Below are 454,480 nucleotides of genomic sequence, written 5' to 3' on the forward strand. Positions count from 1 at the left end.
CAGTCCGATGGGGTGCTGGATTATGCCAACCGCCGGCTCGTGGCGCAGACCGGGATTACCGATGAACGTCTGCGGCGGGGAGAGTGGATCGAGGCTGTCCACCCGGATGATCGTGACCGGTGCCTGCAGACCTGGCGTGAAGCCGTCGACAACGGCACCTCGTACACCATCGATTTCCGGTTGTACGACCAGGTACGGGACCAGTACCGCTGGCACTACGTCAGCGCTGATCCTGTCCACGATGACCACGGTCGTGTGCGTAAGTGGTACGGCAGCGCGATCGATGTCCACGAGCGCAAAGAACTTGAAGAGGAGCTCGTGCGGGTGGCGGGCCGTGTCACACGTACATTGGAGAGCATTACCGACGGGTTTTACACGGTCGATGCCCAGTGGACGTTCACCTATTTCAACGCGGAAGCCGAACGCCTGCTGCATCAGCCGCGTCACCAGGTTCTTGGAAGAAACCTGTGGGAAATGTTCCCGGCCGTTATGGGAACGGCGCTCGAGCATGAATATCGCGCAGCGATGACGGATCAGACCGCGCGACGGTTCGAGTATTACTATCCTGCGGGTAAAACCTGGTTCGAGGTGCATGCCTACCCGTCCGATGACGGGCTAACGGTGTATTTCCGGGATGTGACCGCGAGCAAGCAGGCCGAGGCCGAGGTGCATTTTCTTGCCTACTTCGATCCCCTCACGGAGTTGCCCAACCGCCAGTTGTTGAGCAAGTGTTTGCAGGACTGCGTGGAGAACGCATCGCCCCCCGAGGCGTTCGGTGCCCTGATTCTCATCGACGTCGATGACTTCAAGAGCCTCAACGACACCCGTGGGCACGACTTCGGTGACAAGCTGCTCCAGGCGTTTGCCGCACGGCTGCGGGAGATGGGTGATCGCTTCACCATGGCCGGCCGCATGGGTGGTGACGAGTTCGCGGTCATTCTCACAGGAGTCGGTTCGACAGAACCCCACAGCACGCCAGTAGTGGAGGCGACCGCGAAAGAGCTTCGCGACCGCTTGATGAAGCCGTTCACCATCGACGGAGCGCAATATCTGCGCACCTCCAGTCTGGGCCTTGCGCTGTTCGCGCCGGGTCGAGATCACCTTGCTGATGTCCTGAAACGGGCGGATCTGGCGCTGCACCGTGCCAAACAGCAGGGCCGCGGTGCGGTCAGCCTGTTCGATCCCTCGCTCCAGAGTTGGGCGGACCGCCGCGCCTGGATCGAACGCCGGATTCCCGCTGCGCTGAAAGCGGGCTCCTTTGTTCCCTACTATCAACCGATCATGAACGCCGGGGGTGAGTGTGTCGGGGCTGAAGCACTGGTGCGCTGGCACGATCCCGAGTGGGGCATCCTTAGCCCCGGGGAGTTCATTCCGGTTGCCGAAGAGGTCGGCCTGATTCACGCGATCGGCAAGGCGGTGTTGCGCAGCGCCTGCGAGCAACTGGCTGCTTGGTCGGGAACGGATGCCCTCGCGCTCATGACCATGTCGGTCAACGTCAGTGTGCGCCAGTTCAGGGAGGCAGGGTTTGTCGAGGACGTTGAGCATATCGTGCGGGAGACGGGTGTTGATCCCTCACGGCTGAAGCTTGAAGTCACGGAGTCCTTGCTGGATCAAAACGTCGAGGAGACCCTGACGCAGATGAACCGACTGCAGCGGCTGGGGATTTCCTTCGCGCTGGACGACTTCGGTACGGGCTATTCTTCACTGGCCTACCTCAGACGGATGCCGCTTCGCATGCTGAAGATCGACCAGACGTTCGTACGAGACATGCTCGCCGACGAGAGCAATGTAGCCATCGTCCAGACGGTCGTTGCCCTGGCGGGCAGTCTGGGGCTCGAGGTTGTCGCGGAGGGTGTCGAGACGCAGGCCGTTCGCGATGCGCTTGTCCGGCAGGGGTGTGAGACGTTCCAGGGGTACTTTTTCAGTCCTGCTCTATCTGCCGAAGAGTTCGAAGCGTTCGCCCGCGAAAACGCAAGTTGATGGCTGCACACTCTCGCATGTTGAGAAGCATAATGAGATCCAAATGGTCTATTGTTTCGTAAAGTTGCTGGGTTAAAAAGCGGAGCAGCCATGCGCGAGCTCAAGAGCATACTCTACGTAGAGGACGATGAAGACATCCGCCAGGTCGCTCAGCTGGCGCTCGAAGACGTAGGAGGTTTCCGGGTAAAACTGTGTGAATCCGGTCAACAGGCATTGGATTCCGTGGCATCATTCGAACCCGACCTGATCCTGCTGGATGTCATGATGCCGGATATGGATGGCATTGAGACGTTCAACAGACTCCATGAGCGGGGCGCCATCAATAATTTGCCCGTGATTCTGATGACAGCCAAGGTTCACCCAGAGGAAATGGCACATTACCGGGAGATGGGCGTTTTCGACGTCATCCCCAAACCCTTTGACCCAATGACCGTATCGGAGGACATTCAGCGCATGTGGGAACGTTACCATGGCTGAAAATGATCACCCCGACGTACTGGAATCCAAACTCAGTAGGCTCAGGGCTGCCTATCGATCCAGGCTGAACGACGAGCTGGAGCAGATCAATCTTCAGGCCAGCGCAGCCCAGGAGTCGAATGAGGCGCTGGAACTCATCACAACGCTCAGCCACCGACTGCATAAGCTTGCCGGTTCAGCAGGCACCTTTGGCTTCCACCAACTCGGCCAGCGTGCCCGCAGGCTTGAGCGACGCATTCAAGCCTGGCTGGATGGCAACGGTACTGATGACAGCTTTGATCTGGAGCGATTCAAAAGAGGCCTGACCGAGCTGGGCAATCTTCTGGACGCTGATGATAAGGCCTCGTCCGGCGTTGGTCTGGAAAGTGCCGACGCCAGCGATGACTCCCATTCGCCACTGGTTGCAGTGGTGGAGCGTGACAGCATCCTTGCCGACTACCTTGCGCATCAGCTCAGAAGCTTCGGATTCCGTGTGCATAGCTACCAGAATCCGCATGATTTTCTGGAAGATACGGAGGTCGACGCGCATCTGCTGCTGCTCGACCACCGCGCCGGGCCTTCAGAGGCTGCAGCACTGCCCAGTAATCATTGGCAGGCACTGCTTGATCAGGTCTCGTGCCCGGTCATTTTTATGGGCGGCCATGAGGATTTCCATGCCCGACTGGAAGCGGTGCGCGCCGGTGCGGAGAGCTATTTTGTCAAACCACTGAACATACCAAGAGTCGCTGCACGGATAACACGGTCCATCAAACAACGGGATCAGCGCGGGGAGCGGATTCTCATCATCGATGACGACGCCCAACTGCTGCAACACCTTGAAACCGTGCTGACCCGCTCCGGAATGATTGTTCAGCCCCTGCAGGATCCATCGCGACTGCTGGATACCACCTCCGCATTCCAGCCAGAACTGGTGTTGATGGATCTACAGATGCCACAGGTCACCGGGGATGAGCTCGCCGCCATGCTCAGGCAGTTCGACAAATGGAACAATCTGCCGATCCTTTTTCTGACCCAGGAACAGAACCAGCGCAGCCGTGCGCAGGCACTGATGCGTGGCGGTGACGATTTCATCGATAAACCGGTCAGCGATGAGTATCTGCTCAAGACCTGTCGCAACCGTGTCAGAAGACTGCGGGACATGCAGGAAGCCATCTCTCTGGACGGGCTGACGGGTCTGCTCCGCCACGCCAATATCAAGGAAGCTCTGGACACTGAACTGCAGAGTGCAGGCCGAAGCGGCAATCCGCTTTCGGTAGTGATGCTCGATATCGACCATTTCAAACACGTCAATGACACATACGGGCACGCCCTGGGTGACATTGTCATCAGCACACTCGGCACACTGATGGCACAGCATTTCCGTGGCAGCGACCGGCTGGGCCGTTACGGGGGCGAAGAATTTCTGGCCGTGCTGCCCAACTGCGATGCAAAAGCGGCCGAACGGCTCATCAATCGACTCCGCGAAGATTTTTCTGAGATTCGTTTTGTTGACAGCGAAACCAGTTTCACCTGCACGCTTTCGGCAGGAATCGCAGACACGAACGCTTTTCCCGGCCTGATGGGGAGCCAGCTGCTGGAGCAGGCCGACAGGGCACTCTATGTCTCCAAGGAATCCGGACGAAACTGCGTTTCCAGAGCAACCCAAGAGGACAGCATTTCTTGAAGGCACCGTCGGAACCCACAAACGAAACGCAACGACAGCGTGCGCTTGAGCAGACGGGGCTTCTGGATTCCCCAGAAGACGGTCGTCTTGATCGACTCACCCAGATTGCAAGTTTCAGTCTGGATGTTCCCATTGCCCTGGTAACGCTCATCGACGGTGACAGGCAGTGGTTCAAATCTTGCCAGGGACTGGGTGTAACCGAAACCGGCCGCGATATTTCGTTCTGCGGCCACGTGGTGTCAATTGATGCAGCACTGGTGGTGCCGGACGCACTGCAGGATGAACGCTTCGCCGATAACCCTCTGGTAACGGGCCCTCCCCACATACGCTTATACGCAGGCATGCCCCTGCATGATGAAAGCGGTTATCCCCTTGGCAGTCTCTGTGTGATAGACACAAAACCCAGAGAGCTCGATGAGTCCCAACTGACCTGCCTCCAGGGGCTGGCTGAACTCGCCGAAATGGCCATACAGCGCGACCAGCACGTTGCCCGCCTCAAAACCCAGGACGAAGTGGAACAACTGCTGCAACAGATTCCCGGTACTGCCTACCAATTCCGGCTCTGGCCAGATGGGACAATGGCGTTTCCTTTCATCTCCAGAGGAGTGGAAAAACTTTATGGCATTACCCCTGCCGAGGGCATGTTGGATCCACAGGCCATGTTCCGGCGTACCCACCCGGAAGACCTACCGCGGGTGGAAACCGCCATCCAGACATCCCAGCAGACGCTGACGCCTTGGAACGTGGAGTTCCGGGTCACCGCCGACAACCGAAACTATCGCTGGGTCGAAGGAACATCCGTCCCGGAGACACAGCCCGATGGCAGCACCCTCTGGCATGGCTTCCTCGGTGATATTGACCAGCGCAAACGAGCCGAACTGGCCCTCCAATCAAGCGAAGCCCGCCTGCGCGGACTTTTTGAGCTATCACCCATCGGTATCGCCCTGAATGATTTCGAAACCGGGCATTTCATTGAACTGAATGATGCACTCCTGGCCCCTACCGGCTACACCCACGAGGAATTTTTGCAGCTGTCCTATTGGGAAGTCACCCCAATTGAGTATGAACCACAGGAGCAGGAAGCACTGGAAAACCTGCGTACCAAAGGGCGTTATGGCCCCTTCGAGAAGGAATACATCCGCAGGGATGGGTCCCGTTACCCAGTGCTGCTGCAGGGCATACTGATTGAGGGTGATGACGGGCGCCCCATGATCTGGTCACTGATCGAAGACATCACGGAGCGAAAACACGTCGACAACATGAAAAATCAGTTCATCGCAACCGTCAACCATGAACTGAGAACCCCCCTGACCTCTCTGCTTGGCTCGCTCAAGCTCGTCACTGGCGGCGCCGCTGGCAACCTGCCCGCAAAGGCTGCCAGTCTGCTGACCACCGCCCAGCGCAATGGCGAGCGTCTGGCTGACCTGATCAACGACCTTTTGGACATGGAAAAGCTCGTTTCAGGCAGACTCAGATTCACCAATCGAGATGAGTCACTGGATGCCATTGTTCAGGAAAGTATTGAAGCAAACCGGGATCTCGGATCAGACCGCTGTATCACGATCGATTACAGCCCCTGCCGCTTTGACTTCATGGTGAAAGTGGACCGCGGTCGCCTGATCCAGGCTCTTTCCAACCTGCTATCCAATGCCATCAAGTTCTCGCCCGACAACACTGCAGTCGAGGTCACCTGCACCTGTGACAACCAGATCATTGCCATCCATGTGCGGGATCAGGGTCCGGGCATCCCTAAAGAATTCGAAAGCAAACTGTTTGACCGCTTCGCCCAGGCGGAAGCCGGCAATCGCAAACGACCCGGTACCGGTCTCGGCCTCGCCATAACCAAGGAGCTGCTGGAGCAGATGAACGGCTCGATTCACTACCATTCACATGACAGCGGTGGAACCACTTTCACTGTTGCTCTGCCCCATGACGATCCTGAACATCAGCAGCTATCCCATCCATGAACTCACTCCGCAATCGAGTCATCGCCATCGTGATGCTGGCCAGCCTGCTCACGGTTATGGCCATAGCAACCAGCGCTTACCAGTCTCTGCGCCAAGACCAGCGAGAGCTCATCATCCAACAGCAGCGACTCGAGACGGAAAGTCTGACGCAACAGGTGAGCCAGAACATACAGCAGCGGATCATGGTCCTTTCGGCGGCTCGGCCCCTGTTGACCAGCGGCGATCAGTTGCTGCCCGCAAGTGAACTCGGTGAACGCATCAGGGACAAGGGATTCCTGCAGCGCACCTTCCCTGACGGAATACTGGTTTTTGACGCGCAGGGTACCGCGATTGCTGAAAGCACCTTCGTACCGGAGCGTATCGGGACCAACTACGCCGACCGCCCTCACTTCCAGCGCCTGCATCAATCCGAGGAACCGGTCATTTCGGCGCCAATCATTGGCAGAACAACAGACGCCCCCCTGCTCTCTTTTCTTGTACCCATTCACCACAACGAGACCTTCATTGGCAGCCTGGGCGGCATCATCAAACTGGGAGACGAATCCATACTTCCTGAAAGGGATCAGGCTACGGACGCCCGTGACGGAACGCTCTCGTTCATTATTGACGCACAGAACCAGCTTTTTATTGAATCACCCGTCTCAGAGGCGGACAGTGAACTTCAGGCGCTGCCGTCTCCGGGACAGGACGCGCTGGTGGACGCCGCGCTGGACGATACAGACACTTCAGGCATCATCGACTATAAGAGAGAACGATATCTTCTGATCACCGACTCTGTTGAACCGCTCAACTGGGTGTTTGTCAGAGCCATCCCTTACAGTCTTGCCATGGCACCGCTGAGAGCCTCATTCAATCAGTTTCTGATGATCAGTGCCTTAGTCACCGTGGTGCTGTTGCTGTTCGCATGGCTTGCCGCGCACTCACTGACACGCCCGCTTACCCGTGCCACCCAACGCATCCATGCCATGGCGGACCAGCCTGAAAACAGCGAAAAGCTCCCGGAAAAAGGCCCTCGTGAAATTCGTGAACTGTCCAACGCGTTCAATCGGCTTTCGAGCGAACGTAAGCATCTCGACGGGCTCAAGAACGACTTCATCTCCAGCGTCAGCCACGAACTTCGCACACCGCTGACTTCCATCTCCGGAAGCCTGAAAATGATGGTCTCCGGAGTTGCCGGCAAGCTTCCAGAGAAGGCCCAGTCAATGGCGGAACTGGCCCTGCGCAACAGCAATCAGCTGAACACCCTGATACGGGACCTGCTGGATTTCAACAAACTGCTTGCCGGTAAACGGGAATTCGAGCTCAGCAAATGCTGCGTTGATGAAGTCATTGAGGAAGCCCGGCAGGGAAACCAGACCATGGCCAGCATGTATCAGGTTCAGCTGCGCAGCAGCGGTCAGTCAAACCTGTCGGTCCATGCCGATCCTAGCGCGCTACGCCAGATTCTGGACAATCTGATCAGCAATGCCATCAAGTACTCACCATCTCAAGGCGAAGTGTGGATTGAGGCGGAACGGGCACAGGACGGGCGTACTGCCATAACGGTAAGCGACCAGGGGGAAGGTGTTCCGGATTCGTTCAGGGATCGCATTTTTCAGCGGTTTGCTCAGGCGGAGCAAGGTACTACGCGGGCAACGAGCGGTACAGGCCTGGGGCTCGCCATCAGCCGGGAACTCGTCCATGGCATGCAGGGTGAGATTGGCTTCTACAACGACAATGGTGCTCGTTTCTGGGTCACATTGTCCTCAGCCGGTGTAACCGGCAACTAACGTCTCTTTCTCGATACCCAGTCGACTGAGCAGTTTATTGAGCTCCGGCGCCTCCCACTGACGCTTCGCCAGAAGCATCGAGGCTCAGACCTTAGCATTCCTTTTCCTATACTCTTCACTAGCGTCGGCCGCCAACCGAGCCGTACGCGCAGGCTCCAGCAAGAGTTACTCTCCTCGAAGAGGGTAGTGGAATCCTTGGTCACCTTGGCCCTAATACGCACAGGGCGAAGGTAAGCGCCAGCGAATCGGCACCTATTCCCTGGTCTGAGTACTGGTCACACTGGTTCCATCCCGTTGACCACTGGAGGAAATCGGTATGACCAGCGCCGAGCTGCATCATTACTGGCGACAGACGCTGGATGCGTGGACGGCCTCCGGGTTGTCCGGCGCGGCGTTCTGCAAGCAACACTCACTCACCTACCACCAGTTTGTCTACTGGCGGCGAAAGCTCCGTGGCCCGGGCGAGTCGCCTTCGCGGGCCGGCTTTGCCAGGGTGGCGCCGGTGGCACACGATGACGCCGCGGATGGGCTGACCGTCTCGTTGCCCGGCGGTGTGTCGATCACCGGCCTGCACGCGGGCAACATCGAGTTGCTGGGCGCGGTGCTGAGGCAGTTGTGATGCGCAACCGGTCTCTGCGCCCGTCCCGGCAGTTGCCGGAGATTTACCTGTACCGGGCCCCGGTGGATTTCCGCAAACAGGCCCATGGTCTCGCGCTGATCGTCGAGCAGGAGCTCGGGCACAGCCCCTTCACCGGGGCGCTGTACGCCTTCACCAACCGCCAGCGCAACAAGATCAAGTGTCTGATGTGGGAAGACAACGGCTTCGTGCTCTACTACAAGGCCCTGGCCGAGGAGCGGTTCAAGTGGCCGGCCCCGGGCGATGAGTTGATGAGCCTGAGCGGGGAGCAGATCAACTGGCTGCTCGACGGCTACGACATCACGCTGCTGCGGGGGCACAAAAAGCTGCATTACGAGGCGCTTGGGTAGGCGTTTTTGCGTGCGCCAGGGCGCTGTTTTTGGTATGATTTCGTAATGAAATCAACGCCCGATAACGCCCCTCCGGCTCCCGATCTCAGCGGCCTCTCCGCCGCTGAGATGATGGCCGTTATCGGTGACCTTCAGCAACAACTGGCCTCGAAAGAGCAGGCCATCCGGCAACGCGATACGCGCATTGATCTGCTCGAAGAACTGCTGCGCCTGAAGACCCTCCAGAAGTTCGCCGCCAGTAGCGAGAAGCATCAAAACCAGATCACGCTGTTCGACGAGGCGGAGGTGGAAGCCGAGATCGATGCCTTGCGCGAGGCACTCCCGGACGACGCTGAACCCGACCCGGATGAGACGCCGCGCACCTCGGGCAAGCGGCGTGAGCGGGGCTTCTCGGACACGCTGGCGCGCAGGCGCGTTGAGCTCACGCTCAGCGACGAGGAGAAAGCCGGTGCCAGCAAGACCTTCTTCACCAAGGTCAAGGAGGAGCTTGAGTTCATCCCCGCTCAGTTGAGCGTGCTGGAGTACTGGCAGGAGAAGGCCGTGTTCGAGCACGACGACGGGGAGGAGTCCCTAGTGGCGGCGCCCCGGCCGGTCCACCCGCTGGGCAAATGCATTGCCACCACCGCGCTGCTCGCCTACATCATCACCTCGAAGTACGCCGACGGTCTGCCGCTGTACCGACTGGAGAACATGCTGGCGCGGCTCGGGCATTCGGTCAGTCGCACCAGCATGGCGCACTGGATCATCCGCCTGGATGCGGTGTTCAGCCCGCTGATCAACCTCATGCGCGAGGCGCAGAACACCAGCGACTACCTCCAGGCCGATGAGACCCGCATGCAGGTCCTCAAGGAGGACGGCAAGGTCGCCCAGTCCGACAAATGGATCTGGGTGACCCGGGGTGGGCCACCTGGCCGGCCAACGGTGCTGTTCGCGTACGACCCCTCACGTGCGGGGAGCGTGCCCGTGCGCCTGCTCGATGACTTCAGCGGCATCCTGCAGGCCGATGGCTACTCCGGCTACGGCCAGGTGTGTCGGGACAACGCCATCACCCGGATCGGGTGCTGGGATCATGCCCGTCGCAAGTTTGTCGAGGCCTCCAAGGCGGCGCCGCCCAAGAAGAAGGGCAAAGGCAAACGCCAGAGCGCCAAGGCGGATGTGGCGCTGGGGGCGATCCAAGAGCTCTACGCCATTGAGCGCCGAATCAAGGATCTCGGCGATGATGAGCGCTATCGCATCCGCCAGGCCGAGAGCCTGCCCCGGCTCCAGGCGTTGAAAACCTGGCTGGAAGACAACGCCGGCAAGGTCGTGAAGGGCTCACTGACCCGCAAGGCGATGGACTACACCCTGAACCAGTGGGACACCCTGGTGGGCTACTGCGAGCGTGGGGATCTACAGATCAGTAACGCCCTGGCCGAGAACGCCATCCGCCCGTTCGCGCTCGGTCGCAAGGCATGGCTGTTCGCCGATACCACCCAGGGCGCACGCGCCAGCGCGAGCTGCTACTCACTAATCGAGACCGCCAAGGCCAATGGCCTGGACCCCTCGGCCTACATCCACCATGTGCTCACGCACATCGGCGAGGCGGACACCGTCGAGAAGCTCGAAGCGCTACTGCCCTGGAATACGGGCCTGGAGCCGGCTCCGAAAAAGAGCTGACGACCGCCTGCGGGGCAAGTGGGTCGATTTACGGGCGCTTACGGACGAAGCGTCCCGGAACGTGTCAACCTTTTTCCGACAGTGACCGGCGGTTTTCTTAGTGAACAGGCTCCTCTTCAGTGACGGTCACGGGTGTATGCGTTGCCATGTTTTCCGGGGCCTGATCCAGCAGCTCGGCCGCTGTGGTGATCCCGTCACCGGGATTGATCGCCATGACCGCCGGCGGCAGGCTCGCCCGGGGCGCCCCGTTGGGGTAGCGCTGCGGGTGCGCAGCGTAGTGCGCGGCGAGCGCCTGCTCGCGTCGGGCGTGGACGGTATCGACGTGGCCGTGGAAGACGTCTGCCGGCGTGTAGAACCCGATGCCTTCGTGGGGCCGATGCTGATAGCTGGTCATGAAGGACTGCATCCACTCGCGGGCATGGCGGATGTCCCGGAACCGCCCCGGGTAGCCGGGGCTGTACTTGATGGTCTTGAACTGCGCCTCGCTGACGGGGTTGTCGTTACTCACCCGGGGCCGCGAGTAGCTGCGACGTACGCCGAAGGCGTCCAGGAAGTCCCTGTAGCTGTGGGCGATCATGGGCGCACCACGGTCCTGGTGGACGGTCAGTTGCCCGGCCGGGATCTGGTGGCGCGTCAACGCATTGCGGAACAGGTGTTGGGCGAGTGCTGCGTTCTCCTTGGCGCTGATCATCCAGGCGATAGGGTAGCGGCTGAACAGATCCAGGATCAGGTACAGGTTCAAATAGCGCCGAGGCACCACCGTCGGAAGTCTGGAGATATCCCATGTCCAGGCGGCATTGGGCCGTTCGGCGATCACCCGCGGGACAGCGTGATTCTGGGGCGGTCGCTGCGGGCGCCGCTCACGCGTTTGCCCATCGGCGCGCAGCACCCGGTACATCGTCGATACCGAGGCCAGCACACGCCCCTCATTGAGTTCAGTGGCATGGATCACCCGCACACTTGCATCCTGATAGCGCTCGCTGCCGGCCAAGTCTCGGATGCGCTCACGCTCCACCGACCCCAGTTGGCGTGGCTGGGGACGCGATGCAGGCTTCGGAGAGCCACAGCGGCGGTCCCGCGGATAACTCCCGGTACGCGAGATCCCCAGCGCCGCGCAAGCGCGGCTGCGGGGAACATGCGCAGGGCGCTCGTTGAGGACCATCATTGCGAGCGCTCGTCGTTGCCGGCCCGGGCGACCAGATCCCGCAGTTTTTTTTGGAGCTCGACCAGATCCTCCGCCACCTGGGCGCGATGCTCAAGCTGCTCCTTCTCACGGCGCAGCTTCGCAATCTCACGATCCCGTGGGTCGGTGGGCTTACGCCCACCGGTCTTGGGCTCCAGACCCTGTGTGCCGGTCTCGGCCAACGTCTGGCGCCATTGGGTGAGCTGTGCGGCGTACAAGCCATTTTGGCGTAACCACTCGCCCTTCTCCCCACGCGGGAGGGCATCGGCTTCAGCAAGCAGGCGCTGCTTCTCGGCTGCGGAGAACCGTCGCCGCGTGCGCCTCTCCAGGGTCGGATCAGTGGGTACTTCGTTCGAGTCGTTCACAGTCTTCGGCTCCTACGAAAGCCCTGGCTCCTTTATACAGGAATCAAAAGGGGCACTGTCGACTATGAGGTTGACACCCAGGGTCCTTGGGCACCATAGGACGGACAACCGCCTGCAGGCGCGGTCGAATAAACGAGGTGGATGATGAGTCCGGACGGGAACGACGACAAAAGGCCGTTTTCTTCATTTCAGCGCCGTGACCTTGTACGCCGTGAGCAGGATGCGGGTGATGCGGGGCCTGCAGTGCGGGCTACGAAGAAAGGCAGCAGTGCGGATGCAGCTCCGCTGATCGAGGCGCTTGAGGCGATCATCGACCATGCAGGGCGAGGCAGTCATGTTGGCCAGATGGCCAAACAGGGGCTTGATGCCTACCACATGGGGCATCTGCGCGTGGCAAGCTTGCCACGGGTCGATCGCCTATGCGGGGCCTCGGACTGGCCTGTTGTCGTGCGCGGCGAGATTCAGAAGCTCCAGACCCTTGGGCGGAGTCTGCATGCGAGTGCCGACAACCCGGCGGCTGTTCTCGATCGCCTGGACGTGGCCGTTGATGACGTACTGAGCTGGTTGCAAGATGCCATCGACGTCATTGCCGTGCAGATCGCAATCACCAACAGTGATCGTCGCTCGGTCCACGACCTGTTAGGCAACATGGCGACACACGTCCACCAAGGGCTTCGTGATGATCTTTCGGAGCAGCGCCGGCGCAACAGTTTCGAGCGCTTTTCCGATCTCGCGGAATCGCTCGACCAGGAGATGGCACGCTGGAGTTCGCTTCCGACACAGTGATCACCGGACGTTTCCGCGTGTCGCGGGACTCCGAAGCTATGATTTGACTGCTTCCCGATCTGCGGCCAACGACGACATCGGCGCAGTGGACCGAGGATATGGCGACGCTCAGCTCGAACGATAACCCCTACAGGTCACTTTCGCTGCGCTAGCTTTTCCTTGCGTGCCAGCAGATCACTAAACACGATGCGGTTGCGCCCGGAGCCCTTGGCATCGTAAAGGGCACGATCGGCTTCACGGACAAGCGTCGATGGCCCTTGGACATCATGCTCTCCGGGCACGTAGATCGTGACACCAATGGACGCGGTGACCCGCAACTCGACGCCCTCGTGGGTCGTGTGCACTTCGGATTCCACTGCCCTGCGAAGGCGTTCCATGACGATTCCTGCGTCACGCGAATCGGTGCCGGGCAACAGCACCACAAACTCTTCACCCCCGTAGCGGGCGACACAGTCGCCTTCCCGCAGGCTGCGCTCCAGAACCCGCGCCGTTTGCGCAAGGGTCTGATCACCGACCTGGTGCCCGTGTTCGTCATTCACCTGCTTGAAATGGTCGAGATCGAGAAAACCGATCACCAGCGGCCAGTTGTGCTCTGTCGCGAGCGTGTACTCCGTCTCAAGGCGCTGGTCGAGGTGCCATCGGTTGTGGATGCCGGTCAGACCGTCGCGATGCGCCGTCTCGCGTAGCTCGCTGGTCCTCGTCTCGAGTTCCTGAGCGTGGAGCTGTTGCTCTGAGATTTGTCGCAGCAGCTCCAGGTTCCTGATGGTCAGGATCTCGCGAGCTTGGTCTACAATGCCGGCAGCGTAGGCGGGTGAGAGGATCTCGGTCTCGAAGAGCTGCTCGATGGTCGGCAGCTCTTCAGCGATGCCCGCAAGTAAATCGTAGGTTCTCTCCTGACTCAGCCCGACGAGATGATGGGCGTCAGCGGCCAGTGACTCCGCGCTTCTGGTCTCCTGGCCGGAGAGATAGAACTCGACGACGCGGCTTGAGAGTGCGACACAGCGAACGAGGTGACTCCACGCTTCGCCGGTGGATCGCGATGGATCATGGCTCCCGTGTGCGCAGGCAGCCAGGTATTCAGGCATCTGCCAATCGCGCATGAGCCAGGCGCTGGCCTCGCTGTGATCGCACCCAAATGCCTCCTTTTCACGAGCGGCAATGGTGTCATGCTCTGGGTCGGATTCCGGCTCATGAGCGATTACCGCGTAGTGCTCCGGGAGTGCGACCTGGAGCGCGAGCATGCCGATATCCTGGAGCAGCCCGGCAAGGAATAATTCCTCGCCCTGCCTGACCCCGAGCATGGCGCCAATGCGACGCGATGTGACCGCTGCCAAGAGCGAGCGACGCCAGACGTATTGCGTGAGGCGGAACGATGCCTCGCTGGTGCGAATGCTATCCGCGAGCGAAAAGCTCAACGCCACGGTAATCGTCGTGTTGATCCCGAGCACCGAAATCGCCTCGTGGAGATTGTCCGCGGAGCGCCGGCGCGCATACAGCGGCGAGTTGCTCACCCGAAGAAGGCGGCTCACCAGGGCTGGATCCTGCGTCACTAAACGGACGAGACTCGTGGCGTCCGGGTCAGGGTCCCGCGCCAGCCGTACAACACTGTCGGCCACGCTCGACAGAGTCGGCAGGGAGGGACATAGCCTAAGTGCCTCTTGCACTTCGGGTGTCATCAGGTGGCAAAGCCCTTGAAAAGAGAGGTGAGTAGCGACATGAACAGGTAGTCAACTCGCCAGAGCTATATTTGCGCCCAACGGGGCCGAGGTCAACCCGTTTATGCGTTGTGCGAACGAGACAAACGCGAAGGGTGTCGTGATCAGGCTTCGCCTGACCAAGGCGCTCGCGTATGTCGGCGCACCCGCAAAACTGCGAGCCCGGCGGAGCCTGTTTGAACACCCCAAGCTCAAGACCCACGTCCGGCGCCTCGGAATCGAAGTTAAAGCTCGCAAGATATCTGGCCAAAGCGAACTCTACTCATTTCATATCCACGTGCGCCCCGTCGGTGCGCTTTGTCAACGGCCAAGTAAATTGACACGCTTCATCTGTATGGTCTCTTCGAGATACCGCTCCCCGGTCGATACGCCGAATCCCTGAGCTTGGCGCAATGGGTCAGCACCAAACACAACTGCTGGGTGTCGTCAGGATGTGACACAATTCACACTTTGAGCCCCTACCCCTGTGAGTGACACCGGCGCAGACGCGCGGGTCCGCGCTGGCGCCAAAGCTCTGCAGGGAGAAAAGAACCATTCGACAGTCCGCCTGTATCCTCAAGAGTCGGCAGGGATCATGGTCGAGGAACGCGAGTTTTCTGCAGCGCCGCCCCGGCAAGACGCGCAAGGGGCCTTTGGCCATGCTGGGGCATTGACGGCTTTGGTGGAGGAAGCATGCGCCCTGCCTGTCGCGGTCGGCGCCTTCGTCGCGGTCTGGGAGGGTGGCAATCTCCTCTGCCAGGCGCATGCGCACCTGCAACGCATCTCGGCGTGGACTGCGCTCGCGACCTGCCAATTCATCAACCGCCGGGACCTTCGGCGTATCTTCGTCACGCAATCGGGTACCAGGCACGTCGAGATCGCGCACCTCGACACCGGCAACCCGACGCCCCAGGTCGCGACAGAACTGGCGCTGCTCGCCTTCCGCCGTATCCAGCACCCCTTTGCCGCTGTCACCTTCGGCGACCACTCGGACCGATTGCGTGGTGTCCTGCTGGTGACCTGCACCAACGACTCCGCGCCAACTACGGCGGATCTGGACGTGCTTGACCGAATGGCAGCCCGTGCAAGCCGTCAGATCGGCTTGCACGGACACATGACCGTCGGTGGTGATGGCGCCATCGACACGGCGCGCTCGGTCCCGCCCGACCCCGAGCTGATGCGTCCTGTGGACTCATCTCTTGGGGTGATCGGTGCCTGGGAGTTGAACGACTGCCGTCAAAAAGGAGAGCAGTTCGACGAGACGGCTTTTGTCCCGTCTGAAGAACGGCGCCAACGAATTCGTGTTCCAGGCCGAGCACATACCGATGCTGATAACTCGGTTGCGTATTCCAGACCAAGGTTGCCACTGATTCCAGACGAAGCCTGCCACCCATTCCACGGGAACGCTGCCACTGATTCCACGGCAACGCTGCCACCCTGGCAGGCCGGCTGAGTCACCCCATCGACAGCGACCGGCGCGGGATAACTAAACGGTAGTCTGAGCCTTTTCATCCAGAGGGGGCCAGATGCCGGCGAAGAGGTTATCCATGCGTAAAATCAAAGAAGTCCTTCGTCTCAAGTGGGAGCGAGGGCTGAGCAATCGCCAGATTGCGGCAGCCTGCGGTGTGAGCCGTCCCACCGTGAGTGAGTACCTGCGCCGTGCGACCGAGGCCGGATTGAGCTGGCCCTTGCCAGAGGATCTGGACGAGGCACGTGTGGAGCGGTTGTTGTTTCCACCGCCACCAGAGCTGCCGGCTCAGGCCCGAGGAGTTCCGGACTGGCACCAGATCCACGAGGAACTCAAGGGCAAGCACGTCACCCTGTTCCTGCTCTGGCAGGAGTACCGCCAGGGCAACCCTGAGGGGTATCAGTACAGTTGGTTCTGCGAGCACTACCGGGCCTGGCAGGGAGGGCAAGCTGGACCTGGTGATGCGTCAGGACCACCGAGGCGGCGAGAAGCTGTTCGTCGACTATGCCGGCCAGACGGTGCCGGTGATTGACCCCACCACGGGGGAGATCCACGAGGCGCAGATCTTCGTGGCGGTGCTTGGGGCCTCCAACTACACCTATGCCGAAGCCACCTGGAGCCAGACACTGCCGGACTGGATCGGCTCGCATACCCGTGCCTTCGCGTTCCTCGGCGGTGTGCCGGCGCTGGTGGTTCCGGACAACCTGAAATCCGGCGTCAACAAGGCCCACCGCTACGAGCCCGATCTCAACCCCACCTATCAGGACATGGCTGCCCATTACGGGGTCGCCATCGTCCCCACGCGGGCGCGGAAGCCCCGTGACAAGGCCAAGGTCGAAGGAGGTGTATTAATCGTCCAGCGCTGGATTCTGGCGGCAGTTCGCCACCGCCAGCACTTCTCGCTCGGCCAACTCAACGCCACCATCCGCGAGCTGCTGGCCAGGCTCAACAGCCGCCCCTTCCGCAAGCTGCCCGGGTGCCGGCGAGAGCACTTCGAGCAACTGGACAAACCGCTCCTCCAGCCCCTGCCATCAGAGCCGTATGTCTACGCAGACTGGAAAAAGGCCCGGGTGCACATCGACTACCACGTGGCCATCAACGGGCATTACTACTCGGTCCCCTACACCCTGATCAAAAAAGAGGAGGAGGTGCGGATCACCCACAACACCATCGAGTGCTTCTACCGGGGCAGCCGGGTCGCGAGCCACTGTCGCTGCGACCAGAAGGGTCGCCACACCACCATCGCTGCGCATATGCCCGAGTCCCATCGCCAGGCGGGTGAGTGGACACCGCAGCGCCTGATCGCCTGGGCGGCCAAGACCGGGCCGGCGACTGAGAAGCTCATACGCACCGTCCTGGGGGCCCGCAAGCACCCACAACAGGCCTATCGCCCCTGCCTGGGCATCCTGAGGCTGGGGCAGAGCTATGGCGACGAACGCCTGGAAGCGGCCTGCCAGCGCGCCCTGGTGCTGGGGAGCTGCCGCTACAAGAGCATCGAGTCCATCCTCAAACACCGCCTGGACCAGCAGCCGCTGGAAGAGCAACAGGAACTGGCCTTACCCGAGACCCACGACAACATCCGTGGCCCGGCCTACTACCACTGAAGGACACCAACATGCTCAACCATCCCACTCTCGACAAGCTCCATACCCTCAAGCTGACCGGCATGGCCGCCGCTCTGGCGGACCAGTCGGCCACCCCCGACATCACGGATCTGAGCTTCGAGGAACGCCTCGGGCTACTGGTCGACCGGGAGATGACTGAACGCGAGAACCGACGCATGAGCAGCCGCTTGCGCCGGGCCAGGCTGCGCCACAACGCCATGCTCGAGGACCTGGACTACCGCAACCCACGCGGCCTGGACAAAGGGCTGATCCAGTCACTGGCAAGCTGCCAATGGGTCAAGGAGCACCTCAATGTACTGATCACCGGCCCCACCGGGGTGGGGAAGACCTGGCTCGCCTGCGCGCTGGCGCACAAGGCCTGCCGGGAGGGCCACACCGCGCAGTACGTGCGCCTGACCCGGCTGCTACGGGAGCTAGTGATCGCCAAAGGCGATGGCCAGTACGCCAAGCTGCTGAGCAACCTCGCCAAAGTGGACGTGCTCATCCTCGATGACTGGGGACTGATGAAGCTCAGTGCCGAGAACCGGCGGGACTTGCTGGAGGTGCTGGAAGACCGCCACGGCCGCCGTTCCACCATCGCCACCAGTCAACTTCCCATCGAGGAATGGCACGGCGTCATCGGTGACCCCACCCTGGCAGACGCCATCCTGGACCGCCTCGTCCACAACGCCTACAAGATCACCCTCAGGGGTGAATCCATGCGAAAACGCCAAGCCACGTTGACGGGCACTGCGCCTTCGGAGTAAGAAGAGAAACCCCGCGTCGCTACGCTCCGATGGGTGGCAGCTTTGCCCCGGTCCGGGTGGCAGCCTTCACGTGGAATGGGTGGCAACCTTCAGCGGTTTACGCAACTCGGTCGATGAGGTGCGCGGGATCATTCAAGAGACAGGCAAAGCGCCTTTCCCGGAAACGCGGCCGACAAGCTTTGCCAGGCAACTGCACGACACGCTCGACAACATTCCGGAGGCGCTGTGCCTCCTTGACCAGCAGTGGCGCTTCACCTTCGTCAATCGGCGCTGCGAGCGCATGATCGGGCATACCCGGATGGATCTCCTCGGGCAGGTGATCTGGGAGGCGTTCCCCCAGCTTGGTCGCTCGGCACTCGTCTCTGCGTACGAGGAGGCGGTCTCGAATGAGGCCTCCCGAACGGTGGAGGTTCATCTGGCGTCCATCGGCGCGGACGTCGAGATCCGAGTCCATCCCGGTCGTCACGGCATCATGCTCTACTTCCAGGACATCACCGAGCGCAAGACAAAAGAGCGCGAAATCGAACACCTCGCTCAACACGACTCGCTCACGGGGTTACCGAACCGCTTCGCCTTGGAGCAGGTACTGGAGCAGCAGTGCCGCCGCACGAGTCCCTGGGCGTCCGGCTTCTACGCCGTTCTCTTCATCGACCTTGATGGTTTCAAGGACGTCAATGACACCTGCGGCCACGTCGAAGCCGATCACGTTCTCGTTGAAGTTGCCTGTCGGCTCCAGGAGGCGGTTCGTAACCAGGACACTGTGGTCCGCTACGGCGGTGACGAGTTCGTTGTTGTGCTCTGCGGGCTCAGCGACGATACCGACACTGCGACCGCGGAAACCGAACAAGTTGCACGCAAGCTTCAGGAAGTGATTGCGACGCCGATTGCCGCAGGCAGCAGCACCCACCGCGTTGGTGCGAGCATAGGCGCTGCCATCAGCAGACTCGGTGAGGGCGAGCCTGAGAGCCTTATCCGTGAAGCGGACGCGGCGATGTATCGAGCAAAGCGCAGGAGGGCCACAACGGGAGCCCCCCGGATCTCGCCCAGCCGCCGAACCACGGATGAGCGGGCACTTGATGCCGATCCGAAATAGTGGGGCGGCGAACTGTTAAATGACCTTGGACCCAATCAGACAACATCTACAGGGACAGGTGGCGCCGAACCCCGAAACGCTGCGTAAGCTAGCAGACTCTCCCTAAAGTAAACCGAGAGACTCCGGATTACTGGCTCAGGTAGCGCCAGTTGGTTCGCCATCACATCAGGTGGATTTGCCACGGTAAGCGGTCGTTCGACTGAGGCCCCACGAATGACAGCTCAGGGTCGACAACGGACCCCGATACCTGACGTGACATGAAGGTTGGCTCCCGCTCACGGCATGGCGCGACGTGCACCAACGAGCCTCCGTGAAAGCCGATACGGTTCAGTCCGTTAGTATGGGACCACGGCAGCCCCATCGTATGGGATAATGGAGACATCCGTCGTCATCCGATAATCACGATGAAGGGGCTCCCATGACCGATACTGCCAGGAACACGATCTACTACACCCTTACGGATGAGGCCCCTGCGGCGGCCACCCGTTCGTTGCTACCCGTGGTCCAAACCTTCACCAGCGCCGCCGGCATCGATGTCAAACTTTCTGACGTCTCGCTGGCTGGACGCATCCTCTCCGCCTTTCCGGAGCGGCTGAAGGACGACCAGAAGGTGGAGGACGGACTGGCCTTTCTGGGCGAGCTGACCCAGGATCCGCACGCCAACATCATCAAGCTACCGAACATCAGCGCTTCCATCCCGCAGCTCACCGCTTGCATACGCGAGTTGCAGTCCCAGGGCTATGATGTGCCGAGCTACCCGGCCGAGCCCAAAAGCGATGAAGAGCAGGCCATCCACGACCGCTATGCCAAGGTGTTGGGCAGCGCGGTCAACCCGGTACTGCGCGAAGGCAACTCCGACCGTCGCGCCCCCCGGGCGGTCAAGAACTTCGTGCGTAAGCACCCGCATTCCATGGGCAGATGGAGCAAGGCCTCCCGCACCCACGCCGACTACATGCGTGGTGGTGATTTCTACTCGGCCGAGCAGTCTTTCACCATGGCTCAGGCCGGTGCGGTGCGCATCGAGTTCGTCGACAAGGCCGGCAATGTCAAGCTGAAGAAGAAGCTGGAGCTGGAGACCGGCGAGATCATCGACAGCATGCGCATGAGCGTCAAGGCGCTGCGGGCCTTCCTGGAAGACACCATGGAAGATGCCCGGGAGTCCGGCGTGATGTGGTCCCTGCACGTGAAGGCGACCATGATGAAGGTCTCTCACCCCATCGTGTTCGGCCACGCCGTCAAGGTCTACTACAAAGAGGTTTTCGAGAAGTGGGGCGACCTGTTCAAGGAACTGGGCGTGAACCCCAACGACGGCCTCAGCAGCGTCTACGAGAAGATCGAAAGCCTGCCGCGTTCCCAGCAGGAAGAGATCCACCGGGACATCCTTGCCAGCTACGAGCACCGCCCGGAAATGGCCATGGTGGATTCCTACAAGGGCATCACCAACCTGCACATGCCCAGTGACGTGATCGTGGACGCCTCCATGCCGGCCATGATCCGCAACGGCGGCAAGATGTGGGGGCCGGACGGCAAGTCGAAGGACTGCAAGGCAGTTATGCCGGAGAGCACGTACTCCAAGATCTACCAGGAGATGATTAACTTCTGCAAAACCAATGGCGCCTTCGACCCCACGACCATGGGCTCCGTGCCCAACGTGGGCCTGATGGCGAAAAAAGCCGAGGAGTACGGCTCCCACGACAAGACCTTCGAGCTTGAGGCCGACGGCATCATGAGGATCGTCGATCACAAGGGCGACGTGCTGATGCAGCACGAGGTGGAGAAGGGAGACATCTGGCGCGCCTGCCAGACCAAGGACGTCGCCGTTCGTGACTGGGTCAAACTGGCGGTGGACCGTGCCCGCGAGTCTGACACCCCGGCCATCTTCTGGCTGGATCGCAACCGCCCCCACGACATCGAGCTCATCAAGAAGGTCAACTGCTATCTGCAGGAGCACGACCTGAGCGGCCTGGACATTCGTATCCAGACCTATGAGGAGGCCATCCGCCGCTCCATGGAGCGCATGATCCGCGGCCGCGACACCATCTCGGTCACCGGCAACGTTCTGCGTGACTATCTGACGGATCTGTTCCCCATCATGGAGCTGGGCACATCGGCCAAGATGCTCTCCATCATCCCCCTGCTCGAGGGCGGCGGCATGTACGAGACCGGCGCCGGTGGCTCCGCGCCCAAGCACGTGCAACAGCTCCAGGAAGAGAACCACCTGCGCTGGGATTCGCTGGGCGAGTTCCTGTCTCTGGCGGTTTCGCTGGATGACCTGGGGATGAAGCAGGACAACCCCCGCGCCCGTGTGCTGGCTGAGTGCCTGGATCAGGCGACGGAAAGGCTGCTGGAGAATGAGAAGTCACCGTCCCGCAAGACCGGGGAACTGGACAATCGCGGTAGCCACTACTTCCTGGCCCTGTACTGGGCGGAAGCGGTTGCCGCTCAGACCGATGACCAGAAACTGGCGGACCACCTGGGGTCGGTGGCCAAGGAGCTGAAAGACAATGCCGAGCAGATCCTCGAGGAGTTGAGCGTGGTCCAGGGCAGTCCGGCGGACCTGGGCGGCTACTACCACCCTTCCCCCGAGGCCGCCGACAAGGTCATGCGGCCCAGCCAGACGCTGAACGGGATACTGGCGAAGGCGATGGGCTAACACGAGCCGTCAGCTGAAGCCATTTGCAGCTCGCTCAGCGTCGCCGCTGGATTCGCCATTACCAGCGAAACCAGCTCCGCCTCAGGTACGAACATCTGAGCCGGCCCGAAACCCGGCCCCAATCAGCACCGCCCAGGCGAGCATCAGAGTCACACCTCCGAGTGGTGTCAGGTAGGTGAGCGCCTGCACACCGGTTAGGGCAGCGCCGTAGATACTGAAGCTGAACAACACGGTTCCGGCCACGAACAGCCAGCCTGCCACACGCAGCAGAGGTTGAACCCGATGCCGCCCCAGAGCGATGAGAGCCAATCCAAGCGCAGAAACGATCAGCGCGCCCACCTGGTGATAGCGGATCGCCGTCATCACCCAACGAAACACTTCGTCATCGACCCGCGCCTGCAGAAGATGCTCGGCAGAGGCCCCGACCACCACCGACAGCAGGCCAAGCAGGGCGCCGGCAATCAATACAGGATTCATGCACCAACCTCCGGCTGTTCGCGTCGACCCAATAATGGTGCTGGTCGCACTGGCCGTAGCACCGAGTCAGGGCCTCAACGGTCGCCAGCCTCGCGCTGAACGGCGAGGTAGTAGGTCGCCTCTCCGTCAGTGATAACCGGAGTCACCTTCCATTCGATATCGAAAGCGGTGCCGTCCTTGCGGTAATTGACCGTCTGACCGTGAAAGGTGCGACCGTTCCTGAGGTCCTCGGCAAGCCGGTCAATCACGTTCCTTTCTGTCTCCGGCCCTTGCAGAAGGCCCGGCGTCTTTCCGATCACGTCGTCAGCTTGATAGCCCGTGAGCTCGGTGAACCGCTCATTGACATAGACAATCTCCGATCCGCCGTGGGTGTCGGTGGCGCGGCTGACCATCACCGAGTCAAAGGCCAGTTCGGCGCCGGCCTTGAAAAGGGGTGAAGCAAGCGGATTGTTCTGTTCTTTCATAACAATACCCATTGGGTTGTGGCTGTCGATGCCAGCCGTAGGGGGTGTCATCCGGTTATGGGGGCAGGTTTATGTCACAAACGTAAAAGTATTGTATAGCAGTTTTCCGAGCAAGAGAACGACTGTATCCATTGTGTTCGTGGGAGCGCCTCGCCGGTTTCTCTGACACCGGTGAACAGGATCAATCGATTCTGACAAGCGGGAAGAATACACTGCTCCGCGAACGGTCTGGCAGCCGGGAACGCCCGAGGAGGATACACATGGTGGCAGTCGCACGCTTCGGTCTGCAGGCGGAGCCCGCTCAGTGGATATTCGTGGGCGACCCGGTCATGGGCGGCCAGTCCACGGGGGCCGTGGAGCCGCTGGACCCCTCGTGCATCGCGTCGCTCAGTCTGTTCATCTCCGGCAAGCAGGCCGGGCTATTTGCGTTGGTTCTGTACGGGATCGACGCCTGTACGCGCTCTGGGACGTAATCTGCATGGCCGGATCTCCGGGCATCCACGGCAGACGGCCCGTTGGCCAACAGCCAACAAGTCCTTCCGCCGAGGTCTATCAATCAGCCGGCTGAAAAGTGAAAGCCGTGGCAGCCTCGAACTTGCTGGAGACCTCGCCGGACAGCACGCGCTCCATGTCGAGACCCAGGTCGAGCTTTCGCACCTCGGCACCTTCCGATAAATCGAGCTTGTCGAGCTCGACCTGGAACACGCTCGGTGAGATCACGGACTCCACGTAGTAGCGCCGGTCCTTGTGGTCGGCCACCACCCGCCAGCGCGTGGTGGAGAGGTTCGGCTGGTCGGCGATGGAAATGCCCCAAGGCACTGACGTATGCCGGATGACGCTGAAGACGGAGGCAGCGGCGGTGCGCGGGTCAGGACTCTGGACCACCGAGTTGACGTAGAAGTGGGCCCGAACGAACCGGTCTGAGGCGCGCACGGTCCCGGGCAGGAATTCGCGAGGGTTGACGGCTTGCCAGTATTCGAGGACCGCCAACTGGCGCTCGAAAGTCGGCTCGTTGGTCATGACCTGATAGGCGCGGTCGTGCCAGATCACCATCTCACCATCAACGAACTCAATGATGGCGCTGTCACCGGTGGCATCAGACAGGGACAGATGCACCGTCGCTGAGCGTCCGGGCGGGCCGACTGGTACCTCGCCTGTTGCCACCTGCACCGGGTTCTCACGCAAGTCGGTCACGGCCTCTTCAACCGTGGCGAAGCGATCAAGCAGGTATTGCGGAAACACGGAGAGTGAAACCCGCGGGGTCACTCCGTCATCTTCAGGATACGTCGCTTCGACTTCCCACAACAAATTCACGACCAGGCCGGGCTCGTTCATGCCGTCGGCAGTGGCCATGTCATAACCGCTGATGATCACGCTGCCATGGGTGGCGGTCCATCCGGCCGAGCGCGGTCCGGCAGCACCGTCGCGCTCCATCCCGCGCGGGAAAGCCCACATGTTGCTGACCATGGGCAGCTTCCAGTCCATGCTGCGCCCCGTCAGAACGCGGTCTTCGGGGCCGAGATGCACAACGCGTGTGCACGCGCTCGCGGCATCAGCGGTCACCAAGCCTACCGCAAGGCAGGCAATATTCAGTGAATGGAGAAGGTAGCGCATCGCCGGTTTTCTCTCTGTGTCACGTTCTCACGCCCTCGGGGGCGCATCGTGGCTCCATCGCGCAAAAGCGGTGGCGCCGTCCACTAGCTGTGTCCTCCGGATCAAAGCCTGCGCCGAGGTAACGACATTTGGTTAGGCAGCCGGCGATGTACGGAAAACCGAATGACCGCTTCCTCCATTTATAGACCAGGACGGGTCGCAAAGCTGCGCCGAGAGGGCAGAGCACCCACTAGCGAGGGTGTCCTTCAGTCCTTACATGATGGATCCTCGGACCCCCTCATATATTGCGTTGCCCCCTTTCGTGATTGTGACTGTCATCGACCTTTCCTTGTCTTGACGGCTCTCAGCGCCGCAGACCCGACTCACGTGCCCACGCACCTGTGCCAAAGCGAGCTTTTAGCGCCTCACCCTGAAGGTCTACTGTCATCATTGCGGGTGTGCAATTGCTTCCACCTGAACCAGGCAAAATCAGCCCTCTGCACGCGCTTTTTAAGTCGCGTTATGCGGCAGCTGGGCGTTCGGAGGCCCTTGTTCGTTCAGGTGAAAGTGATGAAGGAGCCTGTGGATGATCGGCAAGATCAGAATACCTAGAAACGCGGCGAACACTAAGCCGCTGTAGAAGCCGAACAGCCCGACAAAAAACCGCCCGCCTGACGTCTCTGGTAGATCGAGTGGACCTAAGCCACCGAGCATCAGAACCGCGTTCGCAAATGCCTGGTCCCAATCGTGCCCTCCGAGAACCCCGAATCCGATCACCCCCGGCCCCAAGGAAATCAGCAACACCGCGATAGCCCCTATGAGATGCCTACCAAGCCGTCTGAGAAACTCTCGTGTCGGCAACAGAGGCTGGTGTTTTCTCTCGTACATGCTCGTATACCCCTGCAGTCTCAGAATGAAGCGGCTCCGCTTCCACGGGACGTCTTGTTCGTTGATCGCAACGCAAAGGAAGGCCCCAGTGTCAGCGAACGACCAAGATGGAATGTGTCGAGGTGGTAATGTTTCTTTCTGCGGTTCTTAGGCTGCACATTCCACATTTTTTCGATATTGAAGAGCGTCTTCCCCGGAAAAGCTGTCAGTTATTTCTCTTGGGAAATTGGAGATATTCCTATAAGCGATTTTCATGGATGCTGTGTTCGATGAAGAAACCACGGCTTCCAAGAAGAATCGTCGGATTGGGGTGCCGGACAGGGTGCGCTTAAGCTCATCGATCCCCTTGGCCAAGATGGTCGCGCCTAGACCAGCGTTACGATATTCTTCTCGCACGGCGTAACCGACTTGGAAGCAGGGTACGTTGTCCACCATCTCCGTAAACGCGAAAACCGAGATCGCAACGACTTGCCTATGCTTCAAAAAAACGTAGGTGAATCTTGGTGTACCACCGGGTTCGTCATCGATGAAGCCTAATTCTTTATGGATGCTGCAAGGACTGAGAGTGACGACGCCTGCGTCCAGAGCCTCTTGGAGCTTTGAGAGGGTGTCCATTGGATCAGCCATTGGCATGTCAGTCGTCCTCGAATGTTCGGCAATGGCCTGTGCCGCCGAATAGCGAGTTCCCAGCCGACGGGCTGCAGATCACTGTCACTAACTACGAGCTTAGCGTCTCCACCATAGAGCTGCGCGTGTTGATAGCTTTGGCGGGGGCAGGGAAGGGTTCTACGCCCTTCCCATGGAGTGCCATTTAAGACGTTGGAGTGGGGCGGGTGTCGTGAATGGTTCCTGAAGCAGACTCTCGCACACCTCTGGCCAACGATGGCTCAGAGTCGAACTTGGCACCGGTAAGTGGTCACGTGGGCCGGGCCTTGGGCACTGCGAGCCGTCAAGACAAGGTTAGATCAATGACGGCCACGATCACCAATGCGGCGGCGGCAGGCCAGGGACTTCGTAGCACAACGCCGAACAGTACCAGAGGGATGAGGACGGTCAGCGCAGCCAGAGTGTGGGGCAGCTCCGCGACACCCGTGGCAGCCATGATCCATACGTAAAAGGCGCCCAAGCCACCGAGGAGGAGTCCGAACCAGACATTACGGCTGCGAATTCGTGCTGACATGGCAACCTCCACGTCCTGTTGGCCGACGGATGCGAGCTGGCGGTCACAAGGCTCCATGTCCAGTCGCTCCGGCGTTCGATCTACTGGTCTATGTGCCGCATGAGATCGACCAGAGCTTCGTCAGGCCAGACGTCGCTCCTAGCGACTCTCTCATGTGGCGTCTTACTCTTCGCCATGTGTAAACGCCGCACCCCGTCAGTGGTCAGTCAGTGAGGTACTGGATGTCTTTGCAGTGCAGATGTACAGCTACTGTATCGATATTGTCAGGAAAAGCAAATAAATGCACCAGTCTTGATCTGGGAGCACGGGGCGTGATCGGTGGGGCGCTCGCCGGGTGGGCTGCCGTCCACGCGCTTCGCAAGGCCCCGGGGAGCGCCGTCTGCTGTCCAATGAAAAGATGGCCGAAAACTTTGCCGCTGGTGCCGCAGCATGGACTGGAAAACGCGGTCGTATTGTTTTCCTCGCATTCACGCAGTACTCTCACACTGAACAATGACATGCGAATATCCAGATATGCGTGATCCAGAGACCTTCTTCCGCGCCCTCTCCGATGCCACGCGGTTGCGCTGCCTGTTGCTGCTGCTGGCAGAGGAGCAGTTGTGCGTGTGCGAGTTCGTGCATGCGTTGGATCTCTCGCAGCCACGGGTGTCGCGACATCTGGGGCATCTGCGGGATCTCGGCATCGTGACCGATGAGCGGCGCGGGCAGTGGGTGCACTACAGCCTGAGTCCGGACCTACCAGTGTGGGCTCTGGAGGTGCTGGAGGCCGCATTCCAGGCCGAGGCGCTGAGTGACGTGCGCCAGCGTCTGGCCGGCATGCCGAACCGGCCGTCCATCAGCTGCAACTGAATGGAGAGGGCATGAACATCCTGTTCCTGTGTACGGGCAACTCCTGTCGTTCCCAGATGGCGGAGGGCTTCGCCCGCAGCCTCGCGGCGGGCAGCGTCGAAGTCGAATCCGCGGGTATCGAAGCCCACGGCAAGAACCCGCGGGCCATCGCGGCCATGCAGGAGGTCGGTGTCGACATCTCGGCGCAGGAATCCACGCGGCTGACCGACGCCATGCTGGAGCGGGCGGACCTGGTGGTCACCGTCTGCGGCCATGCCGATGAACATTGCCCGCTGCTGCCACCGGGAACCCGGAAGCTGCACTGGCCGTTGGAGGATCCCGCCCGGGCCACCGGGACGGAGGAGGAGATCCGCACGGAGTTCCGCCGTATCCGTGACGAGATTCAGGAGCGGATGACGGAGTTGATGGAACTCGCAAGCCACGACCATTGAGAGCTGATCTTTTATGAGCCAACCGCAGTCCACGACCAGCCGAGCTGACGACGCCCCGGACATCCGCGAGGGCATGGGCGTGTTCGAGCGTTACCTGTCCGTGTGGGTGGCGCTGGCCATCGCCGTCGGCGTAGCGGTGGGGCAGTTCGCACCGGTTGTCCCGGACACCCTGGCCCGGTTCGAATACGCCCAGGTCTCCATTCCGGTGGCCATACTCATCTGGGCGATGATCTTCCCCATGATGGTCCAGATCGATTTCTCGTCGATTCTGGGCGTGCGCCGTCAGCCCAGGGGGCTGGTGATCACCACCACGGTGAACTGGTTGATCAAGCCGTTCACCATGTTCGCGATCGCCTGGTTCTTCCTGATTATCCTGTTCGAGCCGCTCATTCCCGGCGGGCTGGCGCGGGAATACCTGGCGGGCGCGATTCTTCTGGGGGCGGCGCCATGCACGGCCATGGTGTTCGTGTGGAGCTACCTGACGCGGGGTGATGCCGCCTACACCCTGGTACAGGTGTCGTTGAACGACATAATCATGCTGTTTGCCTTCGCGCCCATCGTCATGTTCCTGCTGGGGATCTCCGACATCATCGTGCCCTGGGAGACCATGGCGTTGTCGGTGTTCCTGTACATCGTGATCCCCCTGACCGCCGGTTACCTCACCCGGGTGACGCTGATCCGGCGCCGGGGCATCGAGTGGTTCGACAACGTCTTTATGAAGCGGCTGGCTCCGGTGACGCCCATCGGCCTGATTCTCACCCTGGTGCTGCTGTTCGCCTTCCAGGGCGAAGTGATCCTGAACAATCCGCTGCACATCGCCTTGATCGCCATCCCGCTGATCATCCAGACGTTCCTGATCTTCTTCATCGCCTACGGCTGGGCGAAGGCATGGCGGGTGCCCCATAACGTGGCCGCACCGGGTGCGATGATCGGCGCCAGCAACTTCTTCGAGCTGGCCGTGGCCGCTGCCATCGCCCTGTTCGGCGTGCACTCCGGTGCGGCGCTCGCCACCGTCGTGGGCGTGCTGGTTGAGGTGCCGCTGATGCTGCTGCTGGTGAAGATCGCCAACCGCACACGGCACCGATTCCCGGCTCCGGCCGAGGCTCAGCCCGCTGGCGGCACATGATGGCGACGGGGCCACGCGTTCACCTGGATGCCGAGGCCGCCTCCTGGCTGGCAGCTCGGGGTGGTGTCGTGACCCTGCGGCCGTCGCCGCGCCACGGGTGTTGCGGCGGCACGGCACTGCTGCCGGTGGCGGAAGCACGAACCCCGGAGCAGCCGGAGGGCTGGCTATTGCAGGAGGTGGACGGCATCCGCATCTATATTGATCCCGCCATGGCCGCGCATCCTGGCGTTCTGACCATCCGCGTCGAGGGCTTCCTGCGCTGGCGGCGGCTGTTCGTTGAGGGGGCAGGCCTGAATGCAGGGCACTGACAGCCAATCGCAGCGGAAGCCCCGCCCATCGGTTCGCGGGGGCGTCCAGTAACACGAATTGGCTCGTGAGACGGGCCAGGGAGCAAGGACCATGCTGAACCACGCTGTAGTTGGCGTTGATTTTTCCAGCGGCTGGGACGCAGTGCAGAACGCGCTGCCGTCGGTGACCGAGTGCCTCGGTGTCCGGCGTCTGACCTTGGTGTACGTGCTGGAGACCGGGTATCCCGCAGCACCTGAACTGGACCATGAAGACCACTACCGCGACCGGCTGCAAGCCCTTGCCGAACCGTTGCGCGAGCAGGGGTTGGAGGTGGACGTGGTCGTGGTGATCGGTCGTCCCGCAGTGGCGCTAAACGATGCGGCTCGCGATGTCGGCGCGGATTGTGTCGTTCTCGGCTCAAGAGGCCATTCGGCCTGGCGTGATTTCTTCCTTGGCAGCACGGTGATGGATGCTGCCCGCATGGCGGCACTGCCACTGGTGATTGTCCCCGTGGACGGTGCCATGGGGGCGGATGGCCCGATACTGCTGGCGACGGACGGCTCGGCCAATGCCTCCGCGGCCGAGAATGCATTCCTGGACCTCGTGCTGCAGGGCCGGCGAGGGCACGCGCTCCACGCGGGCCCGCAGGCGAACGGCGCGAGTGCCCGCGCCGTGGAGGCGGAGCAGGCGGATCTGCGCCTGGAAGCGATGGCTGCGGCTGGTGTCACGACCCACCATGTGGACGCCGATCCCCGCGAGGCCATTGCCCGCATGGCCCGGGACGAGAAAGCGTCGCTGATTGTCGTGGGGAAACGCGGCCACAATCCACTGGCCGAGTTGCTCCTGGGCAGTACCGCGGAGGCAGTCTGCCGCCACTCGGGAGTGCCGGTTCTGCTGGTGCCTGCGGAGGAACCATGACCCTGAACATACTTGTTTTCGTTGGCTCGACCCGGGACAGCACGCCACCGCGCCCGGCACGTCTGGGCTTGCGGGTGGGCCGCGCATGCGCCGGCAGGCTCGGGCAGCTGGGCCACGATGTCATGCTCATCGATCCGCTGGAGGTGGAGCTGCCAACCACGTTCAAGCCGCACTTCGCATACCCCCAGGGGCGCGCCCCCCAGCGGATGGAGGAGCTTGCCGAACGCATCGATGCCGCCGATGCCTACGTGATGGTCAGCCCGGAGTACAACCACTCCATGAGCCCGGCGCTGGCGCACCTGCTGAACCACTTCGGCAGCTCCCTGTTCGCGTTCAAGCCCAGCGCCATCGTCACGTACTCCGCCGGGCAATGGGGCGGTGCCCGTGCGGCGGTGGCCATGCGGACGTTTCTCGCCGAGCTGGGTTGCCTGCCGGTCTCGGCCATGATTCATGTGCCCAAAGCGCAGGAGGCGTTCGACGAGGACGGCGGATTCAATGCGGCGGTGGATGCATCCGGCTGGACCAGCTACCTGGACAGGACGCTTCTGCAATTGGACTGGTGGGCAACCGCCGCCCGTGATGGCCGCCAGCGGCGCGATCCCGAAACGCTTACCCCGGCCTTCAGAACCGATCCCTCGGAGCGTAATGCGCCGTCGGACTGACACCGCACTAAGCTGAACCGCCCGCAAGGAACTCCCCATGAACGAGCAGTTGCCGAACATCGACTCCCGGTATCTTGACCGCCCCACCCTGGATCGGCTGGTGGACGCGCCGCGTTCAGCGCATGCCCCCCGAATCCTGTTGCTCTACGGTTCTCTGCGGGAGCGCTCCTACAGCCGGTTGCTGGCAGAGGAAGCGGGTCGGATTCTCGAGGAGTTCGGGGCCGAGACGCGCTTCTTCGATCCGTCGGGTCTGCCCCTTCCGGATGACGCACCGGCGGATCATCCCAAGGTGGTCGAACTGCGCAAGCTCTCCGAGTGGTCGGAAGGGCAGGTGTGGTCGAGCCCGGAACGCCACGGCAACATGACCGGCATCATGAAGGCGCAGATCGACTGGCTACCGCTGGCCTACGGGGGCATCCGCCCCACCCAGGGACGCACCCTGGCGCTGATGCAGGTCAACGCCGGCTCGCAGTCTTTCAACGCCGTAAACAACATGCGGATCCTCGGTCGCTGGATGCGCATGCTCACCATCCCGAACCAGTCGTCTGTGCCCAAGGCCTACGAGGAGTTCGATGAGCAGGGCCGCATGTACCCCTCGGCCCTCTATAATCGCGTCGTGGACGTCATGGAGGAGCTGATGAAGTTCACCCTGCTCACCCGCGATATCAGCGACTACCTGGTGGACCGCTACAGTGAACGCCTGGCCGACGACCGCCCGGTCGAGGCCGCCGCGGAGGCGTAGGGCGGACCTTCAGGAGCGCCAGGCGAAGCCTGGTCGCTTGGGATTGGTGGCATGGAGGCGGCCATGAAATTGCGAGAGGGACCCAGCGGGCCGTTGAGCCCGCCCGGTAGAGGTTGGCCACCAGCCGGAAGCGAGTCTTGCGCTGCAGTGGGTAACTGCTGTGGTGAAGCGTAGACAGCGAGTGTCCAGGCTGCGTGATTGAGCCCCGAAATCCGCGACATTGTGGGTGCCGACGGTGTCTGAAGACCGGAAGGCAGTAACGCTGCACTGTAGAGGCCTGGTGTGGTGTGCCCGCCGGGGTCCGAGAGCGGGGCATGGGCACATTGGGGTCCCCCAGGAACCTGGGAGGGCCTGTCGTCTCCGCCTAAGAAGTAGACGGTGCGGGCGACCGCTGATCCGCAGTCCGGGCCAGTGGTGGGAGCGTCCTCCTGCTGCTGGAGCGAAGGCTGAGGGCGCTGCGGCGGTATGGTGCTGCGAGGACAGCCAGAGCGGTGCCAGACGGGCGGCAGGCAGTCGGAGTCTCCCATAGTACCGGAGCAGCCGGGGAACGCGCCCCAGCGGACCCGGTGAAGGGGAAGGGGAGACCGTGTGAGTGGAGCTGTTGGAGGGACCGATGGCGGAGGCATTGGACTCTGATCTCATCTCAACGCGATGCCAACAGATAGCGGATCTGGCGCGGCGTCTTCCGGACAGGCCGCTTTTGACGTTGGCCCATCACATTGACGAGGCGTGGTTGCGTGAGGCGTATCGACGCACGCGCAAGGACGGGGCGCCGGGCGTTGATGGTCGCACGGGTGCCGCCTACGGCGAGGAGCTTGAGGCGAACCTGAGCTCGCTGCTGGAGCGGGCGAAGTCCGGGGCGTACCGGGCGCCGCCGGTGCGGGGCACCTCGATCCCCAAGGGTGACGGGAGCGAGCGCCGAGCGCTCGGCATTCCGACGTTTGAGGACAAGGTGCTCCAGCGGGCGGTGGCGATGGTGCTGGAGGCGGTCTACGAGCCGGAGTTCCACGAGGGCTCGTACGGCTTCCGCCGGGACGCTCGGCGCACCAGGCGCTGCAGGCGGTCTGGCGGCCGTTGATGGCGATGGGCGGTGGCTGGGTGATTGATCTTGACGTGCGCAAGTTCTTTGACCGGGTCGACCATGGTCTGTTGCGGGAGGTGCTGCGTCGGCGGGTACGTGACGGCGTGCTGGTTCGGTTGATCGGCAAATGGTTGAACGCCGGCGTGCTGGAGGAAGGGCAGTGGCGCCAGCCTGGCGGGGCACCCGCAGGGCGGGGTGATCTCGCCGATGCTCGCCAACATTTTCCTCCACGAGGTGCTGGATACGTGGTTCGAGGACAGTGTCCGGCCCCGGTTGCGCGGTGAGGCGCACCTGGTGCGTTTTGCCGACGATGCGCTGCTGGTGTTCGCCTGCGAGAGCGATGCCCGGCGGGTGATGGAGGTGCTGCCCAAGCGTTTTGCGCGCTACGGGCTGGAACTCCACCCGGAGAAGACCCGGGTTGTGCGGTTCGACCGGCCCGGATCGGGCGGAGGACCGCACCCGGAGACCTTCGATTTTCTCGGCTTCACCCACTACTGGGGGCGGTCGAGGCGAGGGCGCTGGGTGGTCAAGCGCAAGACGGCGCGGGATCGGCTGCGCCGGGCCATGCATGCAATCGATCGTTGGTGCTGTGTGATGCGGCATCACCCCGTGGTTGAGCAGTGGCAAGCCCTGAACCGCAGACTCCGGGGCCACTACGCCTACTTCGGCGTGCGTGGTAACTTTGCAGCGATCGACCAGGTCCGCTCCCAGGCGATGCGCTCCTGGCACCGATGGCTGTCGCGGCGCTCGCAGAAGGCGGCGATCCCGTGGTCGGAGTTCTCCCGGTTCCTGGAGTGTTACCCGCTCGCCCGGGCCAGGATCTGCGCCACGTAGCGAAGCCACTCACACGAGGAGCCACTTGCGGGAAACCCGCACGAGTGGATCTGTGGGGGCCGGCCGGGTAACCGGCCGGCCTACCCGACGTCAGCCTTCCCCTGGCCGGAGAACTAGAGTCGCTCCACTGCCAGCGCAATCCCCTGGCCACCGCCGATGCACAGCGTCACGATGCCGCGCCGTTCACCGTTGCGCTCCATGGCGTGCAGCAGCCGCACGGTGAGCACCGCGCCAGTGGCACCGATGGGGTGGCCGTGGGCGATGGCGCCGCCTTCGACATTGACCACGTCCTCGGACAGGCCCAGCTCCCGCAGCACCGCCAGGGCGATGGCGGCAAAAGCCTCGTTGATCTCTACCCGGTCCACATCGCCCACCCCCCAGCCGGCCCGCTCCAGGGCCTGGCGCACGGCGGGTACCGGACCGATGCCGAACATGCCCGGTTCCACGGCACCCACGCCCCAGGAGACCAGCCGTGCCACGGGCTTGAGGCCGGCCTTCTCCGCCCATGCCCGCTCTGCTAGCACCATGGCCGCAGCGCCGGTATTCAGGCCCGGGGCGTTTCCGGCGGTGATGGTGCCTTCCTCGCGAAAGGCGGGGCGGAGCTTGCCCAGCCCCTCGGCGGTGGTGTCGCCGCGATTGTGCTCATCCCGTTCGAACAGCGTCGGACCCTTGCGGCCGGGGACTTCCACCGGGACGATCTCGGCGTCGAACAGGCCATCGGCCTGGGCCTTCGAGAAACGCTGCTGCGAGCGGGCCGCCCACCCGTCCTGGTCTTCGCGGCTGACCTTGTACTCCTTGGCAAGATCCTCCGTATGCCAGCCGGAGTGCTTGCCGGAGAAGGCGTCGTTGAGACCGTCGCCCAGCATGGAATCAACCATTTTCGCGTCGCCCATGCGGTAGCCCCAACGAGCCTTGTCCAGCAGGTAGGGTGCGCGGTCCATGTTCTCCATGCCGCCGGCCACGGCGCAGTGGGCATGGCCGAGCAGGATTTCCTGAGCCGCCGACGCCAAGGCCTGCGCACCGGAGCCGCACACCCGGTTCACTGTCAGCGCCGGTACCTGCACCGGAATGCCACCGTTGATGGCGGCCTGGCGCGCCGGGTTCATGCGGTTGCCCGCCTGGATCACGTTGCCGAGCACCACCGTATCCACCTGGTCGCCCTGGAGGCCGGCACGCTTCAGTGTCTCGGTCACGGCGATGGCGCCAAGATCAGTGGCCGGCATGTCCTTGAGACTGCCGGCGTAGGTACCGATAGGGGTGCGCGTGGGCGCGCAGATTACGACTTCCTTCGTCATGGCTATGGACCTCGCGGGAAAGGGGGTGGTGACCGTGTCACGATGGACCATTGCGTGGTCGGGTGCCTTGATCTACGGCAACTATTCGCCGGAAAACCCTACTGCCAGCCCGCCGTTACGGGCCGGCGAGCCGTGTCCCCCGAGGCCCGCCGTGCCTGCACCTCGGCTGCTGTCGCCGCACGGACCTCGCGAATGGTGAGTTCGAAGGTCAGCCGCTGGCCCGCCAGCGGGTGGTTGCCGTCGAGGATGGCGCCGTCGTCCGTGAGCCGCACCACGCGCAGGGAGAACTTGCGGCCGTGGGAACCGCTGGTCAGGCGCTTGCCTTCAGCCAGCTCCAGTCCCTCGGGCAGCACCTCGCGCTTGGCCTCGAATACCAGATTCTCCTGGTGCGCACCGTAGGCGTCCTCGGGCTCCAGCTCCACCACCAGGTGTTCGCCGGCGCTGCGGCCTTCCACGGCGCTCTCCAGAGCCGGCAGCACGTGCCGGTAGCCGTGGAGATACAGCATGGGTCCCGAAGCCGCGCTGCTGTCCACGAGTTCGCCGGCCTGGTTGCGCAGCGCATAGTCGATGGTGGCCACGGTGTCGGTGGTGATCTTCATGACACGCCTCCCCCGGAAAACGCTGAGCCGTTCCCGCGCACCTCTGCGCTTCCTTTCGGTTGTGCCGCGGCACCGATCTCCTTGAACTGCGGGTCGGTGGGTCGCAACCCCATGGTGCCGGCCCGGCAGTCCGGGCAGACGCTCAGGTGCGCGGTGCCCAGGCCCCGTTTTTCCAGCACCCGGATCATGTCGGCCAGCTCGGAAGGCGCGGCGAAGGGCTGGCCGCACTGGGTGCATTCGGTGTGCTGCTGACCGGCGTGTTCGGCCCGCTGGCGGGCCAGGTGTTCGCGGGCAGCGTCTTCGGCCTTGGTGTCCCTTGTTGGGGGCGTAGGGGCGAGGGACTGCAGCCACTGGCCATCGGCCGCCACGGCTTCCCGCACCAGGTGGCCCAGCACGGCATAGGGACGAGCGCGCGTGTCACGCGCGGTTTCGGCGCTGAGCCGTTGTGCCATGTCGCCCACCCAGGGGTGCAGGAACCGGTGCACGAAGTCACGGGCTTCCTCCAGCAGGGGCTCCCTCGCCCCGGTGTCGGCCTCCGCGGCCGAGGCCAGCAGCAGGGCCAGGAAGCGCAGTTGCAGCACCAGGTGGTCCGGCGTGCCCCGGAAGGCCGCGTCGCCATCCACGCCGCGGCGCTGGTAGCAGGCCCTGATCTCCATGGCGGTGGGCCCCATGATGCCGCCGTCCATGTAGACGCTGGCATTCAGTGACACCGGCCGTGGCGGAACCAGGAACAGGCGGCTGTAGACGCGCAGCAGCGCGTCGGGGTCCGGCGCGGTTGCCATGGTGGATGCCAGCTCGGTGCCGGCGCCGCGCCCGGGCAGGAGTTCGTCCAGATCGCCGGGCAGCGCCTCGGTCATGGCCTGGTGGTAGGACGCCTCCATGGGCGGCAGAAACGCCTGGGCCAGGCACTGGTAGAGTTCCGCCCGCGCCGTGAGGCGCGTGGTGTGCTCGGGCACTGCGGTCATGGTGTCTCCGCTGCGTTGCATTGGCGTACTCCCTGGGCGGGTGTGCCGGGGCAGCAACAAGGGCCGCCCCGGCGAGCTCTGTCAGGCCGTGGCCTCACGTGGTTTCGCCCCCTGTGGCCCGGTTTCTTCCAGCGCCGGGGTCGCCGACAGGTCGAAGTACTTCTCGCCCAGCACGTACAGTGTGAACAGCATGGCCGAGCCCATGATGGTCAGCATCCATTCCGTGACCGACGGCGTGTACTGGAGCATGTCCCAGGCCCAGGTGCCCTGGAACAGCGGAATAACCTGGCCGCCCACCACGAAGTAGTAGCGCTCGGCGAACAGGCCACCGAAGGTGAGTACCGCCACCAGTACCTGGATTTGCGGGTTGACGCGCAGCGTCGGTGACATCATCAGGGCGAACGGCACCGCCAGCCCGAAGATCAGGGACAGGATGTACAGCGGCGAGGCGAACAGGTAGTTGGCCCAGACGTGGTACACCTCCGGGTTGTTGGCGTACAGCCCGGTAATGGCGCGCACCGCCACGAACAGGATGGTCAGCCCCAGGACGGCGGCGAACAGCTTGGGCAGTCCCCCGGTGAAGGCAGCCTGCAGTTGCTGCGGCATTTTGCTGCGGGTGAACCCGTAGGCGAGATAGGTGAAGAACACCAGTGCCGCCATGCCGCTGGCAATCGCCGTGAGGTAGAAGTAGATGGGCAGGGAGCCGTCGTACCAGAACGGCCGCATGCTCATCATGCCGAAGATCAGCGCCAGGTTGCCGCTGGCCAGCAGCACCCCGAGGAAGGAGGCGATGCCGATGATCTTCGTGTTCCTGCTGTCCCAGTCGCCGGCTTCCATTTTCTGGAACTTCCAGAGCAGGAACAGCAGGTCCGCCGCGTAGAACACCCCCATCCAGAACATGGCGGACTGGATCTGCATGTTGAACGGGATGGCCCAGAGCATGCGGAAGGTGTGGCCCAGCTCCAGGGCCAGCACCGCCATGCCTGAGATGAGGATGATGAAGGCGAGGAAGATCGCTCGCTTGGCAATGCCGTAATACTGCTTGAAGCCGAATACCAGCGGCAGTGAGGCGATCAGCCCCAGCCCCGACGATGCCAGGGCGAAGTAGAGGTAGGTGGAGATGGGCTGGCCCCAGGGCAGCTGGGAGCTCACGTTAAAGGCCGCATGGCCCACCGTGACGAGCTGGATCATGGTGTAGCCGAAGGACACCACCAGCACGACGGCGGAGAGGATCAGCAGGCCCGTGCCCAGCCCGCCCTTCATGACGTTGTTGTCGGACATGTCGGGTTACTCCCTCAGGACTCGCGTGGGCGGAAGGCGGGGATGCCGGCGCCGGCACCCAGGTAGTACACCTGCGGGCGGTTGCCGGTGTGGTCCAGCAGTCGCTGCCCTTTCTTGTCAGCGATGAGCCGGTTGACGTTGGACTCCGGGTTGTCCAGGTCGCCGAAGAAGCGTGCCTTGGGCGGGCACGTACGCACGCAGGCGGGTACGTACTCGACCAGTTCCGGGTCATCCTCGTCCAGGTCGGCCACGCCCTCGGGGGCCTTGCTGACCTTGTGGTAGCAGAAGGTGCATTTGGAGACCACGCCCTTGGGCTGGACGCCGATACCTCTCCGCCAGTCCGATTCCGGGTTCTGGTAGGGCGGGCTCCAGAGCTGGCCGTTCTCGCCCGGGAAGACATCCCGGATGTCCGGCTCTACCAGGGGCTGCTCGTCGGCGTAGAAGCGCACCCCGTAAGGGCAGGCGATCATGCAGTACTTGCAGCCGATGCACTTGTTCCAGTCCACGAACACGATGCCGCCGGCGTCCTCGTCCTTGTAGGTGGCCCGGGTGGGGCAGACGTGCACGCAGGACGGATCCTCGCACTGCATGCACGGCCGTGGCAGCCACTTCATCTGGCCGCTGGGATACTCACCCTCGTTGTAGAACAGCACGTCCTGCCAGCTCTCGCCGGGCAGGGTGTTGTTCTCCATGGAACATGCGGTGGTGCAGGCCTGGCAGCCGGTACACGTGTCCAGGTCGATGACCATTCCCCACTTCGCCATGATTCAGACTCCTCCGTTGTGCGTGCTCAGGCCCGCTCCAGCGTGACCTTGGTGGTGTAGTAGCTGGCGAGCCCGGAAATCGGGTCGGACCGGTTCTCGGTTAGCTCGCCCGAGTTCCCCGGTTTGGCGTGGCGCCCGTTCGCAGTGGCCCAACGGCCCTGTGCCCAGTGGCCATACTCATGGGGCAGCACCAGGGTGTCCGGGCGATGGGAGGGCATCAGCCGCGCGACGGCCGTGATGCTGTGCTGCTCGCCACGCACCTGCGCCGAAATGCGCACCGGATCGCCATCACTGATGCCGCGTTCGCCTGCGGTCCTGGGGTGCAGTTCCAGGAATACCGTGCCCCGACCGCCCACGATGGGCTGCATGTAGGCCTGCGCCTGGGGCAGGTTGGCACTGCGTCCCTCGGCCTTCAGCGGCAGCTTGGGTGTGACGAAATGGAGGTCGCCCTCGCCGGTGTGCCGTGGTTCCACCCACTGGATGAGCCCGGCCCGTTCCTCGGGGATATCCATCTCCCGCTGGATGTAGGCGGCGTGCGCCTCCAGGAAACTGGACTTGAACTCGAACTTGCCCGATTCCGTTGGCATGAGCTTGTCCTTGACCTCTGACTCGCTCATTTCGATGTTGTAGTCGTCGCCGTCCCACTCCCAGAAGCTGCCGCGCCAGTAGCGCCAGTGGTAGGGCTTCTTGTACCAGACGCCCTTTTCCTTCCAGCTCTCGAAGTCGTTCACGCCGTTGTCGCCGGGGTTGTCGGCGAAGCCGGCGGCGCGGTGGCGCAGTATGTTCTCCACGTCCCCGAGCTCCGCGTAGTACTCGCTCATGGGTCCGTCGATGCGTTTGCCGATCTCGATGAGCATGTCACCGAAGTGCCTGGTGTCGTACACGGGGTCCACCGCCGGCACGCGCAGGGCGGTCATGGGCCAGCCCTCGAAGGGGTAGGTTGGCGAGTCCTGCAGTCGCTCCAGGTAGGTGTGCTCCGGCATGATGATGTCGGCGTACATGGCCGTCTCGCCGGGGTAGGGCGAGGTGTCGATGATGAATACGTCCTTCAGGGCCTCCTCCCACAGCTGAGGATCCGGTGCCGACCAGATGGGGTTGGTGACGAAGAACATGGCCGTGTCCAGCTTGTACGGGTCGCCGTCCAGGTGGTGTTGCGCCGTCTCCTGCATCATGTGGGAGGTCATTGGCCACTTGTCGGTGCCGGCCATGTCGATGCGCGGGTGCTTGCCCTCCATCTCCCGGGCGTAGTCGTCCATGTAGTCATCGGCGCTCACCGGCAGGTCGCCGTAGGGCGGGCCCATCTGGTAGAACAACCCGCCCTCGGCGAACAGGCTGCCCACCAGCGCATTAAGGGCGTGGATGGCCATGCCGTTGTAGGTGCCGTTGAAGTGCGCCGTGGGGCCGCGCTCCATCAGGGCAATGGCCGGCCTGGTGGTGGCAAACTCCCGGGCGATGCGCTTCATGTGGAAGGCCGGGATGGTGGTGATCTCCTCCGCCCACTCCGGTGTGCGGTCCTTGAGTTCCTCGTTCCACCAGTCGGCCAGGCCGTGGGTCCAGCGCTCCTGGAAGCGGTCCGCGTCGATGGTCTCGCCGGCGCGGAAACGGTTCTCACCGTCGTCGAAGTCACCCACGAATTCCGTGTCCCATAGCCCTTCGGTGAGGATCACGTGGGCGATGGCCAGCGCCATGGCACCGTCGGTGCCCGGCTTGATCATGTGATAACGGTCCGATGCCGCCATGGTGGGGTTCATGCGCACATCGATGGAGGTGATGCGCGTCTGCGGGCTCTTGGTCCGCATGTGCCCCCACACCTGCATGAGGTAGTTGTAGGGGCGGAACGCCTCCAGGAAGCTGGCGCCGAAATTCAGGATGTAGTTGCAGTTGCGGTAGTCGTAAGCGTTGTAAGAATCATTGCCGTCGGTGGCGCGCTTGGCGCGCTTGGAACCCTCGGCGCAGATGGATGCATGGCCGATGGCGGAATTCGGCGTGCCGTAGAGCTTGCCGAAATCACTATACATGCCCGCATCGGTGGAGCCCCAGCCGCGACCGTAGAAGTGCGCGAAGCGATAGGACTCGCCGTTCTCGCGTAACCGGTTCAGCCGCTCAGCCACCGTATCGAATGCTTCTTCCCAGGTGATGGGCACGAACTCCGGGTCCTCGTTCCGGCCCTTGTTGGGGTTGGTGCGCTTCATGGGGCCTTCGAAGCGATCCGGGTCGTAGAGCAGATAGGTCCCGAGATGGCCCTTGGGGCAGAGCTTGCCGTTGGCGATGGGGTTGCCCGGATCGCCGTAGATGGCGTGCACCTTGCCGTTGCGGGTATAGACGTTGATGCCGCACCGGGCCGGGCATTGATGGCAGATGTTCTTGGTAATGGTGGTCTCGCCGTCGATCGGGCCTGGGTCAGCCCGGCTTTCCTGAATGGGGCTGAGGCCACGCAGAGCGCCGAAGCCCACCGCCGTGGCGGCACCCGCGGCGCTGGTCGCCTGCAGAAAGCGGCGCCGGGTGATCAGAGTCTGCAGGACATTCATCGCGTTCCTCCTGGTCTTTTCCTTGTCGGTGTCACTTGCGGGGCTCGGTGGTACGGCTAAATGAACGCCGCGCGGCCGAGCCCGCGGGATTTCTCGCACGCCTCGCAGTGGGTTGCGTCGTCGCTGGCCGGGCTGAAGCGCCGGTCGCAGTCGCGGCAGGTGGCCTGGCGGTGATTGGTCAGACGCCCGCTTGTCCCGCCTTCGGCGTGGATGGTGATGGCCTGCTGCGGGCACACGGCGGCGCAGAGGCCACAACGGATACAGAGGTCCGGTTCGAATTCCAGCCCATCGTCAGCCTCGGTGCGGGCCAGCGCCTTAGTAGGGCACAGCGCCGCGCAGATGCCCGTGTTGCAGCAGTTGCCGTCGATCTCCAGCCGTGGCGCAGGAGGTGGTGTCGGAGCGGCCACAAGACGGCGTTCCGCGAGCAGTCGCAACCGGCGCTGTGGCGTGATCCGCTGGCGCGGGTCCGCGGTGCCGCCGGTCTCGCCGGGATCCGATTTCGTTGTCTCGGGCTCCGGGCTGAACAACTGCAGCAGTTGTCGCCGGCTGTTGCCGCGCCGCAGTTCCGGTCCACGAGCCACGGGCGACGCGATATCCTCGGGCAGCGGCGCCCGGGTCACTGTGACCGGCGGCGTGGTACTGCCGGCGAGATGTTGATTGGCGCGGCGCTGCGCATCATCCACTGGCGTTGCTTGCCAGTCGCCGCGTGCAGGGCAGTCAGAGCACCAGCCGCGATCCATCAGCGTCAGGCCGTTGGGGCCGGCCGCGCGTGCCATAGCCAGCATGTCGGCCTCATGCAAGCCAGCTAGGCAAGGCACGCGCAGCGCGTCTTCCGGGGTCAGCGCCCCGGGCACGCGCATGCATTCGAGCGACCGCACCGGCGGCAGCGTGTGCGCCGGGTCATCCACGTTCGGAAAATCATCAACGCTGAGAGCCTCTGTCGGGCAGGCCACGGCGCAGGCGCCGCAGCCGGTGCAGTCACCGGTCAGCTCAGGGCCGGTGCCCGCAGTCACCGTCAACGCACCCACGGGGCACGTGTCGGCGCACGCCTGGCAGGCGGACAACGGTGTCCGCCGCGGCAGGCACGCGCTGTCGGCCAGGCGGACACGTGGATCGTTGCCGTCCAGCGGTACGTTTTCGGGTTGCGAGTTCGCCATCCGGGGTTCGCTGCTTCTCATCCAGGGTACTTGTCGTTTTCCAGGACAGGAGCAATATCGGGGCCACCCCGGTTCAGTCCCCGCGGAGCCTGTCCCAAGGCGCAGGCGGTGCTGCTGTGTTTCTGGTGTGTGTTACCGTTGGGTAACAGCGCGCATCGCAGAGGTTACCGGGCGGTGACGGGAGGCATGATCATGCGTGGCGGGGTTGCGGGGCTGGTTCTGTTCCTGGCCGTTGTCCTCTCGGGGCACGCCGGCGCCGAGGAGCGGACGATTCGGATTGGTGTGACCCCGGTGATTCTCAAGGATCAGTCGGGATTCCTGGACGCGTGGCGGGATTACCTCGAGGATCGGACGGGGTATTCCGTGGACTTCGTCCGCCGGGGCAGTTACGGCGAGATCGTCGAGCTGGCGCGGCGCGAACGCATCGATTTCGCCTGGCTGTGCGGGTTTCCCTATGTCACCGAGCAGGGTAGCGTGGAGCTGCTTGCGGTGCCCGTGTACGACGGCAAGCCCACGTATCAGTCCTACATCATCGTCGGTGAAGACAAGTCGGACACCCGGGGCATGGAAGATCTCGAGGGTGTCGTGTTTGCCTTCTCGGACCCGAACTCCAATTCTGGCTGGCTCTATCCGGAGACCCGGTTGCACGCCAAAGGCCTGAACAGCGACGAGTTCTTTCGCCAGAGCTTTTTTACCTACGGTCACCGCAACGTGGTTGAAGCCGTGGCGGAGGGCTTGGCCGATGCCGGTGCGGTGGATGGCTACGTCTGGGAGACGCTGAAGAAACGGGGCTCCGGGCTGACCGAGCGGACCCGGGTGATCGAGAGGTCGCCGGAATTCGGGTTTCCGCCTCTGGTGGCAACGCGGGCGGCCGACGACGAAATGCGCGCGCGTTTCCGCGGCGCCCTGCGCGACATGACCGACCATCCCGGGGGGCGGGATCTGCTGGAGGCGCTGAACCTGGATAGTTTTGTCGACGGCGAAGACGCCTGGTTCGACGGTATCCGGGAGCTGAGCCGGCAGGTGTCACGGGACGAAGCGCCGGGCGGGTAACAGGGCAGAGAGCACGGTGTTTGAACGTCTGAGTTATCGCGTCAAGGTGCCGTTGAACATCATGCTGGTGGTACTGCTTACGGCGGTGATCACCGCCGTGACGCTGCTCGGGTATCACTACCGCACCGTAGAACCGGATCTGTTCCGGAGTGGCGAACGACTGGCCGGCGCCATGACCCCCGCTTTGGGTAATACCCTGGTGCGCGATGACGTGTGGGGGGCCTGGGAGATTATTCGCGGACCGCTGACCGACGATTCCGGTGACGATACTCTGCGCCCGGCGGTGATTACGCTCCTGGGAGATGATGGGCGAGTGTTCGCCTCCAGCGCGCCGCGCCGCTTTCCCCTGGGCAGCGAGGTCGGTGACGGGGATGACCGTTACGCTCTAAATGATCTTGGCGACGCCGGGGAGAATCCGCGCCGTATCCGCCTGGAAGATCAGTCCCTGCTGGTGATCGAGGCAGTTTTCGTGGACGAGCGCCGGGTGGGAACACTGCTCCTGGAACTGGAACGTCCCGGCGTTCTGGATCTATACGGAGGCGCACTGACCCAGGCGGCGTGGGTGACGGGCATTCTTATCGTTGCCGGGGCGCCGGTGGGCTGGTGGTTGGGACGTCGGGTCGCGCGGCCGCTCACACGCATTGGCGGACTGGTGGACCGTGTGGCCACGGAAACGCCGGAGCAACTGGCCCGGGAACTGCCCGATCGCAGGGCCGACGGCGACGAGGTTGCGCGCCTGGAGCGACGTTTCGCGGAGATGCTGCGGGAACTTGCGGAGAAGCAGCGGCTGGAAGGAGAGGTGATCCGTTCGGAGCGGCTGGCAGCGGTGGGGCGCCTTTCCGCCGGTATCGCCCACGAGGTGAACAATCCCCTGGGCGGCATGCTCAACGCCGTTTCCAATCAGCGCCATCGCGGTGTGGACGACCCGCAAGTGGCGCGCACCATGGACCTGATCGAGCGCGGGTTGAACCAGATCCGGGAGACGGTGGCCGCCCTTCTGGTTGAAGCGCGGGATACGCCCCACCCCTTGGAGTGCCAGGATTTGGAGGATGTCCATACCCTGGCTGCGGCCCAGGCGGGTGGTGTCAGCATTCACAGGGATATCCGACTGGACCGGGCACTGCCCCTGCCGGCCACGGCGGTCCGCCAAGTGCTCCTGAACCTGCTGTTGAACGCATGCCAGGCCGCCGGTCCGGGCGGAACCGTCCGCTACTCCGTTGGCTGCAACGGCGACGGTCTGGAGGCGGATGTCCGGAATACCGGGCCGGCGATGGCGCCGGAACTGCTGGAGCATCTCTTCGAGCCATTCTACCGGCGCGCCGGAGAAGGTTCCGGTCTGGGCCTGTGGGTGTCCTACCAGATCGTCCAGCAGCTCGGCGGCAGCATTGAGGCCACCAGCGCTCCCGATGACACGCGGTTCCGGGTCCATTTACCGATCCCGTCGCAGGAGAGGGTATGAGCAAGCGCATCTGCCTGGTGGAAGATGACGCAATCATGGGCGAGTCCCTGCAGGACCGTCTGCGTATGGAAGGCTACGCCGTGTCCTGGTTCACGGAGACGGTCGCTGCGGAAGCCGCGTTGACCAGCGACCGGTTTGCTGTAGTGATTTCGGACATCCGGCTGCCTGACGCGGACGGTGGCGAGTGGTTCCGGCGCCTGCAGTCGAGCTACGGTGGTGCGTTGCCACCTTTCATCTTCATTACTGGTTTCGGCACCATCGATGCCGCCGTGGGCCTGGTGAAGGACGGTGCCGCCGATTACCTGACCAAGCCTTTCAATCTGGACGCGTTGGTGGCCCGTGTGGCGGGGCTGTCGGAGAACGGTGGGGCCGAGCAGGGCGGCGACGCTGCGCCGGATCCGGTACTGGGTGTCTCGCCGGCGATGCGCGATGTGGAGGGCCAGTTGCGACGGGTCGGGGCGGCGCGGGCGGGATGCCTTATTACCGGGGAGTCCGGGACCGGCAAGGAATTTGCCGCGCGGTACCTGCACCAGTGGACGCCACACCACGGCGAATTGGTGGCGGTGAACTGCGGGGCGCTGACCGAAAGCCTGCTGGAGGCCGAGTTGTTCGGCCATGAGCGCGGCGCGTTCACTGGTGCCCAGCGGCGCCACCAGGGCTTGTTCGAGCAGGCCCAGGGCGGGACGCTGCTACTGGACGAAATTGGCGAGATGTCCGCCACCATGCAGGTGAAGCTGTTACGGGTGATCCAGGAGCGGCGCATACGCCGTGTGGGCGGCGAGCGGTCGATCCCGGTGGATGTGCAACTCGTCTTTGCGACCCACCGCGACCTGCGTGCCATGGTGAGTGCCGGAGCGTTCCGGGAAGACCTCTACTACCGCATCAATGTGGTCCACGTCCGCCTGCCACCGTTGCGCGAACGCCCGGAGGATATTCTCTGGTTCGCACGTGCCTTTCTGCGAGAGATCGCCGGTGATGCCCCGCCGCGGACCTTGAGCCCCGCGGCAGAACGCGTCCTCATGGGCGCACCTTGGCCGGGGAACCTGCGGGAGTTGCATCACGCGCTGGAGCGGGCAGTCATCATGAGCGATGCCGCAGTGCTGGAGCCCCGGGACCTGTTCCCCGAAATCGATGAGCCCGCAGCGGATAACGGCACCCTGTCCGACTACCTCAAGGCCTGCGAGAAGCAGCGCATACTGGCGACGCTCCAGGATCGCGACGGCCAGATTCAGGCCAGTGCCGACGCCCTGGGCATTAGCCGCAAGTCGCTCTGGGAACGTATGCGCCGCTACGGCATTCGCGCCCGGGATCTGGTCAGCGGGCGTGCCAGGGGGTCATAGCTGTGTGCTGAACATCGTGGCCCGCTCCCGTTCATGGGCATCCAGGGTGTCCCAGATCCAGTCTCGGGCCGCCACTGCGGCCTCGTGGCCCTGATCCGCCGACCGCGCGAACCAGGCCCAGGCTTCCGCGCGGTCCGCGGGAATACCGATGCCGTCGGCCAGAAGAATGGCCAGGTTGTACTGGGCCGGGGCGTAGCCGCGTTCTGCGGCGAAGCGGTAGCAGCGCGCGGCGCGCAACGGGTTCTCCGCCGTTGTGCGCCCCTTGTCGTACATCACGCCGATGTTGGTCATACCTACCACATCTCCCTGCCGGGCGGCGGCGACATACCAGTTCCAGGCCCTGGTCTCGCTCTGCGGAACACTGTGGCCGTGGCGGTACCGGTCGCCGAGCAGCACTTGGGCGCGGGTATCGCCGCCGTCGGCGGCACACTGCAACCAGTGGATGATGGCCGCTTCGCCGTCACCTTCGGTCCCGAGCCGTTCCAGCAGCAGCGCCAACTCCCGGGCGGCCGCGGCATGCCCCTGTTCCGCCGCCTGCCGGTGGAAACGCTGCGCACGCTCGTCATCTGCGGGCACATGTTCCCCGGATGCATGCAGGCAGCCCAGGTTGTACAGAGCGTCGGCATCACCCTTAGCTGCGCTGTCCCGCAGCAGCGAGACTGCCCGCGCCGGATCGGGTGCGCCATTGTCGTTGAGCAGCAGCGCGGCCAGGTTGTTGGCAGCGCCCGCATGCCCTGCGCGCGCTGCCCGCCCGTACCACTCGCCGGCTCGTGTCTCGCTGTCGGGCGTGTGGTCCTGCTCCGCCATAAGGCCCAGGTTGTAGAGCGCGTCCGGGTGCCCTGCGTCGGCGGCCGCCCGCCAGTAGCGTACGGCGAGGGTCGGATCCGCTGGCCCTCCTTCGCCGGCGGCAAGCATCAGCCCCAGGGCGGTCTGCGCATCCGGGTCGCCCATGGCCGCGCGTTCCTCCCACAGGCTCCTGGCGATGGTGGTCTGTCCCCGCTCATAGGCCGCCAGGGCGGCGTCGTGGTGTGCTGGTTGTGACATGAAGAACTGTCCCAGTGCTTGCTGAAGGAATACTTCAGCTCAAGCGAAATCCGTGCCAGCCTTGAGTCGATCGCAACTTGAGCGCTTCCCTGGGGTGGAGTTGTATATCCTTCGCTGGGGTTCGACGCGGCTCGCGAGCGGACGTTGCACAGTTCGCCATGGAGGGCAGTCAAGCGTTGAACCTGACCTCCGCTAATGCGGACAAGTCGTACCCGCCCATGGCATCCGCCCGCTGTTGAAGCCGCTCGCCGCGGGCAAACGCCAGCAGGCGCTGCAGCGGCGGCTCGAAGTACACCCTGCGGCGCATGGCCAGATCGAACAATTCCTCGTGAAGGGGTATGAAGTCGAGGCCGTGGCGCCGGGCTGCCGCTTCCACCGCCAGGCCGGTATCCGCTTCGCTCTCCCTGATCGACAGGGCCAGATCGTCCTCACTGAGAGACGTGTGGGGCGTGAAGTTCAGTCGTTCCGGGGCGATGCCGTGGCGCTCCAGCAACGAGCGGAAGAGGGCGTCCGCCCCTGCCTCACGCTGTCGATGAGCGACCCGCACGGGGCTGGATGCCAGATCCGGAAGGTCTTGGATGCCGTACGGATTGCCCGGCTGCACCAGCAATCCCTGGGTTCGCCGAGCCCAGTGAATGATCACCAGGTCACGCATTCCTGATAGCCCCAGGTGGCTCGGGTCATTGTAGTGACCGGTGCCGTGGTCGATCACGTGCAGACCGGCGACCATCGCCTCGTCCCGAAGCAGCCGCCGGACGCCGTCCCCGCTGCCATTGCAGAGGAACGCAAGGTCCGCACCCGCCTCCCGGATCGCCCAGTCAAGCAATGGATCCTGACTCCCCGCAAGAACGGGTGGGGTCGCATGCGGCGGGGCCTGATCCCCTTCGAGGTGGTTCATCACCCACAGGTCGATGCTGTCCCGGGGGAACAGCAGCTTGCCGGTGACCTTGGTGGACGGGATCAGCCCCTGTCGGACCAGGTCGTAGATCTTGCGCTCCTTCATCCGCAGGTATGCCGCGACTTCAGCAGTTGTCATGTACCGGTGATGGCTGGTCTTGTCGTCGTCTGTCATATGACTGCACATTTTTCATGGCCGGGTGATAACACTCGTTATTATGCACACACTGCCGCCTATGGTCCTCTTTGGATAACGCCGGATATGGATAACGCTTTCCAGGCAGCTTTTGAACTGATCGTGGCTATGGACCCGGTGTTGATAGGGATCGTCACGCTGTCGCTGCAGGTGTCGTTGACCGCAGTGTTGATTGCGAGCCTGATCGCGTTACCGCTGGGTGCGGCCATCGCCCTGTGGCAGTTCCCCGGGCGCGGTCTGCTCATCGTGATGCTCAACGCGTTGATGGGGCTGCCGCCGGTGGTGGCGGGGCTCATGGTCTACCTCATGCTCTCGCGGGCGGGACCGCTGGGGCAGTTCGGGTTGTTGTTCACGCCCACGGCCATGGTGATTGCCCAGACAGTACTGATTCTGCCGATCGTCGCGGCGCTGTCGCGCCAGGTCATCGAAGAACTCTGGAGCGAGTACCGCGAACAGCTGCAGTCATTCGGGGTATCGCGCCTGCGCGCCATTCCGACGCTGCTCTGGGATGCCCGTTTCAGCCTCAGCACGGTGGTGCTTGCTGGTTTCGGCCGCGCCAGCGCGGAGGTGGGAGCGGTGTTGATTGTCGGCGGCAATATCGCCGGCGTGACCCGCGTGATGACCACCGCCATCGCCCTGGAGACCAACCGGGGCAATCTTCCGCTGGCGCTGGGCCTGGGGATCATCCTGCTGCTCCTGGTTGCCTCGGTGAACGCCGTGGCCTACTTCATCGGTGAAGCGGCGAAGAGGCGGCTGGGATGAACCGTCAGCAATCACCGTCGCTGCTGCCCCTGGAACTGGAGGGGGTCACGTTCCGGCATCGGGGGCAGACGCTTCTGCAGCCCCTGGATCTGCACCTGGAGCGCGACGGCAAGACCATGCTCATGGGCCCCAACGGTGCCGGGAAGAGCCTGCTGATGCGCATCTGCCACGGTCTGCTCCGCCCCAGCAGTGGCAGCGTGCGTTGGGCTGGAGATGGTGCAAGTCCCGAGATGATCCGGCGGCGCCAGGCTATGGTATTCCAGCGCCCGGTGATGCTGCGCCGCTCCGCCCTCGCCAACGTCCGCTACGCGCTGGCCGTTCAGGGGGTTCCCCGGGGGCAGCGGCGGCAGCGCGCCGACGAGGCCATCGAGCGCTTCGGGTTACAGAACATCGCCCATCGTCCAGCCCGGGTGCTCTCCGGCGGCGAGCAGCAGCGCCTGGCGCTGGCCCGCGCCTGGGCCCTGCGCCCGGAAATCCTGTTCATGGACGAGCCCACGGCGGCGCTGGACCCTGCCGCCATCAACGCCGTGGAGGAAGCGGTGCAGACGTTCCATCGGGAAGGCACGCGCGTCGTCATGAGCACCCACGATCTCGGGCAAGCCCGGCGATTGGGCGATGACCTTCTGTTTCTGGTGGGCGGCCGCCTGGTGGAGCGGGCGCCTATAAGAGAGTTCTTCGAGCAGCCGCGCAGCCGCGAGGCGGCAGCCTTCGTGAAGGGTGAGCTGGTCTGGTGACCCTGGACATGGGGTGGTCGCGGGGGAGCATTGGAGGAGTGTCATGAAACAACTGTTGAAGAGGGCATTCGTTGCAGCGGGCCTGCTGGGGGCGGTTACCGCCGCTCAGGCGGGAGATCGTTTCATCACGGTTGCATCCACCACGTCCACCGAGGCTTCGGGGCTGTTCGAGCACATCGTGCCGAAGTTCCGTGACGCCACCGGCTTCGACGTGCGCGTGGTAGCGGTGGGCACCGGCCAGGCCTTCGAGATCGGCCGCCGGGGCGACGCCGACATCGTGCTGGTCCACGACACCACCGGTGAGGAGGAGTTCGTCGAGAACGGCTACGGCCGCGAACGCCGCGACATCATGTACAACGACTTCATCCTGGTCGGCCCGTCCGAGGATCCCGCCGACCTCCGGAATGCCGACGGCGCCCTGGACGCCTTCAGCCGGATCGCCGGCGCCGAGCACCCGTTCACCTCCCGCGGTGATGACAGCGGCACCAACCGTGCGGAGCTGCGGCTCTGGGGCGAGGCCGGTGTCGACCCGGGTGGCCAGTGGTACCGGGAGCTGGGCAGCGGCATGGGCGAGACCCTGAACACCGCCGCCGGCATGGATGCCTACACCTACGTGGACCGGGCCACCTGGATCGCCTTCGACAATCGTCAGAACCTGGAGATCGTCTACGAGGGTGATCCGGTGATGTTCAACCAGTACGGCAGCCTGCCGCTGAACCAGGAACGCCATCCGGGTCTCAAGCACGACATGGCTAACAAGTGGCACGAGTGGCTGCTTTCCGACGAGGGCCAGGCGGCCATTGCCAGCTATGAACTGCGCGGCGAGCAGCTGTTCTTCCCGAACGCCGAGTAAACCGCCACCCGGCCGTGCCGGCTCTGCCAGCGCGGCCTGTCGCAACAACCAAGAACGGACAGGGGGTAACACCATGAAACGCACTGCATTGACACTGGTCACGGCGTCCGGGCTCATCGCCGCCGGCAACGCCCAAGCCGCCGACATCGACATCTACGGCCAGGCCCACATGGCCATCAGCCACTTGGACGACGGCGACGACTACAGCGCCCTCAACCTCTCCAGCAATTCCAGCCGCGTCGGCTTTCGCGCCGGCCACGATCTGGACGACGCGCTGCGCGCCATCGTCCAGATCGAAGGACAGGTCAATATCGACAATACGAATACGGACGTCCTCACCTTCCGCAACAGCTTCGCCGGGCTCACGGGCGGCTGGGGTACCGTTCGGGCCGGGCGCTTCGACACCCCCAACAAGATCCTGCGCATCCGCACGGACCTGTTCGGCAATCAGGTGGGTGATGCGCGTAACGTGATCCGGGGCAACTACGCCGGCAACCAGGGCTTCGACGAGCGGTTCCGCAAGGGCATCGCCTATACCACGCCGCAGGTGAATGGGTTCTTTGCGGATGTTCACTATAGCGTGGACACACAGGAGAACGCCCGCTCCGTCGACGACAACGACAACGACGCATGGAGCGCGTCCATCACCTATCATGACGGGCCGCTGTACGCCGCGATTTCGCACGAGCGCTGGAATTTTTCCGACGCCGAAATCGAAGACGAGGACGGCAACATGGTCCGCGCTTATCCAGAAGAACGCGACGTCACCCGCATTGCCGCCTACTACGACATCGCCAACTTCCGCTTCACTGGCCTGGCCCAGACCGCGTCCGATCCGGATGACGACGCATACGGCATCGGCGTTCGCTACGCGATGGTACCCGACGTGCACCTGAAGACCCAGTACTACCGCCTGGATGGTGACGCCGATGAAACCAGCGCTGATCTGTTCGCCGTGGGCGTGAACTACGCCTATGCCAGCAACACCACGTTCTATCTGAACTACGCGCAGATCGACAACGACGACCTGCAGACCCGTCAGCCCTGGAACGAGGCCAGCAGCCTCAACCTCACCAACACGGCCGGCGAGACGGCGCGCGCCGTGGCCGCCGGCATGATCTACAACTTCTGAGTTCTGCGAACACGGGGGAGCGCTCCGGCGCTCCCCCGCTCATGTGCCACGGCTCTCGGTGTAAGGCCACTGTAAGGTTCGCAATGTCACGGTGGTGGCACAGTCTTCAGATTGACTATGCCTCGAGGCGCGTTCGCGTCGACATTCGAAAAACAGAACGAAGCACCAGGAGGCGCCATGTACCACCTCCGGAACATTCTCCGGACCGTTGCTCCGTTTGCGTTACCCGTTCTCCTCTCCGCGCCATTGGCGGCCTGCATCAGTAGCGGTGGCAGCGGCTCGGGCGGCAATGAATCCAAGAGTGGCGGCGATCTCGATGGCGATCGCATCGGAACAAGGGTCGACGGACCGATCAATGCGGCGGCAGCCGGGCTTGAGAATGTCACGCTCGCCACTTCGAGCGCAGAGCCGTTCGACCGCGTTCGCGTAGAAGGACTTCCTGAAGGGATCGATGTCCAAGACATTTATGCCGAGTTCGAAGAGGCGGACAGCGCAGGTGCCATTGGGCCGGATTACAAGAGCGTGCAGGCGATCCTGCAGCAGCTCCCTGGTGATGAAGGAATCGCCTTCGTGGTGCCGCCTGTCATCGACGACCCGCAGACCTTGCGGGTCAAGATCACCGACGGCGAGGGGTACTCGCAGGCGCTGTCGCTCGACGTTTCTCCCTTGCCGCAAGCAAGCCGCGAAGACGTAACGGCATGGGTCGATGATCTCGAGAACATGATCCAGTCAGTCGCGAAATCTTTCGGGATCGACTACCCGGATGATCTCCAGGAGGACCTGCAGAACCCCGGCACGGTGAGTACCGATGAGCGTTTGATTGACATCCTGCGCATGTACGATGCCGTCGCCAACCCGGACAACGAAGACAGTCTACGAAACCTGGATCTGAGCGACGATGAGGTCGCCTACCTTGGCGGGATGATTCAGCAAACGGGACTGACTGACACCACCAATGCCGTACGGCAATTCATTGAAGCCGATCCCGAAGGGTTGCTGAGTGATGCGCGCAGTGAGCTTGCGCACAGCACCAACACGGCCATGGCCGGCGTCCAGGCGCAGTCAGCCGACATCGTTGTTACACCCTTTGAGTTTAACGACATCAACAACGTGGTCGAGCTCGCAGAAGGCATGCAGATGTATGCCGACCTCCGAGAGAGCTTTGACACCTGGGGTGATTTCGAAGATGTCTTTGGTACAACGGTCGATGGCATGCTCGTCGCGACAGTCGCCGGATCCGGGGGCACCTCCTTGCCGCTTGCCGCTGTTATCAAGGGTGCTCTGTCCGGCATTGGCGCTGTAGTCACAGGTGCGGAATACGGGCTTGTGTTTCTCCCCTGCTGCATCGATGACATCCGTGTCACGGGCAATCGTCCCGTCGGTGACAATCGTGAGATTATCATTGGGAGAGAAGATGTAGAGGAAGCGCAGTTCGAAATCTTCTCTGTGGACGTCGATGCACGAAGCGACCCCTATTTCGGAGGAAATGTCCTCCAGGCACTCTTTGAGCGTGCCGCCAAGAGAACCTCCAACCGCTCTGGAGGCGAAGGGGGTTCGGATGGCTCAAGCGGCAGCCAGGATGGTGGTTCCGATAATGGCGTCGACGTGGATCTGAACGAGGAGGCCATCGAGTTCGGGGCGTCTGAGCTGTTTGAGCAGCTCGAGGACTACACACCGGATGTCTACTTCCTCTGGGAGGGGATCGACGTCACGGACGTCAGGGTAGGCTATGACGAGTATCTTGATGTTGATATTGACCCACTCAACGATGCCATGGGGACAAGTGAGCTGATCTGGGAGGATCCGCAGGACCCCGCTTCTTTTTCCCTTGAGCAAACCCTAAACCCGGATACGTTCTTTGGCAGCGAAGACGCAGTGAACATCCTCCGGGTGGCGCTCGACGAAGACGAGTTCCCTACGGGGAGGTGGTCCCGGGATGCGGGCGATCAGCGGGAGCAGCCCTTCGTGCTTCGCGTCAACAAGATCGACGTCTACTTCATTCGCGCCATCAATCACGTCGAAGAAGGGGAAGAGATCGAAATTCAGTTCCGTGTGAGGAATTCCATCGATCCCGATTATGAACAACCGCTTGAGCTTGAGGGGACCGGGCAGGGACAGATCATCGATCACTCCATTGATGGCGGGCTTGGGACGATCACCTACAAGGCGCCTGAGTCCATCGGCGACGATTTCCAGGACGAGATCACCGTGGTTGCCGACTCCGATACCGGCGTTCGTCAGTACCAACAGGCGCAGGATCGCGAGGCAACGGCCTACATCGTTGCCGAGCCCGATGATGCGTTCGTCGAGGTTGCCGGTGGCGGGTGCCTGGAACCGGGTGAGACCAAAACGCTACAGGCCAACGTGATCCCCGAGAGCATCCTTGACGATGATGGTGATTCCGATGGGGCAACCGTCAACTGGGAGGTCCCGGATCGTGGCCACATCAACCCGGACGCCAATGACCAGACCCGGGCTGTTTTCTCGGCAACGGAGAATACCGGTCAGGCGACGGTGAGAGTGACGGTTGAAAAAGAGGGTGACGTTCTGAGTGTCAGTGAGACCGAGATCAGTGTCTCGGAGAACTGCGCCTGCTTTTCCATCATCGACGATGGACGTGACCAGATCACCACGGAGGTGACGGATAATGCCAATCCGATGGCTGAACAATCGGACCTTCAGCTTGTGGATGGGCAGCCCATTTTTGGTGTTCAACTGGCCGACGACCCGACTTCCGGTGAGGTGGCGAGTGTGCTGCTGCCTTCTGGCTCCCTCGAAGACGGGTCTGTTTTCTACCAGCCAACGGCAGGGGAGTTCGTCGTTCCACAAGGCGCAAGCGCCCTGGATATCGATGTTGACCGTGAGAGCCTGCATCGCGTGCGTCTGCAGTTCAACGCTCCAGCAGTGCGTGTCAATCAGCTTGCGCAAAGCGTCTCTGGTGCAAGCCTCAACGCTGATCTACGGCCGCGCATCGTCAACTGGCCCGGGGAAATCACCGAGGAAACAGCGATGATGTTCACGCAAGATGTCGTGGCGCAGAGCGAGGAGACCTGGGAAAACGTCGTTGACCGTGGTGATCATTTCGAGCACACGCGCTCAGGCGTTACCTGGACGAACTGTGACTAGAGCGAATTGAGCCCGGGTTGCCAGTGGTATGCCCGGGCCATTCGCAGAATCATCAGACGGGCGCCGGTCTCCCCTGACGCCGCGGTGATGGCATCGCCGGGGCGGAACACCATCATCTGGCTGGCTTCAAAGCACTGGCCGGCGATGGTCATGGACCCGGCGACCACGTAGATGCCCCGGTCCTCGTGTTGGTCCGGCAGGCGGAAGCGGGTTTTCGGCTGACGCTGGACGTCGGCATAGAAGGCTTCCGAGTAGAGTGTCGCCGGTGCCCGTCCGCCGTAGGCATTACCGAGACGCAGCTGCACGCGCACGGGATTCGTGCTGAGGACGCAATCCGTGCAGGTCTCTTGATGTGGTTTGGAACTCTCTGCTTAGAGCAGTAGAAAACCGGCCAGCGCGCAGGCGGGTACCAGCAAATAGACGGGAAAGCGTGTGGCCATGAGGAGAGTGAACGCGGCCGCCGCGATGACGAACTCCGTGATGCCGGTAATGCCTACCTGGATGACCGGGTCCCAGAGGATGGCGGCGAGCAGGCCGACCACACCGGCGTTGATGCCTGTGACCGCACGACGAATGGTGGTGATGCCACTGATGCGGTCCCAGTAGGGCAGGATGCCTACCAGCAACAGGGTGCCGGGGAGAAAGATGGCGATGATGGCGATGACGCCGCCGAGCACGGGGGCGTGATTGTATGCCTCGGCGCCGAGGTAGCCAGCGAAGCTGAACAGTGGGCCCGGCAGCGCTTGGGCCACGCCGTAGCCGGCGAGGAAACTGCTGCTGTCCACTCCGGCGGGAGCAGCCACCTCCCGCTCCAGGAGCGGCAGTACCACGTGGCCGCCCCCGAATACCAGGGAGCCGGCGCGGTAGACACCATCGATCAGGCTGAGCAGGCCGCCGGGCGCCAGGGTGGCGAGCAGCGGTAAACCGGCGAGGCAGAGGAGGAACAGGCCGAGGCTCGCCCCTGCCACCCGCCGTGACACCTGGACGTTCAGATCCGCAGCCGCATGGTCGGCAGCCTGTGGCATGGGTAGCCCGAATGCCAGCAGCCCGCCCAGCAGCAGGGCGCCAAGCTGGCCCGCGGGGTTTGCCCAGAGAGTGGCGACGACGAAAGCCGAAAGGGTAATCAGCAGCCGCTGCCAGTCCGGTGACAGGGCGCGGCCCATGTTGATCACCGCATGGGCGACCACGGCCACGGCGGCGAGCTTGAGCCCGTGCAACCAGCCTGCGCCGCTGATCGCCTCCGGCCCCACCGCGCCCACGGCCACCGCCGCGCCGATCATGATCACCGCCGACGGCAGGGTGAAGCCCAGCCATGCCCCGAACAAACCCGGCAGGCCGCCCCGCATCAGGCCAATGGCCTGACCCACCTGACTGCTGCTGGGCCCCGGGAGGAACTGGCACAGGGCGACAATCTTGCCGTACTGCCGGTCATCCAGCCAGCCGCGGCGCTGGACCAGCGCCTCTCGGTAGTAGCCCAGGTGGGCCACCGGGCCGCCGAAGGAACGCAGTCCCAGGGAGAGGAACACCAGGAAGACCTCCAGCGCGGGATTGGTCCGGAGGCCCGAGGGGCGCATCTCCACGGTCAGTTCTCCTTCGTTGCGAGGCCCCCGTCTCGGGGAAAGGCGACGAGGTGCTGCGCGTCGATGTGGATGCCGACGTGTTCGTTGATGGCGTGATCGTGGTGGCTGGGGAATAAGGACAGGATCTCCGCGCCACTGTCCAGGCGCAACGTGTAGATGGTCTCGGCCCCGGTGAAGGCCTTCTTGACCACCCGGGCCCGCAGTTCGGATTCCGGCGCCGGTAGCACATCATCCGGCCGCAGCAACACGTCCACCTCGGTGCCCGCCGGCCAGCCGTAGGCGCGGTTGCCCTGGATCACGCCCACCTCGGTGTCGAGCAGGTCATGATCCAGCAGGCGGCCGTGGATGAACCGGCCGTGGCCGATGAAGTCCGCCACGAAGCGGTCCACGGGTTCGTGATACAGGTTGTAAGGGGTGTCCCACTGGACGATCTGACCGTCGCGCATGATGCCGATCTGGTCCGCCATGGCGAAGGCCTCGTTCTGGTCGTGGGTCACCAGGACGGCGGTAACGCCGCGCTCGCGGAAGATTTCGTGGACCTGGTTGGCGAGGCCCTCGCGCAGATCCACGTCCAGGCTGGAAAAGGGTTCGTCCAGCAGCACCAGTTCCGGTTCCGGGGCCAGCGCCCGGGCCAGGGCGACCCGCTGCTGCTGGCCACCGGAGAGTTCATGGGGAAAGCGTTCCTCCATGCCGTCCAGCTGCACCAGTGCCAGCATCTCCCGCGCCCGCTCCTCGCGCTGACTACGGCCGAGCTTGCGCAGCCCGAAGGTGACGTTGTCGGCCACGTTCAGGTGGGGGAAGAGGGCGTGGTCCTGGAACACCATGCCCAGCCGACGCTGCTCCGGTGGCGTAAGCCAGTCCGGGCTGGAGACGACCTGGTCGTTGAGGAGGATTTCGCCGGAAGCCAACGGCTGGAAGCCGGCGACCGCGCGCAGGGTGGTGGTTTTGCCGCAACCGCTGGGGCCCAGCAGACAGACGGTCTGACCGCGTCGTACGCGGAAACTCAGCGCCCGTGCCACCTGTGCGCCCTCGACGTCCAGATCCACCCGGCGCAGTTCCAGGAGGATGTCGTCGTCCGCCGCCGTCTGGTTCATGCGCTGTGTCTCCAAGGGCCTTCCGGGGAGCCGGTGTTATGACATCACCGTGGGGTGAGCATGCTACTGCGCCGGCGCCGCCCCGTCAGCCCCCGGATGCCGGGTTACGCAATCAGGTATTCCAGCAGCGCCTTCTGCGCGTGCAGGCGGTTTTCCGCCTCGTCCCAGACCACCGACTGCGGTCCGTCGATGACCTCGGCATCCACCTCCTCGCCCCGGTGGGCGGGCAGGCAGTGCATGAACAGGGCGTCGTCCGCCGCCGCGGCCATGAGTGCCGCGGTGACGCGATAGGGCGTGAAGGCGCGCTCGCGACGCTTCTGCTCCTCTTCCTGGCCCATGCTGGCCCACACGTCGGTGACCACCAGATCCGCCCCCGCCGTGGCCTCGGCCGGGTCGCGATGAATGGTGATCCGCTCCGGTGCCACGGCGACGATGTCCGGGTCCGGGTCGAATCCCTCCGGGCACCCGACACGCAGCTGGAAATCGAACTGGCGGGCGGCATTGATGTAGGAGTGACACATGTTGTTGCCGTCACCGATCCAGGCAACGGTGCGCCCCTGGATGCTTCCCCGGTGCTCGAGATAGGTCTGGATGTCCGCGAGCAGCTGACACGGATGGTAGCTGTCCGACAGGCCGTTGATCACTGGCACCGCGGAGTAGGCGGCGAACCGCTCCAGCGTGGCGTGATCAAAGGTGCGGATCATGATAGCGTCCACCATGCGCGAGAGCACGCGCGCGGTATCCTCCACCGGTTCGCCGCGACCCAGCTGGGTATCCCTGGGGCTGAGGAAGATGGCGCTGCCGCCCAGCTGGTGCATGCCCGCCTCGAAAGACACCCGCGTACGCGTGGACGACTTCTCGAATACCATGCCCAGGACCTTGCCGCGCAGGGGCTCGTGGAGTTCACCGCGCTGGCGCAGGGTTTTCAGATCCCGGGCACGCTGCAGCAGCCGGTGCAGGGTATCGGGTGTGGCGTCGCGCAGGGTCAGGAAGTGTTGCACGTCCATGGTGTTACCTCGCATCGCGGAGGAAGCCGCGGATCAGACCAGCGACCTGGTCGGTCATCTGCTCGGCCTCGTCATCGGTGAGGATCAACGGTGGCAGGAGCCGAACCACCGACTGCGCGGTGACGTTGATCAGCAGGTGCTCATCCAGGGCCCGGGTGACCACATCACTGCAGGGGCGGTCCAGCTCAATACCCAGCATCAGGCCCCGGCCGCGGATGTCCAGCACTCCGGGTTCATCGGCCAGGCGCTCGCGCAGTCCGGTCTGGATACGCTTGCCGAGGTGCTCTGCCCGCTGGATGAGATCTTCCTCGTCGAGGGTGTTGAGGACCGCCAGGGCGGCACAGGCCGCCAGCTGATTACCACCGAAGGTGGAGCCGTGGCTGCCGGGGCCGAGGATCTCAGCCGCCTCACCGCGCGCCAGGCACGCACCGATGGGAACACCGTTGGCCAGGCCCTTGGCCAGAGTGACCACGTCGCCGCTGACGCCCTCGTGCTGGGAAGCGAGCCAGCGGCCGGTGCGGCCGACACCGGACTGCACTTCGTCGAGCATCAGCAGCCAGCCGTTGCGGTCGCAGCGCTCGCGCAGACCCGCCAAGTAGCCACTGGCGGGGACGCGGATGCCGCCTTCACCCTGGATGGGTTCCACCAGCACGGCGACGATGTCGTCGTAGTCTGCCGCGGCCCGATCCACGGCGGCCAAGTCGTCAAACGGGATCCGCTCGAAGCCCTCAGGCAGCGGGCCGAAGCCCTCCTGGGCCTTGGCGTTGCCGGTGGCTGCCAGGGCTGCCAGGGTGCGACCGTGGAAGGCGTTATCCATGACTAGGATGCGCGGCGTGGTCACCCCGCGACGGTGTCCGTGCAGGCGTGCCAGCTTGATGGCGGCCTCGTTGGCCTCGGCCCCGGAGTTGCAGAAGAACGCCGCGTCCGTTCCGGTGCGTGGGCAAAGGGCGCCGGCGAGTTCTTCCTGCAGGGGTACGCCGTAAAGGTTGGACGTGTGCAGCAACCGGGCGGCCTGCTCCTGCAGCGCCGCCGTCACGCTGGGGTGGGCGTGCCCCAGGCCGCAGACCGCGATCCCGCTCAGGGCGTCGAGGTAGGACTGCCCGTCGGTGTCCTTCAGCCAGGCGCCGTGGCCCTGGCTGAAGGACACCGGCAGGCGTCCGTAGGTGTGCATCAGCGGATGCGCCATGATCACGTACTCGCAAAAACAAAAAGGCAGCGCCGAGGGAACCGCGAAGGCCTGGGGCCGCAAAAAGCGATTCCCGACGGGGGCTGCCGGGGACATTGGATTATAGGAAGGGTGGCGGCACCGGGCAAGTCACGGATCCGCTCGACGTTTTCAGGGAGAAACTCAATGGGTATACTGGATACATGATTTTCGCTAACCCTTTACTGCCGAGAAGGTTAGTAAGTCCTGCCCGCGCGGCTGGCAGAGGCACCCATCAAGACGAGGTACGCAATGGACGAGGTTCAGGAAGCCATCAAGAAGCAGGTGGACAGCCATCCGGTGATTCTGTTCATGAAGGGAACGCCGCAGTTTCCGCAGTGCGGTTTCTCCATGAAGGCATCCCAGGCACTGGCCGGCTGCGAGGCGGAATTCGCCTACGTCAACGTGCTCGAGGACGAGCGCATCCGTCAGGGCATCAAGGACTTCGGCAACTGGCCCACGATCCCGCAGCTCTACATCGGCGGTGAGCTGGTGGGTGGCTGCGACATCATCCTGGAGATGTATGAAAGCGGCGACCTCGAGCAGATGGTGAAGTCCGCCGTCGCGCAACAGAGCGACGACGCCTGATCTCCGGCCAGGAATGACGCGCACGCGCCCCGGCCCGGCCGGGGCGCGTCGTTTCCGGCTGTGCTATACGAAGGTGTTGAAAACCTGCCGACGCGCCCCAATGCGTGATCCGGTAGGGATGGCGGGAGACGGCCATTGAGGGTCTGGCCGCTGGCCGATCCCCGTCACGCAGCTCTCCGGCCATGGCCCCAAGGGCCGTGGCCGTACATCTTGTAACGGAAGGAGGCACAAGAATGGCTTACGAACTCCCGGATCTTCCCTATGCCCACAATGCGCTGGAGCCACACATCGATGCCAAGACCATGGAGATCCACCACGGCAAGCATCACAACACCTATGTGACCAAGCTCAACGGCGCAGTGGAGAACCACCCGGAGCTTGCCTCCAAGCCGGTGGAAGAGCTCATCAAGCGCATCAAGGATCTGCCGGCGGACATTCAGACGCCGGTGCGTAACAACGGCGGTGGTCATGCCAACCACACCATGTTCTGGCAGATGATGAGCCCCAACGGGGGTGGCGGGCCCAGCGGTGAACTGGCCGACGCCATCAACAGCACCTTCGGCAGCCTGGACGCCTTCAAGGAGGAGTTCACCAATGCCGCCGTGGGCCGCTTCGGCTCCGGCTGGGCCTGGCTGGTGGTGGACAAGAGCGGCAAGCTGCGCGTGACCTCCACGCCCAACCAGGACAGCCCGCTCATGGAAGACATCGTCGATGTCCCGGGCACCCCGCTACTGGGCCTGGACGTGTGGGAACACGCCTATTACCTCAACTACCAGAACCGGCGCCCGGACTACATCGCGGCGTTCTGGAACGTGGTGAACTGGGACGACGTGGCCAAGCGCTACGCGGCAGCCAAGTAACCCCCAGCACCGCTGACCCTAAAAAACCCCGCCGCTGGCGGGGTTTTTTGTGAGGCGCCTTACGATACACCGTTCCTTGCGTAGGGCGGACCTTCAGGTCCGCCGTTTCCCGGTACGCAAGCGGCAGGGTGGACGTTCAGGTCCACCTTCTCCCGACATGCAGGCCGAGGTGGTTCGTCGGACGGCAACGGTGGACCTGAAGGTCCACCCTACGGTTCCTGCAGCGACCGCTATTGCAGCTATCGTGGGATGCCGATGTGCCGGTCCCACTGGTTGACGATCTCGCAGAAGAGATCGGCGGTCTTTTCCGCGTCATAGACCGCGGAGTGCGCCTCCTGGCCGTCCCAGCCCAGGCCGGCGCAGCGCACGGCGCGGGCCAGCACGGTCTGGCCGAAGGCCAGCCCCGCCAGGGTGGCCGTGTCGAAACTGCCGAAGGGGTGGAAGGGATTGCGGCGGATGCCGCAGCGCTCGACGGCGGCGTTGAGGAAGTTGAGATCGAAGGTGGCGTTGTGGCCCACCAGGATCGCACGGGTGCAACTGGTATCCCGGACCTCTTGGCGAATGGGTTTGAACACGCGTCCCAGGGCATCCTGCTCGCCGTAGGCGATGCGCAGGGGATGGTCCGGGTCGATGCCGTTGATCTCCAGCGATTTCGGATCGATGTTGGCCCCCTCGAAGGGGCGGACGTGCAGTGAATGGGTGTCGGCGCGGTACAGACGGCCGTCGTCGTCCATGCGCACGATCACCGCTGCGATCTGTAGCAGGGCGTCGGTCTGAGAGTTCAGCCCGCCGGTCTCCACGTCCACCACCACCGGCAGGAAGCTGCGGAAGCGGCGGGCGATGGCGGTCTCCGGGGCGGACGTCGCGGTGTCTTGCTCGGCCATGGTGATCTGCGTTCCGTCAGGTGAGTTGCCAGGCAACGGTCTCGCCGGCAAGGAATGGCACGATGCGTTGGTTACCGAAGCTGCAGTGTTCCGGCAGGGTCCACGGCGACCGCGACAGGGTAATGGTGTCGGTGTTCCGGGGCAGGCTGTAGAAGTCCGGCCCGTGATGGCTCGCGAACGCCTCCAGGCGGTCCAGGCGGCCGGCGGCCTCGAAGATGCCCGCATACAGCTCGATGGCCGCGGGCGCCGTGAAACAGCCGGCACAGCCGCAGGCGTTTTCCTTGTCCTCCTGGGCATGCGGTGCGCTGTCGGTACCCAGAAAGAACTTCGGATTGCCGGATGTGGCGGCTTCCACCAGCGCCTCCTGGTCCTTCTCCCGCTTGAGGATGGGCAGGCAGTAGTAGTGTGGCCGGATCCCGCCCACCAGCATGTGATTGCGGTTGCACAGCAGATGCTGGATGGTGATGGTCGCGCCCACCGTCTCCGGTGCTTCGCGCACGAACTCGGCAGCCACGCTGGTGGTGATGTGCTCGCAGACGATGCGCAGGCGCGGGTGGCGGGCCAGTAGCGGCGCGAGGCGTTCGTCCAGAAAGCGCGCTTCACGGTCGAAGATGTCCACGCTGTCCGTGGTGACCTCGCCGTGGATGAGCAGGGGCAGACCGACTTCGGTCATGGCCGCCAGGGTCTCGTCACAGTGCCGGAGATCGGTGACGCCCGCGTCCGAATTGGTGGTCGCCCCTGCCGGGTAGAGCTTGACGCCGTAGATGATGCCGCTGGCCGCCGCCTTCTCGATCTCCGCCGGCGGGGTATTGTCGGTGAGATACAGCGTCATCAGCGCCTGGAAGTCATTGCCCTCGGGCACGGCTGCTAGGATGCGCTCCCGGTATCCCTGCGCCTGGGCCACGGTGGTCACCGGCGGCTTCAGGTTGGGCATGATGATGGCGCGGCCGAACCGGCGCGCTGAAAATGGCACAACATCGGCCAGCACGTCGCCGTCGCGGACGTGCAGGTGCCAGTCGTCGGGTCGGGTGAGGGTGATCTGGTCCATGGATCGGGTCATAGCGGCGGCGCAATCAGCCGGAGAGTATACTTGCTCCGAGGTGCTGGATGCGACCGTTGCGGGCATGCGCCGATGCCGGAGCATGACAGGGTTGTTCCGATGCAGGCCGGTTGTGGTTGGGGGCGCTGGTTATCGCGACTGACTTCGCTCCTACAAGGGCAGGCCCGCCACTGTAGGAGCGACGTCAGTCGCGATAACCAGCGCTGGAACTCACTCCATCGCCCGCAGTTGCTCCCGATAACGCCGACCGTTGTCCACATAGTGCTCGGCCCCGTGGGCCAGTGCCGCCTTCTGCTCGTCGTTCAACTCCTTGACCACCTTGCCCGGCGAGCCCATGACCACGGAGCCGTCGGGGATCTCCTTGCCTTCGGGAACCAGGGCGTTGGCGCCGATCAGGCAGTTGCGACCGATCTTCGCGCCATTGAGGATCACCGCGTTGATGCCGATCAGGCTGCCGTCACCGATGGTGCAACCGTGCAGCATGACCTTGTGCCCCACGGTGACGTTGCGGCCGATCTCCAGGACGATGCCCGGGTCGGTGTGCAGCACCGAGCCGTCCTGGATGTTGGAGTTGTCGCCGATGATGATGCGGTCCGTGTCGCCGCGGATCACGGCGTTGAACCAGATGCTGACATCGTGGCCGATCTCCACGTCACCGATGACGGTGGCATTGTCGGCAATGAAACACTCGCCGTGGCGGACCGGGCGGCGGCCGTCCAGTTCATAGAGCATGCATGCCTCTCCTGTTGCTAAAGTACGCGCGGACAACAATCCGCAGACAGGGGAACATGATGGCACGGGAAGACTTTCGGCTGCTGCACAAGGAGCGCGTTCGCTGGGGCGAGGCGGACATGCAGGGCGTTGTGTTCAATGCCCATTATCTGACCTATGTGGACGTGGGGGTGACGGAGTACTTCCGTGCCCTGGAGCAGAACCAGGGCCGGCTCGCCGTGGGCGGGGGCGATTTCTTCATGGCCCGTACGGAGCTGGATTTCCATGCCTCGGCGGAGTTCGACGACCTCATCGAGATCGGCGCCCGCATCGCGCGGTTCGGTCGCACCAGCGTGGAGTGGGTCTCGGAGATCCACCGCGGAGATGCCCATCTCATCACCGCCCGCATGATCTATGTCCACGCCGATCTGGAGAGTCGCAGCAGCCAGCCGGTGCCGGAGGCGTTCAAGCACACGGTAGCGGCGTTCGAGCGGGTGCGGCCGGAAGGTGTGTGAACCCCGGGAGCACACCCCCACCGCCTGCCACGCCCCCGTAGGAGATTGCGCATCAACGCTGTTGGTGCGCTGTCGCGCAGCAAACATGGTGCAAGATAGGCGGGCGCACGGAGAGCAGAGGCCAGACGCCGCACTGGTGTGCATGCACCCGCGTAGGAGAGTGGCCCGCACGGCATCGGCGTGGAGTCGTTGAAGGCACGGCACTGGCCGTGACCTCGTATGAGAGAGTGAGCCCTACCGCCGCCGTGTCTCCCCGTACGCCCTTGTGATCATCATGTGAGGAACGGACATGGCAGGCAAGAGGCAGAAGCGGCGGTTGGAGGTGGTGCATCCGGATTGTGCCGGTATCGATGTCGGGGGTCACGAGCATTGGGTGGCGGTGGATCCCGGGCGTTGCGAGGTCTCGGTGCGGTGTTTCAGCGGTTTCACCGACGATCTGCAGGCGCTGGCCGACTGGCTGGAGTCGCTGGGGATCACCCAGGTGGCGATGGAGGCGACGGGGTGTACTGGATTGCGCCCTTTGAGGTGCTTGATGCACGGGGCTTTGAGGTTCTGCTGGTCAACTCCCGGGCCACGCGGCAGGTCTCGGGGCGCAAGTCCGATGTGCTCGACTGTCAGTGGATCTGGCAGTTGATGAGCCACGGTTTGTTGAGCGGTGCCTTTCGCCCGGGTGATGCGGTGTGCACGCTGCGTGCGTTCGTGCGCCAGCGCAGTCGCCGGATCCAGGCCCAGTCGTGGTGTCTGAACCACATGCACAAGGCGCTGGCGCAGATGAACGTGCATCTGGGCCATGTCGTCAGCGACCTCAAGGGCAAGACGGCGATGCGCATCCTGCGGGCGATTGTCGCCGGTGAGCGGGATCCGTGGCAGCTCGCCACGCTACGCGATCGGCGGCTGCGCGCCGACGAGGCGACGGTCGCGCGCAGCCTGCATGGCAACTGGCGCGTCGAGCATCTCTTTGCCCTCGAGCAGGCACTGGCGCACTTTGATTTTCTCGAGCAGCAGATCGGCGCCTGTGATCGGGCGATCCTCTCGGCACTCGAGGCACTGCCCGTGCGTGCCTGTGCCCCGACTGAACTCGCCACCCCCTCGCGCAGCGCCCACCGCAGCGCGGCCGAGCAGCGCCGGCTCCAACAGGCACTCCTCCAGGTCATGGGGGTCGATCTCAGCGCCATCCCATCGCTGGGTGTCGACACCGTGCTGGTGATCGCCGGAGAAATCGGCCCCGACCTCTCGCGCTTTCCCTCCCAGGCGCACTTCTGCTCCTGGCTCGGGCTCGCGCCACCGACCCGGATCTCGGGTGGCAAAGCCCTCAGCGGGCCGGGGACGAAGGTCAACAACATCGCCGCCCAGGCACTCCGCCAAGCCGCCTCGAACGCGCGATCGAGTCGCAGCTTCATCGGCGCCGCCCATCGCGCAAGACTGACACGCATGGACACCGCCAAAGCGATCAAGGCCACCGCTCACCAGCTCGCCCGGCTGATCTACGCCATGCTCACCCGTGGCCAGCCCTACGTCGAGAAAGGCATCGAGGCCTTCGAGGCCACACGCCATGATCGCCAACTGCGGGCACTCCAGCGCAAGGCCCGCAAACTCGGCCTCGATCTGGTGCCAGCAGCATGACTCAATATGAAACCGCCCCTGTCAAAACAACGACCTGGCAGATGTTTGATGAGAGCGACGTCAGTCGCGACCTGCCAGGGTACAGGAACAGGGCCCAGGCTCTTTACGGTGGCTTCGATCCGCGGGCGCCGATCGAGTACTCCGGTCACGGACACGCCGCAAGTACGTCCGTGTAGGCTCGGCTCCAGCCATCCATGGCTGGAGACGGTCCGTGACCGGAGTACCCGATCAGCGCCGGCGGCATTGCAAATCGCCACCGGCCAGGGCTGGCCCGGCTTCCTGCGCCCTGGCAGGTCGCGACTGACGTCGCTCCTACGGGGGGCGTGGCGGGGTTTCCTTAGGCGAACGTGATCACGCCGCGGGCGTTGCGCCCGGCTTCCATGTCGGCGAAGGCCTGGGCTGCCTGGTCGATGGTGTAGCGCTGGGTTACCAGTTCGTCCAGCATCAGATCGCCCTTGGCATAGAGCCCGAACAGGCGCGGAAAGTCGTAACGCGGCCGGGCGGACCCGAACCAGCTGCCGCGGATGCCGCGCTCCTCGGCGGGCAGGGACAGGGTGCGGATGGTGGTCATGTCCTCCCGCGGGGCAACGCCCACCACGATCACTGTGCCGCCCTTGCCGAGGCTGGCGTAGGCTTGCTCGGCCACCTTGCCACGGCCGACGCACTCGAAGGCGTAGTCCGCGCCGCCCCGGGTGAGCTTGCGGATGGTCTTGGCGGCCTTTTCATCGGCGACCACCACATCCGTGGCACCGAACTCCCTGGCCGTAGCCAGTTTCTCTTCGGACATGTCCACGGCGACAATCTGGCGGGCGCCGGCGATGCGGCATCCCTGGATGACGTTGAGACCGACGCCGCCGGCGCCGAACACGACGGCGATGCTGCCGGGCTCCATCTGGGCGGTATTGAACACCGCGCCGACGCCGGTCATCACGGCGCAGCCCACCAGGGCGGCGCGGTCCATGGGCACGTCTTCGGTGACCGGGACGACGTTGTTTACGTGCAGCGTGGCGTACTCGGCCATGACGCCGCAGCCGGAGAAGATGTTCAGTGCGTTGCCGTTGCTGTCATGGGTGCGCACGCTGCCGTCGGGCAGGGTGGTGAGGGCGGAGTTGACCGTCTCGCACAGGACCGGACGGCCGGCGTTGCAGTAGCGGCAGGTGCCGCACATGCTCACGAAGGAGGTGATGACCCGGTCGCCGATCTGGAAGTCCGTGACGCCTTCGCCCACCTGGACGATTTCACCGGCGCCTTCGTGGCCGAGCACCAGGGGTGGGGGAAACGGGATGACGCCGGTGGCCGCCGAGAGGTCGCTGTGGCAGACGCCACAGGCGTGCAGCTTGATCATCACCTCGTTGCGGCGGGGGGCCTCAACCTGGATTTCCTCGACACCGACAGGCTGGTTCCAGTCGCGGCAAACGGCGGCGCGGGCGGTCTGGGTCATGACGCTTCTCTCCTGGGGGTTGAATCATTTTTTTGAAGTGTATCAGCTTGCCGGTGGCCAGTGTACCGGGATGGTTGCACTGGGCGGCCTGAGGTCGGATCATTCTGCCTCGGATTCAAGGGGCCGGTTCGGTTTCTCCGGTCCGGGGCGCGTCGCCGGGTATTCTGGTCACGGACACGCTGTGAATACGTCCGTGTGCGCTCGACGCTGGCCCTCCCTGGCCAGCGACGGTCCGTGACCAGAACACCCGGCGCCGCGCGCGGTATATGGCCGCTCAGTGCCCTCGCTATTGTCATGATCAGTTTTGGAGCGCCCCAATGAGCAACATCAACAAAGTCGTGCTGGCCTACTCCGGCGGCCTGGATACCTCGGTCATCCTCGAATGGCTGAAGGACACCTATAACTGCGAGGTGGTCACCTTTACCGCCGATCTCGGCCAGGGCGAGGAGCTGGAGCCGGCGCGGGAGAAGGCGAAGCAGTTCGGGGTCAAGGAGATCTATATCGACGACCTGCGCGAGGAGTTCGTGCGGGATTTCGTCTTCCCCATGTTCCGCGCCAACGCCATCTACGAGGGCGAGTACCTGCTCGGGACCTCCGTTGCGCGGCCGTTGATCGCCAAGCGGCAGGTGGAGATCGCGCGGGAGACCGGCGCCGATGCGGTCGCCCACGGCGCCACCGGCAAGGGCAATGACCAGGTGCGCTTCGAGCTGGGCTACTACGGGCTGGAGCCCGGCATCAAGGTGATCGCCCCGTGGCGCGAGTGGGATTTGCTCTCCCGGGAGAAGCTACTCGCGTATGCCGAGGAGAAGGGCATTCCCATCGAGGGCAAGCAGGAGGGCGGTTCGCCGTACTCCATGGATGCCAACATGCTGCACATCTCCTACGAGGGCGGCGTGCTGGAGGATCCGTGGACCGAGGCCGAGGAGTCCATGTGGAAGTGGTCTGTGGCGCCGGAGGACGCCCCCGATCAGCCGCAGTACGTGGAGCTGACTTTCGAGCGGGGTGACTGTACTGCCATTGATGGCCAGGCGATGAGCCCGGCCGGGATTCTGTCGAAGCTCAATGAACTGGGGGCCGCCCACGGCATCGGCCGTCTGGACATTGTCGAGAACCGCTACGTGGGCATGAAGTCCCGCGGCTGTTACGAGACTCCCGGTGGCACCATTCTGCTCAAGGCGCACCGTGGCATCGAGTCCATTACCCTGGACCGGGAGGCGGCCCATCTGAAGGATGAGCTCATGCCCCGCTACGCCAAGCTCATCTACAACGGCTACTGGTTCAGCCCGGAGCGCGAGGCGCTGCAGGCGGCCATCGACCAGACTCAACAGACGGTTAACGGCGTGGTGAGGGTGAAGCTCTACAAGGGCGGGGTATCCGTTGTTGGGCGTAAATCCGAGACCAATAGCCTGTTCGATGAGCGCATCGCGACGTTCGAGGATGATGCGGGCGCCTATGATCAGAAGGACGCCGAAGGCTTTATCAAGCTCAATGCCCTGCGATTGAAGCTGCATTCACGTAACCGCCGCTGATCCTTTGTGGCGAAGGATACGTGCCGCGTTGGCCGCGCGGCACGGGCGATTTCGCTGTTACGATTCGGCTTGATGTTGCAGCGCGATTGAGGATACAAACATCCCGGTCCGGGACAATAACGATAAGCGAAAGGGAGTGTTCCATGATTCTCGATGTGTCCGGCGAGCGCTCCCCGAGTCTTAGGGCAGGAGGGGGACCGTCGGGATATGACTGAACCCCGGCAAGTCGGGCAGGGGCATCCCCCGCTCAGCCGACTGGCAGCGGATCCCTCAGCCTCGCCGCCATCGGCGCAGTCCGCCAGCGGTGATCTCACTCGTATCCGCCGTTACCATCAGGTCGGTCATCGCGGTGTGATCGTCTCCATGCTGGTCGCTGTTGCCATGGCGGCGGCATTTGCCGGGTTCGTTCCCTGGCAGTGGATTGCCGCCTGGTTGGGGACGTTCCTGGCCATCGGTGCCATCCGCCTGGTTGTTTTCAGTCACGTTGCCCATCGTGTGCCGGAAGGGCCGTCTCTGCGCTGGTGGGGACATTTGGCGGTGGTCCTGAGCCTGGCTCAGGGGCTTGCGTGGCTTCCTCTGTTGTGGTTTGCCCATGTCGCGGGAGCTGTCTCGGTGACTCTCCTGGTGGGGTTGGTATTCGGGCTCTTTGCCACCGGTATTGTCTCCATCGTGGGCCTGTATCCCCCGGTTTACTGGGCCTATGTTCTGCCTCTTGTGCTTGGTGGGTTCGCCTGGCTTACGGTGATCCCTGATCGGCAACCTGCTGTTGCACTGGCCTTCCTGGTGGCCGCGGGGTTCATGCTGCGCGGGGCCATCGACAGCAGTCGCCAGTTGCGCCGCAGCGTGGCACGCCGCCGGGAGACCAGTGAGCTTGCCCAGCGCCTGGGGCTCGCCAAGCGCCGGTTCCAGTCGACCCTGGCTTCCATCGGCGACGCTGTGATTACCACGGGCCCGGATGCCCGGGTGGAATACATGAACCGCGCCGCTGAGCAGCTGACCGGCTGGACCGCTGAGCAGGCATCCGGGCGGCATCTCACCAGCGTTCTCGCCCTGGTGGATTCGGCCCCGGGGCAGGCGTTGACGGTGCTCATCGAGACCTGCCTGGCCCGCGGCGCCCCCGTGAATCGCGATGAAGATGCCCGTCTGCTGCCGCGGGGTGGTGATGGCGAAGAACGGCTGGTACAGATTGGTATCTCCCCGCTGCAGGATGATCCGGGCGAGGTTCGTGGTTTGGTGGCCGTGATCCGGGATGTGACTGAACTCCGTGGCATGGCGCGGCAGGTACGCCATCAGGGCCTCTACGACACGCTCACGGGGTTGCCGAACCGCCCGGGGTTTCAGGCGGTTCTCCGCGAAGTGCTTGCCGATCATGCGCGCAGCGAGCAACCAGCGGTGATGTGCTGGTTCGATCTGGATCGGTTCAAACTGGTGAACGACGCCTGCGGACATGCTGCCGGTGACGAGATGTTGCGCCAGATCGCGGGGCAGATGCTGGTGCAGTTGCCCGAGGGCGCGACGCTGGCGCGCATGGGAGGCGACGAGTTCGCTCTGCTTTTGCCGGGCTATGATCTGGACCAGGCGACCGCACTGGCCGAAGGGATCCGCGACGAGATCGCCAGATTCCGCTTTCCCTGGGCGGACCGGGTCTTCAACCCGGGTGTCAGCGTCGGTGTGGTGACGGTGTCAGTCCGGGACGGGGTCGGTGCCATTCTCGCGGCCGCGGACACCGCCTGCTACATCGCCAAGGAGCAGGGGAGTAATCGGGTGCACGTGGCCGACCCCGACGATATAACCCTGTCGGATCGTCATGGCCAGGTGGAGTGGGCCGCCAAGGTGCAGAACGCCCTGGACGAGGATCGCTTCCGGTTGCGCTACCAGCGGCTGGAGGCGTTACAGCCGGATCTGCCCACCAAGGTGGAATTCCTGCTCACCATGATCGACGATGACGGCACCCTCGCCGGACCAGCACAGTTCCTCCCCGCGGCGGAGCGCTTCGGTCTCATGCCGGCGCTGGACCGTCATGTGGTACACATGGCGATGAACGTCGTCGTTCAGTGCCCGCGGGAGCTCGCGGGCGTCGAGCAATTTGCCATCAATCTCTCCGGGCAATCCATTAACGATCCGGAGTTTCTGGGTTTCGTTCTGGAGGCCGTGCGGGAGACCGGCGTGGATCCCACGCGGTTGTGCTTCGAGATCACGGAAACAGCGGTGATCAGCAATATGACCCGGGCCCAGGCATTCATTGCCCGTCTGCGCGAGCAGGGCTGTCGTTTTTCCCTGGATGATTTCGGCAGCGGGTTGTCGTCGTTCGGTTATCTGCGGGCGCTGCCAGTGGATTGCCTGAAGATCGACGGCCAGTTCGTTCGAAACCTGGCTACGGATCAGGTGGATCAGAGCATGGTCCGGTGCATCAATCAGGTGGGCCATACCATGGGCATGCTGACGGTGGCTGAGTTCGTGGAGGATGCAGCTGCCCTGGAGCGGGTGCGCGCGCTCGGAGTGGACTATGCCCAGGGGTATGCGGTCCATCATCCCGTGTTGTTATCCTGATCACGGACAACGGGCGAGGCCATGGGTTATGATGCTGCAACCTTGTCCGGGGTAGTGCATGTTTGAAGCCCTGAAATCCCGATTGACCACCCCGCGGCGCGCGAGCCGCAGCCGAAATGATGTACTCGCCGAATGCAGCGATCTGGCACGGCTGGATCGTTTGCGTCGTCATGCGCGTGATCGTGACACCCGGCAACGGGCCGATGCGCGTTATCGGGCGTTGCTGGTGGGAGGTGACGCCAGCCTGCGTCTCGAGGACCGTGTTGCCGCTGTGCAGGTGTGTACCGACGATGCCGTTCTGGCCTACGTCGCCCGCAGTGCCCGTGAAGAGATCGTGCGGCGCGCCGCGCTTGATCGTCTGGACAGTGATCGGGTGCTCATGGAGGTGGCCCTCAACGACCCCATCGCCCGATTGCGGCGCCGGGCGGTGGCCATGATGAATGACCCGGAATTGCTGCAGAATGTGCTGCATCGAGGGCACCCCGACGACCCCCGCATCGCCCGCGACGCGGGGCGGCGACTACGTGAACTGCAGGTCTGAGTGATGGTCCTGTCGGAGCGGGTCATGGCCGCTGGCTGGCGTGTGCTGTTCCGCCTGCCGTCGGTGCGACGGTATTTCGGACGACGGTTCTTCGATTCCATTCCCCACAGCCGGCGCCTGGGCCTTCGCGTGACCGATGTCGGTCGTGGTACATTCAAAGCGCGGATCGGCTATCGTGATGAACTGGTAGGCAACCCCTACCAGGGGCATCTCCACGGCGGCGTAGTGACAACGCTGATCGACCAGACCAGCGGCGCCGCAGCGTTCTTCAGCCTGACTCCACCGGAGTTCGTTGCCACCCTGGACCTGCGTATTGATCACCTGCGCCCGGCGGCGCCGGGGCGGACCGTCCATGCCCGCGCCCAGTGCTATCACCTGACCCGTCACGTGGCCTTCGTGCGCTGTTGCGCCCATGACGGCAACCCGGACGATCCGGTGGCCACCAGCATCAGTGCCTTCATGCGCAACGGCAGCGTGCCCCTGCGCTTCGGCATTCGCCGTCGCCGGAAGATCAATACGTGATCCGCTCGCCAGGCCGTAGGGTGGACCTTCAGGTCCACCGTTGCAGGCTCCGATGAACCACCTTGGCCTGCCTGTCGGGGGAAGGTGGCCCTGAAGGTCCACCCTACGGTGTTTGGCTTCTCTATCTGGAGACGGCGGACCTGAAGGTCCACCCTGCGGTCCTATGGTCCGCCGCCGGGTGCTGCGGCCCCTACATGTTCGGGTAGTTCGGCCCGTCTCCGCCCTGCGGGACCACCCACTTGATGTTCTGGGTGGGGTCCTTGATGTCGCAGGTCTTGCAGTGCACGCAGTTCTGGGCGTTGATTTGCAGGCGCGGGTTGGAGCCGTCGTCGTCGCGGACGATTTCGTACACGCCGGCCGGGCAGTAGCGCTGCTCCGGGGCGTCGTAGTGCTCCAGGTTGATCTGCACCGGGACGCTGTCATCCTTCAGCGTGAGATGGCTGGGCTGATCTTCCTCGTGGTTGGTGTTGGAGATGAACACCGAGCCGAGTTTGTCGAAGGTCAGCTTGCCGTCCGGCTTCGGGTACTGGATGGGCTTGTAGTCGGTCTTCTTGCCGATCTGTTCGTGGTCCGCGTGGTTGTTGAAGGTCCACGGCGCCTTGCCCCGGAAAATGTACGTATCCAGGGCCGAGTAGGCCATGCCGCCCCACAGGCCCCACTTGGCCATGGCCGGGCGGATGTTGCGCACGCGATAGAGCTCGTCCCAGATCCAGGACTTCTTCAGACCGTCCAGGTAGGCGGTAACTTCCTGGCCCGGGCTGTCGTCCTTCTGCAGCGTCTCGAACACGGCTTCCGCGGCCACCATGCCGGACTTCATGGCGTTGTGGGTGCCCTTGATCTTGGGCACATTCAGGAAGCCGGCAGAGTCGCCGATGAGTACGCCACCGGGGAAATGCACCTTGGGCATGGACTGGAAGCCCCCTTCCACCAGGGCACGGGCCCCGTAGGAGACCCGCCGGCCACCCTCCAGGTACTTGCGGAACGCCGGATGGGTCTTCAGCCGCTGCATCTCATCGAAGGGAGAGAGGTAGGGGTTCTTGTAGTCCAGGCCGATGACATAACCGATGGAGACCAGGTTGTCCTCCAGGTGGTACATCCACGCGCCGCCATAGGTCTTACTGTCCACCGGCCAGCCTACCGAGTGCACCACCTTGCCCTGCTCGTGCTGTTCCGCGGGGACTTCCCACAGCTCCTTGATGCCGATGCCGTAGGTCTGCGGATCGGAGTCGCTGTCCAGCTTGAAGTTGGCAATCACTTCCTTGCTGGCGGAGCCGCGGCAGCCTTCGGCGAACAGGGTCTGCTTGGCGTGAAGCTCCACACCGGGTTCATAGTTGGGTCCCCGGGAGCCGTCAGCCTGTATGCCCATGTCGCCGGTGGCGATGCCCTTCACCGAGCCGTCATCGTGGTAGAGGACCTCGGCGGCGGCGAAGCCGGGATAGATCTCGGCACCGGCCTCCTCGGCCTGCTCCGCCAGCCAGCGGCACACGTTGCCGAGACTGACGATGTAGTTGCCGTGGTTGTGCATCTGCGGCGGCGTGGGCAGCTTGTAGGATTTGCTCTCGGTGAGCAGCAGGAAGCTGTCGTCGCCGGCAGGCGTGTTCAGCGGCGCGCCCTTGTCTTTCCAGTCCGGGATCAGCTCGTTCAGCGCCCGGGGCTCGATGACGGCGCCGGAGAGGATATGCGCGCCCACCTCGGAACCCTTTTCCACCACGCACACGGCGAAGTCGTCGTTACCGGCTTCCTGGGCGAGCTGACGCAGCCGGATCGCCGCCGCAAGCCCGGAGGGCCCGGCGCCGACGATCAGGACGTCGAATTCCATGCTTTCGCGTTCCACGGCTTCGTTCTCAGCCATTGATTGTTCCTCCTGCTAGCGCGGCGCAGGCCGCCCGGCGGACGGCCTGACAGGTCCGTGCCCCTGCGGGGCCGTATTATTCGACGGTGAACGCCTGGATACCGGTAATTGACCGGCCCATGATGAGAGCGTGAACGTCGTGGGTGCCCTCATAGGTGTTCACCGCTTCCAGGTTCATGACGTGACGGATCACATGGTACTCGTCAGCGATGCCATTGCCACCGTGCATGTCGCGCGCGGTGCGGGCGATATCCAGTGCCTTGCCGCAATTGTTGCGCTTCATCAGGGAGATCATCTCGGGCGCCCAGTTGCCGGCGTCCATCAGCCGACCTAGCTGCAGCGAACCCTGCAGGCCCAGGGTGATCTCCGTCTGCATGTCGGCCAGCTTTTTCTGGATCAACTGCGTGGCGGCCAGCGGCCGGTTGAACTGCTTGCGCTCCAGGGTATATTTCCGCGCCTGATGGAAGCAGAACTCGGCGGCGCCCATGGAACCCCAGCTGATGCCGTAGCGTGCCTTGTTCAGGCAACCGAACGGCCCCTTGAGCCCCTGGACGTTGGGCAGCAAGTTCTCTTCCGGCACGAACACCTCGTCCATGACGATCTGCCCGGTGATGGAGGCCCGCAGGGAGAACTTGCCTTCCAGCTTGGGTGCGGACAGCCCCGTCATGCCCTTTTCCAGGATGAAACCGCGCACGGTGCCGTCGAGCTTGGCCCAGACCACGAAGACGTCGGCGATGGGCGAGTTGGTGATCCAGGTCTTGGAGCCGGACACCTTGTAGCCGCCGTCCACCTTCTTGGCGTGGGTCTTCATGCCACCCGGGTCGGAACCGGCATCGGGCTCCGTCAGGCCGAAGCAGCCCACCCACTCGCCGCTGGCGAGCTTCGGCAGGTATTTCTGGCGTTGTTCGTCGCTGCCGTAGCTGTAGATGGGATGCATCACCAGCGACGACTGCACGCTCATGGCGGAGCGGTAGCCGGAGTCGACGCGCTCCACTTCGCGGGCGATGAGGCCATAACTCACATGGTTTACGCCGGCACCGCCGAACTCTTCCGGGATGGTGGGGCCAAGGAAGCCCAGCTCACCCATCTCGGTCATGATCTCGCGGTGGAAGTGCTCGTGGCGGTTGGCCTCGAGCACACGCGTGAATAGCTGTTCCTGGCAGTAGTCGTGGGCCGAGTCGCGCACCATGCGCTCTTCGTCGCTAAGCTGGCCGTCCAGCAACAGGGGGTCGTGCCACTGCATACGGGTCGTCATGGTCTGCTCCTCCGTCAGGGATATTCCAGCGGGCCGGACTGATCATTCACGTGAACGTCAGCAGTCCGTTACCCGTCCATACGTTCCACAACGGCGGCAACCCCCTGTCCCACACCGATGCACATGGTCACCAGGGCATACCGGCCCCGGATAGCCTCCAGCTGGCGCACTGCCGTGAGCAACAGGCGCGCGCCGGAGCAGCCCAGCGGATGCCCGATGGCGATGGCGCCGCCATTCGGGTTCAGCCGCGGGTCGTCGTCGGCGAGGCCCAGCAGCTGGGTGCAGCCCAGAACCTGAGCGGCAAAGGCCTCGTTGAGTTCAATGACGTCGAGATCGTCCAGGCCGATGCCGGCGCGCTCCAGTGCCTTGCGCGAGGCCGGGACCGGGCCGAGCCCCATGGTGCGTGGTTCCACGCCGGCGACCGCGCCGGAGAGGATGCGTGCCCGGGGTGCGAGACCGGCCTTGTCGCCGGCGGCGCGGGTACCGATGAGCATTGCCGCCGCGCCGTCGTTGATGCCCGAGGCGTTGCCGGCGGTGGTCACTCCGCCCTCGAACAGGCTGGGTAGTTTGGCCAGCTTGTCCGCGGTGCTCTCCGGGCGCGGATGCTCATCCTCACTCACGGTGATCGGCGGTTTCTTGCGCCCCTGGGGCACCTCCACCGGTAGCAGTTCGGTGTCGTAGAAGCCGGCATCCTTCGCCTGCGCGTACTTCGCCTGGGACCAGGCGGCGAAGGCGTCGGCGCGCTCCCGGCTGATGCCCAGATCGGCGGCTACGTTGTCCGCCGTCTCCGGCATGGTGTCGCCGCCGTACTGCTCCAGCACCTTCGGGTTCGGGAAGCGGGCGCCGATGGTGGAGTCGAACACGCGGATGTCGCGGCTATACGCGCTCTCGGCCTTGGCCATGACGAAGGGCGCCCGGCTCATGCTCTCCGAGCCGCCGGCAATGAACAGCTGGCCCTCGCCGGCGTGGGCAGCACGGGCTGCGTCGATGGAGGCGGCCAGGCCTGAGCCGCACAGCCGGTTCACGGTCTGCCCGGCCACGTCCACCGGCAGGCCGGCCAGCAGGCCGGCGTGGCGTGCCAGGTTGCGTGCGTCCTCACCCGCCTGGTTGGTACAGCCGGCGACCACGTCCTCGACCATGCCGGCGTCCAGGCTGTTGCGCCCTACCACATGGCGGATGCAGTGAGCCATCAGGTCGTCGGGCCGTACCTTCGCGAGGGCGCCGGCATGGCGGCCGATGGGTGTGCGAATTCCGTCGTAGACGTAGGCGTCGAGCATTATTCAGTCTCCTGGCCGGTTCCCGTCGTCAGGCAGTGCCGTCGGCATGATGACTCATCGCCGGGCCACGCGTGCCCATCAAACACTCGCGACGCCGACTCTTTCCTCAACTCCACAGTCTCCCATATTCGCCGGGTTGCGTACTCAACCGGTGTATCGCCGATCGCATGGGACTGTAGCGGAGCATCTGTCTTGCCGTTTCGCTAAGCGAAATAGCGTTCCAAAAACTTGACCAAGAGAATAGTTCGTGCCAGATTTCAATGCAAATCCGGCGCGCCGAAAGATGCCTCCCGCTAGAATGGTGGCCAGCGCCTTTGGGAATGCCCACCTCCGTTTTCGACGATTGCTTGAGAGGATGTACCCATGATCAGAGACCAGGAGACGTTGAACACGCTCCTCGACACGGTCAGCCGTTTCGTGCGCGAACGCCTGGTGCCCAGGGAACAGGAGGTGGCGGAGAACGACCGCATCCCTGACGAGATCGTCCAGGAGATGAAGGAACTGGGTCTGTTCGGCCTGTCGATCCCTGAAGAGTACGGCGGCCTGGGCCTGACCATGGAAGAGGAGGCGTTGGTGGCCCTCGAACTGGGTCAGACCTCGCCGGCCTTCCGCTCCATCATGGGCACCAACAACGGCATCGGCTCCCAGGGCATCATCATGGACGGCACCGACGAGCAGAAGGAGCGCTATCTGCCGCGCATGGCCACCGGCGAGATTATCGGCTCCTTCGCGCTCACGGAACCCGATGTGGGTTCCGATGCCGGTTCGGTGAAGACTACAGCCATCCGTGACGGCGACCACTATGTCATCAACGGCACCAAGCGGTACATCACCAACGCCCCCTACGCCAGCGTGTTCACGCTGATGGCGCGCACGGATCCGTCGCAGAAGGGTCCGGGCGGGGTGTCCGCGTTCCTGGTGGACGCCGACACCCCGGGGATCACCCTGGGCAAACCGGACAAAAAGATGGGGCAGAGCGGCTCCCACACCTGCGATGTGATCTTCGAGGACGCCCGGGTGCCCGCCGAGGCCATCATTGGTGGTGAGGAAGGCAAGGGCTTCAAGACCGCCATGAAAGTGCTTGATCGTGGACGGCTGCACATCTCCGCGGTCTGCACCGGTGTCGCCGAGCGTCTGATCGACGAAGCCCTGCGCTTCGCCACCGAGCGCAAGCAGTTCGGCAAGCATCTCTCCGAGCATCAGCTGATCCAGGCGATGCTGGCCGACAGCAAGGCCGAGGCCTTCGCCGGTCGCTCCATGGTTCTTGAGGCCGCGCGGAAAAAAGATGCCGGCGAGCGTGTGAGCACCGAGGCCTCCTGCTGCAAGCTCTTCTGCGCGGAAATGGTGGGGCGGGTCGCTGATCGCGCCGTGCAGATCCACGGCGGTGCCGGCTACATTTCCGAATACCCGGTGGAGCGCTTCTACCGGGACGTGCGGCTGTTCCGGCTCTACGAGGGTACCAGTCAGATCCAGCAGATCGTTATTGCGCGCAACATGGCGAAAGAGCTCACGGGCTAAGAGGGCACCATGACCGAGGCACAGATGCCGGACGAACAGGTTCGGGGCCGTTGGGCCAGTGACATCGTTACGGAGCTGCCGCGGCGGATCAGCCATGCCCCCCTGGCCTGGGCTGAACGCACCCCGTCGGCGACTGCCGTTGTTGACGGTGACGTGGTCTGGACCTATGCGGATCTCGCCCAGGCCGTCGATGAGATGCGTGAGCGCCTGAGGACGACAGGCGTGCGGCCCGGGGATCGGATCATGGTCCTGAACGAGAACTGCCGGGCCCTGGTGGCGACCATCCTTGCCGCCAGCGAGATGGACGTCTGGTGCGCCGTGGTCAGTGCGCGCCTGTCCGCCGCCGAGATCGAGATCATTGCCGGAAGCTGTCAGCCCCGGCTGATGGTGTTCACCACCGGCGGCTCGCCGGATGCGGCTGGTCCTCTGGCAGACGGCTACGGCGCTGAACGTATGGACTCCCCGCGCCTGGGCGAGATCGCCCTCGGGCCGGTGCAGGAGCAGGTGCAGCCGGAGCCGGTTCACCACGACGGCGCCGAACAGGTGGCCACGCTGATCTATACCTCGGGGACCACCGGGGCGCCCAAGGGCGTGATGCTGACCCACCGCAACATGCTGTTTGTCGCCGCCATCTCCGGTGGTCTGCGTGATCTGCAGTCGTCGGACCGGGTCTACGGTGTACTCCCCATATCGCATGTGTTCGGGTTGTCCAGCATGTTTCTGGGCACCCTGTTCGCCGGTGCCACTCTGCAGCTCAGTGCCCGTTTTGATCCTGCGGCGCTGGCGAAGGCGCTTGGCAATGACGATCTTACGGTGTTGCAGGGCGTCCCGGCCATGTTCCAGCGGCTGCTGGAGTACCTGAACACCAACGCGCTGTCGCTGCAGGCCCCGAAGCTGCGTTACATGTCCGTCGGCGGTGCGCCATTGGACCCGGCGGTGAAGCAGCGCATCGAGCAGGCCTTTGGCCTCAAGCTCCACAATGGCTACGGGCTGACCGAGTCGTCGCCGACCATCTCGCAGACACGCCTCACCGATCCCCTGGACAACACCTCATGCGGTCCGGTGCTGCCGCTGCTGTCCTACCGGCTGCAGGGGTACGACGGCATGCCCGTTGGCGAAGGCGAAGTGGGCGAGCTGTGGGTGCGCGGGCCGACGGTGATGAAGGGGTACTACCGACGCCCGGATGCCACCGCCGAGGTCATCGATGAAAACGGCTGGCTGAACACCGGTGACATGGCGCGCATCGACGAGTGCGGCAATCTGCACATCGTTGGTCGCACCAAGGAGCTCATCATCCGCTCCGGCTTCAATGTCTACCCGCCGGATGTGGAGGCGGTGCTCACTGCCCACCCGGAGGTGACCCTGTCGGCGGTGGTGGGTCGGCCGGTGGAAGGCAACGAGGAAGTTGTGGCCTACGTCCAGCTTGCGCCGGGCAGCACCACCACTGCGGAAGATCTTCGTGCCTTCGCCGCCGAGCGTCTGGCGCCTTACAAGCGGCCGTCGGAAGTGGTGTTGATGGAGGCGTTGCCGGCAACGCCCACGGGCAAGATTCTCAAGGGCAAACTCAACGACATGATTGCGGCTGGCACGGTCTGAGCAGGCTGGCGTTTTACCGGGAGAAGCGACTGTGACAGATGATCACGGGCACGAAACGGCGGAAGGTTTCCATGGCCTGGTCGGGCACCGGCTGACGCGCTGGGAGCAGGATTTCGCGGAACTGCAACTGGACGTCCAGCCCAGGCACCTGAACCGCGGTGGCGTCCTGCACGGCGGCGTCCTCTCCACCCTGATCGATGCCGTATGTGGCTTTGCCGGCTGCTACACCGACGATCCCAACGAGAAACGCGGCTGTATCACCCTGTCGCTGACGGTGAGCTTCACCGGTCAGGTGAACGGCGGCATCATTCGCGCCGTCGGCCGCCGGCGGGCCGGCGGGCGGCGCATTTACACCGCCACCGGCGAAGTCTATGACGAACAGGGCGAGCTGATCGCCCTGGGCGAGGGCACGTTCCGCCTGCGTTCCCGCCCGGCCGACTCCGGCGACGACTAAGACGGATTGGCCGCTCGTTCAGTATTCGGGTGACAGATCCGTCATCTTCGGGCATGCTGCTCTGCAGTCTAGGACGTGCGATGCCGCTATGCCTTTTGTCGAAATGCCATCCGTCCGGTTGCATTATCGCGGTGAGGTCCGCGGCGGTACGCCCGTGGTGTTCCTGCACGGCAACCTCGGTTGCGGCGACTGGATCGACCTGGTCGCCCGGCGTCTCGGCGATGCGCTGGACCTGATTGCACCCGACTGGCGGGGTTGCGGCGAGTCCGACAAGCCGCTTCCGGACCAGGATTTCGCCAACTACTCCATGGCCGTCCACGCCGACGACATGCTTGGCCTGCTGAATGGCCTGGGCATCGATCATTGCCACCTGTTGACCCACTCCACGGGCGATCTGATCGCGACCCACATGTTGTTGCAGGCCCCGGAGCGCTTTGGCCGCATCCTGAGCATCTCGCCGGTTGGCCCCATGGGGCTGGCGTTCACGGAAGCGCAGCTGCAGGGTTTCCGGATCATGCGCGACACCCCCGATGTCGCCCGGGCAGGGCTCGCTTCGGCGGTGCCGACCCTGTTCACCGCTGGAAGCCCCGCGCCCGGTCATGCCCCCACCTTCGCCGACTCCGCGACCTCCGAGCAGCGCGCTCTGTTCGAACACCTGCTGGCCCGCACACGGTTGCTCAGTGACGGCATCTGGGTGGGCACCCCCTATCACCTGAACCGGACCTGGCGTGATGGCGGGTTGCGGCGGCGCCAGCCGGACCTCGCCCACCCGCGCCGTATCCTGTGGGGCAGCGAGGACGCCTGGATTCCCCGCGCCGACGTGGAAGAAATGGCTGAGCGTATGCCACGGTGCGAGCTGGAGGTGGTCGAGGGCATCGGCCACTCCCTGAATGTGGAAGCACCGGACCGCTGTGCCCGGGTCGTGGAAGAGTTCCTGATAACAAACTGATCGAGGAGAGGATCATGCGCGAACTGAACCGAAAATCCCGTTATCCCGCGCTCGCCGCCATTCTTGCCGCGTCGGGCCTGCTGGTCGCCTGCCAGACCGCGCCGGGTCCCGAGCGCAGCTTCGAGGTCACCGACATGGAGACACCCCGGGTTGAGCCCGGGGAGGCGACCGAGAGCTTCTGGAAGGAGCGGGTGGTGTATCCCTTCCCGGTGGAGTACGCCACCGTGGCGGACGACCGGGGAATGGAATACGAGTTCGCCTACATGGACGAGTACCGGGGTGACGAGCCGGGCAACGCGCCGGTGCTGGTGCTGGTCCACGGCAAGGGGGCCAGTGCCGGCGGCTTCTCGTTGCTGATGCGTGACGCCCTGGAAGCCGGCATGCGGGTCATCGCCTTCGACCTGCCACATTACGGCAAGTCCATCCACGGCAATCTGGACCCGGAGACGTATACGCGGACCCTGCAGGACACCCGCGAAGCCGGTCGTGAGCTGCTCACGGAGCACCTTGGCGTGGATTCTGCCGTGTTCATGGGCCATTCCATGGGCGGTCAGTGGGCGGCGGGCTACGCTCTGGAATGGCCGGGCGACGTGGACAAGCTGATCCTGAAGGCCCCCGCCGGGCTGGAGGAGTATCCCCGCAACCTCAGTCTGCCCGGTGGTGAACTGCCGTGGATGGACCCGGCGTACAAGCGCGACTTCCAGCAGTGGCAATCCGTCTGGGAACCTCTCGGCCGGCTGGAGCAGGAGCGGGCGCAGACCGAGCAGCAGATCCGTGATTTCTACTACTTCCAGGAGCGTGATCCGGAGACCGGTGAGACGCGCCGTGCGGATGTCGGGTTCTTTCTGCAGGACAGCGATGATGCCCGGTTTCTTACCGAAACCCGGGTGGGCATGATCGACGGCCCCGAGGACGAGTACGAGGCCTGGATCATCGCCTTCGTGCGGGACATCTACACCATGGGCATCGAGGTCAATCGGGAAGCCGATGACAGTCTGGTGAAGCGGCTCAGTGAACTCGACATGCCGGTCTTCCTCGCACTGGGCGAGCAGGATCCGCTGATACCCACGACTGCTGCCAGCGGCAATGAGGATATGCGCTGGGACGTCGTGCGCCCGGCCCATGAGCGTCTGTCCGAGCAGGGTCCGGAACCGGTGGTGAAGTTCTATGACGAGGCCGCCCACTTCATTCACGTGGACATGCCCGAGGCCTTCAACGACGACGTGATCCGCTTCGTCTACGGTAACCGGATCAGCGGCACCGAAGACCCGGCCAACTATCGGGAACCGGCGGTTCAGCTCCCGGACGACGTGGAGGCGTTTCTCGAGCGTGACCGGGACGCCGTGCTTAGCGGTGACATGGATGCCATCATGGCCCTCTACCATCCGGATTATCTGGATCAGGGACGTGACCGTTCCGACCAGCGCCAGATGCTGTCCCAGGTGGTACCGGCCCTGAGCCGGTACGAGGTCCATCTCACCGGGTTCGAGCGCGATGGTGACGAAGCTGTCATCGAGGGCGTGGTGCGTACGAACTTCGGCAGCCAGGCGCTTCCCGATGGCGCCAGAATTATCCGGGAAGACGGCGACTGGTTGTGGTACGGCAACCAGCGGTGAAGCCCATGTGCCGGTGCCTACTGCGGGTGCCGGCTGTTCTGCCACGGAATGCCCCGGGGGGCTGAATGAGCACGACCATGGAACAGGAAACCATCAACGGTCTGGTCGTCGAGCGCGCCGGTGATTCCGGGCCGGCGATTCTGTTCGTCCACGGCTCCAGCGGCGGTTCGTGGTACTGGCACGGGTTCATGAGCTACTTCGCCGAACGGGGTTTCCGGAGTTATGCGGTGAACCTCCGTGGGCATGGTCCGAATCCGCCGCTGCCGGATCTCGGCAAGCTCTCCCTGCGGGATTACGTGGAGGACGTGCGCGGCGTGGTGGATGCCCTGGGGGAGGTGATCCTGGTCGGTCACTCCATGGGCGGCGCCATCGCCCAGGTGATCGCCCAGGACATGCCTCTGAAGGCGGCGGTGTTCGCCTCGTCGGCGCCGGTGGCCGGCGTCAAGTTCCAGAACCCGCCCATGAATCTCTGGTTCGCGTTGCACGGCATCAAGTCCATCCCGGCCATGCTGCGCAAGAAGTCCATCAAACCCGGCTACCGGGTGGCGGCGTCGTCCCTGTTCAACTGTTTCGAGAAGGAGCAACGCCGGGAGCTGTGGCAGAAGCTGCAGCCGGAGTCCGCGACGGTGGCGGTGGAGGTGCTTCGCGGCACCGTCGACGCCGACCTGAGTCAGGTGCGCTTCCCCATGCTCTGCATGGTGGGAACGGAAGACCGCACCACCATCCCTGCCATGGTGAAGGAGATCGCCGAGTATCACGGCGCGGCCTACCAGGAGCTGCCGGAGCACGGCCACATGTTCATGATCGAGCCGGGCTGGGAGGCGTGCGCGCAGGTGCTGGAGCGCTGGCTGGCGGAGCAGGTGACCGGCGGTACGTCCGCCGTCGACGCCGGAAGTCAGGGAGCGCCCTGACCGCACCGTCGAGCGGGCACGGAAAAACCAACGAATCCTAGCCCGTAGGGTGCATCTTGATGCACCATTTAAGGTGCTTCGATCAGCCAGAAAGGTGCATCAAGATGCACCCGACGGCGGGCGTGACCGGTCCTGTCGGCTAACGGAAGCCCCCGACGGTGCATCAAGATCCACCCTACGCATAGGCCGCGCGGCGGTTGCTCCACCACGCCAGGCTCACCGCCGGGATGAGCAGCGCGGCGCTGATCAGCGACAGTTCCAGGTTGGTGAGTGGCACTGGCCCGCCGCCAGGCACGGCGATGAGCATGCCGCCGATCACGAGCATCCCTCGGATGGGCCACTGCAGGATCGCATAGCGCCCGAGATCACCCACGAACAACAGGTAGCCCTGCATGGCGCTGGCGATGACCAGCACGCCGAACAGCGCCTGGGTGAGTACCAGCGCAATTTCCTGGAGTGAGCCCTGGAGGATCAGCGCCGGGTTGAGCACGAACAGGAACGGGATGAAGTAGATCACGCTGCCGAGCCGCATGGCCTGCAGGCCGGTCTGCATGGCGTTGGAGCCGGCGATGGTGGCTGCGGCGAAGGCGCCCAGCGCCACCGGTGGCGTAATGAAGCTCAGCATGCCCCAGTAGAGGATGAAAAGGTGCACCGCCATGGGGTTCATGCCGCCGCCCTGGATCAGCGCCGGCGCCAGCGCCACCGCCAGGAAGATGTAGGCCGCCGTGACCGTCATGCCGATGCCCATGATGAAACTGGTCAGCGCGCCCATGAGCAACAGCACCAGGATGTTGCCGCCCGCAATGTAGATCAGGTCGTTGGCGATGGTGCCGGACAGCCCGGTCATGGACAGCGCGCCGATCAGCAGGCCGATGCCGGCGAGAATGGCGATGAGCTCGGCGAACAGCTTGGCCGCCGAGGAGAAGAAGTTGAGCACCTCCTGCCAGCCCCAGCGCTGGTAGGGGAGCACCTGATTGATGAAAATCAGCAATGCTGTGGCGTAGAAGGGAGCGATGGCCTCACGCCGGAGGAAAAACAGCATCCAGATCAGCAGCACGAACACGAAAATGAAGTACCAGCCCTCCTTGAGGGTGCGTTTCAGCGACGGCAATTCCGAGCGCGGCAGGCCCCTGAGGTTGTTACGGGCGGCGTAGGCGTCGATCTGGATGAACAGCCCCAGGAAGTACAGTACCGAGGGCACCACCGCCGCCAGCGCAATGTGGCCGTAGGGCACGTTCAGGAAGGTGGCCATGATGAATGCGGTGGCGCCCATGACCGGCGGCATCAACACGCCGCCGGTGGAGGCGCACGCCTCGACACCGCCGGCGTAGGAGCGACTGAACCCGACCCGGCGCATGGCCGGGATCGACAGGACCCCGGTGGTCATCACGTTGGTGATGACGCTGCCGCTCATGGAGCCCATGAGGCCGCTGGAGAAGATGGCGACCTTGGCCGGGCCGCCGCGCACGTGCCCCAGCAGGCCGAAGGCCAGGTTAATGAAGAACTTGCCGCCGCCGGTGTGTTGCAGGGCGACGCCGAAAAGCAGAAAGCCGATCACCAGGTTGGCGAACGCCTGCAGCGGGATGCCCATGACGCTCTCGCGGCTCATGGCGTGGTAGATTGCGGTTTCCGACGCGCTTGCGGGGAATCCCTGGATGGGGCCGGGCATGACATCGGCGACCAGCGGGTAAAGGCTGGCCGCGGCGGCGATCAGGGCGATGGTCAGGCCGCCGGCGCGGCGCGTCGCTTCCAGGATCACGATCCAGAACAGGAACGACATGAAAATGGCGTGATCCGGCGCGCCGTATTCCCAGCCCCGGTCGAGAATCTGTTCGGCGTTGTAGACGAAATAGCCGCACACACCCAAAGCAAACAGGAACAGTGCCACGTCGTACCAGGGCACACGCGCGCGGCTCGCCCCGGGCCACATGGGCCAGAGGATGTACACCAGCGGCAGCATCAGCGTGACCACGGTGTAGAAGAACTGGGGCTCGACCCGTGTGATTACGGTGAAAAAGCCGAGGTTGAGCAGGTAATCCAGTGCGGTGAGCGTGAGGATCAGCGCTGCGAGTCGCGGCACCCAGGCCCAGAACCCCTGCAGTGTGCGAATGCCGGAGATCTGCTCTGGATCGGGTGGACGGGTTTCCACTGACGGAGTGCTCATTGCGGGGACGCCCCGTGCTCTCTATTCCAGGGTGCAACGCTTTACCATTGCGGGCACCCGCCGGTGCCCGCAATGTGCCACATTGGGCTCAGACCGTGCTCAGCGGAAGATCGGGTCCATGCCGATGTCTTCCAGCGCGGCTGCGCGGGCCTCCATCCAGCCCTCCCTGAATGCGTCCTCGTCCCGCGGCGGATCCTCGGACACGTAATCGCCCCAGGCGATGCGGATGGTGCGGTGACGCTGCACCAACATGTCCTGATGTTCCTGCATTTCGTCGGTCCAGTGACCGGTATCCTTGTAATACTCCACGGCTGCCTCGTGGAACGGGATCACCCACTGCATGTTCTGGTTGTCCAGGGACCAGCCGGCCAGGCCCGGGGCTGCATCCTTGTACTGGTCATTGTCCTCGATCAACACCCGTAGCAGATTGCGGACCATGTCCTCGTCAGCGTCGCGGTTGGCCACCAGGATGGGGTAGGGGTAGCTGGCTCCGATCCAGGGGTTGTCGTCATCGTGGCCGCCAGCGGCAACCGTCACCCGATGCGGCTGGAAGTAGGGCGCCACTTCCTGGAAACGCCCCCATGCATCGCTGTCGTCGGGATCCAGGTGCGGCCAGGTGATGCCACGCGGACTGGCGGCGAGCTGCTGTGCCGGCGGTGCCACGGTCATGGTGAAGGCGGCGTCCGCCTGGTTGCCGATGATGCCCTCGAAGGAGCGGCCGTAGCCGGGGAACTCCACCCGTTCCACGTCATCCCAGGACAGCCCGCCGAAGGCGAGGAACGCCTCGGTACCGATATTCAGGGCATCGTCACCCCGAATGTAGGCGATGCGCTTGCCTTCCAGGTCCGCCGGAGTCTCTACGTTGATGTCGCCGGCCACCGCCAGGCCGAGGCCAAAGTTGGCCTGGGATGTGGCGATGACGCGAATGTCCTGCGGCCCCCAGTCGGGCCCCGAAAACATGAAGACCCCTTCGGCGCCGTAGTAGCTGGCGATCCCGCAGGAGCAAAGCGGCACGCGGCCGGTTTTCAGGGGCGTCATGCGAGCAACGTCGTTCTCGCCGGGGAGAATGCGCACGGATGAGCCGTAGTTGTTCTGCAGGTGATTGCCCAGGGCGGCCATCTGCGTGTAGCCGGCGGAGCCGGTGCCGTAGGCGGTCATGGCAATGCTGCGGGGCAGGTTGATGTCATCGGCGCTGGCAGTGGCGTTCCATGCCAGGGTGAGGCCGAGTGCGCTCGCGGCAAGTGGTTTGATGCTTGTCTTCATGGTTTGCTCCTCCTCGTTTCGGTGTTGTCGTTCTTATGCGCTTTATCGGAACTGTATTCCGAACAGCGGAATCATGCCAGCGTTACGGACCGTTCGCGTCCGAGAGTCGCTCGCTGGGTGCAGGGTTCGGCCCACGACACCAGGTTCCGTTACCGTGTGCCAGTGTGGTATTGAGGATGCCTGGTTCCGGACCTCTGGGATTGCTCGAGATTGTGCCTTGGTACTGATGAGCACCGAACCAGGACAACAGCTGACAACGACAAAGGGGTAGCGAAGTGAAAGCGTTTTTCGAGCCGATGCAGGACGGGCACATTCCGCGCAGCTATCTCTCCCGCGGGCAGATGCGCACGCCCCTGGAGATCCCCGAGCGCACTGGGTACATCCTCAAGGGGCTGGAAGCCGTCGGTGTCCCGGTGGAGCGCCCGGTGGATCACGGCATGCGCGGCATTAACCGCATCCATGACCTGGGCTATCTGCGCTTTCTCGAGGACGCCCATCGGCGCTGGACCGCCGGGCCGGATGACTGGGGCGACGAGGTGATGTCCAATGTCTTCGTGCGCTCGCCGAATCCCCTGCGCGGCATTCTGGCCGAGTCCGCCCGCTACCAGGCCGACGGCAGTTGCCCCATCGGCGAGAAGACCTGGGAGGCTGCGTACTGGTCAGCTCAGACGGCACTCTCTGCCGCCGACGAACTGCTACAGGGGGCGCCGTCTGCGTACGCTGTCTGCCGCCCGCCGGGGCACCATGCCCGCCGGGATGCCGCTGGCGGCTTCTGTTATCTCAACAACGCCGCCATTGCCGCAGCGGCGTTACAGCAGGAGTTTCCCCGCATTGCCATTCTGGACCCGGATATGCACCACGGGCAGGGCATCCAGGAGATCTTCTACCACCGGGATGATGTGCTCTACATCTCCATCCACGGCGATTCCACCAACTTCTACCCCGTGGTCACGGGCCACGAGGACGAGCGCGGCGAAGGCGCCGGTTACGGCTACAACATCAATCTGCCCATTCCCCATGGCTCACCGGAGTCGGCATTCTTCGAGCGGCTGGAGACGGCAATGCACGCAGTGAAGGTGTTCGAGCCGGATGCGCTGATTGTCACCCTGGGTTTTGATATCTACGAAGCGGACCCGCAGGCCAAGGTGGCGGTGTCCCACCAGGGATTCCATCGCCTGGGCCAGGCGGTGGCCGGTGCCGGCGTGCCGCTGCTGGTGGTGCAGGAGGGCGGCTATCACCTGGAGAGTCTCACCGAGAACACCAGGCAGTTCTTCTCCGGCGTGCAAGGGTGATTCGGCGACGCAGGCAACGCGCGGTCCCGGCCCCGCGTCGCCTGCGGCGACCACCTGTTGATCTGGATCAATGGGTCATAACTCGAAATAGATAGTCTGGGGGCACACTTCAGGGAGTTCGGTTCCGGGTTCCGGGCCGGCGGAGCGTGCTGCCCCATGCGACTGACACGACATACCGATTACGCCTTCCGCGCCCTGATCTATCTCGGGTTGCTGGAAAAAGATCAGCTCGCCACCATTGGCAACATTGCCACCGACTACGGCATCTCCAGAAATCATCTCATGAAGGTGATCCAGAAACTCGTCCAGAGTGGTTATGTGCACTCGGTGCGGGGAAAGTTCGGTGGTGTCTGTCTCGGGGTGGCGCCGCGGGATGTACGCCTGGGGGCTGTCGCCCGGGTGACCGAGTCACAGGAGCGCATGCTGGACTGCCGTGACGACAGCTGTCCACTGTCCTCCGACTGTCCACTGCAGGATGCCATGGACGAGGCCATGGACGCCTTCTTTAAGGCGCTGGACCGGTACACCCTGGAGGACATGCTGACGCAGCCGGAGCGCCTGGCGGCGCTGGTTGGCATGGATGGCCGAGGTTTGCCCGCCCGGGTCCGCCGGCATGTGGCTGGGCACTGACGGGGCTGCGGAACGGCGGTGGGGCGTTGCCTGCTATCGTCTTCGCCAGGCGTTCCATACCGGCGGCAGCAGCCGTAGCCCGACAATCGCCGCGAACCCGCCCATGTAGATCACCGGCAGGGCGTAGTCCGCGCGGGTAATGATCCACAAGTGCAGCAGGCCGGCTGCGACTGCCACGTAGCCAAGTCGGTGCAGCCAGTGCCACAGGCTGGATCCCCAGTGCTGGCTCAGGCCCCGCCCGGAAGTCAGCGACAGTGGAATCAGCAGCACCAGGCTGATAAGACCCACCTGAAGGTAACGCAGGTCGGCCATCTCCATGGCGATGAACTCCCACTGCCAGACCATATCCAGCCCGGCCCAGGACACCGCATGCAGCGTCAGGTAGACAAAGGAGGCGATACCCAGGAGCGGGTGCAGCGTGAGTAGCTTCGGTGCACGGAAAACGTGGGCGAGGGTGCCCAGGATCAGCGTCAGCAACAGCAGGCCCAACCCGAACCGCCCGAGGAAATGCACTACGGCTTCCGCCGGATGAAAGCCCAGCTCGCCGGCCTGCCAGGCCCAGTGCAGCCATGCCAGCGGTGCTGCACAGGCAATGCCGGCGAGAAGTTTCAGCAGCAGGGCGACGCGAGCCCAGCCCGAGCCCCGTCGGGTGGCGGTTTCGGTATCAGCCATGGTTGCTCCGGTGCGTGTCGCCGTCAGCGATGCTCGCTGAGATCCATGCTTTCGTAGAGGTGGGCCACGTGCTCACCGTAGCCGTTGAATTTCTCCGTGCGCCGGCGACCGTCCTCGCCGATGCGGCGCTCCGTGGCCTGATGCCAGCGGGGGTGGCGGACCTCCGGATTGACGGTGGCGTAGAAACCGTACTCGTTGGGCCGTTCTGCCTCCCAGGTGGACACGGGCCGCTCTTCCTGCAAGTGGATGCGAACGATGGACTTGATACTCTTGTAGCCGTACTTCCAGGGCACCACCAGGCGTATGGGAGCGCCGTTCTGGTTGGGAAGCACGTCGCCGTACAGGCCCACGGCTAGGATGGTCAGCGGGTGCATGGCTTCATCCATGCGCAGGCCTTCCTTGTAGGGCCAGTCCAGAATGTCGCGGCGTTGTGCCGGCATCTGCTCGGGATCATGCAGCGTCTCGAAAACCACGTACTTGGCCCGCGAGGTGGGGTCATGGCGCTTGAGCAGCTCGGCCAGCGGAAAACCGACCCAGGGGATCACCATGGACCAGGCCTCGACACAGCGCAGTCGATAAATGCGTTCTTCGAAGGTCTGATGCTTGAGAACGTCTTCCAGTCCAAAGGTCCCTGATTTTTCCACTTCGCCGCTGATCTCCAGCGACCAGGGATCCGTCTGGAGCTTGTGTGCGTTCTTGTGGGGATCGTCCTTGCCGGTCCCGAATTCGAAGAAATTGTTGTAGGTCTTGATTGCCTCCTTCGGGGTTTTGTCGCCGTAGGTGGTGAACTCGGTGGCTTTCGCATCCCCGAGGCGACCGGTCCATGACCAGGCGCTGGTGCTCCAGAGCGCTGGTGCCGCCGCCAGCGCCAGGCCACTGGCTGACTGACGCAGAAATTCACGGCGGCGTTCGAAGAGCTGCCGGGGCGTGATTTCGGAAGGCGGCGGCTTGGGGTAGCGAAATGCTCGCATGACGTGCTCCGGTCCGGGGTTTCCAGTCCATGATCATGGAAATGCGTCGTGATGCCAAGCAGTGAAAGGCCAGTTAAAGCATCAAAAAATATGCATTTTTTCTCTGGAAGGAGAGCCCGTAACAAGCAGCGAAATTACTTTTTTACAGTCCGCGTCCCCGGCGGTATGTTTGGACTCAATCCAGACCGGTTTCGAAAGTGATCGCCATCAGGCAACAAGAGAAAAGGAGGGCACCACCAATGCGCTCGATAAGACATACAGGGTTCCTGGCCAGCGCGCTGGTCCTCGCGGGTACAACCACACTGGGCATGGCTGGGCAGGCCATCGCTGACGATGGCTACGGCGAGTACCGGGACAGGTTCGAACCGCTTCCGGCGTTGCCGCCCATCCCGGCGGACAACTCGCTGACCAAGGAGAAGATCGAGCTCGGCAAGATGCTGTTCTTCGAACCGCGAATCTCCTCCAGCGGCGTGATCAGCTGCGCCACCTGCCATAACCCGGCTCTCGGCTGGGCAGACCGGATACCGCAGTCCGTGGGCCACGAGGGGCAGGTGGGTGACCGCAACACGCCGACGGTTCTGAACTCCGGCTTCCTGGATTCGCAGTTCTGGGACGGCCGCGAGCCGGATCTGGAAGGTCAGGCGCTCGGTCCCATCGAGGCGGACGTGGAGATGGCCATGGATCTGGACGAAGCGCTGGAGCGTCTGGACGGTTTCGACGAGTATCATGAAACCTTCGGGAATGCCTTCCCGGATGATGATGATCCCATCAACGCCGATAACGTCGCGCACGCCCTCGCCAGCTTCCAGCGGACCCTGAACACGCCGAACTCACCCTTCGATCGCTACCTGCGTGGTGACATGCAGGCCATGACGGACCAGCAGAAGCGGGGCATGGCCGCGTTCGTGGACAATGGCTGCATCGCCTGCCACCGGGGTCCGGCGCTCACCGATGGTGGCTTCCACCGCTTCGAGTTGCCGGAAGGGCCGACGGACGAGGGGCGCTTCATCGTCACGGGAGAGGAGCGGGACAAGTTCCGCTTCCGCACACCGGGCCTGCGTAACGTGGCTGTGACCTACCCGTACTTCCACAACGGCCAGGTGGACAACCTCCACGATGCTACCCAGCTCATGGCCGAGCAGATGCTTGGCAGCGAACTGGATGACGACACCGTGGATGACATCGTCGCGTTCATGCACGCCCTCACCGGCGAAATGCCCGACGTCAGCTTCCCGGCCCTGCCGTGATCTCCGACACCGTCCCGGTCGCCTCCTTGCGGGGCGGCCGGGACGGGCTGGATGCCTCACCACGTACCCGCCAACCCCGCAAGTGATTGATGGCAGTCGCCTCCTCGCAGGACCGATCCACGCCACGCGACCGAAGAAGGTCCTCCGGCACGCTCTCCCAACTCCTGGCGTTCCTGGGCTCCATGAACCTTGCCATTACCTTGCTGGTGGCGGTGGCCATTGCCTCGGTGATCGGTTCGGTGTTGCAGCAGGATCAGGCCTGGGCCACCTATCAGCAGAAGTTCGGTCCGTTCTGGTTCGAGGTGTACCGGTCCCTGGGGCTCTACGATGTCTACTCGGCGCCGTGGTTCATTGCCATGCTGCTATTTCTGGTGATGTCCACGTCGGCCTGCATCTACCGTCACTCGCCCACGGTCTGGAAGGAGTCCACGCGTTTCCGTGAACGGCAGCGGGATGTCGGACTGCGGGCGCACAGGAACCATCGCGAATGGACCACCGACGACTCCCTGCACGATGCACGGGCGGTTGCTCACCAGGTGCTGGCGAAGCATCGGTTTCGGATCCGTGCCAGTGACGAGGGTGAGCGCGTGGTGCTTGCCGGCATGCGTGGCCGCGCCAACCGCCTGGGGTATGTATTCAGCCACCTCGCCATCGTGGTGATCTGCGTTGGCGGGCTCATGGACGCCAACATGGGCCTGAAATGGCAGGAATGGACGGGACAGTTGCGCATCGAGACGCGCGATGACGTCCCCCTGGGCGAGCTCCACCAGGACAGTCGCCTGCCGCCGCGAAGTACCGCCTTTCGCGGCAACATCAGCCTTCCGGAGGGGGAGGCGGGTCGCGCTGTCTATCTGGATGTCCGCGACGGCTACCTGGCGCAGGAACTGCCCTTTGCCATTGAAGTGGCGGACTTCCGCATCGAATACTGGGACAACGGCGAGCCGCGCGCCTACGAGAGCGATCTCATCATCCATGATCCTGATCTGGATGAACCGCTGCATCGCACGGTGGCGGTGAATGACCCCCTGCATCACCGCGGTCACGCCATCTACCAGTCAAGCTACAGCGATGGCGGCACACGCATGGACCTGCGGCTGTGGCCGCTGCAGTCCACTGCCCGCGAGCCGGTCGACGGAGAAGCCCGCGTCCACGGCCAGCTTCCGGTCAACCTCGGTGAGCGCAGTTATACTCTGGAGATGGAGGACTTCTCCCGTTACAACCAGGGTCCGGATGCGCAGAGCGAAGGTGAAAGCGCCGATTACGGCCCCACCTACACCTACAGGCTGCGCAGTCACACTGGAGAAGCGCGGCAGTACCGGTCTTTCATGGAACCCGCTCAGGTGGACGGCCGCTGGTATTTTCTCACCGGCATGCGCAGCGCCCCGGAGCAGGATTACCGGTATCTGCACATTCCGGCAGACCGCCAGCGGGGACTCGACCGCTTCATGGCCCTGCTGGATACACTGCGCGACGACCAGGTCCTCAAGGCCGCCTCGGGGCGTGCCGTGGACAGTTTCTTCCGAAATACACGGTTCAGCGAGACATCGCTGGCGCCCTGGCTGGCTGGAGCCGGGCAGCAAATGGCCCGCGACCTGCTGCAGGGCGGCCTGCCGGCGGTGGAGCAGCGCATCGAGCAACTCCTGGCCCGGACGGGCATGGGGGGCGACGCCGAAGAAGTGATCCGGGGGTTCATGCGTGACGCTTTCCACGCCACCCTGGCGGAGGCCTACGCGCACACCCTGCGGGCGGAAGGCCAGGAGTTGACCAGCCCGGCGGAGCTGGATGACTGGGACGAGGCGTTCTTCAGCGACGCCATGGAGGTGCTCATGGTGCTTCCCGCCTATGGCGCTCCGGTTTTCCCGGAGCTGCGCCGGTTCGATCACCGCCAGGCCACGGGGCTGCAGATCACCCGCGCGCCCGGAGAGGGCGTTGTCTATGCTGGTTCGCTGCTGCTGGTTATCGGTCTGGTGCTGATGTTCTATGTCCGTCACCGACGGGTGTGGGTGCGGCTGGCCCGTGCCCCGCAGGGTGGTACGCAATGGCTTGTTGCCGGGCTGGATCAGCGTCGATCCCGCGCCTTCGAGCAGGAGTTCGCGTCCCTTGCCCGCTCCCTGGAGCAGCGCTCCACCGACTCCTCCGGTCACCACTGATCGTCCGACAACGGTCGCCTGGGTTGTCCCCGGCGTTGTCTCCGGGCTGTCGTTCGGCGCAACGGGACAACCCGGGGGCGTTTCCGGAAAACGTTGAAATAACGAAAAAAACTTGCCCACTTTCCGTGTCGCGCCCGCACAAGGGCGCGTCGCACACAAGCGCCTGCGACCTCGCCAACGGGCATAGCATCCTCAGTCAGTGACGGACAGGTTCTGCGCCGTCACCACACGCGCAGCGGCGGACAAAACGAGTCACGGCGAGGATTTCGGCAATGGCGAACAGCAGCAACTTGAATTATCAGGCCACGGTGGATCAGAGCGACCGCAAAGTCCCCGTCAATCTCCGCCAGACCGGGGATCCGGGCATCGAGCTACTGATCTCCAATCGCGTACGCAAGTCCGCTTACTGGCACCTGTCCTGTGAGGCCGGCTGCTGGCGGGCCACCGTGTACAACCGGATGTACCATCCGCGCGGTTACGTGCGCCCCGAGGACGGCGGAGCCATGGTGGAGTACCGCGCCCTGGTGAACGACGTTACCTTGTGGAACGTGGCCGTGGAGCGGCCCATTCGGGTCAAGGGACCGGACGCCGAGGCGTTCTGCAACTTCGTCTGCACCCGCGATATCACCCGCGTGCCGCCCATGAAAGGGCGGTACGTCATCCTCTGCAACGAGCAGGGCAAGGTGCTGAACGATCCGGTGATGCTGCGGCTGTCCGAGGATGAGTTCTGGTTCACCATCAGCGATTCCGACCTGATGCTCTGGTTCCAGGGCGTGAATGTCATGGCGAAGTACGATGTCACCATCGAGGAAATCGATGTGTGCCCACTGCAGATCCAGGGGCCCAAGTCCGAGGCGCTGCTGGCCGATCTGGTGGGGGAGGAAGTAAAGGAGGTCCCTTACTACGGTCTCATGCACACGGAAATCGCCGGCGTGGAGTGTCTGATCTCCCAGACCGGTTTCACCGGCGAGAAAGGCTATGAGGTCTACGCCTACGACTCCACCCTGAACGCGGAGAAGGTCTGGAACCGGATCCGGGAAGTGGGCGAGGCGCACAATCTCATGGTCATCGCCCCGGCGCACCACCGCCGCATTGCCGCCGGCATTCTCTCCTACGGGCAGGATCTGGACCACGAGACCAATCCGTTCCAGTGCTATCTCGGGCACATGGTGCCCAAGTCCAAGGACGCGGACTACATCGGCAAGCAGGTGCTGGAGGAAACCCGGGAACTGGTGAACGCCGGCCGCGCCCCGTTCACCCATACCCTGGTGGGGCTGAAGGTCGGCGGCAAGCCCATTGAGGATTACGCCCCGGACTTCTGGCTGATCAGCGACGAGAGCAGCGACGAGCCCATCGGCTGGATCACTTCGCCGTGGTACTCGCCGGAGCTGGAGACCAACATTGCCATGGCCTATGTGCCGGTAGAGAAATCGGCCCTGGGCACGCGCCTGCAGGCGTGGCTGCCGGAGGAGTACCTGAACTACCCCGGGCATCCGGAGCATGCCGAAGTCGTGCAGATGCCGTTCCGGCCGTCGGTGAACATGAGTTCACGGGAGCGGGCCCGGTCCGAAGGCCGGGATTACGCCTACTGACATCTGCTTTGCTCAGCGTTTCCCTTGGTTTCCCGGCGGTGCCCCTGGGTGTCGCCGGGATTTTTCGTTGTCCGGTAAAATATGTGCAATAATTGTACAAATATTGTCATTGCTGCTGGAGAACGAGCGCCATGAAGGAAGGGCTGGAGCGACTCACCACGGCTGCCGGAGATCGGCTGACAGTGCTCTACGATGGGGGCTGTCCGGTCTGCCGGCGGGAGATCAATCACTACCGGCGGCTGGACAGTGCCGGACGGCTGTACTGGCAGGATGTCGCCCATCAGCCCCAGGTGCTCAACGGCACGGGCATTACGCCGAAGCAGGCACTGGCGTATTTCCGCGTGGTGGAGCCCGATGGCCAGGTAGTGGGCGGTGCCCACGCCTTCGTCCGGCTGTGGCAGCGGTTGCCCGGGTATCGCTGGCTGGGAGGCATCTGCCGGTATTCCGGGCTGGTCTGGCCCATGGAGGTTGTCTACCGACTGGTCGCGGCCTGGCGTTTTCGCCGTCGCGCCGGCTGCGCGACGTGTGCCTAAGATACGGTTTGCGGGCAGGCGCTCAGATCCAGCGCCGGACCGAACGCCGGTATTCCCGGAAGGCATCACCGAAGTGCTGTTCCAGCGCGTGTTCCTCGGGACGGATCTGGAAGTGCTGAATCAGCGCCATGAACACCGGAATCAGGAACACGCCGACCAGATTGCCGAGGTAGAGTGCCCAGGCGGCCAGCAACAAGGCGTCGGCCAGGTAGATGGGGTTGCGACTCCAGCGGAACACGCCGTTGTCCACCAGCGATGAACTCTGCTCCGGACGCATGGGGTTAATGGTGGTGCGGTGGCGTCGCAATGCCCAGGCGGCAAGGCCCATGATCGACAGTGCCGCCACGGTCACGGTCAGCGCCAGCCAGCCGGCGCCGGGCACGGTGAGGGTGGCCTGCGGTAGCAGCCGTGCCACCAGCCACATGGCCAAGCCGACAAGCAGAAGAACCACGGGCGGGGGGAGAAAGCGGTGCACTGGGAAACTTCCTGAACGGTTAATGGTGTAAGGATGCTGGCAATATCGCGGCTGCCATGAGTGCGATCACGGCCAGGAGCACTCGTCCGATGGTGGTCCATTGCTGCAACTGGCGTTCCCGTGTTGTGATCCGTACAAGCTGACGGTTGGTCCGTTCCAGGACCGCCGGCCAGGGTATCTCCGGCATGTTCCAATGCCACCGTACCGGGGCATGGCGTCGATACCAATGATAACCCGTTATCGCCCCTGTGGCGGCAAGTAGAACCGGCCAGGTGGCCCCCCAGATACTGCCGCCGGTGAGCGCCGTCGCTGCGGCAGGGATATCGTGAAAAAGCAGCCATGGTAGCGTCGCCGCAAGGGCCGTGAGCGTTGCCGCGGGGAGCAACCGCGCCTGGGCCTCAAGGCGCGGGAGGCATAGCGCCGCGGGGCGTGCGCACCACAGCAGCCGGAGCATGAGCAACGTGGTCGCCATGGTGCTTAGATAGAGCAGTGCGCTAATCCAGGCGCCAAGCGGGAGTGCCACCAGGGCCTCACCAACTGCCGCCTTGGCCAGTGCTCCGCTGGTTACCGGGGCGCCCGCCAGGGCCAGCGCCGGCGGCCACAGAAGTAACCACCCCGCAGTTCCGCCGTGGTTGTCCGGCTCCTTGTTCAGATCTGCACCCAGGAACAGGGCACCCTTGTTCAGGCCGTGGTGCACCACGAACACTGCCAGCGCCGTCCACGCGGCCGGCGCCGCGTCTGCCGATAGCTGCGTCGTTCCCGCCAGCATGGTCACCAGGCCCATCTGGCTGACACTGGACCAGGCCAGAATGGTCTTGGCGTCGTTGTGCCACACGCCCCGGAGTACCCCATAGAACGCAGCGACAAGGCCAATGACCAGCAGCGCCAGCCCCAGGTCGGGATGGAGGTCCGCCATCGGTTCCGTCACCCGCCACCAGCCCAGCAGTCCGGCCTTGATCATGACCCCGCTGAGCACGGCGCTGGCTGCTGCCGGTGCCACCGGGTGAGCCCTGGGCAGCCAGGCATGCAGCCCGAGAACACCGAGTTTGGTGGCAAAGCCGATGCCGAGCAGCGCCAGCGCCGGCCATGGCGCGTCGCCGACGTCCGTGAATCGCGGCGTTGTCCCGGGCTCGATGGTGGTCATGACCGTGGCCACGCCCGTGAACATGGCGGCTTCGCCCACCATCATCATTGCCAGATAGAGACGCCCCGCGCCGAGGGCGCTCGGCGATCGCCGGTGGATGATCAATCCGTAGGAGGCAAAGGTCATCACCGCCATGGCCGTATAGAAGGCGAACAGGTCCTGCGCCAGGATCAGGGTCAGGCTGCCGGCCAGGGACAGGAACCAGGGCACGGCGAACGACCCTTGACGCGCCGGCGCATGCCGGCCTGTTACTGCATACCAGCCGGCGATGGCCCAGACGACTGCGGCGGCCAGCAGGAAGACCTCGCCGGTGGCATCGAGAGCGAAGGTCATGTGGTAGGTTCCTGCGGCCAGCCCGAGCCGGGCCCCGTCCGTTGGCAGCAGTATCAGTGCCAGGGCGGGCAGTGGCGCCAGGGGAAGTAGTACCGTCCCGGCACGACGGGGCAGCACCGTGAACAGGAGGAGTGCCAGCCAGGGTGCCAGCAAGGCAGTGAGCAGGGGCAACGACCCCTGAAATACCGTCAACCCGCTCATGGCACGCTGACTCCGCCGACGTTCAGCAGCGCGGCAAGCTGCGGTGCCGCCAGCCCCAGAAGCACGGCGCTGACCGCCAGGGCAACGGCACTCCAGGGCAGCAGGCGTGGCAATGCTGGTCCACCCTTGTTTGGGTTCGCCGCGGGATCGGCGGCAACGTCGAAGATGCGGAACAGGTAGCCGGCGGTGAGCAGGGTGCCGCCAACCATGACGCCGGCCCACCACCAGGCGCCATCCTGCAGCGCCGCCTGCAGCAGCCACAGCTTGCCGCTGAAGCCGCTGCTGGGTGGTAGGCCGATGAGTGAGGCAGATGCCAGCGCCATGGCGAGCCAGACCAGCATCAGGCCGCGCTGACTCCCTCCAAGCGCCGGTATCCGATCATGCCCGTGGAACTGGATAATGCAGCCAGCCGCCAGGAACAGGGCCGCCTTGGCCAGGCTGTGGGCCACGATCAGCACCAGGGCACCCTGCCAGGCGAGCTCAGGCGCCGCGCCTGCCGCCAGCGGAAACAGCAGCAGGCCGAAGCCGAGTTGCGAGACCGTGGAATAGGCGATCAGCAGTTTCAGATGGCGTTGTGCCAATGCCTGGAGACCGCCCCAGATGATGGCCAATGCCCCCAGCAGGCCCAGAGCCTGCCCGGGCCACGCGTGCAGGTAGACGGAGAACGGTCCGAACCACAGGCGCACCAGCAGGTAATAGCTGGCTGTAACCACCACGGCGGAGAGAATCGCACTCACCGCCGCCGGGGCACGCCCGTGGGCCTTGGGTAGCCAGAAGTGCAGCGGGAAGGCGCCGGCTTTCAGCAGCAGGCCCACCGTAGCGAGAGTGACGGCGACACCGGTGGCATGGTCGAGCACCAGCATGTCCGCCAGCAGGTGCAGATCCAGCACGCCGTAGCGGCCGTACAGGAGTGCCACCCCGAACAGGTACAGGGATGAGCCCAGCAGCATGGCCAGGAGATAGCGCCAGGCGGCACCCAGGGCCTGGCCGCCGGTCAGGGCGATCAGCGCTACGGCGGCAAGGGTGAGCAGTTCCAGGGCCACGTACAGGTTGAACAGGTCTGCTGACAGGAACAGCACGTTCAACCCCGCCCAGAGGAATAGCCACAGAGACCAGAAGTGCCCGTCTCGCGGCATCTGCACGGCATGGTGGATGCTTCCGGCAGTGCCGACGATCGCTGTCAGCAGCAACATGGCTGCGGCAAGGCCGTCCACCGTCCAGGTGATGCCCACGGGCGCGCCCCAGCCGCCGAGGTCGTGGTGCACGACGCCGTGGCTGGCAACAGCCACAGCCAGCGCCGCGCCGGCGCCGATCAGGGCAGCCCCGCTGGTGATGGCAAGTACAGGCCCCAGCGCCGTGCGGCAGAATGCCCCTATGGCGGCGGCCACCGGCACACAGGCGAGGAGGACGGCTGCCCACTCAACCAGGGTCATTCGTCCTCCTCCCGTCGCCCTCTGGACACATCACTGCCGCCGGCGGCCAGGCGTATGACGATGGCCAGCGCCACCGCAGTGGTGCTGACCGTCACCACCAGGCCGGTGAGCACGATGGCGTGGGGCACCGGGTCCAGGGGATCACTCATGCGGGCGATGGTGACGAACAGCAGAAAGACGGCCGAGCTGAGGACGTTCAACGCCAGCAGCTTGCGCAGCATGCCCTCACTGGCGAAAAGCCCATGGCAGCCGATGAGGAACAGGCCGCTGGCAAGCAGCAGGTAGGGCATCATGGGTGCGTGTACTCCTGCCAGCGCGCTGGCGGCTGCCCGTTGAGATAGGCGGCAAACAGCAGCATGGCAATGGACAGCGCCGCAGTGACCTCCAGCAGCAGGATGACACCGGCGGCCGCGGCCTCCGGATATTCGAAGAACCGCTGACCGATCAGGGCCATACCCACGGCCGCCAGCAGCATGGTAATGACGCCCAGGCTGAGCAGCCATCGCCACGCACCGTTGTCCTCGCCGGTGAGCCACGGCCGCGCGCCGGCGAGGATCACCAGGATGCCCCCGGCACCCAGGACTGCTCCCGCCTGGAAGGCGCCTCCGGGGGCGTGGGTGCCGCGCCAGAGCAGATAGGCCGTGGCGAGGACGAACATCGGCCAGAGCATTCGCCCCAGCGCCGGCAGGGCAGGTGAGGGCACAGCCGGCACCAGGGGTTCCGGGGTCGGCCCGAAGGACCAGATGGCGACCACCGCCAGCAGTAGCACGCCGATCTCCAGCAGGGTGTCGAAGGCGCGGAAATTGAGCAGTACGCCGGTGACCGGATTGTCCACGCCGGCTCGGGGCATGTGTTCTGAAACCGCTTCACCGAGCCCGGGCGCGGGCAGTTGCCATGCGGCGGCGCCGAGCGCCACCAGGATCGTTCCGGCCAGGGTGAGCACCGCGATGCTTGACGGCCAGCGGTGTCTGGCCCCGGGCTTTTCCGGCGGTGCCGAGGCCAGGCGCCCCAGTGCAGAGAGCAGTAGGGCACCGGTGACCCCCGCGCCGATGGCGGCCTCGGCCAGGGCGATGTCGGGGGCGTCCAGCCGCACCCATGCCAGCGCCATCAGCAGCCCGAAAACGATGAAACTGATCACCGCACGGAACAGGTCCGCCGCGTGGGTGGCCTGCCAGGCAAGCCACAACAGGGCGCCCGCCAGCAGTAGATCGTAGGCGTTACTCGCCATCTGCGCCATCACAGCCCCCAGGGCCTGAGGCCGCGGGCCAGGGCGGTCCGGGCGATCAGGCCGGCACCGGTGGCCGAAGCAATCAGCATGAGCACCCAGATCAGCAGCAGTTTCAATGCCACCGTCATGCTGCCCGAGTGGATGCCCAGCCCGAGACAGATCAGACCGAGGCCCACGTTGTCGCCCTTGGCCAGGGCGTGCAGGCGGGTGTAGACATCCGGGAAACGCAGCAGTCCCAGGGTGCCGGAGAGCAGGAACGGCACACCGGCGATCACCAGCGCCGTGCCAAACCAGGCAGCGAGTGTCATCTGTCGTCCTCCTCGCCATCGCTGTCGTCATTGGCGGGTGCTGCCAGAGCGGACCAGGCGCGGCTGACGAAGGTCACCACGGCCAGCGCGGAGAGCAGAGCGAACACCAGTGCCACGTCCAGCAGAGCGGGCGACGGCATGGTCACCGCCAGGATCAGGATGATCGCCACCGCGGAGGTGGCGAACATCTCTGCGGCAAGCATGCGGTCCGCCGATTCCGGTCCGCGCAGAATGCGTACAAGGCCGATGACGATGTTCAGCAGCAGGATGACGACGATGATGCCGTGGATGTCACTGATCATGATGCAAGGGCTGTTTCAGGAGGGTGGCGGTCAGGGTTTCCAGACGTTCCAGCCCGGCCAGCGTGCGCGTGGTATCACCGATGGTGTGCACGGTCATTGCCTGGTCGGTGATGCGCACGCACAGCGTCCCGGGCATGAGGTTGATGAGGTTCGCCAGGAAGACGCGACTGCCGTTGTCCGGCAGTCGCCACGGGTAATCAAGCAGCGCCGGTGTAAGCGGTCGTCGCGGATGCAGCGCACGACGGGCGACATCCAGGGCGCTGCGCAGGGAGAAGAGCGCGAATACCGGCACGAAGGCAATGGCTCCAGCGACACTGATTCGCCATGGGTGATGACTCGGGAACGGGCTGATGACTGCGGCGGCCGCGACGGCCGCGATGCCCCAGGTCCAGGCATCGCCGTCTCCCCCGGTGATCAGCCACCAGAGCCCGGCGTAGAGGAGCAGTCGCCCCGGGAGATCCCGCGGGTGGGTGCGGCCGATGATGTCGTGGATGAACGCGGGAATGCGGGTCACGCTGGTCTGCTACTCCCCGGGCCTACCAGTTGAGCCATTTGCGGCATTCGTCCAGGGCATACTGATAGATGGCGTCGTAGCGGCAGTGGCGCAGCTGCCACACCCGCTCGTTGCCTTCACACCCCATGATCAGCCTGACGCTTTGCGGGCGGTCCACGGGGCCGTGCAGGGCCGGGAAGGCGAAGAACGGCTTGTGGTAGAGACGTCCCTCGGCACGGAAAACACAGAAGTGCTGATCGTCCCGCACCACCCGCAGACAATAGCCGCGCTCCAGCCGCTCCAGGGCGGCGGCGTAGCCCTCCTCATTGAGCGTGTCGCGCACGGCGGCCAGAGCCGGACCGACGCTGTCGCGCAGGCAGGCCTCCAACTGATCCAGCGCCCGTTGCCGGGAGCGGTGCGCCTTGCGCGCGTCACGCACGCGTTCGCGGCGGCGGAGCAGGCGTAGCAGCCAGCGCCGCAGGCCGCTGTTGGCGGGGCGGTTGCCGGAATGCTTAGAGGGTGTCATCGGCATCTCCCGTGCGCTCGCGCTTATCCTTGGCGTACTGCATCAACCGCTCTAGGCCGGGCTCGGGCATGGGCGTGATCTCCTCGCTTTGCCAGGAATCCGCCCGGAAGGCGTTCCACAGGCCCCAGGCCATGACCACCAGCACCAGCGACAGCGGCAACGCCGCCGTGAGCGTTGCCGTCTGCAGTGCCTGCAGACCGCCGGCCAACAGCAGAACCCCGGCCACGGTGCCGGTGAGCACGCTCCAGAACAGTTTCTGCAGCAGCGGCGGGTTGGGGTCGCCACCGGAGGCGAGAATGTTCATCACCAGGGCCCCCGAGTCCGCCGAGGTGACAAAGTAGCCGACGATCACTGCCGTTGCCAGGGGCACCGTGATCATGGCGACGGGCAGGTCCTGCAGCATGGCGAACAGGGCCTGGGGCGCGCTGGCCTGCACGATGGCGCCCAGCTCGCCGCTGGTGATCTCCTGGTACAGACCCGTGGCCCCGAACACCGAGAGCCAGACGAAAGTGAAGCCGGTGGGCACCAGCAGCGTGCCCAGGATGAACTCGCCCACCGTGCGGCCGCGCGAGACCCGGGCGATGAACATGCCCACGAACGGGCACCAGGAGATCCACCAGGCCCAGTAGAACAGTGTCCAGTCGCGTTGCCAGTCGCCGCCGCGGAAGACGTCGGTGCGGAAGGAGAGCTCCAGCAGGCCCTGGGCGTAGTTGCCCAGGCTCTGGAGCAGCGTCATGAGCACGAACACCGTTGGCCCGGCTGCCAGCACGAACAGCAGCAGCGCGGCGCCGAGGAACAGATTGGCGCGGGAGATGATGCGGATACCGTTGTTCAGCCCGCTGAGCACCGAGATGGTGGCGATACCCATGATGGCGATGATCAGTATGATCTGGTTCACGGTGGAGACCTCGATCAGTCCCACCTGCTCAAGCCCCGAGTTCACCTGCATGACCCCCAGGCCCAGAGAGGTGGCCACGCCGAGCACGGTGCCCACCACGGCCAGGACGTCAATGACGTCGCCGGCGAGGCCGTTGATGCGGTGACCGATCAGCGGATACAGGGCGGCGCGCAGCGACAGCGGCAGGCCGTGCCGGTAGGAGAAGAAGGCCAGTGACAGGGCCACGATGATGTAGATGGCCCAGGGATGCAGCCCCCAGTGGAAGAAGGTCAGCCGCATGGCCTCGTTGGCTGTCTCAGGTGTGGCAGCCTCGCCGCGGGGCGGCTGCAGGTAGTGCAGCACCGGCTCGGCGACGCTGTAGAACAGCAGGCCGATGCCCATGCCGGCAGAGAACAGCATGGCGAACCACGAGAGGTAAGTGTACTCCGGCCGCGAGTCGGGTGGCCCCAGGCGCAGATTGCGGAAACGCGGGTGCAGTAGCAGCGCAAGCACGTACAGCAGCAGGAATGCGACCACCCCCGTATAGACCCAGCCGAAGTGCATGACCAGGAACGCCTGGGTGGCCTCCATGGCAGCGCCCAACGTGCTGGTCCAGACCGCGCCGGTAATCACCAGCGCCAGAACGATTGCCGCGGACGGCAGAAAAACCCGTGGATTCATTGAGCTGGCTGATCCCTTGAGCGCGGCTTCACGGCGTTGATGGATGCTAACACGCGCCATAGCGGCGTTGGGGCGTGTCTGCCTCCTCGGGGGTATATCTGCCGGGGCTCCCTTGATCCATATCAAGAAAGGCCGGCACCGGGCCGCGGATAATAGCGCCGACCTGCCATGACTAGCGACCAGTGGATGGAATCCAATGGAACGAACAATCACCTATAACGAAAACGTGGTGCGCCAGTTCAGCATCATGACGATCGTCTGGGGCGTCGTCGGGATGGGCGTGGGGGTGCTGATCGCGGCGCAGCTTATCTGGCCGGCGCTCAACTTCGACGTTCCCTGGCTGAGCTACGGCCGGCTGCGGCCGCTTCACACCAACGCCGTGATCTTTGCCTTCGGGGGGTCCGCGCTGTTTGCCACCTCCTACTGGGTGGTCCAGCGGACCTGCCAGACACCGCTGTTCGCGCCGAAACTGGCGAGTTTCACGTTCTGGGGTTGGCAGACGGTGATCGTGCTCGCAGCCATCACGCTGCCGCTGGGCATTACCCAGAGCAAGGAGTACGCCGAGCTGGAGTGGCCCATCGCGTTGCTCATTGCGGTGGTCTGGGTCTCGTACGCTGTGGTGTTCTTCGGCACCATCGTCAAGCGCAAGGTCAAGCACATCTACGTGGCCAACTGGTTCTACGGTGCCTTCATCCTGGCCGTGGCCATGCTGCACATCGTCAACAACCTGGCCATCCCGGTATCGCTGACCAAGTCCTACCCGGTGTATGCCGGTGCCGTGGATGCCATGGTCCAGTGGTGGTACGGCCATAACGCGGTGGGCTTTTTCCTTACCGCCGGCTTCCTCGGCATGATGTACTACTTCGTGCCCAAGCAGGCCAACCGGCCCATCTACTCCTACCGGCTGTCCATCGTCCACTTCTGGGCGCTGATCTCCATTTACATGTGGGCCGGGCCGCACCACCTGCACTACACAGCACTGCCGGAGTGGGCGCAGTCCCTGGGCATGGTGTTCTCGCTGGTGCTTCTGGCGCCGAGCTGGGGGGGCATGATCAACGGCATCATGACGCTCTCCGGGGCCTGGTACAAACTGCGCACCGACCCGATTCTCAAGTTCCTGATCGTGAGCCTGTCCTTCTACGGCATGGCCACGTTCGAGGGGCCGATGATGTCCATCAAGACGGTCAACGCCCTGTCCCACTACACCGACTGGACCATTGGCCACGTCCATGCGGGCGCGCTGGGCTGGGTGGCATTCATTACTTTCGGTGCCATGTACTTCCTGATCCCCAGGCTCTACGGCCGCGAGACCATGCACAGCGTCAAGGCCATCGAGTTGCATTTCTGGATCGCCACCCTGGGTGTTGTGCTGTACATCGCTGCCATGTGGATCGCCGGGGTGATGCAGGGGTTGATGTGGCGTGCCGTCAACGAGGACGGCACGCTCACCTACACCTTCATGGAGTCCCTGGTGGCGACTTACCCCTACTATCTGGTGCGGCTGCTGGGCGGCGTGCTGTTCTTCGCCGGCATGCTGATCATGGCCTGGAACGTGTGGATGACCACGCGTCCGGCAAGGGAAGCCGCAACGGTCCGCACGGCGACGCAGGAGGCCTGAAACCATGAGCAAGGGTCATGAGGTAGTCGAGAAGAACGTCGGCGTGATGGCGGTGCTGATCATCGCCGTGCTCAGCGTCGCCGGGCTGGTGCAGATCGTGCCGCTGTTCTTCGCCGCTGAGACCACGCAGCCCATCGAGGGGGTGGAGCCCTACGAGCCGCTGGAGTTCGCCGGCCGTGATATCTACGTCCGCGAGGGCTGCTACGGTTGCCACTCGCAGATGATCCGGCCCTTCCGGGCGGAGACGGAGCGCTACGGGCACTACTCCGTGGCCGGCGAGTTCGTCTATGACCGCCCCTTCCAGTGGGGTTCCAAGCGCACCGGACCGGATCTGGCGCGGGTCGGCGGGCTCTACAGCGACCTGTGGCACGAGATCCACCTGCTCAATCCGCGGGACGTGGTGCCGGAGTCCAACATGCCGGCCTATCCGTGGCTGGCAGAGCGCACGCTGGACGGCGAGCAGATTGCCCGGCGCATGCGTGCCCAGCAGCGCTGGCTCGGGGTGCCTTACACCGACGAGCAGATCGAGAATGCCGTCGACGAAGTCGACGGCAAGACCGAAATGGAAGCCATCATCGCCTACCTCCAGGGGTTGGGCACGGCCATCGAGCACAGGCGCTGACGGGAGGCTGCATGGATATCAATACCGTTCGTGGCCTGTTGACGCTGATCCTGCTGATCCTGTTCATCGGGATCGTGTTCTGGGCGTTTAGCAGCCGGCGCAAGAAGGATTTCGAAGAGGCCGCCCGGCTGCCGCTGGAGGACGAGGAACCGGCAGAGAACAGCGACGCCGCGGCAAGGCAAGAGCACAAGCGCGAGGGCAGGGACCATGAGTAGTTTCTGGAACTGGTACATCGGCATCATTGCCGTCGCCAACATTCTGGCCTGTGTCTGGCTGATTCGCTGGACGGCGAAGAAGCGCCCGGACGAAAAGGCGGCGCACGAGACCACCGGTCACGAATGGGACGGGCTCACGGAGCTGAATAATCCCATGCCGCGCTGGTGGCTGTGGTTGTTCTACGCCACCATCGTTTTCGGCCTGATCTACCTGGTGCTGTATCCCAGTTTCGGTAGCTACCAGGGCCTGCTGGGCTGGTCACAGTACAGCGAGTGGGAACAGGAAGTGGCGGAAACCGAGGAACGGGTTGCACCCTTGTTCCAGGAATACGCCGAGATTCCCATACCGGAGCTGGCGGGGCATTCCGACGCCATGCAGACCGGCAGGCGCCTGTTCGACAACAACTGCGCCGTCTGCCACGGCGTGGACGGCGGCGGGCGTCCCGGTTTTCCGAATATCGCCAACAATGTGTGGAACTGGGGCGGCGAGCCCGAGCAGATCTACAAGTCCATTCTCGATGGCCGCCGCGGAGTCATGCCGGGTCTGGGCGGCGCGCTTGGTGATGAGGGCGTGGAGAAGGTGGCGGCATACACCTTCAGCCTCAGTGGCCGCGATGCCCCCGAGGAGCTGGTGAGCGCCGGCGAGGAGCTCTACCAGCAGCGTTGTGCCGCCTGCCATCAGGCGGATGGCAGCGGCAACCCGGCCATGGGCGCACCCAACCTCACCGATGACAACTGGATCTACGGCGGTAGTCTGGAGGCCATCAAGACCTCCATTCGCGAAGGGCGCCAGGGCGTCATGCCGGCGCAGAAGGATCTGCTCGGAGAGGATCGCGTGCACGTGCTCGCGGCGTATGTCTACAGCCTGTCCATGGACGAGCGTGACGCCGAGGTCAACGGCGAGGAAACCGCCGATGCCGGTGGCGATGAATAAGGAGCGCTGGCTGCAGTGCCTGGGTAGCACGCTGTGGCCGTCGTTCCTGGCGGCGGCGGTGGCCTCGGTGGTGTTCTTTGCCAGTATTGATCCCGAGACCCTGCGTATGCAGACGCTCCCCGGCTGGGAGGTGAGCCGCATGGCCGGCTACACCATCGGGTTCTTCATGTTCTGGGCGGTGGCGCTGTTTTCCAGCAGCCTGACCTATCTGTTGAGCGGAGGCGGCAACCGACGCCATGAGTAAGCGGGAGGACAAAGTGGAGTTCGACGTGGGCATGTATGCCGCCCGCGAGAAGATCCACCCGCGCGAGGTCGACGGCACTTTCCAGCGATTGCGCCACCTGGCCGTGATTGTGCTGCTCGGCATCTACTACGGGCTGCCCTGGATCACCTGGGACGCTCGTCAGGCGGTGCTGTTCGACCTCCCGGCCCGGCAATTCCACATTTTCGCGCTGACATTCTGGCCCCAGGATTTTGTCTACCTGGCACTGCTGCTGATCCTTGCCGCATTGTCGCTGTTCTTCTTCACCGCCCTGGCAGGGCGCATGTGGTGCGGCTATGCCTGCCCCCAGACGGTGTGGACCGAGGCGTTCATGTGGATGGAACGCTGGACCGAGGGCAAGCGCCAGCAGCGTCTGAAGCTGGACAACTCCCCTTGGGCGGGCAGAAAGCTGCTGCGCCGGGGCAGCAAGCACGTCCTGTGGGTGGTGTTTGCGCTCTACACCGGGTTCACCTTCGTGGGTTATTTCACGCCGATACGCGAGTTGTCCGTGAGCGTGGCGACCTTCGGTCTCGGCCCCTGGGAGACGTTCTGGCTTCTCTTCTACGCCTTCGCCACCTGGGGCAACGCCGGATTCCTGCGGGAGCAGGTGTGCATTTACATGTGCCCCTACGCGCGCTTCCAGAGTGCCATGTTCGACCCCAACTCGCTGATCATCTCCTACGACGCCCAGCGGGGAGAGCCCCGGGGTGGGCGCTCGCGCAATATCGATCACCGGGCCCAGGGGCTGGGTGACTGCATTGACTGCAACCTCTGCGTGCAGGCCTGTCCCACGGGGATCGACATCCGCGACGGGCTGCAGTATGAGTGTATTGCCTGTGCCGCCTGTATCGATGCCTGCGACAGCGTCATGGACAAGATGAACTACCCCCGCGGGCTGATACGCTACACCACCGATAACGCCATGGAGGGCAAGCCGTCGCATATCCTGCGGCCGCGCATTGTCATCTATGCCGTGTTGCTGCTGGCGTTGATGGCCGGGACTGCGTACAGCCTCACCCAGCGCACACCGCTGTCCATGGAGGTGCTGGCGGACCGGAACGTGCTCTACCGGGACGTGGACTTCGAGACAGTAGAGAATATCTACACGGTTCGCATTCTCAACAAGGACCAACAGGCGCGGGACTACGTGCTCAGTGTGGATGGCCTGCCCGGCGCCGAGGTGGTGACGCGGCCGGAACACATCCGCGTCGACGCCGGTTCCACCGGTCAGGTGACCGCCAGCGTCCGCGTGCCGCGGGATGAGGCCCGCGGTGCCGGGCATTCAATCGAACTGCGGCTCCAGGCCACCGACGACGAAACAATCCAGCAGACCAATACCGCCCGTTTCCACGGGCCGAGGGAGGAGTAGACATGGCCAGGGATACCGATGTCGCGCCGTGGTATCGCCAGTTCTGGTTCTGGTTCGTGTTCGCCCCGCCCCTGGCGTCCATCGCGCTGGGTCTCAGCCTGCTGGCTACCGCCGTCATTCACGGTGACAGCCTGGTCGCAGACAACTACGAAGAAGTCGGTCGGGCGATTCACAAGAACCACGCCCGGGAAGACGAGGCCGCGGCACTGGAGATCGACGGCAGCCTGGTGCTGGATCGCGAGCAGGGGACGATTACCGTGCGGCTGGATGGCCGTTCGGAACTCCCCGAACGGCTGCTTCTTGAACTGTCACACCCCACCCATGCCGAGCGGGATGTGACAGTGGAGCTCCAGCGCGACGCCAGTGGGCTTTACCGCGCCGATGCCGAGCGCCGCGTGGACGGGCGCCACTACGTTCGCCTGCAGCCGGAAGACCGCTCCTGGCTGCTGGCCACCGAGATCGACGCCGGGGAGCGTGAGCTTGCACTGACGCCCCGCCGTGGGGGCTGACGGTGGTCGACGTTCGGCACTGCTTCCACTGCGGTGAGCCGGTACCGGAGGATGTGGATCTCTCCGTCACAGTGGACGGTGAGCTGCAGCCTGTTTGCTGCACTGGCTGCCACGCTGTCGCCTCCACCATTCTCGGCTCCGGGCTGGATGCCTTCTACCGCTTTCGCCCGTCGCCCACCGGGCAGCCGGAGGATCTGACCGCTGCCGATGCCGGTCGGTATGCCAGTTTCGACCAGGAACGGGTGCAACAGGATTTTGTTTACTGTGCGCCGGACGGCAGTCGTGAGGCGTCGCTGCTGGTGGAGGGGCTCTACTGTGCCGCCTGCGGTTGGCTCATCGAGCGCAGCATGGGCGATGCAGAAGGCGTCGAGGAGGTGCGGGTTAATCCCGCCACCGGGCGAGCGTTGCTGCGATGGCATCCCGACCGGGTGAGCCTCAGTGGTCTCATGGCGCACATGGGCCGGCTCGGCTATAGGCCCCATCCGGTGCTGGCGGACGCCACCGACACCCAGGCGGAGAAAGAGCGCAAGTCCGCGTTGCGGCGGTTGATCGTCGCCGGGCTGGGCATGATGCAGGCGATGATGTTTGCCGTTGCCCTTTACTCCGGCCAGTTCCACGGCATGGAGAGCGTTTACGAGGACTTCCTACGTACCGTGAGCATGCTGGTGGCCACGCCGGTGGTGCTCTATGCCGGGTTGCCCATCTTCATCGGCGCCATCCGCGATCTGCGCAACGGCCGGCCGGGCATGGACGTGCCCGTGGCGCTGGCCATCGGTGGCGCCTACTCCGCCAGCGTCTGGATCACCTTTGCCGGCGGCCCCGAGGTCTACTTCGACTCGGTTAGCATGTTCACGTTCTTCCTGCTCATCGCCCGCTACGTCGAGATGAACGCGCGCCATCGCGCCAATGCGACCACTGATGCGCTCGGTCGGCTTGTCCCGAGCACGGCACTGCGTATCGGGGGCGAGGGCGAAGAGGAAATCCCGGTTCGGGATGTGCTGGTCGGTGATGCCTTGTTGGTGCGCCCGGGCGCCAGCATCCCCGCCGACGGGCGCATCACCGAGGGCCATACCAGTGTCGACGAGTCCATGCTCACCGGCGAGTCGGACCCGCAGCCGCGGGGCCCCGGCGAGACGGTGGTGGGCGGCAGCGTCAACCTGGGCAGCAGTTTCCGGATGGCGGTGGAGCGGGTCGGGCAGGACACCACGGTGTCCCACATCGGCCGGCTACTGCGCCGCGCTCAGGCCCAGCGTCCGGGGCTGGCCCGCCTCGCGGATACCGCCGGTCGCTGGTTCGTGACCGTGGTGCTGATCGCTGCGGCCAGCGTGTTCGCCATCTGGTGGCAGGTGGATCCCACCCGGGCCTTCCCGGTCACCCTGGCCATGCTGGTGGCAACCTGCCCCTGTGCGCTTTCCCTGGCCACACCCACCGCCCTGGCTGCCGGCACCAACCGCATGGCCGCCCAGGGATTGCTGGTCACCAGGGCCGATGCCCTGGAGACGCTCTCCCGGGTGGATACGGTGGTTCTGGACAAGACCGGAACCCTCACCGAGGGCCGGCTGACCCTGGTTGAGACACGGGCAAACCAGCGGCTGTCGGCGGATGAGGCTGTGGAACTTGCAGCGGCGCTGGAGCGACACTCCGAGCACCCGATTGCCCGCGCCTTTCCCGTGCCGCGCCGATACCAGGCGGAGGCCACCAGTGTTACCCGCGGTGGGGGAGTCGAGGGTCACGTGGCCGGTCAGCCACTGCGCGTCGGGCGGCCTGGTTGGGTGGCCGAGCTGGCTGGAGAGCAGGCAAACGAGGCAGACGAGCAGGGGGCCTGGATTGCACTGGGTAACAAGCAGGGCATTCTTGCCCGGTTCCGCCTCGCCGACCGGCTGCGGGACGACGCCGCCGAGGCGGTCGCGGCGCTGCAGGCCCGGGGTGTCCATGTCGAGATCGCCAGCGGCGATTCCCCGGGGGCGGTGGCGCAGGTTGCCGAAGCACTCGGCGTAGACCGCTGGCGTCCCCGCATGAGCCCGGAGGACAAGCTGGAGCGACTGCGTGAACTGCAACAGCAGGGCATGACTGTGTTAATGGTTGGTGACGGCATCAACGACGCCCCGGTACTGGCCGGCGCCAATGTCTCGGCGGCCATGAACGAGGGCAGCGCCCTGGCGCAGACCAGCGCCAGCATGATCCTGCTGGGCGGGCGCCTCGCGCGTTTAGTCGCGGGGCTTGGAACGGCCCGCGGCACACTGCGCACCATTCGCCAGAACATGATTCTGTCGGCGTCCTACAACGCATCCATGCTGCCGCTGGCGGCCCTGGGATTCATCCCGCCCTGGCTGGCGGCCATGGGCATGACCGCCAGTTCCCTGGTCGTGGTTCTGAATTCCCGCCGTCTGGCAACAGTACGCTCGCGGCGTCGTGGTGAGGTGTCGGGGGGCCGTCAGTTGGCGGCAGCGCAGTCGGCGTGAGCCGCACGAAGGCTCGCCATCAGCTGCCGTTCATGTAGCGGGCACGGATCTCCTCCAGGGTGCCGTCCTGTCGCATTTCATCCATTGCCGAACGCATGCGCTGGAGCAGTTCCGGATTCATGTCCTGATGGCAGGCGAGTCCCATACCACCCTCGTCCAGCAGCAGGAGTTCGGCGTAGTCGTCGACGGAGATGCCGAGATCCCGCATGGTCCAGTTGACCACCAGCACGTTGTAAGCGATCGCGTCGAAGCGGCCGCCGTCCAGCATGCGCAGCATGGTCTCGGGTTCGGCGAGGCGCACATAGCGCACGGGGGCACCGGCTTCCTGCAGGAGTTCCTCGGCGATGTCATTGCGGACCACCCCGATCTCCATGCCCGCGAGGTCGCCCACGTCGCCGAAGTCGTGGTCGGCCTGGTCGGCGGGGCCGATGACGGCATTACGGGCTTGGACATAGGGGCCGATGAAGCTGAACTGATCCCGCCGCGAGTCGGTGATGGTGGTCGCACCGAGGCAGGCCGTCGGATCTTCCTGGGCGACGCGGTACCCGCGAGCCCAGGGTACGACGCGGATGTCGTTGACGTTGATGTCTGCATCCAGCCGGTCCCAGAGTGCGCCGAGGACATCGATGGTGATCCCCGACGGCGTCCCGTCGTCCTCCGTGAAGTTGTAGGGCGCGTACTCCTCGGTCAGCCACAGGATGTCTTCCGGTGCGGTGGCATCGCTCTGCGCCACGGACCAGGAGGCTGCCCACAGCAGGGCGCCAGCCAACGCCCGCGCCGCTCCCCGGCGCACCCTCGTTGTTGCTGTGACCATGATGCACCTCCTTCCCGGACCGGATTCTCAGCCCTGCTTGAGTACCACCAGTGTCAGGTCATCGTACAACGTCTGGGTGTCGATGTGGCTGCGGACGTCGTCCACCACCGCCTGCTTGATGGCGTCCGCCGACTGGCGGTGATGGGTGCGGATGCAGTCCATCAGCCGCGCCTCGCCGTAAAGCCGGTGCCGTGGGTCTGCCGCCTCGGTGATGCCGTCGGTGTAGAGGACCACCACGTCGTCTGCCTGCAGCGTGAGCTCTGTCTCCGCCATGAACTCTGCCACGTCTTCCACAAGGCCAATGGGGAAGCCGAGCGTGTCGGTGTCGATGCGCTCCATCCCGCCGTCGGCGCGCACCACGATCACCGATTCGTGCTGACCCGTAATGCGCAGATGGCCGCGGGCGCCGCTTTCGCCGGCGTCGCGGATCGGCCGATAGTCGGCCAGGGCCAGGGTCAGGTTCTTGCCGGAGCCCATGCGTTCGACGTTGTTGTAGATGGTTTCATTGAGCACCGACATCACCCGCTTCATGTCCTGTTCGCCGTGGGCCACCAGGGTACGGACGGCGCTCTGGATCATGAGCATGACCACGCCACTCTCGAGTCCGTGGCCGGTGACGTCGCCGATGGCGATACGCACGCCGTCGGCGTGGCGCAGGATGTCGTAGTAGTCGCCGCCGACCTCGTCCGCCGGTTCCATGAAGGCGGCGATCTGCAGGCCCTGGATGGCGGCGAGTTCGTCATTGGAGGGCAGCACGATGTGCTGTATCCGTCGGGACACATCCAGTTCCGCGCCCATGCGGGCGTTCTCGTGCTGGACCTGGTCACGCTGTTCCAGAACGCGCTGAAAGGCGCCCATGAGCCCCTGGAGACGGTGCGTGACTTGGCCGAGTTCATCGTTGTCGTGAAGCCGCAAGCGCGGCGCCTGCCATTGCCCGGGATTGGCAGGGTCGATGCGCCCGATGGCGCCGTGTAGCTTCAGCAGCGGCCGGGTGATCATGAAATAGAAGATAGTCACTACCAGCACCGCGATACCAAGCGCCCGGGCGAGACCCACCAGTACCACCACGATGCCGCGATCGAGGAAACCGGCGGCGATCTCGGTTTCATCCAGTCGGACGATCAGCTCGCCCACCTGTTGATCGCGCTCCGGGACCACCCCCGCTCGGACCAGGTCGATCCGGTATTCGATGATATCGCTGAACAGGTAGTGTACGAGCGGCCCGGGTTCCGGCGCCTGCGCGCGCTCGCGCTCGGCAATGGTGGTGCCGAAATTGTCCCGCAGGGTGATGGCGTGGAAGCGCCGGTCGGCGAAAAGGCCGTCGGCCACCTCGGCGCCGAGGGTTTCGTTGAGCTGGTAAGCAGCCGTGGTCGCAGGGCCGCGAACCAGTTCCAGTGTGCTGTGTGTCTGCTCGGGGACCTGCTGACGGATCGAGCGCCACTCGGTTGCCAGTTCGATCAACCCGCCGAGAAGCCCGAACAGGAGCACCACTACCAAGGTCACCGCCGCCTGGCGGAAGGTCAGGCTGCCGGTACGGGCGGCGGTGGTGCTCACGGTGTCCGGCCTCTATTCAATATGCAGCTCCAGGGAGGGCATCAGCCGCTTGAGGTTGTTCAGGGATTTGCCCTGCCAGGGCACTGCGCTGGAACCGCGGATGACCAGATGGCAGCCTTCGTGATCCCGGGCCCTGATGACGAACTTGGACAAGGCAGCAATGCCGGAACTGTTGAGGAATTCCAGTTGCCGCAGGTCCAGCGTCAGGGTTCGGCACTGCTGCATGGCCTGGATCAGCAAATCCATCACCGGTGCGTACTCGGAGAGCCCTCCCAGCCGAAGCGTGCCGCTGATGGCGACGCATTCATCGCTGTCATGGAATTCCACGGAGTAGCCTTCTCCGGACAACGTACTCATCAAAAGGTGCTCCGTCAGATCTCTATGGTGACCTGGGTGGTTACACGGCAACCACCGCTGGGGAGGGTTTCGAAGCGCCAGGCCAATTCTGCGCCGTAATCGTTGATCATGGTCAGGTAGCCGAGCCCTGACGTGTTTTCGCTGGTGGCGCTTTTCTCCAGCGTCTCCATGTAAAGGGTGTCTGGATCGGATTCCGTGACGCGCTGGATAAAGACCTGGAATCGCTCTGCCGTGGCGTTATCGGTACCGTTGGTCTCCTGCAGAGTGATGCGTTCTTTGTCCAGGTTGAGATGCAGAGTAATGGGTTCCGGCAGCGACTGATCATGGAACTTCATGGCGTTTTCCAGGAGTTCGTTGGCGATGAATGCCACCGCGCCCTGGATTTCCGCACGCCGGTTCTGCGTTGCCGGAGTATTCTCGTCGAGAGGGAAGAACGTGGTGACGTAGTCGCCGAGAAAGTCCGCGGACAGGCCATTGTTGCGCCAGCGCTGCCGTAGCGGCACGGAGCTGGGCCAGAACGCCAGATTCAGCGACTCGGTGTCCTTGTCATGCCGCGGCTCGCGGATATCCCCGTACTCTTGCATTAGTCACCCCCGCGCGGGATGAGCGCTTCGGAGGTCGCATGGCGGCTGAGGCTCAGCCGTCGTGTACGACCCGGTTACGCCCTTGTTGTTTGGCCAGGTAGAGGCGTCGATCGGCCTCGGCGAACAGCAGGCTTTCGTTGTCGTGATCCGGCACCACTGCCGCGATCCCCACGCTAAGCGTCACCACGCCGTAAGGTGATTCTTCGTGCGCCAGGCCGAGCCGGTGCACCGTTTTCTGGATGGACTGGCCCACCAGCGTCGCGCCGTCCATGCCGGTGGCCGGCAGCAACACGACAAATTCCTCGCCACCGTATCGGGCGGCCAGGTCCGAATCACGGCTGGCATGTTGCTTCAGCACCTGCGCGGCGCGTTTGAGGCAGCCGTCGCCCGCCTGATGCCCGTAGTGGTCGTTGTAGAACTTGAAGTAGTCGATGTCACACACCAGCATCGCCAGAGGCTCGCCGTGGCGTCGGGCGCGCGCCCACTCCCGTGCCAGGGTCTCGTCGAGCATGCGGCGATTGGCGAGATCCGTGAGGGCGTCGGTGCGCGCCGTGACTGCGGATTCCTCGTAGCGGCTGAGCCAGTGATCTTCCACGGTATCGGAGTGCTCGGTGATGGTCTTCACCAGCAGCTCCAGATCCTGGCTCTTGCGTGAGATGGCCTCCACCAGTTCGCGCAGTTTCTTTTCGGTACAGCGGCGCTCGCGCAGCTCAGTCTGTAGCTGGCGATTGGCCAGACCCAGCTGTTCCTCGATGGCGTCGCCGTGCTCGATGGCGGTGGAGAGGGCAATCTCCAGGTCGTCCCGTTCCTGGCGCAGCTCGGCGACCACGCGCCGGAGATCGTCCGGGGACAGGTCACCATCACCTTGTTGCAACTGGGTATGGCTCATCGTCGGGTGCCTTCCGTGTGTGACCGGCAGGCGCTTCCGGGCGCCGAACGATCGCCGCCTGCCGAGCAGTGGCCTGGCCTGGCTGCGTACATGCAATCATTGTATGGCGCCAACGTACCGGAACCTGGTGGCGCTGACAACGATCGATCATCCGGGGTGGGCGTGTAAGCGGCTGCTTGTCTGGTAAACTGTAGGTCCTGGCGCGCGTGTAGCCCCATCCTTACGAAACGAGGGCGTCATGAACATCATTTTCGTGTCCATCCCCATCAGCCTTCTTCTTCTGGGAATCGGCGTTGCCGTTTTCTTCTGGGCCGTGCGCAGCGGTCAGTTCGATGATCTCGACACGCCGGCGTATTCCATACTCATGGATGACCAAGACAAACCCCGCAAGCGTTCTGACAAGTCATCCGACGGCCCCGGTCAGGGCGCAGAGCGTGACGGCGATACCTGAACCGGTCCACGGGTCACAGCGACGGCGATCTCGTTGAGGCGGAAAGGGGCCAACGTCGAAATTCTGCGGCGGCCTGCCACTGATTGATCCTGATCAATAACGCTGCCCCTGCGGGTTGCCAGACTGGTCGGCCAGAATGGTGCTCATGGCGGAGGAGCAGTGATGGATCAGGATTTGGAGGAACGCAGGCGGAGCCTCGAGCAGCGCAGGGACGAGCTGTCGGAGCGGCTGCAACGCATCAAGATGGACTACGGCCGGGGCCTGGAACGTGACTTGGAGGAGCAGGCCCTCCAGCTCGAGAACGCCGAAGTGCTGCACGAGATCTCCAGAGTCACTGCTGAGGAGCTGGCAACCATCGAGGCGGCGATCCGGCGGATCGAAGAGGCCATGGGCCGGCAGAAGCCGGTCCGGAGATCATAGGGGTATTATAGCTCCGGACGTGCCCGCGACGAGCCGCTGGCGTCGCGGCCACGTTCACCCGACGCAAGTCCGGCGGATTCCTCCACCTCGTCCGGGGAGAGCTGATCAACGTCACCCCAGGGCGGTGGGCCTTGCGGTCGCCATTCCATGACGTGCTCGGTCAGGTCGGCCCCGCCAAAGGCGATGGCGCCGGAACTGATGTCAGGGACTTTCGGTGGGTGTGTGACCAGCAATAGTGCGGTGGCCATGCTCAGCAGCACGAGGCCGAATCGCGGATCTGTCCCGGCGGTTTCGTTCGCGTACACAGCACCACCTCTCCCGTTAACCAGTCCCCATAGCATACACCCGCAGTCCTTCGATCGTGTACCCCGGTTGTGGCCCCCGGCGTTATGAGCAACACGCCCCTCTCCCTGGAGGTCAGGCAGATCGCAGGCAGTGATTGTACAAAAAAGTTTGCAAGAGTTGTTCATTGGCGCATGCTGGACCGATATAGGGGCGAGGGTCCAGCGTATGAACGCTTATGAATGCCGATTGACAGAGGCCGGCATCGAACTGGTCCGCACGCTGACCGGCTTCAGCATCGAAGAGTCTTATATCGGCCGCGTTTTCGGTGCCAACGAGGCGATGGCGCGTCAGGATGCTGCTACCTCCATTGCCGTCATGGTGCGCGAAGCGCTGACGGAACAGCGACTTCCGGATGTCCGTCTGCGTACGGCGCTCATGGACCCGGCTTACATATCGTGTCTGCTCCCGGGGAATCAGGCGGACGTCGGCTGACCTGCATCAAACCCGGTTGTCTTGAGTGGCCTGGCCGCGGCAGTTGCGGGCAAGGATCGCGATACCGTGCGGCCGGGTATTGCAGGCACGATTGTGCGTCTACGGCTGAGCGTCGGGCAGGATGGTATCGGGAGAGAAGGCGTAGCAGAGTTGCTGGGCTTCACCGCGCCTCAGTTGCTGGCCAGTTACCCGGCAGATCCCGGTGGCACCCTGGTAATCATCACGGTGGTTGCAGTCCTCGCATACACCGAATGTCGGTTCGCCGCACTGCGTGTCCACCTGGGCGGTGATCCGGCGCATGGCGTCCTCCAGAGCCTGGCGCTGGCCGGCGGGCAGGGTGTCGATGGCCCGTACCAATGCCTCGGCCGGGTCCTCGGCGAGTACCCGTTCTCCCTCGGTGGTAATGCGGAGTTCCGCGCGCCGGCCATCCTCGGCGCTGCGCTGGCGCTGCAGATAGCCCCGTTGCACCAGGGACTTGACCGTCTGTGAGGCGGTGCCCCGCGTCGTTCCATGGAAGCTTGCAAACGCTGACGGTGTGCGCGACATGGTGTTGGCCCGGGCGAAGAAGCGCAGGGCCGCCCATTGGGCAGCGGAGAGGGACGGCGCCCGGTGACTGCCGGCGGCGACGTTGGCCGCGTGCATGATCAGATCCGCTGCAAGTTCGGAAGTCGGCTTACTCATGGTCCTATGATAGCGAAACACTACCGATTTGAAATCACCCGATCCCTCTGATAATTTCGATACGAAATCAATACGCCGAGGTCCAGGTCAATGAACGAACACGGACTCTCCGCGGCAACCACCGACCACCAGGTCGTCCTGCCGTTCGATAACTCCTATGCGCGGCTGCCGGAGCGGTTCTTCGCACGCTGTAACCCGGCCGCCCCGGCGGCTCCGGCAACGGTGCAGTTCAATCGGGCCCTGGCGACGGAACTGGGCCTGCCGGAGCTGGGGCGCGGCCAGGTGGCAGAGGTTTTCAGCGGGCGGCAGGTGCCGCACGACGCCGAGCCCATCGCGCTGGCGTATGCCGGTCACCAGTTCGGTCATCTGGTTCCACAGCTAGGGGATGGTCGTGCTGTGCTGCTGGGGGAAGTGGTCGGCCGTGACGGGGTTCGGCGCGACGTGCAGTTGAAGGGCGCCGGGGCGACGCCGTTCTCCCGCGCTGGCGACGGTCGTTGCCCCCTGGGCCCCGCAATGCGCGAATACCTGGTCAGTGAGGCCATGTACGCCATGGGCGTGCCCACCAGCCGCTCCCTGGCGTTGGTCACCACCGGCGAGCGGGTGCTGCGTGAGACGCATCTGCCCGGTGCGGTGCTCACACGCGTCGCCCGGGGGCATGTGCGCGTGGGCACCTTCGAGTATTTCGCCGTGCGTGGTGATGTGGAAGCGCTGCGCGTTCTGGCGGATTACGTGATACAGCGGCACGGGCTGGCGCAGGGATACGACGAGAACCCCTACCTGGAGCTTCTGCGGGAGGTGGTTCGCCGCCAGGCGGACCTCATCGCCCGGTGGATGAACCTGGGGTTCGTCCACGGTGTGATGAATACCGACAACACCACCCTGGTCGGCGAAACTCTGGACTACGGCCCCTGCGCGTTCCTGGACCACTACGATCCCGGTGCCCGCTTCAGTTTCGTCGACCAGGGCGGCCGGTACCGGTACGAGAACCAGCCGGCAGTGGCCCACTGGAACCTGATGCGCCTGGCGGAGACACTGCTCCCGCTCATCGATACCGACCAGGACGCGGCCATCGAGCAGGCACAGGACGCAGTGGGTTCATTCAAGGCGCTCTACGAACGCAATCGCCTGCAGGGCATGCGCCGCAAGCTGGGCCTGTTCCGGGAGGACCAGGAGGATGCCGCGCTGGTGGAGGAGCTGCTGGCACTCCTGGAGCGTCAGCAGGTGGACTTTACCCGGTTCTTCCGGCGCCTGGGCGACATCGCCGGGGAGCCCAACGCGGATGCTTCGGTGCGCGCACTGTTTACGGATCCGGGTGACTGGGAGCCGTGGTCGCAGCGATGGCGTGCCCGCCTGCAGCGCGACGACGGGCACAGCATGGAGCGCATGGGCGCCATGCACCGGGTCAATCCGGCCGTGATTCCGCGCAACCATAGCGTCAATGCGGCCATTCGGGCCGCGGAACAGCACGGCGATCTGCAGCCGTTCCAGCAGCTTCTGGCCCGAGTGACCCAGCCATTCGCCAACCATCCGGACGATGCGGACGGAGCGCGTCCGCCCGAGCCGAAAGAGCGGGTTCTGCGGACGTTCTGTGGGACTTGATCGCCGTTTACCTGCTTGAGACAGAGGCAATGGACCATGACACACGCTAGTCAAGCGATGCCGGCCGCGTTGCCCGGGGCCCCGAACGAGGCGGATATGGCCGATCTGATCGAAGACATGCGCGCGGAGCGGGACCGGATCATCCGGTTGCTCGACCTGCAGCTGGCCTCCCGCCCCGGGGCGTCGGAATGGCGGGACGGGCTGCATGAGCTCGAGCGTATCGTCGAGCTGCAGCTTGCCCGAGAGGATGATCTCCTGCTGGCCGAGCGGTGCGGGCGCGTCGACCAGCGGCCGGCCGCTGATCCCTGCGTCCGGGTGGCCCGGCTCCGCGGCACCCTGCCCACGCTATTCAACGAGGCGCGGGCCGCGCATCCGGACACGGCGTTCATGGGGTACCTGCGTCTTTCGGCAACGCTGCGCCGGTGGGCCGGATGCCTGGAACGCGGGATTTAGGGAAGCGCTGATCTAATGCCTTCTCAGCGCCCAAAACTGGTTGCCGAAGACGGATATCGGCCGGAACCGAGGCCATTTCGGCCTGATTTCACCTATCGAGGCGGTCTTCCCGCCTCGATTTCCGCCCTCAGGACGGAGTCCTCCCTTGGAGCGCCGGCATTCGTCGCTGCGCGAGCACCAGATTCGCAAGACCGAACAGCGCAAAGAGCTGCGCTTCGTTCTTGGCAATGCCGCGATAGCGCACCTTGCGATGCCCGAAGAGGTTCTTGACCACATGGAAAGCATGCTCGCCACGCGCCCGTACTTTCGCCTTGGCCTGCTCAGTGGCGTCCCGCAGCCGGTCGAGACTGCTGGTGGTGAGTGCTCGGCGCTGACCGCGCTTCATGGCAATGTGCCAGTCAACCTCAGTGCCCACGGTCTCGGCGCGCTTGTCCGCGCCCTGGTAGCCCGAGTCGCCGAAGACATCGGCTTCATCACCGTGGAGCAGGTGATGCGTCTGGGTGACGTCGGCCACGTTGGCCGCCGTGCTCTTCAACGAGTGAACGAGACCAGTGTGGGCATCGCTGCCCACATGCGCCTTCATGCCAAAGTAGTACTGGTTGCCCTTCTTGGTCTGGTGCATCTCCGGATCCCGGGCGCTGTCCCGGTTCTTCGTCGATGGCGGCGCGGCAATCAGCGTGGCATCAACAATGGTGCCCTCGCGCAGCATCAGGCCCTGTTCGGCAAGGTGCGCGTTGATGGCTTCGAAGATGGTGCGGGTGAGCCCGTGGCGCTCCAACAGACGCCGGAACTTGAGCAGCGTGGTCGCATCCGGGGCGTCCTCTCGGGCCAGGTCGATACCAACAAACTGCCGGATCGCCTGGCTGTCGTAGATGGCGTCCTCGATGCCTTCGTCCGAGAGCCCGAAGCACTGCTGCGCGATGTACATCCGCAGCATCCGCTCCAGGCCAATCGGCGGTCGACCGCGCTTGCCGCCCTTCGGGTAGAAGGCTTCGAGCTCGGCAACCAGCGCCGCCCACGGTACGACGGCGTCGATGCCGTTGAGGAATCGCTCCCGGCGGGTGACCTTCTTCTTCCCGGCGTACTCAAGATCAGAGAAGCTTCGCTGCATCGGTCTCGGACTCGCTGCTGTGCACCAGGGCTTAGTATCTCAACTCAGGCCTGCACGCGGAACGGCAGCAGGCGAATAAATCAGCGTTTCCTTAGGTTTTATTCGCTGATGGCGTGTTCTTCCAGCACGGACCGCTCGATGACGGCCAGCGTCTCCTCATGGGTGGCATCCAGGTCCACTGGCGGAGCGACCCCCGCCTTGTAGGCCTCCAGCCAGCGCGCAGCACACAGGCACCACCGGTCACCGGGTTGCAGCCCCGGGAACGCCGCCCCCGGGAAGGCCCGGGTGAGATCGTTGCCGCGGTTTTTCGAGAACTCCAGGAACTCTGCCGTGACCCGGGCGCAGACCGTGTGCATGCCGGCATCCTCATGGCCGGTGTTGCAACAGCCGTCGCGGAAAAACCCGGTCATGGGGGATGTCCCGCAAACTTGCAATGGTTTCCCCCGGATGTTGGTTGCGGCGAACTTCTTCATCAGGATCTCCAAAGGGTTGCGACCGGGATCAGGTCGTCCCGGTGAATCAGAACAGGGTGCCCTGACGGTGGTCCCGGGGAGTCCGGCGCCGACCGCCGGAGGAGCGTCGACGGCTGCCGTGGGCCTGCTGGATGGCATCGGCCTCCCGGTTGGCCGCCGGGTCGCGCCGGATGGCCCGGAACCGCTCCCGGGCGTGGCGGGCGGCCTGCTTGTGGTCCACCACGCGGTCCGGGTAATCGTGGCCGATCCGGCAACCCGTCGCGCGTTGCAGCGGGGTGGGCATGCACCAGGGCTCGTGGATCCAGCGATCCGGCACCTGGGCCAGTTCCGGCAGCCAGTGCCGGATGAAGGCGCCGGCCGGATCCTGTTCCTGGCTCTGCTTGACAGGATTGTAGATGCGCAAGGTGTTGATGCCCGTGGTTCCCGACTGCATCTGCATCTGGCAGTAGTGGATGCCCGCCTCGTAGTCCGTGAACTGCCGGGCAAGAAAGGGTGCGGTGCGCTTCCAGTCCAGCCACAGATGGTAGCTGGCAAACGACACCACCATGGCACGCATGCGGAAATTCAGCCATCCCCGGGCATTCAGCTGCCGCATGCAGGCATCCACCAGGGGGAAGCCGGTTGCACCGCGACACCAGGCTGCGAACAGGGCTGCATCGAACTCGCTCTCGCGCAGTCCATCGCAGGCGCGCTGCATGTTCTGATGCTCGAAGCGTGGTTCCGATTCCAGTTTCTGCATGAAGTGGCAGTGCCAGTGCAGCCGTTCCTCGAACCGCTTCAGCGAGCGCAGCCACTGGCCGCGCGCCGGTGTGCGCGCCTGCTCCTTCAGCGCTGCGCGGCGTGTCCGGGTGGCATGGACCACCTCACGGAGGCTGAGTGTTCCGTGCGCCAGGTGCGGGCTCAACCTGGAGCTGGCCAGCCACGCCGATCCCGGGCTGGAGATCCCGGCGGAATAGTCTTCCGCGCGGCGTCCCAGGAAGCCGTCGAGCACGGCCTGCGCCATGCGCCGCCCGCCCGGCTGTACCAGTACTCCGCAGGCCTCCGTGGCAAGCTCGGGAGTCGGCCATTCGGGAATGGACCCTGCATCCAGGCGGGGTAGCGGTGTAATCGCCTGCGGGGCAGGGCAGCGCGCCGCGCCCATCAGAGTCTCCCACTGACGCACCCATCCATCCCGGGACCGCAGTGCCCGAACGACGCCGTGCTGGCGGTATTCAACCCAGGGGATGCCGGCTGCGCGCAGGTAGGCACGAACCCGTTGGTCACGGGCGTACGTCCAGCCGTTCCCCGTTTCCTGGTGGGAGTGCACGGACGAGATCGTGTAGCGCTGCCGCAGGGCATCAAGGACTGCGCAGATGTCGCCATGGCGGACCACGAGTGGCTGCCCGAGGGAGGCCAGCGCAGCGCGCAGGTCGTCGAGGCCCATGCGCACGAACTGCCATTGCCGACCGGACGCGTCGGCTTGACGCCACAGGTCCGGTTCCACCACATACAGCGGCAGCACTGGCCCGCGCCGGGCTGCTTCGGTGAGCGGCGCATGATCCTGGATGCGCAGGTCACGCTTGAACCAGACCAGTTGAACCCGGGTGACCACGGCGTCTCCAATTGAATGGTAGTCATAAAAACGTAGATGTATTGTATCGCTACGGTAAAATAAACTGAGCCTCCATGCACTGACCAACCCGGAGCCCCCATGACTGAACTCACCCGAGAGCCCGGCCGGTCCGAGCAATGGGCCCCGTCACGCCGGGCCGCGCTGGCGCAGCTGGAAGCGTTCCTGCCCCGTGCGGGTCAGCATTACAAGCGAGAACGCAACGCCGATCCCGGGCCGAGGTGCCGGGATGGCGTCTCCCAGCTGTCCCCGTGGCTTCGCCATCGCCTGTTACTGGAGTCCGAGGTGGTGGAGGCGGTACTCGATCGACATGGGTTTCGTGCAGCCGAGAAGTTCCTTCAAGAGGTGTGCTGGCGTACCTACTGGAAGGGCTGGCTTGAGCGCCGCCCGGATATCTGGGCGCGTTACCGGCACCAGGTGCACGAGGAGCGGGCGCGGCTCGACCGAGAGCCAGACCTGGCCGAGCGCTACACGCAGGCCGTGAGCGCCCGTACGGGAATCGACTGCATGGATGCGTGGGCGCGGGAACTGGTGACCCTGGGGTATCTGCATAATCATGCCCGCATGTGGTTCGCAAGCATCTGGGTGTTCACTCTCCGGCTCCCGTGGGCTCTGGGGGCGGATTTCTTCCTTCGCCATCTGCTGGACGGTGACCCGGCGTCCAACACCCTGTCCTGGCGATGGGTTGCAGGGCTCCAGACCCCGGGGAAGACCTATCTTGCCCGGGCCGATAATATCCGGCGGCATACGTCCGGGCGATTCCATCCCGCAGAGGAGCAACTGGCTGCCCATGCCGAGCCCGTGGGGACAGCGGATCTGCCCGAGGACCGCGGCGTGCCGGCGTCGCACGAGATGCCTGCGGATCCGGCGGCGATCCTGTTGCACGACGACGACCTGAGGTTGCCCGAGCCGATCACTGGCCATCTGCAGACACAGGGGCTGGCTGCGCTTACTGTGGCAGATGCACGCTCGCCCGGGGCGGTGAATGAGCAGGTGCAGCGTTTCGCCGAAGTTGCGTGTCGGGATGGGCTGGAACGGGCTGCCGACCAGCTGCGCGAGCCGGATCCAATGCTCTTGCACGGAAGTTCGGGAGTTGATGCCGTCGTGCGATGGGCTCGCGGCACGGGAGCGGGCGCCGTCGTCACCCCCTGGCCGCCCTGCGGACCGGTGAGCGAGCTGCTCGACCAGGCGGACCCCGTGCTGGCCGCAGCGGGGATCCGGCTCCATCGCTTGCAGCGCCACTGGGATCGGGCTTGCTGGCCTCACGCGACCAGGGGGTTTTTCGCCTTCTGGAAACCGGTTTCTCACCGGCTGCGAGCGGGCGAGTTGTCTTCAGGGGAATAGAGTCCATGTCGGCGGGTGTCGGTCAACTGTCGGCGAGGCCGTGGGACCGGTAGACCCGTACGCCGGCCAGCAGCCCTCCCGCGCCGACGATCAACATTACGGCGGGCGCCATGTACGAGCCGCGCGCCTCGTCCGCCATTGTCTCGATCTCGGCGAGTTCCTGGCGTCGTTCGGCGGTATCCTCGTCCTGACCGTTGGCCATCTCGGCCGAGTGCGTGACGGCCTCCCGCGCCTCTTCGACTTCGGCTGCAACCGCGGCGTTGTGCTGATATGTGGCGATCAGCAGCATGACCGCCAGCGCCAGCAGGAGCACGCCACTGCCCATGAGCAGGTAGCTGAGTGTTGTCTTGAGTGTGGACGTCATCGGCTTCCTCGGGTTGGTTGTCGCAAAACAAAGTGGGGAAGGTGGTTGCGCAGGTTGATCCGGCGGTCCGCCCGCTCCGCATCGTGGCGCTCCGGCAATCGTACTTGCAAGCCGATCGCTCCGCCCCTCCCGAGCCCGCGACGCTTCCCTGCCATTGCTTGCCCACGTATTCTGCGGACACGTACAACCGACACGCGGGGAGACCATGGTCGCTTTCCAGAAGATCCTGATCGCCAACCGCGGCGAGATCGCCATCCGGGTGATGCGCGCGGCCAACGAGCTGGGCAAGCGTACGGTGGCCATCTACGCCCAGGAGGACAAGCTCGGCCTGCACCGCTTCAAGGCGGACGAGGCCTACCAGGTCGGTGAGGGCATGGGCCCGGTGGAGGCGTATCTCTCCATCGACGAGGTGATCCGTGTGGCGAAGATGGCCGGTGCCGATGCCGTCCATCCCGGTTACGGGTTGCTGTCGGAGAACCCCGAGCTGGTGGATGCCTGTGAAGCGGCCGGCATCACCTTCATCGGGCCACGCGCGGACACCATGCGTGCCCTGGGGGACAAGGCCAGTGCCCGCCGGGTGGCCATTGAAGCCGGTGTGCCCGTGATTCCCGCCTCCGAGGTGCTGGGCGATGACGTCGCCGAAGCGCGCCGCTGGGCCGACGAGATCGGCTATCCCATGATGCTCAAGGCCTCCTGGGGCGGGGGCGGGCGTGGCATGCGCCCCATCCGCGAGTCCGATGAACTGGAGGCCAAGGTCCTGGAGGGGCGGCGGGAGGCCGAAGCCGCCTTCGGCAGTGGCGAGGGGTATCTCGAGAAGATGATCGAGCGCGCCCGCCACGTGGAGGTCCAGGTCCTTGGAGACAACCACGGCGGCCTCTACCACCTGTTCGAGCGGGACTGCACCGTGCAGCGCCGCAACCAGAAGGTGGTGGAGCGCGCCCCGGCGCCCTATCTCACCGAGGCCCAGCGCGTGGAGGTCTGCGATCTGGGGCTCAAGGTGGCGCGCCACGTGGGCTACCAGAACGCGGGCACCGTCGAGTTCCTCATGGACATGGATACCGGCGCGTTCTACTTCATCGAGGTGAACCCGCGCATCCAGGTGGAACACACCGTGACCGAGGAGGTAACGGGCGTCGATCTGGTCAAGGCGCAGATCCGCATCGCCGAGGGCGAGCACCTGGCCGCGGCCACCGGCAAGGCGGACCAGGGGGCGATCCAGCTCCGTGGCCACGCCATGCAGTGCCGCGTGACCACAGAGGATCCCCAGAACAACTTCATCCCCGACTACGGCCGTCTCACCGCCTACCGCTCCGCCACCGGCATGGGCATCCGGCTGGACGGCGGCACCGCCTACGCCGGGGGCATCATCACCCGCTATTACGATTCGCTGCTGGTGAAGGTCACCGCCTGGGCGCCGACGCCGGAAGAGGCCATCGCGCGCATGGACCGCGCCCTGCGGGAGTTCCGGATCCGCGGGGTGTCCACCAACATCCCGTTCGTGGAGAACCTGCTCAAACACCCCACGTTCCTGGACAATACCTACACCACGCGTTTCATCGACACCAAGCCGGAGCTGTTCAGCTTCCACAAGCGCCGGGACCGGGCCACGCGGCTGCTCACCTACCTGGCGGATATCACCGTGAACGGCCACCCGGAGACCCTGGGGCGTCCGCACCCGGCGGCGGGCCTGCCCGTCCCGGTGCCTCCCGCGTCCACGGCGGAACCAGCCCCCGGCACCCGCAACCTGCTGGAGGAAAAAGGCCCCCAGGCGGTGGCGGACTGGCTGGCCGGCCGCAAGGAGCTGCTGCTCACCGACACCACCATGCGCGATGGCCACCAGTCACTGCTGGCCACCCGCATGCGCACCCTGGACATGGCGCGGGTCGCGCCGGCGTACGCGGCCAACCTGCCGCAGCTCTTCAGCGTGGAGTGCTGGGGCGGGGCCACCTTCGATGTCGCCTACCGGTTCCTTCAGGAGTGCCCCTGGCAACGCCTGCGGCTGATCCGCGAAGCCATGCCGAACATCATGACCCAGATGCTGCTGCGCGGCTCCAACGGCGTGGGCTACACCAACTACCCGGACAACGTCGTGCGCGCCTTTGTGCACCAGGCGGCCGACACTGGCGTGGACGTCTTCCGCGTGTTCGACAGCCTCAACTGGGTGGAGAACATGCGCGTGTCCATGGATGCCGTGCTGGAGTCGGGCAAGGTGTGCGAGGGCACCCTGTGCTACACCGGTGACATCCTCGACCCCGGCCGGCCCAAGTACGATCTCAAGTACTACGTGGAACTGGGCAAGGCGCTCCGTGATGCCGGCGCCCACATCCTCGGCGTCAAGGACATGGCCGGCCTGCTGAAACCCGCCGCCGCGCGGGTGCTGTTCCGGGCGCTCAAGGAGGAGGTGGGGCTGCCCATCCACTTCCACACCCACGACACCGGCGGCATCGCCGGCGCCACCATACTGGCGGCGGCCGATGCCGGGGTGGACGCGGCGGACGTGGCCATGGACGCTTTCTCCGGCAACACTTCCCAGCCCGCCTTCGGCTCCATCGTCGAGGCCCTTCGCCACACGGAGCGGGACACCGGCCTGGACGTGGGCGCCGTGCGCGCCATCTCCAACTACTGGGAACGGGTGCGGGCCCATTACGCTGCCTTCGAGACCGGTCAGCAGGCGCCGTCTTCGGAGGTGTACCTGCACGAGATGCCCGGCGGGCAGTTCACCAATCTCAAGGCGCAGGCGCGTTCCCTGGGGCTCGAGGAGCGCTGGCACGAAGTGGCCCAGGCCTATGCCGACGCCAACCAGATGTTCGGCGACATCGTGAAGGTGACGCCGTCCTCGAAGGTGGTGGGCGACATGGCGCTGATGATGGTCAGCCAGGGGCTCACCCGCGAGCAGATCGAGGATCCGGCGGTGGAGGTGAGTTTCCCGGACTCGGTCATCGACATGCTGCGCGGCAACCTCGGGCACCCGCCCGACGGCTGGCCGGAAGGCATCCAGAAGAAGGTGCTCAAGGGCGAGCAGCCCCTGCAGGAGCGCCCCGGGAAGTATCTGGAACCGGTGGACCTGGAAGCCGCCCGTCAGCAGGTCAGCAATGAACTGGACGGCGCCACCATCGACGACGAGGACCTCAACGGCTACCTCATGTACCCGAAGGTGTTCACCGAGTACATGCGCCGGCGCGAGCGCTACGGGCCCGTCCGCACTCTGCCCACGCGCAACTTCTTCTACGGCATGGAGCCGGGCGAGGAGATCAGCGTCGAGATCGACGCGGGCAAGACCCTGGAGATCCGGCTGATGACCGTGAGCGAGCCGGGCGACGACGGTGACGTGCGCGTGTTCTTCGAGCTCAACGGCCAGCCTCGTACGGTACGGGTTGCAGACAATCACGCCAAGGCGAACGTCGTCCAGGCCCCCAAGGCGGAGCAGGGCAATCGCGCCCACGTGGGCGCGCCCACACCCGGCGTGGTGGTGGCCGTTGCCGCGGTGCCGGGTCAGGCGGTCAAGGCCGGGGAGCTGCTGCTCACCATCGAGGCCATGAAGATGGAGATGGGCGTGCACGCGGAACGCGAGGGGGTGGTCAAGGCCGTCCACGTCCAGCCCGGCAGCCAGATCGAGGCGAAGGACCTGCTGGTGGAGTTCGAGGCCTAGCAGGGCCGGCGTCAGACGAGCCACTGCCCCGACCGACGGCAACGCCGCTGCGACACCGTCAGCGGTCAGACGGGCTGGGTGGTCGCCGCTTTCAAGACCTGATTGGTCCGGTGAATCCGGTAGATGGTGATCATGTTCGTGATCAGCACCAGCGCTTCTGCCAGTGCACCACCCACCGCACCGATCAGGATATGACTGGCCATCCAGGCCATCGCCGCCAGGCCGAGGAACAGGCGCATGGGGATGCCTCGCAGCATGAACATCCCCACGGTCCCCAACACCATGGCAACCAAGGCGGGGAGATCCGCCCAGCCCTGCCAGGTCAGTGCGGCCGCCACCGCACTGGCGGCGAGCATGCCCATCATGATCCTAGTGTTGCGGGGATAGCGCCGCGCGAGCTCGATGCGAGCGATGACCAGAACCGTGAGCGCCGCCGCAGTCCAGCTCTGGAAGAACAGAAACTGCAGTGCGAAAGCCATGTTCGCCGAGATGAGCAGCAGCATCAGTCGCTCGTCGCCCTTGTTGGCGAAGGACACGATGCATAGCGCCAGTGCCACCAGCCCGAAGAGTTGTCCGGCAAGTGCGGCGGGGTCTCCCAGCATCGACTGGCCCTGTTTGCTCGCTGCAAGTAACAAAAAAGGGCCTACGGGAATCCCGTAAGCCCTTGATTTTTCTGGTAGGCGCGAGTGGACTCGAACCACCGACCCCCACCATGTCAACGCATGTCTGGCCGTTGAACACTGTCACCCACACCGTGAGTAACTCTTTTCAATCAAGGGCTTTTCAGCGCCGGAATATTCGACATGCAGTCGCGTGATTCGGCGTGATGCAGGGCCAGTGTCCCGATATTCGCTGCTCCTCGCAAGGCCCTGACAATACGCGCCCCACGACATTGGTTGTTGCCGGGCCGTGCGGCATGCTTCGTGGAAATTCAGAGGAGTGGAACGCGATGCACAAGCTACTTACACCAAGAGAGGTGGCCGACGAACTGCGGGTCAGCGAGCGCATGGTGCGCAGCATGATGTCGCGCCGAGAACTTGCCCACGTATGGATTGGCGGCAAGAGACATGTGCTCCGGGAAGACCTTGATGCCTATATCGAGAGTCAGCGCGTGGGGGTGATAGAGCGCGCGGGAAACGCGGACACCGAATTCGCTCCGAGCGCGAAAGAACGGCTTCGCGCGAGGCTTCACGGCGCGAATGAATAACCGGGGATTCCTCTTCACGACGCACTGGCTATCGTCTTGTGGCCTATGGTTTGAGGCGGAACGGATCCGGTTCCCACACTCGCTGCGCGCAACGGTGGCAGACTGGGACGGCAATTGGCCAACTCTGAGGTCTGTCCCACCCCTGACTACCAGCAGATTTCCAGACCGAAGGGCTATTCATCCTTTCGGTCCACGACTATGAATGGAGAGTCCCGCAAAGGACCCTGATCGGTCATTGCCCCGGTAACGATCAGGGCCCGCTCTTGGCCGCAGATTGCAATCGAGGCTCGCCACCCAGCCGTGAGGACGCGGCATACGAGCGGCTGCCGCCGAGGGAGAAGCCGAGGAGTTCAGCCTCTGTCTGGTCCATCTCTAGCACGACGGGCTTGCGCTCTGGGTCTTACTGGACCATCGTTCAAGGACACCCCAAAAGAACCAAGGGGGTGCAAGAGGTGAGAATCTTGGTGGTCGTCTCATGATGGGTGCTGTTGGAGATGCGGGTGGCAGGTGAAGCAGGTGCGTGCCATCACCGATATCTACCACGTTGAAGTGGAAATGTGATGTGTAGCCGTTTTGTCAGGGTCTGAGCGTGGCGCGTTAAGACCGAAAAACAAATAACAAGAGGCAAGCCATGCGTTCTACTTTCCTCGGAATTCTGCTGCTTATATTTTCAATGCCGGCGACCACTGACAACCTTGGTCGTCATGCCGGGGGGTACTTTGGGGGTGGTGGGCTTATATGGTCGTACGTTGACGAATCTGTTGAAGGAAGTGCGGAAGGTTTAGGCGGCCAACTTCGTGGCGGATACCGCTTTAACCCCTTCTTCGGCTTTGAAACTCGGTTTAGCGCGGGAGGTTCCGGAACACTTGAAGGGATAGAGGTTCAGCTAAACCGGGCCCTACAGTTCCTGGCAACGTTGTCAATCCCCGCATCCGAGCGTCTTCGTTTCGGCGGATACGCTGGGCTTTCGGCGGGCGAACTAGAATTTAGCTCCTCTGGCTTCACTGGCAGAGAGGCAGACACAGGTGTGTCTTTCGGCTCATTTTTCGAATACGGCGACCCAGATGGCTGGGCGTTCTACGGAGATCTTGGGATACTACAATGGGGCAGCGTTCAAGGGACAGGATACATGGTTGCTGGCCTATCTGTTGGAGCTCTATACCGCTTTTAACTGTTCAAGAGTTAAGAGGATGGCGTCGGATCACAATCAACAAAAAATGGCAGAAAGTCATGGGCGCGATTATTGCCTTAACCATGAGCGTGGCTACCCTACCTCGCGGACATATCGCGCTGCTGATATCGGGTTTTATGCGTGGGCGGCTGACGAGAGACCCATGCTCGATGCGCCCGAAGACTAGGGTCGGTCCACGTCGTCTTGAACCCGTGAGTCAGCCACGCATTGCTCAGTCGCTACACACCTGACGCGAAAGTACGCCACCACCTCGCTATCGCCTGGCAGGCGGGGAGCTCTTAGTCTGGTATCGACTCCAACTGGAAGACGCTTGCCAAAGAGACCTTGCCCTCGTGGTGAGGCTGTATGTCAGGCGCAGGCGCAATTGGAGAGACGGAGTCTCATGGCGACAAGGGAAACGTGTGCTCGTAACGTAGCGCCTGATTGGCCCCAAATAATGGAGTCCGACACAAAATGTCGCAGCTCAAGGTAACCTCTGAGCGTCACAGTGATGAGCCAGTATACGATGATCGTCTCTCGTGGAAACGCCGAGGGACTCGACGCACTCATCCAACCTCTTACGGCTGAAAATTGCAGTATTTTGAAAGACCGTGAAGTGGCTAACGAACATAATCTCGACCCTAACACGTGTCTGGCATCCGCGGAGCAACAGCCCCCTGAGGCCGCGGGCATCATGGAGTTCATGATAGACAAGATCGAGGAGTTCGAGACATAACCGGCAACATACCCTACAGAGTAAGAGAACTCACGCGTCGCAGACGCCCACAATCCCCAACGATCGAGAGCGGAACAATGACTAAAGAAGACAAAGCAAACCGAGCGCTGAAGTTACTGGAGGACTTCAACCGCAAGGAACGCTATCACCTGCTTCGCGATGCGGTGTCAGGCGAAGCCTTCCGGCTCACGTCCAAGTTTCGGAAGAGGCTCAACACCGCACTCAGCAATCATTTTACCGACGGGCAGCAAGCGATCCAGATCCCAGACCGTGACGACGTCTTTGTTGCAATGGACTACCACCTGGACTGGATCGCCGCGGCGCTCATCCTGACGGAAAAAGGCGATGATCAGAAAGTGGGCGAGTTGAAGACACCGCAATCCAAGGAACAAACCGAACCTTTTAGGCACCGCCTTTCCGAGCAACGCGAAAGCGAGGACAAACGGCGCACGGCTGTCATTACGGGCAATCAAGAGGATACGGACCTGCTGATCGCATTCGTGGAGCGCGAAACCGGCGTCTTGTGCCTGATTCTCGTCGAGGCAAAAGTGGAGTCGGGCTGGGACGGCGCCCAGATACGGAGCAAGGGCCGCCGACTGTGGGACATTTTCGGTAACGCGGGAGACGCCTTCGACTTTGTCCGGCCCCAACTTGTGCTTGCCGGCCCCGGGGCGCAGAATCAGGAGCCTCGGTTTCAGCAGCTTGAGGACTGCCCGGCCTTTTTCTTTCAACCGGCAACCATCAAGCCGGGTGACACCAAGGTCGATCAGAAGTGCCCATCGCGTCTCTGTCGAATGAACCTTGTCGCTCATCATGCGCTCTACCAGCCTTCCCGCGTAGGTAAGAAAGACAAAGAGGGGAAATGGTACGTGAAAAGGTCGTTCACCCCAGAGACTGACCCGCCGAGCGACGGGGAATAGGCAGTCTCGATGGTCCAGGTACGCAACTACCGACTGTCCAAGTCCCGTTTCATCGCCGGCCTGCAATGCACGCTCCGGCTTTGGAACAGCATCCATCGCCCAAAGCTGGCGTCAAAGCCCGATGAGCGACAGCAAGCGATCTTTGATACCGGCCATGCGATCGGGGAATTGGCGAGAGAGCGTTATCCAGGCGGTGCGCTGATCGAAGCCGATCATCGCCAGACAGATACCGCACTCGTGCAGACTGACTCGCTCATGCGCAAGCACGAGCTGCCGGCGCTGTTTGAACCAGCGATCCAGCACAACAACGTCCTCACCCGGGTGGATGTGCTCGCCAGAGCGGGAGAGCAGTGGGACCTCGTTGAGGTGAAGGCATCCACGCGGGCCAAAGAGGTCTTTCAATTCGACGTTGCCGTGCAGTACTGGATCCTCAAGGGCGCGGGCATTCCGGTGCGTACCGCCGGCCTGCTCCTGCTCAACCGCGACTACGTTTACCCGGGCGGTGCCTACGATCTGGGTGAGTTGTTCCAATTTGAGGACCTGACTGAGTTCTGCCAGAACGAATTCGACGCCGTGGAGAGATGGATCGACCATTTCCACCACATCGCAAGCAGCTCCACTGCCCCAGACGTAGACATTGGACCCCACTGCCACACGCCCTACACCTGTCCTTTTTGGGCCCACTGCAGCCAAGGCAAGCGAACACCCGATAACCCGATTGATCTTCTGCCTAATCTTCGAGACGGATTGCGGGAGGCGCTGCTCGAGCGAGGCGTCGAATCCATTGAGGCGATACCGGACGATGTTCGGTTGTCGGAGATCCAGGAGCGTGTTCGACAAGCCACCGTCGAGGGTAAGCCCTGGCTCAGCCCCAAACTCCTTGCGGCACTGGAGAACGTGGAGTGGCCGCTGCATTTCCTCGACTTCGAAGCGGCCATGGTTGCGCTCCCCATGTACACAGGCATGCGGCCGTTTGATGCATTGCCGTTTCAGTTCTCATGCCACACCCAGAGAGCACCAGGCGAGGCGCCAATCCATCAGGAATTCCTAGCCACTGCCCCATCAGCGGACCCTCGCCAAGAACTCGCCGAGCACCTCATCCAAACGCTTGGACAGAACGGCTCGATCGTCGTCTATTCGGGTTACGAGGGCCGAACCATTCGGGAACTGGCAAAGGCTCTCTCCCAACTCGCGCCGACGCTACTCTCACTACAACCGCGAATCGTTGATCTGTTAGCGATACTGCGACGGCACTACTACCACCCAGGGTTCCGAGGCTCGTACTCCATTAAGCAGGTGCTGCCAACGCTGGTTCCGGAGATGTCCTACGCCGGGATGGCGATCGCAGATGGCGAGGCTGCGGGCCGGGGCTGGTTACAAATGCTCGCAAGCAAGGATCCGACCGAGCGTGATCGCCTGGAATCCTCGCTGCGCGCCTACTGCCAACAGGACAGCCTCGCCATGTTCCACCTGCGAGAAGCACTCTTGCGCGAAGCGACCGCATGACGATCCAACGACCCGTAAAACCGTTCCTGAACTGTTCTGTTGCCAGCACGGCCAATCGATGCGCCGGCAATCGCTGCAACCAGGATGCCTACCTCATCCAGGACGCCGTCTTTCAGGGAGAACATGAGCAACAGTTCGTTTTGGAGAATCCAACCGATGCGTTGTTCGCGGTGAGTGACGGAGTTCGCACGGCACCCTGTGCCGCTCGAGCAAGCCACAAACTGCTGACCTTACTCGCAAGCATCCATCGACTAGAGCCCTCGAAACACCCCGGCCGCAAGCTCCGGGCACTGCATGAGCAATTCATTGACGGAATCAACGCGCAGAAGCGTTGCTACGGCATGTCAGCGACGCTGATCGCCGCCGAGGTCACGTGCGGCGTCATGACCCTCTACCATGTAGGTGACTCGCGGGGGTGGCTCATCCGTGATGGGGAAATCCAACGGCTCACTACGGATCATACGATTCTTGCTCGAATGATAGAGGAGCATGAGATTCTGCCGGAGGAGGCCGAGGGTTTGGCCACCCTATACGATGGTCTTGATCGCTGCTTCGTTGCCGACTCCAGTGAGGAAAAGCCCCAGCACGACCTGACCACGCTGGAATTGAGGGACGGCGATGAGGTGGTCCTCACGTCGGATGGGGTCGAGGCGATACCAGATAGCTGGATATCAGCCGGCACAAGTTGTCAGTCGAGCCGCCGGGCGCAGCAACTGATCACAAAGGCCATCGAGACAGGGAGTGACGACAACATCACAGTGATCGCGATTCAATACCGTGAGTCACCTGTTCCGTGACCCAATAAAACTTGGCAGTGGGTCGCCTTCTGAGAATACCGGCGGCAGCCGACAAGACCTGTCCGCGTAATCCGTGAAGCAGTTGCCAAAAGGCCGAATCCGGGGAGGCGTATTCACCGCCACTGATGTGCGCGAGGTAAGGCCCTGCCGAAGCGGACGCCCCTTTATCGCAGGCGAGGGTCCGCTCTGGGGCGCGTCGAGACGTTGAGTCCGCGGGCTCCCATCAAGAGGAGTCTATATGGGCGAACATGAGCGGGAACGTCCAGTGTGGGATATGGCAATGGATGTGTCCGAGGACTGGCAACGGACCCAAAGGTTCTTGAGCAATCCTCATTAAATACGTGAAATACGTGGCCAGCGCATGTCTCGGGACGGACACGGCGGCTCCGATCATCGGTTTTGAAAGCTCAAGCGGAAGGGCTTATTCGTTTACGGAGCGCGCGGTTCCCTGCGCGGAGCGATGCAGTCGCCGTTGTGGCCGGGAGAAATTCCATCAGGATTCATGGCTGATATTATGCCAGCCCGAAGTACGGCGTCTCAGCCGGCAGTCCGTAAGCGCCAGCGAATCGGCACCTATTCCCTGGTCTGAGTACTGGTCACACTGGTTCCATCCCGTTGACCACTGGAGGAAATCGGTATGACCAGCGCCGAGCTGCATCATTACTGGCGACAGACGCTGGATGCGTGGACGGCCTCCGGGTTGTCCGGCGCGGCGTTCTGCAAGCAACACTCACTCACCTACCACCAGTTTGTCTACTGGCGGCGAAAGCTCCGTGGCCCGGGCGAGTCGCCTTCGCGGGCCGGCTTTGCCAGGGTGGCGCCGGTGGCACACGATGACGCCGCGGATGGGCTGACCGTCTCGTTGCCCGGCGGTGTGTCGATCACCGGCCTGCACGCGGGCAACATCGAGTTGCTGGGCGCGGTGCTGAGGCAGTTGTGATGCGCAACCGGTCTCTGCGCCCGTCCCGGCAGTTGCCGGAGATTTACCTGTACCGGGCCCCGGTGGATTTCCGCAAACAGGCCCATGGTCTCGCGCTGATCGTCGAGCAGGAGCTCGGGCACAGCCCCTTCACCGGGGCGCTGTACGCCTTCACCAACCGCCAGCGCAACAAGATCAAGTGTCTGATGTGGGAAGACAACGGCTTCGTGCTCTACTACAAGGCCCTGGCCGAGGAGCGGTTCAAGTGGCCGGCCCCGGGCGATGAGTTGATGAGCCTGAGCGGGGAGCAGATCAACTGGCTGCTCGACGGCTACGACATCACGCTGCTGCGGGGGCACAAAAAGCTGCATTACGAGGCGCTTGGGTAGGCGTTTTTGCGTGCGCCAGGGCGCTGTTTTTGGTATGATTTCGTAATGAAATCAACGCCCGATAACGCCCCTCCGGCTCCCGATCTCAGCGGCCTCTCCGCCGCTGAGATGATGGCCGTTATCGGTGACCTTCAGCAACAACTGGCCTCGAAAGAGCAGGCCATCCGGCAACGCGATACGCGCATTGATCTGCTCGAAGAACTGCTGCGCCTGAAGACCCTCCAGAAGTTCGCCGCCAGTAGCGAGAAGCATCAAAACCAGATCACGCTGTTCGACGAGGCGGAGGTGGAAGCCGAGATCGATGCCTTGCGCGAGGCACTCCCGGACGACGCTGAACCCGACCCGGATGAGACGCCGCGCACCTCGGGCAAGCGGCGTGAGCGGGGCTTCTCGGACACGCTGGCGCGCAGGCGCGTTGAGCTCACGCTCAGCGACGAGGAGAAAGCCGGTGCCAGCAAGACCTTCTTCACCAAGGTCAAGGAGGAGCTTGAGTTCATCCCCGCTCAGTTGAGCGTGCTGGAGTACTGGCAGGAGAAGGCCGTGTTCGAGCACGACGACGGGGAGGAGTCCCTAGTGGCGGCGCCCCGGCCGGTCCACCCGCTGGGCAAATGCATTGCCACCACCGCGCTGCTCGCCTACATCATCACCTCGAAGTACGCCGACGGTCTGCCGCTGTACCGACTGGAGAACATGCTGGCGCGGCTCGGGCATTCGGTCAGTCGCACCAGCATGGCGCACTGGATCATCCGCCTGGATGCGGTGTTCAGCCCGCTGATCAACCTCATGCGCGAGGCGCAGAACACCAGCGACTACCTCCAGGCCGATGAGACCCGCATGCAGGTCCTCAAGGAGGACGGCAAGGTCGCCCAGTCCGACAAATGGATCTGGGTGACCCGGGGTGGGCCACCTGGCCGGCCAACGGTGCTGTTCGCGTACGACCCCTCACGTGCGGGGAGCGTGCCCGTGCGCCTGCTCGATGACTTCAGCGGCATCCTGCAGGCCGATGGCTACTCCGGCTACGGCCAGGTGTGTCGGGACAACGCCATCACCCGGATCGGGTGCTGGGATCATGCCCGTCGCAAGTTTGTCGAGGCCTCCAAGGCGGCGCCGCCCAAGAAGAAGGGCAAAGGCAAACGCCAGAGCGCCAAGGCGGATGTGGCGCTGGGGGCGATCCAAGAGCTCTACGCCATTGAGCGCCGAATCAAGGATCTCGGCGATGATGAGCGCTATCGCATCCGCCAGGCCGAGAGCCTGCCCCGGCTCCAGGCGTTGAAAACCTGGCTGGAAGACAACGCCGGCAAGGTCGTGAAGGGCTCACTGACCCGCAAGGCGATGGACTACACCCTGAACCAGTGGGACACCCTGGTGGGCTACTGCGAGCGTGGGGATCTACAGATCAGTAACGCCCTGGCCGAGAACGCCATCCGCCCGTTCGCGCTCGGTCGCAAGGCATGGCTGTTCGCCGATACCACCCAGGGCGCACGCGCCAGCGCGAGCTGCTACTCACTAATCGAGACCGCCAAGGCCAATGGCCTGGACCCCTCGGCCTACATCCACCATGTGCTCACGCACATCGGCGAGGCGGACACCGTCGAGAAGCTCGAAGCGCTACTGCCCTGGAATACGGGCCTGGAGCCGGCTCCGAAAAAGAGCTGACGACCGCCTGCGGGGCAAGTGGGTCGATTTACGGGCGCTTACGGCAGTCCCGGACAACGTCCCAGAATCACTCGGAGGCCATATTGAGCAAGTCCCTCGCGAACCGGGTTCAGCGCGTCAAACCCTCACCCACCCTCGCCGTGACGGCCAGGGCCGCGGAAATGCGCGCGGCCGGTCACGACATCATCGGCCTGGGCGCCGGGGAGCCTGATTTCGACACGCCGGAGCATATCAAAGAGGCTGCCATCGAGGCGATTCGCGCCGGCAAGACCAAGTATACGCCCGTGGACGGTACGCCCGAGCTCAAACAGGCGATCCAGCAGAAATTCGCCAACCAGAACGGGCTGGACTACGAACTGAACCAGATCCTGGTCTCTGCCGGCGCCAAGCACAGCATCTACAACGTGATGCAGGCGGTGCTGAACCCGGACGACGAGGTGGTGATCCCGATCCCTTACTGGGTGTCGTACCCGGACATGGCTCTGCTGGCGGACGCCGTTCCGGAAAGAATTCAGGCTACCAAGGAACAGCGTTTCAAGATTACACCGGAGCAACTGGCAGCCACACTCACTAGTAAGACCCGGCTGGTGATCCTGAACAGCCCCTCCAACCCCACCGGCGTGGCCTACACCCGGGTGGAACTGGAGGCGCTGGGTAAAGTTCTCGAGGACTACCCGCGTGTACTCGTGCTCACGGACGACATTTACGAGCACATCCTCTGGGCGGACGAGCCGTTCACCAACATCGTCAACGCCTGTCCGTCGCTGAAGGACCGCACCATCGTCATCAACGGCGTCTCCAAGGGCTACTCCATGACCGGTTGGCGCATCGGCTACGCAGCCGGTCCGGCGGACGTCATCGGCGCCATGAAGAAGATCCAGTCCCAGAGCACGTCGAACCCCTGCTCCATCGCCCAGGCCGCCTCGGTGGCCGCGCTCACGGGCGACCAGGGCTGCATCGCGCCCATGCTCAAGGCGTTCAAGGAACGCCACGATTTCGTGGTCAAGGCCCTGAACGACATCAAGGGCATCGAGGCCATCGAGGGCGACGGCACCTTCTACACCTTCCCCAGTGTGCAGGGCGCCATCAAGAACCTTGGCGTGAGGAACGACATGGAGCTGGCCGAGCACCTGATCAATGAGGCCAACGTGGCGTTGGTTCCCGGCTCCGCCTTCGGCCTGGACGGCTATGCCCGCATCTCCTTCGCCACCAGCATGGAGAACCTGGAGAAGGCGATGGAGCGGCTGGCGAAAGCGCTGGGATAGGGTGCAAATTCCGCCGTGCCTCAGAGACGTGGACGTGTCTCTGAGGCCACTAGTTAATGACCTGGTCATGGGCACGAACTGTGTACCCATGACCGGTATTGTGGACTGAACGAAAGTTCCCGCCGGAGATCAGGGAAACCGCGCTCGGATCTACTGGCCGTCAGGCTTATTCGCATCCTGCCACGCGTTAACCGGGTACAGCCGTGTGCCCCCGCATACCGACTCGATGAGCTGTCGCCGAGCCCGAGAGATTTCCCGAGGGTTAGTCGGCTCCAGAATCGTGTTCTGAACGGTTGTGTACCCATTGAGGTTGGTCACGGGAAGGTCGAAGAGCTGACGGTCTTCTTCGCGCACAAGGTCCCGGTTCAGACCACGCAGGATTTTCTTCTCCTCTGACTTATCCCTCTCCATTATCTGCTCCATGAACTTACCGAGCACGAGTCTTCGCCTGTGAGTAACGCGATCTCGTTCCTTGCGCATCTCCTGTGACTTCTGCTGTTGCCGCTGCTTGAGTTGTTGCAGGTCCTTCTCCAGGTTTTCCAGCTTCTTGCTCATGGTATTGACCTCTTCTTGTGTCTGAACTGGCTACCTATGAGATCGCATTGGCGCTCCGTTCCAAATGCCTTTTGTGCACTTCAGACGTTTTCCGCCATGGCATGGGAGGTTCGCGCCTTCTCTCCAAATGCACATCGCAAAAGGCACTGGTTATCGGTCCGTCTCGTGCCAGCTTGAAGGCAATTGGCGTTGCAGCGCACTTAGGAGTGGGCCGCCAAAAGGGTTGCGCATCACTAGGGGTCTTCGCATGGCGATCTATCATTTTCACGTTCGGCCGATACAGAGATCTTCGGGACAGTCGGCTGTTGCCGCTGCTGCCTACCGTTCGGGCTCACGATTCCAGTGTCCGTTGACTGGTCGCGGCAACGACTATCGCGGCAGAACCGACGTGGATCACACCGAACTGATTGGCTGGAAGCGGAGTAGAGAGGCGCTCTGGGTGACGGCGGAAACCTCGGAGCGTCGGAGAGACTCCACGACCGCCCGGGAGTATGAAATCGCTCTCCCCGTAGAGCTTGATCGGAGAGGCTCGATTCGGCTGGCGCGACGGTTTGCGGACTGGCTTCGGATGCGCTACGAGGTGGCTGTCGATCTGTGCATCCACGCGCTTGAATCGGGGAATCCTCATGCTCATCTCATGACAACCACAAGAGCGTCGAACGGATGGGATCTCGGTGACAAGGCGGCGCGAGAGTGGAGCGGCTCGAAGCGCAAGAGACACGGTCTGCCGAACCGTCGACGTGAGTTCCGGCAAGCTCGCATGGTCTGGGGTCAGATGGTGAACGCTGCGCTCGAAAAAGCGAAAGTTTCTGCCAGAGTCGATTATCGAAGCTACGCCGAGGTGTACGACGGTTTGGCCGTAGCGCCTATACCCACGATCCATCTCGGTTCAGCCACGGTCAGGAAAGAGCAGGGTGGCGTACGCACGGAGCGGGGTGACCTCAACCGAATCATCGACGAGATCCGGAGGTTGGATGAGCAGATCAGGCTCGTTCGTGCCGAGATACGGGCGGAGGTGGCGAATGACGAAGAAGAGTGCATTGACACGGGAATTGTCCATGAAGATCTGGAGGCCGGCAGACCCGACACGTCCGACGATACCGTGACACCGGATCAGTACCTTTCACCGGACCCGGATAGAGGGTTTGATGAGGGTCTCGAAGACTGGGATGACGACCTGCAAGACGCCTTGGATGCACACGACCCTAGCGAGTACGAGGGTCCGGAGTCATACCACGAAAGCTGGGGTGAGAATCACGAGGATCTGGATCACCAAGATGGTGATGACTGGCCAGATCCCGAGTGAGGTGAAGCTGTCGGTGCAGGGGGTTCGGGATGGCCGTAACCAGTCTACGAACCTGGCCTGTTGGGAAATTCCAATTGCGTGCGGCGTTGACTCCCCGGGAGGCCGGCACCGAGACTCAGATCCAACCGATCCACTGGAAAAGCTAATAGTGATGGGCGTGTTGAAAATCGGCGAAAAGGACCGGGACGGTCGCCAGAAGCGCATTGAGCACACGGGCAACTACCTGCGGGCAAGCCGCACTGGTGGCGTGTCTCTGCGGGCTCACACGAAGGTCTCGGGTGTGAACGTCACCGGTAACACCAGCCATGGCGTGCGTGTGTCGACGCGGCTGGCAAAGAACACCCAGGTGGCCTTCCAGAACGGGCGCTTCATCCTCCGCGGACGGTACGGGTCCGATGCCGCCAAGCTGAACCTGTCAAAGTCGGGTGCGCCGGTATCCACCAAGACGCCGGTCGGGGCCTTCAATTGGGTCCGACCCGGACGCTCTTCGTTCAAGATGGCCGGCGTGCAAGTGCGCGGCCATAAGGCCGCCTACATGCAGGCAGCCTATCTCCTCTTTGCCATGGTGGCAGCACTCATCAGTGTTGTGGTCCAAGCCGTCGGGCTTGTCTTTCGCGGAGTGGGGTGTGGCGTCCAGGCGATTGTGGCCCGGAGGGAGCAGGCCCGGCAGGACCGGGAACGACTGAGGCTTACGGCCTCCGATGTAGCCGGGGAGGGCGAGAGCATCCTCCAGGCCCACGGCGTCTCGTAGCCTTCCCCCATGCGTAGACACCACGTTCCTGGAGCCTTCTGGCAGACTGTAGAGCCAGGAGGTAGTGATGAGAAAGTCCCGATTCAGCGAGTCCGAGATCGTCGCCATCCTGAAGGAAGCCGACGCCGGCATGGCGGTGAAAGACGTGTGCCGCAAGCACGGCATCAGCCAGGCGACCTACTACAACTGGAAATCACGCTACGGTGGCAATGAGGCCTCGGATCTCAAGGGCATGTACGACGCGGTCGAAGAACATCCGAGGGGTGTTCGTGCTGAGACCGGCTCCGATACGGCACCGGCCGATGAACTGGAGAGGCATGTTCGTTCTTTACTCGAGCATGCCGTGGATGCCCACAAGCGCAACTTGAAGGTTTATCAAAGCCTTCGGAACCTAGACGAGGTCATAGGCACCGAATACGGTGATCGGGTTCTCTATGAGTTGATTCAGAACGCGCACGACGCGCACCGTTCCGGTAACGACGGCCGGATTGCGATCGAGCTCGCCATCCGTTCGGAAAGCGAAGGCGTACTTTACGTCGCAAATGGTGGGAAAGGCTTCCGCTGGGAAGACGTGGAGGCGATCCGCAACCTGGCCACCAGCGCCAAGGAGGTCGGTGAAGGCATCGGCAATAAGGGTCTCGGCTTCAGGAGCATCGAAGCGCTAACCGACGACGTGCACATTTACTCGCGCAACGGCGCCTCTCGGAGCGGCGGGTTCGACGGCTACTGCTTCCGCTTCGCAGAGGTCAGCGAGATAGAGGACATCCTTCACTCCACCGGCGTCGATGCACCAACGAGCGCTGCCGTCGCGAAAACTATTCCGCGGTATCTCGTCCCTCGCCCGCTGGAGGACCACCCTAACGAAATCGCCGCATATGCTCGACGCGGCTACATGACGGTTATCGCCGCCCCGCTGCGGACGCCGGAGGCGGTTACGTTGGCAAGCAGGCAGGTGGAAGCGCTCGCCCACTTGGATGCGCCGCTCCTGCTGTTCCTCGACCGCATCGCAGAGATCCGGATCGATATCGAAAGACCGGACCATAGACCGTATCGACGACGTCTGTCCCGGCGCCAGACGGAGGTTGGCGATGTTCCTTCGCTTCCCAGTACAACAATGTACGAAGTCGATGTTGGCGAGGGCTGCCGCTTCCTGGTTGTCCGGCGGGAGGTAGATAGACAGCGGATTCTGGAGGCCGTTGGGAGAAGCATCTCGACCGCGCCTCAACTCCAGCGGTGGCTAAACTGGAAGGGCGCGCCGGTTGTATCTGTAGCAGTCGGTATGTCCACTACAACGGTTACGAAAGGCCGCCTCTACAACTTCCTGCCCATGGGTGAAGAAGCTGATTCCCCGTTTCTCGGCTACCTCGATGCCCCATTCTTTGCAGATATCGACCGACGCGACGCGGATCTGGAGCTCCCCCTAAACGAAACTCTGATGGAAGCGGCAGCAGAGACATGCGCCGCAGCGGCACTCTCAATCGTCGAGCGGGATATGGCCATCCCTGCGCGAGCCGTATTCGACCTATTCGCTTGGAGTGGAGAACAGGCGGGAAAGCTCAATACTGCGCTAAATGAGGCGGGCAGTTCCCTGCAGGAGGCCACCGTCATTCCGGCCATTGTGGAAAGAGGGCAAAGGGCCTGGTCCTGCCTGTCCGAGATCAGAATCTGGCCGGAAGGCACGTTCTCCGTCCTCAAGGACAGAACAGTCGCCAAGTACGTCGGCGCGCAATTGGTCTCGGAAGATTTGGATAGCAAGCGAATCGAACGCCTGAAGGCGGTCGCGAGCCGCGGTGTCTATCGGTTGACGCCTTCAGAAGCTCAGCTGGCTGAATGGTCCGAAGCGTTCGCCCGATCTTTGCTCGAACGCAAAGCGGCGCCGCGCACTTGGTCACGTTTCTACGACGACCTTCCGCGCGTGTTCGAAACCGCGAACGCGCCGCTGGAAGCGCTGGACGGGAAAGCCATCCTCTATGACCGATCGGGTAAGTTGCGACGCGCCGGAGGTATCGATGATGAGAAACGGACCGGCGTTTTTGTTCGAGGTGACGTCTCGAAGGGTAAGCGAAAGAAAGCAGGCGTCCCCCTGCCGCCCGCGACGCTGGCACGTCGCTACCGGTTTCTCTACGAGCGGATCAGCCTTCGACGGGAGACGCTGGAGGCATTCACCGCAGCCAATCTAGTGCGCGAGTACGACCCGGTAGAAGCGCTGGCAGGCTTAAAGTCGGCCTTGGGGCGAGAGGCAAACGACAAGCGTCGCCAAGAGGCGCTTGCGTGGGCATTCCAAGTGTGGCGTGCGGGATCAGGGGTGCGGCTGGAGGAAGAGCTGCAGAAGGCAGGCCTTTATGTGCCAACGCTTTCGGGTTGGCACCCGGCGGGTGAGTGCGCTTTCTCGTCCTCATGGACGTCGGTCGGAAGAGTCCTTGAGAACTACCTGATCGAGGCCGCAGACGACTCGCCGGACTGCCGGCGAGTACGCGATCGGCTGTTGGTCGGACAGCAAAATTGGCCGGTTTCGGTGCAAGATGCGAAGCGGCATTGGACCAGATTCCTGGAGCTTATCGGTGTTGTCGACGGATTTAGGCCGGTGCCCGCGCGGCTTGTATGTAAGGGCTCGCCTTCGAACTTGTGGGATTACGTCCTGCAAAGCGGCAAAGCCGCTGAAGGTCTGGACAAGGACTGGTGCGCAGAGGTAGCGCACGTCTCTTTCAAATATCCGTATACCGAATACCGGATGAAAGGCGAGGCTTGGCGATTACCGGGGCAGATTGAACACGATGCCCTGCCGGAAGGCGCCCGAGAGTCCATGTGCATGCTCATCTTTGAGCACCTGAAAGCGCACGGGACTGAATACTTCCAGTTCGAGGTCGGCCGCTTCGAGCGCAACGAGCGCGACTGGGATCGACGGAAACTGCCGACGCCTTTGGCATCCTTCCTGCGTTCGAAGCCATGGATTGCCGCAGTCTCCCAGGAAGGGCTTTTTTTCAGGAGCCCCAAGGAATGTTGGGGCTCGCGGGTCCGCCGCCGCGGCCCACCGCGGTTCATCGACCGTGTGCCCGAAGCGCTAGTCGATCTGTCGGAGGGGGAAGGCCTTTCGGAGTTGGCCTTCGGTGACGCGTTGTGCCTGCGGGATTGGCACAGTCAGGCAACGGCCGTTGAGCGGCTGCGGGACTTGGCGGATGTCGCCGTGGGACTCTCCTCCAATGATCGCCCGACCTTCCGAAACGAATATCGGCGTGCGTGGCAGGAGGTGGTGGAGACAGGTAACTTACTGCCTGCGGACTTAAGCCTGATCGTGACGCGCTGGGGACAGCTTGAAGCGCTGACCGGCGAGTCCGATACACCTGCAGCGGTCATCGTTACAGAGGACGCGCAAAGCTTCGAGGCACGCATTCTGTCCTCGGCTGGTCAGGCGGTCCTAGAGGTGGGACCGGCCGCGACCGAGCGGGTTGCTGAGTTGTTGGAGGTGACAGGTGCCTTTGTCCCGCGACGCCTCGACGGCATCGGCGTGAAACTGCTCGTCGACGGCGCGCCCTTCGCCCCGCGTGCGAGCGACCCGTTACTGACTTCTCTGGGATTGGAATGGCTCCCCGAGGTCATCGTTATAGGGCATGAGCTCCGAGGTGAGCGCCTGGAGCGCGGCATCCAAAGCACGACTGTCGATAGACGGGCGCGGACAATACGGGTCCGGCATTGCGAGGCCATGAAGCTCGTTGTGGATGACGACGAGGTATCGACGAATGAAGAGTTGCGCTGGTACGCGTTCGAGCACGAGGACTTCCCCACTCTCATCCTGAACGAGGATCTGGTCGTTAACTGGCGCTCGCTCGCCCGCACTCTGTCGGGCGGCATTTCCCGTCTGATCGACGGCAGGCTTCGCTCTCTCGAGCCGCTCCTGCTGCGGCTGGCGTTCGATCGGTCGTCCGATAGATTGGAGGCGCCGGACGATGAAGCACTGGCAAGCGCGCTTGAGTGCGATGTGCGGACGATCCTGGACCTTCGCGCCGCGCTGCGAACAGACCTGGAGCACATCCTGCACCTGCTGATACCGGTCGTCGGCTACTATGGCGACCCCCACCTCGCGCGCCAGTTTTTGAGTGACGTCGACCGCGCCGGCAACCGGTTCGACGCGCGCGAGTGGCTGGAGCTGCATCTGGCCGGGAAGGAATACGCGCCCGATGAGCTGATCGATGCCTGCGAACAGTCGGCGAACCGCACCGAACTGCGCGGCAGGCTGGACCTGGACTATGCGACGTTCAACCGTGTTCTGTTGGATCTGGGCGAAGCGCCTTTGTCCAACGAGGCGGAGTTGCGGCAACTGTACGACGCTTATCTCGGACGTATGCGGCCGGCGATCATCGACCGGCTAAGACGCCATCACGCGGCCGACTTCCGCGCCGGCCGCGATCTTGCCGCGTACGTGGAGCGAAAGAATCTGGCCTTCCTTGCGTTCGACACGAACTGGATTTTGACGCGGGAGACGCTGGAGATGGAGGCCGTGGAGGCACACGTATCCGACCTTCTGGCGGAAGCGCTGGGGGAAGACGTTGCGGTTGAGTTGCCGGCATACAGGCGAGTGGTCGACGCGAACCGCAAAGCCGTACGCGAGTTTGCGATGGAAGCAGCGCCGGTTATCGGCGTTTGGTGCCAGAGAAACGACAGGCCGCTGCCGGAACCCTGGCAGCAGGGTGACGCACAGACCGTTGCCAGGCATCTCGAAAACAGCGGGCTTCTCGATTTCGAGTGGATTGGCTCCGAGGACATTCCGGGCCTTTGCAGGCGTGCCGGCTGCTGGCCAGATGGCATGCCCGAGACCCTCGACGGCGAGACTCTCGGGCTCACCAGGGACGACGTTAAGGTAGAAGAAAAGCGTCGAGAGCGTGAACGACAACAAAGGGAGATCGAGCGACGTAGCATCTTGTTCGCGGGGACTTCACTGGACACGGGCGATGCGAAGTTCGCCGAGAACCTCCAGGAATTGGCTGCCGGCTTCCTAGAGAACGACGAGACTTGGTTCGAGCGGAGCCGGCAGCGGACCCGCCTCGTGGCGTTCGACAACCCGGACCAGCCGAGCGGCGGTGCAGGCGCTGTGGGAGCGGGTGGTGGGGCGCGCAGGCGCGAACGACAGCTGACGGATACACAACGGCAAGCGATGGGCCTGACCGGGGAGTGGCTCGCCTATCAGTTCCTGTGCCGACGCCACAGCGAATATGTCGATGAAAGTTGCTGGGTCTCGGAGAACCGCGCGTACTTCTTCGGTGGCGATGGGGGCAATGACGCGGCGGGCTACGATTTCCGGGTGATGACGCCCCAGGCCGAATGGCTCTATGAGGTCAAGTCATCCCTTGAGGACAGCGGGGAATTCGAGCTCACTGCAAATGAGTTACGGGTCGCCGGTGGCGCGTCGAAGGACGGACGTCGGCGCTACCGCATCCTTTACGTCCCGTACGTCTTCTCGCCGGACCGATGGTACGTCCTCCAACTTCCAAATCCGATGGGTGAAGCCACCCGCAATCGATTCACTACGGTGGGGCGAGGCTCTGTCCGTCTGCGATTCGAACGTAGATAGGGAAATCCAGTCTCGATCCGCCTACCAGATCATGACGATGATCTGCACTCCTGCCAACGCAGCGAGACCGCCTCCTAACCAAAGGTTCGCTTTACCTAAACTATCCGAGCTAGCGGAGAGACGCTCCATAGCGGAGATATGTTGCTCATTTAGCCGCCGGTCTAGAGTCGCACGCACAACATCGCATGCGGCACGAACGGGCTCGGAGTCTTTAGGCATGTCGACACGAAACTCCCACAGCTTTGCAAGGATACGCTCAAGGTCCTGCGGGGAGGGATTATGCTCATCGAGGATGATGAGGGCCTTCTCGGGGCAGGCAAAGATTTCTCGAAAAGGCTTAATGATACGGGTTTCGTTCTCGTACATTGAATTACTCGCGCCTTAAGTGTAAGATCTAATACAGTTAAATTCATTTTCCCTACACTACCCCTTCCGGCCTAACTACCACAATATCATCAGGCTCAATGCCGTCCTGAACGAACAATTCTGGCGTTTCCTCCTCACGAACCCCCTCCAACATCAGCGCGGCTTTCGCCTGCTCAAACGCCTTAGCCACTGAGAGCCCAAAGCCAATCGTTGAGTAAAACTGAGAAGAGAAAATCCTGGCAGCTTGGTCAGAGATAGTATCAGCCATGCCTATGGCTGCTTCGACGTGCTGAACAACGAGCTCAGCCTGCTTTCTGGAGTAGCAGGTGTTAAAGAAGACCAATCTTATGTCGCCTGTAGACGCTACCATCGTCTGCACAATGGCTTCCTTAGTTACAAGTTTGGTCCCGCCAACGCTATCCTGAAATACTAGCTCGTCATCCTGAGAGCCATGCCCACTAAAATGAACGACTGCCGGATGGCTTTCATTCAGGGCTTGAAGAATATCCATTGGTTGAACTGCCCAGAAGGATTTTAGGGTGACAGAATCTCTGTGCTGCGCCTTCCTTAACATCTCCTGTATAGCGCGCGCTTCTTCATCTAGCCGTAGAGAACTCTGATCAAGCGGATTAGCGGCAAAAAACGCCACTGTTATCTTCTCTGGCAAGTTCTTCAATCTTTCCAATTCAGTCATGGTGTCCCGGTGCATCCGATCATGTCTCGACAAGGCCTTGCCGACCTGACGAAGCTGCCGCTCATGAGCCTCTCTCTGACTCTGAAGGTCCTTCTGCCTTCTCTGGTCGATCTTTTTTTCCACCTCGGCGACCTTTCGCTGAGCCGTTTCGATCTCTTTATGTTTGGTCGCCATCCTTGCCTCCAGCTTAGCCAGTTTGTCCGCTTCTTTGCTCGCACTCTTTTCGTGCCGTACGGCTTCGCGGAATTTGCTACTTGCTGTGGAACCATTCCTTGACTTGCTGGCGCCCTCAGACGCCTTCTGGGCTTTGACTGTATAATCCGCCAGCTTCTTCTGAATCTTCGCCCTGTCAGAAGCTAACTTAGCTAGCTCTGCGCGCTTCCTTTGGAGCGCGTTTTGATAGGTTTCAATTAAGGCCATAGGAGACTCCAGACTCGCATTCGAGTGCCTAACAATGAATGAAAGGCGCTCACGCTGATTCGATCATTGTGCTGGCGTCATAGCAGCGGATCCGTCCCGACATGGCTAGCAAGAGCATCCGACACATCAGTAGGTTACCGCGTACGGGAAAGTGAGCGCGAACCAATCATCTGACGGCGCCGCGTATTACGCTGCTCCTCAGCGGACAAGAGTCGATCCAGCAGAAACGTCAGCAACGGGTCGCGTCGAGACGTTGAGTCCGTGGGTGCCCATCGATAGGAGTCTAGATGGGCGAACTTGAACGAGGACGTCCAGTGTGGGATATGGCAATGGATGTGTTTGAGGATTGGCAGTGGGCCCCGAAAGGTTCTTGAGAAATCCTCACCAAATCCTTGCCCAGTGCATGCCTCGGGAGGGACAGCTCTGGTCCCCGGTTTGGAAAGCTCAAAGGGCCTTGGCCCAAGTGGCCTCGAGGCATTTCGCCGGCATCCGGTATCGCTAGATCGTCTAGCATCGCGTGAGTCGACAGCCCTCAGCGAGCGAACTGGCATACTTGGGATACCAAGCCGCGCAGAATGATCCGCTTAGTCCCTAAACGCAGCCACCGCGGCTTCCGGATCAGCGTCGAAGGTATGGAATGGACTCCGGGTCCATGTTATTCCGCGCGTCGGGGCGGTGGTGAACGATCATCGTGTCGGGTCTATCCATCTCGGCGCGACCACCCATTGGTCTCATCCTTCAGTTAAGTGTCGTTGTCATTCGGTTATCCAGCCCTGCCTGTCCCACCGGCTTTGCTAACGGTGAAGCGGGGCGGACATCAGCACTTCCTCCATACGGGACGTCGCCGATGCCGTCCACGAGTTCGCTGACGGCCTGCGGTCGGTGGCTGACGGACTCGTACTGGGTATGCATGCGGAAGGACTTATTCGTAGACGGAGCGCACGGTTCCCTGCGCGGAGCGATGCAGTCGCCGTCGTGGCCGAAAGAAACTCAACCAGGATTCGTGACGGGTTATTCAGGACGGACTGTTTAGTCGCCACCCAATCGAGGGCCTCGGCGAGGGCCCCGGCAATCGGCAGCAACGCAAAAACACGCCGGCGCCGTTGTGTTGACACAACGCCGGGGATGCCTCGACTTTGACCCTTCTGGAAAATGCACTAACATTGCACGACACACAACGGCCTCGCGCGGAAGGTGAGCCCATGCCGGACACAAACTATACGGTCAGAATCGATGAAGCCCTGAAAGAGCGTTTCAACGCAGCGGCCCGCAGTGAACATCGCTCCGGCTCCCAGGTCTTGCGCCAACTGATGACTGACTATGCGACAGCCATGGAGCGTGAAGTCTCATACGATCGCTGGTTCCGAGACCAGGTGCACGAGGGCCTGGATGCGCTAAAACGCGGCGACACCGTGCCTCAAGACACTGTTGCCGATGACGCAGCCGAACGCCGTGCCCGACTCCTGGGCGGCGAGCCGTCCGAGTAGTGCGCATTGACTGGACACTGCCGGCCCGCCGGAGCCTGGCCACGATCACTGAATACATCGCCCAGGATGACCCGGTTGCGGCCGTCGCCCTGGATGACGCCATCCTCGGGCATGTCGCCGCCCTTGGTGATCACCCAAGGCTTGGCAGGGTAGGGCGCGTCGAGGGCACGCGCGAGCTTGTCATTGCGAGCAACTACCTGGTTGTCTATTGCATCGATGAAGAGAGCGGCAGCGTGTGGATCTTGCAGGTCCTTCATGCAAAGCTTGAGTGGCCATAGTTCCGGATTCCGAACTGCGCGACAATCACCGGGGAGATCGACGAGCCTGCGCTCGCCCCAGCAGTTAGACAATATTGGATAAACTGACGAGCAGGGCTCGAGGTGATGGCGAGGTAAGGCCGTGGACGAGTCGCGACCAGCGTGCAGATCCCAGTTCATGGAGGACTGGCTGCAGGACAGAGGTATACGGCGCGAGGCTACTCAGAAACTCATGCGAATTTTCGACGTATGGGATATCGCGGGCGGCGAGAAACTGGAGTTACTTGGCGCTTGTGCTGACGACGCGGAATATCTAGGCCGCCTGCGTGAAGGCGTGGAGATTTTGCCACATGATGAGGAGAGCTGCCGCAGGGCGATGAATATTCTCTCGATCCAACGGTCATTGGAGGAATTCGCCCCGGATGCTCCGCAGTGGCGGGACGATTGGGTGCATCAGCCGATTAAAGGTCTGGGCTATGAGCGGCCGATTGACATCATGCGTCACGAAGGCCTGCCCGGGATCGAACGGGTCCGGCGTTACACCAAGACACTTGGACATTTGTGATCAGCATCACCTGGCCTATAACGCTTTCGGCACGCGCTGCAGACGAAGATTGAAAGTGATTCTCCGGGACAGGGCAAGCAGGCACAGAGTAAGCAGATGAGTCTCCCGTGCATGGCGGCTGTCCGCTTGGCCTCGCGCTGAATGAAATTCGGGAGCAAGGATAGCGCTCGGGTCAGTGGGATTTGCCGAATACGACTGATCAAACCGCGAAACCATGCCTGCTGTTGATCAGCATACTACTGACTAGTTTCTGCCCGATTTCCGTTGTAGCGGCATCTAGTGGCGATACCCCTTGTAGAAACCGCGATTTCCGCCTCACCCACGAATCAGCCGAATTGAAATCGTCGAAGTAGGAATACACATCATCGAATGTACGAGCGAGCCGAAGTACTCTTTCAGACTCCTCTACCGAGAGAGCCCGTTGGTTCTTTTCTCGCCTTCTTAATGTTCTGCGGTTGACGATTAGTCGATCAACATCACGTATTTCTAGGGTGGTTTCTCGCATTAGGGCAGCTATGGCGAGTATGGGAAATCCCGATCTTACAATCCAATAGAGTTCGATTGTATTATCTCGCAAGCCAACTTCCCGAGAGGGCGTCGCTTCTTCTAGAACGGCAGTCAAGACTCTGGATGAACACATCGCTGGCCTCTGGATTAATCAGGCCTTGTGCCGACTAGCGGCATCATGGCTGCGGCCTTGTCCGGGAGGATCAAACTAACACACGGATGGTGGTAGGTACTTTCTGTAAGGCGATTTCCGCGTGGGGGTGCGGTGTTGTCGTCATGAAGACAATTGCAACAAGGTCATGTGGTTATGTGAGTGATGTGGGTTGCCAGACCTCGTCGCGCTTGCTACTGTAAACCCGAAGCATCACCCATCACGGATTACGAGATCATGACGACCCACGCGCAGCAAAAGATAGGAATCACCCGAATACCTCGGAGGTAGCGGGAGCTGCGCGTTTGTGTGCTGATTGTTCATGCGAAGCCGGGCCCCGCCCGGCTTCGCTGCGTTTGGGGGTGCTCTTTATGTCCTGTCTCGATGCCCACTGGCTCTTCGGTGGTGATCCGCACGGCGGATTCGATCCCATCAATTCCATTGCCTCATTGACGCAATCACCGGTCACCATCCTACTCGGTGACTACGGTCTGGAGGCGCAGTCGCTTGCGGAAGCACTCGAGCCGGCGCGGGGCGCGGGCGACGTCTACTGGATTCCGGGCAATCACGATTACGAATCTGACGCGGTCTACGATCTAACGTTTGGACACAAGCTCGCCCAGCACAACCTGCACGGCTGTGTGACAACGATCGGTGGCGTGCGGGTTGCCGGCCTCGGCGGGCATTTTCAGGGCCGGGTGTGGCACCCAAGAAGTGGGAAACCCCGCGAGCGCACGCGTGCGAAGTGCCTGGCAACAATCGGCAAGGGAAACGTGTGGCGCGAGGGACTCCCGCGCAAGCTGCGCGCGGCGATCTGGCCCGAGGACGTTGCGGCGCTCAAGGAGCAAGCAGCGGATGTGCTCGTCACTCACGAGGCCCCGAGTTGCCATCCGCTGGGATTCGCGGTGATCGACGATCTCGCCCGAGCAATGGGGGTAGGGCTCATCGTCCACGGTCACACGCATCTCACCTATCGCTTTGACGCCGCAGAAGGCGATCTCACTGTACTCGGCGTTGGACTGCGGGGCGTGACGGATGGCGTGGGCGAGGCGCGGGTCTTTGGTGCCATCGACTACGGAAAGGCAAAACAACTCCGCCAGGCGTCAGCCGCTGGGCGACGTCCGGCGGGGCGCTTTCATGTGCCTGTCCGGGGGTGGGTATGGTAGGTCGGACGATTGGCCGCGCGGTCGCGCAGCTCCCGCGCAACACGCGGGGACGGGATCTTGTGGTCAGCGACCTCCACGGCATGGTCGACGACCTGCGCGAGGCGCTCACGCGTGTGGCGTTCGACCCGGTGGCTGACCGCGTGGTGTGTGTCGGCGACTTGGTCGACAAAGGTCCGGACTCGCTCGCCGCGCTGCGACTGCTAGAGGAGCCCTGGTTCACTAGCGTGATGGGCAATCATGACCTCGCCGCGGCCGTGCGACTCTTGGCGAACAGACCGGATGTCCATGCCGACGATGTGGCACGGTTCCGGCTGCCGATGGAGCCCTGGTTGGCAGCGCTGGACGCCGAGGGACAGAGCGAAGTGGCTGCCCACATCGACGCCCTCCCGTGGTTGCTTGAAATCCCCGTCGGCGACGCGTTGATCGGCGTCGTCCACGCCGAGGTCCCGGAGGATATCGAGCGTTGGACGGACCTGCGGTGCCGCGTCGAGCAGGTCTTCGCAGACCGGGCGGACATGGCCGCGCTGGCCCCGCTGGTCAAGGGCCGGCGCTACCTCCGGGCGCTCAAGGCCGGTGAACTGCCCGAGGCCGACGACCCGCAGGCCGTGCTGCCGGACGTGCGCGCGGTGCTGCACGGTCACACGATCCGCGCGGACACGGGATTCCGGCCGTGGCGTGTCGGCAATCGCATCCATCTGGACAGTGGGGCGTTTTTGAAACAACCCGCCTGGTACGACACGTGGGCGCACGTCACTGAGGGCCGCCCGGGGCTCACGCTCGTCGATGTCACGGACCCGATGACGCCACTGTAGGGGACGGACGATGCTGCACAGCCTCACACCACCGCGACCTACCGCCGATCATCCGGCGCTTCCCGGACTGCATCGGCAGTGCGCGCGGCTGATCGCAGCCGATTCCGCCCTGGCCGCCGCGATCCATCAGAATCGCGGCCCGGTGCGGCAGCCGCGCGTGGCGACCGTCGAGTTGATCGCCTCCAACCGAATCGAGGGGCTGGTCGGCGCGCATTGTCGAAGGACCGTGGCAGTGGCGGCACTGCGCGAAGCACGCGAGATCCTCGCCGCGATAACCGACACCACCCCGGACGGGTGGATCGATGCGCTGTGCCGCGTGCATGCCCGATTGGCAGCGCACGGTGTGGTGGACGGCATGCCGGCGGGCGACTTTCGACAGCAGGAGGTGGTCGTCGCCCGGCACCAGGCCCCGCCCACGCAGCGGGTGGCCGGCTTGATGGCCGACTGGGCGCGTGCCTATCACTCCGACTCGGCACGGCAGGCTGACGCGGTGGTGGATGCGCTGTGCGCCCATCATCGCCTGCTCTATATCCACCCGTACCGCGATGGAAACGGGCGTCTCGCGCGCCTGGACCTCGAAGCCCGCCTGCGCATCCCGGGTCTGCACTGTGGGGTCGCGTGGTCGGTCTCGGCCGCACTTGCCCGGGCTGAAGCGCAGTACCGCGCAGCGCTCGCGCAGGCGGACGCCCCGCGCCACGGTGACCTGGACGGCCGTGGGGCCTTGTCGCAGGCCGGGCTCGTGGCTTATTGCGGATCGATGCTCGATGCGCTGCAGCGTGAAGTCGACCGGTGTCTTAGCCGGACTCCCGTAGCCTGCGCGGGCCACAGCTTTACAGAGGAGGGCACCCCGTGGAGCTGCGCGTAATGAGCGACCTGCATCTGGAGATCGCCGGGCGCGGTGAATCCAGGAAGAATGTCCCATTCTTGCTGGACGTCACCGATGCCGATCAGGAGCGTGTGCTGGTGCTCGCTGGGGATACCGATGTAGACCGCCAGGCCGCGTGCTTCGCCGCGAGGCAGGCGCCGCATTTCCGGGCCGTTATTCAGGTGCTCGGCAATCATGAGTACTACAAGGACGGCTCGACCACGCGATTGCCGACGAAACTCCGGGCGTACCTTGCGGGGTTGGAGGCAAGCAACGTGCACATCCTCGACAACGACGCCCAAGACCTCGATCGGGTGCGGTTCATCGGCGCGACGCTTTGGACGGACTTCAACGCCGGCGCCCCGGAGACGATGCGTGTCGCGGGTGAGTCGATGAACGACTTCAAGCGGATCCGCTGCGGCACCGAGGCGGCGCCCTATGGGCGCCCCTTTCGGCCGCACACGGCGTACCGGTTGCATCAGATCTCACGTGCCTTCATCGAGCAGGCGGTGCTGCAGGCACACGCCGACGGGCAGGTCCCGGTGGTGGTCACCCACCACGCGCCGTATCTGCCGGAAGGGCTGGACGGCCCGCCGTTGTCGTTCGCCTACGGCTCGGATCTGAGCGACCTCATCCGTCGCACGCGCCCGGCACTATGGATTCACGGTCACACCCATGCGTGTGTCGACACCACTATTGCCGGCTGCCGAGTGGTGGCCAATGCGCGCGGTTACGCCGGGATCGAGCCTGTGGCGGGCTTCGATCCCGAACGGGTGGTGGATCTCCAGGAGGGACGAGGTGATGGCTGATCTTCCGGGCATGATTGACTTCGAGGCCTCCGGGCTGGGGCCGGAGAGCTATCCGATCGAGGTCGCCTGGTCGGATCCGCACGGTCACGTGGAAGCGCATTACATTGACCCCGCGCCGGGCTGGGAGGACTGGGATCCGGAGGCGGAGGCGATTCACTGGATCCCGCGGCACCTGCTGCGCGATTGCGGCAAGCCGGTGGCTTGGGTTGCCGAGCGGATGAATGCGGTGCTTGCCGGCAGGACCGTCTATTGTGACGCTCCGCGCATGGACGCTTTCTGGTGCCGACGGCTGTTTGAGGCCGCTGGCCGAGATCCCGCCTTCCAGGTCGGCTCGTTTTGGCACATCCACCCGGATCCCTCGGCTCGGCTGCCGTACCGCCTGGTGACACAGATTCTCGAGCGCGCCGAGGCCGCACGCGGTGGGCGCCAGCACGAGGCCGACAGCGATGTGCGGTTCCTGCTCGCGGTCTACTGGCTGACGCGCCAGGCGATGAAGGAGCAGGGTCATGCGTGAGCGCATCCTGGAGCGCCTGGAGCAACTCGAGACCGAGCACTGGGTCAGGGTCCTCTATGCTTGTGAGTCGGGTAGCCGTGCCTGGGGATTCGCCTCTCCGGATTCGGACTTTGATGTCCGGTTCATCTACGCCCGTCCGGTTGAGTGGTATCTCAGGATTGATGTCGAGCATCGCCGGGACGTGATTGAGTGCCCGATCATCGATGCCCTCGATATTGCGGGCTGGGACATCCGCAAGGCCTTGAAGCTCTTCAGCCGCACGAATGGCGCGTTGCTGGAGTGGCTGCACAGCCCCATCGTGTACCGGGATCAGGGGGCTTTCCGCGAACGGCTCCAGCAGTTGGCTGCAACAGCGGTCGATGCCCGCGGCCTGTGTTACCACTACGCGCATATGGCGCGCGGCAATGCGGGTGAGTTTCTTGATGGTGAGGCGGTGCGGCTGAAGAAGTACTTCTACGTCCTCCGCCCACTTCTTGCCATTCGCCATATTGAATCGACCGGCTGTCTCCCACCGGTGGAGTTTCAGAAGCTGGTGGAGTCGTTTGCTCCCGAGGCTTTGCGCCCGGAGATCGACGCGCTGCTCGAGCGCAAGCGGCGCACGGAGGAACTCGGTGTGGGGCCGCCGATGCCGTTGATCGATGCCTTTATCCGGGAGGAGCTCGCGCGGCACGAGGCGGGGTTCCACGGTGAGGGGCGCCCGGACATTGAGACGCGCCCGGCCGTGCTCGAGGAACTGAACCGGTTATTCCGGGATGTCCTCAGCGGTGAGGCGTAAGGGGAGCGCATGCACATCTTTCTGGATACCGAGTACACCGACGAAGAGGTGCCCTTCCTCATCAGCTTCGGCCTGGTTGCGGGTGCCGCGCCCGTCGATACGCTCTATGTGGAGCTCACGGACACTTGGCATCGCGCTGACTGTTCCCCCTTCGTGCGCGCCACCGTGCTGCCGGCGTTGATGGGCGGCAGTTATGCGTCGGACTCTACGGCTGCCCGGGTGCGGGTGCAGGCCTGGGTCGATGCGCTTCCCGGGGAGCACGAGGTCGTGACGGATTTCCCGGAAATCGATATGCGCCTGTTTCGGGATTGGCTGGGCACATCACACTGGCCCAAGAATCTCGCGGCTTCCGCGCGGCGGCTCGATACTGCCGGTCTGCCTGCGGGCGAGGTGCGGGACGCCGCCCGTGATGCTATAGAGCAGCATCAGCAGCAGTGGGGTGCACACAATGCGCTCGCAGATGCGGATCGGCTGCGTACCGTGTATGCGGCGGTCATCGCGGCAGGCTGCGACCCATTCGGCGGGGCAGGGCCAAATCGTGGGCGCTGAAGCAGTCCGGCTGACCATCCAGATCCATTGGAACGACCAATGGCATGATGCAGCCGTGGTCTCTTTTCTTGACCAGTCAAAGGGGCTTCGGAGCCCCTTGCGTGCCACGTACAGGCCGGAGTATGTCGCTCGTGCTCTGGATGCGGCGAACTGGCCAGAGGACCAGGTGCTCGCTGGTGCCTACGCTCTGGGTGTCAACCTGCCCGTGCGCTTCGACGCAACCTATGAGGATGGTGTGGTCGCGGCAGTGCTTCGGGACATCATCCCGCAAGGCTTTGGCCGCCGTCGGATGCTGGAACATCTGGGTTACCGGCATGATCCAGGGCCGCGGGCGGATCTGCCACTGCTTGCACATGGCTGTGTCGCCCCTGTCGGGAATCTGCGGGTGAAGGCTGCCGCTGAGGCATTCGCGGCGAAGCTTGATACGGCTCGAGTCCCGCGCTTCACGAAGGATGAAGTGGTCGGGTTGGGCGAGGGCATCATCGATGACGGAATCCGGACCGGAGTGCCGGTCGCCGCTGCATTGGGGGCTGGTGGTGAGGCTCCGAAGGTTCTCCTGGCAGAGGACGGTGCTGGTCGTTATGCGTTGGAAGGAACGCTAGGTGATGACGAGATCCATGGACACTGGCTGGTCAAGTTTCCGCGGGGACGGAAGAGCCCTGACGATGTCGCCGTGCTGGAGGGGGAGGCCGCGGTCTATCAGGTCCTGAGTGCGCGTGGCATCAATACGCTGAGCGGAACAACCCTGAAGCAGGACGGGCCGCCCCCGTCATTGTGGTTGCCACGTTTCGATCGCGAAGGTGGAAATCGATTTGGGGTGGAGTCGGTTTACTCCGTGATGGGGATGATCGGGGATGGTGCAGCACTGGATCATCTCAATGTCGCCGGGCGGTTGGTCGCCGCGACCGACAGTGACACCGTGCTGGTCGACTATCTCGTCCAGGATGTCGTGAACACGGTGATCGGGAACGTCGACAACCATGGCCGCAACGTTGCTCTGCGCAAGACGCAGAAAGAAACCGGGCTGGCACCGTATTACGATTTGGCACCTATGGTGCTTGACCCCGAGGGGCTATCGAGGGCCACGCGCTGGCCGAGTGAGTATATGCAGGCCGGGCAACTCCCGGCATACGGCAAGGTGCTGGAGCAGTGCGCCCGTGACCCTGTGCACGCCAAAGAACTGTTTGCTGCACGAGTGTATCGCCTTCGCGATCTCGGGCGAGTGCTGGCTGACGTCGGCGCACCAGACCGGATGTTGCGCCACTCCGGTGTTCGATTGGAGTTTGCCGAGCAAGTCCATGATGCGCTTCTCTGAGCGCCCTTACACGCGTCTGCCTTTCAAGTCAAGGCACCGAATCAACGACCGCAGATTCTGAATGGGTTCTAACCCGTTTTCACGGACACATTCATCAAAGCCTGGACTTTTGACCGGTCAGTTATCCGGGGGGAGCTCAAAATCGCGGTCAAGTTCAGTGAGCCTTGCCCGGAATTGGGGGAGACGTAGTGACCCAACTTAGGGACTCGACAAGCGTCTCGTTTAAATGCAGCGTGCTGGTATCACGACGTGGATTAGGTCGGACATCGGGGGATGCGATGCTGATAGACAACCGCGGGCACGGCACCGTCCGAGAGGCCTTTGATGCCGGTACCAAGAAGGGGAGTAGGCTGTCGTGCCTTTCCGGTGACTTCTCGGTGCACGCCTATGTTGCTGTAAACGCAGCCCTAGAGCGCACGGCTCTTACCAGGCTGCTATTGCCCCAGCACCCTCGGGATGTAGAGCTGAGCCTTGCCATCAGCATCAACGGAGCAGAGGCAGACCGACGGTTTAGAAACCGACTGGATACAGCTGCTGTCGCTCATCGCTGTGCCGGTTGGATAGAGGAACGAGCGGAAGTCCGCAGCACGAGGGCAACGCCGGCCCACAATCTGTTCCACGCCGAGAGCAACGACGGCACCACGTTCGCCGTTCACGGGAGCTCCCCGTTGACGACCGCCGGGCTGGGGGTCGTACCTTCCGATGCCCATGTTATGAACTCCGTCGCTCAGAGTGATGCAGAAGCGGCGCAACTTCTGCAGTGGTTTGACGGTATTTGGGAGGAGGCGGCAGCAGGAGGCGACGCGAAAGCCGCTCTCCTGGATCAACTCCGCGACTTGTACGCGACGAAGTCACCAGAACTCATTTACTTCTTGACCCTGCACAACCTGTTCCGGGACTACTTGGGAGAGCTCGACGAAGAGAACATCATCAAGACTCGGACCGGTATCAAGGACACACGGGTCTGGAACAAGCTCTACCGGTTCCAGCGAGACGGTGTGCTCGGCGCCATCGACAAGATCGAGCGTTTCAACGGGTGCATCCTTGCCGATAGCGTCGGCCTCGGGAAGACGTTCGAGGCGCTCGCGATCATCAAGTATTACGAGCTTCGTAACGACCGCGTACTGGTGTTGGCGCCAAAGAAGCTTCGCGAGAACTGGACGCTCTACACGGTCAACGATACCCGAAACCTGCTCGCGGAAGACCGCTTCAACTTCGACGTTCTCAATCACACGGACCTTTCCCGCGAAGGAGGGATGTCCGGTGAGATCAACCTCGAGACCGTTAATTGGGGCAACTACGACCTGGTCGTCATCGACGAGTCCCACAACTTCCGGAATAACCCGCCAAGAAAGGACGGCCTTACTCGCTATGGCCGGCTGATGCGCGACATCATCCAGGCCGGCGTGAAGACAAAGGTCCTCATGCTATCGGCCACACCGGTGAACAACCGGATGAACGACCTCAAGAACCAGATCGCCTTCATTACCGAGGGGCGCGATGATGCGCTTTATCCCGAGGGCATCGCCAGCATCGACAACACACTCGGTAAAGCCCAGAAGCGCTTTAACGCGTGGTTACGTGAAAGTGACGAACGGAGGAAGACCGAGCATCTTCTCGAGGCGCTCAATTTCGACTATTTCAGCCTTCTGGACAGACTGACCATCGCCCGGTCCCGAAAACACATCGAGAAGTACTATGACATGGGCGAGATCGGTGCCTTCCCACGACGCCTTTCACCCAGGAACCTGTATCCGCCGATTGATCTTCAGGGGCACTTCCCGGAGCTGCGAGAGATCAATCGCGATATCCGGCGGCTTCACCTCAGTGCTTACGCTCCGCTGCGGTACGTTCTCCAGGAGAAACTCGAGGAGTACAGCCGGAAGTACGACATGCAGGTGGCCGGAGGCTCCATCTTCAAGCAGAAGGACCGCGAGGAGAGCCTGATTCACCTTATGCGGGTGAATATGCTGAAGCGGATGGAAAGCTCCATCCACGCCTTTGCCCTGACCGTCGGGAAGCTCCTGGACGGCGTTCGGGACCTGAAGGAGAAGCTCGAGAATCACGACGCCACCGATATCGAAGAGTGGGGCATTGAAGGCATCGAAGTAGAAGACGACGCCTTCGACCCCTACCTGGTGGGCAGCAAGATCAAGGTCCTCATCCAGGATGTCGACCGCGTTCGCTGGCGCCAGGACCTGGATGAGGACGAAGCCCAGCTTGTGAAGCTCCTGCGCGAAGCGCGAGATGTCTCAGCGGAGCGCGACGCCAAGCTGAAACAGCTCAAAGCGCAGATCCAGGAGAAGGCGGCGAATCCCTTCAATCCAGGGAACCGCAAGGCGCTGGTGTTTACTGCATTCGCCGATACTGCCGAGTACCTCTATCAGCAGCTTTCCGACTGGGCGCTGGAAACACTGGGTCTGCACGCGGGCAAGGTTACCGGGCACACTCACGGTAATCGCAGCACCGTGCCGGGTCTCCGGCGCGATATCCCGTCCATCCTCACGGCATTCTCCCCGGTCTCGAAAGAGCGGGGTGCCGAGGGGCAACCGGAGATCGACATCCTGATCGCTACCGATTGCATTTCTGAAGGGCAAAACCTTCAGGACTGCGATTTCCTCGTGAATTACGACATTCACTGGAACCCTGTGCGCATCATCCAACGCTTCGGCCGAATCGACCGGCTCGGATCCACGAACGAGGTGATCCAGCTGACGAACTTCTGGCCCAACCTGGAGCTGGATGAGTACATCGACCTGGAGGCCCGTGTCGCCGGCCGGATGGTGCTGCTGGACATTTCCGCTACCGGCGAAGAGAACGTTATTGAGTACGCCGAAGGCGATGCCATGAACGATCTGGAGTATCGTCGTCGGCAGCTCCACCAGCTTCAGAACGACGTACCCAGCATTGAGGATCTGTCTGATGGAATCTCCATCACGGATCTCACGCTCAATGACTACCGTATGGATCTGGGTGAATACCTCAAGCAGCACGGTGAGTACCTTGAGCGTATGCACCTTGGGGCGTTCGCCGTTACGACCATCGATGATCTCGTTGAGGGGGAAGACTTGGGCCCCGGCGCGATCTTCTGCCTCCGCAACATGCACGCTCGCGCCCATGGCGACCCTACATACCCCTTGGCACCTCACTACCTTGTGTACGTGTGCGATGACGGAGAGGTGCAGCTCAACTTCACGCATACGCGCCGCATTTTGGATGGGTTGAAACGTTTGACCCTTGGGCGCGGCTACCCAGATGAGCGCGCTGTTGTCCGGTTTAACCGGGCGACCAGCGACGGCTGGGAAATGGCCCATTACCGTGCGCTTCTAGCTCGGGCCGTGGCCGCCGTGACCGGAAAGGCTGAAGAGCGGGGGGTGGAGAGTCTGTTCCAGCCCGGGGGTACGGTGATTAGCCGTGACAGCTTCCAGGGCATGGATGACTTCGAGGTCGTGAGCTACCTGGTCGTTCTGGACGGCAAAGAGGCGGGCTAATGCTCTCAGTGTATGACCACCTCGGCCTGCCCGAGGCCGCTTATCTTGGAAAACGGGTGTACAAAAAGCTCTTCTTCGAGAACGCCGAGTCGTCGGCGGCGGACCGTCGGGCGTTTACCGACGACGTGGAGGCGGTGACCTGGCAGTACACTCTCAAACCAAGCACTCTGCCGGTCAGCCCATACCAGGACAACGAACGGGACTATGCGGAGTTGGCAATCGTCGAAGTCGACTTTCGGGAGCCAAAGTGCGCCCTGCGCCTCGCCGGGATCATTCACCGGGCCATTCCCTACCCCCTCCTGTTGATCCTCGTGCACAATGACCGGCTCGCGGTGAGCACGGCCCATAAGCGCGCCAGTCGAGCGGAGCGTGGGGCGGTCGTCGCCGAGGAGATCCAGACTACCGGCTGGATGGATGGCGGGACTCCGAATGCTGTGGAACAGACGTTTCTGGAAAGCCTCGCGTTGCGTCAACAGCCCCAGTCACACTACTACGCTCTATATCACGGCTGGCACCAGCGGCTGCTCGCCTTGGCCTGTGCTCGGCTGACCGGAGACTATCGCGTGCCGTCCTCGGCCGAGAGGCAAAGCCAGCGGCGCGAGACGCTTGCCGAGTGCCACCGGCTGGAAGGGGAGATCTCCAGACTGCGCGCCGAGATCAAGAAGGAGACCCGCTTCAACCGCCAGGTGGAGCTGAACACCCGCATCAAGCAGATCGAACAACAGCTCCGGCAAGCCACCGCCGGGCTCTAAACCAGAGCAAGAGAGAACATGGATAAGCTGAATCCGAAACAAGATGGCGCCTCTCTGGATATCGTCCAGGACAATATCGATAAGCTCCGCGAGCTATTCCCCGACGCCTTCACCGAAGGATCGGATTGGGATGGCCCACGCTGGAAGGTAGATTTCGATGCTCTGCGGAAGATTCTGGGCGACTACATCGAAGACGAACGCGAGCGGTACAGCTTTACCTGGCACGGTAAGGCACGCGCCAGGCAGATTGCGCAGACCCCCTCCGCCGGAACCCTTCGGCCATGTCCCGAAGAGTCGGTGAACTGGGATACCACCCGGAACCTCTTCATCGAGGGCGATAATCTGGAGGTGCTCAAACTCCTCCAGAAGTCCTACCACAAGCAGGTGAAGATGATTTATATCGATCCGCCCTACAACACCGGCGGCGAGTTTATCTACCCGGACCGATTCCAAGATAACCTCGATACATACCTGCGCTATACGGGGCAGATTGATGACCAAGGATTGAAAGTTTCAGCTAACTCCGAGTCCTCCGGTCGGTATCATACGAACTGGCTGAATATGATGTATCCACGGCTTCGATTGGCTCGTAACCTTCTGCGGGAAGACGGTGTTATTTTTGTTTCTATTAACGATGTGGAAGCGCCGAATATCAGGAAAATTCTTGATGAAATATATGGTGAGGAGAACTTCGTTTCGCAGGTCGTATGGCAAAGGACAAGGCGTGGTGACGCTAAGTTAATAGCGAATAATCATGAATATATAGTATGCTATGCTAAAAACATACATGCGACCATTGAGGCGGGGCTTTGGCGGAGGCCTAAGGAGGGGGTTGAAGAGGTTCTAGAGAAGTACGAAGAGGTGAAGAAGCGTTTTGGCGGAAATCACGATAGAATCAGAAAGGAAATGCAATCTTGGTATAGATCGTTGCCAGATGGTGATCCGAGGAAAAGTCACAAGCACTATAACTGGTCGGATGATCGAGGTTTGTATTTTGCGGCAGACTTTTCAGGTCCCGATGATGGGCGCGCTAATCGGCCTCGACACGATATACTACACCCGGTTACTGGGCGGCCTTGTCGAAAGCCATCAACCGGTTGGCGGTGGGATAAAGAAAGAACAGAATGGGCGCTCAATCAGTATCCATCGAGGATACATTTTGGTTTGGATGAGTCTACTATTCCCAATAGGAAGAGTTACTTAAATGAGGTTAGTGTTGAGCCTTTCGGGTCCGTCTTTTATAAAGATGGAAGATCAGCGACATTGCAAGTTGAGCGCCTAGTGGGTTCTGGAGAGTTTCCTTTTCCGAAAAATTCTGAGGTTATTAGAGAATTAATTGATATCGTTTGCGGTGATGACGATTTTGTGCTGGACTTCTTTGCCGGTTCAGGAACAACAGGGCATGCCGTGATAGAGTCTAATGTTAGGATGAAAAAGAAAAGAAGATTCTTGCTTGTCCAGCTTCAAGAGCCCACTAATTCGGCTTCTTATAAAGATATATCGAAACTCGGTATGGCGCGGCTTCGTTCAGCTATAAAAGAATCAGAACGTGATGGGGCCGAAAACAGTAAAGGACTAGGGTTGGGCTTCAGAGCTTTTTCACTTAGCGCAAGCAACATTCGTCCATGGGATCCGACCGCCTATGATCTGAGTGCGTCCCTTTTTGACTATATAGAAAACATAAAATCAGATCGCACCGAAAGCGATGTGTTGTATGAGCTACTGCTCAAGTACGGCCTAGATCTGGTCGTGCCCATCGAGGAGCGCGAGATAGCGGGCAAGGCCGTCTACATCACCGGCGCAGGCGCGCTGGTTGTGTGCCTTGGGGACAACATCGGCTTGGAGGTGGTGAACGGCATCGCCTCCCTCAAAGACGAGCTAACGCCGGAAGTCATGCGCGTGGTATTCAGGGACGCAGGTTTTACGAACGATGTGGTGAAGACCAATGCGGTCCAAATACTCCTTCAGGCGGGCATTGAGGACGTGAAGAGTCTTTGATCAAGGGGGGGGGCGTGTGTGCCAGACTACTTTGACCAACTGCTTGAGCGCAGCCGCGATATCCGCGCCAGCGAGCGCCGGTTGTACCTGCGGGTGCGGGAGATTTTCGCTGTGGCTGCGGACTACGAGCCCAGTGCCAAAGGGACTCAACATGTGGCTGGATTTTGCCGAGGATCAGGCCAGGCGAAGCAGGCAGGTGTTCATGAAGGACTGTCAGGAGAAACTCGGCCGGTTCCCGGAGTTCAATGATCGTGAGGTATTGAGCGCCCATGGGATCGTGCGAAAGAGCGTGGGGGATCGGAAGGCTCGTGACGAGTATGCGCGGTTTGAGGAGCGTCGCCGTGCCGTGAAAGAGAGCGAGGGTCAAGAAGAAGGTCATGCGTACTCTGGAAGACTTGGCCCGCAAGGGATCTCGGCGCAGCGTCAATTATGAAGAAGAGAACTAGAGATGAAGATTCAGTTTGATGCCGGTCTGGACTACCAGCGCGAGGCGATCGATAGCATCGCGGACGTGTTCGAGGGCCAGGAGGTCTGCCAGACCAACTTCACCGTGGCCCCGCTGAAGGGCGAGCCACAGTTCGCCATGAATTTCGGCCAAGAGAGCGGTGACCTGGGTGTGGGTAATCGGCTCCGCCTTCTGGGGGAGGATATTCTCGAGAACGTCCGGCGTATTCAGCTCCGCAACGGCGTTGCCCCTTCGACCGAGCTGGATTCCCTGGATTTCACGGTGGAGATGGAGACGGGCACCGGTAAGACTTACGTCTACTTGCGGTCGATCTTTGAGCTGCATCAGCGCTACGGCTTCACTAAGTTCATCGTCGTCGTGCCGTCGGTGGCCATCAAGGAGGGGGTGTACAAGTCACTCCAGATGACGGAGCCGCATTTCAAAGGACTGTATGACAACACTCCGTTTGACTACTTCGTCTACGACTCGCAGAAACTCGGTCAGGTCCGCAACTTCGCCACCAGCGACACCATCCAGATTATGGTGATCAACATCGATGCCTTCCGACGCAGCTTCGAGGATCCGGAGAAAGAAGACAAAGCGAACATTATCCATCGTCCTCACGACCGCATGACGGGCAACAAGCCCATCGAGTTCATTCAGGCCACCAATCCCATTGTGATTCTTGACGAGCCGCAGAGTGTGGCCAGCACAGAGAAGAGCCGGGAGGCCATCGGTTCGTTGAATCCTTTGTGCACCTTGCGTTACTCGGCCACGCATCTGGACAAGCATCACATGCTCTATCGGTTGGACTCCGTGGATGCCTACGAGCGCAAGCTGGTCAAGCAGATCGAGGTGTCTGGCATCGAAGTCGAGGACAGCCACAACAAGGCCTACGTGAAGCTCTTGGACGTAGATAATCGCAAGAGCCCCGTTCGTGCCAAGCTTGAGCTGGATGTGCTGCAGAAGGGTGGCAAGGTAGCGCGTAAGACGAAATGGGTGCGCAGCGGGGAGGATCTGCTGGATATCAGCGGTGGCCGTAGTGTCTATGACGGCTACATCATCGAAGACATCTACTGCGAACCTGGCAACGAGTACGTCAGCTTTACCAGCCGGCCGGACATTGTCCGTCTGGGTCAGGCGATCGGGCAGGTGGACGAGGACGAATACAAGCGGCTGCAGATTCGCAAGACGATCGAAGAACACCTGGAGAAGGAACTCAAGCTCCAGCCCAGGGGGATCAAAGTCCTGAGCCTGTTCTTCATCGACCGCGTCGCCAACTACCGGACGTACGACGAGGACGGTGACCCCCAGCCCGGGAAGTATGCACGGATCTTCGAGGAGGAATACCTGCGTGCTGCCAGAAAGCCCAAGTACCAGAGTCTATTCGGTGAGGTGGACCTGGAAACCGAGGCCCAGGATGTGCACAACGGCTATTTTGCCCAGGACAAGAAGAAGGATGCCGAGGGGGAGGCGCTGCTGAAGGACTCCCGCGGTGAGGCGAAGACTCAGGCCGACGAGAGTGCCTATCAGCTCATCATGCAGGACAAAGAGCGTCTCTTGAGCTTCGAGTCGCGGCTCAAGTTCATCTTCTCTCATTCCGCCTTGAAGGAGGGCTGGGACAACCCGAACGTCTTCCAGATCTGCACTCTGAACGAAACGCAATCCACCATGAAAAAGCGTCAGGAGATTGGGCGAGGCCTCCGCCTGGCGGTGAATCAGGATGGTGAGCGGGTGCACGGTTTCGACGTGAACACGCTGACCGTCATGGCGAATGAGTCTTACGAGGACTTTGCTCGACAGCTCCAGTCCGAAATCGAGCGGGAGGAGGGCATTCGCTTTGGAGTGGTGGAGAGGCACTTGTTCGCGGGCATTCCTGTCGAAAGCGAACAGGGCGAGTCTGGTTACTTTGGAGTTGAAGCCTCGGAAGCCGTCTGGGGCCATTTGCGTGACCAGGGCTATATCAATGCGAACGGCAAGGTACAGGATGACCTGCGGCGGGACCTCAAGAACGGCGAGTTGTCACTTCCCGAGCAGGCTGTCGGACAGGCCGATGCGATTACCGCTGTACTGCGCAAGGTGGCCGGTGGGTTGAAGATCCAGAACAAGGATGACCGACGGCAGGTGCACCTCAACAAGGCCGTGTATCTGAGTGAGGACTTCAAGGCCCTCTGGGACCGCATCAAGCATCACACGACTTACCGGGTGGACTTCGAGGTGCAGGCCTTGATCGAACGCTGCGCCGAGGAGATCCGCGATAGCCTCCGCGTAGGCAAGGCCCGCTTTGTGACGCGCACCGCCCGCCTGGATGTCACCCGGGGAGGCGTAGATGCCGAGGCGATCAAAGAGACCGCAGCAACCTACGATGCCAAGGATTTCCAGTTACCTGATATCGTTGGTTTCCTGCAGAACGAGACCAATCTGACCCGCCGCACGCTGGTGGAGATCTTGGTGCGCAGCGAGCGCCTGGATGACTTCCGCAACAATCCGCAGAAGTTCATTGAGCAAGTGTTGCAGATTATCCGCCGCCAGATGCGCCTGTTCATCGTGGACGGCATCAAGTATCAGAAGATCGGAGAAGATCACTTCTACGCGCAGGAGCTGTTCGAGCAGGAGGAACTCTCCGGTTACCTCAGCCGTAACATGATGGAGAGCGAGAAGTCGGTGTACGACCATGTAGTCTACGATTCCGACGTGGAAGCCAACTTCGCAGAAGCCTTCGAACGCAACGATGAGATCAAGGTCTACGCCAAGTTGCCACCGTGGTTCCATATCGAAACACCGCTCGGCAGATACAACCCTGACTGGGCAGTTGTGGTCGATACCGACGGTCAAGAACGCCTGTACTTTGTTGTGGAATCCAAGGGGAGTCTGTTTTCGGATGCACTACGGCCGACGGAAGAGGCTAAGATCAAGTGTGGCAAGGCGCATTTCAAGGCGCTTGGCAATGATGTCGAGTTCCAAGTTGGCGACAATTTTGCAAGCTTCTCAGACAGCTTTTTGTAATGCGAATTTCTGTAAAGCGATGATCCATCAGTCGCGTGCCCAACGATAGAACGCAGCGCTTGACATCAAGTCCTGCCACGGACTAACTCGGGCAGGTGGGTAGGGATATCCACCATCAGAATTAAAGCACACTCAACGATCTCGCCGGCAGGAGGCGCGTCTTCCCACCGGAACTCCTCTGTCAAAAACCGAAGAAGTTCCCGCTTGTATTCCGTGTCCGGATTCTGCAAATGATCTCCCTTCGTTTCGAGCGCGACGAGACGGCCGCCCGTTTCGCGTCCGCCGGTCGCAAATATGAAATCCGGGTAGATCCGTCCCCTCTTCCAACCTTGGATTCCATAGCCCTTAGCGGCGGTCGCGACGTTCCGGTGCCACCAGTTGATTGCTTCGTTCCCATCAAGCATGACTGCGACCCCGCGCTCTTCTGCGTTTAGCTCTGCAGCCGGGAATGGGTAGAACAGACTGCGCGAAACTAGATCACCGTTCTCGTCCATCAATGGCGGCGCGTCCGGAGGTAGCCGAGTCTCCATCTGCTTCGGCATTCGCCAGTTCCGCCCGTCGAGCCGAAGCCGGAACCGGATTCGTCCCGCCTGGACATCTTCGCGGAAAAGTATCTCCGTTTGTTCGTTCCTCGATTGCTCCAAGTCGCGACGCAGCTCCTCGATGACCAAGCTCGTTGCCTGGCCGATCCGCGCCGGGGACAGCCCCCGCTCGTCCAGCCCGGCTATGGTGGCACCCACGATATCGCGCAGGACGAACGGGTTTGGGCATAGGTCCATCAGCGCCCGGACGGCATAAACCGGGTCGAACTTGAGCGTTTCAAGCGTCTCGTCCCCGATCGCCGCCTCGTCGAACCCTTCCCCGTCCTCGTTGATGCTAAGTCTACGCATTTGCCCGCGCTTGGCGGAGCCGGTCTCCGGGATTCGACTAATCACTTCGGACGGATCGAACTGAGCCCAGTTCACCCGTGAGAGGAGGTCCGTTTCGTAATCGAGCGGCCGGACCTCGGACCCATCGCACCAGAAGACCTCTGGCAGGAAAATCTCAGTGGTCTCGAACTCCGGCCGGCGCTTGATCGTGCGGGTGCCTCCACCGGCGCCTGCGTCGCCCGGGTCTCCAGAAACGTTGAGTACAAGGTCTGACAGTCCATCCCCTTCGAGCCCCTTGCGAATCGCGTCCACCACCCGGGCGGTCTCCGCATGGTGGGTGACGACGTAGCACTCGTCGAGCAGATCCACCTCGCTCTTGAGAGCGTGAGGCTGACGAAGAATCCGGCCGACAAGCTGGGTCATGGCCGAGAGGTTTCGCGATGCAGCGAGGGAGCACAGGACGTAGGCAAACGGGCAGTCCCAGCCTTCCTGGAGGGCGGACTTGGTGATGATTACCCGCACGTCGCTCTGCTCGGACATTAGGTCCAGGTTCTCCGGCTGGCGCAGATCGTTCTGTTCCGAGGTCTTCACCGCGATTTGGTTCTCCTTGTAGCCTACCGAGAGAAGCCATTCACGCACGTCCTCGGCGTGGACCAGCCCGACCTTGCGCTGTTCCTTCCCGGTCCGCTCAACCTGCACCAGCATGATTGGCCGTATGTAACGGCTCGTCTCGGCCCGGAATGCGTCGGCCGCCGCCGTTACCTTTTCGAGCCGCTCCTTCGCGGCGGCTAGAGTGGCGCGCCAGTCGGTCCCTTGCCGGGGATCCAGATTGAGAGGCATCTTGATCATGCCCTCGTCGTGGATCTCGCGGCCAGTTATTTCGACGAGCACGTTCGGGTCGCGGGCGGGGCGTGGATTATCTCCCTGTCGAGCGGACACACGCTTCGGCGTCGCCGTCAGCTCCATGACGAAGAGCGGGTTGAAGCCGTAGAGCGTCTTGAAGGCCAGGTCCGAGGTTGCCTTCTGCCCTTCATCCATGACCACGATCGGTTGGATCAGGCGCAGCGCGTTGCCGAGCGAGTCCTTCACCATCGGGTAAACATCGTTATAGGCGTCGAGGTTCGGGACGCGCCGGATCAGCTCCGCATGCGCGTTCTGCTCACCCTCAGGCGGGAAGAAGCCGTGGACGTCGCCGCGGTCGCGGAACATTCGCAGCGTCGCCTTATCCTGCCGGTTCGAACTTTGAAGCATCAGGACCATTACGCAGAGATGGCTTTCCACGTCTCGCGCATGCAGCCGGTCGGATTTCTCCATAATCTTGACTTTGTCCGCCGCGGCGCGGTCGAGAGCCTTTCTGTACGGATGGCGACGGTCCTTCAGGTGTTTCAGGGTCTGGCTGTAGATCGCCTCGTTCGGCACGATCCACAGGACGAATCCGGTATTCACATCGAGATAGCGGGATATCACCCGCGACACGCCGTTCGCGGCCAAGAAGGTCTTGCCGCCCCCGGTGGGCACCTTGAGAGTGACGCTTGGTACGGGGCGACCGATCTCGTCGAGGCGTGCGGAGAATGGGACATCGCGCCAGCCACGGGGCAGCCGGCCAGCCTCCTTTAGTTTTTCCCAGGCTTTTGCGCTAAAGTCGGGCGGCTCGAGTCCCAGATCCGGGTCGGCAGCGGCCAACTCCGCGATTCGATCTGTCTTAGCTCGCTGCGTTTTCAGCGTGTCGAGATAGTGCTCCAAGGTGTCAAGCACCCGGATCTGGTAATCGAGCGTGCGCATCTTAGTCCCCTCCCAGCCCGTCGAGGGCGAGGGGAAGCGGCGCATACTCCACGTTCAGATCCTGTTCATCGAGCATCTTCTGCGCTACGTGGCGTGCCGGGGCGAAGACGAGGTGGCGGGTCGCCGGGTCCGTCTCGTGGATCTCTCTCGCGCGAGAGAGAGTCAGCGCAGCTTCAGGTGAACGCAGCCACCCCCTGTCCGGCGTGTAGAGGAGCCAGACATGCCGATCGGGCCCCGCGCCGACGTAGCCAGTCTCGGCGTTCGCGTTGGCCGGGTCGAATGGCTTGAGGGTGGCAGCGTGAAACAACACCCCGCCAAGTGCGTCCCACTCCGGTAGCGCCTCACCGGTCAGGATCTTGTCCAGTTCGATCGGCGGGCCGAGAGTGCAGTAGGTGAAGGTGCCACCAAGCCCCTTTGTGCGCTGCTTTATACGCGTCTCGCCGGTGACGACCAGTTCGTCACCGTCCAGTGTCGGCTTAACACGGTCATGCTCATGGCCACGCAGACTTTTGATGTTCTCGACCGACTCGATAAGGCGGTCGGAGTGCTTCACTTTGGTCCAATTCAGCTTCTCCTTGTGAAGTCTGGTTTTTACCACGCCAGTAAAGGTATACCCCGAAATAACGCGACGGATACGCTCCGCTGTCTTATCGGCGTAATCCTCCATTTCCACGAGAATAAAGCGACGATCACCGCCATCAAAAGCGTTTGCTTCGAGGACTGCATGCCCGGTAGTTCCGGACCCTGCAAAAGAGTCGAGTACAATCGAATCTCGCTCAGTTGCGATCTCAAGGACTCGGTTGACCAGTCCGATCGGTTTGGGATTATCGAATGGGTTCATCCCGAAAATCTTATTTATCAAGCCTATGCCGGCACGCGAGCTGCCGACGTCCTCATGGTACCAGATCGTTCCGGGAGGGCGCCCATTACTGCTGTCAGCGTAAACCCGAAAATGAGGGCTCCAACCGTTTCGCGTTTTGACCCACTCAATTCTTTCTTTCTCCTTCTCAATCGTGCCTCGTTGCCACCTCCATCTGCCCTCAGAGCCGTCTGACCGGCAAGGAAAGATATCGTTTCCGTCTGGATCTACCAACGAAAAGAACATACTAGGTCTATCTTCTCGTCGGTCTTCGGCCCCCATCGCCCGCAGAGGTTTGATGTAGTAGAGACGCCCATCGTCATCTCGTCGGTTGTAATGGTCTGGGGGATTAGTTTCATCTGATTTAAGCTTATGAAAAATCATCGCCCCGGGCCTTTTCGCAAAGGCGATCAGGTAGTCATGGCTAGTGGAGAACACCTCCGCGTCCATCCGGGGACTGTCAGACTTCTCCCAGACAACGGTCCCAAGATGACAGTCCTCGCCGAAGATTTCGTCGAGCATCAGCTTGGCCCGGTGCGCTTCGTTCCCGTCGAGGGTCATCCATAGGGTCCCCTCATCCGAGAGCAGTTCATGGAGGAGCCGCAGTCGCGGCCACATCATCGCGCACCATTTGTCGTGCCGTAGGCCGTCCTCGCTCCCGATCGGGTTCTCCGCCAGCCATTCCCGGATCATCGGGGCGTTGACATTGTCGTTGTAGGACCATCCGCCTTCTTTGTTTTTTTTTCCGATATTGTAGGGCGGGTCGATGAACACGCAGTCCACCTTGCCGGCATAGGTTGGCAGAAGAGCCTTGAGTGCGTGGAGGTTGTCGCCGTGGATGAGAAGATTGCTGTCCAGCGCCGAATCTCCGATCCCTTTCTCCGGGTGTGGTTTGAGAGGCCGAAAGGCTACGGTTAGGTGATGGTTCCAGACGAACTCCTTGCCCTTGAAATTCAACTCTGTCAAGAAGAGACCTCCACATTGGACCGCGATGATTGTCGCATCGATGCGTTGAGAACTGCCTCCACGCGCCACTCATACAGAGCACGGGCCCGCGGGATTTGACCGCTAAAGCGAACCGCCCCGCTTAGAGCGGGATCTCGCCGTGGTAGAGCACTAGAATTGCAGGGTAGTGAGTGTGCCTAACTGGAACTGGCTTGACTACCCTCTAAGGGGAGTGACCTTGCCCGGCACCGTGGACACTCCGACGCTATGGATCACCGCAGGCATGCATCCGCATGATTATCCCGATTGCGTTTGCTGGAGGGCAACCCATGATGCGACCTATCAGCGGGCGCCAAAGGCCGGCTCTGCCTACGGACCGATGCCCTTGCCTCAGTGGCCCGGAGACCGGGCAGAATGCAAGGAGGCGGATTCTCAAGGAACATGGGTTGGCACTTGCATGAGCAGGACAAAGCAATCGATGAAACTGGCGACGCGATCGGCATCAAATGTCGGCCTGAAAAAAGCTTCTATGCAGCCGCGGGAGATGTTGAAACAAGAGGTAACCGCGCGCCTTGCGCTTGCGCACCCGTTTGGTGACCGGTAATGCAGGGGGAGGGTGGAGACTGTCGGCAACCAGACGCCGCGGACGTCCTACGGCGTGCCTACGCGATCGCTCAGGATAAGGAATCCGTGAGGCGTTGGTATTTCAGCGAGCCTCTTTCGGCGTTCGGGGGAAAGACAGCCAGAGAACTCGTGGAGTGCGGTGGCCGCGCGCAGGACGTCCTGGATTATCTGGATAGTCTCGAGGCAGGTCCGCTCGCCTGATGGGAATTCGATAGAACCTGCCGACCCAGCGTCGCCTCCCCGGTACCATCGACTGAAACCTACGCCTCTTTGTCTGCGGAGAGGTGCGGCAAACACGCAAAGGGGGAGTGTGATATGCCTCGCTATTTCTTGACTTGGGAAATCGATACTGATGGCGGCACTCCCGTGGAGGCTGCGGGTCACGCCTTCAGGCACATGCGTCGTATCGACTCGCATGCCTGCGTGTTTTCCGTTTTCGATGAGCAGGGGGAGGAGACACGCGTTGATTTTCTCGAACTCGATGAAGATGGCGTGATTGACCTCACAGACGCCGATCCGGCGCGCGCTGCGTTCCGGGCGCTGCAAGCGAAGCTGGAAGATGTCACCGACGCCGAAACCGCGCAGCAGATCGTTGATGACGTCCTGTGCCGGACCCGTACGTCTTAGCCTCCCAAGGTTGATTGAGGTCCTCCTCCAACCAGTCTGAAAAATGCCGGTGCTGGCGAGTCGCTGTAAGGGACGGCTCCAGGAAGTCGGGGCTCTGCGACGCAAACTGTCGCGGCACCGCGCTACGTTGGATGTGACTTCACCTGGAGGGCTGCCATGACTAGCGGAGCAACAAACAGTTGCGGAAACCAGACGGGCGTTGGCGAATGGTGAGCCCTGCAGATGTGCTCTGCTGGTTTCTTTGAACGGAGGTGTGTTCATGATTGGGCGCCCGCTGACGCGGTTGTCGGTTAACGAGCGGGGCCGGGATATCGTGGTGAGTGATATACACGGCATGGTCTCGCTGTTCTTCGAGGAGCTCGAGCGCGTTGGTTTCGATTCGGAGTCGGACCGCGTGATCTGTGCTGGCGATCTGGTGGATCGGGGGCCTGAATCGCTGCGGGCGCTGAGTCTGCTTGAGGAACCATGGTTCTATTCGGTGATGGGAAACCACGACCTGGCCGCGGTGATTCACTTGCTCGGCGACCACCCTGATGTGCGCCAGGACGACGCGCTTCGGTTCCGGCTTCCTACGGAAGGGTGGCTGGAGAGCCTGAACGCGGAAGAGGCAAGTACAGTTGCTGCACGGATTGCAGAACTTCCTTTCTTGATGGAAGTGGACACGACGGGCGGGCCTGTCGGCGTCGTCCATGCCGAGGTGCCCTGGAACTACGCAACCTGGGAGGCATTCCGTGACTCGGTCGTGCGTGCATTCTTTGAGAAGGCCGGCATGCGCGAGCTGGCGCCAGTGGTCCAGGGAAGGCGCTTTATGGAAGCGGAGAGGGCGGGGCGCTATCTGTGGAAGGATGACCCGACGCTGACGCTGCCGGACATACTGCACGTGATTCACGGGCACTCAATCCGTCTCGACAACGCGTTTCAGCCGTGGCGTATGGGTAATCGGGTGCATATCGATTCCGGTGCATTCCTCGCCCAGCCGGAATGGGCCGAAGAGCGAGCGCGGGCTCGGGCGGGCGAACCGGGGCTGACTCTGGTCACCATCGATGCTCCCATGACACCGCTTTAGACGTGAAGGGGAAGTGTATGGAAGTCAGGGTCATGAGCGACCTACACCTGGAGTTCAACGGGCGCGGGTTGAGCCGAAAAGACCCCTTGTTCGAGGTGCCCGTAACGGACGCGGATGCAGAACGGGTGCTGGTGCTCGCTGGCGATACCGACGTCGATACGCGTGCTGTGGATTTACCCCTGCGAGTGGCGGGGCACTTCAGGGCGGTGGTTCAGGTCTTGGGGAATCACGAGTATTACAAAGGGGGCTCGCCCCAGAGGTTGCCGCAAAAGTTGCGCGAGCACGTATCGAAGGCCGATGTGGGCAATGTTCACGTCCTGGAAAACGCGTGCGTGGACGTCGGTACTATGCGTTTGATCGGGGCGACTCTATGGACGGATTTCAAGGGGGGCGATCCGGTGGCGCTGCGCGAGGCACGCAACCGGATGAACGATTTTCAGCGCATCCGGTGCGGAACGGCTGCCGCTCCCTATATCCGCAGGTTTTTACCGGAATACGCTTGCCGGCTGCACATCGAGTCCCGGGAGTTCATCGAAGGCGCGGTCCGCGGCGCCCATGCGGACGGGATGATCCCCGTGGTCGTCACGCACCATGCGCCGTACTACCCGGCGGGACCGGAAGGGCCGCCGTTGTCGTTCAGTTACGGCTCGGATTTGGACGAACTCATCCGCTCGACACAGCCACGTCTGTGGTTTCACGGGCATACGCATGATGTCGTTGATACCGTGCTGCATGGCTGTCGAGTAGTGAGCAACCCTCGGGGCTACGCGGGTATCGAGCCTGTGGAGGGCTTCGAACCGGAGAAGTTGGTTGCTGTTGATGCGGAGGAGCACGATGCCCACGGCGCCGCAAACCGTCGATAGCGTTTATTTTGCCGGGGACCCGCACGGGGTGTTCGACCCCCTGAACCGCTGCGCGCGGCGCGATCGGCCGAATGCATTGGTGCTTCTCGGCGACTACGATCTCGACGTGCCGCTGGATCGCGCTGTCGCGCCTGCGCGCGAGGCAACGGAGGTGTACTGGATTCACGGCAACCATGACGTTGATCGGGAGAGCTACTACACGTCCCTTTTCGAGTCGGAACTCAGGGATCGGTGCATTCATGGGCGGGTTGTAGACATTCATGGGTTGCGTATCGCCGGACTGGGTGGTCACTTCCAGGGGCGGATCTGGCACCCGGACGAGAACAATGGCGCGCCTCGTTTCGCGCGACGAAAGGATTACCTGCAGGCAGTCCCCCGCAACCGGAGGTGGCGTGACGGTCTGCCGCTCAAGGCCCGTGCAGCGATCTGGTGGGAGGATTTCGAGGCCCTGTGGGATCAGGCAGCGGACATCCTTGTTTCTCACGAGGCACCGAGTTGCCATCCGATGGGATTCCGGCTCATCGACGATCTGGCCTTGGCCATGGGCGCGCACACCATCGTGCACGGCCATCATCACGTGGGATATACCTTCCGCTACCGCGATGAACCGCTGACCGCGATCGGCGTCGGTTTGGCGGGAGTGACTAGCGGGGCGGGACGTATGTGCGAGCCGGGGCAGCGTGACTGGCAGGACACCCCGGTTCTCAAGCGCCACCATCGTCAGGGTCCGCACCTCCCGGCGGGAGATCTGAGGACGATCGAGGAGTGTGAGGCGTAGCGAGCTGCGCGTACTCCATCGCCGCCGCAAGCCGGGGCGTGGTCAACCTGTCGATGTGACCTTGCAGCAGTGCTGACACCTCGGACGGGCTTAGCCCAAGCCGCGTGGCGGCCTCGGTCTGGTCCAGCCCGTGGTGGCGGATGTACTCCAGGATTCGGCGCATGTACTGGGAGCGCCGAAGCAGATCCTCACCTTCCTCTTCCGGAAAACCGAGATCCAGAAACACGTTGCCACTGCTCTCGCGGAACTCCATGGATCATCTTCTCTTACGATTCACAGGGGATGGCCCGGATTCCAGATATCCATAATCGTCAGTTGCGGTCCCTCAGAACGGGTCGATGATGTCGGGCTCTGCCCCGTTGCGTGGAGCAAGTAGGCTCCCGTATCGATGTGGTGCCTGTTGCCAACGCACCAGGGCCGAAAGCCGTTCTCGATGGCTATCGTGTGCCCGTGGAAGAGTGATGTGACGCCCGGCAGTAATACCGTCCCGTGAGAATGGGCGGGGCCGGGGGCACCTTCCAACGATGCGTAGCTGCGCCCCCAGAGCAATTGTGCGCTCCAGTCGCGTTTTTCCTGTTCGCTGGATTGCCGCTCAACCCACTCAATGAAGCTCTCCCACGAGGAAAATGCGGGCGGAACCTCCGCATGCACCACGCCGGCAATGTCACGGCCTGCACTGATCTCGATAACCAGCGGCAGCCGGGATACCCGATCAACGATTTCGCGTTCCTCGACAGTGCCGAGTCCCAGTAGCCATGGCTCGGAGAGAATCCGCATCTGCATGTAGCCTTCGGCCGAGACGGGAGCCCTCATGGCCATGCAGTTCAGGGCCGCAGCGAAGTCGTGGTTCCCCATGACAGAGACGAACCAGGGCTCGCTGAGCAGCCTCAGCGTTCCCAGACTGTCGGGCCCACGGTCGACCAGGTCACCAACACAGATCAGTCGATCCCGGCTCTTATCGAATTCAATCCGCTCCAGCTCCGTTTCCAGGAGTTCCCGCATGCCGTGCAGGTCCCCCACGATCAGATCGCGTCCGCATTCGTTGCGGCGCAAACGCATGATGCCCGGCCATTGCTCCATCAGGCTGATCTCAGGAAGGCGCTGTGCTCAGTGAGAGCACGTAAGCCTCCTGCTCGGGTGTCTCCACCGCTCCTGGCCGGGCTGCACGAACCTGTTCCAGTGCGCTGGCCGCGGGAATACCCTGTTCGGTGAGCAGTTTGCACGCCACAAGTCCGGTCCGCCCGAGGACGCCAAGGCAATGAATGGCGATATTCCCAGATGTCATGCCGATATGCCCGCCGCCGGGCGTTGGCACACTATTGACGCGAAGCGCTTCTGAACCCTGATGACTCATGAGACCTCGATTTCGCTGTCTGACCAGTGCCCCGTATTGTGCCGGTGCCCCTGCGACACATCGTGTCGTGGGTATCGTTCAAGCTCGTAGACGTTGTTGCGCCGCTCGGGATTCGAGTGGTTTTCTCTGGAAACGCCTGAGGGGGAGCCTTGCCAAGTAAATCATTGCAACGTCTTGTCAACCGCGAAGGGCCGATGGTGGTCCTGGATCTGGAGGCCACCTGCGCGGAGGACGAGACTGTCCCCAAGCGGGAAATGGAAATCATAGAAATCGGAGCCGTTGCCGTGGATGCCGGCTGTGAATCGTTCGAGCGGTTTCAGGCGTATGTTCGCCCCGTCCGTCATCCGAAACTCACGGACTTCTGCCGGAACCTCACCGGGATCAGCCAGGGCGACGTGGACGCGGCGCCGAACTTGCCGGAGGTGCTGGACTCGTTCCGGAGTTGGCTCGAGTCCACGCACACCGTGCTGTGGTCGAGTTGGGGACGGTTCGACCGTATGCTCTTCGAGCGTGATTTCAAGTACCACGGTGTGAAATCCCCGCTGCCGGGCAAGCACGTGAATCTGCGAGAGTGCTTCGAGGAGACCGTGGCCCCGGGCCCGATCGATTTCGCGTCGGCACTTTCCAAGGCGGGGATTGCCTTCGAAGGCCAGCCACACCGGGGACTGGATGACGCCGTGAATACCGCGCGTCTGTTGCCCCTGATAATGGCCAACCTTCCCGCGGAAGGTGTGAAAGAGAACCAATAGTGTCGTGTTGGTGGGAAAGTCGGGCTCCAATGCCCCGGACCGGGGAACGGAGATCATGGCGGATTACCACCCTGGCAACACGAACCTGAATCCATTGCAGGAGGCGCGGCGGCGTGGCGACCGGATGCACGAGGAGATGCTGCGGGAGGCCGGTGGAACGGTCCCTGGGCCGGAAGCTGCCGAGCATCTTGGGAGCAGTGAAGCGGCCGTGCCCTTTGATCGAAAGGCTCTTCGGTGACGTCGCGTTCGGTGTCAGCATTGCAGCCGGCACGCTAACGGCAGGGGTCATGGGTTATGGAAATACCGCTATCCCATGCCGCCGTTTGGAAACTGCGAGGGGAACGGCGTGACAATTTCGAGCTCTGTTGGCAGGCATTCAGGATTTTTATCTTCTCTTGGATCGTAAGCATGGCTTAAGGTCTTTATAGTCGGTGAGCCGGATCACTTTTCGCCCCGACGTTTTGGCCTTGGCAGCCTAGTCAGGACTTCCTCGAGCACATACCCCGGCTCCTCGTAGGGATGCTCGAACAACGGTACCGAAATCCACTGCTCCGTCTGCGCAGGCTGGATAACGTCCCCGCAGTCATCCACCAGGATGGTGCGCTCCAACGGCGCATCGGTGATAAACCGTAGATCCTTGATGGCCCCGTGCCAGTGGACGTACTCAAGATCCGGGAACCATTCCGGTACGGCGCCCTCACCCGCCAATGCCCGCGCAATAGCGCGGAACCGTGCTTCGGGGACGGTGGTGAACATGACCACGCGGGGAAACCGTTCCACGCATTCCACAAGAAACTCGTGCAGCCCCCGGCGCGGGATCTGACTCACGGCGTTGGAAATCAGCGTGCCCTCCAAGTCCAGTGCGAGGACTTCTATGTGCCTGGTACCGTCATCCACCGCGCGTGCCTCTTCCCGTGACGCCACCCCGGCGCACCGGGGCGGCGTAAGGCTTCAATCCTAGTTCTTGCCCTTGCGTCCCGGGGACTCCGGCCGGTTCTGCCCCTGATTCTTGTATTCCGGCGTCATCTCGAAGTCTTTGCGGGCCGATCTGTAAATCGGGTACAGCCGGTCCGCGACTTCACGAATCCAGTCCCAATTCGCCCTTGTGATACGGACTTCCATGCGTCTTTCGCGCCGGAGTGCGACAGTGTCATGAGCCCCGCGGGGCGGGTGTAGCCGGAGCTGCCAGCCGTCGGAATCCTTCAGGGTTGCCGCTGACTCCGAAAACAGAGGATTGTCCTCTTCCTCAAGTTGCGTGCGCCCCTGGTCCGCCAATGCTTTTAACGCCGGTATGCGAAGCGTCAGACTCCAACCACCCTGGCTTTGGACCTGCTCGATCACGATGGCGCAACAATCATCCCCGGAAGCCCACCTGTCCACGGCTAAACTCCGGCCGTGCCGATCCCGAGCGGCTTCAAGTCGGCCGTCGAGGTTGCCCAAGCGGGGGAATGACATACTCATGGCCCCCAGCATGTGCTCATGCAGGATTCCCTGGTTCTGCTCGAACCACTCGTCCCAACCCGTGGCCCCGGCGCTCTGGGAAGCAAACGGGTTTTCGTCCATCGGTTGTTCGGCTTTGGCGAATCGGCCAACGGGCACCGGTCGTTTGGATCGTTGCAGCCCGTAGCTCATGTGAGGGGCTCCTGGCGTGGCTCCGCCCTGCACGTGGGCGACCACGGATCCGCCATGCCGAACGAGGTGTTTTGACAGACACAACGCCTCGCCAACTTGCAGATTACCGGACACGATCTGCTGAGCGGCGCGACCATCGGCGGCAAACACATTGGTGGAGATGAACTCCATTGTGTCCGGGTCGTGGGAAGAGAAAGACAACGTCGTCCCCAGATTCTGCAGCAGCGAGCGGACGGTCGCGGGCTGTTGTCCTGAGGGGAGGCGGGCCGCGACGCTGGAGATCCCCTGGGTTGCCACGATATTGATGTGGCCGTACTCGCGGGATTGTGAGAACCAGCTATCGTCATCGAAAAGACCCCGCATGGCAGCCGTGTTATCCAGGCTGACGTGGTGTTGGAACTCGTCGATGACCATGAACGTGAAACTGTCGGTACCGAACCCTTTCTCCCGGTGGTGGCTATAGGTCAGTACCGCGTTACGCATCCTTGACCGCAGTAACCCGTTGGCCACCCGGCCGACGCCACCAAGCTCGGTTTCCGGAAGATCGGTAAGGATAACCTTCCGGTCTTCGTAGAGAAGCTTGGTCATGTCCAGCGGCGGTGCCTCCTCCGAGCAAAGCTGGTCTTTCACACGCGCGTCCGTCGCAAAATGTGCCAGCGGGGTGGCAAGCTGATTCGTCTGCCATGTGTATTGTTCGTGCATTGTCCGCGAGTTCTCATGGTCCTCGCGAGCGTAGCGTGACCCCCCCAGGGCCAGAATGTTGAACTCGTCTGCCAGTACACCTTTGACGAGCTGGATGTACCGAGGTGGCAGCGAAGTCTGCCGCCCAATCCAGTCGTCAAACTGGCTAGTGAACCACTGCGGCTCAATCAGAGCGCGGTAGATGCAGGCAAGGGTCGGGTTCCGGTCCATCAAACGGAATGTCTCTAGGACCAGTTCCGCGTAGACCGGCCCACGCGAACCAAAATAACCGTCGTGCTTCGCGACGCTGTTCTGCATTCGCAGCTCGTCCAGAAACGAGCGCACCAGGTTCATCGGCATGCCGGCAATCAGGTTCACTGGTGTGCACAACGTCGATGCGCCAAGCATGAGCACCCGGTCGGGGAATTCATCGGCGATACCCAGGTCGGCGCTCTTGGTTGTCAGCACCAATCCTGAGCATCCGGCCTCAATCAGTCGGTAGACAGAGGGTTCCATGGCCGTCACGGTTTTGCCGCTGCCCGTTGTTCCCAACACGAGGATTCCCTGCGTCGCGTCATCGAACGTGATCTGCACCTGCTGTTCCCGCCCCACGTTGGCCCAAGGGCCGTACAGTGGCTGGGTCGTCTGTCCGCCGAAAGCAAGCAGGGTCTGCTCGCGCAGCGGAAGGTTGTGATCGGGCGAGACGTGGGAAACGTTGTTGGGAAGATCGGACATAGGCAAGTACCTCGCGTATTGGATGTGAAATTCGTCGTCCTGCGTGCGGGCGTCGGGCAGCGTGCCACGCCGGTGCGACAGCTAACGTCGTGATTGATTGAGCCGATGGCGAAGGCCCGTCTTGGGAGTACTCCCCAAGAACGGGGGTGTGTTCACCGCTGTGCCATCTTCTTCGAACGGCCCGGGATAGACGGGCCGCCTCTATCCGGTTCCGGCTCGACGGGCGTTCGTCGTGTACAGGGCTGCGGCGGACTGGAGTTTCCCCGCAATCTCTTGCCGCAGGCTTTCCGGCGCGACCACCTCAACTTCATCGCTGAGCCCCAGCAGCCACCAGCGAATCTGTTGGGTGTCCGGAACCGTTGCCCGAAGCTCTGCCCAGTCGTCGTCGATCCTGTCGATCTCCTGGTTCTCACTTAGGCGTGTCTCCTGGAGATGAGCAACGGTCTTGTTGCTGATGCGCAGGCGCAGGTCGAGTGGATCCTCCGAGACGAGAACGTCCATGCCGCCGTTATTGACGAACCCCTCCAGGTCGAAGTCCTCCGGACGGGAGGCCCTGGTCTCGCGCGCTTGCGCCGAGAGCATCCGCTGCAGTGGCAGAGTGCGGATTCGGGTATCGTCGTCGAAGGTGCATACGAGATAGATTACGTCGTCTCGAACAACGAGCCCCAGCGGGTTGATAACGTACTGCTTCACGGCTCCACTGCGCCGCGAGTGATAGGCCGCGTCGAGTTGTCGATCCAGAAACAGCGCCTCGTAGACCGCATTCACGACTTCCTCATTCAAAGCCGGGGGAGCCAGTGACTGACCGCGCGTGGTCATAACGACCTTGTTTGGCCATTCCGTGATGGGCGCCGATGTCCTCTCCTTGGCCTCGATGGTGCGCTTGGCCTGCTCAAAATGAGGTTCCAGCGCTTCCAACGTGCTGGGGGGCAATACAGGGCTGAGGAACGACCTGACCAAGGAAAAAGCGAGCGCTTCCTCGATGCCCATCCCCGGGATGTTGAAGTTGGTTTGGCGGGCCCCCCGCATCCAACCCCAGGTGTTGGCGTTGCCGTCGTTGTCCTTTATGAGCGGAAAATGGCTGGACAAGAAGCGTTCGAGGTCACGCTCAACCGTGCGCTTGGTGTTGGAATGCCCTTTGTCCCTGAGCTTTTGCCAGATTTCCAGCGTGCTCACCGATTGAGGAAAATGCGGGATGACGCAAAGAATATCCCACTGTCGCCCGATTGAATCAGCCATGTGTACCCCCTTGTCTTGAGTGCGTGCGTTGTGGCTAGTTGACGTATCGCCTCACCGTCTTGCCCCGCGCGGAAGACGGTGGGTGAGTTCACTTGAGGTCGACGGGTGCACCGTCACCAATGATCCGCCGAAAGAGTTCCGGGTCATGCGCTCGCAGAGTGCCCATCACCTGGCGCAGTTGCTGTTCCAGCATCTTGGACCGTTGTTCCTGCCGCTCCATTTCCTCCAGGTACTTCCGGAACGAACTGATGCCCGTTGAGTGTGTATTCCGTCCATGCAGTTCTGCGTTGCTTAAGTCCGTGAGGCGTCGGTCCGCCTCGCGAGATTCGCTTTTCCACTTCTTCTTTCTCACGCCCTTTCCGTGCCCCGGGGCACCTACGTGTCGCCAGCCCTCCTCGGTCAGTTCGTAGGCGTGCCGCTCTTTGCCGTCCTCAGTCTCTATGAGTCCCACACGCTGAATCTTTCGATTCCCTCCCTGCCGTATATGGCTGAAGATCGCCTTCGAAACCGGTGGCAGGTCCACCTTTCCGTCCTCCGTGGGGTTGACCGCCGCCGCAATCCCCCATGCGGTGGCCCGACCTCCCGGCACTTGGCCCAGATAGTCGATCACCCGCTGGCTCAGGCTCTTCGTGAAGTCGATGGTGATGCTCTCGTTGTTCATTGCAAACTCCTTGGGTCGCCAGATTGTGTGCACATCGTTTCATGCGCATGCGACGAATCGTGTCGCACTACCGGAAATTCGTATCGCCGCATTCGACGAGTCGCTGGAATAACGCTGGGTCGGCACACCTGACTCGTGCCAGCAGTGCTCCTAACGCCTCCTCGAGGGACTGCGCTCGTCGTGCTTGTCGCTGGAGGTGATGCAAGTACTGCTGAAGCTGATCAGCGGCTTTTCGTGTTTGAGGTCTGGTCGTTCCGTTGGCTGATACGATACCGCGGCTGTGGGAGTGCGAACCGCGTCGTATCTTGCGGATACCCACCCCGTGCCCAGGCTCTCCGACGTGGAGCCATCCTTCGCTCGTCAGCTCATAGGCGAACTGTGCCTGACCGTCCGGCATAATCTTGGATCCGCACCGCCGCACCTTCGGCGTGTTACGCCTCTGATGGTTGAAGATTGCCTTCGACACCGACGGGAGAACGGGCGAACCGTTGTTGCGCGTGCTCACCGCGACGGCGATTTCCGTTGAAGTCGCGCGTCCCTCAGGAATCTGCCCCAGGAAATCGATCACCCGCTGACTCAGGCTCTTGGTGAAATCGATACGAATCCGATTGCTATGCATGCGACACCTCGTTTTCGTTGAATCTGGTGGCACTGTACGGGCAGGGTGCGACAGTTCGCGTCGCGGGGTGGGTGAACGATGCGATTTTTCTTGGTTGCCTTGACGCCAGACGGTTCAGACAAGCGAGGTTAGCGCGGGGGCGCGATCAATGTTCGGCTACCCATATTCCTAACGTGAGCCAGGTCAACATGCGGTTATGGCAAGTTCCGACGCGCTGAGAGGTAAATCTCATGCGATTGCGACACAGGTGGTCGCAACGGCGGGGTACGGTCGCAAGCTCCAATCAATCGAACAGGAGTTGACTATGAGTGAGTGTTACGACATCGACTTTGCGAAAAGCCTCAGCGAGCGCGTGCTGGACTACCTGAGTCAGGCGCCGGAAGGCACGGCGACAGCCTATGACATCGCGAAGGCTGTTAACCCCACGGATGACGGGGGTTGCGAGTTAGCACCCGTTTCCAAAGCGATTCATAGCCATATGCGCAGTCGGAACTCCCCTGCGATTCGTAGGCAAGGCATTGCCCGTAGGTCGGACGGCAGGAGTGAATATCTTTTTGTTATTACTGAGGAGGGATGGCGTCGTGCTGGTCAGCCCGAAGGCCGGCAAGGAGGGCCGATGCCCGGCGATGCGCAGGAAAAACCAGGTGTGCAATCGACAGTCCCGGCTGGTGGGAAGGCAGAACCGGCGAGCTCCTCTGCAGGAAGAGTGGATTCGGAGGCCCTGCGCGCCTATCTCGACCAGATAGAAGAGCGGGAGCGGCGGGTTGAAGTGTTGGAAGATCGGCTAGCTGAGTTCGTAGGCGGACTGTCGGCGGAACGACCCTGGCTGATGCAGAGGATACAGAAGTACGCTGATTCTCGATCCGAGTAGATAGCCCGACAGCTACTCTGCTCAAGAGCGGGGTGGCAGAATCAATCCCGTTCACGACGTATGTTGGCCGCGCGATGGACGCGGCCAACATTGCTCGTGCTCTACCTCCAGGGTTCAAGGAGACACCTATCAAGGGTCATCGGTTGGGAAATGCTTGAGTAATTGATCATTCTCCGCATGTGAGGCGATGAAGGCATTTTCCCGGGCCTCCAGGTATACGGGGAACAGAAGTTCCGCGATCTCGCACAGCCATTCCCAGTCCGACGAGGGCAGGACCAGTTCCACGCTCTCTTCCTCTCTTGCGAGGGTAAACGTGTGGTCGACTTGGCCTTTGCGGGTAAGCCTGATTCGCCAGCCATCCGTTTCTTCCAGGCTGTGCTTGGCAGAATCTTCTCGGTGGAAAAGGTCAACGAAGCCGCGGCGTTGGGGCAATTCGTCGGACAACGACTTCAGCGCGTCTATGGAGATAGAAAGGCGCCAGGCGCCGTCCCGATGTTCCCGTTTGATATCGAGGTGGAGTTGAATCTCGCTGTCCCTTTGACGGGAGAATGCAAGACTCCGACCGAGTTTATCATTGGTGACGCTGTACGAGCGGCGTGGAATGTTGGCGGGCGTGGGTGTCATTGCCTTCACCATCTGCCCTTTTACGAGCTTTCGATTTTTCCCCAGCCAGTCAGTCCATCCCTTTATGGTCCTGGTATTGGAAACAAAGGGGTTAACACTGTACTGCGGCTCTAGCGGGCGGAAGCGATCCTCGTCCAGGACCCTCTCGCCGCGTCCAAGACCATAGGTCATGTGCGGAAAGCCGGCGACGGCACCCCCACGGACATGAGCAACCATCGATCCACCATGATTGCGGAGCCGGTGAGATGCACAGAGTGCTTGGCCGATGTCCAGGTGTCCTGAAATGATCTGTTGGACGGCTTGCGCGTCGGTGCCTCCCACATGGCGGCCCATGTATTCGATTGTCGCGACGTCATGGGAGGCGAACGTGATGGTAGTCCCGATATTCTGCAGCAGCGCGTGCACGCTTGAGTTCGGTTCGTGCGAGGGAACCTTGGCAGCTAGGCTCGAAATGCCCTGCGTCGCGACAATGTTGATTTGCCCGAACTCGCGGCTGCGGTCGAACCAGGTGTTGTCATCGAACAGCCCCTTCGCCGCAGCCGAACTGTCCAGGCTTATATGGTGCTGAAACTCGTCAATGACCATGAACGTGAACCGGTCGCGGCCGTACCCTTCCTTTCTGTGCCGGGGGTAAGACAGGACTGCATTGCGCATCTGGGAGCGTAGTATGCCGTTCACGATACGACCGACTCCCGCAAAAACCGTTTCCGGCAGATCAGTCATGATGACTTTTCTGTCTTCGTAGAGCACCTTGCTCATGTCGACAGGGGGCGCCTTAGGATCACAGAGATATTTCCTCAGCCTGCTATCCGTGCCGAATTTCTGGAGTGGCGTTATGACCTGGTTGGTCTGCCAGGTGTATTGCTCACGTAGACGCTCGTTCTCCTCATCGGATTCCGGATTGTTTGTCGTCAGACTAGATCTGCCCCTGGACAGGATGCTGAAGCGATCGTTCAGCACGTCGTTGAGCAACCGCAGGTACTCCTGGGGGAGTTCCTCTTGGCTCTCGATCCACGGATCGAAGTCGGCGACGAAGTCGGCAGGAGCCGACAATGCATCGTAAAGGCATGCCAGTGTGGGATTTCGTCCCATCAGGCGCCGCGTTTCAAGGACGAAAATGGCGTATATCACGCCACGAGACCCCCAGTAGGAACCGTTCCTTTCGACGTTATGGCGTGTTTCTTCCAGGAATACGCGTATGACGTTGCTCGGTACCCCGGCGATTAAATTGGTCGGGGTTGCCAGGTCAGAGCCGCCGAGAATGACAATCTTCTCGGGAAAGTCGTCCAGGATGCCTAAGTCTGCATTCTTTGTGGTGAGGATCATGCCTCCGCACCCGTTATCAATCAATTGCTTGATTGCAGGCTCGATGGCCGTGACTGTTTTGCCAAAACCGGTGCTTCCCAGCACGATGATCCCACGGGTGGCGTCCTCGAACGTGATCTGGAGTTGTTGGTCTTGTTTGGCCTTTGCCCATGGCCCAACCAAGGGATGGCTGGTCTCACCCGCGAAAGCGAGCAGGACTTGTTCGGACAATGGACGGTTCGGATCAGAGGAGAGGTGGGTGACATCGTTACTGGAAACATCGGACATAGGCGAACTCCTGCGGTTGACGACGTGTTGCGCAATGGACCGGATGAGTTGAACCAGAACGTTCTTCCGGTGCCGGCCAAGAGGTTGCGCGGATGAACACTCACTACCGACGCTGCGAAATTCAGCGAAGCGGTTGGGCTAAGTAACTGGCCCTGTGTTAGCGAGCGTAGGTAGGCTGCCATAGCGGTGCGACAAACTGCGTCGCAGAGCCTGCATGTAGTTGAAAGATAAGTAGAAAAAAATATTCGATGGCGCAGACCTGCATGGCCACGATCTGCGTAAAGCCATTCCCCGTCGATGCGTGTGACCCTCGGGGAGCGAGTAAGGGTTCTAGCCATTCTTGCTGCACTGGAAGGCGCATAGAAATCGCCTTCCTTGCGACGCCATTTGTCGCTCGTCTAACTCACCATTCAAAGTCCAGTAAGCGATTCGGTTACTCCGGGTGGGACATATGAGTGTAAACACGGGGCGTGTCGAGGAGAGATTGCGTGCGGCCTTAGTATCAGAATCCGAGGGACTCCTCCCGGTCTTCCAGAGAGCCTTGGAAGAGGGGATGGCCAGTGGTGCGCCATTCATCAAGGCCATTGGATCCGGCACCGGTCTGGGGAAGACGTACTGGGCGCTGGTGTTCGCAGCCCTTCGACTTGCGCGCGCCAAAGATCGTGGTGAGTCGCTTATGGTGATCTACGCAGCGCCGAACCGGAATCAGATCGATGCGAGTAACAACCTCGATGAGGAGCAGAACAAAACGATCCGCCTCCTCCGCGAGGTTGGTGGCATACCGGTGGTCCGGGTGGTCGCCGATGGCGAGCTTAATGATCCCCGTGGCCCTGGGAGTCTCTATCAACTCCTCCAGGACAAGACTGGGTTGCTCGGTGCCGCTGAAAGGCTCCTGAACAGGCATGGTCACCCCAAGTGCGGTGTCGGCAATAACTGCCCGGTAAAGCGTTTGAGGGACGTGCGAGCCTTGCAGAAAGGCATTAGGGGGAGACTAACGGCATGGCGGGCGCAAGTTGATCAGAATGGTGAACAGGAGTTTCGGGACTTTCTAGAGCGACAACTCAAGGAGTACGGGGATAGGCAGCTCAAACAGCTCCGACGCGTTCTGCTTGCGCTGATGGATGTCCCGTTGATCGAGAGCGAATTGAGTTCCAAGCATCCGGAGGCCTGGAGCGAACTGGTCCAGGCATTGGTGCCCTGGAGCGCGGTTCAACGCTCCGCACCGGAGAATCCCGCTGGCCTGGTCATGATGACGACAGCCAAACTGCTTACCCGCCAGCAAATCCTCTACAGAACACAGGAACAGCTCTACAGCTATCGCTCATTGCCAATGGCCGATCTCACTCATGGGCTGCAGCAGGGCACAGGAGAGAGCGTGACCGGGCTGCAGGAGGACACAGCGTTTCTCTATCTGATTGACGAGGCCGACGAGTCGAAGGCGCGGTTCGAAAATGAACTCTTGGGGGATCTCGTGGATCTGGGCCCCGTCACCCAGGCTGCCGGCGTTCTTCACCGCGAAGGTGGGCGCATCCTGTCTGGTTCCAAGGCGATGGTCGAGAAGCTGGAGGCAGCCCTTCACAGTGGGAACCGGGCCGAAATTGAAGGGTTGTTGGGTAGCGTCGCGTCGAATGAATGGATCCAGCAGTACCTGGCTCTCCGACACCGGCGGCAGAAGATCTACGAGGAGATGGAGGCCTTCAGGAAGAAGGAGGACTTCTCGGTACCGGAGTCTGCATTCCGGAAGAGCACGGAGGACTGCCTCACCCGTCGGTACATGACGGTTGCTCGGCATGACGAAGCCATCCAGGCGCTTGGAGATGACGGCCTTTTCACCGCCGGGACTGCGGGATTCCTCAACGGCCATCGCGTGGAACACCTTTCCATTGCCGGCCACATCGTCGAGCAAATGCTGATCCGTCGGGCCGGTGCAGAGCGTCAAGGGGACCAGAACCTTCGTGAGTGGTATGAACTGCTCCTGGAGATGATCTTTGTCCTGAAGCATCTGGCCGATGACAAGGGATCGTTCGGACTGATTCGTCAGCCTTTCTATGATCGCGCCAACGAGCAGAAGGACACGCCACCTGTTCGACGCTTTTTGAACGAGTTAGCGAAGCAGAGATTCAGCGACCTGGTGGAACGTCGAACAGAGTTCAGGCCAGACGATCCGGTGGATATCGACGTCGGTTTCAGAGCGCCCCACATCGCTTTCGCACTGATTCGCTCCTACTTCAGTGACTACGAGGCGGACCATGCCTATCAAGTCGTTTCGACCGTGATGCCCTACCGCACCACGTCGCCGGAGCATTATCTGGAGCGGCTCATCTCGGCGGATGCTCACTGGCATTTGCCACGCGATCCTATGGAGGGAGGGCAGGATAGCCGCCAAGTGACGAACGGTGCTTTTCTGATTAGCGCGACGGGTGCATTTGAGAATGCAGACATCGGGGCGTTCTCGGCCCGTTACCTGCGGGAGTCCCGGTTCGTCCATTACATGGGAATGACGGGCGAAGATGTCGCTGATACCGAGTGTTCGCAAGCGCGGAGGAGGGAGCGACGGGGCGGGTACCAGGCATGCGTCGGTTCCTTTGGTGAAAGACTGGACTGTTCAGGAGACCACTGGTCACTCGATCTTGGCAGCCGCACGAATCGCTACAAACGCAAAGAGGCAGAGCATGTCATGGCGATCACCCGAGCCATGTCGGGGGGGCTGGCTGTCGACGATGCGGCAGAGGGCGCACGGGAGCTTGTTGGCTCAGGACTCAAGGACTCGGAAGCCCGTACTGCACTTGCGTTCGTCCAGACAACGCGTGAGATCAGGTGGGCTCTGAGGCAACAGTCTGCAACGCTTGGCGACGAAGCGAGGGTAGAAGACCTCGCCGAATCGCGCCTCTTCTTGTTGAAGGCGGCTAGAGGTTACGAGAACGTCCTTCTGGTGCTGTACACGGCCGAACTGGATAACGTTCTCCGTCGGCTGGATGACTCTGCCCGCGATTACATCAAGAAGGCCATTGGGGTGCCTGCCGGGAGGCGCAAGGCTCTGCGCCTCGATTCTATCCAGGATTTCCTCGCCACAGACCTCGGCTGCAAGGTGTTGATCGCCAGTGCATACCCGTCGGCGGGTCGCGGCCTCAATCTGAAAGTGAACAGTCACTTGTCGTCCGAGCATCACTGCGATATCGATACCGTCGCTTTGCTCATGTCTCCCTATTACTCGTCCGTCTACGGAGACGCTGGTTCGGTATTCGACGTTCTGAAGAGGCGACCCGAAGACCGGAACAAGCGGGCGGCGGCCAGGCTCGGACAACGGATGACGAATGCGCTACGCGTGTTGGGATGGGCATCTCTGGACAACGAGGCCAGAGCGCTGCGGAACAGGGATATCTCGTTGAATGCAGCCGACATCGTAGAGGGAGCAAGGGCCTATCTGCGCCGCCAACACCTGATGCTGCTCGCGGCGACCATTATTCAGGCTATCGGCCGCAATGAGAGAACCATCTATCCGCAGAGCCAGTACGTATTGCTCCAGGCGGAAGTCTTCTCTGATCTTCTTCGGGCCCAGCCCCTTCTTTTCGACGGTGCAGGACCGGATCTGGGCAAGGCTGCGTCGCTGAATACCCAAGCCGCGCTTGGCTATGTTCGGGAACAGTGGTCCCGGGTAGTCGAAGTGCATCGTCTCGGTTCGGATGAATATCAGCAGCGTGACGCAGAGCAAACACGGGCGTTGGTCGCGTATCGTCGAACGAAGCAGCAACTCCTGCGAGGGCTCGAGGAAGTCAGGAACGGATCGATTGACGACGACGAAGCCGAGCGCCTGATCGCGCAATGGGAAGCTTTCCGGCACCCGGACTGGCTGTTTGACCCCACCAGGCATCGGAAGCGCATGCTTGATGCCGGTCTGCCTGAGGAGTTCGTGAATGCCCTCTGGATGAGAGCGCCAGCCGATGGGCGCAAATGCTCCCTGACTGCCAGCCCTTCGGGAGACGGGCATGTGGTGGAGTGGGACTGTGAAGCCGCGGCGGAATCAGGTCCGCCGCGTTTGTACGACCCGCCGAACGACGAACTCTTCGATTTCCGATTGCCGGTCTCCCTGCGTGACCCGCTCCTTGCCGAAGAGGGTCACGCTGAGGCTCGGAAAAAGCTCGATGGCGTTCAATTGTCTGATAGACCGCACCGGACGGGACCAGAGTTCTGGACATGGCCCCATCTGCGCGCTGACAGGCAAGGTGTTTGGGGCGAGTTTGCCGCCGATCTCTGGATTGCTGAGATGGCTGACGATCTGGTGCCCATGGAGAGCCCGCGCCCCCTCTACGAGTTGTTTGATCGCTATTACACCTACGATGACGAAGTCGTGGTTGCCGTGGATGCGAAGCACTACGGCGTCTTCAGCGACCGGAAGAACCGCGAGAAAGTACTCGAGCAAGCGCAGGACCGGACTGAGCAAGTCAGGGAGTGGGCGCGCAGGAGTGGATACAAGGACGCCATCGCAGTTTATCTGAACACTCGACCCGTTGACTCACAGGACACGGTGGAGCCGTTGACGGGCGTTCATGGTGTCGTGCGTTTGTCCGCCTTTCACAAAATCGACATTACGGATCCGTCATACGAGTGGATCGAAGACCAGGCCGAACAAGTCGAGTGGAAGATAAGGCCCGGCGAACTCGGGTATGGCCTTTTCACTGATCGTCTACTGTCCAGTCAGGGTGCCGCCCGGGCCCTGCTTGGGGGAATACGGGAGGTTGCAGGGTGACACTTCAGGCGCTACCGGAACCAAGCCCTTACCGCTCACGCACCAATCAGATCCAGCTTCCGGTTCACGACGACGAGGGCCGGCTGGATGCCGGGCGATTGCTTGCATTACTGCGCAGCCTCGCCGCCTACGTCCGTGCGTGCGAGGGAGCAAGCGCAACGCTGGGATACGTGACTCTGGTCGACGAGAGTGACGCCCCACGTGATGGAGGAAGGGGAGATGCTGCAGGCCACCAACTGGCCGCGCGCCGGTTCGCCAGAGTGCTTTCGGATAGCTGGCAAGCTGGAGATAAGAATGCAGGAAAGATGAACTTTTTAGGCTCCGTCGTCCGCGAAAAGGTCCCGGGTGAGCGGGCGCGCTATCGCTATCTCGCCTATGGGCTGTTCGGACCGCACCTAAGCGGCAGCACGGACGGTCACACCGCACTGGCTGCGCGAACGCTAACACCACTTGATGACGACATGTTGCGCAAGGCGGCCGAAAGCGCGGCTGAGCATCCCGAGAGCCTGGGCTACAAGCGGAACTGGCCGCTGATTCTTGTCGATCTCGCGTTCCGCGCCCACATGAAGCGAGTGCAGGATGAGCACTGGGGCGAACCCGAAGGCTTGGAGGCGATCTTTTCCCGGGAGCTCATGTTCACTCGCCCGCAACTCTCGATGGCGAAGTACCTGCGTGGTTTCCTGGTTCAGCCTTTGCTGAACAAGTTCGGCATCCTCTCGCTGCAAACGAAGTGGAAGGCGTACGCCCGGCCGACCCAGCGCGAGTGTGCTGCGGAGATCGGGCAGGATCACGGATGGCACATGCACGCCCTCCACTTAGGTCTGGGGCGCGAACTGGACGGGCGGATGTTGAGGAGTGTTCGTCCGCCCTTCATGCGGTACAGCAAACCTGCCGGCACGTTCCCCGATGGAGAGCGTCCGCCGGAAGAGGTAGAGAAGCTGCTCGCCTCGGAGATGGTTTTCCAGAACCTCGCCCAGGACCGCATGGAGGCCTGCCTGCGGGCCGCCGGTATCTTGGCTCAGCCTGTGGTGTTCGACCCTCAGTGGACCACCGAGAAACCGGTCCAGGAGCCGGTGGGGTCAGATGTCGGGCCGGAGCGCATCTACCTGAGCTTTTCCCCTGAGATGCCTCCGGACGTCCGGGATCTGGCCCAGGCAAGGATCCAAGAACACCTGTCGTCGGGCGTTTTTCGCTTTGAGCGGTGCGATGCATCGGCCATCAAGTGTCGGGAGATCACGCCGGTACTCTTTATCAGTCGCAGCCTGCCGCGATCCAAGAAGGGGCCGCAGGCCGAGACCCACAGTAGCATCGTAGCGTATCCGCAGACCGGCGAGCCGCAGGTTCTGGAAACGTTCTTCAAGGCTTTGGAACTCAAAGAACGGGCGCCGGCGACACGCTTCGACCCGTACACAGAGATCCGACTTCGGCTTTACCGAGGAGATTTCAGCGACTGGCAGGCCTACCAGAATATCGATCTCGACTCCCTGGGGATCTCCCTTGAAGAGGGTGACCGGCCTGAGGACGCTTCGGTGCCATATGTGATTTCCAGGGCGTACGACGAACTTTGCATGAAGTACCAATTGGACTCGGGGCGTCTGCAGTGGGAGATCAATGCTCCGGAAGAACTGGATGGCGAATACGTGGGTTTGCTGGCCCGGAGCCCCAAGTCTGTTCCTGTCCGTGCGGGGGCAGTCAGAGTTTCTCTCGAGGATCAGGTTCTCAGTATAGAAAGTCCGGTCGTTAGTTGCTGCGGCGCAAACGGGACACGGTGGCGCTGGAAAAACAATGCTGCACTGCTGGAAGTCCTGCAGGAGCTGAAAGTCCAAACCGGCGAGACATTGTCAGTGGCTCTCGGGGCACTGGAGCGCCATCTGAGCGCATCTTCGGACTCTGCAGGCAAGGATCCGCGCCCGTGCAGTCCTGTATTCAACGAGCAGTTCCTGCTTCTCGACCTCCATCGCCTGCATCTGCTGAAGGTTACTGCAGGTGCCGCCGAGTATGTGCCGAAACTATTGGGCCAGACGGAAGCCGGAGCCGATTACCCTGGGCTGGCGCGCAGGGACCATGACGCGAAGATCGGACTGGCCAGGAGCTTTACGCGCTCGAGCCGGAAGGAGCCGAAAACATTGGTGCCGCACATGAGGATGAGCCAGAGTCACCCGATCGCAATGGAGGTCCTGCCCGCCTTCGCGCGCGTCGCGTATTACATCCAGGAGTCTGGGAGCGGGAAGTTCACCCGCAACTTGGCTCTGCGAGACATGGTCGTTCATGACCTGGGGACCGATGGGCGTGGCACCAGGGCCCTCGAGCATCCCCATGAGAGCAACGTTTTGCGGACTCACCTCATGTCATTGACCAGCGACCGACTGAAGCGGGGCCAGACCAGCCGAATGAGCATGGTAGAAAAAATGCTGAGGCTCTTGTTGGTCAACTGAGGAGTACGGAGTGTGAGGTTACCGTGCCAGTGGTCTCATTCGTAGGTCGTTTGGCATGGAGGGGCGGGGAGAGTTCAGGTCTCCCCGCCCGCTTTCTGATTCATTCTGGCCTAACGCACTAACGGGTTGGTTTGGGAAGGTAAGCCGACAAGACAGCCCTCACGGCCGGTTCGCATGTCTTGGTGTTCGTGTAGATCAGAGCCCTTGTTGTCTGACGCTCGACAATGCCGTGCCGACCGGCGACCTCCCAGGCATCCGCGAGAGCCCGAGCGAGCCGGTACTTCCTCGACAGCGCCGTTTTATAGACATGCTTGGGGTAGAGGAGATTCGCAAGCTTCGGTGTGCGCACGCCTGCCACGTAGACCCGGTGGTTGTACTGGCTGTTCCCATTCCGAACAACAGCGGGTTGGAAGCCGAGTTCGTGTTCGACGAACTGCCGGAACTGTTCGACCAGCTCCTTTGACCCGGAGATACCTAGCTCCCACCCGCTGAGCGGGAAAATGGTGCGTGGGTCGCGCTTGATGTGGCCGTCGCCATCACAGACTCCTCGCCAGAAATCCGCTTCAACGCCCTTGGGGATGCTAGGGAGTGAGGCGTTACCTCGCCCTCCTTCTCGTTCCATGAACCCCAGGCTGATCAGCCTCTTGGCGAGGTGGTGACTGTAGATGCTCAATGACCTTCCCCGGTAGCGACGCCCGTTCGACAAGGTCGTTTTGTTCCAGTGGATCGGCGCATCACTTCCAAGCACATGTTTGATGAGCTCGAGGATTTCCTCGTCCCTCTCGTTGACGACGACGCGGATGCCTTCGGGCGGGCGCCCGTCTCGGGACAAGACGCGGCCGTCAGCCCACAGGAAGCCCAACAAGTACGCGACCAACGGGTCTTTCAAATCATCAAGGGCATCGTGGTTCACGGCGTAAAGACGATGAGGGTCTCCGGCATTCGGCGTCTTTTCACCGCAGGAGCGAGTTGGCAGATCGAGGCGGTTGAATTCCTGCGACAGATAGCTCTGGGTGAAGCCGCAGACCTCCTGCAGCCTGTGGTAAGACAGCCGCTGCTCAATGTAGAGGGTGTGAACAAGCTTCAGGAGTCTGGTGCGGAGCCGCTTGCAGGGTGAGCCCCGGCGACCTTTCAGGGATGTCCAGGCCTCGGCGATGTCGGCGAGACAAGAAGTCAGCCTTTGCTCCTTGAAAGTACGATCAGTGGCCTCCCAATATTCGAGCACCCTTTGAAGCTGTCCCATCTCCCTGTCGTAGAGCGACTTCCGTCGCTTGCGCGACGGTGCTGCGGAGTGAATGTCCGAGCGAGTGCCTTGTTCCTGCGCCGGTGTGGGCAGATTCGACACATCGCACTTGGCCGGTTGTTGATTGCTGGTCTCGACGTTGTTCATCACGGTGATCCTCTCTCGGCTGATACAGTTGGCTTACGAAACGGCCTGGAGAAAAACTATGTGTCCTCCTAGAGATCACATTGTCACACAGAATGACCTTCTACAAGTCATTATGTGTGATTTAGCGCACATTTTGGTCGCTTAGAGGAGAAGGCGAGAGAATGGTTAAGTGCCATCTATCCCGACTGATGGGTGAGAAGAAGATGAAAATCACTGATGTGGCTCGGGCGACGGGTGTGAACCGCGGCACGATCACACGCCTTTATCACGAGACGGCGGTCAGGGTTGAACTCGATACCATTGACCGGCTTTGTCAGCTTCTCGACTGCGAGGTAGGTGATCTACTTGAACATGTAGGGGAATGAAGAGCGGACTTCCCTCGGCACCGTTGACACTCCGGCGCCATGGTTAGCCCGCGCATGCGGGGGTTAGGTTCTAGGCGGGTGTTCACGCGTGAACACTCGTGCGGAACGCTTTGTTCCCCTTGACCGATGTTCGTCTATTTCCTTCTTCGCAGTCAGGGGTGTCGGTTCCGTCAGCACAGCGTGTTGCCGATCGCTTCGCCACCCGGTGCCTTCCCTGCGGCAATCTGCAACGGCGATGAATGGCTGGTGGCGACACCATGGTCGAGCCCGTTCTCAGGCATTCCACAATCTCCTGATTATTCCGCCAGGTTCACGGCTTCCCTGTAGAACCTTTCAACTAACGCGACATGCTCGGGCTCCAGGCGCTCCATCACCGCCTCACGGATCCACTCCGGCACCCCGAAACGCGCCTCGGCAATCCCTCCGGCAATACAGGCCAGGGTGTCAGTGTCCGCGTCGAGTCCGATGCACACCTGCATGACTTCCTCGAACGAGCCTGCATCGCATGCAATGCGGATCGCCGGCGGCACCGTTCCCTGACAGATCTCGTTGTACCAGCCTGTGCGCGGGTGATTAGCTGGTTGCAGACAACGGCCGCGCAGACCTGCCAGGTCTGCGGCAGCCAGGACGAGGGCATTGCTTCGCCCGATGGCCAGAGCCCGTTGCCGCTCTGTAACGGGTGTATCAGTCGTAGCGGGCAGCCGCCTGTCGCAGCGTCGTTGCAATGGTCTCACGCAGAGACTGCGGGCTGATCACTTCCACCTGGTCGCCGAGGCCGAGCAGCCACCAGCGCACCTGGGCAGTGTCGGCCACGGTCGCGGTGAGCCGGACGCGTCCGTCTGCCGTGTCCTCCATGACCTGATCCTGGCTCAACGGTGTCTCGCGCAAGTGGAACGCGGTCTCTGGGTCCAGTAAAAGCTCCAACGTGAGCGGCCCATCGCTCAGCTTGAAGTTAAGACCTCCATCATCGACATAGTGCGCCAGATCGAAGCCTTCTGGTCGCCGAGCGCGGGTCTCCAGCGACTCCGCCGCGAGCAGGCGGTGGAGGGCGAGCTGAAGCACATCGTCGTAGTCGTACAGCGTGCAGACGAGATAGACCACACCGTCGCGGAACACGACGCCGAGCGGGTTCACCACGTAGTCCTTCACGGCCCCGTCATGGCGGCGGTGATAGCGGGCCTGAAACTGTCGATCATTGAACAGCGCATCGTAGACGGTGGTGAAGACCTCGGGATCAACCGTGGGCGGGATCAGGGCCTGCCCGCGGGTGATAGCCTGGACCTTGTCCGGCCAGGCGCGCACCGGGCTCGAGGTGTCTGCAAGCACCTGCTCGGCGCGGCGGAAGTAGGGTGAGAGCGCCTGGAGCGTAGCCGGTGCCATGAGGGGGCCGGCGAAGTGTTCGGCAAGTTTGAACGCGAGCGCCGTTTGCGGCTCCATGCCGGGGATGTCGAACTGCGCGGCATCCCGGTCCCAGTACCAGCCATGTGGCCGCGAGCGATCATCCACGGCCAGGCCGAAGAGCTGCCCCGAGAGTTCCTGAAGATCACGCTGGATGGTGCGCTCGGTGGTGGGATAGCCCTGCTCGCGCAGGCGCTCGTGCAGCGCACTCACTGTCGTGCGGCGTGGATGACGGGGGATGTGGCGGAGCATGGTCCATTGGCGTAGCAGGGTATCCGACATGGTGTGTCCGGCTCTGTTGTTGTTGTGGTTCGCGCCCGCGGCTTGGCTGTCGTGGTCAGGAACAGTACGCCCCGGCAGCGCGCAGATCCTCCAGACGCTTCGGGCCGATGCCGTCCACTGCCTGGAGTGCAGAGAGATTTTCCACGGGGCGAAGAGCAACGACCGCCTGGGCCCGCTCCGGTCCGAGATGCGGCAGCGTCTGGAGTTCCTCCAGTGTGGCCGTGTTGAGATCAATGCTATCGGAGACAGTTTGCGTTTCCGGCGCCGGGGCGGCCGGTGCCGGCGAGGTCTCCGGCTCGGCTTCGACTTCCTGCAGTCGCACTCCGGCAAAGTCGGCGAAGACCTCCAGCAATTCCTCCTGCAGCACCGTGCGTGGCCCGTCCTCCAAGGCCAAGTCATCGGCCTGCAGGAGCACCTCGGCGAGTTCGTCCGCGGGTAGGGCACTCAGGTGTCGGGCGAGTACGGCAACAACCGTGTGTGGGCTGAGTGGGTGTTCTCTTCCGCCGTCGCCGCGGGCCGCCTCCAGGCTTGAGGCTGTCGGGTCCAGTTCCTGGAGTGCGGGCGCAAGCGCAGGGAAGCAGGCATTCTCCGCAGACAACTGCTCGCGCAATGCGGCCGCGATCTCCGGGGCTGTTCGCCCGCGCCCCCAGCCCAAGTAGGCCAGGAGCCACCCCGCCCGGTGCGCCTCGACACTCCACCGTTGGATCGGCGGCCGGAAGGTGAGATCGGTATCCGGCAGCGTCTGCTCAAGACGCCGGTTGCGACGACGGCGCTGGAAGACGTGCCAGGCATAGGGCGCCGCCACGATCAGCCGGTAAGCCATCCCGCCCACGGCGAGGAGCAGCCGGACGGCGCCGATGAGGATGGCGACGACCAACTGGATTGCAGCCACGGCGGCGGCGAAGAGCATGTAGACGACCTGGACCTGTGCTGCCGTCTTGCCGCGCACCTGGACGCCGGCGAGCTTGGCCGATGAGCGGTTGGGCCGGATCCAGTTGAACGAGCCAAGCCTGTTGCGCGTTGAGACCGTCGCCCCGGTCTTCGACAGGTTCAGGCGAAACGGCCCCGAGCGGTAGCGCCCGCGCAGGATGAAGCGGCCGTTCTGGAATGCCACCTGGGTGTTGTTGAGGGGTGTGGTCGAGAGACGAAACCCGCGTGAGGTGTTGGCAGTGACGTTCACGCCGGCGGCCTTGGTTTGGGCCCGCAGGGCAATCCCACCGGTGCGACTGGCTCGCAGGTAGCGCCCACGATGCTCGATCCGGCGCTGTTTCCCGTAGGCGTCCTTCTTGCCGAGGTTGAGAAAACCCATGAATGCTCCGGCTGTGCCCGCCACCTAATGTGCCATGGGACTCCGCGTTAGGCGACAGCAGATGTCGGAATCTTCCGGCATCGGCCATCTTTGCTTTTCCCCTATTTCTAAACCGCGAAATTGTCGAGGCACCCTAGTTACTTCAACGAGTCGGCAACCTCAAGATACCTACAAAACGCATTAGCAAGCATAATTTGACGTGGCGTCTTGCAGTCCGCCTCAAACGCGTGAGGGGAAGCTACAAGTATCGCGAGACACTTTGCCCTTGATATTGCGACGTTGAAGCGGTTCGCGCTGTAGAGGAACTCCGTGCCGCGGGGGGCATCGCTGTAACTGGAGGTTGCCATTGAGTAGATCGCGACTGGGGCTTCCTGACCTTGGAACTTGTCCACGGTGCCGACGTTGGCACCTGAGATGCGGTCTCGAATCTCGAAGACCTGAGCGTTGTAGGGCGTGATGATGAGAATGTCGTCCAGCGTTAGTGGTTTTTCGTGGCCGTTCCTGTCCGTCCAGCGCGGCTGACCATCGAGGAGGTCAGCAATTAGCCGTTTTATTGCCTCCGCTTCTTCGATGGAGGAGTTCTGATTCCCCTCATGGGGCACGGGCAAGTAGCGGAGTCCGCTTCCCTGGACGTTGCCGCTCGCGTGAATAGCTTGCTGTGCACAGTCCTCGTGGGCTATCAGCTTATTATTGTAGAAGAGTTCGGAGCTGAATCCGCAGATCTCTGGGTGCATCCGCCAACTCTTCTCCAGGAAGACCCCTTGGTCTTCGGGTATCGTTTGATGTTCGGCAAGAATGTGCTCCAGCGCCGAAGCATCCGTCCCGTCTGGGTGTGAGCCCTGTATCGGCTGATCAAGCTGTTGCGGGTCGCCAAGCAGGATCAGCGTTTGCGCGCTTTGCGCGACCGCTAGCACATTCGCCAATGACATTTGCGCGGCTTCATCAATGACGAGCACGTCAAGAGTTTCAAAACCTTCCGGGCGAGACCACACGAAGCTAGTGGCGCCAGCGACTTGGCACCGTCCACTGACGACCTCTCGGAAAAACGGCTCGTTATTCGTGAAGAAGCTAATTTGCTCGTGCTCGGTTTGTCGTTGGTTCACCTTTAGAGCATAAGAGAGGTCAACTGCACTCTCGGCTGCAGCCTCTATTACTTTCTCTAGTAAGTTCCTGATCACCTTGTGACTATTGGCGGTAATGCCGATCGTCTTTCCCTGTTCAGCAAGCCGACAAATCATGCGTGCGCCGGTGAACGACTTGCCAGTACCGGGTGGTCCTTGGATTGGATACACGCCGCCATCCAACAAGTCAGTGGCGCGTAAACCGGCGTCCAATGCTGCCTCGTTGGCTTGACGGATTGGTTGTTCCTGAATCGGCGGGGGCTCTCGTAGTAATAGTGCCCGCGCCGCCTGGTACGCACCGTCGCCTTCGATACCATGTTCTGCGACGTACTCACCGAGGCGGAAAAGGGCGTCGGCTTGTTGTTGAGTTGGGAAGTCCTCGTAGGTGTAGATGGCCTCAGGGTCGATGTCGGCGGTAGCCCGCTTTTTCTGGATATCGATAGTCTGCCTTGCAGTGGATACGGCAACTGCTTGACCGACGTGCTCACCACGAACTTCGTAAAGCGGTTCATTGCCGCGCAGATCCGTTTCCTGAACTGGAAACTCATACCGATGGATCGGGATCCCGGTGTTGCTCTGGCCGACAGTGTCAATGAACCTGAGCTGCGCGAGCGCGGCCCGTTCATCGACGAGTTCGTCCGCACTCAGACTACGAAGACGGAAATACTCCCATAAGGAAGCTTTTTTCTCGCGATGGTGCCATCCGAGTACGTGCGCGAGGATCCAGCGTGCATGTTGCGTCTCGGTCCTGGCCTCCGGTTCGGCCGGCACATCATTTGTAAGCCGCTCGATGAGCGCCTGGACTCGTTCTTCCTGTTCTGTCAGTTGTTCACTCGCTTCATTCCCTAGTTTCGGGCGGGGCAGGTCAATGCCCTGTCCAAGCAACTCGACGCGTCGTTGCTCAAGCCAGTCGCGCAGTGCCGCGGTCGACGCGCAGTCGTCCGCGTTATAGGCCTGGACCGTTGCTCGGTCCGCGTCGCTGATGGACCGCCCATCGCCAAGTTCCAGAGCCGCCTGTACGCTGGCGAGGGCGTTGTTCGCGTCAGCAAGATCTGTTTCGCGGGAGTACCCGTAGAGCGACTCCAGCTTCTTGATGGAATAGCTCTCAACGCCCACGCGCACCCCGTTTCGCACCGCGCTGTACAGATCGACGAATGATCGGGCACGCAGGAGGTCGTCGAGTTCGCGTTCGCGGGTTGCATAGCGCCCCATCAACCGCTTCAGCGCGCCAGGCTCGTAGGGCGCGAAGTGGTAGACGTGAAGGTCTGGATGTTCCTGGCGACGCGCTGTCAAAAAATCAATGAACCGCTCGAAGATGGTTTTCTCACTCTCGCGATCGGTCGCCCACTCAGCAACGTATACCCAGGAGCCGTCATGCTCGCGGTACTGGTACCCGAAGAGGTACTCGAGCCCATGCTCACCGGCGAAGGGGTCTCCCTCGATATCGAAAAACACGTCGCCATCGGAGGGCTCGGGAAGTAGGCAAAGCCCGGTTTCCGGTTCTATCGCGAGCAACTCGTATAGAATTCGCCCCGCTTGTTCCGACTCAATTTGGATCCGTGCCTGCTCGCGTGCCTTCTCATAAGAGGTGGTCGAGCCACGTTTTGGCTTCCATGGCATCGGGGTTGGCATTTGGGCGAGATCGGTGCGTGTTGCGATCCCTTTCGCTGACAGTTCCTTTATCTGCGTTTGGGTGATGCCGGCGACAAGGCATAAGTGATCATCGTCCCGGCGTTGCTGCTCGCAGTGCTCCTGCCAGCGACAAACGTCGCAGTGTTCTTTCGGAGCCGGGTAGGTGTCGGGTGTCTCTGGCCTGGTCGCAAACTTTTCTGTGGTCTGCTTCACGCGTCTGTAGTAGGCAGAGTACTCCGAGACTCGGAATGCCTCGGGCTGGAAATCGCTCCAGGGCGGTACGACATACACGTACTCGGGGGCAACGCCCTGCATCTGCGCCAGCAGGTCGGCATAAAGGCAAAGTTGGAGCACGGTGCCTGCCTTGGTCTCGCGCGCGAGCTTGGTGTCGTAGATTTCGTAAGACCACCCACCGAGGACGCTTGGTTTCTCCACGCGTTGCAGCACATCGGCGCGGCCTGCCCAACGGTCGCCATGTAGCGCAGCTTGGGTAATGACATCCCGCCCCTGCCGCATCTGCTCGAGCGTGTCCGCCACGGCGTCGCGCGTAACATCGACGCCTTCGATCTCTGCGACAGAGAGTCCGTGCTCGCGTAAGTGCTCAACGAAAGCCGTCTCGTGCCGGCGCCCACGCTCACGAAGGATCTCCAGGAGGGGATCCCACCGGTGGGGTGGCGATAGGCTGCCTGAGGCAACGCTGAGGTCCAGAGTGGTCAGGTGGTCGCAGTTAACGTGGCCCACCAGATCGGATGCGCTAAGGGTGATCGAACCGTTGGAAATTTGCATGGCGCACACGGTATCGGCGGGTCGGCTGAGTGTCTACTCCAGGGCGTTCCGCCGCTTCCTCTCCGGTGCACTCGGCTTTTTTCACTCGGCTGAAACGACCATCGGGGTGGAATCGTCCGGGTGGATACAAGAAAAGGTCACGCGGGATATTTGCGTTCTCCTGCAGCGGATCGCAGCGCCGCATTACCCGCAGCAGGGCAGGGTTGGCAAATCGCCCTGGACGGCGTGGTCGGACAGCGAAGTGGAGGGTGAAGCTGTGATGGGTCCTGCACGGGGTGGCGATGGCGAGCAGGAGGCCGGCCAGGGGTGCCGGCCGGCCAAGCAATCACTGCAGATGGGCCGATCAGGTCAACTGATCCCCGCGAACGCGGTGTAGATCCCGGGCGATGTCCGCCGCAATCGGGTGCGTGTAGCGCATCAGCATGCGCATGTCGGCGTGACCGGAAACCGCCATGGTCTGCCGGATATCCAGGCCGTCGCCCATCAGGTGGGTGATGGCGTGGTGACGGAGATCGTGCAGGCGAAGATCCGCGAGCACATGGGGGCTCGGTTTGAGGCCTTCGGCTTTGCACTCGAGTTCGTAGATGGCCCGGGCGCGCTGGACCGCCCGACGCCACGCAGTCTTCAGCGCCTGGTAGTCGTGGCCGTTGAACACCGGCCCGAACCCTTCCGCTGGCGGCGCCATGGCGTGCAGGGCGTTGAGCGAGGCGGGCGGGAGTGGCACCGAGCGCGAGCGCCGGGACTTCGTTCTGCGGATGCGCGCGACGTGTTCGGTCCAGTCGATGTCTTCCCAGCGCAGCGAGAGGGTCTCCGAGGCGCGCAGCCCCACATCGAGGCAGATCTCGAAGGCGTGTAACGGCCAGGCGGTCCGCGGCGGGCGGAGTCCATCGGGAAGCGTGGCTTCCGGGTCCAGCGAGCGGCGTAGGAGCGAGGCTTCCTGCCGGCTGAGAATCCGGGAGCGCTCGGACTCCTCGTCTTCTCTCGGCAGCTCCAGGCCCGCCGTCGTGGAGAACGGATTGTAGGGGAGGTCGGTGAAGCCCCACAGCTCGGTGCGGGCCTTGTTCACGGCGCGCGCCACGAGTCCGACCTGTTTTTTGACGGTCCCGGGGCGGCGGCCGCTACGGTTGAGGGCTTCGACCCAGCGCTGGACGTCGACGACGCGGATCTCACCGAGCAGGAAGTCACGCAGGGGGTGGCCGCCTTTGTCTGCGTCCTTGAGCCAGGTCCGGATCTGGCTTTGCTCCTGCGCCTCGCCGCGGTGCTTGGGGCACTCGTACTCGCTGTAGACCTCGAGCAGCTCACCGAGGGTGATGGTATAGCTCGGCGACTGGGGTGCCTCAGTGTGCGCGCCTTTGTCGATCGCCACTTCGGTCTCGCGCGCCCAGCGCTCGGCGTCCTTGCGCCGAGCGAACGTGCGGCTCATCGGCGCGGCGTCGGCCCGCCGAATGCGCACTCGAATCTTCTTTCCCTTCCGCTCGAACGTTGCCATAGCGACTCGAACTCCGTCGTATGGCCAGAAGGATGCGTGAAGGTGGCAGGACAAGGAATGTCGTACTGTCCCCAAACTGTCCCCGGTGGGGTCCCAGACGAAAAAAGGGCTTACGGGATTCCCGTAAGCCCTTGATCTGTCTGGTAGGCGCGAGTGGACTCGAACCACCGACCCCCACCATGTCAAGGTGGTGCTCTAACCAGCTGAGCTACGCGCCTGTCGTGATTCAGGCCAGCATTCTACAGCCTCCGGACAGCCTGTCAACGACAAGTTATCCCTTTGAAATAATTGGTTTTTCCCTGCACTCCCCAAACGCTTGGCCGAGCCCAGACCCACCTGCGTCGTTCGGTTGCCACCATAGCACTCCACGGGGCCAGCGATCCTGAGCCCAAACTGAGCCCATATTGAGACCAACGCCGTCATGGCGTCAGGCGAACTGTTCTGGTTCGGTGAGTACCACCGGATCTTGGGCCCACTGCCTAAGGAAACGCTGATTTATTCGCCTGCTGCCGTTCCGCGTGCAGGCCTGAGTTGAGATACTAAGCCCTGGTGCACAGCAGCGAGTCCGAGACCGATGCAGCGAAGCTTCTCTGATCTTGAGTACGCCGGGAAGAAGAAGGTCACCCGCCGGGAGCGATTCCTCAACGGCATCGACGCCGTCGTACCGTGGGCGGCGCTGGTTGCCGAGCTCGAAGCCTTCTACCCGAAGGGCGGCAAGCGCGGTCGACCGCCGATTGGCCTGGAGCGGATGCTGCGGATGTACATCGCGCAGCAGTGCTTCGGGCTCTCGGACGAAGGCATCGAGGACGCCATCTACGACAGCCAGGCGATCCGGCAGTTTGTTGGTATCGACCTGGCCCGAGAGGACGCCCCGGATGCGACCACGCTGCTCAAGTTCCGGCGTCTGTTGGAGCGCCACGGGCTCACCCGCACCATCTTCGAAGCCATCAACGCGCACCTTGCCGAACAGGGCCTGATGCTGCGCGAGGGCACCATTGTTGATGCCACGCTGATTGCCGCGCCGCCATCGACGAAGAACCGGGACAGCGCCCGGGATCCGGAGATGCACCAGACCAAGAAGGGCAACCAGTACTACTTTGGCATGAAGGCGCATGTGGGCAGCGATGCCCACACTGGTCTCGTTCACTCGTTGAAGAGCACGGCGGCCAACGTGGCCGACGTCACCCAGACGCATCACCTGCTCCACGGTGATGAAGCCGATGTCTTCGGCGACTCGGGCTACCAGGGCGCGGACAAGCGCGCCGAGACCGTGGGCACTGAGGTTGACTGGCACATTGCCATGAAGCGCGGTCAGCGCCGAGCACTCACCACCAGCAGTCTCGACCGGCTGCGGGACGCCACTGAGCAGGCCAAGGCGAAAGTACGGGCGCGTGGCGAGCATGCTTTCCATGTGGTCAAGAACCTCTTCGGGCATCGCAAGGTGCGCTATCGCGGCATTGCCAAGAACGAAGCGCAGCTCTTTGCGCTGTTCGGTCTTGCGAATCTGGTGCTCGCGCAGCGACGAATGCCGGCGCTCCAAGGGAGGACTCCGTCCTGAGGGCGGAAATCGAGGCGGGAAGACCGCCTCGATAGGTGAAATCAGGCCGAAATGGCCTCGGTTCCGGCCGATATCCGTCTTCGGCAACCAGTTTTGGGCGCTGAGAAGGCATTAGATCAGCGCTTCCCTAGTTCTTGCGTTCATTGTTCGTCATTCCTGTCTGTTGACTGCTTGACGCGTCACCGACCCCGTTGCTGTGTAGGGCATGCAACGCGAGCCTCGGTGATCACAGATCTGCAAATGGTCTATTTGGAGGAAAGAGAACGACTCGGCGGACCGCGAGCAAGCGGCAGATAGTATTTCGAATCAACAGTACCAGGATGATCGGAGCTTGAGATCCCAAGCTCGACGGGGGTGGGAGAGTTCGTGACAGAATCAACGGGCCCGTCAGACGCAGAGCTCGTACACCACGGGCAGCGGGAATCGTGATCCTCGTCGTGCGCGTGATCGCGATCGTCGAGGGCGACCATGACTGTCTTGGTGCCATCGGCCGTGCACAGCGTCTGCTCAATGACCGTCGCGGGTTCGGACGAATGCACACACGTCAGCGGGAAGAGCCCGAGGACGACAATCAGCAGAGCATGGAGCGATGGCCGAGCATGCCTCATGGTGTTCGAGCTTAGACCAACTTCTGTTTCGATGAAACGCTCGCGGCGGCCTTCTGCCCCTTTGGCAACGAGGATCCACCAGCGGCTCGTCCGGCAAGCAGCAGCTCGATGATCCGTATGCGGCGCTGGGTGTTTCCGCGTCGGCAAGCGATGCCCAGGTCAAGCGGGCCTATCGTCGCCTGCGGAAAGACGCGGCCGGTCCTTGGTGCCGCAAGACTTTTGTATTAGTTTTGTAACCATACTGCATCGGTGAAGGGAAGATCGTGTGCCGATTGGCTGCCTATACAGGAGAGCTGTTGAGCTTGGAGCAGTTTCTGCTCACAGCCTGATCCATCAGGCGCACGCGCCGCAGGAGACTCTCTCGGCAACAGTCAACGCTGACGGGATCGGCTTTGGCTGGTATCCGGACGACAAGCAACCCGCCGTGTACCGGAGCCTGTTGCCGGCGTGGGCAGATCCCAATCTCGGGAGTCTTGGGCGGTCCCTGCAGAGTCGCACCTGGTTGGGAAACGTGCGCAGTGTGACGGATCCACTGTCCAGTGGTTACGCAAACACCCAGCCTTTCAGTGGAGACGGCCGCTGCGTGGGCAGATGCACGACTGCCGCACGAGTTCGAGTGGGAAGCGGCCGCTGATCTTGGGCTGCTACAGAACATCGGGTATGTATGGGAGTGGTGTTCCAACGCGCTCTCCCCGTATCCCGGCTTTCAAGCCTTTCCCTATGATCGCTACTCCACGCCGTGGTTCGACGATCACCACTTGGTTCTGCGCGGAGGCAGCCTCTATACCGATCCTGGATTGCGACGCAACTCGTTCCGTAACTTCTTTGAACCCCACGTCCGGCACCATTTCGGCGGGCTGCGGCTCGCGTTTGATCGGTGTTGACGTCCGCTTGGAGACCTCGCGTACATGACAGAAAAGATCACGCGCAGGGAATCGGTGTGGTCGTATCCTCGGCATCTCCCAAGATGATCCCAGCGTCGCCACTCGCGTTTTTCAGGGTATCTACCGGAAAGCGCAGATCCTGACCCATTTTCCGGAAATCGGGTACCGCTACGAATCCCCCTTCATGGCGACGACTCCGGTAGTATTGGGGCGCGCTCAACAGGGAGAGAGGCATGAGGCATTGGCGGAGCATCTTGCTCGCCGGTCTACTGTTCGTCGGCGTCGGGTTGGCGCTCTGGCAGCCCGTGTCACTGCAGACACTGGTGGAGTTCGGCGATGAATATGCCCGCAAGCCCTGGGCCATGGCGGGAAGTGTCGCGTTGCTGGCGGTATTCTTTGCCCTCGCACTCCCCGGCAGTCTGGTGTTCTGGCTGATTGCCCCGTTCCATCCGCCCTGGGTGGCCGTGCCCATGCTCCTGGCCGGTAGCCTGCCCGGTTGTCTGGGTGCGTATGGCGTTGCCTCCATGCTGGGCCATCGTCTGCGTGACGCCCGCCGTACCGCCGGAGTGTTGCGGTTCATGCGCAGGCGCACCGATGTACTCTCCCAGTGCGCGCTACGCGTGCTGCCCGGGTTTCCCCACGCGGTGGTGAACTACGCCGCGGGCATCCTGCGCGTGGGACTGCCCGGCTTCATTGCCGCCGTTGTCATCGGCCTCGGGATCAAGTGGGGGCTTTACTCCACCGCCGTCCATGGCGCCGTCGAAGCTGCCCGCGAGGGCGAGGGGATCGGTGCCGGAACCATGGTGCTCATGGGTGTCATCGCGACACTGATGGTCGGTGCGGCATGGTTACGGCGGCGCCTCGCCCTGTCGGATTGAGGCGAGGGCATCAGCCGGGCTGGGCCTTCGTTACCCGGTATGTGCACATCTTGCAGGTGTTGCCTTCTTCCAGCTGGTATGGGGTATCGTAAAAACTTACCAGCTCCCAGGCGCCAGCCACCTCGAGCTCGAGCATTTTCGCGCGATAGCCGTACTCTTCGTAGGCACCTTCACGAACAGTGAACACGATCATGCCTCCCGGGCGGGTCACGCGAATCAGTTCGGCGAATGCCTCGCCGGTGATGTGGCCGTAGGTGAAGGTGCCCGTGCAGACCACTGCGTCGTAGGTGTCGTCGGCCATGGGCAGGGGCTGCGTCATGTCGGCCTGCAGCAGCGCGCGGTAGATCTGCTTGGCCTGTGCCTGGTCCAGCATGTCCTGGGAGTAGTCCAGCCCATCAACGGTCTGGTAGCCGAGCTTCACCAGTTCCTCACCCACCAGGCCCGTCCCGCTACCCGCATCGAGGATGATCGCGTCGTGGTTGCCGCCCAGGGCCTGATCCAGCGCCTTGGCGCTGGTGACGTGGGCCACATAGCCGAAACGGTCCACCAGGTCGCTGTCATATTCGCTTGCCCATGCCTGGTAGGCCTGCATCAGCTGCTCGTGGTCATCCGCCGTATAGACCTTGTTGAGAATCTCGGTTTTGGTGATGTCCTGATCGGTCATGGTGCTCCGGTCCGGGTGGCTTGCGACTGGACCTCACTATACCAATGCCCCAGCTGCCCCGCCTAAGGTTGCCCCCTGGCCCATGACTATCGGGAATGTCACAGTAATGCCCAACGGAGTACCCGTCGCACAGGAAGGTTCGGCCCTTGATCCACACCCTGTTCAGTAACCGTCTGGAGGACCTGGCGGATTCCCTGGCTGTGCTTCTGGCAGTGCCCACGGGGCACCCGTTGGCCACCCAGCATGTCATGGTGCAGCACCCCGGCATGGGGCACTGGCTGAACATGCGCCTGGCCGAGCATCCGCAGCACCGCGTAGCCATGAACGTGGACTACCCGCTGCCGGTGGCGCAGATGTGGTCGCTGATCCGGGGTGTGCTCGGCGACCAGCGCGTGCCGGAGCACTCCCCCTACGAGCGGGAGGTGGTTGCCTGGCGGCTGTACGACCTGCTGGCCAGTGACAAGGTGACCGGGGATAACGCCTTCACCGAACCCAACCGCTACTGGCAGCAGCAGGCGCAGCGCCAGCAGGCCCTACGTCGGTTCGAACTGGCCGAGGAAGTGGCCGATCTGTTCGAGCAGTATCTAATGTACCGCCCGGACTGGATTCAGCGCTGGGACCGCGGTGAGGAAACCCACTGGCAAGCCCGGCTGTGGCGGTTGCTCACCGCCGATGCCCCGGATCACCCGGTGCGGCTGCTACGCGATGCCGAGCAGGGGCTGGACCGGCCGCAGGGTGTTCTGCCAGATGTCCTGTTCGTCTTCGGCATCAACAGCGTGGCGCCGCTGTGGCTGGATTTCATGCGCGCCCTGTCCGACCGCGCCAGTGTGGATTTCTACGTCTTCTGCCTGAACCCCACCAATGAATACGCCGGCGACTTGACCACCGAGAAGCGTGCCGCCCGTCTGCGCGCCCGCTGGCTGGACGCCCACGACCCGGAGGCTCTGGCCCTGGACGTGGGCAATCCGCTCATCGGCAGTCTCGGCCAGCAGGGTCAGATGTTCATTCGCCAGCTGACGGCGCGGTCGGACCACGAGACCCAGCTGTACCGTCACCCGCTGGGCGAGAACGGCGCGGGCGGTTTGCTGCACCGGCTGCAGGCCGACCTGCTGGAACTCGTGGACGGCCGCGATGGCGGGGGGCATGCGGGCGCTGACGACAGAGTCGAGATTGTCAGTGCCCACAGTGCTTTGCGGGAAGTGCAGGGTCTCCACGACTGGCTGTTGCACCAGTTCAACGACGACCCCACGCTCACGCCCAAGGACGTGCTGGTGATGTGCCCCAACGTGGAGGACTACGCTCCCTTCGTCGAGGCGGTGTTTGCACGGCGCTTTGACGACCTGGCCGAGACGGTGCCGCCACTGCCAAGCTCCATCGCCGACCGCACCCTGCGCGATGCCGACGCCACGGTGGCCACGTTCCTGGACATGCTCACGCTGCCCGATGCCCGCTTCCAGGTCAGTCAGGTCCTTGGCTGGCTACAGGTGGACGCAGTGCGCGAGCGCCTTGGCCTGAGTCACGACGATCTGGAACGGATTGCCGACTGGCTGGATGCCGCCGCGGTGCACTGGGGCCTGGACGCCGGGCACAAGAGCCAGTGGACCGGTGAGGGCGGCAGTGACCGTTTCACCTGGAGCCAGGGACTCGAACGGTTGCTGCTGGGCTTCGCCTGGGGGGATCAGGAAGCGGTCGTCGGTGATCGCCTCCTGCTGCCCCAGGTGGAAGGCGGGGACGCCGTGGTGCTGGGCAAGCTGATGGCGTTCATCCGCGAGCTTCGTGATCTCACCCGCGATCTGCGCAAGCCGCGCAGCGTGGGCGACTGGCAGGCATTCCTGGAAGAGCGGTTGCGCCAGGCGCTGTTCGCCGCCGGCCGGGACTTCGACCCGGCCCATGACGACCTGCGCGCCTGCATCCGCGAATTCGGTGAGAACGCCCGCCGTGCCGGTCTGCAGGGCAACCTGCCGCTGGAGGTGGTCCGGCGGGTGATCGAGAACGCCCTGGCGACCCCGGCGCGTACCGGGCGGCAGTTTCTCACCGGCCAGATCACCGTGTGTTCCATGGTGCCCATGCGCTCGATTCCCTTCCGGGTGATCGCGGTCCTCGGGCTCAACGATGGCGAGTTCCCGCGGCAACGCCCGCCGCTGGGTTTCGATCTCATGGCCGAAGACGGCCCCCGCGCCGGGGATCGCTCGCGGCGCGGCGACGACCGCTACCTGTTCCTGGAGGCACTGGTCTCCGCCCGGGACCGGCTCTACCTGAGCTACCAGGGCCGCGACGTGCGCACCAATACCGAGAAGCAGCCTTCCCTGGTGCTGGGTGAGCTCATGCACTATCTGGACGGATGCTCGGGGTGGTCCCGGGGGCACGTCCGGGAGCTGCCGCTGCAGCCTTTCAGCGAGGCCAATTTCAGCGGCGACTGGCCCGGGTTCGATGCGTACTGGCTGGCACTGGCGCGGCGGCGCGAGCCCAGGCAGAAGGTGGCAAGCCTTGAGGAACCGGAGTGGCCGGAGAGCGTGGCACTGGAGGACCTCGCCCGGGCGCTGGAAAACCCGGCGCGCCATTTCGCCCGCACCCGCCTGCAGCTCTACCTGGACGACGCCGGGGACGCGATGCCGGACGACGCCGAGCCCTTTGACCCGGACCATCTCGACCGCTACCGGCTCCAGCACGCCGTGATCGAGGGCGTCCTGTGCGGTGAGCCCCGGGCGGCGGAGCGGGCGCGCCAGCATTTCCACCTCTCCGGCGCGGCCCCGGAACACCCGCTGGTGGACGACCAGCTGGACGAGTGGCAGTCCCAGGCGGAGCTGTTCACCGGCTGCCTGCAGCGCGCCGGGGCAGCCGGGATGACGCGACAGGCCGTGAGCGTGACCGAGGCCGGCCTCACCCTGGAAGCGGAACTGCCCGTGACCAGTAACGGTGATCTCCTGTTCTGGCGCCTGGCCAGCCCGCGCGGCCGGGACTGGTTGCGCCTGTGGCTGTACCACCTGGTGGCCAATGCCCGGCAACCAGCCGCCACCCAGGGGTGTTTCCGGGGGAAGCAGACCGAACAGGTTCGCCACATCGCGTTCGCGCCGCTGGAGCCGGCGCAAGCCCGGGATCACCTGGGCACCTGGGTCCGCTTCTGGGCGGCGAGCCGGTGCGAGCCCTCGCCGTGCCATGCGGATCTGGGCGTGACCATGGTGGCGGACGATTACAGACCCTCCCAGTTCGCCGGCCTGTGGAACGACGAATACCAGGGGCGGGGCGTCGGTCGGGATGCGTACATGGCCTGGTTCTGGCCGCATCCGCCGGAGCAGGGCGCACTGCTGGATGCGCTGCAGCCGCTGTACGGCCCCATGCTGCAGCAGGCCGAGATCGAGGACGCTCCCCTGGAGGTGGCCGATGACTGACCTCCAGCCAAAGCCCCTGGATGCCGCCGCGCTGCCGCTGCGGGACCGCCACCTGATCGAGGCCAGCGCCGGCACGGGCAAGACGTTCAACATCACCCGCATCTACCTGCGGCTGCTGCTGGAGCGCGAACTGCCTGTGGAGCGCATTCTGGTGATGACGTTCACCCGCGCGGCCACCGCGGAGCTGAAGGGACGTCTCGGGCGGGAGATGCAGACCGCCCACGACCAGTGGGGATCATTCCAGGACCCGTTCTACCGGCAGCTGCAGGAGACCGTCCCCGCCGAACGTGCCCGGGCCCTGCTGCAACAGGCCCTGCTGTGGCTGGATGAAGCGGCCATCTACACCATCCACGGCTTCTGCCGGCGGGCACTGACCCAGCAGGCCTTCGCCAGCCGCATCAGCTTCCGCGCTGACCTGGAGTCCGATACCAGCGAACTGCTTACCGAGGCCCTGCAGGACTGGTACCGCATCCAGGCCCGTTTGTCGTCGTTCCGGGAGCTCTACGCCTACTACCCCACACCCGAGCACTTCGCCGCCGCTTGGGGCAGGGAGGTGACCGGCGGTGATGGCATTCCCGAGCCGGAGCCGGTGGATCCTGCACCGGCCTGGGAGGCCTTCCGCCGCGCCTGGCCAGAGGAGTCGGCGGCGTTTCATCGCACCCATGTCGGCAATCGCAGAAAACCGGAAATCCGGGCCGACTGGGAAGCGCGCTTCGAGGAATTGCAGGCCCTGAGCCAGCAGCCCTGGCCGGGAGAGGTGCCGGAGATCTTCGACGGCCCCTTCATTAACACGGTACTGGACGAAAAAAAGAAGGACGCCACGCCGGTCCTCGCCGAACTGGCCGTGACCCTGCAGGGCCTGGACCGCTACCGCCGGGCCTGGTGGGCGTGGCAGGGCATTACCTACGCCCGGGGACACCTGGCAAGCAGCAAGGACCGGCTGGATCAGCTGGACTTCAACGACCTGATCCGCATCCTCCGCGAGCGCCTGCAGGACACCGCCGCAGGGGACGCCTTGGCGGGCAAGCTGCTGGAGCAGTTCCCTGCGGCCCTGGTGGATGAATTCCAGGACACCGACCCGGACCAGTACGCCATCCTGCGTGCCATCTACCAGCGCCAGGGCGCCGGCGATGCCTTCCTGTGCATGATCGGCGACCCCAAGCAGGCCATCTACGGCTTCCGGGGCGGCGACGTGTTCGCCTATCTCAAGGCGCGCGCGGACGCCAGCCACTACTGGGTCATGGACACCAACTATCGCTCCGCCGCCGAGGTGATCCAGGGCTACAACCGGCTGTTCCACGGCCGGCCCCTGGACGACGTCGACGGTGGCGACGTGTTCGGTTTCGGCATCCGCTACGCGCCGGTGGCGGTGGGCCGCCCGAACCTCCCCGGCCTCAACGATCCGGCCGGGCGGTCCGGGTTCCAGTGGTGCCTGCTGGGCGCCGAACCGGACGGGAACGGCAAGGTGACGCCATTCAACAAGGCCGCCCAGCACCGGCTTGCGGACTGGAGTGCCCGGGAGATCGGCCGCCTGCTGGCCGAGGCGCAGGTGCGCGAGCACGAGGACGCGGCCGAGCGCCCGGTGCGCCCCGGCGACGTGGCCATCCTGGTGCGCGACCGCCACGAAGCCGAGGTCATGCAGCAGGCACTACGCGCCCACGGCCTGAACGCCGTCTACCTCAGCGCCCGGGACAACGTGCTGGCGAGTCCGGAGGCAGAGACGCTTTACACGGCTCTGGGCGGCATTCTTGACCTGGAGGATGACCGCGCCCTGGTGGCGGCGTTGGCCACGCCCTGGTTCGGCTACGACACCCTGGCACTGCATCGGCTGCAACAGGATGAACACGCCTGGGCGCGGGCCCTGGATGCCGTCCACGATCTGCGGCATCGGTGGCAGCAGCAGGGCTTCATGAGCATGGCCCTGCGACTGCTCCAGCGCCACGCCCATCCCGACCCGGACCGCCATGAGCGGCTGCTGACCAACAGCATCCATCTGCTTGAGCTGTTGCAGGAGGCCGGTCAGCAGCACCGTCAGCCCCGGGCCCTGTTGCACTGGTTCCGGCAGGCCCGGGAGGAGGCCGGCAATGGCAGCGGCGGCGAAGCGGCGCAGCTGCGCCTGGAGAACGACGCCAATCTGGTGCAGGTGATCACCCTGCACGGCGCCAAGGGGCTGGAGTACCCGGTGGTGTTTCTGCCCTTCGTGAGCTTCGGCAAGTCCCCCCGCGGCGAGCCCCTGCTGGTGCGCTACCACGACCGTTCCGATTTCAGCGTGCGCCAGGTCCTCAACCCGGACCAGCGCGAGCAGGCGTGGTACCTGGAAGAGCAGGCGGCGGAAGAGATCCGCCTGCTCTACGTGGGTGCCACCCGTGGCGAGCGCCGGGTGTACCTGGGGGCCGCCGAGTTCCGGAGCTTCACTGATTCGCCCCTGGCCCGCTGCACCGGCGCCGACAGCTTTGGCGCCCTGGCGGCAAAGGTGGAACAACATCGCGAGGAGGGGGCCGCCGGGGTGCTGGATATCGCCACGGATGTGCCGGATGCAGGCGGTGTGCCGGCGGGCGACAGCCCGACACCCCCGCGTGCGGCCACCTTCACCGGCCGCATCGAGCGGGACTGGTGGCTCAGTTCCTTCTCGGCCCTGACCCGCAATGTCCGCCATGGTGGACTGGCCACGCCTGACCGCGATCACGACGATGACATCGGCGAGGCCGTGGCCGCCGAGGGGCCGTCCCTTCGATTCACCCTGGAGCGGGGCGCCGAGGCGGGCAACCTGCTTCACGACATCCTGGAATGGCTGGATTTCCAGGCGCCCGACTTTGATGCGGCGCTGAACCGGGCGGCGGATCGCCACCCGGCACTCACGGCGCCCCGGGAACAACGGCTGCCGGCCCTGCGCCGATGGCTCGAAGAAGTGATCGCCACGCCGCTGCCCGGCGGCGCGACCCTGGGCCATCTTCCCTGGACCGAGACCCTGCGGGAGAGCGCTTTCTACTTCCCCATGAATGGCGGTCGCGCCCGCGGCCGCCTGGGCCAGATTCTGGCCCGGCACCGCGGGCGTGACGATCTGGTGCTGCCGGAGCCGGCCACGCTCAAGGGCATGCTCCACGGCTACATCGACCTGGTGTACCACTGGCAGGGCCGGTACTACGTGGTGGACTACAAGTCCACCTACCTGGGGCGGCGGTTCGAGGACTATTGCGATCCCCAGCTCACCGAGAACGTGCAGCACAGTTACTACGATCTGCAGTACCTGCTCTACGGGCTGGCCCTGCACCGCTACCTGCGCGCACGACTGACGGACTACGACCCCCAGCGCCACCTGGGCGGGGTGCAGTACCTGTATCTGCGCGGCATGGCGCCGGAAGCACCCGGCGGCGTCTACCACCGGCCCGCGGACGTGCTCGCCATCCAGGCTCTGGATCGCCTGTTCGCCGGCGAGGAGGCGACGGCATGACGGCGACGCCGAACAGCCTGGCCATCGACACCCACCTGGCGGACGCCCTCTGCGACTGGCTTGACTGCCGCGAGGAGTGGCTCTGGTACAGCATCGCCGCCCTGAGCCGCGCGCTGCGGGACGGGCACAGCTGTCTCAGTCTGGCCCACTGGGCCGGTGACACCCCGTGGGCCGTGGAGGGGGATCAGGGCTTCCGCCTGCCCGGGCAGGAGGAGTGGCAGGCGCAACTGGCGGAGCTGCCCATCAGCCCGGAGGATGACGCGCCGCTGGTGTTCGAGTATGGGCGCCTCTATCTGCGGCGCTACTGGCAGTTCGAGACCGAGCTGGCCGATGGCATCCGCCAACGTCTGCAGCCAGTGACGCCCATGGCAACCACTGAAACTGCGGAGGTGCTGACACGCCTGTTCCCGGCTTCGCAGGATGGCAACGAGACCGACTGGCAGGCGGTGGCAGCGGCCAACGCCCTGTTCCAGCAGCTGGCGGTCATCGCCGGGGGGCCCGGCACCGGCAAGACGTATACCGTCACGCGACTGCTGGCCCTGCTGGCCACCACCACGGTCCCGGATGCCGGCGAGCCCCTGCGCATCCGCATGGCCGCACCCACCGGCAAGGCGGCCCAGCGCCTGGGCGAAGCCGTGCGCCAGGCGCGGAGTGATCTGGCCGGAGTCGTCGATGCCGAAACCCTGGCGCTGATCCCCGACGAGGCCATGACGCTCCATCGTCTGCTGGGAGTGATTCCGGGGTCCATCCAGTTCCGCCACGGACGCGACAATCCCCTGCGGCTGGACGTGCTGCTGGTGGATGAGGTGTCCATGATCGACCTGCCGCTGATGACGCGGCTGTTCCGGGCGCTGCCCGACCACGCCCGGGTGATCTGCCTCGGCGATGCCGACCAGTTGCCGTCCGTGGCGGCCGGCTCCGTGCTCTCGGATCTGGCCCCGCGGCCGCACCCGGGGTATTCGGTGTCGCGGCAGCAGGCCCTGGCGGCACTGGGGCTGAACGTTCCCGCCGCGGAGGATGATGCCGATGCAGCGGACTATCTGAGCTACCTCTACGTCAGCCGCCGTTTCAGCGGCAGCGGCGGTATCGGTCGCCTGGCCGCGCAGGTGATGGCCGGAGACGGGGAAGGGAGCCTGGAAACCCTGCAGGGGGAAGCCGCCGACGTGCACTGGGTGTCCGGCGATGCGGTGTCCGAGAGCATCCAGCGCTGGACCACGCAGTGGTATGCCGCCATCGCTGCGGCACCGAGCAGGGCGGCCGCCTTCGAGGCGCTGGCGCAGTTCCGGCTGCTGTGCCCCACGCGGGTCGGGCCGCTGGGTTCCGTGGCGCTAAACGAGCAGATCCTGCGTCGCCTCAACCCGGCCGGGCACGCGTTCTTCCGGGGCCAGCCCATCATGGTGACCCGCAACCATTACGGTGTGGGGCTGTTCAACGGCGATGTCGGACTGCTCTGGCCGGACGAGGACAACGGCGATGATCGCCTCTTCGCCTGGTTCCCGGAAGCCGGGGGTGACCGGCCCATTGCGCCGGGCCGGCTACCCCCCTGCGAGACCGTCTACGCCATGACCATCCACAAGACCCAGGGCTCGGAGTTCGAGCGCGTCGCCCTGGTGCTCCCGGACCAGGCCCAGGCGGCGGTCAGCCGTGAACTCCTCTACACCGGCCTGACCCGGGCCCGTCGGCAGGTCATCGTCGCCGGTGACGCAGCTACCTGGCGCAAGGGCGTTGCCCGCCCCGCGGAGCGCCACTCCGGCCTGGCCGCACGGATCTTCGAGTCACCACCCAAAGGATCCGTTCCCCTGTAGGGCGGAGCCGTAGGGCGGACCTTCAGGTCCGCCGATTTGGCTTCCATTGAGCCGCCTTGGCTTGTATGTCTTGCACGGCGGACCTGAAGGTCCGCCCTACGGTCGCCTACGGTTGCCATGGATGCCATGACCGGGTGGGGGAGGGACCTTGCGGTTACAAGGCCCCTCGGGCTCACCCGTAATTCGCCACCGTCGCGTTGTTCTCGCGGATGGCGCGATGGAAATCACCCAGTGTCCCGAGCCGGGTGTTGGCGTGCAGATCACCCTCCGCGATCCGGCGCACCTTCACGCACGGGGTGCACACGACCACGTCCACCTGCGGATCGGCCGCCAGCTCGTCAAAGATCGGCCCCAGCGGCGGCGGGCCGAAGGCGACGATATCCTGGGCGGTGTCACCGTTGGCCAGCAGCACGGCATCATGCAGCAGCATCAGCGTCACGCTGTCCCCCTGTTCCCGGGCCGCCCTGGCGTGGAGAAAGGGCAGGGTGGCCCGGGTGGTATCCGTCGGTCCCCAGGTGGTGGCAATAGCAATGTGCATGGTCCTTTTCTCCTCTCGGAAAGGGGTGGTTGTCACCATCATAAGCAGGTGACGCTCGCAGCGGCGTGCGGTAAGCGTAGCCAACGTAGTAAACGTAGGGTGAACCTTCAGGTCCACCATCCAATGGCATGCAGGCCACGGTGGCTTATCAAGGCCGGAAAGGTGGACCTGAAGGTCCACCCTACGGGTGACGCGGCCGGCCGAGGATGAGCGGCCCGGCAAATCCACCCCGTAGGAGATTGCGCATCAACGCTGTTGGTGCGCTGTCGCGCAGCAAACATGGTGCAAGATAGGCGGGCGCACGGAGAGCAGAGGCCAGACGCCGCACTGGTGTGCATGCACCCGCGTAGGAGAGTGGCCCGCACGGCATCGGCGTGGAGTCGTTGAAGGCACGGCACTGGCCGTGACCTCGTATGAGAGAGTGAGCCCTACCGCCGCCGTGTCTCCCCGTACGCCCTTGTGATCATCATGTGAGGAACGGACATGGCAGGCAAGAGGCAGAAGCGGCGGTTGGAGGTGGTGCATCCGGATTGTGCCGGTATCGATGTCGGGGGTCACGAGCATTGGGTGGCGGTGGATCCCGGGCGTTGCGAGGTCTCGGTGCGGTGTTTCAGCGGTTTCACCGACGATCTGCAGGCGCTGGCCGACTGGCTGGAGTCGCTGGGGATCACCCAGGTGGCGATGGAGGCGACGGGGGTGTACTGGATTGCGCCCTTTGAGGTGCTTGATGCACGGGGCTTTGAGGTTCTGCTGGTCAACTCCCGGGCCACGCGGCAGGTCTCGGGGCGCAAGTCCGATGTGCTCGACTGTCAGTGGATCTGGCAGTTGATGAGCCACGGTTTGTTGAGCGGTGCCTTTCGCCCGGGTGATGCGGTGTGCACGCTGCGTGCGTTCGTGCGCCAGCGCAGTCGCCGGATCCAGGCCCAGTCGTGGTGTCTGAACCACATGCACAAGGCGCTGGCGCAGATGAACGTGCATCTGGGCCATGTCGTCAGCGACCTCAAGGGCAAGACGGCGATGCGCATCCTGCGGGCGATTGTCGCCGGTGAGCGGGATCCGTGGCAGCTCGCCACGCTACGCGATCGGCGGCTGCGCGCCGACGAGGCGACGGTCGCGCGCAGCCTGCATGGCAACTGGCGCGTCGAGCATCTCTTTGCCCTCGAGCAGGCACTGGCGCACTTTGATTTTCTCGAGCAGCAGATCGGCGCCTGTGATCGGGCGATCCTCTCGGCACTCGAGGCACTGCCCGTGCGTGCCTGTGCCCCGACTGAACTCGCCACCCCCTCGCGCAGCGCCCACCGCAGCGCGGCCGAGCAGCGCCGGCTCCAACAGGCACTCCTCCAGGTCATGGGGGTCGATCTCAGCGCCATCCCATCGCTGGGTGTCGACACCGTGCTGGTGATCGCCGGAGAAATCGGCCCCGACCTCTCGCGCTTTCCCTCCCAGGCGCACTTCTGCTCCTGGCTCGGGCTCGCGCCACCGACCCGGATCTCGGGTGGCAAAGCCCTCAGCGGGCCGGGGACGAAGGTCAACAACATCGCCGCCCAGGCACTCCGCCAAGCCGCCTCGAACGCGCGATCGAGTCGCAGCTTCATCGGCGCCGCCCATCGCGCAAGACTGACACGCATGGACACCGCCAAAGCGATCAAGGCCACCGCTCACCAGCTCGCCCGGCTGATCTACGCCATGCTCACCCGTGGCCAGCCCTACGTCGAGAAAGGCATCGAGGCCTTCGAGGCCACACGCCATGATCGCCAACTGCGGGCACTCCAGCGCAAGGCCCGCAAACTCGGCCTCGATCTGGTGCCAGCAGCATGACTCAATATGAAACCGCCCCTGTCAAAACAACGACCTGGCAGATGTTTGATGAGAGCGGCGCAAGCCGCGACACGCGGACGCGATCACACCACGGAACTTCTCCCTGTCACGACGCCTTCGACGAAAGCCGCGGTTGCTGGTCGTCCCCCGCCAGATCATCAATGATGGGGCAGTCCGGGCGGTGATCCCCGTGGCAGTGTGAGGCCAGGTGCTCCAGGGTGCGCTTCATGTCCTCGAGTTCATTGATCTGCTGCTGTAGTTCGTCGATGTGCTCCTGCGCCACACGCTTCACTTCGGCACTGGAACGGTGCTGGTCCCGCCACAGGCGCACGAGTTGTTCGATCCTGGTCATCGAGAACCCGAGATCCCGGGCACGCTTGATGAAGCGCAGCATGTGCACTTCGCTGTCGCTGTAGACGCGATAGCCGTTGTCGCTACGGTGCGTCGGCCCCACTAGCCCGACGCTTTCGTAGTAGCGGATCATCTTGGCGTTGATGCCCGAGGCGCGGGCCGCTTCACCGATATTCATGGTCAACTCCTGCTGTCCTGCGCCCCATGCTACACCGCATGTGAAGCTTCCCCCGAGGGGGCGCTTTCATCGCTACCCGCGGCACTCTTCATGGGCGGGCGGAAGCGCTTCAGCCGCAGCGCGTTGGAGAGCACGCAGACGCTGGAGGCCGCCATGGCGAAGGCCGCGAACATGGGCGAGAGCAGAATGCCGAAGGCGGGGTAGAGGATGCCCGCCGCCACCGGGATCAGGCTGGTGTTGTAGGCGAAGGCCCAGAACAGGTTCTGCTTGATGTTGCGGATGGTCGCCCGGGACAGGGCGATGGCATTGGGTACGTTGCGCAGATCACCCGACATCAGCACCACCTCGGCGGACTCGATGGCGATGTCCGTGCCGGTGCCGATGGCGATGCCCACTTCGGCCTGGGCCAGGGCCGGGGCATCGTTGATGCCGTCGCCCACGAACGCGACGCGGGCGCCATCGGCCTGCAGTTCCTTGACGGCGTCCACTTTGCCGGCGGGCAAGACCTCGGCCACCACGTGGTCGATGCCGAGCCTCCGGGCGATGGCCTCCGCCGTGCGGCGGTTGTCCCCGGTGATCATCACCACTCGCAGGCCTTCGGCGTGCAGGGCCTGGATCGCGGCCGGCGTGGTGTCCTTGACGGGGTCGGCCACGGCAACGATGGCGGCGAGCCGGCCGTCGACGGCCGCGTACAGCGGGGTCTTGCCCTCGTCGGCCAGCCGCTCGCCGATGTCGCGGAACACCTCGGGTGCCAGCCCGAGTTCGGTCATGAAGCGTGCTGAGCCCACCTGTACACGGCGGCCGCCCACCTGCGCGGTGATGCCGCGGCCGGGCTCGGCATCGAAGGTGTCCGGCTCCTGCAGCGTGGCGCCGGCAGCCCGGGCGGCGTCCACCAGCGCTTCGCCGATGGGGTGTTCCGAGCGGCGTTCCGCCGCGCCGATCAGACCCAGCAGTTCGGTGCGATCAAACCCGGCGGCCGTCTCCAGATCCGTCAGCTCCGGGCGGCCACGGGTGAGCGTGCCGGTCTTGTCCAGGGCGATCATGTCGGCATTGCGCAGGGTCTGCAGTGCCTCGCCCCGCCGGAACAGCACGCCCATCTCCGCCGCCTTGCCGGTGCCCACCATGATGGAGGTCGGCGTCGCCAGGCCCATGGCGCAGGGGCAGGCGATGATCAGCACCGCCACGGCATTGACCAGGGCAAAGGTCAGTGCCGGTGCCGGCCCGGCCAGCAGCCAGATGCCGAAGGTCAGCGCCGCCACCACCATGACCACCGGCACGAAGTAGGCGGTGAAGCGGTCCACCAGCGCCTGAATGGGCAGCTTGGAGCCCTGGGCCTGTTCCACCATGCGCACGATCTGCGCCAGCAGCGTGTCGGCGCCCACCTTGGTGGCGCGGAAGGTGAAACTGCCGGTGCGGTTGATGGTGCCGCCGATGACCTCGCTGCCGGTCTCCTTCTGTGCCGGAATCGGTTCCCCGGTGACCATGGATTCGTCGATCCAGGAACTGCCGTCGACGATCTGGCCGTCCACCGGGATCTTCTCGCCGGGGCGCACGACCACCACGTCGCCGACGACGACTTCGTCGATGCCGATTTCCACCGGTTCGCCGTCACGCTGCACCCGGGCCGTTCTCGCCTGCAGGCTCAGCAACCGCTGGATCGCTTCCCCGGTGCGGCCCTTGGCGATGGCCTCCAGGTAACGGCCGAACACGATCAGCGTGATGATCACCGCTGATGCCTCGAAGTAGACGTGCACCGTGCCGGCAGGTAGCACCTGCGGCAGGAAGGTGGCCACCACGGAGTAGCCCCAGGCGGCGCTGGTGCCCAGCATGACCAGGGAGTTCATGTCCGGGGCGCCGTGGGTGAGGGCCGGCCAGCCCTTGCGGTAGAACTGCAGCCCGGGCCCGAACTGGACCACCGTGGCCAGCAGGAAGAACAGGTAGTAGAGGTTCTGCTGCCCGAGCGTGTATTGCAGGAACGCGTGCATGGGCGGAATCACCATCGCGCCCATGTCCAGGATGAACAGCGGCACGGTGAACAGCGCCGCGATCCCCAGCGAGCGTTTCAGGCGGTTCGCCTCGTCGCCATGGCGGCTGCCCGATTCGCTGGCGTGGGTGCCGGCGTCATCGACACGGCTGGCGGGATAGCGCTCGCCCAGCGCGGCAATCAGCTCCTGCGCGGACACGGCCCCGGCCAGCACCGTCACGGTGGCCTTGCCGGTGGCCAGGTTCACGGTGGCGTCCTCGACCCCCGGCACGCCCCGGAGTTTGCCCTCGACGCTGCTGACACAGCCGCCGCAGGTCATGCCGCCGACGGCCAGTTCCACCGTCTCGGTCCGGGGTTCGTAGCCGGCGCCGCGAATGGCCGCGACCACCTCGCCCAGGTGGTCCGCTCCGGGTTCCAGGGTGATGCGCGCCTGTTCGGTGGCCAGGTTCACCTGCGCCTCGCGCACCCCGTCCACCGCCAGCAGGGCACGCTCCACCCGCCCGACGCAGGAGGCGCAGTTCATGCCGTCGATGCCGATGAACCGGGTGGCCTCGCCGCCGCCCGGAGCGTCGGCAAGGCCGTTGCCCGCATGCTCTGGTGTCGGTGCAGTGTTCATGTTCATGGTCTCGGACGCCGTAATCGCAAGAATGACGAAAGGTTAAACCTTCCAATGATTGGAAGGTCAACGGATTCCTCAGTGTCAACGACACCCGGAGGCACCCGGTCGGTGACAAGGTCCGGCGCAGGCGTGGTCACAGGGTGGTTCGGGGAAGTTCATAACAGCGTCATTGACGACGCTTTTCTGCCATCGCCATGATTGGAGCTGCATCTCTTTTCCACCATAAGCACAGCGGGGCGGTCCCCGGAAGGAGGAGCACTCATGCGTCGAATCCCGTTCGCTGGCAAGTGGGCCGTGGCCGTGGCAACGGTCGCACCCTTCGTCGTCCCGGTCGGGGCCGCCCAGGCCGACGACGAGACCATCACCTGGCGCGTCCAGTCGCACTGGCCCAGCGCCAGCACCTCCTACGAGGCCAGCCTGGTCAAGCTGCGCGACGAGCTGTACGAGCGCACCGACGGACGCCTGGAGCTGGAGCTCTACGAGGCCGGTCAGCTGTTCGGCACCGACGAAATCTGGTCCGCCGTGGAGCGGGGCGTGGTCGAGATGGGCACCGGCTCGCCGTTCTTCTGGCGCGACCGCCTCAGCCTCGCCGGTGTCGCCTCCGGGCTGCCGTTCTCCTTCGAGGAGATCTGGGAGGCCGTGTACTTCTACGAGCACATGGGCTTCCGAGAGATGATCCAGGAGGAGGCGGCCGAGTACGGCGTGTTCTACCACCCCGAGAAGCTGCTCACCCAGGACATCGTCGTCTCCGAGCCCATTGAATCCCTGGAGGATTTCCAGGGCATGCGGATCTCCACTGCGGGCTTCGGCGCGACCATGCTCTCGGAGGCCGGTGCAGCCGCCCAGTGGGTGGACGGCGAGGAACTCTACCAGGCCCTGTCCACGGGCGTTGTCGACGGCGGCCACTGGGGTGCCTTTCAGGGCGCCGACAGCATGAGTCTCTACGAGGTGGCCCCCTACCACGTGCAGCCGTCGTTCAGTGTCAGCGACGACACGTGGATCATCAACCAGGAGGCAATGGAGGCGCTGCCGGAGGAGGTCTACGACGAACTCCGCGCCACGCTGCAGAAGCACTTCTGGGAGCGGACCAACGAGTACATCTACGAAGAGCAGATGACCAGGGAGGCGGTGACCACGGAGCAGGGCGTGGAGATCAACCATCTGCCCGACGAGGTGCACGACCACCTGGTGGAGACCTCCGAGAGCCTCTGGGATGACATCGCCGCCGAGAGTGACGAAGCCGAAGAGGCCGTGGCCATGCTCCGCGGGTTCCTGGAAAATATGGGACGACTCGACTGATCGCGCCCGGGTCCCAACTGTAGACAGCGATGGGAACACTGACGAGGCCGGGCATGCGCCGGCCTCGTCAGTCCATCGCCGGGCGCGCTGTCCGCGGAACCGGTCAGCGTACGACCAGTACGGAAATGTCGGTGTGGGAGGCCAGGAATCCGGCGTTCGATGCGAACACGTAATCGCGGAACCCCGGTACGTGTGACGCCATCACTACCAGGTCTGCCCCGATTTCGTGAATGTACCGATCCAGGCAGCGATCGAGTTCGGTCGCCGGATCGGGCGTGACGATGGTGTGAGCATTGAACTCGACGCCGCGGCTGGTGCTCTGCTCGGCGGCGAAGTCGGAAAGCTTCTGCTTGAACTCTTCCGCATTGTGGGACACTTCACCGGGTGCCGGCGCCGTGACGCCAACCAGGTGCAGTGAGGCGTCGTAGTGCTTTGCCAGATCGGCCGCAGTGGCCAGCGCTTTCTCGACTCTGTCCGTGTGCGCAAGCGCAACCGGAACGACAATCTTGTGATACATGACGTGTCTCCCCTCTTGGTCCGTGTTCGCGTACTCTCCCAGTTCGGGTCAACCAGGGTATTGATTCACGTCAACGGCCGGGTGGACGATCTGTCGCGCCCGCGGATGCGCCGCGTTCCGCGGCAGGGGCTGAGCCGCAATGAATGTCGATGCGTCACTGTTGCCCACGGCGCTGCTGTGGGGGCTGTGGCCGGTCTTCGTACTGGTCATGCTGCCCACGATCCTCCGCGCACCGTGGACGCTGCTTCTGAACAACGGGCTGCAACCGCAATTTGTCGGTGCCTGCGGGCTCGTGGCCCTGGCCTGGACCATGAGCGCCGGCGTGCAACCGGGCCTGGAATTCCATCTGCTGGGCACCACCGTGCTGACGTTGCTGTTCGGGCGCATGCTGGCCATGGCCGGCGCCAGCGGCGCGCTAGTCGTGCTGTCGGTGCTGGGGTTCTACGACTGGCAGGCGCTGCCGGTCAACGGCCTGCTGCTGGCCGTCCTGCCCGTGCTGACCGCGCACTTGATCGGTTACTACGTCTACCGCTGGTTGCCGCACCACTTGTTCATCTACGTCTTCGTGGTTGCCTTCTTCGGCGCCATGATTGCCATGGCCGTGGTGCTGGTGGCCTCGTCCGCGCTCTACGCCGCCGTCGGTGCGTATCCGCCCGGTCTCATCTGGCGCGACTACCTCATGGTCATGCCGCTGCTCATGTTTCCGGAAGGGTTCGTCACCGGGATGCTCATGACCATGTGCGTGGTGTTCCGCCCGGAATGGGTGCGCACATTTGATGATCGGGATTACCTGGTCGGAAAGTAGAGCACTGACAATATGCCCTATAATGTCAGTGCATGCCGTGGGATGTATGCAGCGCGTGCCAGAGCGGGGTGGCCAGCGTCCATATCCCGAAGGCGAGAATGAGTGAGCCACCGGCGCGCCGGAGCTTGAACATGTGCTTGCGCAACAGGTTGCCGGCAACTGTGACTCCGGCCATCGCGGGGAGCGTCCCCAGCCCGAAGGCGATCATCACCGACGCGCCGCTCAGTGTTGAACCGGACACCGCCGCCGTAAGCAGCATGGTGTACACCAGGCCACAAGGCAACCATCCCCACAGGCCGCCCACCGCGAACGCCTGGATCTGATTGCGTGGCGGCAGCAGGCGCCGGGCCAGCGGTGAGATATGCCGCCACAGGCCTGCGCCCAGCGCCTCGATGCGCCGCAGGCCGGACCAGTTCACCAGCAGATACAGTCCGATACCAACCATCACCAGGCCGGTGACAACACGGAGCAGGCCCAGCCAGACCTGGCTGTCCAGGCCACTGCCTGCAACGGCCCCAAGAAACCCCACGACTGCACCGAACAGGGCGTAGCTGGTGATCCGCCCGGTGTTGTAGGCCATGGCGTAGGACGCCGCGGTGAGCGCGGAACCCTTCGGCGCCGAACTGCCAAGCGCGCCGGCGATACCGCCGCACATGCCCAGACAGTGGGTGCTGCCGACGAATCCGATCAGTAACGCGGCCACCAGCGTCAGTTCAGAGTCCATGCGATCTGCTCCTGGGGCCCCGGTAACCGCGACGGCCCTGCGATCGGCCAAAAAAAAGGGTCAGGCCGATTGGCCTAACCCTTCCATTCTGGCTCCCCGGGACGGGCTCGAACCGCCGACCCAGTGATTAACAGTCACTTGCTCTACCAACTGAGCTACCGGGGATCTGTTCAGGGCCGCTATTCTACAGAACGGCGGCCGGCCGTCAACCGGCCGGAAACCGCCTCATCCCAGCGCCTTCGCCAGCCGCTCCATCGCCTTCTCCAGGTTCTCCATGCTGGTGGCGAAGGAGATCCGGGCGTAGCCGTCGAGGCCGAAGGCGGAGCCCGGGACCAGGGCCACGTTGGCCTCGTTGATCAGGTGCTCGGCCAGCTCCATGTCGTTCTTCAGGCCGAGGTTCTTGATGGCACCCTGCACCCGGGGGAAGGTGTAGAAGGTGCCGTCGCCCTCGATGGCCTCGATGCCCTTGATGTCGTTCAGGGCCTTGACCACGAAGTCGTGGCGCTCCTTGAAGGCCTTGAGCATGGGCGCGATGCAGCCCTGGTCACCCGTGAGCGCCGCCACCGAGGCGGCCTGGGCGATGGAGCACGGGTTGGAGGTGCTCTGGGACTGGATCTTCTTCATGGCGCCGATGACGTCCGCCGGGCCGGCGGCGTAGCCGATGCGCCAGCCGGTCATGGAGTAGCCCTTGGAGACGCCGTTGATGACGATGGTCCGATCCTTCAGGGACGGACAGGCGTTGACGATGTTGGTGAACGGCTCGTCCGCCCAGAGGATGTGCTCGTAGATGTCGTCGGTGAGCACCAGGGCCCGCGGGTAGTCCTCGAGCACCTTGCCCAGCGCCTCCAGCTCGGCGCGGGTATAGGCGACGCCGGTGGGGTTGGACGGGCTGTTCAGGATCACCAGCCGGGTCTTGCTGGTGAGCGTGGCTTCCAGCTGCTCCGGGGTGATCTTGAACCGCTGTTCCTTGGTGGCTTCGATCTCCCGCGGCACGGCATCCGCCAGCAGGGCCATGTCCGGGTAGGAGACCCAGTAGGGGATCGGGATCACCACCTCGTCATCCGGGTTCAGCACAGCCTGCATCACGTTGTAGATGCTGTGCTTGGCGCCGGCGGAGACGAGGATCTGATTGCCCTCGTAGTCCAGCCCGTTCTCCCTGGAGAACTTCTGTTGCACCGCCTGCTTGAGCTCGGGGGTGCCATCAACGGGCGTATACTTGGTCTTGCCGGCGCGAATCGCCTCGATGGCGGCCTCTTTGATATGCTCCGGCGTGTCGAAATCAGGCTCCCCGGCACCCAGGCCGATAATGTCGTGGCCGGCTGCGCGCATTTCCGCGGCGCGGGCCGTCACGGCGAGGGTAGGTGAGGGTTTGACGCGCTGAACCCGGTTCGCGAGGGAGTTGTCCAATGAAGCCTCCGAGTGATTCTGGGACATTGTCCGGAGCATGACCGCGCAAGTCGTGATCAATCCGGCAGAGTGGTTTTCAGCCGCCAATCATAGTCGAAATCACCCATCACCTGAAGGCAACTCCCTTGTTCCAACCAGGCAAGAGTCCGCGTTATCCATGAATAAGCCCTTCCGCATGCACTCCCAGTACGAGCCGGCGGGCGACCAGCCGCAGGCCATCAGCGAACTCGTGGAGGGGATCAACGACGGGCTCTATCACCAGACCCTGCTGGGCGTCACCGGCTCCGGCAAGACCTTCACCATGGCCAACATGATCCAGGATCTGCAGCGCCCCGCCCTGGTGATGGCGCCGAACAAGACCCTGGCGGCCCAGCTCTACGGCGAGATGCGGGAGTTCTTCCCGGAGAATGCGGTTGAGTATTTCGTCTCCTACTACGACTACTACCAGCCGGAAGCCTACGTGCCGTCGTCGGACACCTTCATCGAGAAGGATGCCTCGGTGAACGACCACATCGAGCAGATGCGGCTGTCCGCCACCAAGGCCATCATCGAGCGGCGGGACACCATCATCGTCGCCTCGGTGTCCTGCATTTACGGCCTGGGCGACCCGCAGTCGTACCTGAGCATGGTGCTGCACCTGGTGCGCGGTGACGTGGTGGACCAGCGCCAGATCATGCGGCGCCTGGCGGAGCTCCAGTACACCCGCAACGACACCGAACTGCGGCGCGGCACCTACCGGGTGCGCGGCGAGGTCATCGACGTCTTCCCGGCGGAGTCGGAGTCCGAGGCGGTCCGCGTGGAACTCTTCGACGACGAAGTGGAGCAGCTCAGCTGGTTCGATCCGCTCACTGGCGATGTGCTGCGCAAGGCGTCGCGGATGACCGTTTACCCGAAGACCCACTACGTCACGCCGCGCAAGACGATTGTCGATGCCATCGAGGAGATCAAAGAGGAGCTGCGCGAGAGGCTGGAGGAGCTGCGCGCCAACGACAAGCTGCTGGAGGCCCAGCGCCTGGAGCAGCGCACCCGCTTTGATCTGGAGATGATGCAGGAGTTGGGCTACTGCAACGGGATCGAGAACTACTCCCGCTATCTCTCGGGGCGCCAGGCCGGTGAGCCGCCACCGACGTTGTTCGACTATCTGCCGTCGGATGCGCTGCTGTTCATCGACGAGTCCCACGTGACCATCCCGCAGATCGGCGGCATGTACCGGGGCGACCGAGCGCGCAAGCAGACCCTGGTGGAATACGGCTTCCGTCTGCCTTCGGCCCTGGACAACCGCCCGCTGCGGTTTGACGAGTGGGAGCGGCTGGCGCCGCAGATGGTGTTCGTCTCCGCCACGCCGGGGCCGTACGAGGAGCAGCACTCCGGCAAGGTGGTGGACCAGGTGGTGCGGCCCACCGGCCTGGTGGATCCGCAGATCGACGTGCGCCCGGCCACCACCCAGGTGGACGACCTGCTGGGCGAGGTGAGCGAACGGGCGGCCCGCGGCGAACGCACCCTGGTGACCACCCTGACCAAGCGTATGGCCGAGGATCTCACCGAGTACCTCACCGAGAACGGCAACAAGGTCCGCTACCTGCACTCGGACATCGACACCGTCGAGCGCATGGAGATCATCCGCGACCTGCGCCTGGGTACCTTCGACGTGCTGGTGGGCATCAACCTGCTGCGCGAGGGGCTGGATATCCCGGAGGTGACCCTGGTGGCCATCCTGGATGCGGACAAGGAGGGGTTCCTGCGTTCCGGGCGTTCACTGATCCAGACCATCGGCCGCGCCGCCCGCAACGTGGACGGTACCGCCGTGCTCTACGCCGACAAGGTCACCGACTCCATGCGCGCTGCCATCGACGAGACCGAGCGCCGGCGCGAGAAGCAGATCGCCCACAACGAGGCCCACGGCATTACCCCGCAGACCATCCGCAAGGCGGTGGCGGACATCATGGAGAGTGGTGGCGCCGGCGTGCCCGGCCGCTCGGAACAGGCAGCGAAGGTGGCGGAAGAGGCCGCCCAGTATGCGGATCTTACCCCGGCCCAGGCGGTCAAGCGCATCAAGGAGTTGGAGCAGCAGATGTACGCCCACGCCCGCAATCTGGAGTTCGAGGACGCCGGGCGGGTGCGCGACGAGATCCGCCGGCTGGAGGCCTACGCCCTGGAGCGTCCGGATGTGAAAGCGGGCTCGGCATGAGTCGAGCCCGCGGTCTCAACCCACTATTCAGTAAGCTCCTTCCCGAACCGGATGTAATCATCCAGCGTGTCCGGATTGGCGCAGGCGTCCCGGCTCACGGCCTTCTCTTCGGGATACCCCAGTAGCAGTTTCTTCACCGGCACTTCCATCTTCTTGCCGCTCAGGGTCCGCGGAATGCCGTCCACGGCGATGATGGCGTCCGGCACGTGGCGGGGCGAGAGATCCCTGCGGACCTTGTTCCGGATCTCCTTGTCCAGCGTCTCGTCCAGTTCCGTACCCTCGCTCAGCACGACGAACAGCGGCATGTAGAGCTGGCCGCCGCCGCGTTCCACGTTCACCACCAGGCTGTCCTGGATGGCATCCAGGTCCTCCACCACCCGGTAGAGCTCGGCGGTGCCCATGCGTACGCCGTAGCGGTTCAGGGTGGAGTCGGAGCGGCCGTAGATGATGCAGCTGCCGCGGGAGGTGATCTTGATGAAATCCCCGTGGCGCCAGACACCCGGGAACATGTCGAAGTAGCTCTCCCGGTAGCGGCTGCCATCGTCATCGCCCCAGAAGAACAGCGGCATGGAAGGCATGGGACGGGTGATGACCATCTCGCCGACTTCGTCGACAAGCGGGTTCCCGTGATCGTCCCAGGCTTCAACGCTGGCGCCCAGGAGACGCGCCTGGATCTCGCCGGCGTGGACCGGCAGCGTCGGCACGCCGCCAACGAAGCCCGCGCACACGTCCGTGCCGCCGCTGCTGGAGGCAAGATGCACGTCCGGGTTCACCTGCTCGTATACCCACTGGAAACCCTCCGGCGGCAGGGGCGAGCCCGTGGCGCCGATGCCCTTGATATGGCCGAGATCGTAGTGCTTGCCCGGCGTACGGCCGGCCTTCATGCAGGAGGTGAGGAACGCCGCGCTGATACCCATCTGGTTTATGCGCGCCTCCTCACACAGCCGCCAAAGGCGGTCCATGTCCGGGTAGCCGGGGTTGCCGTCATAGAGCACCAGGGTGCCGCCGTTGAGCAGCATGCCCGTGAGCGCGTTCCACATCATCCAGCCGGTGGTGGTGAACCAGAAGCAACGGTCGCCGGCGGCGACATCACTGTGCAGATGGCCGGCCAGGGTGTGCTGCACGGTGATGCCGCCGTGGCCATGGACGATGGCCTTGGGCATACCGGTGGTGCCCGACGAGTAGAGCACCCACAGGGGGTGATCGAAGGGCACTGGCTCGAAATGCAGCGCGGCGCCCTGGCCGCGGCCGAGGAACGCATCCCAGGTCTCGGGACGCCGCAGGCGGCCGGCATCGGCGTGGCCGTCCAGATAGGGCAGGAGCACCGTGTGTTCCACCGTCGGCAGTTTGTCCTGGAGGTGGCGAACCACCTCCATGCGGTCGAAGGCCTTGCCGTTGTAGCGGTAGCCGTCCACCGCCAGCAGCACCTTCGGCTCGATCTGGGAGAAGCGGTCCACCACGCTGGGTGTGCCGAAATCCGGCGAGCAGGAGGACCAGATCGCGCCGAGGCTGGCCGTGGCCAGTGCCGCGACAATGGTCTCCGGGATGTTGGGCATGTAGGCCACCACGCGATCACCCCGGCCCACGCCGAGTTGCCGCAGGGCTTCCGTGGCCGCGGCCACCTGCTCCTGCAGTTCGCTCCAGGTGACGGTGCCGAGTTCCTCCCGCACCTCGGAGCAGTGCAGCAGAGCGGGTTTGTCACCGTCGGCGTGGCGCAGCGCGTGTTCCGCCCAATTGAGCTGGCTGCCGGTGAACCATTGTGCGCCCGGCATCTCCCGAGTGGTGAGGACCTGTTGATAGGGCGTGGCCTTGAATTCGAAGTACTCCCAGGCGGCGGCCCAGAAGTCCTCCAGATGCTCCGTGGACCAGCGCCACAGCGCGTGGTAGTCCGGCAGGTCCAGGTCGCGTGTTTCTTCCAGCCAGCGCCGGAACCGCGTGATGTTCGCGTTCTCGATGCGCTGGTTGCCCGGCTCCCAGAGCAGGGTGCCTTCTTCGATCATGATGTCTCCTCGCTAAGGTGCGCCGGTGGCGCGTGTTGTTCTTGATGGCGGACCTGAAGGTCCGCCCTACGCTGTCGGTGGCTTCTTCAGGCACCGTGGGCTGTTACGGCTTGCATGGCGGACCTGAAGGTCCGCCCTACGCCTGGACTACATCGTGATGTCCGGCGAATGCGTAGGGTGGATCTTCAGATCCACCATTGCCCGACATGCGGTCTGCACCCACGTTCACTCCACCAACAGATCCCGGTCCACGTCCGAAAAGTTCGCCTTGCCGGCCAGCGCCATGGTCAGGTCCGTGTCCGCCAGCACCCGCTGGATCACTTCGCGCACGCCGTCCTCGCCGTCCAGCGCCAGGCCCCAGATGTAGGGGCGCCCGAGCAGCACGGCGTCGGCGCCCAGCGCCTTGGCCTTGAGCACGTCGGCGCCGTTGCGGATGCCGCTGTCGAACAGCACCGGCACCCGGCCGTTCACCATGGTGGCCACGTCGGGTAGCGCGTCCAGGGCGGCGATGCTGCCGTCCACCTGGCGGCCGCCGTGGTTGGAGACGATGATGCCGTCCACGCCGTGCTCCAGCGCCAGGCGGGCGTCGTCCGGGTGCACAATGCCCTTCACCAGAATGGGCAGGTTCGTGGCCTGGCGCAGGGTGGCCAGGTCCTTCCAGGTCTTCGAGGGGTCGGCGAACTGCTCCGCCCAGCGGCGCACCGAGGGCCACATGTCCTCCTCGGGCGGCCGTTCCAGCCCCTCCCGGAACCACGGGTCGGAGGTGTAGTTGGCCAGGCCCTGGCCGTTGAGAAAGGGCAGGAACGCGTTCTGGAGGTCCTGCGCCCGCCAGGCCATCATCTTGGTGTCCAGCGTGACGACGATGGCGTCGTAGCCGGCCTGTTCGGCGCGTTGCACCAGGCTCTCGGCGAGCTCCGGGCTACGCGGCCAGTAAAGCTGGAACCAGCGCGGCGAGCCACCCATGGTCTCGGCAACGCTCTCCATGCTGTGGGCGGAGACGGTGGACAGGATCATGGGCACGTTCAGGGACGCGGCGGCCTTCGCCACAGCCAGCTCCGCCTCCGGGCGAATGATGCTCTGCACGCCGATGGGTGCCAGCAGCAGGGGCGAGGGCAGGGTGCGGTCGAACAGGGTGATGGACAGATCCCGTTCGGAGACATCCGTGAGCATGCGCGGGTGAATCCGGTAGCGGTCGAACGCCGCCCGGTTGGCGTCCATGGTCACTTCCCCGGCGCCCCCGGCCACGTACCAGTAGGATTCCTTCGAGAGCACCTGCCCGGCGGCGTGTTCCAGGTCCTCCATGCGCATGGGCATGCGCGGCCGCGCACCCTTGAGCCCGGCCTGGTAGATCTTGAGCTGGTGATCGCCGTAATGCATGGATGTGTTCTCCTCCGCCGCGGGCGCGGCCTTGTTCGTTGGTGATGGTTGTCGTTGCCCGAACTCTCGCAGGGGAGTCCGTGGAATCACAGGGCTCCGCGGCCTCCGTAGGGCGGACCTTCAGGTCCGCCAAATGGCGTTGCCAAGCCGCTGGGGCGTCCATGTCCGGCAACGGCGGATCTGAAGATCCGCCCTACGTGCAGGCACTGTTCCTCACCCTACCGCAGGCACCAGCGTACGGGAATGGAACACTATTTTCTTAGTATCCTATCAATTAACATGCAAACTATGGCAACCGATGACACGCGCAGACCGGATAACTTCCGCGACCTGAACCGCTTTGGCTCCGCGCTGGCAGAGACGGCGCGGGTTTGGCGCATGCAGCTGGACAAGCGACTCAAGCCGCTGGGGCTCAGCCAGGCCAAGTGGCGGGCGTTGTTGAGCCTCGCCCGGGATGGCGAGGGCATGACGCAGACCGCCCTGGCGGAGCGGCTCGGGATCGAGGGCCCTTCCCTGGTGGGCCTGCTGGACCGACTGGCGGCCGATGGGTGGATCGAGCGCCTGGTGTGCACCGATGACCGCCGGGCGCGGCGCATCTACCTTACCGAGAAGGCGCGCTCCACCCTGCAGGAGATCGAGGCCGTGGCCACTGAACTGCGCGAGGAGATTTTCGGCGACCTTCCGCGCGAGGAGCTCATGCAATGCCTCAATGTGCTGCGGCGCATTCGTGACAAGGCGGAGTCCCTGGAATGAGCGACCCAGCGGTGAACAGTGACACCCGCCGCGAGGGCAATGGCCGCCCGCTGAAGATCGTCGTGGCCCTGGCCGTGGTGCTGGCACTGCTGGCCGGCGGCGGCTACTGGCTGTATGAGCGGTTGTTCTATGTCCACGAGATCGACGCCCGTGTGGAAGCGGACATGATTACCATCGCCTCCCGCCTGCCGGGCTGGGTGGAGGGCATGGATCTGCGCCAGGGCCAGCGCGTCAGTCAGGGCGAGGAACTGGTGCGTATCGACGCCCGGGAGGCGCAACGGCGCATGGCGGTGCTGGATTCCCGCCAGGAGGCGTTACGCCGGGAGCTGGATCAGATCGAAGCAGAACGGCAACTGGCCCGGGCCCGCACTGAGGCCCGGGTGCAGCGCGCCCGCCGTCAGGTGGCCGTGGCAGAGGCCAACGTGGAGCGCAGCGAGCGCGAACAGGACAAGGCGGAGGCGGATCTCCGCCGCCTGCGCGGCATGGCCGAGGACAACATGGTCTCGGAACAGGAGGTCGATGACGCCCGTCATACCCTGCGCCTGGCAGAGAGCGACGCCCGCGCCGCCCGCGCCCGGCTGGACGAGGCCGAAGCCGCCGTCACCGAGGCCCGTGCCGAGGAGGCCCACCTGCAGGTGTTGCGAGCCACGGCGGCCACCCTGGAGGCGCGTATCGAGGAGCTCCGCGCTGAACAGGAGGAAGCCGAGCTGGCGGTGAGCGATCGCGTGATCCGCAGTCCCATCGACGGCGTGGTCGCCGAGACGTTCGTCAACCCGGGTGAGCACGTGCGCGAGGGCCAGAATCTGCTGCTGGTGCACCGGCCCGGGGACGTCTGGGTCAAGACGAACCTCCGCGAAACCGATATCGCCGACGTAGCGGAGGGTCAGCCCGTGCGCATCCGTGTGGATGCCTTCCGGGGCGAGGATTTCTCCGGTCGGGTGGAGCAGATCGGCACCGCTGCCACCAGCGAGTTCGCCCTGCTGCCCAATCCCAACCCCAGCGGGAACTTCACCAAGGTGACCCAGCGCATTCCCGTGCGCATCAGCTTCGACGATCCACAAGCCCGTCTGCGCCCCGGCATGATGGTCGAGGTGAGGATTGACGTCCGAGACTGAACGCCTCTACGAGCGGTACGGCCCGGCGTACAAGTGGCTCGCCACCGCCACGGTGATGTTGGGCACCCTGTCCATGACCCTGGCCACCACCATCGTCAACGTGGCCATTCCGGACATCATGGGTGCCTTCGGTATCGCCCAGAGCGAGGCCCAGTGGCTCTCCACCGGCTTTCTCGCCGCCATGACCGCCTTCATGCTGCTCTCCGCCTGGGCGCTCAGCGCCTTCGGCATGCGTGCGGCCTACATCGGCGCCATGGTGATCTTCATTCTCTCGGCCCTGGCCGGGGGGCTGAGCGTCAACGAGGACATGGTGATCCTGTCGCGGGTGGTGCAGGGTGCCATGGCCGGCATCATCCAGCCCCTGGCCATGACCATCATCTTCCAGGTGTTCCCGCCCCATCAGCGTGGGCTGGGCATGGGCATCTACGGCCTGGGCGTGATCCTCGGGCCGGCCATCGGCCCGGTACTGGGCGGCGTGCTGGTGGACTGGTTTACCTGGCGGGCGGTGTTCTTCCTGCCGCTGCCAACCTGCCTGCTGGGCATTGTCTTCGCCCTGCTGTTCACCGCCGGGCGGGAGGAGAGCGGGCCGCGCCCGGGGTTCGACTACCTCGGTTTCCTGCTGCTGTGCACCTTCCTGGTGTGCCTGCTGTGGGCGTCTTCCAATGGCCAGCGGCTGGGCTGGGACAGCATGCTCATCCAGGGGCTGTTCATGGGCGCCGTCGCCGCCCTGGTGGCCTTCATCTACTGGCAGCTGCGCTCCTCGGAGCCGTTGATCAACGTCCGCATCTTCGCCATACCCGGTTTTGCCGCCGGATCCATCATCGGCTTCTGTTTCGGTGCTGCGCTGTTCGGTACCACTTACCTGATCCCGCTGTTCGTACAGGAGATCCAGCAGTTCACGCCCACCAAGTCCGGGTTGTTGCTCATGCCCGCCGGCCTGGTCATGGCCCTGAGCTTTCCCCTGGCCGGGCACCTCAGTGATCGGCTGCCGCCTCACGTGCCCATTGCCGTTGGTCTGGTACTGATCGCCGTCTCGTGTTTCGCCCTGGGCTGGGCGGATGTGAATACCGGCTTCTGGGTCATGGCGCTGTGGATCATCCTTGGCCGTGTGGGCATGGGCCTCGGATTGCCGTCCATCAATACGGGGTCTCTGAGTACGCTGGATTTCAGCCTGGTCTCTCAGGGTGCCGGGGCCGTGAACTTCTCGCGCCAGCTCGGCGGTGCACTGGGCGTGAACGCACTGTCCGTGTTTCTGGACCGGCGGGCCTGGTTCCATACCGAGGTGATGGCCCAGACCCAGACACCGTCGAATCCCATGACCCAACAACTGCTGCAACAATTCCAGGACCTGGCCGTTCGTTTGGGCGTGCCCCCTGACCGACTGGAGCCGGAAGCGTTACGCTTTCTCGGGCAAATGGTGTATCACCAGGGATACGCCCGCGGTTTCCAGGACAGCTTCCTGGCGCTGGGAGTGGTGTTTCTGGTGGCGCTGATACCGGCATGGTTCATGGGGAGGTTTGTGCGGCAATGAGTCTTTATCGACGGATTCTGATGGCCTACGACGGCACCGAAGGCGGGCGCAGGGCCCTGGAGCAGGGTGCGGAGGTCGCGCGCATGCACGGCGCCGAAGTGCACTTGCTGGCAGTGCTGCGGCTCCCGGCCTCGCTTGGGTTCATGCAGGAGGGGTATCCCCAGAACTGGATTGATGAGCAGATGGAGCAGGTCCAGTCCAGCCTGGATGAGGGTGTGGCGCGTCTGCGCGAGGCCGGCCTGGAAGTCACCGGCCACCGCCGCGAGGGTGAGCCGGTGATCGAGATTAGCCACATGGCCCGCGAAATGGACGTGGACCTGGTCGTCGTCGGCCACACGCCCCGCGGCCGGTTGGCCCGCTGGTGGCACGGGTCCGTCGGCACCACGCTGCTGGATGAGCTGCGCTGCAGCATCCTGGTGGTCATGCCGCGGGAAGGCGAAGACGGCGGATAACGACAAACCAACGTGCCGTCTGCTGCGTGGGGCATCTCTGTGATGCATCACGACGCACAGGCGGCCAGCGGTGTCAGTCCCCCCAACTCGCGCCTTCCAGGGCGTTCAGCGGCAGCTTGAGATAACGCTTGCCGTTGTCCTCCGGCTCCGGCAGCCGCCCGCCGCGGGTGTTTACCTGCAGGGAGTGGAGGATGAGTTTGGGCATGGGCAGCTCCTGATCCCGTTCGTTGCGCAGGCCAATGTAGTCCTCGCGGGAGACGCCGACGATGTGAGGGTTATGCGCCTTCTGCTCCGCCACGCTGCTTTCCCAGCGCGGTTCGCGGCCGTCCGGCATGTAGTCGTGGCCGGTGAAAAGTCGCGTATTGTCCGGCAGGGCAAGAATCTCCTGCATGCTGTCCCACAACTGGCCGGCGTCGCCGCCGGGGAAATCGGCCCGGGCGGTGCCGAAGTCCGGCTGGAACAGGGTGTCATGCACGAAGGCCGCGTCGCCGATGACGTAGGTGATGGATGCCAGCGTGTGGCCCGGTGAGAACAGCACCCGGCCTTCCAGATTGCCGACCTTGAATGTATCCCCGGCAGAGAACAGGTGGTCCCACTGGGAGCCGTCGGTGGCGAGGGTATCACCCAGATTGTAGATGCCCTTCCACAGCCGCTGGACCTGTTTGACTTCGGCGCCAATGGCGGTGGGTGCACCCAGTGTGTCGCTGAGGTAGCCGGCAGCCGAGAAGTGATCCGCATGCGGGTGTGTGTCGAGGATCCACTCCACTTCCAGACCTTCACGACTGATATAGTCCAGCAGGGCGTCTGCGGAATGTGTGCCAGTGGCACCGGATTTTTCCTCGAAATCCAGCACTGGATCCACGATGGCGCAACGCCGCGTCTCCGGGTCGGTGACGACATACTGGATGCTGAATGTGCGCGGCTCGAAGAAGCCGGCAACAATCGGCTTGCCCGCGGAAATACGCATCATCTCGGTCACGGATGATTCTCCTCTGATCAGGGTGTGCGCTGCCGGTGGCCGGGGTAGCCATACCGGGCTGTTGGTCGTGATGGTACGCAGGCGGGCCTCGCGCGACAGTGATTAAGTCACACAGCGGCGTCGACGGGCCCGTCGCCAAGGATCTCGATGCGACCGCGGGCAAGCCGGATCCATCCCTCGCGCTCGAAGTCCTTCAGCAGCCGGCTGACCACCTCCCGCGCGGTGCCCAGTTCTACCGCCAGATCCTGATGGGTCATGCTCAACGGGCTGTTGCTGGCGTGGGCGCGCAACCACTCGGTCAGGCGGACATCCATGCGCTGGAAGGCGATCTCCTCCACCAGCATCATCAGGGTGTCCAGGCGCTCGCCGTAGGCCGCCATGATCTGGCGGCGAAACGGTGAGGAGTTTCCCATGAGTTCGTCGAACAGGCCGTAGGGCAGCACCACCACAGTGGTCGGCACCTCGACGATGGCTTCGGCACGGTAGCCGCGTCCCGCCATGAGGCAGCCGATGGACAGCGTGCAGACGTCGTCATCCCCGATGCGGTAGAGCACGATCTCGTGACCGGAACTCCCCGTCATCTGCACGCGGACACTTCCTTTCAGTACCAGCGGCAAGCCCTGGCAGGCATCGCCGGGACGAAAGACCTGCTGGCCCGCCGGCAGCTCCAGGATCCGCGCCTGTTTCTCCACGTCTTGTAACAGAGCGGGCTCGAGGCTGGCGAATGCCGGGTGGTCGCTAAGTCGCATGATCGGTCTCCCGTGGGGGTCCTGGAAGACCTTCCATTGTGGGACCGTTCGCCCGCGATGTCATCGCTTCGCTATCCCGTCTGGGGTATGTGACTTTGTCACTGACGCAGGGTTTGTTCAGGCGCACTGTCTCCCGTGTGGTTAGGCGCATGCCGAGAGGAGGCAGCCATGTTCAAGTGCAATATGGGTACAGTCGATCGCGCCGTTCGCGCGGTGGTTGGGCTGGTGCTGATCAGTCTGGTGTTCGTTGGCCCGCAGACCGCCTGGGGATGGATCGGGCTTGTGCCCCTGGCCACCGCAGCCCTGGGCTTCTGCCCCGCATACAGTCCACTGGGGCTGTCCACCTGCAAGACGAAAACGTCCTGACCCGACAAGGGAGATCATCGTGATGACGAAACGACTGACGGTAGTACTCATACTTCTGACCGGACTGGTCCTGGGGCAAGCGGCCCATGCAGAGGAACCGGATCACCTGGTGTCCATTGTGACCTCCGGCTCCAACGAGACGCAGGCCATGGCCATGATCCTCACCACGCATTACCTGCGAGAGGGCGGCAGCGCGCAGGTCCTGCTCTGTGACGAGGCGGCGGAACTCGCCCTGCAGGAGTCCGATATGGGATCCGAGGTGGTGCAGCCGGCGGACGCCTCGCCGCGCCAGATGCTGGGCGGCCTGATGGAGGCTGGCGTCGAGGTCCAGGTGTGCGCCATCTTCCTGCCGAACCGGGCGGAGACCGAGGATGACCTCCGCGAGGGCATTACCGTGGCCCGCCCCGACGCCATTGCCCAGACCATGGCCCGGCCCGACAGCAAACTGTTCAACAACTGAGTTCTCGCGTGGCGGTTTGGCCGGGCCTTCTGGCCCGGCTTTTTTGCGCATGAATGCATGATGAGGCGGTAATGACCGAGGGCAGATCACCCTGTTCCAATCTCCCGCTGCCGCTGTTTGCCGCAGTCATGGGCCTCAGCGGTCTTGGTCTTGTCTGGCACGCGGCAGAGTCGCACTGGGCGCTCACCGTCCCGGTGTCATCGTTGATCGGGATTCTTTCAGCGCTGGTCTTCGTACTGCTCCTGGCTGGTTATGTCTGCAAGGCGGTGAACGCGCCCGGCGCCGTACTGGAAGAAATTCGCCATCCCGTCCGGATCAATTTTCTGCCTGCGATTTCCATCTCGCTCCTGCTGCTCGGTATTCAGGCCCAGCAGGTCCTGCCCGCAGCCAGTCTGTGGCTGTGGGGCAGTGGTGCCGTGCTTCATCTCGCCCTCACCGTGGGCATTGTTACCCGCTGGCTTGGGGGCGAGCAGCCGGTGGCCGCAATCAACCCGGCCTGGTTCATTCCGGCGGTGGGCAATGTGCTAGTGCCGCTGGCGGCGGCACCCGCGGGCTACCTCCAGCTTGCCTGGTTCTTCTTTGCCACCGGCATGCTCTTCTGGGTGGTGCTGGGGGTGATGGTGTTCCATCGCCTGATCACTGGCCCGGCCCTTGAGCCGCCCATGCGGCCAACGCTTGCAGTCCTGGTGGCGCCACCCAGTGTGGCGTTCTTGGCGTGGCTTGCCATGACCGGGGAAGCGGGTATTGGTGGAACTCTGCTCTTCTACATGGCGGTGATCACCGCGTTGCTGGTCTTAGCGCAGGTGCCGGCTTTCGCTCGTCTGCCGTTCTTTCCGTCCTGGTGGGCGTACACCTTCCCCTCGGCGGCCTTCACCGTTGCAGTGTTCCGCTACACCGAAGCGACGACTGTGGGTGGGGAGGCGTTGCTAGTGGCGCTCACCGGTGCGGTGACCGTACTCCTCATCGGCATTAGTGGGATGACGCTGCGTGCCATGTACCGCGGTACCCTTCACGCTTGAAGCCGTTGCAAAGGAGACACGAACGATGACGCGTCATGTCGATCTCGCCATCATCGGTGCCGGAACCGCAGGGCTCAGTGCCCTCAAGGAAGCGGGGCGCCATACGGGGAATACGGTCATGATCGACCCCGGCCCCCTGGGCACAACCTGCGCCAGGGTGGGCTGCATGCCCTCCAAGGCCCTGTTGCATGCTGCGCGGGATGTCTCGGCTGCGCGGGACGCGGCGGCACGCGGGCACCTGGTCGGTGAGCCCCCGGAGGTGGATGTGCCCGCGGTGCTGGCGCATGTGCGTGAGCTTCGGGATCGATTCGCCAGCGTGCCGGCGCGAAGTACCGAGAAACTCGGTGATCGCTACATTGCCGGCCAGCCCCGGTTTCTGGACGCCGGCACCCTGGAGGTTAACGGTGAGCGCATTCATGCCCGGCGCACCATTGTTGCCACCGGTACCCGCCCGGTGATTCCGTCGGCATGGGACGCGGTGGCGGATCGTGTGCTGACGTCGGATACGCTGTTCGAGCAGACGTCTCTGTCGTCTCGCATGGCGGTGATCGGGCTGGGACCCATTGGCCTGGAACTCGGCCAGGCGCTGGGTATGCTCGGCATGGATGTACATGCCTTTGGTCACGGGGATCGCCTTGCCGGGTTGCAGCGCGAGGATAGCAACCGTGCCCTGCGAGGCGTCCTGGATTCGCGCATGGCCATCCACACCAATGCGACGGTGGAACTGGAATCCGTCGATGATGGTGTCTGTGTGCGCTGGCAGGACAAGGCCATGGTGGTAGACCAGGTGCTTGCCGCCGTGGGGCGTCGACCCAATGTAGAAGGGCTGGGTCTGGAGGCCCTGGGCGTGTCGGTGGAGCAGGACGGACTCCCCGCAGTGGACCCGGAAACCCTGCAGGTAGCCGATACCCCGGTGTACTTTGCCGGTGACGTCCACGGTCTGCGCCCGTTGATGCATGAAGCGGCGGACGAGGGTGTCATCGCTGCGCGTCATGCGTTGCAGGCTGCCGGCGACCTGGAGCGGCGTACGCCGCTTGCCATCGTCTTCACTGACCCCGGCGTTGCGCGCGTGGGAACACCAGTGAGCGAATTGCCGCCGGACGCGGTGTCCGCCTCCTTCCAGCTCTCCGGGCAAGGGCGGGCGGTACTGATGAATCGGCCCGATGGCGTGTTGCACGTGGATGCCGACGCCGGCGGGCGGTTGCTGGGTGCCGAGTTCGTGGCGCCCGAGGCGGAGCACCTGGGTCACGAACTTGCCTGGTTGATCCAGCAGGGTGTGACCGTCAACGAGGCGCTGCGGCTCCCGTTCTACCACCCGGTGCTGGAGGAAGGGCTGCGCTCCGTGTTTCAGGCACTGCGGCGGCAACTGCGGTAGGCTGGCATCCTCGGCGTCACGGGGGTGATCATGCTGTTTCGGGAATTCGAAAGCCGGCGTTTGCGGGTCAACGACACGGAGATCTTCCTGCGCCGGGGAGGGAGCGGGCCGCCGTTGCTCCTGCTGCACGGATACCCGCAGACTCATGCCATGTGGCAGCCCGTGGCGTCACGGCTGGCTGAGCGGTTCACCGTGGTTTGCCCCGATCTGCGCGGGTACGGCGACAGCGGCAAGCCGCCCAGCGACGAAGACCATGCCCCGTACTCGAAGCGCGTGATGGCCGCGGACCAGGTGGCGGTGATGGAGGTTCTGGGCTTCCGGCATTTCCAGGTGGTCGGCCACGACCGCGGCGCCCGTGTCGCTCATCGGATGGCGCTGGATCACCCCGATGCCGTTGAACGGCTGGCGGTCCTGGATATCGTGCCCACCCGCGACGTCTTCGAGAGTGCCGATCAGCACCTGGCCACCGCGTACTACCACTGGTTCTTCCTGATCCAGTCCCACGGCCTGCCGGAGCACATGATCGGCCTGGACCCGGAGTTCTACCTGCGTGACAAGCTGCACCGCTGGAGCCGGGTGCCGGATGCCTTCAACGAGGAGGCGGTGCAGGAATACCTGCGCTGTTTCCGTGATCCGGCCACCATCCACGCCACCTGTGAGGACTACCGGGCGGCAGCCACCATCGATCTCGCCCACGATCGGGCGGATGAGGAACGCCGCGTGGAATGCCCCCTGCTGGCACTGTGGGGGAGCGAAGGCGTCGTCGGGCAGATGTACGACGTCCCGGGGGTGTGGCGGCGGCGGGCGAGGGATGTCACTGGTCACGCCTTGCCCTGCGGTCATTTCGTCGTGGAGGAGGCCCCGGACGGGACCCTGGCGGCGCTGGAGAGGTTTCTCGGTTCGCCGAAGTGAACAGCGGGGCGCCGCCGTGCGGCGCCCCGGGGGGCCTACTTGATGGCGACGGGGTTTACCGGTGAGCCGGTGCCGCCCACCATCTTCAGCGGTGCAGCAGAGAACAGGAAGTCGTACTGCCCGTCCTCGGCGCTGTCGGCGGCCAGCTCTTCCAGTGCCAGGATCTCCGCCAGCACCACGCCCATGTCCCGCATCAGCGCGCCGTGCAGCGGAATGATCACCGTCTCGCCTTCGATCTCCTGGACCACCCGTTCGATGGCCAGGTTGTCGGCGGCAATGGCGGGGATCTCCAGCTCGTCGATCCAGGCGAGTAGCTCGTGGCTGTAGCACAGGCCGGGTTCGGTCATGGCGTCCCATTCAGCGTCGGGTTCCTCCTCGAAGAACCGGGGGATGGAACCGGTGCGGATCACCAGGATGTCCCGCGACTCCACTTCGACGCCCTGGGCGTCGGCGGTCGCCTGCAGATCGTCAACATGGATGCAGGTGTTCGGTGCCAGCCGACCGTTGTCACCGCCCATGTGGCGCCCGACATCCAGGAGCACGCCGCGACCGACGATGCCGCGCTCACCGATGGCCGAGACGTCCCCGTGGGCATGGCCGTGGACGGTGCTCTTTGCCGATTCGCCGCCGTAGACCTCGTCGCCGTACCAGGCGTGGGAGAGGGCATCCACGTGGGTGGTCCCCTGCAGGTACATGAACGCCACGTCGTCGGAGTACTTGACCCCGCCGGCCAGGGCCTCCGCCTTGTCCGCCCAGTAGACGCTCTCGTCCTGGGTCATGAAGTGCTGGGTTGCCACGCGGCCGGGGAAGACTGGACCGTCGCCATGGGTCATGGGGATCTGCAGTGTGAATGTCTTGCCGCTGCGGATGGCCTGCGCACCGCGGAGCACCTCGTCGTCGCTCAAGTAGTTCAGTGCACCGACGTGGTCATCGTCTCCCCATTTGCCCCAGTTGTTCGGCTGATTCTCCTGCAGCCGCTCCATGACACTGGACTCCGGCGGCTCGTGGGCAACCGCGGCGCCCCCCGTCAGACTGGTCACGGCCATTGCCGTGGCCAGCCCGCTGACAAGCAGAGTCCGATTCTTGTGTTGTGCGGACATTGTCTCTCCTCCAGGGTGTTGTTCAGGTCAGTCGAATACGATGACCTGCCTGACCGCCTCGCCGCTGGCGAGTCGATCGAAACCGGTGTTGATCTCGTCCAGCTTCAGCGTACCGCTGAGGAGCTGGTCCACCGGCAGCCGGTTCTGCCGGAAGAGGGTGACGTAGCGGGCCACATCGCGGATCGGCACGCAGCTGCCGACGTAGCTGCCGCGCAGGGTGCGCTCCTCGGCGACCAGGCTCACCTGCTGGATGGAGACATGTTTCTCCGGGTGGGCCAGACCGCCGGTGACAGTGGTACCGCCACGGCGGGTACCGCGGTAGGCGAACTCCAGTGCCTTCTCCGACCCTGCCATCTCGATGGCGCAGTCCACGCCACCGTTGGTGAGCTCGCGCAGTCTGTCCGCGGCGCCGTCCTCGCTGCTGTTGATGGTATGCGCGGCGCCCAGCCGCCTGGCCAGATCAAGCTTGCCGGCGTCGATGTCGACGGCGATCACCGAGCCGGCGCCCGCAACCAATGCGCCCAGCACGCTGTTCAGGCCCACGCCGCCAAGGCCGATCACGGCGACGCTCTGGCCGGGGCGAATGCCGGCGGAATTGACGGCCGCGCCCACGCCGGTCAACACCGCGCAGCCGAATAGCGCCGCGTGGGCAAACGGCAGCTCCGGATCCACCCGCACCACTGAATTGCGGGACACAACGGCCCTGTCAGCGAAACCGGAAACGCCCAGGTGATGGTTCACCGGCGTGCCGTCCGCGCGGCTGAGCCGGCGACCGCCACTGATCATGGTGCCCTCGTTATTGGCCTTGGCACCGGGTTCGCACAACGCCGGGCGGCCCTCGGCACAGGGCGCGCAGTGGCCACAGCTGGGCACGAACACCGTGACCACGTGATCGCCGACCTCAAGATCCCGCACGCCTGGTCCCAGCTCCTTGACCACGCCGGCGGCCTCGTGGCCCAGGGCCATGGGCACGGGCCGCGGGCGGTTGCCGTCGATGACCGACAGGTCCGAGTGGCACAGCCCCGCCGCCTTGATCTCCACCAGGACCTCACCCTCCTGTGGTGCGTCCAGTTCCAGCTCCTCGATCCGAAGCGGCTGACTACGGGCATAAGGGCCGGCGACCCCGATCTCATTGAGTACGGCAGCGCGCGTCTTCATGTCTCTCCTCCTGTTGTGCTGGGTGCGCCGGCTTACGCCGGCGTCGTAGCCGCGTCCTCGACGATGGTCCCACGTTCGATGCGGTAATGCTGGCTGACCAGGTCCGCCGAGTGGGTGTCGTCCGATTCTGCCAGAAGAATGGTCAGACCCTCGTTGCGCAGGTCGTCGAGCACGGAGGACAGGCGTCGTGCAAGAACCGGTGCGACCCCCTCGAAGGGCTCGTCCAGGAGAATCAGACGCCGACCCGGCATGAGCGCGCGCCCCAGCGCGACCAGCTTCTGCTGGCCACCGGAGAGCTGCAGGGCCTTGCGTTTGCCGAAGTCGGCAATCTCCGGCATCAGGGAGTAGATCCAGTCCAGGCGCTGTTGAGCGTCCTGGAGCCCGACGGCCCAGGCGGGCAGGAGCATGTTTTCGGTGACCGTGAGGTCGGGGATCAGGCGCCGGTCCTCCGGCATGTAGCTGATCTGCAGGCGTGCACGCTCGTGCGCTCCCTTGTCCGGCAGGTTCTCCCCGGCGAACGTGATGCGACCGGCACGCGCCGGCAGCAGCCCCATTACCGCCCGGATCAGCGTGGTCTTGCCGGCGCCGTTGGCACCGATCAGACCGGCCATGGTGTTCTCCGGCACGCTCAGGCTTACCTTGCGGAGAATGTCGATGCCTTCGATGGCGACGTCCAGTCGTTCGATCTGCAAACCCATGTCAGGCCTCCTCCGCCGGGGCAGTGCGCGCCTTGCCGGTGATCAGTTCCTGGACCATGTCGTCGGCCAGCACGTCGTCCGCCGGTCCATCCGCGATGACACGCCCGGCAGCGAATGCCAACAATCGCGTGACATAGCGCCGGATCACCTCCATGTCATGCTCGACGAACAGCACGGTCAGCCGGTGCTCGCGCACCACGTTCATCACCGTGTCCATGACCTTGTACTTCTCCTCGATGCTCACGCCGCTGGTGGGCTCGTCCAGGAGGACCATGCGTGGATTGGCCAGCAGTGCCATGCCGATGTCCAGCAGCTTGCGTTCGCCCTGGGGCATGGCGGTGACCAGTTCGTCCCGGTACTCGGCGACGTCCATTTGCCGTAGCATCGCGTCCGCCCGCTCCACCCGCCGGTGGTCGTACACCGGCCGCATGGGGTTCAGGAACCGGTTTTCAGCCGCCGCGATGGTCATCACGACGTTGTCCAGCACCGTGAGTTCGGAGAACAGTTGCGGCACCTGAAACGACCGGCTCAGCCCCCTGCGCATGAGTTTCCGGGGGCCATCGCCACCGAGGGGTTCGCCCAGAAACTCGATCTCCCCGTCGCTGGGTGGCAGGTAGCCGGTGACCATGTTGATGAACGTGGTCTTGCCGGCGCCGTTGGCCCCGATCACCCCCACGATCTCGCCGGCGGAGACGGTGACGTTGATGTCGTCGGCGGCGGTGACGGCGCCGAAGCGCCGCGACAGATTGCGTGTAGTCAAGACGGGTTCGCTCATGACGACGCCCTCCGGAATCGGGTGAACAGGCTCCAGATGCCACCCGGCAGGAACAGGATGATGAGCAGCAGGGTAATGCCCAGCCCCATCTGCCAGGCGTGGGGCACCAGTTCCACGGCATAGGTGCGCACAAAGGCGAACACCAGTGCGGCGATGAACGGCGCGGCGACGTGGCCGGTGCCGGCGAGTAGCGCAATGAATACGAACTCCCCGGACGTGGTCCAGTAGGTCATGTGCGGGTCCACGTGACCGCTGCTCAGGGAGTACAGGGCCCCACCCAGGGCGCCCAGGGCGGCGGCGATGACGTAGTTGATATACAGGATCTGTCGCCGGGAGATGCCCATGTACTCCACCCGCACCTCGTTCTCACGGATAGCTTCACAGGCGAGGCCGATGCCGGAGCGGAAGTAGCGGTGCATGAGTACGGCGGCCACCGTGCAGATGGCCACTGTCAGGATGAAGATGGTCAGGCGGCGTGATCCCGCCGGTGGCACCCAACCCAGGATGTGCCAGGCGCCGATGGTGAAACCGTCCGTGCTCCCCAGTTCCATGCTGCGTACCAGGATGCCGTAGAGGATCATGGAGAACGCCAGCGTCAGCATGGCGAAGAAGATCTCCCGGTAGCGGGACAGCAGGATTCCCAGGATCATGGCCAAGGCCACCGCCACCACCAGACCCATGGCGATCAGCGCCACCACGTCCGTGATACCGAGAAAGCGTCCACCCATGCCCACGGCATAGCCACCGATGCCGAAGAAAAGGCCCTGGCCGAAGGAGACCAGGCCGGCACGGATCAGCGTCACCAGCCCGAGTACGACCAGGGCGGTGGCCAGAGCGGAACTGGAAATGGAAATGATCCAGTTCGGCAGCAGAAACCCGGACAGGGCGACCAGGATCCCCGCGATGACAAGCAGGATTTCGGATTTGTCCAAACGCATCAGATCGTCCTCGCTGCGGGCTGGCCGAACAGGCCGTACGGACGGAAGATCAGTACCGTGGCCATGACCGCGTAGATCACGAAAAGCTCGAGTTCGGGCATTGTGTGCACCGCGGCGGCACGGGCCAGGCCCACGGCGATGGCGCCGATGGCGGCGCCCAGAATGCTGCCCAGTCCGCCCGAGACCACCACCGCGAAGGCCACCACGATCACCTCGACCCCCAGACCGGGCGTCACCGAGATGGTCGGCGCCGTCAGCCCGCCGGCGCCGGCGCCGAGGGCGGCACCGATTACGAACGTCACGGTGAACATGAGCTTGACGTTGACGCCCATGGCAGCCGCGATTTCGCGGTCGTGAATGATGGAGCGCAGGATCTTGCCCATGCGCGTGCGCTCCAGCCAGAACCACAACGCCGCCCCAACCGCCACGGCGACGCCCATGAGCATGAGGTCATAGTGGGCGATGGTCAGGCCGTCCATGTTGATGCGCCCCAGCGCCGCGTAGGGTTGATAGGCGAGATAGGGGTCGGTGCCCCAGATGAGCTTCATGGCGTCATCCAGGATCAGCAGCAGCGCAAAGGTCACGATCAGCATCAGGATCTCGTTGCGCCCGTACATCAGGTGCAGGATCCCGCGCTCGACGGCCAGACCGAGCAGTGCCCCCATGATCAGCGCGCAGCCGGCCAGCAGTGTGAAGCCGATCCAGAGTGCGTCGTTGCCGCCGCCGTAGTACCAGGCGAGGGCGGAAGCCGCTGCGTAGGCGCCCACGGCGTAGAAACTGCCGTGAGCGAGGTTGAGAATGCGCATGACACCGTAGATGACGGTCAGTCCTGCGGCGACGAGGAACAGCCACGACGCGTAGATGAAGCCGTCGATGAGAATGGCCCAGAAGGTCAGCATAGGAAGTGCCCTTGAACGATAACGGGGCCGGCGACCTGCGCCGCCGGCCCACTGTTGGCGTCAGTCGCAGTCAACGCCGGGGAAGCCGGCCTCGATCCACGCGATGGGGTCTTCGCCCTCAGGGGCGGTCACGCACTCGGCGCTGTAGGCACGCACGTTCTCCAGCCGCGGGGTTTCGCCGTCGAAGTGGTACTCGCCGTAGAGCATCGGCTGCACCGCCTGGTGGCCGCCGGCGCGGTCCATGTACACCGTGCCGCTGACCGACGGGAACTCGGCGCCACGCAGAGCCTCGGCGATGGCCTCCGTGGACGGCTTCGTGCCTTCGTCGGCGCCAGCGTTGTCCACGGCGTACTTCAGACCCAGGATGGCCTGCGCCATCTTGTGGGAGGGGTAGCTGGGCTGCGTGCCGTGGGCATCGACGTAGCGCTCCGTGAACCAGTCATTGAGCTCGTTGTCCGGGGCAAACTCGCCGAAGGGTCCACGACCGCCGACAATGGTGCCGTTGGGGGCACGGTCGCCGAAGCGGTGTACGCCGGACTCGCCGGTGGTCAACAGCGCGGTGGCGTTGTCCAGCAGGCCCCGTGCCGTTGCCTGGCTCATGAACGCCTCCATGTCGCCGCCCCAGGCGCTGGAGTGAACGATATCCGGGCGGCTGGTCTGCAGCGAGGAGATCTCAGAGCCGTAGTTGCCCTGGAAGATCTGTGGCATCTGGCTGCTGACGATCTCCGCATCCGGCATCAGCGTGCCGAGGGCAGCCGTAAAGTCACGCCAGGAGTCATGGCCCCAGGCATAGTTCTGCTGCAGTCCCGCGATCCGCCGGACGTCCGGTTGCGTGTCCAGCAGGTAGCGCACCGCGCCGACGTTGTCGGCCACGGCGTCGAGGCCGGTGCGGAAGAGGTACTGGGGATTCTCCACTTCGTCGAACAGGCGAGGGGTGCCGCAGTCGAAGGCGATGGTGAGCATCTGCAGTTCTTCGGCCACTGGGCCGATGGCCAGGCAGTCACCGCTGGAGATGTAGCCGATCACGGCGTCCACGTTCCGCCGCTCCACCAGGTTACGGTATTCCTCCACTTGCCGTGATGCGCCGCCTTCCTCGTCGATGACGATGGTCTCGATCTGCACCCCGTTGAGGCCAACGCTGTCGTAGGGGGCGGGTAGTTCACCGGCGTTGATGCCATCAACGATGACTTCGGCGGCGTTGGCGGCGGGAACCCCGAAGGGACCGGAAGCGGCACCGGAGAGGAAGGTGACGATGCCGACGCGGAAGGTCTCATCGGCGCTGGCGGTGGTGGTGACGCCCAGTGTTCCGGCGGTGGCCAGCGCCAGGGCGCTGCCTGCGGTGGCGAGCCGGCGGCTCCAGGGGGTTCGATGGCTCTTATTGGTCATGGTCTCCTCCAGTGGATCTGTTATTGGAGTATCGGAAAACCGCCGGCGGTCAGAATGACGCGTCGGCGGCGGGGCCGCGTCGCCGTTCCAGGACGGCGGCAGACGGTTTCAGGGATTCGGCGTCGTACACACGCCAGTCGCCCAGCAGGATCCGGGCGGGAGGGAACGCGTGGTCCTCCCGCGGTGAGCCGATGGCCTGGGCCTGAACGATCTGGTGCGTCTCGGGATCGATATAGGACGTGTGTCCCGGCGGGTCCGTGGGCAGCGGCAGTTCCAGGCCGCGCAGCGCATTGATCATGGCCTCGGTGTCGCCGATGGCGCCGGTGCGCTCGGTGGCGCGGGCAATGGCGATGATGCCCGTGTACGCCCCCACGGCGGCATAGCTCGGGTAGGTGCCGGCCTTGTCGTGGAAGGCCTGTACGAAGCGTCGGTTACGCTCGGTGTCCGGCCAGTTGACGTGGTGCCGTGCCGACAGGATCAGGCCCTGGGGTGCCGACGCCCCGAATGACACCAGGGTGTCGTAGTTGCCGCCGGCGTCGAAGTTAGCCACCGTCATGGTCTCGAACAGGCGCGTTGTGCGGGCCTGCTGAACAAAGGCGTTGAAGTCACCGCCCCACAGCCCGGTAACCAGGATGTCCGGTGGCGATTCCAGCAGGGCCTGGATGTACAGGGAATAGTCGGGTTCGTAGAGCCGTGGCCAGTAAGTACCGGCCTGTTCGTAATCCACCCCGAGCTGCTTCAGGGACGTGCGCAGATCGCGCCAGGCAACCCGGCCGTACTCGTAGTCGGGCCCCAGGAAGGCCAGCGTGCGCCAGTCGGTGCGTTCCTGCAGCTCCTGGAGGTAGCGGGCGCCTGCGGCATGGGAGGTCCAGGTGTCACTGGAGACGCGGAAGTAGTGGCGGTGACCCTCTTCCAGCGTGAGCCGGGATGACGCGTGGTCGGTGCCCACCAGGATGGTCTCGTTGTCACGGGCGAACTGGCTCACGGCGCGGCCGACCCCGGAGCTGACGATACCGCAGAGGATGTCCGCACCTTCGCGCCGGACGAAGTCTTCCGCCATGCGTACCGCGAAGGAGGCCTTGGAGCGGGAATCTTCGACGATGACCCGCAGGCGTGGCGCATCGGGCTCTTCGGAGAGCCGCTCCAGCGCCACCTGGATACCGTGAATGCTGTCGCGCCCGTAGGTGGCGCCGCGGCCGGTCATGGGGTACATGCAGGCCACTGTCCCGTCCGCCGCGTCCGCGGCGGCACCGAGCTCGACCCGCGCGCCGAAGTCGCCCACGGCCGGAGTTCCGGTGATGAGTAGCGTGGCCGCCATCCATAGCGCCACCCGGGTGGCACGCCGCATGAACTTCTCCCCACTGCCGATGTACGTCATCGGTTCGTGTTGCCGGCGAGCGGACGAGTGCCGTCGCTCCCCTGGTATTGTTTCCGGGGACGTTGCAAGTCAGGGGCCATGTCCTGTGGCCCCGCCATGGCGGCGTCGGACGGGGACGTTGGTGCAATCATGAGCGTAAACCGCTCATTCATGGGCGGGTAAGTGAGCGGTTTACGCTCATGTGAGCCCGAGGCGCTGCATCCGTCGCTTCAGGGCGTGGCGGGAAATACCCAGCCGGGTGGCGGCATCGCCCTTGCGGCCCCCGGCGGCATTCAGCGCATCCAGCACGATCTGGCGCTCGGTCCTATCGAGCTGCTGGCCCAGGGCGTCGCTCCGGGGCTCGCTGTCACGGATTTCCACGGGCAGCTGCCCGGGTTCGATCACGCTGCCCGGATAGAGGATGGTCAGGCGCTCGACGACATTCTTGAGTTCGCGCACGTGGCCTGGCCACCGGTAGCGGGTGAGGAGATCAAGGGCCGTTTCGCTGAAACCCACGGGGTCGCAACCTTCCGTTTCTGCCTGCCGCAGCGTCAGTTCCCGGAGCAGGGCCTCGACGTCGCCGGCGCGCTCACGCAGGGGCGGAATATCGATTTCAATGACGTTGAGGCGGAAGTAGAGGTCCTCGCGGAACCGGCCCTCGCGCACTTCCGCATCCAGGGCGCGGTTGGTTGCCGCGATCACCCGCACATCGGCAGACAGGGACCGTGACGCGCCCACGGGGCGATAATCGCCATTCTCCAGGAAATGCAGCAGTTTGGCCTGGAGCGCCAGCGGCAACTCGCCCACCTCATCCAGGAAAAGGGTGCCGCGATCGGCGAGACTGACCAGTCCCACCCGCTTCTGGTGGGCGCCCGTGTAGGCACCTTTCTCGGCGCCGAAGAGCTCCGCCTCGATGAGCTGCTCGGGCAGGGCCGCGCAGTTGATCTCCACGAACGCTTCGTGGGCGCGCGGACTCTGGGCGTGAATGCCCCGGGCCACCAGTGCCTTGCCGGTGCCGGACTCTCCCTGCAGCAGGATGCGTGCAGCGCTGCTGCCGGCGACGCGCTCGACGGTTTCCCAGAGCGCCTTCATAGGGGCGCTGTCGCCGACAAGGCCCGAAGGGGGTGTCAGGCGTTGTCGGTGATAGTCAAGTTCACTGCGCATTCGCGCACGGCGGGTGCTGGTCTCAATGAGGTGTACGACCTCGTCCAGGGCGAAGGGTTTGGTGAGATAATCCGAGGCACCGGCCTTGACCGCCTGCACCGCGGCACGGGTGTCGCCATGGGCAGAGATCATCACCACCGGAAGCTCGGGATAGTCCCGGGTGAGCTGTTCCAGAACCTCCATGCCGTCCATGTCCGGGAGTCGCAGATCAAGCAGGATCAGATCCGGGGACTGGTCCGTCACCGCATCCAGACCCGCTGCCCCGCCGAAGGTCGCCTCTGCTTCCATGCCCTCTTCCTGGAGGCCGAATACCAGGGAGCGCGCGAAGTTCTTCTCGTCGTCTATGACCAGGATGCGAGGCGCTGTCATGGGTGCAGACTCGTGGGCTCTCCCGGAACGCACCGGGGTAGATGGACGGTGACGGTGGTGCCCTCACCGGCTTCGCTGGTCAGGGTCAGTTCGCCGCCGTTGAGTAGCACCAGCTGCTTGGTGATGCTCAGGCCCAGCCCCGTGCCGTCCGGACGCGTGGTATAGAAGGGGTCCATGACACGCTCCCGGGTTGCGGTATCCATGCCGCAGCCGTGATCGGTGACGTCGATGCGTACGAACGCACCTTCCGTGGATGCGCGCAGACGGATGATGTCGTCCTCCTGGCTGGCCTGGACCGCATTGATCAGGAGATTCACCAAAGACTGGACCACCTGTTCTGGATTGGCGTGGATGCACAGTCGGGAGTCTCCACTCGCATTGATGTCCACACCCCGTTCGCGGCTTTCCGGCTCAACCAGACTGATGGCCTTACGGAACGCCGTGCGGATCTCGAAGCAGCTGGGGTCCCCGGCGGACGCCCGGCCGTAGGTGAGCAGATCGCCCACCACGCGGTTGAGTCGGTCGATCTCGTTCTCGACATCGTGGAGCAGATCCCGCCGCCGTTGATCCGGTTCCTTTCGCCCCAGGGCCTGGACCGTGAGCTTGATGGTCCCCAGGGGGTTGCGGACTTCGTGGGCGACGCCGGTGGCGAACTCACCGAGCACGGCCATCTTCTCGCTCTGGATTGTGCGGTTCAGCATCTGCTGTAGCCGGTTGGCCATGGAATTGAAGCCGTGGGCAAGGACGTCGATTTCATCCCAGCGCTGGTCATGCACGCCTAGTCGGTACTGGAGGTCGCCGCCTGCCAGAGCATCGGCACCTGTGACCAGTCGGTCCACACGCCGGCGCAGGCTACGCGCCAGTCGCCAGAAAACGACGACCAAGCCGATGCCGGTGGCCGCCGCCAGGGCGTACATGCCGAGTTGAGCCGTGCGCAGGGGATTGAGGATATGCGCGGCCTCGATTTCGTAGTCGATACGCCAGCCCGGCAGGATTTCCGGTCCTTCCCTCAGCGTCTCCGGGGCAGGCCCCACGGGGTGACCCGCCGGGTTCAGCAGATCGCCGTTGGGAGTTCGGAGGTAAGTCCGCGTGGCGCCAGCAAGATCTTCCAAGCGGACTCGCTCGGTAATGGCGGCGAGGCGGACATGCAGCCCCACCGACCCGGCATCCTCAACGCCCGGCAGGGTCCGGAGACGCTGTCGGATGATGATAAACCCGGGTTCGCCGTCGTCGGGGACGTGCGGGCCTATGATCTCCGTACGACCGTGCTCGGTGCGCGGCAGACCGGCCATGCTCCATGGGTCCCCCTGCCAGTAGGGGGCGCCGGAGGCGGCCTGACCGGGGACTAGATTGACCAGGCTGTTGCTGGCATCAAAGAACAGGATGCCGTAGAGGTCCGGCGAATCCGCCTCGACGCGTACCAGCTCCGCAATCCCTTCCGGAACTTCCGCGCCGTCGGCGACATACAGCGGCATGGCCGGATGGCTGGAGAGGATTTCCAGCTGATAGATGCGGTTGGCAATGAAGGCACTCACCCGGTTGGCCGTGCCTGCCAGCTGGGCTTCCAGGCGCTCGCCGGTGAGCCGCTCAATGAGCGTATCGGAGAAACGGGCATAGATGATGCTCAGGCCCGTCACCGCCGTCAGGATGAGGACCAGGGAAAGCACCGTGTATTTGCCGACCAGGCTCGTGCGGGGCGTCATTGCAAACAATCGTCTCAAGCGTCCGTGGCACCGCGTTGTAGATGACTGTAAGCTCGGGGCGACAACAGGGAAAGGAGAGGTTGATCATGTTCAAGCGTAGTCTCGTGTGTTTGCTTGCCATCGTCGGCGTGCTGATGTTCGGCCAGGCCAAGGCCCTGGATGACGCCGCCATCGATCGTTGGCTGGCCACCATGGAAGAGCTCCAGGCCTGGGGGGATCGCCAGGACGAGCTGGATGAGGAGGATTTTCAGGCCGACGATCCCCAGGACTTCGATTTCGAGCAGATCCTCGCAGAAACGGCCCGGGAGCACGATGAGGTGCGGGAGATCATTCGCCGTAACGGCTACAACGATGTCGATCAGTGGTCCGCCGACGGCGGGCGGATTTTCCACGCCATGATGGCGGTGCAGATGGAAGTCAGCCCCGAGATGGAGCAGGAGATGGATCAGGCCATCCGGGAACTCGAGGAAAACCCGAACATTCCCGAGGAACAGAAAGAGCAGTTCCGCCAGCAGATGGAGCAGCAGATGGAGCGCATCGCCGGCATGTTCGCGGATGTTCCCGAGGAGGATCGGGCCGCGGTGGAGCGGCGCATGGACGACATCATGGCGGTGATGGAGTAAACCCCTGGCCGGTGGGCCAACCGGGGCCCACCGGCGCTATCCTGAGCCTCCCGTTCCGGCAACTCCACCGGTCGGGAGATCCAGCAGAAAGTGGGTGCCGTCCAGTGCCTGCTGCAGTCGCTCCTCCAGAATTTCCAGAATGCCCGGGTGCTCGCCGGCCAGCGGCGTCATCGCCGTGGCCAGCCCCGGATTGCGCTTCTCGGCCTCGCCACAGATGCCGGCGACATCGCCCTCGGCGCCGGCGTGGCGCCCGGGGGAGAGGAACAGCATGGAAACCACCACCTCGCCCTGGTTGAATCCCGGTCGATCCAGCAGATTCTCCAGCAGGGGTTCGTTGAATCGGTACTCGTCGCCGTCGCGCCGCTCCATGGAAGCCGCAGTCACCCGATCCGCCCGCCCCTCCAGCAGCGCGGCCAGTTGCCCCGCGAGTACGTTGCGCACCGCGGTGACCTCCGGGATCGGGCTGCCGTGATCCACGAGCGCAACGGCCGGGGGGGTGGTGCCGGTCATGGTCTCCAGGACGCCGTCGCGGAGGATGCGCGCCAGGCGCAGGTCCACGGGGCCGAACAGGTCCACCAGCGGCGTCGCTACCCGGACGTGAACCTCGGGATGGCGCTCCTGCAGGGTGGCCATACGCTCCGGCAGGTACCCCGTCAGGGCGCGGCTCGGGCCGAAGAAGAACGGCAGGATGATGATTTCCCGGCTGCCCTCGTCGGCACGCCGGGTGGCGGCGGGCCCGAGGGTACGGGCTGCTTCGCCCTCCAGGTCCTCCGCGGGCACCTTGTTCGAGTGCAGCAGGGACGCCGCTTCCACGGACATCCCGGCGCGCTCGCCGAGCGCCGCGGCAATGCGCCGCAGATTGAGCGTCGCACCCGGGCGCAGCGAGCCGTTGTCGACCAGAAACACGGAACGCATGAAAGCCTCCGGGGCGGTCAATCAATGACGGCCTGGTACACCAGTGAGCGTAGTTCCCGGCGCACCGGCACCAGTGAGGACGGAAGCAGCTGCGCCATCTGGATCACGATCATGTCCTCTTCGGGGTCAATCCAGAACTGCGTGTTCGCCATGCCCGTCCAGAAGTATTCGCCCGCCGAACCCATGGTCTGTGCTTCTGCCGGATCCAGCACGACGCAGAAACCCAGGCCGAAGCCCAGGCCGGTGCCCATGGGGCCGTTGTTGAATCGTGGCGAGCCCATGTCCGCCAGGGTGCCCGGCAGGTGGTTCACGCGCATGAACTCCGCCGTCTTGCGCCCCAGCAGGCGAACGCCGTCCAGTTCACCGTCGTTGCGCAGCATCAGACAGAAACGCAGGTAGTCGGTGATGGTGGAGGTCAGCCCGCCGCCCCCGGAGAACATGAAGGCCGGTGCCTGGAAGCGTCCGCCGGTTGCGGGGTCGAAGAGCTTCAGTCCGCCCTTGGGCTCCGGAAGCACCTGGGTGGGTTCCGGGCCCATCAATGGTGGCGGTGTCATGGTGCTGGAGGTGTACAGGGCGGAGAAACGCTCGAGTTTCTCTTCCGGCACGCCGAAGGCGGTGTCCGTCATCCCCAGCGGCTGGAAGATATGGTTGGCGAAGAACTCGTCCAGCGGTTCGCCGGAAATCACCTCGATCACGCGGCCCAGCACGTCGGTGGAGACACCGTAGTTCCAGCGCGACCCGGGATGGAACAGCAGGGGGATCTTCGCCAGGCGCTCAACCATGTCCGCCAGCCGCACTTCGCCGTTGGCGAAGGTGATGCCGTGGCGGTGGTAGAGGGCATCCACCGGGGAGGTCATGAAGAAGTCGTAGGTGAGCCCGGAGGTGTGGGTGAGCAGGTGGCGCATGGTGATGAGGTTGTGTGCCGGTTCGCACTTGGGGTTGTCGGCATCGCCGCCCACCAGCACTTCCATGTCGCGGAACTCGGGCAGGAAGCGCGCCACGGGGTCGTCCAGCTGGAATGCGCCCTGCTCATAGAGCATCATCGCGGCGACGCTGGTCACCGGTTTGGTCATGGAATAGATGCGGAAGATGGAGTCGTCTTGCAGCGGCCGCTGGCTGCCCAGCTCCAGCGTGCCGGCGCAGTCGAACCAGGCGTTTTCGCCGCCGCGGTTGATGAGCACGCTGGTGCCGGCGAGGCGCTCGTTTTCCACGTGATCGCGCATCCAGCGACTGATGCGGCCGAGCCGCTCGCTGGACAGGCCTGCTTGCTCCGGGGAGACGGTTTGTACCAAGTCAGGACTCCTGTGAATCGCCATTGCAAAGTCAACGAGCGTACTGGAAACAGCGCCGGAGTTGTACGCCTCCGGCCGCTGGGGCATCGCTATTCCTGACGGCAGCCGCCTGGTGCCGCGTCAGGCAAGGCGCGGACCGGGCGCTTCGGTGCGGGCCTCTTCCAGCGCCCAGACCAGCAGGCAGCGGGTTTCCTCGGTGCCGGGCCGCGCCGGCTGGGCGCTGCGCAGCGCGATCAGTGCCATCGCCACCAATGCCAGGACCAGACCAGCGGTGAGGGCAATCAGGTCCAGTCCGTACTCCACCAGATGAGGTGTTGCCGCAATCAAGGCAATGGCGACGAGCAGGGTGAGTACTGCCGGGCCGGTGCGAACGCCGGGGTGACCGCGGTGGTTCATGGCAAGTTCGGCATCACAGCAGCGCAGGGCGCTCTCCAGCGCGTCAACGGTGAAATAGTCTGTTTCGCGCAGGCGCTCCGAGAACAGGACATATCGGGGCCCGAGGAAGCCGCGCCGGTAACGACGTACCAGCCCGTTGAGATGCAGGGCGACGGGGCGGGACTGGAACACGGTCCCGGCACGGTCCTCCAGTACCAGCCCGCCCACGAAGCCGACCACGAGGACCGTCACCGCCATGGTTGCCGGCGTCCACCAGCCGTCGGTAACCGCGGGGATGGCGGCCACGGCGCCCAGCGCCAGAAGCAGGCACACCAGTAATGCGACGCCGGAAATGGAGAGCGGCCGCACGGTAAGAAGTTCCAGGAACACACGAGAGCGGGAAGCCTCCCGGCTGAGCTGCTGGATGACGAGCCATTCGCGCACGAGAAATCCCTGGCAATACTGGTCGTGGGTTGCGGGGCCGTCGCCGGGGCCCGTTCGACGACGGCTTACCTTACTGGCTCGCCGCGGTTCGGGGAAGCCTTCGGGGACAGGACACTAGAACTGGAGGTCCATACCCAGGCTGGCCTGCATGGAGCGGGGGCCGGTGCTGTTGTCCACCGACGTCTCTTCCAGGGTGCCGGCTATGTCCAGATGCAGAAACCGGAAGAAGGTTGCTCCGCCGCTGATGTAGGTCAGCTCTTCGCCGGTGAGATTGGTGCGGATGCCCGCCCGCGGACTGGGGATCCAGAAGCTGTCCGGAATATAGGCGGCACTGATAGCGGCCCACTGATAGTCATCCCCGGTGGTGTCGGCAACCTCGTTGGCGTCCAGCCGCCCGGCGAGGATCCAGCGGCGATTCTGCGTGTATACCGAGCCCTCCAGCGTGAGCTGGCGCTCCATGGTCCAGCTGCTGCCATTGCGCTTGGCCTGCGGATTGGCCTCAAAGAAGAGGCAGGACTGGGCGTTCGGGTCGTTGTCGCAGGGATCCGGGTAGTCGAAGGACGGTTCATTGAGGTTCCGCACCGTGCCGCCCACGGAGAAGTTGTCGGTGACCCAGGTCACGCCGATGTCCACCCCGAAACCGGTGTCCGTGTTCTGGTTGTCCTCGAACTCGTCCTCGGCGCGGTCCTCGACATCATCGCTGTCGTCCAGCAGGACCCCGGAACGGGCCAGAGTGACCCGATAGGCACTGAGGGTGGTGCCGGCGTGCAGGACTCCGCTCTGGTTGCGCCAGACCTCGCGGGCGTAACCGGTGCTGAAACGCCCGACAACACCGCCCTGGACGGCGAGGCCGGCGTCCTCTTCCGGCTTGAAAGTGTATTCCGTCTCGTCATCCTCGAACTTGACGAATCGGTAGCCATCCGGGTTGGTACCGATTTCCTCGATTGCGCCCGGCAGAGTCACATTGCCGTCCTCGTCAACGAACTCGGCGAGGCCCGTGTTGAAGGCATCGCCCGACGATTCCACGGCAACGCGGCCATCGACGTTGACGCCATAGTCGAAAGTGATGACACCGTTGAGCGTCTGCGAGCGCACGCTCAGTGGCGCGCCCGGTCCGGAGGCCGCGATGCTCAGCTTGCCGTAGGCGGCATCGGAGAGTTCGCCGACGAGGTCATTGGCATTGCCCTCGAATGAGACAACGTCGCGGATCAAGTCTTCGATGTCGTCCTGATCGGGGTTATTCGGGTCGATGGCATTAATTTCCCCCTCCAGGATGTCGAAATCATCGGAAATTCGCTCGATGTCCCGATCGAAATCGTCGGCATCACCGAACTCGTAGCCGACAGAGAAATTCGACAGAATCCCGAACCGGACCCGGCGGTCGCTCAACGAGGGGGTGGCCGGGTTGGTGCCGAGGCCAATGGAGCGCTCGTGGGGTGCGACTCCGGCGTGGGTGATATCACCGCCCGCCAGCGGTCCCGGATGTTGCGCCTGCACGCCCGTCGCGACAGTGACGGTGAGAAGGCCGCCGGCCATGATGCAGTTTCTGTACATGCGTATCCCGTTTTTTGTTCTCGCAGCGTTCCCTTGCGGGAACCCACCCTAGCGTGTTCGCTACGTTATACAACACGGCGGCTGGAGTGCGATGTGATCTGGCGCACGTCTGTGACGTTCCCCGCTTCCCTGCCCGGAGACGGTTCAGGGTCGCGACCAGGTGCCGTGGAACAGTCGGGTCGCGTCAGTGCGCGGGCGCAATCCGGAGGCGACGAAGGTGTTCGGGCAGGTTCTGTTCCAGTACTTCGTCGATGGCGTGGGGGCGGCTCAGGAGAAATCCCTGGCAGAGGCGAACGTCGAGCTCGCCCACGGCGTGTAGTTGGGCGTCGGTCTCGATGCCCTCGATGACCACGTCCAGGCCTATGTCCTCGGCCAGGCGCACGATGGTATCGAGCACGCGGTAGGCGCGCCCGCTCGACGGGACCCGGTCCACCAGACTCTTGTCGATCTTGAGGACGTCCAGGGGCAACTGCTGCAGGTAACCCAGCGACGAGTAACCTGTACCGAAATCATCCATGGCAATGGTGACCCCTGCCGCGCGCAGGTCCTCGAGAACGTCGGCGGCATGGGTCGGATCTTCCAGCAGCGAGCGTTCAGTGACCTCGAGTTGCACCCTCCCTGGTGACAGTTCCAGCGCTTCCAGTGCCGCCAGTAGCTCATCGGCGGCATGCCGACCGGCCAGTTGTTCCGGCGCGATGTTGAGACTGAGCAGAAAGCTGTCACCGAAGGTGGTGGTCATGTGCGCGCAGGCCAGGCTGCGACCGGCAGCCCGGAACGCCTGGTGGCTGACATCGCCCATGACACCGGTGCGCTCGGCTGCGGCGATGAAGGCACCCGGAGAGAGGATGCCGTGCTCCGGGTGATGCAGACGCATCAGTGCCTCGAAGGCGTGCACTGTCCCTGCGTGGATATCGACCACGGGTTGCAGGAACGCGGTGATCCAGTTGTTGCGGATGGCCTGGGCCAGCGTATCCTCGGCCTCGCGGTCCGAGCGCGCACGCGCTTCCAGGGCCTTGGAGTACACCCGCACCACGGTGCCTCCCGTCTCGGCCCGCGCGCTGCGCATGGCCATGCGCGCGGCCTCCAGCGCGCGTTCGGGGTCGCGGTGATCCAGTGTGGCGGTGTGCACGATGCCGACCGCCGGCTGCAGCCACAGCCGCTGGTGTTCGACGACCAGCGTGGTTTCCAGACGCTCGCGAAGCTGTTCCGCAATGTCCTCCGGCCGGATTTCACCGCAGACCACTGCTGTCAGCGTGTCCCCTGCAGTCACTCCGATGCGCAGGTCGTCCCAGGGCGCAGCCTGGGCAACCTGGTGTGCCAGATGGTTCTGGACCTGTGCGTGGTCCGAGCCGGGAGAGGTGGCAACGGCGCCTCCGAGAATGCGCGTGCGCATCATGATGACCATCGCGTCGCGTTGCTCGTGCTGATGATCCCTGAGTGCGGCGAGGACAGCGCGCTCGGTGAACAGGCCGGACTCCGGTAACCGCCAGTACCGTTCCGTGATGTCCGTCTGCGTGCCGGCCAGGCGCTCAACACGACCGTGTTCATCCTGCATGGCGGCGCCGCGGGCGATCATGAGCCGTTCTCCTTTGGCCGGGCCGGGGCGCAGGCGGAACTCCACCCGCAGGTGTCGGTCGCGCCCGTCGAGCACCCGCTGGATCGCCTCCTGAACCTGCCCCACATCCCGCTTATGAATCAGCTGTACCCACGCCGCGGTATTCATGACCGGGTTGGCATCGGTGCGCTGCACCTGTTCCAGGAAGCGGGGCGAGACCACGAGTTCGTCGGTGTCCGGAGTCCACTCCCAGACGCCGTCGTTTGCGCCCTCGATGACCAGGTTCAGCCGTTCCGTGCGTTCTTCGACCCGCTGCTCCAGCTTGCTGCGCGCCTCTTCCAACTCGGCGAGATTGCGGCGAACCTGCTCGAGCACGAAATTCACCAGCATTACCAGCTTCTGGACCTCGATCTCCTTCGTGTCCACATCCACGCGGAGATCGAACCGGTTGTCCACGGTGTCGCAGAGGGTGTTGGCGATCTCGGAGATCGCCCGGCGGATGGCTGCAGCATCCTCTCCGTCGCACTGTTCAGTCATGCGCCACCGCTATATCGCATCCATGACCATGGAATCGGATGCGGAACACACAGGCCTCATGGCCATGGTGGCGACACATCTCCTCCTGGATTTCGCCGGTTTCCCCGTAGAGCGCAAGAACACGTTCTGCCAGGGCACGGTAGAGCTTGCAGAGCTGCAGGTTCGAGCGGTACCGCACCACCAGGTCGTCGCCGTCTTCGGTGATATGAAACTTGTCCCGCACCTGGCTGCGGGCTTCGGCGTCCCGCAGCCCTGCGCCGAAAGTGCAGTGGATGGTGGGCTGACGCAGCAGGAAATCCCGGGCCGTCGGAGCCATCTCGAAAAAGCGCGGCAGCAGCTGGTGCGCTTCCTCAAGGAAATAGTCGGCGTAGAGCCCCCAGAGGGTCTCCTCGTCGATGTCCATCCGTGCAGCAGCGGCCGTGATCAGCGCCGAACACTCGATGTCGGCGAAATCCTTGTGAATGGCAAAGCGTGAATCCACCGGCAGGCCGCAATCGGCGAGGATGCGTTCCCGCAAGCTGGTTCCGCCTTCACGCTCGAGGAGGACGAGCAGGGTGTGTTGGATCAGCCCGATCATGGTGAAGGTCCGGTCGCGGAGGCAAGGAGGGGCGTAGGAATACCACGGCAGAACAGGGCGGGAAACCGTGCCGCCGGCGCAGTGTGACGGATTTCCTGTAATCGGAAACTCTGCCACGGCTTTTCGCGAACCGTTGGGGTTGCCGATGGGCTCAGCGCAAGCCGAACTTGTTCAGCCGGTACTGCAGTTGTCGGGTGCTCAGGCCCAGCTCCCGTGCCGCCTGGGTCTTGTTCCCGCGGCAGCGCAGGAGCGCTGCCCGCAGGACGTCCGGGTCACTCTCGGCGATACGCTGATACGGTCTTCCTGCGCTTGCTTCCTGCGCCTGGGCGAAGGGGGGCGATGCCACCGCGTGCGCGGTCTCCTCAGGCGCGTCGCCAACGCTGGATTCCTGGGCCAGGATGTGCTCGATATCCGCCGCCTGGATGCTGGTGCCCCTGGCGGTCAGCACAGCGCGTTCGATGACGTTCTCCAACTGCCGGATGTTGCCGGGCCAGGCATAGCTCTCCAGACGCGGCAGCACGCCGGCGCCGAGGGTCAGGTTGTGGCGGTACTTGTGATTGAAGGTGTCGAGAAAGTGGCGGGCGAGCAGGGGAACATCCCCGGCGCGTTCGCGCAGCGCCGGCAGCCGTAGCGGGATGACGTTGAGGCGGTAGAACAGATCCAGGCGGAAGCGACCCTGGTTCACCGCGTCCTGGAGATCCTTGTGGGTGGCGGTGATGACGCGGATGTCCACGGGGATGTCCCGGTCGCCGCCGACGCGCTGTACAGAACGCTCCTGCAGCAGGCGCAGCAGTTTGGTCTGCAGATCCAGGCTCATGTCGCCGATTTCATCCAGGAACAGGGTGCCGCCGTCCGCCGCTTCCGCCTTGCCCGCGCGGGTGCGCACCGCGCCGGTGAATGCGCCCCGCTCATGACCGAACAGTTCTGCTTCCAGCAGGTGTTCCGGAATCGCGCCGCAGTTGATGCACACAAAAGGGCCATCGTGTCGATGGCTGTGGGTGTGAATCATGCGGGCGAATTTCTCCTTCCCCGTGCCGGATTCGCCCAACAGCATCACGGTGGCATCGCTGCCGGCCACGCGGGTGGCCTCGTCCAGGGCCTCCTGCAGCATCGGGCTCGTGCCGAGGATGCCGTGCTGGACAGTCTGGCGCTCCAGCGCTGAACGCAGTTCCTGGTTCTGGTGCTCCAGATACTCGGTGCGCTCGCGCAGCAGCGTGTGAATGCGCAGCGTCTGCCCAATCATGGACGCGATGATGCGCAGCAAGTGGATGTCGGCCTCGAAGGCGCGGTTGCGGTTACGTATCCGATGGCAGGCGAGAACGCCCACCGGCTCCTTGTCGGTGAGGATGGGCACGGCGACGAAACTCACCGTGCCCTGTGGCAGTGTCGGCCGGTCCACGGCGCGGAACAGGAACGCGGGCTCGGCGTCCACGTCCTGCACGACGCACACCCGACCGGTGTTCATGACGTGCCCGGTGATCCCCTCGCCAGCGGCGTAGACGCCGCGTGCCTTCTCTTCCGGGCGCAGGCCGTAGGCGTAATGAATACGCAAACCACCGCCCTCTTCGGGGAGGACGACGCGCCCGCGGTTGAGGCCGACCAGTTGAGACAGCAGGCGCAGGACAGCGGGAATGGTGGACTCCGGTTCCAGGGAGCGGCCCAGAACCTGGACCGCTTCCAGCAGAACCATGGACTCGTTGGGTAGTTCGTTATCGCCTGTCATCGAGTGCCAGTGTGGTTCATGAGCCCGGGCGGCGTCGGTCGCGGCGGGGCGCCCGGGGCTGCCCCACCGTCAAGCGCGCATGTCGAAGCTCTCCAGGTAACCCTCCGGGTCGGCCGGGTCGAACTCCTTGCCCATGATATCGTGAATCCGGTAGTTCTCCTCCGGCGCGTTGTATCCCAGGTCCTGCATGACCTTGCGGCACTCGGTGGCCTGGAAGACCTCCTCGGCGATCTGGTGGTAGTTCACGTCGCCGTCAATGTAACCCCAGCGTTTCATCTGGGTCAGCATCCACACTGCCATGGACTGCCACGGGAAGGGATCGAAGTCGATGCGGTCGGGCATGTCCTTGACCTCTCCCAGACCGTCGGCATAGCGGCCCACCAGCACCTGATCCAGTACCTCCACCGGCTGATTGAGATACCTGCGCGGGGCGATTGCCTCGGCGATTTCCTTGCGGTTCTCGGCGGCGGAACTGTATTGAGTTGCATCCACGATGGCCCGGAACAGGGCGCCGAACGTGTTCGGGTGTGCGTCCACCCAGTCCTCGCGCACCACGAAGGCGCAACAGGGGTGGCCACTCCAGATGTCCTTGGTCTGGGTGTGGATGAACCCGGCGCCTTCCCAGACGGCGCGCTGGTTGAACGGCTCGGCAACAATGTAGCCGTCAATGTTCTCGGCCTGCAGGTTGGCGACCATTTCCGGCGGCGGCATGATCCGGAGATTCACGTCGCGATCCGGGTCCAGCCCATTCTCTGCGAGCAGGTAGCGAAGCAGGAAGTTGTGCATGGAGTAGTCGAAGGGAATGGCAAAGGTAAAGCCCTTCCAGTCCTTCGGGTCCATCTTGTCCTTGTGCTTGTTTGCCAGGGTGATGGCGTTGCCGTTGATGTTCTCGATGGCCGGCATGGTGACGGGTAGCCGGGAGGCTCCTACCCCCATGCGAATGGACAGGGGCATCGGCGCCAGCATGTGGGCGGCGTTGAACTCGCCGGCGTCCATGCGATCCCGGACCACCGGCCAGCCGGCAACCCGCTCGAGATTCACATCCAGCCCGTAGCGTTCATAGAAGCCCATGGGGTCCGCCATGATGATGGGGGTGGCACAGGTGATGGGCAGAAACGGGATGGACATCCGGGTCTGCTCCAGCTGTCCGCCTTCATCGGCCAACGCGGACTTCAGCGCACCCAGCGGGAACGCGGAAGCCACCGCAGCGGCCGCGGTGCCACGGCCCACAGCGGCCATGAAGCGGCGTCGACTGATGTCATTGCCCCCGAAGAGTGCGCGCACCAGCGTGTTTTCCACGGCGCGGTCGATGATGGCTTCGCGATCTTTCGGTTGTTTCCCGGTGGTTGCTGACCCGCTGTTGGAGTTGCAGCTCTCGCAGGAACAGTCCGCGTTGTGGCGGAGATCGGAATGGGGACTGTAGGGATCACCCAGGCTCTTCATTGTTCACGTCCTCGCAGTGGCGGGAGTCACGGTTGCTCCCCCTGCTCCTAGCAAAGGCAATGCCAGCGATGACGCGCTGCGGCAAAAGCGCCCTCGCGCCGCGATCCCCGGCTGTCGGGAAGCGGGCTTACGGCCGCGAACAAACCGGACAATGTCGACATTGTCCGGTTTGTTCCATGGTGGTCCGGCGCAGAAACAGAGACCGATGGAGGGTGGCCAGGCATTCCCAGGCTACTGATTCGGATGAATAAAACGCGTTTTTCCGCAGTGCGGGGGCGGAATGGCACGCCTGATGCAAAGTCCGTGGCGACATCAATCACGCAGAAATGCAGGAGGAAGTGATGAGCGACACGGCAGAGCAGTCCAAGCAGCCCTTGCGCCCCATTGATCTGGAGGGCCTCAAGGCTCTGGGTGCGAAGGCGAAGATGGATCCCACCAAGGTGAACACCCTCAAGTCCCACACCGAGTGCGAAGGCATCTTCCGCATGATGACGTACTGCCGCGATCTGGATGGGCACCTGATCGACGAGCCACCGACGCTGCTGGGCGAAGACAATGCGCCGAACCCGTCGGAGGCCGCGCTGGCCGCCCTGGCCTCTTGCATGCTCGTGGGGATTCACGCCAATGCCACCTACCGCGGCATTACCGTCTACAAGCTGGAGGCGGATCTGGAAGGGGACATCAATATCAGCAGTGTCTGGGGTGTCGGGGACACCAGCGAGAAACGTCTGGGATTCACGGCGATCCGGGCCAAGTTCGATATCGAGGCGGACTGCTCCCGGGAAGAGCTCGAGGACCTGGTCGCCTGGGCGGACAAATGGTCGCCGGTGGCCAATACCATGCGCAACCCGGTACCCACCGAGATGACGCTGGCCTGAGAGACCGGCCCGGCGGACCGTCCCGCCGGGCCCCTCCATCGTTGCCGAACAGGAGTTCACCATGTCCGCCTTAGCCGATGCCATATCGAAAGCGCCTGAGCCCACCCTGGAGACCCAGGTCGAATCCCTGGTCTACAGCGATCTGGCGCCGCAGACCGCGGCGATTGATCGACAGGGTGTCTATCCTGCCGCGTTCATGCACGACCTCGGGAGCACCGGGGCATACCGACAGCATGTTGCCTGTCGGCATGGTGACGGACAGCAGGATTTCGCCGCTGCCATACACGCCATGGAGGCCGTCTCCAGGGAGTGCATGTCCACAGGGTTCTGCGTCTGGTGCCAGGATGCCCTGGCCTGGTACCTGGAGAATGCCGACGACGCCGCGGTACGTGACCGCCTGCTGCCTGGTGTGGCCGCTGGCCGGCAGCTGGGTGGTACCGGTCTGTCCAACGGCGTGAAGCATCTGCACGACATCGAGTCGCTGAAAATCCGGGTCCGCCGGGTGGAGGGTGGCTATGTCGCCAATGGCACGCTGCCCTGGGTTTCCAATCTCGGCCAGGAGCACGCATTCGCCGCAATCTTCGGCGTGGAAGGCAGTGACCGGAAGATCATGGGTGTCACCTTCTGTAACCAGCCGGGGTTTGCCCTGCAGCAGTGCGCCGAGTTCATCGCGCTGGAAGGCAGCGGCACCTACGCCTGCCATTTCCGCGACAGCTTCATTCCGGACGAGCACGTGGTCAGCCACGACATCACCAACCTGATGCCGCGCATCCGTTCCGGCTTCGTGTTGCTGCAGATGGGCATGGGCCTGGGACTGATTCAGGGCTGTATCGACATCATGGAGCAGTTCCGTGAGACCCACAGCCACGTGAACCGCTTTCTGGACGAGCAGCCCGAGGCCATGGCCGAAGAGCTCGCGGACGCCCGGAATGCCACCTGTCGCCTGGGTGCCGAGATCGGAGATCCCTCCGATGCCCTGTTCGCCGATGTTCTGCAACTGCGCCATACCGCTTCGGAACTCGCGCTACGGGCCTCCCAGGCTGCCATGCTGCATGCGGGGGCGCGGGGCTACCTGGCCGACGCGCCGGCGCAGCGAAAACTCCGGGAGTCCTATTTCGTCGCCATCGTGACGCCGGCGATCAAGCATCTGCGCAAGGAACTGACGCGCATGGGCGCCGCGTAAAGGCAAGGGGAGGGCGACGCCCATGAGCGAGCCATATCGACGTTACCTGTGCCGCGTGTGCGGATTCATCTACGACGAGGCCGAGGGCGATCCGGATGGCGGACTACCTCCGGGTACCCGCTACGAAGACATACCCGACGACTGGGAATGCCCCGACTGCGGTGTGAGCAAGGCGGATTTCGAACTTCTGGAGCCGCCGGATGACACCGCCGCTGAGCCCGCTGCGGCGGCGACGGCCACCGTTCGCCCGGGCATGGATCCGGAGCAGATCGTGGTGGTCGGCGGCGGCATGGCGGCCTGGGCCTTCGTCGAGGCCCTGCGCGAGCGCGATCCGCGCCGGCCGGTGCTGCTCATAGCCGGCTGCGACGGTGACCCCTACCCCAAGCCGCAGCTCTCCGCGGCTGCCGCGAAAGGCCGCAGTGCCGACGACCTGGTTCTGGAACGGGGTGCCGACAGGGCCGCCAGGCTGGGGGTCGGGTTTCTCCGGCGCACCCGCGTCCTCGGCCTGGACCTGGCGCGGCGCCGGATCATTACGCCGCGGGGTGGCGTGCCTTACGGAACGCTGATCCTGGCAACGGGCGCCCACCAGCCGCAGCCCTGCCTGAAGGGGGATGGTGCCGGCGAGGTCATGCAGGTCAACGAACTGGCGTCCTACCGCCGGTTCCGCGAGCAGGTGGATCCGCACGCGCCAGCCCGGGTGGTGATCATGGGGGCGGGGCTGATCGGCTGCGAATTCGCCGATGACCTGACGGCGGCCGGGCACAGGGTCACCCTGGTGGATCAGGCGGCGGCACCCCTGGCGCGTCTGCTTCCGGGCCCCGCCAGCGAACGGCTGGAGTCGGCGCTGCAGTCCCACGGCGTTGTACTGCATACCGGCACCACCGTGGCGACAGTTGCGACGAAGGAACATGGCGGCAGGCTGCAGGTGCAACTGGCGAACGACATGACCCTGGACGCCGATGCCGTGCTCAGCGCTCTCGGCCTGCGGCCCAATGTGGTGCTGGCCCGCGAGGCGGGCATTGCCACCGATCGCGGTATCCAGGTGGACGCGTACCTGCGTACCTCCGTTGCCGGCATTCATGCGATGGGCGACTGCGCCGAACACGACGGTCGCCTGCTGCCGTACGTGCGACCGCTGCAGGAACAGGCCCGGGTGCTGGTGGCCAACCTCTGCGGCGAGGACATCCGCTACCGGGCCAGCCCCGGCACCGTGGTCATCAAGACACCCTCTTGCCCCCTGGCGGTCTGGCCGCCGGAGGAGCCGGGCGAGTGGGTTGAGCGCCAGGCCGACGATCAAGGCCTGGTCATGGAACACGTGACGGGTGATCGGCTCACCGGCTTTGCGCTGGCAGGTGCCCATGCCCGTGATGCATCGGCCTTTGAAGCCCGTGTGAGTTGATTGACGAAGGGAGAGAGCATGTTCAGAGCCATCAGTCGTCGTTCGCCGGAGGACACAGTCGCCGCGCTCAAGGAAGCGATCGAGTCGGAAGGCATGTATCTGCTTTGCCATATTCCGGCGTCCACCAACGTCGCGAAAATCGGCATCGAAGCACCGTTCCATCAGGTCATGGAGGTGTTTCACCCCGCTTACGCGGCTCGGGTCTGGGCCGCGCGCGAGGACGCCGGGATCGCCATCCCGGTACGCGGCCATGTGTACGTCTCCAGCGACGGCGCCGTCCGCGTGGACTGGCAGCGCCCGAGTGTCAATCTGGGCACTTATCCCGAGCCCGAGCTTGCGGTCATCGGGCGCGAGCTTGACCCCGTCTTTGAGCGCATCGTCAGTGCCGTCAACGACGCCACTGCATGATCACCCCCGCGGCCAGGGATGGCAGCATTGCTTTCGGGCCGGCTCCCACACCGATGTGAGGCCGGGTCGACGGAGTTACACCATGAGCGACAAGATCCTGTACAGCGTTGAAGAGGCGGAAGAGCTCGTAAAGGCCGGCGAGGCTGTGATCCTGGATATTCGCGACGCGGATAAGTTCGCCGAGGAGCATATACCGGGGTCGGTTAATGTCTCGGACATTTTCTATTACCTGGCCGCGACCACCGATGATGGCTTGGCGGAACTGCATCAACAGTTCGCCGAGCTGTTCGGTGCCGCTGGCCTTGATGGCAGCAAGACGGCAATCGTCTGCGAAGACGCGCTGAATACGCAGTACGGTGGTTCCTGCCGTGGTTACTGGCTGCTTAGCTACCTGGGCTACCCCAGTGCGGGTATTCTGGATGGCGGGATTCGAGCGTGGAAGGCCTCCGGGCGCAGGATGACCACCGACGTGACGCAGCCAGAGCCCGTGACCTTCCCGTTAAGCCCGCGATCGGGCCTGCTTGTGACCAAGGCACAGATGCTTGCAGCGCTTGATCGCGACGATCTGGTGTTGCTGGACAATCGTGATCGTGACGAATGGCTTGGTGAGAGCTCGTCGCCATACGGCAAGGATTTTGTGCCCCGGAAGGGACGTCTGCCCGGTGCGCTCTGGCTGGAATGGTACGAACTCATGGATGACAGCGATGTGCCTGCCTTCAAGTCATCTGCCGAAATCCGCGAAATTGCCGGCAGCCGCGGCATCGCGCCTGATGACGACGTGATCATCTACTGCTTCAAGGGGGCGCGCGCATCCAACACCTTCGTGGCGTTGCGACAGGCCGGGTTCAGAAACCTGCGGATTTACCTGAGTTCGTGGAATGAGTGGTCCAAGGACGCCTCGCTCCCCATTGAGAGTGGCATCCCGGGTGCGGCCGCCCGCCCGGTGAAACTCTCCGCCTGAGACGACGGCGCCGTGCCCGATCGGTACGGCGCCGTTCAGGACCGCGTCGGTGTGTCCGTCAGTCTGCGTGCGCCGGCGTAAGCGTTTGGCGGTTCTCTTCGATGTAGTTGCACGCGGCGCGTAGCAGCGCGACTCCGAAACCGGCTGCGAACCGCATGCCGGCCGGGGCCTTCGCGCCATCGTCCTGGAGCCATGTATCGGCCTCGGCGATGTCCTCGCGGAATTCCTGTTCACGCTCGTCCAACAGCCGCCGCAGACAATCCGCTGGCAGGTAGTGGGCGAAACAAAGCAAAGCCAGAAACTCCGAGCGCACGCGGTGGCGGCCCGGCGACTGTTGCAGCGATGCGACGAAGGCTTGTTCGCCTGCTGCGGTCAGGTGGTAGGTTTTCTTGTCCGGCCGGCTGTGCTGCGAGATTTCCTGGCATTCGACCAGACCCTCGTCCAGCAGTGACGCCAGAGCCGGGTAGATGGAGCCGTAGCTGACCCGCATGAAATGGCCGAATCGTTCCATGAGGAGCTTACGAATTTCGTAGCCGGAGGCAGAGCCCTCGGTGAGCACACCGAGACAGAGGGTGCGGGTGTCCAGTGACGTTATCCTCGGAAGCAGCAGTAGATACGGTAACGCGGCAATTTTATAGCATGGGTTCCTCTCGGGTCTTAGATTTTTTTGTCCCTGCAGGCGTTGTCATTATGCCGGAATGGTGCGTTGCACCATCACCTGCGCGCCCTGGCTGCCGTTGCCTGTCAGCCGCCGGTTCGGGCCGCTGCACGAGGCGCTCCCTGGTCGAACTGGAGTGCTGCCAGGTGGGCATATAGCGGGCTTTCCTCCAGAAGCCGGGCATGGCGCCCCTGGGCTTCAATGCGGCCGCCCTCCATGACCACAATGCGGTCGGCAGACTGTACCGTCGCCAGGCGATGGGCGATCACCAGACTGGTGCGGTCGCGCATCAGGTCGGTGAGAGCCGCCTGGATACGGGCCTCGCTGTCGGCATCCAGGCTGCTGGTTGCCTCATCCAGCAGTAGCAACGCCGGGTCGCGGAGAATCGCCCGGGCGATGGCCAGGCGCTGGCGCTGTCCGCCGGAGAGTTGCACACCTCCGGGACCGAGGGGGGTGTCGAAGCCCTGGGGCAGCTGGTCCAGGAACTCGGTGCAGTGCGCGGCGGTGGCGGCACGGCGTACGGCAGCATCGTCCGCCTGTGGCCAGCCATAGCGGATGTTGTCCCAGGCGGTGCCGGTGAACAGCGTCGGCTCCTGGGCGACCAGGCCGATCCGGCCGCGCAGCTCCGCCGGATCCAGGCTGCGCAGGTCCTGGCCGTCGAACAGCACGCGCCCCGAGGACGGATCGTAGAAGCGTAGCAACAGGCCGAACAGGGTGCTCTTGCCCGCCCCGGAAGGTCCCACCAGGGCAACCCGCTCGCCGGGTCGCACTTCCAGGTCGACACCGCGGAGCACCGGTATCTGCGGACGTCCCGGATAAGCGAACTCGACCCGGTCGAGGGTCACCGCGCCCCGCGCGGGCCGGTTCATTGGCACCGGCGACGGCGGTGCCTGGATGGAGGGCTGCGCTCGCAGTAGTTCCATCAGGCGCTCGGTGGCGCCGGCGGCACGGAACAGCTCGCCGGAGACTTCCGACACCGCGCCGGTGGCACCGGCTGCCAGTACCGCGTAGAAGACGAATGCGGAGAGTTCGCCGCCGGACATGCGTCCGGCGAGGACGTCGTGGCCTCCCTGCCAGAGAATGATGCCCACGGCGGTGAAGGCGAGGCCCATGGCCATGCCCAGCAGCCAGGCCCGTTGGCGGATGCGGGCCATGGCGGTGGCAAAGGCCGCATCCACGTGGCCCGCAAAGCGTTGCCGGTCGTGCTGCTCATGGCCGAAGGCCTGCACCGTGTGAATGCCCTGCAGAGTTTCACCGGCAAAGCTGCCGACGTCGGCCACCCGGTCCTGACTGGAGCGGGAGAGCCGCCGCACCCGGCGACCGAAGAACAGGATCGGGATCAGTACCAGCGGCAGCCCGATCAGCACCAGCGCAGTGAGTCGGGGGCTGGTGATGAACAGCATGATTACGGCACCGACGAGCAGCAAAAGATTGCGCACGGCGATGGAGAACGACGAGCCGAGAATGGTCTGCAGCACGCTGGTATCGGTGGTCAGGCGGGACTGGATCTCGCCCACGCCGTTGACCTCGAAGAATGCCGGTTCCTGTCGGGTGACGTGGTCGAATACCGCCTTGCGCAGATCCGCGGCAACCCGCTCGCCGATCCAGGACACCAGGTAGAAGCGCACCGCCGACGCCAGGGCCATGAGCAGGATGATGCCCAGAGTTATCGCCAGTAGCCGGTCGAGCTGCTGCGGGTCGTCGCCCAGGAAGCCCTGGTCCACCACCAGGCGCAGGGCCTGGCCCACGGCCAGTACGCTGCCGGCGGCCACGAGCAGCGCCACCACCGCAGCCGCCACGCGCCGGCGGTAGGTGGCGAGAAAGCGCAGCAGATGCGTCAGCGGCTCCAGGCGGTGTGGCGTGCCATCGGCTGCGGATTCCAGGTGCGAGACCATTCCCAGTGTCCTGTAACCTTGGGCAAATGCTCATGGGCGAGCATTGTACGATAACCCTGCACGCTTGGGTCGCGCAGGCCCGCGATGGTATAAACACGCTCCCCGAATCAACCGCGTCGGCTGCTGCCATGAACCTCAAGTCCCTGGAAAAGCGCCTCACCTATCTCACCGCCAATGCGATCCGCGACTACCGCATGATCGAGGACGGCGACCGCATCATGGTGTGCCTTTCCGGCGGCAAGGATTCATACGCCATGCTGGAGATGCTCAGGCACCTGCAGCAGCGCGCACCGGTGCGCTTCGAACTCACCGCCGTCAATCTGGACCAGAAGCAGCCCGGCTGGCCCGAGCACGTGCTCCCGGATTATCTGGATAGCCTCGGGGTGACCTACCGCATTCTCGAGCAGGACACCTACAGTGTGGTTAAAAGCGTCCTGCCGGAAGGCAAGACCATGTGCTCGCTGTGCTCGCGGCTGCGCCGGGGCGCCCTGTACACGGCGGCCGAGGAAATGGGCATGACCAAGATCGCTCTGGGCCACCACCGGGACGATCTGGTGGAGACACTGTTCCTGAACATGTTCTATGGCGGCCGCCTGGCCACTATGCCGCCGAAACTCAAGAGCAACGACGGCCGGCATGTGGTGATCCGGCCCCTGGCCTACGTGCCGGAGCGCTATCTGGAGGACTACGCCGAGCGCAAGGCGTTTCCCATCATCCCCTGCAATCTCTGCGGCTCCCAGCCCAACCTCAAGCGTGCCGAGATCAAGCGCATGGTGCGGGAGTGGGAGGAGGCCGACCCCAATCGGCTGAATGTCATCCTGCGCAGCATGCAGAACGTCCGGCCGTCACATCTGGCGGACGACGACCTGTACGATTTCGAAGGCCTGCAGGGGAGTGTGGCACCCGGTATGCCGGACCCGGTCACCGGGGAAGAAGACGCCTTCGCGGGTCTTGCCGTGGCCACGGACGGCCCGGGTCACTGACCTGCGCGGAATCACGGGCTCCATTCCGGCGCGACCTGCGTTATGCTGATCCGCCGCAACGCGCCAGCCGCGCCGATCCACCGTCCGGCGTTCTCCCGCGCGGGGGAGATCGTCAGCCAACCAGGAGGCAAGGGTTCATGAGCACCGAGCACGAGCCGGTTACACCATCCGAAGCGCGCGCCTACGAGGCCAAGACCCGCCGTGAATTGTGGATCGGCCTGGCAACCCTGGTGGGCGTGGTGGTGCTGGTGATCATCGCGGTCATGGAGGCCCGTTTCCGTGGTGGCCTGGACGATCCGCGCCCCAGCGCGGCGATGGACGCCACCATGAAGGGGGTTATCGACCAGTTGGGCCCGCTGCCGGGGGATGCCCGGGAAATCGTGCTGACCACGCGCGGTGAGCGACCGGCGCGCTACGAAGTGGTGGTTCGCGACGGCGACGGAGAGCGGCTGTTCGAACTCGCTCGTGGTGCACGCACGGCGGGGTTGATCGAACACGGCGCACGAGCCGGTGATGCCGTGAACTTCCGGGTCGAGCTCACGATTGATCGGGATGGCAATCTGCAGGGTGTCTACCGTCCCGATCGCGGGGTGCCCGTGGAGCGCTACCAGCAGATCGCGGCCGCCGTGCTGCGGGACACGTTCATCGCCTGGCACGCCCATGCCAGTCACCCGGCGCCAGAGGTCGAGGAGCAGTCACGCGATGTGATCCACGCCGGCTGGGACCGGGTGATGGACTGACGCCGGCGCGGGGGCGCACCAGGGCCGTCTCCTGCGGGCCTGGTGCGCCTTGCTGCCAAGTGTGGCAGAATCCCGCTCCGGTGGCATGGTCCACTGTTTTTGCCACGCGCCCCGGTGGCGGAACTGGTAGACGCGCTCGACTCAAAATCGAGTGGCCTTTGGCCGTGGGAGTTCGACTCTCCCCCGGGGCACCACTCCCGTAACGCCGATGAACCCTGGCGCCGGTTCCGGCGTCTGCTGCGCGTCGCCGGGACGCCACGGACCGCTCCGCCCATGCACCGACGCGATTTTCACTACCAGCTTCCCCCCGAACTGATTGCCGAACGTCCGCTGCCGGAACGCCGTGCCAGCCGCCTTCTGTGCCTGAATGGCAGCGATGGCGAGGTGGCGGATCGCCGCTTCGCCGATATTGCCGAGCTGCTGCAGCCGGGCGACCTGCTGGTCCTGAACGACACCCGGGTCATTCCGGCGCGCCTGTTCGGTCGCAAGGCCACCGGCGGCCGGGTGGAGATCCTGCTTGAGCGGGTACTGGATGGAGGCCGGGCGCTGGCTCACCTGCGGGTGAGTCGGGCACCGCCGACGGGCGCCGAGATTCACCTGGACGGTGGTGGCCGGGCGGAAGTCCAGGGCCGCGAGGGTGCGTGCTTCGTGCTGGCGTTCACCGGCACCGGCGATCTGCCGGGTTTCCTGGACGTCCACGGCCACATGCCGCTACCGCCGTATATCGAGCGGGCCGATGACGATCATGACCGCGAGCGCTATCAAACGGTGTTCGCCCGCGAGCCCGGTGCCGTGGCGGCACCTACGGCGGGGCTGCACTTCGATGATGCTCTGTTGCAGGAGTTGTCCGGGCGGGGCGTCGAGCAGGCCACCGTCACACTGCACGTGGGCGCGGGAACTTTCCAGCCGGTGCGCAGCGAACGGCTCGAGGACCACACCATGCACAGCGAGGTGCTGCAGGTATCCGCGGAAACCTGTGAACGGGTGCGCGCCTGTCGCCGGGGCGGCGGGCGGGTGGTGGCAGTGGGGACGACCGTGGTTCGTGCGCTGGAAAGCGCCGCCCGGGCAGGTGAACTGACATCCTTTCAGGGGGAGACCGACATCTTCATCTATCCGGGGTATCGGTTCCGCGTGGTGGATGCCCTGATTACCAATTTTCACCTGCCGGAGTCGAGCCTGATCATGCTGGTCAGCGCGTTTGCCGGCTACGAGCACACCATGGCGGCTTATCGCCACGCGGTGGCTCGGCGCTACCGCTTCTTCAGTTACGGGGATGCCATGTTCATTCACTCGCCGGCGCCGGAGGCCCGCGCATGATGGAGTTCCGCTGCCTGGCGACGGATGGGCCTGCCCGGCGCGGGCGGCTGACATTCCCCCGCGGCACCATCGAGACCCCGGCGTTCATGCCCGTGGGGACCTACGGCACGGTCAAGGCCATGACGCCGGAGGAGGTGAGCGCGCTGGGTGCGGAGATCATCCTCGGCAACACCTTTCATCTGTGGCTGCGGCCGGGCACTGAAGTGATCGCGGCCCACGGTGATCTCCACGAATTCATGCAGTGGCAGGGCCCGATCCTGACCGATTCCGGTGGCTTTCAGGTCTACAGCCTGGGCAAGCTGCGCAAGATCCGCGAAGAGGGGGTGACCTTCCAGTCACCTGTGGACGGCAGCCGCGTGTTCATGGGGCCGGAGGAGTCCATGGCGGTGCAGCGGGCGCTTGGCTCCGACATCGTCATGATCTTCGATGAATGTACGCCGTACCCGGCCACGGAAACCGAAGCCCGGCACTCCATGGAGCTCTCGCTGCGCTGGGCGCAGCGCAGCCGCACTGCCCATGGCGATAATCCGGCAGCGCTGTTCGGTATCGTTCAGGGCGGCATGTACTCTGGCTTGCGACGTGCCTCCCTGGAGGGTCTGCGCGGTATCGGCTTCGAGGGCTATGCCATCGGCGGACTGGCGGTGGGCGAGCCGGAGGAGGAGCGTAACGCCGTGCTGGAGGACCTCGAGTCCGGGTTGCCCGCCGACGCGCCACGCTATCTCATGGGGGTGGGCCGTCCCCAGGATATCGTTGAGGCGGTGCGGCGGGGCGTGGACATGTTCGACTGCGTCATGCCCACCCGCAACGCCCGCAACGGCTACCTGTTCACACGGGGGGGCATGCTACGCATCCGCAACAGCCGCTTCCGCGGCGATACGCGGCCCATCGAGCCGGATTGCCGGTGCCCGGCCTGTCGGCAGTACAGTCGCGCCTACATCAAGCACCTGGATCGCTGCAACGAGATCCTGGGCAAACGCCTCGCTACCGCCCACAACCTGTTTTTCTACCAGCAGCTCATGGCGGAGTTGCGCGAGGCCATTGCCGCGGGCCGGCTGGACGCCTACGTCACCGCCTTCTATGAGCGCCTGGCGCAAGGCGTTGATCCGGAGGACTGACGCCTGCGCGGCAGCGCCCCAGCTGTGGCATAATCCGCTGTTTCGGTTTGACGCCCGGCACCGGGCAATGCATTGTTTGCGTCGTTTTGCCATCAACAAGAGGCTGATCCATGGAACTGCTCGACTTCTTCATTTCCAGTGCGCATGCCCAGCAGGGCGAGGGCGCTGGCTGGACAGCACTGCTGTTTCCCATTGCGCTGATCGCCATCTTCTATTTCCTGCTGATCCGGCCCCAGGCCAAGCGTGCTAAAGAGCACAAGAAACTGGTTTCGGAACTCGCCAAGGGTGACGAAGTCATTACGCAGGGAGGCCTTCTAGGGCGTATTACCGAGGTGGATGAAACCTTCATCACCATGGAAATCAATGACAACAACCAGGTGAAGGTGCAGAAAAACGCGGTCTCCCAGGTCGTGCCCAAGGGCACCATCAAGGGCAAGGCCGATCCCGGCGAGGCGAAGAAGGCCAGCAAGTAAGCACAAGGCTGCGGTGCAATGAATCGTTACCCGCTATGGAAGTACATGATCCTGATCGTGGCCGTCGTGGCCGGCGCGCTGTATGCCTTGCCGAATCTCTTCGGCGAGGATCCGGCGGTGCAGATCACCCCGGTGCGAGACGCCGTGGAGCTCTCCGAGATCGAGAGCCAGGCGCTGTCAGCGCTCGAAGACGAGGGCATGGATTATGTCGTCAGCGAGGTGGATGGCGAGCGGGTTCTGATTCGCTTCAGTAGTCAGGACGAGCAGGTGCGCGCCGCCGATATGCTGCGCGCGACCCTGGGCCGGGATGTGACGGTGGCCCTGAACCTGGCGCCGGCCACACCAGAGTGGCTGCGAGCCATCAACGCTGCGCCGATGTACCTGGGCCTGGACCTGCGTGGCGGCGTACATTTCCTTATGCAGGTGGACATGGATGCCGCGGTGACCAACAGCCTGGAGCGCTATCAAACGGACTTCCGCCGTCTGCTGCGCGACGAGCGCATCCGCTACGGCGCCATCGAGGTAGGCGAAGACAACCGCATCGTTTCGCGTTTCCGTGATGCCGCCGACCGTGAGCGGGCGGTGGAGTTGTTGCGCGGCGAATACACGGAACTCGATTTCAGCCAGGAAGAGCGAGACGGGCAGTACTGGCTGGAGGCCGCCGTCCCGGAAGAGGAAATGGAGGAGATCCGGCGCTTTGCGGTGCAGCAGAACGTAACCACGCTGCGCAACAGGGTGAACGAGCTGGGGGTGGCCGAGCCGGTGATTCAGCAGCAGGGTTCGGACCGGATCGTCGTCCAGTTGCCCGGGGTCCAGGATACCGCGCGGGCGAAGGAGATCATCGGTACCACCGCCACGCTGGAGTTCCGGATGGTGGACGAGGATCATTATCCGTATCGGGGCGAGGCCGATGACCCGGCACCTCCGGGCACGGTGAAGTACCCGACCCGGAATCCGCGCTACGGGGATCACGTGATTCTCGAGCGCGAGGTCATGCTCACCGGCGAGTACATCATCGATGCCTCCTCCGGGATCGATCAGGAAACGGGTGGATCGGAGGTGAATATCCGCCTCAGCTCCGCCGGGGGTGATATTTTCAACCGCGCCACGCGGGAGAACGTCGGCAATCGCATGGCCGTGGTGTTCATCGAGAGCCGTCAGGAGACCCGGGAGGAGGACGGCGAGACGGTGACGGAGCGTGTCCGCACCGAAGAAGTCATCAACGTGGCCACTATCCAGGAACCCTTGTCCAACCGGTTCCGCATTACCGGACTGGAGAGCAGTACCGCCGCCCGGGATCTTGCGCTGCTGCTCCGTGCCGGCGCACTGGCGGCGCCCATCGACATCATCGAGGAGCGCACCGTCGGCCCGAGCATGGGGCAGGAGAACATCGAGCGCGGTTTCATGGCGGTCGTGATCGGCTTCGCGCTGGTGGTCCTGTTCATGGCGGTCTATTACCGGGTGTTCGGCCTGATTGCCAATATGGCGCTGACACTGAACCTGGTTTTCATCGTTGCCATCCTGTCTCTGCTACAGGCGACCCTTACGCTGCCAGGTATCGCCGGCATCGTGCTCACGGTGGGTATGGCGGTGGATGCCAACGTGCTCATATTCCAGCGAATACGTGAAGAGCTCGCGGCAGGACTGTCGCCGCAGCAGGCGATCCACTCGGGTTATGCGAAGGCGCTGTCCACCATTGCGGACGCCAACATCACCACCCTCATCGCGGCACTGGTGCTGTTCCTGTTCGGTACCGGGCCAGTGCAGGGCTTCGCTGTGACACTGTCCATCGGCATTCTGACGTCCATGTTCACGGCAATCCTCGGCACCCGGGCCGTGGTGAATCTCATATACGGCCGCAGGCGGCGCCTGACGCGGCTGGCGATCTGAGCAGGGAGTGGGTGACAGCGCATGTGGCTATTCAATAAGACGCCCAGCATCGATTTCATGCGCCATCGCCGCCTCGCAGCGGTGGTGTCGGTGGTGTTGCTGGGGCTTGCCATTGCCGTCGTGGCGGTTCGCGGACTGAACTTCGGCATCGACTTCACCGGCGGTACGGTGGTGGAAGTGGGCTTCCCGGAAGCCGTGGACCTGACCCAGGTGCGTCAGACCCTGGACGACGGCGGGTATGACGGCGCCATCGTCCAGCATTTCGGTACGGCCCGGGATGTGATGATTCGCCTGGCGCCCCAGGAAGATCAGGAAGAGGCCGAGGAGCTCAGTAATCGCGTCCTGCAGACACTGGACGCGGAATTCCCGGACGTGGAACTGCGGCGTGTGGAGTTCGTTGGGCCGCAGATCGGCGAGGAACTGACAGAGCAGGGTGCTCTGGCGATGCTGGGTGCCCTTGGCTGTATCCTGCTCTATGTTGCATTCCGCTTCGAGTACCGTTTCGCCGCGGGTTCCGTTGCCGCCCTGGTGCACGACATGGTTCTGGTGTTCGGTATCCTGTCGCTGTTCCAGATCTCCTTCGATCTGAGTGTCCTGGCCGCAATGCTGGCCGTGGTCGGTTACTCGCTGAACGACACCATCGTGGTGTTCGACCGGATCCGCGAGAATTTCGTGCGAATGCGCAAGGGCACCACCGAGGACGTGATGAATACGTCCATCAACCAGACGCTGTCGCGGACGTTGGTGACCTCTTTCACGACGCTGCTGGTGGTGCTGTCGCTTTATTTCCTCGGCGGCGAGGTGATTTCCGGTTTCGCGTTCACCCTGTTCGTTGGCGTGCTTGTCGGAACCTATTCTTCCATCTTCGTGGCGAGTGCATCGGCCCTGGCCATGGGCGTGACCAAGTACGACCTGCAGCCGCCGGCCAAGGAAGGCGTCGACGAGGAAGGCGAGGAGGGTGGTGCGGACCAGACGGGGGCGCGTCCGTAAGGCCCGCCAACCTCAGAAGGTCCAGCGGGCGCCTACGCTCAGTGCGGAAAAATCGAAATCGCTGGCGTCCAGGTAGCGGATGTAGTCCAGGTTGAGATGGGCGCCGTCCGCCACCTGGAAGTCCAGGCCCAGGCCGATGCTGACGCCGGAGTCGCTTTCACTGAAGCTGTCGCCAGCGGCGTCCCGGCCGCTGATCTCCACGCCCGCAATGCCCATGACACCGTACAGCGACGTATAGCGAGTGATGGGGAGATCCCCCCGGGCGAGAACGGCATAGAGCCAGTCGAGTTCCCGGCGTTCGCCGCTGGAGCGGTCGGTGCCACTGGCACCCAGATGTGTTTCCAGGGAGAACTGCGGGGTGAGCTGCAACCCGAGGCGGCCACGCACGCCCAGGGAAGAAAAGTCTTCTCCACCATCCTCGTCGTAGAACCAGTTCATCGCGTCCATGCCAACGTAGAAACGGTCCTCGGCGACGGCCTGGGTGGTGCTCATCACCGCCAGTAGCGCGCTAACCGCGGTGACAATGACGGGGTGATGCGGAGCGGGATGCCGGTGCATGGTAACTCCTGACTGAACGGGGCTGTGTCCGGGAATAATACCCTTCTACACGGCGAGTCGATATACGAGAGAGGTGATGGACCATGAAGCGCGTTTGTGTGTACTGCGGTTCCAGCCCAGGGCGTGATGATGGCTACAGGGAGCTGGCGCGGTCCATGGGCACCGCCCTGGCCGACCGCGGGCTCGGGTTGGTCTACGGCGGCGCCAGCGTCGGCCTCATGGGGGAAGTCGCGGATGCAGCGCTGACCGGAGGCACGGAGGTGATGGGCGTCATTCCCACCGTGGTCCAGGATCGCGAGGTGGCCCATACCGGGCTGACACAATTGATCTGCGTGAACACCATGCACGAGCGCAAGACCCTGATGGCCGAGCGTGCCGATGCGTTCGTCGCCATGCCTGGCGGTCTGGGAACGCTGGAAGAGCTGTTCGAGGTCCTTACCTGGGCGCAGCTGGGCATGCATGCCAAACCGGTGGGGTTGCTCAATGGAGCGGGGTACTTTGATGGGCTGATTGCGTTCCTGGATCATTGCGTCGCCGAGGAACTGATACAGCCGCGCCACCGCGCCCTGCTGAAGGTGGCCGCTGATCCTGCGACCCTGCTGGATCAGTTGGCGGCGTGCGGCGCTCTGGAGTAGGTTACGGACCGTCACTTGTGAAAAGGCGAGTCAGTGATGGCCCGGATCAAGGTCGACCTGCATGACGTCTTCAATCGCGGGCATCTGATCGATGCAGCGTTGCACGACGCCCTGCGTCAGGCCGTGGATAAGCGGTTGCCAACGGTGGAGATCATCCATGGCCGCGGCAAGGGGCAGCTGAAGAAGCGGGTTCTCAAGTTTCTTGAACAACCCGAGGTCCGTTCCCTGTACCATCGGGTGGAAAAGGATGCGAAGAACCCGGGGCGGCTGTTCATTCACTTCCGGCATTGATACGCCTGGCGATCCGCTCACCGGCCAGAAGCGCAGGGAAGCGGCTCAGTCCCGCCTGGACTACCCGGGTGGTTACAGGATTCTAGACAGAACGGTACACTTGAACTTTGCCGCCACATAAATAAAGTACCGTCTGGTACAAAAACCGGAGGAGCTGATGAGCGCGAACACGCCCAGCGACACCCGTTCCCACTCCCGACGCGATCAGCTGCTAGAGACGGCCACGGAACTGTTCTACAGGAACGGTTGCCATACCACCGGTATCGACAAGGTGCTTGCGGAGGCAGGTGTCGCCAAGATGACCCTCTACAAGCACTTCAAGTCCAAGGACAACCTGGTTCTGGCCGCCTGTGAGCGATTTCACGAGAAGGTGCGCGATGAGTTCGAAGAGGCCGTTAACGAGGAAGGACTGAGCGCCCGCCAACGCCTTGAGGCCATCTTCGATTTCATGGACAACTGGTCCCGTCGCGAGGAGTTCTGGGGGTGTCCGTCCATCAACCTGGCGGTGCAGTATCCGGAGCACGATCACCCGATCCACCAGGCTGCCAAAGAGCACAAGGAGTTTCGGGTGCAGTACGTGCAGAAGCTTGCCCAGGAAGCCGGTCTGGCCAACCCCGAGGAACTCGCGCGAGAGCTGACTCTGCTGATCGAAGGGGTCACGGTGATGGTACAGGTGACCGGTGATCATTCCATGGTCCACAGCGCGCGCAAAGCGGCTCGTGCGCTGATCGCCCAGGCAGCCGGCGAAGTCTGATCACAGCTGTCGTCGCGGCGGCGCGGCAATCCTCTCGATGCAGCACCCACCGTGCGACAGCTAGATTCCGGAATAATGTAGACAGACCCGTCTGTCCTTGTTAGTGTGCGCCCTGAAATAGACAGATCGGTCTGATAAGGAGGACCTGCCATGAAGATGAAGACGCTTGTTGCCGCTGCCGGGATGATTGCCGCCCAGTCCGCGCTGGCCGTCGATGGGGCCACAGAGCAGCGGTTGGTCGAAAAGGGGTTTCTGCCCGAGCCGGTTCAGGGAACCGAGATCGTCCGCGGTGTTCCAGCGGAACCGGAACACCGGGCCGAGGCCTTGCTGGTGGAGTGGGGCTTCAAGCCGCAGCCCATGGAACGCAAGCTTGCCACCCAGCAGCGGACGGTCTCCGACGCCATGCCGGAGGACGCTGTCAAGCGAACGCTGGTGGAGAAAGGCTTCCTGCCGGCGCCGGCGCGTACCGTCAGCACCCTTGCCGACGGGCCAGCACCGGAGGTCGACTCCGGCTCCTGAGAGTTCTCAGGATCAAAGGATGTCAGTGAAACTACCAGTCGTACAGGGATGTGCGGCTGGCAGTCCTAGACGATGCTGATGAGCAGCATCACGAAAAGAACCACGAAAACCAAGGGCAGGATGAGCCCGCGCCAGTCCTTCGGCTGATCCGCGTTTTCCTTCTGTTGGGTCATCTGCGCGCGGATGCCGGGCAGAAACCACATGGTCACCGCGATGGCGATGATCCCCACCAGCACCATTTCCCAAGTGGCCATAAGCGCCTCTCCTTCTCTGGTTCAGGCGGCGCATGATGCGCCCACCCGTGTCCGCGAGCAAGTCTCGCCGTTTCCGCGCCATACCGCTTGACGCCGGCACAAAGCTGGGCCATTACTTTCCTTGAAGAATCATTCGTCGTTTCCTTCGGCATGAATCGGAGAACGAGCGTGCACAGGACAATCTATGTAGGCAACCTGCCGTTTTCATGTACGGACGACGATGTCCGCGCACTTTTCGGAGACCACGGCGAGGTATACTCGGTGAAACTCATCACCGACCGTGACAGCGGTCGGCCTCGCGGTTTCGGCTTCGTGGAGATGGATGCCGATGCTGCCAGCGCGGCCATCGCTGCGCTGAATGGCCTTGAACTGCAGGGGCGGAGTTTGCGTATCAACCTGGCCCGACAACGTACCGGCCATCGCGTGCGCCGCCCGTTCTGACGCCGCGCCGCCCGGCTGTCCCCGTGCGGCGTGTTCTCTGGTGCATCCAGGGTTCGCGCCCGGGGTGGCTTCGTGTGTTTATCGGCAATGCTGTCATGGCAAGCTAGGAAACCGGCCCGGATCAAATAGACGAGTTCTCGAGCATGTATCACTTACTGTCAATACGTCCCGCCTGTAGCCGCTTCCTGGCGACCGCTCTGGCGGTGCTGATGCTGGCCGGGTGTGCGGTGAACCCCGTCACGGGTGATCGGGAGTTCAGCCTGGTCAGCGAGGAGTGGGAGCTGGAGGTCGGCGACGAGCATTATCCGCTGATGCGCCAGATGGAGGGGGGTGACTACGCCCTCGACCGGGAGTTGGTGGAATACGTCCGCGAGGTCGGACAGCGCGTTGCGGCGGAAGCAGACCGGGATCTGCCCTACGAGTTTACCGTGCTGAACAGCTCCGTGCCCAACGCCTGGGCACTGCCCGGGGGCAAAATCGCCATCAACCGTGGGCTGCTCACGGAGATGGAGTCAGAGGCGGAGCTGGCGGCCGTGCTCGGCCATGAAGTGGTGCACGCGGCGGCTCGGCACGGTGCCCAACGCCAGTCGCGTCAGGTGCTGATGCAGGGTGCTGTCATGGCCGGCGGTCTGGCCGTGGGTGTGGCCACGGACCGGCAGGAATATGCGGCGGTTGCGCTGCTGGCTGGTGGGCTCGGTGCGCAGCTCATCGGCCAGCGGCATTCCCGCGACGCCGAGCGCGAGGCCGACGAATTCGGCATGGTCTACATGCATCGTGCTGGCTACAACCCCGAGGCGGCCGTTGATCTTCAGGAGACATTCGTGCGCATTTCCGAGGGGCGCGATGGTGGCGGCTTCGCTCAGGGGCTGTTTGCTTCTCACCCGCCAAGCGAAGAGCGCGTACGCAACAATCGGCGTAAACTCCGCGAGCTGGGTGCGGAAGGGGAGCTCGGGCGCGAGCGCTACCAGGAGAAGACGGCGACGATCCGGCGACTCAAGCCTGCCTACGAAGCCCATGATCAGGGCCGCCGCGCGCTACGGGACGACGACTTGGATCGGGCTCTGGAGAAGGCTGAAGAGGCCCTTGCGATGGAGTCCGGCGAGGCCTTGTTCCACGCCCTGCGGGGGGATGCGCTTGCCACGCGCGGCGACATGCGTGAGGCCGAGCGGGCCTACGCAAGCGCGCTGGAGCGTGACGACGGCTGGTTCTACCACCATCTGCGCCGGGGTATGGCGCGGGAATCCCTCGGCGAGCTGGCGGGGGCACGTGATGACCTTCGCCGCAGCGTCGAGCTCATGCCCACCGCCGAGGCCCACTACTTTCTGGGCAATGTCGAGCGGCGGGACGGCAATCGGGATGCGGCACTGGACCATTACCGACGGGCGGCCCAGTCCGACACTGAAACGGGGCGGCGTGCCCGTCAGGCCCTTGAAGAAATGGGCGCGTAAGGCTCCAGGTGCGGCCGCCGCACGCGCCGCACCTGATACCTGTCAACCGATCCGGCTCAGTCCGGCAGCACGATCCACTGCTGGCTGAACCAGTAGAAGCGGCCTCGCTCGGGGGAGGGGGCCGTGCAGTTGTAGCGGGTGCGACCCGTTGACAGGGATTCCGGCGGTTCCACCTCGAACACGCGTGCGTCCCGGTCAACCCATTCGACGTCAACCTGCCCCTGGCGGCCCACGAAGCAGGAGAGTTGATCCAGGCGGGCATCGCTGTCCGCCAGCGTGGCCCGCATCCGCGGAGGGTTGTGCTCCTCCGTGGCCACCGGGTCCCAGGGCTCCAGTTCTTTCACCGGCAGCGCCTTGGTGCGCGCCTTTTCGCTGAATTCTTCAATGGAAGCGTAAGCCTCTGCCATGGGGAAGCGTGGCAGGGCAAGCTTGTGGCTGTGGGCGCCGATGGCGCCGCTGTGCTGACCGATGCCGATGTAGCCGAGCTTTTCAGTCACCTCGGCGACGATCTGGTTGTACTCACCGTAGGGGTAGGCGAATAGTTTCGGGATGTCGTGGTCCTCCCCCAACTCCGCCTCCAGGCGCTCCTGCGCGTTGTTAATGTCATCGCGCAGGCGCTCCCGGTAGTCGCTGTCCGACTCGTCCTCGCCCCGGCGCACCAGATAGTCGTGGGTGGACGAGTGGTTGGCGAAGGTGGCGCGGCTCTCTTCCTGCATCTCGCGCATCTGATCCCAGGTCATGTAGCCGGACAGACCGTCATCCACCGGGTCAGTGGCCACGAACACGATGTAGGGAAGATCCCGCTCCTTCAGCCGGGGATAGGCCTCTTCGTAAACGGAGCGGTAGGCGTCGTCGATAGTGATGGCCACCGTGCGATCGGGGACGGATTCGGCGTTCTCCAGGTGCTCCACGATCCGCTCGAAGGGCCAGACGTTGTAGTCTTCCTCTTCCAGGTAATCGAGATGCGCCTCGAACTGTTCCAGGGTGACGTTGGTGGCCGAGTACTGCTCTTCACCGAAACGGTGATACATGAAGCCCACCGCGTGCCAGCCGCCGGCCTGTGCCGCTCCCAGGTCCGCGGCCACCAGTAGCGCCGCCAGGGCAAATCCTTTCCACATGGTCTCTCCCCCGTGTTGGTCAATGCCGTTCGCGTTACAGTGTAACTGCGTTGAGTCGGGCAGGACACAGCTCCCGCGAGGGGCGCGCCGCGGCGAGGTCGAGTATGGAAGGCGGGGCTCAGGCCCGTTTCAGCAGTGCCGCATTGCAGTGTGGCCGGATTGCGCTCAGCAGGTCATGGAACAGTTTGGGGTTGCCGGCGACCACGTTGCCGCTGCCCATGTAGTTCTCGTCGCCGTTGAAATCCCCGACCACGCCGCCGGCCTCGCGTACCAGCAGGGCGCCGGCAGCGATATCCCAGGGTTTCAGGCCGAGCTCCCAGTAGCCGTCCAGCCGTCCGGCGGCGACATACGCCAGGTCAAGCGCGGCGGAGCCGGCGCGACGCAGGTCGCCGGCACGCTTGAGTACCGCCTGGAACTGCCCCAGGTAGGCGTCCATGTGCTGCGGCAGCCGGAACGGGAAACCCGTGGCCAGCAGGCGACCTTCAATGCTCTTGTGGGTGCGTACACGGATCTTGTGGCCATCTAGGGTGGCGCCGTTGCCGCGGGTGGCGGTGAACAGTTCCTGGCGCACCGGGTCGTAGATGACGCCTACCTGCAGCTTGCCGCGGTGCTGCAGCGCGATGGAGACGGCGAAGTGGGGCAGGCCGTAGAGGAAGTTGGTGGTGCCGTCCAGCGGGTCGATGATCCAGACATACTCTGAACTGCCCTGACTGCCCCCTTCCTCGCCCAGGAATTCGTGGTCCGGGTAGGCGTGGCGCAGTGTGCCGATGATCTCCTGTTCGGCCGCACGGTCCACGTCACTGACGTAGTCGTTGAGCCCTTTTGCCTCGACCTTGATCCTGTCCAGGCGATCCAGGGAGCGGACAATGACGTTGCCGGCGCTGCGCGCGGCGCGCACGGCGGTGTTGAGCATCGGATTCATGGCGGCCATCGTTGGTAGTGCGCGAAGTGGAGCGGGAGGATAACAGGTCTGGGGAGGGCGTTGTACTGCCGGGTAGTGCCTACGGGAGGGGCGGAGTCGTGCCGGGCGGAAGATGCATTGGGCGACTCGCGGAGCCCCGGAGTGGAGGCCGTCCGGCCCCGAAGGGGTGGCCGCAGGGATGCGGCCACCGGCGCCCAGCACAAGGATGTGCTGTAAGCCGGCCAGGCCGGAACGGAGGATCAGGCGGAGCGCCGGAGCCCAATGCATCTTCCGCCCGGCACGACTCCGCTGACGGGAAAGCCTTGATCCCGGGCGACTCCCCCGGGTCTGCATAGATCCATTACACTACCGACGCTTGCGACGCGAGATTCAGGAGTCATTCATGCGTGCAGAGCACGTCCGTATCGTGCTGGTGGAACCCTCGCTGGGTGCCAACGTGGGCGCCGCGGCGCGGGCGATGAAGACCATGGGGCTGCAGCGCCTCGATCTGGTCACCCCACGTCAGTTCCCGCATCCGGATGCCACCGCCATGGCCTCCGGCGCCGATGACGTGCTTGAACACGCCCGCGTGCACGCCTCCCTGGACGATGCCCTGGTCGGGGCCACCCGGGTGGTGGGGCTGTCCGCGCGGCAGCGGTCGCTGTCCTGCCCGGTGGAGGATCCTCGTGCAGCCGCGGCACCGCTGCTGGCCGAGGCGGAGCAACATCCGGTCGCCATCCTGTTCGGCCGCGAGCGCACCGGACTGACCAACGAGGAGATCGACCGTTGCCATCGGCTGGTGCACATCCCCGCCAATCCCGAATACAGTTCCCTGAACATCGCCGCGTCGGTCCAGGTCATGGCCTATGAGTTGCGCATGGCGAGCCTGGCCGGCGTGCCGGTGGCGCAGCCGAACTCCGAGTGGCCCCCGGCCACCGCCGATGACATGGAACGGCTGTATGAGCACCTGGAGCGGGTGCTGCACCGGATCGATTTCCTTGATCCCTCCAATCCCCGTGCCCTGATGCGCCGTCTGCGACTGTTCTTCGGTCGCGCAGAGCCTGATCACAATGAAATGCAGATCCTCCGCGGCATTCTCGCGCACGTGGAGAAATCGCTACCGAGGGACGCCTCACGGGAATGATTGTGCCGTCGCGGCCGGATTGGCTAATATAAGATCACCATGACCGGAACACTCGACTGGCTCTGTTGCCGCCCCGCCTGTTGTCGACGCTGTCGCGTCTGCGGTTAGTGCTGCCAATTCGTCGCCCGAGCCAGCAAGTTGCATCATTCCGGACAAGGACACCCCCATGTTCAAACGTATTCGAGAGGACATCCGGTGCGTCACCGAACGCGATCCGGCCGCGCGTAATGCCTTCGAGGTTCTGACCTGCTACCCGGGTCTGCATGCCCTGCTGTGGCACCGGCTGTGCCACCGGCTGTGGCACTGGCGGCTGCGATGGCTAGCGCGGTTCATCTCGGTGTTCGCCCGCTGGACCACTGGCATCGAGATTCACCCCGGTGCGCGGATCGGGCGGCGGTTCTTCATTGACCACGGCATGGGAGTGGTCATCGGCGAGACCGCCGAGATCGGTGATGATTGCACGATCTATCACGGCGTCACCCTGGGAGGCACCAGCCTGGAGCAGGGCAAGCGCCATCCGAGCCTGGAGGACGACGTGGTCATCGGCGCCGGCGCCAAGGTGCTGGGGCCGGTTACCGTGGCCAGCGGGGCTCGGGTCGGCTCCAATGCGGTGGTGGTCAAGGACGTGCCGGAGGGTGCCACCATGATCGGGATTCCGGCCCGCATGGCCGGCCAGAGGCCGGAGGAGAAGACCCCGCAGCGCCAGGCCACGGCGCGGAAGATCGGCTTCGACGCCTACGGCACCACCGACATGCCCGATCCGGTGAGTCAGGCCATCAATTCCATTCTTGACCATATTTACGTGACCGACGAGCGCCTCGTGGAAATGTGCCGGTCCATCCACGAACTGGGCGGCTCGCTGCCGGATGCGCGGATTCCGGATCTGGACTGCAGCAAGTTCGAGAATGGTGGTAGCGAGAGCCGGGACCAGGGTGCGACCACCGCCACAGCAGATGACGAGGCGGCGGGTGAACAGTCCCGCTGACGTGCCGTACCTGGATCATGCCGCGACGACACCGGTGGACCCTCGAGTCCACCGGCGAATGGCGCTTTGCATGGAGCGGGAAGGGACTTTCGGTAACCCGTCGTCGACGCATTCCTGGGGGCGTGCCGCTGCCGCGCTGGTGGATGAGGCAGCCGGGCAGGTCGCTGGCCTGGTCAACGCCGACTCTGCCGGTATGGTCTGGACTTCCGGGGCCACCGAGGCGGACAACCTCGCCATCCTCGGCGCCGCTCGGTTCGCCGCCAACCGGCAGCGCGGGCGGCATGTGATCTCCGCGCGCACCGAACACGCCGCAGTGCTGGAGCCCCTGCAGCAGCTGGAACGTGAGGGCATGGAGGTGACCCTCCTGCCCCCGGAGACCGACGGCAGCGTCACTGCGGACGCCGTTGCCGCTGCCCTGCGGGATGACACCGTGCTGGTTTCGCTGATGCACGTGAACAACGAAACCGGCACCGTCCATGACATTGCGGGTATCGGGGAGGTCCTGCGGGACCACCCGGCGCGCTTTCATGTGGATGCGGCCCAGAGTGCCGGCAGGCTCCTCATCGATGCCGAGGGGTGGGGTGTGGATCTGTTGTCCCTGTCAGCCCACAAGGTCTATGGCCCCAAAGGTGTCGGCGCCCTGTGGGTGCGTCGGCGCCCCCGGGTGCGCCTGGAGCCGCTGCTGTTCGGCGGTGGCCAGCAGGGCGGGGTGCGGCCGGGCACCCTGGCGCCGCACCTGATTGCCGGAATGGGTGAGGCCTGTGCCATTGCCGCCGAACAACTCCCCGCTGAAGGCCCCCGGCTCGCTGCGCTGCGCCAGCGGTTGCTGGATCGTCTGCTGGCGCTGGACGCCGTGGTGCTCAACGGTCAGCGCGACGGCTGCCCGCATGTACTCAACCTGAGCTTTGGCTGTGTCAACGGCGATGCCCTGCAGGCGGAGCTGGAAGGGTTGGGGGTTTCCGCGGGCTCGGCGTGCAGTTCCTCGGAGCAGGGCCCGTCCCACGTGCTGCGGGCGCTGGGTGTCCCCGACGCCCTGGCCCACAGCAGCCTCCGTTTCAGCCCCGGACGCTGGACCACCGAGGCCGACGTGGATCGGGCTGCCTCTCTCGTTGCCATGGCAGTGGAGCGGCTGCGGGCGTTCTCGCCGGCCTGGCGGGAGTTCGTCCAGGGCGCCAACCTGGTGGAGCTCTACGGAGTGAACCCGGGGCGCGGTCACGCGTCCAAGGAGTAACGCGGTGAAACTGGATGCACTGGCACGGGACCATTTCGAGCATCCGCGCAACGCCGCCGGGCTTTTCGAGCCGGCGCCGACGGTCGGCACCGGCGTGGGCGGTAAGGTACAATCCGGCACCTATGTGGTGTTCCAGATCCGCGTCGCCGCCGAGGGCCGTATCGATGCCGCGCGCTGGGAGTGCATGGGCGCGCCCGCGGCCATTGCGGCGGCGAGTTGGCTGTCCGAGCAGCTGGAAGGCTGCAGCCCGAAGCGGGCGCGGGAGTGGACGGCACTGAGCGTGGGTGACGCGTTGAGTCTGGAACCGGAAGCGCTGTCAGCACTGCTGCCCGTGGAGGACGCCCTGAAGGCAGCGCTGGATGCGTTGGACGTCGAATGAACATCGTGAGGTGGTAACCCATGGCAATCCAGTTGACGGAAGCGGCCGCGCGACATGTGAAGACCCGCGCCGAAAAGGAAGGACGGGGACAGAGCCTGCGTCTGGGCGTGCGTACCAGCGGCTGCTCCGGGTTCATGTACACCGTCGATTTCGCCGAGGACGTGGGCGACAGCGATCTGGTCTACGAGCAGCACGGTGTGCAGCTGGTGGTCAGCCGCAAGAGTCTGCCGTTCATCGACGGTATGGAAGTGGATTACATCCAGGAGGGGCTGAACCAGCGGTTCGATTTCAGGAACCCGAACGTCAAGGACATGTGCGGCTGCGGCGAGAGCTTTACGGTCTGAAGGCGGGCGCCCGGGTAAATTGCCGGCTTACCCGGCAGACGTTACACTAAGCGCCGCTTTGGGGCCGGGGTTGGCATCGTCTTGGGCGCATGCCGGATGTGCCCGTTCCCGCTACAGTTTTCTTACTTACGCACTTATCAACACGGAGTTTCCGGATGGCCGCTGAACGCACCCTCTCCATCGTCAAGCCCGACGCCGTTGCCAAGAACGTGATCGGCGAGCTTTACAGCCGCTTCGAGAAGGCGGGCCTGAAGATCGTGGCTGCACGCATGTTCCACATGAGCCGCGAGCAGGCCGAAGGCTTCTATGCCGTGCACAAGGAGCGCCCGTTCTTCAATGATCTGGTGGGCTTCATGATTTCCGGACCGGTGATGGTCCAGGTGCTGGAAGGCGAGGATGCCATTCGCAAGAACCGCGAGATCATGGGTGCCACCAACCCCAAAGAAGCGTTGGCCGGCACCATTCGCCACGACTATGCCGAGAGCATTGACGCCAACGCTGCCCACGGCTCCGATTCGCCGGAGACCGCCAAGCAGGAAATCGAGTTCTTCTTCAAGTCCGATGAAATCTGTCCCCGTTAAAGTTGTTGCCGAGAACGCACCTGGCGCCGGGGCGGCCCCGCAGAAGCTGAATCTGCTGGGGCTGGACCGCGCCGGCCTGGAAGGGTTTTTCGCCGAACTCGGCGAGAAGCCCTTCCGTGCGTCCCAGATCCTGAAATGGGTTCACCACCGGGGTGTGACCGATTTCGATGCCATGACCGACCTCAGCAAGGCGCTGCGCACGAAACTCAAGGACATGGCGGAGGTCCGCGTCCCCGAGCCTGTTCTGGATCAGACCTCCAGTGATGGCACCCGGAAGTGGCTACTGCAGCTGGACGGCTCCAACGCCATCGAGGCCGTGCTGATCCCGGAGAAGAGCCGCGAGACCCTGTGCATCTCCTCCCAGGTGGGCTGCGCGCTGGAGTGCAGTTTCTGCTCCACCGGATACCAGGGCTTCAACCGCAATCTCTCCACTGCCGAGATCATTGGTCAGCTGTGGTACGTCACGCGCATGCTGGAGCAGGAGGGCACCGGGCGCCAGGTGACCAACGTCGTGTTCATGGGCATGGGCGAGCCCCTGCTCAACTTCAAGAACGTGGTGCCCGCCTCGGAGCTCATGAAGGACGACCACGCCTACGGTCTGTCCAAGCGCCGGGTGACGCTGAGTACTTCCGGGGTGATCCCGTACCTGGATCGGCTCACCGAGGTCAGCGACATCAGCCTGGCGGTCTCACTGCACGCGCCCAACGACGCCCTGCGCGACGAGCTGGTGCCCATCAACAAGAAGTATCCCATCGCCGAACTGCTGGCGGCCTGTCAGCGCTACATCGCCGACAAGCCGCATCGCAGCATCACCTGGGAGTACGTGATGCTCGATGGCGTAAATGACACCGACGAGCATGCCCGGCAACTGGCGCGGCTGCTGAAGGGCATTCCGTCGAAGGTCAACCTGATTCCCTTCAACCCGTTCCCGGAGGCGCCCTACGAGCGCTCCAGCGACGAGCGCATTCGCGCTTTCAGCAACATTCTTAGCAACGCCGGCCTGGTTTCCACCACCCGCAAGACCCGCGGCGACGATATCGACGGTGCCTGCGGTCAGCTTGTGGGCAAGGTGGCCGATCGGACCCGTCGGCAGCAGAAGCGCGCCCAGAGGGCGCAGGCAGGGACAGCATAATGACTCGCAAAGCGGCGGTGTTGTGGTTCGTTCTGGCATTCGCGGCAGCGGTGGTTGCCGGCTGCGCAGCCGGCGGCAACGAACGGGAAGCGTCCCGCATCAACACCCAGCTGGGTATCAATTACATGCAGCAGGACAATCTCAACCAGGCCAGCGATTCCCTGGAGAAGGCCCTGGAGCAGGATCGCCGCAACCCCGAGGCTCACGCCGCCATGGCCGTGCTGTCGGAGCGGCTGGAGAAGTATGACGATGCCGATCGCCATTTCCGGCGCGCCCTGCGCCTGGACGACGAGCAGCCATCGGTGCGCAACAACTACGGGCGATTCCTGTGCAATCAGGAGCGTTACGAGGAAGCGCAGGAGCAGTTCCAGCACGCCATCGACGATCCCCTTTATCAGCGCCGTCACGTGGCCCTGTCCAACGCCGGACTGTGTGCGTTGCGGACCGGGCACAAGGATGAGGCGGAGGAGTACCTGCGCCGTGCCCTGGAACGTCAGCCGGATTTCGCGCCGGCATTGCGTCGCCTCGCCGAGCTGCGCTTCGAAAGTGGTGACTATCTCTCGGCACGGGGCTACTACCAGCGGTTCGTCGAGCGCGGGGAGCAGACGGCGGGAACGCTCCTGCTCGGGATACGCATCGAGGAGGCGCTGGACAACCTGGATGAGGCCGCCAGCTACTCGCTGCGGTTGCGCTCGCAGTTCCCTGATTCGGAAGAGGCGCAGAGCGTGCGCCGGATGGATATCGAATGACACAGGAGGAGGTCGGGCAGGAACGCCGGGATGATCACGGCCCCGGCCTTGGCGCATCCCTGAAGGCCGCGCGTGTTGATCGTGGCATGGGGGTGCAGGATGCCGCCGACGCACTGCATCTCAACGTGGCCACCGTCGAGGCCATGGAGAGCGAGGACTGGGATGCCCTGCCGCCCGGGCCGTTTACCCGGGGATATCTCCGCGCCTATGCCAAGCTCCTGGAGATTGACGAGGTCGTTGAGCAGCATGTCGGTCGCCTCGTCCGCGAGGAGAGCGCACCCCTGCGGGTGACGGCGCCGGTGGAGACCGCTCCGCAGATGCCGCGCCTGCTTGCCCGGGCCGGTGTCGCGGTGATTGTTGTCGGGGTGTTCGGTGCCGCCGGCTGGTGGTTCCTGGATCGCACGGCACCATTTCTCTCCAGCGAGCCGCCGTCGGAGATCGCCGATCCGGAGTCCGGCGTACCGCCGGTGGAGGATGTGCCCGATGCCGAGCTGCCTCCCGGCGATGATAGCGCTGATGCGGAAGAGCCACCCGTGGGTGAGGACCCGGCCGCACTGGATGACGACGCGGACATTGAACTGTCCGGAGAGGCATCCCCGGGAGTTGGTGATCCGGATCTGGCGCCGGGGGAGGCGCTGGGTGACCCCGAGCCGGAGACGGGGCTGGAAGACGAGACCGGGACGGTAGCGGAGCTCGATGACGATCCCCTGTTCCCCGCCGAGGAGCCGGAGAGCGATCCATTGTCGGAGGAACTTGCCGGCGGCGACGTGGTAACCCCGGAGTCCATCGCCCCGGATGCGCCGGGCGATGCCGCAGAGACGGAAGCACAGCCGGCGGACGACGAGCCGCAGCCCTCGGATCTCGCTGGAGAGGAGGCTCCCGCGCCGGACACAGCGGACGCGTCCGATGCCGAGACCGACGCAGGCGCGCCGCTGGACGACCCGGACGAATTGGTGCTGGATTTCTCCGGTCCGTCGTGGATGGAGATCACCGACGCCCGGGGCGAGCAGCTGCTGTACGGCCTGGTGCAGGAGGAGGGCGAGCAGACGCTGCAGGGCGAAGCCCCGTTCTCCGTGGTCATCGGTGACGTCACGCAGGTCAACGTTTACTACGAGGACAGCGCCGTGGATCTCGGGCCGGAAGACGCCGGCCGCGTGGTGCGCATCCAGGTTCCCTGAGTCCGTGGTTTGGCCGGACGCCGGGGGCGGCCTGCCGTGACTGCACGTGCCCAGATGGTCAGCGCCCGGGGCGGTTCTCCGGGCAAGGGAGGAGGTTTGGCAAAATCCATACAGTCGGTGCGTGGGTTCGGTGACATCCTGCCCGAGCAGACCCCTGTCTGGCAGTTCGTGGAGGCGCGCTTGCGCGCAACCCTGGACGGTTACGGCTACGAGGAGATCCGGCTGCCCCTGCTGGAGAAGACGGAGCTGTTCTCCCGCTCCATCGGCGAAGTCACCGATATCGTCGAGAAGGAGATGTACACCTTCGAGGACCGCAATGGCGACAGCCTGACCCTGCGGCCCGAGGGGACCGCCGGCTGTGTGCGCGCCGGTATTCAGCACGGGTTGCTCCATAATCGGCAGCCGCGGCTATGGTATGCCGGCAGCATGTTCCGCCATGAGCGCCCACAGAAAGGGCGCTACCGGCAGTTCAACCAGATCGGCGTCGAGGTGTTCGGTCTGCCGGGTCCGGATATTGATGCCGAGGTGATCCTGCTGGCCGCGCGGATGCTGCGCAGCGTGGGGCTCACCGATATCCGCCTGGAACTCAATACCCTGGGCACCGCAGCCGCGCGGGCGGCGTACAAGGATGCGCTGGTGGCGTACCTGCGCGGTCATGAGGACCGCCTGGACGATGACAGCCGCCGGCGGCTGGAGACGAATCCGCTGCGGATCCTCGATACCAAGGATGCCGGTACCCGTGCCGTGCTGGAGAATGCGCCGGCCCTCTCCGACTGGATCGACGCCGACAGCCGGGAGCATTTCCATGCCCTGTGCGCCATGCTGGATACGGCCGGGATTGCCTATACGGTCAACCCGCAGCTGGTGCGTGGGCTCGACTACTATGGGCGTACGGTGTTCGAGTGGGTGACGGACCGTCTCGGTGCCCAGGGCACTGTCTGTGCCGGCGGCCGTTACGATGGCCTGGTGGAGCAGATCGGCGGGCGTTCGACGCCGGCGATCGGCTTCGCTCTGGGCATTGAACGGCTGGTGGCGCTGATCGAGGACGGGGGGCTGGCCCCGTCCCCTCGTGGACCGGACGTCTACCTTGTTGCCGCGGGTGATGCCGCGCGTCGTCAGGGCCTGGTCATCGCCGAGGAACTTCGGGATGCGTTGCCGGGTCTGCGTCTGGTAACGCACTGTGGCAGCGGCGGATTCAAGAGCCAGTTCAAGCGGGCCGACCGGCTCGGCGCCCGCTTTGCACTGGTGCTGGGCGAGGAGGAGCTGGCCGCGGGCCAGGTTTCTCTGAAGGAACTTCAATCCGCGGGCGAGCAGGAAACCCTGCCGCGCGCCGAGCTGGTGGCAGCCCTGCGGGAGCGGTTACCGAAGGAGTCAGAAGGGCATGAGTGACGAGGAAAACGTCGAGAAGCTCAAGGAGTGGTGGCGGGAGAACGGTCGGGCGGTGATCGCCGGCCTGGTCATTGCCGTCGGCGGCGTGGTGGGGTGGCAGCAGTGGGGTGCCTACCAGGACCGGCAGGCTGAAGCGGCGTCCGTGGCGTACATGCACTTCATCGAGGCCCGGGAAACCGGCGCGGATGCGGATACCATTGCCCGTCGTGGTCAGCGCGTACTGGATGATCATGGCAGTACCATTTATGCCTCCATGGCCGGTCTCCAGCTCGCGGATTTTCAGGCCGACGCGACGGACGGTGAGGGCGCTGCCGAGACCCTGCGCTGGGTGATCGAGCAGGGCGAGGACAAGTCCTTCCGCGATCTGGCGAGGCTGCGTCTGGCACAGATCCACTACGGCGATGACGATCTGGACGAGGCACTGTCGGTGCTCGATGGTGCCGAGGACGGGCCCTACGAGGCGCGGTATCAGGAGTTGCGCGGCGATATTCATGCCGCCCGGGGCGAGCGCGACCGCGCCCGCAGCGCCTACGAGGCTGCGCTGGCAGCGGAGGAGCTGCAGCAGGGGCGCCGCAGCCTGATCGAGCTCAAACTCAATGACCTCGGCGGGGAGGTGTCGGCGTGAAGCGGCTGCTGTCCATAGCGGTTCTGGCGTTCCTGCTGGCCGGTTGCGGTGCCGCTCCGGAGCGGCAGACGCCCTCGGACGAGCTCCGGGACGAGACACCCGAGGTGGTGGCGGAGCGGGAATGGCAGCGCCGTGCCAGTTCCGGCCGCGAGACCGAGGGCGAGGCCCTGCCGCCGGTGCTGCGGGACGGCACGCTCTACATCGCCGATCGTCGGGGCCGCGTAAGCGCCTATGACGCGGAATCCGGGCGTCTGGTGTGGCGGTTTGGCACCGGCGAGGCCATCTCCGGCGGCCCGGGCGTGGATGAGGACTTCGTTGTCGTCGGCTCTCGTAAGGGGCGCGTCCGGGCGTTCGAGGCGCCCGACGGCGAGACGCTGTGGGAGGCGCGCACCAGCGGTGAGGTGTTGTCGGTACCCGCCGTAGGTGAGAACTACGTCATCGTGCGCGGCAACGACGGACGCGTCTACGGGCTGGATCGTGACAGCGGTTCCCGGCGCTGGGTGCATGATGTCAGCGTTCCGTCACTGTCCCTGCGCGGCAATGGTGATCCGCTGCTTGCGAACGGTCAGGTCATGATTGGCTTCGAGAACGGGCGGCTTCAGGCCCTGGGTGCCGACGATGGTGATCTGCGCTGGGAAGTGACGGTGTCGGAACCCCGTGGCAGCGCCGATCTTGACCGCGTGCGCGACGTGGACGCTAACCCTGTACTCTTCGGCGGCGCACTGTATGTGGTCGGCTATCGCGGTAACGTCATGGCCGTCAATCCCGCCAATGGCCAGGTGTACTGGGATCGTGAACTGTCCTCCCACGCCGGCCTGGCGGTGGACGACGAGCGTACTTACGTGACCGATGACCGTGGCCGCATCTGGGCACTGGATCGCCGTACCGGCGCAGCCATCTGGCGCCAGAACGATACCGAAGGGCTGCAGCCCACGGCCCCGGCGGTGCATGGTGATCGCGTCGTTTTCGGCGATGACAAGGGGCGCCTGACCGTGCTCTCGGCCCAGGATGGCAGGATGCTGGCGCGCATCCGCGTGCGTGATGATGCAACCATTTCCGAGGCGCCGGTCAGTGACGGCAATGGCGTGCATGTGCTCACCGATGACGGGTACCTGATGCGTTATCGGCTGCGCGATCGCAACGACGACTAGGACGCCGTCTCATGTGCCTGGTGGTCCTTGCCCTGGATGCGCACCCCGACTATCCGCTGATCCTGGTGGGCAATCGGGACGAGTTCCATCACCGCCCCACAGAGGCCATGCACTGGTGGTCGCGGTCGCCGATCCTTGCCGGCCGCGACCTGACGGCCGGCGGCACCTGGCTGGGGGTGACCCGTACCGGCCGGGTTGCCACCGTGACCAACTACCGCGACCCCGATCCGCCGAAGGATGACGCCCTGTCCCGGGGTCAACTGGTCGTGGATGCGTTGCAGGCCAGTGACATGCAGGCATTCGGCGATGGCCTGGCCACCGGCGGCCACCGTTACAACGGTTTCAACCTGCTCTGGGGCGAGCCGGGGCGGTTCTATTATTTTTCCAATCAGGACGGCCCTGTCCGGCAGCTGGCGCCCGGCTTGCACGGTCTCAGCAACGGTCTGCTGGACACGCCGTGGCCGAAACTACTGCGGTTGCGTCAGGCGGTGGGTGAGATGCTCGCCTCCGGGGGGGCGGTGACCACCGAGGCGTTGCTGACGCCGTTCATGGATCGGCGTCCCGCCGACGATTCCAGCCTTCCGGACACGGGAGTCCCGAGGGACTGGGAGCGCATGCTTTCCAGCCCCTTCATCATCAGCCAGGCATACGGTACGCGCGCCTCCACCGCCGTCCTGGTCGCCGCATCGGGTGCCGTTTCGGTGCGTGAGCAGAGCTTTGGCGTCGACGGCACCCTGACCGGCGATCAGCTCTTCGAGTGGTGATCGCTCACCCGCACTCGCCGACGCTGCGTGGCCGGCAGTGACTCCGGTCCACCCAGGTGGCATTGCCCAGGCGCGCCTCGTCGAAGACCGTGCCGCGGATGGACGCATTGCGCAGATCGGCACGCTCCAGGTTGGCTCCGGTGAAGTCGGCCCCGGACAGTGCAGCGCCATCGAGATTGGCTCCCTTCAGGTTGGCACCGCGGAGGTCGGCGTCTTCCAGGTTGACCTGTTCCAGGTTGGCGTCGGAGAGGTCGGCGCCCTGCAGTCGCGCACCCTCCATGTTGGCCCGGGCAAAGCGGGCACCGCTGGCGGTGGCGTCAGTGAAGTCGGCACCGCGCAGGCGGGCGTTGTAGAAGCTGCCGTCATCCACCTCCGCATTGACGAATCGGGCGGCCGTCAAATCGGCGGAATCCAGCCGCCCTTCGCGCAGGTTGGCACCAGTGAAGTCGACTTCCGGCAGGCTGGAGGAGACGAATCGCGCGCCCTGCAGGTTGGCACCGTTGAAGCGGGCGCGCGGCAGGCGGGATGCGCCGAAGTCCGTCCGACGCAGATTGGCATCGGTGAAATCCGCTTCATCCAGGGACGCGTCGGTGATCACTGCCCGCTCCAGCGTTGCATTCTGCAGCTGCGCGCCACTGAGGTCGATGCGGCGCATCAGTGCCCGGCTGAGGTCCGTCTCGGCAAGTTCGGCCCCGCGTTTGTCGCAGCCCGACCAATTAACGCCTGCCGCGGGCTCCGCGTTGCAGTCGGCATGGGCGGGTGATACGCTCAGTGCCGAAAAAATAACCAGCCCGAGGCCCGTCAGCCACCGGCGGACGCGCCCCGGGCGCAGCGCAACAGACACCCGCCGTCGGCCAGGTTGCCACCAGACATTGTTCCGCAGGCTGCTGGATGCGCCGTGGTCCGATCGCCCTGGTTGCTGGGGCGGGAGGCAGGATTCTTTTCTGTGAGGAGGCTTGAGAGTCATGCGTATCATTCTATTGGGCCCGCCCGGCGCGGGCAAAGGCACGCAGGCCGGCTACATCTGCGAACATTTCGGGATTCCCCAGATTTCCACCGGCGACATGCTGCGTGCGGCGGTCAAGGAGGGCACTCCCCTGGGCAAGGAAGCGGAGAAGATCATGAGCTCCGGCGGCTTGGTGTCGGATGATATCATCCTGGGCGTGGTCAAGGAGCGCATTGCCAAGCAGGATTGCGCCAACGGCTTTCTCTTCGACGGCTTCCCCCGCACCATTGGCCAGGCCGAAGCGGTCAAGGATGAAGGCATCAAGCTCGACTACGTGGTGGAAATCCAGGTGGAAGACGAGGAAATCGTCCAGCGCATGAGCGGGCGCCGGGTCCACTCGGGCTCGGGACGTGTCTACCACGTCCAGCACAACCCCCCGAAGGTTGAAGGCAGGGACGACGAAACCGGGGAGGAGCTCGTGCAGCGCGAAGACGACCAGGAAGCCACCGTGCGCAAGCGTCTGGATGTCTATCACGAGCAGACCCGCCCGCTGGTGGACTACTACCGGAAGCTTGCTGACAGTGGTGAGCCGGCGGCCCCCCGTTATGTGGACGTGAACGGCCTGGGTGACGTTGAGGACGTCCGGGAGCGTATTCTCTCCTCCCTCAAGGGCTGATCCCTGACCGGTCCGCCCGTCCGGGGCGGGCCGTTGTTCCCCGCTCCCTCGGGCAAATCCGCAAACGTCGTGGCGTCGCCAGGGCTGCTGCGGTATGTTGGGTAAATGCCGCGGACTGACTCGTGCGGCAACCCACTCACGCGAAGCCTTGATCGGGTGTCATGAAACGTCTCCTCGCACTTGTCCTCGTTACCCTGCTCGCTGTGGCGGCAGGGCGCGCCGAAGAGCCGCCCGGCGGTTACGTCCTGGAAGTCCGCGGCGCCATCGGGCCAGCCACCGTCGACTACGTCACCCGTGGCATCGACCGTGCCGCCGAGCGCGGGGCGAAGCTCGTGATTCTGCGCATGAACACCCCGGGTGGTCTGGACAACTCCATGCGCGACATCATCGAGGCCATCGTCGAGTCGCCGGTGCCGGTGGCGACCTATGTTTCTCCCAGCGGCTCCCGGGCGACCAGTGCCGGCACTTACATCATGTACGGCTCCCATGTGGCCGCCATGGCGCCGGGGACCACCATTGGTGCGGCGACACCGGTGCAGATGGGGGGCATGCCGGAGGTGGACGAAGAGGACGCCCGCGACGAGGACGACGGGGCGGACAACGGTGGAAACGGCAACAACGACGACAATGGCAACAACGACGACGAGGCCGGGAACAACGGCAACAATGACGCGCCCCAGCCCGGCTCGGCCATGGAACGCAAGATGATCAATGACGCCGTGTCGTACATCCGTTCCCTGGCGGAGATGCGCGGGCGCAATGCCGACTGGGCCGAGAAGGCGGTGCGTGAGGCCGCGAGCATCGGTTCCAGCGAGGCCCTGGAGCTCAACGTCATCGATGTCCTTGCCAGCGATATGGATGACCTGCTCAGCCAGATCGACGGCATGGAAGTGGAGACCCAGGCAGGGCCCGTGACCCTGGAGATGGAAGGGCTGAGCCTGGAGTACCTGGAGCCCGACTGGCGGAACGAACTACTGTCCGTGATCACCAATCCCAACGTCGCCTATATCCTGATGCTCATCGGCATTTACGGGATTATCTTCGAACTGGCCAACCCCGGTGCCATCGTGCCCGGGGTGCTCGGCAGCATCAGTCTGCTACTGGCGCTGTTCGCCTTCCAGGCCCTGCCCATCAACTATGCGGGCCTGGGGCTGATGCTGCTGGGGGCGGCTTTCATTGTCGGCGAGGCGTTCATGCCCAGCTTTGGCGTTCTCGGCATCGGCGGCATTGCTGCATTCGTCCTCGGTTCCCTGCTGCTGGTGGACACCGGGGTGGAGGCCTATGAACTGTCCCTGGAGGTCATTCTCGGTGTCTCTGCCGTGAGCTTCGTGGTGATCTTCGGCATTGCCACCATGGCCGTGCGCGCCCACCGGCGCCGTGTGGCATCCGGCGTCGAGCAGATGAGCGGTGAGCGCGCGGAGGCGGCAACGGATTTCCGCGATGGCCGTGGCAAAGTGCGGCTGCTGGGTGAGGTCTGGAATGCGGAACTGGAAGGCGGGGGCGAGGTGCGCAAGGATGACCGTGTGCGGGTGGTCGCCGTCGAGGGCCTGAAAGTGCGGGTGACCGCCATTGAATCCGGGAGGATAGAGCAGTGAGTCTCAAAGACGATGCCATCGAGCGCTTTCAGGGCTGGTTTGAGCAGGCCCGGACCAACGAGGGTATTGCCGAGGCTACCGCCATGACGCTGTCCACCGTAAGCCCGGACGGCCAGCCGGCAGCCCGGACCGTGCTTCTGAAGGCAGTCGATGCCGATGGTTTCGTCTTCTACACGAACCGGCGCAGCCGCAAGGGCCAGCATCTCAGCGCCACGCCGCGGGCCGGGTTGTGCTTTTTGTGGCCGCCTCTGGGGCTGCAGGTGCTGGTGGAAGGGGTGGTGAGTGACGTTAGTGACGCCGAAGCGGATGCCTACTTCGCTTCCCGTCCCCGGCTGAGTCAGATCGGTGCCTGGGCGTCGTACCAGTCGGAGCCGCTGGATTCGCCGGAGACCCTGGCCCACCGTGTCGAGCAGCTGGAGCAGCAGTATGCGGGGCGGACCATCCCGCGCCCGCCCCACTGGTCAGGCTACCGGGTGGCGCCCACGCTGATGGAATTCTGGTCCGCCGGCGATGGCCGGCTGCATCGCCGCGAGCGCTACGAGGCGGATGCCGAAGGCCAGTGGCACCACTACTTCGTGAATCCCTGAGCGAGTCCGTCGATTTGGCCTAGCCGCCGCAGGCCCGGCAGGCCCGCGGCGATGAGCGCAGCGGTCAGGAGCAGGGTGGGCATGAGCCCGAACTGTTCCGCCAGTGCGGCCCCTGCCAGTGGCCCGATCAGAAGCCCCACTGCGAATGCCAGGTTGAATACCGCGTAGGCGACCGCGTAGGACTGCCCCTCGTGGCGGTCCACGCGTGCTGCGAGACCCGGCAGGGCAGGCCCGAGTACCAGTGCGCAGAACAGCCCTGTGGCGATGAACAGGGGAGCCGTCCACCAGGCACCGGGAGCCAGGGCGAACAGCGGCAGGATCAGGATCAGCGGTGCCGCACCCCGACGGATCGTCGCCACAGCACCCCACTGGTCGGCACTGTGGCCTGCCAGGGGCGAAGCAAGACCGAACGCCATGGCGATCAGCCCGAACAGCACACCGATGGTGCCGGCGCTGCTGCCGAAGCGCTGTTCCAGGAACAGTGGCAAGGTAGGCTCCAGCAACCCCATGACGGCAGCCACGGCAGCGACGACGATGGCCAGGCCGATAACGCCGGGATCGGCGAGCAGGCGGCCCGGGTGGGCATGTGGTACCGAGTGTCCGGGGTGGAGGCGGACGAGAACGAGGGCGGCGGCGACCGTCAGGGCGAAAGCCACCATTGCCGGCAACACGAAGGCAGCCGCCACGCCGAACCAGTCGCTGACGAAGCCCCCCAGGGGTGGGCCCGCCATCAGGCCCACGGCGAACCCTGTCATGACCAGCCCCATGGTGCGGCCACGCTCCCGTGCCGGCCACTGGTCGGCGATAATGGCCAGCCCTGCGGTCCAGGTGGCGCCGGACGTGGCACCCTGAAGTGTGCGTGCAACCACCATCGCCGTGAAGCTCTCGGCCAGCAGAAACAGCACCAGGACCAGGGCCAGGCCGCCGATGCCGGCGATCAACGGGACACGGTAACCCCAGCGCCGGATGCCCAGGCCGATCAGCGGTGTCGCAACACAAAGGCCGAAGGCGTAACTGCCGAGCAGGACGCCGGCGGCGGTTTGCCCGAATTCGAACTCCGCGCCGAGCTGCGGCAGCATCGGCACCACCAGCCCGTAAACCAGCGTATCCAGTGACACGCCGGCGACAATGATGGCCAACAGCGCCTGGCGCAGCCCCGGCGTCATGGTCATGGTGTCCGGCCTCCGGTGGGCGGCAGCAATGTACCCATCAGTGGCCGGTGCCCATGGCCTCCGGCCACGGCACCAGCTGGCTGCCGTCCGGAGAATGCAGGAGGTCGCCGGGCTGGATCAGCTCCAGTTCGATGCCGCAGGCGGTGGCCTGTTCCCGCCAGTGCTCGCGAATCCGTTGAATCGATTCCGGTGCCAGTGGGTACTGGTTGGCGAAATAGAGCACCTGGCCGTCCGCCGAGCGGGCCAGTACCGTATAGGCCACTGGCCCCATGCCGGGTCGGCTGTGTTCCGTCAGGCTGAGGCCAGCGACGTTGTCCCAGTCGTCCACGGCGGTCACCACCTCGTTCACCTCCTGGGTATCGCCTGGCATCGCGGCCATTCGCGCCGCTGACAGGGCGCGGTCGATATCGTCGGCGTCGAGCTCGGCGGTGTGTTCCACGATGTGAAGCTGCAACCCATGGGCGGCCAGGCCCGCGGTGTACTGGCGCTGAAGTTGCTGGAAGCGGGCGTACCCGGTGGCCGGGTCATCGTGTTCGGGGTGTTCCGCGCGCCACTGGCCGAAGGTCAGGAAACGCGCGAACGCTTCGCCACCATCCACGAGGAACAGGTTGCCTTCCGGCAAGGTCACCCGCGCAGGCGGCCGGTTGGTGAACAGCGCCGCCTCCAGGAGCTCCCACAGACCGCCCAGTTCGGCGTTCTCGAGCTGGATCTTCATCAGCGCGCAGAGATCGTTGAATGTTGCGAAGGACAGGTTCAACGCCTTGATGCCGAAACTGTCCTGAATCAGCTGTCCGGTCTTCAGCGAAGCCCGCCCTTTTTCCAGCAGGGTTTTTTCCAGACGGGCACCAAGTTCGTCCATGGCCTCGGGTTCGCCCAGGAACAGAAACGGAATTGCCAGTAGTGGGCCCGCGCCAGGCCGGCATTCCGGGGCGATGGCGGGAATCGGAAACTCCGCGCCCTGAGTGCCGATGGCCATGACCTGGGGCTGGAAGCGGGTGTCCGGCAGGCTCCGGCGGTAGAGTTCCGAGAGAATATCCACCATGGGCAGGCCGGGGCGCAGGACCTCGGTGAGATCGTAGAGGCCGCCGAGGGTGACGAAGCCGTACTCCTGGAGCGGGCCGAGAATCCGCTGCAGGTCTTCTGCCAGCGCCCAGCACAGCCGGTCGGCTTCCTCCCACGCCAGGGGCCCCGGGGGGCGAGCTCCCTGTGAGACGGCTTCCAGATCGAGTTCCACGGTGAGTACCGCCGGCACAGATGCCACCTGGTTTTGCATGGGACCTCCGGGCATGCGCGAATTGTTCAGCGATTCCCTGCTTGCGAAAAGGGCAGTAAGGGGGCGCGAGTATACCTGATCGGGAAGGGTGCGTGTGCGCTACCCAATCTCAGCCAATTTCTGGTGCGGGTTGCCTCCGAAACGCGGGCAGGAAACGCGAGTTTCGCAAAAGGATTGATAACGAAACAGTTTTGCACTATCTTTTTGCGCAATCGTGTTCTCGCGGAATACAACCGCGGATGCCCAGCACAAGTACGCTGAATGAGGCACGATTGATTCGTGCGCGACGGACTGTTTCTTCGCGGAAACAATGGAAACGGGAACCCGAACACTGCTTCGTTGTCAGCGAACGGGTGGCCGTTACTGGCACAACTTTAAGGTACAGGAGTCGAGATGGACTTAACCAAGCACAGCACCCCGGAACTCAATCAGCTGAAGAAGGATATCGACAAGGAGCTGAAAAAGCGGCGCCGGCAGGACGTCAAGGAAGCGCAGAAAGAACTGAAGCAGGTGGCTGAGAAGTATGGGCTGGCTGTTACCGAACTCGTCCCGGGCGGGGCGACCAAGTCCGGGGCCAAGGCGGGGGTGGTTCGCTTTCGGCATCCGGAGGATCCCGCCAAGGGCTGGTCCGGTCGTGGGCGCAAGCCGGCCTGGATCAAGGAATGGGAGGCCAAGGGTCGTTCGCTGGAGGATCTGCGCGTCGACTGAGTCGTTCGCCGTTCAGCGTTTTCAGGAACGTTTGAAGAATCCCTCCCGGAGCCCGCGCCATTGGCGCGGGCTTTATCCTCGTAGCCCGACACCACGGTGCAGCAGGACCAGGCTCAGCCCGCCGAGAAGGAGGATGAACAGGCCGATAATCGCATAGGCAAACCAGATGTTAATGTCTGACGTGCCGAGAAATCCATAACGAAACGCGTTGATCATGTAGAGAATCGGGTTCGCCATGGACACTCCCTGCCAGAACTCTGGCAGCATGCCGATGGAGTAGAAAACCCCGCCGAGATAAGTCAAGGGGGTGAGGACAAATGTGGGGATGATGGCGATATCATCGAACTTCTTCGCGAAAACCGCGTTGAGGAACCCACCCAGCGAGAATAGAACCGACGTCAGGAAAACCACCGAGATGATCACCAGCACACTATGGATCTGCAGTGTGGTAAAGAAGCTCGCCACGATGGTGACAATCAAGCCGGTGAGCAAGCCGCGAGCCACACCCCCGGAGATGTATCCCAGAAGAATGATAATGCTCGGCGTCGGGGAGACCATTAACTCTTCAATGTGGCGCTGGAACTTGGCGCCGAAAAACGAGGACACCACGTTGCCGTAGGAATTGGTGATCACCGCGATCATGATGATCCCGGGCACGATGAAATCCATGTAGGTGTAGCCATCCATGGGACCGATCCGCGGCCCGATCAGATTGCCGAAGATCACGAAGTACAGCGACATGGTGATCGCCGGCGGGAGCAGGGTCTGTGCCCAGATGCGGAGGAAGCGGTGCACTTCCTTGTGGGCGATGGTCTGCAGGGCAACCAGGGACTGCTTCCAGTACATGAAAAAGGGAACCTCTGGAGGTGGTGACTCAGGCGCTTTCCGATTCCGATTCCGGTTGCGGCCGGGTCTCGTGCCCAGCGTCGGAGCTGCCAGTCTCGACCAGCCGAAGGAACAGTTCCTCCAGCCGGTTGGCCTTGTTGCGCATGCTGACCACGGTGATACCCCGCTCGCCCAGCGCGGCGAACAGGTCGGTGAGCGACTGCTCGCTGGTGACCTCGACCTCCAGCCGCTGACGGTCCAGGTGTTCAATGGTGTAGCCGGGAATGTCGTGTGCACGCTGCAGCGGACCAGTGGCATCGAGGATGAAGGCATGGGTGTTGAGGCGATTGAGCAGTGCCTGGGTGCCCGTGTTCTCGATGATCCGCCCCTCGTCGATGATGGCGATACGCTCGCAGAGCGTCTCTGCCTCCTCGAGATAGTGCGTGGTCAGGATGATGGTGGTGCCGCGCTGGTTGATGTCCCGCAGGAACTCCCACATGGAACGACGCAGTTCGATGTCCACTCCCGCGGTGGGCTCGTCGAGGATCAGCAGCGGCGGCTCGTGAACCAGAGCGCGGGCAATCATGAGGCGGCGTTTCATGCCACCGGAGAGCGTCCTGGCGGCGTCCTTGCGCTTGTCCCAGAGTCCCAGCTTGCGCAAGTAGCGCTCGGCGCGCTGGCGGGCACGAGAGCGTGGAATGCCGTAGTATCCCGCCTGGTTGAGCACGATCTGCTCCACCGTCTCGAAGCCGTTGAAGTTGAACTCCTGGGGCACCAGGCCGAGCCGGGTCTTCGCCTCCCAGGGGTGGCGCGCCAGATCATGGCCGAAGATCTCGATGCGGCCGCCGGTGGCCGTCACCAGTGTACTGATGATGCCGATCAGCGTGGACTTGCCGGCCCCGTTGGGGCCCAGAAGGCCGAAGAAGTCGCCTTCACCAACGCCCAGACTGACGTCTCGCAGTGCGGTGACGCCGCCTTTGTAGGTCTTGTCCAGGTGCTGCACGGAAAGTGCGCTCATGATGCTGTTGCTGACCTTTCAGGAAGCATTGCCGCTGATGCCCCGGGGGCGGATTGGACCAGGTGGCGGCGGACACGCCCCGGTTCCGGAGCGGGAACCTGGCTGGAGAGGCGCGTAGGATAGCCGCCCCGACGGCGCAGCGGCAAGGCCGCCTGCTCCCGGGAAGAGACCCGGAGCAAAAAAATCATGCGGTCTGATGGAACCTGCAGGATTCTCAGGCGTCACACCCCCTGAGTAGCCGCTGATCGTGCCGAAGTTTGACACGCTTCTATAACTGGCTGCTAAGCTTTAAAACTTTACGCGAGACTGGCCACACTAGGCCGCAATTGGGAGAAAGCCTGACTATGCGAACTCAGATGATTGGAACCGGGGCGCTGCGAGCCCTCGTTGCTGTTGCTGCACTTGCCTTTACCGGCAGTGCGGTGGCGCAGCTTGAAGGGGGTCAAGGTGGCCAGGAAGGCGGCCCGCAGATGGAGCTCCAGCAGATCCAGCAGCGGCTGGCGGAAGTTCAGCAGCAGGCGCTCGAGGACAACCCCGGTCTGGAGGCTCAGCGCGATGAGCTGGAGGATCTGGTGGTCCGCAAGATGGAAGAGGCCGGTTATGATCCGGACTCCAGCATGGAAACCCTGGAGAACGTCCAGGGCCAGATCCAGGACGAGAGCCTGTCCGACGAGGAGCGCCAGCAGATGCTGCAGGAAGCCCAGCAGGCGCAGCAGGATCTTCAGGAAGCGCAACAGGTCGCCATGCAGGATGACGAAGTCGTGGAGGCACAGCAGGCCTTCCAGGACGATCTCATGGATGCCATGCGGGACATCGAGCCCGACACCGATGAAATGATCGAAGACTTCCAGCGCATTCAGGAAGAAATGCAGGGAGGCATGGGTGGCCAAGGCGGCCAGGGCGGCGGCGGTATGGCACCCCAGTAACCCTCACCGTGCTCTTCGAGACCCGGGTCAGGCGTTGCCGGCCCGGGTTTTTTTTGCCTGTCGGTGTCGCTGAGCCTTCCCGGGGTTGAAAAAGTCCGAAATCGGACTATCCTGTTGGTGAACATTCACCGAGCAGGAGCAACAGGCAATGGGTGGTCGACTGATCGACGGGCAATGGTATACGCAGGGTTACGAGCCGGACAACAAGGGGCGATTCGTGCGCCAGGAGTCCGTGTTCAGGGAGCGCACCGTGGACGCCCCCGGCGAACGCTTCCGCCCGGAGGCGCAGCGGTACCACTTGTATGTTTCCTACGCCTGTCCCTGGGCGCACCGGATTCTGATCATGCGGCGGCTCAAGGGGCTGGAGTCGGCTATTTCCGTCTCCGTGGTGCACCCGCTGATGCTGGATGACGGTTGGGAATTCCGGGACTACCCCGGCAGCACCGGGGATCCCGTGCACCAGGCGCGGTATCTGCGGGATGTCTATGTGGCTGCGGATTCCGCCTTCACGGGACGGGTGACCGTGCCGCTGTTGTGGGATCGCCGCGAGGGCACCATCGTCAACAATGAATCCCGTGAGCTATTGCGGATGCTGGACCACGACTGGAACGCGGTGGCCACCGATGCGACGGACTTTGCGCCGGCAAACCTGATCGACGCGGTGGATCACACCATCGATGCCATCTACGAGCCGGTGAACAATGGCGTGTACAAGTGCGGCTTCGCCCAGTCCCAGGAGGCCTACGACGAGGCCGCCGACGCCCTCTACGCGGCCCTGGATCACTGGGACACGGTGCTGGGCGAGCAGCGATTCCTTTGCGGTGACCGCGTCACCGAGGCGGACATCTGCCTGTTCACCACGCTGGTCCGGTTCGACCCGGTGTACTCGGTGCATTTCAAGTGCTCCCAGCGCCGGATCATGGATTACCCGAACCTGCTGAACTACCTCCGGGATCTCTACCAGCGTCCGGCGTTCCGTGAAACCACCAACATGGATCATATCCGGCAGCACTATTACCGCAGCCACGGCTTCATCAACCCCACCGGTATCGTGGCCCGTGCGCCGATGGTGGATCTGGACGCCCCTCACGGTCGGGAACGCTTTGGCTGACCAGCCAGAGGCCCCGGGAGCCGCCCGGCGGCTCCGGGGCGCAACGGTCTGGTAACGGCCACGGGCGGGCAAGGGGACTCAGTCGGCTTCGTTGAAGTCGGCGTCTTCGCCTTCGACAAACAGCAGGGGGTCCACCGCCTCGCCATTGAGGTAGACCGTCCAGTGCAGGTGCGGACCGGTGACCCGGCCCGTGGCGCCCACGGTGCCGATGCGCTCGCCCCGTTCCACGCGGTCACCGTTGGCCACGTCGATGTCCTGCATGTGGCAGTACATGGTCACGAAGCCGCCGCCATGGTCGACAAAGACGGTCTTGCCGTTGAAGAAATATTCCCCGGTCTCGATGACCTCGCCGCTGGCTGCCGAGCCGATGGGAGTCCCCGGATCGTTGGCGATGTCCAGTCCGTTGTGCGGGTTACGCGGCTGATCGTTGAAATAGCGCCGCAGGCCGAAGGGGCTGGTAAACCGCCCCTCCACCGGGAGCTCCAGCTGCAGGCTCGCCGGCTCGCCGTCACTGCGGGTATCCCGGGCTCTCTGGATCTCCGCGTGTTCCCTGCGGATGCGCTCAAGGGTCTCTTCGCCGGGACTGACCTGTTCGTCGTCGTCCAGGGTGATGCGCTGCTCGGCGTACTCGCGGTGTTCGATGGTGAATTCCACGGCCCCGTCTTCGATGTGGACTGCGGTGGTGCCGGTTTCTGCATCCAGTCCAATCCCCACCACCGCGTGCCAGTGCCCCTGGTGATCCACCACCAGGACCGGACGCTCGTCATGGTGGGCGGTGGGCCGCGCTTCGTCGGATGGCGTCCCCAGGTCGACCACGGCGACACCCCCGGGGACCGGCCGGTGCTCGGGCACGGTGGCGAGGAGATGTCCCGGGATCAGCCCCAGTACCAGGGCCAGGATCATGGCTCTCATGGCGATGCGTCCTCGTCGTGGATGGCTTCAACACGGCATTCCAGTCGACCCTGTGCCAGCCGCGCGGTCAATGGATCGCCGGGTTGTACATCGCCGGCGTTGCGGACCACGGCGCCGTTGTCGGGTCGCTGGATGATTGCGTAACCGCGGCTGACGGTGGCCAGCGGGCTGACCGTCTCCAGGGTGCGGGCCAGGGCCCCCAGGCGCTCCCGACGGCGCTGGAGTTCACGTCGCTGCGCGCCTTCCAGGCGCTGTTGCAGTTCCCGGGTCCGTTCCACGCCCTGGCGGATGGCCCATCGGGGGGAACCTGTGTAAAGCCGCTGGCGTGCCTGACCCAGACGCGTGCGGCGAAGGTGCTGGCCGGTCCGCCACGCCTGGCGCAGGCGTCCGTCGAGCTCGTCCAGGCGCTGCGCGTGATCGCGCAGGCGTCGCCCGGGATGCTGCTGTCGCAGCCGGGTGAGCAGGTGGTCGAGGCGCTGTCTGGCGCTGCCCAGGTGCTGCTGCTGGAGCCAGGTGAGGCGGTCCGACAGCGCCTGAAACTGGCGCCGCCAGGCGGCGCCGTCGGGACTGAGCAGCTCGGCGGCGGCGGACGGGGTCGGTGCGCGCTGGTCGGCAACCAGGTCGGCGATGGTGACATCCACCTCGTGGCCGACACCGCTGACCACCGGGATGGGGCAGGCCGCAATCGCCCGCGCCAGGGCCTCGTCGTTGAATGGCCATAGATCCTCCAGTGAGCCACCGCCGCGGGTGACCAGCAAGACGTCGGCATCGCCGCGCCGGGCAGCCTTCTCAAGCATCTGCCTGATTTCCGAGGCGGCATCCCGTCCCTGCACCGGCACCGGATAGATCATGACGGGGAGCGCCGGAAAGCGGCGCGCCAGGACTTGGAGGACGTCCCGGATAGCTGCGCCTGAAGGGGAGGTGATGACTCCAATGCGACGCGGCAGGGCCGGCAGCGGCCGCTTGCGCTCCTCGGCGAACAGGCCTTCGGCCTCCAGCTTGTGCCGCAATTCCTCGAACTGGCGCCGCAGGGCGCCGTCGCCGGCCTCTTCCATGCTTTCGACGATCAGCTGGTAGTCGCCCCGGGGTTCATACAGGCTGATCCGTCCGCGCACCAGCACCTGCTGGCCGTTTTCCGGGGGGAAGCGGACCAGACGATTGCGCTGGCGGAACATGGCGCAGCGGATCTGGGCACGCTGGTCCTTGAGGCTGAAGTACCAGTGTCCGGAGGCGGGTTGTGCCAGGTTCGACAGCTCCCCCTCCACCCAGACCGCCGGCAGTCCGCTCTCCAGGAGTTCGCGCACCTCGCGGTTGAGCCGCGAGACGGTCAGGACCGGCCGTTCATCGGTGTTGTTACGGGATTCGGGCACTTGCATGGCCAATGACTGTTGTCCGTGATGGGCGAATGGCGCACATTTACTCAGTGTTTCCTTTACGCTGCAGCGCAGCGCTTCCTATAATACGCGGCTAACCTCCGCAAGCCGTTCCGAGCCAAGGTGCCCGCCCATGCGAATCGCCCAGGAAGCGCTGACCTTCGATGATGTCCTTCTCCTTCCGGCATATTCCGACGTGTTGCCCCGTGAGGCGGACCTGTCATCACCGCTGACGCGGGACATCCGTGTCAACATTCCGATCGTATCAGCCGCCATGGATACGGTCACCGAGGCCGGGTTCGCCATCACCCTGGCGGAACAGGGTGGCATCGGTATCGTCCACAAGAACATGTCGGTGGACCAACAGGCAGCTCACGTGCGCCGCGTGAAGAAGTTCGAGAGTGGCGTGATCAAGGAGCCGATCACGGTGATGCCGGACAAGTCCATCGCCGAGGTGCTGGAACTCACCCGTCAGCACTCCATCTCGGGCGTGCCGGTGGTGGACAAGGACAGCCGGCTCACCGGTATCGTGACCAGCCGTGACCTGCGCTTCGAGACGCGCACCACGGCGGCGGTGAGTGAGATCATGACCGGTCGGGATCGCCTGGTCACCGTACGCGAAGGTGCCCCCCGGGAGGAGATCCTGGAGCTCATGCATCAGTACCGCATTGAAAAGGTGCTGGTGGTGGATGACGATTTCCGGCTGCGCGGGCTGATTACCGTCAAGGACATCCAGAAGGCCAAGGACTACCCCAATGCCTGCAAGGACGAGCACGGCCGGTTGCGGGTGGGGGCCGCCGTGGGGACTGGGGGTGACACCGAGGAACGCATTGAGGCGCTGTCCCGCGCCGGGGTGGACGTGCTGGTGGTGGATACCGCCCACGGACACTCCAGTGGCGTTCTCGAGCGGGTCAGGTGGGTCAAGCAGCACTATCCCGATGTGCAGGTGATTGGCGGCAACATCGCAACCGGTGACGCGGCGCGGGCGCTGGTTGAGGCCGGGGCGGACGCCGTGAAGGTGGGCATCGGACCGGGCTCCATCTGCACCACCCGGGTGGTGGCCGGGGTCGGTGTGCCGCAGATCAGTGCCGTGTCCAACGTTGCCGCTGCGCTGGAGGGGACCGGCGTGCCGCTGATCGCCGACGGCGGCGTGCGTTATTCCGGCGATCTCGCCAAGGCGGTCGCGGCCGGTGCCCACGCAGTGATGATCGGCGGGCTGTTTGCGGGTACCGAGGAGGCCCCGGGCGAGGTGGAACTGTTCCAGGGGCGCTCGTACAAGTCCTACCGCGGCATGGGTTCCCTGGGTGCCATGGCGCAGGGCTCCAGCGACCGTTACTTCCAGGACCCGTCCGAGGAAGTGGAGAAGCTGGTGCCCGAGGGTATCGAGGGGCGTGTGCCTTACAAGGGCAGCCTCGTGGCCATTGTTCATCAGCTGCTGGGCGGGCTGCGCGCCAGCATGGGCTACACGGGCTGCCACGATATCCAGGAGATGCGTACCCGTCCCGAATTCGTGCGCATTACCAATGCCGGCGTCCGGGAATCCCACGTCCACGACGTGACCATCACCAAGGAAGCGCCCAACTACCGCACCGACTGATCCACCCCGTCGCGCCGCCCAACCGGGCGGCGCGTTCGTTTCGATTCTGCCGTTGGAACCCGTCATGGCCCAGGACATTCACGCTGAACGCATTCTCATTCTCGATTTCGGCTCCCAGTACACCCAGCTCATTGCCCGCCGTGTCCGCGAAGCAGGCGTCTACTGCGAGATCTACGCCTGTGATTGCGATCCGGAGGCAATCCGCACCTTTGCTCCCAGTGGCGTGATTCTCTCGGGCGGGCCTGAATCGGTGACCTTCAGCGAGACGCCTCGCATTCCCGCGCCGGTGTTCGAGCTGGGTGTGCCACTGCTGGGCATCTGCTATGGCATGCAGGCCATGGCGTCGCAGTTGGGTGGCACCGTGCAGCCATCGTCGCACAAGGAATTCGGCTTTGCCCGGGTGCGGGCGCGTGGCCACTCCCGGCTGCTCCGGGACATCGAGGATCACACCACGCCGGAAGGCTACGGCATGCTGGATGTGTGGATGAGCCACGGTGACCGGGTGACCGAACCTCCGGAGGGGTTCAAGTGCATTGCCAGCAACGACGCTGCACCGGTGGCCGGCATCGGCGACGACCAGCGGCTCTGGTACGGCGTGCAGTTCCACCCGGAGGTGACCCATACGGTCCAGGGACAGCGCATTCTGACCCGTTTCGTGCGCGAACTCTGCGGCTGCAGCGGCAACTGGACGCCGGGCAACATTATTGACGACAGCATCGCCCGCATCCGCGAGCAGGTGGGCAGTGACAAGGTGCTCCTGGGTTTGTCGGGCGGGGTGGACTCCTCGGTGGTGGCGGCGCTGCTGCACCGGGCTATCGGTGATCAGCTCACCTGCGTGTTCGTGGACAACGGGCTCTTGCGCCTGGGTGAAGGCGATCATGTCATGGCCACCTTCGCCAGGCACATGGGTGTCAACGTCATCCGCGTGGATGCCGAGAACCGCTTCCTCAAGGCGCTGGCCGGTGTCAGTGATCCGGAGCAGAAGCGCAAGATCATCGGCAACATGTTCATCGACGTGTTCGACGACGAAGCCGAGAAGATCACCGACGTCAGCTGGCTGGCCCAGGGCACCATCTACCCGGACGTGATCGAGTCCGCCGGCGCCGCCACCGGCAAGGCCCACGTCATCAAGTCCCACCACAATGTGGGCGGCCTGCCGGACAAGATGAACCTCAAACTCATCGAGCCCCTGCGGGAGCTGTTCAAGGACGAGGTGCGCCGTATCGGTGTCGAGCTCGGGCTGCCCTACGACATGGTGCACCGTCACCCGTTCCCCGGGCCGGGCCTGGGTGTCCGTATCCTCGGCGAGATCCGCAAGGCGTATACCGACCCGCTGCGCCGGGCCGACGCGATTTTCATCGAGGAGCTGTGGAAGCATGATCTCTACAACAAGGTGAGCCAGGCGTTTGCCGTCTACATGCCGGTGAAGTCCGTGGGCGTTACCGGCGACGGGCGCCGCTACGAGCACGTGATCGCCCTGCGCGCCGTGGAGACCATCGATTTCATGACCGCCCGCTGGGCGCATCTGCCCTACGAGTTCCTGGACCACGTCAGCCGCCGTATCATCAACGAGATCGAAGGCATCTCCCGTGTGGTCTACGACATTTCCGGCAAGCCGCCGGCAACCATCGAGTGGGAATGACGGCGCCGTCCCCATGAGCAGCGGCGTGCAGGCGGAGGATCAGCACGAGCAGGACCGGCACTGGATGGAGCAGGCCCTGCTCGAGGCGCGCCGTGCCGAGGCGGCGGGGGAGGTGCCGGTGGGCGCGGTGCTGGTCCGTGACGGCGGTGTGCTGGCGCGGGGCTGGAATCACCCCATCGGGGCGGCGGACCCCACCGTGCATGCTGAAATCCACGCCCTGCGGGCGGCGTCGTCCCGGGCGGGCAACTACCGGCTCACCGGAACCACGCTGTATGTGACGCTGGAGCCCTGCGTCATGTGTGTCGGCGCCCTGGTGCATGCCCGCGTCGCCCGTCTGGTCTTTGCAGCCAGCGAGCCGCGAACCGGCGCGGTGGAGAGCTGCTTCCGGCTACTGGAGCCCGGGCTGCATAATCATGACGTCATCTGGCAGGGTGGTGTGCTTGCCGAGGAGAGCGCCGAACTCCTGCGTGGATTCTTTCGCTCAAGGCGCTGAAGACAATACCGCACGCAGTCCGGCAATGGCTCAGTGCAATGCCTCCAGGGTCCGTGGCAGCCGGAGATGTCCGGCGTCCCGCGGCTGGAACTGTCGGCGGTGCTCCGGGTTGGCCTCGGGACTAATGCTGAACTGCCCCGGGTCCGTGATCCGGCGCAGCAGCGCATAGTAGCTGCGCACGCCACGAACGTACTGCACGGGCTCCCAGCCGCGGGCGTGGCCGAATCGGGTCTGTTGGTACCATTCGGGCTGCGCCAGCAGTGGCAGATGCTCACGGATGTCGGACCAGCTGTCGGGGTTGGCACCCTCCTGCTCGGTGATCCTGCGGGCATCCTGCAGATGTCCCATGCCCACGTTGTATGATGCGAGTGCCATCCAGGTCCGTGTCGGCTCCTCGATGTCGTCGGACAGGCGCTGCCGCAGGGAAGCGAAGTAGCGGGCGCCACCGCGGATGCTTTCCTCGGGATCCAGGCGATTGCTTACACCGAGCTCAGTGGCGGTACGCTGGGTGAGCATCATCAGTCCGCGGACCCCGGTGGGTGATACGGCTTCCGGGTCCCAGTGGGACTCCTGGTAGCCGATGGCCGCCAACAGGCGCCAGTCCACGCCATACTCCTCGCCCGCCTGCTGGAAAGTGTCCCGGAACTGCGGAAGGCGCTCAGTCACGTGACGCAGGAAAACGCGGGCGCCCACATAGTCGAAACCACTGAGGTAGCCGTAGTATCGCTCGCGGATGTCGGCCAGGGTCGAGTCCTCGCGGATGGTGCCCAGGAACTCTTCGGCGGCTTCATGGAGGCTGGTGTCGCCGTCATCGAGAAACGCCCAGGCCAGCTCCTGGCCTTCGTCGAAGGTGAACGCGACACGCAGCTCCGGGTAGTAGTTCTGATTCAGGGCGAGGGCGTTGGAATCGACGATGGTGTAGTCGATGGCCCGGGTCCAGACATCATAGAGCAGTTCCCGCACGTCGGTTTCGGCGGCGATGTCCCAGGATTGCCGGATGTCGCTATTGGCGAGGTCGCGCAGTTTGTCGGCGGCATGGCTGTTGGCCATGACGCGTACCCGCGCGCCGTGGAAGCCGGCAAGCTCCTGGACAGATTCCGGAGCCGGCTCGCCGCGTCGGTAGATCAAGTGCTGATCCACCTCGGCGTAGGGCGTGCTGTAGTGAAAGAAGGAGCGTCGGCTGTCGACGATGCTTAGGGCCCCGGCGGCAAGGTGGGCACTGCCGGAGGCCAGGGCCTGATACATCTCGGTCTTGTTGCGGGCGATGATCAACCGCAGTTCCACGTCAAGAAAATCGGCGAATCCGCGTGCCAGGTCGTAGTCCATGCCAGCCAGGCCGTCGCCGGTCTCGTAGAGCGTGGTCGGGCCAAGGCGGGTGACCACCACCAGCGTCCCTTCTGTCTGGACCTGCTGCAGCAGGTTCCGCTCCTGCTGCAGCTGTCCGGTCAACGCGAGGCCGCCGATCAGCAGAGCAAGTGTGGCAATCAGGAATCGCAGCAGCAGATGCACCATGAGGCCTTCTTTCCGGAACCGTTGGAGTCTGACCGGAAAACTATTGTAGACTACGCGCCGCGCGACTCACGAGCCGCGTGATGTGGAGAGGTGCCGGAGCGGTCGAACGGGGCGCACTCGAAATGCGTTGGCCCGCAAGGGCCCGGGGGTTCGAATCCCTCCCTCTCCGCCATGTTTTCCAAGGGTTGCCGCAGGCAGCCCTTGGAAAACATGATGACCCCGGGGATTCGAACCCCCGGATGGACAATTCGGTTCGACCGCGCCGCGAGGCGCAGCCCGTTGCCGCGGCAGCGGCAACGACCCGGAGGGCAAGGCGCAGAGCGCCGCAGCAATCCCTCCCTCTCCGCCATGTTTTCCAAGGGTTGCCGCAGGCAGCCCTTGAAAACATGATGACCCCGGGGATTCGAACCCCCGGATGGACAATTCGGTTCGACCGCGCCGCGAGGCGCAGCCCGTTGCCGCGGCAGCGGCAACGACCCGGAGGGCAAGGCGCGGAGCGCCGCAGCAATCCCTCCCTCTCCGCCATGTTTCTCAAGGGTTCCCTACCGACGTCCCGTGCCAAGCCCTTTCTTTCGCGGCCAGAGGCGGATTGTGTCCGCGATAGGGTGAGGTTCAACGTATGCGCTGGCTGATCGGTGTTGGGCTATTCCTGATTGTTCTCCTTGGTGGTCCGGCCTATCTCTATGTGACCGATGCCGCCGGCGTGAACACCGGCTGGCATGAGGCGAACCGGGAAAGCGCCGGCATGGCTCCAGAGCCGGATGCACACCCTGGGGCAGTGGTCCAGGTCTATGCGGCCCGGGCGTTCAGCTGGCGGGGCGTGTTCGCCGTCCACAGCTGGGTTGCGGCCAAGGAGGCGGGTGCGGAGCGCTACCGGGTTTATGAGGTTACCAGTTGGCGGGGCGGTCGGGTGGCTTCGGGCTTCGGTATCCCGGACAGAAACTGGTTCGGAAGCGCGTCCAAGCTGCTGCTGGATCTCCGTGGGGACGAAGCCAGTGCATTGATCCCGCGCATTGCCGACGCTGTTGAACGTTACCCCCACAACGGCGACTACGCTGTCTGGCCAGGCCCCAACAGCAATACCTTCGTGGCCTGGCTGATCCGGGAGGTGTCAGGATTGGATGCAGCCCTGCCACCCACGGCGGTAGGCAAAGACTATCTCTCGGGGGCGTTGTTGGCGCCCATGCCCAGCGGCACCGGCTACCAGGTCTCGGTGAACGGTGTGGCCAGCGTCGGGATCGCCCGCGTCGAAGGCCTTGAAGTGAACATTCTGGGTATGGTGATCGGCGTCGATCCCTTCGGGCTGGCTGTCAAGCTGCCCGGAGTGGGCCATGTCGGGCTGCGTGAAAGCCCGCTGGCGCGTCAACAATGACATGGGCCGTACGGCCGGATTGACGGCGTTGTCACGGTAGCGGAAGCGATATTCGAGAGGAGGCGGTAGCCATTGAGCAAGCCGACGCATGTGGCGGTTATCGGTGCCGGACTGGCCGGGCTGGCCTGCGCCCGACGCCTGCGGGAAGCGGGCATGCAGGTGGCCGTGCTGGAGAAGGCGCGTGGGCCGGGCGGGCGCATGACCACGGCGCGTGGGCCGGATTGGCAGGCCGATCTCGGCGCCCAGTACTTTACTGCCCGCCATCCCGAGTTCGTTGCCGCGGTTGAGGAGTGGTGTCGCCAGGGGGTTGCCGCACCCTGGGATGGTCGTCTGGTCCGGGTCGGCGCCGGCGGCGTGGTGGATGTCGACGATGGCCCGCAGCGCTGGGTGGGGGGGCCGCGCATGAGTGCCGTGACCCGAAACCTGGCCCAGGAACTGGATCTATTGCCGGCCACCCGGGTCACCGGGATTACGGGTGAGCCCGGCGGATGGTGGTTGCAGACCGAGGAGGGACGCTCCGCCGGGGCCTTTCATGCGGTGGTGGTGGCAGTGCCTCCGGCCCAGGCGGTGCCGCTTCTGCAACTGGTGGCGCCGGAATTTGCCGAGCGTGCCGGCGGTGTGGCCATGCGGCCATGCTGGTCGGTGGTGGTCCGCGTGGATGGGGAGGCGCCGGATTTCGACGCCGCCTTCGTGGCGGATGACACGTTGCGCTGGCTGGCCCGGGATGGCAGCAAGCCGGGCCGGGAGCGGTCGGATGTGTGGATTGCCCACGCGGCGGGCGCGTTTTCCGAGGCCCGACTGGAGGATGATGCCGGTTCCGTGGGTCGCGACATGGCGGAGCGGGTGCGGAGCATGACCGGTATTACCGGGCCGACGGAAATACTCCGCTGCCACCGCTGGCGTTACAGCCAGTGCATGGCCCCGTTGGACGACGGCTACCTGCTGGCTGCACAGCAGGGTGTGGGCGTCTGCGGCGACTGGTGCCACGGTTCCCGCGTGGAGGATGCCTGGCTTAGCGGCCATGCACTCGCCGGCGCACTGGTGGACGCAGGGTTGTGATGTCCCGTTGCTACTCCCGGCGCGCGTTCTCCAGCCGGTAGAACAGGCCCATGTCGCTGTTTTCCACCAGCTGCATGTCCCCGGAGAGCACGACCGGATCGAAACTGAATTCCATGGGGCGCTGCGCCTTGACCTCGATGACACTCTCGGGCCCGCCGGGCAGACAGTAGAAACAGCTCGGCGGCGTGCGGCTGACAAGGAAATGCTGCTGTTTCTCGCTGTTGTCCAGCGGCATCATGAACCCCTGGATCTTGACCTCGCGACCGTCCAGCTCCCGCAGTTCGTCACTGAACGTCGGCTCCAGCAGACCGTGGTCGCCCTCGCGGCTGTCCACGCTACCCAGGAGATCCCAGGAGACCGTGCCATCGACGTCGGGCAGTTCGGTGGCTCGCTCCTCCATGTGTTCCAGAGGATGGCCGAAGGCTTCGTCGGTAACATAGACGGTGAGCTGCTTGCTGATGCCGTCGCCGGTGAAGGTCAGGGTGTCCTCGCCGGGGAGGATGGGGCGGAAACGCAGTTCCGCCAGACCATCACCATCGGTTTCCAGGCGGCTGTCGCTGAGTTCATTGCCCACCAGGGAACTGACTTCAAGTTCCGCGGAGGAGACGCGCTCACCGTCGTCATCCTCGAGGGCGATGGCGAGATCGAGAAATTCCTCCCGGGACGTCGTCAGTCCGGCAACTTCGCCGAACTCGTCCATATCCTTCATGTAGACGCGAATGGCTGCACCGCCTTCGCCGCTCCCGTTGCTGACGGCATCGGCCTGAACCGGGGTATTGTCAGCGTCGACGGACTCGGTGTCGTCGCCGCAACCGGTGAGCGCGAGCACGAGGACGGAAACGAAAAGCAATCGCGTACGCATGCGTCACCTGTTTGATTGAGCCGTCCGCGGGGTCAGCGCCCGCGGCTCAGGGTTTCCGCAATGTCGGTGCGGTAGGCCCGGATGGCGGGGATCAGCGCCGCCAGTGCGCCGACGCCCACCGCCATGGCCACCAGCCACAGCTGCTGCGGTACGAAGACCAGGCCTGTCATGTTCAGCTGCTGCGTGTGGCGAAACATCTGCCCCAGTACCTCGGCGGCCAGGTGGCCCAGGAGCAGGCCGAGCAGAGCCCCCGCCAGCGCCAGCAGCACCGCTTCACACATCACGTGGAGGAACAGTTTGCCGCGGGATGCCCCCAGGGCACGCATCAGCGCCAGGTCATAACGGCGATTCTTGAGGGCGTTGTACAGGCCGATGAACACGCCCAGTCCTGCGGCCAGGACCAGCATCCAGCCGAACGCCTGGAGGGTGTTCATGCCCACCCCGAGCATGCGCATCAGACGCGCCGTCTCGTAGGCGGGTGCTGCCGCCTGCAGGGCACCCCGGCTATTGACCACCCGGGGCAGGGTGACGGCGGCCAGTGGCGACTGGTATTGGACCAGCAGGGCGGTCAGCTCGCGCTCGTCGTCGTGCCCATGCTCCGCCGCGGCGTCGTCGCCGTTGTGGTCCTCGTGGTCGTCCTCGTGAACGTGCTCAGGCGCCTCATCCTCGTAGGCGTGTTCACCGCTGTCGGAGTGTTCTTCGTCGTCGTGGTCATGATCATGGTCATGCACCTGCCAGACGCTGGGGACGCTCACCAGGATGAGACGGTCCAGAACCGTGCCCGTGCGCTCGAGCACGCCGGTAATGCGATAGGGGTGATCATCGTGGACCTCGCCGCCGGCGGCGCCATCAGCGGCGATGCCGTGGACGCCGACGAACCTGTCACCCACGCCCAGGTTGGTTCGCTCGGCGGCGTCGGCACCGAGTACGGCTTCCATGTCGTCCTGCCACATTTCACCACGCCGGGGTGTTCCACCGTAATGCGCTGCGTACTGGTGGCTGGTACCGACAATGCGGAAACCCCGGTAGCTGTCACCCAGTGCCAGGGGGATGGTATCCGCCACCAGCGGGTGTTCCCGCACCCAGTTGGCGTCCTGCATGGGAATGTTCCCGGTGGGCGCGTCAATGTGGTAGATGCTGGAGAGAATCAGCTGCATGGGGCTGCCCTTGGCACCGACCACCAGATCGATCCCGGCTGCGTCGCGGCTCAGGCGCTGCTCCATCTGATGGCCGAACAGCAGGAGCACGGTAATGGTAGCGATGCCCAGGGCCAGCAGCAGCAGGTTCAGTGTGGCCGAGAGGGCATTGCGACGCAGGTACGCCAGGCTCAGACGAGCCATGTTCATGCCGCCATGTTTCCCGGCAAGCGCACCTTCTTGCCCATCACGCATGGTGTGCCTCCGTGGTGCCGGCAGGGAGTTCCAGTGTGTGCTCCATGTATTCGCGTACCCGGCCGTCGTGGGTGGCCACGACCAGACCGGCACCGCTGTCCCGGGCCTGCTCGGTGAGCAGCGCCATGACCTGCCGACAGTTGCGGTCGTCCAGAGCCGAGGTGGGCTCGTCCGCCAGAATGGCCAGCGGTTCGTTGACCAGCGCTCGCGCAATGGCCACGCGCTGTGCCTGGCCCTGACTCAGTCGGTGCGGATACTGGTCCGCAAGCTCGTTGATGTCCAGCCGCCCCAACACTGCCCGTATCCGGGCGTCGTCCCGGGGAAGCTCCGCGAAGTAACGGGCCAGTCGCAGGTTGTCCGCAACCGTGAGCGCCCCGATCAGGTGCAGGCTCTGGAACACGAGGCCGATATGCCGCCCCCGGAAGCGATCCAGCGCGCGCTCCCCCATGGTGTGGAGTTCCTGGTCACCGACCACGACCCGGCCGGAGGCGGGCCGAAGCAGCCCGGCCAGGATATGCAGGAACGTGCTCTTGCCGCTGCCGGAAGGGCCGACAATGGCCCAGTGTTCACCGCTCCTGCCCTGCCAGGAGGGCAGGGAGACAGTGCTGCCGTCACGGTAGCGATGGGTGATCCCTTCAAGCGCGAGCATTGATCTCCGGCTTCCTGTTGCAATTTGTTATAGTGTAACGCGTTATCACCCTGTCCACAGCCCCGCGGGCTTCCAGATTGACGGATGAACTGCATGTCACGCCAACGTATCACGGACGTTCCGACCAACCTGATCACCGGCTTCCTCGGCGTGGGCAAGACCACGGCGGTGCGGGCATTGCTGAACGGGGCGCCGGCGAACGAGCGCTGGGCCGTGCTGGTGAACGAGTTCGGCCAGATCGGCGTTGACGCCGCGGCTGTTGCACCGGAACACGGTGAGCCCGTAATCCGGGAACTGCCCGGGGGCTGCCTGTGCTGCACCATGGGGGCACCCCTGCAGGTTACCCTGACGCGGCTGCTGCGCGAAGCACTGCCGGACCGGCTGCTGATCGAGCCCACCGGCGTGGGGCACCCGGCGCGGGTGCTGGATACGCTGCGTGGCGAGGGGCTGGCAGAGGCGCTGGACGTCCGCGCCACCGTCTGCCTGGTGGATCCGCGCCGCCTGGATGATGAGTGGGTGACGAGTGACAGTACCTTCCAGGATCAGGTGGAAATGGCGGATGTCCTGGTGGGCAACAAGCAGGACCTCTGCGACGAGGCCGCCCTGCAGCGATTCCGGGACTGGGGAGCGACGCTTTACCCGTCCAAGGCGGTGGTGGCGACCACCGAGAACGGTGCACTGGATCCCGAGTGGCTGGATGTCCAGGCCGGTTCCGGCCGTGTGGCCCGCCACCCCGAGGCCCATCATGATCACGGCCACGTGCATGGTCATGTCCACGGCGCCGAGGACACCGGGGAGCCGCGACCGGGGCTGCCGGTGCGCGTCCGCGACCAGGGGCAGGGCCTGGATGCCTGTGGCTGGCGCTTTCACCCCGGCGACGTTTTCGACGCGGATCGTTTGGCCGAGGTTCTGCGTGGGATTCATCCGTCCCAGCGGGTCAAGGGTGTGTTCCGGTGTGACGACGGCTGGTTGCTGTTCGATCGTGCCGAGGGGGCGTTGAGCGTGCGGCTCTGCGCCTGGCGTACGGACAGCCGCGTGGAGTGCATTGCCGGTGCAGGGGCGGCGCCGGACTGGGAACAGGTGGAGCAGGACCTGCTTGCAGCCCGCCTGGAACAGACGTCCCGCACCGCGTAGGAGCGGCGCAAGCCGCGACCATTGCAGAGCACCCGGCGCCGAAACGAACCCAGGCGCCACACCGTCAAGCATCCTCGGCCGCTGATCGGGTGCTCCGGTCACGGACCGTCACTGGCCATGGATGGCCAGTGCCGAGCGTACACGGATGTATTCACAGCGTGTCCGTGACCGGAGTACCCGATCGGCGGCCCCGGATCAAAGGCACCTGAAGAGCCTGCGCTGATGCTCTGCAATGGTCGCGGCTTGCTCCGCTCCTACGGTGAGGATGCGGCGCGACTCAGTCCGTGTGGAACGTCTCGCCGTTGGACGCCATGCGCTCCAGGATGGGTGCCGGCGCGAACCGCTCGCCGTGCTTGCCCTGGAGTTCCCGCAGGCGCTCCACCGTTTCCTTGATGCCGCGGGCGTCCATGTAGCGGAACGGGCCGCCGCGGAAGGGCGGAAAACCGATGCCGAAGACGGCACCGATGTCACCGTCGCGCAGGGTGCGGATCACCCCCTCGTCCCAGCAGCGGGCCGCCTCGTTGACCATCAGCAGCAGGGTGCGGTCGATGATGTCGTCCGCCGGGGCCTGGTTGCTCGGGTCGACGCCCAGCAACGAATAGACGCTCTCATCCACCTCCTTGTCGCCGCCCTTTTTCTTCTTGCCGCCGTACTTGTAGAAGCCTTTCTCGCTCTTCTTGCCGTAGCGGCCGTCCTCGATCATCCGGTTCGCCTCCGCCACGGGCTTCATGCGGTCACCGAAGGCCTCGTGGAGGATCGGGGCGACCTTGGCCGTGACGTCCAGGCCCACCTCGTCCAGCAGCGCGAACGGCCCCACCGGGAAGCCGAAGTTGAGCATGGTCTCGTCGATGCGATCGATGGGCACGCCCTCGCTGAGCATGTGGCAGGCCTCGTTGATGTAGGGTGCCAGGATGCGGTTGACGTAGAAGCCGGCCCCGTCCTTGACCACGATCACCGTCTTGCCCTGCTTGCGGCCGACGTCGACCGTGGTGGCGATCACCTCCGGATCGGTGTGCTCGGTGGCGATCACCTCCAGCAGGGGCATCTTCTCCACCGGGGAGAAGTAATGCATGCCGATGACGTTGTGCGGGCGCTCGGCCCCTTCGGCAATGCGGGTGATGGGGATCGACGACGTATTGGTGGCGAAAATGGTCCGTTCACCGCCGTGGGTTTCCACGTCCCGGACCATGCGGTGCTTGAGGTCCAGATCCTCGAAGACCGCCTCGATGGCCATGTCGATGCCGTTGAAGCCGCTGTAGTCCAGCGTGGGTGTGACCCGGTTGAGCTGCACGTCGGCTTCGAAGGGCGTCAGGCTGCGGCGTTTGACCTTTGCCTGGATCTCGCCGTTGATGTGCTGCATGCCCTTGTTCAGGCCTTCCACTCTGACGTCCTTGAGCCGCACGGGCAGTTCGGCCTTGTTGGTGATGACGAAGGCAATGCCGGCACCCATGAGCCCGGCGCCGAGTACGGCGACGCGACGGACCGGGCGCGGTTCAACGTCGGCCTCCGTACCGGTGTCCTTCTTCATCGCCGTGGTAGCGAAATAGATGCTCATGAGCTGACGCGCCTGGGGCGTCATGGCAAGTTCACCGAAGCGCTTTGCCTCCAGCTCCAGGCCCTTCTCCACGCCTTGGTGAATGCCGGCCTCGACGCATTCGATGATCCGGGGCAGGGCGGGGTAATTGCCGCGCGTGCGCTTCTGCGCCTGCTTGCGGGCCTGGTCGAAGACGATGCGTCGGCCGATGGGGTTGCCTTCCAGCAGCGTGTCCATCCAGCTCCGACGTCGCTTGTTGCCGCGCTGTTTCTCTTGGAGCTCCTTGACCCGCTTCACCGCGGCATCCTCCAGGATGGGAGCCGGAACCACGTCATCCACCAGGCCCATGCGCCGGGCCTTGGCCGGGACGATCTGCTTGCCGGTGAGCGCCATGTCCAGCGCCGCCTGGATGCCCACCTGACGCGGCAGGCGCTGCGTCCCGCCGCTGCCCGGGAGAAGGCCGAGCATGACTTCCGGCACACCGAGGGCGGTCTTGTTGCTGTCGGTGCACACCCGGCCGTGGCAGGCCAGGGCGAGTTCCAGGCCGCCACCCAGGCAGCTGCCGTCGATGGCGGCCACCACGGGCACCCGGAAGTTGGCGATGCGGTCCATGAAGGCCTGGCCGGCGCGAGAGAGTTCGGTGACCTCGGCGGCACTGGTGCAGCTGCGGAGCATGTCGATATCGGCACCGGCGATGAACGAGCCGGGCTTGCCGCTGATAAAGATCACGCCCTTGAGGCCGTCATCCTTGTCCAGGGTATCGGCGCACTGAACCGCCTCTTCCATGAGCGCCCGGTTGAGTACGTTCTGGCTCTCCCCGGGAAGGTCGATGGTGACCACGGCGATGCCGTCGTCGCGCCGGTTGATGGAGAAGATGGTCATGTTATTGGTTTCCGCCGTTGCCGTTGCCATTACGCTACCTCCAGAACCATTGCCGCACCCAGGCCGCCGGCCGCGCAGGCAGTGGTCAGCGCGAGCCCGCCGCCGCGGCGCCGCAGTTCGTTGAGGGTCTGGGTGATCATGCGGCCGCCGGTAGCAGCGAAGGGGTGGCCGTAGGCGATGGAACCGCCGAGCACGTTGAAGCGGTCCCAGTCGATTTCACCGATGGCCTCGTCCCGGCCCAGGACGTCGCGGGCGAAGTGCCGTGACGGCCAGTTCTTGATGTTGGCCAGCGTCTGCGCCGCGAAGGCTTCGTGGACGTCCACCAGATCCATGTCCCGCAGGGTCAGGCCGGCGCGGTCCAGGGCCATGGGCGTGACATAGGACGGCCCCATGAGAGCGTCGTTGAATGGATCAATGGCGGCGAACGCCGACGCGCGGATGAAGCCCAGGGGTTCATAGCCCAGTTCCCGGGCACGGCTCTCCTTCATCAGCACCAGGGTACTGGCACCGTCGGTGAGCGGCGTACTGTTGGCTGGCGTGACCGTGCCGTGCTTGCGGTCGAAGGCCGGCCGCAGCTGTGCGAGCTTCTCCAGGCTGGAGTCGCCGCGCACGTTATTGTCCCGCTGCAGCGGCTCACCGCTATAGGGCGGGATGAACGCGGTCATGACCTCGTCGTCGAGCTTGCCGTCGTCCCAGGCGCGTGCCGCCAGCTGGTGGGAGCGCAGGGTGAATTCATCCTGCTCCTGGCGGGTGATGCCGTGATTCTTGGCCATCTGCTCGGCAATCTCGCCCATGCCGAGATTGGTGGAGTAGTCCTTGACCGCCGGCGGGTTGGGTGCCAGATCTCGCGGCCGGATGCCTTTGAACAGCTTCAGCTTTTCACCCAGCGTCTTTGCCTTGGTGGTACGGATCAGGGCCCTGGACAGCTTTTTGCCGAACTGGATCGGTAGCACCGAAGTAGAGTCCGCGCCGCCGGCCATGCCGACCTCGATCTCGCCCAGGCGGATGGCGTTGGCGATGTCGGCGGTGGACTGGAAACTGGTGGCGCAGGCGCGGGAGACGCTGTATGCGTCTGTTTTCGGGCTCATGCCGGAGCCCAGTAACACCTCCCGCGCCGGGTTGGGTGCTTCCGGCATCACGCCCACCTGGCCGTAGACGAAGCGCTCCACCAGGGCGGGGTCCAGGTCCAGGCGCGCCAGCAACTCGGTGGTCACCATGGTGCCCAACTGAATGGCGTTCAGATCCCGGAATGCCGTGAGCTGACGGGCGAACGGGGTGCGCAGGCCGGCGACAACCGCGACACGGTCTCCGGGCTGCGCCGCTTGGCTCTTGTTCTGCTTGGCCACGATTGCCTCCTGGCTCGGTCGTGATTCACTGTTTTGTGTCAACAATTCTCCATCAAGAACAATAATTGTCAACATAAGTAGGTGTGGGGTTAGAATTGTTGACACTTATTGGTATGTCGAGGCTGACAGGTCCATGACTGTGGAAGCGGTGGGACACGGTGACGGGGGTGAAGCCAACCTTTCGGTGACTCTGGCCGGGAGTCTGGGTGAGCGCATCATCCGCGGCGAGTTGGCACCGGGGACGCGTCTTCTGGAAGTGCAGCTGGCCCGTGAACTCGGTGTCAGCCGAGGCCCGTTACGGGAGGCGTTGCGGGTGCTCGAGCGGCAGCGGCTGGTCCGCATTCTGCCGCGCCGGGGTGCCATGGTGACGCAACTCGGTTCGGATGAAGTGCGTTGCCTGTATCAGGTGGTCACGCCGCTGTTCCAGACCCTGGCTCGCAGTGTGGCCGAGCGCTGGTCACCGGAGAGCCTCCCGGGGCTCTACACGGTGGTGGAGCAGATGGTTGCCTGCGCCGAGCGCGGTGATGCAGAGGCCTACTTCGAGTACAATTTCGCCTTCGCCCGGGCGTGTTCGCCCATTGTTGCCAACCCGTTGCTGCAGGAACTGCTGGCGGACCTGGAACCGGGGCTGCGGCGGGTGCTGTACCTGTCACGTCGTCACCGTGCGGCCGCCGTGGACCAGCACCTGATGGTCATGCGCCGCCTGATGCGGGCAGTCATGGATCGTGAGGCCGATCATGCCGCCGCGGCCATTGCTGACCTGGGTGCTCTGGAACTGCAACTGGCTCTGGCCAGCTTTCCTCCGGAGTCACGCTAGAAAGTTGCGGCCTCAACAGCCTGCCAAGGAGGCTCGTGCGCCTGGAAATCCGTCATCTCACCCTGATCCAGCTCCACCTGGGCATTCTGCTTCTGGGTGGTACGGCCCTGTTCTCCAGGATCATTCCCCTGCCGGCGCTGGATATCACCGTTTGGCGCAGCCTGTTTGCGGCGCTGGCCATCACCCTGTTGCTGCTGGCGACCCGCTCACGGATCCGCCTGGCGACGGGCCGTGAGTATCTGCTGGTTGTCGGGCTTGGTCTGCTGTTCGCCGTGCATTGGGCGACCTACTTCCATGCCATGCAGGTCTCCAGCGTGGCGGTAGGGATCGTGGCGCTGTTCACGTTTCCCGTGATTACCGTCTTCCTCGAGCCATTCTTTCACGGCCAGCGTGTCCGTGGCGCGGACCTGCTGGGTGCCGCCGCCGTGGTTGTGGGGGTCTATCTGATGGTGCCGGAATTCTCCCTGGACAATACCGTGACTCAGGGGGTGCTCTGGGGGCTGCTGTCGGCGTTGATGTACGCCCTGCGCAATGTGATTCAGCGCCACCATTTCTACCGCTATCCGGGCAAAGTGGCCATGTTCTACCAGGTCCTGGTGGTGCTGGCGGTGACGGCACCCTTTCTCTCGCCGGCCTCGTTCCACGGAGAGGTGGATGTCTGGCTTCTTCTGGTGCTGCTGGGCGTGGTGTTCACGGCGCTGCCGCACACCCTGTTTGCCAATGCCCTGAGGCATCACAGCGCGGTCTCAGTGAGCCTGATCAACTGTCTGCAGGTGGTCTATGCAACGGTGCTCGCCGCCCTCGTCTTGTCGGAATTGCCCGGCTCCAGCACAATCACGGGCGGAGCACTGATTGTCGCCGCGGCGGCGTTTGAATCAGTGCGCTCGGCCAAGCGGTAATACAGGCGCCTTTTTGACATGAACGATCTGGAAACCATCCCCGCGGAACTGCTGCGAAAGCTGGTCGATGCCTCCAACGATGGCATTGTCATCGCGGAGCAGGAGGGCGAGGACAACGTGCTGATCTACGTCAATCCCGCTTTCGAGCGGTTGACTGGATTCAGTGCCGAGGAAATCCTCTATCAGGACTGCCGCTTTCTGCAGGCCGACGACCGGGATCAGGAGGCGCTGGACGAGATCCGTGCCGCCATCCGCGACGGACGGGCCAGTCGTCAGATCCTGCGGAACTATCGCAAGGACGGTTCCATGTTCTGGAATGAGCTCAGCATCACGCCGGTCTACAACGATCGCGACCAGCTCACTTACTACATCGGTATCCAGAAGGACGTCACGGTGCAGAAGGAACTTGAGCAGCGCCTGGCTGCGATGGAAGACGGGGATTAGGCCATAAGACTAGCGCGGCGCGGCACATCGCGTGCCGCACCGGCTGCAGTTCCTCAAGGGGCTACCAGCGCTTGTAGGGCAGGAACTTGCCGTTCAGCGTCAGGACCACGCGGTCACCCTTCGGATCCTCCTGCTTGTCCACGTCCATGGTGAAGTCGATGGCGCTCATGATGCCGTCGCCGAACTTCTCCTGGATCACTTCCTTGAGGGTCTCGCCGTAGACCATGACCACCTCATTGAGGCGGTAGACCAGCGGGTCGGTGACCATGGTTTCGTAGCGCTGACCCTTGTTGGGATACGCCTGCAGTGCCTGCGTTGTGTCGTCGGACAGGTCCAGGGCGCTGGCCAGCGCTTTGGCCTGGTCGGCCAACAGGCTGTTCTCGCCCAGGCAGGCGGAGCAGATGAATACCGGCGACATGCCGGTGGCCTCACCCAGCTGCTCCCAGCTCAGGCCCTTACGGCGCTTGGCTTCGAGAATGGTTTCACGCATGGCGTGCTTGTCCATGATGCTCTCCTTTGTCGTGTGGGTTGCGAATCAGCCGTTGGCGACGGCCTTCGGCTGGACCGTTGCGGTTTCCTGGTCGCCTTCGCTGCTGGCAACGTACTCGCCCTGCAGCTCCTTGGAGCGACGGACGAGGAAGTCCACCAGGTGGTTGCGGGTTTCGTAGTAGCCGTCCTGGCGGACCAGCGTCTCGCGCTTGCGCGGTCGCGGAATCGGAACTTCCACCGCTTCCGCCACCTGGGCGTGGGGGCCGTTGGTCATGAGCAGGATGCGGTCCGAGAGCAGAATCGCCTCGTCCACGTCGTGGGTGATCATGAACACGGTCTGCTTGGTCTTTGTACAGATCTTCAGCAGTTCGTCCTGGATGCTGCCGCGGGTCAGGGCGTCCAGGGCTCCGAAGGGCTCGTCCATGAGCAGCATCTTCGGCTCGATTGCAAACGCGCGGGCGATGCCCACCCGCTGTTTCATGCCGCCCGAGAGCTCTGAAGGGCGCTTGTGCTCCGAGCCCTTGAGGCCCACCAGCTCGATGTACTTCATGGCGTGCTCGCGGACTGCTTCCTTGGACCAGCCCGGCCACTTGGATTTGACGGCGAAAGTTACATTGGACAGGGCCGATTTCCACGGCAGCAGACTGTGGTTCTGGAAGATGACACCGCGGTCCAGACTGGTGCCCTGGACTTCCTTGCCATCCATGAACACGTAGCCGTCGGTGGACTCGTCCAGCCCCGCCATGACGTTGAGGATGGTGGATTTGCCGCAGCCGGAATGGCCGATGACACAGACGAACTCGCCCTTGTCGATGCCGAAGTTGACGTTCTCGAACACCGTCAGCGGCTCCTGGCCACGGGGCCCCGGGAACGCCTTTTTCAGGTTTTCCACGTACAGGAAGGGTTTGGTCATGATCTCTACCTCAGGTGTCGTACTGGACCATGCGTGTGGCCGCCGCGAGGATGCTGTCCAGAATCATCCCGACAACGCCGATCATCAGGATCGAGAAGATGACGGCGGTGATATCCAGGTTGTTCCACTCGTTCCAGATGTAGTAGCCGATGCCGCTGCCGCCCACGAGCATCTCCGCAGCAACGATGACCAGCCACGAGATGCCGATGGCGATGCGCATGCCCGTGAGAATGGTCGGTGCCGCTGCCGGGAGAATCACGGCAAAGGCCGTTTTCAGCGATGAGAGCTCCAGGGTTCTGGCGACGTTGCGCAGATCCTTCGACACCCCGGCGACACCGAAGGCGGTATTCAACAACACCGGCCAGATGGAGCAGATGAAGATCACGAAGATCGACGACGCCCCGGAGTCCCGGATCAGGAACAGCGCCAGAGGCATCCAGGCCAGCGGCGAAATGGGCCGCAGAATCTGGATGTACGGGTTGAGGGCCTTGTACATGATCGGCGACATGCCGATGAGAAAGCCCAGCGGGATCGCCACCAGCAGCGCCATGGAGTAACCCGCGAACACGCGGCCTACGGAATGGGCCAGCTGAACGCCGATGCCCATGTCGTTACTGCCGGCCACGTAGAACGGGTCACTGAGCTCCGTGATGGCGTGGCTGATGATCGCCGACGGCGCCGGGATGCGGGAACCACCGCCACTGCCCCCGGTGAGCTGCTCGTACTCGCTCAGTTCCTGATCGCCCATGGGCACGATGGCCCCTTCAATGCTCCATTCCCAGGCACCAAGGAGAACGATGAGAAGGGCGACGCTGAGCAGCGCCGCCTTGAGATTTTCGCTGGTCAGCATGGATCAGGACCTCCGGATCTCGAAGCTGTCCACATAGGCTTCCGGCTCTTCGGGATCGAAGTCCTTGCCCATGATGGTGTGAGACTTGTAGGTCACATCCGGCGCCTCGTAACCGAGTTCGCGCATGATCTTGCCGCAGTCGGTGGCCAGGTAGACGTCTTCAGCAACGCCCTTGTAATCAACATCGCCGTCGATGTAGCCCCAGCGCTTCATCTGCGTGAGGATCCAGACACCCATGGAGTGCCAGGGGAAGGGATCGAAATCGATGCGGTCCGGCTCGTTCTTCACCTCGCCGAGACCGTCCGCATAGCGACCGGTGAGCACCTGTTCCACCACCGAGGTGGGCTGGTTGAGATAGTTGCGCCCCGAGATCGCCTCCGCGATTTCCGCCCGGTTGTCGTGGTTCGACGAGTAGTGGGTGGCATCCACGATGGCCTTGAACAGGGCGCCGAAGCTGTTGGGCGCCTCTTCCGCGAACTGCCGACTGGTGCTGAACGCGCAGCACGGGTGGCCGTCCCAGATCTCCTTGGTGAGCATGTGAATGAAGCCCACCTCGTCCCAGACCGCGCGCTGGTTGAAGGGGTCCGGCGCCAGGTACCCGTCCACGTTGCCCGCCTGCAGGTTGGCGACCATCTCGGGTGGCGGCAGCACGCGGATGGAGATGTCGTTGTCCGGATCCAGGCCATGCTCGGCCACGTAGTAGCGCAGCAGGAAGTTGTGCATGGAGTACTCGAAGGGCACGGCAAAGGTGAAGCCCTTCCAGTCCTTGGGGTCGCGCTTGTCCTTGTGGTCCATGCGCAGGGTGATCGCCTGGCCGTTGATGTTCTCCACGGCCGGCATCAGGAAGGGCATGGAACTGGAGCCGGCACCCATGGTGATGGCCAGCGGCATGGGCGTGAGCATGTGCGCGGCGTCATGTTCCATGTTCATGGAGTTGTCGCGTACCACCGCCCAGCCGGCTTCCCGGCGGACGTCCACGTTCAGCCCGTAGCGCTCATAGAAGCCCATGGGGTGGGCCATAATGATGGGCGTGGCGCAGGTGATGGGAATGAAACCGATACTGAGGTCCTTCTTCTCGGGTTCACCCAGATCATCCTTGAGCATAGCCTTGGCCGCTTCCAGCGGGAACATGGAGCCGAGAGCGGCGGCGAACGTGCCGGTGCCCATCATCTTCAGCACCTGCCGGCGACTGGGGTCATGATGGGCAAACAGGGCCCGCACCACCGCGCTCTCGATGAGCCGGTCCATCAGCTTTTCGCGGTCATCGGGGACATCGGTGGCCGCGTGCTGATGGGCATGGGTGGGGTCGCCCTTGGCCTCGTCGGCGGCCGTGGTCGCCGGCTGGCAGCTCGTGCAGGAGCAGCCGGCGCCGTGGCGCAGATCGGTGTCGGGGTCGAAAGGATTACCCAGGGATTTGAAGCTCATGGTCTCGCCCTCTTTGCTGCAAACAAAAAGGGGTGCCCCATCGCTTGTGCGATGGACGGCACCCCTGCCTGGTGGTCGGTGGCGTTGCCGGTACATCCCGCCATTGGGAGTCGCTCGGGGCGACGACCGGTTCTGCCGCTGTCGTGAGTGGGATAGCAAACCCCATGCCAGGACTTTCGTATCCTGGCGTTCAGGGGTTTACGGTTGCCTCGCGAGATTGGAGGTTCAGATCATGCACTGCCATGGTGCGGCGTGCCTGGATTTGGTGCGCGTCTGGTGTCCGTTAACCCGAGTGCGATGCAAAACACTAGGCACGGCCCCGGGTGCGCAGGAAGGCCTGGGCGATCTCGCTGATGGCCCGGCTCTTCTCCATGGCGGTCTTGCGCAGCAGGTGATAGGCCTGGTTCTCGCTCAGGCCATCCTGCTCCATGAGCAGGCACTTGGCCTGTTCCATGATGCGCTGGTTCTCCAGCCGCGCCCGGGTGTCGGATAGCTCGTTACGCAGCTTTTCGAACTCGTGGAACTGGTTGATGGCGACATTGATGATGGACTGCACGCCACTGGCCGACAGACCACCGACGACATAGGGGCTGATGCCCGCCCGCGTGGCCTCGCTCATCAGCTCCGGGTCGTTGTGTTCGGTGAGCAGAACCACCGGGCGCGGGTAGCGGCGGGTGCGCGCGCTGAGGCCCTCGAGAATGTCACGCTTGCCAGAGCCCGCTTCGATGATCACGACATCAGGCTCGATCTCCTTGACCTGCTGATACAGATCCTCGTGGGGAGCGATGGTGGCGACAACGCGGTAGCCGGAATCGTTCAGGGCCTCGCGCAACCACTCGGCTCGATCGCTGGACTCATCAATCAGCATCACTGTGGTCGTCATGGGCATGCTCCAGGGTGTTCAACCCGCTGCTTGGTGGCTTGTCACTGCACGGTAACGACATTGCAAGCCTCGTGCCTTGCGGAGATGCCCGTATGGCGGTGGTGGTGCTGGCATCCGTGCGCCAGCGTGGTGCAGAGGATGGGTCAGGGGCGGGGGCCATGGTTCATGCGCGAGCCGAGGGCAAAGCCGACCCAGACGGCGCCCAGACAAACGATCAGGGTGCCGGCAATGTTCGCCATGGCGAGGGGCAACGCGCCTGCCTGGAGCAGGGCCAGGGTTTCCAGGCTGAACACCGAGAACGTGGTGAAGCCGCCGCAGACACCGCCCATGAGAAACAGCCTGCGATTCTCGCCCAGGGGCAGGCGGCACTCCGCGACCGTGAGTGCGGCGAGCCAGCCGATGATCAGTGAACCCAGGACGTTGACGGTCAGGGTGTCCCAAGGGAAGCCGGCCCCGGCGATGGCGAAAGCATCGCTGGTGGCCTGGCGCAGGACTGCGCCCAGGGCGCTGCCCAGGGTCACCGCCATGGCACCGCTGGCGGTCATGCTGTGACCCCCGTGGTCACGAGGCTGAGAGCGAGACCGTGGCCAGCCGCCACTGCCAGCAGACAGCCGGTCACCGAGAGCAATACATAGAGTGCCGCGCGCCCGGCATGCCCGGACTGCATCAGGGTCAGAGCCTGCAGGCTGAAGGAAGACACCGTGGTGTAGCTGCCGCAGACGCCGATCAGCAGGGCGGCCGACGCGGTAGTGTTCAGTGTTCCCGCTTGTGCAAAGGCCGCTGCCAGGGCGCCGGCCACGAGTGCGCCGGAGATGTTAACCAGTAGCGTCCCCCAGGGAAACCGGCCTGTATGTCGACGGTCCACCAGGGAACCCAGCAGGTAGCGCAGTGCGCCGCCGACGGCCCCGCCGGTTGCAATGGCCAGGTATGTCGTCACTATTGCCACCGCGCCGCTCAATGAGTAATGGGGATGACGCCGAAGGCGACAAGTAAGGCCAGGAGCCAGAGGTACCAGGAGAAGATCCGCAGCTTGGCACGGTACAGCAGCCGTACCACCAGCATCAGCGCGAACGTGCCCACCACTGCGGCGACCACCAGTCCCACCGTCATTTCCATCCAGCCCAGCCGGGTCGCACCGCCGGCTGCCTGCAACTCCAGGAAGTGCACCAGGGTTGCCGCCAGGATGGTGGGGATGGCCAGGAAAAAGCTGTATTCCGCTGCCCAGCGCCGCTTCAGCCCGAACAGCAGAGATGCGGCAATGGTGATGCCGCTGCGGCTGATGCCGGGGATCAGCGACAGGCCCTGAGCGATGCCGATCCCCACGGCGGTTGTCGGGCGGATGTCGCGCAGGCCCTTGGGCCGCGGCGGCAGACGATCGGTGATCCACAGCAGGACACCGGTAATGGCCAGGGTGCCGGCAATCATCCCGGGCCGCGCGAACACGGCCTCGAAGAACAGCTTGAAGGTGATGCCGATGATGCCGGTGGCCAGCACGGAGAGGGCGCACAGCAGGGCCAGCCGAATGGTCAGCGGCACCGGGCGGAGTTCGCGGGTCATGCGGGCCAGGCCAATGAAGCCGTCGCGGATAAGGCGGAAGAGGCTGCGGTGAAAGACGACCACGATGGAGATCAGTGTGCCCACGTGAACCACCAGGTCGAACAGGATCATCTCCGCACTGTCCGGCGCTGGCAGGTCGGCGCCGCCGGCGATCAGCCAGTGCTGCGTGAGCACCAGATGGGCGGTGGAACTCACGGGAAGAAACATGAATGCCCCCTGGACGATGCCCAGGAGCACGACAATGTATAGGGCCATCAAGCCATCCTCTGGTTGATCGGCAGGCGCCGGATCGGACAGCGGTGAGCCTACCGGAGCACGGTCAAAGGAGAAAGGTCATTGCTGCACGGAGGGCTCCTGCGGGCATTGGCCTGGCCGCCGCTGGAGACCTTGAAAAAGGTGACTTTCGTCACAATAAAAATATAGTAACGTCATTGTTTTACGGGATGGTGCAGCGTAACATTTGCAGCCTTGATCGAGGCTGGTTCAGCGCCGTGTTCGTGCGTGCAGGGGAGTGTGCAGTCGTGGAGCGTAATGCATTGGTTTACCGTCGCGGGCGGCTGCAGCTCCCGCGTGATATCGTCGGTTGGACACCGGACGAAGTGGGGCGGTGGCTCTCGCTGCTTCCGCCTGCTGATCGTGTGCAGGCTTTCCGGGCGTTGCCTTTTGCTCAGGGCGTTGCCGGTTTCCTGGCCATGGAGCCTCAGGATCGGGCTGGGCTGCTCAGTCGCCTTAATCGTAACAACCGTAATCGCCTGATGGGCCTGGCAGGGACCGATGTGCTGGCGGCAACCCTGCTCCAGCTCCGTCCCGAAGCACGCACCCTGCTCCTCGAGGATGTGCCGCCGAGCCGTCGCGCAGCCGTGGATCAGCGTATGGATACCCTGGCAAGCCAGGGGCAGGCGGATGCGGTAACCACGCCCCCGCGCAGCTCGTGGCGCACTGCGCTGGCCCGGCTTGCCGGGGGCGCGCGCCGTCGCAAGCCTGCAGCTTGATCTCCGGTAACTGGGCGTTGATCGCCTGATCATTCGGGGCGGGCGCTGGGCGGTGATGAACGCGGCTCGTGCTAAGGTGCCTGGCAGCAGAATCGGGCTCGGGCCATGGCCCCTCCTCAGCGGCCGTGGTCCGGGCAATCAGGCACTGGCGGGGGCAGGGATGGAGTACGACGACGAAGCGCTGCGTCGCTATCTGGACGGGCGCTTGCAACAGTGGTATCTGGATGCGCGCCTGGAGCGCGAGCCGCCAGGCGGCGAGCCGGTGTTCGATTCGGCCACCTGGGCTTTTCATCCCGAGAACCTGCGAATCGCGCGGGCCGGCCTGCGTCTGGCGTTGCGTGCTGGCGGACTGTACCGCCGAGGGCAACGCAATGCGCGCACTCTGCGTGTGCGCCACCACGATCTGGCCCTGCCGGGGCTGTCCGATGCCATGAGCGGGTTCCGACTGCTGCAAATCAGTGATCTGCACGTGGATGTGGATCCGGAATTCGGCCCGGCTCTGGCAGAGCAACTGCGGCACCTGTCCTGGGATGCATGCGTGATCACGGGTGACTTCCGTTACCGCACCAATGGTGATTTCACGCCGGCCCTGAGTGGTTTCGAGCACATCAGTCGCGTGCTGCAGGGGCCGGTGTACGCCATCCTCGGCAACCACGACAGTATCCGCATGGTGCCCCATCTCGAGGGGCTCGGCACACGGGTTCTCATGAATGAGGGCGTCCATCTTGGTGACGATCACGGACGCGGCGTGTGGCTGGCGGGCGTGGATGATCCCCACTTCTATCGTCAGCATGACATTCCGCGCGCCCTGGCCGATCGGCCTGAAGACTGGCCGGCGCTTCTGCTGGCCCATTCGCCGGAAGCGTACCGGGAAGCTGCATCGGCGGGCGCCGACGCAATGCTTTGCGGTCATACCCACGGTGGCCAGATCCGGCTCCCCGGGGGCGTGCCGCTGGTGACCAACGCCGATTGCCCAAGGGAGTTCACCAGTGGTGCCTGGCGCTGGCAGACGCTGCAGGGCTATACCTCCGTGGGTGCCGGTTCGTCAGTACTGGACGTGCGCTACAACTGCCCGGCCGAGGTGGTGCTCCACCGCCTGGTGCCGCGACCGCCTGCCGATTGAGCGCAGCTCAGTGAGGCTGCCCCCGGATGCCTGCCTGGAACAGCAGCCAAGACAGGGGAGGGCCCAGCACAATGAACAGCGCCGCTGCGAGGAATGCGCTCCGGGGCGCAATGCCGGCCAGCGGAATCAGGGCGACCAGCGGGAGTAACGCCTCCGGCGCCTGGTCCAGCCCCAGGAATCGGCTGCTCGGCGCCAGAGCCAGGCGGCGCTTTGCGAAACTCGACAGGAGGTCCCCCGCCATGGCCAGCAGCCCGGCCAGGGCACAGGCAACGACCGGCAGACCAATGATCAGCCCTGTCAGAGCCGCTGCTGTCACCGCTGCGGCAATGCCGCGGAAGGACTTGGACTCTCCGAACAGCCGCTGGCCATCGGCGAGGCGGTAGCCGCAGTCCACCGGCAATGCCGGGCGCCGACCCATGACCAGACTGAGCAGCACCGGCGCCGCATTGGCGGCGGTGATCACCAGTAGCACCTGCAGCGCCGCAATCACAGCAGCGCCTTCAGGTGAGGTGCGTGGTCGTCCAGCCAGCCCTGGGCGTCGGGACGGTCACGCAGCAACTCGAAGCCGTGGAAGGCGAAGCCCGGACCCACGGCGCAGGCAACCAGCGTCCACCCGCCGTGTGCCTCCGCGGCCTGCCAGTCGCCTGCCGGAATGACATGGACGGCAGATGCAGTGCCGTATGGCCCCAGAGGCAGGCGCTCCACGGCGCCGTCGGCGCACGCGCGCCAGAGAATCAAACCGTCGCCGGCGATGTAATGCCAGATCTCGTCGCCGTCCACACGGTGCCAGGCACTGAAGCCACCCTGTGGCAGCAGGTAGTGGATCAGCGTCACGCCCGGGCGCTGCTCACCTTCCGGCCGCGTGACGGGAACCGTGCCGGTATGAATCCGGCGGTACCAGCCGCCTTCGGGGTGTGGTTCCAGGGCGAGTTCGGTGATCAGGTGTTGCGCTTCGCGGGGTATGTTGCTCACGAAGTGTCCATTTGGTCGTGGGATTGCCGGACTAGTGTGCCGGATCGGGAAAGCGTTGTTCCATCAGCCCATGACCCGGAATGCCGCTGCCTGCGTTGCCGTCGACAGCCCTGAGCTCGGTCACCACGTCCTCCGCGGAGGGGAATGGGCGCAGGCGCTCCAGCGTGTCCCAGGTCGGGGTCATCAGATCCATGGTGCCGCCAGCCCGTGCCGCCAGGGCCGCATCCGGCGTGACCCAGCACTGTTCCACCGTCTCCTCGCCGCAGCAACGCGCTTGCTGGCCCGGGGGGGTGATCGCCAGGAAGAACCGGGTATCGAAGCGTTTGGGGGCGTAGGCCGGGGTGACCCAATGGCTCGCATACAGCATCTGGTTACCGAAGACTGTCAGCGACTCCCGTTCGCACACGTCGCGCAGGCTCACTTCCTGGCGCCGCAGCGCTTCCCGGTAATCAGTGAAGCGCTGGCGAACTGCCGGCTGGCGGAAATCCAGCGGCGTACCGTCAGCCCGGTGCGCCAGCAGGATGCCGGCTTCCTCGAAGCATTCACGGATCGCGGCATGGCGGTAGGCAAGCCCGCCGCCGGAGACCCCCAGCTCGGCGCTGGCAGTGGCGTCGTCCAGGGGGCAGGGCACTCCCTGGTCGGTGGCGTCCACGGCGCCTCCCGGGAAAACAAAGGCACCGGGGCCGAAGCGGGTGCGTGCATTGCGCTTGAGCAGCAGTACCTCCACCCCCGTCTGCCCGTTGCGCAGCAGGATCACGGTTGCAGCTGGTCGTGGCTGGACGGCCATTGGCGTTTCGCACCCGAATGCGTGTCGTGGCGGCTGTCACGAGACAGCGACAGTTCGCCGCCACCGTGACTCGTCATGCAGACTAGAATACCCGTTTTGTGCACATGGTTGCATTGCGTCGACGGGACAGGAATAGTTGCGGCGTCGGTTGCGCTGCCATCCGGCGTGCCTGGCAACGCAGTTCATTCCATCAGCGAGGACGGTATGGTTATGACCCGCATGTGTTATCGCGCTTTCGTGGCAATGCTCGCCAGCGTCTTTGTCGCCATGTCGATATGGTTACCGGCGGCGCAGGCCGGGATGATCGGGACCGATGCGGTTGCCGGCGCCGACGAAGTCGAAGTGCAGCGCGACGAGATCCTGATGCTGCTCGAGCGCGAAGAGGTGCGCGAACAACTGGTGGCCTGGGGCGTGGATCCCGCCGATGCCGAGGCGCGGGTCGAAGCGCTGACTCCGGCGGAGCTCCAGGCTCTCAGTGAGCGCATGGAGGAAGATCCCGCGGGGGCCGGTGTCGGCTCCATCGTCGGCGCTGCGCTCATTATCTTCCTCGTGCTGCTGATTACCGATATTCTCGGTTATACCAGCGTGTTCCCGTTCGTGGATCGAACGGCGCAGTAATCGGTCCGGGGCATCACGCCGATAACCGGTGCGATGCCAGGCCGGCGGAGGGTTCCATGGAATCGGCTCAGCTGTTCATCGGCTATGACTGGACGCTGTTCACCGGCCGGGTCGATGCCGTGGACAAGCACCGGAATCCGGCCCACAGCATGGTGCTTGGCGTCGATGGTCCGTTTGTCATGGCTGGGCAGGACGCCAGGCTCACGCGCAGTCTGTGGGCCTTCCCGGGGGCAGAGATACCGGCGCTGAATTACGAGGGCACACGCATTGGATATCTTCTCCTCGGGCCGCATCACCCGGTTGCCCGGCATGCCTGGCATCTAGGCGACGGGCCGTTGCTCACCGATGCTTTCCCGGCGGTCCTGGCGGCGGAGTTGCCGGACATCATGGCCCGGGCGGCCGCGGGTGATGTGGTGCCGGAGCGCGTACTGCAACGCCTTGACGACCACCTTCCAGGCCAGCAGGCACCGCCGCTGGACCCACGTATCCGCCGCGCGATCCACGTCTTGCTGGAAGAGCCGAAACCGCCGCTGGATCAGGATCGCCTGGCCCGCACCGTCGGCCTGTCCCCCAGCCGCCTGGGGCATCTTTTCCGGGAGGAGATCGGCGTCTCCATCGGTCGTTACCGGCTGTGGACGCGGATACAGCGGCTCGCCATGGCCATCGGAGCCAGTGGAAGCATCACCGAGGCGGCGCAGTCGGCCGGTTTTCGTGATCCGGGTCAGCTCGCCAGGGATTTCCGGCGCCTGTTCGGCCTCAAGCCCTCCGCTGTTATCCGTAACGCCCAGCCGGTGGCGATTCACCCGCTCTTCGAGGGGGCTGACGCCTGAGTGTCCGGGATCCATTGGGGCACCAGGTGGGCGTACAGAGCCAGTGCAGCAAATTCCATGGCCGCGCCGATCAGGATCGCCGCGGCAGCCAGTGCCGGCTCCGGCAGAAGCAATGCGAATGGTAAGGCCACCAGCGCATTGCGCGCCGTCAGGCTGAAGATCAGTGTGCGGGTGGCAACCGGGCTGAGGCGGGCGGCGCGACCGGCAATCCAGCCGAGTGCCGGTGTCAGCAGCAGGAACACACCGAATCCGAGTAGCGGCCATGCCAGCAAGGTCCCGTGACCGATCCACTCCCGCCCGTGGGTCGCGGAGAGCAGGAAGATCAGAGCGACTCCCAATGGAGTGCTGAGCCGCGGTGCAGACCGGTTCAACGACCGCAGTGCCGGGAAGGCGTCGCTCAGGCGGTCCAGTATCATCGCGAGGGCCATGGGCGCGAGCACCAGAGCTGCGAGAACGACCACCACCCTGTCCAGTGCGAAGGCGGCGGGAACGGTCGCTGGCGCCATGGCCAACAGCCACGCCGGTACCAGGACCAGCTGACCGGCAAGAAGCACCGGTGTGGCCAGGGATGCCTGGTGGACGCTGCCACGGCCCAGGTGCGTGAAAGTTACGACCCAGTACGTGGACGGCGCCAGCAGCACCAGTAGCAGGCTCAGTTGCAGCGTCGGATTCGGCGGCAGGGGCAGCAGGAGTAACGCGACCAGCAGCGGCAGGGTCACCGCCTGCATCAGGGCCATGGTGCGCAGGAACCGGCGGCCGTCGTCGGCAACCTGCACGTCCCGCCAGTGGATCCGCGCACACATGGTGAACATCAGCAGCGCGATCAGGGGCCAGGTCGCGGCTTCGAAACGTGCCGCCTGTTGCGGCAGCAGCAGACTGATGGCCGTGCCACCGGCTAGAGCCGCTGCCGTCGTACCGCAGTATTGCCGGACCGTTGCCACGTCCATGTCATTGCCCTGTCATCGACGCTTCAACTTTCGCCGCTGGCCTCGCGCAGCGCTTCCAGCAGTCCGTGGTTCGGGTGACCGTCCGCAGGCTGGCCGACGTCCTGCTGGAAAGAGCGGATCGCTGCCCGTGTTTTCGGCCCGGGCAACCCGTCGGGTTCGCCGCTGTCGTGCCCCAGGGCGTTGAGCCGCTCCTGGATCTCCTCGACCTGATCGATGCTGAGCGCCTCTTCTTCCCAGTCCGCCTGCAACCTGCCCAGGCCGGCAATACGGTCCGCCAGGTGGCCAACGGCGATGGCGTAGGATACGGAACGGTTCCAGCGCATGATCACGCGGAAGTTGTCATAGACCAGGAAGGCGGGGCCATCGTGACCGGCCGGGAGAACGATGCTGCCTTCCATGTCCGCCTGCGGCAGCGGATTGCCCGCTGCGGTGCGCACGCCGTGTCCGGCCCACTCGGCCAGCGGCTTGCGCGTATCCATGGAAGCAAGACCGTAGTCGAAACCATCGGGCAGTTGGACCTCACGCCCCCAGCGCTGGCCCGGCTGCCAGCCAATGTCCCGCAGGTAGTTGCCCGCAGAGCCGAAGGCGTCCTCCAGGCTGTTCCAGACATCGGTGCGACCGGAACCATCGTAGTCCACGGCATGGGCCGTGAATGTCGACGGCATGAACTGCATGTGGCCCATGGCGCCGGCCCAGGAGCCGCGCATGTCCTCGGCGGTCATGTCGCCGGCGTCCACGATGCGCAGGGCGTTCAGGAACTCGCTGGTGAAGAAACGGGAACGCCGCTCGTCACAGGCCAGTGTTGCCAGCGCATCCAGCACCGGTACCCGGCCGAAATAGCTGCCGAAATTGGTTTCCATTCCCCAGAAGGCGAGCACATAAGCAGGCGGGACGCCAAAGTCCCCATGCACTCGGGCGAGGAGATCCTCGTGCTCCTCGAGCAGTTCGCGACCGCGTTCCACGCGACCGCGGGTGACGCGCTGATCCAGATAGTCCTGAAAGGTCTGCACGAACTCCGGCTGACTGCGGTCGAGTTCAATGATCCGTTCGCGATGTTCCACGCCGGCGATGGCCGCCATGGCCGAGGAGGAGGTGATGCCCGCATCGCGGGCCTCCGCTTCCAGGCGATCACGACAGGCATCGAAGCTGGCTTCGGCCGCGCCGGTGGCTATCAGCAGGACGGCGGGGAAGAAGGAACCAAAAGTGCGGGGGTACGCCATGGGCGCCTGTCTCCGAAATGAAAGTGGTGTATTTCTTGCTGCTCACCTGTTCGTGGACCGGCTTCGCGGCCCGGTGTTCCGGTTCGCGCCGGGGGATCGCACCGCCGCTGTGCGCCATGATAAGTCGCGGGGCAACTCTGGTGCACAGGGTTACCGCCGTGGACCGTCCCACCGAACGTCACCATCAGGCAATGGAGCAGACATGGATGAGCATACCGAGTTTTCTTTCGAGGTGCGGCTGGTTATTGCGCGACTTGCCCGGCTGGTGTGCAAGTTCGACGGGACCCGAACGGCCCTGTCGGACCAGGACGATGTTCTGCAACTGGTGAACCATGCGCTCCAGCACACACGTCCCGAGGTGCAGTCCATTGTCGACGAACTGCTCTACCTGATGACAGCCGAGGAACTCGCGTTTCTCTCGCAGCAGGGTGTCAGCCTTCCGGAAGCCTATGCTGCCCTGCTGCCCGGGGCCAAGCGCAGTGCCCTGGCCGGTCGACCGAAGCGGGTCTACAGGGGGCAGATCATCGAGGAGTGATGGGCGACGGCGCACGCCCATATGCAGCCGGGTGACGTAAAAACCGGTCAAATCTGGCAATACCTGCAATAACGTTAGTATGATCCCCGCTCCGCAAACACACACGTCCGGGGGTGGGGATGCGTGTCCTGGTGCTCATTGCACGGGTCATCGACGGGGTGAACGGTGTTATTGGCCGTGCCATGGGCTGGGTCGCCCTGCTCATGGTCACCATTGGCGTGATCAACGTTGTTGGGCGCTACCTGGGTGCCCAGATCGGCATGCAGCTCAGCAGCAATGCCCTGCTGGAGGCGCAGACCTACGCCTATTCCATGATCTTCCTGCTGGCGGCGGCCCACGTCCTGTGCGGCAACGGACACATCCGCGTCGACATCATCTACGCCGGCCGGAGCCAGCGCACACGTGCGTGGATTGACATTTTCGGCACTCTGATCTTCCTGCTCCCCTTCTGCATCTTCGCGCTCTACTTCAGCGTGGGTTACGTCGAGCGGTCCTGGAACGTGCTGGAGTCCAGTCCCAATCCCGGCGGATTGCCGCGGTACCCCATCAAGACCGTCATTCTGATCGGTTTTGCCATGTTGCTGCTGCAGGGGGGCAGTGAGCTGATCAAGCGTATCGCCTGGTTGCGGGGTGTGCCGGGCGTGCCGGGACCGGGCGATGCGGACGCCAGGCGTGTCGCTGCCCAGGCAGGGGAGGCCTGATGGAGTTCCTTGCCTTCTGGATGTTCGCCGTCCTGCTGTGTTTTCTGCTGCTGGGTTATCCCGTGGCCTTCGCCCTCGGCGGCACCGCCGTCCTGTTCACGCTCCTGTTCAGCGATCTGCTACCAAACCTGGGTGTGCTCGAATGGCCCTGGGATCCGGCGTTCGGGGCCCGGCGCCTGAATATCCTGCCACAGCGCATCTTCGGCTCGATCATGGACAACTACACCCTGGTCGCCGTGCCGTTTTTCGTCTTCATGGGTGTGATGCTGGAGCGCTCGGGGCTGGCCGAAGATCTGCTGCAGACCATGGGCCGCCTGTTCGGGAAAATGCGCGGCGGCCTGGCGATCTCGGTGGTCGCCGTGGGCGCGCTGCTGGCGGCATCCACCGGGGTGGTCGGCGCCTCGGTGGTCACCATGACGGTGCTGGCCCTCCCGGTGATGCTCAAGTACGGCTATGACCGCGGTCTGGCCAGCGGCACCATCGCCGCGAGCGGGACGCTGGGGCAGATCATCCCGCCGAGCATCGTGCTCATCATTCTGGGGGACCAGATGACCCGGGTGAACGTGGGTGACCTGTTCATGGGAGCGCTCATTCCCGGGCTGTTGCTTGCCGGGCTGTATATGCTCTGGATCGCCCTTTACGCCTTCATCCGGCGGGATAAAGCCCCGGCCATGCCGGCGGTGGCCGAGGAATTCGCCATCGCCAACCTCTGGCTCGCCGTGGCGCGCAGCCTGCTGCCACCGCTGGTCCTGGTGGCCGTGGTGCTGGGGACCATTTTCTGGGGGGTGGCAACACCCACGGAGGCAGGCGCCATGGGTGCCTTCGGCGCCACCGTGCTGGCATTCCTCAATGGCCGCCTGAATCTGCGGAATGTCATGGCGGTGAACGAGGCTACCGTCAGGCTCACCAGTATGGTGTTCATCATTCTGGTGGGGGCGACGGCGTTTGCCATGGTGTTCAGTGCCCTGGGCGGTCACTGGATGGTGGAGGACTTCCTCGCCGACTTGCCGGGCGGGGAGTGGGGTTTCCTGGTCCTGGTGATGCTCACCATCTTTATCCTGGGCTTCTTCCTGGACTTCATCGAGATCACTTTCATCGTCGTCCCGCTGGTGGCGCCGGTGGCTGTGACCCTGGGTTTCGATCCAGTGTGGTTCGCCGTGCTCATCGCCATGAACCTGCAGGCGTCGTTCCTGACGCCGCCGTTCGGTTTTGCGTTGTTCTACCTGCGTGGTGCGGCGCCGCCCAGCGTGACGACGCGTGATATCTACCGTGGCATCGTGCCGTTCATCATCATCCAGCTCATCATGCTGGGTATCATCGTGGCATTTCCGCAACTGGTGCTGTGGCTGCCCGAGGTGGCTCGCACCTGAGGAATGTCGATGGGCGCCGCGGATTGACGGGGGTCGGGGTGGGAGACACGCGGGCGAGGCCATGCCCCGCCCGCGGACTGCTGATCAACGGTTGAAGATGTACTGCTGATACTGGAACGTGGTGCGCTCGTTCCAGCCGCGAATCTGGCGACGGAAAGCGTCCCACTCTTCGTAGATCCTGGCGTATGTCTCGTCTTCCATGTCTTCTTCGTGGACTTCCCGGGCACCCTCCCAGAAGGCGTCGATGACCGATTCAGGGAAATCCAGCACCTCGATGCCGTGTTCCTCCTGCAGCGTCGCCAGCGCCTGGGGATTGGTCTTGAGATACTGGGCGGCCATCCAGCTGTTGGCCTCGGCACAGCAGGCCCGGATCTGCGCCTGGATGTCGGCGGGGAACTCGTCCCAGGTCTCAAGATTGAAGTAGAAGCCGAGCATGGCGCTGGGTTCCGCCCAGCTTGGCATGTAGTAGTATTGGGCCACTTCGTGCATGGCCAGGGTCATGTCGTCCGCCGGGCCAACCCACTCGGCGGCGTCCAGGGCGCCACGGTCCATGGCGGTATAGACTTCGCCTCCGGGCAGTTGCTGGATGTTGACCCCGGCCTTGGCCATGACGCGGCCCCCGTGCCCGGGGAAGCGCATGCGTAGCCCGCGCAGGTCATCGGGCCCTTCGATACGCTTGTTGAACCAGCCGCCCGTCTGGGCGCTGGTGTTGCCACCCGGGAAGGCGATCATGTTGTCCCGGGCGTTGAGCTCGTCCCACAGCTCCTGACCGCCGCCGGCATACATCCAGGCGTTCTGCTCATCCAGGGTGAGGCCAAAGGGGATGGCGGTGTAGAAACCGTGGGCCGGGGACTGGCCGATGTAGTAATAGGGTGCGGTGTGGCAGCACGGGAAGGCGCCGCTGGAAACCGCGTCGTAGACCTCCAGCGGCCCGATCTGATCGCCGCCGGGATAGGTGCGCACCTCCACGTCACCGTCGGTCATCTCGTTGATGCGGCGGGCAAAGTATTCCGCCGTTCCATAGAGGTTCTCCAGCGCTGCTGGCCAGGAGGTGGGCATTTCCAGGCGGAAGCGCCGGTTACTGGCAATGACATTGGGTGAATAAACGGTGCTAGCGGCCACGGCGGCGGCGCCGGTGGCGGTCAGAAAATTGCGGCGTTTCATCGCGACTTCCCCCTCAGGTCTTTTGTCGTTGTGGGTCAGTGGGAACCCCATAACAATAACGCGAGAGCGTGGGTGACGCGAGAGCGAGCGCCCTTCGGGCTTTTGGCGGTGTTCCCGGAGCCGGGGTATCGTGGCTGTCTCACGCGACACGCAACGGAGGTTCTCATGTCCCGGCACTTTGACGCTGCCCCCGGCCTGTGCGAGCAGCCCGATCCCCAGACCCAGCAGTTCGTTTTCAACCAGACCATGCTGCGCATCAAGGACCCGGAGCGCACGCTTGACTTCTACACCCGTGTGCTGGGCATGCGGCTGCTGCGCAAGCTGGAGTTCCCCGCCATGGAGTTCACCTTGTACTTCCTCGCGGTTGTCCCCGACGACCAGGCGGACAGTGTGCCGGCGGATGACGGCGAGCGCACGTGCTGGACCTTCGGCCGCGAGGCGGTGCTGGAGCTGACCCACAACTGGGGAACGGAGAACGATCCGGAGTTCCGCGTGCACAGCGGCAACGAGGAACCCAAGGGATTCGGTCACATCGGTTTCGCCGTTCCGGACGTGTACGCCGCCTGCGAGCGCTTCGAGTCTTTGGGGGTGGAGTTCGTCAAACGGCCCGACGACGGCAAGATGCAGGGTCTCGCCTTCATCAAGGATCCGGACGGATACTGGATTGAGATCTTCGAGGCCGGCCGCATGGGTGCCCTTTGAACGAATGTTGACCGTGCCGGGCACGCGTCCATGGCGTTCGCCGCCGCCGGTATGATACTAAGGGGAGCGGGCAGAAGAGAGTCGCCCGAAAAGCCGGCGCTTTCGGCGCCGGACGCCTTAAGGGAATTTCTATACTTCAAGAAAGGAGCCATCCTGATGAAAAAGAAATTGATTGCGGCAGCACTGCTGGGCACCGTGTACGCGACCTCCGCTCATGCCGACAGCACTGGTTGTGGTCTGGGCTCCATGGTCTGGGACGGCCAGCAGGGCATTGCTCCGCAGGTGCTCGCTGTAACCACCAATGGCACCTCGGGCAACCAGACCTTCGGCATCACCTCCGGGACCCTGGGCTGCGAACAGGACGGCGTTATCCAGTCCTCTGCTCAGTTGGGCATGTACACCGGCTCCAACATGGATGCGCTGGCCCGCGACATGTCCACCGGCTCCGGTGAGTCCCTGCATGGTCTGGCCGACATCCTCGAGGTCTCCGCTGAGGATCGTGGCCGTTTCTTCGCAGCCCTGCAGGAGAACTACGCCTCCATTTTCTCCTCCAGTGACGTGACGGCCGAGGACGTGGTCCAGGGCGTCAACGAAACGCTGAAGAGCGACGCTGAACTGGCCGGCTACTCGGTCTGATCCCGGGAGTCATGCCCTGCGGCTGCCCCAGCGGGGGCAGCCGCAGTTCGTCCCTGACCCGAGCGATGCCGATGAGGTGTCGCCCCCGCCGGCGAACATGACGGTCACTCCTTGAAACTCCTATTGCGCATGTTGCTGCGGCTGCCCGTACTCCTCGCGGCGCTGGGTGTCGCAGTCTACCTGATGAGCTCGGACGCAGCGGCCGACACAGCCCCGGACGAGTTGCGCGAGCTGCTCGAACGGGCCGAGGCGGACGGCGCAGCGGACACGCGGGAATGGCAGAACCTGCTGCAATACCGCGAGCGGCGCTTTCTTCCCGGGCGGCGCAGCGGCACGCGGGATCCAGCGTTCTTCCTCGCCGACGAGGGTTGGCGGGATCCACAGGCGGAGATTCGGGCGACCCTGCGCGCATTCTTCCAGGATCCGGCCAGCGTCCCGGAGGACGAGCAGCATCCCCAATGCCGTTTCCCCGCCCGGCGCGCGTGGTTGCTGGAGCGGCTGGGTGCCGATGTCAGCTGGCTTCCGGAGGTGGACTGCCCGCGTTTCCAGGAGTGGTATCAGGGGATCGATCCGCACGAAGTGACCCTGGTCTTCGCCGCCGCCTACCTGGGCAACCCCGCCTCCATGTACGGACACACCCTGCTGCGGGTGGACCCGCCGGAGCAGGATGACGATAGTCGGCTGCTCTCCTACGTCATCAATCACGCCGCTGCCACCGACGAGACCAGCGGCTTCGTATTCGCGGTGCGCGGCCTCACCGGTGGTTATGCCGGTATGTTCTCCATCATGCCGTATTACGAGAAGGTGCGGGAGTACAACAGCCTGGAGAGTCGGGATCTGTGGGAGTACCGGCTCAACCTGGAACCCCACGAGGTGGAGCAGCTCATGCGCCACACCTGGGAGCTGCGGGGTACAGGGTTTCCGTACTATTTTCTCTACCAGAACTGCTCCTACCGGCTGCTGGAACTGCTGGACGTGGCCCGCCCGGGGATGAACCTTGCGGACCAGTTCTCCTGGTGGGCGATCCCCACGGATACGGTGCGCACGGTGCTGGCCGAGGAGGACATGCTCAGGGAGGTGGTCTACCGCCCTGCGGAGCGCACGCGACTGGACCATCAGATCGACATGCTGTCGCCCGAGTTGCTGGACTTGACGCTGGCACTGGCGGAAGGCGAGCGCGACCCCGGCAGCGTCAACGATGAGATAAATCAGCAGGATCGCGCCCTGGTGCTGGAGACGGCCTACGATTACCTCAATTTCCGGCAGAAGTCGGGTGACGGGGAACAGGACCAGCGGGAGCGCATGCGGGAACTGCTGGTGGCCCGGAGCCAGGTAACCGGCGTTGACGGCGCCGATGCCCCGGACAGACCGGAGACGCGACCGGACGAAGGCCACGGCACGTTGCGCCTGGGCCTGGGGGGCGGCGAACGTGGCGGCGATGCCTTCGCCAGCCTGCACTGGCGCCCGGCCTACCACGACGGGCTGGATCCGGCGGAGGGCTATATTCCGGGTGCGCACATCAGCTACGGCGACGTGGAAATCCGGTTCGACGACGGCCGTGACCGGCTCGAGCTGGAGCGCCTGATGTTCGTCGATATCGAATCCCTGAATCCCCGGGACCGGCTGTTTCCGAGCTGGTCCTGGAACATCCGCGGCGGAGCCGAGCAGCGGCTGCGGCCCGCCGGCGGCCGGTCGCTCATGGCGGGCGTTGACGGCGGCGGGGGTGGCACCTGGCAGGCAGGCGATACGCCCCTGTGGGCCTATGCCGGCCTGCAGGCGAGTGCCTGGGGTTCGGAGCGCCTGGATGGCGGTGTTCGCGCGCTGGCCGGGCCGCGGCTCGATCTGCGCTGGCAGGGCAGTCGCGTGCGCGGCCATCTCCGTGGTGAGGGCTTCTGGTCTACGGACGCCTCAGCTCCGGGGTGGCGTGTCGGCGTCGAGCAGGCGCTCATCGCCTCGCGCAATGCATCTCTTCGGCTCGGCGTCTCCCGGGAGCAGGATTTCGGGATCCACGAAACATCGGTGCAGGCCGTGCTCTATGGCTACTTCTGATTGCACCTCGTCCCTGCCGGGACGGTGGCTGCGGTTGATCCTGCTGCTGGCGGTTGCTGTCATGCTGGCGGGCTGCAGCCGGCTGTTCTTTCTGCCGGAGTCCGGGCATCGCTGGGATCCGGCCACAGTGGGCATCGAGTATGAGGATGTCTGGTTCCAGGCGGAGGATGGTACCCGGTTGCACGGTTGGTTCCTGCCCGCGGAAGAGCCCCGCGGAACCATCGTGTTCCTGCATGGGAACGCCGAGAACATCAGCACCCACATCGGTGCCGTCCACTGGCTGCCGGATCGCGGCTACAACGTCTTCCTGCCGGACTATCGCGGCTTCGGCCTGTCCGAGGGGCGCCCGGACTTTCAGGGTGTCCACCTGGATGCGCGGGCGGCTCTGGAGCACGTTGCCGGCCGGGATGACGTGGAGGAGGGCACCCTGGTGGTGTTGGGGCAGAGCCTGGGTGGCTCGGTGGCTATCACCACCGTTGCCCGCGAGGGCGAGGCCCACGGCGTCCAGGCGCTGATCGCTGACAGCGCATTCAGCAGCTATCGCGGCATCGCCCGGGAGAAATTCGGCGAAATCTGGCTGACCTGGCCGTTCCAGTGGCCGTTGAGCCTGGGTATCAGTGACCGGTTTGCTCCGGTGGACCACGTGCGTGATGTCAGTCCCATTCCCTTGTTGCTGATCGCGGGCGAGGAGGATGTCATCGTTCCGCCCCACCACAGCAGGGATCTCTACACTGCTGCCAGACCGCCGGTGGAGCTGTGGCGATTCCGCGACGTTGGACACACCCAGGCATTCGCCCGGGCGGACGTGCGTGATGGCGTTGTCGCCTGGCTGGACGATACCCTCGACTTTTGACCCCCCGCCCGGTCTGGGTTTCAATGCGCACTTCCCGACACGCGAGTCACTGAAAAAGGACACTGGGCATGTCTGCGCTGGGCCCGAGAGAGGTGGAGCCGGATGCCTGGAGCGAGTGGGTCCGGGAGGCGGTGCGATTGCTGCTGGGTCAGGCCGCCTGGACCGGTGCAGTGCTCGCCCTGGTGCTGCTGGTGTTCTATGCAGTGCACCAGCTGGAGTGGATGCCAGTGCGCCGCTTCAGCATGCTGCTGTGCCTGCCGCTGGCGTTGATGGTATTCATCCGTCTGGCATGGTTTGCCGACCATGGCCGCCGCGCGCGGGTGCATCAGCTCTTTCCCGGGAATACGGAGCTGCTGCTGGCGGTGGGATGTGCGGCGACGGTCATGGCCCTGCACGGGGGGCTGGCAACCATCCTGGACCCACTGGCCGGCGGTTTCCGTGAGCTCGTGGAGCAGACCGGCCTGTGGAGTCCCGTGCGGGCGGATGGACTCCCGGCGGAGCCGCCCCTGCGGCAGACGCTGCTCGGGCCGATCCTGATCCCGGGGGGGATTTTCGGCACCGCGCTCATGGCCATGCTGCTGGTCCTGCTGGCCTTCGGTCAGTGGTTTCTGCTGCCCATGACGGTGCTGCACCATCCACCGCTGCCCCCGGCCATGGGCATGGGTCCCAGGGCCTACGCCATGAACCCCGTCCCCATGCTGGGAGTGACGGGTCTGCTGATGATCGCTGCGGGGCTGCTCGCCGCCAGCGCCGGGTGGTTATTCATCCTGTTTGTCCCGTTCTTCGGGGCGCTAATGTACGTGTCCTATCGCGATGTGTTCCTGGGCAGGGAATCCGATGCCCCGGAGCCCGTGGAAGCAGAGGAGGAAGTTGGCGAAGAATGGCAGACGTGACGACTCCCTGTGCGACGCTGCAACCCGACCGGGAAACCCTGGCCCGGCGCCTGTGCGAGCGCTATGCCAGCATCGTGGATGACCCCGAGGCGCTGATCGCTGCGCTGCTGCGGCCGCTGCCGTCCACTCTCTGGGCCAATCCCCGGCGTCTGTCCCGGGAGGAGTTGCAGGCCATTCTGGCGGCGGACGGGATTGCGTCGACGCCGCTGCCATGGTCCAGCCACGGCCTGCGCCTGTCGGAAGGTGCGCGCCCCGGGCGCCACTGGGGCTTCCTTGCCGGGTTGTTCCAGGTGCAGGAAGAAGCCTCCATGCTGCCGGTGGAGTTCCTGGACCCGCATCCCGGTGAACGCGTGCTGGATCTCTGCGCGGCACCGGGGAACAAGACTGCGCAGATCGCCCTGGCCATGGCCAACCGCGGCACCGTCATGGCCAACGATCTCAAGAAGGGGCGCCTCGCCGCCCTGCGCCAGACCATCAAGCGCCTGGGGCTGCTGAACGTGGCCATCACCTGCCAGGACGGTCAGGCCATCGGTGCCCGCGCCGGTGGCTTCGACCGGGTGCTGGTGGATGCGCCCTGCACCTGCGAAGGGACCTTTCGCAAAGTGACCCAGCCCACCATCAGCGACGCGGGGTTCCGCAGCCGGCGCGCGGCGGTCCAGCTCAGGCTGCTGGAGCGCGCCCTGCGCCTCACCCGGCCGGGCGGTCGCATCGTTTACTCCACCTGTACCCTGGCGCCGGAGGAGAACGAAGCCGTGGTGGATACGCTGCTGCACCGCTACCCGGGCGATGTGCGCCTGCTGCCGGCACGCCTGCCCGGGCTGGACGGGGCGGCCGGGTTGACCGGATGGCAGGGGCGAACATTCGATCCGTCCCTGGCGGACACCCTGCGCCTGTGGCCGCACCACAACGACACCGGTGGCTTCTTCGTTGCCGTGCTGGAACGCTCGGCCGGCGCCCCTGTCATCCGCGACCCGGCCTGGTTCCGGCCTCCGGAGGAGGCGCGGGAGTGGCTGCAACCGCTCACCGATCGCTTCGGCATTGCCGCTTCCGCGTTCCAGGGGGTGGTTCCGGTGAAGCGCGGCAACAAGCACCTGCATCTGGCACCGGAGGATCACCGTTACCCCGAGGCACCCGCTCCGGTCATGCTCGGTCTGCCCGCGGTCCGCCGGCGCAGCCTGCCGGTGAAGCCCACCACCGCGGCAGCCATGCTGTACGGGCACGCTGCGGTGCGCAACTGCCTGGGCCTGGACACCGCCCAGGCGCAGGCCCATCTGGATCGGGAGGTCATTTTTCCCCGGCGCGAACAGCTCGGCGATTGCACTGGGCCGGGGTATGTGGTGCTGCGCTATCGCGGCTACACCCTGGGCCTGGGCCAGTTGATCTACGACCGGGAGACCGGCAAGCCCAGAATCTTGAGTCTGATGCCCAAGGCCTGGGCTAAGGACGCCGCCACACTCACTCCTGAAGAAGGTGGGTGATGGGGCGCTCATGAACTCCAGGTGCCCACCCGACGCATGGCTCCCCATTCGTGGCGGCGCCTATTCGTCAGAGTGGTTGTCGCCTGTTGCTGCTCCGGCATTGGGGCGTACGTTATCAATCCTGCACCCGTTCTCCTACGGCACCGTTCACAATTCCCGGCAGGCTCCGGGCGTGGGCGGGGGAGGCTTGCGCGCGGGTGGCGCGGGTGCTAGTTTGCGACCATGAAGACGTACGGCCATCACTCCTATTGGCGCGCCGACTGGCGATTTAGCGGCCCGGGTCTCGTGGACCGCTCCGGGAGGGATGTGCCCCTGTGTTGATGCCAACCATCTGAACAGGTGATTGCCACCAGAAACGCCCCCGGAGCCGAGGCCCGGGGGCGTTTTTCGTTGGTGGCGGCAGTAACGGAAGAGAACAGACGTATGAGTGACGACGGACAACGAACGGAGGCCCTGCGCACGTTGCTGGAGCGCCGTGACCTGACGGACCCGGCCCAGGGGAGACACTCCATGCAGGAGCTGGTGGCACGCCTTTGCAACGCGGTGGACGGACGCCGACACCGGTCTCTGCGCACCCCGCCTTTGGTGCCGGCGGCCCAGGGCTGGAAAGCGCGGCACGCCACCACGGAGACGGTGCTGGCAGCCCTGCCGGACCTGGTCGCGGAAGAGCAGGATGGACTGCTGCTGAGCTGTGCCGGGGTGGTGTGCGGCAATCGTCAGCAGGACGCAACCGTGCTGGTGGCCCATCAGCTGGACTGCTGGATCCTTGGTGAGCGTGCATCCACCGTGCTCTCGGGCGCAGTGGGCGGTGCCATGGCCGCGGCATTGCCGGGAGTGTCCTACCGCCTGCTACCGCAGCGTGACAGTCGCATCGGCCCGGGTTTCCGGGTGGACGTCCTGACTGACGGGCAGTGGCAGGAAGTGGGCCTTTGCGGCTTGCTGGAAGACGAGGCCGCGGTTGCCGCCGGCTTCAGTCTGATGCTGGAGCCGTTGCTGGCCGTGGCGCCCTGGGTCGATTACGCACCGGCGGCCGGGATGACGCAGACGGTGACCTCTTCACGGTCGTGATAGAGCTGCTTGCAGCGGACGTCCATGGCCCGGTCGGCCCGCATCAGTTCGTTGCGCAGCCGCTCCAGACCGTCCCGCACCGTGGCATAGCGCTGTTTCATGGGCAGTTTCAGGTTGAACACCGCCTGGCGGCAGTCACCGCGGGCCAGCCAGCGCCCCATGAGCGGCAGAATGCGCGACGGCTGCTCCACCATGTCACAGACCAGCCAGTCCACCGGTGTCTCCGGGCGAAAGCGGAAGCCGTCCTCGCGGCGATGCTCCACCAGGTCCGAGTGCATCAGATCAGCGTCCATGGGGCCATTGTCCACGGCGGTGACGTGCATGCCCCGGCGCACCAGCTGCCATGTCCAGCCGCCGGGGGCGGCACCCAGATCCACCGCGGTACCGCCGGGGCGCAGGAGGCGTTCCCGCTCGCGCTCGTCCAGCAGCGTCACTAGCGCCTCCTCCAGCTTGAGAGTGGAGCGGCTGGGCGCCTGCCCGGGCATGCGCAGCCGCGGGATGCCGAGATGCCAGGGCGAGCTGTTGGCCACCGGGGTGATGCCCGGGAAGACAGTGGCGGAATCGGTGAACAGCAAGTGCAGGCGATGTCCGGCATCGGGCCGCAGGGCACCGGTCCGGTCCAGCGCGGCCTCCAGGGTACGGCCGAACCCCCGGCAGAACCGCGATAGCGCCTTGCCCTCGTTGGTATCGGGATACTCCAGCATCACGTCGGCGAACGGCCCCTGATCGGGCAGCGCGTCCAGCAACGGGGCCAGTCGGTCTTCCGGGGGCAGGTCACGCAGCCAGCCACTGCCGGCCAGCCACTGGCGCACGAACATCAGCGCCTTGAACTCCAGTCGCAGCAGGAGCGGCCACAGGGGCGTCCCGTCGGCGCTGTGGAGTTCCACCAGACCGGTGCCGGCATGGGTGCGGCAGTAACCTGCCAGGCCTGCCTCGGCAGTGCGCTCGGTGAGCTCCGCCGCGGCGTCGTTTTCGAAGCCGGTGCGGGTATAGGCCAGCAGGGCGGCGCTCTGGTCCCAAGGGTGGATGGTTGGCATAGCGGCATTGTACGCACCTCGCCCCGCAGTCGCAGGGTGTTTCTGACAGGCGTCGGAAGCAGCTATGCTGAACCTTGTGCGTATCGAGATGCCCATAGAGGGGCGTCGCCTTGAGAACACGAACCCGCGAATCAGCAAGGAGAAGTTTATGGAGACCATTCTACTTATTGTCGGCGCGGCGCTGGTCGCGTTGGTGGCCTCGGCCATCCGCGTCCTGCGCGAGTACGAGCGTGGCGTCATTTTCCAGCTCGGGCGCTTCTGGAGCGTCAAGGGGCCGGGTCTGATCCTGGTCATCCCCCTGATCCAGCAGATGGTCCGGGTCGACCTGCGCACGGTGGTCATGGACGTCCCCAGCCAGGACGTGATTTCCAAGGATAACGTGTCTGTCGGCGTCAATGCCGTTATCTATTTCCGCGTGGTGGACCCGCAGCGGTCGGTGATCAACGTCGAGGACTTCTTCGCGGCCACCAGTCAGCTGGCACAGACGACGCTGCGCTCGGTGCTGGGTAAGCATGATCTGGACGAGATGCTCCAGGAACGTGACCGGCTTAACCAGGACATCCAGGAGATCCTGGACGAGCACACCGACGCCTGGGGCGTGAAGGTGGCCAACGTCGAGATCAAGCACGTGGACGTGGACGAGAGCATGATCCGCGCCATTGCCCAGCAGGCGGAGGCGGAGCGCAGTCGGCGTGCGAAGATCATTCACGCCGAGGGCGAAATGCAGGCGGCGCAGAAGCTCCAGGATGCCGCTAACATCCTCTCCCAGAACTCCCAGGCCATCCAGTTGCGCTATCTGCAGACGCTGCAGAGCATTGGCCAGGATCAGAACTCCACGGTGGTCTTCCCGGTACCGCTGGATATGCTGAACTCCATGGGGGATTTCCTGAAGAAGAGCACCGAGAAGGCGGCCGAGGGCACCAGCGGCAATGGTGGCGGTACCGGAACCGGCGGCTGAGCCTGCGGGGGCGGGGCGCATCGAGGCCTTCCTCGATGCGCTCTGGCTCGAGCGTGGTCTCAGCGAGAGCACGCTGCGGGCCTATCGCACCGACTTGCTTGCCTTCGCCGCATGGCAGGAGCGTCGGGGCGGTGCACTGGAGGCCGCCGATCGTGCCGCCGTGCTGGGTTATCTGGCCGAGCGCGTCCAGGCTGGAGCGCGGCCGCGCAGCACCGCCCGTCTGCTCTCCAGTCTGCGCCGCTTCTACGGCTGGTTGCTGCGCGAGGGCGGTATCAGCAGTGACCCCACGGCGGACGTGCAGTCGCCGCGAACCGGGCAGTCCCTGCCTGCGGCGCTCACCGAGTCCGACGTGGAGGCGTTGCTGGCGGCGCCGGAAATCGATGATCCCGTGGGGCTGCGCGACCGTGCCATGCTGGAGGTGCTCTATGCCTCTGGCCTGCGTGTATCCGAACTTGTTGCGTTGACCCTGTCTCAGGTCAACACCCGCCAGGGTGTCGTGCGCATCGTGGGCAAGGGCAATCGTGAGCGCCTGGTGCCGCTGGGGGAGACCGCCCTGGACTGGATGGAGCGCTACCAACGCGAGGCGCGCCCCGTGCTGCTCCGCCGCCGCCTGTGCGACACCGTGTTCCTCACGGCGCGGGGAGCGGGCATGACCCGCCAGGCCTTCTGGTACCGCATACGTCGCCACGCCGTCACCGCCGGCATCACCAAGCCGTTGTCCCCGCACACCCTGCGGCACTCGTTCGCCACCCACTTGCTGAACCATGGCGCTGACCTGCGCGTGGTACAGTTGTTACTCGGCCATAGCGACCTGTCCACGACGCAGATCTACACCCATGTGGCGCGACAGCGGCTGCAGGACTTGCATGCCGCACATCATCCCCGTGGTTGAGGTAGCCGATCCGATCACCAGGAAACAAAGGAGCTCCGCGTTTGTCTCGTCTCATCGTGTTGACCGTCATGCTTGCCCTTGCCAGCGCCTTTCAAGGTGCCGTTGCCGATGACCTGGATGCGGTCACCGAGCGCATCACCGAACGCCTGCAGACCATGGACCCGGACCTGGTGCCGGATCGCGTCGAGGAGACGCCGCTGGACGGCATCTATCTCATCGTCGTCCAGGGGCAGGTGGCGTACATGTCCGCCGATGGGCGCTACCTGATCCAGGGCGATGTCATGGACCTGGATAGCCGCCGCGCGCTCTCCGATGCGGTACAGGGCGACATGCGCCGGGATCAGCTCGAGGAGCACGGCGAAGGCAACATGGTCGTGTATTCGCCGGAGGGTGACGTGCGCCACTCGGTGACCGTGTTCACCGATATTGATTGCCCGTATTGCCGGCAGATGCATGCCCGCATGGATGAGTATCTGGATAAGGGCATCGAGATTCGCTACGTGCAGATGCCCAGGGCCGGTGTCGATACCGGCTCATACCGCAAGGCCGTCAGCGTATGGTGTGCCGACGACCGCAACGCCGCCATGGATCGCGCCAAGGCGGGCGAAAGCATGGAACAGCGCGAGTGCGACAATCCCGTTGCCGACCAGCTGGATCTCGCCCGTTCGTTGGGAATCAATGCAACACCGACCATCGTCGCGGAAGACGGCACGGTGTTTCAGGGCATGGTGTCACCGGATGACCTACAGGGGCGGCTGGAGGACCTGTGAGGACGCACGGGTGTCAGCAGGCGTAGGGCGGGTCTTCAGGTCCGCCATTGCCGCCTCGTTCAAGCCGCCTTGGCCCGCAGAGCACAGACGGCGGACCTGAAGGTCCGCCCTACGCCTGGCCTGCCGCGGTTTATCGCCGGATCCGTGCTGAGCAGCCTCTTGTTGTGGTTGTGGCCTTGTGACGCGTATCAGCGCTCCAGGAGTTCCAGCTTGCCCGGCTTGCCGTCCCACTCGTCGGCGTCCTCCGGAGGATCTTTCTGTTCGGTGATCACCGGCCATTTCTGCGAGAGCTCGGCGTTGAGCTCCAGGTAGTGGCTCATTTCGTCCGGCAGGTCATCCTCGGAGTAGATGGCCTCGGGCGGGCATTCCGGCTCGCACAGAGTGCAGTCGATGCACTCGTCCGGGTCGATGACCAGGAAATTCGGCCCTTCGTGGAAGCAGTCCACGGGGCAGACCTCCACGCAATCCGTGTACTTGCACTTGATGCAGTTTTCCGTGACGACAAAGGTCATGGGAGACTCCGTTGCACATGATCAGTCCGTCACGGCGCAGCGGCCACGTTGAACGGGACAGACTGGATGACAGGTTGACGTTCGGGGGTTGCCTAGTGTCCCGTCCCCGACGTCGTCGGGGACGGGACACTGGCGCCGGCGCGATAGTTTAGCGCTTTTGCCCGGTGTCCACGAGCCTCTTGAGTTCGTAGAGCAGATCCAGGGCCTGGCGCGGCGTGATGTCGTCCGGCTCCAGCTCCTGAAGGCGCGTTTCGGCCGGCCCTGGTTCGGGCGTCGCCGGGAAGAGTTGCAACTGGTCCGCAGGATCCCCGCGCCGTCGGGTCTCCCGTTCCAGTTCCTCCAGCTTGCCTCGGGCGGCGTCGATCACCGCACGGGGCACACCCGCCAGGGCAGCCACCTGCAGGCCGTAGCTCTGGTTCGCGGGCCCATCCTTGACCGTATGCAGGAAGACGATGCGCTCACCGTGCTCGACGGCGTCCAGATGGATGTTGCGCACCACGGCTTGCTGCTCCGCCAGCGTGGTCATTTCGAAATAGTGGGTGGCGAACAGGGTGAACGCGCCCAGCCGCTCCGCCAGACACTCCGCGGCGGCCCAGGCCAGCGAGAGGCCGTCGAAGGTGCTGGTGCCGCGCCCGATTTCGTCCAGCAGCACCAGGCTTTGCGGTGTGGCATTGTTGAGAATATTGGCCGTCTCGGTCATCTCCACCATGAAGGTGGAGCGGCCGCTGGCAAGATCATCCGACGCGCCGATGCGGGTGAAGATCCGGTCCACCGGTCCCAGCATGGCGCTGCGCGCTGGTACGAAACTGCCCACATGGGCCAGCAGAGTGATCAGCGCCACCTGGCGCATGTACGTTGACTTGCCGCCCATGTTGGGCCCTGTGATCACAAGCATGCGCCGGTCATCGCTGAAGTGAACGTCGTTGGGCACGAAAGCGGTGTCCAGCACCTGCTCCACCACCGGGTGACGGCCATGTTCAATGGTCAGGCCGGGTTCCTGGCTCAGCTGCGGACGGCTGTAGTCCAGGGTGTCGGCGCGCTCTGCCAGGCAGGCCAGGGCATCCAGCTCGGCCAGTGCGTCGGCGGCGGTCTGCAGGCCTGTCAGCGACTCACCCAGCAGCTCCAGTAGGTCATCGTAGAGCGCCTTCTCCCGGGCCAGCGCCCGTTCACGGGCACTGAGCACCTTCTCCTCGAACTCCTTGAGTTCCGGCGTGATGTAGCGCTCGGTGCCCTTGAGGGTCTGGCGGCGGGTGTAGCGCTCAGGGATCGCCTCGGCATTGGCCCGGGTGACCTCGATGTAGTAGCCGTGCACACGGTTGTAGCTCACCTTCAGCGTGCCGATGCCGGTGGCCTCGCGCTCCTGCGCCTCCAGATCCACCAGGAACTGGTTGGCGTTGTTGCTGAGTGCGCGCAGTTCGTCCAATTCGCTGTCATAACCGGCCGCGATCATGCCGCCGTCCCGGGTCAGCACCGGCGGATTCTCCACCATTGCGCGGGTAAGGAGGTCCACCGTGTCGGGATGGGGTGCAAGGGCTTCCATGAGTCCATAGAGCAACTCGCTGCTGACCCCGGTCAAGGCCTCCTGCAGTCTCGGCAGTCTTTCCAGCGCATGGCGCAGGGCCTCCAGGTCCCGCGGACGTGCGGACCGCAGCGCCACCCGCGCCAGGATTCGTTCGGCGTCACCGGTGGCGTGGAGGATGTCGCGGACGGTGTCGTACCGGCGCTGCTCCAGCAGGGATTCCAGGGCGTCATGGCGCGCTTGCAGACGCGCCTGGTCCCGCAGTGGCCGGTGCAGCCAGCGGCGCAGGAGCCGGCTGCCCATGGCCGTGCGGGTGGTATCCAGCACACTGGTCAGGGTGTTGTCGGTGCCACCGCCCAGGTTGGTCTCGATCTCCAGGTTCCGGCGGCTGGCTGCGTCGATGATGATGCCCTCATCCCGCCGCTCCACACCCAGCGCGGTAACGTGGGGCAGGGCGGAACGCTGCGTGTCGGTGACGTACTGGAGCAGGGCGCCCGCGGCACGCACGGCCAGCCCCAGTTCTTCGCAGCCAAAACCAGTGAGGTCGCGGGTGCCGAACTGGCGTGTGAGCAATCGACGGCAGCTATCTTCCTCAAAATGCCATGGAGGGCGGCGAGTTACACCTTTCTTTTCAAGCAGTGTCTCAGGAAGGGGTTGATCTTCGTCGTAGAGAATTTCTGCCGGCCCCAGCCGCTCGATCTCCGCCAACAGACCGTCGGCATCCTCGACTTCCTGAGTGGTGAAGCGTCCGCTGGAGAGCTCCAGCGCCGCCACGCCGTAGCGCTCGCCGGCCTGACTGATGGCGGCCAGCAGGTTGCTGCGGCGATCCTCCAGCAAGGCGTCATCGGTGAGCGTGCCCGGTGTGACAACGCGGGTGACTTGCCGCTCCACGGGGCCCTTACTGGTGGCGGGGTCGCCGATCTGCTCGCAGATGGCCACCGATTCGCCGCGCCGTACCAACCGAGCCAGGTAGTTCTCCACGGCGTGTACAGGCACGCCGGCCATGGGAATGGACTCGCCGGCGGACTGTCCGCGCGCGGTGAGCGTGATATCCAGGATTTCGGCGGCGCGGCGTGCGTCGTCGTAGAACAGTTCGTAGAAATCGCCCATGCGGTAGAACACCAGGATATCCGGGTGCTCCGCCTTGATGCGCAGGTACTGCTGCATCATGGGCGTGTGTTGTAACGTCTTGTTTTCGCGCTGGGTATTAGCCGCCACTGTCGAGTGCCCGCCCTCTAGGATCCATAACTCGTCCCTCTCGCGCGTGCAGTCTCCTGACGCGGAGGCATAAAAAACCACACCGTTAATGCTGGCGCGAGTGGGCGCGCGGGCGAACAGGTGGCCCGCGCCGTGTTGGCGTCGATGCTACCACCCAGCCCTGGATCGATGTGAGGGCAGAGGACCCTCTGCCTGTTGTGCGCGGTCAGTACGTGTTCGCAATCAACCCGCCGGCAGTGTTCCCGGGGCGCGTCCGATGCGGAATGAGCTGTGCTAGAGTCTGCCCACACCCTCGCAAACGTAGCTGGAGCAATGGATTACACGGACACCCGCAGCGCACCTGACGACGTCCGCCTGGAACAACTCGCACATGCCGTTGGTAATGCCCTGGGGCGACGCGGCCAGCGCCTGACGGCGGCGGAATCGTGTACCGGAGGCTGGATCGCCAAGGCGTTAACGGATGTGGCCGGCAGTTCCGGCTGGTTCGATCGCTCCGTGGTGACCTACTCGAATGCTGCCAAGGAGGAGTTGCTGGGTATCGATCCCCGGTTGCTGGAACGTCACGGCGCGGTGAGCGAAGACGTCGTGCGCGCCATGGCCGAGGCGGCCCTCGAACGCAGCGGCGCGGATGTGGCCCTTGCCGTCAGTGGTGTTGCCGGCCCGGATGGCGGGTCGCCGAGCAAACCGGTGGGGCTGGTCTGGTTCGGGTGGGCGTTGCGCTCCGGCTTCCTGATCTCTCGCCCCGAGCGCTTCCCCGGAAACCGGGATGCAGTCCGTCGTGCCGCTGTCGGTACGTCGCTGGAAGGAGTGCTGCGCCAGTTGGGAGACTGAAGCGTGGCACGCCTGTTTTTTGCCCTGCAGCCATCCAGCGACGATCTGGACCAGCTTGCCCGGGCCATGCCGGAAAATCCGGGTGCGGGGCGCGTGATTCCAAGGGAGAATCTGCACGTCACGCTGGCGTTTCTGGGCGAACTTGGTGCGGAGAAGGCCGCCGCCGCCAGAGAGGCGGCCGATGGCGTGCAGGCACCACCCGTCACGCTGTGCTTCACGGCGCTTGCCTACTGGCCGGGACCCCGCACCCGGGTGCTCGTCCCGGAGGAGGTCACCGCTGCCGCGCAGACGCTGCGCGGCGAACTTGCGCGCCGACTGCGGGAGAGGAATGTGCCGTTCGACGCCCGGATCTGGCGGCCGCATTTGACCGTGGCGCGGAAGGCTCGCCCGGCAGAGGAGGTGCGTCTGGAGCCGCTATTGCTCGGTTTCAAGGAATTCGTTCTGGTGCACTCCCGTACTGAGCCCGCCGGAGCCCACTACGAGTCCATCGGCCGCTGGCCGCTGCATGAACATCGGTCGGTCTGACCGGCGGACAGGGGGTGGGAGGGGGTCGGTGAGTATGGAATAATGCTCCGCCATGGGTACCGGCGCGGAGCGCTTGGTTACCCCGGCGTGCCTGAACAAGCCAGAGGTTGAAGAATGGACGAAAACCGCAAAAAGGCCCTCGGTGCTGCCCTGGGGCAGATCGAGAAACAGTTCGGCAAGGGCGCTGTCATGCGCATGGGGGATGCTGCGGCCGTCAAGGATGTCGCCGCCATTTCCACCGGCTCCATCAGTCTCGACATGGCGCTGGGTATCGGTGGACTGCCCCGGGGCCGCGTGGCCGAAATCTACGGCCCGGAATCCTCCGGCAAGACCACCCTCACGCTGCAGGTGATCGCCGAGGCGCAACGTGCCGGAGGGACCGCCGCATTCGTCGATGCCGAGCATGCCCTCGACCCGGACTATGCCCGCAAGCTGGGCGTGGACGTGGACGAACTGCTGGTGTCGCAGCCCGATACCGGTGAACAGGCGCTGGAAATCGCCGACATGCTGGTGCGCTCCGGCGCGGTGGATGTGGTCATCGTCGACTCCGTGGCAGCGCTGACGCCCAAGGCGGAGATCGAGGGCGAGATGGGCGACTCCCACGTCGGCCTGCAGGCGCGGCTGATGTCCCAGGCCCTGCGCAAGCTCTCCGGCAATATCAAGCGTACCGGGACGCTGGTTGTCTTCATCAACCAGATCCGCATGAAGATCGGCGTGATGTTCGGCAGCCCCGAGACCACCACCGGCGGCAACGCACTCAAGTTCTACTCTTCCGTGCGCCTGGACATCCGTCGCATAGGCGCCATCAAGAAGGGTGACGAAGTGGTGGGCAACGAGACCCGGGTGAAAGTGGTCAAGAACAAAATGGCGCCGCCGTTCAAGCAGGCGGAGTTCGAGATCCTCTATGGCGAGGGAATCTCCCGCGAAGGCGAGCTCATCGATCTGGGTGCCAAGCATGGCATCATCGACAAGGCCGGCGCCTGGTACAGCTACAACGGTGATCGCATCGGCCAGGGCAAGGACAATGTGCGCCAGTTCCTGAAGGACAATCCGGCCATGGCCGGCGAGATCGAGTCCAAGCTGCGCGAGGTGCTCCTGCCCGAGAAGGTATCCGGGGCAGGCGAAGAGGAGCCCTCCGAGGCCGAAACGCAGTGACCCGGTGACGTCTTATGGATGCCGAGCCCGGGGCAGAGGATTTTGACGCGGCCTATGAGGCTGGCGTGCGGTTCCTGGCCCGTCGCGAGCACGCCAGGCGCGAGCTGCAGCGCAAGTTGAGGGCACGGGGGTTCAGCGACGCGGTGGTCGGGCAGGTTCTGGACCGCTTGGTCCAAGAGCGGTATCTTAGCGATGACCGTTTCACTGAGGCTTTCGTGCGCCAGCGTTGTGAGCAGGGCCAGGGGCCGCTGAAGATCATCGCCGCGCTCGGTGAGCGAGGTATTGACGAGAGCCTGGCGCGCCACCACCTGTCGCAGCAGGAGGTGGACTGGCTCGCGCAGGCGCGGGAAGCGCGGCGCCGACGCTTCGGTGAGGCACTGCCGGCCGACCGCAGGGAATGGGCGCGCCAGGCGCGCTTCCTGGCAAGCCGCGGCTTCAGCTCCGAGGAGGTCTACCGCGTGTTGGACGAGAGCGCTCACGAATAAACGGGAACCCCGCGGCGGAGGCTGCGGCTTTGCAAAGGCAGGTTTGACCAACCATGAGCATTTCCAGCGCCGAACTGCGCCGCGCTTTTCTGGAGTTCTTCCGCGAGCGCGGCCATGAGGTGGTCCCGAGCAGTCCCCTGGTGCCCGGTAACGACCCGACCCTGCTGTTCACCAACGCCGGTATGGTGCCGTTCAAGGACGTGTTCCTGGGCAAGGAGGATCGCGGCTACACCCGTGCCTGCTCGTCTCAGCGTTGCGTGCGCGCCGGCGGCAAGCACAACGACCTGGAGAACGTCGGTTACACCGCACGCCACCACACGTTCTTCGAGATGCTGGGCAATTTCAGTTTCGGCGATTACTTCAAGCGTGAGGCCATTCAGTACGCCTGGGAGTTTCTCACGCAGGTGGTGAACCTGCCGCCGGAGAAGCTCTGGGTCACCGTCTACGAAGAGGACGACGAGGCCGCCCGGATCTGGCTGGAAGAGATCGGCGTGAGCCCCGAGCGTTTTTCCCGGATCGGTGCCCATGACAACTTCTGGTCCATGGGTGACACCGGCCCCTGCGGCCCTTGCTCCGAGGTGTTCTACGATCACGGCCCCGAGGTCCCGGGCGGCCCTCCGGGCACCCCTGAGGAAGACGGGGACCGCTTCATCGAGATCTGGAATCTCGTGTTCATGCAGTACAACCGGGCCGCCGATGGCACCATGACCGATCTACCCAAGCCGAGTATCGACACGGGCATGGGCCTGGAACGGTTGGCTGCGGTTCTGCAGGGCGTGCACAGCAACTTCGAGATCGACCTGTTCCGCAACCTGATCCGTGCCGCCGCACAGGCGACCGGTGCGAAGGATCTCGACGACAGCTCCCTCAAGGTGATTGCCGACCACATCCGCGCCTGCGCCTTCCTCATTACCGACGGGGTGTTTCCCGCCAACGAGGGGCGCGGGTACGTGTTGCGGCGGATCATTCGCCGCGCCGTCCGTCACGGTTACAAGCTCGGCCAGGAAGACGCCTTCTTCCACAAGCTGGTCCAGCCGTTGGTGGCAGAGATGGGGGAAGCGTTCCCGGAACTGGTCGAGCAGCAGAAGCAGGTCGAGCGTCTGCTCAAGCGCGAGGAAGAGCAGTTCCACGAGACGCTGGAGCAGGGGCTCAAGCTGCTGGAGTCGGATCTCAGGCATCTGCGCGGCTCGGTGATTCCCGGTGCGACGGTGTTCAAGCTCTACGACACCTACGGTTTCCCGGTGGATCTCACCGCTGACATCGCCCGGGAGCGCGAGCTTGGCATAGATATGGAAGGCTTCGAGTCCCACATGGAGGCACAACGCGAGCGTGCCCGGGCGGCGAGCCAGTTCCGTGCGGACCATGCCGGGGATGCCGAAGTTGACGCCAACTCGCGTTTCACTGGCTACGACCACATCAGGGACACGGGTGTGGTTGCTGCCCTGTTCGCCGGAGGTCGCAGCGTGAACCGGCTGGAGTCCGGTCAGCAGGGCATGGTGGTGCTGGACACGACCCCGTTCTATGCCGAATCCGGCGGTCAGGTGGGTGACACCGGCACCTTGACGGGCGCCGGCGTTCGCTTCCGTGTGGATGACACTGTGCGGCAGGGCGGGGCCATCGGTCATCTCGGTGTCGTGGAAGAGGGTGTCATCGCAGCCGGCGACAGCCTGGAAGCCACGGTGGATGGTGATCGTCGTGCTGCCATCCGCCTGAATCACACCGCGACGCACCTACTGCACGCCGTTCTTCGTGAGCGACTGGGGACGCATGTGCACCAGAAGGGGTCGCTGGTGGCGCCGGACCGCTTGCGCTTCGACTTCTCCCATCCCGAACCCATTGATCCGGCGGAGCTGCGCCGCATTGAGCAGATCGTCAATGCGCGCATCCGCGCCAACGAGGCTGCGGATATCCGCGTGTTGCCCTATCAGCAGGCCATCAGCATGGGCGCTATGGCGCTGTTCGGTGAAAAATACGGCGACCAGGTACGGGTGGTGCGTTTTGGTGAACTGACCACGGAACTTTGCGGCGGGACGCACGTCGATCGCACAGGGGATATCGGCCTGTTCCGCATTGTCGAGGAGACCGGGGTGGCCGCTGGCGTGCGCCGCATTGAGGCGATCACCGGAGCCCGCGCCGTGGAGTGGGTAGAAGAGCAGGCCAGCGAGGTCCGGCAGGTGGCGGACATGCTGAAGGCCAGTCCGGAGAACATTCGGGTGCGACTGGAACAGGTTCTGGATCGCCAGCGCCAGGCAGAGAAGGAGCTCGAGCGGCTCAAGCAGAAGGTGGCCAGCCAGGCGGGGGGTGATCTCGCCGACTCCGCCGTGGACGTTGACGGAATCCGCGTGGTGGCATCGACCCTGGACGGAGGCGATGCGAAATCGCTTCGTGACACCGTCGATCAGCTCAAGAACAAGCTGGGCAGCGCCGCGGTGGTCCTCGCGGCCGTGGATGGCGGTAAGGTTCGCCTGGTGGCCGGTGTAACCAGCGATCTCACCGACAGAGTCAAGGCGGGTGAGCTGGTGAACGCTGTCGCCCGGCAGGTCGGTGGCAAGGGCGGAGGACGCCCGGACATGGCGCAGGCGGGCGGCAGTGAGCCCGACGGGTTGCCAGCCGCCATGAAATCCGTGCCGGACTGGGTGCGACAGCAGTTACAGTGAGGCCGACAAGCCATGGTGTGCACCTCCGGGTGCCACCCGTGAACAGGTAAAGGGACTGATGCCTTTAATCGTGCAGAAATACGGCGGCACATCCGTGGGCTCTCCCGAGCGCATCGAGGAAGTCGCGCGCAGGGTGATCAAGACGAAGGACGCGGGGAATTCGGTGGTGGTGGTGGTGTCCGCCATGAGCGGAGAAACCAATCGCCTCACCGAACTCGCCAAGCAGATCAATCCCGAGCCGCCGGCGCGGGAAATGGACATGATTCTCTCCACCGGCGAGCAGGTCACCATCGGCCTTCTGGCCATGGCGCTGGAAAAGCAGGGGCATCCGGCCCGCTGCTACACCGGAGCCCAGGTGAAGATCCTCACGGACAGCGCCCACAGCAAGGCGCGTATCCAGGAGATCGATGCCAAGGTGGTGACGCAGGATCTCAAGGAGGGGCGTATTGTCGTCGTCGCCGGGTTTCAGGGTGTGGATTCCACCGGAGCGATTACCACCCTCGGCCGAGGCGGCTCCGACACCACTGCGGTGGCCCTGGCGGCAGCGCTTGGCGCGGATGAGTGCGAGATCTACACCGACGTGGACGGTGTCTACACCACGGATCCGCGTGTGGTCCCCAAAGCCAGGCGGCTGGAGCGCATCACCTTCGAGGAGATGCTGGAGATGGCCAGCCTTGGCTCCAAGATCCTCCAGATTCGCGCCGTTGAATTCGCCGGCAAATACCATGTACCGCTGCGGGTGCGTTCCAGCTTCGACGACGGCCCAGGCACGCTGATTACGTATGAGGACGAGAACATGGAAGAACCGCTGATCTCCGGAATCGCGTTCCAGCGCGACGAGGCCAAACTCACCGTTCTGGGGGTGCCGGATCAGCCGGGGATCGCCGCGCGCATCCTGGGGCCGGTGTCCGAAGCCAACATCGAAGTGGACATGATCGTGCAGAACATCAGCCAGAGCGGGCTGACGGACTTCACCTTCACGGTCCACAGGAACGATTACGAGAAGACGCTGAAGATCCTCCAGGGTATCAGCGATGAACTCGGCGCCCGCGAGGTTTACGGTGACACCAAGATCGTCAAGCTCTCCCTGGTCGGGGTTGGCATGCGCTCGCATGCAGGTGTGGCGAGCACGATGTTTGACTCTTTGGCAGGGGAGGGGATTAACATCCAGATGATATCCACGTCGGAAATCAAGATTTCCGTGGTGATCGACGAAAAGTACCTCGAGCTTGGGGTGCGCGCGCTGCACACGGCGTTCGAGCTGGACGACGAAGCAAGCGCCCGCATCGAGGGCAAGGACTGACCCCGATTGCCGGTGGGTGAAAGGTCTCGCGAAGGCAGCCGGCAGGGCTGCCGGATCGGGAATGAGGTGACAGACACTGCGTAACAGTGTTTCCGGAACTGTTGTAAAACAATGGCTGAAGGTGGCGGTGAAGCTGGAGGCAAGCCGTTGAACTCGATAGGGATACCGCGAGTCCACGCTTTACAGGGAAAGGGTGGCCGCCTTGAGGTGGGTGCCTGAAAGGGTGCGTGAACGTGGAGACGCCTGGTGTGAGCCGGCGTTGCGGATGCCAGTGGAAATTGGGAGTAAGGCATATGCTGATTCTGACCAGGCGGGTCGGTGAGACGCTGATGATCGGTGACGAGGTGACCGTGACAGTGCTCGGAGTCAAGGGAAACCAGGTACGTATCGGGGTGAATGCGCCCAAGAACGTCTCGGTTCACCGTGAAGAGATCTACGAGCGCATTCAGCACGAAGGTGACGAGGACGAAAGCGCTCCCGGCACCGGCTGAGGTTCGAGCACGGGTGCGGCCGCACGGGTTTACCCGGGCGGTCAAATCCCTTACTCTACCGCGCTCCGGTGATGGGGATAACGTCTCCATCACCGGGCAGAAGCAAGGAGAGGTGGCCGAGTGGCTGAAGGCGCTCCCCTGCTAAGGGAGTATGGGTACTGCCCATCGAGGGTTCGAATCCCTCCCTCTCCGCCATCTTCCCTGAGTGGTGCCGCAGGCACTGCTCAGGGAAGATGCGACAGAAGCAGCAAATTTGAACCCTCGGCGATTAACCATCAGGGTTCGACCGCGGAGCGTAGCGGAGCAGTGCGTTGCCGCAAGGCGGCAACGACCCGAAGGGCAAGGCGCGCGAGCGCCGTAGCAATCCCTCCCTCTCCGCCATTACCTTCCCCAGGTAGTGGCATTACTCACTGTTCCTGCGCCTGATTGTTCCGAATTCGAACCCTCGATCATCAATGATCCGGGTTCGAGCAGCTCCTCTTTCTCCTTCCGTATTGACCGTCCCTCGATGGCGCCCATACTGGTGCCCTGCACATGGCAAGGAGCACCCCTATGTCAGCAAACCAGTATCAGCAGGCACTGGAGCGGATCGATGCTCTCCATGCGGAAGACCCGAGGGCGGTTGCTGTGGACGGCGTGGAGTTGCCCAAGGAGCTCTGGCACGCCCGGCGAATGAGCGCATGGCTGGAGCGGATCCAGGAGACACCGGACGAGCTCACCCGGCTGGCGGTACGCGCGCAGCACCTGCAACGCTGGAAAATTCCCCGAACCGAGTATCCACAAGGGCGGCGCGGTTACCTGGCCTGGCGTCGTGAACAGGGGCGCCGCGCCGGCGAGACAACCGCCGCGGTCATGGAAGAGAGTGGCTACCGGCCCGAGGACGCCAGCCGGGTGGCAACCATGGTCCGCAAGGAAGGGCTGGGGCGCGATGACGCCGTTCAGGCAGTGGAAGACTGCGCCTGCCTCGTGTTTCTGGAAAACTACTTCGCCGATTTCCTGCACAAGGTCGAGCACGACCACATGGTCCGGATTGTCCGCAAGACCTGGCGCAAGATGTCAGCGCGGGCCCGGGAGCTGGCGATGACGATTCCGCTCACGCAGGAGGCGCAGCGAATCGTCGCTGACGCCCTGGAACTTGACTCCGGACAAACCGAATCCTGACGGTATACATAGAAAAAGGGGGCACCCTATGGGTACCCCCTTTCCATTTGTATGGCGCGCCCGGAAGGATTCGAACCTCCGACCGCCTGGTTCGTAGCCAGGTGCTCTATCCAGCTGAGCTACGGGCGCTTTGTGCTTTGTTAAGAGGCGCAGATTATGGCCGACGGCCCTGTCTGCGTCAATGCACCTTCGGGTGCGCAGCCGAAGCAGTGCATGTGCACCGCTCGGGGAAGATGGCGGAGAGGGAGGGATTCGAACCCTCGGTACCGCTTGGGTACACGCGCTTTCCAGGCGCGCTCCTTCGACCGCTCGGACACCTCTCCGGAAGCCTTCAGTGATGCCCGATCCACTGAAGGCGGGAAGGTTAAACCACAACGCCGACCGGTGCAATGCATGTTCCGGCGGCAACAACCGGCGATGTTGCCAAGAACCTCGGCAGGCGTCCGCCCCCGGGTTGTGTGACATGTTTCGCTGTCCCGGCAGGCTTGATCCGTAACACTGTTTTCGGATGCGTCGGAGCCTGGCAGTATTACCGAGAAGCTGAGCAAGCGTGGAGGAAATGGCGGTTTTGAGCCCAATGGTTGGTGATGACGCCATAACGGCATTGGTGCGGTGTTTCGGCGAGTCATCGGCCTTCGCCGTGGGCCTGGATGCTTGTCTGGACGCCCTGTGGGACCGGACCGTGTTCGACGCCATGGCGCTTTTCCGGCTGTCGGCCGACGGTCGTGATCTCGAGCTGGTCAGCAGTCGCGGCTTCAGTGACCGTGCGCTCCGGGCCGGGGAGCAGCTGCCGGTCGATTGCAGTCTGACTGGCATCGCCGTGCGAACGCGCCATATTGTTAGCAGCCAGGCGGTTGCTGACGATGATCGCATCCATCCGACGGTACGTGCCGAGATGCAGCGCCTGGAAAACAAGATGATCATTTCCGTCCCCCTGATTCTGTATCAGCGGCCAGTGGGTGCGATCAATCTGGTCTGGAATGACCGCCATGAGCTGAGCCCCGCTGAGCAGAGCTGTCTGCTGCAGCTCGGCTACATCATGGGCGTGGCCATGGAACACACGCAGCGTGAACGGGAATCTCGCCATGATGGACTGACGGGCCTGCTCAACCGGCGGGAATTCGACCGCCTGGTACGCGAGCAGGCAGCGCGGTGCGATCGTTACGCGTCGACCGTCTCCCTACTGATGCTGGACCTGGACGATTTCAAGCAGCAGAACGATACCCATGGCCATGCCGTCGGGGATGAGATCCTGAAGGGGCTGGCCCGGCTGCTCGGTGACCGTCTGCGTGCAACCGACTTCTGTTGCCGTGTCGGCGGCGAGGAATTCGCGTGCCTGTTGCCGGAAACCGACCTGGAAGCTGCTCGTCTGGTCGCCGAAGATCTCCTGTTGAGTCTCCGCGCATTGCGGTTCCGCGGCCGCGATGACGAAGCCATCCGCTGCGCGGCCAGTATCGGCGTGTGTGAATATGCCGGTGACGGCCCCGAGGAGTTCGTCTGTCGCGCGGATAACCTGTTGTATGCGGCCAAGGAAGCCGGCCGCGACCGGGTCATGGGGGCGGCCGAAGCAGCAGACGACACTGAGGTCGCGGGCAAGGAAGGTGGCGGCGGGCATTGAGCCCGCCGCCACCGGCTCCGGGCTGCCGGGTCAGGGGCAGCTGCCTTCCTGGTAGAAGTCCTCGCCGGTTTCCGCCAGTGTCACGGTGTTGAAGGTGTTCCACAGGCCGAGGTCGTCCCCGGAGCCCTCGGCATAAGCGATGCCGCCGTTCTGGTAGGCACGTCCTGCGTCGACGTGGGCGTAAGTGCTGCCGGTGGTCTCGGTGCAGGTGAAGTCGTCGCCATTGCCGTTGTCATCGTCGTCATCCCCGTTGCCGGGATCCTCCGGAGTGTCACCGTCGACGCGACGGTTGTTGGCGAAGAAGTAGGTTGCGAGGTAGTGGGGGTAGTCAATGCTGTTGGCGGTGATGTAGCTGCCACCCGTGCCGGCTCCCGCCGGCCAGTTGTGGCCGAGCCCGCCGTTCTGGATGAGCGACACCCGCGAACCTTCTGCGTTGGTCTCTAGAACAGGAGAAAAGCCATGAATGATACATGACGCAACCGTCACTTAAGATCAAAGGGCGCGTCCTGTCAAACTCGTTTGCTTTTGGAATCAGTTTGTTGCGGTGCGGCATCAAGGTCGCCGGAGGGGGCGGGGCGCTGTGGCAGCAACCGGCCTGCGCGAGGTGTTACACTTCGCATCCAGCGATTATCAACGACGAGCCGGTCCATGAGCTACCAGGTCTTGGCGCGCAAATACAGGCCGCGGACGTTCGCCAGCATGGCGGGGCAGGAACATGTCCTGCAGGCGCTGGTGAATGGTCTGGATAATGACCGACTCCACCATGCCTATCTGTTCACCGGCACGCGCGGCGTCGGCAAGACCACCGTTGCCCGGGTTCTCGCCAAGTGCCTGAACTGCGAGCAGGGCGTCGGCAGCGAGGCGTGCGGGGAGTGTGGTGCCTGCCGGGCCATTGATGAGGGGCGTTTCGTCGATCTCATCGAGGTGGACGCCGCGTCCCGCACCCGGGTCGAGGATACCCGGGAACTGCTGGACAACGTCCAGTATGCGCCGACACAGGGCCGCTACAAGATCTATCTGGTGGACGAGGTCCACATGCTCTCGGCGCATAGCTTCAACGCACTGCTGAAAACGCTGGAAGAGCCGCCGCCGCACGTGAAGTTCCTCCTCGCCACCACCGACCCGCAGAAGGTTCCGGTCACGATCCTGTCCCGCTGTCTGCAGTTCAATCTCAAGCGGCTGCCGGCGAACCTGATCGGTGAGTACCTGGGAGGCATTCTCGAGCAGGAGGGCATCGAATCCGAACAGCAGGCGCTGGCACGGTTGGCACGCGCGGCGGATGGCAGTATGCGTGATGCCCTGAGCCTCACCGACCAGGCCCTGGCCTTCGGCGGCGGTGCCGTGAGGGACGACGACGTCCGCGGCATGCTCGGCAGCATCGAGGACCATAGTGTTCTGGAGATACTGGAGGCCTTGGCAGCCCGCGATGGCGGCGAACTCATGGCGGTGGTGGAGCGGCTGGCTGAGCGCACCCCTGATTTCGGTGACGTTCTGGCAGCGATACTGACGCAGCTCCACGGCCTGAGTCTGCTGCAGACGGTACCGGAAGCGGGTGACCCGGAGCACCCAGATCGCGAGCGGCTCCAGGCCCTTGCGGACGCCTTGGAGCCGGAAGACGTGCAACTGTTCTACCAGATCGGTCTCAACGGTCGACGTGATCTGCCGCTGGCGCCGGAACCGCGCATGGGGTTCGAGATGGTGCTGCTGCGGATGCTGGCGTTCCGCCCGGACGACGCAGGGTCCGGCGGCCGCGCGGGTGGCGGAGGGGCGGTCTCGCCGCGTCCTGCATCCGCCCCGCCAGCCGGCCCGCCGGCAACTACACCGACTCCGGCCACCACCGGTGCGTCGTCCTCCCTCGCCGACCAGGCGTCGCCCTCGGCATCGGCTTCCGCGTCGGCGCAGGCGCCCACGGAAGCTCCCGTGGAAGCGGATCCTCCGCCTGCCCCGGAGCTGAGCACCGCCAGTCCACGGAACATGGACGCAGCCACGGCACCAGCGCCCGGGGAAAGCGAGACCCTGCCGGCGGATGGCGTGAAAGAGCCGTTGCCGTCCAGCGACGTGGAAGTCAACAGGGATATGCCGCCGTGGCATGAACTGGTGGACGTCCTTGAGCTCACCGGAGTCGCGCGCGCCCTGGCCATGCAGTGCAGCTGGGGTGGTCTGGCAGATGGCGTGGTGACGCTGCGCTTGCCTGGTCAGCACGCATCGTTGCGGAACAAGCCCCTTGAGCAGCGGATCGAATCCGCATTGGCGACGCACCTCGGTGGCGTCGTGCAGCTTCGCATTGTCATCGACGAAACCCCGGTAGCGGCAGCCGAGACGCCGGCGGGGCGTATCGAAGAGGCGCGCCGGCAACGCCAGGAGGCGGCGGAGCTTGCCATTCAGGAGGACCCGACAGTGGCGGAACTGCAGCACCGATTTGGTGCCGAGGTTCTGCCGGATTCCATTCAGCCCGCGGAGTGACCGTGGTGCGAGCGTAACGAGAGGATGACGTCATGAAAGGTGGCATGGGCAATTTGATGAAGCAGGCCCAGAAGATGCAGGAGGACATGCAGAAGGCGCAGGAAGAGCTTGCGCACATGGAAGTCACCGGCCAGGCCGGTGGAGGTATGGTCTCCGTGGTGCTCAACGGCAAGCACGAATGCAAGCGGGTCGAGATCGATCCCAGCCTGTTCGGCGATGATGATGACCGGGACATGATCGCCGACCTGGTGGCGGCCGCCTTCAACGACGCGGTGCGCAAGGTGCAGGATGCGACCCAGGAGCGGATGCAGGGCATGACCGAAGGCCTGGGGCTGCCCCCGGGCATGAAACTTCCGTTCTGATTCCGGCGATACGCTTACATGGCCTATTCGCCGCTGATAGAACAGCTCATCAGTAGCCTGCGCAGCCTCCCCGGCGTCGGCCCCAAAAGCGCCCAGCGCATGGCATTCCACCTGCTGTTGCGGGACCGGCGTGCCGGGGCTGGTCTCGCCCAGGTGCTGGGAGCCGCCATGGAGCGCGTGGGCGAGTGTCGTGATTGCCGTCTGCCGACGGAGGACGAGCGCTGTCCGATCTGTCAGAGTGAGCAGCGTGATCCCGCGATCCTCTGCCTGGTGGAAAGCCCGGCGGATGTGTTCGCGCTGGATCAGGCCACGGATTTCGGCGGTCGGTATTTTGTCCTCGGCGGACGCCTGTCACCGCTGGACGGCATCGGCCCCGAGGATCTTGGCCTGGATCGTCTGGAGGTGCGTCTGCGCGACGGTGAGGTGCGGGAAGTGATTCTCGCCACCAGCCCTACGGTGGAAGGCGAGGCCACGGCCCAGTACGTGGCGGAACTGGCCCGGGAGCATGGCGCGACCTGCAGCCGCATCGCCCACGGCGTCCCCATGGGTGGAGAGCTAGAGACCGTGGATAGCGGCACCCTCTCTCACGCTTTTGCGGGGCGGCGCTCCTACGAGTAATGGCTACTGTCCTGCCGCCTGGTGACGTTCCCTGAGCAGCTCGTGAAACCCCTTGAGACGTTCAGGGTGAATCAGCCCCTGCTCCACCGCGGGGCGCACCGCGCAGCCGGGTTCGTCGTCGTGCTCGCAGTCACGGAACTCGCAGTCCTCCGCCTGTCGGGCGATCTCGCTAAACCCGCTCTCGATCTCCTGGCGTGACAGGTGTCCAAGCCGCAGGATGCGTACTCCCGGGGAATCGACCAGCTCGCCGCCCGACGGCAACGGATAGAGCGTTGTCTCCGTGGTGGTATGACGCCCCTGACCGCTGGCCTCGGAGATGGCCTGGGTGCGTGCCTGGCGGTCCGGCACCAGGGCGTTGATCAACGAGGATTTGCCGACCCCGGACTGGCCCACCAGGAGTGTCCTGTTGCCGGCCAGGTAGCGGGTGAGGATGTCCAGGCCGTCGCCAGTGCTCGCACTGACGTGGAGAACCTGGCAGTGCTGCTGCCGGCTCGCCTCTTGCAATGGCTCGGGAAGCCGGGTGGCGTCCAGGTCGCTCTTGTTCATGGCGAGCAACGGGCGCAGCCCCATACTCGCAGCGAGGACCAGGTACCGGTCCACAAGACGGGCGTCGGGTGATGGTTCCCCCGCGCAGACGATAAGCAGCTGATCCAGGTTGGCCGCCAGGGGCTTGTGCCGACCACGGTAATCCGTTCGTACCAGGGTGTTGCGGCGGGGGTGAATGGTGTCGATCACGTGTTGTCCCGCCAACCCGCTGCAGTCCACGGAGTCACCGCAGACGGCTCGCCCGGTGCGGCGACGGGTGGTGCACCGGAGCATTTCACCGGTGCTGGTCGTGACCAGACACTCGGATCTGAAACTGACGATGACGTGCCCCTGCTTCATGTCCCTGATTCGCTTGACTGACGGCAGGGGAGCATAGCCTCTGGTAGAATCGGCAGCAATATTTGCCCCACGAAGGAAATTCCCCCCGATGCCGCACAGTGCCCACAATCTCATCTGGATCGATCTTGAAATGACCGGTCTGGACACAGACCGCGATCGCATCATCGAAATCGCCACCGTGGTCACCGACACCAATCTGACCATTCTTGCCGAAGGTCCCATGATCGCCATCCATCAGCCGGACCAGGTCCTGCAGGCCATGGATGAATGGAATACCCGCCAGCACGGCCAGAGTGGTCTGGTGGATCGCGTGCGGCGGAGCACCTACGACGAGGCGGCGGCGGAGGCGGAGACGCTGGCGTTCCTGGAGCAGTGGGTCCCCGCCGGGCAGTCACCCATGTGCGGCAACAGCATCTGCCAGGACCGCCGTTTTCTGCATCGGAGCATGCCGCGGCTGGAGAGTTATTTCCACTACCGCCATCTGGACGTGAGCACGCTCAAGGAACTCGCGAAGCGCTGGAACCCGGATCTTGCCAAGGAATTCAAGAAATCCGGCGCCCACCTGGCCATGGACGACGTCAAGGAGTCCATCCGCGAGCTGCGTTTCTATCGCGATCGCTTTCTCAGCCTGCCGGCAAGCTGAGTCGCAACCCCGGCACTGTCGCCGCCGGGCAGCAATGGCGAGGTGATGCCGTAGTTCAGCGCCGGGGGCCTGTCTCCACCGGCGCCTCGGGGTCATTCCCCCATTCTGACCAGGAACCGGCATAGCCCCTGACCCGCTCGTAACCGAGTGCACGCAGCATCACATAGGTGAGCGACGACCGGTGGTGAGTCTGGCAATGGGTCACCACCTCCTGGTCCGGGCGGATGCCGCGCTCCGCCAGCATGGCCTGCAGGGTCTCTGCCGGGAGCAGGCGCAGGTTGCGTTCGCGATCCAGGGCTCGTGTCCACTCGAGGTTGACGGCACCGGGAATGTGGCCGCCGCGGGCCGAGCGCACATCGCTGCCGTCGTATTCACCGGGCGAGCGCGCATCGAGAATCGCCACACCGTCGTCATCCAGATGGCGCAGGATCCATTCCTTGTCCGCCAGGGGCGCGGGACGCTCCGGCAGCGAAACCGTATAATTGCTCGGCGCGGGGCGGTTGACCCCGGTCTCCACCGGATGGCCCTCGTTGAACCAGGCGTGACTGCCACCGTTGAGCAGGGACCACTGCCGGTGGCCGCAGACATCCAGGGTCCACAACAGGCGTCCGGCGCGGCCGTTGCCTTCGTTGTCATAGGCGACTACATGGTGCTCCGGCGTCAGGCCGATCTCCGAGAGCACGTCGGAGAGGGCCTTCTCGTCGGGCAGCAGCCCCAGCGCCGGCGGTGTCTTGCGCACCAGCCACGCGTAGGTCAAGTGCACCGCACCGGGGATATGGCCCTGGCTGTAGGTGCCCTCGTCGCTCAGGTCGACGATCAGCAGGCGTGGATCGTCCAGCTTCTCGCGCAGCTGTTCCGGTTCCGCCAGCAGGGGGAGCAGCGATTGAGTCATTGCGTGGTTCCTTTCGCGTCGAGGAGTTCCAGCCAGTGGCGCACGGGCACGTCCGAGGTCTCGTTGAGGTGCGTCAGGCAGCCGATATTGGCGGTGGCGATGAGGTCCGGTCTGCCGGTACCCAGTGTCTTCAACTTATTGCTGCGCAGTTCCTTGGCCATCTCCGGCTGCAACACGGAGTAGGTGCCCGCTGAACCGCAGCACAGGTGGGCGTCGGGGACCGGGGTGAGCTCGAACCCGAGCCTGCGCAACAGCGCCTCGACGCGGCCACCGAGTTTCTGCCCGTGCTGCAGCGTGCACGGCGACTGGAAGGCGATCTTGCGCGGTGCGGCGTCTGCAGGGCAGAGCCGCTCTTCCTCGTTGAGCAACAGTTCCACCGGGTCCAGGGTGAGCTCCGCCACCCGCTGCGCCTTCTCGGCATAGTCCGGGTCGTCCCGCAGGATGTGTCCGTAGTCCTTCACCTGCACGCCGCAGCCACTGGCGTTGACAATGATGGCCTCGGCACCCGCCTCGATATGAGGCCACCAGGCGTCGATGTTGGCGCGCACGTGTTCGGCCGCCTTGCCCGGGTGCCCCAGATGCTGATCGATGGCACCGCAGCACACGCTGTCGGGGGTGCGGAGCACCTCGATGCCCAGGGCGTCCAGCAGCCGTGCGGTGTTCGGGTTGATGGAGGGTTCCAGCGCCGGCTGGACGCAGCCCTCGAGCATGAGCACGCGGCGCTGTCGCGAGCGTACCTGCGGCCAAGCGGGCGCCTGCCGACGCGGGGGGATCTTGCTCCGCAGGCTGCGGGGGACCAGCGGGCGGAACGTCTGCCCGGCGCGAATCAGCGCGCTGAACAGGCCTCGCCGGGGCAGCACGACCCGCAAGAAGCGACGCATCAGGGCGGTCTGGCCCGAGCGCGGGACCTGCTCCTCCACCAGCGAGCGGCCGATGTCCACCAGCCGCCCGTACTCCACGCCGGAAGGGCAGGTGGACTCGCAGTTGCGACAGGTGAGGCAGCGGTCCAGGTGCATCTGGGTGGTTTCGGTGGCGGCCTGCCCCTCCAGAACCTGCTTCATGAGGTAGATGCGACCCCGCGGGCTGTCCAGCTCGTTGCCCACCAGTTGGTAGGTGGGGCAGGTGGCCAGGCAGAAGCCGCAGTGGGTGCACTTGCGCAGGATGCGGTCGGCTTCCTGCCCCTCGGGGGTGTTCTTGATCTCGTCGGTCAGCCAGGTCTGCATTGGGAAGTCCGGATCGCTCGCTGTCGGTGCGCGTGAGAGTCAGAGACCGGCGTATAGCCGCCCCGGGTTGAGAATGCCGGCGGGGTCGAAGGCCTGTTTGAGGCGTTCGTGCAGCCGCCGGACCGCCGGGTCCAGGGGCTGGAAGACATCGCTGCCGCCGTCGCCGCCACGGAACAGCGTGGCGTGGCCCCCCAGGCGTTTCGCCTCGGTGAAGACGGTTTCCGCGTCCGCCTCCGTGCGCAGCCACTGCTGCTGCCCCGCCCAGTCCGCCAGGCGTGGGCCGGGGAGTTCCGGAGTGCCGGCGAGCAGCGGCAGGGACAGCCGCCACAGGGGCGGGCCGTCGTCGGTGAAAAAGGGCAGCGTATGGTCCCGGAGAGCGTTCCAGAAGGTGCCGGGGTCGTTGTCCCGTTCACCGCCGAGGCGCTCGAGGCCCGCGTCCACGGCGAGCTTCGTGCCGGACAGGCGCAGGTACAGCTGCTCTCCGTCATGGGCGGCCCCGCTGACGGGCACGCCCGCGCGATAGGCGTCTTCCACGGTGGCAAACCCCCGCGCTTCGTCCTGATCGAGCCGGATGGCTTCTTCGGCCTCCGGCAAGGGCAGCACCTTCATGGAGACTTCCGTGAGCACGCCGAGGGTGCCGTGGCTGCCGGTGACCACCCGGGAGACGTCGTAGCCGGCGACGTTCTTCATGACCTCGCCGCCGAAACGGATGTGTTCGCCGCGGCCGTTGATCAGCCGCGTGCCCAGCACCAGGTCGCGGGCGGCGCCGGCCCAGGGGCGGCGGGGACCGGACAGGCCGGTGGCGATCGCCCCGCCCAGAGTGGCACCAGGGCCGAAGCGCGGTGGCTCGAAGGGCATCATCTGGCCCTGCTCGGTGAGCGTGGCCTCGAGTTCGTCCAGCGGCGTGCCGGCCCGGGCAGTCATCACCAGCTCGGTGGGCTCGTAATTGACGATGCCGCGGTGTCCGCTGACATCGAGAGTCTGCCCGTCAACGGGACGGCCGAGAAAGCCCCGGGTGCCGGCGCCGCGAATGCGCACGGCGGTGCCCGCCTCGGCGGCCTCGGCGACCTGCTGCGCCAGTTGCTCGGCTTGGTCTTGATCGCTCATTGGGCTCCGAATCCGATGTGGTCAGTAACGGGGGATGTCGGGGTGCGGTAGTTCCCCGTGGTGAACGTGCATGGCGCCGAATTCGGCGCAGCGGTTCAGTGTCGGGATCGCCTTGCCCGGGTTCAGGAGCCCCTGTGGGTCGAAGGCGTGCTTGAGCGCCCGGAACTGGTTCAGCGCCGGCGTGTTGAACTGCACGCACATCTGGTTGATCTTCTCCATGCCCACACCGTGCTCGCCGGTGACGGTGCCGCCGACTTCCACGCATAGTTCGAGAATGCGCCCACCGAGCTCTTCGGTGCGCTCGAACTCCCCGGGCACGTTGCCGTCGTAGAGCACCAGCGGGTGCAGGTTGCCGTCGCCGGCGTGGAAGACGTTCACCACCCGCTGGCCGTACTCGTCGCTGAGCTCCTGCATGCGGTTCAGCACATGGGCGAGATGCTTGCGCGGAATGGTGCCGTCGATGCAGTAGTAGTCCGGCGAAATCCGGCCCACGGCGGGGAAAGCGGCCTTGCGGCCGGCCCAGAAGCGGGCACGCTCGTCGTCGTCCCTGGCCACCCGGATCTCCGCGGCGCCGGCTTCTTCCAGCAGGGCGCAGACGCGCTCGCGCTGGGCCTGGACGTCGTCGGCGTTGCCGTCGAGCTCGCAGATGAGGATGGCTGCGACGTCCGTGGGGTAGCCGGCGTGGACGAAATCCTCCGCCGCCTGGATGGCCGGGCCGTCCATCATTTCCAGTCCGCCGGGCAGAATGCCCGCGGCGATGATGCCGGCCACCGCGTTACCGGCGGTTTCCACATCGTTGAACGATGCCAGCAGCACGTCCTTCATGGGCGGCTGAGGCAGCAGCTTGACCTTGATCTCCACGAGAACGCCAAGCATGCCCTCGGAGCCGGTCACAGCGGCCATCAGGTCGTAGCCGGCCGAGTCCAGTGCCTCGGAACCGAGGGTGACCAGTTCCCCGTCCATGGTCACCATGGTGACTTCCAGGATGTTGTGGACGGTGAGGCCGTACTTCAGGCAGTGCACGCCGCCGGCGTTCTCCGCCACGTTGCCGCCGATGGAGCAGGCGATCTGGGAGGAGGGGTCCGGTGCGTAGTAGAGGCCGTAGGGGGCTGCCGCCTCGGAGATGGCGAGATTGCGCACGCCGGGCTGCAGCCGCGCCATGCGCCGGTCGGCGTCAATGTCGAGAATTTGATTGAACTTGGCCAGGCTCAGCAGCACGCCCTGGGGATGGGGCAGGGCACCGGCGGACAGGCTGGTGCCGGCGCCGCGGGCGACCACTGGGACGCCCATCTCCGAGCATACCTGCAGCACGTGACGGACCTGCTCGATGGTTTCCGGGATGCACACCACCTGGGGCATCTGCCGGTAGCCGGAGAGACCGTCGCACTCGTAGGGGCGCATGGCCTCGTCTTCGACCAGCAGGCTGTCCTTCTGGAGTGCCTCTCCCAGGCGCTGTATCAGGGCCTCCCTGTCCACTGTGAACTCGCAGTCTTCCGTCCGGTAGACCGAGGCCATGGCTGCTCCTCCGGGCGTTGGCAAACCGAGTGCAACTCTGCGGCGCGCACGCCTAACCGCCGCAACGCTGCAAATCCACGGCTCAGATTAGCAGAAGCGAAGCGGCCCGTCCCTGCAGGCCGCTGCCCGATTCAGCCCTTGCCGACCTCCTGGCCGGCCAGGTAGAGCCAGGTCTCCACCACCGTGTCGGGGTTGAGGGAGACGCTCTCTATGCCTTCGTCCATGAGCCAGCGTGCAAGTTCCGGGTGATCCGAGGGTCCCTGGCCGCAGATGCCCACGTACTTGCCCTGGCGCCGGCACGCCTGGATGGCCATGTGCAGCAGGGACTTCACGGCGTCATCGCGCTCGTCGAACAGATGGGCAATGAGCCCGGAGTCGCGGTCCAGCCCCAGCGTGAGCTGAGTGAGATCGTTTGAGCCGATGGAGAAGCCATCGAAGTGCTCCAGGAACTGGTCCGCCAGCAGGGCATTGGATGGCAGCTCGCACATCATGATCAGCTTCAGGTCATCGCGGCCCCGTTCCAGGCCGTTCTCGGCCAGGAGCTTGACCACGGCTTCTGCCTCCGAGGGCGTGCGCACGAAGGGAATCATTACCCAGGCGTTGGTCAGGCCCATCTCGTTGCGGACCTTCTTCAGCGCCTTCACTTCCAGCTCGAAGCAGTCACGGAAGTTGTCGGAGATGTAGCGCGCCGCGCCGCGGAAGCCCAGCATGGGGTTCTCTTCGTCCGGCTCGTACTCGGCGCCGCCGATGAGGTTGGCGTACTCGTTGGACTTGAAGTCCGACATGCGCACGATGACCGGTTTGGGGTAGAACGCCGCCGCCAGGGTGGAGATGCCCTCGGCCAGTCGGTCGATGTAGAACTGCACCGGATCCTCGTAGCCCGCGGTCTGGGTACGAATGATGGTCTGCAGCTCCTCCGGCTGGGCGTCGAAGTTCAGCAGAGCCTTGGGGTGGATGCCGATCATCCGGTTGATGATGAACTCCAGCCGCGCCAGGCCAACGCCGGCGTTGGGCAGGTTGGCGAAGTCGAAGGCACGGTCCGGGTTGCCCACGTTCATCATCAGCTTAAAGGGCAGCTCCGGCATGTTCTCCAGGCTGATCTCGCGGACCTCGAAGTCCTGCTTGCCGCCGTAGATATAGCCCGTGTCGCCCTCGGCGCAGGAGACGGTGACCTCGGCGCCGTCCTTGACCAGCTCCGTGGCATTGCCACAGCCGACCACCGCCGGAATCCCCAGCTCACGGGCAATGATGGCAGCGTGGCAGGTACGCCCGCCGCGGTTGGTGACGATGGCCGAGGCGCGTTTCATGATTGGTTCCCAGTCCGGGTCCGTCATGTCGGTGATCAGCACGTCGCCGGCCTCGATACGGTTCATCTCGTCCAGTCCGCCCACGACCCGGGCCTTGCCGGCGCCGATGCGCTGCCCGATGGCGCGGCCGGTAACCACGACCTCACCGCGCCCCTGCAGATGGTAGCGCTGCAGGGTCTGGGTGCTGTCGCGGCTCTTCACCGTCTCAGGACGCGCCTGGAGGATGTACAGCTTGCCGTCCTGGCCGTCCTTGCCCCATTCGATGTCCATGGGCCGGCCGTAGTGCTTCTCGATGATCAGAGCCTGGCGTGCGAGGTCCTCCACCTCGGCGTCGGTGAGGGAGAAGCGCAGGCTGTCGGCCTGTTCGACATCCACCGTGCGTACCGACTTGCCGTGGCCCTGTTCGTCGCTGTAGACCATCTTGATGGCCTTGCTGCCCAGGGTGCGGCGCAGGACCGCAGGGCGCCCGGCTTCCAGCGTGGGTTTGTGTACATAGAACTCGTCCGGGTTCACCGATCCCTGGACCACCGTCTCGCCCAGGCCGTAGCCGGAGGTGATGAACACCACCTCGCGGAAGCCGGACTCGGTGTCCATGGTAAACATCACCCCGGCGGCGCCGACGTCGGAACGCACCATGCGCTGAATGCCCGCAGAAAGCGCAACCTGACCGTGCTCAAAGCCCTGGTGGACCCGGTAGGAGATGGCGCGGTCATTGTAGAGCGATGCGAAGACATGCTTGACGGCAAGGAGGACGTTGTCCAGCCCGCGCACGTTCAGGAAGGTCTCCTGCTGGCCGGCAAAGGAGGCGTCCGGCAGGTCTTCCGCGGTGGCAGAGGAGCGGATGGCGAACGAGGCCTCACCGGGGGTTTCGTCCTCCAGTTTCTGGTAGGAGGTGACGATCTCGTTGTACAGACGCTCCGTGAACGGCGTGTCGATCACCATCTGGCGGATTTCCGCACCCGTCCTGGTCAGCGCGTCCACGTCATCCACATCCAGCCCCTCCAGGGCCTTCTCGATGCGCTGGCGCAGGCCGCTTTCGTCCAGGAAGTCCCAGTAGGCGGCTGCGGTGGTGGCGAAACCGCCGGGCACCTGCACCCCGGCCGCGGCCAGATTGCTGATCATCTCGCCGAGGGAGGCGTTCTTGCCGCCCACCCGGTCGACGTCGTTCATGCCGAGTGATTCGAACCAGAGTACGTAGTCCTGCAAGATGGTTATCCCCCTGTTGCTCGCTGCGCGGTCCCGATCCACCTCCACCCGGAGGCGCCGGCGCGGCATCGCAAAACGTGGCGTATCCTACGAAAACCTGGCCGTCAGCGTAACCCCTTAATTTGCCGGATTTCCCGCGAAGTCCCGGGACGCCTGGCCTGCAGGCTGCTACCATCGCCGGACAGCTTTCAGGAAGCAACACCATGACGCACCCTGCGGGGCCACGCAGGGCGGACCCGGCGATGAACCGCGCAGCCCGGGAGTGGGGCGGACCTTCAGGTCCGCTGTCCCCGCTCTGCAGGGCAGGGCGGCCTGGCCGAGGCTGGAACGGTGGACCTGAAGGTCCACCCTACGGCTGCTGATCGGCCAGAGGCGCGCGCCCTGATTGTGTCAGCGTTTCCTTAACGGAGTGTCAACTGGCGCCATGAGCGAGAAACGCACCGTCTTCTTCATTTCGGACCGCACCGGCATCACCGCCGAAACCCTGGGTCACAGCCTGCTGACCCAGTTTGACGTGGAGCTGGATCAGGTGACGCTTCCCTTCGTGGATGACGTACAGCGGGCCCAGAAAGCCGTGGAACAGATCAACCAGGTGGCCACGGAAACCGGCAACCGCCCGATCGTGTTCAGCACGGTGGTGAAGTCGGACGTGCGCGACCACCTGCGGCAGTGCCACGCCACGTTTTTCGACTTCTTCGACACCTTCGTTGCGCCGCTGGAGCGCGAACTCGGCGTGCCGTCCAGCCACACCATCGGCCAGGCCCATGGCCGTGGAGATGACCGCCTTTACGATGTTCGCATCGATGCCATGAACTTTGCCTTGAATAATGACGATGGGGGCGCCACGCGCCAGTACCACAAGGCGGACGTCGTCATTGTTGGCGTCTCGCGCACGGGCAAGACACCAGTGTCCATTTACCTGGCCCTTCAGTATGGCATCTATGCCGCGAATTATCCGCTCACCGACGACGACCTCCTGGAGGGGCGACTGCCCCGGGTACTGCGTGACCACCGTCGCAAGCTCTACGGCCTCAGCATCAAGGCCGACCGGCTCCGGGAGATCCGCCAGGAGCGACGGCCGAATACTGCCTACTCCTCGCTGCAGCAATGCCAGATGGAGGTTGCCCGGGCGGAAGGACTGTTCCGCCGGGAATCGATTCCCTTCGTGAACACCACCTCCATCTCCATCGAGGAAATCGCCACCACCATGATCCACGAGACTCGGCTGAAGCGGCGGCTGTACTAGTACGTCGTGGAGCCGCAAGCTTCCGCGGGGCGCCGGTAGACCGGCTGCTGAGAGCGGGCATCCAGCAGTGAGATCCGGGGAGTGCGGGCCGCTGGCAAGGCCGGGCCGGCGCTATGTTATGCTCCGCCAATGTTCCAGGATGCGCGCCAGTACAGCCTTCTCGATACGGTTCCGTCGCGGAGTTTCGCGACGCTCATGGAGCTGTACGAGAACAACTACATCCTACTGCGGCGACTGGCGCCCGAGTTGCATGCGATGGAAGGCTCCCATGTCTCCCGTGTGCCCGGCGGGGTTGATCTGCATCTGCATGTACTGGAGCAGACGCCGTACACCACGTCGGCCTCGCTGACCCACTACTTCCGACGCCCGGATCCACGCTCCGCACAGCCGGACTTGCGTCTGCGGGTCTATCACGATGCCCGTGCCGGCGAGGTTCTGCCGGACACCGATGTCGCTGAATTCAACCTCTGGGGCGGCGGCCGGCCGCCGTTCAAGGGGCTGGAATGGCGCTGGGAACTGAACCGGTTTCTGAACCGCTGGCTGCGTTACTGCCTCAGCGAGGGGCATGCCTTTACTGCCATTTGTCCGCAGGCTGCTTCAGGCTCCTGAGGGGGTGTTCAAAGCGCCAGTTCGGTCCGCAGTTCCTGCGGCGCCATGGTTTCCAGCCAGGTTACACCCTGACGCATGAGCGCCCGCGCCTGTTCCCCGGTCTCGACCTCGTATGCTGCCCACGCCCAGGACCCGACGGGTAGCGCTGTTGGTTCTGCGGGGAAGCGCAGCCGGTCGCAGAACAGGTAATCCGGCTTCAGGGCGCGGGCCCGCTCGATGGTGGCCCTGTCGAACGCCGGCAGCACCCAGCCGATGGTGCAATCCGCCCGGGACCGGACGGTCTGCAGCGCGCCGTCGTTGTAGGAAATGATCACCCGACGCGAGCCGAGCGGGGCGCTGGCCTCAAGCACAGCCGGGATGCTGAGATGCGGCGGACGGCGGGTCAGGCTCTCCGGCTTGACCTCGATGAAGACCTGGAGAGAGGTTGCTCCGGCCAGCTCGGTGCAGGCCTTGCTGAGGGAAGGGATGTTTTCGCCGAGGAAACGGTCCCCGAAGCGTTGCGGCTCGTGGGCGCTGATAGCGGCCAGCTCATCGGCCGTGTAAGTGCCTATGTTACCGCAACCATCGGTGGTGCGCTCCAGCATGGTGTCGTGCATTACCATGGGTACACCGTCACTGCTGAACTGGACATCCAGCTCCACCGCGTCGGCACCGGCCTGCTCTGCGGCAAGCAGGGCCGCGAGCGTGTTTTCGGGGTAATGCCGTGCAACGCCACGGTGGGCGATAAAGCGCGCTTGCGTCGACATCGGACCCCCTTCGCCGTTTCCGTGCAGGCTAGCGCGCACCGGGGCAGTTGCCAAACGCCGCCGTGACGCGGCCCCGTGGCGTGGGTGCACTTCGATGCACCATGATGGCCTCGGATCCAGGCGTAGGGTGGACCTTCAGGTCCACCCTACGCCTACACCTGAGGGCTGTAGGGCTTTGCATGGTGCATCAAGGTGCAGCCGACGGGCGGGGCATGTGCCTGACCGCGTGGCGTAGGGCCCGTATGTCGTTGCTCCCATCAGAGGTGCGACCGTACCGAAGCGCCTGGTAGCGCTCTGCAATAGCCTGGATGGTGGCCGCGTGTTCGGGCCACTGCCGGGCTGCCCGTTGCGCGTAATCCCGCGGCCCCTCGTCCTGGCGGCGCGGTAGTCCTGCCTTGGCGAGGCGGTGACAGAAGCGCTGCCACTCCCGGGCAGCCGGCTCTGGGGCCGGGTCGCGGTTACGTAGGAGGAGCAGCGCCACCACCAGCCCCAGGCTCAGCGCCATGGCGCCGAGCAGGGCCAGCGCCATGCGCTGCCAGGAATCCAGCTTCAGCCGGTCCATGAGTTCCTGCTGCAGATTCGGGCCGTAGGCCAGCACCCAGCGGTTCCAGTACGCATTGACCGCGTCCCAGCGCAGGGCCAGGTTCTGCAGGAACCCGTCACCGCCGAAGGCACCGTCGGGGACGGGATCGGTGTCGGGAACCGCGCCCGCAAGGCCGCTTTCCACCCGTTCCGGTGCCACATAGCCGGTGGGATCGACGCGGCGCCAACCCTCGTCGTCGAGCCAGACTTCCACCCAGGCGTGGGCGTCGGACTGGCGCACGATCATGTAATCGCCCGCCGGGTTCATCTGTCCTCCCAGATAGCCGGTGACCACCCGGGCGGGAATGTCGGCGGCGCGCATGAGGACGGTGAATGCCGCCGCATAGTGTTCACAGAAACCAGCCTGGGTGTCGAAGAGGAATTCGTCGATGCTGTCCTCATCCAGCCGCGGTGGCTGCAGTGTGTAGCTGAACGGTTCACGCCGGAAGTGGCCCAGGCCGTGTTCCACCAGTTCGGAGTCGTCAGCGGTGTCGTCACGCCACTCCCGGGCCAGGCTGCGCGCCTGAGGGTGGGTGTCGTCCGGCAGGTGGGTGTAATGCCGGCGAGCGGCGTCGTCGAGGCGCGCCCCCAGGCGGTACTGCAGGCTGGAGCGTGCCGCGTAGCGCACGCGCTCGCGCAGTGCGTTGTCCTGCCTCAACTGATGCGCGGCGTCAAAGGAGGCATCCCGGTCCACACCGGTGGCAAGATCCAGCGCCAGCAGCCAGCGTTCGTCGTGGGGCTCCAGGGTGACGGTGTAACGCAACGGTTCGCCCAGGGGCTGGACCTCCGGCGGTTCTCGGTCCGTGTCGTCGTCTGCCTGGCGCCAGGTGGTGCCGTCGTAGCTGGAGAACACCGGTCCGCGCCAGTAGCGCTGCGGGTAGGCCGGGGGGCCGTTGTCGAATTCCGCGCGAAAGGCGACTTCATCCGACTGGCTCAGTTCGCTGATGGAGCCGGGAGACATTTCGTCGCTCAGCCCCGTGGTCGCCCCGCCGCCTTCCTCCGGCATGCTCCAGAGGGGGCCCGGTACCCGGGGGAAGAGCAGGAACAGGATCACCATGATGGGCAGTGCCTGCGCCAGCATGGTGGCCGCCAGGCGGGTGTGCGTCTGCGGGCGCCCGCGGTGCGTTGGCTGCTGTGTGGTGATCAGCAGGGTGGTCAGCCCCCAGACTGCCGCCAGCATGTAGGCCGCGGTGAACAGGCTCTGGTCGTAGAGGAAGTGGGTGACCAGAAGAAAGTAGCCGAGGAGCAGCGTGACCATCACGTCCCGCCGTGATCGCAGTTCCAGCACCTTGAAACCGGCCATCAGGCAGAGCATGGCAACGCCGGCATCCAGCCCGAAGATGGTGCCGTAGCTCAGGTAAATTCCCGTGGTCGCGGCCACGACGGCGAGGACGCGCACCGTGCGCCCCGGTAAACGCTCGCCGCGGTGGGCCAGCACCATGCGCAGCGTGCCGGAGGCGACCACCGCCGCGCTCAACCATAAAGGAACCTGCAGCGTATGCGGAGCGATCACGAAGGCCATGACCGCCAGGAGCCAGGCCAGGCTGTCCACCGGAATGTGCTCTTCGGGGTGGATGCTGCGGAGGCTCATGCGGGGAACCTTGCCAGTGCGTCCAGACACCGGTCCGCGTGTCCCGGCCCCGATGCCGGCGGGATGGACTGCCCGGGCAGCGCAAGGCCGTACGGGCGACCTTCCGTCTCGGCGTCGAGGATCCAGCGGCACAGACGTGACAGCCGGGCTTCCGGCGGCAGGTGGTGGGTGGCTTCGTAGTCCAGCCACACCCGCCCCGGGCCTTCACCGGTGAACTGCTTGGTCTGGAGTTCCTGCTCCTGGGCCAGGGTGCGCCAGGCGATGCGCTTCAGGGAGTCGGCCGGCTGATAGGTGCGCAGGCCGGAGAAGTCGTCATCCCCCTGGCGCGCGGACCCGGCCCGGCCGGATTCATGTTCGCTGACGGGTTCCGGAACCTGCCCGGATTCCGGTGCGGGACGAACCAGACACTCGACCTCCAGGGAAACCCGGGCCCAGGCACGGAACAGCCCCCCCGGGAAGCGGGTTTCCACCTCCACCACCGGGAGCTTCAGGGGGCCACGTTGGGAGGTGCCGACCACCAGATGGGCCTCGCGTTCACCGCCGGCCGGAATGTCGGTGGCGGTGGTCGGGTTGTCTCCGGGGGTCAGGGTGATGGCCTGGTGGCCGCGAGGCGCCGGATTGGCCAAACGCACGGGAAAGTATGCGTCGGCGCCCGCGAAAACCGCGGTGGGGCGGCCGGCGGTGATTTGCAGGCCGAGAAGGTTGCGGAACGCATGCACCATTGCCACCAGACTGAACCCCACCAGCAGGAAGCACAGTAGGAACGCCATGTTGTTGCTGTAATTCACTGCGCCAATCCAGATGGCCAGCGCCATGGCGGCAAACAGCAGGCCGCCACGGGTAGGCAGGATGAAGATCTGGCGGTAGCCCAGCCGCACACTGCGGCCGCGACGCGCCCGGCGATCCATCCAGCGGCGGATCATGCGGCCCGTGCGTGGTGCGAGGACGATCACGGGATCGGGATGTTTGCCAGAAGTGCTTCCGGATCCGCCCCGTGGCTGGCGTGCTCACGGCCTTGCAGCCGGTGCCCGGCGACGGCGGGGAAAACCGCCTGTACGTCTTCGGGCAGAACGGCGTCACGGCCTTCCAGCAGGGCCCAGGCGCGGGCGGCGCGTAACAGTGCCTGGCCCGCCCGCGGTGACAGTCCATGGCGCAGATCGGCGTCGTTGCGGGTGTGGCTGAGAATGGCCTGCACATACGCCACCAGGGCGTCGGCGACATGGACGGCGTCCACGCGCTGTTGCAGTGAATGCAGCTCGTTCTGAGTCACAGCCGGCTGCAGGCTGCGGATCATCAGGCGCCGGTCGCGGCCGGCCAGGAGTTCGCGCTCGGCGTCCCGGTCCGGATATCCCAGGTGGATACGCATGAGAAAGCGATCCAGCTGTGACTCCGGCAGGGGAAAGGTGCCGAGTTGAGTGTCCGGGTTCTGGGTGGCGATCACGAAGAACGGCTCCGGCAGCTGCCGGGTTGCCCCTTCAACAGTCACTTGCCGCTCTTCCATGGCCTCGAGTAGCGCGCTCTGGGTCTTGGGCGTGGCGCGATTGACCTCGTCGGCCAGTACCAGCTGGCTGAAAACCGGGCCGGAATGAAAACTGAAGCTGCCACTGTTGCGATCGTAAATGCTGGCACCCACGACGTCGGCGGGCAGCATGTCGCTGGTGAACTGGATGCGCCGGAACTCCAGGCCGAACAGTTGCGCCAGGACCAGGGCGAGGGTGGTCTTACCGACGCCGGGGAGGTCTTCGATGAGCAGGTGTCCCCGGGCCAACAGGCACGCAACCGCCAGGCGAATGGGGCGGGATTTACCGAGAATCACCTCCTCGGCCGCCTCGACAATGCGGTCTGTGGCGTCGGTGTCATTGCCCCGCAAGCGTGCATGAAGCGCCATGATGCCTCCGTCAGCCGTCGATGAGTCGCGCGAGATGTTCCCGCACCGTATCCATGTTGAAGGGCTTGTCGCACAGGGCGGAGACACCGGCCTTGCGCACGTTGGCGAGGCGGGCGGCGTCCTGTTCGCAGGTCACCATCAGAATCGGCACGTTGGCGTGGGTGCCACCCTGGCGGATGTGTTCCACCAGTGCCTGCCCGTCCATCTCCGGCATGTTGTAGTCGGTGACGATCAGGTCGAAATCCCGATCACCAAGTTGTGCAACTGCTTCCGTTCCGGTTGCGGCTTCGGCGATGGACTCCAGGCCCATTTGCGCAAACGTGGTCCGCAGAAAGCGCCGGGACAGGGCGCTATCATCGACGATGAGCACCTTCAGTTCCTCCACGTCGCTGAAGGTCAGTTCCAGCGGCCGTGGCTCCACCAGCCCCACAGTGTTTTCCAGGGCCGTGCGCAGGGCATCGACGTGGAACGGCTTCGGCAGGATCGCGATGACGCCGGCCTGACGCACCGGCTCCAGGTTGTGCGGATGCTGTTCGCTGGAAACCAGCATGAACGGAATATCAGCCAGGCTCTCCAGCCCGCGCATGCGGGTGACCAGTTCCGAGCCAGTCATGTCGTCGAAATACATGGCGCTGGCCACCAGGTCCGGTGGGTGGCGCTCCATGTGAGTGAGTGCCTCCTCGCCGGTGGCGACGCCGTCCACCTTGTCGATCCCCATGGCCTCGAGATGGTTGATGATGATGCGCCGCTGGGCGGCGGAAGGTTCCACCAGCAGGATTGTCAGGTCTTCGATACTGATGCCCTGGTCCAACGTTCTCTTCCCGTGGCTGCCTGAACACGCGTGTACTGTGCCGAAAGCTCGCGCCATTGATGCACTCCGCTGGGACGGATTGCGCGCCGGCGGCGCGAACGTTTGGTACAGACCGCAGGCACTGTAACCGATACCGCAGGTCGGGAATGAGAACGGGTTGGCGTCTCTCCGGGCTTTTGTGGATTACCCTCTCAGTCAATATGATCAACGGTACTTCGCAACCGGGCAGGGATGGGCCGGAAAACAGCGTGTGAATCAGGATCGAGGCCTGATGAGACAGAAGTTTACGGTCACCATTACAGATTTCAGGGGTTCGCGGCAGTATTCGCTGCACCAGTTGGTGCGCACCTTCGCCCTGGTTTTCGTATTGGCGCTGGTGCTCGTGCTCGGTGCCGGCTCCTCTCTCATCGTGTGGCTTCACCAGGAGGCCAGTGCGCTGGAGGAGCGGCGGGATACTGCCATGCAGGAATATGCCCGCCTCCAGGAAGTCAACGGTGCGCTGATCGAGACCGTCGAACAGAAGAACGATCAGCTGGATTACGTCACCACCGAACTCGGCGAAATCGAGAGCTTGATCGGCCTGCAGCCGGGGGGTGACGAAGCGATTGCCGCCCGCCTGGATACCGCCAGTCATACCGCGTTGGAGCGGACCACCTTCCTGCAGAACGTGCCCAGCGGTTACCCCATGCGCGATCGCGGCGTCACCAGCGACTATGGCTGGCGCACGCACCCGGTCCACGGGGAGCGGCGCTTCCACCCGGGGATTGATCTCCGTGCGCCGGTGGGCACGCCGGTGATTTCCACCGCGGACGGGGTCATCGAATACGCTGGTTACCACGGTGACAGCGGCTACGGCAACCTGGTCATCGTTAACCACAATTTCGGCTTCCGCACCTACTATGCGCACCTGGATGAGTTCGAGGTGGAGCCCGGGGATTTCGTCCGCAAAGGGGAAGTGATCGCCAGCAGCGGCGAGAGCGGTGTCACTGATGGGCCGCATCTGCACTACGAGATCTGGCATATCCAGCGCCGTCTCGACCCCACCGCGTTCCTGGACTGGAGCCTCAGCGACTACGAGAGCATCTTCGAGGAGAAGGGGCGGGTGAAATGGGACGAGTTGCTCAACGCCGTTCGCATGCGGCTCAACGCGCCGGTGCATCGGCTGACCATGCGTGACAGCCAGATCCGCAGCACGGCGGACGCCGCGGACTGAGTGTCAGCTCCGTTGCGACCCGCTATCGATGGGACCACCTTCGAGCCATTCCAGCAATCCCTGCCATGATTTCAGCTCCCGCTCCACGGCGCGGTTGTGGGTGCGCAGTTCCCGGATGCCAAGCCCCTGTTCGGCGGCGTGCAGGTAGCTCTGCGTATCCCGGAGGCGTGCCACCACAGGAATGTGCAGCGTCTGCAGGAACCGCTCCAGGGACTGCAGGGCCACGGTGTGCTCCTTGATGCGGTTGGCGATGATGCCAACGCGCGCGCCACGATGGTCCCGCCGGATCTTGGCCTTGAGCAGTAGATCCCTGATGAAGTCCGCGCCGGCCTCGATGTCGATGGACGATGGCAGCACCGGGATGAGAATGACATCCGCCCCTTCGACGTGATCGGCAATCTCCAGCCCGGCCACACCGGCGGGGGTGTCGTTGATGATGCGACGCGTCTCATGGGGAACGCGAAGGTGCCAGCTACGGGTCACACCCAGGCTCTGGCGCTCCTGCAGGGACACCCCGTGAATCGGCGGTGCTGCCTGTGATCGCGCGTTCAGCCAGCGGCTGCTGGAGGTCTGTGGATCGTGGTCGAACAGGGCGGGGTGGTAGCCGGCATGGGCGTACCACACCGCCAGGTTCGTGGACACGGTGGTCTTGCCGCACCCGCCCTTGCCGTTGATCACGACAATCTTGCGCGTTCGCTGCGGGGAGACCGGGGACGTCGCGCTCGTCCCGCCGGGATCGTACCCCGGTTCGCCCGTGCGGCCCTCTGTGGTGTTGTCGTTGTACATAGGCGTCACGAGCATATCGTCGATACGACGCGGGGAAAAGTCGATGCCCGGCGTCCTCTTCCCGTGGTTACCCTCACCTGACCCGCTTGGTGCGGCTCTGTGGGATAGCGTACAGATGCCTGAAAGCCTGACCTCTACCGTCGTTTCATACTGTGACGGGCTTTGCAGGGGCGGGATGAATGCTAGCGCGGCGCGTGCTGATCGAGGGGCATACCGACAGTGTCGGCAATGCACAGTCCAATCAGCGGCTTTCCGAGCGCCGGGCGGACTCGGTGCGCTCCTACCTGACCCGCCAGGGCATTTCACCGGATCGGCTGTCCACGTCCGGTATGGGTGAGGCTCGACCAATCGCCACCAACGAGGATGCATCCGGCCGGCAACAGAACCGCCGCGTGGAAGTGATCATCGAGAACGCGCCAGACCGTTCGGTGGGCGGCTCTTAAGAAACCCGCCAGGGCATGAGGGCCGGTTCGTCAGCCCTCATGCGGCCACAAACGTTGCCCTCGTGTCCTTGGGGGCAGTGTCCTATTGCGCCTCGCTGTGCGGCAACAGCCGGTCATACTCCCGTTTGACCACCTCGTAGCACTCGCAGGTGCGATGTTCCAGGCCCTGTCTGTCCAGGACTTCGATATGCCCGCGGTAGTAGTGGATCAGGCCGGCCTTCTGCAGCTTGCCCGCCGCTTCGGTGACACCCTCGCGGCGCACGCCCAGCATGTTGGCGATCAGCTCCTGGGTCATGAGGAGGTGATTATTGCCCAGCCGATCGATGCTCAGGAGCAGCCAGCGACAGAGCTGCTGATCCAGGGAGTGATGCCGGTTGCAGACAACCGTCTGCGCCATCTGCGTCAACAGCGCCTGGGTGTAACGCAGCAGGAGCCGTTGCATTGGGCCCGCCCGGTAGAACGCTTCCTTGAGCAAACTGCCCTTGAGGCGGAAGGCGTGCCCGCCCGCCTGCACCACGGCACGGCTGGGGGTGGTTTCACCACCCATGAACAGGGAAACCCCGACAATGCCTTCGTTGCCGACCACGGAAATCTCCGCCGAGCCACCGTTTTCCATGATGCCAAGAAGGGACACGATGCAATCCAGGGGGAAGTACACGTATTTCATCTCGAAGTACGCTTCACACAGGGTCTCATCCAGGGGCAGCGCCACCAGTTCCAGGTGCGGCAGGATGCGGTCGTACTCCTCCGGCGGCAGCGCCCCCAGGAGGTGGTTGAGTTTCGGGTCCGGCGACGTGGGCGCGGGCTGGTGGCTAGTCCCTGTCCCCGTCGCAGCTTGTGCATTCCGGTTACGGGAATGGTCCATCATGGTGAGTACCTGTCCCCTCTGGCTGTTCAATGCAGTCTAGATGAATACGCGACGACTCGCCGGGATTGTCGGCAACACCGTCGCCGTCCGTACGTGCGGTTCCGCACATAGAACGCCCCCGTCCACGTCTACCGTACAGACGTATCCGCTGCTCCGGCGACACTATCGTAGCTTGATCATGACAGGACGTGTTCGCTGTAACGCGATGCGGCGTTCGTGTCGGCACAGTGGCAAGGCGCTAGGAGGAGCATTGATGGAGCGAAGAAGCGTAGGGGGCACCTGGGCGAAACACCAGCCGGAGACCCCCGCACAGCTTGTGTCTCCAGTGTCGATACTTCTGATCGAGCCTGCAAGCGCCAAGGCAGCCGCGGTCCGGGATGTACTGGCGGCGTGTTTCGGTGGGCCGTTGCGCATGCAGCACGTGACCACATTGTCCGGCGCATGTACCTACCTGGTCAGCCGTGAAGTGGACGTGGTGCTGTGCAATCGGGCCGTATCAGACCAGGCCGGCGACGCACTCGAGCGAACACGCCTGGCTGCCGCCGGCGCGCTGATGCTGCCTATCGACGAGACGGGGCTGGAGCAAAGCGACTGGCTGACCGCCGCATTGGCCTACGTGGCCCAGCGGAAAGTCGCCGAGGCAAAGGTGCGGGTATTCGAGGAGGCCCTGTACGAGGAGAAAGAGCGCGCACAGGTGACGCTGAACTCCATCGGCGATGCGGTGCTGGTGACCGATACCCGGGGCCGGGTGACGTACCTGAACCGCGTGGCGGAGACCATGACCGGCTGGTCACGCGACGAGGCGTTGGGAGAACCACTCTCCCAGGTCTTCAATATCGTCAATGGCCCCACGGGAGAGGCTGCGGCCAATCCGGCCCTCGCCGCCATGACCGAGGACCGGACGGTTGGTCTGGTGGACAACTGTGTCCTCTTCCGGCGCGACGGCAGCGGTGTCGGCATCGAGGACTCTGCGGCGCCCATCCATGATCGCAACGGACAGGTTGCCGGCGCCGTCATTGTCTTCCGGGACGTGAGCCAGTCCCGGGGCATGATCCGCAAGATGGCCTACCTGGCGCACCATGACACCCTGACCGGCCTGCCCAACAGGGCGCTCCTGACAGAGCGCCTGAACCAGGCGATCGGGCTTGCGCAGCGTCACCGCAAGCAGGTAGCGCTGCTCTTCCTGGACCTGGATCACTTCAAGGAGATCAATGATTCCCTGGGGCACACCATCGGTGACCAGGTGCTGCGCAAGGTCGCCGACCGCCTCGCGGCCGGCGTGCGCGTCTCCGATACCGTCTGCCGGCTCGGGGGGGACGAGTTCGTCATCCTGCTCTCGGAGATCGATGAGCCGGAGGATGCGGAGCACATCGCCGAGAAACTGTTGGCAGCGGCCACCATGCCCCTGCGTATCAACGGACACACGCTGCAGGTGTCTGCCAGCGTGGGCATCAGCATTCATCCCGATGACGGGAATGATGCCGAGAGCATCATCGAACACGCCGACACGGCGATGTACCAGGCGAAGGCCAACGGGCGGGATGGCTATGGTTACTGCAGTGCCAGTATGAAGGGTCGGGCGGGGTTGCGGCGGTCCGCCAACGGTGATCCGGGCTGTGCCCTCGACGAGACGGAGCTTCGGCTGCACTACCAGCCCCAGTTCCATGTCGCCACCGGCCGCATTGTCGGCGTGGAGGCACTGGTGCGTTGGGATAACCCGACGCAGGGGCTCATAAGGCCGGGCGATTTTCTGCGGTACGCGGAGCAGGGCGGGCTGAGCATGCGCATCGGCCAGTGGGTGCTCTCGGAGGCATGTCGCCAGAGCCGCAAATGGCAGGAATCGGGCCTGACCCCGTTACCCATCGCGGTCAATATCTCCGCGGCGCAGCTCAGAAATCCCGGTCTGGCCGGTCGCGTGGCCGAGATCCTGGCGGAAAACGGAGTCGATCCGGCCACCGTGACCCTGGAGGTGCCCGAAGAGGTGCTGGTGCAGGATGCCGATGTCGCCGCCATGACGCTCTCGGAGCTCAAGAGCACGGGGGTGCAGATTGCGGTGGACCACTTCGGAGCAGGGCGCCTGAGCCTGCATCACCTGCGGCGCTTCCCGCTGGATGTCCTCAAGATCGACGGGTCGTTCATGCGGGACATGAGCGCTGACAACGATGCAGCCAGCATGATCGACATGGTCGCCGGGCTGGGGACGATTCTGACCCGTCGCGTTGTCGGTTGTGGCGTGGAGACGGTGGAGCAACTCACGTTTCTCCGCGAACACGGCTGCGACACGGCTCAGGGCTATTACTTGAGCCACCCGTTGCCCGCGGAGGATTGCGCGCTGCTCCTGGCGAGCAAGCATTTGCCGGCGGCACTGCCGAAAGGCGTATGATGGGGCGCAGAATGGAAGCACCATCGGAGGGCGTATGACGTCCAGAGAGTTCGAGCAAGAAGCACGGCTGCGCCTCGAGGCCGAGAATCGGCTCAAGTCCGGAACGGCCCCGGCGGTGCCCGATAGCTGGACGGTGGGCCCTGACGCCCTGGGGATGCTCTACCAGCTCGCCAGTTCCCGGGACAGCGCCGCTGATGCGCTCAAGCTGCTCCACGAGCTCCAGGTTCACCAGGTCGAGCTGGGCCTGCAACACGAGCAAATGGTAATGGCGGAACAGGAGATGGCGGCGAGCCTGGAGCAATGTCGCGATCTCTTCGAGTGGGCCCCGCTTGGCTATTTCATGGTAGCCTTGGACGGTGCCGTCATGGACGTCAATCGCGCCGGCGTCAGTTTGCTCGGCGTCGGTCGGCAGGCTGCGGTGGGTCGCAACTTTGCCTGGTTCCTCAGCAACAAGAGCCGAACGGCGATACGGGATCTGTTCGATGCGCTACCTGGCCATGACGAACGCGCCAGCTGCCAGGTCCGCTTCAACCACAGCGGCCTGGTGGCCCACATTGCCGCTTCGGTGCCCCCAAGCCGCGATGTGGTGCTGTTGATCGTCTCGGAACAGCAGGGTTCCGGCGAGGCTTGACGGGGCCCGATGCCATGACCACGCCCCGAATCGTGGGTCTGGGCGCCTCGGCGGGTGGGTTGTCCGCGCTGGAAGCCTTTCTTGCGCACGTCCGGCCTGACAGTGGCCTGGCCTATGTCGTGGTCCAGCACCTGGATCCCACCCAGAAGGCGTTGCTGCCCGAGCTCCTGCAGCGGGTCACCACCATGCCCGTGCATGAGGCGGAGCAGGGCATGGCGGTGGCCCGCGACACCGTGTACGTCATTCCGCCCAATACCGAACTGAGTCTGGCGGCCGGCACACTGCAGCTGGCGAGGCCCATCGAGCCGCGCGGCATGCGTCTGCCCATCAACGTGTTCTTCTCGTCCCTGGCGCGGACGCTCGGGGGACGCGCCATCGCCGTGATCCTGTCCGGCATGGGCGCGGACGGCACCCTGGGCATGCAGGCGGTCAAGGCGGTGGGTGGCCTGACCCTGGTCCAGCAACCGGAGTCGGCCCAGTTCGACGCCATGCCGCAAAGCGCGATTGCGGCCGGGTGCGCCGACATCGTTGCCGTGCCCGAGGAGTTGGCGGCGCGCATCCAGGCCCATGTGGACAGGGTCCCGGAGCCCGTGGCCGCGGTGGACGACGCCGGGCGCAGCGCGGGACCGACGGAGCCGGTGGAACGTATCCTCCGTTCCTTGCGGCAACACACCCGGCATGACTTCTCCCTGTACAAACCCAGCACCCTGCATCGCCGCATCGAGCGTCGCATGACCATCCACGGGATCGACACGTTGTCGCTCTATGCCGACCTGCTGGAGCAAAGCAAGCAGGAAGTCGATCTGCTGTTCAAGGAGCTGCTGATCGGCGTCACCAGTTTCTTTCGTGACCCGGATTTCTGGGCGTACCTGGTCGAGACGGCACTGCCGGATCTGCTCGTGCAACGCCCGAAGTCCGAGCCGTTGCGGGCCTGGGTGGTGGGGTGCTCCACCGGAGAAGAGGCCTATTCACTGGCCATGGCGTTCTGTGAAGCGGCGGATGCCGTCGCCCAACCCGCGCCGACGCACATGCAGATCTTTGCCTCGGACCTGAGCCCGGACGCCATCGCCACCGCGCGTCGCGGTGAGTATCCGCTGTCCGTTGGCGATCAGCTCTCGCCGGAGCGCCTGGCCCGGTTTTTTACCCGCCACGAGAACCATTACCAGGTGAACATCGGGATTCGCGACATGGTGCTGTTTGCCCAGCACGATGTGGTGCTGGATCCGCCCTTCACCAAGCTCGATGTGGTGGCATGCCGCAATCTGCTCATCTACTTTGATGGGGCGCTCCAGCGCAGGCTGATTCCGCTGTTCCACTATTGTCTGCGCCCCGACGGGTTGCTGCTGCTGGGCAGTTCCGAGACCGTGGGCCGACAGACACACCTGTTCACGCCGTTACGGTCGCCCCTGCGCATCTATTCACGGCAGGAGACCCCGGCCATTGAAGGCCCCGAGTTCCTGTTAAAATCCTTTCCCCCGTTGTCCCGGGCGACCAGGGAGCATGCCGTGCCGACTCCAGACTTTCCCGACGACAAGGCCGACAACGTCCAGGCGGCCGCCGATCATGTGCTGCTCCAGGTGTACGCACCGGCTGCCGTTCTGCTCAACAGCGAAGGCGATATCGTCTACATCAGCGGACGCACCGGCAAGTATCTGGAGCCCGCGGCGGGCAAGGCCAACTGGAACATCCACGCCATGGCCCGTCCGGGGCTGCGCGCTCCCATCGTCCAGACGCTCAAGCAGGCCCGTGAGCAGGCGGAGCCCGTCCATCTCCACGGCCTGAAAATGACGGAGGAACACGCCGGGCAGACCGTCGATGTCACAGTGCAGGCCCTGCATGAACCCGCCGCCCTGCGCGGCATGACCATGGTGGTCTTCCGGGATGTTGCCCGGGCACCCAGGCGGCGGGGGAAAGGGGGCCAGAGCGCCCTGGAAGCGGCCCACGAGGCCGAAATCCAGCAGTATCGGGACGAGATCATCGCCCTGCGCGAAGAGGCGCGGGTCTCGCGGGAAGAGCTTCAGTCATCGAACGAGGAACTGCAGTCCACCAACGAGGAGCTGCAATCCACCAACGAGGAACTCACCACCTCGAAGGAGGAGATGCAGTCCATGAACGAGGAACTGCAGACCATCAACAACGAACTGCACGCGAAGCTGGACGATCTGGCCCTCGCCCAGAGCGACATGCAGAACGTTCTCAACAGCATCGAAATCGCCATCGTGTTTCTCGATCAGAGCCTCAATGTCCGGCGCTACACGGAGCGCGCAGCCGGTGTCTTCAATCTGCGGGAAAGCGACATGGGCCGCCCGCTGAGTGACCTGACCACGACCCTGGAATACCCCCACCTGAATGACGATGCGGCTGAAACCCTGCGCACCCTGGTGCCGACGGAGAAACAGATCATGGCCGGCGACGAGCGCTGGTTCTCCGTGCGCATCATGCCCTACCGCAGGCTGGACAACGTGATCGACGGTGTTGTCATCACCCTGTTCGACATCACCGATACGAAAACGCTGGAGGCGAGGCTGCGCCAGGATCCGCAGTCCTGAACGTCGGCACCTCGGCGCCTCCTTGGTGCGGTATCGCACAGACTCCATAGACCCCGGCCGCTTATCGGGGAATGACTCCTGTCATGACTCCGGTGACCAGCGGGTAGAAAGACGATCAGGCTGAAGGAGGGCGGGCCCTGCGGGGCCCGCTTTTTCCGCGTCATGATGGCTGCAGAGGCCTGCGTACGGAATCGCACCGACTTAATGCAGCGCCGGGGGTTAATGTCGACAGGCGTCAGCGTGGATCGTGCCGTCGCCTTGGCGGAGGGGGCAGCGGCGTTACGTCCGTGACACACGACATGGAAGTCCAGATGACCAATGCAGGACTGTCTGCCGCTGCGGGTGTTGTCGCCGCTGCGGCGATTGCGCTGGCGGGCTGCATTGATGGCAGCGGCGGTGGCGGTGGCAACGGGAACAGTAGGGGGGATGACATGATCGACGAGAGTGATCGCGCCCCTCTGCCGGATGGTGACACGGCAAACGGCGACGGTAACGACGTCGGCGGGTCCCGGGGAGATGGCCCCTTTACCATCACCGTTCTCGGCAATCTTCCGTTCCTGTCAGGCCCTCCCTTCGAAGATCATCCGGTGACGACGCACGCCACGGACATCAACAACGCCGGCCAGGTGGTTGGCTGGAGTACATCGGGATGGGGCCAGGGTGATGGTCACGGAGTCCTGTGGACTGATGGCAATGTGCTGAATATCCAGCATTCTCAGTGGACCTCCCTGCACGGTATCAACGAGCAGGGACAAATTGTCGGCAGCGCAGGCAGCAGCGCGACAGTTTCGTTGAAAGCGTTCCTGTGGCAGCACGGGAGCATCATGGACATCGGTGATGTGCCCGCGTACGGAGGGAATGTCAGTTCAGCCCTGGCCATTAACAGCAAGTCACAGGTGGTGGGCTGGGCTGTTGACGACCCTTGGGCATCAAGCCGATCCCGACGCGCGTTCCTGTGGCAGAACGGCCATCTGGTGGACCTCGGCAGCCTGCCCGGAGGCGAAGATACAAGTTCGGCCCATGCGATCAATGCGCAGGGTCAGGTGGTCGGCGCGAGTTCCGTCGCGTTTCCGGGCTTCATTCCCACGGCTGATGCCAGTCGCGCTTTCCTGTGGGAAAACGACGAGATGATCGACCTGGGCCTGGCAACGGGCCATGCCGTGGACATCAACGATCGGGGTCAAATCGTCGGGACGGGGAAGCTCGACGGCGAGCAGCGCGCATTCCTCTGGCGCGAGGGGGAGGTGGTCAATCTTGGCACCTTGCCCGGAGGCCATTCCAGCAGAGCCTCCGCAATCAACGAGGCAGGTCAGGTGGTGGGCGTTTCCGAGTCAGAGTCGGGCCCACGCGCCTTCCTGTGGGAGCAGGGGGGCGGTATGCGCGACCTGAACGATTTGATCCACCCCGGTGACCCCCATCACGGCGCTTTCGTCTTCGAAAAGGCACCGGCCATCAACGATCAAGGTCAAATCGTCACCGTTGGGCGCATCGACGGGGATGAGCACGCTCTGGTGCTGACTCCGGTGGAGCCCGACTAGCCCGGGCGGGGGTGCCGGTAGGGCCGGCAGGACTCAGGCGGTGTTGCTCCGCCATCGACAGCAGTAGCCGGTCCAGAGCCTCCGCGGCCATTCCCGGTCATTCAGCCCTCCCTTCCAGCAAAAGTTTTTCTGCGCCGGTGCATCCGGAATCGGATCCGGCCCGTATACCTCATGTAAGGCGCTACTGACGCCCTGGCCTGTTCATCAACGGCGAACGGGATGAGCCAGCGCCTTCGATAATCAACCACGACATCCTTGAAGGAGTTTCACCATGATGATGCGCAACCTGATCACCACCGTCGCTCTTGCCGGCTTCGCAACCAGTGCGGCCGCCCTCGACAGCACCGAGCAGCGCCTGATCGACTACGGTTTCATGCCGGACGCTGTCCACCCCTCGCAGATCGTCAACACCGTCGACGTCTCCCACGGTAGCGTCGGCATGGACAAGGCGGCCGAGCTTGGTTTCATACCCGCAGCCACCGAGGCACAGTCCTCCGGGCGGTACGAGGAGCAGTCCACCACCGAGGTGACCGGAACCGAAGCACGCCTCCAGGATCTGGGCTTTTTAGCGACGCAGCTGAACTTCCGGGTCGTTTCGTCCAGCGTCGAGGGCGAGGAGGTCGCCAGCAGCAACATCCGCTAACGGCCGCGGGGTGCCGACGCCAACGTCGTCGACACCCCACCGCACACGTTCCCGAAGCCCGGCGCCACGAAAGAGAGCACAGAACCGCGGGGGCGGCAATACTGCGTACGGTTCCGTACAGACCCACCCGCCCCATGGCGTTACCGTTGTCGTGCGCTTTCCCAGCGTGGTTTGTAACTCAGCGTGGCGACCTCCCAGGTCGCATTGGGCCCCGGCCTCTCCCCCCGAGTGCTGGGGCATTTTTTTGCGCATTACACATGGATCGGACCTGGGGGACCTGGCAGCCGCGCCGGACTCCGCGTCACAAACGACCACTCGACAGCCTTGGAGAAACGCCGAGGACTCCAGAAACTCACGGCCTTCGCCTTCCGCGACCAGCCCTCGCTGCACCAGGAGCATCTCGCACCGCCTCCACCCGATCAGAGTGTCGGGTTGCGGCGACGTCCGCGCTCGCTATAATTTTTGATAACACGACATCGGGGCATCCGGAATGGATGGACGGCGGCTTGCTGCGCTGGGCGGCGTCATCGAGACCTTCTACGCGCGGGCGGCAGAGGGCGGGCCGTGGGATATTGATGCGCTTCGCGGGTATCTCGGGACCGACTTCTGTCACGTCCTCTACATGAACGATCAGGGCATCATCCTCCAGGGCGTGTCGTCGGGGATCAGTGATGCGGAGCTCCACCATTACCTCACACGCTGGGCCGGGCGCGATGAGATCGGCCCCAGCCTTTTTGCACGCTCACCGCGCAACGCCGTCACCAACGAGATGCTGATGAGCCGGGCGGAGTTCGAGGGCAGCGAGGTCTACGAGGGCTTCTACGAACCGGGTCGTGTCGTGCACTTCGCCGTCGGGTATCTGCCGGTGGATCGCGGCTTGAATTGCGGCGTCAGCGTGCAGAACGCCCGGGAGTCCGGCCCCATTCGGCCCGAGACACTCCAGGACATCGATGTTGTCATCCCGCATCTGCGACGTGCCATGCAAATCGCTCGCGCGGTCGAGGCCACGCGCAGGCAAGCCGACGCCGTCAACGGGCTTCTCGCCCACTGGGGGCTTGGACTCATTCAGTGTGATCGCCAAGGCACCATCCTGGCGCTTCAGGGGGAAGCGGAGTCGATGCTTCGGAAGGCCCGGGGCCTCGTTTGCTCCAGGGGAGGGCGCCTTCGCCTCGCTGATGAGGGGGCCGACCGGCGGTTTGCTACGTTGCTGCTAAACCCCGGTGACGCCCTGATGCACTCGGGCACGACGCTCTACCTGGATGACCCGAGAGACGGCAGTGGTCTTGAGCTGACTGTCCTGCCGTTTGAAGGCAATGGCGTGCCGGACGAGCAGCGCCTGGTACTTTGCCGTCGCGCCGGGCAGCCGGGCAGCATTGATCGGCGTTACCTGCGCCAGCGCTATAAACTCACGCCGGCGGAGGCCGACGTCATGGCACATTTGCTGGTGGGCCGGACGCTCGTGGATATCGCCACCACTAGGGGCTCGAGGATCGAGACCATCCGAGGGTATGTGAAGCAGCTCCCTGCAAAAGCTGAACTGCTCGAACCAGGCGCAGCTTGTCTCCATCGGCTGGCAGGCTATTGGACTGCACCGCCCGGGCGCGCCGGGACGGTCGCTGGAGGCCACGGGTTAAGATGTGCTGGTGCCGCCTGGCCAGATCCGGGGGACGCTGCCTGTCCGACACCGTTACTGAGTCAGGGCCATTGGACCGGACCGGAAAAGAAAACCCCGCATGGTGCGGGGTTTGGAGGGTTCACTGGAAGTTGGTGGACTTCGTGGAACCAATATTTGGTGGAGGTGGGGGGATTCGAACCCCCGTCCGCGGGAGATCCACCGTCGGATCTACATGCTTAGCCCGCCTATTGCATTCGCCGAGCGCTTCCCGGCAGGCAGCGGAACACGCTCAACTAGCCTGATTGATTTAACAGCGTGGGGTGCAGGCGGAACCCCCTCGCTGCGGTCCTGTGAGCTACGACCCCCGAGTCGGAAGCACAGGCACTTGCCGGTCGGGGGCTAGCGGGATTTAGGCCGCTAGAGCGTAGTTTTCGTCGTTGGCAACTATTTTAAGTTGGCCATCATGTTTTACGAGGTGAGATGACGTCCTCGGCATGCACCTCAGGTTTCACGACCCACGTCGAGACCATGACACCCCCGAAGCGAATCGTTACCTACTGACTAGGTAAGGGCAGTATACCGTAATTCAAGGCCGCTGTGAGCCTGCACGTCGTCAGACTTTGTGCTTGAGCAGGCGTTCCTTCTGGCGCTGCCAGTCCTGCTGCTTCTTGGTCTCGCGTTTGTCCTGCTTCTGCTTGCCCTTGGCCAGCCCGATTTCGAGTTTCGCCAGACCGCGTTTCCAGTACAGCTTCAGCGGCACCAGGGTGTAACCCTGGCGTTCCGTGGCGCCGATAAGCCGTGCCAGCTCACGCCGGTGCAGCAGCAGCTTGCGCGTCCGCGTTGGGTCCGGCTTGACATGGGTGGACGCCGAGGGCAACGGCGGGAAGTTGGCACCAATCAGCCACGCCTGCCGGCGCCGGATGACCACGTAGCCTTCCTGCAGGTTGGCGCGCCCGGCGCGCAGGCTCTTCACCTCCCAGCCCTCCAGCGCCAGGCCGGTCTCGAAGGTCTCCTCGATGAAGAACTCGTGCCGCGCCTTGCGGTTCACCGCAATGACGTTGCTGTCGTCCGTCTTCTTTTTTCCGCTCTTTTTGCTCACGGCGCGCATTGTAACGGTGGGCGGGCCTCCCCGCCAGCAGGCACGCCTTGTCGTAATCCAGAGGGCAGGGGACAATGCAGCCAGTGTCAGGATAGAAGCACCTCCCCGCTCGTCCGCCAAACGGGGCAGCACAAGAAACGGGGTCGCACACCCGGAGAAGGGGTGTACCGCTGGGCCGAGGAGGGCAGCCGTGGCCATTCCGAAGCGCTCGCTCCAGGGGGAGTGGGGCGGGCCGTTCGCATTCGTCTTTGCCTTGACCGGGGCAGCCATCGGGCTCGGGAACCTGTGGGCGTTTCCCGCACTGGTCACCGAGCACGGGGGTGGCGCGTTTCTGCTCGCCTACGGCGGCTTCCTGGTGCTGATGGTGCTGCCGCTGTGGCTTGCAGAGATTGCTCTGGGTCGCTCGGTGCGCCGCACCCTCCCGGACGGCATATACCGTATGGCAACGTCGCAGGGCCAGTCCGGGCTCTGGACCGGAGTCGGCTGGCTTGCCGTGACCATGGCTGGCCTGTTGCTGGTGCTGCAGGTCATGGTCGGCGGGGCCCTGGGCGCCTGGCTGCAGGCCGTCGCGGTGGACCGCAGTCCGGTGGTGGACGCGGTGACCACCACCCGCGTTTTCGCCTCACTGTGGGCGGAGCCGGAGCGCTGGCTGCTGTGGCATACCCTGATGGTGGGCGGGGCCTGCCTGGTGGTCGGTCAGGGACTGGTCCTGGGCACCCAGCGCGTCATGCGTGGGCTGGTGCCGGCGGCGTTTGTGCTGCTGGCCGCTCTGGTTGCCTGGGCCACCCAGTGGGGCAGTCTCGCCCCGGCCTGGGAGCGGGTGTTCGATGTGCGCTTCGAGAGTCTTGGCTGGGATGGCGTGCAGGCCGCAGGCGAGTACGCGCTGTTCTCCACGGTGGTGGCGTTGGGGATCGCAACGGTCTACGGTGCCGCGCTGTCTGACCGCTGGCCAGTGCTGAGCAGCGCCGGCGCGGCACTGGCCCTGGATCTCCTGTTCGCGGTTCTGGCGGCCTTGCTGGTATCCATCCTTTTGTTGCCGGGTGGCGGGGGTGATGGGATGTCGGGGCCAGTGCTGATGTTGCACGTCCTGCCGGAGACCATGCTGGGATTGCCCGGGGGGCGCGAGGCGACTCTGGCCCTGGCGCTGCTCCTGCTGATCGTCGTGTTCACTACGGTGATTGCCTTGATGCAGGTGGTGGTGGGAGCCGTGGTGGAGCAGGGTCGAGTGGAGCGGATCCGGGCCACGGCCCTGGTGGGGGGCGTGGCCTGGTTGACCGGGGTGCTCGCGCTGGTGGCTACAACCTGGTGGTTGAATGCCGGGACGGGGGAAGCAGGACTGTTCACCGCGGTTGCGGGTTTTGCCTGGGTGGCCATCCCGGCCGTGGCACTGCTGATTCTGGCGTTCACTGGCTGGTGTGTGCCCGCGGAGGTGCTCCGCGGTGCGCTGCGCCTGCGGGAGGATTGGCGCTACGATTTCTGGATGCCGATGCTGCGCTATGTCGCCCCCTTGATTCTGCTGGCCCTTTTGGCGAGAGTTTCGGGCGCGTTGCCGCTTTGACAGTTCGCGTGTACCTCGGCGCGACCTGGCGGCAGCACAGTCCATCTGAACAAGCCGATAACCGCTAAGGACTTCTTGCGATGACGTCCATTTCACGAAGCGCCCTCGTGCCGCATTCCGCCCGGGCCATGTTCGACCTGGTCAATGATGTGGATCGCTACAAGGAGTTTCTTCCATGGTGCAGCGACAGTGGCGTCATCGAGCGCAGCGGTGATGAAATCAAGGCCTACGTCACCATCAGCAAAAGCGGGATATCACGCTCGTTCACGACGCTTAACAGGGCGCAACCGGGAAAGATGCTGGAAGTGCGACTCGTGGAGGGGCCCTTCCGTCGCCTTGACGGTTATTGGCGTTTCCAGCAGCTGCGGGAGGATGCCAGCAAGGTGGCCCTGGATCTGGAATTCGAGTTCAGCAATTCAATCGTGCGCATGGCCTTCGGGCGGGTGTTCGAGCAGGTGGCCAACCGGCTGGTGGATTCCTTCGTGACCCGGGCGGATCAGGTCTATGGCAGACCACAGCGCTGAATCAATCCTGATCCAGGTCGCCTACGCAAGGCCGGAGCGGCAGCTCGTCGTGGATGTCGAGGTGCCCCCGGATACGTCGGCTCGGGAGGCGGTGCGGCACTCGGGCATGGCCCGAGAGTTTCCCGAAATCGATCCTGAAGAGGCGCCGCTGGGCGTGTACGGGCGCGCCGTGGAGGGAGATCACGTGCTACGGGCCGGCGACCGGGTGGAGATCTACCGGCCGCTGGAGATCGATCCCCGGGAGGCGCGCCGCCAACGGGCCCGCCTCCGCTGAGGCCCGGTGGAGATCAGGAACCGCCGAAATTCTCCGGTGCCAGGTTGCCTTCCAGGCGAACCAGCCGGTCGCCGTCAAAGATCACCGTCAGGCGGTCGGGTGTGCCGCCGCCACCCGGCGTTTCGGTATGGATGTAGTCCCAGCGGTCATCCCGGAAAATGTCTTCGATGGCCGGTGTGCCGAGCACAAACCGTACCTGGCGGCGGGTCATGCCGGGCTCCAGCTCGTCGATCATGTCGTCGGTGATGATATTCCCCTGCTGCACGGGGACCTCATAGGCGAACGGAATGTCGCTGTAGGAGCAGCCGGTGAGCAGGGCGCCGCCGCCGAGGATGGATAAGCCGAGAATCACGGGTCGCATGGTGCTGATGCCTTTGTTCCTGCGTCGATAGTGCGCGATCATAACGTATAACACTTCTGACGGGGGCACCGTGGAATCACGCGACCTGCGCAAGGCCGGCCTCAAGGTAACCGTGCCGCGAACCAAGGTGCTGGACGTGCTGGAACAGCACAGCACCGGAGGGCGGCGGCACCTTTCTGCCGAGGACGTCTACAAGGCGCTGCTGGACGCCGGAGAGGAAATCGGCCTCGCCACCGTTTACCGCGTGCTCACTCAGTTCGAAGAGGCCGGGCTGGTCCGGCGGCACCATTTTGAAGGTGGCCAGTCCATGTTCGAACTGGACGACGAGCCCCATGATCATATTGTCTGCGTGGACTGCGGTGCAATCGAGGAGTTCCACGATCCGGTAGTGGCGGAACGCCAGCGGCGCATCGCTGCCGAGCGGGGCTACGAAATCGCCGACCAGGCACTGGTCATTTACGGGTTGTGCCGCAACTGCCTGCAGCGCGGCGATTGACCGGGCAGGGCGGCTCAAGCGGATTCGGCGCGCTGTAGCATCTCGGCGGCGTGCTCCATGGTGGCATCGGTGAGTTCGACCCCGCCGAGCATGCGCGCGACCTCCTGCACCCGCTGTTCCCGATCCAGTGGCTGGACGGTGGTGGCGGTGCTGTCCGCCTCCGTGCGCTTGTGTACCTGCAGATGATGGTGCGCCTGGGAAGCCACCTGAGGAAGGTGCGTGACGCACAGCACCTGATGATACTCACCGAGCCTGCGCAGTTGCCGCCCCACCACCTCCGCCACGCCGCCGCCGATCCCGGCATCCGCCTCGTCGAAAATCAGCGTCGGGATGTGCGTGGTCCCCGCGGCCGCGACCTGGATGGCCAGGCTCAGGCGCGAGAGCTCGCCGCCGGAGGCAATGCGGTTGAGAGGCCCGAAGGGCTGACCGGCATTGGTGCGAACCTGGAAGCTGATGTCGTCCAGGCCGTGGGGCGTGGGCTGGCCGGATTCCCGGGGCGTCACGTCAATGCGGAACGCCGCGCCGGCCATGCTCAGTTCAGCGAGCTGAGCCGTGACCGATTCGCTCAGGGCTGTGGCCGCGTTACGGCGACGCTCCCGTAGTCTCTCCGCGACGTCCTGGTACTCCCGCGTCAGCCGCTGGTGCTGCTGTTGCAGCTCTTCGAGCCGTTCGTCGCTGTGTTCCAGCGCCTCCAACTCCCCGCACAGGCGCTGGTAGACGTCGGCAAGCTCGTCCTCGCGGACATGGTGCTTGCGTGCCAGATCGCTGAGGTTGCTGATGCGCTGCTCCACGTCCTCCAGCCGTGCCGGGTCCAGGTCGATGGAATCCAGGTGATGGCGCAGGCCACTGACGGCCTCCTCCAGGTGGGCCTGGGCGCCGCTCAGCTGCTCGTGGACGTCGGCAAGCGCCGGATCTTTATCCAGGGACTCCTCGAGTTCCCGCAGGCCCTGACCGATAATCGACTGCGCTGCGTGCTCGTCCTCGTAGAGCATCTGCAGGAGCCGCTGGCTGGTTTCCGCCAGCGTGCCGGCATTGGCCAGACGCCTGTGTTCGGCATTGAGCGCCTCCAGACCCTCGGCGGAGAGGTCCAGTTCCTCCAACTCGCTGGTCTGGTAGCGCAGCAGGTCCCGACGGGCGTCCTGGTCCTCGAAGCCGCCTCGCAGGGTCTCCATCTCGGTTTGGCAGTCCGCCAGCGCCTGGTGGAGCCGCGCGGCGTCGCCCAGGAGGTCGTCGTTACCCGCGTGGTCGTCGACGATGCTGCGCTGGATGTCCCGGCGCATCAGGGACTGGTGTTCGTGTTGACCGTGGATGTCCACCAGCTGCTCGCCCAGTTCACGCAGCTGCTGCAGTGGCACCGGGCGGCCGTTGATGAAGCCCCGGGAGCGCCCGCTGGCCTGCACTACGCGGCGCACCATGCATTCACCGTCATCGTCCAGTTCCTGGGTCTGCAACCAGGCCTGGCAGGCGGGGAGCGTATCGATGGAAAAGGTCACGGTGATCTCGGCGCGTTCGGCACCCGGGCGTACGGTGTCCGCCGCCGCGCGATCACCCAGGGCGAGCCCAAGGGCGTCCAGCAGGATGGACTTGCCGGCGCCGGTTTCGCCGGTGAGCGTGGTCATGCCGGCGTCGAATTCCAGCGTGAGTTCATCGACAATGGCAAAGTCCCGGACGTGCAGATGGTTGAGCATGATTACGGTTCAGTCCTTGGAGTCCGCCCAAGTGTAACGGAGGGGACCCGGGATGTTGACTCATTTGACTTGCTCCGGGGCCGTTGGTAGCGTTTTAGCACTCTGCTCGAAGAGTGCTAAAGCCTGGCGGGAGCGGGGCGCAGACGGGCCGGTTGCTGGCCGCCCGGCGCCTGTAGCCAGTAGCCCGCCTGCCATCCCCGGCCCGCATCCATGTTGCCGTGATCGGGCGGAATTCCCAGCAGGACACGGTGACAGGGCGGGCCGGGAAGCGCCGCTCTGCGCTGACGTGGTCGTGCATCACGGTAGCAAGCAGACTGACTAGGGTGCTCAAGAGCCATGGGTAAGCACACACCGGACACGGAACTGAACGAACGGGCGCAGCACCTGCTGAAGGTGATGGTGCGCCGGTATATCCGCGAGGGGCAGCCCCTTGGGTCCCGCACGCTCACGCGGGAATCGGGCCTGGAAGTCAGCCCGGCGACCGTGCGCAACGTTATGGCGGACCTGGAAGAGCTGGGGTATGTCTGGGCTCCGCACACGTCTTCCGGGCGGGTGCCGACGGACAAGGGGTACCGCTTCTTCGTTGACACCCTGCTGACTGTCCAGGCGCTGGATGCCAGCGCGGTGCAGCGCACGGATCTGCAGCTCACCCGCGGCCAGAGCCCCGACGAACTGGTGGATTCTGCCTCCAACCTGCTTTCGGGCCTGACGCGACTGGCGGGCGTGGTGACGCTGCCGCGGCATGTCACCCGCTCGTTGCGCCACGTGGAGTTCCTGCCGCTGTCCGACCGGCGGGTGCTGGCGATCCTGGTCTTCAACGAGCACGAGGTGGAGAACCGGGTGGTGCACACGGACCGGGACTACACCCAGTCCGAGCTGCAACAGGTGGCGAACTTCCTGAACGGCAAGTTTTCCGGGCAGGGTGTGGATCAGGTCCGCAGCGAGCTGCTGCGGGGCATGGAGTCGGACAAGGAGCGCATGAACGCCCTCATGGCCTCGGTGATCGAACTCGGGGGCAAGGTGTTCAGCGAGAACGAGGATGGCGAGCAGGACGACTACGTGGTGGCCGGGCAGACCAACCTCATGGAGTTCCAGGAGCTCTCCAACGTCGAGAAGCTGCGCAGCCTGTTCCAGGCCTTCACCGAAAAACGGGACATTCTCCACGTTCTCGATCAGTGTCTCGCCGCCGATGGCATCCAGATATTCATCGGCGAGGAGTCGGGCTACCGCGTCTTCGATGGCTGCAGCCTGGTGACGTCACCGTACTCCGCGGAAGGCGAAGTGCTGGGCGTGCTTGGGGTCATCGGGCCGACCCGCATGGAGTACGACCGGGTCATTCCCATCGTAGATATGACTGCAAAACTGCTCGGGTCCGCCTTGAATCAATCGCATTGATCCCCATCTCCCGCTGGTAGATGCACCACGGGCGTCGCGAGTGTCCTTTTCCTGCGGGGACAGGGCGCGGGACGGCCGTTGCGAACACATTGTATTACCGGTCTGGCCGCGCCAGCACCGGTTCCGGACAACATGAAACTGGAGAGTGCCAATGGCTGACAAGGATCAGGACACGCGCACAGACGAGGCCGAGAGCAACGAGCAGCAGCCCGTCGAGGGCACCCTGGATGACAATACCGCCGACGAGTCCAGTGGCAGCGAGGAGTCAGACCGCGTCCAGGAACTCGAGGAAAAACTGCGCGAAGCCGAGGAGAAGGCCGAGGAGAACTGGAACCAGTTTCTGCGTGCACGGGCGGAAATGGAGAACGCCCGCCGCCGCCTGCAGAAGGACGTGGAGCAGGCCAAGCGGCAGGGACTGGAGAAGCTGGCCGGTGAACTCCTGCCGGTGAAGGACAGCCTGGAAATGGGGTTGGCCGCCGCCCAGGAGGCCAACGCGGACGTAGCCAAGCTCAGCGAGGGGACCGAGCTGACCCTGAAGATGCTCGCCCAGGCGCTGGAGAAGTTCGAGGTCGAAGAGATCGAGCCCATGGGCAAGAAATTCGACCCGGAACGCCATGAAGCCATGGCCACGCAGCCGTCCGCGGAGCATGAACCGAACACCGTGATTCATGTGGTGCAGAAAGGGTACATGCTCAATGACCGCCTGTTGCGGCCGGCCATGGTGATTGTCTCCAAGGAGGCGGAACAACAGCAGGGTGGCCACATCGACGAGCAGGCCTGACCGCCGCGGCTTGAAAAACGTCCCGGCGCCCTAATGTAGGGAACCAGCAACAGAATTGCCGCAAGCAACGAATTGGCGACAACGTTTCAAGGAGCACAGTAATGGGCAAGATTATCGGTATCGACCTGGGCACCACGAATTCCTGCGTGGCGGTCATGGATGGCGGGCAGTCCCGTGTCATCGAGAACAGCGAGGGTGATCGCACGACGCCTTCCGTGGTGGCCTTCACCGAAGACGGCGAAGTCATGGTGGGCGCACCGGCCAAGCGCCAGGCGGTCACCAACCCGGAGAACACGCTGCACGCGGTCAAGCGGCTCATCGGCCGTCAGTTCAAGGAAGACGTGGTCCAGCGCGACGTGAAGGAAATGCCGTATCACATTGTCGAAGCAGATAATGGTGATGCCTGGGTGCAGGTACGCGACAAGAAGATGGCGCCGCCGGAGATTTCCGCCCGCGTTCTGCAGAAGATGAAGCAGACGGCGGAGGACTATCTCGGCGAGGAGGTCACCGAAGCGGTGATCACCGTGCCGGCCTACTTCAACGACAACCAGCGCCAGGCCACAAAGGACGCCGGCAAGATCGCCGGCCTCGAGGTCAAGCGCATCATCAACGAGCCCACCGCGGCCGCCCTGGCCTATGGTCTGGACAAGAAGGGTGGTGATCGCAAGGTGGCCGTCTACGACCTGGGCGGTGGTACGTTCGACATTTCCATCATCGAGATTGCGGAAGTGGACGGCGAGCACCAATTCGAGGTGCTGGCCACCAACGGTGATACGTTCCTCGGTGGCGAGGACTTCGACCGCGCGATCATTGATTACCTGATCGGCGAGTTCAAGAAGGAACAGGGCATTGATCTGGGCGGTGATCGCCTGGCCATGCAGCGTCTGCGCGAGGCTGCCGAGAAGGCCAAGATCGAGCTCTCCTCCAGCCAGCAGACCGAGGTCAACCTGCCGTACGTCACCGCTGACCAGAACGGGCCCAAGCATCTGGCCGTGAAGGTCACCCGGGCCAAGTTCGAGTCCATGGTGGAGGATCTGGTCAAGCGGACCATCGAGCCCAGCAAGACTGCGCTGAAGGATGCCGGCCTGAGTGCCTCCCAGGTGGACGAAGTCATCCTGGTGGGCGGCCAGACCCGCATGCCCAAGGTTCAGGAAGCGGTGAAGGACTTCTTCGGCAAGGATCCGCGCAAGGACGTCAACCCGGACGAGGCCGTGGCCATTGGCGCTGCAATCCAGGCCGGCGTGCTCGGCGGCGACGTCAAGGACGTGCTGCTGCTGGACGTCACGCCGCTGTCCCTGGGGATCGAGACCATGGGCGGCGTGATGACCAAGCTCATCGAGAAGAACACCACCATCCCGACCAAGGCGAGCCAGGTGTTCTCCACTGCCGAGGACAACCAGACGGCCGTGACCGTCCACATCCTCCAGGGTGAGCGCGAGATGGCCAGCGGCAACAAGTCCCTGGGCCGGTTCGACCTCTCGGACATCCCGCCGGCACCGCGGGGCGTGCCGCAGATCGAGGTCAACTTCGACATCGATGCCAACGGCATTCTCAACGTCTCTGCCAAGGACAAGGCCACCGGCAAGGAGCAGTCCATCGTCATCAAGGCCTCCAGCGGCCTGAACGACGACGAGATCGAGCGCATGGTGCAGGATGCAGAGCAGCATGCCGAGGAAGACCGGAAGCTGCGCGAACTCGTCGAGGCGCGGAACCAGGCCGAAAACCTGATCCATGCCACCCGCAAGTCGCTGGACGAGATGGGCGACAACATCGGTGCCGACGAGAAGCAGGAGATCGAGACGGCCATCAGCGAGCTGGAAGAGGCCAACAAGGGCGAGGACAAGGCCGAGATCGAGGCCAAGACCCAGAAGCTGGGCGAGGCCTCCGGCAAGCTGGCCGAGAAGATGTACGGCCAGCAGGGTCAGGCCGGTGGCGCGGAAGCCGGCGGTGATGCCCAGGCCGACAGCAGCTCGGAAGATGTTGTCGATGCCGAGTTCGAGGAAGTCAACGAGGACGACGACAAGAAGTAAACTGTCCTGTCAAAGGGCTAGCCAAACGGGCGCAGGGTGGTACCCTGCGCCCGTTCTGCATGGCGGGGCGCGAGTGATCGATCGCGGCCCGTTTCTCGAATAGTGATGAATACTGGATTGCCGCCGAAGCACACGGGGGGTGAACGCAATCATGGCGCAACGCGATTACTACGAAATCCTGGGGCTGCAGAAAAACGCCTCGGATGACGAGATCAAGAAGGCGTACCGTAAGCTCGCCATGAAGTATCACCCGGACCGTAACCCGGGGGATGAAGAGACAGAGATACGCTTCAAGGAAGTGAAGCACGCCTACGAGATCCTGTCCGATCCACAGAAGCGCGCGGCCTACGACCAGTTCGGCCATGCCGGCGTTGAGGGCGGCATGGGCGGTGGCCCCCGCGGTGGCGGCGGAGCCAGTTTCTCGGATATCTTCTCCGACGTCTTCGGCGATATCTTCGGTGGCGGGGGGCGCGGTGGCAGCCGCATGTTCCGCGGCGCGGACCTGCGCTACAACCTGGAACTGAACCTGGAAGAGGCGGTGTTCGGCGTCGAGAAAACGCTGGAGATCCCCACCTGGAGCCTGTGCGAGGCCTGCGACGGGAAAGGCCAGGCCGGGGGCCGCGAGCCGGACACCTGCACCACCTGTAACGGTCACGGTGACGTGCGCGTGCAGCAGGGCTTTTTCTCGATTCAGCAGACCTGCCCGCGCTGCGGTGGTACCGGGGTCATGGTTACCGATCCCTGCGGCACCTGCGGCGGCGACGGCAAGAACGAGGAAACCAAGGAACTCAACGTCAAGATCCCCGCCGGCGTGGATACCGGCGACCGCATCCGCCTGTCGGGCGAGGGCGAGCCGGGCGAGCGTGGCGGACCGCCCGGCGATCTCTACGTGCAGGTCATGGTCCGGGAGCACCCGATTTTCACGCGCGACGGCGCTCACCTGCGCTGCGAGATGCCCATCAACGTGGTCACCGCCGCCCTGGGTGGTGAAGTGGAAGTGCCGACCCTGGAGGGGCGCGTGAACCTGCGCATCCCGCCGGGTACCCAGTCGGGCAAGACGTTCAAGATCCGCGGCAAGGGCGTCAAGCCGGTCCGCGGTGGTCCGCAGGGGGACCTGCTTTGCCGCGTTGCGGTGGAGACGCCGGTCAATCTCACCCGGGAGCAGAAGGAACTGCTGGAGCGCTTCGGCGAGACCCTGGAGCAGGGCGGCCGCAAGCACACCCCCGAGGGCAGCTCCTGGGTGGACAAGGCCAAGCGGTTCTTTGACGAATTGAAGTTCTGATTGCGCCTGGCGGTGTCGCCGGGCAGGCAGGGGGAGAGCGAAGATGGCCATTCGTATCGGAATCTGCGGCGCTGGCGGTCGCATGGGGCGCAATCTGATCGCGGCGACCCTGGAACACGCGGAGCTGGAGCTGGCGGCGGCACTTGAGCGGCCGGGCTCATCCCTGCTGGGTGTCGATGCCGGCGAGCTTGCCGGCCAGGGGCGCATGGACCTCACCGTGACCGACGATGTCGAGGCGGCCCTGGCCGGGGTCGACGTGCTCATCGATTTCACCCTGCCGGAGGCAACCGTCGCCAACGCCGCCGCCTGTGCCGGGGCCGGCGTTCCCATGGTGATCGGCACCACCGGGCTGGATGACGAACACAAGCGCCAGCTCCGTGAGGCGGCGACACGCATCCCCGTGGTTCACGCAGCCAACTTCAGCGTGGGCGTGAACCTGACGCTGCGCTTGCTGGCCACGGCGGCCAGGGCGCTGGGTGACGACTTCGACGTGGAAGTCATCGAGGCGCATCACCGCCACAAGATCGATGCCCCGTCGGGCACCGCCCTGCGCATGGGTGAGGTGCTGGCCCACTCCCTGGGCCGGAATCTCGACGAGTGCGCCATCTACGGCCGCGAAGGCCGCACCGGTGAACGCGACAGCAAGACCATCGGCTTCGAGACCATCCGCGGCGGTGACGTGGTGGGCGATCACACGGTGATGTTCCTGGGTCTGGGCGAGCGCATGGAAATCACCCACCGCGCCAGTAGCCGCATGACCTTCGCCCGCGGTGCCACGCGCAGCGCCGTCTGGGTCCGGCAGCAGCCGCCGGGCATCTATGACATGGAAGATGTGCTGGGGCTTCGCGGCTGAGCCGGTGGCGGCCGCGGTGTCACCCGCGCTGCTGTAATGCCGCCCGCACCATGGCGATGCAAAGGAGTGCTGCCCCGACGCCCTGCAGCGGTGAGAGCGTCTCGCTGAACAGGGCCCATCCCAGGCTTGCCGCAGTCAACGGTTCAGCGACGATGAGAATGCCGGTCACCGCGGCGGGGGTTCTGCCTACCCCGCCGTAGAACAGGCCGTAGGCGAGTACCGTGGGCACCAGCACCAGAAAGGCCACCGTGGGCCAGCTGTCGAAGGCGGCAGCCACCGCACCGGGGATGAACAGGATCGTGGGCGACAGCGTCAGCGCCCCCACCAGAAACAGGCTGGCGGTCACTGTCAGGGGAGCCATGCCGTCACCCAGGGCGCGCCCGGTCAGGGCAATGCCCGAGAAGGCCAGGCTGGCCGTGAGCCCGAGGGCCGCCCCGAGGATCAGCTGTGCCGGGGCCGATTCCGTCTCCGGGGTTCCCACCAGCAGCAGCGTGCCGGTGCTGGCGGCGGCAATGCCGAACCACGGGATGGGCATCGTCCGCTCGTCGAGAACGAGACGCGCCAGGATCGCCACCAGCACCGGCACCGGACACAGCGCGGTGAGCGTGGCCAGCGTGACCCCGGAGACCGAGACCGCCTGGAAGTAGAATACCTGATAGAGCGCAATACAGATGCCGCCGAGCAGGACCGGCCGGGCACGAGCGCGCAGTTGTCCCGCGTGGCGTCGTAGCGTGGGTGCCGCGATCAGCAGCAGCAGGGGGGTTGCCAGGCTCAACCGCAGCAGGGCCACGGCCATGGGCGACGTGTCGGTGCCCTGATAGAGAAACTGCGACGCCGGGCCGGCAGTGCCCCAGAGCACGGCCCCCGCCAGCACCAAGAGGGTGGTTGCCAGGCTTCCACGGTGTGCGGTGGGCATGAATCAGCGCGCCTGCTGCCGGGAAGCCAGCGCCACACCGATCACGGCGATCACGATACCGCTCAGGGCCATGGGCCCCAGCCGCTCGCCGAACAGGATCCAGGCCTCCACCGCCGTCACCGGCGGCACCAGGTAGAAAAGGCTCGCCACCCGGGACGCCTCGCCGCGCCGGATCAGCGCCATCAACAGCAGGATCGCGGCAATGGACAGCCCGAAGATCAGCCACGCGAGGGTCAGTGTGAATGTCAGCGACCACTCGATCTCCCGCGTCTCGAACAGCATGGCGCCGAGCCCCAGGACCAGTGCCGCACCTACGAACTGGATGAAGGTGCCGGTGGTGAGTGGCATGGCGGTGCAGTAACGCTTCTGGTAGATGGTGCCAAGGGAAATGCCCAGCAGCGCCGCCAGGGCCGCCACCAGGGCCATGGGCCCGAAACCGGTAAAGGTCTGGCCGGGTGTCGTGAGGTCCAGCTGCTCGCCCAGCACCAGGGAAATGCCCACCAGACCGAGAATGATCCCCAGCCACTGGTTGCGGGTGATGGTCTCGCCCAGCCAGGAGCGGGCGACGCCGGCGGTGACCAGCGGCTGGAGCCCCACGATCAGCGCTGTCACCCCGGCGGGCATGCCCTGTTCTATGGCGGAGAACACCCCACCCAGATAGGCGGCGTGGACGAGGACACCGGCGAAGCCAATGTGCAGCCACGCCTTCAGCCCCCGGGGCCAGATCTCCCGCATCAGCAGGATGATGACGTACAGGACAACCAGCGTGCACAGGAAGCGGACGGTCAGGAACGTGAACGGCTCGGCATAGGGTAGACCGAAGCGGGCGCCGATGAAGCCCGTGCTCCACAGCAGCACGAACAGCACCGGCATGGCCTGTATCCAGAGTCCGCGAGCGCCAGCGGATGCAGCCACGGTGTCTCCTCGGCGGTACCAACGGTGGCGGGAGTGTACCGGTGTTACTGCAGGTGTTCCAGCTGGGCAGGGGCCGTTGGCGACCGGGGTTGTACCCGGTAGTCTTCACCGCTAGCCGACAACGGAGGGAGGCAGGGCTTGGCGTATCTGGTGCTCATTACACTGCTGTGGGCGTTCTCGTTCAGCCTGATCGGTGAATACCTCAGCGGGCAGGTGGATAACGACTTCGCCGTGCTCACCCGGGTGCTGCTCGCCGGCCTGGTCTTCGTCCCGCTGCTGCGCTGGCGCGGATTGCCTCGCGGGCTGTCAGGGGGCATGGTGCTGGTGGGTGTGCTGCAGTTCGGGGTCACCTACCTGTGCCTGTACCGCTCGTTCGGGTATCTCACCGTGCCCGAAGTGCTGCTTTTCACGATTACCACACCAATCTACGTCGCCCTGATCGACGATGCGCTGTATCGCCGGTTCTCGCCGGTGGCTCTTGCTGCGGCCCTGCTGGCCGTGGTCGGTGCCGCAGTCATTCGTTATGACGGTGTGACCGGGGAGTTTGTCACCGGCCTTATGTTCATTCAGATCGCCAACGCGGCATTCGCCGCCGGGCAGGTGGGCTACAAGCACCTGTACCAGCATTATCCGGTGGATGTGCCGGCGCACCGGGTGTTCGGCTACTTCTTCGTGGGAGGGGCGCTGGTCTCCGTACCCAGTTTCGTCATCTTCGGCGACACCTCCATGTTGCCGGCGACCGCTCTCCAGTGGGGTGTGCTGGTGTGGCTCGGCCTGGTGGCCACCGGCGCCGGTCTGTTCTTCTGGAATCGCGGCGCCTGCCTGGTGGACGGCGGCACCCTGGCGGTGATGAACAATGCCCTGATTCCGGCTGGCCTGTTGGTGAACCTGGTGATCTGGAACCGGGACGCCGATCTGCTCCGCCTGGCCCTCGGTGGCATCATCATGGTCGCCGCGCTGTGGCTCAACGTCCGCTACTCACGGCATGCGACCCTGGCCGCGGCCGGTCGCTGACGTCAGGCGTTCTTCCGCGCCGGCCCCACCGGTGTTGCGGCAACGACGACGCGGTTGCGGCCTTCCTCCTTGGCCGTGTAGAGCGCTTCGTCGGCGCGGCGCAGCGTTTCATCCGCGGTGTCGCCGGGGTGATGGACGGCCACGCCGAGAGAGATGGTCACCGGGGTTTCGGGTGGAATGTCATCAACATGCAGTGACTCGATCGCGGTCCGTACTCTTTCGGCGGCGATGGCGGCACCCTCCCGGGTGCTCTCCGGGAACATCAGCAGAAACTCTTCGCCGCCAAAGCGGCCGACGAAATCCCCCTGTCGCAGGGTTGTCTGCAGCGTGCTACTCACCGCGCACAGCACGTGATCACCGATCTGATGGCCATAGGTATCGTTGATGTGCTTGAAGAAGTCTATATCCGCCATGCACAGGCACAGGGACTGCTGCACCGGGGTACGGCGCGCCGCGCGCGAGCTCTCGTGGGCCAGGTGGTCCATGACCGCGCGGCGATTGGGCAGGCGGGTGAGGGGATCCCTGGTGGCCAGTTCCTTGAGTTCGGCCATCGCCTCCCTGAGCTCGTGGTTGCGCTTGCGGAGCTTGTGGCGCAGGCCGGCGATGAAGGTGCCCAGCAGGCTGATCAGAAGCAGCACCACGCTGTAGGCGAACACCACCGTGATCTCGACTCTCGGGTCGATGCGCTCCGGCGCCCACTGGATGAGTGCCAGGATGACCACTCCGTACATCAACACATGGTATGCCGCGAGCAGGATCATGCGACGGGTATCGAAGGCGAGAGCGGCGAAAAGCATACCCACGGTGGCCATGAGCACGACCGTAATCCGCAGTTGCGGCTCTTCCAGGTGATACATGGCGTAGCATGCCGGCGGCAGGCTCAGCATGACCTGGGCGCCGGTGAGGCTAGGGTCCTTCAGGCGCAGGTTGAGACCAGTCCGGATGATGAGCAGATAGGCTGCATTGAGCAGTAGCGTCGCACTGGCGAAGTGCCAGAGGCGCGACGTATCCAGGTGCTGCATCATGGGAGTGTGCTGTAAGGGCTTGTTGTCGCTGGGGGTGTTGACTGCCACTGTCTAATACCCATCCGATTGTCTAAAACTCGGCCCCTTCACGCGCGCCGTCGTCTTGCCGCGGAGGTAGCGATTGGTTTGAGCTTCCGTGGAATGACCTGCTAGCGCCTTGGCGTCAAGACCCTGCGCTTTCGCATCGGTGATCGACTTGGCTCGGATGTCATGCCAGCCCACGTCCTTGATGCCCGCTCTACTGGCAGCGCGGGCGAACAGATCTCTGGCGCCTCTGTAGGAGCGGATCTTGCCGTTCCTTTGCCCTAGAAGATACAGCGGGCGTGTCCGGTGAAGGCGCTTCGCGCGTTCCACGGCATCGCTCAGGCCCGGTGACATCTCAACGAGCAGGCGCTTGTCCGTCTTTTCCTGTCTGAACGACACGCCTTGTTCGGAAACATCTGTCAGCCTGATTGCCAGGACGTCGCCGATGCGCTGTCCCGTGTAGTACGCGATGTCCATCATGCAGCGTAATGCCGACGAAGCCTCGGCATATATCGCGCGCCATTCTTCGTCAGTGATGTAGCGAGTGCGCTGTCGCTCATCGAAACGTTCGATTGACAGGACCGGGTTCGCGTCTCTCATGCCAACGCGGACAGCGTGGTCCATGGCCATCTTAAGTAGACTGCGCATGCGGTTGGCGAAGTTTGGAGACTTTCTGTAAGCATCCATAAGCTGCCCCACATGTTTCGGTTGGACGTCCGCGACCGCGAACTCGGCGAAGGCGTCTTTCAAACGGCGGGCAGCGATGCCGTACTGTTCCAGCGTGTTGGCTTTGAGCCCGCGCTCATGGGCGTCTGCCAAGGCCTTGTCGATGAGCGCTCCCATGTTGGTGCCGGAACGGCTGTGCAGCGTCGCATACTTGTGGATGGCAGAGGCATAGTCGCGTCCCAGGTTCACCCACTTACCTGCGCGAACGAGATAATAGGCTCCATGCTTGTAGTACACGCATGGGGGCAGATGGCGGTCTTTTTTTCGTGGTCTCATGGCAAGCGGAGCTTTGGTTCGCGCGTCGCCTCGATGCTACCACCCAGCCTCTGTTCTACGTGAGAGCGGAGCACCTTAGGCCTGTTGCGTGCATCCAGTTCATGCTTGTAACCGTTCTGAATAAGCCAGCGCCGCTGGTCAGCGGCTCGTTTATATCCAGTCAAGTCTTCCAGTTCGTCGTGGTCCAGGAACATCAGTTATCTCCTCTGCGTCGAATCCGCTTTCCGTCGCCCGGGGTGGCCGCGCTGCACATGGCTCATTTTCTCAAATCCACAACCGCTGTTTCCTGCAAAACGACCGGCTTCTGTGCATGATTTATTGCGATTCGCGGTCCGAAAGCCGAACAACACCAGACCAGTTCCCTACTCATAGAGATATGCGCTTCGAAGCGTTTGTTTAGCCTCCAGCCCCTGATGGCTGCCACACGTGCTCCAGTGCATGACATGTCCAGTGGACACCTTCAGGGAAGTTTGTCACCGTTCTGAACGGTGAGTCGGGATTCCCTACGGGAATCCCGCCGATGATGCGCTGACTCGCGCGAGCGACATGAGCCGACATAGGGAGTGTGATCCGCAGGCATGCCGACAGCGCCGACCGCGACTCTTACGTGGATCGATTTGACTGCTGCGGACCGCAACAAGGTCCGCCAGGTCCTCGATCTCTTCCGTGAGCAGGGTACCGTTGACGAGCTCGGGCTCGGCACGTTGCGTGATCTGCTCTCGGATTCGCTCTTCCCGGGTACATCCGTGCTGCATACCCGCATGCGCTACGTGCTGTTCATCCCCTGGATCTACCGGGCGATGGAACGCGACGACAAGCGCATTTCGGATGTCTCGGGTGAGGCGCGTGCCCGGGAGATCGCCCTCATCGAAGCTCTCAAGTCCGGAGACGGCGGGTCAGGCATCATCGGTTCGGAGGCCGGGCGCGGGCTCTCCAGATTGCCGAGCTCCGCATACTGGGCGGCACTGGTGCGCTGGGGCGTGTTCGTGCCGCGTCAGAGTCAGAGCTGGTATCACCGGCATTTCCGCCGACTTGCTCGCGCGGAGCCGGCGGGTCGTGCGGATGACCCCGGCGTGACCTGGACCCAGGAGCCCACTTGGCACCCCCGCGTGCCCGAGCCGCCGACGGACCTGTTCGAGGCGGCAAACTTCCGGTTAACCCGTGAGGAGGCGGCGTTCGTGCAGGGCTGCATCCAGGCAAACGTCAACGGCAGCCTGCTCGCCTGGCTCGCAGGGGAGGGCGGCGCGGGCCTTGGCTCCTCAGCGGCCCTCTGGGAAGAGCCACAGGTCTGGGAGGCACCCTCGACCATTACGGGGATTGCTGAGCTGGCGCAGCGCTTTTCCCTCCATGTGGAAGGGGCGCCGCTTCTCTATAACCTCCTGCTGGCGGAGATGCGGCGGGATCGCGCCGGCGATCACAACGGGACGGACAGTGATCGCATTGAAGACTACCGCGAACGCCTCGGGGAGTGGGCGGCGAGGGAAGCGGGGGAGGCTCCGTTCAATCCCGACGCGCTCTGGGCTCTGGCGGCACAGCGCGGTGTTGCGGTGAAACCGCCCCAGAAGCGATTCGTTGAGGCCTGGTCCGAGGCGATTGCCCGGTCAGGCGCGGCCAGCGTCGCCGACAGTACCGCGCTGCGCCAGTTGATCGAAAAGCGCGAGCGAATGCTCAAGGGAGCCCGCGCCCGGACAGTCAATCACAGCCGCCTGCTGGACTGGCGCGGGGACGTTGGCGTCGGCCGAATGAGCTTTCGCTGGCCGCAGGTCCGGCAGATGCTCACCGACCTCCATCACGGACTCGCCAACTGATGCTGGCCCCCGACGCACGCCAAGTCGCCACTGATATCCTGCGGCCTCCGCCCGGCTACAGGCTGGATCGTGCGGTGATGACCACCTACAGCCTGGATCTCGAAGTGCTGCTGGCGCTGCCGCTTGCCGTGCTGGCGCAGTCCGATGAGGGTGTCGATACGCTGCTCGAGCAACCGCTGCTGCTCCTCCAGGCGCTGCGCGAGGCGACGGACCGCGTCCACGTGTTTGTCGACGAGACGGGTATCGCCGTTCCGCACTTGCCGCGTGAACTCTACTCCGCCCTCGAGCCGAGCGTCCACCCGGTGCGCGCCCCGGGCGGCGGAGCGTTCCATCCCAAAGTCTGGGTCGCACGGTTCGCATCGGACGACGAACAACCCGTCATCCGGGTATCCGTCGCATCGCGCAATCTCACCTTTGATCGCTCCTGGGACATTGCTCTGGTCAGCGAGGGAAGCCCGGGCGAGGCCGAATCGGTGCCGGGCTCAGCGTCTCTATCGGACCTGGTTCGCCGGCTGCCGACATTCGCAGCGCAGACGCTGCAGCCGGAACTCGACGCGGAGCTGCAGCACCTGAGTGAGGAACTGGGGCGCACGCGCTTTCCGGCGCCGGAAGGTTTCGACAGCGAGGTCACGTTTCACACGTTAGGGCTCAGTGACGCCCCTGCAAACCGAGCGTGGCAGCCAATGCCCACGGCCCGGCGGGTCCTTGCCATTGCGCCGTTCGTGGGTGCCGACGGGCTCCGGGCGTTGACGGCGAGCGGGGCAAAGGAGCGGATGCTGGTCAGCCGTGCCGAGACCCTGGATGCGCTACCGGACGCCGTGCATCGGCAATGGATTGACCAGCAGGTCATGATGGAAGCGGACCTGGAGGAGGCCGAGGATGAGACGGCCGGGCGACCGGCAGGCCTGCACGCTAAGGCAATCATCATGGAACACGGTTACCGGGCGCACTGGTTCGTCGGGTCCGCCAACCTGACCTGGTCCGCTCTTGCTGGGCGCAACGTGGAGGTCATGGCCGAGGTCAGCGGCAGCAAGGGCTACAGCGAGGGCAAAGGCGTCGGGATTGACCGGTTCCTGGAGGCGGGCTTCGCGCAGTTGTGCGCGCCCTATGCCGCCAAGGACACCGAGCCGGCGGATGCCACCAGCGTGGCGGCCGAGAAGGCGCTGCAGCAGCTTCGCGACGACCTTCTGCATGGTGACCTGCGCATTTGCTGTACGCCGGGCGAGGAAGACTGGCGCTGGGAGTTGGCGGGCTCATTGCCGGTCGCCGCCGGTGTGGAGGTTGGCTACTGGCCCGTAACCCTCAACCGGGAGCAGGCGCGGAGCCCGGTTGATGGCGCGTCCTGGCAGTTGCCCCTGGAGCGTTTGACGGCATTCGTTGCCTTCCGGCTCCGCGCCACGGCGGCGGAGGTCGATGACCTGACCTTTGTCTTGAAACTGCCCACCGAGGGCATGCCGGACGGGCGCTCCGATCGCGTTCTGCGCATGATCATCAATACCCCCGAGCGATTCCTTCAGTTCCTGCGCGCCCTGCTGGGCGGTCTCGAGGGGCTGATGGAGTGGGCGGGTGGCGAGGACGATGAGGACGGGCAGGGCCAACACTGGGGCAGTGGGTTCGATGCGGACACCCTGCTGGAAGACCTTCTCCGTGCCGCATCCCGGGATCCCGAGCGTCTGGAGGCTGTCCGCAGCGTGATCGAGGATCTCACCGAGGTCTCCGGTGATGCGGCGGTGGTCCCAGAGGAACTACGGGCGATCTGGCAGGCGGTCGATCAGGCGTTAGAGGGGAGGGCAACGCGGTGAAGCGTCCGGACGTCGAGGCGATTCTGCGCCCGTTGAAACCCTTCCAGCGGCGTACCGTCGATCATGCATTCTTGCGCCTGTTCACTGCGCCGGACAGCACCCACCGCTTTCTTGTGGCCGACGAGGTCGGGCTCGGCAAGACCCTTGTGGCCCGCGGGGTGATCGCCCGCGCGATTGATCACCTCTGGGACCGAAGCGACCGCATCGATGTGGTCTACATCTGCAGCAACCAGAGTATCGCCCGATCCAACCTGCCCAAGTTGCGGGTGGAGGCCGACGCCCAGCAGTCGGTGGCGCTGGCAACACGACTGACCATGCTCGCCACCGAGCTTGCACCGCGCCAGGGCGGCAGGGGGCTCGGCGAGGGGAGGGTGAACTTCATCAGTTTCACCCCCGGTACCTCGTTCAACATGGGGCATTCCGGTGGCATGGAGCGCGAGCGGCGCGTGCTCTACTGGCTGCTTGTTGATGTGGTCTCACGCCGGGAAGGGTTGGCCAACCTGCTCCAGGGCTGGGTCGGGCGGGATCGCTGGCTGGATCTGCTGGGGACGCCCCTTCCGCTGGAGCCCGGCATTCGGCAGCGCTTTCAGGCAGCGGTCATCGGTGATCACGCATTGTTCGAACGCCTCGAGGCGGTGATCGAGCGGTGGTTTCTGGAAGCGCCGGAAGAGTATGGCGTGGAGGCCCGTCAGGCCAGGAATCAGGTCACTGGAGAGCTCCGGCAGCGTCTTGCCGAATGCTGCGTCGAGGCGCTGCAGCCGGATCTCGTTATCCTCGATGAGTTCCAGCGATTCAAGGCACTGATCAACCAGGATGCCGACGACGATGATCCGGCGACGGAGCTCGCACGGCACCTGTTCACGGCCACCAACCAGCACAACGAGCCGGTGCGCACGCTGCTGCTCTCGGCAACGCCGTATAAGCTCTACACCACGGATGCAGAGCTCGACACGGACGACCACTACCAGGATTTCCATGCGACGACGCGCTTTCTCCTGGGCTACGACGGTGAACGGGTGGCCACGCTGGACAGCCAGCTCTCCCGATTCAGTCAGCAGTTGAAGCGTGCTGCTACTGGCATCCCCACCGAGGTCCGGGCGGCGAAGGTGGCCGTGGAAGCGAGCCTGCGCGCCATCATGGCCCGTACCGAGCGGGTTGCCGCCAGTGAGGAACACGACGGCATGATGCGAGAGGCCTCGGTCGCGCTTAGTGTCGAGCCGGCGGATGTGCGGCAGTATCTCGCCGCCGACGCGTGGTTCCGCGCCGTCGGTGCCAGTGATCCGATGGTCTACTGGAAAGCCGGGCCCTATCTACCGCATTTCATGCAGGGGTATCGGGTCAACGATCGGGTCGAGGAGACGGCGCTCCTCCAGCCCGAGAAGCTGACGGCCGTCCAGCGTCGCTACCCGGAAGCCTTTCTTGAACGCAGCGAGCTATCCCGTTGGCGGGAAATGGATCCGGGCAATGCCAAGCTGCGTGCCGTCGTCTCGGAGCTGCTGGATACGGGCCTTTGGCGGCTGCTGTGGATGCCGCCATCCCTCCCGTACTGGAACTTGGGTGGCCCATTCCAGGGACAGGAGGACCGCACCAAGAGCCTGCTCTTCTCCGCTTGGAACTTCGTCCCCGATGTGGTCAGTGGCGTGCTCAGTTATGAGGCGGAGCGGCGCATGATGGGGGAAGCCCTTGCGCACTATGAGGATCCGGCCAGCCAACGGCGCCCGCTGTTGCGCTTCACCGACCAGGAAGGTGTCGGACGATCTCGGCACCGACTGCTCCTGTTGTTGGTGCCATCACTTCGCTTCGCCGATGAACTCCATCCGTTGGCCGCCCCCGAGGGTTCCGATGTCCGCGCCTGGGTCGGCGAACGTATCGAGGCCATGCTGGCTGAAGTGACGGAAGCCACGAGCGAGGAGGCAGAGGATCCCCGCTGGGAGTATATGGCGCCAGTCGTTCTGGAACCGGAGCTCAGAGCCTTTTTCCGATACTGGGCGCAGGCGTCCGATCAGGACACCGGGAAGCCGAACCCCGAGGCCCTGCCGCACTACCTGGATGACCTGGCCAACCTGGATCCCGGTGAGTTGGGCCGTCCGCCAGCAGGGCTTGTGGAGTTGTTGACCGACGTCGCCCTGGGGGCGCCGGGCGTGGTGGCCGCCCGAACGCTTGCTAGTGCCGGGCTCGGTGAGCGGCAACGGCGGGCGCGCGCGACCCAGATCGCCCACGCGTTCTGGAATCTCTTCAACCGCCCGGCGGTGATCTGCCTGCTGGACCAAATCTACGGAGATGCCCGGCAGTCCTCGGACAACGCTCACTGGCGCCGGGTGCTGCGGTACACGGTCGACGGCAATCTCCAGGCCGTGCTGGATGAAGCCTGGCACCTCTACTGGGAGCAATTCGGTTGGTCCGAGAGTGAGCCGCCGGAAGAGGTGGCGAGGCGCTGCGTCCAGGAGCTGGTGGCGACCATCGAGCCGCGCCCGTCGCGCGTGCACGCGCAGTTCCATGAGGCGGACCACCAAGGACGGCTGACGACCGAAACCCTGCGCATCCGCACCACATTCGCGCAGCGCTTCGGTGACGTCCGCACCGAACAGGGCGTGATCAGCCAGGATGCGGTGCGCAGCGCTTTCAACAGCCCCTTCCGGCCATTCGTGCTCACGAGCACTTCGGTGGGCCAGGAAGGGCTCGACTTCCACCCCTGGTGTCACCGCCTGATCCACTGGAATCTTCCCGGGAACCCGGTCGATCTCGAACAACGCGAGGGGCGCGTGCACCGGTACAAAGGGCATGCGGTCCGGCGGAACGTCGCGGGCTACTACGCGGACGCAGCCCGTGCCCGGTGGGCACCGAGTGCGGACCTCTGGCGACTACTGTTCACGGCCGCGGACTTTGCGGCCCGTGAGGCCGGTCAGGATGATCTGGTCCCGTACTGGGTTGCCCCTGGACCGAGCAAGGTCGAGCGCCACGTTCCAACGCTGCCCTACACGCGGGAGGTCGAGGCGTTCCGCCGGCTGCGTCGCCAGCTCGCAGCCTATCGTGTGGTCTTCGGGCAGCCCCGGCAGGAGGAACTGCTGGCCATGCTCGACCAGGCCGGCATTCCGGATGACCAGCTTAGCGAATGGATGATCCGGCTTGCACCGGGAGACTATAAGCGAGAGACGCATGATGACGTCAGCGCTTGACGCGGGGGACGGCGAGTCCCTCGAAGGGTTAATGAGCCAGGCGCACCATGTATTACCAACGCGCACAGTCAGGTGTCACATCAAGTGTTTTGGGGGCAGGCTAGGACATCGAGAATCAAGTCCTGTGCGGACTTTGTCTCTGCTCCCTCGCCGAGCTTCCGAGCAGCGGCCTTGCGTATTGACCTGATTCCCTTTTTGCGAGGGAATGGCGCCATCCGGAAAGGAACAAACGACCGGTATAGACAGCCAAGGATTTGCTGGTTGCGGCGGCCACGAGAACACGACGAAACCTGCCCGTGATTCCCTGAATCACCGAAACCGGACACAGCTTGCGCGAGGCTGCAGCAGGTGACCGCGGCTTGTGGGTTCGTTATGGGATTGGAGACCCGATGGAAATCCTTGAAGCAGTACCAGTGATGCAATGGCTTGGTTTGATCACGTCGGTGCCGGGCATTGCAGTCATTTGCAGTGCGATCATTCTTTGGGCGCTTGTAGCCCGCTACCGCTTGAAGTATCGGATCGAGCCGTTGATCCGCGACTTTCGGTCGTGCGTCCAGACGCTAAAGAATACCGGCGGAGAAGGGGAGTTCGCCGAGTACTTCTCCGAACTCGAAGAGACGTTCGAGCGCAGCCTTGTGCTCAAGCACACATGGGCTGAGTTCTCCGAGACGCTGATCTTCCCCGACATGGACAGCGATTCAGGTGAGACTCCTACCATTAGGAACACCGCTGCTCCTGATCGATATTTCAACCGGCAGAATCTCCTTGAGCCGCGAGTAAACCTCCGCATTTACAACGCTCTACCGAATCTCCTTACCGGCACAGGTATCCTTGGGACATTCGTTGGTCTTGTTATCGGTATCGGACAGGCGAGCCAGGGGCTGGCTGCCGAGGATGTGGGGCAAGCACAGCAGGCTTTGTCGGCCCTGCTTAGCGGGGCCGCTCTTGCCTTCATGACATCGATTGTTGGTCTCGTATCCTCGATCGCCTTCTCGTCCTGGGAGAAGAGAAAGGTTCACCAGTTCGATCAACTCTGTAACGAGTGGGTCGAAGCATTGGACGCGCGTCTGAGCCGAGTGACTCAGGAGGGCCTTACAGATGAGTCACTTCGCGAACTCAAGCAGCAGCGTGCGGCTCTAGAGCATTTCAGCAATGATCTCGCCTTCCAGATTTCCGAAGCGTTGGATGACCGTGTTACTTCGAAGTTGACTCCTGTGCTGGAGCGCGTGGTCCACGAGATCGAAGGCATGCGATCGGAGCAACGACAGGCGAGCGACGAGACACTCGAGCGGCTGATGCGCGAGTTCTCCGAGTCAATCTCCTCGGCTGCAGGTGAGGAGATGAAGGCGTTCGCCGGGACGGTGCAACAGATGGGCCAGAGTCTGGAACAGCAGGTCCAAGCCATGTCTTCCAGTCATGAGGAGATGCAGGCTGCCTCACAGCGCACCATCCAAGAGCTTTCAGACACCTTCCGGGAGAGCAGCCGCCAGCTCAATGAAGAGCTCTCCAGTGCGGTGCGTGGGCTGGTTACTGAGATCAGTCAGACAGTGGCCGAAATGACCCGTGAGCTCCGAGCGGCAACCGAGACCACTACGACCAACATGAATGAAATCGTCGAGCGGTTTGATGAGTCGGTAGCCAAGTTGCGCCAGTCCATCGCGGATATTCGGGAGATGACATCCAATACGCAGGACCTGAACGAGAAGATGCGCCAGCTTCTTGAGTCCGTCGATACGTCCCATAAGGCGCTCGCCGAGGTTAAAGAGCCGCTGGAGACTGCTGGTCAGCGGTTCCAGGAGACGGGGAGCCGAGTGGAGGGGGCCGCTGGCGACATCGGCACTGCGATGCAGAAAGTCTCGGATGCGGCGGATCAACTCTCGCGTACTCAGTCCCAGACGACCGATATCTGGAAAAGCTACGAGGAGCGCTTCCAGCGTGTGGATGAGTCCTTGGACAAGGTCTTCGAGCAGCTCCAAGAGGGCTTGTCAGAGTACGCGGATTCCACGAACCGTTACGTGCAAGGGCTCGATGAGCACGCAACCAAAGTCGTCGAGCAGCTTGCGGGTGCGGTCCGACAGCTCGAAGAGACCATTGAGGAATTCAACAGTTACGCGAATGAGCGGGCATGACAGAGCGCGACGCCAACAGCCGGTTGGAGGACGACGGGGCCAGCTACATGATGTCGGTATCCGACATCATGTCGGGCCTTCTGTTCGTGTTCGTGATTACGCTCATGGCCTTTGTTCTCAACTTCCAGCAGGCCCAGAGAGAGGCTCAGGCGGAGCAGGACAGCCTTCGGGAAGAACAAGAGAGCCTGCGTGCGCTAGTGAGCGCGTACAGCGGCATAGAGGATTTGCGCGAGCGTATGCTTCGGGAGCTAGAGAGGGCTTTGGCCGCACAGGGGATCCAGGTCACGGTCGAAGCTGAGGTGGGAGTTCTGCGCTTAGACGAGCGCGCCATCGAGTTTGAAAGTGGAAGGGCGGAGCTTAGCGGCCAGGCAGGAAAGAATGCTGCGGTAATTGCGGAAGTCCTAGTCGATGTTATTCCCTGTTATACGGAGCTGGACCGCGACGCCGCCGCCGCTCGGGAGTGCAGTGCGGAGACTCTGGGTGCGTTAGAGGCGGTTTTTATCGAGGGACACACCGACAACCAACCTATGATGCGGCAAGGAGTCGATCAGAACTGGGAGCTGTCTGCGAATCGGGCGATTCGGGCATACCGGGAATTCGCAGAGGTGTCGCCAAGCCTGACCGAACTCGTGAATCGTGACAAACAACGGATTTTCAGCGTGGCAGGGTACGGTTACTCGCGCCCCCTTCCGGGGAGAGACTATGACGTCCCAACCGCCGATCCCCAGAACCGCCGTATTGACCTGCGATTCATTATGGCACCACCAACGAATGACCCAGAGGTGATCGAGGCACTTCGCGGACGAGGTGCCGAATGACGGCGTTGGTCAAACAGCGTGCGGCGCTGATCCGCGCGCCGAAAGTCCCGGACTTTTATTCCAGAGAGCCTCTGCTGAAGGGCGCTCACGAACATGTCCGCCGCATGTTCTCAGGCGCCGGCGCCGAGGTTCCACCCGCGGAAGACCTTGAACGCGTCGCGAGAGAACTCTGGGCGGCCTACCAGAACCGTGATGAGACCTGGTGGCGTTCGTTGCGGAGATTGCGGTTGAGTCCGTGGGCGGTGCTTGGAGCCTACCGTCCCGAAGGAGGAGCGCTTGGTGAACATGCCGGTTTCGTGCGGTGGTACCTGAAATGCGTCCAGGGTGCCGGGAAACCTCGGGCATTTCTCGCGGTTGCACATGCTTACCTGTACTACTTTCACCCGAAGACGGCAGAGATCGCCGCGTTCCGCGACGTCGCCATTGACGGATTGAGGTCTTCAAGATCCCCCAGGGCCAGAGCCTTTCTCGATTTGCATGACACCCATCGGTTGCTCGACTCCGATGGCTACAAGGTGATTGCCCAAGCCTTTGGGGCCAGTACAGAGCATGGGCAAGCGTTCCTCGATCGAGTGGGGCTTTCCGGCAGCCTGAGCGACTCCGCGTTCGTCCGGTTTGTCTTTCGCGGGGTCATGAGCGATCTGCGACGAGACCTGAAGCGGGGTGCCCTGAATGCCGAAGAACTAGAGCGGCGGCTGTCGCTAGCACTGCGGCAGGGGGAGCCAGGGGTGAGCTTTCGGTTTGGGCCGGAGCTGCTAGGGGACTTGGCCGAAGCTCTTCTGGTGCCCTTCGAGGAGCGGGATCCGGATAAAGAGGTGAAAGAGTCCATCAAGGGGTTTTTACTGAGTCACCTGGGCGATCCGCGTCTGAAGTCTACTGGCTGGAACAGGGTCGGAGAGGCTGCGCAGCGAGTCTTCCGGCAATGGTTGGTTGAGGGGACGCTCGAGGATTTCTTCCGCTTGCTGGACCAGCAGGCGAGGTACTACGAGAACGCGGACCGCCAGTGGCGCTACCGCAGTGCATTCTGGCTCGCCTATCTTCGCGAAGGCCATATCACGGATGCCTGGGTCGCTCTTGGCTGGAAAATTGCCCAGGATTCCAGGAGCTATCTAAGCCGCCTTGCTGGGACATATGGGGAACTGAAGAGCGGTGATGGCGCCCGCAATGACCAGGCAGTGCTTGTTCTACGTGTGGGCAATTTAGTTATCACGGAGTGGAGTCACTCCTCAAAGGTGCGCATCTGGAGCGACCGGGAATCCTCCGGGCCACAGTTCTACAAACAGCGTTATCAACGGTCGGACTTGGTGACTGGTCCCGATTTCGAGCAAGCACACCATGGCGCGGAGCGAGGGACCTGGCAGCGCAAGGTGGAAAGTTATATTCGGAAGCAAACGGGGATCCGTTTCAGCATCAGGGAGCTAATGCCCCATGGTCGAACACGATAGTTGGGTGCGGCGGGAAGGTGGTTTTCTTCTGCAGCCGCGGCATCAGACAGGGAAGGCGATTCTCGCGACGCTCTTGCAGGATGGTGACGCCGCGGAACTCTCCGATGGCGTGTTCGTCAGTGACGAGCGCCTCGCAGAGTTTGCGGCATGGGAACTGCGTGCGCTCGAGTTGCCCGAAGCCGGGCCTTTTCGTCTCGAGATCAGGGGTGAGGGCCCGATCGCGAGTAACGGATTCAAACTTAAGTCGCGACTACTGCGCCACGACGGCAAGCCGGTCATGGGTGGTAACCGGGATGGTGTACTCCTTAAATCAGGGTCGCGACAGTACATGCTCCTTGATCCCCTTTACAGCATCCTCGAGGCAATACGGGAGTATCAGGCGCTTGACCCGGCGGATACGGATGGCCGGTTCGCGCGCTGGGATGCCATAAAGGCGCTCCTTCCTGAAGATGCGGTGGTTGATCAGCAACTCCAGACGATTCAGCTCGTGCGCGCCGACGCATTCACCCTGGACGTGAAAGAGGATGCTAGCTTCGATCCAGTGCTGCTCAGCCGTGGACGGAAACAGACGGTGCTAGAGGGGGAGCAGCCCGAGCCCGATGAGGCACTCCCCGATGCTCACCATCAGACCTTTACGGATCGCTTTCGCAGGATGTCGGATGCCGGAGGACACTACGCACTGGGTGGTGGCTGGTATGTCGTGGTCCCCGAGCAGACAAGGCGTGCGCTGTCTGTGGTTCACCGGAAACAGAAGGAGCCGGGTGCGGCACGTCAGGCGTTCATCGCCAATCCCCACGCGACGTTGCGTGATGAACTGGGTGAGGAGATCGATGAAGAGGTACTTGAGAACCTGTTTGTCGAACAGCCCCGATTTCTCAGCAGCCGCGTGCAGTGCCTTGGTCAATGGCATCCCAAACTCTGTGCTTATGTGTCGAACAAGGGAAACCAGTGGCTTCCGGAGGAAGCTGACGCGTTCTCGGGTGCGCACACCGTCGGCGTCCCGCTTGGCGATCAGTTCGTGACGCTTCCGTTGCAGGATGCGCCCGATCTCTACGAGCAAGTCCGGGGGGCCCTGGAAGACGGAAGAGAATCAGTGAATTATCAGGGAACCAGCGTTCCAGTGAACGAAAACACGCTGAAGACCCTGAGTAAGCTAGTGGCGAATAAATCCAAGCCGGATAAGCCGCCCAAGGAACCAGGCACGGATGATGATGAGGAGGACGAGGAACTTGTTCCCATTGTCATCGACAATCTGGAAGAACTTGGCTATGCGGCAACGCGGCCGCGCCGCGCAGGTCAGCCCGGCGGGATACCAGCCGCTCTGGCGACACGACACCTTTACCCCCATCAGCAGGCTGGGCTCAGTTGGCTACAGACAGCCTGGGTCGAGGGCATGCCGGGGGTTCTCCTTGCCGACGACATGGGCTTGGGGAAGACACTGCAGACCTTGGCATTCCTTGCCTGGATGCAAGAGCAGATGGAGTCCGGTGAACACCCTCGCAAGCCGTTTCTTCTTGTTGCACCGACGGGCCTGCTGCGCAACTGGGAGGCCGAAGAAGAAACACATCTGGTCTCACCCGGTCTTGGCGACTTGATTCGTGCTTACGGCAAAGAGCTTGCTGAACTTGAAGCGGACGGCCTGCATCGCCGGACACAACGCCTTCAAGAAGCGGACTGGGTGATGACTACCTACGAAACGCTCCGAGACCGTATCCACACATTCATGCCGGTTGACTGGGCTGTGGTGGGGTTCGATGAGGCGCAGAAAATCAAGAATCCCGGATCGCGCATGACGGAAATGGCGAAGTCATTGCAGTCCGATTTCGTCATTACCATTACTGGCACACCCGTCGAGAACAGCTTGTCCGATCTCTGGTCCCTGATGGACGCGTCCCACGCGGGCTTGCTCGGGTCCCTCAAGGAGTTTCGCGATACCTACCAGAAACCCGCTGAGGAGGATGGCGACACCGACCGGGCGCGTGCTCTACGCGCCCTGCTCGAAGACGAGGTGCATCCCCCAGCGATTCTGCGACGTCTGAAGGACGACCACCTCGAAGGCTTACCGGGTAAGAGCGCGCACGAGTTGCGCGAAGAAATGCCGCCGCGCCAGGCGGAAGCGTACTCGATTGCACTGCACAAGGGACTACAGGGCAAGGGTACGCAAGGCGCCGTGCTCGAGGCGATACAGCACCTGCGCAAGACCTCGCTTCTCGCCGATTCCCTAGATGAGACAGGGGTTACGGACGAAATCGTCGACGCGTCTGCGCGGTTGCGTGCCACTATGCGAGCGTTGGACGAAATCCAGGCAAAGGGCGAGAAGGCACTCATTTTCGTCGAGTATCTGGACCTGCAGGAGGCACTGATTCCGTACCTTCAGCAGCGTTACAACCTGGCTGAGCAGCCTTTGCGCATAAGCGGCCGAGTGGGTGGCAACGAGCGGAAACGCGCAGTGGATGCCTTCCAGAGTCGGCCGGTGGGGCAGTTCGACGTCATGCTGCTGTCCCCAAAGGCGGGCGGTGTCGGTTTGACACTGACTGCGGCGAATCATGTCATCCACCTGTCCAGGTGGTGGAATCCTGCGGTGGAAGATCAATGCACCGACCGCGTGTACCGAATCGGGCAGGAGCGGGACATTCATATCTACTACCCGATGGCTCTGCATCCAGAGCTTGATGAGAACAGTTTTGATCTTACCCTGCACCGACTACTAGAGCGCAAACGTGATCTCAGCCGCCAAGTGCTGACTCCGCCTCAAGTGACACAAGATGAGTTGGCTGATCTTTGGCGGCAGTCGACCTCGGGGGCTTAGGTTCTTGTCAGCACCTTTTGGACAAGGCTCCTCGTCTGGAGCTGCTGCGTGAAGTGCACAAAGTGGAAACCGACCCGGCAGTGCCGATTTCGGGCCCGATGACGACTGGCATAGGCTGTGTATCGTGAAGCCGCCAAGAAATCCCACAACAATCGATCGAGGACGGTCCCTTGAACACCGAGAACCACTCCCAGACGGCCGCATTCATCTGGCAGGTCGCCGATCTCCTGCGCGGTGATCTCAAGCAGTCCCAGTACGGACGGGTGATCCTGCCGTTCACGCTGCTGCGCCGCCTGGAGTGCGTGCTGGAGCCCACCAAGGCCCAGGTGCTGGAGGCGGCGCGAGAGCATGCCAGCAAGCCGGACGGTGTCCGGGAGCGTCTTTTGCTGCGCGCCGCCGATCAGCCGTTCTTCAACGCTTCGCCGCTGACCCTGGGCACGCTCTCGGACACGCAGACCGCCGACGACCTCATGAGCTACGTGCAGTCGTTCAGCGCGGATGCCCGTGAGATCTTCGAGCACTTCAACTTCGAGGACTTCGTCCAGCAACTCTCGGCGAACAACCTGCTCTACCAGGTGGTGCAGCGGTTCGCCGGCATGGATCTCAGCCCTCAGCGCATCTCGAACTTCGGCATGGGCTCGATCTTCGAGGAGCTCATCCGCAAGTTCGCCGAGAGCTCCAACGAGACCGCCGGGGAGCACTTCACGCCCCGGGACGTGGTGCACCTCACCACCTCGCTGGTGCTCACCGGCCAGGACGACAAGCTCAAGCCCTACAGCATCGTCACCGTCTACGACCCCACTGCGGGCACCGGCGGGTTTCTCTCCGAGAGCGACGAGTACATCCAGCAGGTGAGTGAGAGCGTCAGGGTCTCCCTGCACGGCCAGGAGCTGAACCCCGAGTCCTACGCCATCTGCAAGGCGGACATGCTGATCAAGGGCCAGCAGGTGGAGAACATCAAGCTCGGCAACACGCTCTCCGACGACCACCTCGCCGGCCAGAGCTTCGACTACATGCTCGCCAATCCGCCCTTCGGTGTGGAGTGGAAGAAGGTCCAGAAGCAGGTCACCGATGAGCACAAGTTCAAGGTAACCGGTCATTCTGGGGCGTCGTTGACAGGATTCAGGGGATGTCCCGGAGCAGTTTGATGACCCCGGCGGGGACTTTCCATTGGCGGTGATCCTCGGCGTGGACCACCACCGTCTTGCGGTTGATCTTGACTACCTGGCCGAACACCTCGCCCTCGCGGCTGTTGAACGACACCGCCTGACCCAGGCGCAGGTGCTTGAGGACATCGAGATCCTGGCGTGCCCGCAGTTCATCGATGCGGTGGCAGATGAGGTCGTTGAGCTCCAGGAGTTCATCGAGGGTGAGGTCGTCAATGCGCATTCAACAGTCTCTCGCTGGCAGTGCATGGAGTCGGGAGGGCGTGGTGTCTAGCGCTCGATATCCGAGCGCAGCGGCGCATCATTGAACAGTGCCTTCCAGCGCCGCGGCGTGAGCTCTTCCACCCGGGCGGCCGGGTGCATCCCGACGCGCTGGAGCACGTCTACCAGGTAGGTGGTCGGATCGACGCCCTGCAGCCGGCAGGTCACCAGCAGCGTCTGGATGGTGGCCACGTGGGCGGCACCGACCTCGCTCCAGCAGAACAACCAGTTGCGCCGGCCCATGGGGATGGCGCGCAGCCCCCGCTCCAGGTGGTTGGTGTCGATGGGGACATCCGGGTGCTCCAGGAAGACCGCCAGGGCCGGTTGGCGCTCGCGCACATACCCCAGCGCCTTGAGTAGCGGGTGGCGCGGCTCGAGATCCATGCGCTGGAGCTGTGCATCACACCACTCCCAGAAGGCGCGCACCAGCGGAGCGCACTGCTCCCGCCGTGCGTGGCGTTTGTCCGCGCCGTGGAGTCCACGCTCACGGATCGATTGCTCCTGGGCATAGAGTTGGCCGATCTGCGCCAGGGCCTCCCGGGCGGCAGGGTCGGTCTCCAGGGCCCGCTCGAACTGGCGGCGCATGTGCGACCAGCATTGGGCGTGGGTGATCTGCGGCTGGCCGGCGGCATATTTCTCGTAGGCCGCGTAGCCGTCGGTGAGCAGCACCCCGTGGAAGCGGTCCGCCAGGGTGCGTTCGATATGGGCGCCGGCACGGCTGGGGCTGAAGGTAAAGCAGATCTCATCGCTGTCACCGTACAGCGGCCAGAAGTAGGCCTGGTGCATCTTGCCCGGGCCCTTGCGCCCGGCCTTGATCGGCGTCTCGTCCATGGCCAGCACCCCGCCGCTGAGCACGTGCGTAAGCTGTGCCCGCGCAATCGGCTCAAGCAGCGCGGCGGTGCGTGCCACGACCGCTGTCAGAGAGCTGCGTGCCACCTGGATGCCGGCCTGACTCAGGCGCTGAGACTGCCGGTACAGCGGCAGGTGGTAGCAGAACTTGTCGACCAGCACGCCGGCGGCGAAGCTGACGTCAAAGACACTGCCCTCGAAGACGTTGCGCGGCGCCGGGACACTCGTGAGCGCGCCGCTGCTGCGGTCCTTGAGCACCGGGTGGCGGTACTCGAGGACCTCGTAGCCCGCCCGGCGCTGCGCGAGGCGGAACGTCGTGCGCGTGGCCACGACCTCATCGGTGGCACAGCCTGCGGGCGGGGGAACCTCGATGACTCGCCGCGGGACGCTGTCGTCGAAGCGCAGCCCCGTGTCGTTGGCGGCGTCGTCGCGGTTCTTGCCCTTGCTGCGGGTATAGCTGATCCGCTCACGCTCGCCCTGCTCGGGCACGGGCGTCGCCGTGGCCTCGAACAGGTTCACTTGGACGGCTGGATCGAGGATGTGGTGGCGCTCAGACTTCTCGCCGAAGAGCTGGCGTTTGAACCAGGCAAGCTGGCGGCGCAGCTCCTTGAGCTCGCCATGCAAGGCCTGATTCTCGGCAACGACCTGGGCGTGCTTAGTGGCGGGGATAACGTTCGACAAGGGGCTGATTCCCTTCGCAAATCACCCGTGCATTTTACCCGATTCCGTGCCCGGGTGGGGGGATTGTCGCCACCTTTTCTGCCGTTTGCGAATGACCAGATCCAGCCCTTCGAGCAGCGCGGTGAACTGCGTGCGGCTCAGCGCCTCCACGGCGTCCCCCGCCGTCAGGGCACCGCCGAACTGCCCCCGCTCCAGGCGCTTGCTCCACACGCAGTAACCGTCGCCGTCGAAGTACAACAACTTCAGCAGCGTGCGCCGGCGGTTGATAAACACAAACCCCTGGCCCGACAGCGGATCCTGGCCCAGATGCCGCCGGACCAGCGCCGCCAGTCCGTCAAACGAGCAGCGCATGTCCGTTGGCCGTGTGCACAGCCACAGCCGCGATGGCTGACTCAGCACGGCCGCCGCCGCACCCGCAGACAAATGCCATCCCCCAGGTCCAGCTCCACATCCCAGCACGGTGCCGGCGGCGCCGTCGGCGCGTCCTCGTCACGCGATGCCTGCAAAGCGACCTCAGCGAAAAGCGCCCGCTCCTGCGTCGTCTCCGGCGTGGGGGACGAGGTGTTACGCAGGCGGCGTTGCCACGCGCCCAGAGTGCTCTCACCAATGCCCTCCTGCGCGCAGAACGCCCGGCGTGTGAGGCCACTGCGGGTATAGCGTTCAATGAGTTCACGCCACTGCGCGGCGGTACGCCCCGGGGACTTGGCCATGATCACGTTCCAGTCTGCTGCAAATGTGCCTGCGCAGACTACGGCGCCAGTCAATGGCCGAAAACAACGCCCCAGAATGACCGGTTACAGTTCAAGGGGTATGACGGCCGCTTCGGCCCCGGCCTGCCGCGGGTCTCCGACGGCTCGCTGCTGTTTCTCATGCACCTGGTGAGCAAGGTGCGTGACCCGCGGGAGGGTGGTTCGCGCATCGGCATCATCCTGAATGGCTCGCCGCTGTTCACCGGCGGTGCCGGCAGTGGCGAGTCCGAGATCCGGCGCTTCCTCCTTGAGCGCGACATGGTGGAGGCCATCGTCGCCCTGCCCACGGACATGTTCTACAACACCGGCATCGCCACCTACGTCTGGGTGCTGTCGAACAACAAGCCCGCTGACCGGCGCGGCAAGGTCCAGCTCATCAACGCCACCGAGCGCTACAGCAAGATGCGCAAGTCGCTCGGCTCCAAGCGGCAGTACATCAGCGATGCGGACATCGACACCATCGTCCGCCTCTACGGCGCCTTCGACGAGACCGAGGAGAGCAAGATCTTCCCGGTGGAGGCGTTCGGCTACCGGCGCATCACCGTTGAGCGCCCCCTGCGCCTCAACTTCCAGGCCAGCGAGGAGCGCATCCGCCGGATCCTGGAGGAGAAGCCCATCCAGAAGCTCGACGAGGGCACCCAGGCGAGCATCCTCGCTGCCCTCGATGGCATGGATGGGGACACCCTCTACCGGGACCGGGACGCCTTCACCAAGGCCCTCAAACAGGCGCTGAAGGCCAGGGACATCAAGCTCGGCGCGCCACAGATGAAGGCGGTGCTGAACGCCCTGTCCGAGCGGGACCCGGAGGCTGAGCTCTGTACGGACAGCAAGGGCAACTCGGAGCCGGACAGCAGCCTGCGCGACAACGAGAACGTGCCGCTCACCGAGTCCGTATACGACTACTTCGAGCGCGAGGTGAAACCGCACGTCCCGGATGCCTGGATCGACGAGTCCAAGCGCGACGAGCACGACGGTGAGGTCGGCATCGTCGGCTACGAGATCCCCTTCAACCGCCATTTCTACGTGTTCAAGCCACCGCGGCCGCTGGAGGAGATCGACGCCGACCTCAAGAAGTGCACCGACCGGATCAAGCAGATGATCGAGGAGTTGTCGGCATGACGTTTCCGGCCTATCCCGAGTACAAGGATTCTGGTGTCGAGTGGTTGGGACAAGTGCCGGCCCACTGGGAAACTAGGCCTCTCTGGGTGTTGTTTAGTCGTGTTAAGCGTTCGGGATTTCCGGAAGAGACGCTGCTCTCAGTCTATAGGGATTATGGAGTCATTCCGAAAGCGTCGAGAGACGACAATTATAATAAACCGTCCGATGACCTCAGTTCTTATCAGCTTGTGCGGTCGGGTGATCTCGCGATTAACAAAATGAAAGCTTGGCAAGGATCCGTAGCAATATCAGATGTTCAAGGCATAGTTAGTCCCGCATATCATGTCTATGAGAGTCATCACGGAGAGAACTCGCGGTTTTTGCACTATCTTTTTAGATCGCAGGAATATGTTTCTGGTTACCTTCTTAATTCGAAAGGAATAAGAGTTAATCAATGGGATCTGGAGCCGCAGCAGCATTCCCGGATGTCGGTTTTGCTCCCTACCATTGAAGAACAAGGCGTGATCGCATCGTTCCTCGATCACGAAACCGCCCGCATCGACGCCCTGATCGAGGAGCAGCAGCGCCTGATCGAGCTGCTCAAGGAGAAGCGCCAGGCGGTGATCTCCCATGCCGTCACCAAAGGCCTCGACCCCGATGTGCCGATGAAGGACTCCGGCGTGGAGTGGCTGGGGGAGGTGCCGGCGCATTGGGACATCAAGAAGCTCTCCGTAATAACGGATAAAATAACTAACGGCTATGTCGGCCCTACGAGAGACTTGTTTGTTGATGATGGAGTGCCATATCTTCAGTCGTTGCATATAAAAAATAATAGTATTAGCTTTTCCCCTCCGTATTATGTCCCAAAAGAGTGGAGCGATCTTCACGAAAAGTCTATTCTTAAAAGTGGAGATGTCTTAGTCGTCCAAACGGGCGATATTGGGCAGGTCGCTGTAGTCCCGGAAGGGCTTAGGCTCAACCTTCAAGTGCAACACCTGCCCCCTTGGGAGGTAGGCTGTTGCGATGAATACCGGATACCGACACCTCAGCAGTGAAGAGCGCGCCGTGATCTTCTGTGAACACCAACGGGGCATGAGCATTCGAGAGACGGCTCATCGGATTGGTCGCTGCCCAGCGACTGTGAGTCGTGAACTGCGGCGCGGGCACTCGCCAGCCACAGGCGCGTATTGCCCGACGCACGCCTCGCAGGCATACAGGGCGCGGCGCAGCCGCTGCGGGCGGGGCCAGAAATTGGTGGCCGGCACATGGCTTCATGCCTGGGTGCGCGATCGGTTGATCCACAGGGCTTGGTCGCCGGAGCAGATCGCCGGCAGACTTAAGGCCATGGACCCCGATGATCCCGACAAGTACGTCAGCCACGAGACCATTTACGCGGCCATCTATGCCCACCCGAAAGGGACGCTGCGCAAGGCGATGATCGATGCTCTGCGCCGAGCCAAGGGCCAACGCGGCCAGCGGCGAACAACGCCGGCGGGCGGCTCCATGGTTCCCGAATCGCTGCGCATCCGCCACCGACCCGAAGAGATCGAACAGCGCCTGATGCCGGGCCACTGGGAAGGCGACTTTATCAAGGGCGCGTACAACCGCTCGGCGGTGGGCACCGTTGTCGAGCGCAAGACGCGCTTCGTGGTGCTCAGCAAAATGAACGCAACGACCGCTGAAGCCGCCCTGGAGGGCTTCTCCCGGCAGATGGGTTATCTGCCCGCCATCCTGCGCCAGAGCATGACCTACGACCGGGGCAGCGAAATGGCCTGTCATGCCGAACTGGCTCGGCGCTTGAGACTCGATATCTGGTTCGCCGATCCGCACGCGCCGTGGCAGCGCGGCAGCAACGAGAACACCAATGGCCTGCTGCGCCAGTTCCTGCCCAAAGGTGCAGATCTCAGCGAAGCCAGCCAGACCCAGCTCAACGACATTGCGCGGCTGCTCAACCAGCGCCCCCGCAAAACGCTCGGCTGGAAAACACCCGAAGAGGCCATGAACGAAGAGCTTCATGCGTTCTCAAAATCCGTTGCACTTGATTCTTGAATCCAAGGGGTTTCCAGAGGCGAATTGTCATGCTTTGATTGTTGTTTCTCCTATTAGGCGATTCGTTTCAGGGCCGTGGTTGGCTTGGGTTCTGAACTCTGACTACGGTTATAATTCCCTATTATCCATTAAAACAGGAGCCTTGCATCCACACTTGAACTGCGGCTATTTAAAAGATCTCTATGCTCCTGTTCCACCTGTAGAGGAGCAAAATGAGATTGTGCGGTATATCTTGATTAAGAAGTCGGAAGTTGATGAATTGGTATTAGAGGCGCATAAGGGAATTTCTCTTCTAAAAGAGCGTCGTTCCGCTCTGATATCTGCGGCTGTCACAGGGAAAATCGACGTCCGAGGCTGGGAGCCACCAGTGCCTCACACGGAATCGCCGCGCCGCGCCGCGACTGAACTGCCGGTCTGAACGTGCTTGGAACGGGGCATGCGGCGAAGAAGCCAAATGCTTGCCCACCCTGCTGGCATGTGCCAGCATCAAACGACAGTTAAACCGGTACCTTCCCATGAGCAGCATCAGCGTCCGCCGCATCGATGAGGAGACCATCCGCCGCCTCCGCGAGCGCGCGGCTCGGCACGGCGTGTCCATGGAGGAGGAGGTGCGGCGCATTCTGCAGTCGGCGGTCTCCGGCCCGGAGCGCCTGGGTGACCTCGCCCGGGAGACGTTCGGCACTGAGCACGGTGTGGATCTGGAACTGCCCCGCCACGACCCCCACGAGCCGGTCACCCCGGGGCAATGATCCTGCTTGATACCAACGTCCTCTCCGAGATGATGCGCCCCGAGCCGGCGCCTGCGGTGATCGAGTGGCTAAACGAGACGGACAGCGGCTCGCTGTATCTTTGCTCCATTACCATCGGTGAGATCGAGTACGGCCTCCATGCCATGCCGGACGGGCGCCGCCGGGACGACCTGAGCGAGCGCTTTGATACCTTCGTCAGCCAAGCCTTTGCACTACGCGTGCTGTCCTATGACGACGCAGCCGCCCTGCACTATGGGCGCATCATGGCCGCGCGGCGCAGTGAGGGTCGGCCCTTGTCCGCCCCGGACGGCCAGATTGCTGCCATTGCCCGCCTGCACGGCATGCGCGTTGCCACGCGCAACGCCTCGGATTTCACCGGCACCGGTGTGGAACTCATCAACCCCTGGGATACAGGCGGTTCTGCGTAGGAGGCGCCCCATGGCGGATAGCCGGGAGCACCAGTTCCAGCAGGACATCATCAACGATCTCGCCGCTGATGGGTGGCTGGTGGGCGAGGCGTCGAAGTACGACCGCACCCATGCGCTCTATCCAGAGGACCTGATCGCCTTCGTCCAGGAGGCTCACCCGGATCGCTGGGAGAAGTTCACCAAACACAACCCGCAGAACCCGGAGCAGGCGCTGATCAGGGCCACGGTCCGGGAGCTGGAGAAGCAGGGCACGCTGGATGTGCTGCGCCACGGCTTCAAGGTGCCCGGTGTGCGCATTACCACCTGCGCCTTTCGCCCCGACCACGGCATGAACCCGGAGGCCCAGGCCCGCTACCGTGCCAACCGCCTGCGGGTGGTTCCGGAGGTGTCCTACTCACCCCACGCCCGGCAAGGCGATTACAACCCGCGGCTGGACCTGGTGCTGTTCGTCAACGGCATCCCCACGGCGACGCTGGAGCTCAAGAGCGAATTCAAGCAGACCGTCGAGCAGGCGAAGCGCCAGTACAGGAAAGACCGCCCGCCGAAGGACCCGGTCACCCGTAAGCCCGAGCCGCTGCTCACCTTCAAACGCGGCGCACTGGTGCACTTCGCTGTGGGTCAGAGTGAGGTGGCCATGGCCACCAAACTCGCCGGCGGTGACACCACGTTCCTGCCTTTCAATCGGGGCACGCCGGATGGTGGCGCCGGCAACCCGCCACCACCGGACGAGAACACCTACGCCACCAGCTACCTGTGGGGCGATGTCTTCCACCCGGATGCCTGGCTCAAGGTCATTGCCCGGTTCCTGCACCTGGAGAAAAAGACCGAGGAGTCGTTCGACGGCAAGCGGAGTACGCGCGAGACCCTGATCTTCCCGCGCTACCACCAGTGGGAGGTGGTCAACAAGCTGCTTGCCACCACAGCCGAGGAGGGTGCCGGGAAGCGCTATCTCATCCAGCACAGCGCCGGCTCGGGGAAGTCCAACTCCATCGCCTGGGTGGCCCATCAGCTCGCCTCGCTCTACGGCGCCGATGGCAGCCGGCTCTTCAACTCGGTGATCGTGGTCACCGACCGCACAGTGCTGGACGACCAACTCCAGCGCACCATCTATCAGTTCGAGCATGCGCAGGGCGTGGTGCGCCCGATCACCCGGGATATTGGCAACCAGAGCAAATCCGAGCAGCTTGCCGATGCGCTGAGTGAGCAGACGCGGATCATCATCGTCACCATCCAGACCTTCCCCGCGCTGTTCGACGCCCTGGATGCCCGCCCGGACCTCGGTGAGGGGCGCTACGCGGTGATCGCCGATGAGGCGCACTCGTCCCAGAGCGGGGCGGCGGCGAGCAAGCTCAAGACCCTGCTCGGTGCGGACAAGCCCGACGAGGAGGAAGTCAGCGCCGAGGAACTGCTGGATGCGGCCGTGGAGGCGCGCAAGCCCACCGAGCGCATCAGCTACTACGCGTTCACCGCCACGCCCAAGGGCAAGACGCTGGAGCTCTTCGGTCGGCCGCGGAACCCGGAGCTGCCCGCCAGCAGCGACAACCTGCCGCAGCCCTTCCACGTGTACTCCATGCGCCAGGCCATCGAGGAGGGGTTCATCCTCGATGTACTCAAGAACTACACTACCTACAATACCGCCTGGCGGCTCGCCCATCCGGACGGAGACGAGTACGAGGTGGACTCCCGCAAGGCCTCCGCCCGGCTTGCCCGCTGGGTGAAGCTCCACCCCTACAACATCAACCAGAAGGTGGAAGTGATCGTCGAGCACTTCCGCACCCGCGTGCGCCATCTGCTCAATGGCCAGGCCAAGGCCATGGTGGTCACCGGTAGCCGCCAGGAGGCCGTGCGCTACGCGCTGGCGATGCGCGGGTATCTCGCCGAGCTCGGCGTGCAGGATGTCCACCCGCTGGTTGCCTTCTCCGGTACGGTGCCGCCGGATGACACCATCCCTCAGGAGGTCACCGAGCACAGTGCGCTGCTGAACCCCGGCCTCAAGGGGCGCGATCACGCCGAAGCCCTGGACACCGACGAGTTCAATGTCCTCATCGTCGCCAACAAGTACCAGACCGGGTTCGATCAGCCGAAGCTGTGCGCGATGTACGTGGACAAGAAGCTCCAGGGCGTGGACTGCGTGCAGACGCTCTCCAGGTTGAACCGCATCTTCCCGGGCAAGGAGACGTTCATCCTGGATTTCGTCAACGACGAGCAGGATATCCTTGCCGCCTTCCGCCCGTACTACAACAAGGCCGAGCTGGCCGACGTGTCCGACCCCAACGTGGTCTATGACCTGCAGCGCAAACTGGATGCCACCGGCATCTACCATTGGGAGGAAGTCGAGCAGTTCGCGCGGGCGTTCTTCGACCCGAAGGCGAGTTCAGCCAAGCTGAGCTATTACTGCAAGCCCGCGACGGATCGGTTCACGCAGCGCTACAAGGCCGCGCAGGAGCAGCGCCAGACCTGGAAGCAGGCCAAGCGTGACGCCGAGCGCAACGGTGACGAGGCGGGCGTTGCCAAGGCCGAGCACGAGATCAAGGAAGCGGGCGAGGCGGTCGATGAGTTGGATCTGTTCCGCAGGGACCTCCAGAGCTTCGTGCGCAGCTACGAGTTCCTCTCCCAGATCATCAGCTATGACGACCCGGAGCTGGAGCAGCTCTGCGTGTTCGCCAAGCTCCTCCACCCATTGCTGCGTGTGGACCGCCTGGACCAGGACGAGATCGACCTCTCCGAGCTCGCGCTCACGCACTACCGCATGACCAAACGCCAGGAGCAGCGTCTGCAGCTTCGCGTGGAGGACGACGAGGGTGAATACAACCTGCAGCCCGTCAGTGAACTGGGTTCCGGCAAGCCCCACGACCCGGAGAAAAAACGCCTCTCCGAGATCATCGACCGGCTCAACGACCTCTTCGGTGCCGAGGTGAGTGACGACGACAAACTCCACTTCGCCCAGGGCGTCGCCGACCGCATCGAGCGCGACGAGGCGGTGATGGCGGAGGTGAACCGCAACAGTGCCCAGCAGCTCATGCACGGGCAATTCCCGCAACGCGTCGCCGACATCGTGCTCGATGCCATGAACGACAACGAGAAGCTGTCCATGGAGATCCTCGACGACAAGGAGAAGGGGCGGGACTTTGCGCTGCTCATTCTGAAACTCATTGCCGGTCGACAAGACGGCTCCCTGCGGGTTAGAGCCCAGCGGTCATGAGCATCCCGGGCTTTCAAGTGTTCATGCGCCCCGTTCTGGATTACGCAGCCGCGCATGACGAGTGCCGATTGCGTGACGTGTATGAGGCCATGGCCGATCGCTTCGAGTTGACCGATGATGACAGGCGGGAACTGCTCCCGAGCGGCCGGCAACCGCTATTCCAGAACCGGATTGCCTGGGCCGTGACGCACCTGAAAAAGGCGAATCTCTTGGAGCCGCGGAGTCGGGGAGTGTTTGCCATCACGGAGCGGGGGCGGGCGGTTCTCGAAAATATCGGTGACGAAGTAACACTGGCGGACCTTAATCAGTTTGAGGAGTTCCGGGAGTTTCGAAAGCGAGGCGGGACGTCCGGAAATGATGATCTGGCAAGCGCTGGCTCTGCGGAGGGTGCGGTCACGGATGTGGCGGAGACGCCCGAAGAGGCACTGGCCGGTGCATGGCGCTCGCTGGATGCGGCTTTGGAAGTGGAAGTCCTGAATCAGGTTCTTCAGGTGTCACCGTCATTCTTCGAGCGCCTGGTGGTCGATGTGCTCGTCTCCATGGGATACGGCGGCAATCGCGTCGAAGCCGCCCGCGCAGTCGGTAAGAGCGGTGACGGCGGCGTCGACGGGGTGATCGATGAAGACCCGTTGGGGCTTGATACGGTGTACCTGCAGGCGAAGCGGTGGGAGGGGAGTGTCGGGCGCCCCGAGATACAGAAGTTCGCTGGCGCCCTGCAGGGGATGCGGGCGCGAAAAGGAGTAGTCATCACCACGTCAGAGTTCACACGGGAGGCGCGCGAATACGTTCGCAACATCGAAAACCGGATCGTGCTGATTGATGGCCAGCGACTGGCGAGGTTGATGATCGACCATGATGTTGGGGTCTCAGAAACCACCCGTTATGTCGTCAAACAGGTGGACCAGGACTACTTCGCTGGCGATTAAGGGGTGAGCCTTCAAGGATATGGGCCTTCTGAAAATCGGCGAAAAAGACCAAGACGGTCGCCAGAAGCGCATCGAGCACACGGGCAAGTACCTGCGGGCAAGCCGCACCGGTGGTGTGTCCCTCCGGGCTCACACCCGTGTCTCCGGCGTGAATGTCACCGGCAACACCAGCCATGGCGTGCGTGTGTCGACGCGGCTGGCAAAGAACACCCAGGTGGCTTTTCAGAACGGACGCTTCATCCTTCGCGGGCGTTACGGGTCCGACGCCGCCAAGCTGAACCTGTCAAAGTCGGGTGGTTCGGTATCCACCAAGACGCCGGTCGGGGCCTTCAACTGGGTCCGACCTGGACGCTCCTCGTTCAAGATGGCCGGCGTGCACGTGCGTGGCCATAAGGCCGCCTACATGCAGGCGGTCTATCTCCTCTTCGCGATGGTGGCGGCACTTATCAGTGTTGTGGTGCAAGCCGTCGGGCTCGCCTTTCGCGGCTTGGGGTGGGGCGTCCAGGCCATTGTGGCCCGCAGGGAGCAGGCCCGGCAGGATCAGGAGCGACTGGGGCTTACGGCCTCCGATGTAGCCGGGGAGGGCAGGAGCATCCTCCAGGCCCACGGCGTCTACCTGGATGAAGAGCCGCATCGCGATCTGTTCGCCGGGCTCGTCTTCACCGTTGTTTGCCTCGGACGGGGCTGGACACGGTTCGACCCGAACGCAGCCGGCATGGGCGCACCGGAGCGCGCCGGCGATCACGCACTGCTCGACGACGTCCAGAGCGCGGGCGAGCAGATCAGTCGTTGGCTGCAGTCAGGATCGGACACCGAGAGTCCGATTCCGACGCTCGGCGTGATGCACCATCTCGCCACCGCGCTCGCTCGAAAGGTGGACGCATCAACGCGCGCGGAGACCCTGCTGTCGCTGGACGATGCGTGCCTTGCCGCCGGTCCGCGGACCATCCTCCAGGACGAGATGATCGATATCCTCACCGAGTCGCTCGGGGTGGATGTGCTGCTGGAAGGGGAGAGGTGAGCGTGGAGGAGTCGGGTAGCTTCCAAGGTCTCTTGGGCATCCATGACGGTCTGATCCGCACCCCGGAGGCCGATGCGACAGGGGATGCGCTCTACCCCGGCCGGCTGCATCCGCCGCAGCGCTGGATGCCGACGTTCGAGCCCATGCAGGCCTACCAGGCCGTGGATCCCGCAGAGCTGGGGCTTGGTGTTCACGAGAGCTTCCACGATGTGCCCGATGCGGATCTTGATCGTGCAATCCTGCGCGTGATCGATACCGAAGGCCCGGTGCATTTCCAGGTCCTGGCAGACCGACTGCTAACGGCTGCCGGTGTCAGTCGTCTTGGTTCCCGGATCCGGGAGCGTATCGTCTCTCATCTCGACGCGCTGGAAGACTCAGGATCGCTGGAGTGCCGCGATGACTTCGCAGCCCGCTGGCAGCAGTACCTGGTGCCGCGGTTCCGGGACTGGACAGAGGCGCCGGAGAAAACACGTGAGCTCGACCACGTCCACGACTCGGAATTGATGCTGTGTCTGTTTCGTGCGGTCCTGAATCACGAGCGCGCGGATGTCGATACGGTGATGAACGATGGTATCTACGCCATCGGGTTTATCCGGCTCACCGAGAGCGCCCGCGACCGCCTCCGTCCGCCGCTGGCGACGCTGCGCGAAACGGCCATGCTGTCGGAGATCAACGGTCAGCTCATGCTCGGGCGTAAGGCGATGCTACGGCAACCAGGGGAGCATCAGGTTTGACCGTCCCTGTGATCGGGATCGACTGACTGAAGGGTGGTTCTGGAGACGAGATCTCGATGACGCAGCAGATGGACACAAATGAGCCCCCGGGTCTCTCGGTCATCATCCCGGCATGGAATGAGGCCGAGTTTTTGCCGGGGACGCTGGAGGCACTCGACAACGCCTTGTCACAGGCTGACGTGCGCGCGGAAATCATCGTGGTCGACAACGCGTCCACTGATGACACGGCCGCAGTCGCCGAAGCCGGGGGCGCGAAAGTGGTGACCGAGCCTGAGCGGAAGATCGCGCGGGTGCGAAATGCGGGCGCGGAAGTCGCATCCGGACGCTGGCTGTTGTTTCTCGATGCGGACACGCAGGTCACCAGCGAGCACCTGATGGCCGTCCAGGCAGCACGGTCCGGCAGTCTCGCCGGCGCCGGTGTGCCCGTCACACTGGATGCCCCGTTGTCCCGTTTCTACACGGTGGGAATGCGCGTTTGGAACGCGCTCTCCCGACGGTTTCGATTGGCCGCAGGATGCTTCGTCCTTGCCCGTGCGGATCTACACGACGCCATCGGCGGATTCGACGAGCGCCTCTATGCCGGCGACGAGATCTGCCACTCCCGGGCGCTGCGACGGGCGGCGCGTCGCCAGGGCCTGGAGTTTCGCATCCTCACGGTCCCACCGGTGGTCAGCTCCGCACGAAAAGTGCACTGGTATGCGCCGTGGCAGCACGCCCTGGTCTTGCTGACGTTCCTGCTCTTCCCTTGGGCAGGCCGATTCCGGCGGTTGAGCTGGTTCTGGTACCGGAGGCCGCACTGAGAGCCGAATGGGTGAAATCGACCCAAAGCGGAAGCGCCTGCAGTGGGTGCCGACGTCCGCTATCAGTAGCGACGACAATGTTCCCCGCTCAGGAGAAGAGCCGTTGAGGTCTGCGAACTCTTCACCGATGCCATGCCTAAAGGTCAGGCATACTATGCGCAATTGGATGAGTCAGCCAAGGCAGCTTGACGCACACAAGAACAATCTACGGAGATCTCTGGGGCGATTGACATCGCCTGGGCTGAGCGATTTTGGCAGATCATGACTAACACCGACCTCGTCCGTGCCAGTCGCGACGGCGATCAGTTTCACTACCTGTGGGCTGCGCGCCGCTGTCTTTCCTTGCTCGATTCTCACTCCGGGCTTGTCGCTGTAGCAATCGAGGGCGCGTCACGATCGGAAGCCTCAGGCGGCGACCAGATTGAAGCCGGAGAGGAGTTGATTGACGTCGCTGAGTACTACGGTAGTGAGGACATCTCACAGGCTGAGCGGATTGTGTATATCCAGCTCAAGCATTCCACGTATCAGACATCCGAGGCATGGACGCTAAGCGGCATAAAAAGGACGCTAAGCGGATTTTCTGGCCGGTATCGCGAACTCCTATCGCACTTCGATAAGCTCCATATCCAGAGCAAGGTCACATTCTGCTTTTTATCAAATCGCTCTATTAGTCCGAGGCTTCTCGAATCCATACATGATGTAGCCAATTCCAAAACATCTCATCAAACTCAGATTTTCTCTAAGCTAGAGGAAATTACAGGCCTCACCGGCCAAGAGTTATCCGACTTTTGTAGCTTGCTACGTCTTGAAGGCAATGAGGACGGCTACTGGGAACAGCGCAACATCCTTTTCAAGGACGTGAGTGGGTATCTCCCGAATCTCGATGACGATGCACCGGTACAACTAAAAGAGCTGATCACGAGAAACGCTCTCTCTGAAAGCACCGGAGACCCCACGATCAGAAGATTCGATGTTCTCCGTGCCTTGAAAGTCGATGATGACGATCTCTTTCCGGCCCCATGTCTAATCCGGAACGAGCCGAATGCGGTGGCGCGAGAGCAAGAGCCTGATGTCACGTCCGCAATCATTGGCGCCTCGCATAGCCCGATCATCGTCCATGCCGCCGGGGGACTCGGTAAATCAGTTGTCGCCACGCGCATAAGGTTTGGCCTCCCTGAGGGTTCGGTCTGTGTTCTTTACGATTGCTTTGGCAATGGACAGTATCGGAATGCGAGCGGATTTCGTCATCGGCACAAGGACGCGCTCCCACAGATCGCAAACGAGATGGCCGGGCGCGGCCTTTGCCATCCGCTCATCCCGACCTCCAACGCCGACCCGTCGGCTTACATACGCGCTTTTCTTCACCGTCTCCAACAGAGCGTCACGACGCTCAAGGCCAAGCATCCTCACGCTATCCTCTGTATCGTCGTCGATGCCGCCGACAACGCCCAGATGGCTGCTGAAGAAATTGGCGAGACAAGGTCCTTTATCCGCGATTTGCTCCGCGAAACGCTGCCCGAAGGCGTTCGGCTCGTCGCACTATGTCGGTCCCATCGACAGAACAAGCTTGACCCACCCCCAAATGCATATTCTATTGAGTTGCGGCCGTTCAGCCGCAGCGAAACCGCTGCATTACTGCGTCTTGCCTACCCGGATGCCACCGAACACGATGTGGACGAGTTTCATAGGCTCAGCTCACAGAACCCTCGTGTTCAGGCACTGGCCATGTCCTGGGAACGTCCGCTGGCCGAGATTCTGCGAGAACTCGGTCCTAATCCGACCACCGTAGAGGATACGATTGGTGCTCTGTTGGATCAGGCCATCGCCAAGTTGCGCGATGCTGCCGGCTCGATCGAAGGAACCCAGATCGACAGGATTTGCACAGGGCTAGCGGCGCTGCGACCTCTTATCCCCATCCCCGTTCTCGCCTCCATGTCGGGCGTACCCGAGGCGGCGATCAGAAGTTTCGCGTTCGATCTTGGACGCCCTCTGATCGTGACGGATGGGACAGTGCAGTTCTTGGACGAACCCGCCGAGACGTGGTTTAGGGAACGCTACACACCGAAGCCGAACGACCTGTCGGCGTTCGTGGATAGCCTTAGGCCCCTCGTTGCGGACAGCCCGTATGTTGCGTCGATGCTTCCACGGCTCATGTTGGAGGCAGGGCGGTATTCGGAATTGGTTACGCTCGCCCTCTCATCCAAGGGGCTACCCGAGAATAGCCCACTCGAGCGCCGAGAAGTGGAGTTGCAGAGGCTCCAGTTCGCCTTGAAAGCGAGTCTCCGCTCAAAGCACTACCTTGATGCCGCAAAGCTCGCCACGAAGGCCGCCGGCGAGACAGCGGGCGATGACCGCCAATGGACATTGCTTCAGGAGAATACTGACCTCGCGGCGGTATTCCTTGAGCCCGACGGAGTCCAGGAAGTCGTTTCTCGCAGAACCTTCGGGGCGGGCTGGAGAGGATCTCACCACGCCTACGAAGCAGGGCTCATGTCCGGGAATGCCGACCTTGCAGGCGATGCCCGTAGCAGGTTGAGGATGACCTATGAGTGGCTCCAAAACTGGAACCGCCTCCCTGAAGAGGAGAGGCGAACTGAGACAGTTTCCGTTGAAGACATCGCGGAGATCGCGATGGCTGACCTCAACATCCACGGCGCTGACAGTGCAGCTCAAAGTATACGGAGGTGGCGACCGCGAAGCATATCGTTTCAAGCTGGCGTTATTCTCGCTAAGCGACTTGTGGACCACGGTAGATATCGGGAACTGGATAGGCTCTCCCTCGCTGCCGGCAACAACTTGTGCCTCTTGCTCGCGATTACACGCGAGATGCGGGCCGTCCATCGCAATCCCTCAAGGGAGATCACCGAGCGAGCCTTGCGCCTGGTTCTCGATCGCCGCATTGATCTACATGAGCGTGGGTCTTGGGACAGTGACAAGTCAGTCTTGCACGCGGTCGTGACGCTGGTCGAGGCAGCTCTTGCGTCGGGAGTTCGAGACACAGCGGACTTGGTATCCGTCCTGGAC

At 63.9% G+C, this 454,480-nt stretch carries 407 protein-coding genes, 7 tRNA genes, 1 other RNA gene and 8 pseudogenes (2 of these 423 only partly in view); 248 read left to right on the top strand and 175 right to left on the bottom strand.

Features of this window, described 5'->3' with window-relative positions; all coding sequences use genetic code 11:
• The 8 genes from KU884_RS06450 to KU884_RS06485 all read left to right on the top strand — a co-directional run.
• Positions 1-1,980 carry the 3' portion of an EAL domain-containing protein gene (locus KU884_RS06450; protein WP_167781893.1) on the top strand. 1,731 nt of this gene lie to the left of the window's left edge, so only the last 1,980 of its 3,711 coding nucleotides appear in the window; its start codon lies off the left edge, out of view; its stop codon occupies positions 1,978-1,980.
• A gap of 90 nt (positions 1,981-2,070) precedes the next feature.
• Positions 2,071-2,457: a response regulator gene (locus KU884_RS06455; RefSeq protein ID WP_167781894.1), complete on the top strand. Its 387-nt coding sequence runs from the start codon at positions 2,071-2,073 to the stop codon at positions 2,455-2,457.
• A complete protein-coding gene (locus KU884_RS06460; protein WP_167781895.1) occupies positions 2,450-4,120 on the top strand; it encodes a diguanylate cyclase in 1,671 nt (556 codons plus the stop codon). Before KU884_RS06455 ends, KU884_RS06460 begins: the two co-directional genes overlap by 8 nt.
• Positions 4,117-6,087, top strand: coding sequence for an ATP-binding protein (locus KU884_RS06465; RefSeq protein WP_167781896.1), 1,971 nt, complete (start codon positions 4,117-4,119; stop codon positions 6,085-6,087). The genes KU884_RS06460 and KU884_RS06465 overlap by 4 nt, the downstream gene beginning before the upstream one ends.
• The gene (locus tag KU884_RS06470; RefSeq protein WP_167781897.1) at positions 6,084-7,856 is read left to right on the top strand and encodes an ATP-binding protein; all 1,773 of its coding nucleotides are present in this window, start codon (positions 6,084-6,086) and stop codon (positions 7,854-7,856) included. Before KU884_RS06465 ends, KU884_RS06470 begins: the two co-directional genes overlap by 4 nt.
• A gap of 316 nt (positions 7,857-8,172) precedes the next feature.
• Positions 8,173-8,475, top strand: a complete 303-nt coding sequence (locus KU884_RS06475) for an IS66 family insertion sequence element accessory protein TnpB (RefSeq protein ID WP_167781898.1) — start codon at positions 8,173-8,175, stop codon at positions 8,473-8,475.
• Positions 8,475-8,843: an IS66 family insertion sequence element accessory protein TnpB gene (tnpB, locus tag KU884_RS06480; protein ID WP_167781899.1), complete on the top strand. Its 369-nt coding sequence runs from the start codon at positions 8,475-8,477 to the stop codon at positions 8,841-8,843. Before KU884_RS06475 ends, tnpB (KU884_RS06480) begins: the two co-directional genes overlap by 1 nt.
• Before the next feature lie 45 nt (positions 8,844-8,888).
• A complete protein-coding gene (locus KU884_RS06485; RefSeq protein ID WP_167781900.1) occupies positions 8,889-10,499 on the top strand; it encodes an IS66 family transposase in 1,611 nt (536 codons plus the stop codon).
• Positions 10,500-10,596: 97 nt separating this feature from the next.
• Here the strand turns inward: KU884_RS06485 and KU884_RS06490 are convergent, their stop codons facing one another.
• Positions 10,597-11,664, bottom strand: coding sequence for an IS3 family transposase (locus KU884_RS06490; protein ID WP_167781901.1), 1,068 nt, complete (start codon positions 11,662-11,664; stop codon positions 10,597-10,599).
• Positions 11,661-12,047 (bottom strand): transposase, encoded by a 387-nt coding sequence (locus KU884_RS06495; RefSeq protein WP_167781902.1) that lies wholly within the window; start codon positions 12,045-12,047, stop codon positions 11,661-11,663. The genes KU884_RS06490 and KU884_RS06495 overlap by 4 nt, the downstream gene beginning before the upstream one ends.
• 141 nt (positions 12,048-12,188) lie before the next feature.
• On the opposite strand from KU884_RS06495, the gene KU884_RS06500 reads away from it, so the two are divergent.
• Positions 12,189-12,833: a hypothetical protein gene (locus KU884_RS06500; protein WP_167781903.1), complete on the top strand. Its 645-nt coding sequence runs from the start codon at positions 12,189-12,191 to the stop codon at positions 12,831-12,833.
• A 134-nt stretch (positions 12,834-12,967) separates the two neighbouring features.
• On the opposite strand, the gene KU884_RS06505 is transcribed toward KU884_RS06500, so the two are convergent.
• A complete protein-coding gene (locus KU884_RS06505; RefSeq protein ID WP_254432198.1) occupies positions 12,968-14,509 on the bottom strand; it encodes a GGDEF domain-containing protein in 1,542 nt (513 codons plus the stop codon).
• Between the two features lie 613 nt (positions 14,510-15,122).
• On the opposite strand from KU884_RS06505, the gene KU884_RS06510 reads away from it, so the two are divergent.
• From KU884_RS06510 to KU884_RS06530, 5 genes and pseudogenes are all read left to right on the top strand, one after another.
• Positions 15,123-15,980, top strand: coding sequence for a hypothetical protein (locus tag KU884_RS06510; RefSeq protein WP_167781905.1), 858 nt, complete (start codon positions 15,123-15,125; stop codon positions 15,978-15,980).
• 73 nt (positions 15,981-16,053) lie between these two features.
• Positions 16,054-17,599, top strand: a pseudogene (istA, locus tag KU884_RS06515) (IS21 family transposase).
• A gap of 11 nt (positions 17,600-17,610) precedes the next feature.
• Positions 17,611-18,366, top strand: a complete 756-nt coding sequence (istB, locus tag KU884_RS06520) for an IS21-like element helper ATPase IstB (protein ID WP_167781906.1) — start codon at positions 17,611-17,613, stop codon at positions 18,364-18,366.
• Positions 18,367-18,436: 70 nt separating this feature from the next.
• Positions 18,437-19,459, top strand: a complete 1,023-nt coding sequence (locus KU884_RS06525; protein WP_167781907.1) for a GGDEF domain-containing protein — start codon at positions 18,437-18,439, stop codon at positions 19,457-19,459.
• 418 nt (positions 19,460-19,877) lie between these two features.
• Positions 19,878-22,112: an NADP-dependent isocitrate dehydrogenase gene (locus KU884_RS06530; RefSeq protein ID WP_167781908.1), complete on the top strand. Its 2,235-nt coding sequence runs from the start codon at positions 19,878-19,880 to the stop codon at positions 22,110-22,112.
• An 81-nt stretch (positions 22,113-22,193) separates the two neighbouring features.
• Here KU884_RS06530 and KU884_RS06535 read toward each other — a convergent pair whose 3' ends face one another.
• A complete protein-coding gene (locus KU884_RS06535) occupies positions 22,194-22,589 on the bottom strand; it encodes a DUF423 domain-containing protein (RefSeq protein ID WP_167781909.1) in 396 nt (131 codons plus the stop codon).
• A gap of 74 nt (positions 22,590-22,663) precedes the next feature.
• Positions 22,664-23,053, bottom strand: coding sequence for a PAS domain S-box protein (locus KU884_RS06540; RefSeq protein ID WP_167781910.1), 390 nt, complete (start codon positions 23,051-23,053; stop codon positions 22,664-22,666).
• Positions 23,054-23,313: 260 nt separating this feature from the next.
• Between KU884_RS06540 and KU884_RS06545 the strand changes: the two genes are divergently transcribed.
• The gene (locus KU884_RS06545) at positions 23,314-23,526 is read left to right on the top strand and encodes a hypothetical protein (RefSeq protein ID WP_167781911.1); all 213 of its coding nucleotides are present in this window, start codon (positions 23,314-23,316) and stop codon (positions 23,524-23,526) included.
• A gap of 79 nt (positions 23,527-23,605) precedes the next feature.
• Here KU884_RS06545 and KU884_RS06550 read toward each other — a convergent pair whose 3' ends face one another.
• From KU884_RS06550 to KU884_RS06565, 4 genes are all read right to left on the bottom strand, one after another.
• The gene (locus tag KU884_RS06550; RefSeq protein WP_167781912.1) at positions 23,606-24,667 is read right to left on the bottom strand and encodes a linear amide C-N hydrolase; all 1,062 of its coding nucleotides are present in this window, start codon (positions 24,665-24,667) and stop codon (positions 23,606-23,608) included.
• A 489-nt stretch (positions 24,668-25,156) separates the two neighbouring features.
• Positions 25,157-25,534: a hypothetical protein gene (locus KU884_RS06555; protein WP_167781913.1), complete on the bottom strand. Its 378-nt coding sequence runs from the start codon at positions 25,532-25,534 to the stop codon at positions 25,157-25,159.
• A gap of 147 nt (positions 25,535-25,681) precedes the next feature.
• Complete coding sequence (locus tag KU884_RS06560; protein WP_167781914.1) at positions 25,682-26,167, bottom strand: GNAT family N-acetyltransferase; 486 nt, start codon at positions 26,165-26,167, stop codon at positions 25,682-25,684.
• 316 nt (positions 26,168-26,483) lie between these two features.
• A complete protein-coding gene (locus KU884_RS06565; protein WP_167781915.1) occupies positions 26,484-26,714 on the bottom strand; it encodes a hypothetical protein in 231 nt (76 codons plus the stop codon).
• A gap of 513 nt (positions 26,715-27,227) precedes the next feature.
• On the opposite strand from KU884_RS06565, the gene KU884_RS06570 reads away from it, so the two are divergent.
• The 10 genes from KU884_RS06570 (at position 27,228) to KU884_RS06615 (ending at position 33,645) form a co-directional block, all read left to right on the top strand.
• Positions 27,228-27,563 carry a metalloregulator ArsR/SmtB family transcription factor gene (locus KU884_RS06570; RefSeq protein ID WP_167781916.1) on the top strand — a complete coding sequence of 112 codons (336 nt, stop codon included), beginning with the start codon at positions 27,228-27,230 and terminating at the stop codon, positions 27,561-27,563.
• 11 nt (positions 27,564-27,574) lie between these two features.
• Positions 27,575-27,994, top strand: coding sequence for an arsenate reductase (thioredoxin) (gene arsC, locus KU884_RS06575; RefSeq protein WP_167781917.1), 420 nt, complete (start codon positions 27,575-27,577; stop codon positions 27,992-27,994).
• A gap of 13 nt (positions 27,995-28,007) precedes the next feature.
• Positions 28,008-29,120 carry an ACR3 family arsenite efflux transporter gene (arsB, locus tag KU884_RS06580; protein WP_167781918.1) on the top strand — a complete coding sequence of 371 codons (1,113 nt, stop codon included), beginning with the start codon at positions 28,008-28,010 and terminating at the stop codon, positions 29,118-29,120.
• On the top strand, positions 29,117-29,428 hold the full coding sequence (locus KU884_RS06585; protein WP_254432199.1) for a CC/Se motif family (seleno)protein: 312 nt from the start codon (positions 29,117-29,119) through the stop codon (positions 29,426-29,428). Before arsB ends, KU884_RS06585 begins: the two co-directional genes overlap by 4 nt.
• A 91-nt stretch (positions 29,429-29,519) precedes the next feature.
• Complete coding sequence (locus KU884_RS06590) at positions 29,520-30,326, top strand: universal stress protein (protein WP_167781919.1); 807 nt, start codon at positions 29,520-29,522, stop codon at positions 30,324-30,326.
• Complete coding sequence (locus KU884_RS06595; protein WP_254432200.1) at positions 30,323-30,988, top strand: NADPH-dependent FMN reductase; 666 nt, start codon at positions 30,323-30,325, stop codon at positions 30,986-30,988. The genes KU884_RS06590 and KU884_RS06595 overlap by 4 nt, the downstream gene beginning before the upstream one ends.
• A gap of 37 nt (positions 30,989-31,025) precedes the next feature.
• Positions 31,026-31,730, top strand: a complete 705-nt coding sequence (gene arsH / locus KU884_RS06600) for an arsenical resistance protein ArsH (RefSeq protein ID WP_167781920.1) — start codon at positions 31,026-31,028, stop codon at positions 31,728-31,730.
• 706 nt (positions 31,731-32,436) lie between these two features.
• Entirely contained in the window at positions 32,437-32,808 is a 372-nt protein-coding gene (locus KU884_RS06605; RefSeq protein WP_217351363.1) for a hypothetical protein, read from the top strand.
• Positions 32,808-33,095, top strand: a complete 288-nt coding sequence (locus tag KU884_RS06610; protein ID WP_217351362.1) for a hypothetical protein — start codon at positions 32,808-32,810, stop codon at positions 33,093-33,095. The genes KU884_RS06605 and KU884_RS06610 overlap by 1 nt, the downstream gene beginning before the upstream one ends.
• Positions 33,019-33,645, top strand: a complete 627-nt coding sequence (locus KU884_RS06615) for a reverse transcriptase domain-containing protein (RefSeq protein ID WP_254432049.1) — start codon at positions 33,019-33,021, stop codon at positions 33,643-33,645. Before KU884_RS06610 ends, KU884_RS06615 begins: the two co-directional genes overlap by 77 nt.
• Before the next feature lie 113 nt (positions 33,646-33,758).
• Here the strand turns inward: KU884_RS06615 and KU884_RS06620 are convergent, their stop codons facing one another.
• The 7 genes from KU884_RS06620 to KU884_RS06650 all read right to left on the bottom strand — a co-directional run bounded on the left by KU884_RS06620 (position 33,759) and on the right by KU884_RS06650 (position 42,234).
• On the bottom strand, positions 33,759-34,940 hold the full coding sequence (locus KU884_RS06620; RefSeq protein ID WP_167781921.1) for an acetyl-CoA C-acetyltransferase: 1,182 nt from the start codon (positions 34,938-34,940) through the stop codon (positions 33,759-33,761).
• Positions 34,941-35,038: 98 nt separating this feature from the next.
• Positions 35,039-35,539 (bottom strand): peptidylprolyl isomerase, encoded by a 501-nt coding sequence (locus KU884_RS06625; protein ID WP_167781922.1) that lies wholly within the window; start codon positions 35,537-35,539, stop codon positions 35,039-35,041.
• A complete protein-coding gene (locus KU884_RS06630; protein ID WP_167781923.1) occupies positions 35,536-36,525 on the bottom strand; it encodes a molecular chaperone TorD family protein in 990 nt (329 codons plus the stop codon). Before KU884_RS06630 ends, KU884_RS06625 begins: the two co-directional genes overlap by 4 nt.
• A gap of 60 nt (positions 36,526-36,585) precedes the next feature.
• Positions 36,586-37,785, bottom strand: coding sequence for an NrfD/PsrC family molybdoenzyme membrane anchor subunit (nrfD, locus tag KU884_RS06635; protein ID WP_167781924.1), 1,200 nt, complete (start codon positions 37,783-37,785; stop codon positions 36,586-36,588).
• Positions 37,786-37,799: 14 nt separating this feature from the next.
• Positions 37,800-38,534: a 4Fe-4S dicluster domain-containing protein gene (locus tag KU884_RS06640; RefSeq protein WP_167784150.1), complete on the bottom strand. Its 735-nt coding sequence runs from the start codon at positions 38,532-38,534 to the stop codon at positions 37,800-37,802.
• Positions 38,535-38,575: 41 nt separating this feature from the next.
• The gene (locus tag KU884_RS06645; protein ID WP_167781925.1) at positions 38,576-41,077 is read right to left on the bottom strand and encodes a molybdopterin-dependent oxidoreductase; all 2,502 of its coding nucleotides are present in this window, start codon (positions 41,075-41,077) and stop codon (positions 38,576-38,578) included.
• Positions 41,078-41,133: 56 nt separating this feature from the next.
• On the bottom strand, positions 41,134-42,234 hold the full coding sequence (locus KU884_RS06650) for a 4Fe-4S binding protein (protein ID WP_167781926.1): 1,101 nt from the start codon (positions 42,232-42,234) through the stop codon (positions 41,134-41,136).
• Between the two features lie 192 nt (positions 42,235-42,426).
• Here KU884_RS06650 and phnD point away from each other — a divergent pair, with 192 nt between their 5' ends.
• The 3 genes from phnD to KU884_RS06665 are packed head-to-tail and all read left to right on the top strand — an operon-like array spanning position 42,427 to position 46,086.
• Entirely contained in the window at positions 42,427-43,287 is an 861-nt protein-coding gene (gene phnD, locus KU884_RS06655; RefSeq protein WP_167781927.1) for a phosphate/phosphite/phosphonate ABC transporter substrate-binding protein, read from the top strand.
• A 16-nt stretch (positions 43,288-43,303) separates the two neighbouring features.
• Complete coding sequence (locus KU884_RS06660; RefSeq protein ID WP_167781928.1) at positions 43,304-44,746, top strand: sensor histidine kinase; 1,443 nt, start codon at positions 43,304-43,306, stop codon at positions 44,744-44,746.
• On the top strand, positions 44,743-46,086 hold the full coding sequence (locus tag KU884_RS06665; RefSeq protein ID WP_167781929.1) for a sigma-54 dependent transcriptional regulator: 1,344 nt from the start codon (positions 44,743-44,745) through the stop codon (positions 46,084-46,086). Before KU884_RS06660 ends, KU884_RS06665 begins: the two co-directional genes overlap by 4 nt.
• On the opposite strand, the gene KU884_RS06670 is transcribed toward KU884_RS06665, so the two are convergent.
• Entirely contained in the window at positions 46,081-47,130 is a 1,050-nt protein-coding gene (locus tag KU884_RS06670; protein WP_167781930.1) for a tetratricopeptide repeat protein, read from the bottom strand. The two genes, KU884_RS06665 and KU884_RS06670, sit on opposite strands and share 6 nt — an antisense overlap.
• A 169-nt stretch (positions 47,131-47,299) precedes the next feature.
• On the bottom strand, positions 47,300-48,202 hold the full coding sequence (locus KU884_RS06675) for a helix-turn-helix transcriptional regulator (RefSeq protein WP_167781931.1): 903 nt from the start codon (positions 48,200-48,202) through the stop codon (positions 47,300-47,302).
• An 87-nt stretch (positions 48,203-48,289) separates the two neighbouring features.
• On the opposite strand from KU884_RS06675, the gene KU884_RS06680 reads away from it, so the two are divergent.
• The 5 genes from KU884_RS06680 (at position 48,290) to KU884_RS06700 (ending at position 54,830) form a co-directional block, all read left to right on the top strand.
• Positions 48,290-48,985, top strand: a complete 696-nt coding sequence (locus KU884_RS06680) for an ABC transporter permease (RefSeq protein WP_167781932.1) — start codon at positions 48,290-48,292, stop codon at positions 48,983-48,985.
• Positions 48,982-49,719 (top strand): ATP-binding cassette domain-containing protein, encoded by a 738-nt coding sequence (locus KU884_RS06685; protein ID WP_167781933.1) that lies wholly within the window; start codon positions 48,982-48,984, stop codon positions 49,717-49,719. The genes KU884_RS06680 and KU884_RS06685 overlap by 4 nt, the downstream gene beginning before the upstream one ends.
• A 43-nt stretch (positions 49,720-49,762) precedes the next feature.
• The gene (locus KU884_RS06690) at positions 49,763-50,572 is read left to right on the top strand and encodes a substrate-binding domain-containing protein (protein WP_167781934.1); all 810 of its coding nucleotides are present in this window, start codon (positions 49,763-49,765) and stop codon (positions 50,570-50,572) included.
• Positions 50,573-50,645: 73 nt separating this feature from the next.
• Positions 50,646-51,704 carry a porin gene (locus tag KU884_RS06695; protein WP_167781935.1) on the top strand — a complete coding sequence of 353 codons (1,059 nt, stop codon included), beginning with the start codon at positions 50,646-50,648 and terminating at the stop codon, positions 51,702-51,704.
• 177 nt (positions 51,705-51,881) lie between these two features.
• Positions 51,882-54,830, top strand: a complete 2,949-nt coding sequence (locus KU884_RS06700; RefSeq protein ID WP_167781936.1) for a hypothetical protein — start codon at positions 51,882-51,884, stop codon at positions 54,828-54,830.
• On the opposite strand, the gene KU884_RS06705 is transcribed toward KU884_RS06700, so the two are convergent.
• The 5 genes from KU884_RS06705 to KU884_RS06725 form a co-directional block, all read right to left on the bottom strand.
• Positions 54,827-55,141 carry a pirin-like C-terminal cupin domain-containing protein gene (locus KU884_RS06705; protein ID WP_167781937.1) on the bottom strand — a complete coding sequence of 105 codons (315 nt, stop codon included), beginning with the start codon at positions 55,139-55,141 and terminating at the stop codon, positions 54,827-54,829. The genes KU884_RS06700 and KU884_RS06705 overlap by 4 nt on opposite strands.
• A gap of 60 nt (positions 55,142-55,201) precedes the next feature.
• A complete protein-coding gene (gene chrA, locus KU884_RS06710) occupies positions 55,202-56,404 on the bottom strand; it encodes a chromate efflux transporter (RefSeq protein ID WP_167784151.1) in 1,203 nt (400 codons plus the stop codon).
• Positions 56,405-56,412: 8 nt separating this feature from the next.
• Positions 56,413-57,504, bottom strand: coding sequence for an ABC transporter ATP-binding protein (locus KU884_RS06715; RefSeq protein ID WP_167781938.1), 1,092 nt, complete (start codon positions 57,502-57,504; stop codon positions 56,413-56,415).
• A gap of 104 nt (positions 57,505-57,608) precedes the next feature.
• Entirely contained in the window at positions 57,609-58,511 is a 903-nt protein-coding gene (gene argF, locus KU884_RS06720; protein WP_167781939.1) for an ornithine carbamoyltransferase, read from the bottom strand.
• A 4-nt stretch (positions 58,512-58,515) separates the two neighbouring features.
• Positions 58,516-59,697, bottom strand: coding sequence for an aspartate aminotransferase family protein (locus KU884_RS06725; RefSeq protein ID WP_167781940.1), 1,182 nt, complete (start codon positions 59,695-59,697; stop codon positions 58,516-58,518).
• A gap of 270 nt (positions 59,698-59,967) precedes the next feature.
• On the opposite strand from KU884_RS06725, the gene grxD reads away from it, so the two are divergent.
• Complete coding sequence (grxD, locus tag KU884_RS06730; protein WP_167781941.1) at positions 59,968-60,303, top strand: Grx4 family monothiol glutaredoxin; 336 nt, start codon at positions 59,968-59,970, stop codon at positions 60,301-60,303.
• A 233-nt stretch (positions 60,304-60,536) separates the two neighbouring features.
• Positions 60,537-61,163, top strand: a complete 627-nt coding sequence (locus KU884_RS06735) for a superoxide dismutase (protein WP_167781942.1) — start codon at positions 60,537-60,539, stop codon at positions 61,161-61,163.
• A 239-nt stretch (positions 61,164-61,402) separates the two neighbouring features.
• Here KU884_RS06735 and rnt read toward each other — a convergent pair whose 3' ends face one another.
• The 3 genes from rnt to KU884_RS06750 form a co-directional block, all read right to left on the bottom strand.
• Positions 61,403-62,047, bottom strand: coding sequence for a ribonuclease T (gene rnt / locus KU884_RS06740; protein ID WP_167781943.1), 645 nt, complete (start codon positions 62,045-62,047; stop codon positions 61,403-61,405).
• A gap of 16 nt (positions 62,048-62,063) precedes the next feature.
• Positions 62,064-63,095 carry a dihydroorotase gene (gene pyrC / locus KU884_RS06745; RefSeq protein ID WP_167781944.1) on the bottom strand — a complete coding sequence of 344 codons (1,032 nt, stop codon included), beginning with the start codon at positions 63,093-63,095 and terminating at the stop codon, positions 62,064-62,066.
• 222 nt (positions 63,096-63,317) lie between these two features.
• Complete coding sequence (locus KU884_RS06750) at positions 63,318-63,839, bottom strand: gamma carbonic anhydrase family protein (protein ID WP_167781945.1); 522 nt, start codon at positions 63,837-63,839, stop codon at positions 63,318-63,320.
• 56 nt (positions 63,840-63,895) lie between these two features.
• On the opposite strand from KU884_RS06750, the gene KU884_RS06755 reads away from it, so the two are divergent.
• Both KU884_RS06755 and KU884_RS06760 read left to right on the top strand, forming a co-directional pair.
• Positions 63,896-64,333, top strand: coding sequence for a thioesterase family protein (locus tag KU884_RS06755; protein WP_217351433.1), 438 nt, complete (start codon positions 63,896-63,898; stop codon positions 64,331-64,333).
• 289 nt (positions 64,334-64,622) lie between these two features.
• Positions 64,623-65,956, top strand: a pseudogene (locus KU884_RS06760) (IS110 family transposase).
• A 337-nt stretch (positions 65,957-66,293) separates the two neighbouring features.
• Here the strand turns inward: KU884_RS06760 and KU884_RS06765 are convergent.
• A complete protein-coding gene (locus tag KU884_RS06765; protein ID WP_167781946.1) occupies positions 66,294-67,397 on the bottom strand; it encodes a zinc-binding dehydrogenase in 1,104 nt (367 codons plus the stop codon).
• Positions 67,398-67,714: 317 nt separating this feature from the next.
• Here KU884_RS06765 and KU884_RS06770 point away from each other — a divergent pair, with 317 nt between their 5' ends.
• From KU884_RS06770 to KU884_RS06785, 4 genes are all read left to right on the top strand, one after another.
• Positions 67,715-68,926, top strand: a complete 1,212-nt coding sequence (locus KU884_RS06770) for an argininosuccinate synthase (protein WP_167781947.1) — start codon at positions 67,715-67,717, stop codon at positions 68,924-68,926.
• Between the two features lie 207 nt (positions 68,927-69,133).
• Positions 69,134-71,476 carry an EAL domain-containing protein gene (locus tag KU884_RS06775; RefSeq protein ID WP_167781948.1) on the top strand — a complete coding sequence of 781 codons (2,343 nt, stop codon included), beginning with the start codon at positions 69,134-69,136 and terminating at the stop codon, positions 71,474-71,476.
• Positions 71,477-71,534: 58 nt separating this feature from the next.
• Complete coding sequence (locus tag KU884_RS06780) at positions 71,535-72,017, top strand: hypothetical protein (protein ID WP_167781949.1); 483 nt, start codon at positions 71,535-71,537, stop codon at positions 72,015-72,017.
• Between the two features lie 3 nt (positions 72,018-72,020).
• The gene (locus tag KU884_RS06785) at positions 72,021-72,539 is read left to right on the top strand and encodes a PaaI family thioesterase (protein WP_254432201.1); all 519 of its coding nucleotides are present in this window, start codon (positions 72,021-72,023) and stop codon (positions 72,537-72,539) included.
• Positions 72,540-72,729: 190 nt separating this feature from the next.
• Here KU884_RS06785 and KU884_RS06790 read toward each other — a convergent pair whose 3' ends face one another.
• The 3 genes from KU884_RS06790 to KU884_RS06800 all read right to left on the bottom strand — a co-directional run bounded on the left by KU884_RS06790 (position 72,730) and on the right by KU884_RS06800 (position 76,923).
• Positions 72,730-74,373 carry an electron transfer flavoprotein-ubiquinone oxidoreductase gene (locus tag KU884_RS06790; RefSeq protein ID WP_167784154.1) on the bottom strand — a complete coding sequence of 548 codons (1,644 nt, stop codon included), beginning with the start codon at positions 74,371-74,373 and terminating at the stop codon, positions 72,730-72,732.
• Positions 74,374-74,467: 94 nt separating this feature from the next.
• Positions 74,468-75,646: an acyl-CoA dehydrogenase gene (locus tag KU884_RS06795; RefSeq protein WP_167781950.1), complete on the bottom strand. Its 1,179-nt coding sequence runs from the start codon at positions 75,644-75,646 to the stop codon at positions 74,468-74,470.
• A gap of 68 nt (positions 75,647-75,714) precedes the next feature.
• Entirely contained in the window at positions 75,715-76,923 is a 1,209-nt protein-coding gene (locus KU884_RS06800) for a 3-oxoadipyl-CoA thiolase (RefSeq protein WP_167781951.1), read from the bottom strand.
• A gap of 363 nt (positions 76,924-77,286) precedes the next feature.
• Here KU884_RS06800 and KU884_RS06805 point away from each other — a divergent pair, with 363 nt between their 5' ends.
• From KU884_RS06805 to KU884_RS06830, 6 genes are all read left to right on the top strand, one after another.
• A complete protein-coding gene (locus KU884_RS06805; protein ID WP_167781952.1) occupies positions 77,287-78,441 on the top strand; it encodes an acyl-CoA dehydrogenase family protein in 1,155 nt (384 codons plus the stop codon).
• Between the two features lie 9 nt (positions 78,442-78,450).
• Entirely contained in the window at positions 78,451-80,037 is a 1,587-nt protein-coding gene (locus KU884_RS06810) for a class I adenylate-forming enzyme family protein (protein ID WP_167781953.1), read from the top strand.
• 31 nt (positions 80,038-80,068) lie between these two features.
• Positions 80,069-80,491 (top strand): PaaI family thioesterase, encoded by a 423-nt coding sequence (locus KU884_RS06815; protein ID WP_167781954.1) that lies wholly within the window; start codon positions 80,069-80,071, stop codon positions 80,489-80,491.
• 88 nt (positions 80,492-80,579) lie between these two features.
• Positions 80,580-81,440: an alpha/beta fold hydrolase gene (locus tag KU884_RS06820; RefSeq protein WP_167781955.1), complete on the top strand. Its 861-nt coding sequence runs from the start codon at positions 80,580-80,582 to the stop codon at positions 81,438-81,440.
• A gap of 14 nt (positions 81,441-81,454) precedes the next feature.
• Positions 81,455-83,056, top strand: a complete 1,602-nt coding sequence (locus KU884_RS06825) for an alpha/beta fold hydrolase (RefSeq protein ID WP_167781956.1) — start codon at positions 81,455-81,457, stop codon at positions 83,054-83,056.
• Between the two features lie 65 nt (positions 83,057-83,121).
• Positions 83,122-83,967: an alpha/beta fold hydrolase gene (locus KU884_RS06830; protein WP_167781957.1), complete on the top strand. Its 846-nt coding sequence runs from the start codon at positions 83,122-83,124 to the stop codon at positions 83,965-83,967.
• Positions 83,968-84,142: 175 nt separating this feature from the next.
• On the opposite strand, the gene KU884_RS06835 is transcribed toward KU884_RS06830, so the two are convergent.
• Together KU884_RS06835 and KU884_RS06840 are read right to left on the bottom strand one after the other, a co-directional pair.
• Positions 84,143-86,131: a TRAP transporter permease gene (locus KU884_RS06835; RefSeq protein WP_167781958.1), complete on the bottom strand. Its 1,989-nt coding sequence runs from the start codon at positions 86,129-86,131 to the stop codon at positions 84,143-84,145.
• Between the two features lie 99 nt (positions 86,132-86,230).
• Positions 86,231-87,394 carry a TAXI family TRAP transporter solute-binding subunit gene (locus KU884_RS06840; protein ID WP_167781959.1) on the bottom strand — a complete coding sequence of 388 codons (1,164 nt, stop codon included), beginning with the start codon at positions 87,392-87,394 and terminating at the stop codon, positions 86,231-86,233.
• Between the two features lie 275 nt (positions 87,395-87,669).
• Between KU884_RS06840 and KU884_RS06845 the strand changes: the two genes are divergently transcribed.
• On the top strand, positions 87,670-88,686 hold the full coding sequence (locus KU884_RS06845; protein WP_167781960.1) for a histone deacetylase family protein: 1,017 nt from the start codon (positions 87,670-87,672) through the stop codon (positions 88,684-88,686).
• Positions 88,687-88,842: 156 nt separating this feature from the next.
• Positions 88,843-89,316, top strand: coding sequence for an Rrf2 family transcriptional regulator (locus tag KU884_RS06850; RefSeq protein ID WP_167781961.1), 474 nt, complete (start codon positions 88,843-88,845; stop codon positions 89,314-89,316).
• Between the two features lie 33 nt (positions 89,317-89,349).
• Here the strand turns inward: KU884_RS06850 and KU884_RS06855 are convergent, their stop codons facing one another.
• Positions 89,350-89,988, bottom strand: coding sequence for a ferric reductase-like transmembrane domain-containing protein (locus KU884_RS06855; RefSeq protein WP_167781962.1), 639 nt, complete (start codon positions 89,986-89,988; stop codon positions 89,350-89,352).
• Between the two features lie 23 nt (positions 89,989-90,011).
• Positions 90,012-90,959: a protein-methionine-sulfoxide reductase catalytic subunit MsrP gene (msrP, locus tag KU884_RS06860; RefSeq protein WP_167781963.1), complete on the bottom strand. Its 948-nt coding sequence runs from the start codon at positions 90,957-90,959 to the stop codon at positions 90,012-90,014.
• Positions 90,960-91,198: 239 nt separating this feature from the next.
• Here msrP and KU884_RS06865 point away from each other — a divergent pair, with 239 nt between their 5' ends.
• The 4 genes from KU884_RS06865 (at position 91,199) to KU884_RS06880 (ending at position 96,481) form a co-directional block, all read left to right on the top strand.
• Positions 91,199-92,206 (top strand): cytochrome-c peroxidase, encoded by a 1,008-nt coding sequence (locus KU884_RS06865; protein ID WP_167781964.1) that lies wholly within the window; start codon positions 91,199-91,201, stop codon positions 92,204-92,206.
• 182 nt (positions 92,207-92,388) lie between these two features.
• Positions 92,389-94,356: a cytochrome c biogenesis protein ResB gene (locus KU884_RS06870; RefSeq protein ID WP_167781965.1), complete on the top strand. Its 1,968-nt coding sequence runs from the start codon at positions 92,389-92,391 to the stop codon at positions 94,354-94,356.
• A gap of 272 nt (positions 94,357-94,628) precedes the next feature.
• Positions 94,629-95,948 carry a glycine cleavage T C-terminal barrel domain-containing protein gene (locus tag KU884_RS06875; protein WP_167781966.1) on the top strand — a complete coding sequence of 440 codons (1,320 nt, stop codon included), beginning with the start codon at positions 94,629-94,631 and terminating at the stop codon, positions 95,946-95,948.
• A gap of 131 nt (positions 95,949-96,079) precedes the next feature.
• Positions 96,080-96,481 carry a thiol-disulfide oxidoreductase DCC family protein gene (locus KU884_RS06880; RefSeq protein WP_167781967.1) on the top strand — a complete coding sequence of 134 codons (402 nt, stop codon included), beginning with the start codon at positions 96,080-96,082 and terminating at the stop codon, positions 96,479-96,481.
• A gap of 22 nt (positions 96,482-96,503) precedes the next feature.
• Here the strand turns inward: KU884_RS06880 and KU884_RS06885 are convergent, their stop codons facing one another.
• Genes KU884_RS06885 through KU884_RS06930 form a run of 10 tightly spaced genes read right to left on the bottom strand, consistent with a single transcriptional unit; the run spans position 96,504 to position 104,482 of the window.
• The gene (locus tag KU884_RS06885) at positions 96,504-96,956 is read right to left on the bottom strand and encodes an isoprenylcysteine carboxylmethyltransferase family protein (protein ID WP_167781968.1); all 453 of its coding nucleotides are present in this window, start codon (positions 96,954-96,956) and stop codon (positions 96,504-96,506) included.
• Positions 96,957-96,975: 19 nt separating this feature from the next.
• Positions 96,976-98,634, bottom strand: a complete 1,659-nt coding sequence (locus tag KU884_RS06890) for a proton-conducting transporter membrane subunit (RefSeq protein WP_167781969.1) — start codon at positions 98,632-98,634, stop codon at positions 96,976-96,978.
• A complete protein-coding gene (locus tag KU884_RS06895) occupies positions 98,631-100,067 on the bottom strand; it encodes a complex I subunit 5 family protein (protein ID WP_167781970.1) in 1,437 nt (478 codons plus the stop codon). Before KU884_RS06895 ends, KU884_RS06890 begins: the two co-directional genes overlap by 4 nt.
• A complete protein-coding gene (locus KU884_RS06900; RefSeq protein ID WP_167781971.1) occupies positions 100,064-100,360 on the bottom strand; it encodes a cation:proton antiporter subunit C in 297 nt (98 codons plus the stop codon). Before KU884_RS06900 ends, KU884_RS06895 begins: the two co-directional genes overlap by 4 nt.
• Positions 100,357-101,295, bottom strand: coding sequence for a hydrogenase subunit MbhD domain-containing protein (locus KU884_RS06905; RefSeq protein WP_167784155.1), 939 nt, complete (start codon positions 101,293-101,295; stop codon positions 100,357-100,359). The genes KU884_RS06900 and KU884_RS06905 overlap by 4 nt, the downstream gene beginning before the upstream one ends.
• An 8-nt stretch (positions 101,296-101,303) precedes the next feature.
• The gene (gene mnhG, locus KU884_RS06910) at positions 101,304-101,603 is read right to left on the bottom strand and encodes a monovalent cation/H(+) antiporter subunit G (protein WP_167781972.1); all 300 of its coding nucleotides are present in this window, start codon (positions 101,601-101,603) and stop codon (positions 101,304-101,306) included.
• Positions 101,600-101,902 (bottom strand): monovalent cation/H+ antiporter complex subunit F, encoded by a 303-nt coding sequence (locus tag KU884_RS06915; RefSeq protein WP_167784156.1) that lies wholly within the window; start codon positions 101,900-101,902, stop codon positions 101,600-101,602. The genes mnhG and KU884_RS06915 overlap by 4 nt, the downstream gene beginning before the upstream one ends.
• Positions 101,895-102,419, bottom strand: a complete 525-nt coding sequence (locus tag KU884_RS06920) for a Na+/H+ antiporter subunit E (RefSeq protein ID WP_167781973.1) — start codon at positions 102,417-102,419, stop codon at positions 101,895-101,897. The genes KU884_RS06915 and KU884_RS06920 overlap by 8 nt, the downstream gene beginning before the upstream one ends.
• A gap of 22 nt (positions 102,420-102,441) precedes the next feature.
• Positions 102,442-102,924, bottom strand: a complete 483-nt coding sequence (locus tag KU884_RS06925) for a hypothetical protein (RefSeq protein WP_167781974.1) — start codon at positions 102,922-102,924, stop codon at positions 102,442-102,444.
• The gene (locus KU884_RS06930) at positions 102,911-104,482 is read right to left on the bottom strand and encodes a BCCT family transporter (protein WP_167781975.1); all 1,572 of its coding nucleotides are present in this window, start codon (positions 104,480-104,482) and stop codon (positions 102,911-102,913) included. The genes KU884_RS06925 and KU884_RS06930 overlap by 14 nt, the downstream gene beginning before the upstream one ends.
• Positions 104,483-104,678: 196 nt before the next feature.
• On the opposite strand from KU884_RS06930, the gene ccoN reads away from it, so the two are divergent.
• Genes ccoN through KU884_RS06970 form a run of 8 tightly spaced genes read left to right on the top strand, consistent with a single transcriptional unit; the run spans position 104,679 to position 112,473 of the window.
• On the top strand, positions 104,679-106,100 hold the full coding sequence (ccoN, locus tag KU884_RS06935) for a cytochrome-c oxidase, cbb3-type subunit I (protein WP_167781976.1): 1,422 nt from the start codon (positions 104,679-104,681) through the stop codon (positions 106,098-106,100).
• A 4-nt stretch (positions 106,101-106,104) separates the two neighbouring features.
• Complete coding sequence (ccoO, locus tag KU884_RS06940) at positions 106,105-106,722, top strand: cytochrome-c oxidase, cbb3-type subunit II (RefSeq protein ID WP_167781977.1); 618 nt, start codon at positions 106,105-106,107, stop codon at positions 106,720-106,722.
• Between the two features lie 11 nt (positions 106,723-106,733).
• Positions 106,734-106,937 carry a cbb3-type cytochrome c oxidase subunit 3 gene (locus KU884_RS06945; protein ID WP_167781978.1) on the top strand — a complete coding sequence of 68 codons (204 nt, stop codon included), beginning with the start codon at positions 106,734-106,736 and terminating at the stop codon, positions 106,935-106,937.
• Positions 106,930-107,871 (top strand): cytochrome-c oxidase, cbb3-type subunit III, encoded by a 942-nt coding sequence (gene ccoP, locus KU884_RS06950; RefSeq protein ID WP_167781979.1) that lies wholly within the window; start codon positions 106,930-106,932, stop codon positions 107,869-107,871. The genes KU884_RS06945 and ccoP overlap by 8 nt, the downstream gene beginning before the upstream one ends.
• Positions 107,864-108,115 (top strand): hypothetical protein, encoded by a 252-nt coding sequence (locus tag KU884_RS06955; protein ID WP_254432249.1) that lies wholly within the window; start codon positions 107,864-107,866, stop codon positions 108,113-108,115. Before ccoP ends, KU884_RS06955 begins: the two co-directional genes overlap by 8 nt.
• Positions 108,108-109,502 (top strand): cytochrome c oxidase accessory protein CcoG, encoded by a 1,395-nt coding sequence (gene ccoG / locus KU884_RS06960; protein ID WP_254432203.1) that lies wholly within the window; start codon positions 108,108-108,110, stop codon positions 109,500-109,502. The genes KU884_RS06955 and ccoG overlap by 8 nt, the downstream gene beginning before the upstream one ends.
• Before the next feature lie 2 nt (positions 109,503-109,504).
• Complete coding sequence (locus KU884_RS06965; RefSeq protein ID WP_167781981.1) at positions 109,505-110,011, top strand: FixH family protein; 507 nt, start codon at positions 109,505-109,507, stop codon at positions 110,009-110,011.
• Between the two features lie 2 nt (positions 110,012-110,013).
• Entirely contained in the window at positions 110,014-112,473 is a 2,460-nt protein-coding gene (locus tag KU884_RS06970; protein ID WP_254432204.1) for a heavy metal translocating P-type ATPase, read from the top strand.
• Between the two features lie 19 nt (positions 112,474-112,492).
• On the opposite strand, the gene KU884_RS06975 is transcribed toward KU884_RS06970, so the two are convergent.
• The 5 genes from KU884_RS06975 to KU884_RS06995 are packed head-to-tail and all read right to left on the bottom strand — an operon-like array spanning position 112,493 to position 116,671.
• Positions 112,493-113,287 carry an ABC transporter substrate-binding protein gene (locus KU884_RS06975; protein WP_167781982.1) on the bottom strand — a complete coding sequence of 265 codons (795 nt, stop codon included), beginning with the start codon at positions 113,285-113,287 and terminating at the stop codon, positions 112,493-112,495.
• Between the two features lie 27 nt (positions 113,288-113,314).
• Entirely contained in the window at positions 113,315-114,841 is a 1,527-nt protein-coding gene (locus tag KU884_RS06980; protein ID WP_167781983.1) for a PP2C family protein-serine/threonine phosphatase, read from the bottom strand.
• A gap of 12 nt (positions 114,842-114,853) precedes the next feature.
• A complete protein-coding gene (locus KU884_RS06985; protein ID WP_167781984.1) occupies positions 114,854-115,198 on the bottom strand; it encodes a hypothetical protein in 345 nt (114 codons plus the stop codon).
• 14 nt (positions 115,199-115,212) lie between these two features.
• Positions 115,213-115,782 carry an ATP-binding protein gene (locus KU884_RS06990; protein WP_167781985.1) on the bottom strand — a complete coding sequence of 190 codons (570 nt, stop codon included), beginning with the start codon at positions 115,780-115,782 and terminating at the stop codon, positions 115,213-115,215.
• 52 nt (positions 115,783-115,834) lie between these two features.
• On the bottom strand, positions 115,835-116,671 hold the full coding sequence (locus KU884_RS06995; protein WP_167781986.1) for a GGDEF domain-containing protein: 837 nt from the start codon (positions 116,669-116,671) through the stop codon (positions 115,835-115,837).
• Positions 116,672-116,909: 238 nt separating this feature from the next.
• Here KU884_RS06995 and ccoS point away from each other — a divergent pair, with 238 nt between their 5' ends.
• Together ccoS and KU884_RS07005 are read left to right on the top strand one after the other, a co-directional pair.
• On the top strand, positions 116,910-117,122 hold the full coding sequence (ccoS, locus tag KU884_RS07000) for a cbb3-type cytochrome oxidase assembly protein CcoS (RefSeq protein WP_167781987.1): 213 nt from the start codon (positions 116,910-116,912) through the stop codon (positions 117,120-117,122).
• A 162-nt stretch (positions 117,123-117,284) separates the two neighbouring features.
• Positions 117,285-117,542, top strand: a complete 258-nt coding sequence (locus KU884_RS07005) for a hypothetical protein (RefSeq protein WP_167781988.1) — start codon at positions 117,285-117,287, stop codon at positions 117,540-117,542.
• Between the two features lie 5 nt (positions 117,543-117,547).
• Here the strand turns inward: KU884_RS07005 and KU884_RS07010 are convergent, their stop codons facing one another.
• Complete coding sequence (locus KU884_RS07010; protein WP_167781989.1) at positions 117,548-117,847, bottom strand: hypothetical protein; 300 nt, start codon at positions 117,845-117,847, stop codon at positions 117,548-117,550.
• Between the two features lie 205 nt (positions 117,848-118,052).
• Between KU884_RS07010 and KU884_RS07015 the strand changes: the two genes are divergently transcribed.
• On the top strand, positions 118,053-118,319 hold the full coding sequence (locus KU884_RS07015; protein WP_167781990.1) for a hypothetical protein: 267 nt from the start codon (positions 118,053-118,055) through the stop codon (positions 118,317-118,319).
• Positions 118,320-118,418: 99 nt separating this feature from the next.
• Here KU884_RS07015 and KU884_RS07020 read toward each other — a convergent pair whose 3' ends face one another.
• On the bottom strand, positions 118,419-119,000 hold the full coding sequence (locus tag KU884_RS07020; protein WP_167781991.1) for a MarR family winged helix-turn-helix transcriptional regulator: 582 nt from the start codon (positions 118,998-119,000) through the stop codon (positions 118,419-118,421).
• A 90-nt stretch (positions 119,001-119,090) separates the two neighbouring features.
• Here KU884_RS07020 and KU884_RS07025 point away from each other — a divergent pair, with 90 nt between their 5' ends.
• Both KU884_RS07025 and KU884_RS07030 read left to right on the top strand, forming a co-directional pair.
• Positions 119,091-120,599, top strand: coding sequence for a YdiU family protein (locus tag KU884_RS07025; protein WP_167781992.1), 1,509 nt, complete (start codon positions 119,091-119,093; stop codon positions 120,597-120,599).
• A gap of 96 nt (positions 120,600-120,695) precedes the next feature.
• Entirely contained in the window at positions 120,696-121,052 is a 357-nt protein-coding gene (locus tag KU884_RS07030; protein WP_167781993.1) for a hypothetical protein, read from the top strand.
• Positions 121,053-121,179: 127 nt separating this feature from the next.
• On the opposite strand, the gene KU884_RS07035 is transcribed toward KU884_RS07030, so the two are convergent.
• From KU884_RS07035 to KU884_RS07045, 3 genes are all read right to left on the bottom strand, one after another.
• The gene (locus KU884_RS07035) at positions 121,180-122,163 is read right to left on the bottom strand and encodes an IS5 family transposase (RefSeq protein WP_167781994.1); all 984 of its coding nucleotides are present in this window, start codon (positions 122,161-122,163) and stop codon (positions 121,180-121,182) included.
• A gap of 98 nt (positions 122,164-122,261) precedes the next feature.
• Positions 122,262-122,636 (bottom strand): DUF2237 family protein, encoded by a 375-nt coding sequence (locus KU884_RS07040; RefSeq protein ID WP_167781995.1) that lies wholly within the window; start codon positions 122,634-122,636, stop codon positions 122,262-122,264.
• Between the two features lie 46 nt (positions 122,637-122,682).
• Complete coding sequence (locus KU884_RS07045; protein ID WP_167781996.1) at positions 122,683-124,227, bottom strand: deoxyribodipyrimidine photo-lyase; 1,545 nt, start codon at positions 124,225-124,227, stop codon at positions 122,683-122,685.
• Positions 124,228-124,326: 99 nt separating this feature from the next.
• Between KU884_RS07045 and KU884_RS07050 the strand changes: the two genes are divergently transcribed.
• Positions 124,327-125,589, top strand: coding sequence for an FAD-binding domain-containing protein (locus KU884_RS07050; protein ID WP_167781997.1), 1,263 nt, complete (start codon positions 124,327-124,329; stop codon positions 125,587-125,589).
• A 22-nt stretch (positions 125,590-125,611) separates the two neighbouring features.
• Here the strand turns inward: KU884_RS07050 and KU884_RS07055 are convergent, their stop codons facing one another.
• Positions 125,612-125,953 carry a hypothetical protein gene (locus KU884_RS07055; RefSeq protein ID WP_167781998.1) on the bottom strand — a complete coding sequence of 114 codons (342 nt, stop codon included), beginning with the start codon at positions 125,951-125,953 and terminating at the stop codon, positions 125,612-125,614.
• Positions 125,954-126,158: 205 nt separating this feature from the next.
• On the opposite strand from KU884_RS07055, the gene pyc reads away from it, so the two are divergent.
• Positions 126,159-129,602, top strand: coding sequence for a pyruvate carboxylase (pyc, locus tag KU884_RS07060; protein ID WP_167781999.1), 3,444 nt, complete (start codon positions 126,159-126,161; stop codon positions 129,600-129,602).
• 65 nt (positions 129,603-129,667) lie between these two features.
• On the opposite strand, the gene KU884_RS07065 is transcribed toward pyc, so the two are convergent.
• Positions 129,668-130,204, bottom strand: a complete 537-nt coding sequence (locus KU884_RS07065) for a YgjV family protein (RefSeq protein WP_167782000.1) — start codon at positions 130,202-130,204, stop codon at positions 129,668-129,670.
• A gap of 347 nt (positions 130,205-130,551) precedes the next feature.
• Between KU884_RS07065 and KU884_RS07070 the strand changes: the two genes are divergently transcribed.
• From KU884_RS07070 to KU884_RS07110, 9 genes are all read left to right on the top strand, one after another.
• Positions 130,552-130,809: a helix-turn-helix domain-containing protein gene (locus tag KU884_RS07070; RefSeq protein WP_167782001.1), complete on the top strand. Its 258-nt coding sequence runs from the start codon at positions 130,552-130,554 to the stop codon at positions 130,807-130,809.
• A 673-nt stretch (positions 130,810-131,482) separates the two neighbouring features.
• Complete coding sequence (locus KU884_RS19255; protein WP_371807960.1) at positions 131,483-131,980, top strand: outer membrane beta-barrel protein; 498 nt, start codon at positions 131,483-131,485, stop codon at positions 131,978-131,980.
• Positions 131,981-132,793: 813 nt separating this feature from the next.
• Positions 132,794-133,636, top strand: coding sequence for a hypothetical protein (locus tag KU884_RS07080; RefSeq protein ID WP_167782003.1), 843 nt, complete (start codon positions 132,794-132,796; stop codon positions 133,634-133,636).
• A 9-nt stretch (positions 133,637-133,645) separates the two neighbouring features.
• On the top strand, positions 133,646-135,142 hold the full coding sequence (locus KU884_RS07085; RefSeq protein WP_167782004.1) for a DUF2779 domain-containing protein: 1,497 nt from the start codon (positions 133,646-133,648) through the stop codon (positions 135,140-135,142).
• A complete protein-coding gene (locus KU884_RS07090; RefSeq protein ID WP_167782005.1) occupies positions 135,139-135,939 on the top strand; it encodes a PP2C family serine/threonine-protein phosphatase in 801 nt (266 codons plus the stop codon). The genes KU884_RS07085 and KU884_RS07090 overlap by 4 nt, the downstream gene beginning before the upstream one ends.
• Positions 135,940-136,576: 637 nt before the next feature.
• On the top strand, positions 136,577-136,879 hold the full coding sequence (locus KU884_RS07095) for an IS66 family insertion sequence element accessory protein TnpB (RefSeq protein ID WP_167781898.1): 303 nt from the start codon (positions 136,577-136,579) through the stop codon (positions 136,877-136,879).
• On the top strand, positions 136,879-137,247 hold the full coding sequence (gene tnpB, locus KU884_RS07100; RefSeq protein WP_167781899.1) for an IS66 family insertion sequence element accessory protein TnpB: 369 nt from the start codon (positions 136,879-136,881) through the stop codon (positions 137,245-137,247). The genes KU884_RS07095 and tnpB (KU884_RS07100) overlap by 1 nt, the downstream gene beginning before the upstream one ends.
• Positions 137,248-137,292: 45 nt before the next feature.
• Positions 137,293-138,903 carry an IS66 family transposase gene (locus KU884_RS07105; protein ID WP_167781900.1) on the top strand — a complete coding sequence of 537 codons (1,611 nt, stop codon included), beginning with the start codon at positions 137,293-137,295 and terminating at the stop codon, positions 138,901-138,903.
• Between the two features lie 83 nt (positions 138,904-138,986).
• Positions 138,987-140,168 carry a pyridoxal phosphate-dependent aminotransferase gene (locus KU884_RS07110; RefSeq protein ID WP_167782006.1) on the top strand — a complete coding sequence of 394 codons (1,182 nt, stop codon included), beginning with the start codon at positions 138,987-138,989 and terminating at the stop codon, positions 140,166-140,168.
• Between the two features lie 150 nt (positions 140,169-140,318).
• On the opposite strand, the gene KU884_RS07115 is transcribed toward KU884_RS07110, so the two are convergent.
• Positions 140,319-140,723: a hypothetical protein gene (locus KU884_RS07115; RefSeq protein WP_167782007.1), complete on the bottom strand. Its 405-nt coding sequence runs from the start codon at positions 140,721-140,723 to the stop codon at positions 140,319-140,321.
• 247 nt (positions 140,724-140,970) lie between these two features.
• Between KU884_RS07115 and KU884_RS07120 the strand changes: the two genes are divergently transcribed.
• From KU884_RS07120 to KU884_RS19260, 4 genes and pseudogenes are all read left to right on the top strand, one after another.
• Positions 140,971-142,029, top strand: coding sequence for a MobA/MobL family protein (locus KU884_RS07120; protein ID WP_167782008.1), 1,059 nt, complete (start codon positions 140,971-140,973; stop codon positions 142,027-142,029).
• A gap of 151 nt (positions 142,030-142,180) precedes the next feature.
• Positions 142,181-142,774, top strand: a pseudogene (locus KU884_RS07125) (hypothetical protein); the annotation flags it as partial.
• A 73-nt stretch (positions 142,775-142,847) separates the two neighbouring features.
• A pseudogene (locus KU884_RS18940) lies at positions 142,848-143,015 on the top strand (transposase); the annotation flags it as partial.
• The gene (locus KU884_RS19260; RefSeq protein ID WP_371807961.1) at positions 143,013-148,346 is read left to right on the top strand and encodes a sacsin N-terminal ATP-binding-like domain-containing protein; all 5,334 of its coding nucleotides are present in this window, start codon (positions 143,013-143,015) and stop codon (positions 148,344-148,346) included. The pseudogene KU884_RS18940 and the gene KU884_RS19260, both read left to right, overlap by 3 nt.
• A gap of 21 nt (positions 148,347-148,367) precedes the next feature.
• Here KU884_RS19260 and KU884_RS07135 read toward each other — a convergent pair whose 3' ends face one another.
• Together KU884_RS07135 and KU884_RS07140 are read right to left on the bottom strand one after the other, a co-directional pair.
• On the bottom strand, positions 148,368-148,712 hold the full coding sequence (locus tag KU884_RS07135) for a hypothetical protein (protein WP_167782010.1): 345 nt from the start codon (positions 148,710-148,712) through the stop codon (positions 148,368-148,370).
• 52 nt (positions 148,713-148,764) lie between these two features.
• Entirely contained in the window at positions 148,765-149,826 is a 1,062-nt protein-coding gene (locus KU884_RS07140; RefSeq protein ID WP_167782011.1) for a hypothetical protein, read from the bottom strand.
• Positions 149,827-151,028: 1,202 nt separating this feature from the next.
• Here KU884_RS07140 and KU884_RS07145 point away from each other — a divergent pair.
• From KU884_RS07145 to KU884_RS07155, 3 genes are all read left to right on the top strand, one after another.
• A complete protein-coding gene (locus KU884_RS07145; RefSeq protein ID WP_167782012.1) occupies positions 151,029-151,313 on the top strand; it encodes a CopG family ribbon-helix-helix protein in 285 nt (94 codons plus the stop codon).
• Positions 151,313-151,591 carry a type II toxin-antitoxin system RelE/ParE family toxin gene (locus KU884_RS07150; protein ID WP_167782013.1) on the top strand — a complete coding sequence of 93 codons (279 nt, stop codon included), beginning with the start codon at positions 151,313-151,315 and terminating at the stop codon, positions 151,589-151,591. Before KU884_RS07145 ends, KU884_RS07150 begins: the two co-directional genes overlap by 1 nt.
• Before the next feature lie 157 nt (positions 151,592-151,748).
• Entirely contained in the window at positions 151,749-152,135 is a 387-nt protein-coding gene (locus KU884_RS07155) for an antitoxin Xre/MbcA/ParS toxin-binding domain-containing protein (protein WP_167782014.1), read from the top strand.
• Between the two features lie 199 nt (positions 152,136-152,334).
• Here the strand turns inward: KU884_RS07155 and KU884_RS19265 are convergent, their stop codons facing one another.
• A complete protein-coding gene (locus KU884_RS19265; protein WP_371807951.1) occupies positions 152,335-152,775 on the bottom strand; it encodes an antitoxin Xre-like helix-turn-helix domain-containing protein in 441 nt (146 codons plus the stop codon).
• A gap of 389 nt (positions 152,776-153,164) precedes the next feature.
• Here KU884_RS19265 and KU884_RS07165 point away from each other — a divergent pair, with 389 nt between their 5' ends.
• From KU884_RS07165 to KU884_RS07230, 14 genes are all read left to right on the top strand, one after another.
• On the top strand, positions 153,165-153,959 hold the full coding sequence (locus tag KU884_RS07165) for a metallophosphoesterase (RefSeq protein WP_167782016.1): 795 nt from the start codon (positions 153,165-153,167) through the stop codon (positions 153,957-153,959).
• A gap of 59 nt (positions 153,960-154,018) precedes the next feature.
• On the top strand, positions 154,019-154,771 hold the full coding sequence (locus tag KU884_RS07170; RefSeq protein ID WP_167782017.1) for a metallophosphoesterase: 753 nt from the start codon (positions 154,019-154,021) through the stop codon (positions 154,769-154,771).
• A gap of 10 nt (positions 154,772-154,781) precedes the next feature.
• Positions 154,782-155,636: a Fic family protein gene (locus KU884_RS07175; RefSeq protein ID WP_167782018.1), complete on the top strand. Its 855-nt coding sequence runs from the start codon at positions 154,782-154,784 to the stop codon at positions 155,634-155,636.
• A complete protein-coding gene (locus KU884_RS07180; RefSeq protein ID WP_167782019.1) occupies positions 155,636-156,445 on the top strand; it encodes a metallophosphoesterase in 810 nt (269 codons plus the stop codon). The genes KU884_RS07175 and KU884_RS07180 overlap by 1 nt, the downstream gene beginning before the upstream one ends.
• On the top strand, positions 156,438-156,959 hold the full coding sequence (locus KU884_RS07185) for a hypothetical protein (RefSeq protein ID WP_167782020.1): 522 nt from the start codon (positions 156,438-156,440) through the stop codon (positions 156,957-156,959). The genes KU884_RS07180 and KU884_RS07185 overlap by 8 nt, the downstream gene beginning before the upstream one ends.
• Positions 156,952-157,734, top strand: a complete 783-nt coding sequence (locus KU884_RS07190) for a nucleotidyltransferase domain-containing protein (RefSeq protein WP_167782021.1) — start codon at positions 156,952-156,954, stop codon at positions 157,732-157,734. The genes KU884_RS07185 and KU884_RS07190 overlap by 8 nt, the downstream gene beginning before the upstream one ends.
• Positions 157,735-157,743: 9 nt before the next feature.
• Entirely contained in the window at positions 157,744-158,283 is a 540-nt protein-coding gene (locus KU884_RS07195; protein WP_167782022.1) for a hypothetical protein, read from the top strand.
• On the top strand, positions 158,273-159,598 hold the full coding sequence (locus KU884_RS07200) for a HipA domain-containing protein (RefSeq protein ID WP_167782023.1): 1,326 nt from the start codon (positions 158,273-158,275) through the stop codon (positions 159,596-159,598). The genes KU884_RS07195 and KU884_RS07200 overlap by 11 nt, the downstream gene beginning before the upstream one ends.
• Positions 159,599-159,876: 278 nt before the next feature.
• A complete protein-coding gene (locus KU884_RS07205) occupies positions 159,877-163,089 on the top strand; it encodes a helicase-related protein (protein WP_167782024.1) in 3,213 nt (1,070 codons plus the stop codon).
• Complete coding sequence (locus tag KU884_RS07210; protein WP_167782025.1) at positions 163,089-163,841, top strand: DUF4391 domain-containing protein; 753 nt, start codon at positions 163,089-163,091, stop codon at positions 163,839-163,841. Before KU884_RS07205 ends, KU884_RS07210 begins: the two co-directional genes overlap by 1 nt.
• Positions 163,842-163,859: 18 nt before the next feature.
• Positions 163,860-165,839 (top strand): site-specific DNA-methyltransferase, encoded by a 1,980-nt coding sequence (locus KU884_RS07215; protein ID WP_167782026.1) that lies wholly within the window; start codon positions 163,860-163,862, stop codon positions 165,837-165,839.
• A gap of 18 nt (positions 165,840-165,857) precedes the next feature.
• Entirely contained in the window at positions 165,858-166,088 is a 231-nt protein-coding gene (gene rhuM, locus KU884_RS07220; protein WP_217351435.1) for a RhuM family protein, read from the top strand.
• The gene (rhuM, locus tag KU884_RS07225; RefSeq protein ID WP_254432205.1) at positions 165,991-166,272 is read left to right on the top strand and encodes a RhuM family protein; all 282 of its coding nucleotides are present in this window, start codon (positions 165,991-165,993) and stop codon (positions 166,270-166,272) included. The genes rhuM (KU884_RS07220) and rhuM (KU884_RS07225) overlap by 98 nt, the downstream gene beginning before the upstream one ends.
• 15 nt (positions 166,273-166,287) lie before the next feature.
• The gene (locus tag KU884_RS07230) at positions 166,288-169,290 is read left to right on the top strand and encodes a type III restriction-modification system endonuclease (protein ID WP_167782027.1); all 3,003 of its coding nucleotides are present in this window, start codon (positions 166,288-166,290) and stop codon (positions 169,288-169,290) included.
• Between the two features lie 65 nt (positions 169,291-169,355).
• On the opposite strand, the gene KU884_RS07235 is transcribed toward KU884_RS07230, so the two are convergent.
• Positions 169,356-171,941: a DEAD/DEAH box helicase gene (locus tag KU884_RS07235; RefSeq protein ID WP_167782028.1), complete on the bottom strand. Its 2,586-nt coding sequence runs from the start codon at positions 171,939-171,941 to the stop codon at positions 169,356-169,358.
• Between the two features lies 1 nt (position 171,942).
• Positions 171,943-173,766 carry a site-specific DNA-methyltransferase gene (locus KU884_RS18950; RefSeq protein WP_167782029.1) on the bottom strand — a complete coding sequence of 608 codons (1,824 nt, stop codon included), beginning with the start codon at positions 173,764-173,766 and terminating at the stop codon, positions 171,943-171,945.
• 582 nt (positions 173,767-174,348) lie between these two features.
• Here KU884_RS18950 and KU884_RS07245 point away from each other — a divergent pair.
• From KU884_RS07245 to KU884_RS07265, 5 genes are all read left to right on the top strand, one after another.
• Positions 174,349-174,570, top strand: a complete 222-nt coding sequence (locus KU884_RS07245) for an MbcA/ParS/Xre antitoxin family protein (protein WP_167782030.1) — start codon at positions 174,349-174,351, stop codon at positions 174,568-174,570.
• Positions 174,571-174,684: 114 nt separating this feature from the next.
• Positions 174,685-174,996 (top strand): hypothetical protein, encoded by a 312-nt coding sequence (locus KU884_RS07250; protein ID WP_167782031.1) that lies wholly within the window; start codon positions 174,685-174,687, stop codon positions 174,994-174,996.
• Between the two features lie 259 nt (positions 174,997-175,255).
• Positions 175,256-176,062, top strand: coding sequence for a metallophosphoesterase (locus tag KU884_RS07255; RefSeq protein WP_167782032.1), 807 nt, complete (start codon positions 175,256-175,258; stop codon positions 176,060-176,062).
• Positions 176,063-176,094: 32 nt separating this feature from the next.
• Positions 176,095-176,925 (top strand): metallophosphoesterase, encoded by an 831-nt coding sequence (locus KU884_RS07260; protein WP_167782033.1) that lies wholly within the window; start codon positions 176,095-176,097, stop codon positions 176,923-176,925.
• The gene (locus tag KU884_RS07265) at positions 176,897-177,703 is read left to right on the top strand and encodes a metallophosphoesterase (RefSeq protein WP_167782034.1); all 807 of its coding nucleotides are present in this window, start codon (positions 176,897-176,899) and stop codon (positions 177,701-177,703) included. Before KU884_RS07260 ends, KU884_RS07265 begins: the two co-directional genes overlap by 29 nt.
• On the opposite strand, the gene KU884_RS19270 is transcribed toward KU884_RS07265, so the two are convergent.
• Both KU884_RS19270 and KU884_RS07275 read right to left on the bottom strand, forming a co-directional pair.
• The gene (locus tag KU884_RS19270) at positions 177,630-177,956 is read right to left on the bottom strand and encodes a helix-turn-helix domain-containing protein (protein WP_167782035.1); all 327 of its coding nucleotides are present in this window, start codon (positions 177,954-177,956) and stop codon (positions 177,630-177,632) included. The genes KU884_RS07265 and KU884_RS19270 overlap by 74 nt on opposite strands.
• Positions 177,957-177,976: 20 nt before the next feature.
• Entirely contained in the window at positions 177,977-178,783 is an 807-nt protein-coding gene (locus KU884_RS07275) for a metallophosphoesterase (protein WP_167782036.1), read from the bottom strand.
• 438 nt (positions 178,784-179,221) lie between these two features.
• Here KU884_RS07275 and KU884_RS07280 point away from each other — a divergent pair, with 438 nt between their 5' ends.
• Positions 179,222-179,806 carry a 3'-5' exonuclease gene (locus KU884_RS07280; protein WP_217351437.1) on the top strand — a complete coding sequence of 195 codons (585 nt, stop codon included), beginning with the start codon at positions 179,222-179,224 and terminating at the stop codon, positions 179,804-179,806.
• Between the two features lie 441 nt (positions 179,807-180,247).
• Here the strand turns inward: KU884_RS07280 and KU884_RS07285 are convergent, their stop codons facing one another.
• The 5 genes from KU884_RS07285 to KU884_RS07305 all read right to left on the bottom strand — a co-directional run bounded on the left by KU884_RS07285 (position 180,248) and on the right by KU884_RS07305 (position 185,373).
• Positions 180,248-180,730 carry an NIF family HAD-type phosphatase gene (locus tag KU884_RS07285; protein ID WP_217351438.1) on the bottom strand — a complete coding sequence of 161 codons (483 nt, stop codon included), beginning with the start codon at positions 180,728-180,730 and terminating at the stop codon, positions 180,248-180,250.
• Positions 180,731-180,763: 33 nt separating this feature from the next.
• Positions 180,764-182,854, bottom strand: coding sequence for a hypothetical protein (locus tag KU884_RS07290; protein WP_167782037.1), 2,091 nt, complete (start codon positions 182,852-182,854; stop codon positions 180,764-180,766).
• A gap of 201 nt (positions 182,855-183,055) precedes the next feature.
• Positions 183,056-184,093, bottom strand: coding sequence for a YafY family protein (locus KU884_RS07295; protein ID WP_167782038.1), 1,038 nt, complete (start codon positions 184,091-184,093; stop codon positions 183,056-183,058).
• Between the two features lie 88 nt (positions 184,094-184,181).
• Positions 184,182-184,754, bottom strand: coding sequence for a hypothetical protein (locus tag KU884_RS07300; protein ID WP_167782039.1), 573 nt, complete (start codon positions 184,752-184,754; stop codon positions 184,182-184,184).
• A 67-nt stretch (positions 184,755-184,821) separates the two neighbouring features.
• Positions 184,822-185,373: a hypothetical protein gene (locus KU884_RS07305; RefSeq protein ID WP_167782040.1), complete on the bottom strand. Its 552-nt coding sequence runs from the start codon at positions 185,371-185,373 to the stop codon at positions 184,822-184,824.
• Between the two features lie 196 nt (positions 185,374-185,569).
• Here KU884_RS07305 and KU884_RS07310 point away from each other — a divergent pair, with 196 nt between their 5' ends.
• The gene (locus tag KU884_RS07310) at positions 185,570-186,244 is read left to right on the top strand and encodes a hypothetical protein (RefSeq protein WP_167782041.1); all 675 of its coding nucleotides are present in this window, start codon (positions 185,570-185,572) and stop codon (positions 186,242-186,244) included.
• A 129-nt stretch (positions 186,245-186,373) separates the two neighbouring features.
• Here the strand turns inward: KU884_RS07310 and KU884_RS07315 are convergent, their stop codons facing one another.
• Complete coding sequence (locus tag KU884_RS07315) at positions 186,374-188,461, bottom strand: abortive infection family protein (protein ID WP_167782042.1); 2,088 nt, start codon at positions 188,459-188,461, stop codon at positions 186,374-186,376.
• 553 nt (positions 188,462-189,014) lie between these two features.
• Between KU884_RS07315 and KU884_RS07320 the strand changes: the two genes are divergently transcribed.
• Both KU884_RS07320 and KU884_RS07325 read left to right on the top strand, forming a co-directional pair.
• Positions 189,015-193,208, top strand: a complete 4,194-nt coding sequence (locus tag KU884_RS07320; protein ID WP_167782043.1) for a hypothetical protein — start codon at positions 189,015-189,017, stop codon at positions 193,206-193,208.
• A complete protein-coding gene (locus KU884_RS07325) occupies positions 193,205-195,643 on the top strand; it encodes a hypothetical protein (protein ID WP_167782044.1) in 2,439 nt (812 codons plus the stop codon). Before KU884_RS07320 ends, KU884_RS07325 begins: the two co-directional genes overlap by 4 nt.
• Positions 195,644-195,761: 118 nt before the next feature.
• Here the strand turns inward: KU884_RS07325 and KU884_RS07330 are convergent, their stop codons facing one another.
• On the bottom strand, positions 195,762-197,033 hold the full coding sequence (locus tag KU884_RS07330; RefSeq protein WP_167782045.1) for a hypothetical protein: 1,272 nt from the start codon (positions 197,031-197,033) through the stop codon (positions 195,762-195,764).
• A 161-nt stretch (positions 197,034-197,194) separates the two neighbouring features.
• Here KU884_RS07330 and KU884_RS07335 point away from each other — a divergent pair, with 161 nt between their 5' ends.
• Positions 197,195-197,398, top strand: a complete 204-nt coding sequence (locus KU884_RS07335; RefSeq protein WP_167782046.1) for a helix-turn-helix transcriptional regulator — start codon at positions 197,195-197,197, stop codon at positions 197,396-197,398.
• A gap of 296 nt (positions 197,399-197,694) precedes the next feature.
• Here the strand turns inward: KU884_RS07335 and KU884_RS19275 are convergent, their stop codons facing one another.
• The 4 genes from KU884_RS19275 to KU884_RS07355 form a co-directional block, all read right to left on the bottom strand.
• Entirely contained in the window at positions 197,695-198,132 is a 438-nt protein-coding gene (locus tag KU884_RS19275) for an ADP-ribosylglycohydrolase family protein (RefSeq protein ID WP_371807952.1), read from the bottom strand.
• Entirely contained in the window at positions 198,083-199,078 is a 996-nt protein-coding gene (locus tag KU884_RS07345) for a YafY family protein (RefSeq protein WP_167782048.1), read from the bottom strand. Before KU884_RS07345 ends, KU884_RS19275 begins: the two co-directional genes overlap by 50 nt.
• 55 nt (positions 199,079-199,133) lie before the next feature.
• Positions 199,134-200,387: a helix-hairpin-helix domain-containing protein gene (locus tag KU884_RS07350; RefSeq protein ID WP_167782049.1), complete on the bottom strand. Its 1,254-nt coding sequence runs from the start codon at positions 200,385-200,387 to the stop codon at positions 199,134-199,136.
• 137 nt (positions 200,388-200,524) lie between these two features.
• A complete protein-coding gene (locus KU884_RS07355; protein WP_167782050.1) occupies positions 200,525-203,926 on the bottom strand; it encodes a TM0106 family RecB-like putative nuclease in 3,402 nt (1,133 codons plus the stop codon).
• Here KU884_RS07355 and KU884_RS07360 point away from each other — a divergent pair.
• Positions 203,901-204,302 (top strand): hypothetical protein, encoded by a 402-nt coding sequence (locus KU884_RS07360; protein ID WP_167782051.1) that lies wholly within the window; start codon positions 203,901-203,903, stop codon positions 204,300-204,302. The two genes, KU884_RS07355 and KU884_RS07360, sit on opposite strands and share 26 nt — an antisense overlap.
• Here KU884_RS07360 and KU884_RS07365 read toward each other — a convergent pair.
• Both KU884_RS07365 and KU884_RS07370 read right to left on the bottom strand, forming a co-directional pair.
• Positions 204,270-205,379: a site-specific integrase gene (locus KU884_RS07365; RefSeq protein WP_167782052.1), complete on the bottom strand. Its 1,110-nt coding sequence runs from the start codon at positions 205,377-205,379 to the stop codon at positions 204,270-204,272. The two genes, KU884_RS07360 and KU884_RS07365, sit on opposite strands and share 33 nt — an antisense overlap.
• Before the next feature lie 177 nt (positions 205,380-205,556).
• Positions 205,557-205,633 (bottom strand) — tRNA-Val (locus tag KU884_RS07370).
• A gap of 356 nt (positions 205,634-205,989) precedes the next feature.
• Here KU884_RS07370 and KU884_RS07375 point away from each other — a divergent pair.
• The 4 genes and pseudogenes from KU884_RS07375 (at position 205,990) to KU884_RS07390 (ending at position 209,343) form a co-directional block, all read left to right on the top strand.
• The gene (locus tag KU884_RS07375; protein ID WP_167781994.1) at positions 205,990-206,973 is read left to right on the top strand and encodes an IS5 family transposase; all 984 of its coding nucleotides are present in this window, start codon (positions 205,990-205,992) and stop codon (positions 206,971-206,973) included.
• Positions 206,974-207,398: 425 nt separating this feature from the next.
• Positions 207,399-207,596, top strand: coding sequence for a hypothetical protein (locus KU884_RS07380; protein ID WP_217351439.1), 198 nt, complete (start codon positions 207,399-207,401; stop codon positions 207,594-207,596).
• Positions 207,597-208,159: 563 nt separating this feature from the next.
• A pseudogene (locus KU884_RS07385) lies at positions 208,160-208,465 on the top strand (SUMF1/EgtB/PvdO family nonheme iron enzyme); the annotation flags it as partial.
• 233 nt (positions 208,466-208,698) lie between these two features.
• Positions 208,699-209,343 carry a TVP38/TMEM64 family protein gene (locus KU884_RS07390; RefSeq protein ID WP_167782053.1) on the top strand — a complete coding sequence of 215 codons (645 nt, stop codon included), beginning with the start codon at positions 208,699-208,701 and terminating at the stop codon, positions 209,341-209,343.
• 10 nt (positions 209,344-209,353) lie between these two features.
• Here KU884_RS07390 and KU884_RS07395 read toward each other — a convergent pair whose 3' ends face one another.
• Complete coding sequence (locus tag KU884_RS07395; protein ID WP_167782054.1) at positions 209,354-210,007, bottom strand: class I SAM-dependent methyltransferase; 654 nt, start codon at positions 210,005-210,007, stop codon at positions 209,354-209,356.
• Between the two features lie 146 nt (positions 210,008-210,153).
• Here KU884_RS07395 and recC point away from each other — a divergent pair, with 146 nt between their 5' ends.
• The 3 genes from recC to recD are packed head-to-tail and all read left to right on the top strand — an operon-like array spanning position 210,154 to position 218,652.
• A complete protein-coding gene (gene recC, locus KU884_RS07400; protein ID WP_167782055.1) occupies positions 210,154-213,396 on the top strand; it encodes an exodeoxyribonuclease V subunit gamma in 3,243 nt (1,080 codons plus the stop codon).
• Positions 213,389-216,847, top strand: a complete 3,459-nt coding sequence (locus KU884_RS07405) for a UvrD-helicase domain-containing protein (RefSeq protein ID WP_167782056.1) — start codon at positions 213,389-213,391, stop codon at positions 216,845-216,847. The genes recC and KU884_RS07405 overlap by 8 nt, the downstream gene beginning before the upstream one ends.
• Entirely contained in the window at positions 216,844-218,652 is a 1,809-nt protein-coding gene (recD, locus tag KU884_RS07410; RefSeq protein WP_167782057.1) for an exodeoxyribonuclease V subunit alpha, read from the top strand. The genes KU884_RS07405 and recD overlap by 4 nt, the downstream gene beginning before the upstream one ends.
• 172 nt (positions 218,653-218,824) lie before the next feature.
• Here the strand turns inward: recD and KU884_RS07415 are convergent, their stop codons facing one another.
• The gene (locus KU884_RS07415) at positions 218,825-219,190 is read right to left on the bottom strand and encodes a DsrE family protein (protein WP_167782058.1); all 366 of its coding nucleotides are present in this window, start codon (positions 219,188-219,190) and stop codon (positions 218,825-218,827) included.
• A 483-nt stretch (positions 219,191-219,673) separates the two neighbouring features.
• On the opposite strand from KU884_RS07415, the gene KU884_RS07420 reads away from it, so the two are divergent.
• A complete protein-coding gene (locus tag KU884_RS07420; RefSeq protein ID WP_167782059.1) occupies positions 219,674-221,008 on the top strand; it encodes an IS110 family transposase in 1,335 nt (444 codons plus the stop codon).
• Positions 221,009-221,114: 106 nt separating this feature from the next.
• On the opposite strand, the gene cueR is transcribed toward KU884_RS07420, so the two are convergent.
• Positions 221,115-221,537, bottom strand: coding sequence for a Cu(I)-responsive transcriptional regulator (gene cueR, locus KU884_RS07425; RefSeq protein WP_167782060.1), 423 nt, complete (start codon positions 221,535-221,537; stop codon positions 221,115-221,117).
• Between the two features lie 29 nt (positions 221,538-221,566).
• Positions 221,567-224,044 carry a heavy metal translocating P-type ATPase gene (locus KU884_RS07430; RefSeq protein WP_217351477.1) on the bottom strand — a complete coding sequence of 826 codons (2,478 nt, stop codon included), beginning with the start codon at positions 224,042-224,044 and terminating at the stop codon, positions 221,567-221,569.
• Positions 224,045-224,401: 357 nt separating this feature from the next.
• Between KU884_RS07430 and dctP the strand changes: the two genes are divergently transcribed.
• Positions 224,402-225,439 (top strand): TRAP transporter substrate-binding protein DctP, encoded by a 1,038-nt coding sequence (dctP, locus tag KU884_RS07435; RefSeq protein WP_167782061.1) that lies wholly within the window; start codon positions 224,402-224,404, stop codon positions 225,437-225,439.
• 103 nt (positions 225,440-225,542) lie between these two features.
• Here the strand turns inward: dctP and KU884_RS07440 are convergent, their stop codons facing one another.
• Positions 225,543-225,956 carry a universal stress protein gene (locus KU884_RS07440; protein WP_167782062.1) on the bottom strand — a complete coding sequence of 138 codons (414 nt, stop codon included), beginning with the start codon at positions 225,954-225,956 and terminating at the stop codon, positions 225,543-225,545.
• Between the two features lie 139 nt (positions 225,957-226,095).
• Here KU884_RS07440 and KU884_RS07445 point away from each other — a divergent pair, with 139 nt between their 5' ends.
• Positions 226,096-226,761 (top strand): energy-coupling factor ABC transporter permease, encoded by a 666-nt coding sequence (locus tag KU884_RS07445; RefSeq protein ID WP_167782063.1) that lies wholly within the window; start codon positions 226,096-226,098, stop codon positions 226,759-226,761.
• Positions 226,762-226,786: 25 nt separating this feature from the next.
• Here KU884_RS07445 and KU884_RS07450 read toward each other — a convergent pair whose 3' ends face one another.
• The 3 genes from KU884_RS07450 to KU884_RS07460 all read right to left on the bottom strand — a co-directional run bounded on the left by KU884_RS07450 (position 226,787) and on the right by KU884_RS07460 (position 228,892).
• Positions 226,787-227,485: a sulfite exporter TauE/SafE family protein gene (locus KU884_RS07450; RefSeq protein WP_167782064.1), complete on the bottom strand. Its 699-nt coding sequence runs from the start codon at positions 227,483-227,485 to the stop codon at positions 226,787-226,789.
• A gap of 89 nt (positions 227,486-227,574) precedes the next feature.
• Positions 227,575-227,650 (bottom strand) — tRNA-Asn (locus KU884_RS07455).
• 60 nt (positions 227,651-227,710) lie between these two features.
• Entirely contained in the window at positions 227,711-228,892 is a 1,182-nt protein-coding gene (locus KU884_RS07460; RefSeq protein ID WP_167782065.1) for a pyridoxal phosphate-dependent aminotransferase, read from the bottom strand.
• 157 nt (positions 228,893-229,049) lie between these two features.
• On the opposite strand from KU884_RS07460, the gene uvrB reads away from it, so the two are divergent.
• Positions 229,050-231,080: an excinuclease ABC subunit UvrB gene (gene uvrB / locus KU884_RS07465; RefSeq protein WP_167782066.1), complete on the top strand. Its 2,031-nt coding sequence runs from the start codon at positions 229,050-229,052 to the stop codon at positions 231,078-231,080.
• 23 nt (positions 231,081-231,103) lie between these two features.
• Here the strand turns inward: uvrB and KU884_RS07470 are convergent, their stop codons facing one another.
• Both KU884_RS07470 and KU884_RS07475 read right to left on the bottom strand, forming a co-directional pair.
• Complete coding sequence (locus tag KU884_RS07470) at positions 231,104-233,080, bottom strand: acetoacetate--CoA ligase (protein WP_167782067.1); 1,977 nt, start codon at positions 233,078-233,080, stop codon at positions 231,104-231,106.
• Between the two features lie 225 nt (positions 233,081-233,305).
• Entirely contained in the window at positions 233,306-234,457 is a 1,152-nt protein-coding gene (locus tag KU884_RS07475; RefSeq protein WP_167782068.1) for an alpha-hydroxy-acid oxidizing protein, read from the bottom strand.
• Positions 234,458-234,745: 288 nt separating this feature from the next.
• Between KU884_RS07475 and KU884_RS07480 the strand changes: the two genes are divergently transcribed.
• The 4 genes from KU884_RS07480 to KU884_RS07495 are packed head-to-tail and all read left to right on the top strand — an operon-like array spanning position 234,746 to position 238,308.
• Positions 234,746-235,210: a MarR family transcriptional regulator gene (locus KU884_RS07480; protein WP_167782069.1), complete on the top strand. Its 465-nt coding sequence runs from the start codon at positions 234,746-234,748 to the stop codon at positions 235,208-235,210.
• A complete protein-coding gene (locus tag KU884_RS07485; protein WP_167782070.1) occupies positions 235,207-236,325 on the top strand; it encodes an HlyD family secretion protein in 1,119 nt (372 codons plus the stop codon). Before KU884_RS07480 ends, KU884_RS07485 begins: the two co-directional genes overlap by 4 nt.
• The gene (locus tag KU884_RS07490; protein WP_217351440.1) at positions 236,309-237,856 is read left to right on the top strand and encodes a DHA2 family efflux MFS transporter permease subunit; all 1,548 of its coding nucleotides are present in this window, start codon (positions 236,309-236,311) and stop codon (positions 237,854-237,856) included. Before KU884_RS07485 ends, KU884_RS07490 begins: the two co-directional genes overlap by 17 nt.
• Complete coding sequence (locus tag KU884_RS07495) at positions 237,853-238,308, top strand: universal stress protein (protein WP_167782071.1); 456 nt, start codon at positions 237,853-237,855, stop codon at positions 238,306-238,308. The genes KU884_RS07490 and KU884_RS07495 overlap by 4 nt, the downstream gene beginning before the upstream one ends.
• Before the next feature lie 73 nt (positions 238,309-238,381).
• Here the strand turns inward: KU884_RS07495 and KU884_RS07500 are convergent, their stop codons facing one another.
• Together KU884_RS07500 and KU884_RS07505 are read right to left on the bottom strand one after the other, a co-directional pair.
• Positions 238,382-239,278, bottom strand: a complete 897-nt coding sequence (locus KU884_RS07500; RefSeq protein WP_167784164.1) for an MBL fold metallo-hydrolase — start codon at positions 239,276-239,278, stop codon at positions 238,382-238,384.
• Between the two features lie 116 nt (positions 239,279-239,394).
• Positions 239,395-240,036: a Crp/Fnr family transcriptional regulator gene (locus KU884_RS07505; RefSeq protein ID WP_167782072.1), complete on the bottom strand. Its 642-nt coding sequence runs from the start codon at positions 240,034-240,036 to the stop codon at positions 239,395-239,397.
• A 168-nt stretch (positions 240,037-240,204) separates the two neighbouring features.
• On the opposite strand from KU884_RS07505, the gene KU884_RS07510 reads away from it, so the two are divergent.
• The 5 genes from KU884_RS07510 (at position 240,205) to KU884_RS07530 (ending at position 244,168) form a co-directional block, all read left to right on the top strand.
• Positions 240,205-240,402 carry a DUF2892 domain-containing protein gene (locus KU884_RS07510; protein ID WP_217351441.1) on the top strand — a complete coding sequence of 66 codons (198 nt, stop codon included), beginning with the start codon at positions 240,205-240,207 and terminating at the stop codon, positions 240,400-240,402.
• A gap of 22 nt (positions 240,403-240,424) precedes the next feature.
• Positions 240,425-240,862 carry a hypothetical protein gene (locus KU884_RS07515; protein WP_167782073.1) on the top strand — a complete coding sequence of 146 codons (438 nt, stop codon included), beginning with the start codon at positions 240,425-240,427 and terminating at the stop codon, positions 240,860-240,862.
• A gap of 71 nt (positions 240,863-240,933) precedes the next feature.
• Positions 240,934-241,881 carry an SLAC1 anion channel family protein gene (locus KU884_RS07520; protein WP_167782074.1) on the top strand — a complete coding sequence of 316 codons (948 nt, stop codon included), beginning with the start codon at positions 240,934-240,936 and terminating at the stop codon, positions 241,879-241,881.
• 25 nt (positions 241,882-241,906) lie between these two features.
• Positions 241,907-243,256 (top strand): dihydrolipoyl dehydrogenase, encoded by a 1,350-nt coding sequence (locus KU884_RS07525; protein WP_167782075.1) that lies wholly within the window; start codon positions 241,907-241,909, stop codon positions 243,254-243,256.
• A gap of 30 nt (positions 243,257-243,286) precedes the next feature.
• Positions 243,287-244,168, top strand: a complete 882-nt coding sequence (locus tag KU884_RS07530) for an alpha/beta fold hydrolase (RefSeq protein WP_167782076.1) — start codon at positions 243,287-243,289, stop codon at positions 244,166-244,168.
• 35 nt (positions 244,169-244,203) lie between these two features.
• Here KU884_RS07530 and KU884_RS07535 read toward each other — a convergent pair whose 3' ends face one another.
• From KU884_RS07535 to KU884_RS07580, 10 genes are all read right to left on the bottom strand, one after another.
• Complete coding sequence (locus KU884_RS07535; RefSeq protein ID WP_217351442.1) at positions 244,204-245,268, bottom strand: cyclase family protein; 1,065 nt, start codon at positions 245,266-245,268, stop codon at positions 244,204-244,206.
• Positions 245,269-245,295: 27 nt separating this feature from the next.
• Complete coding sequence (locus KU884_RS07540) at positions 245,296-246,426, bottom strand: zinc-dependent alcohol dehydrogenase family protein (RefSeq protein ID WP_167782077.1); 1,131 nt, start codon at positions 246,424-246,426, stop codon at positions 245,296-245,298.
• Positions 246,427-246,458: 32 nt separating this feature from the next.
• The gene (locus KU884_RS07545; RefSeq protein WP_167782078.1) at positions 246,459-247,124 is read right to left on the bottom strand and encodes an ABC transporter ATP-binding protein; all 666 of its coding nucleotides are present in this window, start codon (positions 247,122-247,124) and stop codon (positions 246,459-246,461) included.
• Between the two features lies 1 nt (position 247,125).
• The gene (locus KU884_RS07550) at positions 247,126-247,899 is read right to left on the bottom strand and encodes an ABC transporter ATP-binding protein (protein WP_167782079.1); all 774 of its coding nucleotides are present in this window, start codon (positions 247,897-247,899) and stop codon (positions 247,126-247,128) included.
• Positions 247,896-248,837: a branched-chain amino acid ABC transporter permease gene (locus tag KU884_RS07555; RefSeq protein ID WP_167782080.1), complete on the bottom strand. Its 942-nt coding sequence runs from the start codon at positions 248,835-248,837 to the stop codon at positions 247,896-247,898. Before KU884_RS07555 ends, KU884_RS07550 begins: the two co-directional genes overlap by 4 nt.
• Complete coding sequence (locus KU884_RS07560) at positions 248,837-249,736, bottom strand: branched-chain amino acid ABC transporter permease (RefSeq protein ID WP_167782081.1); 900 nt, start codon at positions 249,734-249,736, stop codon at positions 248,837-248,839. The genes KU884_RS07555 and KU884_RS07560 overlap by 1 nt, the downstream gene beginning before the upstream one ends.
• A 60-nt stretch (positions 249,737-249,796) precedes the next feature.
• Positions 249,797-251,122, bottom strand: a complete 1,326-nt coding sequence (locus tag KU884_RS07565; RefSeq protein WP_167782082.1) for an ABC transporter substrate-binding protein — start codon at positions 251,120-251,122, stop codon at positions 249,797-249,799.
• A 49-nt stretch (positions 251,123-251,171) separates the two neighbouring features.
• Positions 251,172-252,470: an ABC transporter substrate-binding protein gene (locus KU884_RS07570; RefSeq protein ID WP_217351443.1), complete on the bottom strand. Its 1,299-nt coding sequence runs from the start codon at positions 252,468-252,470 to the stop codon at positions 251,172-251,174.
• 207 nt (positions 252,471-252,677) lie between these two features.
• Positions 252,678-254,012 carry a sigma-54 dependent transcriptional regulator gene (locus tag KU884_RS07575; RefSeq protein WP_167782083.1) on the bottom strand — a complete coding sequence of 445 codons (1,335 nt, stop codon included), beginning with the start codon at positions 254,010-254,012 and terminating at the stop codon, positions 252,678-252,680.
• Positions 254,009-255,715: a sensor histidine kinase gene (locus KU884_RS07580; RefSeq protein ID WP_167782084.1), complete on the bottom strand. Its 1,707-nt coding sequence runs from the start codon at positions 255,713-255,715 to the stop codon at positions 254,009-254,011. The genes KU884_RS07575 and KU884_RS07580 overlap by 4 nt, the downstream gene beginning before the upstream one ends.
• 86 nt (positions 255,716-255,801) lie before the next feature.
• Between KU884_RS07580 and KU884_RS07585 the strand changes: the two genes are divergently transcribed.
• The gene (locus tag KU884_RS07585; protein ID WP_167782085.1) at positions 255,802-256,338 is read left to right on the top strand and encodes a hypothetical protein; all 537 of its coding nucleotides are present in this window, start codon (positions 255,802-255,804) and stop codon (positions 256,336-256,338) included.
• A gap of 36 nt (positions 256,339-256,374) precedes the next feature.
• Here KU884_RS07585 and KU884_RS07590 read toward each other — a convergent pair whose 3' ends face one another.
• The 8 genes from KU884_RS07590 to KU884_RS07625 all read right to left on the bottom strand — a co-directional run bounded on the left by KU884_RS07590 (position 256,375) and on the right by KU884_RS07625 (position 266,753).
• Complete coding sequence (locus tag KU884_RS07590; RefSeq protein WP_167782086.1) at positions 256,375-257,253, bottom strand: sirohydrochlorin chelatase; 879 nt, start codon at positions 257,251-257,253, stop codon at positions 256,375-256,377.
• A 17-nt stretch (positions 257,254-257,270) separates the two neighbouring features.
• Positions 257,271-258,545: a serine hydrolase gene (locus KU884_RS07595; protein ID WP_217351444.1), complete on the bottom strand. Its 1,275-nt coding sequence runs from the start codon at positions 258,543-258,545 to the stop codon at positions 257,271-257,273.
• 120 nt (positions 258,546-258,665) lie between these two features.
• A complete protein-coding gene (locus KU884_RS07600) occupies positions 258,666-259,364 on the bottom strand; it encodes a hypothetical protein (RefSeq protein ID WP_167782088.1) in 699 nt (232 codons plus the stop codon).
• Positions 259,365-259,478: 114 nt separating this feature from the next.
• Entirely contained in the window at positions 259,479-260,918 is a 1,440-nt protein-coding gene (gene traF / locus KU884_RS07605) for a conjugal transfer protein TraF (protein WP_167782089.1), read from the bottom strand.
• A 184-nt stretch (positions 260,919-261,102) separates the two neighbouring features.
• A complete protein-coding gene (locus KU884_RS07610; protein WP_167782090.1) occupies positions 261,103-263,010 on the bottom strand; it encodes a GGDEF domain-containing phosphodiesterase in 1,908 nt (635 codons plus the stop codon).
• A complete protein-coding gene (locus KU884_RS07615) occupies positions 263,003-263,587 on the bottom strand; it encodes a heme NO-binding domain-containing protein (protein ID WP_167782091.1) in 585 nt (194 codons plus the stop codon). Before KU884_RS07615 ends, KU884_RS07610 begins: the two co-directional genes overlap by 8 nt.
• Positions 263,588-263,738: 151 nt before the next feature.
• Positions 263,739-265,310 (bottom strand): sigma 54-interacting transcriptional regulator, encoded by a 1,572-nt coding sequence (locus KU884_RS07620; protein WP_167782092.1) that lies wholly within the window; start codon positions 265,308-265,310, stop codon positions 263,739-263,741.
• 69 nt (positions 265,311-265,379) lie between these two features.
• Positions 265,380-266,753, bottom strand: coding sequence for a CmpA/NrtA family ABC transporter substrate-binding protein (locus tag KU884_RS07625; protein WP_167782093.1), 1,374 nt, complete (start codon positions 266,751-266,753; stop codon positions 265,380-265,382).
• Positions 266,754-267,094: 341 nt separating this feature from the next.
• Between KU884_RS07625 and KU884_RS07630 the strand changes: the two genes are divergently transcribed.
• From KU884_RS07630 to KU884_RS07650, 5 genes are all read left to right on the top strand, one after another.
• Positions 267,095-267,631 carry an OsmC family protein gene (locus tag KU884_RS07630; RefSeq protein ID WP_167782094.1) on the top strand — a complete coding sequence of 179 codons (537 nt, stop codon included), beginning with the start codon at positions 267,095-267,097 and terminating at the stop codon, positions 267,629-267,631.
• A gap of 61 nt (positions 267,632-267,692) precedes the next feature.
• Positions 267,693-268,814 (top strand): acyl-CoA dehydrogenase family protein, encoded by a 1,122-nt coding sequence (locus KU884_RS07635; protein WP_167782095.1) that lies wholly within the window; start codon positions 267,693-267,695, stop codon positions 268,812-268,814.
• Positions 268,815-268,836: 22 nt separating this feature from the next.
• Positions 268,837-270,213, top strand: a complete 1,377-nt coding sequence (locus tag KU884_RS07640; protein WP_167782096.1) for an FAD-dependent oxidoreductase — start codon at positions 268,837-268,839, stop codon at positions 270,211-270,213.
• 18 nt (positions 270,214-270,231) lie between these two features.
• Entirely contained in the window at positions 270,232-270,621 is a 390-nt protein-coding gene (locus KU884_RS07645) for a DUF302 domain-containing protein (protein WP_167782097.1), read from the top strand.
• 82 nt (positions 270,622-270,703) lie between these two features.
• The gene (locus KU884_RS07650; RefSeq protein ID WP_167782098.1) at positions 270,704-271,582 is read left to right on the top strand and encodes a sulfurtransferase; all 879 of its coding nucleotides are present in this window, start codon (positions 270,704-270,706) and stop codon (positions 271,580-271,582) included.
• Positions 271,583-271,640: 58 nt separating this feature from the next.
• Here KU884_RS07650 and KU884_RS07655 read toward each other — a convergent pair whose 3' ends face one another.
• Together KU884_RS07655 and KU884_RS07660 are read right to left on the bottom strand one after the other, a co-directional pair.
• Positions 271,641-272,141, bottom strand: a complete 501-nt coding sequence (locus KU884_RS07655; protein ID WP_167782099.1) for a PadR family transcriptional regulator — start codon at positions 272,139-272,141, stop codon at positions 271,641-271,643.
• Between the two features lie 185 nt (positions 272,142-272,326).
• A complete protein-coding gene (locus KU884_RS07660) occupies positions 272,327-274,135 on the bottom strand; it encodes an ABC transporter transmembrane domain-containing protein (protein WP_167782100.1) in 1,809 nt (602 codons plus the stop codon).
• A gap of 128 nt (positions 274,136-274,263) precedes the next feature.
• Here KU884_RS07660 and ttcA point away from each other — a divergent pair, with 128 nt between their 5' ends.
• From ttcA to secF, 8 genes are all read left to right on the top strand, one after another.
• Positions 274,264-275,118 (top strand): tRNA 2-thiocytidine(32) synthetase TtcA, encoded by an 855-nt coding sequence (gene ttcA / locus KU884_RS07665; RefSeq protein WP_254432207.1) that lies wholly within the window; start codon positions 274,264-274,266, stop codon positions 275,116-275,118.
• A gap of 137 nt (positions 275,119-275,255) precedes the next feature.
• A complete protein-coding gene (locus KU884_RS07670) occupies positions 275,256-275,858 on the top strand; it encodes a hypothetical protein (protein WP_167782102.1) in 603 nt (200 codons plus the stop codon).
• Positions 275,859-275,966: 108 nt separating this feature from the next.
• Positions 275,967-276,052 (top strand) — tRNA-Leu (locus KU884_RS07675).
• 79 nt (positions 276,053-276,131) lie between these two features.
• A complete protein-coding gene (gene queA, locus KU884_RS07680) occupies positions 276,132-277,175 on the top strand; it encodes a tRNA preQ1(34) S-adenosylmethionine ribosyltransferase-isomerase QueA (RefSeq protein ID WP_167782103.1) in 1,044 nt (347 codons plus the stop codon).
• Positions 277,175-278,290, top strand: coding sequence for a tRNA guanosine(34) transglycosylase Tgt (gene tgt, locus KU884_RS07685; protein WP_167784168.1), 1,116 nt, complete (start codon positions 277,175-277,177; stop codon positions 278,288-278,290). The genes queA and tgt overlap by 1 nt, the downstream gene beginning before the upstream one ends.
• Before the next feature lie 110 nt (positions 278,291-278,400).
• On the top strand, positions 278,401-278,763 hold the full coding sequence (yajC, locus tag KU884_RS07690; RefSeq protein ID WP_174813718.1) for a preprotein translocase subunit YajC: 363 nt from the start codon (positions 278,401-278,403) through the stop codon (positions 278,761-278,763).
• 18 nt (positions 278,764-278,781) lie between these two features.
• Positions 278,782-280,653 (top strand): protein translocase subunit SecD, encoded by a 1,872-nt coding sequence (gene secD, locus KU884_RS07695; RefSeq protein WP_167782104.1) that lies wholly within the window; start codon positions 278,782-278,784, stop codon positions 280,651-280,653.
• Between the two features lie 21 nt (positions 280,654-280,674).
• Complete coding sequence (gene secF, locus KU884_RS07700; protein ID WP_167782105.1) at positions 280,675-281,643, top strand: protein translocase subunit SecF; 969 nt, start codon at positions 280,675-280,677, stop codon at positions 281,641-281,643.
• A 12-nt stretch (positions 281,644-281,655) separates the two neighbouring features.
• On the opposite strand, the gene KU884_RS07705 is transcribed toward secF, so the two are convergent.
• Complete coding sequence (locus KU884_RS07705; RefSeq protein WP_167782106.1) at positions 281,656-282,201, bottom strand: porin family protein; 546 nt, start codon at positions 282,199-282,201, stop codon at positions 281,656-281,658.
• Between the two features lie 83 nt (positions 282,202-282,284).
• On the opposite strand from KU884_RS07705, the gene KU884_RS07710 reads away from it, so the two are divergent.
• The 4 genes from KU884_RS07710 to KU884_RS07725 all read left to right on the top strand — a co-directional run bounded on the left by KU884_RS07710 (position 282,285) and on the right by KU884_RS07725 (position 284,400).
• Entirely contained in the window at positions 282,285-282,836 is a 552-nt protein-coding gene (locus KU884_RS07710) for a TIGR00730 family Rossman fold protein (protein ID WP_167782107.1), read from the top strand.
• A 36-nt stretch (positions 282,837-282,872) separates the two neighbouring features.
• Positions 282,873-283,127, top strand: coding sequence for a Smr/MutS family protein (locus tag KU884_RS07715; protein ID WP_167782108.1), 255 nt, complete (start codon positions 282,873-282,875; stop codon positions 283,125-283,127).
• A 157-nt stretch (positions 283,128-283,284) separates the two neighbouring features.
• Positions 283,285-283,881 carry a TetR/AcrR family transcriptional regulator gene (locus KU884_RS07720; protein WP_167782109.1) on the top strand — a complete coding sequence of 199 codons (597 nt, stop codon included), beginning with the start codon at positions 283,285-283,287 and terminating at the stop codon, positions 283,879-283,881.
• Between the two features lie 150 nt (positions 283,882-284,031).
• Positions 284,032-284,400, top strand: coding sequence for a hypothetical protein (locus tag KU884_RS07725; RefSeq protein ID WP_167782110.1), 369 nt, complete (start codon positions 284,032-284,034; stop codon positions 284,398-284,400).
• 65 nt (positions 284,401-284,465) lie between these two features.
• Here KU884_RS07725 and KU884_RS07730 read toward each other — a convergent pair whose 3' ends face one another.
• Positions 284,466-284,654 carry a hypothetical protein gene (locus KU884_RS07730; protein ID WP_167782111.1) on the bottom strand — a complete coding sequence of 63 codons (189 nt, stop codon included), beginning with the start codon at positions 284,652-284,654 and terminating at the stop codon, positions 284,466-284,468.
• A gap of 168 nt (positions 284,655-284,822) precedes the next feature.
• Here KU884_RS07730 and KU884_RS07735 point away from each other — a divergent pair, with 168 nt between their 5' ends.
• Together KU884_RS07735 and KU884_RS07740 are read left to right on the top strand one after the other, a co-directional pair.
• The gene (locus KU884_RS07735; protein ID WP_167782112.1) at positions 284,823-285,095 is read left to right on the top strand and encodes an RNA-binding protein; all 273 of its coding nucleotides are present in this window, start codon (positions 284,823-284,825) and stop codon (positions 285,093-285,095) included.
• Positions 285,096-285,238: 143 nt separating this feature from the next.
• Entirely contained in the window at positions 285,239-286,543 is a 1,305-nt protein-coding gene (locus KU884_RS07740; protein ID WP_167782113.1) for a M48 family metallopeptidase, read from the top strand.
• Between the two features lie 56 nt (positions 286,544-286,599).
• Here the strand turns inward: KU884_RS07740 and KU884_RS07745 are convergent, their stop codons facing one another.
• On the bottom strand, positions 286,600-287,661 hold the full coding sequence (locus KU884_RS07745) for a polysaccharide deacetylase family protein (protein ID WP_167782114.1): 1,062 nt from the start codon (positions 287,659-287,661) through the stop codon (positions 286,600-286,602).
• A gap of 118 nt (positions 287,662-287,779) precedes the next feature.
• Positions 287,780-288,583, bottom strand: coding sequence for an inositol monophosphatase family protein (locus tag KU884_RS07750; RefSeq protein WP_167782115.1), 804 nt, complete (start codon positions 288,581-288,583; stop codon positions 287,780-287,782).
• Positions 288,584-288,965: 382 nt separating this feature from the next.
• Between KU884_RS07750 and KU884_RS07755 the strand changes: the two genes are divergently transcribed.
• The 13 genes from KU884_RS07755 (at position 288,966) to KU884_RS07815 (ending at position 300,214) form a co-directional block, all read left to right on the top strand.
• Entirely contained in the window at positions 288,966-289,706 is a 741-nt protein-coding gene (locus KU884_RS07755; RefSeq protein ID WP_167782116.1) for an RNA methyltransferase, read from the top strand.
• Between the two features lie 166 nt (positions 289,707-289,872).
• Complete coding sequence (gene cysE / locus KU884_RS07760; RefSeq protein WP_167782117.1) at positions 289,873-290,691, top strand: serine O-acetyltransferase; 819 nt, start codon at positions 289,873-289,875, stop codon at positions 290,689-290,691.
• Between the two features lies 1 nt (position 290,692).
• Entirely contained in the window at positions 290,693-291,922 is a 1,230-nt protein-coding gene (locus tag KU884_RS07765; RefSeq protein WP_305793271.1) for an aminotransferase class V-fold PLP-dependent enzyme, read from the top strand.
• 4 nt (positions 291,923-291,926) lie between these two features.
• A complete protein-coding gene (locus tag KU884_RS07770; RefSeq protein ID WP_167782119.1) occupies positions 291,927-292,301 on the top strand; it encodes an iron-sulfur cluster assembly scaffold protein in 375 nt (124 codons plus the stop codon).
• A 20-nt stretch (positions 292,302-292,321) separates the two neighbouring features.
• Positions 292,322-292,645, top strand: a complete 324-nt coding sequence (locus KU884_RS07775) for an iron-sulfur cluster assembly accessory protein (protein WP_167782120.1) — start codon at positions 292,322-292,324, stop codon at positions 292,643-292,645.
• Positions 292,646-292,800: 155 nt separating this feature from the next.
• Positions 292,801-293,226, top strand: coding sequence for a nucleoside-diphosphate kinase (ndk, locus tag KU884_RS07780; RefSeq protein ID WP_167782121.1), 426 nt, complete (start codon positions 292,801-292,803; stop codon positions 293,224-293,226).
• Positions 293,207-294,358, top strand: coding sequence for a 23S rRNA (adenine(2503)-C(2))-methyltransferase RlmN (gene rlmN / locus KU884_RS07785; protein ID WP_167782122.1), 1,152 nt, complete (start codon positions 293,207-293,209; stop codon positions 294,356-294,358). The genes ndk and rlmN overlap by 20 nt, the downstream gene beginning before the upstream one ends.
• Complete coding sequence (gene pilW, locus KU884_RS07790; protein WP_167782123.1) at positions 294,358-295,107, top strand: type IV pilus biogenesis/stability protein PilW; 750 nt, start codon at positions 294,358-294,360, stop codon at positions 295,105-295,107. Before rlmN ends, pilW begins: the two co-directional genes overlap by 1 nt.
• Entirely contained in the window at positions 295,104-296,285 is a 1,182-nt protein-coding gene (locus KU884_RS07795) for a RodZ domain-containing protein (RefSeq protein WP_167782124.1), read from the top strand. Before pilW ends, KU884_RS07795 begins: the two co-directional genes overlap by 4 nt.
• Before the next feature lie 96 nt (positions 296,286-296,381).
• Complete coding sequence (hisS, locus tag KU884_RS07800; RefSeq protein WP_174813719.1) at positions 296,382-297,674, top strand: histidine--tRNA ligase; 1,293 nt, start codon at positions 296,382-296,384, stop codon at positions 297,672-297,674.
• Positions 297,667-298,299 (top strand): tetratricopeptide repeat protein, encoded by a 633-nt coding sequence (locus KU884_RS07805; RefSeq protein ID WP_167782125.1) that lies wholly within the window; start codon positions 297,667-297,669, stop codon positions 298,297-298,299. Before hisS ends, KU884_RS07805 begins: the two co-directional genes overlap by 8 nt.
• Complete coding sequence (gene bamB / locus KU884_RS07810; protein ID WP_167782126.1) at positions 298,296-299,450, top strand: outer membrane protein assembly factor BamB; 1,155 nt, start codon at positions 298,296-298,298, stop codon at positions 299,448-299,450. Before KU884_RS07805 ends, bamB begins: the two co-directional genes overlap by 4 nt.
• Before the next feature lie 11 nt (positions 299,451-299,461).
• The gene (locus KU884_RS07815; RefSeq protein ID WP_167782127.1) at positions 299,462-300,214 is read left to right on the top strand and encodes an NRDE family protein; all 753 of its coding nucleotides are present in this window, start codon (positions 299,462-299,464) and stop codon (positions 300,212-300,214) included.
• A gap of 4 nt (positions 300,215-300,218) precedes the next feature.
• Here the strand turns inward: KU884_RS07815 and KU884_RS07820 are convergent, their stop codons facing one another.
• Positions 300,219-300,869: a pentapeptide repeat-containing protein gene (locus tag KU884_RS07820; protein WP_167782128.1), complete on the bottom strand. Its 651-nt coding sequence runs from the start codon at positions 300,867-300,869 to the stop codon at positions 300,219-300,221.
• An 18-nt stretch (positions 300,870-300,887) separates the two neighbouring features.
• Positions 300,888-301,190: pseudogene (locus KU884_RS19280) on the bottom strand (hypothetical protein); the annotation flags it as partial.
• Here KU884_RS19280 and adk point away from each other — a divergent pair.
• The 3 genes from adk to pdxH all read left to right on the top strand — a co-directional run bounded on the left by adk (position 301,180) and on the right by pdxH (position 304,018).
• Positions 301,180-301,836 (top strand): adenylate kinase, encoded by a 657-nt coding sequence (gene adk / locus KU884_RS07825; protein ID WP_167782129.1) that lies wholly within the window; start codon positions 301,180-301,182, stop codon positions 301,834-301,836. The pseudogene KU884_RS19280 and the gene adk sit on opposite strands and share 11 nt — an antisense overlap.
• Before the next feature lie 161 nt (positions 301,837-301,997).
• Positions 301,998-303,431 carry a nodulation protein NfeD gene (locus KU884_RS07830; protein WP_167782130.1) on the top strand — a complete coding sequence of 478 codons (1,434 nt, stop codon included), beginning with the start codon at positions 301,998-302,000 and terminating at the stop codon, positions 303,429-303,431.
• A complete protein-coding gene (gene pdxH, locus KU884_RS07835; RefSeq protein ID WP_167782131.1) occupies positions 303,428-304,018 on the top strand; it encodes a pyridoxamine 5'-phosphate oxidase in 591 nt (196 codons plus the stop codon). The genes KU884_RS07830 and pdxH overlap by 4 nt, the downstream gene beginning before the upstream one ends.
• Here the strand turns inward: pdxH and KU884_RS07840 are convergent.
• Together KU884_RS07840 and KU884_RS07845 are read right to left on the bottom strand one after the other, a co-directional pair.
• Positions 304,000-305,190 (bottom strand): MFS transporter, encoded by a 1,191-nt coding sequence (locus tag KU884_RS07840; RefSeq protein ID WP_167782132.1) that lies wholly within the window; start codon positions 305,188-305,190, stop codon positions 304,000-304,002. The genes pdxH and KU884_RS07840 overlap by 19 nt on opposite strands.
• 37 nt (positions 305,191-305,227) lie before the next feature.
• Positions 305,228-306,463, bottom strand: coding sequence for a hypothetical protein (locus tag KU884_RS07845; RefSeq protein WP_167782133.1), 1,236 nt, complete (start codon positions 306,461-306,463; stop codon positions 305,228-305,230).
• A gap of 393 nt (positions 306,464-306,856) precedes the next feature.
• Between KU884_RS07845 and KU884_RS07850 the strand changes: the two genes are divergently transcribed.
• The gene (locus KU884_RS07850; RefSeq protein WP_167782134.1) at positions 306,857-307,171 is read left to right on the top strand and encodes an H-NS family nucleoid-associated regulatory protein; all 315 of its coding nucleotides are present in this window, start codon (positions 306,857-306,859) and stop codon (positions 307,169-307,171) included.
• A 72-nt stretch (positions 307,172-307,243) separates the two neighbouring features.
• On the opposite strand, the gene KU884_RS07855 is transcribed toward KU884_RS07850, so the two are convergent.
• Positions 307,244-308,017 (bottom strand): ABC transporter permease, encoded by a 774-nt coding sequence (locus KU884_RS07855; protein WP_167782135.1) that lies wholly within the window; start codon positions 308,015-308,017, stop codon positions 307,244-307,246.
• A gap of 28 nt (positions 308,018-308,045) precedes the next feature.
• On the bottom strand, positions 308,046-309,014 hold the full coding sequence (locus tag KU884_RS07860) for an ABC transporter ATP-binding protein (protein WP_167782136.1): 969 nt from the start codon (positions 309,012-309,014) through the stop codon (positions 308,046-308,048).
• Positions 309,015-309,358: 344 nt separating this feature from the next.
• On the opposite strand from KU884_RS07860, the gene KU884_RS07865 reads away from it, so the two are divergent.
• Entirely contained in the window at positions 309,359-309,940 is a 582-nt protein-coding gene (locus KU884_RS07865) for a hypothetical protein (RefSeq protein WP_254432209.1), read from the top strand.
• Positions 309,941-310,088: 148 nt separating this feature from the next.
• Complete coding sequence (locus tag KU884_RS07870) at positions 310,089-311,051, top strand: glutathione S-transferase family protein (protein ID WP_167782137.1); 963 nt, start codon at positions 310,089-310,091, stop codon at positions 311,049-311,051.
• A gap of 78 nt (positions 311,052-311,129) precedes the next feature.
• Here KU884_RS07870 and KU884_RS07875 read toward each other — a convergent pair whose 3' ends face one another.
• Complete coding sequence (locus KU884_RS07875; protein WP_167782138.1) at positions 311,130-311,963, bottom strand: peptidoglycan DD-metalloendopeptidase family protein; 834 nt, start codon at positions 311,961-311,963, stop codon at positions 311,130-311,132.
• A complete protein-coding gene (gene xseA, locus KU884_RS07880) occupies positions 311,960-313,339 on the bottom strand; it encodes an exodeoxyribonuclease VII large subunit (protein ID WP_167782139.1) in 1,380 nt (459 codons plus the stop codon). The genes KU884_RS07875 and xseA overlap by 4 nt, the downstream gene beginning before the upstream one ends.
• Before the next feature lie 130 nt (positions 313,340-313,469).
• Here xseA and guaB point away from each other — a divergent pair, with 130 nt between their 5' ends.
• From guaB to tadA, 3 genes are all read left to right on the top strand, one after another.
• The gene (guaB, locus tag KU884_RS07885; RefSeq protein ID WP_167782140.1) at positions 313,470-314,933 is read left to right on the top strand and encodes an IMP dehydrogenase; all 1,464 of its coding nucleotides are present in this window, start codon (positions 313,470-313,472) and stop codon (positions 314,931-314,933) included.
• Between the two features lie 64 nt (positions 314,934-314,997).
• On the top strand, positions 314,998-316,575 hold the full coding sequence (gene guaA, locus KU884_RS07890) for a glutamine-hydrolyzing GMP synthase (protein ID WP_167782141.1): 1,578 nt from the start codon (positions 314,998-315,000) through the stop codon (positions 316,573-316,575).
• A gap of 13 nt (positions 316,576-316,588) precedes the next feature.
• Positions 316,589-317,068, top strand: a complete 480-nt coding sequence (tadA, locus tag KU884_RS07895) for a tRNA adenosine(34) deaminase TadA (protein ID WP_167782142.1) — start codon at positions 316,589-316,591, stop codon at positions 317,066-317,068.
• A 30-nt stretch (positions 317,069-317,098) separates the two neighbouring features.
• Here the strand turns inward: tadA and mltF are convergent, their stop codons facing one another.
• The gene (mltF, locus tag KU884_RS07900; RefSeq protein ID WP_167782143.1) at positions 317,099-318,580 is read right to left on the bottom strand and encodes a membrane-bound lytic murein transglycosylase MltF; all 1,482 of its coding nucleotides are present in this window, start codon (positions 318,578-318,580) and stop codon (positions 317,099-317,101) included.
• 84 nt (positions 318,581-318,664) lie between these two features.
• Between mltF and KU884_RS07905 the strand changes: the two genes are divergently transcribed.
• From KU884_RS07905 to KU884_RS07915, 3 genes are all read left to right on the top strand, one after another.
• A tRNA-Ser gene (locus tag KU884_RS07905) sits at positions 318,665-318,752 on the top strand.
• 447 nt (positions 318,753-319,199) lie between these two features.
• Positions 319,200-319,952: a DUF3750 domain-containing protein gene (locus KU884_RS07910; RefSeq protein ID WP_167782144.1), complete on the top strand. Its 753-nt coding sequence runs from the start codon at positions 319,200-319,202 to the stop codon at positions 319,950-319,952.
• Positions 319,953-320,024: 72 nt separating this feature from the next.
• Complete coding sequence (locus KU884_RS07915; RefSeq protein ID WP_167782145.1) at positions 320,025-321,011, top strand: NAD(P)/FAD-dependent oxidoreductase; 987 nt, start codon at positions 320,025-320,027, stop codon at positions 321,009-321,011.
• Positions 321,012-321,021: 10 nt separating this feature from the next.
• Here the strand turns inward: KU884_RS07915 and KU884_RS07920 are convergent, their stop codons facing one another.
• Genes KU884_RS07920 through KU884_RS07930 form a run of 3 tightly spaced genes read right to left on the bottom strand, consistent with a single transcriptional unit; the run spans position 321,022 to position 323,913 of the window.
• Positions 321,022-321,873, bottom strand: a complete 852-nt coding sequence (locus KU884_RS07920) for a DUF3299 domain-containing protein (protein ID WP_167782146.1) — start codon at positions 321,871-321,873, stop codon at positions 321,022-321,024.
• A gap of 32 nt (positions 321,874-321,905) precedes the next feature.
• Entirely contained in the window at positions 321,906-323,264 is a 1,359-nt protein-coding gene (locus tag KU884_RS07925) for an ABC transporter permease (protein WP_217351445.1), read from the bottom strand.
• Positions 323,257-323,913, bottom strand: a complete 657-nt coding sequence (locus KU884_RS07930; protein ID WP_167782147.1) for an ABC transporter ATP-binding protein — start codon at positions 323,911-323,913, stop codon at positions 323,257-323,259. Before KU884_RS07930 ends, KU884_RS07925 begins: the two co-directional genes overlap by 8 nt.
• Before the next feature lie 93 nt (positions 323,914-324,006).
• On the opposite strand from KU884_RS07930, the gene KU884_RS07935 reads away from it, so the two are divergent.
• Complete coding sequence (locus KU884_RS07935) at positions 324,007-325,047, top strand: GTP-binding protein (RefSeq protein WP_167782148.1); 1,041 nt, start codon at positions 324,007-324,009, stop codon at positions 325,045-325,047.
• Positions 325,048-325,324: 277 nt separating this feature from the next.
• On the opposite strand, the gene fadJ is transcribed toward KU884_RS07935, so the two are convergent.
• A complete protein-coding gene (fadJ, locus tag KU884_RS07940) occupies positions 325,325-327,493 on the bottom strand; it encodes a fatty acid oxidation complex subunit alpha FadJ (protein WP_217351446.1) in 2,169 nt (722 codons plus the stop codon).
• A complete protein-coding gene (gene fadI, locus KU884_RS07945; protein ID WP_254432210.1) occupies positions 327,493-328,809 on the bottom strand; it encodes an acetyl-CoA C-acyltransferase FadI in 1,317 nt (438 codons plus the stop codon). Before fadI ends, fadJ begins: the two co-directional genes overlap by 1 nt.
• Before the next feature lie 133 nt (positions 328,810-328,942).
• Between fadI and KU884_RS07950 the strand changes: the two genes are divergently transcribed.
• The 3 genes from KU884_RS07950 to KU884_RS07960 are packed head-to-tail and all read left to right on the top strand — an operon-like array spanning position 328,943 to position 330,969.
• Positions 328,943-329,626 (top strand): GntR family transcriptional regulator, encoded by a 684-nt coding sequence (locus tag KU884_RS07950; RefSeq protein WP_167782150.1) that lies wholly within the window; start codon positions 328,943-328,945, stop codon positions 329,624-329,626.
• Between the two features lie 35 nt (positions 329,627-329,661).
• Positions 329,662-330,525, top strand: a complete 864-nt coding sequence (locus KU884_RS07955; RefSeq protein WP_217351447.1) for a DMT family transporter — start codon at positions 329,662-329,664, stop codon at positions 330,523-330,525.
• 18 nt (positions 330,526-330,543) lie between these two features.
• Complete coding sequence (locus tag KU884_RS07960) at positions 330,544-330,969, top strand: PAS domain-containing protein (RefSeq protein ID WP_167782151.1); 426 nt, start codon at positions 330,544-330,546, stop codon at positions 330,967-330,969.
• 61 nt (positions 330,970-331,030) lie between these two features.
• Here the strand turns inward: KU884_RS07960 and cynS are convergent, their stop codons facing one another.
• The 8 genes from cynS to KU884_RS08000 form a co-directional block, all read right to left on the bottom strand.
• On the bottom strand, positions 331,031-331,474 hold the full coding sequence (gene cynS, locus KU884_RS07965; protein WP_167782152.1) for a cyanase: 444 nt from the start codon (positions 331,472-331,474) through the stop codon (positions 331,031-331,033).
• 30 nt (positions 331,475-331,504) lie between these two features.
• Complete coding sequence (locus KU884_RS07970) at positions 331,505-332,371, bottom strand: ABC transporter ATP-binding protein (RefSeq protein WP_167782153.1); 867 nt, start codon at positions 332,369-332,371, stop codon at positions 331,505-331,507.
• A 10-nt stretch (positions 332,372-332,381) separates the two neighbouring features.
• Positions 332,382-333,221 (bottom strand): nitrate ABC transporter permease, encoded by an 840-nt coding sequence (gene ntrB, locus KU884_RS07975; RefSeq protein WP_174813720.1) that lies wholly within the window; start codon positions 333,219-333,221, stop codon positions 332,382-332,384.
• 3 nt (positions 333,222-333,224) lie between these two features.
• Positions 333,225-334,646, bottom strand: coding sequence for a CmpA/NrtA family ABC transporter substrate-binding protein (locus KU884_RS07980; RefSeq protein ID WP_167782154.1), 1,422 nt, complete (start codon positions 334,644-334,646; stop codon positions 333,225-333,227).
• A 307-nt stretch (positions 334,647-334,953) separates the two neighbouring features.
• The gene (locus KU884_RS07985; protein ID WP_167782155.1) at positions 334,954-335,529 is read right to left on the bottom strand and encodes an ANTAR domain-containing response regulator; all 576 of its coding nucleotides are present in this window, start codon (positions 335,527-335,529) and stop codon (positions 334,954-334,956) included.
• 143 nt (positions 335,530-335,672) lie between these two features.
• The gene (gene crcB, locus KU884_RS07990) at positions 335,673-336,074 is read right to left on the bottom strand and encodes a fluoride efflux transporter CrcB (protein ID WP_167782156.1); all 402 of its coding nucleotides are present in this window, start codon (positions 336,072-336,074) and stop codon (positions 335,673-335,675) included.
• Positions 336,071-336,466 (bottom strand): fluoride efflux transporter CrcB, encoded by a 396-nt coding sequence (gene crcB / locus KU884_RS07995; protein WP_254432211.1) that lies wholly within the window; start codon positions 336,464-336,466, stop codon positions 336,071-336,073. The genes crcB (KU884_RS07990) and crcB (KU884_RS07995) overlap by 4 nt, the downstream gene beginning before the upstream one ends.
• A 17-nt stretch (positions 336,467-336,483) precedes the next feature.
• Positions 336,484-337,341 (bottom strand): undecaprenyl-diphosphate phosphatase, encoded by an 858-nt coding sequence (locus tag KU884_RS08000; RefSeq protein ID WP_167782158.1) that lies wholly within the window; start codon positions 337,339-337,341, stop codon positions 336,484-336,486.
• A gap of 266 nt (positions 337,342-337,607) precedes the next feature.
• Here KU884_RS08000 and KU884_RS08005 point away from each other — a divergent pair, with 266 nt between their 5' ends.
• Complete coding sequence (locus KU884_RS08005; protein WP_167782159.1) at positions 337,608-338,078, top strand: hypothetical protein; 471 nt, start codon at positions 337,608-337,610, stop codon at positions 338,076-338,078.
• Positions 338,079-338,238: 160 nt separating this feature from the next.
• The gene (locus KU884_RS08010) at positions 338,239-339,201 is read left to right on the top strand and encodes a metallophosphoesterase (RefSeq protein WP_167782160.1); all 963 of its coding nucleotides are present in this window, start codon (positions 338,239-338,241) and stop codon (positions 339,199-339,201) included.
• A gap of 7 nt (positions 339,202-339,208) precedes the next feature.
• Here KU884_RS08010 and KU884_RS08015 read toward each other — a convergent pair whose 3' ends face one another.
• Genes KU884_RS08015 through KU884_RS08025 form a run of 3 tightly spaced genes read right to left on the bottom strand, consistent with a single transcriptional unit; the run spans position 339,209 to position 340,960 of the window.
• Positions 339,209-339,691 (bottom strand): CDP-archaeol synthase, encoded by a 483-nt coding sequence (locus KU884_RS08015; protein ID WP_167782161.1) that lies wholly within the window; start codon positions 339,689-339,691, stop codon positions 339,209-339,211.
• Positions 339,688-340,173, bottom strand: coding sequence for a cupin domain-containing protein (locus KU884_RS08020; RefSeq protein ID WP_217351448.1), 486 nt, complete (start codon positions 340,171-340,173; stop codon positions 339,688-339,690). The genes KU884_RS08015 and KU884_RS08020 overlap by 4 nt, the downstream gene beginning before the upstream one ends.
• A gap of 31 nt (positions 340,174-340,204) precedes the next feature.
• Entirely contained in the window at positions 340,205-340,960 is a 756-nt protein-coding gene (locus KU884_RS08025) for an NUDIX domain-containing protein (protein ID WP_167782162.1), read from the bottom strand.
• 210 nt (positions 340,961-341,170) lie between these two features.
• On the opposite strand from KU884_RS08025, the gene KU884_RS08030 reads away from it, so the two are divergent.
• Positions 341,171-341,578 (top strand): PA2779 family protein, encoded by a 408-nt coding sequence (locus KU884_RS08030; protein WP_254432212.1) that lies wholly within the window; start codon positions 341,171-341,173, stop codon positions 341,576-341,578.
• Between the two features lie 56 nt (positions 341,579-341,634).
• Positions 341,635-342,408 (top strand): helix-turn-helix domain-containing protein, encoded by a 774-nt coding sequence (locus tag KU884_RS08035; protein WP_167782164.1) that lies wholly within the window; start codon positions 341,635-341,637, stop codon positions 342,406-342,408.
• Here the strand turns inward: KU884_RS08035 and KU884_RS08040 are convergent.
• Together KU884_RS08040 and KU884_RS08045 are read right to left on the bottom strand one after the other, a co-directional pair.
• The gene (locus tag KU884_RS08040; RefSeq protein ID WP_167782165.1) at positions 342,378-343,355 is read right to left on the bottom strand and encodes a hypothetical protein; all 978 of its coding nucleotides are present in this window, start codon (positions 343,353-343,355) and stop codon (positions 342,378-342,380) included. The two genes, KU884_RS08035 and KU884_RS08040, sit on opposite strands and share 31 nt — an antisense overlap.
• Before the next feature lie 23 nt (positions 343,356-343,378).
• Positions 343,379-344,575 (bottom strand): lytic murein transglycosylase, encoded by a 1,197-nt coding sequence (locus KU884_RS08045; protein WP_167782166.1) that lies wholly within the window; start codon positions 344,573-344,575, stop codon positions 343,379-343,381.
• A gap of 202 nt (positions 344,576-344,777) precedes the next feature.
• Between KU884_RS08045 and KU884_RS08050 the strand changes: the two genes are divergently transcribed.
• The 3 genes from KU884_RS08050 to KU884_RS08060 all read left to right on the top strand — a co-directional run bounded on the left by KU884_RS08050 (position 344,778) and on the right by KU884_RS08060 (position 347,181).
• Positions 344,778-345,110 (top strand): hypothetical protein, encoded by a 333-nt coding sequence (locus tag KU884_RS08050; RefSeq protein ID WP_167782167.1) that lies wholly within the window; start codon positions 344,778-344,780, stop codon positions 345,108-345,110.
• A gap of 119 nt (positions 345,111-345,229) precedes the next feature.
• Entirely contained in the window at positions 345,230-345,811 is a 582-nt protein-coding gene (locus KU884_RS08055) for a TRAP transporter small permease subunit (protein ID WP_167782168.1), read from the top strand.
• A complete protein-coding gene (locus KU884_RS08060; protein WP_167782169.1) occupies positions 345,811-347,181 on the top strand; it encodes a TRAP transporter large permease subunit in 1,371 nt (456 codons plus the stop codon). The genes KU884_RS08055 and KU884_RS08060 overlap by 1 nt, the downstream gene beginning before the upstream one ends.
• Positions 347,182-347,265: 84 nt before the next feature.
• Here the strand turns inward: KU884_RS08060 and KU884_RS08065 are convergent, their stop codons facing one another.
• A complete protein-coding gene (locus KU884_RS08065; RefSeq protein ID WP_167782170.1) occupies positions 347,266-348,345 on the bottom strand; it encodes a TRAP transporter substrate-binding protein in 1,080 nt (359 codons plus the stop codon).
• Between the two features lie 165 nt (positions 348,346-348,510).
• Between KU884_RS08065 and gloA the strand changes: the two genes are divergently transcribed.
• The 7 genes from gloA to KU884_RS08100 all read left to right on the top strand — a co-directional run bounded on the left by gloA (position 348,511) and on the right by KU884_RS08100 (position 356,024).
• Positions 348,511-349,047: a lactoylglutathione lyase gene (gene gloA, locus KU884_RS08070; protein WP_167782171.1), complete on the top strand. Its 537-nt coding sequence runs from the start codon at positions 348,511-348,513 to the stop codon at positions 349,045-349,047.
• 156 nt (positions 349,048-349,203) lie between these two features.
• On the top strand, positions 349,204-349,683 hold the full coding sequence (locus tag KU884_RS08075; protein ID WP_167782172.1) for a DUF3015 domain-containing protein: 480 nt from the start codon (positions 349,204-349,206) through the stop codon (positions 349,681-349,683).
• A gap of 111 nt (positions 349,684-349,794) precedes the next feature.
• The gene (locus tag KU884_RS08080; protein WP_167782173.1) at positions 349,795-351,732 is read left to right on the top strand and encodes a DUF4105 domain-containing protein; all 1,938 of its coding nucleotides are present in this window, start codon (positions 349,795-349,797) and stop codon (positions 351,730-351,732) included.
• Positions 351,719-352,585, top strand: coding sequence for an alpha/beta hydrolase (locus KU884_RS08085; protein WP_167782174.1), 867 nt, complete (start codon positions 351,719-351,721; stop codon positions 352,583-352,585). The genes KU884_RS08080 and KU884_RS08085 overlap by 14 nt, the downstream gene beginning before the upstream one ends.
• A gap of 68 nt (positions 352,586-352,653) precedes the next feature.
• Positions 352,654-353,478 carry a hypothetical protein gene (locus tag KU884_RS08090; protein WP_167782175.1) on the top strand — a complete coding sequence of 275 codons (825 nt, stop codon included), beginning with the start codon at positions 352,654-352,656 and terminating at the stop codon, positions 353,476-353,478.
• The gene (locus tag KU884_RS08095) at positions 353,466-354,956 is read left to right on the top strand and encodes an RsmB/NOP family class I SAM-dependent RNA methyltransferase (RefSeq protein ID WP_167782176.1); all 1,491 of its coding nucleotides are present in this window, start codon (positions 353,466-353,468) and stop codon (positions 354,954-354,956) included. The genes KU884_RS08090 and KU884_RS08095 overlap by 13 nt, the downstream gene beginning before the upstream one ends.
• A 423-nt stretch (positions 354,957-355,379) precedes the next feature.
• Entirely contained in the window at positions 355,380-356,024 is a 645-nt protein-coding gene (locus tag KU884_RS08100; RefSeq protein WP_167782177.1) for a hypothetical protein, read from the top strand.
• Here KU884_RS08100 and rlmM read toward each other — a convergent pair.
• Positions 355,973-357,061 (bottom strand): 23S rRNA (cytidine(2498)-2'-O)-methyltransferase RlmM, encoded by a 1,089-nt coding sequence (gene rlmM, locus KU884_RS08105; RefSeq protein ID WP_167782178.1) that lies wholly within the window; start codon positions 357,059-357,061, stop codon positions 355,973-355,975. The two genes, KU884_RS08100 and rlmM, sit on opposite strands and share 52 nt — an antisense overlap.
• A 148-nt stretch (positions 357,062-357,209) precedes the next feature.
• Between rlmM and KU884_RS08110 the strand changes: the two genes are divergently transcribed.
• Genes KU884_RS08110 through KU884_RS08120 form a run of 3 tightly spaced genes read left to right on the top strand, consistent with a single transcriptional unit; the run spans position 357,210 to position 359,681 of the window.
• The gene (locus KU884_RS08110) at positions 357,210-358,019 is read left to right on the top strand and encodes a slipin family protein (protein ID WP_167782179.1); all 810 of its coding nucleotides are present in this window, start codon (positions 357,210-357,212) and stop codon (positions 358,017-358,019) included.
• A complete protein-coding gene (gene xerD, locus KU884_RS08115; protein WP_167782180.1) occupies positions 357,991-358,911 on the top strand; it encodes a site-specific tyrosine recombinase XerD in 921 nt (306 codons plus the stop codon). Before KU884_RS08110 ends, xerD begins: the two co-directional genes overlap by 29 nt.
• A gap of 41 nt (positions 358,912-358,952) precedes the next feature.
• Complete coding sequence (locus KU884_RS08120; RefSeq protein WP_167782181.1) at positions 358,953-359,681, top strand: DsbC family protein; 729 nt, start codon at positions 358,953-358,955, stop codon at positions 359,679-359,681.
• 188 nt (positions 359,682-359,869) lie between these two features.
• On the opposite strand, the gene fdxA is transcribed toward KU884_RS08120, so the two are convergent.
• Positions 359,870-360,193 carry a ferredoxin FdxA gene (gene fdxA, locus KU884_RS08125; protein WP_167782182.1) on the bottom strand — a complete coding sequence of 108 codons (324 nt, stop codon included), beginning with the start codon at positions 360,191-360,193 and terminating at the stop codon, positions 359,870-359,872.
• A 148-nt stretch (positions 360,194-360,341) separates the two neighbouring features.
• Positions 360,342-362,882 (bottom strand): DNA mismatch repair protein MutS, encoded by a 2,541-nt coding sequence (mutS, locus tag KU884_RS08130; RefSeq protein WP_167782183.1) that lies wholly within the window; start codon positions 362,880-362,882, stop codon positions 360,342-360,344.
• 360 nt (positions 362,883-363,242) lie between these two features.
• Between mutS and KU884_RS08135 the strand changes: the two genes are divergently transcribed.
• The 9 genes from KU884_RS08135 to KU884_RS08175 all read left to right on the top strand — a co-directional run bounded on the left by KU884_RS08135 (position 363,243) and on the right by KU884_RS08175 (position 371,538).
• Positions 363,243-363,761: a CinA family protein gene (locus KU884_RS08135; protein WP_167782184.1), complete on the top strand. Its 519-nt coding sequence runs from the start codon at positions 363,243-363,245 to the stop codon at positions 363,759-363,761.
• A gap of 3 nt (positions 363,762-363,764) precedes the next feature.
• Positions 363,765-364,286 (top strand): RNA 2',3'-cyclic phosphodiesterase, encoded by a 522-nt coding sequence (gene thpR / locus KU884_RS08140; RefSeq protein WP_167782185.1) that lies wholly within the window; start codon positions 363,765-363,767, stop codon positions 364,284-364,286.
• A gap of 114 nt (positions 364,287-364,400) precedes the next feature.
• Positions 364,401-365,441, top strand: coding sequence for a recombinase RecA (gene recA, locus KU884_RS08145; protein WP_167782186.1), 1,041 nt, complete (start codon positions 364,401-364,403; stop codon positions 365,439-365,441).
• 14 nt (positions 365,442-365,455) lie between these two features.
• Positions 365,456-365,926: a regulatory protein RecX gene (locus KU884_RS08150; protein WP_254432213.1), complete on the top strand. Its 471-nt coding sequence runs from the start codon at positions 365,456-365,458 to the stop codon at positions 365,924-365,926.
• A 53-nt stretch (positions 365,927-365,979) separates the two neighbouring features.
• Entirely contained in the window at positions 365,980-368,583 is a 2,604-nt protein-coding gene (gene alaS / locus KU884_RS08155) for an alanine--tRNA ligase (RefSeq protein WP_174813721.1), read from the top strand.
• Between the two features lie 58 nt (positions 368,584-368,641).
• A complete protein-coding gene (locus KU884_RS08160; RefSeq protein ID WP_167782187.1) occupies positions 368,642-369,886 on the top strand; it encodes an aspartate kinase in 1,245 nt (414 codons plus the stop codon).
• A gap of 293 nt (positions 369,887-370,179) precedes the next feature.
• A complete protein-coding gene (gene csrA / locus KU884_RS08165; RefSeq protein ID WP_167782188.1) occupies positions 370,180-370,377 on the top strand; it encodes a carbon storage regulator CsrA in 198 nt (65 codons plus the stop codon).
• Positions 370,378-370,483: 106 nt separating this feature from the next.
• Positions 370,484-370,572, top strand: a tRNA-Ser gene (locus tag KU884_RS08170).
• Between the two features lie 357 nt (positions 370,573-370,929).
• Entirely contained in the window at positions 370,930-371,538 is a 609-nt protein-coding gene (locus KU884_RS08175; protein ID WP_167782189.1) for a DUF4202 domain-containing protein, read from the top strand.
• Between the two features lie 52 nt (positions 371,539-371,590).
• On the opposite strand, the gene KU884_RS08180 is transcribed toward KU884_RS08175, so the two are convergent.
• Positions 371,591-371,667 (bottom strand) — tRNA-Arg (locus tag KU884_RS08180).
• A gap of 105 nt (positions 371,668-371,772) precedes the next feature.
• Positions 371,773-371,861: transfer RNA gene (locus KU884_RS08185), tRNA-Ser, on the bottom strand.
• Positions 371,862-372,115: 254 nt separating this feature from the next.
• Here KU884_RS08185 and KU884_RS08190 point away from each other — a divergent pair.
• The gene (locus tag KU884_RS08190; RefSeq protein ID WP_254432253.1) at positions 372,116-373,156 is read left to right on the top strand and encodes a diguanylate cyclase; all 1,041 of its coding nucleotides are present in this window, start codon (positions 372,116-372,118) and stop codon (positions 373,154-373,156) included.
• A gap of 30 nt (positions 373,157-373,186) precedes the next feature.
• Here KU884_RS08190 and KU884_RS08195 read toward each other — a convergent pair whose 3' ends face one another.
• A complete protein-coding gene (locus KU884_RS08195; RefSeq protein ID WP_167782191.1) occupies positions 373,187-373,573 on the bottom strand; it encodes a hypothetical protein in 387 nt (128 codons plus the stop codon).
• A gap of 231 nt (positions 373,574-373,804) precedes the next feature.
• Here KU884_RS08195 and dnaX point away from each other — a divergent pair, with 231 nt between their 5' ends.
• From dnaX to recR, 3 genes are read left to right on the top strand one after another with little or no spacing between them, the layout of a single operon-like run.
• Positions 373,805-375,619: a DNA polymerase III subunit gamma/tau gene (gene dnaX / locus KU884_RS08200; RefSeq protein ID WP_167782192.1), complete on the top strand. Its 1,815-nt coding sequence runs from the start codon at positions 373,805-373,807 to the stop codon at positions 375,617-375,619.
• A 32-nt stretch (positions 375,620-375,651) separates the two neighbouring features.
• Complete coding sequence (locus tag KU884_RS08205; protein WP_167782193.1) at positions 375,652-375,981, top strand: YbaB/EbfC family nucleoid-associated protein; 330 nt, start codon at positions 375,652-375,654, stop codon at positions 375,979-375,981.
• A gap of 18 nt (positions 375,982-375,999) precedes the next feature.
• The gene (gene recR / locus KU884_RS08210) at positions 376,000-376,599 is read left to right on the top strand and encodes a recombination mediator RecR (protein ID WP_167782194.1); all 600 of its coding nucleotides are present in this window, start codon (positions 376,000-376,002) and stop codon (positions 376,597-376,599) included.
• A gap of 3 nt (positions 376,600-376,602) precedes the next feature.
• Here the strand turns inward: recR and rsgA are convergent, their stop codons facing one another.
• A complete protein-coding gene (rsgA, locus tag KU884_RS08215; protein ID WP_254432214.1) occupies positions 376,603-377,334 on the bottom strand; it encodes a ribosome small subunit-dependent GTPase A in 732 nt (243 codons plus the stop codon).
• Positions 377,335-377,572: 238 nt separating this feature from the next.
• Between rsgA and orn the strand changes: the two genes are divergently transcribed.
• Positions 377,573-378,127 carry an oligoribonuclease gene (orn, locus tag KU884_RS08220; protein WP_167782196.1) on the top strand — a complete coding sequence of 185 codons (555 nt, stop codon included), beginning with the start codon at positions 377,573-377,575 and terminating at the stop codon, positions 378,125-378,127.
• Positions 378,128-378,182: 55 nt separating this feature from the next.
• Here orn and KU884_RS08225 read toward each other — a convergent pair whose 3' ends face one another.
• From KU884_RS08225 to ppsA, 5 genes are all read right to left on the bottom strand, one after another.
• Positions 378,183-379,019, bottom strand: a complete 837-nt coding sequence (locus KU884_RS08225) for a sulfurtransferase (protein ID WP_167782197.1) — start codon at positions 379,017-379,019, stop codon at positions 378,183-378,185.
• Positions 379,016-380,242 carry a glycolate oxidase subunit GlcF gene (glcF, locus tag KU884_RS08230; protein ID WP_167782198.1) on the bottom strand — a complete coding sequence of 409 codons (1,227 nt, stop codon included), beginning with the start codon at positions 380,240-380,242 and terminating at the stop codon, positions 379,016-379,018. Before glcF ends, KU884_RS08225 begins: the two co-directional genes overlap by 4 nt.
• Before the next feature lie 39 nt (positions 380,243-380,281).
• Positions 380,282-381,349: a glycolate oxidase subunit GlcE gene (glcE, locus tag KU884_RS08235; RefSeq protein ID WP_167782199.1), complete on the bottom strand. Its 1,068-nt coding sequence runs from the start codon at positions 381,347-381,349 to the stop codon at positions 380,282-380,284.
• Positions 381,350-381,370: 21 nt separating this feature from the next.
• Positions 381,371-382,864, bottom strand: a complete 1,494-nt coding sequence (locus KU884_RS08240) for an FAD-linked oxidase C-terminal domain-containing protein (RefSeq protein WP_167782200.1) — start codon at positions 382,862-382,864, stop codon at positions 381,371-381,373.
• 131 nt (positions 382,865-382,995) lie between these two features.
• A complete protein-coding gene (gene ppsA, locus KU884_RS08245) occupies positions 382,996-385,377 on the bottom strand; it encodes a phosphoenolpyruvate synthase (protein WP_167782201.1) in 2,382 nt (793 codons plus the stop codon).
• Positions 385,378-385,801: 424 nt separating this feature from the next.
• On the opposite strand from ppsA, the gene KU884_RS08250 reads away from it, so the two are divergent.
• Both KU884_RS08250 and KU884_RS08255 read left to right on the top strand, forming a co-directional pair.
• Entirely contained in the window at positions 385,802-386,623 is an 822-nt protein-coding gene (locus KU884_RS08250) for a pyruvate, water dikinase regulatory protein (RefSeq protein ID WP_167782202.1), read from the top strand.
• A 129-nt stretch (positions 386,624-386,752) separates the two neighbouring features.
• Positions 386,753-387,232 (top strand): DUF1249 domain-containing protein, encoded by a 480-nt coding sequence (locus KU884_RS08255; RefSeq protein ID WP_167782203.1) that lies wholly within the window; start codon positions 386,753-386,755, stop codon positions 387,230-387,232.
• 8 nt (positions 387,233-387,240) lie between these two features.
• On the opposite strand, the gene KU884_RS08260 is transcribed toward KU884_RS08255, so the two are convergent.
• The 5 genes from KU884_RS08260 to KU884_RS08280 form a co-directional block, all read right to left on the bottom strand.
• Entirely contained in the window at positions 387,241-387,978 is a 738-nt protein-coding gene (locus KU884_RS08260) for a glycerophosphodiester phosphodiesterase family protein (RefSeq protein WP_167782204.1), read from the bottom strand.
• Positions 387,979-388,165: 187 nt separating this feature from the next.
• Positions 388,166-390,151, bottom strand: a complete 1,986-nt coding sequence (locus KU884_RS08265) for a DUF3488 and transglutaminase-like domain-containing protein (RefSeq protein ID WP_167782205.1) — start codon at positions 390,149-390,151, stop codon at positions 388,166-388,168.
• Complete coding sequence (locus KU884_RS19165) at positions 390,148-391,074, bottom strand: DUF58 domain-containing protein (RefSeq protein WP_167782206.1); 927 nt, start codon at positions 391,072-391,074, stop codon at positions 390,148-390,150. The genes KU884_RS08265 and KU884_RS19165 overlap by 4 nt, the downstream gene beginning before the upstream one ends.
• A 26-nt stretch (positions 391,075-391,100) precedes the next feature.
• Positions 391,101-392,039 carry a MoxR family ATPase gene (locus KU884_RS08275; RefSeq protein WP_167782207.1) on the bottom strand — a complete coding sequence of 313 codons (939 nt, stop codon included), beginning with the start codon at positions 392,037-392,039 and terminating at the stop codon, positions 391,101-391,103.
• Between the two features lie 10 nt (positions 392,040-392,049).
• On the bottom strand, positions 392,050-392,850 hold the full coding sequence (locus tag KU884_RS08280) for a response regulator (RefSeq protein ID WP_217351449.1): 801 nt from the start codon (positions 392,848-392,850) through the stop codon (positions 392,050-392,052).
• Between the two features lie 271 nt (positions 392,851-393,121).
• Between KU884_RS08280 and KU884_RS08285 the strand changes: the two genes are divergently transcribed.
• Positions 393,122-394,063 carry a M23 family metallopeptidase gene (locus KU884_RS08285; protein WP_167782209.1) on the top strand — a complete coding sequence of 314 codons (942 nt, stop codon included), beginning with the start codon at positions 393,122-393,124 and terminating at the stop codon, positions 394,061-394,063.
• 3 nt (positions 394,064-394,066) lie between these two features.
• On the opposite strand, the gene KU884_RS08290 is transcribed toward KU884_RS08285, so the two are convergent.
• A complete protein-coding gene (locus KU884_RS08290; RefSeq protein WP_167782210.1) occupies positions 394,067-394,849 on the bottom strand; it encodes a ParA family protein in 783 nt (260 codons plus the stop codon).
• Between the two features lie 179 nt (positions 394,850-395,028).
• On the opposite strand from KU884_RS08290, the gene KU884_RS08295 reads away from it, so the two are divergent.
• Positions 395,029-395,292: an OmpA family protein gene (locus tag KU884_RS08295; RefSeq protein WP_167782211.1), complete on the top strand. Its 264-nt coding sequence runs from the start codon at positions 395,029-395,031 to the stop codon at positions 395,290-395,292.
• Positions 395,293-395,374: 82 nt separating this feature from the next.
• On the opposite strand, the gene KU884_RS08300 is transcribed toward KU884_RS08295, so the two are convergent.
• Positions 395,375-396,160 carry a Crp/Fnr family transcriptional regulator gene (locus tag KU884_RS08300; RefSeq protein ID WP_254432215.1) on the bottom strand — a complete coding sequence of 262 codons (786 nt, stop codon included), beginning with the start codon at positions 396,158-396,160 and terminating at the stop codon, positions 395,375-395,377.
• A gap of 253 nt (positions 396,161-396,413) precedes the next feature.
• Between KU884_RS08300 and KU884_RS08305 the strand changes: the two genes are divergently transcribed.
• From KU884_RS08305 to KU884_RS08325, 5 genes are all read left to right on the top strand, one after another.
• Positions 396,414-398,543, top strand: coding sequence for a bifunctional diguanylate cyclase/phosphodiesterase (locus KU884_RS08305; protein ID WP_167782212.1), 2,130 nt, complete (start codon positions 396,414-396,416; stop codon positions 398,541-398,543).
• 34 nt (positions 398,544-398,577) lie between these two features.
• A complete protein-coding gene (locus KU884_RS08310) occupies positions 398,578-399,174 on the top strand; it encodes a PAS domain-containing protein (RefSeq protein ID WP_167782213.1) in 597 nt (198 codons plus the stop codon).
• Positions 399,175-399,188: 14 nt separating this feature from the next.
• Positions 399,189-401,723: a chemotaxis protein CheB gene (locus KU884_RS08315; RefSeq protein WP_167782214.1), complete on the top strand. Its 2,535-nt coding sequence runs from the start codon at positions 399,189-399,191 to the stop codon at positions 401,721-401,723.
• A gap of 299 nt (positions 401,724-402,022) precedes the next feature.
• Positions 402,023-403,261, top strand: a complete 1,239-nt coding sequence (locus tag KU884_RS08320) for a DUF3466 family protein (protein WP_167782215.1) — start codon at positions 402,023-402,025, stop codon at positions 403,259-403,261.
• A gap of 271 nt (positions 403,262-403,532) precedes the next feature.
• Positions 403,533-403,904 carry a hypothetical protein gene (locus KU884_RS08325; RefSeq protein WP_167782216.1) on the top strand — a complete coding sequence of 124 codons (372 nt, stop codon included), beginning with the start codon at positions 403,533-403,535 and terminating at the stop codon, positions 403,902-403,904.
• A 742-nt stretch (positions 403,905-404,646) separates the two neighbouring features.
• On the opposite strand, the gene KU884_RS08330 is transcribed toward KU884_RS08325, so the two are convergent.
• From KU884_RS08330 to smpB, 4 genes are all read right to left on the bottom strand, one after another.
• Entirely contained in the window at positions 404,647-404,985 is a 339-nt protein-coding gene (locus tag KU884_RS08330; protein WP_167782217.1) for a hypothetical protein, read from the bottom strand.
• Between the two features lie 129 nt (positions 404,986-405,114).
• Positions 405,115-405,342, bottom strand: a complete 228-nt coding sequence (locus KU884_RS08335; RefSeq protein WP_167782218.1) for a hypothetical protein — start codon at positions 405,340-405,342, stop codon at positions 405,115-405,117.
• A gap of 352 nt (positions 405,343-405,694) precedes the next feature.
• Positions 405,695-406,058: a transfer-messenger RNA gene (gene ssrA / locus KU884_RS08340) on the bottom strand.
• 74 nt (positions 406,059-406,132) lie between these two features.
• Positions 406,133-406,627 carry an SsrA-binding protein SmpB gene (gene smpB, locus KU884_RS08345; protein ID WP_167782219.1) on the bottom strand — a complete coding sequence of 165 codons (495 nt, stop codon included), beginning with the start codon at positions 406,625-406,627 and terminating at the stop codon, positions 406,133-406,135.
• A gap of 181 nt (positions 406,628-406,808) precedes the next feature.
• Between smpB and KU884_RS08350 the strand changes: the two genes are divergently transcribed.
• The 3 genes from KU884_RS08350 (at position 406,809) to KU884_RS08360 (ending at position 408,974) form a co-directional block, all read left to right on the top strand.
• Complete coding sequence (locus tag KU884_RS08350) at positions 406,809-408,176, top strand: hypothetical protein (RefSeq protein ID WP_167782220.1); 1,368 nt, start codon at positions 406,809-406,811, stop codon at positions 408,174-408,176.
• 80 nt (positions 408,177-408,256) lie between these two features.
• Positions 408,257-408,700, top strand: coding sequence for a type II toxin-antitoxin system RatA family toxin (locus KU884_RS08355; protein ID WP_167782221.1), 444 nt, complete (start codon positions 408,257-408,259; stop codon positions 408,698-408,700).
• Complete coding sequence (locus tag KU884_RS08360; RefSeq protein WP_167782222.1) at positions 408,681-408,974, top strand: RnfH family protein; 294 nt, start codon at positions 408,681-408,683, stop codon at positions 408,972-408,974. The genes KU884_RS08355 and KU884_RS08360 overlap by 20 nt, the downstream gene beginning before the upstream one ends.
• A gap of 13 nt (positions 408,975-408,987) precedes the next feature.
• Here KU884_RS08360 and KU884_RS08365 read toward each other — a convergent pair whose 3' ends face one another.
• On the bottom strand, positions 408,988-409,335 hold the full coding sequence (locus KU884_RS08365) for an outer membrane protein assembly factor BamE (protein ID WP_167784180.1): 348 nt from the start codon (positions 409,333-409,335) through the stop codon (positions 408,988-408,990).
• A 70-nt stretch (positions 409,336-409,405) separates the two neighbouring features.
• On the opposite strand from KU884_RS08365, the gene fur reads away from it, so the two are divergent.
• Complete coding sequence (gene fur / locus KU884_RS08370) at positions 409,406-409,831, top strand: ferric iron uptake transcriptional regulator (RefSeq protein WP_167782223.1); 426 nt, start codon at positions 409,406-409,408, stop codon at positions 409,829-409,831.
• 14 nt (positions 409,832-409,845) lie between these two features.
• Here fur and recN read toward each other — a convergent pair whose 3' ends face one another.
• Entirely contained in the window at positions 409,846-411,519 is a 1,674-nt protein-coding gene (gene recN, locus KU884_RS08375; protein WP_167782224.1) for a DNA repair protein RecN, read from the bottom strand.
• A gap of 336 nt (positions 411,520-411,855) precedes the next feature.
• Between recN and hrcA the strand changes: the two genes are divergently transcribed.
• From hrcA to dapB, 5 genes are all read left to right on the top strand, one after another.
• Entirely contained in the window at positions 411,856-412,914 is a 1,059-nt protein-coding gene (gene hrcA, locus KU884_RS08380; RefSeq protein WP_167782225.1) for a heat-inducible transcriptional repressor HrcA, read from the top strand.
• A gap of 151 nt (positions 412,915-413,065) precedes the next feature.
• Positions 413,066-413,695 (top strand): nucleotide exchange factor GrpE, encoded by a 630-nt coding sequence (gene grpE, locus KU884_RS08385; RefSeq protein ID WP_167782226.1) that lies wholly within the window; start codon positions 413,066-413,068, stop codon positions 413,693-413,695.
• 101 nt (positions 413,696-413,796) lie between these two features.
• On the top strand, positions 413,797-415,725 hold the full coding sequence (dnaK, locus tag KU884_RS08390; RefSeq protein ID WP_167782227.1) for a molecular chaperone DnaK: 1,929 nt from the start codon (positions 413,797-413,799) through the stop codon (positions 415,723-415,725).
• Between the two features lie 151 nt (positions 415,726-415,876).
• Positions 415,877-417,007 (top strand): molecular chaperone DnaJ, encoded by a 1,131-nt coding sequence (dnaJ, locus tag KU884_RS08395; protein ID WP_167782228.1) that lies wholly within the window; start codon positions 415,877-415,879, stop codon positions 417,005-417,007.
• Between the two features lie 43 nt (positions 417,008-417,050).
• Positions 417,051-417,860 (top strand): 4-hydroxy-tetrahydrodipicolinate reductase, encoded by an 810-nt coding sequence (gene dapB / locus KU884_RS08400; protein WP_167782229.1) that lies wholly within the window; start codon positions 417,051-417,053, stop codon positions 417,858-417,860.
• A 19-nt stretch (positions 417,861-417,879) separates the two neighbouring features.
• Here the strand turns inward: dapB and KU884_RS08405 are convergent, their stop codons facing one another.
• Together KU884_RS08405 and KU884_RS08410 are read right to left on the bottom strand one after the other, a co-directional pair.
• Entirely contained in the window at positions 417,880-418,776 is an 897-nt protein-coding gene (locus KU884_RS08405) for a DMT family transporter (RefSeq protein ID WP_167782230.1), read from the bottom strand.
• 3 nt (positions 418,777-418,779) lie between these two features.
• The gene (locus KU884_RS08410; protein ID WP_254432216.1) at positions 418,780-419,691 is read right to left on the bottom strand and encodes a DMT family transporter; all 912 of its coding nucleotides are present in this window, start codon (positions 419,689-419,691) and stop codon (positions 418,780-418,782) included.
• A gap of 138 nt (positions 419,692-419,829) precedes the next feature.
• Between KU884_RS08410 and KU884_RS08415 the strand changes: the two genes are divergently transcribed.
• On the top strand, positions 419,830-420,705 hold the full coding sequence (locus tag KU884_RS08415) for a carboxylate/amino acid/amine transporter (protein ID WP_167782231.1): 876 nt from the start codon (positions 419,830-419,832) through the stop codon (positions 420,703-420,705).
• Positions 420,706-420,707: 2 nt separating this feature from the next.
• Here the strand turns inward: KU884_RS08415 and KU884_RS08420 are convergent, their stop codons facing one another.
• From KU884_RS08420 to KU884_RS08430, 3 genes are all read right to left on the bottom strand, one after another.
• Positions 420,708-421,778: a GGDEF domain-containing protein gene (locus KU884_RS08420; RefSeq protein WP_167782232.1), complete on the bottom strand. Its 1,071-nt coding sequence runs from the start codon at positions 421,776-421,778 to the stop codon at positions 420,708-420,710.
• A gap of 3 nt (positions 421,779-421,781) precedes the next feature.
• Positions 421,782-422,669 carry a tyrosine-type recombinase/integrase gene (locus KU884_RS08425; RefSeq protein ID WP_254432217.1) on the bottom strand — a complete coding sequence of 296 codons (888 nt, stop codon included), beginning with the start codon at positions 422,667-422,669 and terminating at the stop codon, positions 421,782-421,784.
• A gap of 83 nt (positions 422,670-422,752) precedes the next feature.
• Positions 422,753-422,950, bottom strand: coding sequence for a DUF4224 domain-containing protein (locus tag KU884_RS08430; RefSeq protein WP_167782234.1), 198 nt, complete (start codon positions 422,948-422,950; stop codon positions 422,753-422,755).
• A 384-nt stretch (positions 422,951-423,334) separates the two neighbouring features.
• Here KU884_RS08430 and KU884_RS08435 point away from each other — a divergent pair, with 384 nt between their 5' ends.
• The 8 genes and pseudogenes from KU884_RS08435 to KU884_RS08470 all read left to right on the top strand — a co-directional run.
• Positions 423,335-424,564 (top strand): DUF6361 family protein, encoded by a 1,230-nt coding sequence (locus KU884_RS08435; protein WP_167782235.1) that lies wholly within the window; start codon positions 423,335-423,337, stop codon positions 424,562-424,564.
• Positions 424,564-426,366: a phospholipase D family protein gene (locus tag KU884_RS08440; protein WP_167782236.1), complete on the top strand. Its 1,803-nt coding sequence runs from the start codon at positions 424,564-424,566 to the stop codon at positions 426,364-426,366. Before KU884_RS08435 ends, KU884_RS08440 begins: the two co-directional genes overlap by 1 nt.
• The gene (locus KU884_RS18965; RefSeq protein WP_167782237.1) at positions 426,363-429,542 is read left to right on the top strand and encodes a helicase-related protein; all 3,180 of its coding nucleotides are present in this window, start codon (positions 426,363-426,365) and stop codon (positions 429,540-429,542) included. The genes KU884_RS08440 and KU884_RS18965 overlap by 4 nt, the downstream gene beginning before the upstream one ends.
• Positions 429,543-429,931: 389 nt before the next feature.
• Entirely contained in the window at positions 429,932-431,671 is a 1,740-nt protein-coding gene (gene zorA / locus KU884_RS08450) for an anti-phage ZorAB system protein ZorA (RefSeq protein ID WP_254432218.1), read from the top strand.
• Positions 431,668-432,489 (top strand): OmpA family protein, encoded by an 822-nt coding sequence (locus KU884_RS08455; RefSeq protein ID WP_167782238.1) that lies wholly within the window; start codon positions 431,668-431,670, stop codon positions 432,487-432,489. The genes zorA and KU884_RS08455 overlap by 4 nt, the downstream gene beginning before the upstream one ends.
• Positions 432,486-433,934: an EH signature domain-containing protein gene (locus KU884_RS08460; protein WP_167782239.1), complete on the top strand. Its 1,449-nt coding sequence runs from the start codon at positions 432,486-432,488 to the stop codon at positions 433,932-433,934. Before KU884_RS08455 ends, KU884_RS08460 begins: the two co-directional genes overlap by 4 nt.
• Complete coding sequence (locus KU884_RS08465; protein WP_167782240.1) at positions 433,918-436,743, top strand: DEAD/DEAH box helicase; 2,826 nt, start codon at positions 433,918-433,920, stop codon at positions 436,741-436,743. Before KU884_RS08460 ends, KU884_RS08465 begins: the two co-directional genes overlap by 17 nt.
• A gap of 170 nt (positions 436,744-436,913) precedes the next feature.
• Positions 436,914-437,831, top strand: a pseudogene (locus KU884_RS08470) (N-6 DNA methylase); the annotation flags it as partial.
• Positions 437,832-437,865: 34 nt separating this feature from the next.
• On the opposite strand, the gene KU884_RS08475 reads toward KU884_RS08470, so the two are convergent.
• Genes KU884_RS08475 through KU884_RS08490 form a run of 4 tightly spaced genes read right to left on the bottom strand, consistent with a single transcriptional unit; the run spans position 437,866 to position 440,410 of the window.
• Positions 437,866-438,132 carry a transposase gene (locus KU884_RS08475; RefSeq protein ID WP_167782241.1) on the bottom strand — a complete coding sequence of 89 codons (267 nt, stop codon included), beginning with the start codon at positions 438,130-438,132 and terminating at the stop codon, positions 437,866-437,868.
• A gap of 47 nt (positions 438,133-438,179) precedes the next feature.
• Positions 438,180-439,700: an IS66 family transposase gene (locus KU884_RS08480; RefSeq protein ID WP_217351356.1), complete on the bottom strand. Its 1,521-nt coding sequence runs from the start codon at positions 439,698-439,700 to the stop codon at positions 438,180-438,182.
• 21 nt (positions 439,701-439,721) lie between these two features.
• On the bottom strand, positions 439,722-440,051 hold the full coding sequence (tnpB, locus tag KU884_RS08485; RefSeq protein ID WP_167782837.1) for an IS66 family insertion sequence element accessory protein TnpB: 330 nt from the start codon (positions 440,049-440,051) through the stop codon (positions 439,722-439,724).
• Positions 440,052-440,092: 41 nt separating this feature from the next.
• A complete protein-coding gene (locus KU884_RS08490; RefSeq protein ID WP_167780697.1) occupies positions 440,093-440,410 on the bottom strand; it encodes an IS66 family insertion sequence element accessory protein TnpB in 318 nt (105 codons plus the stop codon).
• Positions 440,411-440,503: 93 nt separating this feature from the next.
• On the opposite strand from KU884_RS08490, the pseudogene KU884_RS08495 reads away from it, so the two are divergent.
• The 12 genes and pseudogenes from KU884_RS08495 to KU884_RS08550 all read left to right on the top strand — a co-directional run.
• Positions 440,504-441,568 (top strand): annotated as a pseudogene (locus KU884_RS08495) (class I SAM-dependent DNA methyltransferase); the annotation flags it as partial.
• Positions 441,565-442,602 carry a restriction endonuclease subunit S gene (locus KU884_RS08500; protein ID WP_174813723.1) on the top strand — a complete coding sequence of 346 codons (1,038 nt, stop codon included), beginning with the start codon at positions 441,565-441,567 and terminating at the stop codon, positions 442,600-442,602. The pseudogene KU884_RS08495 and the gene KU884_RS08500, both read left to right, overlap by 4 nt.
• The gene (locus KU884_RS08505; protein WP_167781469.1) at positions 442,571-443,596 is read left to right on the top strand and encodes an IS30 family transposase; all 1,026 of its coding nucleotides are present in this window, start codon (positions 442,571-442,573) and stop codon (positions 443,594-443,596) included. The genes KU884_RS08500 and KU884_RS08505 overlap by 32 nt, the downstream gene beginning before the upstream one ends.
• Entirely contained in the window at positions 443,562-444,014 is a 453-nt protein-coding gene (locus tag KU884_RS08510; RefSeq protein ID WP_167782242.1) for a restriction endonuclease subunit S, read from the top strand. The genes KU884_RS08505 and KU884_RS08510 overlap by 35 nt, the downstream gene beginning before the upstream one ends.
• A gap of 97 nt (positions 444,015-444,111) precedes the next feature.
• Positions 444,112-444,345 carry a hypothetical protein gene (locus KU884_RS08515; protein WP_167782243.1) on the top strand — a complete coding sequence of 78 codons (234 nt, stop codon included), beginning with the start codon at positions 444,112-444,114 and terminating at the stop codon, positions 444,343-444,345.
• Positions 444,342-444,773, top strand: a complete 432-nt coding sequence (locus KU884_RS08520; protein WP_167782244.1) for a type II toxin-antitoxin system VapC family toxin — start codon at positions 444,342-444,344, stop codon at positions 444,771-444,773. Before KU884_RS08515 ends, KU884_RS08520 begins: the two co-directional genes overlap by 4 nt.
• Before the next feature lie 10 nt (positions 444,774-444,783).
• Complete coding sequence (locus KU884_RS08525) at positions 444,784-447,975, top strand: type I restriction endonuclease subunit R (RefSeq protein ID WP_167782245.1); 3,192 nt, start codon at positions 444,784-444,786, stop codon at positions 447,973-447,975.
• Positions 447,972-448,901 (top strand): restriction endonuclease, encoded by a 930-nt coding sequence (locus KU884_RS08530; protein WP_167782246.1) that lies wholly within the window; start codon positions 447,972-447,974, stop codon positions 448,899-448,901. Before KU884_RS08525 ends, KU884_RS08530 begins: the two co-directional genes overlap by 4 nt.
• A gap of 19 nt (positions 448,902-448,920) precedes the next feature.
• The gene (locus KU884_RS08535; protein WP_167782247.1) at positions 448,921-449,922 is read left to right on the top strand and encodes a hypothetical protein; all 1,002 of its coding nucleotides are present in this window, start codon (positions 448,921-448,923) and stop codon (positions 449,920-449,922) included.
• A gap of 2 nt (positions 449,923-449,924) precedes the next feature.
• Positions 449,925-450,656: a DUF3320 domain-containing protein gene (locus tag KU884_RS08540; RefSeq protein WP_167782248.1), complete on the top strand. Its 732-nt coding sequence runs from the start codon at positions 449,925-449,927 to the stop codon at positions 450,654-450,656.
• Positions 450,657-450,712: 56 nt separating this feature from the next.
• Complete coding sequence (locus KU884_RS08545; RefSeq protein WP_254432219.1) at positions 450,713-451,456, top strand: glycosyltransferase; 744 nt, start codon at positions 450,713-450,715, stop codon at positions 451,454-451,456.
• A 261-nt stretch (positions 451,457-451,717) separates the two neighbouring features.
• Positions 451,718-454,480, top strand: the 5' portion of a protein-coding gene (locus KU884_RS08550) for a hypothetical protein (RefSeq protein ID WP_174813724.1). It continues 2,391 nt past the right edge of the window; 2,763 of the gene's 5,154 nt are visible here — the first part of the coding sequence; the start codon lies at positions 451,718-451,720; the stop codon falls past the right edge of the window.

The sequence above is a fragment of the Aquisalimonas sp. 2447 genome, assembly GCF_012044895.1.
Taxonomy (GTDB): domain Bacteria; phylum Pseudomonadota; class Gammaproteobacteria; order Nitrococcales; family Aquisalimonadaceae; genus Aquisalimonas.

What these genes read in the sequence shown, in the direction of transcription:
- grxD (WP_167781941.1), top strand. Translation starts at nt 59,968, where the DNA reads ATGGACGAGGTTCAGGAAGCCATCAAGAAGCAGGTGGACAGCCATCCG.
- KU884_RS06820 (WP_167781955.1), top strand. Translation starts at nt 80,580, where the DNA reads ATGCCTTTTGTCGAAATGCCATCCGTCCGGTTGCATTATCGCGGTGAG.
- KU884_RS06930 (WP_167781975.1), bottom strand. Translation starts at nt 104,482, where the DNA reads ATGAATCCACGGGTTTTTCTGCCGTCCGCGGCAATCGTTCTGGCGCTG.
- KU884_RS06540 (WP_167781910.1), bottom strand. Translation starts at nt 23,053, where the DNA reads ATGAAAGAACAGAACAATCCGCTTGCTTCACCCCTTTTCAAGGCCGGC.
- KU884_RS06775 (WP_167781948.1), top strand. Translation starts at nt 69,134, where the DNA reads ATGACTGAACCCCGGCAAGTCGGGCAGGGGCATCCCCCGCTCAGCCGA.
- KU884_RS07090 (WP_167782005.1), top strand. Translation starts at nt 135,139, where the DNA reads ATGACGATCCAACGACCCGTAAAACCGTTCCTGAACTGTTCTGTTGCC.
- KU884_RS07345 (WP_167782048.1), bottom strand. Translation starts at nt 199,078, where the DNA reads ATGTCGGATACCCTGCTACGCCAATGGACCATGCTCCGCCACATCCCC.
- KU884_RS07250 (WP_167782031.1), top strand. Translation starts at nt 174,685, where the DNA reads ATGCCTCGCTATTTCTTGACTTGGGAAATCGATACTGATGGCGGCACT.
- KU884_RS07180 (WP_167782019.1), top strand. Translation starts at nt 155,636, where the DNA reads ATGAGCGACCTGCATCTGGAGATCGCCGGGCGCGGTGAATCCAGGAAG.
- rhuM (WP_254432205.1), top strand. Translation starts at nt 165,991, where the DNA reads ATGTGGCTGGATTTTGCCGAGGATCAGGCCAGGCGAAGCAGGCAGGTG.
- KU884_RS06880 (WP_167781967.1), top strand. Translation starts at nt 96,080, where the DNA reads ATGAAGGAAGGGCTGGAGCGACTCACCACGGCTGCCGGAGATCGGCTG.
- KU884_RS07320 (WP_167782043.1), top strand. Translation starts at nt 189,015, where the DNA reads ATGGCCAGTGGTGCGCCATTCATCAAGGCCATTGGATCCGGCACCGGT.
- mutS (WP_167782183.1), bottom strand. Translation starts at nt 362,882, where the DNA reads ATGATGCAGCAGTACCTGCGCATCAAGGCGGAGCACCCGGATATCCTG.
- KU884_RS08430 (WP_167782234.1), bottom strand. Translation starts at nt 422,950, where the DNA reads ATGTTCCTGGACCACGACGAACTGGAAGACTTGACTGGATATAAACGA.
- KU884_RS07820 (WP_167782128.1), bottom strand. Translation starts at nt 300,869, where the DNA reads ATGCGCCGCATCGACCTCAGTGGCGCGCAGCTGCAGAATGCAACGCTG.
- KU884_RS07660 (WP_167782100.1), bottom strand. Translation starts at nt 274,135, where the DNA reads ATGGTCTCGCACCTGGAATCCGCAGCCGATGGCACGCCACACCGCCTG.
- KU884_RS07530 (WP_167782076.1), top strand. Translation starts at nt 243,287, where the DNA reads ATGCTGTTTCGGGAATTCGAAAGCCGGCGTTTGCGGGTCAACGACACG.
- KU884_RS07985 (WP_167782155.1), bottom strand. Translation starts at nt 335,529, where the DNA reads ATGACGACCACAGTGATGCTGATTGATGAGTCCAGCGATCGAGCCGAG.
- KU884_RS07865 (WP_254432209.1), top strand. Translation starts at nt 309,359, where the DNA reads ATGCGAACTCAGATGATTGGAACCGGGGCGCTGCGAGCCCTCGTTGCT.
- ccoP (WP_167781979.1), top strand. Translation starts at nt 106,930, where the DNA reads ATGAGTAGTTTCTGGAACTGGTACATCGGCATCATTGCCGTCGCCAAC.
- KU884_RS07140 (WP_167782011.1), bottom strand. Translation starts at nt 149,826, where the DNA reads ATGGCCTTAATTGAAACCTATCAAAACGCGCTCCAAAGGAAGCGCGCA.
- KU884_RS07315 (WP_167782042.1), bottom strand. Translation starts at nt 188,461, where the DNA reads ATGTCCGATGTTTCCAGTAACGATGTCACCCACCTCTCCTCTGATCCG.
- KU884_RS07570 (WP_217351443.1), bottom strand. Translation starts at nt 252,470, where the DNA reads ATGCGGCGTGCCACCCGGGTGGCGCTATGGATGGCGGCCACGCTACTC.
- KU884_RS06840 (WP_167781959.1), bottom strand. Translation starts at nt 87,394, where the DNA reads ATGAAGACAAGCATCAAACCACTTGCCGCGAGCGCACTCGGCCTCACC.
- KU884_RS07715 (WP_167782108.1), top strand. Translation starts at nt 282,873, where the DNA reads ATGGCCCGGATCAAGGTCGACCTGCATGACGTCTTCAATCGCGGGCAT.
- recR (WP_167782194.1), top strand. Translation starts at nt 376,000, where the DNA reads ATGGCCTATTCGCCGCTGATAGAACAGCTCATCAGTAGCCTGCGCAGC.
- KU884_RS06990 (WP_167781985.1), bottom strand. Translation starts at nt 115,782, where the DNA reads ATGCAAGAGTACGGGGATATCCGCGAGCCGCGGCATGACAAGGACACC.
- queA (WP_167782103.1), top strand. Translation starts at nt 276,132, where the DNA reads ATGCACCGACGCGATTTTCACTACCAGCTTCCCCCCGAACTGATTGCC.
- KU884_RS06485 (WP_167781900.1), top strand. Translation starts at nt 8,889, where the DNA reads ATGAAATCAACGCCCGATAACGCCCCTCCGGCTCCCGATCTCAGCGGC.
- KU884_RS07750 (WP_167782115.1), bottom strand. Translation starts at nt 288,583, where the DNA reads ATGAATCCGATGCTCAACACCGCCGTGCGCGCCGCGCGCAGCGCCGGC.
- KU884_RS06510 (WP_167781905.1), top strand. Translation starts at nt 15,123, where the DNA reads ATGGTCGAGGAACGCGAGTTTTCTGCAGCGCCGCCCCGGCAAGACGCG.
- KU884_RS08060 (WP_167782169.1), top strand. Translation starts at nt 345,811, where the DNA reads ATGGAGTTCCTTGCCTTCTGGATGTTCGCCGTCCTGCTGTGTTTTCTG.
- KU884_RS06675 (WP_167781931.1), bottom strand. Translation starts at nt 48,202, where the DNA reads ATGACAGACGACGACAAGACCAGCCATCACCGGTACATGACAACTGCT.
- phnD (WP_167781927.1), top strand. Translation starts at nt 42,427, where the DNA reads ATGCGTGGCGGGGTTGCGGGGCTGGTTCTGTTCCTGGCCGTTGTCCTC.
- KU884_RS07335 (WP_167782046.1), top strand. Translation starts at nt 197,195, where the DNA reads ATGGTTAAGTGCCATCTATCCCGACTGATGGGTGAGAAGAAGATGAAA.
- KU884_RS08000 (WP_167782158.1), bottom strand. Translation starts at nt 337,341, where the DNA reads ATGGCCCTATACATTGTCGTGCTCCTGGGCATCGTCCAGGGGGCATTC.
- KU884_RS07095 (WP_167781898.1), top strand. Translation starts at nt 136,577, where the DNA reads ATGACCAGCGCCGAGCTGCATCATTACTGGCGACAGACGCTGGATGCG.
- orn (WP_167782196.1), top strand. Translation starts at nt 377,573, where the DNA reads ATGCCGCACAGTGCCCACAATCTCATCTGGATCGATCTTGAAATGACC.
- istB (WP_167781906.1), top strand. Translation starts at nt 17,611, where the DNA reads ATGCTCAACCATCCCACTCTCGACAAGCTCCATACCCTCAAGCTGACC.
- KU884_RS07105 (WP_167781900.1), top strand. Translation starts at nt 137,293, where the DNA reads ATGAAATCAACGCCCGATAACGCCCCTCCGGCTCCCGATCTCAGCGGC.
- KU884_RS07300 (WP_167782039.1), bottom strand. Translation starts at nt 184,754, where the DNA reads ATGAACAACGAGAGCATCACCATCGACTTCACGAAGAGCCTGAGCCAG.
- KU884_RS08160 (WP_167782187.1), top strand. Translation starts at nt 368,642, where the DNA reads ATGCCTTTAATCGTGCAGAAATACGGCGGCACATCCGTGGGCTCTCCC.
- KU884_RS07235 (WP_167782028.1), bottom strand. Translation starts at nt 171,941, where the DNA reads ATGCGCACGCTCGATTACCAGATCCGGGTGCTTGACACCTTGGAGCAC.
- mltF (WP_167782143.1), bottom strand. Translation starts at nt 318,580, where the DNA reads ATGGTGCATCTGCTGCTGCGATTCCTGATTGCCACACTTGCTCTGCTG.
- cysE (WP_167782117.1), top strand. Translation starts at nt 289,873, where the DNA reads ATGTTCAAACGTATTCGAGAGGACATCCGGTGCGTCACCGAACGCGAT.
- KU884_RS07475 (WP_167782068.1), bottom strand. Translation starts at nt 234,457, where the DNA reads ATGCATTACGGCGATCACCAGCTCAAGATCTACCAGGCCGGGCTCAAG.
- rlmM (WP_167782178.1), bottom strand. Translation starts at nt 357,061, where the DNA reads ATGCCAACCATCCACCCTTGGGACCAGAGCGCCGCCCTGCTGGCCTAT.
- KU884_RS06780 (WP_167781949.1), top strand. Translation starts at nt 71,535, where the DNA reads ATGTTTGAAGCCCTGAAATCCCGATTGACCACCCCGCGGCGCGCGAGC.
- KU884_RS07450 (WP_167782064.1), bottom strand. Translation starts at nt 227,485, where the DNA reads ATGGACTCTGAACTGACGCTGGTGGCCGCGTTACTGATCGGATTCGTC.
- KU884_RS06650 (WP_167781926.1), bottom strand. Translation starts at nt 42,234, where the DNA reads ATGGCGAACTCGCAACCCGAAAACGTACCGCTGGACGGCAACGATCCA.
- guaB (WP_167782140.1), top strand. Translation starts at nt 313,470, where the DNA reads ATGCGAATCGCCCAGGAAGCGCTGACCTTCGATGATGTCCTTCTCCTT.
- KU884_RS08405 (WP_167782230.1), bottom strand. Translation starts at nt 418,776, where the DNA reads ATGCCCACCGCACACCGTGGAAGCCTGGCAACCACCCTCTTGGTGCTG.
- KU884_RS08500 (WP_174813723.1), top strand. Translation starts at nt 441,565, where the DNA reads ATGACGTTTCCGGCCTATCCCGAGTACAAGGATTCTGGTGTCGAGTGG.
- KU884_RS06505 (WP_254432198.1), bottom strand. Translation starts at nt 14,509, where the DNA reads ATGACACCCGAAGTGCAAGAGGCACTTAGGCTATGTCCCTCCCTGCCG.
- dctP (WP_167782061.1), top strand. Translation starts at nt 224,402, where the DNA reads ATGCGTCGAATCCCGTTCGCTGGCAAGTGGGCCGTGGCCGTGGCAACG.
- KU884_RS08300 (WP_254432215.1), bottom strand. Translation starts at nt 396,160, where the DNA reads ATGATGGACCATTCCCGTAACCGGAATGCACAAGCTGCGACGGGGACA.
- KU884_RS07175 (WP_167782018.1), top strand. Translation starts at nt 154,782, where the DNA reads ATGCTGCACAGCCTCACACCACCGCGACCTACCGCCGATCATCCGGCG.
- KU884_RS06490 (WP_167781901.1), bottom strand. Translation starts at nt 11,664, where the DNA reads ATGATGGTCCTCAACGAGCGCCCTGCGCATGTTCCCCGCAGCCGCGCT.
- KU884_RS19165 (WP_167782206.1), bottom strand. Translation starts at nt 391,074, where the DNA reads ATGATCCGCCGCTGGATGGATCGCCGGGCGCGTCGCGGCCGCAGTGTG.
- KU884_RS07620 (WP_167782092.1), bottom strand. Translation starts at nt 265,310, where the DNA reads ATGACAGGCGATAACGAACTACCCAACGAGTCCATGGTTCTGCTGGAA.
- KU884_RS06785 (WP_254432201.1), top strand. Translation starts at nt 72,021, where the DNA reads ATGGTCCTGTCGGAGCGGGTCATGGCCGCTGGCTGGCGTGTGCTGTTC.
- KU884_RS07020 (WP_167781991.1), bottom strand. Translation starts at nt 119,000, where the DNA reads ATGAGTAAGCCGACTTCCGAACTTGCAGCGGATCTGATCATGCACGCG.
- KU884_RS06560 (WP_167781914.1), bottom strand. Translation starts at nt 26,167, where the DNA reads ATGCCAATGGCTGATCCAATGGACACCCTCTCAAAGCTCCAAGAGGCT.
- KU884_RS06850 (WP_167781961.1), top strand. Translation starts at nt 88,843, where the DNA reads ATGCGACTGACACGACATACCGATTACGCCTTCCGCGCCCTGATCTAT.
- KU884_RS08440 (WP_167782236.1), top strand. Translation starts at nt 424,564, where the DNA reads ATGCTGGCCCCCGACGCACGCCAAGTCGCCACTGATATCCTGCGGCCT.
- KU884_RS08335 (WP_167782218.1), bottom strand. Translation starts at nt 405,342, where the DNA reads ATGTGCCATGACGTCGGCCTCCGCCGGCGTGAGTTTATAGCGCTGGCG.
- KU884_RS06725 (WP_167781940.1), bottom strand. Translation starts at nt 59,697, where the DNA reads ATGGCGCATCCGCTGATGCACACCTACGGACGCCTGCCGGTGTCCTTC.
- secD (WP_167782104.1), top strand. Translation starts at nt 278,782, where the DNA reads ATGAATCGTTACCCGCTATGGAAGTACATGATCCTGATCGTGGCCGTC.
- KU884_RS19260 (WP_371807961.1), top strand. Translation starts at nt 143,013, where the DNA reads ATGTACGACGCGGTCGAAGAACATCCGAGGGGTGTTCGTGCTGAGACC.
- ccoN (WP_167781976.1), top strand. Translation starts at nt 104,679, where the DNA reads ATGGAACGAACAATCACCTATAACGAAAACGTGGTGCGCCAGTTCAGC.
- KU884_RS07500 (WP_167784164.1), bottom strand. Translation starts at nt 239,278, where the DNA reads ATGATGCGTATTTCCGCGGGCAAGCCGATTGTTGCCGGCTTCTTCGAG.
- KU884_RS06890 (WP_167781969.1), bottom strand. Translation starts at nt 98,634, where the DNA reads ATGAGCGGGTTGACGGTATTTCAGGGGTCGTTGCCCCTGCTCACTGCC.
- KU884_RS08030 (WP_254432212.1), top strand. Translation starts at nt 341,171, where the DNA reads ATGACCCGCATGTGTTATCGCGCTTTCGTGGCAATGCTCGCCAGCGTC.
- KU884_RS06995 (WP_167781986.1), bottom strand. Translation starts at nt 116,671, where the DNA reads ATGAGCCATACCCAGTTGCAACAAGGTGATGGTGACCTGTCCCCGGAC.
- KU884_RS06685 (WP_167781933.1), top strand. Translation starts at nt 48,982, where the DNA reads ATGAACCGTCAGCAATCACCGTCGCTGCTGCCCCTGGAACTGGAGGGG.
- recA (WP_167782186.1), top strand. Translation starts at nt 364,401, where the DNA reads ATGGACGAAAACCGCAAAAAGGCCCTCGGTGCTGCCCTGGGGCAGATC.
- KU884_RS07185 (WP_167782020.1), top strand. Translation starts at nt 156,438, where the DNA reads ATGGCTGATCTTCCGGGCATGATTGACTTCGAGGCCTCCGGGCTGGGG.
- ttcA (WP_254432207.1), top strand. Translation starts at nt 274,264, where the DNA reads ATGAACCTCAAGTCCCTGGAAAAGCGCCTCACCTATCTCACCGCCAAT.
- KU884_RS06615 (WP_254432049.1), top strand. Translation starts at nt 33,019, where the DNA reads ATGCTCGCCAACATTTTCCTCCACGAGGTGCTGGATACGTGGTTCGAG.
- KU884_RS06735 (WP_167781942.1), top strand. Translation starts at nt 60,537, where the DNA reads ATGGCTTACGAACTCCCGGATCTTCCCTATGCCCACAATGCGCTGGAG.
- KU884_RS06870 (WP_167781965.1), top strand. Translation starts at nt 92,389, where the DNA reads ATGAACCTTGCCATTACCTTGCTGGTGGCGGTGGCCATTGCCTCGGTG.
- KU884_RS06985 (WP_167781984.1), bottom strand. Translation starts at nt 115,198, where the DNA reads ATGAGTACGTTGTCCGGAGAAGGCTACTCCGTGGAATTCCATGACAGC.
- KU884_RS07190 (WP_167782021.1), top strand. Translation starts at nt 156,952, where the DNA reads ATGCGTGAGCGCATCCTGGAGCGCCTGGAGCAACTCGAGACCGAGCAC.
- KU884_RS19255 (WP_371807960.1), top strand. Translation starts at nt 131,483, where the DNA reads ATGCCGGCGACCACTGACAACCTTGGTCGTCATGCCGGGGGGTACTTT.
- KU884_RS08305 (WP_167782212.1), top strand. Translation starts at nt 396,414, where the DNA reads ATGGAGCGAAGAAGCGTAGGGGGCACCTGGGCGAAACACCAGCCGGAG.
- secF (WP_167782105.1), top strand. Translation starts at nt 280,675, where the DNA reads ATGTGGCTATTCAATAAGACGCCCAGCATCGATTTCATGCGCCATCGC.
- traF (WP_167782089.1), bottom strand. Translation starts at nt 260,918, where the DNA reads ATGTACAGAAACTGCATCATGGCCGGCGGCCTTCTCACCGTCACTGTC.
- KU884_RS07470 (WP_167782067.1), bottom strand. Translation starts at nt 233,080, where the DNA reads ATGATCGAAGAAGGCACCCTGCTCTGGGAGCCGGGCAACCAGCGCATC.
- KU884_RS08010 (WP_167782160.1), top strand. Translation starts at nt 338,239, where the DNA reads ATGGAGTACGACGACGAAGCGCTGCGTCGCTATCTGGACGGGCGCTTG.
- KU884_RS07155 (WP_167782014.1), top strand. Translation starts at nt 151,749, where the DNA reads ATGGAGGACTGGCTGCAGGACAGAGGTATACGGCGCGAGGCTACTCAG.
- KU884_RS07745 (WP_167782114.1), bottom strand. Translation starts at nt 287,661, where the DNA reads ATGTGGAAAGGATTTGCCCTGGCGGCGCTACTGGTGGCCGCGGACCTG.
- KU884_RS07535 (WP_217351442.1), bottom strand. Translation starts at nt 245,268, where the DNA reads ATGTCCGCACAACACAAGAATCGGACTCTGCTTGTCAGCGGGCTGGCC.
- KU884_RS07860 (WP_167782136.1), bottom strand. Translation starts at nt 309,014, where the DNA reads ATGAGCGCACTTTCCGTGCAGCACCTGGACAAGACCTACAAAGGCGGC.
- KU884_RS08175 (WP_167782189.1), top strand. Translation starts at nt 370,930, where the DNA reads ATGTCAGCAAACCAGTATCAGCAGGCACTGGAGCGGATCGATGCTCTC.
- KU884_RS06835 (WP_167781958.1), bottom strand. Translation starts at nt 86,131, where the DNA reads ATGAGCACTCCGTCAGTGGAAACCCGTCCACCCGATCCAGAGCAGATC.
- KU884_RS08040 (WP_167782165.1), bottom strand. Translation starts at nt 343,355, where the DNA reads ATGGACGTGGCAACGGTCCGGCAATACTGCGGTACGACGGCAGCGGCT.
- KU884_RS07585 (WP_167782085.1), top strand. Translation starts at nt 255,802, where the DNA reads ATGTTCAAGCGTAGTCTCGTGTGTTTGCTTGCCATCGTCGGCGTGCTG.
- KU884_RS07255 (WP_167782032.1), top strand. Translation starts at nt 175,256, where the DNA reads ATGATTGGGCGCCCGCTGACGCGGTTGTCGGTTAACGAGCGGGGCCGG.
- KU884_RS08295 (WP_167782211.1), top strand. Translation starts at nt 395,029, where the DNA reads ATGCTAGCGCGGCGCGTGCTGATCGAGGGGCATACCGACAGTGTCGGC.
- KU884_RS07230 (WP_167782027.1), top strand. Translation starts at nt 166,288, where the DNA reads ATGAAGATTCAGTTTGATGCCGGTCTGGACTACCAGCGCGAGGCGATC.
- KU884_RS07305 (WP_167782040.1), bottom strand. Translation starts at nt 185,373, where the DNA reads ATGCATAGCAATCGGATTCGTATCGATTTCACCAAGAGCCTGAGTCAG.
- KU884_RS07775 (WP_167782120.1), top strand. Translation starts at nt 292,322, where the DNA reads ATGGCAATCCAGTTGACGGAAGCGGCCGCGCGACATGTGAAGACCCGC.
- KU884_RS07815 (WP_167782127.1), top strand. Translation starts at nt 299,462, where the DNA reads ATGTGCCTGGTGGTCCTTGCCCTGGATGCGCACCCCGACTATCCGCTG.
- KU884_RS06535 (WP_167781909.1), bottom strand. Translation starts at nt 22,589, where the DNA reads ATGAATCCTGTATTGATTGCCGGCGCCCTGCTTGGCCTGCTGTCGGTG.
- KU884_RS06475 (WP_167781898.1), top strand. Translation starts at nt 8,173, where the DNA reads ATGACCAGCGCCGAGCTGCATCATTACTGGCGACAGACGCTGGATGCG.
- KU884_RS07295 (WP_167782038.1), bottom strand. Translation starts at nt 184,093, where the DNA reads ATGGCTGATTCAATCGGGCGACAGTGGGATATTCTTTGCGTCATCCCG.
- cueR (WP_167782060.1), bottom strand. Translation starts at nt 221,537, where the DNA reads ATGAATATCGGTGAAGCGGCCCGCGCCTCGGGCATCAACGCCAAGATG.
- dnaX (WP_167782192.1), top strand. Translation starts at nt 373,805, where the DNA reads ATGAGCTACCAGGTCTTGGCGCGCAAATACAGGCCGCGGACGTTCGCC.
- KU884_RS06610 (WP_217351362.1), top strand. Translation starts at nt 32,808, where the DNA reads ATGGCGATGGGCGGTGGCTGGGTGATTGATCTTGACGTGCGCAAGTTC.
- KU884_RS07485 (WP_167782070.1), top strand. Translation starts at nt 235,207, where the DNA reads ATGAGCGACCCAGCGGTGAACAGTGACACCCGCCGCGAGGGCAATGGC.
- ntrB (WP_174813720.1), bottom strand. Translation starts at nt 333,221, where the DNA reads ATGCTGACCAGCGAAAATCTCAAGGCGGCGCTGCTCAGCGTCGCCCTT.
- KU884_RS08090 (WP_167782175.1), top strand. Translation starts at nt 352,654, where the DNA reads ATGTCTGCGCTGGGCCCGAGAGAGGTGGAGCCGGATGCCTGGAGCGAG.
- xerD (WP_167782180.1), top strand. Translation starts at nt 357,991, where the DNA reads ATGGTGGCGGTACCGGAACCGGCGGCTGAGCCTGCGGGGGCGGGGCGC.
- rnt (WP_167781943.1), bottom strand. Translation starts at nt 62,047, where the DNA reads ATGGCCGAGCAAGACACCGCGACGTCCGCCCCGGAGACCGCCATCGCC.
- KU884_RS07195 (WP_167782022.1), top strand. Translation starts at nt 157,744, where the DNA reads ATGCACATCTTTCTGGATACCGAGTACACCGACGAAGAGGTGCCCTTC.
- KU884_RS06800 (WP_167781951.1), bottom strand. Translation starts at nt 76,923, where the DNA reads ATGCTCGACGCCTACGTCTACGACGGAATTCGCACACCCATCGGCCGC.
- KU884_RS06965 (WP_167781981.1), top strand. Translation starts at nt 109,505, where the DNA reads ATGGCCAGGGATACCGATGTCGCGCCGTGGTATCGCCAGTTCTGGTTC.
- KU884_RS08035 (WP_167782164.1), top strand. Translation starts at nt 341,635, where the DNA reads ATGGAATCGGCTCAGCTGTTCATCGGCTATGACTGGACGCTGTTCACC.
- yajC (WP_174813718.1), top strand. Translation starts at nt 278,401, where the DNA reads ATGGAACTGCTCGACTTCTTCATTTCCAGTGCGCATGCCCAGCAGGGC.
- ccoG (WP_254432203.1), top strand. Translation starts at nt 108,108, where the DNA reads ATGAGTAAGCGGGAGGACAAAGTGGAGTTCGACGTGGGCATGTATGCC.
- KU884_RS07050 (WP_167781997.1), top strand. Translation starts at nt 124,327, where the DNA reads ATGACTGAACTCACCCGAGAGCCCGGCCGGTCCGAGCAATGGGCCCCG.
- KU884_RS07670 (WP_167782102.1), top strand. Translation starts at nt 275,256, where the DNA reads ATGAGCACCGAGCACGAGCCGGTTACACCATCCGAAGCGCGCGCCTAC.
- KU884_RS08055 (WP_167782168.1), top strand. Translation starts at nt 345,230, where the DNA reads ATGCGTGTCCTGGTGCTCATTGCACGGGTCATCGACGGGGTGAACGGT.
- KU884_RS08475 (WP_167782241.1), bottom strand. Translation starts at nt 438,132, where the DNA reads ATGCGCATTGACGACCTCACCCTCGATGAACTCCTGGAGCTCAACGAC.
- KU884_RS07625 (WP_167782093.1), bottom strand. Translation starts at nt 266,753, where the DNA reads ATGAAGAGCCTGGGTGATCCCTACAGTCCCCATTCCGATCTCCGCCAC.
- tgt (WP_167784168.1), top strand. Translation starts at nt 277,175, where the DNA reads ATGGAGTTCCGCTGCCTGGCGACGGATGGGCCTGCCCGGCGCGGGCGG.
- argF (WP_167781939.1), bottom strand. Translation starts at nt 58,511, where the DNA reads ATGGACGTGCAACACTTCCTGACCCTGCGCGACGCCACACCCGATACC.
- KU884_RS06805 (WP_167781952.1), top strand. Translation starts at nt 77,287, where the DNA reads ATGATCAGAGACCAGGAGACGTTGAACACGCTCCTCGACACGGTCAGC.
- KU884_RS08320 (WP_167782215.1), top strand. Translation starts at nt 402,023, where the DNA reads ATGGAAGTCCAGATGACCAATGCAGGACTGTCTGCCGCTGCGGGTGTT.
- KU884_RS07375 (WP_167781994.1), top strand. Translation starts at nt 205,990, where the DNA reads ATGCAGCGAAGCTTCTCTGATCTTGAGTACGCCGGGAAGAAGAAGGTC.
- KU884_RS07870 (WP_167782137.1), top strand. Translation starts at nt 310,089, where the DNA reads ATGGGTGGTCGACTGATCGACGGGCAATGGTATACGCAGGGTTACGAG.
- arsC (WP_167781917.1), top strand. Translation starts at nt 27,575, where the DNA reads ATGAACATCCTGTTCCTGTGTACGGGCAACTCCTGTCGTTCCCAGATG.
- KU884_RS07330 (WP_167782045.1), bottom strand. Translation starts at nt 197,033, where the DNA reads ATGAACAACGTCGAGACCAGCAATCAACAACCGGCCAAGTGCGATGTG.
- KU884_RS06700 (WP_167781936.1), top strand. Translation starts at nt 51,882, where the DNA reads ATGTACCACCTCCGGAACATTCTCCGGACCGTTGCTCCGTTTGCGTTA.
- KU884_RS07015 (WP_167781990.1), top strand. Translation starts at nt 118,053, where the DNA reads ATGAACGCTTATGAATGCCGATTGACAGAGGCCGGCATCGAACTGGTC.
- KU884_RS07445 (WP_167782063.1), top strand. Translation starts at nt 226,096, where the DNA reads ATGAATGTCGATGCGTCACTGTTGCCCACGGCGCTGCTGTGGGGGCTG.
- KU884_RS08065 (WP_167782170.1), bottom strand. Translation starts at nt 348,345, where the DNA reads ATGAAACGCCGCAATTTTCTGACCGCCACCGGCGCCGCCGCCGTGGCC.
- KU884_RS07415 (WP_167782058.1), bottom strand. Translation starts at nt 219,190, where the DNA reads ATGCACATTGCTATTGCCACCACCTGGGGACCGACGGATACCACCCGG.
- KU884_RS08265 (WP_167782205.1), bottom strand. Translation starts at nt 390,151, where the DNA reads ATGAGCCTCCGCAGCATCCACCCCGAAGAGCACATTCCGGTGGACAGC.
- KU884_RS06640 (WP_167784150.1), bottom strand. Translation starts at nt 38,534, where the DNA reads ATGGTCATCGACCTGGACACGTGTACCGGCTGCCAGGCCTGCACCACC.
- chrA (WP_167784151.1), bottom strand. Translation starts at nt 56,404, where the DNA reads ATGCGCCCCTCGGGCCTCCGGACCAATCCCGCGCTGGAGGTCTTCCTG.
- KU884_RS07025 (WP_167781992.1), top strand. Translation starts at nt 119,091, where the DNA reads ATGAACGAACACGGACTCTCCGCGGCAACCACCGACCACCAGGTCGTC.
- KU884_RS07005 (WP_167781988.1), top strand. Translation starts at nt 117,285, where the DNA reads ATGGATCAGGATTTGGAGGAACGCAGGCGGAGCCTCGAGCAGCGCAGG.
- KU884_RS07055 (WP_167781998.1), bottom strand. Translation starts at nt 125,953, where the DNA reads ATGACGTCCACACTCAAGACAACACTCAGCTACCTGCTCATGGGCAGT.
- nrfD (WP_167781924.1), bottom strand. Translation starts at nt 37,785, where the DNA reads ATGTCCGACAACAACGTCATGAAGGGCGGGCTGGGCACGGGCCTGCTG.
- KU884_RS08460 (WP_167782239.1), top strand. Translation starts at nt 432,486, where the DNA reads ATGACGGCGTTGGTCAAACAGCGTGCGGCGCTGATCCGCGCGCCGAAA.
- KU884_RS07980 (WP_167782154.1), bottom strand. Translation starts at nt 334,646, where the DNA reads ATGAGCTTCAAATCCCTGGGTAATCCTTTCGACCCCGACACCGATCTG.
- KU884_RS19265 (WP_371807951.1), bottom strand. Translation starts at nt 152,775, where the DNA reads ATGTGTTCATCCAGAGTCTTGACTGCCGTTCTAGAAGAAGCGACGCCC.
- KU884_RS07630 (WP_167782094.1), top strand. Translation starts at nt 267,095, where the DNA reads ATGAGCGACACGGCAGAGCAGTCCAAGCAGCCCTTGCGCCCCATTGAT.
- cynS (WP_167782152.1), bottom strand. Translation starts at nt 331,474, where the DNA reads ATGGACAAGCACGCCATGCGTGAAACCATTCTCGAAGCCAAGCGCCGT.
- KU884_RS07210 (WP_167782025.1), top strand. Translation starts at nt 163,089, where the DNA reads ATGCTCTCAGTGTATGACCACCTCGGCCTGCCCGAGGCCGCTTATCTT.
- KU884_RS06625 (WP_167781922.1), bottom strand. Translation starts at nt 35,539, where the DNA reads ATGAAGATCACCACCGACACCGTGGCCACCATCGACTATGCGCTGCGC.
- KU884_RS07650 (WP_167782098.1), top strand. Translation starts at nt 270,704, where the DNA reads ATGAGCGACAAGATCCTGTACAGCGTTGAAGAGGCGGAAGAGCTCGTA.
- KU884_RS08505 (WP_167781469.1), top strand. Translation starts at nt 442,571, where the DNA reads ATGAATACCGGATACCGACACCTCAGCAGTGAAGAGCGCGCCGTGATC.
- KU884_RS07960 (WP_167782151.1), top strand. Translation starts at nt 330,544, where the DNA reads ATGAACGATCTGGAAACCATCCCCGCGGAACTGCTGCGAAAGCTGGTC.
- KU884_RS08275 (WP_167782207.1), bottom strand. Translation starts at nt 392,039, where the DNA reads ATGGCGCTTCATGCACGCTTGCGGGGCAATGACACCGACGCCACAGAC.
- KU884_RS08255 (WP_167782203.1), top strand. Translation starts at nt 386,753, where the DNA reads ATGTTCCAGGATGCGCGCCAGTACAGCCTTCTCGATACGGTTCCGTCG.
- grpE (WP_167782226.1), top strand. Translation starts at nt 413,066, where the DNA reads ATGGCTGACAAGGATCAGGACACGCGCACAGACGAGGCCGAGAGCAAC.
- KU884_RS06680 (WP_167781932.1), top strand. Translation starts at nt 48,290, where the DNA reads ATGGATAACGCTTTCCAGGCAGCTTTTGAACTGATCGTGGCTATGGAC.
- KU884_RS07635 (WP_167782095.1), top strand. Translation starts at nt 267,693, where the DNA reads ATGTCCGCCTTAGCCGATGCCATATCGAAAGCGCCTGAGCCCACCCTG.
- KU884_RS07850 (WP_167782134.1), top strand. Translation starts at nt 306,857, where the DNA reads ATGGACTTAACCAAGCACAGCACCCCGGAACTCAATCAGCTGAAGAAG.
- KU884_RS19270 (WP_167782035.1), bottom strand. Translation starts at nt 177,956, where the DNA reads ATGGAGTTCCGCGAGAGCAGTGGCAACGTGTTTCTGGATCTCGGTTTT.
- KU884_RS08045 (WP_167782166.1), bottom strand. Translation starts at nt 344,575, where the DNA reads ATGGCGTACCCCCGCACTTTTGGTTCCTTCTTCCCCGCCGTCCTGCTG.
- KU884_RS06795 (WP_167781950.1), bottom strand. Translation starts at nt 75,646, where the DNA reads ATGACGACCCGTATGCAGTGGCACGACCCCCTGTTGCTGGACGGCCAG.
- KU884_RS07795 (WP_167782124.1), top strand. Translation starts at nt 295,104, where the DNA reads ATGACACAGGAGGAGGTCGGGCAGGAACGCCGGGATGATCACGGCCCC.
- KU884_RS07720 (WP_167782109.1), top strand. Translation starts at nt 283,285, where the DNA reads ATGAGCGCGAACACGCCCAGCGACACCCGTTCCCACTCCCGACGCGAT.
- KU884_RS06665 (WP_167781929.1), top strand. Translation starts at nt 44,743, where the DNA reads ATGAGCAAGCGCATCTGCCTGGTGGAAGATGACGCAATCATGGGCGAG.
- KU884_RS07755 (WP_167782116.1), top strand. Translation starts at nt 288,966, where the DNA reads ATGCGTGCAGAGCACGTCCGTATCGTGCTGGTGGAACCCTCGCTGGGT.
- ndk (WP_167782121.1), top strand. Translation starts at nt 292,801, where the DNA reads ATGGCCGCTGAACGCACCCTCTCCATCGTCAAGCCCGACGCCGTTGCC.
- KU884_RS07215 (WP_167782026.1), top strand. Translation starts at nt 163,860, where the DNA reads ATGGATAAGCTGAATCCGAAACAAGATGGCGCCTCTCTGGATATCGTC.
- dnaK (WP_167782227.1), top strand. Translation starts at nt 413,797, where the DNA reads ATGGGCAAGATTATCGGTATCGACCTGGGCACCACGAATTCCTGCGTG.
- uvrB (WP_167782066.1), top strand. Translation starts at nt 229,050, where the DNA reads ATGAATAAGCCCTTCCGCATGCACTCCCAGTACGAGCCGGCGGGCGAC.
- KU884_RS06590 (WP_167781919.1), top strand. Translation starts at nt 29,520, where the DNA reads ATGCTGAACCACGCTGTAGTTGGCGTTGATTTTTCCAGCGGCTGGGAC.
- adk (WP_167782129.1), top strand. Translation starts at nt 301,180, where the DNA reads ATGCGTATCATTCTATTGGGCCCGCCCGGCGCGGGCAAAGGCACGCAG.
- mnhG (WP_167781972.1), bottom strand. Translation starts at nt 101,603, where the DNA reads ATGACACTCGCTGCCTGGTTTGGCACGGCGCTGGTGATCGCCGGTGTG.
- KU884_RS07260 (WP_167782033.1), top strand. Translation starts at nt 176,095, where the DNA reads ATGAGCGACCTACACCTGGAGTTCAACGGGCGCGGGTTGAGCCGAAAA.
- KU884_RS07575 (WP_167782083.1), bottom strand. Translation starts at nt 254,012, where the DNA reads ATGACAGCGCCTCGCATCCTGGTCATAGACGACGAGAAGAACTTCGCG.
- KU884_RS07935 (WP_167782148.1), top strand. Translation starts at nt 324,007, where the DNA reads ATGTCACGCCAACGTATCACGGACGTTCCGACCAACCTGATCACCGGC.
- KU884_RS07145 (WP_167782012.1), top strand. Translation starts at nt 151,029, where the DNA reads ATGCCGGACACAAACTATACGGTCAGAATCGATGAAGCCCTGAAAGAG.
- KU884_RS06715 (WP_167781938.1), bottom strand. Translation starts at nt 57,504, where the DNA reads ATGAACCAGACGGCGGCGGACGACGACATCCTCCTGGAACTGCGCCGG.
- KU884_RS07855 (WP_167782135.1), bottom strand. Translation starts at nt 308,017, where the DNA reads ATGTACTGGAAGCAGTCCCTGGTTGCCCTGCAGACCATCGCCCACAAG.
- KU884_RS07525 (WP_167782075.1), top strand. Translation starts at nt 241,907, where the DNA reads ATGACGCGTCATGTCGATCTCGCCATCATCGGTGCCGGAACCGCAGGG.
- KU884_RS08225 (WP_167782197.1), bottom strand. Translation starts at nt 379,019, where the DNA reads ATGACTCAATCGCTGCTCCCCCTGCTGGCGGAACCGGAACAGCTGCGC.
- KU884_RS07740 (WP_167782113.1), top strand. Translation starts at nt 285,239, where the DNA reads ATGTATCACTTACTGTCAATACGTCCCGCCTGTAGCCGCTTCCTGGCG.
- crcB (WP_167782156.1), bottom strand. Translation starts at nt 336,074, where the DNA reads ATGACCGCCAGCGGTGCCATGGCGGTGACCCTGGGCAGCGCCCTGGGC.
- KU884_RS07495 (WP_167782071.1), top strand. Translation starts at nt 237,853, where the DNA reads ATGAGTCTTTATCGACGGATTCTGATGGCCTACGACGGCACCGAAGGC.
- alaS (WP_174813721.1), top strand. Translation starts at nt 365,980, where the DNA reads ATGAGCATTTCCAGCGCCGAACTGCGCCGCGCTTTTCTGGAGTTCTTC.
- KU884_RS08315 (WP_167782214.1), top strand. Translation starts at nt 399,189, where the DNA reads ATGACCACGCCCCGAATCGTGGGTCTGGGCGCCTCGGCGGGTGGGTTG.
- KU884_RS06905 (WP_167784155.1), bottom strand. Translation starts at nt 101,295, where the DNA reads ATGGCGAGTAACGCCTACGATCTACTGCTGGCGGGCGCCCTGTTGTGG.
- KU884_RS07035 (WP_167781994.1), bottom strand. Translation starts at nt 122,163, where the DNA reads ATGCAGCGAAGCTTCTCTGATCTTGAGTACGCCGGGAAGAAGAAGGTC.
- KU884_RS08455 (WP_167782238.1), top strand. Translation starts at nt 431,668, where the DNA reads ATGACAGAGCGCGACGCCAACAGCCGGTTGGAGGACGACGGGGCCAGC.
- tnpB (WP_167782837.1), bottom strand. Translation starts at nt 440,051, where the DNA reads ATGCGCTGCTCGTTTGACGGACTGGCGGCGCTGGTCCGGCGGCATCTG.
- KU884_RS07565 (WP_167782082.1), bottom strand. Translation starts at nt 251,122, where the DNA reads ATGACCAATAAGAGCCATCGAACCCCCTGGAGCCGCCGGCTCGCCACC.
- KU884_RS07505 (WP_167782072.1), bottom strand. Translation starts at nt 240,036, where the DNA reads ATGCGACTTAGCGACCACCCGGCATTCGCCAGCCTCGAGCCCGCTCTG.
- KU884_RS07560 (WP_167782081.1), bottom strand. Translation starts at nt 249,736, where the DNA reads ATGCTGACCTTCTGGGCCATTCTCATCGACGGCTTCATCTACGCGTCG.
- gloA (WP_167782171.1), top strand. Translation starts at nt 348,511, where the DNA reads ATGTCCCGGCACTTTGACGCTGCCCCCGGCCTGTGCGAGCAGCCCGAT.
- KU884_RS06620 (WP_167781921.1), bottom strand. Translation starts at nt 34,940, where the DNA reads ATGACGAAGGAAGTCGTAATCTGCGCGCCCACGCGCACCCCTATCGGT.
- KU884_RS07065 (WP_167782000.1), bottom strand. Translation starts at nt 130,204, where the DNA reads ATGCTGGGAGACCCCGCCGCACTTGCCGGACAACTCTTCGGGCTGGTG.
- KU884_RS07845 (WP_167782133.1), bottom strand. Translation starts at nt 306,463, where the DNA reads ATGCAAAACCAGGTGGCATCTGTGCCGGCGGTACTCACCGTGGAACTC.
- glcE (WP_167782199.1), bottom strand. Translation starts at nt 381,349, where the DNA reads ATGAGCGATCAAGACCAAGCCGAGCAACTGGCGCAGCAGGTCGCCGAG.
- KU884_RS06975 (WP_167781982.1), bottom strand. Translation starts at nt 113,287, where the DNA reads ATGGTCACAGCAACAACGAGGGTGCGCCGGGGAGCGGCGCGGGCGTTG.
- KU884_RS08150 (WP_254432213.1), top strand. Translation starts at nt 365,456, where the DNA reads ATGGATGCCGAGCCCGGGGCAGAGGATTTTGACGCGGCCTATGAGGCT.
- KU884_RS06825 (WP_167781956.1), top strand. Translation starts at nt 81,455, where the DNA reads ATGCGCGAACTGAACCGAAAATCCCGTTATCCCGCGCTCGCCGCCATT.
- KU884_RS07805 (WP_167782125.1), top strand. Translation starts at nt 297,667, where the DNA reads ATGAGTGACGAGGAAAACGTCGAGAAGCTCAAGGAGTGGTGGCGGGAG.
- KU884_RS06695 (WP_167781935.1), top strand. Translation starts at nt 50,646, where the DNA reads ATGAAACGCACTGCATTGACACTGGTCACGGCGTCCGGGCTCATCGCC.
- glcF (WP_167782198.1), bottom strand. Translation starts at nt 380,242, where the DNA reads ATGCAGACCTGGCTGACCGACGAGATCAAGAACACCCCCGAGGGGCAG.
- tnpB (WP_167781899.1), top strand. Translation starts at nt 8,475, where the DNA reads ATGCGCAACCGGTCTCTGCGCCCGTCCCGGCAGTTGCCGGAGATTTAC.
- KU884_RS06900 (WP_167781971.1), bottom strand. Translation starts at nt 100,360, where the DNA reads ATGATGCCCTACCTGCTGCTTGCCAGCGGCCTGTTCCTCATCGGCTGC.
- tnpB (WP_167781899.1), top strand. Translation starts at nt 136,879, where the DNA reads ATGCGCAACCGGTCTCTGCGCCCGTCCCGGCAGTTGCCGGAGATTTAC.
- fadJ (WP_217351446.1), bottom strand. Translation starts at nt 327,493, where the DNA reads ATGGCAACGGCAACGGCGGAAACCAATAACATGACCATCTTCTCCATC.
- msrP (WP_167781963.1), bottom strand. Translation starts at nt 90,959, where the DNA reads ATGCGAGCATTTCGCTACCCCAAGCCGCCGCCTTCCGAAATCACGCCC.
- dapB (WP_167782229.1), top strand. Translation starts at nt 417,051, where the DNA reads ATGGCCATTCGTATCGGAATCTGCGGCGCTGGCGGTCGCATGGGGCGC.
- KU884_RS08360 (WP_167782222.1), top strand. Translation starts at nt 408,681, where the DNA reads ATGGCAGACCACAGCGCTGAATCAATCCTGATCCAGGTCGCCTACGCA.
- KU884_RS06460 (WP_167781895.1), top strand. Translation starts at nt 2,450, where the DNA reads ATGGCTGAAAATGATCACCCCGACGTACTGGAATCCAAACTCAGTAGG.
- pyc (WP_167781999.1), top strand. Translation starts at nt 126,159, where the DNA reads ATGGTCGCTTTCCAGAAGATCCTGATCGCCAACCGCGGCGAGATCGCC.
- KU884_RS08520 (WP_167782244.1), top strand. Translation starts at nt 444,342, where the DNA reads ATGATCCTGCTTGATACCAACGTCCTCTCCGAGATGATGCGCCCCGAG.
- KU884_RS07970 (WP_167782153.1), bottom strand. Translation starts at nt 332,371, where the DNA reads ATGACCAAACCCTTCCTGTACGTGGAAAACCTGAAAAAGGCGTTCCCG.
- KU884_RS08095 (WP_167782176.1), top strand. Translation starts at nt 353,466, where the DNA reads ATGGCAGACGTGACGACTCCCTGTGCGACGCTGCAACCCGACCGGGAA.
- KU884_RS07545 (WP_167782078.1), bottom strand. Translation starts at nt 247,124, where the DNA reads ATGGGTTTGCAGATCGAACGACTGGACGTCGCCATCGAAGGCATCGAC.
- KU884_RS07135 (WP_167782010.1), bottom strand. Translation starts at nt 148,712, where the DNA reads ATGTACGAGAACGAAACCCGTATCATTAAGCCTTTTCGAGAAATCTTT.
- KU884_RS06690 (WP_167781934.1), top strand. Translation starts at nt 49,763, where the DNA reads ATGAAACAACTGTTGAAGAGGGCATTCGTTGCAGCGGGCCTGCTGGGG.
- KU884_RS08530 (WP_167782246.1), top strand. Translation starts at nt 447,972, where the DNA reads ATGAGCATCCCGGGCTTTCAAGTGTTCATGCGCCCCGTTCTGGATTAC.
- KU884_RS08510 (WP_167782242.1), top strand. Translation starts at nt 443,562, where the DNA reads ATGCGTTCTCAAAATCCGTTGCACTTGATTCTTGAATCCAAGGGGTTT.
- KU884_RS08535 (WP_167782247.1), top strand. Translation starts at nt 448,921, where the DNA reads ATGGGCCTTCTGAAAATCGGCGAAAAAGACCAAGACGGTCGCCAGAAG.
- KU884_RS08310 (WP_167782213.1), top strand. Translation starts at nt 398,578, where the DNA reads ATGACGTCCAGAGAGTTCGAGCAAGAAGCACGGCTGCGCCTCGAGGCC.
- KU884_RS08110 (WP_167782179.1), top strand. Translation starts at nt 357,210, where the DNA reads ATGGAGACCATTCTACTTATTGTCGGCGCGGCGCTGGTCGCGTTGGTG.
- KU884_RS06810 (WP_167781953.1), top strand. Translation starts at nt 78,451, where the DNA reads ATGACCGAGGCACAGATGCCGGACGAACAGGTTCGGGGCCGTTGGGCC.
- KU884_RS07070 (WP_167782001.1), top strand. Translation starts at nt 130,552, where the DNA reads ATGCACAAGCTACTTACACCAAGAGAGGTGGCCGACGAACTGCGGGTC.
- csrA (WP_167782188.1), top strand. Translation starts at nt 370,180, where the DNA reads ATGCTGATTCTGACCAGGCGGGTCGGTGAGACGCTGATGATCGGTGAC.
- KU884_RS07840 (WP_167782132.1), bottom strand. Translation starts at nt 305,190, where the DNA reads ATGACCATGACGCCGGGGCTGCGCCAGGCGCTGTTGGCCATCATTGTC.
- KU884_RS06545 (WP_167781911.1), top strand. Translation starts at nt 23,314, where the DNA reads ATGGTGGCAGTCGCACGCTTCGGTCTGCAGGCGGAGCCCGCTCAGTGG.
- KU884_RS06755 (WP_217351433.1), top strand. Translation starts at nt 63,896, where the DNA reads ATGATGGCACGGGAAGACTTTCGGCTGCTGCACAAGGAGCGCGTTCGC.
- tadA (WP_167782142.1), top strand. Translation starts at nt 316,589, where the DNA reads ATGAGCAGCGGCGTGCAGGCGGAGGATCAGCACGAGCAGGACCGGCAC.
- KU884_RS06875 (WP_167781966.1), top strand. Translation starts at nt 94,629, where the DNA reads ATGGCGAACAGCAGCAACTTGAATTATCAGGCCACGGTGGATCAGAGC.
- hrcA (WP_167782225.1), top strand. Translation starts at nt 411,856, where the DNA reads ATGGGTAAGCACACACCGGACACGGAACTGAACGAACGGGCGCAGCAC.
- KU884_RS07355 (WP_167782050.1), bottom strand. Translation starts at nt 203,926, where the DNA reads ATGCAAATTTCCAACGGTTCGATCACCCTTAGCGCATCCGATCTGGTG.
- KU884_RS06750 (WP_167781945.1), bottom strand. Translation starts at nt 63,839, where the DNA reads ATGCTCTATGAACTGGACGGCCGCCGCCCGGTCCGCCACGGCGAGTGT.
- KU884_RS07395 (WP_167782054.1), bottom strand. Translation starts at nt 210,007, where the DNA reads ATGACCGATCAGGACATCACCAAAACCGAGATTCTCAACAAGGTCTAT.
- KU884_RS08025 (WP_167782162.1), bottom strand. Translation starts at nt 340,960, where the DNA reads ATGGCCGTCCAGCCACGACCAGCTGCAACCGTGATCCTGCTGCGCAAC.
- KU884_RS07420 (WP_167782059.1), top strand. Translation starts at nt 219,674, where the DNA reads ATGGCAGGCAAGAGGCAGAAGCGGCGGTTGGAGGTGGTGCATCCGGAT.
- KU884_RS07265 (WP_167782034.1), top strand. Translation starts at nt 176,897, where the DNA reads ATGCCCACGGCGCCGCAAACCGTCGATAGCGTTTATTTTGCCGGGGAC.
- KU884_RS07705 (WP_167782106.1), bottom strand. Translation starts at nt 282,201, where the DNA reads ATGCACCGGCATCCCGCTCCGCATCACCCCGTCATTGTCACCGCGGTT.
- KU884_RS08250 (WP_167782202.1), top strand. Translation starts at nt 385,802, where the DNA reads ATGAGCGAGAAACGCACCGTCTTCTTCATTTCGGACCGCACCGGCATC.
- KU884_RS08290 (WP_167782210.1), bottom strand. Translation starts at nt 394,849, where the DNA reads ATGTACAACGACAACACCACAGAGGGCCGCACGGGCGAACCGGGGTAC.
- KU884_RS07875 (WP_167782138.1), bottom strand. Translation starts at nt 311,963, where the DNA reads ATGAGAGCCATGATCCTGGCCCTGGTACTGGGGCTGATCCCGGGACAT.
- KU884_RS07710 (WP_167782107.1), top strand. Translation starts at nt 282,285, where the DNA reads ATGAAGCGCGTTTGTGTGTACTGCGGTTCCAGCCCAGGGCGTGATGAT.
- KU884_RS06570 (WP_167781916.1), top strand. Translation starts at nt 27,228, where the DNA reads ATGCGTGATCCAGAGACCTTCTTCCGCGCCCTCTCCGATGCCACGCGG.
- KU884_RS07310 (WP_167782041.1), top strand. Translation starts at nt 185,570, where the DNA reads ATGGCAAGTTCCGACGCGCTGAGAGGTAAATCTCATGCGATTGCGACA.
- KU884_RS08325 (WP_167782216.1), top strand. Translation starts at nt 403,533, where the DNA reads ATGATGATGCGCAACCTGATCACCACCGTCGCTCTTGCCGGCTTCGCA.
- KU884_RS07920 (WP_167782146.1), bottom strand. Translation starts at nt 321,873, where the DNA reads ATGCGTACGCGATTGCTTTTCGTTTCCGTCCTCGTGCTCGCGCTCACC.
- KU884_RS07040 (WP_167781995.1), bottom strand. Translation starts at nt 122,636, where the DNA reads ATGAAGAAGTTCGCCGCAACCAACATCCGGGGGAAACCATTGCAAGTT.
- KU884_RS06500 (WP_167781903.1), top strand. Translation starts at nt 12,189, where the DNA reads ATGATGAGTCCGGACGGGAACGACGACAAAAGGCCGTTTTCTTCATTT.
- KU884_RS07120 (WP_167782008.1), top strand. Translation starts at nt 140,971, where the DNA reads ATGGCGATCTATCATTTTCACGTTCGGCCGATACAGAGATCTTCGGGA.
- KU884_RS06945 (WP_167781978.1), top strand. Translation starts at nt 106,734, where the DNA reads ATGGATATCAATACCGTTCGTGGCCTGTTGACGCTGATCCTGCTGATC.
- KU884_RS07510 (WP_217351441.1), top strand. Translation starts at nt 240,205, where the DNA reads ATGTTCAAGTGCAATATGGGTACAGTCGATCGCGCCGTTCGCGCGGTG.
- KU884_RS07205 (WP_167782024.1), top strand. Translation starts at nt 159,877, where the DNA reads ATGCTGATAGACAACCGCGGGCACGGCACCGTCCGAGAGGCCTTTGAT.
- KU884_RS07480 (WP_167782069.1), top strand. Translation starts at nt 234,746, where the DNA reads ATGGCAACCGATGACACGCGCAGACCGGATAACTTCCGCGACCTGAAC.
- KU884_RS07165 (WP_167782016.1), top strand. Translation starts at nt 153,165, where the DNA reads ATGTCCTGTCTCGATGCCCACTGGCTCTTCGGTGGTGATCCGCACGGC.
- KU884_RS07640 (WP_167782096.1), top strand. Translation starts at nt 268,837, where the DNA reads ATGAGCGAGCCATATCGACGTTACCTGTGCCGCGTGTGCGGATTCATC.
- KU884_RS06670 (WP_167781930.1), bottom strand. Translation starts at nt 47,130, where the DNA reads ATGTCACAACCAGCACACCACGACGCCGCCCTGGCGGCCTATGAGCGG.
- KU884_RS06770 (WP_167781947.1), top strand. Translation starts at nt 67,715, where the DNA reads ATGAGCAACATCAACAAAGTCGTGCTGGCCTACTCCGGCGGCCTGGAT.
- KU884_RS06895 (WP_167781970.1), bottom strand. Translation starts at nt 100,067, where the DNA reads ATGACCCTGGTTGAGTGGGCAGCCGTCCTCCTCGCCTGTGTGCCGGTG.
- KU884_RS08205 (WP_167782193.1), top strand. Translation starts at nt 375,652, where the DNA reads ATGAAAGGTGGCATGGGCAATTTGATGAAGCAGGCCCAGAAGATGCAG.
- KU884_RS08075 (WP_167782172.1), top strand. Translation starts at nt 349,204, where the DNA reads ATGAAAAAGAAATTGATTGCGGCAGCACTGCTGGGCACCGTGTACGCG.
- KU884_RS06550 (WP_167781912.1), bottom strand. Translation starts at nt 24,667, where the DNA reads ATGCGCTACCTTCTCCATTCACTGAATATTGCCTGCCTTGCGGTAGGC.
- KU884_RS07085 (WP_167782004.1), top strand. Translation starts at nt 133,646, where the DNA reads ATGGTCCAGGTACGCAACTACCGACTGTCCAAGTCCCGTTTCATCGCC.
- KU884_RS08355 (WP_167782221.1), top strand. Translation starts at nt 408,257, where the DNA reads ATGACGTCCATTTCACGAAGCGCCCTCGTGCCGCATTCCGCCCGGGCC.
- KU884_RS07930 (WP_167782147.1), bottom strand. Translation starts at nt 323,913, where the DNA reads ATGCTCGCGCTTGAAGGGATCACCCATCGCTACCGTGACGGCAGCACT.
- KU884_RS08240 (WP_167782200.1), bottom strand. Translation starts at nt 382,864, where the DNA reads ATGGCCTCGGTCTACCGGACGGAAGACTGCGAGTTCACAGTGGACAGG.
- KU884_RS07030 (WP_167781993.1), top strand. Translation starts at nt 120,696, where the DNA reads ATGGCCGATCTGATCGAAGACATGCGCGCGGAGCGGGACCGGATCATC.
- arsH (WP_167781920.1), top strand. Translation starts at nt 31,026, where the DNA reads ATGAACGAGCAGTTGCCGAACATCGACTCCCGGTATCTTGACCGCCCC.
- recD (WP_167782057.1), top strand. Translation starts at nt 216,844, where the DNA reads ATGACGGCGACGCCGAACAGCCTGGCCATCGACACCCACCTGGCGGAC.
- smpB (WP_167782219.1), bottom strand. Translation starts at nt 406,627, where the DNA reads ATGCGCGCCGTGAGCAAAAAGAGCGGAAAAAAGAAGACGGACGACAGC.
- KU884_RS07645 (WP_167782097.1), top strand. Translation starts at nt 270,232, where the DNA reads ATGTTCAGAGCCATCAGTCGTCGTTCGCCGGAGGACACAGTCGCCGCG.
- KU884_RS08190 (WP_254432253.1), top strand. Translation starts at nt 372,116, where the DNA reads ATGGTTGGTGATGACGCCATAACGGCATTGGTGCGGTGTTTCGGCGAG.
- xseA (WP_167782139.1), bottom strand. Translation starts at nt 313,339, where the DNA reads ATGCAAGTGCCCGAATCCCGTAACAACACCGATGAACGGCCGGTCCTG.
- KU884_RS07520 (WP_167782074.1), top strand. Translation starts at nt 240,934, where the DNA reads ATGACCGAGGGCAGATCACCCTGTTCCAATCTCCCGCTGCCGCTGTTT.
- KU884_RS08465 (WP_167782240.1), top strand. Translation starts at nt 433,918, where the DNA reads ATGGTCGAACACGATAGTTGGGTGCGGCGGGAAGGTGGTTTTCTTCTG.
- dnaJ (WP_167782228.1), top strand. Translation starts at nt 415,877, where the DNA reads ATGGCGCAACGCGATTACTACGAAATCCTGGGGCTGCAGAAAAACGCC.
- KU884_RS07390 (WP_167782053.1), top strand. Translation starts at nt 208,699, where the DNA reads ATGAGGCATTGGCGGAGCATCTTGCTCGCCGGTCTACTGTTCGTCGGC.
- KU884_RS08260 (WP_167782204.1), bottom strand. Translation starts at nt 387,978, where the DNA reads ATGTCGACGCAAGCGCGCTTTATCGCCCACCGTGGCGTTGCACGGCAT.
- KU884_RS07615 (WP_167782091.1), bottom strand. Translation starts at nt 263,587, where the DNA reads ATGATCGGGCTGATCCAACACACCCTGCTCGTCCTCCTCGAGCGTGAA.
- KU884_RS07290 (WP_167782037.1), bottom strand. Translation starts at nt 182,854, where the DNA reads ATGTCCGATCTTCCCAACAACGTTTCCCACGTCTCGCCCGATCACAAC.
- pilW (WP_167782123.1), top strand. Translation starts at nt 294,358, where the DNA reads ATGACTCGCAAAGCGGCGGTGTTGTGGTTCGTTCTGGCATTCGCGGCA.
- KU884_RS07405 (WP_167782056.1), top strand. Translation starts at nt 213,389, where the DNA reads ATGACTGACCTCCAGCCAAAGCCCCTGGATGCCGCCGCGCTGCCGCTG.
- KU884_RS06855 (WP_167781962.1), bottom strand. Translation starts at nt 89,988, where the DNA reads ATGGCTGATACCGAAACCGCCACCCGACGGGGCTCGGGCTGGGCTCGC.
- KU884_RS06585 (WP_254432199.1), top strand. Translation starts at nt 29,117, where the DNA reads ATGATGGCGACGGGGCCACGCGTTCACCTGGATGCCGAGGCCGCCTCC.
- ccoS (WP_167781987.1), top strand. Translation starts at nt 116,910, where the DNA reads ATGAACATCATTTTCGTGTCCATCCCCATCAGCCTTCTTCTTCTGGGA.
- KU884_RS06530 (WP_167781908.1), top strand. Translation starts at nt 19,878, where the DNA reads ATGACCGATACTGCCAGGAACACGATCTACTACACCCTTACGGATGAG.
- KU884_RS08490 (WP_167780697.1), bottom strand. Translation starts at nt 440,410, where the DNA reads ATGGCCAAGTCCCCGGGGCGTACCGCCGCGCAGTGGCGTGAACTCATT.
- KU884_RS08525 (WP_167782245.1), top strand. Translation starts at nt 444,784, where the DNA reads ATGGCGGATAGCCGGGAGCACCAGTTCCAGCAGGACATCATCAACGAT.
- KU884_RS06630 (WP_167781923.1), bottom strand. Translation starts at nt 36,525, where the DNA reads ATGCAACGCAGCGGAGACACCATGACCGCAGTGCCCGAGCACACCACG.
- KU884_RS07580 (WP_167782084.1), bottom strand. Translation starts at nt 255,715, where the DNA reads ATGACGCCCCGCACGAGCCTGGTCGGCAAATACACGGTGCTTTCCCTG.
- arsB (WP_167781918.1), top strand. Translation starts at nt 28,008, where the DNA reads ATGAGCCAACCGCAGTCCACGACCAGCCGAGCTGACGACGCCCCGGAC.
- KU884_RS06645 (WP_167781925.1), bottom strand. Translation starts at nt 41,077, where the DNA reads ATGAATGTCCTGCAGACTCTGATCACCCGGCGCCGCTTTCTGCAGGCG.
- KU884_RS07515 (WP_167782073.1), top strand. Translation starts at nt 240,425, where the DNA reads ATGACGAAACGACTGACGGTAGTACTCATACTTCTGACCGGACTGGTC.
- rlmN (WP_167782122.1), top strand. Translation starts at nt 293,207, where the DNA reads ATGAAATCTGTCCCCGTTAAAGTTGTTGCCGAGAACGCACCTGGCGCC.
- KU884_RS07440 (WP_167782062.1), bottom strand. Translation starts at nt 225,956, where the DNA reads ATGTATCACAAGATTGTCGTTCCGGTTGCGCTTGCGCACACGGACAGA.
- zorA (WP_254432218.1), top strand. Translation starts at nt 429,932, where the DNA reads ATGGAAATCCTTGAAGCAGTACCAGTGATGCAATGGCTTGGTTTGATC.
- KU884_RS06830 (WP_167781957.1), top strand. Translation starts at nt 83,122, where the DNA reads ATGAGCACGACCATGGAACAGGAAACCATCAACGGTCTGGTCGTCGAG.
- fdxA (WP_167782182.1), bottom strand. Translation starts at nt 360,193, where the DNA reads ATGACCTTTGTCGTCACGGAAAACTGCATCAAGTGCAAGTACACGGAT.
- KU884_RS07430 (WP_217351477.1), bottom strand. Translation starts at nt 224,044, where the DNA reads ATGAACTGCGCCTCCTGCGTCGGGCGGGTGGAGCGTGCCCTGCTGGCG.
- KU884_RS07080 (WP_167782003.1), top strand. Translation starts at nt 132,794, where the DNA reads ATGACTAAAGAAGACAAAGCAAACCGAGCGCTGAAGTTACTGGAGGAC.
- KU884_RS08365 (WP_167784180.1), bottom strand. Translation starts at nt 409,335, where the DNA reads ATGCGACCCGTGATTCTCGGCTTATCCATCCTCGGCGGCGGCGCCCTG.
- KU884_RS07590 (WP_167782086.1), bottom strand. Translation starts at nt 257,253, where the DNA reads ATGCGTTCCGTGTTTCTGGTCGACAACGGCTCGCTGCGCCCGGGTGCG.
- KU884_RS06955 (WP_254432249.1), top strand. Translation starts at nt 107,864, where the DNA reads ATGAATAAGGAGCGCTGGCTGCAGTGCCTGGGTAGCACGCTGTGGCCG.
- KU884_RS07730 (WP_167782111.1), bottom strand. Translation starts at nt 284,654, where the DNA reads ATGGCCACTTGGGAAATGGTGCTGGTGGGGATCATCGCCATCGCGGTG.
- KU884_RS07115 (WP_167782007.1), bottom strand. Translation starts at nt 140,723, where the DNA reads ATGAGCAAGAAGCTGGAAAACCTGGAGAAGGACCTGCAACAACTCAAG.
- recN (WP_167782224.1), bottom strand. Translation starts at nt 411,519, where the DNA reads ATGCTCAACCATCTGCACGTCCGGGACTTTGCCATTGTCGATGAACTC.
- KU884_RS08515 (WP_167782243.1), top strand. Translation starts at nt 444,112, where the DNA reads ATGAGCAGCATCAGCGTCCGCCGCATCGATGAGGAGACCATCCGCCGC.
- KU884_RS06595 (WP_254432200.1), top strand. Translation starts at nt 30,323, where the DNA reads ATGACCCTGAACATACTTGTTTTCGTTGGCTCGACCCGGGACAGCACG.
- KU884_RS07350 (WP_167782049.1), bottom strand. Translation starts at nt 200,387, where the DNA reads ATGGGTTTTCTCAACCTCGGCAAGAAGGACGCCTACGGGAAACAGCGC.
- KU884_RS07245 (WP_167782030.1), top strand. Translation starts at nt 174,349, where the DNA reads ATGCAGGGGGAGGGTGGAGACTGTCGGCAACCAGACGCCGCGGACGTC.
- KU884_RS06555 (WP_167781913.1), bottom strand. Translation starts at nt 25,534, where the DNA reads ATGTACGAGAGAAAACACCAGCCTCTGTTGCCGACACGAGAGTTTCTC.
- KU884_RS08100 (WP_167782177.1), top strand. Translation starts at nt 355,380, where the DNA reads ATGAGTGACGACGGACAACGAACGGAGGCCCTGCGCACGTTGCTGGAG.
- KU884_RS07725 (WP_167782110.1), top strand. Translation starts at nt 284,032, where the DNA reads ATGAAGATGAAGACGCTTGTTGCCGCTGCCGGGATGATTGCCGCCCAG.
- KU884_RS07540 (WP_167782077.1), bottom strand. Translation starts at nt 246,426, where the DNA reads ATGAAGACGCGCGCTGCCGTACTCAATGAGATCGGGGTCGCCGGCCCT.
- KU884_RS06565 (WP_167781915.1), bottom strand. Translation starts at nt 26,714, where the DNA reads ATGTCAGCACGAATTCGCAGCCGTAATGTCTGGTTCGGACTCCTCCTC.
- KU884_RS07950 (WP_167782150.1), top strand. Translation starts at nt 328,943, where the DNA reads ATGACTGTGGAAGCGGTGGGACACGGTGACGGGGGTGAAGCCAACCTT.
- KU884_RS06925 (WP_167781974.1), bottom strand. Translation starts at nt 102,924, where the DNA reads ATGACACCCTCTAAGCATTCCGGCAACCGCCCCGCCAACAGCGGCCTG.
- KU884_RS08285 (WP_167782209.1), top strand. Translation starts at nt 393,122, where the DNA reads ATGAGACAGAAGTTTACGGTCACCATTACAGATTTCAGGGGTTCGCGG.
- KU884_RS07925 (WP_217351445.1), bottom strand. Translation starts at nt 323,264, where the DNA reads ATGCGTGATGGGCAAGAAGGTGCGCTTGCCGGGAAACATGGCGGCATG.
- KU884_RS07550 (WP_167782079.1), bottom strand. Translation starts at nt 247,899, where the DNA reads ATGAGCGAACCCGTCTTGACTACACGCAATCTGTCGCGGCGCTTCGGC.
- KU884_RS08435 (WP_167782235.1), top strand. Translation starts at nt 423,335, where the DNA reads ATGCCGACAGCGCCGACCGCGACTCTTACGTGGATCGATTTGACTGCT.
- KU884_RS07275 (WP_167782036.1), bottom strand. Translation starts at nt 178,783, where the DNA reads ATGGAGCAATGGCCGGGCATCATGCGTTTGCGCCGCAACGAATGCGGA.
- KU884_RS08050 (WP_167782167.1), top strand. Translation starts at nt 344,778, where the DNA reads ATGGATGAGCATACCGAGTTTTCTTTCGAGGTGCGGCTGGTTATTGCG.
- ccoO (WP_167781977.1), top strand. Translation starts at nt 106,105, where the DNA reads ATGAGCAAGGGTCATGAGGTAGTCGAGAAGAACGTCGGCGTGATGGCG.
- guaA (WP_167782141.1), top strand. Translation starts at nt 314,998, where the DNA reads ATGGCCCAGGACATTCACGCTGAACGCATTCTCATTCTCGATTTCGGC.
- KU884_RS08545 (WP_254432219.1), top strand. Translation starts at nt 450,713, where the DNA reads ATGACGCAGCAGATGGACACAAATGAGCCCCCGGGTCTCTCGGTCATC.
- KU884_RS06865 (WP_167781964.1), top strand. Translation starts at nt 91,199, where the DNA reads ATGCGCTCGATAAGACATACAGGGTTCCTGGCCAGCGCGCTGGTCCTC.
- KU884_RS07555 (WP_167782080.1), bottom strand. Translation starts at nt 248,837, where the DNA reads ATGCGTTTGGACAAATCCGAAATCCTGCTTGTCATCGCGGGGATCCTG.
- KU884_RS06470 (WP_167781897.1), top strand. Translation starts at nt 6,084, where the DNA reads ATGAACTCACTCCGCAATCGAGTCATCGCCATCGTGATGCTGGCCAGC.
- KU884_RS06765 (WP_167781946.1), bottom strand. Translation starts at nt 67,397, where the DNA reads ATGACCCAGACCGCCCGCGCCGCCGTTTGCCGCGACTGGAACCAGCCT.
- KU884_RS06455 (WP_167781894.1), top strand. Translation starts at nt 2,071, where the DNA reads ATGCGCGAGCTCAAGAGCATACTCTACGTAGAGGACGATGAAGACATC.
- KU884_RS07830 (WP_167782130.1), top strand. Translation starts at nt 301,998, where the DNA reads ATGAAACGTCTCCTCGCACTTGTCCTCGTTACCCTGCTCGCTGTGGCG.
- pyrC (WP_167781944.1), bottom strand. Translation starts at nt 63,095, where the DNA reads ATGGACCAGATCACCCTCACCCGACCCGACGACTGGCACCTGCACGTC.
- KU884_RS07610 (WP_167782090.1), bottom strand. Translation starts at nt 263,010, where the DNA reads ATGACTGAACAGTGCGACGGAGAGGATGCTGCAGCCATCCGCCGGGCG.
- KU884_RS08135 (WP_167782184.1), top strand. Translation starts at nt 363,243, where the DNA reads ATGGATTACACGGACACCCGCAGCGCACCTGACGACGTCCGCCTGGAA.
- KU884_RS08085 (WP_167782174.1), top strand. Translation starts at nt 351,719, where the DNA reads ATGGCTACTTCTGATTGCACCTCGTCCCTGCCGGGACGGTGGCTGCGG.
- KU884_RS07910 (WP_167782144.1), top strand. Translation starts at nt 319,200, where the DNA reads ATGCGCTGGCTGATCGGTGTTGGGCTATTCCTGATTGTTCTCCTTGGT.